The sequence below is a fragment of the Neobacillus sp. 114 genome (genome assembly GCF_030127045.1).
Lineage (GTDB): Bacteria > Bacillota > Bacilli > Bacillales > Cytobacillaceae > Neobacillus > Neobacillus rhizophilus.
Genome location: NZ_CP126144.1, coordinates 2,581,641 through 3,043,013 on the forward strand (window position 1 = coordinate 2,581,641; position 461,373 = coordinate 3,043,013).

Here is a 461,373-nt window from a genome sequence, read left to right on the forward strand (position 1 = left end):
TTCATTTAGAGCGGAAAATTGAGATGACAGATTTAAAGAAAAAACAATCCTTCAATGCCCTTCGGAGCGAGAAAAAGTCGGAGATAGATTTGTTTGAACAATTCTACAACGAGATGACAACGTCTGAATTTACAGTGGATAAAAAAGAAGCCATGACAGAAATCATCGATAAAGTGTTGAAGGGGGCAGTCGCAAAATGAGACCGTTGAAATTAACGATTAAAGCATTTGGCCCTTATGCTGAAACGGAAGTAATTGACTTTGCGGAACTGGGAAATCGGACGATGTTCGTCATATCCGGAAAAACGGGCGCTGGAAAAACAACGATTTTCGATGCGATTAGCTATGCTATTTACGGTAAGGCAAGCGGCGAGGATCGTAACGGTCCCGAGCTTAGGAGCCAATTTGCCAAGGATGATTTGTTGACCGAGGTTTCACTAGATTTTTCATTAAGAGGCAAGGTCTACTCCATTACCCGCTCGCCACAGCAGTTGAAACCAAAAGAAAAAGGTGACGGCTACACTTCAATCGGCGCTAAAGCCGAATTATATATGTGGGACGCCGAAGGGGAGAAAAAGCTGCTAGCCTCCAAAATCAGCGATGTCGAGGAAAAAATTAAAGAAATCATGCTGATAGATGCCAATCAATTCCGGCAGATTTTAATGATACCTCAAGGCGAATTCCGCAAGCTGCTAACATCGGACAGTAAAGATAAGGAAGTCATTTTGCAGCGGCTGTTTCATACGCAGCTTTATAAAATGGTTGAGGATAAGCTGAAAGAGGAAGCGAACGAGCTGAAAAAGTCCGTTGAAGACCAAGTACAGGCTAGGAATGAAGCCATTCGTCGGATTCAAGTAGTGACCAATGATGAACTACGGGAATATGTTACTGCCGGAAGTGATAATGACACTCTCATCATGCCGCTATTAGCAGTGGAAATTGCCGGTATGGGGGAATTATTGGGGCAATTGTCCGAAGAATTAAAGGAAAAGGTAAAGCAGCAAGATGCACTTAAAGGCAAGCTGTTTGAAGCAGAAGAGACGCTCAAACAACTGCAGAAGAAGGAAGAACTTAAGGAAAAGAAGGCTCTCCTGGAATCTCAGGTTGATTTGTTCTTGGAAAAAGAAAGCCAGGTTCAGCGTGCCCAAAAAGCTGCCCTTTTAGCCAAACAGGAAGAGCTATGCCATCGTTTGAAGAGCGAATGTGATCGAATAAATGTTAATGTTGCTACACTAAAAGCGGAGGTAGGAAAATTAACTAGCAGCAAGGCACAGTCAGAAATTAGCCTTAAAATTGAACTCGAAAGAGAAGCAGACCGGCAAGCAGCGCAAGAGGAAGTAAACCGTTTAGTTAACATGAAAGAGGATGTTTATTCATTTGCATCTTTAATGAAAGAGGTTGCTAAGGTAGAAACCTCCTTGCAAACCGCAAGAAACAACCAGGTGACAACGGAACGTAATCTTGAATTAACAGAACAGCGGTTAAAACTCCTTCAGCAGCAAAAGGAAGAAATTGAAAAAGGCAAGCTGGCATTTGTTGAAAATAAACAGCTGGTTGAAAAACTGTTGTCTGAGCTTGAGCGTCTTGACAAATTTGAAAACTTGCTTGGCCGCCATCACAAGGCTAAACAGGAACTGCAAGTAATTACAGGGCGATATGAAAATACGGCAGCCAGATTTCAAGATGCAAAGGCCCTTGTGGAAGAACTTGAGCAAAAATGGCTGCATGGACAGGCTTCGCTTTTAGCCGCAAAATTGCACGAGGGGGAAGCTTGCCCAGTTTGCGGTTCTGAACATCACCCTGCTAAAGCCGTCCTGCACGATGGAAGTGTTCCTAGTGAAGAAGACATGAAGGCAGCTAAAGCACAAGCGGCCAAATGGGAAAAAGAAAAATCACTTGATGAAGCAAAGCTTTACCAGTGCCAGTCTGCAGAAAATACACAAAGGGAAACTTTAGAGGAAGTTCTAAAGGAAATTCGTGGTTACCGTGCTGAGTTCTCCGAACCTGATTTACCACTTCTGAAATCGGAGCTTACTGCTGAGAAAAATAGTCTGCAGGAAACGCAACAAAAATTAGCGGAAAAGATGAATAAGCTCGATTTGGTCAAAAGGGAACTGGAGAATCAGGAATTAGAAAAACAAAAGCTGCAAAAGGCGATTCAACTATTAGGACAAGAAGTTTCGGAACTGACAATTCAATATACTGAGAAGAAGACAATTCTGACGAGAATGATGAATACAATTCCGGAGAATCTTCGTTCTGAATCAACATATGAAAAGGCACTTACCGTTTCTAAAAACCGCTATGATGCGTTAATTAAACAGTTAGAAGAGGCACAACGGCATTTGCAATCCGTAAATGCAAAGCTTGCTGCCGAATCTGCGAGATTGCAGGACGCCGAGAAGCATTTTGATTCTAAACAGCAGGAATTAACTGCTGAACGTGAGATTTTTAAGAATAAATTGGTGGAACAGGGCTTCGAAAACTATAATGTCTATCATGCGTCAAAACTTTCTGATTCTGTGATTCACGGTCTCGAAGTAGAGATTCGCGGGTTTAGGGAGGAATTACGTTCAGTTTCCGACCGATTGAATGAATTAACGGAAAAATTAATGAATGTGAAAACTCCAGATTTGGACGGGCTTAAAAATGAGCTTGCGATAATTGACAGTGAAATAGCGGCGTTAAACCGCAATTATACGGACCTTTTTGTGAAAAAACGGGATAACGAGGAAATCTGCAACCGTGTTGAAAAATTAAATGAAAATATGAAGGCCCTTGAGGAACGGTATAAGCTGATTGGACATCTTTACGAGATCACGAAGGGCCAGAACAGTTTCCGGATTACCTTTGAACGGTATGTGTTGGCAGCTTTCTTGGATGATATTTTACAAGAAGCTAATCACAGATTGAGGAAAATGACGTCGGGCCGTTTCCAGTTGCTGCGAAAAACAGACCGTGCTAAAGGGAATGCTCAGAGCGGCTTAGAATTGCTGGTGTTTGACCAATACACAGGCCAGGAACGGCACGTTAAAACATTATCAGGCGGAGAAAGCTTTAAGGCTTCCTTGTCTCTTGCGCTTGGGCTGGCAGACGTGGTACAAAACTATGCCGGCGGGGTTTCGTTGGAAACAATGTTTATTGATGAAGGCTTCGGTACACTAGACCCTGAATCACTTGAACAGGCGATTGAAGCGTTAATGGATATCCAAAGCAGCGGGCGCTTAGTCGGAATCATTTCGCACGTTCCGGAATTGAAGGAACGAATAGATGCAAGACTTGAGGTTATTGCAGGCCAAGCCGGGAGCCGGACGGAGTTTGTGTTTACGAATTAACCAACAGCGAGTGGGGAAACCCACTCGCTATTTTTCGTATTTTTATAAATAGAAAAAGGTTAAACTACCATTAGTTTTTATAATGGCGGGAGGGATAACATGTCTGAGTTTTGTCCAATATTATGGCCGGAAGAGCCAACTCCGGAAAACTTAAAAAACTGCAGTGAGTGCGGTTTAGATAAGCATGGTTCGAGGATGGTATGGGGAGAGGGGAACCCGGATGCCCCGATTATAATTATCCTTGATAACCCAGGTGCACGTGAAGACCGGGAAGGTAATCCATTTGTATGCGGGACACGGCAAACACTACAAAAGGCTGCCAATGAAGTTGGTTTCACTATGAACGATTTGTATGTAACTTTTATTTTAAAAAGAAAACCGGTAAGAGCCTATGACAAAGAGCATGCGCGTGAAACATGCATGATACATCTTAAACAGCAGCTGGAGGAAAAACAGCCTAGGCTGATTCTTTGCTTTGGAAATGTAGCTGTTCAATCCTTTTTCGACAATCCGGAAGCAGAGGTAAAATCACTTCGTGGTACCATTCATGAAATTAAGGGTTATCCTACTGTAGTCGGCTATCATCCCTTAGCAGTCAGGCGCCGTCCTAATCTTTGGTCAGTATTTTTGGAGGATTGGAAGGTTGCTGCAGAGTACTACCATACAAAAAGCTGCACTCTTTAACAATAAAGAGTACCGTTAAGAGGTGCACGAACGCAATTTGGCATATTTATTTGCATGCGAATTGACGCATGCCTTTTTGTTGTCGTATCAAGGTTTTGAAGGGTGAATTAAAGAAGAATTGACAGATAATAAATAAGTTAAATATCAAGTGACAATACTTATTGTCAACGAAAAATTAGCGTCAAATTAAATGCCATTTCTATTACCAAAACCGGTTCCAATAGAGGTTCTTGGCTACCGAAATGAAGGAAACCCAGTGAGTTCGGTCGCCAATAGGGGTTCTTGGCTACCGAAATGAAGGAAACTCAGTGAGTTCGGTCGCCAATAGAGGTTCTTGGCTACCGAAATGAAGGAAACCCAGTGAGTTCGGTCGCCAATAGGGGTTCTTGGCTACCGAAATGAAGGAAACTCAGTGAGTTCGGTCGCCAATAGAGGTTCTTGGCTACCGAAATGAAGGAAACTCAGTGAGTTCGGTCGCCAATAGAGGTTCTTGGCTACCGAAATGAAGGAAACTCAGTGAGTTCGGTCGCCAATAGAGGTTCTTGGCTACCCGAAATGAAGGAAACTCAGTGAGTTCGGTCGCCAATGGAGGTTCTTGGCTACCGAAATGGAGGAAACTCAGTGAGTTCGGTCGCCAATAGGGGTGCTTGGCTACCGAAATGAAGGAAACTCAGTGAGTTCGGTCGCCAATAGGAGTGCCTGGCTACAGAAATGAAGGAAACTCAGTGAGTTCGGTCGCCAATAGGAGTGCTTGGCTACCGAAATGAAGAAAAGCCAATGAGCATGAGTTCGGTTGCTAATAAGGGTTCTTGGTTATCGAAATAAAGAAATCTTAATAAAACCTTCACAAATCACCGCTCTTGACCAAAACCAACCTTAAAATCGAATACTGTCCTGAATAACTAATCCAATAAGAACAAAGTCCTCGAAAACAGCCTAAGTAAAAAAGAGTGCTATTCAATAAAGCACTCTATTCTATGTTATTTTGTTGTCGAATTCTATGGCATTTGCTAAGCCGAAACAAGGTCATGCACCTCTAAAGTGAATCCTTTATCATTAATAAGCGCCGCTTTTTTTAGAATGCTAGGAAACCATATTTATAGTGTGATTAATATATATGAATGATCCCGCTTGATACATCAAGATCAACAGCATGCTTTCCAGACCCATGTGTACCATTGATGCTGTCTTTATCCTGGACCTTTTCTTTCAATGGCAAGTCGCATTTAATCACGCCGCTGTTAAACCCGGCATCTAATTTAAAATCAGCATCATCGGGCAGGTCAAGATTAACTAATCCTGAGCTGACATCCATTTTAACGGAATCCGTTAATTCATCAACTTGAACCGCAAGCTTCCCCGAGCTGACATCGGCTGCTAATGCACCAGAATAATGCTTAATGTCGAGAACTCCAGAACTGAGATCAAATATACCTTTATCAGCTTTAATAGTATGGATGTCTACTTTACCTGATGATACATCCTGATAAAGCTCTTTCACATCAAGATTGTTAAGCTTCATGTATCCAGATCCAATATCAACAGTTAATTTTTGTAAATGCATTGGTTTAGTTTTGGATTCCCCGGAAAAAGTTAAATATCCTGATCCAAGATCAATGGTCATATCTCTATCGTAATCCTGCGGAATGTAGATTTTTAGATTGCTTTTGTTATTACCCCAATTGAACCATGTAAACCATTTACTCTTTAGCGAAACCTCTACAGCATCCCCATTTTCTTTAACAGTCAGCTTTTGTTTACCTTCATAAACTGCCTTTAAATCTTGCCTGTCTTCAGGAATAATGGTTGTCTTGACACTGCCCACATCTATCTTGATTACCTTCGTATCATCGGTAATGTCAACTTGCCCATTATTTTTACCTGAACCAAATACATCGAATGTGTAGGATTGGTTAAAAACAATATATAAGCCGGTTATAACCAATAGTAGTATTAAAATTCTCTTCATTAAATTCATCCCCTTTTCCCTCATACATCTTCTATATATAGCATAAGAAATCCTTTGATTTTCCACGATGTACCAGGGATTTATTTTTACCTAAGACTTGAGGTGTATTTGATAAAAAAATTCTTTCAGTGGATGTTCTGATGTCTTTAGCGGTGGTTTCAGGTAATCTAGAGTAAGGGGGGACAAACCATGATAAAGGCGTTATTATTTGATTTGGACGGAACAATGTTGGACCGAGATGCCTCAGTTCAAAAATTTATCGGAAACCAATATGAGCGCTTCAAAAAATGGACGGGCCATATTCCAAAAGAAATTTACATATCTAGATTCATAGAATTGGATAGCCGCGGCTATGTTTGGAAGGACCGAGTGTATAAGGAATTGATTTCTGAACTATATATAAATAATATAAAATGGGAATTATTGCTCGAAGATTATTTGGGGAATTTTAAGAATCACTGTGTGCCATTTCCAAACATAATTAGTATGCTAGAAGTATTAAAGAAGAGGCGAATCAAACTCGGAATTATTACGAATGGCAAGGGCCAGTTTCAACTAGATAATATTCGAGCCTTAGGTATTGAAAAGTTTTTTGATACGATTCTTATTTCCGAATGGGAAGGGATTAAAAAGCCAGACCCCGAAATATTTTACAGAGCTTTACGTAAGCTGAAAGTTCTCCCTCAAGAAAGCATTTATGTTGGAGACCATCCCGAGAACGATGTCCAAGCTGCCCGAAACCTTGGAATGAAAGCAATTTGGAAAAAAGACACTCAATTGAATGAAGTTGAAACAGATTATATGATCGAGGATTTGCTTGAGATTCCAATTATCATTGATAACATAAATAATGAAAGGTGAGGATTAACATTACGAAGATTTGCATCGTACGACACGGGGAAACTGATTGGAACGCGATTGGACGACTTCAAGGAAGGTCGGATATCCCATTAAATGCGAAGGGTGTAAAGCAAGCCGAGGAAAGCGGCGAATTCCTTAAAAACTCGCAGTGGGACGTGATCATAACCAGCCCACTGCAAAGAGCAAAAAAGACAGCGGAAATCATCAATACTTATATAAATGTTCCTTTAGTTGTAATGGACGATTTTAAGGAAAAATCTTTTGGGGACGCAGAAGGAATGACCATTGAGGAAATAAGGGTGGCCTTCCCTGAGAGGAATTATACCAATCAAGAAAGTGCTGATGCACTGATTCAACGTCTAATGGGAGGGCTGGAAAAAATCAAACACAACTACGAGGATAAAAACGTTCTGCTAGTCGCCCACGGGGCAGTCATTAATGCCATTCTCGCCCATTTGTCTAATGGGGAATTAGGCTACGGAAAATCGCGGATTGATAACGCTTGTTTTAATGATATTCATTTTGAGGAAAATGGTTGGATAATTAAAGCTTATAATCGGGTTGAACATCTTTCTCATAATGAATAGTCGGTCGATAGTTTATGCTGCAATAAAAAAGAAAATTACTAAAAGGAATTAACTTTATGATACAAATAATAGACATGAAAAATTTAAGTCTAGCTAATGACTTATATAACCTGCAAAGGTCCGCTTATCTAGTGGAAGCTAGAATAGTAGGCTTTGATGATATCCCGCCTCTAAAGGAGAGCTTTGAGGAATTTCTGATTTCCGGTGAATCTTTTCTAGGCTTTTTTGAAATGGGGGAACTTACTGGAGCAGTTTCTTATGAAACCGAAGGCAAAGAACTGACGATTTGCCGAATGGTAGTCGACCCTAAACACTTCAGAAAGGGAATTGCCGAGAAACTTTTAAATGCTGTTGAGGACATTGACCAGAATATACAGGTATTTAAGGTTTCCACTGGTAAGGACAATCAACCTGCCAAAAATTTATATCAAAAAAATGGCTTCAAAATGGTGGAGGATATGGAGGCAGCCCCGGGCTTTTTCATTAGTCATTTTGAAAAAAGAAGACCATAACAGAAGAATTTAAGGAGGGGTGTCAAAAAGGTACCCCTTTATCAAACCGTTACGAACTCTTGTATAGTGCATCTTCTTTCATCAGTAGTTTCGTTGAATCTACCACCAGTGAATTTTGAAATGGTACTCCTCCAAAAAGCCTTGGCCGGTTCGTTCTTCTCGATTTGAGTGACTCGCCACTTCCCCGGGAAAAGAGTGAAAATATCATATGCGGCTAATTTTCCAAAGCCGTTCCCTGAATATTTGCGAATGATAAAGAATTCTAGAATTGTATTTGGTTCCGATTCTGTGGCACTTTCTACTAAAGCAAAGCCTATGAATTCTTCATCCTTTTTTATAAAAAAGGGATGATGGCTGGGACTGCTCCAATATGGTGTTAAATCGAAGGGCTTATATGCGCCATTTTCCTCCAAAGTGATAGCAGGTATAAATTGGCTGAATTCGTAAATATAAAATTGCATGAGATTATGCAAGATTTGTTCTTCTTCCTTTAAAACTTTCACTAGTTTAATCATATTTGTTCCTCCTAGTCTTAATACATATAGGATTTGACATGGCGGGTCGATATCCTTTTAAAATGAATTAAATAATTGTAATTCTTGAAGGGGTGATGGGATTGACGGGGCAAAAGGTGGGAATCGATGCAGGCGGTTCTCTAATAAAAATTGCTTTTCAAGAACGTGGTGTAATGCATTATAAAAAATATCCAATCGGTGAATTAGAGTCCGCTATTTCCTGGTTAAAAGCGGTTGCCCCGAATGTAATGGCTGCTTTAACAGGTGGAAGGGCTCATATTTTGCAGGGAAAATTTTTCCCAAACGGCACGATTGTTCCTGAATTTCAGGCAACCTGTGAAGGGGTCAGGCTATTTTTCCTTGAAGAGGGAAAGAAAACGCCGGATCCATATATCATTGTTAACGTAGGGACAGGAACTTCCTGGCATTTGGTAGATGGAGAAAGGTATGAACGTATACTCGGTAGTGGGGTTGGTGGTGGAACATTCATGGGGCTTGGCACGATTCTTACCAATGAGTCGGGCTTTCAGCATTTAACCGAAATGGCAGTCAAGGGACAGAAGGAAAATCTTGATTTACTTGTGAAAGATATTTATGAGTCTGACGAGCCTCCAATTAACGGTGACCTTACCGCGGCTAATTTTGCGAAAGGTTTGAATGTTAAGCATTGCGGTGCAGACAGGATGGCTGCTTTGACTAATATGATCGCCGAAACGATTATGCTATTAACGGTACAGGCTGCAGCCATACATCAGGTGAAACAAATCGTGTTCATCGGGAGTTCATTGATAGGAAATCCGTTTTTGACAGAGTCTCTTGAGACCTATATGAAGATGCTTGGATTACAGTCAATGTTTTTAAAAAATGGGGAGTACTGTGGTGCGGTTGGGGCATTACTATCAATTTAAATCGGGGCAGCTATTGAAATTATTAAATTGATGATGAAGTCTAAATTGACACGGGATAAGAGGAAAATGTCCTTCATTAGCCTAATGAAGGACAAAATCGGCTTTGAGAAAGAGGAAAATGTCCTTCATAAGCGTGATGAAGGACAAAATCAATCATTAGAAAGACGAAAACGTCCTTCATAAGCACGATGAAGGACAAAATCGATCAATAGAAAGAGGAAAATGTCCTTCATAAGCCCAATGAAGGACAAAATCGATCAATAGAAAGAGGAAAATGTCCTTCATAAGCCCAATGAAGGACAAAATCGATCAATAGAAAGAGGAAAATGTCCTTCATAAGCCCAATGAAGGACAAAACCAGCTCTGAGAAAGAGGGAAATGTCCCTCATAGGCTTAATGAAAGACAAAATCAACACAAAGAGACTTATGAAAAAGTCCTTCATCAAAAAACTTGCTAGAAAAAACCAAAAAATAATTGTCCCATAAAGTTCGCTTGAACAATCCCCCTATTAAGGCTACAGTAGAGTAGAAGACCGGTAAAGAAGGTGGCAAGCTTGGACAAAAGATATTTTACGATTGGAATGGCGGGGCATATTGACCATGGAAAAACATCCCTAACGAAGGCTCTGACCAATGTTGATACAGATCGATTAAAAGAAGAAAAAGAGCGGCAAATCTCGATTGAACTCGGATTTGCTCCATTATATGAAGATGAGGAAATCCAGATTTCCGTTATCGATGTCCCAGGGCATGAACGTTTTATACGGCAAATGATTGCCGGAGTTGCCGGAATTGATCTGGTAGTACTGGTTGTAGCGGCCGATGAAGGCGTCATGCCGCAAACGAAAGAACATCTCGAGATTTTAAAATTTCTCGGTGTCAAAAACGGGATCATCGCCATTACAAAAATAGACAGAGTTGACGAAGAATTCATTGAACTTGTAAAGGATGATATTTTAGCAGAACTGCAAGGCACTGTATTTGAGGCTGCACCATTTGTTTTAATTGACAGTTTATCCAAAAAAGGAATTGAAGAAATAAAACAGCTAATCATTAAAAAGCTCAAGGAACAAGAGATGCGCGATGCCAAAGGCGCGTTTCGTCTGCCGATTGACCAGGTGTTTACTGTGAAAGGGCAGGGGACAGTTGTCCGCGGCACGGTTTATGAAGGCACGGTGGAAGAGGGGCAGGCTTTAAAAGTCATGCCTAAAGGGCTGGAGGTCCGGGCCCGGCAGATTCAAGTTCATCACAAACCTTCCCCAAAAGCCTACGCCGGACAACGTGCAGCAATTAACTTGTCAGGAGTCTCAAAGGAAGATTTGGAACGCGGTGAAGTTCTTGTTTCCTCGGAGCATTTTATTGTAACCAGAATAATAGATGTCGCCATTCGTGTTGTGGAGGAATTAGAGCATTTAATCAAGCAGCGGATGCCGATTAAACTGCATATTGGGACAGCTGAAGTAATGGGACGGATTGTCTTTTTTGACCGAAATGAAATCAAAGAAGAGAACGGAGAAATCCTTTGCCAGTTAAGACTTGAGGAAGAAATCCTGACCAAACGCGGCGATCGTTTCATATTAAGACGGCCTAGCCCGACCGAAACGATTGGCGGCGGCTGGGTAATCGATCCTAGAGGAAATAAATATCGTTTTGGAGAACAAACGATTGGAAAACTGGAGAAGAAAAAAGTCGGCACTCCTAAAGAACGAATAACAGCCGCTTTGTTGGAAGCGAAAAGTCTGACATTACCAGAATTAATTAAACGGACTGCCCTTGACGAAGAAACCTTATCAGAGCATCTCCAGAATGATGAATTTGTTCTTTTTAATGGAAAGGAATATACATTACAACAGTTAATCCAGTCTATCGAGGAAGATATTTATGACAGACTGCAGGATTTCCATCAACAAAATTCAATGAAGCAAGGTATCAATAAAGCTGAAATCCTGCAATCGATGCAAAAGAAATTCTCGAAGTCTCTTCTTGATTATGTTGTAGAAAATGCGATCTCTAAAAAGGTATTTTACCGGAGAGAACAGTTTGTCTGGCTGGCTGAGTTTTCACCGCATGTTCCAAAAAACTGGGCAAAACGGACGGAAAATCTGCTCGCTGAATTGAAAAAAGATGAGTTAAAAGTTCGTTATTTAAAAGACTATTTATCGGCTGCAGGCATTCCGGATACTCTGGAAGGGGATTTACGAAGATTCCTAGAAGACCAAGAGTTGATTGTGTTGCTCGATGATCAGTTTGCTTATCATGGAGATGTTTTTAAAGAAGCCGTTTATCAACTTCAATCCGCTACGGGGCTCGAATTTGAAGTGGGAGAAGCGAAAGAGGTCCTTGAACTTTCGCGCAAGTACATGATTCCGTTCTTGGAAAAGCTGGATGCAAAAGGTTATACAAAACGAGTCGAAAATAAGCGAGTTTGGAAAAATAAATAGTCAAAAGCCTCTGCCAAAATCCCAAAGTGCAGAGGCTTTTTTTCATTCTTATGATAAAAACTCAGCTGGGTTTAACCCAAGTTCGTGGCAGATATCAACGACCATCTGCTTTTCATTATGATCAAAGTTCCCATCAGCATAGCCAATGGCAATGCAATAGCGGGCGACCAAGCGGGCAATTTCCGGTTTTGTACGAATTCTTCCAAGCGCCCGGAATGCTTCGGCACGGCCAAGCATTCGATCATTTTCTATCCTGGAAACGAAAAAGTTGAATCTTTGAATAACTTTGGTAGTATCAAATACCCGCAATTCCTCGCTTTGATTAACAAAATCGACCATCTTTTGCCGTTCAGAAGCATCCAAGTAGCCGTCTGCCATGGCAACCAAAGCACATGCCGCAACGACTGCATCCAATACATCCTGACTCTTGTAACGATTAAATAATTCCTGGGCTCGTCTTTTTTGCGTGTTTGCCCATTCCGCGTAGTCTGTTTGAGAAGGGGACCAATTACTACCGCAGCTATTGCAGGTAAATTTTAATTGGTTATGTCCAATAAACCCGCCAAGTAAGCCAACAGGACCTAAAATTAAACCACCAATTGCCGCTTTGCCCAAACCAAACCCTTTTTTACCGGTACGTACATTTGAAGAATGACAACGTGGGCAAACGATATCATCGCCCCCATATGTAGACCGTGAGTTTGTTGAAGATGGGAATGTTTGAGACGGAAAGCCAAAAGCAGGCTGTCGGTTCGCAGAATCCGGCTGAAGATGGATCGGCTGCTGGGTTGTATTTTGGCTTTGCGGATATGGATCATATTGATTTTGACTTTGGCGATACGGATCATAATTATTATAATTTTGGCTCCCGTTCTGCGGGGAAAAGGACTGCGTTTGATAGGAATTATTGCTTTGACTTTGAAAAGGATTTCCCGTGAACTGATTTGGTGAGCTAGGTTGAAATGAATTTCCAGGCTGGCGGTCAGACTGCTGAACCGGAGCAGAATAGGACGAATTGACAGGGGCATCATCAACAGTTACCCCAAAATTTCCACAAAGGGCAGCTAATCCGCCTTGAAATCCGCTGGCAATGGCATTAAATTTCCATTCTCCGTTATGACGATATATCTCCGCTGCGACAATCGCGGTTTCAACTGTAAAATCCCTGCCTAGATCAAACCTCAATAATTCTTCATTGTTTTCCTCATTAAATATTCGAACATAGGAATCAGATACTTGTCCGAAATTTTGCCGCTTCGCCTGGGCATCATGAATCGTAATGGTAAAGGCGATACGGTGGATGTGAGCCGGTACCCGGTTTAAATCAATTCGTATTTGTTCGTCGTCTTTATCGCCGGAGCCAATCCGATTATCGCCGCTATAAATAATGGCTCCATTCCCTCCGGATGGATTATTGTAAAAAACAAAATCCTGATCGCTTTGCACTTTTCCTGATGGACCTAATAAAAAAGCGGATGCATCCAAATCAAAATTCGAACCGTTTTGATTGATATTCCAACCCAATCCCACAACAACTTTTTGAAGGCCGGGATGGGACTTTGTTAAATCCACTTTTTGACCTTTGCTTAATTTAACACCCACATTTTTCACTCCTTATTATTTCACTCTTTTTATCTCTATTTTCTAATAGGGGGAAAATTCCTAATACAAGACCATAATTATATTTACGGACCAAGCCCAAAAAAGTTTCATTTTGAAATACAAAGGATGTCATGAAGAAAAATTTTGAGGGGGATAAAAATTTACATTTACTAGGATTATAAAATCTGAAGGAGAGATTTTATGATTGCCATTATCTATTCGATTCTATGGATAATTGCTGCCTTTAAATTGGCAGATAGGGATTGGAAACAATATTATCCCACCATTTTATTTTCCTCACTGGGGAATGCATTATACGAAATTATTTGCTATAAATACCAGCTTTGGCAGATGGAACCGAATGGATTGCCGGCAGCCATCATTCCGATGATGTTACTTATATTAATAGGAATGCCCTTGTCTACATGGATTTTTTTATCAAAATACCCTTTTAGGAAAAAATTATCGATTCAAGTAATGTATACCTGCTTTTATGTAGTGATGTTCCTCGTGCTTGAATATGTGTCAAATAAAATTAGGGGCGATCACTTATCATCATAATTGGAATTTATTTTGGTCAGGCATATTTGTTATTGTCATGTTCCTAGTACTGAGAATTCATTACTCCAAACCACTGCTCGCATTATTTATTTCTGTGATCTTCAGCTTCTTCTTAATTTTTGTTTTCGATGTCAGCTTAGATAAAATGAAATAATAAAGATAGCACGCTGGGCTTGAGCGTGCTTTTTCGTTCGTTTGATAGTATTGGCGTCATTTTCTAAATGGCCACCAGTTGGCTTCTCCAAAGGTGCGCACCATAACTGGTACAAACAGCGGAAGAACCACTAGGGTATATAAAGCAAGACCAATTAATAGAATCGTAGCAATTTCTAGTAATGATAAAACACCGGAAGGCATCATCGCCGCGAACGTTCCGCCTAAGATGACGGCCGCTGAGATGATGACTGTTCCCATCTTCTTCATTGATTCAAGAATGGCTTTTTCAACAGGTAAATCACGGTACTCGTTAAAGCGGTCCATTAAGAAAATACTGTAGTCAATTCCAAGCGCAACGAGAATAACAAAGGCAAAGAATGGTACAGCCCAGCTGATGCCTGTGTAACCTAGCCAGTTTACAAAAATAAACTCAGAGATTGACATTGATGTATAGTAGGTTAAGACCAAAGAGCCGATTAGGTAAATTGGCATTATCAATGAACGGAGCAGGATGATAAGGATAATACCGATTCCTGCAAGCATTAAAATAACGGTTCTGGAATAGTCTCCTTTGGAAATGGTATCTAAATCATGGTGCATGCTTGATACACCTCCAATAGCAACATTTGCATTTTCAAGCTTTGTGTCTTTAACAGCACGTTTTACAGCATCTTTTATGACTGGTATTCTGTTTATCGCCTCATTAGAGTATGGATTCTTATTAAAGACAACATCAATTGTCATGACCTTGCGATCCTTTGACATATAGGCATTCAGCACTTTCGCAAAATCATTGCTATCCAAAACATTCTGAGGGATATAAAAACCATTTCGCGGCTGCTTAGATACATCAGCCAAGTAATCTTGGGCACTTGCCAGTCCATTTGAGACTTGATTTAATCCATCGGAGCTTTGATTTAACCCGTCAGAAAGCTGGTTAATTTGGCTGCCGATATTTTCAAACCCGGACAGAAGTCCCTGCTGGCCATCATTGATGCTATCCAGACCGTCGGTAAATTTCGGCATATTTGCGACGATTTGACCCTGACCGTCTTCCATTTGATATAGTCCGGACTCAAGTGCTTCAATACCCGGGATGAGCTGTTCCATTCCTTTAACAAGCTGTTCTTGGCCAGCAATTAATTTTGCAAATTCGCTATTGGCCGTATTAAGACCGTTTTGTACTTCTTTAAGGCCTGCGTTAAGTTGATTCATGCCTGCAGCTAGCTGCTGTGCCGCCACATAGGCCCCAGGGGCATCTGGCTTACCTGGAATGCCTTCAATTGTCGCCTTAATAGTTTGGTAGTCTTGACTATTCTGGACAATCGGATAATCTGTTTCCAACTGATTAAAATTAGCTTGCAAATTAAGGCTGCTGCTTAGTAATTCCAACCCAGCGGCCGTTTTTTGATAATTGCTTAATAGGGTGCCCAGCCCACTTTCTGTTTGTTGATAGCCCGCAAGTATTTGTTTGCTTCCATCTAAAGCTTTTTGAGAATTAATTTTGATTTGGGTTAAGCCTTCTTTTATTTGTGTTGAACCTAAAGAACCTTGTTTAAGTCCTGTTTCGATATCTGAAAGGCCGCTTTGAACTTTGGCCAGATTCGTTTTGATTTCATTCGTGCCAGAGATTAATTGGCTGATCCCTGCTGTTGCCTGCTCCATTTTTGGTTGATTAGCTGCCATCTGGCTGCTTGCTTCAGAGAGTCCGCCGCTGATTTGTTTAATCCCGTCATTTCCTTTGCCAAGCCCGTCCTCAAGGCTTGCCACCTGCTTGGAAATATAAAAATCGTCCATTGGTTTGCCGGCCGGGCGGGTGACAGAACGGACGGTTTTGACATCATTGACTTTTTTGAGTTCTTGGCTGATTTTTTCGGTAATCGACAAATATTCCGTGGTGTTCATTTTATCGTCATTTTTTATGACAATTTGTGTCGGCATGGATTCACCAGGACCGAATGAATCCGCGATTAGATTAAACCCCTTAATAGATGGATAATCATCGCTGATTTCTTCAAGCGAATTAAATGACAATTGGTCCTTATACGTGAATAGGAAAGGTATTGCGATAATGGCAACAAGAATAAAAGCAATCAATGGACGTTTTAGTGCAAAGTTCCCCATTACACCCCATATCTTACTATCGCCGTGTTCAAGCTTCCCCTTAGCTGGCCAAAACAATTTTTTCCCAAGGACTGTCATGAAAAATGGCACCACCGTGATGAGCGCGATTAATAAAATGGCAACTCCAACTGCTACAGCAGCGGCGGATTTGTATAGTTGGAAGGTTGATAAACCTATCGAAGCAAATCCGATGAAAACAGCGACTCCGCTAAAAAAGACCGTTTTTCCAGCTGTTTTATATGTTTTAATGATGGCCTCTATTACATTTTCACCCGAAGACAATTCCTCTTTAAAGCGGCTTAAGAGCAGGATGCAATAATCCGTTCCAATCCCGAAGAGGACGGCAACCAAGAAAATCTGTGTAAAGGTTGATAAGGGAAAGTTCACTTTATCTACTAAAATAGCAACAATGGATTGAGCTGTCAGATAGCTAAATCCTACCGTTATCAAAGGAATAATTGGGGCCACTACTGATCTAAAGACAAGCAGCAGCACTGCTAAAATGAAAACTACCGTTATGCCTTCGGTTTTTTTCAATCCTTCCTGAGAGTTTGTGACGAGGTCCTCGCCAATCACCCAGCCGCCTGTATAGTAATGTTCAAGTTTGACATCATCAATCGCTTTATTTAATTCTTTGACAATTTTTTTTGCTTCTCTATCGTTCGATGTAACTTTAATGGAGACTAGAATTGTTTTGCCGTCCTTTGAAACCAGCTGGTCCTTTAGTTCCTCTTGAGTGAAATGGGTGAGGATTTCGGTGATTCCGAGCGTCTCTTTATTTTTTTCTAGTTCTTTGACAGCTTTTTCAGCATCAGCGAAGTCGTCCTTCGTTAATTTTTTTTCACTATGGAAGACAAGCGCCGTTTGCAGGGAATTGCCCTTATTTTCACTCGACTGAACATCCTTGAGAATTTTTTCGGCAAGGGTGGAGGAGTAACCTTCTGGAACGGAAATTTGTCCTTTCTCCCGAACGAGATTTTCCATGTTTGTTGCTGCCATAAAAAGAGCAGCAATGACAGCAATCCAAGCGATTAAGATAAACCATTTTCCCTTAATGATGGCTCTCACTTGTTATTCCCCCAGTTCTTCCTGTTTCTTGTTGTCTAAAATTTGTGCTAATTTTTCATACGTGTTTATAAAAGTTGTGATTTCGGTTTCATCGAACTGGGTAATGATAGATTCAACCAATTGATGGACTTTTTCCTGGGCACTTTGAAACAGTTCGACGCCTTCTTGTGTAGGTGTTAAATAAACCACTCTGCGATCTTTTTCATCCCTAGTTCGTTGTATCAATCCTCTATCTGTCATTCGATTTATGATGGCTGTTATTGCACTTTTATTTACCTGAAAAACTTCAGCCAATTCCGTTGACGTACATTCTCCAGTCTGGTGGATATACCTTAAGATGTAGTGCTGGTCATTGGTCAATTCGTTCCCAAGTTGATTTTTAATTAAGGCTTCCGCTTTTTTATGTACCTGAAAGGAAATGTTAACATAGCGGTCAATTAAATCCTGGATTGTGTTGTTATCCATTTTGCTTTCACCCCATTACTTTTTGGAAAATAGTTAATCTATTGAACTATTCACCTGTTAAACTATATAACAAAGTAAATATTGTGTCAATTAGGAACAATCAGCAAAAAAAGACCTTGATTTTATAACAATCAAGGCCATTGCTCCATATGCTTTTGTAGTTTTTTCTTTTTCGTGATTCTTTTGATTAGATATATACCGGCTATCAATGCCAGCACATTTAATGAATCGCCAAAGTTAATTGTTAAACTGAATTGGTTATTCACCTTAATATCACTTTTATTGTTTGTTGTACTAGGACCACTTTTTATTTCCGGCTCTTTCTTTACCACTCGCATGCCCCCTAAAATCTATCATTTCTCTATTAATCATATTCAGGGCGGGGGAAATAATGCTAGATTTTAACAAAGAGGTTTATGAAACAAATTGAGGGATTATCCTTCATTTTTTTCTTTTTCAACGGCATTTTTAAAAATACGTTTCAGGGCTTCATTTTGCATTCTCATGTATTCAAGCAATGTTTCTTTTTCTTCCTCATCGAGCTCAAGTTCATCTTTTTTTTCCTTTTTCATGCAAATCACCCCAATTTAGCTATTAATAGCATTTTAACCGATTCGGAACGTCGATTAAAGTGGTATTAAAAATTTTAAAAAGGCAATAATGGTTAATACTAATGAAAAATATTCCTATAAAGGAATTGACTTTTAGCTAAGGGAAATATATAATTTTTTCAAAAATATAGATTGAAACAATGACGGGGATTAGTAAAATGAAAAAGGTCTTACCAAGAGAGGAAACCATTGGTGCGAGGTTTCTTAAGACGGTCATTTGAACCTGCCTCCGAGTTCTGTATCGGATGAATTGAAGATACATGCGGATCAAATCCGTTATCATGCAAAGAGTTTAAAGCATTTGCTTTATGAATTTAGGGTGGTACCGCCAGGCCTTGGTCCCTTTTTAGGATCAGGGCCTTTTTATATGCAAAAAGCTAAATGCGTCTAAAACAGACGCTGGAGCGGGAAATATTTTTCAGAAAATGATGAGGTGTCAAAATGGCTAAGGAATTTGTAAAAGATATTACTGCGATGGATGAGGACTTCGCGCAGTGGTATACAGATGTTGTTACAAAAGCAGATTTAATCGATTATTCAAGCGTCCGCGGTTCAATGATTATCCGCCCATACGGATTCGCCCTGTGGGATAATATCAAAAATGAACTGGACCGCCGCATTAAAGAAACCGGGCATGAAAATGTGTATATGCCATTATTTATTCCTGAAAGCCTGCTGCAGAAGGAGAAGGACCACGTAGAAGGGTTTGCTCCTGAAGTTGCTTGGGTAACACACGGGGGTTCTGAAGAACTTGCTGAAAGACTGGTGGTCCGCCCAACTTCAGAGGTTTTATTCTGCGAGCATTATAAAAATATCATCCATTCTTATCGTGATTTACCAAAACTATATAACCAATGGGCTAACGTTGTCCGGTGGGAGAAAACAACCCGCCCATTCTTAAGAACATTGGAGTTCTTATGGCAGGAGGGCCACACAGCCCATGCAACAGATGAAGATGCAATGGAAGAAACGATCAAAATGTTGAATGTCTATGCTGAGGTTCTTGAAGGGATCCTAGCTATTCCAGTTGTAAAAGGGCAAAAAACTGAAAAAGAAAAGTTTGCCGGTGCAAAAGCCACCTTCACTGTTGAAAGCTTGATGCATGATGGAAAAGCGCTTCAGTCAGGAACTTCCCATCACTTTGGCACAGGTTTTGCTGAAGCATTTGGCATCCAATACACTGACAAAGAAGGAAAGCTTCAATATGTTCATCAAACATCATGGGGCTTTACAACTCGTGTTATCGGTGCCTTAATTATGGTTCACGGCGACGACCGCGGTTTGGTGATTCCGCCAAAAGCAGCACCAACTCAAGTGATGATTGTCCCAATCGCCCAGCATAAAGAAGGCGTGCTTGATTTTGCGTATGAATTGAAAAATTCACTTGGCAAAGTGGCACGCGTCGATATCGATGCCAGCGACAAAAAGCCAGGCTGGAAGTTCAATGAGTATGAAATGAAAGGTATTCCGGTCCGCTTGGAAGTTGGTCCAAAGGATATCGAAAACAAGCAGGTAGTTTTGGTACGCCGGGACACTTTGGAAAAAATCGTCGTTTCAATGGATCAATTAGAAGAGAAGCTTGTAGCGCTGCTTGAGGAGATTCAGTCGAACCTGTACAACAAAGCGTTGAAGCATCGTGAAGAAAGAACATCGGTTGCCACTACACTTGCTGAATTAAAGGAATCCTTGGAAGCAAAGCCAGGCTTTATCAAAGCAATGTGGTGCGGCGAGTTAGCCTGCGAAGAAAAAATCAAAGAAGATACTGGCGCTACATCACGTTGTATCCCATTTGAACAGGAAAAAGTATCTGATAAATGCGTTTGCTGCGGGAAAGACGCAGATCAGATGGTTTACTGGGCAAAAGCATATTAAAAATTACCTTTTTGAGGGGCTCTTTCGATGGGAGGAGCCCTTCTTTATGCAGTTTTGCTGCCTTTTAACCAGTCTCTCGATGACATTAGGGAGGATATCAGCGGATTTTTTCGGGATATCAGCGGATTTTTAATTTTATCAGCGAATTCATAAATTTATCAGCGAATCTCTATAAGATATCAGCGGATTTTCAAATATAACAGCGAATCGCCAAATTTGCAGTGTCACTTAACCGGGCAAAAAGGAATTTTACATTTTATATCGAACTTAACATAATAGGAGGTGCACAAAATTGAAACCTATCTTAATAGATTTCCCAGAAGAATTTTACACAGAAAGATTAGTTATTCGTAAGCCGATGCCGGGTGACGGAAAAGCGGTTTATGAGGCAATGCAGGTTTCCTTGACCGATCTGAAGCAGTGGATGCCTTGGGCCCACCGCAATCAAACGCCAGAAGAGGTAGAGGCCAACATGCGTGAAGCGCATGCGAAGTTTCTCACTAGAGAAGATCTAAGATTGCATATATTTCATAAAGAAACCGGTGAATTTATTGCATCTTCCGGATTGCATAGAATCAACTGGGATGTTCCCAAATTTGAAATTGGCTACTGGATTGATACACGGCATAGCGGAAAGGGCTACATAACGGAAGCGGTTGAGGGTATTACCAATTATGCTTTTCAGGAATTGAAAGCCAAGCGGGTAGAAATCCGCTGCGATTCTAAAAATGTGAAAAGCCGGGCCATTCCAGAACGTTTGGGATTTGACCTGGAAGGCATTTTAAAAAATGATAGTATTTCTGTTGTTGGAAATGAACCAAGAGATACATGTGTTTTTGCAAAAATAAAATAAAGTAACAAAAAAACTCGACCTAAAGTCGAGTTTTTAAATTAGCTAGGGACGTAACTAAATAATATTTTGTAATCGCCAAATATTCACGAATATATGATTTTGGGACAGCAATCAACGGTGTTCCCGCTGGAAGCCCTTGTACCTTAAGGTCGGCGTCAGAGGCAAGTGACAAGGCACGATAGAGATGAAAGTCATTCGTTACCACAACACCATCTTTAGCAGATATCGGAATGAGTTTTTTTGAAAAATGTATATTTTCATATGTATCAGTTGATTTAGGTTCTAAAACAATCCGAGATTCGTTAATCCCAAGTTTCTGCAGTTCTCTTTTAATACATTCAGCTTCAGATATATCCTCTCCGGGACCTTGCCCTCCTGAAGCAATGGCTATTGTGCTCGTGTTTTTCTTTAAATATACGGCAGCTGCATCTATTCGGCTAGCTAATGTTAACGATGGTTCAGTGCCTTTCACTCTCGCGCCAAGAACAATTAGGTAATCTGCATTATTAGCAGGAACTACACCATAATTTAAGGATATCTTATATTGTAAAAAGGCTGCATAAATGATCCCCACCGCAAATATTACCCAAAACAATAAAACTACTTTTTTTCGAATCCTTTTCATTGATTTCGCACCTCAATAATTTACCAATAATCATTATTTTACATTATAAATGAATCTTCTGGAAAAATTTGCGTCTAAAGTAATAGTCTGAATTATTCAAAAATATCAATATGTGATTTGCATCACTTATTCTCAGTGATTTCTATCATATAATTCACTATGGATATAAAATTCACTACATATATAGTGGAAACACAATGAGGAGTGATAAAGATGTTAGACCAAAAAACCATCGAGATTATTAAATCAACAGTTCCAGTTTTAGAACAACACGGTGAAAAAATTACGACACGCTTTTATCAAATTATGTTCGGGAACCATCCTGAATTATTGAACATTTTCAATCATGCCAACCAAAAACAGGGAAGACAGCAAAAAGCTCTTGCCGGAACGGTTTATGCTGCGGCAATGTATATTGACAATCTTGAAGCCATTATTCCTGTTGTCAAACAAATTGCCCACAAGCATAGAAGCCTTGGCATCAAACCTGAGCATTATCCGATTGTCGGAATACATTTGCTGCTTGCTATCAAAGATGTTTTAGGAGATGCAGCAACTGATGAAATCATCGATGCCTGGGCTCAAGCCTATGAAGTAATAGCAGGTGCCTTCATTGGTGTGGAAGCAGAAATGTATGATGTAGCAGCGAATCAAAAAGGCGGTTGGGACGGTTTCCGTAACTTTATCGTTGATCGCAAAGTCATTGAAAGTGATGTCATTACATCCTTCTACTTAAAGCCTGAAGATCAGAAGGAAATTGCCGGTTTTGAACCAGGACAATATATTAGTATTCTACTAGAAATCGACGGGGAGAAGTTTACCCATATCCGTCAATACAGTCTTTCAGATGCTCCAGGAAAAGATTTCTATCGAATCAGCGTGAAACGCGAAGCGGGTACTCCAAATCCCGATGGAATCGTATCTAATTACCTTCATGATGAAGTAAAAGAAGGAGACATTTTAAAAGTAAGTGCACCAGCTGGGGATTTTGTGTTAGACACTGAAAAAACAAATCCGGTCGTTTTACTTAGCGGCGGTGTAGGTTTAACACCAATGATGAGTATGTTAAAAACCGTGGTAGAACTTCAGCCGGAAAGAAAAGTAACATTTGTCCATGCGGCTGCAAATGGTAATGTCCATGCGCTTAGGGAAGAAGTTGAAGAACTGGCACAGCTTGACAATGTAAATAGCTGCATTTTTTATGATTCCCCAACTGAAGATGATCGCCAAAACAACCGTTTCGATGTTGAAGGTTATGTGACACGAGAATGGTTGGAAGAGAATGTAGCAATTGAAGATGCTGAATTCTATTTCTGCGGACCGGTTCCATTCATGAAGGCCATTAATGGCTCTTTAAAAGGACTTGGGGTAACTTATGAGAGAATCCACTTTGAATTCTTTGGACCAATGGGAAGTTTAGAAAATAATGAAAAGGATACAGCCATTGCCGAACGGTCTGAAGATTTAGTTACAGTTTAATAAACAAAAACCCGAATTTCCAAGAAGGAATTCGGGTTTTATTTTTAGCTAATAGGAAAGTATAAATCTTCACAAATTTATACTTTCCTAACGCATAAATTCAACTACGCCTCTGTCTTCGTCCTAACGGACTCGCCAATCGGCGAGTTTTCATTTATTCACAAACCCAGGAAAGGCCTATTGTCCCTACCCCAGTATGAACTCCTGCAACGGTTATCAACATCATAATCTCAGTTTTTACATTTGGGAAGGTTTCGTTAAGCAATTTCTCCAGTTCTGAAGCCTTTTTTGAATCGTTCGCATGAAGAATAGCCGCTTTTTGGACCTTTTTTGTTTCCAAATCTTCTTTTAATGTCTTCATTAGCCAAGCGAAGGCTTTTTTATCGGAACGGACCTTGTCTTTAATTTTTGCCGTACCTTCCTCGATGGCCAATATCGGCTTAATATTTAGAAGAGATGCCAGGATTTTTTGTCCGCCCGAGACCCGGCCGCTTTTGTGCAGCTGATCGAGATTAGAAGGGACTAAGAATAGCCGCGTATGGTCACGCAAAGCATTTAGCTGGTTTACAACTTCTTCAATCTCAAGTCCCTCCTCAACAAGCTCAATCCCTCTTTTAATAATAAAGGAAAGCGGATAAGAACCTGTAAGAGAATCAATAGCGTAAAGTTTAAAGCCAGCCATATTAGCGGCTAAAACGGAAGTTTGATAGGTACCGGTTAGAACACTTGATGCATGGATAGCAATCCCGAAATCATATTCCTCTTTCAACTTTTCATAGAGCTCTACGAAATCATTGATGGACGGCTGGGAAGATTGAAATTTTCCATCCTCATTTTTCATTCGCTCATAAAATTCCTCTTGAGTAATATCAATCGTTTCCTTATAAAATTCATCGTTAATAACAACATGCAGCGGGATAACATGTATGTCATTTTTCTCAATAAATTCCTTAGAGAGAGAAGATGTTGTATCGGTAATCCATGCGATCTTTGCCTTGTTCATAAGTCCTCTTCCTTCCGCGTAATTCAATAGATGTAATAGCTTACATTTCAAAATAGTAAATCATGTAGTTTTCATAACTACATAAAAGATACTAGAATCGTATTATAGAGTCAATAAATATTTTAAGTTTCGCTTAAAATTCATATTCTCAAATTTGCTTCCCAAACGATTAGTGTTTAAATTAAAGATAGATGAAGGTCAGAAAGGATGAACATATTGAGTAAGAATTCAATTCGGGCGATAACAGGCGTGGCAGCCCTCCTTTGTCTCCTCTGGCTGGCTGGACTCGGTTGGGCAGTTGGGGAGTACTATGCAGGTACATCGGAAAATATCTCAAAGCCATCCGTTTCGGAGCAGAAAGCTGATCAAAAAAAGGGATTAACCGTAGTGGCTCTTGGAGATTCCTTAACACGAGGAACTGGTGATGAGACGGGTAAAGGCTATGTAGGTGTCCTAGTTGACGAAATCAAAGAAAAAACCAAAAAGTCTGTTCAGTTAACCAACCTCGGCATTAATGGTCAAAGATCAGACCAGCTTCGCAACCAGATTCAGGAGGAGGAAATCGGAAGACAAATCCAAAAAGCAGATGTTGTGCTGGTGACGATCGGCGGCAACGATTTGTTTCGAGGCGGGCAGGGTTTAATAGATTTTCAAGCGGAGGATATAACCGCCATTGAGAAAAAATATCTGGATAATTTGAATTTTATTTTCACTGAAATCCGAAAGCACAATCAGACTGCCAATGTGTTCTTTGTTGGTTTGTACAATCCTTTCATTGAATTAAATCAAGGAAAAGAAATGTCCAAGGTCGTTCGAAAATGGAATTACGACAGTGCTGAAGTTAGTTCCGTATTCCCTAAAATAGTATTTGTTCCGACGTTCGATTTATTTGAATTGAAGGTAAATGATTATTTATATTCGGATAAGTTCCATCCGAATCAAAAAGGATATCGGTTAATAGCTGAACGAGTTGCTGCATTGATGACATGGTAAGGAGTTAAACCCATGGAGAAAAAAATAACATTGTCCGTCAAGGATTTGAAAAAAGTAATTGGGCGTAGAGAGATTATCAAGGGATTAAGCTTTGATCTGCGGGAAGGAGAGGTATTTGGCTTCCTTGGGCCAAATGGCGCCGGCAAAACAACGACGATCCGTATGCTTGTCGGTTTAATTAGACCAACCTCGGGAACCATTCACATTTGTGGTTTTAACATTAGAGAGCATTTTCAAAAGGCCATGGAAAGTCTGGGCTGTATTGTCGAAAATCCAGAATTATACCCTTATTTGTCAGGCTATAATAACCTGCTTCATTTTGCGCGCATGCTTGAAGGGATTGGCGAAGAACGCATTAAGGAAGTGACGGAGCTTGTTGGCTTGACCGAAAGAATTCATGATAAAGTAAAAACTTACTCACTTGGTATGAGGCAGCGCCTGGGAATTGCCCAAGCACTATTGGGAAATCCGAAGGTGCTGATTCTAGATGAGCCGACAAACGGACTAGATCCCGCCGGAATTCGTGAAATGCGCGAATTTATCCGCTTTTTGGCCGAACAGGAAGGATTGAGTGTCCTTGTCTCGAGCCATTTATTAAGTGAAATTCAGTTATTGTGTGACCGGGTTGCCATTATTTCAAAGGGTGCCATCATACGCATCGATACAGTTGAAAAGTTGTTATCAAATCGTGAAAGAGTCGTCTGGAGACTTGCGCCGATTGACAAAGGAAAACAAGTATTAGCAGCTATGACAGAAATAGAAGAAAAAGAAGACGGTACCATTTTAACAGAGTTTGACGAACAAAGAACGCCTGAGTGGAATAAACAGCTTGTTGAAGCTGGGGTTTCGGTGATTGAATTCCATCGAAAGCTTCCTGTGCTCGAAGACTTGTTTCTTGAGCTTACTGGGGGTGAGACAATTGCATAAATTGATTCAAAATGAAATGCTCAAGCTAATCGCCAAGAAACGTTTAATCGTAATTGCCATCATCATTGGGGTTCTCGTCATGTTGTTTACTTATGCTCAATATAAGCAGATTCAAACACAGCGGGAGAAATTGGGCACCAGTGATTGGCGGACCATCCTTCAGCAGCAGATTGTCGACACCACCAACCGTTTATCGAGCAGCCGGATTTCAGACGAATGGAAAAAACAATTACAAATCTCGCTTCAGCAGCAGCAGTATTATCTTGAGCATGATATCAATCCCTCAGAACCCGGGGCACCAACTTTTATGAGGATTTTTCTGGAAAATTCGATTGACCTGTTTATTCCTTTAATGGTGATGGTTATAGCCAGTGACTTGGTTTCCTCTGAGCATAGTCTGGGCACAGTCAAACTGCTCTTAACCAGACCCGTCAAACGATGGAAAATCCTCTTGAGCAAATACATAACACTATGCCTTGCCGTTTCATTAATAATTGCAATTGCCGGAATTCTCTCATATGGCATTTCCGGACTTGTTTTCGGATATAAAGGGTGGGGTGCGCCGATCCTGACTGGATTCAGCGTTACCGATACCGGGTTAAATACATCTGAAGTAAGGCTGTTAAGTCTGTGGAAGTTTTTATTAATGGATTTTGGGCTCGTTTGGTTTGTGGCCATCGTTGTTGGCACCTTGTCGTTTATGTTGTCGGTTTTAATCCGCAGTACCGCGGCAGGCATGGGGGTTATGCTGGCCGCCTTAATTTCTGGGGCGATTTTAAATAACATGGTTTCATCATGGAAATCAGCTAAATTCTTTTTTATGGTGAATTTAAGACTGACAGACTACATGAAGGGGAATGCACCACCAATCGAAGGTATGACGCTGTCGTTTTCATTACTCACCCTTTTAGTGTGGTGGGCAGCAGCATTAATGGTATCGTTTATGGTCTTTACCAAGAGAGATGTTTACTAAATTAAAATTTGATAGAAATTTTTAAATTTTATAAAATAAAATGTGAAAATGAAGAAAATGGGGGAATCAATATGTCTTTTGTCGTCAAAAAAATTGATCATGTTCAACTGGCTGCTCCAAAAGGCTGTGAAGACGAAGCGAGAAAATTTTTTGGAGATGTTTTAGGGTTAGTCGAGGTGGAGAAACCGGAGGAATTAAAGAAACGCGGCGGCGTTTGGTTTGAGTTTGGTACGTTCCAAATTCATATTGGAGTAGAGGAGCCCTTTACCCCTGCTAAAAAAGCCCATCCTGCCCTGGTTGTGGAAAACATCGACTCCTTAAAAGAGCATCTAAGTAAAAACAATATACCTTATACTGCAGACGACAATCTCCCAGGTGCAAACCGAATCCACCTGCATGATCCATTCGGAAACCGCCTTGAGTTGTTGGAATGGATTTAAAAACAGCCCGCTTGTTACTAGCGGGCTGTCTGCCTTAATGGGGGAAATAAGGCCTATAAAAGGGATATATCTATTTAACGGCTGCAGGGAAGGTGGCTTGGCCGCCGATAATCCACAAACTATTGTTTGACCGTGATTTTGACAGGTTCGCGGTTGATTCTAAAGTGCTGTTTTAGGATTAATGCCGGTCCGCCAAGATTGAACAAATATCGAGCTTCAATCACTTGTTTCATGAAGGCTCCAAATAAACCGGAAAGGCGGAAGCGACTGACTAAGCCGACTGCAGCAAAATTGCCAATGGAAGCAACTGTCCCTTTATGATGATATTCAAACACCTTCAATTCATTGCCTCGGATTGTGGACACAATGTTCTGTGCACAAACAGGTGCTTGCTGGAGGGCAACTTGCGCAGTAGGAGGCAAAGAGCTTTTTTCATCCTTCATGAATAGCGAGCAATCCCCAACACTGAAGACATTAGTCATATTTTTTACCCTAAGATACGAATCAATAGGGATTTTTCCTTTTTCAAGCGGCAATCCAAATTTTTCGACAATGGAATTTGCTTTTACCCCACAGGACCATATGATGGTTCGAGCAGGAATTTCCAAATTGGTTTCTAACAATATTTTTTCCGGAGTGCATTCCAATATCTTCTTGGAAGTAATTAATTCAACATCAAATTTATCTAATGTTTCAGTTGTATACTTTATTGATTGTTTTGGAAAGAAGGGAATAACAGATTCAGCAGCTTCCACGGCAACAATTTTTACCTTTTCAAATGGAATATTGTGCTGACTGCAAAGTTTTGGCAGTCCCTCAGCTAATTCTCCTAGCATCTCAATCCCGGTAAATCCTCCGCCAGCAACCACGAAGGTTAACCGAGAAGGGTCTTGATCCTCTTTATAGAGGTTCAACTGCTTTGTGATATGATGATAAATTGCTTTTGAGCTTCTAAAGCTGCGGATTGCAAAGGCATTTTCTTTACTGCCTGGAATTCCAAATGTTTCTACTTCAAAGCCTAATGCTGTCACTAAATAGTCGTATTCGATGGTATCCCCGCCTTCTAGGTGAACTAGCTGGTTATGGATATCGACAGAGGATACTGCACCTTTAATAAATCGGGTTTTGGTTGAGTCTATTAAATCTGGAATGGAAATGGCAAATTGTCTATCTGCTGCCGTACCAACTCCAATTTTGTGGAGCTGTGTGGTTATGTAATGATAATCGTGTTTATTAATCAGGGTTACGTCTGCTTCCCCGTCTTTTAACAACTTCTCAAGTCGTTTGCTTGTAATAATGCCCCCGTATCCGGCACCGAGAATTAGAATTTTTGGCTTCGTCATATGTCATCAGCTCCAAGTAAAATGTCTATATTGTGAAATATTTCACATATAACTTTTAAAAAATAAGGCAAAACTCATTTATTAATTTCTGTTTACATGTGAAAATATTCACAAACAATTTATGTATATAGATTACGATATTTTGTTAAAGAGTACAAGTTAATAATCACTAAAATTTTGTCAAATTGGTAAATTTTTTTTCGTTAATTGGGCATTATAAATTCGTGCCAAAATACATTTGTTGGTTTCGAAAAAATATAAAAGATTTTGAAAGGAGATTTTTATGAAAAGCAAAATAGCTTGTTTAATATTGGGACTGTTCTTGGCGGTACCTGGCTTTGGGAAGGCGAATATGGTGCCTGACACCACTGGGAAACAGCTTGAAAAGCCATGTGACTGCGAATCGGAAGAGACTAAGCATGAACATGGGATGCATCGTGACTGGCAGGCTAAAATGGCAGAACGGCAGAAGCAGCTTTTATCATGGGTAGAGAAGTATACTCCAGATAAGAAAAAAGAATGGGAGGCTGTGCTAAAGGAGAGAAATGCTCTTCGCACCAAATGGATGGGTCCGGAAAATGCCGGAAAACGGGAGCAATGGAAGAAAGAGAAAATGCAAAAAATGACTGAGCTTAAGAAACAATTTGATGAAGGGAAAATTACCAAAGAAGAATTTATCAAAAAGGCTCATGGTGAAAAAGATATGATGAAATGGAAAACATTTCATGACCTTAGGATTGCGGTAGAGAAGAACGATTCGAAAAAGGCAGTAGAAACCCTTAATCAACTATTATTACAATTTAAGGACCACAATGCGAAGCTAAAAGAAAAACTCGGTGAATAAAAAAATAATCTTAAAGAAAAAAGCCAATTTTTTTAGTTGACTTTTTCTATTGAGTTTTTATACCAATATAAAAATTACATTATTAAAAGCTTGTCAAAGGGGAATTTTAAAAGGGAGACATGAAAGGGAGGTATGGGTATGGATCGAAAAAAATTAATGATGACAACCGTAGCATTAGGGGCTGCGTATTTAATGCGGAATGACAAGTCCCGTAAAAAACTCATGAATCAACTCCAGGGACTGGCAGAAAAATCAAGAAGATAATGACTAGAAAAAAGGGCTGACTCACCACGGGTCAAGCCCTTGTGTTTTGAGACAGCCTTGTTTTTTGGATTATTTTGTAATGTCGACTTTTTTCGCCTCTTTAATGTCTTCATGTATTTCTGCCTTAATATCATCAGCAATTCCGCTGGTGGCATTTTTAAATTCACGGATGGACTTACCAAAGGCACGGCCAATTTCCGGCAGTTTATTTGGACCAAAAATAACTAACGCAACAATTAAGATCAAAATTAATCCGGGTACTCCAATGTTGGAAAACATTCCTTCATCTCCTAGCGATGATTATTTGTTCAGGTATATTATACAGATTTATCCGCCATTATTCTAGCACTGTCTATTCCAAGGCTACTGAAGTATTTTCATGTCCATCATAGAAATCTTTAATAGCTTTATCAACATAAACCCAGCCTTTCCAGCCAATATGAATAGTATCCTTCATAAAGTAGGGGTCGTATTCATGATTGGAGAAATCGGCAACCCGAAAGTCGTTCGCCTCAATTTGCTTCTTAATACGATCGTAGTAGGCGGTTCGACCTTCTTGAGGGAAATCAGTATAGTCATACCATTTACCATTGACCGGAACAGATATAAATAATGGTTCTGCCCCTGAATCCTTTAAAAGATCAAGAACAAGTTCAAAATCATCGTATTCAGGTGATTTGCCATAAGAAGCACCTGTTTTTGAGTTTTTTAATGAAGGCAATAATTTTCGAATTTTATTATACTGATAGTTACTAATATAGAAGGCATTATTCGTTGCTCTTTTCTCACCATATCGGTCTGCCTGTTCCGCTAATTCAGTCCATGATTTATTTTTAACCGAAGGACTAATGTCCCGTTTGCTTGAAAACCCACCCGCTAACGTATAATAAAGGTCTTTCTTCTCCAATAATTCCCGATATGTGAACGCAATCGGACGCACCAGGTAACTTTCCCGTTTTATCCACGGATCTTTTGTCAATTCCGCCCGGTACATAGTAGAAAGAATCGGATCGTTTTGTACAGGAGAGAACTGTAAAAGACGTTTCATAGCCTTTTTCTTAAGCTCTGGATTGATATTTTTGTTAAAGGCTAAATCATATCCCTGTAAAGAGGAATAGTTTGGAACAAAATGAGTTTCGTCTGTACCTTCAGGCTGAAACCATTGTGGGGACAGAACAAAAACTAACTTCTTGCCTTTTAGCTGATGGGCATGCTCGGAAAAATTTAAAAAATGGATTAATGATTCCATTCCTCCCCGGCCAACAAGAAAAGGGGTAAAATCTGCACCGGTTTCTTGAAAATAATTATTCGGGTGGAAACGGTCAAGCCTTGCAAGCTCAGAAGACCCATAAATAGGTAAATAACGAGGATCTTCAAGCATCTTATCTTGAACATACTTACCTTGAAACATAAATGGGTTTAACTCTGTTGCAGATTGTGCGACCCTGTTTTTGGGAATCATACTGATAATCCAATTATTGGGTATCCCAATGATCATAACCAATCCAAGAAAGGCTATGAGGATGGGAGAAAATAAGGCTTTTTTCATTTTAAATCAGCCAGCTGAATGGCAATTTGATTCGGTGTATTCCATGTTTCACGATCAAATTCTGTAATCGGAACAGTAATACCGAAACGTTCCTCGGCTTGAACAAGCAGTTCGACTGTTCCAAATGAATCTAATAAACCGGCATCAAATAAATCAATATCCGGATTTTCCTTCACAATATCGTCCTGACAAATTTCTGCCAACAAAGAAATCACTTCATTTTTGAATTCCATCTTAATCAAGCTCCTTTATGAAATAATTGTCCAGAGAAAATATAAAAACCAAAGCAAATGAAATGGAAGGTAATCACAATTGAGATGACATTGGTCCATTTATTTTGCGGCCACCATTTATGCTTTTTATTCAACTGCTCAAAAGAATTATAGGCAACCATTAATACAGCGTGGTAAATTCCATAAATGATATATTGCATCTCAAGGCCGTGCCAGACTCCCATTAATAAAAACAGCAGAATGTAACCAAGGTTTGAGAGCAGGTTTCTGTTTTTTGTCCATTTCTTCTTAGTCATCCAAAAGACAAATCTCATATAGACATAGTCCCTAAACCAAAAAGAAAGGCTCATATGCCAGCGGTTCCAGAAATCTTTAATATTCCTGCTGAGAAATGGCTTATTAAAGTTTTCCGGTGATTTAATCCCCATAATATAGCTGACACCAACTGCAAACGCACTATAACCGGCAAAATCAAAAAATAGGTAAAGGCTGTAAGCATACATATAATAAAGATGATTCTCAAGATGACTGTGAGCAATAAATCTCAAATTGGCTATAAAATAGTGATTAATAGAGTATCCGATAATGTATTTATATAGGAAACCACGAAAAATTTTATTGATTCCTTCATAGAGCAACAATTTATATTGTTCACCCTGTATTTCAAGGTCCATATCTTTTTCAAAACGGCGATAGCGGTCAATCGGGCCTGATGAAATGGTCGGGAAAAACAAGATAAAATAGAGCAGACGAGAAAGGGGAGGGTTTTTCTTGATCAGTCCGTCCCTTGTTTCCATCACTAATTGTGTGCCCTTAAAAGTTAGATAAGAAATTCCTAGGAAACCGATGAAATTAACCTCCGAAAAATAGGGCAGCAGCTTGGAAAGAACAAGCGGTAAAATCGATAGAATCACGGCCCCATAAAAGACGCCATTACTATTGCTCTTTTTTCGGTAAGAAATATATGACTGTATTATTACTAACTGCCAAACGGTAAATAGACTTAAGGCCGCAGCCTGCTTAAGGGATGAAGCAAAGATTAAGCCTAGGGCAACAACCGTTATAACCATATTGTAGGTGTGAAATCTTTTTCCCATAAGTCCCATAACAGCAGTTGGCGTTAAAAGTACAGCAAGGATGATAAAGAATGTAAAAGAACCATATGGTGTCATTGCAATACCAATTCCTTAAATTTTTTGCGATCCATTTTTCCGTTAGCTGTCATCGGCAGTTCTTCAAAATAAGAGAACTTTCTCGGAATCATATAGACGGGCAATATCTCACTGAGCTCTTTTTTGATAGCATTGGTCAACTGAAATTCCTTTTCAAACTCATGAGAAGTAGGGATGATGGCTGCCAGTAAATACTCTATTTTGTCATTGTTGTATATAGGCACTACCGCTGCGGATTTAACATATTTGGAATTGGCAATATGATGTTCAATCTCCTCCAATTCCATCCGGTAGCCGTGCAGTTTGATTTGAAAATCCATTCTGCCTTTGTAGAAAATAAAACCTTTTTCGTCGATAAAGGCAGCGTCACCTGTTCGATAGGCCTGTTTATCATCGATTTGAAGAAATGCTTTTTCAGTCAGCTCTTTTTCTCCAAGATAGCCTTTACTTACACTTGGACCGATAATAATCATCTCACCTTTTTCTCCCGGTGAGACAAGGGTGCCGTTTTCATCGACAATGAAAATCTTGGTATCTGCTTTAGGTTTTCCGATTGGCAGATTAGGATTTGCTTCAAGCAATTCTGCAGTTACCTCAACTGAAGTGACCGCAACCGTTGCTTCCGTAGGCCCGTAGGTGTTATAAATCCTAGCTTTAGGGAATCGTTCCATTAACTGCTGACAAATCGTTGACGGCAAGATCTCACCGCAAAATAAGAATATCCGCAGTTCCGGTAAAAGCTCTTGGTTAAAGGATGGATCCATTAAGCACATTTGCACGAAAGATGGAGTTGAGGTCCAGACCTCTGTTTTTGATTTTGCTAATGCTTCGAATAGCAGCTTTGGCTTGGCAATCATCTCTTTTGTAATCGCGAAAATAGTCCCTCCGCTTGCAAGCGCTGGATATAGGTCCATTACGGAAAGATCAAAAGAGTAGGGAGCCTGATTTAAAAACCGCTGATTTCTTGTGATTGGAAAGTCATTCAAAATCCAATCGACAAAGCTTTGCAGGTTATTGGCGGAAATCTGCACACCTTTTGGATTGCCCGTACTGCCCGATGTATAAATAATGTAATAGTTTTCATCACCGTCAACCCAATTTTCAACATGAATAGGGGTAGTTGTTACCTGTTCGGCCATGATTTTTTCAAAATTTACAGTCGTGACAGGAAGATTGTCAAAATCAAGGTCCAACCCAGTTGTATTGATAACCAATTCCGCATGGGAACGGCTGATGATCGTCATGATTCTTTCGATTGGAATGGAGGTATCAACAGGGATATAGGCTAATCCCGCTTTTACGCAGCCCAAAAAAGAACTAATCATGGAAGCATCCATATGGCCGTAAACAATTACAGGAGTTTTTCTTTCATTCATTTCGTTTAGAAGATATGCTCCTACTTGTTCAGATTGTCTCCATAACTCACCATAAGTGATTTCTTCAGTGGGAGAGATATATGCCAATGTATTTGGATTTGAAATTGCAAAGCTCTGAATGGTTGATAACATTTTCATCTTGGATGCCTCCCGTTAAAAATCGTTATAAATATAAGCACCTGCGCTTGCGTCGTTGAAGCCATACATAAAGAATAATAAAAGGAGGATAAGCAAGTAATAAAAAAATCTGCCAAACCATTTTATCTTTTGATTGGCAAAGAAAACTTTTAACCTAGCAATCATTGGTGAATCCTCCAATATTGTTGTTTTGATGTAGTTAAAATGAACCATTTTTTTAATCTACTAACTAATCATAAATAGCTTTTAGTCCTGCCTCAATAAATAAAAACTTAATAAATTATTAAATTTTATTAAGAAACTCAAAAGGAATTGGGGGGGACAGGCTGTTGAAAAGTCTGTTGATTTGCGCTCCAGGCGCTTCGCTTTCCGCGGGCGTGCCGGAGAGCCTCCTCGGCGCTAAAGCGCCTGCGGGGTCTCCCCTGCCCCGTACTCCCGCAGGAGTCTTCGCGCCTTTCGCTCCAATCAACAGGTGTATTTAATAAAGACCTTCAACTCACAATGCATGACCCTAATAAAAGATAAAATCGAAGGAATCTAAGAAGGAAATGTCCTTCAAAGACAAATCGACCTTTGAAAATGGTTAAAATGTCTTTAATAAGGACTAAAGACAAAACAGTCCAAGAAAGAAGTGGAAATGTCATTGGATTGTAAAAAATTGGGTTATTAAAGACGAATCGACCTTTAAAAATGGTTAAAATGTCTTTAATAAGGCTTATTAAAGACAAAACAGTCCAAGAAAGAAGTGGAAATGTCATTGGATTGTAAAAAATTGGGTTATTAATGACAAAACAATCTTTGAAAAGGGGTAAAATGTCTTTAGCAAGGTTGGAAAAAGTGTGTGGCGATAATTTAGATTGATTTGCACCCCTGTTGATTGGAGCGGAGGGCACTCGACTCCTGCGGGATAGAGAGGTCACTGGAGACCCCGCAGGCGCTTTAAGCGCCGAGGAGGCTCCAGGACCTCCCCGCGGAAAGCGAGTGCCCGGAGCGGAAATCAACAGGCCCTATAGCAGAGATAATCAATTAATAAAAATTCTGTTCAAAATAAAAAATTGCCGAGAAAAAAATTCTTTCTCGACAATCTGTCCAAATGGTCTTTTTAATTAAGAATGTTTTATAAAATTAGCTCAGATTGAACGTAATGATACAAGAGCTTGGCTGTATTTTCTAGTGACGATTTGTGGGTCCGTTCAAACGCGTGTGATGAATCAATTCCGGGGCCGATTAATCCATGGACAATATCGTGTCCGGAACGGATGGCAGCGGAGGCATCTGACCCATAGTGCGGATAAATATCAAGCTTATATCCAACATTGTTAGCTTCTGCAAGCTGCACCAAATGTTTTCGTAAGCCGTAATGATATGGGCCGCTGGAATCCTTCACACAGATCGAAACCGTGTATTCATCGGTTGACTGTCCGTCTCCCATTGCTCCCATATCCACCGCTAAATATTCAACCGTTTCAGGCGTAATATTGGAATTGCCGCCATAGCCAATTTCCTCATTATTCGAAATTAGGAAATGCGTTGTGTAAGGTAGAAGGATGTTCTCCGTTTTAATTTGTTTAATTAATTGCAGGAGAACAGCCACGCTCGCTTTATCATCCAAGTGGCGAGACTTGATATATCCGCTCGGTGTCACCTCAACGCGCGGGTCAAAGGAAACAAAATCTCCCACCTCAATTCCAAGTGCGCGGACTTCTTCTGCTGTATGTACTTTCTCATCAATCCGAATCTCCATATTCTCCTGATTCCGTTCCGCTTTTCCGGCATCTTTGTAAACGTGGACGGATGTTTGATGCATCAGGATGGTCCCAGTGAATTTCTTGCCGCTGGATGTTTCAATTTGGCAGTATTCACCTTCGATCGAGTTGTACTTAAATCCGCCAATCAGGTCAATTTTCAGTCTGCCATTAGATTTTATTTCCTTTACCATGGCACCGAGTGTATCCACATGCGCGGTCAGCATCCTGTGCTGGACTTTGTCTTTGCCTTCCAATGTTGCAATAAGGCCGCCTTTACGATTTCTCTTCGTTTCAACCTGCAGTTCAGCAAAGAATTTTTCAACAAAGGTAATCACTTCATTCGTGTTGCCGGATGGGCTTGGAATGGAGACTAACTCTGTTAAAAGCTCCATCGTATCTTCCGTGTTTGGATAAGCCACAATTAAGTTCTCCTCTCTAAAATAGCGATCCTTTTTATTATACATCTAAATTTCCATGTTAATAAAAGTTTGTTTTGATAACAATGGTTCTGGTTTAGATGCAAAAAAAAATCTAATACTAACATCAAGCTAAATAGTATGTTTACTATTGTTAGGAGAGAGATAAATTGGAATTAATCTACCGTACATTTATTGTTTTTCTTGCAGGCTATTTGTATTTGAGGGTGACAGGGAAAAAAGCTGTATCTCAAATGCATACTTTTGATTTACTGTATATCTTTGTCCTAACCAATATTATCAGTACTCCCGTCGAGGTAAATGATTTAGGGAAAGCATTAATTTATGGAGCCATTTTAGTTATTTTATATAAAATTTTAATCCGTTTATCGCTAAATAATAAATTAAGATGGATCATCTATGAAAGTCCTACCGTGTTAATCCGCAATGGTGATATTGATCGGAAAGGGCTGAAGAAGGTGCGGATGCCGATGAATGAATTATTATCGCATTTGAGGGTGCAAGGGTATACAGATACGCAAAATATTGATCTTGCTGTGATGGAGGAAACAGGCAGCATCAGTGTGATACCCAAATCAGATTACCGGCCAATTCAGCCGAATGATTTAAATTTAAAGGTGAAGAAGGAGTATGTCCCAATACCACTGATAATGGACGGGCAAATTATTTATCATAATCTAAAATATCTCCAACTAGAACAAGGCTGGCTGATGAACGAGGTAGAAAAAACGGGTGAAAAAGTGGAGAACATCATATTAGCCACTTATTTAGAAAATGGGAAGTTATTTATTGATAATGATGTAATAAAGGAGCATAAGGGGGATCCTTACTATTACAATCCGGGAGAAGATAATTAAATGATATCATGTGGAGATTAAAAGAGGGGGTCCCAAAAGTATCAAAAAACTTTTAAGGACACCCCTTTATTTACTTAAACCATCCTTTTTTCTTAAACCATAAGAACATCCAAAGCCCGACTAGGAACATCAGAAAAAGGACAGCAAAATAACCATATTTCCAATTAAGCTCTGGCATATAATGAAAGTTCATTCCATAGAGGCCGGCAATAAAAGTCAGCGGCATGAAAATGGTTGTGATGACAGTCAAGACCTTCATAACGTGATTTGTCTGGTGGGAGTTGATGGATATATAGCTGTCCCGGATATCCGTCGTTAATTCCCTGTTTGCTTCAATCATTTCCGTTAGTTTCAACAAATGGTCATGAATATCGGAAAAGTAAACCATTTTCCCTTGCATTTCCGTCATCCGCTGCGAATTTAACATTCGATAGATTAGGTCGCGCATCGGTGTAATCGTATGTCGTAACGATAGTAGCTGATGCCGAGTATCAAACAAATCCTCCAGCAAAACCTCCATCGATCTTCCTGTTGAATTCTCATCAATCTCACTTAAGCGGTCTTCAATCTTATAAACGGGCGGGAAATAATTGTCGACCATTTTATCGATAATATTGTAAAGCACATGGGAGGGGTCCCATTTTTGAATGTGTGGAGATTGAATTAGCCGGTTCCAGACCTCGTTTATTTCCATTGAGGGACTTTGATGAAACGTAACAACATAGTTCTCACTAAGAAAGAAATTCACCTCTTCTTTTGAAATCGTCTCCTGATTTAAGGATTGAGTAACAAAAAAGGTATAGTTTTCGTAATAATCGAGTTTCGGCCTTTGTAAATGATGAATACAATCTTCAATTGCTAGTGGATGGAAGGATAGGGGCTCCCTTAGGAATTCAATTTCCTCTTCAGTCGGCTGATTAAAATCAATCCAGTACCACTTATAATTCCCTTTCACCAAGTGAATGATATCCACGTCTTTAACGATTTCCTTATTGTTTTTAATAGCAACGGTTCTAATCATAATGACTCCTTAAAAAACGCACAAATGTTTAAAAAACTACTACGATCATACCACTAAAGATAACGAAAAACCATAAAGTATCCCACCATAAATACCCTCTCTTTTTAGAATAAAATACCAGTCAATGTGGGACAGTAACGTACAAAGCAGTTGTTAAAGAGGGAGACATATGCCGACTACTAAAGTGGAATCCATCAAAAAAAGCATAATGAACAAAATTCAAAAAGCGGAAGATGTAGTATTTAAAGAAAACTTCACGAAAGAAAAATATCTTGAAACCTATTATATAAAATCAATAAGTGATGAACAGGTTTTAGGCAAATATGTTCTTAAACCTTTTTTTGAAATTCAAGGCGCTGAGTTATTTCTGGATTATCTTCAATCTCATCCCAAAATATCAACGTTCAAAACCGAAGCACAAACGGTCGAAAGCCTGCTTAGGGGAGAGGCAGTCCTTTTTTATCAAGACTATATTTTTTTATTTGACTGCAAGGTTGACCGTAATAATGCCGTTCAAGATACCACGGTAGAAACGACGATTCAAGGACCGCAATCAGGGTTTAGCGAAAGCTTGCCGACAAATCTGGGACTGATCCGGCATCGTTATCCAGAAGCAACACTGAAAGTTGAATCCTCACAAGTGGGAGCCATTTCCAAAACCAAGGTGATGCTTCTTTATGACACTAGATTTGCTGATATGGACACATTAGGACGCATCAAAGAATTTTTGGCGAATGTCAAAATTAATATGTTTCAAACAGGAGAACAGCTGCTTGACAGCATCAAAAAAAGTAATCGTTCCCTGTTTCCGGTCATGCTTGTGACAGAAAGACCGGACCGGGTCGCCATAAACTTGTCAACAGGAAAAATAATTTTATTAATCCACGGTTCGCCATTTGCAGTTGTATTGCCGACTTCAATGAAGGATTTTATGGCTTCAATGGCTGATATTTATCAAACCTATTGGGTTGGGAGATTCCTGCAAACATTGCGTTATATCGGCCTGTTTGTCAGCATAGTTTTACCGGGGCTGTATGTGGCGACAACTAGTTATAACCCGGAGATATATCGGGTGCAATTGGCCTTATCGATTGCTGGGAGTCGAAATCTTGTTCCGTATCCTTCATTTGTCGAAGTATTGCTGATGCTGTTTATGATGGAAATGTTGACAGAGGCCAGCATACGGCTGCCAAAGGCAATTGGGCCGACAGCGACAACCGTAGGCGGTTTAATTTTGGGACAGGCAGCAACAGAGGCAGGGCTAGTGAGTAATATTATGATTATTATTGTATCGACTGTAGCCATTTCCAACTTTGTTGTCCCTATTAACGCCTTCAGTTTTTCAGTAAGAATTGTGAAATATATCGTTTTGGGACTCGCCACTGTGTTCGGGCTGGTCGGTGTGGGTATCGGGTTTTTGTTGTTTATTGCGTACATGGTTAAGCTTGACAGTTTTGGCCAGCCATTTCTTACATTAATTCAAACGAAGCCAAATAAAAAATAACTTAGTATAGGGGGGAGGGGATTGAACCGATATTTTTTCTATTTAATATTAACCAATATGTTAATTAACGTAATCATTTTTGTACCGAAAATCTTAATCGAATACCGGTATGAAGGGGCGGTAATGGGAATGTTGATTGCCATTCCGATTGGTTTTACCCTTGCCTGCCTATATAGTAAGGCAATCACGAAATTCCCAGGGCAAGGCCTCCCTGAAATCGCTGATAAATTTTTTAAGCACAGGTGGTTAACAATTCTCCATTTTGGCAGCATTCAGCTCGCCGTATTTTCTGCTGGGCTCATAACACTGGTTGGTTTTATTGATGTCTTAACCCGTTTTATCAACCCGGAAATGCCAAGATTATTACTGCTGTCGATTTATTTAATCGCTATTATATTTATTATTCAGCTTCCTACCGAAAGGGTTATGTATATTTTAGAAATTGTCCTGTTTATGAATACACCGTTAATCGGTTTCATCGTTTTTAAAGCCTTCACCAGTGATTATATTAGCTGGGATTCAATTCTTGAGGTTGGCACTCATCTGTTCGATCGGCCAAGCCTTAAAGCCATTGCTGCAGCTTCTTACGTTTTTAGCGGTTATGCCAATCTTGTTATTTTTAATCGAGTAATTAAAGAAAAACTTAAAGTTTGGAACTTTGTCATTATCTTCTTTATGGGTATTTTCAATTTGTTTACTACCTTTTTTATTCCAATTGGGTTTCATGGATCCGACGGTGCCCAGGAATATCTATACCCTTGGATTTCGACGTCAGATTCCCTGCGCCTCGTTTACAGTCCGATAGAGCGAGTCATTTTTATATTTTTATTGTTTTATATGAGTATCACACTTATGAGTATCTCGATACATTGGCATAGCGCATTTGAATTATTTAAGGGGACGTTCAGGAAAAAGGAAAACAAAAAGATGAAATGGATTGTCCTTTCAGCCTATTCTGGGTGCGCAGTAATTGCGGTCATGTTCCTTGAAACAATCCTTTTAAATCAGATTACGGTCTATTGGATGATTGCCCGATTAGGAGTTGAAGTAGTCATTGTGATTTCTTTTAGCTTATGGGCAAGGAGGCAGTTAGCATGAAAAGCGCTGTAAATTGGTCTGTTGCAGCTATCATTGTCATCGGTTCTTTACTTTTGACCGGGTGCGGTTTCAAGGATATCGATAAGCGCCTGTTTGTCGTCAGCATTGGGGTCGATCTTGCCAAGAACAGTTCAAAAAAATATGATGTCCACCTAAAACTTGCCGTACCTAGCGGGTCAAAACAACAGCCAAACGAATTCACGATTGTATCGGAACAAGCTGACTCGATGTCGGATGCTGTTCGCATTATTAAAACAAAAGTGGATAAGGAAATCGATTTTAGTCACGCCAAGATGATTTTGATTGGTGAGGAGTTGGCAAAACAAAAGGGTAACGCGGGGATATACTATTGGCTGGCAAGAAGAAGAGATATTCAATTGATTGCCTGGGTGGTTGTTGCTAAACCAACTGCGCTTGATGTGCTAAAGGTCAAACCGAAATCAGAACAAATTCCGTCCAATTCCTTATTTCTTGCCATGGGGAAAGACGGCTCGGAAACACCGTATATTCTGCCCGATTTCCTGTTTGATTTTAAAATGAGGCTGATTGAACGGGGGTTGGACCCGATGCTGCCGATTGTGGAAGCTAAAAAGGAATTATTTGAAATTAAAACCACCAGTCTCTTTAATAAAAATCATATGAAACTCACCCTTAATCCTGAGGAAACAAAAGCCCTTAACTTCCTATTGAATAAGGAGCAAAAATCGGCGATATGGGCAAGAAAGGGCAAAACCAGGTTTTTTATAGATACGCAGAAAATAAGGTCGAAGTATAAAATTTATACGCCAAAAGGGAAACCGCCATATATAAAATTTGATATAAAAATAAAAGGGATAGTGGAGGAGACCAGTAGAAAAATTCCCAATACCAGATTAGCCAAATATGAAAAGGAGGTAGAAAAGGAAACAAACAAATTTGTAAAAAACGTTTTAGTAAAAATCCAGAAGTCGGGCATTGACCCGATTGGCTTTGGACTGCGCTACCGATCCCGCCATTTTAATGAAAATGATTGGGAAGAATGGCAGAAGATTTATCCAAAGATAGTCTTTAAGGTAGATACGAAGGTAAAAATTACGGATACAGGATTAATAGAATGAAGAAAAGGCCTTTCCTTCTAAGGAAGGCCCTTTTAAAATTGCTTCAAACAACTGGTGCAGTTTCCTTATTTCGCATCGCTTGCGGGATATAAACACAGAATGGCTCACTTTCTAAATAATTTCCAGTAACGGCATATGTTCTTGAGCGGGAACCGCCGCAGATTTTATTGTATTCGCATATGCCACATTTTCCTTTATAATTGTCAGGCTGGCGCAGCTCTTTAAATACTTTTGCCTCACGATAAATCTTTGCCAATGGCTCTTCGCGAACATTCCCGCCGACAATCGGCAGCAGTCCGCTTGGCATCACATCGCCAATATGAGAAACGAATGCAAACCCATTACCGTCGTTGACGCCTTTTGGCGCCCGCTTCAGCCCGTCATGCATCGAGGCGAAATCGGTTGTAATCGAATCCTCGTAGCGAATTTCCCCTTTGTCAATCAAATGATCACGTGTTTTCTGCTGGAGGACAACGCGGCGATAATGCTGGGCAGCCGTTGTTTTGATATCATATGGCGCTGTTTTGCTCAATTCATAAAGCCAACGGAAAACCTTCTCATGCTCAACAGGTGAAATGCAGGCATCCAGTTGTCCTCTTCCTGTAGGAACAAGCAGGAAGATATACCACATGACAGCACCAAGTTCTCCGACAAGCTCGGCCATTCGCTCTAGATGGTCGTAATTATATCGTGAGATAACCGTGTTAATTTGCAGCGGCATATGTAATTCATTTAAGTATTTTATTTTCTCAATAGTTAATTCAAAGGAACCAGGAGTGCCCCTAAAATGGTCATGAATTTCCGGGGTCGGCCCATCAAGGCTGAAGCCCCAGCGCGAAAGGCCGACTTCTTTGGCGCGCTTCATTTTCTCGATGGTGACATTTGGTGTTGCACTCGGTGTCATCGAAACGCGCATGCCTTTTTTGATAGCATAGTCAGCCAGCTCAAACAAATCTTCTCTCATCATACAATCCCCACCGGTGAACACAAGCATCGGGTTGTCCATTTCATAGATTTGATCAATGAGATTGATTCCTTCTTCGTGAGTCAGCTCCCGCGGGTCTGGTGTTAGCTGTGCATCTGCCCGGCAATGTACACATTTTAGTTGGCAGGCCCTGGTAACCTCCCAAATGACGATAAATGGGTTTTGATCATAATCGATTGTTTTTCCTCCACCATGTGGGTGACCTTGCTCCATCCCTTGAAGATGTCCCTTACTAAATCCTTGCATTTTCATCACCATGTTTCATAGATATTTTTGTAACCTTGAAAATGTTCTATAGGTTCATTATAAAATTGTTGTCTTCTAGTGCATGGGTGTTTTGTTACAATATTTCTACATTACTAGTAATGTCTTTTAACTATTACAATTTTGTTACATTGATGTCACAAGTAATTATATGAGAATAGAAAAAATGTAATAAAATCAAGGATTGAATGTGATTTAGAGTATTTATTATTTGTTATATTAGGCCTGTTTATTTCCAATTGTGTAGAAGAATTCCATGTAAACCATATCTTTGGCATTTTATCCAACTTAACTATTCGATAACATGTAAATAAAATATCTTGAAGGAGTGCAACAGGAATGAAAAAACAGCTACTGACAGCCGTCTCGGCAGCCGGCATCTTCTTATCCTCTTATGCGGGAGCGGCAAGCGCCCACGAAATGACCTACACGGTTCAATCTGGTGATACTCTTTGGAGAATTTCGCACACCAATAATCTATCAGTTACGGATTTAAAAACATGGAATAACCTCACTAGCGATACCATCTACGCAAATCAAAAACTATCATTAATTGCTCCTCATTCTCATGAATACACAGTTCAAAAAGGAGACACTCTTTACCGTATTGGCGTCAACAACAATGTTTCAGTTGCCCAGCTTAAATCTATCAATAATTTAACTTCTGACACTATTTATGTAGGACAAGTCCTAAAGCTTTGGATTCCGGAATCAGCAGCAGCTCCGACACCTACACCAGCTCCGGCACCAGCACCTGCGCCAACAGTTTCAAAAGCACAATTGGTAGTCGATGAGGCGAAAAAATTGATTGGAGCTCCGTATTTATGGGGTGGAAATTCGCCTGCGGGATTTGATTGCAGTGGGTTTACGAAATACGTGTTTGATAAAGTAGGAATATCCATTCCGCGAACGGCTGCGACACAGTGGTCCGGATTAACTTCTATCACAAGTCCTAAACCCGGCGATTTAGTGTTTTATGAAACATATGCCCCAGGTCCAACACATGTAGGCATTTACATTGGGGACAATAAATTCATTAATGCAGGATCAAAAGGGGTCACCATCAGCGATATGAGCCTTACCTACTGGAAATCTCGCTACCTAGGTGCGCGAACAGCATTTTAATAAAGACAGAAAAGACCTTTTCGCAATCGGTAAAGGTCTTTTCTTTTTCCAAAAAATTAGAAAGTATTAGTTTATGAAACTATATTTTGCCATTATACTATACATAAAAAAATACCCGGCCAAGAAAGGCCGGGCAAAAACAAATATCTATTAAAAGGGGGCGGAGGTTGAATGGTTCAATATCGAACCTGTTACTATCATAATGGTTAAATATGAAAAAACTATGAATGAAAAATTAATAGATTAAGAAACCTTCTCAGGAGGAGAAAATTCGATGAAAGATTATCATTGCTGCGCAACCTGCCTGCATTTTAAAGCTGAGAAAAAAGCGGGAGGAATGCTTTATTATTGCAAACGCTTGGGATATGAGACAAAATCCAGCTATAAATTCAATTGCTGGAGTCCAAGGGATGAAATTAAAAAGCTGATGGAAAAGAAATAAAGGAACAAAGCCCAAAGAAGCCTTGTTCCTTTTCTTCACACTTGTTTAAAATTTCCGAATCGTAATGATTGCCTAGAAAACCATACACTCATTAAAAAGCTGATGGTTCCGAGAATAATCATAATACCGCCAACGATTTTCATTTTTTCAGGTGATGCTTCAGCGCCAAATATCATGCCAAGAATGATGGTGGAAAAAATCGAACCTAGATAACGGCAGGTTTGAAACAATCCGGAAGTAGTCCCGATAATCGCTTTTGGACTTTCCTTTAACATCGCCACTTGAAGCACAACATTGCCAATACCATAGCTTAGCCCCATAATCGATAACAGGATCCCAATCACAATAATGGAGGCGCCAACAAAAAAGAATGTAAAGGCGCAGGCCCCGATAATTGATAACAATGCTCCTGCCATAATCGGCTGATACACACCTGATTTATCTGCCCACTTCCCTGCAAACGTTGAAATGATAATGCTGACTCCCGACATAAACAGCATAATCATGCCGCTTTTCTCTACGCCAAGTCCCATTGCCTCCTGAAAATAGGCAGGCAGACCGAAAAATAAACAATAAAAAAAGATATTTAACAAAATGAACTGTACGTAAACCAAAGTTAGTTGAGGATTGGTTTTAAAAATACGAATATCTATAAATGGTTCTTTAACCTTTAATTCTCTCCAAGCAAATAAAGCAAAAAAGAGTAAGCCGCCAATCCCTGCTGAAAAATGGACACTTTTTTCAAAGGAAAGCAAGAACCACAAAAATAATACCATTCCTGCAGCAAAAAATCCCATTCCCCAAAAATCAAGGTGGGAAAATAACCTTTTAACCGTTTCCTTATCCTTTTTCACATCCTTAGGAAACATGTACCAGCCAAGCATGAAACTAAGGAAAACAAAAGGCAGGTTCACCCAAAAAATTGCCGGCCAACCTCCCCAGACAATTAAAAAGCCGCCGATCGTCGGCCCGAGCGCAACCATTGCCGAGGCGAAAATTGACAAAACAGCGAGGGCAGATGCTTGCCGCTCTTTAATATGCTCCCTGATTAACGCCATCCCTGAAGGATAAATCGCACTGCTGCCAATCGATTGAACTAATCTCATTACCACTAGTAATAGGAAGGTCGTAGAGAAAGGAGCGCCAATGGCGGAAAGGGCAACAAGGACTAATCCAAACAAAAAGGTGTTTTTTCTCCCGAAGATATCTCCAATTTTTCCTGTTACCGGCTGTGCTACAGCACTCGATAAATAGAAGGCGGTAATTAACCAGGAAACGGTTGAAAAGGATAGTTGGAAGTCCTTCTGAATGCTATGTAACGCTAGCGCGATCATCGATGAATTTAGGGGATTCAGCATGGTTCCCGAGGCAACGCCTGTTATAAACAATGCACGTGTTTGTTTCAAGTCGAATCATTCCCATATTTTTGTTTTAGCATTTCCTTAACCCATTGTCTCTAGCCGTTAAATAATGAATTTTCATTCTAGGAATAGCCTACCCGGCCATATAAATAGAGTAGGACTTTACGTGTTGAAGCGGGGGAGAGTCATGGAGGATTTTTTTCAAACGATCAATGCACTTAACCATCCTGGAAAAAAAGCGATGGCAACTATTGTTGATGTAAAGGGATCTGCCTATAAAAGAGAAGGCTCTTCGATGATTTTTATCGACGACGGATCCCAGATCGGGATGGTAAGTGCCGGCTGTGTGGAAGCTGATTTAGCGGAGTGGGCAAAAAAAGTGCTTGAAAGCGAAGAGCCCCAGCTTGTCCGGTACGATTTGACTGCGGAGGATGACATCGGCTGGGGAAAGGGCTGCAACGGAACCATTGATATTTTACTTGAGCCGATTAACAGGAAGTTAGAAGAAGATATGAAATTGGTAAAAAAATTACTCGATAACAATATCAAGGTGGCAGGGTTTAAGAGCTTGGACCCTTTGGGGGAGTATGTTTTTGTACCTGAAAAAGGTGAAGTATTTGGCTGTTGGGGAGGTTCATTTCCAATTATTAATTTTGCCTCCAAGAGTGGGCTGCTGACTGATGGCATCATTTTTCAACACATCTATCAGCCAAAGCCAAGGTTAATCGTTTTTGGAGCGGGGCCGGATGCAAAACCGCTCGTTTCTTTGGCAGCAGAAACCGGTTTTTCAGTTATGGTGTGCGATTGGCGGGAAGCGCTTTGTCAGGAACAAAACTTTCCTGCAGCAAACGAGCTTTTAATAGGGTTCCCCGGGGAGCTTTTACGGAAAATCTCTTTTTCATTCTATGATTTTGTCGTGATTATGACGCATCATTTTCAAAGGGATCAGGAAATTCTCTGGCCGCTGCTAGATGAGAATATTAGATTCTTAGGGGTTCTTGGAACTAGAGAGAGAACTGCAAGACTCCTAAATGGTGAAAAGATTCCGGAATGGGTTCATTCACCGGTCGGATTGTCAATCGGGGCGAAGGGGTCCGCTGAAATTGCCATTAGTATCATTGCGGAAATGATTGAGGCATGGCGAAAACCGGTCAGTGAAAAAGTAGAGCACTTATGGACCATACCTGATTAGCCGGATTTACCGGACACGGAAAAAGAAAGATAGAGAGTTGGGGAGGGACCTGAGTTGGAGGTTGTTGGTAAAAGTGTCATTCGCAAGGAAGCATTCGATAAAGTGACGGGCCGGGCCAGATACACACATGACTATCAAACCAGCGGAATGCTGTCAGCAAAAATGGTCATCAGCCCATATGGCCATGCCAAAATTGTCAGCATTGATACCTCGAAGGCCAGGCAGGTCCCGGGCGTCAGGGCGATTATTGCAGGAAAACGCTATCCGTTAACAGGTGAAGCCATTCGCGACCGGCCGCCAATTGCCGTCGATAAGGTTAGGTATCACGGCGAACCAGTTGCCCTCGTTGTGGCAGATACTCCTGGGCAGGCGAAAACGGCTGCTGATTTGATTCATGTTCAATATGAACCATTGCCTGTCGTTAATTCGCCTACCCAAGCGTTTAGAAGGGATGCGCCCTTGGTCCATGAACGGTTAGGTGAATACAAAAAGGAAGAGGATTCCCATCCAGTGCCTGGGACCAATATTGCCACTCATATCAAAATTCGAAAGGGGAATATGGAGAAGGGGTGGTCGGAAAGCGAGGTTGTGGTGGAGGCGAGTTTCTCATTTGCCCCATCTGATCACGCGGCGATGGAAACGAGGTGTTCGACAGCAGAAATTTTACCTGATGGACAAATTATTATTATGACCTCTTCACAGGCGCCCTTTATGGCAAAACGGTTAATTGCCGATTACTTTGGGGAGGACATGGGGAAAATTATTGTTCATACCCCGTTTGTTGGTGGTGCCTATGGCGGGAAGGCATCTGTACAGCTTGAGGTGCTTGCCTACATTGCCTCAAAGGAAGTCGGCGGAAAACCAGTTAAGCTTTTAAATACAAGAGAAGAAGATATACTTACATCCCCGTGCCATATCGGCCTAGATGCCACTGTAAAATTGGGCGCTGACCGCAACGGGAAACTTAAGGCTGCCGAGATTCAATACTTATGGGATGGGGGCGCATATTCCGATAAAGCGATTGATGTAACGAGGTCTGGGGCGGTAGATTGTACCGGGCCCTATAAGCTTGAAAATGTCTGGTGCGATTCCTATTGTATGTATACAAACCACCCCTATGCTGCACCATTCAGGGGCTTCAGCCATTCAGAGCTTTCCTTTGCAATCGAGCGGACCATGGATATCCTCGCCGGGAAATTAAACATGGATCCGCTGGAGCTCAGGCATATTAACGCCATACAGCCAGGGGATACAACGCCGACAAGGGTTCTTTTGAATCGAAGCAATATCGGGGACCTGAGAAAATGTATTGAGAAATTAAGAGAACTGTTCAATTGGAATGAAGGACCCGTAAAAGAAATAAATGAGCGGTATGTAAGAGTAAAAGGGATAAGCTGCAGCTGGAAAACATCAACGATAGACCCTGATGCACCTTCGGGGGTAATTTTGACGTTTAACCGCGACGGGAGCATCAATTTGATGTCGGGTGTGATTGAAATTGGCACTGGGACGAAAACAGTTCTCGCGCAGATTCTTGCTGAACGGTTGAAAATGGATGTTGACAAAATTCATGTGCGGATGGAGGTGGATACGCAGACAACACCTGAACATTGGAAAACGGTGGCCAGCCGTGGTACCTATATGGGCGGCCGGGCGGTACTCGAGGCGGCAGAAGATGTTATTCGTCAGTTAACAGAGATCGCAGCCTGCGTGTTAAGGGCGCCGATCCAAGATTTAGAGGTGGGCGGAAGCCGGGTATATTTACGCGATGATCCTGCGATCGGACTGCATTTCAAAGATATTGGCTACGGCTATCAGTATCCAAATGGGAACGCCATTGGCGGGCAAATTATTGGCAAGGGCAATATTGTATTAAGGCATCTTAGCCATTTAGATCCTGAGACCGGCGCCGGAAAACCAGGGCCGGAATGGACGCCTGCGGCTTATGGTGTTGAAATTGAATTTGACCGCCGGGATTATACCTACAGACTGGTTAAGGCCTGTACGGTTGTCGATATAGGGAAAGTAATGAATGAGAAAGCAGCCCTCGGCCAGGTAATGGGAGCGATGAGCATGGGACTCGCTTTTGCCGGCAGAGAAACCTTTTATTTTGATGAGCTTGGCAGAGTTCTAAATCCTCAGTTGCGTACGTATCGACCCCTTCGCTACGGCGAAAACCCTGAGTTTTTAGTTGGCTTTGTAGAAACTCCTGCCCTTGATTCCGCATACGGTGCCCGTGGTGTCGGGGAGCATGGGCTGATGGGGATGCCAGGAGCACTCGGAAATGCATTGTCACTGGCGGCGGGAGTATCCTTTCACCACTTGCCGCTCATTCCAGAATTAGTATGGAAGGCAAAGGAGGCAGCAAGAAATGCTTCCATTTGATTTTGATTATTACAGGCCGCAATCGCTCAGTGAAGCTGTTGAATTATACCAATACGTAGCACAGCAAGGAAAGAAGCCGATGTTTTTTTCCGGTGGAACTGAGCTGATTACACTTGGAAGAATTGATTTGGCTCATGCCGATGCTGTTATTGATATTAAGGGGATAGCAGAAGGTAGAGTTATGGAGATGGATGGGGAATACTTGGTTTTAGGAAGTACCCTGTCTTTAACAAATATCGAAGAGGCAAACCCTTTCCCGCTCTTAACAAAGACCTCTAGTGAAATTGCCGATCACACCGCCCGCGGAAAAATAACAGTGGGAGGTAATATATGCGGACAAATTTTTTATCGGGAGGCTGTACTGCCGTTTTTATTATCAGATAGCCAGGTAGTTCTTGTTGGTCCTAAAGGTGTGAAAACCGCCTTTATTCATGATGTTTTTAACCAGGAACTTCAGTTGGAAAAAGGAGAATTTCTCGTTCAATTAGCCACTGAAAGAAGGTTTGTTGAGGCACCTTCTATCAGCATAAAACGGCGTCAACAGTGGGACACAGGCTATCCGCTGATTACCATTGCGGCTCTCAAAATCGATAGGGAAATCCGCGTCGCCATTAGCGGACTCTGCCCGTTTCCATTCCGTTCGAGGGAAGTGGAGGAAGTATTAAACAGGCAGGGAGTGACGGGAGAAGCAAGAGTTGAAAGAGCACTTACTGTTTTGCCTCGGCCCATTTTAAATGATATTGAAGGGTCCACTGAATACCGCCTATTTGTATTAAAAAATTTGTTTATTGATGTCCTTCGATCTTTGGATGGAATGACAGTGTAAAAGGGGGAAGCATTTAATGAGCCTGCACACTTTTCCATTGAATGTTAATGGAGATAAGCGGATGGTGACCGCCAGATTTGCGGACACCCTTTTATTTGTACTGCGCGGAAGACTTGGACTGACAGGCGCTAAACCAGGCTGTTTAAATGGTGATTGTGGGGCATGTTCGGTAAATGTGGATGGCTGGCCGATGAAATCATGCTTGATGCTGGCTGTTGAGGCCATTGGAAAAGAGGTAACGACAATTGAAGGGTTAAAGGATACACCTATCCAAAAAGCCTTTGTCGAAAATTTTGCCTTTCAATGCGGATATTGTACACCAGGCTTTATCATGAACTGCCATGCGCTAATTAAACAGCATCCAGATGCGGGTGATGATACGATCAAGGAATGGCTTGAATCAAATATTTGTCGGTGCACCGGTTATGCTGAAATTGAGAAGGCAGTAAAAAGTGTATTGGAGAAAAAATAAGAGGGTGCTTAAGGGCACCCTCTACCCTTATCGGTTTTTCAATTGGAAGTAGGCATCCAAAACCCTTCGGCCAATTTTTAAATTAGCCTTGTTATCATCATCTCCTTGAAACGCCCATGGAACTACAACAGCCATCGCCACCTCAGGATTAGTACTTGGAGCGTAGCTGACAAGACTTAGATTCATAACTGATGGAGGAATCTCTCCAAAGCGGCTTCTTAATGGCCCATCATAAAAGGCTTCCGCAGTACCGGTTTTTCCGGCAGGTGCATAAGGAGCACCTTCGAAAAATTTAAAAGCCGTACCACCCGGTTCTTGCATGACTTTGCGAAAGCCCGTCTGTACTCGGTTCAACCACTCCTTTTTAGCATCAATTGTATTTAAAACGACAGGAGAAATTTCCTGTGCCACGGAACCCAGCACCTCCGTTCCCGAAGCAGGCCGGCGAATTTCCTTCACGACATGTGGTTGCATCCGATAGCCGCCATTTGCGATGGTCGAAACATATTGGGCAAGCTGCATAGCTGAGTAGGTATCATACTGCCCGATGACCAGATCGAGCAAATACCCTGGAAGCCTGCTCATTCCTTTAAATCCAGTTTGCTCATTTGGCAAATCAATACCCGTTCTTGTCCCAAGACCAAATGAAGCGAAGGAGTTTCTGATGGTTTCAAACGCTTGCAGATTTTTTAGATTTAATGGTTTATCGTATTCATAATGCGCGTTTCCAATTCTTAACGCTGTATGAAACATATAAACGTTCGAGGACTTTTTTAACGCCTCAATTTCATTTAATCTGCCTAAATAGGCATAAGACTTTTTAAGCGGAGTGTCTTTAATTTTAATTCCGGCATCATCAAATACTGTTCCCGGTGAAATCGCTCCCGTTTTATATCCGGTTAAGACAGTTGCCCCTTTCACCGTGGATCCGACATTATATGTAGTTGTAAACGTGCCAAGGGCATCATCCTCCATAGCTTTTCTCCCAGAAGAATCCTTGACGATTTTTTTTCCTGACATGGCCAATATTTCTCCTGTAAAGGGGTCCATTAAAACAACATAAGCCCTGTCAGTTAAGGCAGTACCCGGCATTTTTTTGGCAGCCCAGAGTTCTTCTTCGATAATCTGGTCAATCGCTTTTTGCAGGTCCATGTCAATGGTTAAGACAAGGTCTTTCCCTTTTTGGCCGTCTGAAACAGGCTGCGATTCAATGACCCTTCCGGCTTTATCGGTTACATTTTTTACTTTTGTTTTATATCCCCTTAGTACTTCCTCATACTGCAGTTCCAGTTGGCTTTTGCCAACCCGGTCATTGCGGCTGTATCCTCTTGCTAAAAAATAATCCAATTGATCGGCCGGGAGTCCTTCATCTGAATTGGTCACCTTGCCAAGGACAGACCTAAGAGTGTATTCATAAGGGTAGGACCGCTCCCAATCGGTGGTCGTATCTACACCAGGAAGGGACTCAAGATTTTCGCTGACCACTGCGTATTCCTCATCACTGACATTTTCATTTTTAACAAGCTGTGAAGTGAATTTATACCCGCTCGTAAATTCTCGGAATATGGCGGCTGCTTCTAGTTCCTCTTCGGATAAATTCATATCCGCGTCAGTTATGCGTTCCAGTTTTAATTTATATAAATCCTGATCCGTTAATTTTTTTGCTGCAAACAATTCCTTTTCTTTTCTGGTGATTTTTGCTTCTGCTTGCATTGGATTTTTTATAATCCAATAATCCTTTTTATTTTTGTCCGTTAGCTTATCTGTTTTTTTATCGATTAGTTTTCCTAATTTCTCAGCTGTTTCAAGCATTTCTGTTAGGGTAAATCCTTCGTTGCTGAAGGTAATGGCGCTTTTAGGGATATTATCCACAATAACTCGGTCATTGCGGTCAAACATTTTTCCTCTTGGGACAGGGTTACTGACTGTAATTCCTTCTTTCCGTTCCAAATCCCTCTTGAAATTTTCTCCATAGACAATCTGAACAAAGCCAAGCCTTAGGATAAGGATGGAAAATAATAAAAACACACTGAAAAAAAGGAAATTTAAACGAAAGGGAAAGTGGGATTTTTTCTTTTTTTCCTTCTCCAATTAGCTTTCACTTCCTTTTTTCTATGAATTGTTAATTAATAAGCTTCGGAAGTATTTAACAATGTTTGTATTTTCCACCCATTTGTAAAATTTATACAGACATAAAAACGAGGAGAAAAGAAATAAAATTCATTTTGAAAGTGCTTTCAAAATTTTTCCCTAATGACCAGTTATCCATTATAATAAATAGGGATGAACTAGCAGCTTTTTCATCCATTGGAAAATAGATACAGGGAGGGGCTAATATGGAACAGAAGGTATTGGAGCCGAAGTTACAAGAGTCATTGGAGAAATTTAAGGCATTAGATGAAAAAATAACGCATTACTCAAGTATTATCGGTTTGGCTGACTGGGACCAGAAGGTGATGGCGCCGAAAAAAGGGAGACACGTTTTTGCAAAGGCAGCCGGCACATTAAGGACAGAGGTCTTTAAATTATCGGTTTCTCCGGAAATGGGTGAACTGCTTACTACTTTAACACTTCCTGCGAATTCTGCAGTCTTAGATGAAGCAACAAAAGCGAAGGTAAGAGAATATAAGACTTTTTATGAAAAATCCAAAAGCATTCCCGCTGACATGTTCCAGGACTATTCCGTGCTGACAGGACAGGCAAATGATGCCTGGGAGGAGGCAAGAGCAAATAACGATTTTGAGCGTTTCCTACCGTATCTGGAAAAGATTGTGGAGTATAAGCGAAAGTTCGCTGAAATCTATGGCTATGAGGACCATCCATATGATGCTTTGCTAGATGAATTTGAACCTGGTTTAACCGTAAAAATACTGGATCCGCTGTTTGCAAAGCTAAGAGAATCCAGTGTACGGTTATTAAATCGGATTCAAAAAAATGGTAAAGGAACAAAGTCGGAAATTTTCAGCCAGGCTTTTGAAGTTGAAAAGCAGAAAAAATTTAATCGCTATATCCTGCCAATCATTGGTTTTGATATGGAGGCCGGAAGATTGGATGAGACTGTACATCCGTTTGCACAAACAGTGAATATCGGGGACGTACGTTTGACAACACGTTATTTGGAGCAAAATGTGCGCTCTGCTTTATTTGGCACGATCCACGAAGCGGGTCATGGCATTTACGAACAGCATATTAATCCGAAATATGAGGAATCTGTACTTCAAAGCGGTGCCTCGTTTGGGATTCATGAATCTCAATCAAGATTTTTAGAAAACATGGTCGGCCGTAGTAAAGAATTTTGGAATTATTTCTATCCAAAGCTTAAGGAAACATTCCCAGGGCAGCTTGCAAATGTGTCTGTTGATGAGTTTTATCGGGCGGTTAACACAGTTGAGCCATCGTTCATCCGTGTTGAGGCAGATGAACTGACCTATAATTTGCATATTATGGTCCGCTATGAAATCGAAAAGGCTCTAATCGCTGGTGAAATCGAAGCAAAGGATCTCCCAGTCATTTGGAATCAAAAGATGCAGGATTACCTGGGAGTAACTCCGAGTACCGATACAGTGGGAGTTCTCCAAGATGTGCACTGGTCTTTTGGGGGCATTGGTTATTTCCCATCTTATTCGTTAGGGAACCTTTATGCTGCGCAAATTCTCAAGAAGATTCAAAATGATTTGCCAGAATTTTATCAACTTATTGAAAATGGCCGGTTCGATTGTCTGCAAGACTGGTTAAAGGCAAATATTCATCAATATGGGAAGCTTTATACACCGAATGAATTAATTGTCAAGGTAACAGGAGAAGAATTAAATGCTGATTACCTGGTGGATTACCTTGAGAAAAAATACTCCGAAGTTTACGAACTGTAAAAACTTTACCAATCGTAAAAACTAATGTTGACATCTTTTTAAAAGTTTAATAAAGTATAAGTAATAAAATATTTCCTTTTTAAAGGGGAGTAGCTGCTACAATAAAGTCGTCATTCCGAGAATTTATTCTCCGGCTTTATTGGCAACCTGGACGTTGTTAGCAAGACCTTTACTTTACTGTAAAGGTCTTTTTATATGCTTTTTTAGGCCTTTACTGTATTCGGTAAAGGCCTTTTTATTTGGCAAAAGGGTATTTTGTGAACCAAAACCTTTTAAAGGAGGAATTGTATAGTGGATTTATCTCTATTGTTGGAGTACGGCTGGGTTTTAATTATTTTGGTGGCATTAGAAGGTTTACTAGCGGCGGATAATGCTTTGGTATTGGCGATTATGGTAAAACATCTCCCAGAGGAAGAACGAAAAAAGGCATTATTTTACGGGTTGGCTGGTGCATTTATCTTCCGTTTTGCTTCTCTTTTTGCCATTTCCTTCCTAGTGGATGTATGGCAGGTTCAAGCCATTGGTGCCCTTTATTTATTATTTATGGCCGGCAATCACATTTTCCGTAAAGTAGTAAAAAGAAAAGCTGAAGGAAAAGAGAAAAAGGAAATAGGTAAAAAAAGTGGGTTTTGGACCACCGTGTTTAAGGTGGAATTGGCGGATATTGCTTTTGCTGTTGATTCTATTCTTGCAGCTGTTGCCATGGCTGTCGTTCTTCCCAATACGCCGCTTCCGAATATTGGCGGACTAGATGGAGGAAAGTTCTTGGTCATCTTCGCCGGCGGAATTATCGGTCTAGTGATTATGCGTTTTGCAGCTAATATGTTTGTTAAGCTTCTCGAAAGACGCCCAGGCCTTGAAATTGCCGCATTTGCGATTGTTGGCTGGGTGGGTGTAAAACTGGCAGTCTATACACTTTCCCATCCTGAACTAGCAATATTAAATGAAGATTTTGCCCACTCAACCGAGTGGAAGGTAAGTTTTTACCTTGTTTTAGTTGGAATTGCAGGAGCCGGATGGCTCTTCTCAAAGGATAAAGTATTAAAAACGTCAGAAAAAGAAGTATCATAATGAAATCATAAAAAGGGGGGCTGTTTCAATACGGAACAGCCTCTTCTATGTTTTTGAAATTAATTTTGTTAAAATATGTTATGATATAATATTGACATAGTAACGTAACCTAACAGATATTATTAAGAGAGGAATGATTTTGAATAAAAGGGTATTAATTTAATCCTTTTTATTGTTTAAATTGGAGTGATACATATTATTAGAAACAGTATTCCAAATTTGTTTACGCTTTTTAATTTATTTTTTGGCTTTTTGTCGGTCATGTATTCGGCCCAGGGGGATTATAAGAATGCGGCCATTCTGATCTTAATCGGGATGATGCTCGATAGCATGGACGGACGGATCGCCAGAATACTGCGTGTGGAAAGTGAGCTGGGGAAGGAGCTTGATTCACTCGCTGACATCGTTACCTTTGGTGTTGCACCTGCGATGATGGCTTATTACTCCTACTTTTCTACATATGGCATCGTGGGCATGGCGATTTCAGGTTTGTTTCCATTATTCGGAGCTTATCGATTAGCCCGCTTCAACATAAATGCGGTGAAATCTTCATTAAAGTATTTTACGGGTGTACCCATCACGGCTGGGGGCGGGGTGTTAACGCTGTTAACGCTGTTTCACGGCAAAATGCCATCAATTGTTCTGCCTATCGCCTTTTTTGTGATTTGTTTCTTAATGGTAAGCACCGTTAAAATCCCAAGCCTGAAGGACGTTCCCCTGCCCAAATACGGAATTATTGTCACTGCTTTTTTAGGCTGCGCCATTTATTTATTTTTCAAAAAAGAACAATATCGTTTTCCGTACTTTCTCTATGTCGCCATCCCGCTTTACATCGCGTTTATTTGGTTCCAGCTGGTTAGAGAGAAAAGGAAACGAAATACTCGTTAATCATTTTAGAAAGAGGGCTTAGAAGAAATGAAGGTAAAAGTAAATCGTAGTGCCGCAAAGGAATTGAAAAAAATGCTTGGACAAGAGGAAGCGGAGGGTAAAGTGTTTCGTGTTTATGTTTCCAACATCCACGGCGATCATGCCCATTATGACCTAATGCTTGATACACCAACTGACAAGGACGAAGTGGTAAAATCCGATAAGGATATTGATTTTATTCTGGAAAAGGATAATGAATGGCTGGATGGTGTTTGGATTCAATTTTTCCAAGTACCTAATGAAGAGTGGGTAATTACCAACCCAACCAGAGGCGGCCATCACCATCACCATCATCATTAATCATCACGAGTAATATTAGTTTCTTATTTTCATCTCCCTCCCCGCGGAATATCGCAGGGAGTTTTTTATGGTTACCATAAAAATATTATGTAAATTAAAAAGTCTCCTTCTTTGAAAAGACGTATTCAAAAATGGTAATCTAATGTAATGAGCAGAACAGAAGGGAGAGTAAGAGGAATTGAATAATCATATAGATATTAAATTAATTGCCCTTGATATGGATGGGACCTTATTAAATAATCAGCATGAAATTTCTGTGGCAAACCGTGAGGCGATCAAAGAAGCCCAGGATAAGGGCGTATTTGTTGTTCTAAGTACAGGACGTTCTTTTTTAAATAGTCATAATCATGCCGATTCTCTAAATCTTTCTTCCTTTTTGGTGACGGTAAATGGGAGTGAGATTTGGGATGAAAAACGCGAACTTGTGAGAAGATCGCTTGTAAAATCAGAACAAATTGAATGGATGCTGAAGCTTGCCAATGAGCACAAAGCGACATTTTGGGCAATTAGTACGGAACGAAACTGGCACAATGAAATGCCAGAGGATTTGCATTCGGTTGAGTGGATGAAATTTGGCTTCAATATTCATGATGATGCCGTCCGAGAAATTGTGATTAAAGAGCTAGAAGCTAGAGGTGAATTTGAACTGTCAAATTCCGCCCCATTCAACATAGAGGTTAACGCTTCAGGTATTAACAAAGCGCAAGGATTAAAGCTTGTGTGCGAGCGCCTCGGTATTGAGATGAAAAATGTAATGGCCGTCGGAGACTCCCGTAATGATTTGGCCATGATTAAAGAAGCTGGCATTGGCGTAGCTATGGGAAATGCCCAGGAGATTGTAAAGGAAACGGCTGATTGGGTGACAGCTTCTAATGAAGAAGATGGCGTGGCGAAGGCTATTCACAAATGGGTTTTGGATAAATAAAATTTTTTTACTTGGAATTGGTATATGAGGAATGCATACGGGTAAAAATATATGTGCAAGCATTATTTTGCAAAATTTAGTTATGGGATTATGCTAGGAGGCACCGAAAGAAATGGAACATGGCAAGGTAAAATGGTTTAACAGTGAAAAAGGTTTTGGATTTATCGAAAGAGATGGCGGAGAAGACGTTTTCGTTCATTACTCTGCAATTCAAATCGAGGGTTTCAAAACCTTAGACGAAGGACAAGAAGTTACGTTTGAAATCGAAAACGGCCAGCGTGGGCCGCAAGCGGTAAATGTCCGTAAAGCTTAATAACTGTTAAAAATTAAACAGACTCTTTTATAGGGTCTGTTTTTTTCGTAAAAATAAATTTGGGCCGTTCGTGTATTGATGTCCGAACGGCCTTTTTTGGTTGGTTTTTTTTAAAAGGTAACTAACGGTTGGGAGTGGGCACGGAGTTTTGCTTAAAACTGGGCCAAAATTGCCGCGGAGGTAGCCTGTTCAAAAGCAAAATTACAATTTTTCAGAAAAAATCCCTTGTAGGAATAGGAGAATCATGGAAATACCGTTAATCCAGTAAAATATAGTTACCGTTTTTAAAGTAAGAAAAAGATATCAGCGAATTTTTATGATATATCAGCGGATTTTTGATTTTATCAGCGAATTCTAATGATATATCAGCGGATTTTTAAATATATCAGCGAATTTTCAAATTTATCAGCGAATCATCCAAGTCCTAATTTTTCCTTAAATTTGTTGGCTGAATAAAAGGAATTTCTACAGGAAAATAGACTCTCGCTTTGTTTACACCCACATATTTGAGATTTGCTGAATGAAGTAATCTACGTGCTAAATCTGGCGAAGATATTTGCGCGAACTCCCTAAACTGTTGATTGGTAATAGTCGGCCCATACAATAAAAAATAATCCTGTATAGTGTAAAGATGGGCATCGGGAACAAAGGTATCACAAGTAGGACAATACCAATTTTGGTTTTTCCGTTGTACTGGTAAATGCAAACAATTTGGACAATGGACCCCTGGTAACAAATCACCTTGGACTATATCAAATTTCTTTAGAACGGGCTTTGTTGGAATAGTATTAAGCTTCAACAAAAGCCTGTCTAACTTCCGTAATTCTTTTGGATCAAGTTTCTCTTGTTTATGGAAATTCTCAAATAACTCTATTTTATGAAGAATACTAGGGGATTTGCAGATGTGCTGCATAACCTTTAAGCCATTTCTTCCGACAAAGGAAAGAATGGCATTAGGATTACTGAAAACAACTAAATATTCAAGGGGTAACGTTGGTAAATTGTTTTCTGCTAGCACACTATTAAGGACTCTTTGATGCCTTTCAACTTGAAAGATTGGATAAGGATATGGTATCTCTTCTCCATCTACTTTTTGAATTAATTGTTCTGAATCCGTGTCTATCAAGTTCTTTCCTTTATTATTTTTTACATCTATGATAATTCCGCTTTTTGAGGTTAACAGGAAGGTATCAATTTGGCAGTTGTATTCTCCATCGGGAAGGTTCAAATCGTGGAAAATGTGGTATTCTTTTTCGGGAAGAGAGTGTAGGTAGAAATCAATTGATTGTTCACCCCGGTATCCGGCCCATCGTCCGGCTAATTCATCTGCAATCAGCTGCCATTTTGGATGGGTTTTTCGAAGACGCCTTAGTAGTGCCTCCAAAATGAGAATAATCAGTGGAATAAAGCGTGGTTTTATTATCAATTTCATCACTCCTTTTTAATTTCCCGTTAATTTTTCTAAAAAAGATGAAAATTTCCTGCTGGATTTTGCAGAGATTTGTCAAAATTTTGTTACACTTTTATTTAAGGAGGAGATTAACATGAACGAACCAATTGCCATTGTGACAGGATCCTCAAGCGGATTCGGCCTTTTAACCACTCTGGAACTTGCTCGGTCGGGTTTTCATGTTATAGCGACGATGAGGAATCCCGATAAAAGCGGCGGACTTCTTTCAGAAGCCAAGAAAGAAAACATTGAAGATAAAATATACATCCACCAACTAGACGTTACCTCACAAGATTCAATCAACCAACTCGCCAAACTAACGGAAACTCGAGGCCGTATCGATGTACTCGTCAACAACGCCGGCTACGCTGCTGCCGGGTTTGTCGAGGAGCTCCCGATGGAGGAATACCGCAAACAATTTGAAACAAACGTTTTTGGCGTGATGGCAGTTACAAAAGCCATCTTGCCATATATGCGACAGCAGCGCCATGGAAAAATCATTAACCTTAGCAGCATCAGTGGCGTTGTCGCCTTTCCAGGAATGTCACCATATGTGGCATCAAAGCACGCCCTCGAAGGCTGGAGTGAATGCCTTCGCCTGGAAATGAAGCCATTTGGCGTGGATGTAATCTTGGTAGAGCCTGGTTCGTACAGGACCAGTATTTGGTCTTCAGGAAAACAACTTACCCGCTCCCAACCCGACTCACCGTACTACCGGCTAATGGAAGGTATGGAAAATTACATTCTATCCGGAGAAGAAAAGTTTGGCGACCCACGGGAGGTAGCCCAAAAAATCGCAGTAATAGCCAAAATGCAAAAACCAGCACTACGTTTTCCTATTGGTAAGGGTGTGAAAACGGCTATCCTCATTAAAAATCTTATCCCCTGGAGCCGATGGGAGAGTATTCTATTAAACAAACTACCTAAGAGATAAATTTCAAGAAGTTCTTGTGGAATATTTTTGAAATTAATTCCAACATTTAGAAATAAAGTGTAGCCACCATTTTGGCTGCATTTTTGATTTTTTTAAAATAATAATTTTTGAAAAAGTCGAATTTTTTTGGCAGGAATTTAAGGATATTGTGAGAATATTAGAAATAAGATAGAAAAAAGGGGGGTTAACATGGATATTCAAGTAGTAGAAAAAAATGAAATGAGAGTAGTTGGAATTTCATGGAATGGAAGTTATTCGCAAACTAGCACTATACCCAAGCTATTTACAGAATTTGAACAACGCTTAGAGGAAATTTCCTTTAAGACAGAGGAACCGGTTCTAATTGCCCCGTTTCATAGCCGGGAAACGGAGTTTACCTATTACGTTACAGCACCCGTTGAAAAAATTACAGATATCCCGGAAGGAATGGTTGGCTTTACGATTCCAAGTAAAAATTATGTGGTGACAACCCATAAAGGAAAACCCGAAGAGGTAGAAAATACATATAACCTTTTGTTTACGTGGATGAAAGAATATGGCTATGAGCAAGATCATCAAGCACTAAGTTTAGAGATCTATAAGGAAGAGCACAAAGCGCTAAATGCCAGCGGTGATCTTCATTTTGAAATTTATTTGCCAGTTATGGTGTATAAATAAAGCTCATTTATTTTTTATGAAGCAGTACGGTTTCCTTTACAGATGCACTTCTGTATAATAATATTAAAATAATTTAACAGTAATTCCTTCGGGGCAAGGTGAAAGTCCTTACCGGCGGTGATGAAGCGAATGCTTCTTAGTCCGTGACCCGGTTAACAATTTTGTTAAGCGGTGGATCTGGTGAAATTCCGGAGCCGACAGTTAAAGTCTGGATGGGAGAAGGGAAATAGCAGGATTAAAATTGGAGAAATTTAGCCTTTTTTAAGCCTTAATTTTCTATTGTCTTTAAACAGGCCCTGTAGGTTGTTACCTCAGGGTCTTTTTGCTTTTTAGAAGAATATTTTATCCCTGGAAACCTAATGAAGGGAGAAAGAAGGATGTTTACCGGAATTATTGAAGAGATTGGTACAATTTCGGCTATACAGCGGACTGGTAATTCATTTGTGATGACGATTGAAGCGAAAAAAATCCTTGCCGATGTTCATCTTGGAGACAGTATTGCTGTCAATGGGGTTTGCTTAACTGTCACCTCCTTTACGGGAACCCGCTTTACGGTCGACGTCATGCCGGAAACGGTTAAAGCCTCTAGTTTAAATTCGTTAAAGCGCGGCTCAAAAGTAAATCTTGAGAGAGCAATGGCGGCCGGGGGAAGGTTTGGCGGTCATATTGTTTCGGGGCATATCGATGGCACCGGGGTTATTAAAAGCAAAAATGCGCTTGAAAATGCTGTGTATTATGAAATTGAGGCCGAGCCGGAAATATTGAAATACATCATTTATAAAGGCTCTATAACAGTGGATGGGACAAGCTTAACGGTATTTGGAGTGACCGAAAACTCGTTTACATTATCGTTGATTCCCCATACGATGTCGGAAACCGTGGTCGGTATCAAAGGACAGGGTGAGATTGTAAATTTAGAATGCGATATGATTGGCAAATATGTCGCTCATTTTATGAATAATTTTTCGAACAATCAGAAGCCTAAAGGCCAATCAGGTATTACGGCCCAATTTTTAGAAGCGAATGGATTTTTATAATATTGCATGAAAAAACTGAACAAAGGAGTGATACAGCATGTTTGACAGGATTGAAGAAGCAATCGAAGAATTGAAACAAGGGAAGGTTATCATTGTTTGCGACGATGAGGACAGGGAAAATGAAGGAGATTTCATAGCGCTTGCTGAAAAAACGACTCCTGAGGTTATCAATTTGATGGTAACGCATGGGAGAGGCCTTGTCTGTGTTCCGATTGAGGAAGAATTAGCAAAAAAACTGGATTTAATGCCGATGGTAGCTAACAATACCGACCCGCATGGGACTGCTTTTACAGTCAGCATTGATCATAAAAATGCTACAACGGGTATTTCGGCCTTTGAACGGTCCGCGACAATCATGAATTTAATTAACCCTCAGTCAAAAGCTGCCGATTTTAAACGACCTGGTCATGTTTTTCCGCTTATTGCTAAAAAAGGCGGCGTCCTTAGAAGAACAGGTCACACAGAAGCAGCAGTAGATCTTGCAAAACTATCTGGAGCCAAGCCAGCTGGCGTCATTTGTGAAATCATGAATGAAGACGGGACGATGGCCCGGGTACCGCAGCTTAGAAAAATCGCCGATAAGCTGGGCCTGAAAATGATTACGATCAAAGATCTGATTGAATATCGAAATCAGAAGGATAAATTGGTAAAGCGGGAAGTTGAAATCAAGCTGCCGACTGAATATGGCGATTTTAAAGCAATCGGGTATTCAAATATGGTAGACGACAAAGAGCATGTTGCTCTCATTAAAGGTGAAATTGACCCGGAAAAGCCAATTCTGGTCAGGGTTCATTCGGAATGCTTAACGGGTGATGTTTTTGGATCTTACCGCTGTGACTGCGGTCCGCAGCTCCACGCCGCCCTGATGCAGATTGAACAAGCCGGCAATGGTGTGCTGTTGTATATGCGCCAGGAAGGCAGAGGCATTGGCCTCCTTAACAAAATGAAGGCCTATCAGCTTCAGGAACAAGGCTACGATACGGTAGAAGCAAATGAAAAACTTGGCTTTAAGCCTGATTTAAGGGATTACGGAATTGGTGCACAAATTTTAAGAGATCTTGGCATCAGAAAAATGATGTTATTAACGAATAATCCGCGTAAAATTAAGGGCCTCAAGGGCTATGACCTGGAAGTCGTCGAGCGGGTACCGCTGCAAATGGAAATGAGACCCGAAAACGAAAGCTATTTAAAAACCAAACATGATAAATTAGGTCATCTGCTTCATTATTAAAAATACGGAGGAATAGAAATGGGACATATTTTTGAAGGAAACTTAGTTGGTACAGGACTGAAAGTCGGAATCGTAGTTGGACGTTTTAATGAATTTATTACAAGCAAATTATTGTCTGGCGCACAGGATGCTTTAAAGCGCCATGGAGTGAATGAGGCTGATGTGGATGTCGCGTGGGTTCCAGGCGCATTTGAGATTCCATTAATCGCTAAAAAAATGGCTGACAGCAAAAAATATGATGCAGTTATCACACTTGGTACAGTTATCCGCGGTTCCACACCACATTTTGATTTCGTGTGTAATGAAGTGGCAAAGGGAGTATCCCGCATCACGCTTGACACTGGCATTCCGGTTATTTTTGGGGTATTAACCACAGATTCAATCGAGCAGGCAATCGAGCGGGCTGGTACAAAAGCAGGCAACAAAGGCTGGGAAGCTGCTTCTGGCGCCATCGAAATGGCAAACCTAACAAGAAATTTTGAATAATAGCAAGCCTAGGGGGCACCTTTTTTAGGGTTGCTCCCTGCTTGTTTAATTCAGTAAAAAAATGAAAGCAAAAACAAAAACATGTACAAATGAACCAGACTTTTACTATAATAATAACAGCATAAAAAAATAATCTTTAAAAAACAGGTGCTAAAGTCTTAACACAAGACTCTTAGCTTAATAGGGAAGTTGGTTAAAAGCCAACGCGGTCCCGCCACTGTAAATGGGAGCAACCTATACGATGTCACTGTCGCAAAAGATGGGAAGACATAGGAAGCAATGACCATGAGCCAGGAAACCTGCCTGCTTTTAAACACAATTGCCTACGTGGATAGGAGAGTGTTAAGCAGGAAACGTCACTCGTTTGTTACTTAGCATACATAACACCTCCTCCTAGTTGATAGGAGGATTTTTTTATGCCAATTTTGGGGTAAAGATAGAAAGGGAGAGAGAAATAATGAGAAAAGCAACAAAATTGATGGTTATTGCGGGAGCACTGGCGCTGGCGGTACCTTACAATGCTTATGCAGCTGAGGATGTCAGCACAGAGATTGCCTCTACTGCCGAACATGTTCAGGCTGGAGAGCTAAATTCAGATTGGCTGGCTATTTCTCTATCAAAAGCAGGGAAATTGACATCAGCAAACAAGCAAGACTATCTAATGAAGCTGAAAAGCAGGGTAAATGGAACTGATTTAAAAGGAACGGAGCTTCATAAAACTATCCTGGCTGTTCGTGCTTTAGGGGCAGATCCGGCTAATTTTGAGGGGCAAGACTTAATAAAAAAGGCTTACAGTGATACATCCTTGAACGCATTTACTGCCTATGTATATGCATTAATTGCATTAGATAGTGCAGATTACACTATCCCAGCTGATGCTTTATGGACAAAAGATAAACTTATCGCCAAGATTACAACTATGGATTCAACTGCCGGTGGCTGGAACTGGGCTGGATCAACAAGTGAACAAGCTGATCCGGATACAACTGGAATGGTGCTGACTGCTTTAGGCAAGCATAAGTCAGATGGTGTTGTCAAAGCAGACATCAATAGTGCCGTCTCTTATTTAAAAGCGGTTGAAACGGCTAATGGCGGTTTTGATAATTGGGGAGAAAACTCATCTTCAACGGCCCAGGTGGTAATTGGACTTTCCTCTATTGGGGTAGACCCGACTTCCACTGAATTCACTAAGGATGGAAAAAATCCTGTTAATCATCTATTTACCTATGAAATAGGAAATGGCGGCTATAAATGGATGAAATCCGAAACGGCAGAGAATAGTTTTGCAACAGAGCAGGTTTTTCAAGCTTTAGTAGCTTACGATAAATTTAAATCTGGAGACCAACTTTTTAGTTTTCCATATCAAGTGAATGAGGAGCCTGTACCATCACAGCCGACTATACCTGCTCCAACACCAACGGTCGTAAACAACAATAATTACGTGACTGTCACACCTACTACAGACGTTTCTAAATTACCTGTCTCAGAGTCAACGAAAGAGGTAATTAGGGAAATCATTACGAACAATAATGCCGGCGCAGCAGGAACTACAGGAAATACATCTTCACAGCCGCAAGTGATTGTCGTCCAGCAGCCAGCAGCGATTCAAACAGCAGCAGGCGAACCCAAAGTTGAGGTGAAAGTTGAAAAAGAAAGTGGTACCTTCAATTCCAATAACCTCAAGGTAGGGGGCACTACTGCATTTATTGGGGCACTGGCTTTAGTTCTTAGAAGAAAGTTCTTGGGGGTGTAAGCATGAAAGGCTGGCAGAAAATCATCGGTGATATTGCATCATGGCTCTTGGTAATCGGTGGGATTGGCTATGCTATATATGGCTATACTCCGGGCAAAACGATTACAACAACAACAACCACCCCTCAGGTTAAACAAGTTCAGCAGGATCAGCAAACCGCTGCCGAAACAGTTGAGAATGTGGAAGGGATTGTTTCCAATGCAGAAGCAACGTCATCTGATACCGCTGGAAAAAATTCAACAGTAAAAGTAATAACTACTCAGCCAGTAAAACAAACCTCAACGGTAACGCAACAGGCAGCAAGCAGCACGGCACCAGCATCTGCACAGGTGGAAGAGAAAAAGCAAGACACAGTAACTGTTTCAGTAAAGACACCTGATGGCTATTTAATCGCACCAAGAAAAGTTGAAATAAATGACCAAACGAAAGCTGCCGATGTTTTGAAGCAGGTCTGTCAGGAGGCCGGCATAAAGCTGGATACCACTGGTACGGGTGCCACGCTCTATACAAAAGGCATTGGCGGCTGGCATGAGTTTGATAAAGGACCATACAGCGGATGGAGCTACAGAATAAATGGAGTTAAAGGAGACCGATCATCCGGCGTAAAGGATGTTAATCCGGGCGACACGATTGAGTGGAATTATGTCGTCGATTACAGGGAGGATAAGTGATGACGAGTATTCACTCCGTTTTTAAGCCCAAGATACGGCAACTTTTTACTTTAAGGAATATGACCTTAATGGCGTGTTTAGCAACCTTGAGTATTGTAGGCAGGATTTATATGGGGATGATTCCAAACGTCCAGCCATCAACGGTTATTATTATTTGCTCTGCCTTGATTTATGGGGTGCGGTTTGGGCTGATTATTGCTGTTCTTACTGTATTAGGTTCAAATCTTGTGTTAGGCTTCGGCCCCTTTGTTATCATGCAGCTGATTGCTTGGGGGACAGTTGCCGTTCTATCGGGCATGATCGGAAGATTTTATGAAAAAATCCCGCATCTACTTTTATCGGTATACGCCGGATTTACCGGGCTGTTTTTTGGATTTATGGTATCCTTAAACGTCTTCATCATTGGCGGCCCGGCTGCTTTTTGGGTCTACTACTTAAGAGGGATCCCGTTTGATTTATATCATGCGGCCGGCAACTTTTTGTTTTATTTAACCCTTGGTCCAGTCCTGCTAAAGCTTTTACAAAGGCATAAGGAAAAAACATTTCATCAAGACCCAATTGAGTTAACAGATAATAAATAGCACGCCAAACGGCGTGCTATTTTTGCATACTCTGCAGTTTTTGAATCAACGAATCGACTTTTTCGCCAACATTATAAAGAACTTCCTCAAAACCTTTTTTCCATTCAGGTGCTTGTTCTTTAATCGATTTCCCAATCTTCTTGGCATTTTCATTTAATTCTTTACCAATTTCTTCTGCTTGGTCTTGTATGTTTGATGCGGGGTTTGTTTCCCCGGCTAGCTTAGCATTTATGGACACAACCTCAAAATTTTCTTTAGGAAGAGAGGCTGTTGATGTTCTCATGATTTCTTTAAAAATAGGAACGACATTTGCCGAACTTGAGCTTGGCAGGTAGTGCTGGCGGTCGGTTTGGTCAAAACCAATCCAAATGGCACCTACCAGATTGGGCGTATAGCCGACCATCCACTGATCCTTCGTGCCGTTTATATCAGCAAACGGAAGCTGGGTTGAACCGGTTTTTCCGGCAATTTGTACTCCTGGGATGCGGGCTTTTTGACCTGTTCCAGATTCAACCACATTTAGAAGAATGGAGGTCATTTCATTTGCCACCTTTTTGGAGGTCACTTTGGTTGTTTTAGCTTCCCGTTCAGCAATAATATTGTCTGTTGGGCCGACAATTTTTGTAATCAAATGGCTGTCCTGACGCTTCCCGCCATTTGGAAAAACTGTGTAAGCATTGGCCATCTGCAGAGGGGAAACGCCTTTACTCATCCCACCAAGTGCGACCGCTAGATTTCTATCTTCTTTTTCTATAGGAATACCGAAACGTTTCAAGGAATCAAGTCCCTTGTTTAAACCTACCTGATTCAACAGCCAAACGGTCGGAACATTTAAGGAGTCTTCCAAAGCCTTATACAATGGAACCTTGCCCTGATATGTTTTTGTGAAATTTTCCGGTTTGTAATTGCCAATTGTAAGCGGCTCATCCACCAGTTCTGACGAATAAGTATAACCTTCCTCAAGAGCTGCTGTATAGACAGCCAACGGTTTGATTGAAGAACCTGGCTGCGCCTTTAATTGCGTCGCCCGGTTAAAGCCGCGAAACACTTGTTCACCGCGTCCGCCAACGAGGGCAAGAACACCGCCTGATGCTGGGTCCATCAAGACAGAGCCGCTTTGGACGGTTTCTCCCCCCATCCCTCTAGGAAAAAAGGATTTATTAGCATAAATCTTTTCTAGGCCCGCCTGTAAATTTTGATCCATTTCCGTATAAATTTGGTATCCTCTTGTTAAAATTTCATCCTGTGTCAGACCGTATCGGGAAATGGCTTCGTTTAAAACAGCATCAACATAATAAGGGTATTTCCGCTCTACGAAGCTGCCACCGCCGTCATGCAGGTGGATTTTTTCTTTTTTAGCCTGGCTGTATTGGGCTGTGGTTATCATCCCGAGTTCCTTCATTTTACCCAACACGACATCTCTTCGGTCCATTGCTCCCGTATAATTTCTATAAGGATCAAGATAATTCGGCGCATGCAGAAGACCGGCAATCATTGCAGCCTCACTAATGGTCATGTCCTTGGCATCCTTATTAAAATATTTCTTTGAGGCATTGCCAATTCCCCAGGCACCGCTGCCGAAATAAACTTGGTTTAGATACATTTGCAGAATTTCGTCTTTAGTATAAACTTTTTCAATTTTTACCGCTAAAAATAATTCCTCAGCCTTCCGTTTATAAGTTCGTTCTGGTGACAGCAGCGCGTTTTTGGTGAGCTGCTGCGTAAGGGTGCTTCCGCCCCCAGTAATCCTGCCGGCGAATAAGTTACCGAAGAAGGCACGGGCGATCCCCTGAATATCGAAACCGCCATGCTCATAAAATCGCTCGTCCTCTATAGCAACCACCGCATTCGGAACATATTTGGGCAGCTCTTCAATTTTCACACCTTTTGTTCGGTTTGTTGCCACATTTGAAGCAACATTGCCATTTTTATCATAAATAACCGTCGGCTGGCTTAGGCCTTCCTTTAATGACTGCACATTCGCTCGTGAGGCGAGCCAGCCAAAATATGAAATAGTTGAAAGCACGACTACTAGACAAATCAAAAATAGAATTTGAGTTAAATGTTTCTTTTTCCAGAAACGGACGACTAATTCCCAGATTGGGCGAATCTTGTCCATAATTATCTCCTAACCTTCGTATGATTTTTTGCTTCTTCCTATTATAAATATTCAAGTTAAAAAAGACCAACAAAGACCTTTGAATAGAAATCTTTTAATACCAAGACAATCGTGGACAACCAATTCCAAAGTAAGCATATGTTAGTAGAAAGATAAATCATTATTGTGGAAAGGGATGGTGTCATGATTAACTGGAAAGTCCGGTTCAAGAACCGAAACTGGGTAATTGCATTTATCTCGCAGCTATTTATTGTCGCGCAAATGATTCTAGGCGGATTAAATTCCTTGGGGATAACTAGTTTCCAGCTTTCGGATGCGCTTCAGGATTGGGTAATTACCTTGGCAAATGCTGTATTTGTATTGCTTTCGTTGCTAGGAATTGTTCAAGACCCGACGACAAAAGGGTATGGCGACAGTACCCGAGCCTTAAATTATAAGGATCCAAATTAACCATAAAAGAGGCTGTCAAGCGAGGCAGCCTCTTTTTCGATGTATTATGTAATGGTTTGCACAAATAAACCTTCCCCCTCGAGCCATTCAGCAATAAAAATATTCTTGTAGTCCGTGATGTTATGTGAATGTAGTTGAGTCGTCAGCCATGCTTCGTCATAGCCAAGGTCGTAGATTTCATCCCATAATACCTCGCCATCACGAATAACTGTTACGGGTATGTAAACAGGTTTTGGCGGCATATTAAAATCCTCTTGAGTGGTTTTTTGATACTTTGTCTTTTTTAAAATGCTAAGTGAGCCATTTGCCTCCAGATAGCAATAAGCGACTTCGCGGATCGAAAAGGTTTCACTTTGCCGGAGCAGGCTTTGCAGCTGATTGATATTCATACGGTTTTTCTTCAATTCATGCCGGTCCACCACACCGTTTCTAATTAGTGCCGAGGGCTTTCCTTCGACCATGCCGCGAAAGGTTAGAAACTTCTGTCCAAGATATTCGACAGTTATAAGAAGTACCCCCCATAGTACCATTGAATACATAATATAGTAAAAACTGATTTTATCATCATAGATGGCGTTACCAATTATTTCGCCTAGAACAATGGAGGAAATAAAGGTAAAGGGAGTTGCTCTTTTAATAATTTTTCTTCCAATGATTTTTATCCAAAGAACGAGAAGGATAAAGCCAACAATCAGGTCAGCTGTTATGTAAGCCAGTTTCATAATCCAATGCTCCAATCAAAAATCATACTACATTCTTTTATTGCCAAGTATTCGTATAATGAAACACATTCCAATATCTTCAAGAAAATTCTTTACATTTTTCTAATAAAATAGTTTACTAGTATGTATCTAAAAATTTGCGAGGACATATATATGACTAGAATAAAACAGTATATTGGACAGTTTCATCCTATCGTTTGGGTCTTGTTATTAGGAACCGTTTTAACCAGGGGCTCCGCTTTTATGACTCTGCCATTTTTGTCTATCTATTTATCAAGGAATTTGGAGCTTTCTCCAATTGTAATCGGGATTACAGTTGGGATGAGCCCGTTAATGGGAACGGTGGGGGGATTTATCGGGGGGCATTTGTCGGACCGTTTTGGCCGTAAGCCAATCATGCTGACCGCTTTATTTACGCTGACACTTGTTTACTTCGGCTTTACTATTGCTAACGAGCAAATTTGGTTCATTCTATTAAATGCTATTAATGGACTTTGCACATCCTTTTTTGAGCCAACCTCCCAAGCACTTATGGCGGATTTAACCGAGAAGACGAAGAGGATGAAGGTTTATTCACTGAGGTATACTGCCATTAATATTGGTGCATCTGTTGGCCCGCTCCTTGGAGCCTATTTTGCCAATACATCCGCAAAAGTTTCCTTTGCCATTACAGGCAGTACCTATCTATTGTATGCCATAGTTTTGTTATGGATAATGAATAAACTAGTGATCTCAAATGAAGCTGCTGCGAAGAAAGTAGTTTCTGCGGCAGATGCGTTTAAAATAATAAAGACGGATAAGGCATTAAGATATTTATTAGTTGGGATTATCTTAATTAACATGGGGTATTCCCAAATAGATTCGAACCTGCCTCAGTACCTGGAAAAGTCGGTGGAAGATGGAGTGGTGATTTTCTCTGTGCTTCTTACCATCAATGCTGTCATGGTGGTGTTTTTGCAAATGCCAATCAGCCATATCGCGGAGAAGATAAGCTTGATGCAGGGAATGGTTTTCGGTGCTATCTTTATGACAGCCGGATTAATCGGATTTAGCTTCATTAATGGTTGGGTAACAGCAATTATTGCCATGGTGCTCTTAACGGTTGGTGAAATATTGATTTTCCCGGCCAACAGCATGATGATGGACAAACTTGCCCCAGAACATTTACGCGGCACCTATTTCGGAGCCGGACAATTTCGAAAGATTGGTCATTTCTTCGGTCCAATCCTCGGCGGATACCTACTAAGCCACATCCAAGGACAGTTCATGTTTTTGATAATTTCGTTAGTAACCCTAGCCAGCATTATTTTCTTTACAGCAGGAAACAAAACGTTTATTCAGTCAATAACTGTGAAAGCTGAATCATTTTAACACCATTATGATTGTCGAAAAATCTGTAGTTTGGTAAAATTTGATAAATAATAGGAAAAGAAAAAGCTTTTTTTGAATAGGATTAAATAATCCTTTTAAAAAGGGGTCCTGTAAATGTTCTGGTTGGTGATAGTAATTTTGTCGATTTTCGTGATTGAGGAAACGACTTATTATTTTTGGAATCGATATGTTTATGGACCAAATGTTCCGAGAAAAGAAAAATGGAAGAATCGGTTGACCATTTTAGTCACACTAATTAGACGGAAGCATAAAAATACCGAAACTACAGAACCAAATAATCATGAAAAAAGCTCGCTTTAAGGCGGGCTTTTTTCATTTTCATTTCTTTTCTTAAAAAAAGATACAACGGATTTAATGAAAAAATAGAGGAGAAACAAGAAGATGATTATATTTTCCGCAGGTTCCATAACCCTAAAAGGATTTAGTTCTTTTGTGACAATTCCGGAAAATTTAGTGCCCATTATCATATCTATTGAAATAATTAGCATTGCCAAGGTTAGAGCTATAAAAACGGTTGCGAAGAATATTTTCAAATAAGTCACCTTCATAACATTATTATTTTATTATTATCAGTTAGTTATGCTTAACAAATTAATACTATGTAAATAATGGATAACCCAATTATTTTTGGGCATTCTACCCAATATATCCAATTTGTTCTGCAAAGGAGGCGGACATTGTGTCGATTTGGTCTACCATGTTGAAAAACAAACAAAAAAAACGGAAGAATGATAATGTAAGACAGCACAATGATCCGCAAAAACCTGAAGAACAACCTATTCAGCGGAATTATGAAGATAATGTTTCACGAATTAAAGGAGAATTAGGTAACAGTACGGACTTGCTGTTCCGTGAGTATCAAATTGGTGATCATAAAGGAACTATTGTATACGTAGATGGTCTGGCAAATGGGCAGCTTATCAATGATTTTTTTAATGAGACCCTTTTAAATTCAGGATTCAATGGGAATCAAGATCCGTTCCAGTTTTTAATTGAAAAAGCAGCAGGGTTAGGAAATTTTCAGTTTGCCACTGAATGGAATCAAGTTTTTGATTCTTTTCTTTCTGGAAATACACTCTTTTTTTTAGATGGCTACAATCAAGCAATCAATGTTGAAACAAAGGGATGGGATAAACGTTCCATATCCGAACCGAGTACTCAATTATCCATAGGGGGCCCAAAGGATTCCTTTACGGAAACGATACGAACTAATACCGCATTAATCCGGCGGCGGATAAAAAGCCCGAATTTATGGCTGGAATCGATGAAGCTGGGTACCGTTGCCCAAACCGATATCGCCATTATGTATATCAAGGGAATAGCGAATGAAAAAATTATCGGGGAAGTCAAAGAGCGGCTTAATCAAATTAATATTGATGCTGTGATGGCGGAGGGTTATATTGAGCAATTGTTTGAGGACCAAACTTGGACACCCTTTCCGACGACACATCATTCCGAAAGGCCGGATGTGATAGCGTCACATTTACTCGAGGGGAGAATTGCCATTTTAGTGGATGGAACACCCTTTGTTATTACAGTACCAGCTATTTTCGCTCAATTTTTTCAAGCGCCGGACGATTATTATGCCCGCTTTGATATTTCGACAAGTCTTCGCATACTACGAATTTTGGCTTTTTTAATCGCTCTGATGGGTCCAGCATTATATATTGCAGCGACAACCTTTCATCAGGAAATGATTCCTACCACTTTGGCCATTGCCATTGCTTCTCAAAGAGAGAATGTTCCTTTTCCGGCCTTTATAGAGGCTCTAATCATGGAAGTGACGTTTGAAATCTTACGGGAAGCAGGCTTGAGACTGCCAAGGGCAGTGGGTCAAGCGGTTTCCATTGTAGGTGCGTTAGTTATTGGGCAGGCAGCTGTTCAAGCGGGAATTGTATCGCCAATTATGGTTATTGTTGTATCAATTACAGCGATTGCCAATTTTTCAACGCCAACCTTTATGATGGCTATTGCAGCACGACTAATTCGGTTTGCTATGATGGCATTGGCTACCTTCCTTGGTTTATACGGAATTGTATTGGGACTTATGTTTATGTCCATTCATTTATGTGCACTGCGTTCTTTTGGGATTCCCTATATGATGCCGATTGCGCCTTTCAATGCTCAAAATCAGCAGGATATATTCATCCGATATCCTATTTGGGCTATGAAATACCGCCCTAAATTTATAAGTAAGGGAAATTTGGTAAGGGCTGGTGATAATCAGAAACCAATGCCTCCTAAACAAGAGGATAGTCAAGATTCGAAAGGTGAATCATGATGAGAAAAACCATGATGATTTTTTTACTAATCGGTTTGTTCATGCCGATTCTCAGCGCCTGCTGGAATCAAAAGGAGCTGACAGATTTAGCATTTGTAATGGCTATGGGTATTGATAAAGGAGAAAATCGGCGGTTTCAAGTTTCATTTCAAATTGTTATTCCGGGAAATGTAGCATCCGGACAAGGAGGCGGTGGCGGGGGTCAAGGTCTTCCAATTGCGGTCTATACTAGTTCAGGGGATACAATTACTGAAGCTGCTAGAAGAGCGACCCAAAAAATTTCGCGCCGTCTTTATTACGCCCATACCAATTTAATTGCCGTAAGCGAGGAAGTGGCGAAGGATGGACTTCTTGATATTCTTGATGCCTTGGATCGTGATCCGGAATTTAGAACGACCACTGAGATAGTCGTAGCAAGAAAAACTAGTGCAGAAAAATTGGTCTCAGCACTGGCAAATCTTGATAAACTGCCTGTCAATAAGGTGACAAAAGAAATTGAATCGACCGAAGCGCTGTTAGGTGAAAATATGAGAGTAAATATTGATGAGTTCATAAACGGTCTTATAAGTCATGGGAGGGAGCCGATCACAAATGGTTATAAAATTTCCGGCAACCAAAATATGTCTGGAAAATCAGATGATTTAAAGAACACAAGATCAGAGGCCGTTCTTTCTTCTTCAGGATTAGCGATTTTTAGGAATGGCAAGCTTGAAGGATGGATTGATCGAGAAAAGGCACGCGGTGTTGTCTGGATAATGGATAAGGTGAAGAGCACATCCATTAATATCGATTGGAATGGGAAAAAAAATGCCATCACGATGGCTCCGATACGCTCTAAAACAAAAGTTGCCGTAAATATTAAACAGGGGAAGCCTGTTGTAAATGTAGCGATCGAATTTGAAGGGTGGATAAGTGAAGCAAATACCACAGTGGATTTAACGGACCCGAAGGTAATCGAAAAAATTGATAAGTCCGTAGCAAATGAAATCGAAAAACAAATTCAGTCGACTATAACCGAAGTTCAAAAGAAGAAAAGTGATATTTTTGGATTCGGGGAAAGAATTCACCGAAAAAATCCTAAGCTTTGGAAAAAAATAAAAGGGAACTGGAATGAACGATTTGCGGAACTTGAAGTGAATGTAAAGGTAGATTCCTTTACACGTCGTGAAGGAATCCGGACGAAGCCATTTTGGTATGATATCAATCAATAAACCCTTAGTGAGGGGATAAGGATGGAAAACGCAAAAATTAAAGCATCCCAGATGTTTGTCCTCGTAGTCCTATTTGAAATGGGAAGTTCAATACTCGTTGGGCTTGGAGGAAGTGCAAGGCAAGATGCTTGGATTAGTATTTTATTAGGGCTGGCGGGAGGAATTTTAGTCTTTTTTATTTATTACCGGCTTTTTAAATATTACCCGGAACTTCCTCTGACAAGCTATCTACAAAAAATAACAGGAAAATGGATTGGCAGAATACTTGCCTTGTTCTATGTTGTCTATTTTATGTATGTTGCCACAAGAGTATTACGGGACTTCGGTGAGCTATTAACAACGACTATTTACACAGCCACTCCTCTAGTTGTCATTAACTCTTTAATGATTTTGACCATCATTTATGGGATTCATAAAGGATTTGAGGTAATTGCCAGAATTGGTGAGTTGTACTTCGCAATAATTTATTTTATGGCGATTTCCGGAATGATTCTTGTTACCGGTTCAGGGCTTATCCACTTTGAAAATATCCGTCCAATGCTCGAGAATGGAATGAAACCTGTACTTCGTACTTTTCTAAAAGAAACCCTTGTCTTTCCATTTGGGGAAATGATCGTTTTTACCATGCTTCTGCCATATTTGAACAATCCAAAAAAGGTCAAAATCGCCTGTATTGGGGGAATGGGTTTAGCGGGCATAAACATTGCCATTACCGCAATAGTCAACGTGGCAGTGTTGGGACCAGATCTTTTTGTTCGTTCTAATTTTCCATTATTAACAACAATTGGAAAAATACAATTGGCAAATTTTATTGAACGGCTGGATGTATTTTTTATGCTTTATTTGGTGATTGGCGGCTTTTTTAAAATAACCATTTTTTATTATGCCGCAGTGATTGGAGCGGCCGATTTATTCAAATTAAAAAGCCACCAAAAGCTGAATTTTCCAATCGGTTTTGTAATATTATTAGCATCTCTTATGATTGCCTCGAATTTTGCAGAACATATCGAGGAGGGGCTGAACGTTGTTACAATCTATTTATCTTGGCCCTTTCAAATCATCATCCCATTATTTTTACTAGTGATCGCCTTTTTTAGAAATAGAAAGAAGCAACCGAAACAGCAATCAAACCAACAGCATAATCAACAATCCAGTCAATCATAATTGCTTGGATCCTATATAGCAAAAAACAGCCTTACTTAACTCAGTGAAGGCTGTTTTTTGCTATCCTGATGGGATTGGACATAGCTTGCCTGTTGTATAGGGAGGACAATATGAACAGATGTGCCTTGATTTTCCTTGCTCTCAAAATGAATGGTGCCATGATGTGATTGAACAATTTTAAAGCTAACTGTTAATCCTAAACCAGTGCCTTTTTCTTTGGATGAATAAAAAGGTTCGCCAATTTTGGCAAGCCTTTTCTCAGAAATACCACAGCCATTGTCTTCGATAACAATCGAAATCGTTTCAGGCTCCATTTGTTTAAAAGAAATGGTAACCATGCCGCCATTCCCTGATGCTTCAATCGCATTTTTTATGATATTTATAAACAACTGTTTTAATTGGTTCGGCTCACATTCAATCGTCATATGGTCATTTGCAAAACGAGATTCAATCTGGACATTATGGTAACTGGCTTCAGAACTTAGTAATGAAATGACATCTTTTAAGAGTTTTTTAACATCCGCCTTTGTGAATTTTACGGCTTGAGGCTTCGCCAGTAATAGAAGTTCACCGACAATGTGATTAATTCGGTCTAGCTCATCGAGCATGATTTGATAATAAAACTGGTGTCTTTCATCCTCGACTTTAAGAAGCTGTACAAAGCCTTTAAGGGAGGTAAGCGGATTACGTATTTCATGGGCTACGCTCGCTGACAGTTCACCTACAACTGACAGCTTTTCGGTCCTTCTCAGGCGTTCTTCCCTTTCTTCAAGTTTTTTTACCATGTCCCTTTTTTCTGTTATATCGCGACCTATAACAACTAGTCCTTGTCTAGAGCCATCAGGATTAAATAGAGGGACCTTTATCGTGTCAAAAAATTTTGTTGACCCATTTGGAAGGGGGAGGGCCTCTTCAACACGGGTAATTTTTTTATTTTTCCAAGTTTCTTCATCTGAAATCTCACAATTTCTAAGAGCATCGGCATAAAAATCTGTATGCTCGGCTAACTCGGAATCTTTTTTACCTCGGTAATCAACATTTTCAAGCTGGAACAATTGTAACCCAAAATCATTGGCCTCAATCCATCGGCCTTGCCCATCTTTAAAGTTGACAAAATCCACCATCGAATTAATCAGGGTAGAAAGGCGCTGCTGGTCTTCCTTGGACTCATTCAATTCATTTGCTTTATTCATAAAGAAATAAATGAATGCCCCTGTGACCATTAAATAAAAAATTTCTTTGATTCTTGCTAATATTTCCATATAAGAATCTGGCACAAAATGTGCAACCAAATAGTTGGAACCATAAATCCATATTAAACTAGTAAAAAAGTAGATGATAATCAGCTTTTTTTTCTGCATGAAAATCTCCAATTCCCTATATAGGGTAATATATTTTTCTTTTATTAATATTACTAGATAATGGGTGATTTAGGAACATCATATTCATGGAAAAAATCAGTTGAGCAAAAATCTAGTAAATTCTTTTGCCGAGAATCAGCAAGTCTCTTTCAATTCCGTCTAATTCGGCTACATTTGGAAGATGGGCCCATTTTTCAAAACCAAAGCTGTTAAAGAGTTTGACGCTTGGCTCATTATGGGCAAATATAAAACCTAGCAAGGTTTTAATGCGAATTTTCGGACAGACGTCAATCGCTTTTTGGATCAAATATTTACCTAACTTCTTTCCGCGAAAATCGGGATGAATGTAAATGCTGATTTCAGCAGTAGCATTGTAAGCGGGTCTCCCATAAAAGGATTGGAAGCTTACCCAAGCACAAATTCTTTCATCATGTTCTACTGCCCATAAAGGCCGAAATTCAGGTGAATGATCGTGAAACCATCGCGTCCGGTTTTCAACACTGATAGGCTCTATATCTGCAGTCACCATTCTGCCTGGAATGGTTGTATTATAAATGTGAACAATAGCTTCTAAATCGTTTATTTCTGCATCCCTGATTCTGAATTCTTCAAACATGACCTAACACCCCAATAAGTTGAATAAATAACTAAATTTTATGGTAAACCTTCTACCATTCAAAATCAATAACCGCAGGATTATTAAAAAGAAAAAACCCTTTCCCGGAATGGTTTCCCGGAAAAAGGTTTTCCCCTGATTCGTTTCATTGCCAAATCCCTACCAGCGGTGAGCCTTGGCATTACTCCTTAAGATGATGTTGTTTTGCGACATTTGCGTTTCGCCATTCACCTGAGATTTCTGACGCTTATGCCTTGTCGAATTTTTTACAAACATATCCGAGTGTGCATCAATACGCTCCCTGTAGCTCATCAAATCACCTCAAATTAGGATTTCGAAACGATGATATTCGAATGGAATATCATCTTTATCATTTGTAAACATAATGAAAAATAGTCTATCTGAAAAAATTTTAAATATAAATTTAAATTTAAACTTGTTTTTTCTGAAATTTCGAAATAAAATAATCTTAAACATACCAACCGGTAGGTATGTAATAAACTAAACCGGCATAATATTAATGGCAGTAAAAAATACTAGAATCCTAGATTGGAGTGAAGGTCATGCATTTACGTTTAACAGACGAACAAAAAATGGTTCAGCAGACGATTCGAAAGTTTGTTGAAAAAGAACTAATGCCTTTAGAAAATGAAGTTCTAAGAAGAGAGCGGGAAGGCAAGCCAAGCCTGCCGGAGGGCAAATTACAAGAATTGCGGTTAAAAGCTAAGGAAGCTGGTTTCTGGGGAATTAACACACCAGAAGAATATGGCGGTGCCGATCTTGGACAAATGATGATGGCGCTTGTTTACATGGAGGTTTCCAAAACATTCGTACCATTCACATTTGGTGGCTCTGCTGACAACATCCTTTACTATGGTAATGAGGAACAAAAGAAAAAATACCTACTTCCAACTATTAACGGTGAAAAGAAATCCTGTTTTGCCATGACAGAGCCAGGTGCTGGATCTGATACGACAAACATTAAAATGACCGCTGTTAAAGATGGCAATGAATGGGTCCTAAATGGCGAAAAAACATTCATTACTGGCGGAAATGAAGCAGATTTCGTTATGGCAATAGCAATTACTGATAAAGAATTGCATCAAAAAACAAGAGGCCGTGAAGGTGTAACTTGCTTCATCGTTGACCGTGATATGGGCTGGAAATCGGAATTTATACATACCATGGGGGAATGGGGTCCGGCCGGATTGGTATTTGATAATGTACGCGTTCCGGAAGAAAATATTCTTGGCGAACTTCATAAAGGTTACAATCTTGGACTTGAGTGGATTGGCTTTGCAAGATGGGTTGTTGGCGCTAGAGCTGTTGGTACAGCAGAACGCTTATTGCAAATGGCGATTGATTATGCAAAAGAACGCGAGACTTTCGGCAAACCGATTGCTGAAAGACAAGCAATTCAATGGATGATTGCCGATAGTGCAGTTGATATTGAAGCAGCAAGATGGCTTGTGTTAAACGCAGCATGGACACTTGACCAAGGCGAAGATAATCGTCATTATGCATCCATGGCAAAACTTTATGGTGCCAATATGGGCAACCGTGTAGTTGACAAAGTTATGCAGATTCATGGCGGTATGGGTTACACAAGAGAATTGCCAATTGAGCGCTGGTACCGTGAAGCAAGACTTTGGAGAATTTACGACGGAACTGATGAAATTCAGCGCCTGATTATTTCTCGTAACCTGCTTAAGGGCCATGTGAAACTTGGTATTTAATAAGCTTATTGTAAGCGTTGTCTAAAAAAATAAACATACAGATGCAAGGAGGAACAAAAATGGCAGGAAGATTTGAAGGAAGAGTTGCGTTTGTCACTGGCGGAAGCCGTGGAATCGGCAAAGGGATTGTCGAGTATTTTGCAGAAGAAGGAGCTCGTGTTGCTCTTATCGACTTAAATGAAGAGGCATTAAGCGAAACAGCAAGCGAACTAAAAGAAAAAGGCTATGAAGTCTACGCTAAGGTTGCGAATGTCGTTGACCCTGAGCAGGTTGAGACTGCAGTAAAAGAGGTTCATGATGCTTTTGGCCGCATTGATATTCTTGTCAACAATGCTGGAGTAATCCGCGATAACCTATTATTCAAAATGACAGATGCCGATTGGCAAACGGTCATGGATGTGCACTTAAAAGGTTCTTTTAATGCCGCACGTGCTGCCCAAAAATACATGGTTGAGCAAAAATATGGCCGGATTATCAATATCTCTTCAACTTCTGCACTAGGCAACCGCGGTCAGGCAAACTATGCAGCAGCAAAAGCAGGCCTTCAGGGCTTTACGAAAACTCTTGCACTTGAACTAGGGCGTTATGGAATCACAGCAAACTCGGTTGCTCCTGGATTTATCGAAACGGATATGACAAAAGCAACGGCTGAAAGAATTGGAATTTCCTTTGAACAGATGATTCAAGGAAGTGTAGCGAATATTCCTGTCGGCAGAAGCGGTAAACCAGCGGATATTGCAAACGCAGTAGCGTTCTTTGCAGATGAGAAATCAGGTTTTGTTAACGGCCAGGTTATTTATGTTGCCGGCGGACCAAAATGTTAATTTAGGGGTGAGCTAAATTGTTCAAAGATCAAATTGGCAAGCGATCTAATAAAGTGAAAAATGCCGTAGAAAGAGGGGCCGTTAAGAAATTTGCTGAAGCCATTGGCGATTTGCATCCTATCTATTTTGATGAGGATGCAGGCAGACTCTCACGTTATCAAAAGAACATTGCCCCGCCAACCTTCCCAAGGGTATTTGAATATGGGGTGATTGAAGGCTTACACCTGCCTAATATAGGCTTGATTCATGGAGAGCAGTCTTTCCATTATGAGCGCCCATTATTTGTAGGTGAGGAAATTTATTGTTATTCTCAGGTGAAAAATTACTTTGAGAAAAAAGGGAACTTTGGAGAAATGGGCTTCCTGGTAATGGAAAACTGTGGTGAGGATTCAGAAGGAAATGTAATTTTCACTTCTAGTTCCACTGTAGTCATATCTGAAGCTGTAAGGAAGGTGTTGGCGAAATGAGTTCACTTACTCAATTGCAAACCGGTGATTCCTTAAAGGAAATCCAGTTATCACCCGTTTCCAGGATAGCCTTGATTAAATATGCAGGTGCTTCTGGAGATTTTAATCCAATCCATACTATTGACGAAGAAGCAACAAAAGCAAGCCTGCCGGGAATCATTGCCCACGGCATGTGGACGATGGGAAATCTGGCCAAACTGTTTACAGAGTATTATGAAGAAGGCTTCGTCAAGGATTACTCAATCCGTTTTAAAGGCATGGTTTTCTTAAATGACGTGATTACATTAAAGGCTTCTTTAAAGGATAAGGAAGATAATCAGCTTCGCTTCGATGTCCAGGCTGTGAACCAGCAAGGGAAGGATGTAATAAAAGGCGAAGTAGTATACCAGCTTTACTAACATGAGAGACAGAATTGCAGATTGAAGGACTAGACCCGGCACGAAAGATGGACTCCCCTCTGAATGCTGGGTTTATTGTTATCGGTTGTTGGTTGGGGCTCCAATCAGCATCAAAGTTTAATTTAAAAAGGGATGATTAATATGACGGTCAAATTAAAATTAAGTTATAAGCCGCCGGTATTTTCCTCAGTCGAAGAGGAACGCCAGCACTTAAAACAGAAATTGGCTGCTGCCTTCCGCTTATTTTCAAAATTTGGATTTGACGAAGGTGTTGCAGGACATATTACCGCACGCGATCCTGAACTGAAGGATCACTTCTGGGTAAACCCGTTCGGCATGCATTTCAGCCAAATCAGCGCTTCTGACTTAATTCTCTGCAATCATAAAGGGGAAGTTGTCGAAGGAAATTATCCGGTAAACCGGGCCGCATTCGCTATTCATTCGCAGGTCCATGCTGCAAGGCCGGATATTATTGCAGCTGCCCATGCCCATTCAGTCTATGGGAAGTCATGGTCTTCGCTGGGACGCCTTCTTGATCCAATCACACAGGATGCATGTGCATTTTATCAGGATCATTCCTTGTTTGATGATTTCACTGGAGTTGTTCATGAAATTGAAGAAGGCAGACGGATTGGCCAAGCGCTTGGTGATAAGAAAGCCTGTATCCTAAGAAACCATGGTCTTTTAACGGTCGGAAGATCCGTTGACGAGGCTGCCTGGTGGTTTATTACGATGGAGCGCTCCTGTCAGGCACAGCTTCTTGCTGAGGCAGTTGGTAAACCAGTAATTATTGATAATGAAAGTGCTAGCAATACCTATAATACTGTCGGTACTTCCAGTGCGGGATGGTTCCAGTTCCAGCCATTATGGAATCGGATTGTCAAGGAACAACCGGATTTATTAGATTAATCATGTTCTCTGAAGGGGGAAGTAAATTCCTTTCAGAGCCATACATATGGAATATGCAGGGGGAAGCAGCATGAAAATTGGCGTGGCCGGTACAGGTGCGGTCGGTGGTTATTTTGGCGGCCTTTTAAAAAAGGCGGGTAATGAGGTCATTTTTTTAGCGCGGGGAAACAATCTCGAAAGAATGAGGGAAAATGGGCTGACCATTGAAAGCGATTCCGAATCCTTCACAGTGGATGCAACGTTTACCGATTGTTATGAGGACTTTATGGATGTAGACCTGCTGTTGTTTTGTGTTAAGTCAACAAGCACAATGGAAATGGCTGAGAGGTTTACCCATGTATTAAAGGAATCATGCATGATTATGACTCTCCAAAATGGGGTAGATAATGAAGAATTTCTCGCTTCCATATTTGGCAGCGATCGGATCTTATCTGCTGCTGCTTATATTCAGGCAGGTGTGACGGAATCAGGAACAGTTAAACAAATCGGTGTCCCGCCAAAGCTGGTATTTGGAGCTTTAGAGGAAGATTTACAGGAAAGACTCAGTGTAATTCAAGAGCTATTTAACATTGCTAATATTGAAGCCTATCCAACTCGTGACATTTTAAAAATCAAGTGGAAAAAATTGCTTTGGAATGTCACCTTTAACCCATTGACAGCCTTAATAGAAGCAAAGGTTGGGGCTATTTATGAGGACAAGGGATTAAAAGAAACGGCGATAAAAATCTGTCAGGAAGCTATTGCTGTTGCAAGAGCAGCAGGGGTTGAAATCGAGGAAGACCAGTATGAAACAGTGATGATGCAAGGGCAGTTTGCCCAAGGTCACCAAACCTCGATGCTGCAGGATAAGCTTAAAGGGAGACCGCTGGAACTGGACTCTATTGCCGGTTATATCGTGAAAAAAGGAAAAGAATTAGGGGTAGAAACCCCAGTCCTCAATACTATTTATCATCTTTTAAACTTTCAAACGAGGAACGATTGAGTAATAAATGTGCTAAGAGAGGTGTTCAGAATTGCAAATACAACACAAACGTCCTTGGCTTGGCCACTATCCTGAAACTGCGGTATCTTCCATTGAATTTCCGGAAATGAGCCTTTACACATTTTTGGATCATACAGCTGAGAAATCCCCTGAGAATACGGCCATTATTTATGAAAATGAAAAGCTGACCTACCATGACTTGAAGGATAAGGTTGACCGGCTGGCAGGTGCTTGGAAAGAGCTTGGCGCAGCAAAAGGAGATCGGCTGGGGTTGATGGTCGGAAATCACCCTATATATGTTGTATCCTATTATGCAGCCCTGAAGCTTGGGATGATTGTCGTGCAAATCAATCCGCACTATACATCAAGGGAACTGCTTGAAATATTCAATGATTCTGAAACCGCTTATTTGGTAGCTGAGCCGGATGGTCTCGAGAAAATTGCGAAGATTTCCGAAATTTATTCATTTAAGCAGATATTTTCTACAGGTGATTCGCAAACCAATGACATTCCAACTATTTCGGAATTGATTGAAAAAGCCGTTCCTCTACAGGAAACATGTTCAATTTCAGCTAAGAAGGACATTGCAGTAATTCAATATACCGGAGGAACAACCGGTAAAAAGAAAGGCGCCATGCTGACGCATTTTAACTTGAGCGCGAATGTGTTGCAGAGCAAGGTTCTTTATGGAAGTACAATGGTATACGGACAGGAAATCATTTTGACCGCAACCCCGCTTTACCATGTTTACGGAATGACGAGCGGCATGAACCTGCCGATTTACCTTGGGGCAGCCATTCTATTAGTAAACCGTTTTGAGCTTGAGAAGGTTCTAAGGCTCATTCAAACTTACAGGCCTACTTTCTTCCCGGGTGTTCCAAAAATGTATAATGCTTTTGCCAATTACCCGGAAATTGATCAATATGATTTAACCTGCTTTAAGGTCTGTACAAGCGGGTCGGCTCCATTGCCGATTGAAATTATGAAAAAATTGAAAGACTTGACGGGAGTGCCGATTGGGGAAGGTTATGGACTATCAGAAACTTCTCCTACGACCCATCGGAATCCGCCTGATGGCGTTAGCAAAATAGGCAGCATCGGGATTCCATTGCCAGCAACGGACTGCCGGATTGTTGACGAAAATGGTGTGGATGTACCGGAAAAGACAATCGGCGAGCTCTTAATTAAGGGGCCGCAGGTCATGCTTGGATACTGGAATAAACCAGAAGAAACAGCACAAGCACTAAAGGATGGCTGGCTCTATACAGGTGACTTGGCAACGATGGATGATGAGGGATACTTTTATATCGTCGGACGAAAAAAAGAAATGGTGATTGTCGGGGGATTTAATGTATATCCCCAGGAGGTTGAAGGGGTTTTATATGAACATCCCGCTGTACTAGAAGCAGCTGTAGTCGGAATTCCGGATAAGGTAGCCGGCGAAATCGTCAAGGCCTATATTGTTCTAAAAGCCGGTAGAGAAATTGATATTCAAGAATTAAAGGAACATTGCTACCAAAACCTGACCCGCTACAAAGTACCGAAACAATTTGAAATAAGAGAATCCCTGCCTCGAAACACAGTAGGAAAGCTCTTAAAAAGAATCCTTGTAGAAGAAGAAACAAAAAAGGCTTAAAGCATAACGGAGGGATTTAGTCATGAACTTTGAACTGGATGAAGATATTCTTTTTTTAAAAAAGAATGTAAGAGAATTTATTCAAACTGAAGTCGAAGCGGTTGCGATGCAAATTGAAGAGGAGAACCAAATTCCGGAAAGAATTATCAATATGTCAAAAGAGATGGGGCTTTTCGGTTTAAGTATTCCTGAGGAATACGGCGGGCTTGGAATTGGCATGGTCGGCAAATGTGCCCTATACGAGGAAATCGGCCAGACGCACAATGGCTATACCACGTTAATTGGCGCCCATACAGGTATCGGTTCGGTCGGGATTGTTGAAATGGGAAATGAGCAGCAAAAGCGTAAGTACTTGCCGGAAATGGCAAGCGGTGAAAAAATTGGCGCATTTGCCTTAACCGAACCTGAAGCGGGGTCCAATGCTGCTAACTTGAAAACAACGGCTGTTCGTAAGGGCGATAAATATATTCTAAACGGCTTGAAGCATTATATTACCAATGCTACTGAGGCCAGCGTGTTCACTGTGATGGCTGTGACCGACCCATCTAAAGGGGCCAAGGGCATCACCTCGTTCATTGTTGAAAAGGATTCCCCCGGCTTCAGGGTGGGGGCCGTTGAGAAAAAAATGGGCTTAAGAGGGTCTCATTCAGCAGAATTGATTTTTGAAGATTGCGAGGTTCCAGTGGAAAATGTGCTTGGTGAAGAAGGGCAGGGCTATATGAATGCCTTGAAAATTCTTGCCAACGGACGTGCTGGTTTGGCTTCCCGGAATTTGGGCTCCTGCCAAAAGCTTCTCGATATGTCAACGCGATATGCGCTTGAGAGAATTCAATTTGGCAAACCAATCATCAGGAATCAGGCAGTCAGTCATATGCTTTCCGAGATGGCCGTAGATATCGAAGCATTGCGGTCGTTTACGTATCGCGTTGCCTGGATGGTTGATCAGGGAATGAAGGTCATCAAGGAAGCAGCGATGCTGAAGCTATACGGTTCCGAGGTATACAATCGTGTTGCTGATAAGGCCGTTCAGATCCATGGAGGAATTGGGTATATTGCAGACTATCCGATTGAACGCTTTTATCGTGATGCGCGGATCACAAGAATCTATGAAGGAACTTCAGAGATTCAGAAAAACATTATTGCTGCGCAGTTAGAGAAGGAATACAGCTAAACTATTAATCTAGGGAAAGGGTGATTTAGAATGCAAAATGATATTGTCATTTTAAGTGCAGTAAGAACACCAGTTGGGAGATATGGCGGCACATTAAAAAGCCTTAATTCCGGGCAGTTGGCAGCGGTTGCGATTAAAGAGGCTATTGATCGCGCCGGTATTAAGCCTGAGCAAGTAGATGAAGTGATTTTAGGAGAGGTTAGACAAACGACAGAATCCTCCAATGTAGCCAGAGTCGCTGCGCTTCGGGCTGGGGTTCCGGAAACAGCGCCGGCATTTACGATTAACCGTTTGTGTGCATCAGGAATGCAGGCAGTTGCTTCAGGGGCGCAGCAAATCGCATTTGGGCATGCAGACATTGTAGTTGCTGGGGGAACTGAAAGCCTCAGCAATGCTCCTATTTACCTAAGAAACTCCCGTTTTGGCGGTGACAATCCAAAGCTGGTTGATTCCAATGCCGAGGCCGGCCAACAGCCTCAGGAGACATACGGCAGCGGGCTTGGAATGGGGATAACGGCGGAAAATGTCGCTGAAAGATTTTCGATTTCCCGCGAGGACCAAGATGCCTTTGCGCTAGAAAGCCAGCGCAGGGCAGCTGCCGCCATCAGTGAGAAACGCTTTGCGGACGAGATTGTCCCTGTAGAAGTTAAAGGGAAAAAAGGATCCGTTTGGTTTACAGAGGACGAACATCCAAGACCTGATACAACCATCGAGGCATTAAGCCGCCTAAAGCCGGCGTTTAAACAAAATGGCACGGTTACGGCTGGTAATGCCTGCGGGCGGAATGACGGGGCAGCTGCGCTTGTATTAACATCAGGCAGCCATGCCGAGAAATTAGGCTTAAAACCGATGGCGCGAATTGTCGATTGGACTGCTGTTGGAGTATCACCTGAAGTTATGGGTATCGGCCCGGTTCCTGCAGTGAAAAAACTCCTTGAACGTACAGGCTTAACGCTTGACGAGATAAGTTTAATCGAACTGAATGAAGCGTTCGCTTCGCAATCACTTGCTGTTATTCGTGAGTTAAACTTAGATCCGTCCCGAGTGAATGTCAATGGTGGTGCGATTGCTTTGGGCCATCCGCTTGGTGCCACGGGTGCGAAGATTATGACGACTCTGATTTATGAATTGAAACGCCGTGGTGAAAAATACGGAATTGCCACCCTTTGCGTTGGCGGTGGCCAAGGAATGGCAATCCTAGTTGAAGCAGTTAATCAATAGGAAAGGGCAGTAAATGTGAAATTACCAGTGACGAGATCGACATTTTTTGAATACTTGGGTTTTAACAGTACTAAAACCGACACGTTTCACCTTGATTTGCCGCTTCAGGCTATTTTGCTGCAGGATGACGGCACTGTCCATCCTGGCGTTTTTTCCACAATGCTGGATATTTCTATGGGGGCGACTGCCTCTCTGGAAACAAATTCGTTTGCAACGACAATTCACCTTAACGTGTCCTTTTTTGACCTTAGCCCGAAAGAAAACTATCATGCAAAAACAAATATAGTGAATATCGAGGGAAAAGTCATAACAGCTGAGGGAATCGTTTACGGGCAGGATGGTGCTGTTGCTGCCAAGGCAATAGGCATGTTTAAGGCAAGTCCAATTAAACAATGAAGAAATTGAAAGGTGGTGATAGGGTGCCCCGACTGGATTGGGAGATATATGAAATGATAGAAAGGAATCCATTTTTCAAGCATATCGGATTTGAACTCGTAAATTCCTCAGAGAAAGAGATTTTGCTGAAGCTTTCAATAAAAACCGACCTGCTAAATACGAATAAAACCCTGCATGGAGGAGTTCACGCCTCGATGCTTGATACGGTGCAATCAATCGCTCTCCGTTCCCTATATCAATGCCCGGTTACAGCTATGAATCTGGATGTTCACTATTTTGCTCCAGCAAATACCGGTTATCTTTTTGCAAGGGCTAAACTTCTCCAAAAGGGCTATAAAATGGCTGTGCTGGAAGCGGAAATTATTGACGAGAATACAACATTAATTGCCAAAGGAACCGGTACCTATAAGATAGTTAGAAATGCATAGAGAAGAAATTTCTAAATATTATTTTTAAAGAAATTTCGACTTGAAATAGTAGATTAATATAGAAATTTCTTTCGTTGCATGTTCTTGCTAATCTAATAAAAGTCAATTAAATTACGGTAATTTATAGTAATCAGAAAGCGCAATGGAAAAAATACATCTAAAAATATGTTTCTACTATATTAATGAGAAAATTGTCGAAAATATCGAATTGAATATTCGAAAAATTTTTAATAATATTAGGTTATTCGACATACCAACTAGTTAGTATGTAGAAAAAAGAGGAGTGGTAAGGATGAATTTTAGTTATTCCGATAAGGTAGTAGAATTGCAAAAAAAGCTTACTGAATTTATGGAAGAGTATATTTATCCAAATGAACAGCTCTATCATGATCAAATTGATAAAAACGATCCATTTTCAAATATTCCGCCGATCATGGAAGAATTAAAAGAAAAGGCAAAGCAGGCTGGTTTATGGAACTTATTTTTACCAGAGAGTGAATATGGTGCCGGTTTAACGAACCTCGAATATGCACCGCTTTGCGAAATCATGGGACGTGTCCATTTTGCGCCAGAAGTGTTTAACTGTGCTGCGCCTGATACCGGAAATATGGAAGTATTGGTCCGTTACGGGACTGAAGAAGATAAAGAAAAATGGCTGAAGCCGTTATTAAATGGCGAAATTCGCTCCTGTTTCTCAATGACAGAGCCGGACGTTGCATCATCAGATGCTACCAATATTCAAGCAAGTATTGTCCGTGATGGCGATGAATACGTCATCAATGGAACAAAATGGTGGTCATCGGGTGCTGGAGACCCTCGCTGTAAGATTGCAATTGTAATGGGTAAAAATGATCCTACTGCACCAAAGCATGAGCAGCAATCGATGATTCTAGTACCGCTCGATTCTCCTGGAGTCACAATCAAACGAGTTACAACTGTATTTGGTTATGACCATGCACCGCATGGACATGCCGAAATTGAATACAACAATGTTCGTGTACCGGCTTCAAATATGCTTTGGGGCGAAGGTAAAGGCTTCGCAATCGCGCAGGGACGTCTTGGACCTGGAAGAATTCATCACTGCATGAGAACCATCGGTGCAGCTGAACGTGCACTTGAGCTTCTATGCAAACGCGTTCAGGAACGGACAGCATTCGGTAAAAAAATTGCCGAGCAAGGCGTAGTTCAAGAATGGATTGCCGAAGCGAGAATCGATATCGAGCAGGCCCGTTTACTTACATTGAAAGCTGCCTACATGATGGATACGGTTGGAAATAAAGAAGCAAAAGGCGAAATCGCCATGATTAAAGTGGTTGCCCCTAACATGGCATTAAAGGTAATTGACCGTGCCATTCAGGCATTTGGTGCTGCCGGTGTAAGCCAGGACACTCCTCTTGCTGCAAGCTGGGCCAATATCCGTACACTAAGATTAGCTGATGGTCCGGATGAAGTGCATAAGCGCGCGATTGCCCGCTACGAATTGAAAAAATACCGTTAATCGTATTAGGAGGAAAAAATAGATGCATGTTAAAGAACTTTTTGATTTAACAGGTAAAGTCGCCATTGTAACAGGCGGCGGCCGAGGACTTGGCCAGCAAATTGCCGAAGGCTTTGCGGAGGCAGGCGCCAATGTAGTAGTCTGTTCCCGTAAACTTGAGGCCTGTGAGGAAGTAAGTGAAGGCTTAAAAAAGATTGGAGTCGAGAGTCTAGCACTAAAATGTGATGTCTCCAATCCTGAAGATGTTAGAAACGTTGTCGAACGAACAATGGAAAAATTCGGACGCATTGACATTCTCGTCAACAACAGCGGTGCATCTTGGGGAGCACCTGTCGAGGAAATGCCGCTTGAGGCTTGGAATAAGGTAATGAATACGAATGTTACCGGAACCTTCTTAATGTCCCAGGCAGTCGGAAGAGTGATGATTGAACATAAGGGCGGCAAAATCATTAATATTGCTTCTGTCGCTGGGCTGCAGGGATCGAACCCAAAATACATGAATGCGATTGGCTATAATGCCAGCAAAGGGGCAGTTATTACCTTCACAAAGGATTTAGCTGTGAAATGGGGCCATCATGGTATTTATGTTAATGCAATTGCACCGGGATTCTTCCCAACAAAAATGTCAAAAGGGCTGCTTGATGCTGGCGGTGAGGCCATCTTAGAAGGCACTCCATTACGTAAGTTTGGGACTGACACAGATATGAAAGGTGTAGCATTGTTCCTGGCATCACGAGCTTCGGACTTTGTAACCGGGGAAATCGTTGTTGTAGACGGCGGCTCACATGTAATGTAAGAAATTAAAAGATCGTAATTATAAAAAAGCAGGAGGGGATTTGCTTAATGAAAAGAGATGCTGTCATTGTTTCGGCAGTTAGAACTGCCATTGGCAGACAGGGAGGCGCACTAGCGAGCGTTCCAGCACATGTTTTTGGAGCTGAAGTAATTAAAGAAGCAGTTAAAAGGGCAAATATCACGCCTGATATGATAGACGACGTTTTTTTGGGAAATGTTTTATCAGGCGGTGGAAATATTGCGAGATTAACTGCATTGCAGACGGGACTATCCATCGAAATTCCTGGCGTGACAGTCGATAGGCAGTGTGGATCTGGAATTAATGCTATTAATCTGGCAGCCCAGGCAATTAAAGCTGGGGATGGAGATATCTATATTGCCGGCGGGACAGAAAGCATGAGCCGTGCTCCTTACTTGATGGACCGGCCGGAAAAACCGTATGGTGCGAATCCTCCAAGTTTCCGGAAATCGCAGCTCTCTCCTAAAGAAATAGGCGATCCGCCAATGGGGATTACGGCCGAAAATCTCGTGAAAAAATACAATATTACGCGGGAAGAGCAGGACGCATTCGCACTCCAAAGCCAGCAGCGGATGAAAGTTGCCATGGAAGAAGGACGCTTTGATGAGCAAATCGTTCCTATCGCCATACCTGTTAAAAAAGGTGAGCCGATTGTTTTTATTAGTGATGAGCATCCAAGGCCGGAAACGACCATTGAGGGTTTGGCAAAGCTTCCGCCAGCATTCCTCCAGGATGGAACAGTCACAGCAGGCAGCAGCTCAGGCCTAAACGATGCTGCATCGGCCCTAGTTATCATGTCACGGGAAAAAGCAGAGGAATTAAATTTAACTCCACTAGCAGTTATCCGTCACTATGCAGTCGCTGGTGTTGACCCGAATATCATGGGAATCGGCCCAGTTCCGGCTGTTAGAAAGGTTCTCGAAAAATCAGGATTATCCATAGAAGACATGGACTTAATCGAAATCAATGAAGCTTTTGCCGCTCAAGTAATCGCTTGCAACCGCGAGCTTGAAATGAATATGGAAAAAGTCAATGTTAACGGAGGGGCCATCGCCCATGGTCACCCGCTGGGAGCAACAGGTGCCATCCTCGTCACCAAAGCCTGCTACGAACTAAAACGCACCGGCGGAAGATATGCCCTTATCACCGCCTGCATTGGCGGCGGCCAAGGAATCGCAACAATCATCGAGAGCGAATAAAAACAAGGTACTGACTGTCGTGGTACTCATCGGTGTCAGGCACCCAACTTGACCAAACACCTTATTTAAAGGGAAAAAGTCAATCTTGGTGTCAGACGCCACCTACCACTACAGCGGCACTTTAGTTTTAATGCTGAAAGGATAAACCGATGAAGCGAAAGATAATGGAGACGGGGATTTTACTATTCGATAAAAATGGGTTTAAGTCAACTTCAGTACAGGATATTGTCCAGGAACTGGGTGTAACGAAGGGTACGTTTTATTATTATTTCAGTAGTAAAGAGGAATTGTTAAAGGAAATTCACCTGTTGTATATTGAGTCAATAATCAAACAGCAGGAAGAAATCATGAATAATCCTTTCTATGATTTTGCCAAAAAGCTGCATGAGATTATCCTAATGCAGATTAGCACCATTAGAATCGAACTGAGAAGTGCTCGAATATTTACCAGAGAAATGCGGCATTTAAGCAGAGATAATTTCCTGGAAATCAAGGAAAAACGAAGCGCATTTCGTCATAATGTCCAAAAATTAATAGAAGAAGGTATCACACAAGGAATCCTCCAAAAGGGCCGTGCCGATATAATAACAATGGCTATCCTTGGCATGACCAACTGGAGCTATTATTGGTTCAGCCCGGAGGGAGAAGTCCCTGAAGAAAAGGTTGCGGATATCTTTCTTGACCTTATTTTAAACGGAATTAGCAATGATAGCGTTTACACGCCTAACATCTAGCATTCTTGCAAAAAGGAGAGATCGAGATTGTTAACTCTTCATTATCAACATTGGCCAAATATCCCAAAATCATTGAATGTCCCTGCCACTTCACTCTATGACAATCTAAGAGTCAGTGCAAGCCGTTATCCTGACCAGGATGCTATCTTCTACTATGGGAATAAATTGACTTACCAGCAATTAGATGAAGAAGTAAATGCCCTGGCCGGATACTTAGAGCATGAGTTAGGCGTAAAAAAAGGGGACAAAGTCCTGCTCTTTATGCAAAATTCCCCGCAATTTGTGATTGGTTTCTACGCCATTCTAAGGGCCAACGCTGTTGTAGTTCCAATTAACCCAATGCTAGTTGCGGATGAATTGGAATTTTACATTCGCGACTGCGGAATTAAAACAGCAATTGCCGGACAAGAACTCTTAGACCGAGTGCAGCCTCTGTTAGGAAAAACCTCCTTGGAGCACCTGCTCCTTGCAGCCTATTCAGATTATATAGGTGAAGGATTTGAAAAAATGCTTCCAAAAGAGGTGGAGGCACAAAGATTAGTGGTGAACAATCCTAATCATTACAACTGGGTTGATGCGATTCAGGCAAATCTCACTCCATCGGAACATACGGCAAAAGGTGATGATTTGGCTGTTATGCCCTACACATCAGGGACAACAGGTCTTCCAAAAGGTTGTATGCATACTAACCGGTCAGTCAATGCGAATACTGTAGGCTGCTACCACTGGTCCTCTACAACACCAAATGCTATCCATCTAATGACCTTGCCGCTTTTCCATGTGACGGGTATGGTGCACAGCATGCACATGCCAATTTTCAGCGGCAGTATGATGGTTATTATGACGAGGTGGAATCGGGATGCGGCAGTGGAACTAATAAAGAGCCTGGGCTGCACACATTGGGTCACGATCGCCACTATGATTGTCGATTTTCTTGCTAATCCAAATCTGAAGGTGGAGGACATAGCTTCCTTAACCTATCTTGCTGGTGGAGGAGCAGCTCTTCCAGAAGCGGTCGGTGAAAAATTATTTAACCTGACGGGATTGCGATTTGTCGAAGGTTATGGACTATCAGAAACGATTGCTCAGACCCATTTCAATCCGCCGAATCGACCAAAAATGCAGTGTCTTGGAATCCCTTCCTACGATGTCGATGCTAGAATTATTGAGCCGTCAACTGGAAAGGAACTTGGTGTCGGTGAAGTCGGTGAAATTATTGTCAATGGACCGCAGGTAATGATTGGCTACTATAACCGCGATGACGAAAACCGGGAAGCATATCTTGAGATTGAGGGGAAAAGGTTTTTCCGTACTGGGGATATTGGCCGTTTTGATGAAGATGGATACTTCTTTATGGTCGATCGTGTTAAACGCATGATTAATGCCTCCGGATTCAAGGTATGGCCAACTGAAGTCGAGTCATACCTTTACAAACACCCTGCTATTCAGCAAGCCTGTGTCGTGGGCGTACCTGACCCTAGAAGAGGGGAAACCGTTAAAGCTTTTGTCATCTTAAATGAAGGGTATGAAGGCAAAGTCAGCGAGGGTGAAATTATCGAGTGGTCTAAGCATCATATGGCTGCCTATAAATATCCAAGATTGATTGAGTTCAGAGAGGTGTTTCCTATGACCTCCAGCGGCAAAATTCTCTGGCGCACCCTTCAGGAGGAAGAAAATGAAAAGGTTCAGAATCAGGTTATTTAAACGTTTATGATCAAGAGGGCCAACCATAGTGATGGCCCCTCTTGAAAAAATTATACTAACTAACACAAAGGAGGAGAGCAATGGATATTCTAATTCAGCAGTTGTTTAACGGTTTAACCATAGGGAGTGTTTACGCCCTGGTAGCGTTGGGCTTAACCCTAGTTTATGGAATTTTGCACATTCCAAACTTTGCTCATGGTGCACTATACATGATGGGCGGATACATAACGCTAACCATGATGACCAAATTTGGACTTCATTATTGGATTGCGATCTTTGTTTCAATTATTGTTGTAGGTTTTATTGGTGTCTTAATGGAAAGGCTTGTCTTTCACCCTCTTCGGGAATCGCCGCCAATCCAAGATAAAATTGCTGCCATTGGTATTCTCTTATTCCTGGAAGCATTCGCACAATATACCTGGGGAGCAGAATACCAGAGCATGCCTTCACCATATGGCCAAGTTGTAGAAGTATTTGGATTAACGCTGACAATGCAGAGAATTCTTATTGTAGTCGCTGCAGTTATCGTTATGATTCTATTAAATCTTTTCTTAAGAAAAACTTATACCGGTTCCACCATCATTGCGATGTCCCAGAATCGTGAAGGTGCAAACCTCGTGGGGATCAATACTACCCGGGTAGCCATGCTGACCTTTATGATTTCAGGCGGACTTGCAGCTATCGCTGCATCCATATCGGCACCAATTAACCTTGTGTTCCCAGGGATGGGGCAGCTAGTTATATTAAAAGCGTTTGTCATTATTATTCTTGGTGGAATGGGCAGTATCCCAGGGGCGATTGTCGGCGGCTATATTATCGGCTTCAGCGAAAGCTTGGGAGCGACCTACATTTCAAATGACTATAAGGACATTATTGCCTTTTTTATCCTCGTTATCATTCTTACGGTTAAACCAACCGGATTGTTTTCAAAGGGGGGACATTAATGTCAGCGGTATTGAACAAAAGAAATATAATTATTCTGTTTGTATTGGTTTCTCTTGTTTTTCCATTAATAACAACAAATACCTATTTGATTCACGTAATGACTCTGGCGTTTATTTGGATGATTGGGGTTTATGGACTTAACTTGCTCGCAGGCTATACTGGTTATCTTTCTTTGGCACACGCAGGATTCTTTGCGATTGGCGCTTACGGTTTGGGGATTTTAACAGTAAAAGCCCATATGAGTTTCTGGCTTGCCTTTGTCTTATCGCTGTTGATTACTGGTTTGCTAGGATTGATAGTAGGTTTGATTGCATTAAGATCGAAAGAACATTTTTTCGCTATCTACACATTGTGCTTAGGTTATATAATTTATCTCGTGATTGACAAATGGGAAAGTTTAACAGAAGGTGTTCGTGGTCTGATCGGGATTCCTGCACCTCAAGGCTTTGGCCCGATTAAATTTGAGACGGAAAAATCGCATTATTATCTTGTTTTATTTTTCCTTCTCCTTGTCATTTTGGTCATGTACCGAATTGTTCATTCGCTGTCTGGAAGATCGTTCATTGCGATTCGAAATAGCGAAGACTTAGCGCTGACGATTGGAATTTCAACGGCAAGAAATAAATTAACAGTCTTTGTATTATCTACTTTATTTGCTGGCCTTTCCGGCGCTTTGTATGCGTCCTTTGTACGCTTCATCGGCCCAGATATCGGAAACACTGCGGTTATCTTTGATATGTTAACTTACCTGATTGTTGGTGGTATTGGTACACTTACCGGTCCTCTGATCGGTACTCTGCTTGTCATTTGGCTTTCTCAGCTGCTTCAAGATTTTCAGCAGTACCGCATGCTCATTTTCGGACCACTTTTAACGCTTCTCGTTATTTTTTATCCGCGCGGAATCGTTGGCGGCGTCACAGACATCTACCGGAAGCGGATGGCCAAGAAGGAAAAACAGTTGGCTGGCAAGAAAGATTCGTATATTCAGAGTGACCTTGGTGCTAAAAATCAGGTTAAGGAGGGATAGGCATGATTTTTTTAGAGACAAAAAACCTGACAAAGAAATTTGGCGGCAACGTGGCAGTCAACAATGTCGATTTCACGGTTGAAAAAGGGAAAATCAATGCCATCATTGGTCCCAATGGGGCAGGGAAATCTACTTTTTTCAACTTAATTAGCGGCTTCCATAGTCCAAGCTCAGGTCAAGTTATTTTCAAAGGCCAGGAAATTACTAAACTGCCTTCTAATAAAATTGCCGAGCTTGGGGTAGCACGGACGTTCCAAACAACCAACCTTTTTGATCAGGCGACCGTATTGGACAATGTTATTGTCGGGCATCGCCTGCGTACAAAATCCAATCTCTTTGATGCTATATTGAGAACTTCAAGGCTCAAGAGGGAAGAAGAACAATGTCGTGAAAAAGCGATGGAAGTCCTTGAATTCGTTGGTTTAGAGCATTTAGCAGGAAAACTGGCCGGGGGGTTAACACAGGAAGAGAAGAAACGAACAGCGTTCGCGTTAGCACTCGCCACTGACCCGGAAATTGTCTTTCTTGACGAACCGGCCGGCGGGGTGAATCCCAGCGAAACAGATGGCCTGGCTGAATTAATGCAGAAGATGGTCGATAAAGGGATTACGGTCTGTTTGATTGAACATAAAATGCAAATGATCATGAGAATAGCCCATAAAATCATGGTGCTTAACTACGGTGAAAAAATCGCAGAAGGAAGACCGGATGAAATTCGTAATAACGAGACGGTCATTAAGGCTTATTTGGGAGGGAGTGCCAGTGCTTAAACTTGATAATGTCTCTGTCAAATACGGAAGCTTTACTGCCGTTCACGACATTAATATTGAGGTAAATGCGGGTGAGATCGTCGTATTGTTGGGCTCAAATGGTGCTGGAAAGAGTACAACTTTCCGGGCCATCAGCGGCCTTAACAAACCATCAACAGGTGAGATTATTTTTGAAGGCAAGAATTTAAATAAGTCGTCTGCCGACCAAACAGTTGCATGGGGAATTGGCCAGTGCCCGGAAGGAAGAAAGCTGTTTCATGCCATGTCTGTGGAGGAAAATCTAAGAATGGGTGCATATGTCCATCGCCGGAAGAAAGATCAAATCAAGCACTCACTAGAGCACGTGTACGAATTATTCCCGATTTTAAAGGATAAGCGTCACGATCCAGCTGGTTCTTTAAGTGGAGGACAGCAGCAAATGGTGGCCATCGGCAGAGCACTCATGTCAAAGCCGAAGCTAATGTTATTGGACGAGCCTTCGATTGGACTAGCTCCATTAGTCGTTGAACAAATGTTTGAGGTTATCCAAAAAATTAACAAAGAGGGAACAACCATTCTATTAGCCGAACAAAATGCCAATGCAGCGTTAAAAATCGCGGATAAAGGCTACGTGTTTGAAAACGGAACAATTGTCCTTAAAGGTACGTCTGCAGAATTGTTTGCTAACGATGAGGTAAGAAAAGCCTACATCGGTGCGTAAGAACGCGGGTCAAGCGGTCTTGAACTGAAACGTTCAAACGCTCGACCCACTAGCAATAACAGCATTCCTTTTTGGAGGGGGTGGTTGTCGGCAATACGAAATATTTTCTTACCAAACATTTTAAAAAAATTTAGGGGGAAAACCAATGAAAAAAATGAAATCGGTATTTATGATTATTTTTACCTTAGTAATGGTATTCAGCCTTGCTGCTTGTAATAGCACAAGCGAGAAGACTGCTGGAAATAAGTCTGCTTCAGGCGGCGGAGACAGCAAATCCGGAGATGCTGGAACGGTTAACATTGGTTACTCTGGGCCATTAAGCGGACCTGCTGCATTCTACGGCGAGCGTACATTAAACGGAGTCAAAATGGCTGTAGAAGAAATTAATGGCGCTGGCGGGATCGAAGTTAGCGGCAAAAAGTACAAGTTTAATATTGTCTCTCTTGACGATAAATACCTGCCAAACGAAACTGGAGCAAACGCAAAAAGATTGCTTCAGGAAAACAAGACGCCAATCATCTTCACTCCACACAGCGGCGGCGTATTTGCAATGCAGGTGTTCAACCAGCAGGATAAATTCATCATTGGTGCTTACACAAGTGAACCGAAAGTATCTGATGTTGGCAATAAGCTGACTGTCCGTATTCCTCCACGTTACGATGGGTATTTAAAGCCGTTTACAGATTATGAAATGGAGAAATTTGGTAAGAAAATCGCCTTCCTTCCAACTGCTTCTCAATACGGCAAGGATTGGTCTGAAAAGCTGAAGCCTTATTGGGAAAAACAAGGCGGCAAGGTTGTATACGAATCTGCGATTGACTTTGCAAAAGAAACAGACTTCTTTACAGTTGTAACGAATGCATTGAAAGAAAAGCCAGATGTCCTATTCGTCGGTGGTCCTTCTGAGCCAACAGCAAAAGTAATTAAGCAGGCTCGTGAACTTGGCTTTAAGGGTGGGTTCATCGTTATGGACCAAGCCAAAATGGACGAAATGAAGAAAGTAACAGGTTCATATGAAATGCTAAATGGGGCAATCGGCGTTATGCCATTAGCTGAGTCCAAAATCAGCCCGGTTATTCCTGATTTTGTTAAGAAATATCAAGACAAGTATAAGGAAGTCCCAGGTTCTGAAGCAGGACTTAACTATATTGGAATGTATATCTTTGCGGAAGCAATGAAGGCTGCCGGCTCTGTAGATGATGCAGAGAAAATCCAAGCAGCAATGCAAAAAGGTGTAGAGAATGTACCTGAAAATGCAAAAGTTTATATCTTTAACAAATTTGATGGCGGCGGCTTCGATGGTGATTTAGAAGTTGCAGCGGTTGAAAATGGTAAGATTGTACCTATTAAAGTTAAATAATAACAGTTAAAAAACTAGTTCTAAAAATAAATTCCCCCTTGAAGGAAGGTTTTCAAGGGGGAGTTTTCATTTATATTAGTGTTTTTACATTTGTCACCTTTAATCGGTTAATAGCATCTATATAGGCATTGGCACTGGCAACAATAATATCCACGTTAATCGCTCTTCCCGAAACCATTTTATCATTGTTCCGGACTTTAACAAAGACCTCTCCTATTGAGTCTTTTCCCTTTGATATAGAATTGATTTTATAGTCAATTAACTCAAGCTCAAGGCCAAGCGCTGAATCGATTCCTTTGTAGATAGCATCAATCGGCCCATTTCCATCTCCAATTCCTTCGATATCGGTATTTTCAGCTCCGATGATGTTGACAAAAGCACGATATTGGTTATGATTTAGGATCTGTAAGCTAAAGTCATTAAACGTAAAGGAAGAAGGAGCTGCATTTTTCGGCTGGGTTTCCAACAGGGCAATAATATCTTCATCAAAAATATCCTTTTTCCGATCTGCCAATTCCTTGTATTTTTTGAAAATCTCTTTTAGTTGAGCTTCGTTTACCGAATACCCGAGTTCTTCATATCTCTTTTTAAGCGCATTTCTTCCTGATAGCTTACCTAGAACTAATTTTGTTTCATTAAAACCAATACTTTCTGGCGTCATGATTTCGTAGGTTGCTTTATCTTTAATCACGCCATCCTGATGTATCCCGGAAGAATGGGAGAAAGCATTTCCGCCAATTACAGCTTTATTCGGAGGAATGGCAATCCCGGTCAGCCTGCTGATAAGCTTGCTCGTTTTAGCGATTTCTTTAAGCTTGATACCTGTCTGGATGTTGAAGTAGTCCTTCCGTGTTTCCAAAAGTGCTGCCACTTCTTCAAGGGCCACGTTTCCAGCCCTCTCACCGATTCCATTAATACAGCCTTCCACCTGGACTGCCCCTGCCTGGATGGCTGCAATGCTATTACTAAGTGCCATCCCTAGATCATCATGGCAATGACAGCTCAGCCGGACCTTTTCAATACCCTTTGTGTTTTCGAGGACGTATTGAAAAAGTTTCGTATATTCCTCTGGAGTTGTATAGCCGACAGTATCAGGGAAATTTAAGACAGTTGCTCCCGCCTCTACGACCTTTTCAGCTACCTCAGAAAGGAATTCAAGCTCGGTACGTGTTGCGTCTTCACAGGAAAATTCGATATGTTTAAAATATTTTGCGGCATAGGATACGCTTTCGACTGCTTTTTCCAAAACTTGTTCTTTCGTCATACCTAATTTACGCTCGCGGTGGATAGGGGAGGTAGCGATAAAGATGTGTATGCCCGTATTGTCAATATCCCCCAAGGTGTTAATAACAGCATCAATATCATCCTTATTGGTGCGTGCAAGGCTGACCACTATTGGCCCCGAAACTGCTTTGGCAACCGCCCTGATTGCCTCGGCATCACCGGGTGAGGCATTAGCAAATCCTGCTTCAATAATATCAATCCCTAAATTTTCTAACCTTAGGGCAATCTCCACTTTTTCATCCAAATTAAAGCTGACTCCAGGTGTTTGTTCTCCGTCTCTTAATGTGGTATCAAAAAAATAAATCCTCTTTGCCATGATTAATCCCTCCTTATAAAAATAAAAATACCTTCACTTAACCTGAGGGGCGCAATCCGCGCGGTTCCACCCTCATTCGCTGATCCCTTGCGGAAAACAGCCTCGGTAAGTAAAGGTATTACTTAAACAAATGCATAACGGTTTGCAGCCCGTTCTTCCTACTGTTAATTCAGAAGAAAGTCTCCAAGGCGAGACAGATTATTTCTCCTGCCTGTTTGCACCAACCACAGGCTCTCTATAAGGAAAGAATAATCAAACTCCTTTTCATAGACAATTACTAATATTCAGATTTTTAATTTAAACATATGTTACTACATTAAATATTTTTAATCAACACTTTTTTAAAAATATATTTAATTATTAGAATTGTATGACTTTTTGTTGACGAAATATTTTTTTGTATATAAAATTATATGCAGGGGTGTTTAATAATGGAGAGTCAAAAAATGAAAGAAAAACGGAAATACTCTGTACCAGCAATCGAAAACGCTATGGAAATTCTTAAATTATTAAGCCGTAATCGCTTCCGGGAAAGTACTGTTACCGAGATTGCAAACGCTTTATCCTTAAATCCAGCTACATGTTATCGCATTTTGCAAAGCCTTGAAGAATTTTCTATGGTCCGTTACTTAGAAAACAAAAAGAGATATACCTTAGGACCATATTTAGTCGTTCTCGGGGAAAGAGCTAAAGAGCACTTGGACTACTTATCTATTATTATGCCATATCTTGAAAAACTAACAAGAGAAACTGGTATGACTTCTATTCTTGTCAATAAAATCGGGGAAGATAAGGTGGCAATCGTGGCAAAAGTGGAAGCAAGCGATTTTGGTGTCAGCGTATCAGTCGGCCGGCATTTTTCCATAACGGATGGTTCATTCGGCATGTGTTTTCTAGCCCCGCTGGATCAACAGCAAAGAGAGCACTTCTTAAAACAGCAAAAGGGTTTAAAAACATTTTCCGAAGAAGAGGTTAAAACAATCGAAAGGGATATGGAGTTTATAAGAGAAAATGGTTATTCCATCACATACGGAGAGTATATTAAGGGATTAGGCGGAATTGCTGCTCCTATATTCAGCGGGGAAGATACTGTTGAAATGTCCATTGAATTAATCTGCTTTACTTCCCAGTTCGATAAAGAGGACCTTCATTTAAAAGGAATCTTAGTAAAAAGAGCTGCAGAAGACATTAGTAATAGAATTCGAAATCTAAGCTAGATAAAGAAAAGTTAAGGAGAAATGTGAGTTGAGCTTATTGGTGGTGAACAAAGGGTGGAACCCCAGTCATGGCAAGACCTATTTAGAAATCGTCAAACGAATGTAGAACAGGCGATTTTAAACATAAAATCATCTCAAAAGGTTTTTCTAGCACCATTTTGTAATGAGCCACAAAAGCTTATTCAGGAGTTGGTGCGACAAAAAGAGAGATTACAAGATGTGATTCTTTATAATGCAGTTATCGGCAGTCCATGTATTTATGCTGATTCATCATGTTATCCCTACTTTCAAATAAGAACTTTTTTAAGTTCACCTCTATTAAAAGGCGCATTTTTACATAATACATGTGACTACTTGCCTGTCAATCTTTCAGAAATTCCAAAGTGGCTTACCTCGCAAAAAATCGATGTGGCCCTTATACAAGTTACACCTCCGAATGAAGAAGGCTACTGTAATCTTGGGTTATCGGTCGATACGGTACAAACATTAATAAAGAGTGCTGGATTCGTTGTAGCACAAGTAAATCGAAATCTTCCTTTTACAAATGGAGATACACTTGTACATGTTTCTGAAATCGATCAATTTGTTTTATCTGACACACCATTGTTAACATTATCTGGTGGAAATCTTTCTGAAGAAGAAATAACGATTGGTGGAAATGTTGCAGAACTAATCCCCGATTACGCAACCATCCAAGTGGGGCTTGGGAAAATTGCAGAAAGTATTCTATTATCTCTAAAAAATAAAAAGGGACTAGGGATCCATTCTGGGTCGATTTCAGACCCGATAATCGAATTGATCAATTTAGGAGTTGTAACAAATGAACAAAAAGAGATTAACCGGTATAAAACGGTATGTACAACACTGACAGGAACAGAAGATTTATACCGCTATTGTCACAATAATCCAACTATTGAATTATACCCCTCAGATTATACTCATAATGCAGCAGAAATCTCCAAAATTAGCAATTTTTATTCGATCAATTCTGCGTTGGAAGTAGATCTATTTGGCCAAATCAATGCGGAGCAAATCGGTAAGGTTCCAGTAGCCGGTGTTGGCGGACAAATGGATTTTATTCAAGGTGCAAGACTTTCAAAGGGAGGCAAGTCGATTATCGCCCTTCCGTCCACAGCAAAGAGAGGAACAGAGTCACGAATTAAGGTTAGAACATCTTATGTTACTTCTGTAAAGTCAGAAATCGACTATGTGGTAACAGAGTTTGGATTTGCCTCATTATTTGGAAAATCACTTCAAGAACGTGCAAAAGAATTAATTTCTATAGCACATCCGCAATTTCGGGAAAAATTATTAGCAGAATTTGAAAGGGAATTCATGAAGAAAGATATTAATTAAAATATAAAAATGGAAGGGTTGAGCTGAAGATGAAAAAATTAGAGAATAAAGTCGCGATTGTTACAGGTGCAGGACGAGGAATTGGCCGGGAGATTGCATTGTTATTAGCAAGAGAAGGAGCAAAAGTAGTTGTCAATGACTTGGGTGGTGGTGCAGACGGGAAGGGCAATAACGCAAAAGTAGCGGACGAAGTGGTCCAGGAGATAAGAGAGACAGGCGGAACAGCTGCAGCAAACTATGATTCAGTGGCTGAATTTGAAAATGCCAGCAACATTGTTCAAACGGCATTAAATGAATTTGGACGGTTAGACATTGTGGTGAATAATGCGGGGATTTTAAGGGACCGCATGGTTTTCAAAATGAGTGAAGAAGAATGGGATTCCGTTATCGCTGTCCATTTAAAAGGCTCCTTCAACATGACAAGAGTAGCTGCACCGATTTTTAAAGAACAAAAAGGCGGAAGATTTATTAACTTTACCTCTACCTCCGGTTTAATCGGTAATGTCGGGCAGGCAAACTATGCTGCTGCAAAATTAGGGATTGCGGGCCTAACAAAAATTACTGCATTAGATATGGCGCGCTATAATGTAACAGCAAATGCGGTGGCCCCTTTTGCTTGGAGCCGATTAATCGGTACAATTCCGACCGAAACTGACACTGAAAAGGAAAGGGTGGAAAAATTAAAGCAGATGTCACCTGCTCATATTGCGCCGCTTGTAGCTTTCTTAAGCTCAGATGAATCGGCGGATGTATCAGGACAAATTTTCGGAGTTCGAGGTAAAGAAATCATGGTCTTCTCGCAGCCTCGGCCAGTTCGTTCCGTATACAACTCAGAAGGCTGGTCAATTGATAGCATTAGCGCTATTAAAGGTTCTTTACAATCTGCCTTTACTCCGCTTGAAGTGAGTAAAGATGTTTTCCCATATGAGCCGTTAGTTTAATAGAGTTAGTGAAAATATTTAAATTGAGGTGGAAATTTTGGTAGTGGATTCAAATGAACTTAGAAAAATCTATGAAAATAGTCCATTTAATAATTTATTGGGGATAAAATTAGCAGAATTCGAGGAAGGCAAGGTGGTCTATTCGCTTGAAACAAGACCGTCTCATTTAAATGTGAATCAGGCCATCCATGGCGGGGTGTATTTTACTTTGCTTGATTCTGTAATGGGTGCAACTATCCGTTCGGTGGTTAAGCTCCCAATAGTTACGATAAACACGAGTATCAATTACTTTACACCAGTGGCTAATGGAGAAACGATGCTGGCAAAGGCAAAGATTATCCAGGAAGGTGGAAGCATTGTAACGGCAGAGGGTACTATTGAAGACGAAAATGGCCATGTTTTTGCAAAGGCGACAGGAACATTTAAAAAAATACGTAACATTTAATTGAAAAAGATGGAGGGTAAAGGATGACCATAACCAAAGCGTTTAATCCGTTGAAACAAGACCGTCCTTATTTTACCGAGGAGCATATCATGTTCCGGGATTCATTACGGAAATTCCTCGAGAAGGAAGCTATACCATATTATGAACAATGGGAAGAGGATCGACTAGTCCCACGGTCATTTTGGACGAAACTAGGTGAAAATGGCTTCTTATGTCCTGCTGTAAGTGAAGAGTACGGCGGTGCAGGCGGCGATTTTGCTCTTTCAATTATTCTTGCTGAAGAACTCGCACGAGTTGGCGGGGGTCTTTCAGGTCCAAGTACACATAGTAATATCATCGTTCCTTATTTAGAATCATTTGGAACAGAGGAGCAAAAACAGAAATATCTTCCGGGCTGCGTAAGCGGGGAAATTATTACGTCAATCGCCATGACAGAACCGGGAACGGGTTCCGATTTGGCCAATATCAGTACAACTGCGGTAAAAGATGGCGATTCCTATATTATTAACGGTCAAAAAACATTTATCACGAACGGAATACATTCTGATTTAATTGTTGTGGCATGTAAAACAGACCCGCATGCAAATCCGCCTCACAAAGGAGTTAGTTTAATTTTAGTAGACAGAGGAACTCCTGGTTTTTCCAGAGGAAGAAAGTTGAAAAAGGTTGGTATGCATGCACAGGACACAGCCGAACTCATTTTTGAAGATGTAAAAGTGCCGGTATCTAATTTACTTGGCGAAGAAGGGAAAGGCTTTAGATATTTGATGACAAAGCTCCAGCAGGAACGAATACTGGCTGCCATTGGCGGACAGGTAGCCGCTGAACGGATGCTGGAACTGACACTTAAATATGTAAAAGAAAGAGAGGCTTTCGGAAAGCCGATTGGGAAGTTTCAGAATACCCAATTTAAACTTGCAGAAATTGCGACACAGGTTCAGCTAGGCCGTACCTTTGTCGATCAATTGATTGTCAGACATCAAAATGGTGAGGATATTGTAACTGAGGTTTCGATGGGCAAATGGTGGATTACGGATATGGCAAGAAGAATTTCCAGCGAATGCATGCAGCTCCATGGCGGATACGGATACATGGAAGAATATGAAATTGCCCGCAGATACAGAGACATTGCCGTATCGCCTATCTTCGCTGGCACAAATGAAATTATGAAAGTAATTATCGCAAAACAACTAGGATTATAAAATGAAGTCTCATTAAAGAAAAGGATTCTTACTTTGAATTCTTTTCTTTACTCTTGTTAACTTACTTTTAAATAATAATGGGGGAGATATATGGATCAGTTGATGGTCTCTGCAAGTCAGCAATTATTAATAGGTGAAGCATTAAAATACGCTGCTCACAATGCGCCAAACCGTGAAGCTTTTGTATATGAAAATCAAAGACTAACATACCGGGAAATTCTGAAGAATGCGGAGCATTTAGCTGGCTGGCTGCAGGCGCAAGGAATTGGTAAAAACGACAAAGTTGGCTGTTTATTTAAAAATGGAATGTCATTTGTTGAATTATATTTTGCTGTGAGTTTAGTAGGGGGAGTTTTTGTTCCTGTCAACTTTCGATTGGTCTCCAAAGAAATCGAATATATCGTAAATAATGCTGATATTAAAATTTTATTTGTCGAAGAAGAGTTTAACAATACTATTTCTCCAATCCTAGATTTACTTCAACACGTCCAATTGATTGTCGTAGATGGATCGATAAATGAAAATCACAAAAAAGAATTGGTTACCTACACATCAATATTTATTGCTACTTCAGTTTACACACCTCCAACAGACCTACAAGACGCTGATGCCCACGCTATTATTTATACGTCTGGAACAACCGGAAAACCAAAAGGGGCCGTATTAACTCATAAAAATTTTTATCTTAATGCGATGAACAGAACCTTTCATAGCCAAACACCAAGAGGTATTAATGAACTTGTTGTTCCTCCGCTTTTCCATGTTGCTGCTCTATCACGATTAGTGAGCAACTGCTTGATGGAGGGGACCATTTATATTCAACGCGAATTCCAGCCAGAGCAAATCCTCAAAACCATTGAAACAGAAAAAATTAATGCGATGTTTTTAGTCCCTTCCATGTGGAATTTTCTATTTCAAGTACCAAATCTACTAGACTATGATGTGAGCACGATGATTAGCTGCGGTTTAGGAGGCGCAATATGCCCCGTTGATATAAAGAAAAGAATTATGGAAGTATTTAAAAATGGGAAAATAATCGAAGCCTTTGGCCAGACCGAAATGAGCCCGTCGACGACTTACCTGACAGGAGAGGATACGATTAGAAAAACGGCATCTGTGGGAAAACCAGCGATTAATGTCCGGGTCAGGATTGTTGATGACGAAATGAATGACGTTCCTACGGGTGAGGTTGGGGAAATTGTTTACCAAGGTCCAACATTAATGAAAGAGTACTATAAAAATCCCGAAGCAACCAAAGAGGCATTTAAAGGCGGATGGTTCCACAGCGGTGACTTGGTCCGGATGGACGAAGAGGGGTACATTTATGTAGTCGATCGCAAGAAGGATATGGTGATCAGCGGCGGGGAAAATATATATCCAAAAGAGATTGAGGAGGTTCTTTATTCTCATCCTGATATTTTGGAAGCTGCCGTGGTCGGTGTTCCGGACGCGGAATGGGGTGAGAGCATCAAAGCATTTATTGTGATGAAACCAGGTCGGCATTTAACGTCAGAAGAGGTGATTGAGTACTGTAAACAGAACCTTGCATCCTATAAAAAGCCGAAATTGGTAGAATTTATTGATGCACTGCCACGGAATGCATCTGGAAAAGTATTAAAAATTGAATTGCGAGAAGAAAATTCAAAATCTAGTATTCATTAAAAAATAACCCTCCCTAATCAGCAAAGGGAGGGGGTTCATCACTATTTAACTTTTCTTCACGACCATTTTAAGAAGATTAGAAGCATAAGATTCTGCAATTTCTTCGCCCGTTTGGGGACCATCCTGGTTATACCATTGCTGGATATAGTTGATGGCACTTAGAATTATCATCCGAACCATTTTTGTATCATCAATTTCAAAGACTTGCTTTTCAATGCCCTCATTTAAAATTTTGTCAAAGTAATGGGCGTAATTTCTTCTAGCATCAAGAACTTCATTCAACTGATCATCAGTAAATTTTTGATATGGCTTATCCATGATCATAAACATGGATTTTTCTTTTGTTGAAAGCAGAATATGCGCTTTAATGGCACTTTCCAGCTTTTCAATTGGGTTTAAATCACTGTTTACAACTTCTTCGATTTTTTCAAGACTCAATTCCATGATCATCTGATGGCAGTGATATAGAATATCATCCTTATTTTTAAAATAATAATACATGGAGCCTTTGGTCATCAATAGCTGTGCTGCTATTTCTTCCATAGTAGTTCCATGATACCCTTTTTCAGCAAGAACGGCTGCAGCAGAACGTAGGATTTCCCTTTTTTTCTTTGCTATTTTTTGTTCCCTAAATGAAGACATATGACTCACTCCCATCCCTTTTTATGATGTTTAATGAAGCTATTTATTTAAATTGTAGTTTATTTTTTTACTATTAGTTTAAATAGTATATTAATTATTCTAAAAAATCAACCTATTTTAGTATTATACTAAAACTTCAAAGTGAAAGATATATATATAGAAAACAAGATTCAATCACAAAAACTGAACTTGAATTTAAAAAATAAATAAATTGTAAAATAGTCTAAAAATTGCTATTATTGTAATAAATGGAAACGTTGTCAAATCTTAAATTAAAAAAAGATATGGAGGTTTTTGTTTGGCAGAATTAGTGCATATTGAAAAGTTAGCAGGGGTAGCCGTCGTCACCATTGATAATCCACCGATGAATGTATTAAGCAAGCAGGTAACAAGAGAGTTGGCTGAGGTTTTCACCGCCATTGCTGAGGATTCCGAAGTAATTGCGGCTATTTTAACAGGTGCGGGAAGCAGGGCATTTATGGCAGGTGCCGATATCAAGGAATTCCCTCAATCACTTGGGTTAGAAAAAGAGCAATTAAAGAAAAACAATCTAGAATCGCATGCCGTATTGAACTTTATTGAGCGAATCCCGAAACCCACGATTGCGCTGCTAAATGGACTGGCTTTTGGCGGCGGCTGTGAACTGGCATTAACCTGTGATATTCGGATCGCTGAGGAGCATGTAAAAATCGGAATGCCTGAGGTCAAATTAGGACTTTTCCCGGGAGGCGGCGGAACACAGCGTTTACCTAGATTAATAGGACCTTCCAAAGCAAAAGAATTAATGTTTTTGGGAGAACCATTATCAGCGGAGGAAGCACTTAAAATTGGTTTGGTCAATCAAGTTGTTGATAGCGGGAAAGGGATGGAGACAGCCATCTCCATGGCGAAAAAGATGGCCAGCTATTCCTTGCAGGCCTTAAGCAGAATAAAGAAAGCTGTAAATGACGGAATCGATACTTCCCTTGATGGAGGATTAGAATTGGAGGCTGAACTTTTTGCTGAAGTATTCGGCACCGAGGATGTTCGCGAAGGAGTCCGGGCATTTATTGAAAAACGGTCGCCATCCTTCAAACATCAATAAATATATAAAAAGATTTTTATCATTATATCCTGATAATTAACCAATTGAAATGGAGGTTGAATGGAATGGATTTCGCGTACACAGAATCAGAATTGGCGTTTCAAAAAGAACTAAGAGCTTGGCTGGAGGAAAATCTGCCTGAAGGATGGCTTGAAGGAAAACGAGTCATTCCGGAGGACGATAATCAAAAAGCGGCGTTTTTGAGAGATTGGTATCGAAAACTGGCAGAAGGTGGCTGGTCCGGAATTTCCTGGCCAAAGGAATACGGCGGCAGAGGTGCATCATTGATGCAGGAAGTCATCTACGAGCAGGAGATGGCAAGGGTGAAAGCGCCGCCTGCGTTAAATATTATAGGGACAGCCATGGTCGGCCCAACTCTATTACAAATTGGAACCGATTACCAGAAGGAGCGGTATATCGAGAAAATATTAAATGGGGAAGAAATTTGGTGTCAAGGCTACTCGGAGCCAAATGCAGGCTCCGACCTCGCTGCCATTCAAACAAAGGCAGTTAAAAAAGGCGATAAATGGATTATCAACGGCCAAAAGATTTGGACCAGTTATGCTCATTTGGCTGACCGCTGTTTTTTGCTGGCCCGAACTGAAAATACCGGAAAAAAACATGAAGGAATTACAGCTTTTCTAGTTGACATGCATCAGGAGGGCGTGGAAACACGGACAATCCGTTCGATTAATGATCGCCGTGATTTTAACGAAATGTTCTTCAATGATGCCATCGCCTATGATGCGGATATTGTTGGCGAGGTTAATCAAGGCTGGAAAGTCTCTTTGATTTTACTAAGTCATGAACGTGTTGGTGTAGCGAGACAAACATTCAGGCTGCAAAAACAATTTGAGGAATTGGTCGAATTGGCAAAATCAATGAAAAAGAATGGCCGCCCCCTCGCCGCTGACCCGCTGGTTCGGCAAAATCTTGCCATTTTCCGGACAAAAACAAAAGCCCTATTGTTCAATTACTACCGCCACTTAACCAACACCATTCGTGCAGGACGTCCAGGCCCGGAAGGTTCGATGGATAAGCTTGCTTCCAGTGAATTAGGGCAGGAAATGCTGGCGTATGCGATATCTCTCCAAGGCGCATCTGGTACATTATGGAAGGGGGATGCATCCGTCGACCAAAATTGGCAGCAGGAATACCTCCGGTCATTTGCTTATACCATTGAGGGGGGAACATCTGAAATCCAAAAAAATATCGTGGGTGAACGAATTCTAGGTCTGCCAAAGGATATCAAATATTAAAAGCTTACAAGGATTATCTAAAAAATAAAAATTGAGGTGGTTATATGGATTTCGCATTAAATGAAGAACAATTAATGTTTCAAGAAACAACCCGCCAATTTTTAGAATCGAAGGGGGATTTGGCGATACCCCGAGATTATATGAATGGAAAAAAACAGGTACTTGAAGATTTATGGAACGGTTTAGGCAGCCTCGGTTTTATGGGTATTAATATCTCAGAAACCTATGGAGGATTAGGTCTTGGAGCTCTGTCTCTAGTTCCAATTTTAGAAGAAATGGGCCGTTCAGTTGTGCCGGGTCCCTATCCTGAAACAGTGGCTTTTGCCGTACCGCTATTGGAAGCTTACGGTTCTGCGGAACAGAAGGAAAAGTATTTGCCTGAAATTGCCGCTGGAAAGCGTAAGTTTTCGCTGGCACTTTTGGAAGAAAGCGGAGAGCTATCGCCTTCTGCCATCCAGCTAAAGGCCGAGCAACGAGGCAATGAGTATGTATTGCAAGGTAAGAAAATACTCGTTCCTTATGCAGACATTGTTGATACACTTATTGTTCCTGTCCGAACAGGCGGTACTTCCCAAGCAGAATACGGAATTTCCTTGATTTTAGTAGATTGTAATCAGGCTAACCTAACCATGCAGGAACTGCAAAGCATTGATGAAACTAGAAAACTGGTCAATGTTTCGTTTCAGGATGTAAAGGTACCGAATACACAGCTGTTAGGCATGGAAAACGGAGGATGGGCCATTTTAGAAACCGGTCTGAACCATTTAAATGCTGCGTTTGCATCCACAATGGTAGGAGGAATAGAGCGTGTTGTGGAGATGTCAACCGAGTATGCGAAGACCCGCCAACAATTTGGGCAGCCAATCGGACGTTTCCAAGCAGTTAAACATCGGATTGTGGATATGAAACTGGCTCTTGAAAGCTCCCGTTCCTTGTCCTATTACGCATCGTGGGCAGCGGAAAACAATGCTGAAGAATTATCGGAAGCCGTGTCAATGGCCCGTTCCTTTATCTCTGAAACCTATATTAAAGCTGCTGGGGCAAATATTCAAAATCATGGGGGAATGGGTTTTACCTGGGAGTTTGATTGCCACTTATTCCTTAAGCGGGCTCGTTCCTTAGAAAATCATCTTGGATCGCCTGAATATCATCGCGAAAAAATCGCTGTTGAATTGGGCTGGTCGGAAAATGTCATTCCCGAAATTTTGATGTCATAACAAAATTAGAAAATGGTGATTTGCAAAAGGTAAGTTTACCAGAATGGTTACTTGCCTTTTGTAGTTAAATTTTAAATTATTTGAATAGTAAGATTTTTAATTGACAAAATTTTTTTTCGTATATAAAATAAATTTATGCTACATAGTTATACACCCATTTATTCTTCAGCGTTGTAAGCGTATTCCTGCCAACCTTCCATATATTTTTTTGCCCAAAAATTCTTCCATGTTTCGACTCCATTCTCGCAAGGTTCTGCTTCAGTTTTCTTGTACTCTTGAAATATCTCTATCTGGAAAGGATGAATGCTATGGATTTTAACGAAATTCTAGTGACGATTGATAAAGGAATTTGCACGATTAAGCTTAATCGGCCTGATGTGAGAAATGCATTGGGTCTCACTCTACGAAAGGAATTAAAAGAATTCTTTTCTAGTGTAAAAGAAAACGATGAAATAAAAGTCATTGTTTTGACTGGTGAGGGAAAAGCATTTTCCGCCGGTGGTGACTTAAGTTCATTAAAAGAAATAGATGCAGTTAAAGGCCGAATGAGATTGCAATCAGGACATGAAATGATTCAAGCTATTATCGACCTGGAAAAGCCTGTTATTGCAGCTGTTAATGGGGCAGCAGCGGGAGCAGGCTTCAGCCTTGCATTGGCTTGCGACCTCATAATTGCAAAACGCTCCTCATTTTTTGTCCAAAGCTTTGCGAATGTTGGCTTGGTTCCTGATCTTGGTTCGATTTACTTTCTGCCTAGGTTAATTGGAAGGCAGCGCGCCCTGGAACTTATGCTTTTGGGTGAAAGAGTAACAGCAGAACAGGCGCTGAGTCTTGGAATTATCAACCGTGTGGTGGAGGATGAATCTTTCGAAGATGAAGTCTATCAGCTATCTTCGAGGCTTGCCGAAGGACCTGGCTTCGCAGCAGGGTTAACAAAGAAATTGGTGAATAGAAGTGTTCTTGAAAATATTAGTGAAACATTTGAATTGGAAGGTTTCGCACAAGGATTTTGTTTCGAATCTGAAGATTTCAAGGAAGGCGTACAGGCCTTTTTCGAAAAACGGAAACCGAGGTTCAACTAATAATAAGGAGGAGAACGGAAGTTTGCTTAATTTAAATGAAATTTCACAGCTATCAATATATGAAATGCTGGAGCAATCTGTTCAGAAATATCCTCATAGATTAGCAGTCATAGATGGAATGATTGAACTGGATTACGTACGGTTTAAGGAAACCGTGGATGCATTCGCCTCTGTATTATATCGAAAGGGCTTTCAAAAAGGGGACCGGGTTGGCTTAATGCTGCCTAATAGTGTTCATTATATGGTTTCTTATTATGCGGCAATGCGTTTAGGCGGCATTGTTGTTCAAGTCAATCCTTTATATCAAACATCAGAACTAGAATATATGCTTGATGATGCTGATCCAAAATGGTTTATATGCGGCAGGAATCAGGCAGAAAAATTGGAAAGGGTTAAAAAGTTTGAAAATGTTCATGTCATTTTTACAGAGGATGAAAATGGCAGTAATCAAGTTGTCCTGAAGGAAAAAGTCAATGAACTTCCTCCCTTGAATATTAGTCCTAAAGAGGACATTGCCGTAGTGCAGTATACGGGTGGTACTACGGGTAAATCAAAAGGCGTTATGCTGACCCATTTTAATATTGTCTGTAATATTCATCAATCCGGGGAAGTTGTGGCACCGGTAATGGTTGAGGGGGAAGAAAGGTTCTTGGGAATTTCCCCTCTTACCCATGCTATGGCAATGACGAATATGAATAATGCGATTAGAACGGCAGCTACTTATATCATTCTTGAAAAATTTAATGCTACTAGTGTATTAGAACTAATTCGTCAATATCGTCCGACTTTCATGGTAGGTTCTCCGACAATGTTTATTGCGCTATTGAATCATCCTGATCTGAAAAAATATGATTTATCATGCTTTAAGATTTGTGTTTCTGGCTCTGCCCCTCTTCCAATCGAAGTCTTAAAGGAATTAGAGCAGAAAACGGGTGCGCAAATCTTTGAAGGGTATGGTTTGTCGGAAGGGACTACATCCACACACCGCACTCCGTTAGGAGGTAAACGTAAAATTGGCAGTGTTGGGGTTCCGATTCCTGGAACAGTTTCAAAAATTGTTGATATGGAAACTGGTTTGGAAGAGGTTCCTGTTGGCGAAAACGGAGAACTAATCATAAAAGGTCCGCAAGTCATGAAGGGGTATTGGAAGAAACCGGAGGAAACAATGTTAACTGTCCGTAATGGCTGGCTCTACACAGGGGATATTGCCTATCGGGATGAAGATGGATTCTATTATATATCGGGCAGAAAAAAGGATATGGTTATTGCCGGGGGATTAAATATCTATCCTGCAGAAGTAGAAGAGGTTCTTTACCAGCACCCGAAGGTAGAGGAAGCCTGTGCCTTTGGTGTACCCGATGCCTATTTGGGTGAAAAGTTATTGGCTGTCATCGTCTTGAAAAAAGGGGAAAGCTTAACTGAAAAAGAGTTCCTTAGCTGGTGCGAAGGCAGGATCGCCAGATATAAAATCCCAAGAGCGGTCGAATTCCGTGACTCCCTGCCAAAGACGATCGTCGGAAAGATATTGCGCCGCCATCTAGTCGAAGAGTATAAAACTAAATTGCAAATTTAATAGCAAGCAATCAAGTTGTGGACATTAAATGCAATCGAAAAACATCCCAGCCGTTTCCGTTTAATTATATTGAGAAAGAAAAGGGAGTGGAAAAGAACAATGAATGGAATCATTTCATACGGAGCATATATTCCATATAATCGCCTAAAGCGGAAAAGAATAGGTGAGTTTTTTGGGAAGCCCGCCATGGGTGGTGAAAAAGCAATTGCCGGTTATGATGAAGACAGTGTCTCCATGGGTGTGGAGGCAGCCATGGATTGCCTGCAAGGAATGAATCCTGATCAGATTGACACTGTTTATTTTGCAACCACCAGTTCTCCATACAGGGAAAAGGGTTCTATTCCTACCCTTGCCGCAGCATTAAATTTAAGGGATAGTGTCCGGGGAATGGAAACGGCCGCCTCATTAAGAAGCGGGACGGCTGCCATCATGGCTGCTAAACCGGGTGAAAATACGCTCGTTATTGCTGGGGATTGCCGTACGGGCGCCCCAACCGGCCAGAATGAACAGTGGTTTGGTGATGGTGCTTCTGCTTTCTTAATCGGCAGCGGCCCGGATGTCATTGCAAACATTATCGATTATACAAGCGTTCAAGGTGAAGTCATCAGTCATTGGCGGAGCCAATCTGATTTATTTACGCAAAGCTGGGAAGAACGTCTTAGTTCATCCGCCTTTATGAAGCAAGTTAAGGAGTCAGTCAGCCCATTTTTGGAAAAAAATGACCGCTCCATTGGAACAATTTCTAAAGTGATTATTTCTGGACCAACAACCCGGGCCCATTTACAGGCAGCGCAAGCCCTCGGTTTTTCAAATCAACAAGTACAAAATCCATTATTTGATAACGTTGGTTTAACCGGGAACGCCCATGCGCCTATGATGCTTGTTTCGGCATTGGAAGAAGCCAATCCGGGCGATCAACTTCTTGTGGTTTCGTTTGCGGAAGGACTTGATTTGCTTTTATTGGAAGTGACCGATGCGATTTCCCGTCTTGGTAAACGTAAAGGGGTTCAAGGATATTTAAGCATTAAAAATGATGAGGTTTTATATAGTGATTATCTTAAGTGGAGAGAGATTATTAACACGGAGCTGCCGCGCAGACCGTCAACCGACCGCCCATCAGCACCAGCTTTGCACCGGGGCTATCAGCAAAATCTCGGATTTATAGGTTCTAAGTGCATAAAATGCGGTACTGCACAATTTCCAAAACAACGCGTGTGCGTTCAATGCCAGTCAAAGGATGAGATGGAGGATTATCGATTTGTTGGACAATCAGCAAAAGTAACAACTTTTACACTGGATTATTTGGCGGCATCGCCTGCGCCACCGATGATTGTCGCAGTCATTGATTTTGACCAAGGCGGGCGGATTATTTGTGAAGTAACGGATTGCTCCCCGAAAGAAATTGAAATTGGCATGGAAGTCGAAATGACCTTCAGGCGCCTCTTTGAAGCAGGCGGCATCAGCAACTATTTTTGGAAAGCGCGGCCAATCAGGAGAAAGGAAGGTGTTTAAAATGAGCAGAAAGGGAATTAGCGATAAAGTAGCTGTGATTGGAATGGGCTGTACCCGCTTTGCCGAGCATTGGGATAAAAGTGTCGAGGATTTACTAGTAGAGGCAGCCTATGAAGCTTTTTCCGATGCTGGGATTGAACCAACAGATGTGGAAGCAGCATGGCTAGGGACCATGATTTCCGGTTATGCAGGGATTACATTATCTGGCCCGTTAAAAACCCAGTATATTCCGGTTACAAGGGTTGAGAATATGTGTGCCACAGGCTCAGAAGCCTTTCGTAATGCCTGTTATGCGGTTGCGTCCGGTGCATATGATATTGTTCTTGCCATCGGTGTCGAAAAATTAAAGGACTCCGGATACAGCGGCCTTACCAGGCCAAACCCGCCAAGTGATGGAACCGCACCGAACATCTCAGCCCCTGCATCATTTTCTTTCCTGGCTCCGGCTTATTTTAAAAAGTATGGTCTAACCCCTGAGCAAGGGAGAGAGGTTTTATCACGAATCGCTTGGAAAAATCACTACAATGGGTCATTAAATCCAAAGGCTCAGTATCGCAGTGAAGTTTCGATGGAAAAAATTTCGAAGTCACCGCTTGTAGCTGCCCCTCTTGGTGTATTTGATTGTTCTGGAGTCGCTGACGGTGCGGCTGCTGCCATTATCGTGCGGACGGAGGATGCCCATAAATACCGAAAAGACCCGATGTATGTAAAAGCGTTGACCATCGCTGCAGGACCAGGAGATGGACGCTTACGTCAGGATTTTGACTTTACGTCCATTAAGGAAAATGTAGCAGCGGCCCAGGCTGCGTACAGGGAGGCAGGAATTAAAAATCCTCGTCAGGAAATCAGTATGGCTGAAGTACACGACTGTTTCACCCCTACGGAATTAGTAATCTATGAAGATTTAGGGTTTAGTGAACGCGGCCGGGGCTGGAAAGATGTTTTGAATGGTGTTTTTGAATTGGGCGGCGAATTGCCTGTAAATCCCGATGGCGGCTTAAAATCCTTCGGACACCCTATCGGTGCGAGCGGATTGCGTATGCTTTATGAAATGTATTTGCAATTCCAGGGACGTGCAGGAAAGCGGCAGATTGCGAATCCAAAAATCGGTCTTACCCACAATTTAGGCGGAACCCCTATGCAGTGTGTGTCATTTATTTCTATTGTTGGCAAGGAATTATCGTAGGAGGGATATTATGGCGACCCAATTAGAGGAAAAAATCGGAATGAAACTGGAGTCCTATACCTTCAGGGTAGAAAAAGGAAAAATAAGAGAACTGGCTTTGGCAATTGGCGACTTGAAGGATGAGTACTTAAAAGGAGAAAGTTTACCCCCGACTTTTCCAACTGTTATTGAATTTTGGGGAGGGAAAGGGTCATCTGCAAATTTATTGGGGTTAAATGTAAAAAAGGTCCTGCATGGTGAACAAACGTATGAATATTTAAAAGAAATTAAACCTGAAGACGAGATAACCGTGCATTCGGTCGTCGAGGATGCCTATACAAAAGCAAAAATGAATTTCGTCATTATCAAAAAAGAATTTTTTAATCAGCAAGAGGAACTTGTTTTACTTTGTCGGCAAACGGTTATTGAAAGACATTAGGAGGGGAAGAAGATGCAAGTTGGCTATCAATTTGAACCAGTGCAAAAAGAAGAAGTGACCCATTCGCAATTAGTCAGATATGCAGGGGCATCGGGCGATTTTAATCCGATTCACACAGTCGTCCCTTTTGCCGAAGAGGCAGGACTCGGCGGTGTTATCGCTCACGGGATGCTGGTTAAGGGTTTTGTTGGTCAGGCGATTGGGAAATGGTTTTCTGTAAAGGATCTGCTCAAATTTTCTTCTCGATTTAAAGCTATGACTAGACCTGGTGAAAAAATCACTGTTAAAGGCAGGGTAATCGGAGAACAAGATGATCGCTGGCTATGCGAAGCGGCAGCTGTTAATGAAGCTGGGGAAGTAAAAGTTCAATCATTTTTTGAAATTCGAAAATAAACTCGGATTGATGTGACAGAACCGATATTTGTTGTCGGTTTTGTTGTTTTTACCAATATTTTTAAAAAATGATTGGAGGAGAAAGGAATGAATGGGCAAACGGTTATTATTACAGGCGGCGGCAGCGGCATTGGAAAAGCGATGGCACAGAAGTTCGCCAGCAAAGGGGCCAATGTCGTCATCACTGGACGGAATGCAGAACGTTTAAAAAACGCCAAAAAGGAAATAGAAACTTTTGAAGGTCAAGTCTTAGATTTTCAAATGGATGTAAGAATTCCAGAGAACGTCCAAGCAATGGTGGAAGCTGTAAAAGAAAGATTTGGCAGTATTGATGCGCTAATTAATAATGCTGCAGGTAATTTTATCTGTGCTGCCGAAGACCTCACACTAAATGGATGGAATGCCGTCATAAATATAGACTTAAATGGGACTTGGTATTGCACGCAAGCAGTCGGAAAAGAATGGATTGCGAACAACCAAAAAGGAAGCATTCTTAATATAGTAGCTACTTTTGCCTGGGGGGCTGCTCCAGGAAATGTTCACGCTGCAAGTGCAAAAGCAGGAATTTTAGCGATGACAAGGACCTTGGCGGTAGAATGGGGGAGCAAATATGGGATTCGAGCAAACTGTATCGCACCCGGACCAATCGAAAACACAGAGGGTGTTGCCAGATTAATTGACTCAGGAGATGGCTATCAAAAAGCCATCAATCAGGTACCACTCAAACGGTTTGGCAAGGTGGAAGAAATTGCGAATCTAGCATACTTTTTGTTATCATCTGAGGCAGAGTACATTAACGGGGAATGCATTACAGTGGATGGTGCGAGATGGTTAAACAACTCTGGCTTAAAAGAAGTTTAGTAGTATTTAATAATAATTCAATTTTTGACTTTCGAGTAGACAAAGGTAAAAAAAGGATATATAATATTGTTGAATTATTTTAATTTTTTGATAACTCAGCAACGTTTATTGATCGATAAAATAATGTCATCTATGACTATTCCCGCTGCATATACTTGCAGCGGGAAACCCTTTCAGGAAAATGAAACCTACTGTTCATTCTACAATCTCTCCTAGCTTTAAATTTACCTACATATATTAAGTACTAGTTTTTCTGTACCACACCTCATGTATATCAAATCAAGTATCAAAAATAATACAGCTTCTGAGATAGACTCCCATAAAAATTGGAACATCAAATGAAAAGGCTTTCAGAACGGGTGTTATTAATTTTTACTATAGAGGAGTGAAGGACATTGACAACAACAAGTTTACAAATGTCGCGGCAGTTATTAGTAGGGGAATTAATCAGAAGGGCCGCCCATAAAACACCTAATCAAGAGGCATTCATTTACGGTGATGAAAGACTTACCTATCTTGAACTGGAAAAGAAGACTTTACATTTGGCTGGCTGGATCCAGCAGCAAGGTCTAGAAATCGGTGATAAGGTAGGGATCATATTTAAAAATAATCTTGCTTTTGTTGAAGTCATGTTTGCGACGGCGTCTGCCGGGTGTGTCAGTGTTCCGATCAATTTTAGGCTGGCGCCCGAGGAGTTTGTTTATATTATTAATCATTCTGATACTAAGGTTTTATTTATCGAAGAAGAATACCAAGATATGATTCTATCAATCAGACAGGAACTTCCAAACGTAGAAAAGATTGTTGTAGTCGGGAAAGTGAATTCGATGGAATTGATTCCATACGAAACTATTTATCACTCGGAAATACAATACCAAAGTATTGATGGGCAAGTCGAGGAAAATGACGCCTGCATGATTTGTTATACTTCTGGAACTACTGGTAAGCCAAAAGGAGCAGTGCTGACGCACAAAAACTTGTTGTTAAGTGCGTTGAACAGCGTTGTGGATTCCAAAATTGAAAGGGGTTCCAAACAACTTGTTATTACACCTTTATTTCATATCGCGGGAGTTGGAAATGTTCTGATTAGCTGTACAGTCGGCGGATTGACTGTGATTCATCGAGAGTTTAATCCGGTGGGAGTCTTGCAAACCATTCACCACGAAAAAATAAACGGTCTTTTTATGGTGCCCGCTATGTGGAATTTAGTCCTGCATGTTCCCAATATTGAAGATTACGATTTAACGTCAGTGCAAAGGTGCTCAACAGGGGCAGCCATTTGCCCGTTGGAAGTAAAGCATAAAATGATGAAGCATTTTCCGAATGCCGGAATCTTTGATGCGTTTGGCCAGACCGAAATGAGCCCAACAACCACCTGCTTGTTGCCGCAGGATTCACTTAGGAAAACAAATTCAGTGGGAAAACCTGTTATGAATGTGGAAGTGCGGATTGTCGACGAAAACATGAATGATGTTCCAGTCGGGGAAATTGGTGAAATTATTTATCGCGGGCCGACTGTGATGAAGGGATATTATAAAAATCCATCAGCAACAGAAGAGGCTTTCCGCGGCGGCTGGTTCCACAGCGGAGATTTAGTCCGCCGAGATGATGAAGGATTTATATATGTGGTCGACCGCAGTAAAGACATGATCATCAGTGGCGGGGAAAATATCTATCCTGCAGAAATTGAGGCAGCACTTCACAAACACGATGCGATCTTCGAAGCTGCTGTTGTGGGTGTCCCGGACCCGAAGTGGGGTGAAAGTGTCAAGGCATACATCGTTCTAAAAAGCGGTAAAAGCTTAACGGAGCAAGAGGTGATTCAACATTGCCTCGCCCACCTAGCCTCTTATAAAAAACCGAAATATGTAGAGTTTCTAAATGAACTGCCAAGGAATCCATCTGGAAAAATACTAAAACGGGTATTGAGGGAAAAAGAAGTGAAAATGAACTAAGGAGCAATTGTCCATGAATATACAAGATACAATTCCTGTTCGCGAAGGCGAAGAATTAAATCTTTCCATGCTTGAAGAGCTAATTAGAAAAAGGATCCCAAACTTAAGCAGTGACCCAATGACAGTGAAACAATTTAGTGCCGGAAAATCCAATTTAACGTATTTGATCAATATCGGAGACTGGGAGGGTGTCCTAAGAAGGGCACCTCTTGGTCCGGTTAATACAAAAGCACATGATATGAAACGTGAATTTAAAGTGTTGGATGCAATTAGCCCAATATTTTCCCTTGCACCTATGCCTTATTTTTTTATTGATGATGAATCTATTATCGGGGCACCGTTCTATTGTATGAAGCGTCTTCATGGTGTATTGCTGGATCAGGCACTTCCAAATCATGAAGATGGAAATCCAGCCCTTTTTAATGAGGTTTCTTATTCTATGGTAAATACCTTGGCTGCCATTCATGAAATAGACTATAAGAACACTAATCTCGTTAACTTAACACGTCCGCAAGGATTTTTAGAACGGCAGGTACATGGCTGGATTGGCCGTTATCAAAACGTAAAAACTGAAGAAATTCCCGGAATGGAACGACTAATAAAATGGATTATCGAAAACAGGCCCGTTTCTCAGCCAGCAACGTTCATACACTATGATTTTCACTTAAAAAATGTTTTGTTTTCTAAGAATCAACTAGGTCAATTGGCAGGCATTCTTGATTGGGAGATGAGTACAGTCGGCGATCCGCTTAATGACCTTGCATCCGCATTGGTTTTATGGTTCGACCATGATGATCCTGAATTTTTCAAAAACCAGCAACTGTCAAACCCAATTACTCTTAGGCCGGGTTTCATGACAAGAAATGAATTTATTGAAGCCTACTCTAAGAAAAGTGGGCGCGATGTTTCGAAAATGTATTATTACATGGTTTTTGGCTACTTCAAGCATGTCGTCATTGCCCAACAAATGTATTACCGGTGGAAGAGAGGGCAAACCCAGGATGAAAGATTTGCGCAGCTTGATATCTTCGTCAAGAATTTAACGGATTGGGCATTGGAAAATACTCTTAAGAAATGAATGTAGAAATTTTGTGGTAAATGGTGAAAGGCGGGGTGCTGTTGGCAGAAAAAATAAAACTCTCATTGAAAGCTTATTTTGAATCGAAAATAAAAGGGGCAGAAAAGGTAGAAATTCGGGAGTATTCCCAGCCTTCCGCAGGATGGTCTGATGAAGCCTTTATTTTCGATGTCCACTGGGAAACCGCGAACGGCAAACAGATAAAAGGATTTGCGATTCGCAAGCAAAATAAAGGCGGGTTAATGAGGGAGAACAGAAATTTTTTTCTACAGTTCAAGTATTTGGATCGTTTAAGTAAAAATTGCAACCTGCCTATCCCGGGAGTTTACTGGTATGAAACAGATGAATCGATTCTCGGCGGACCGTTTTTTGTAATGGATAAACTGCCCGGAAACAGTTACGTACCTTGGTCAAAGGAGGGGCAATTATTTTTTAAAAGAGCCAATGAAGAAGGGGAAATTCCTTTTCACTTTGTCCAGTATTTGGCGAAATTGCACCTTCTTGATTATAGTGGAGCCGGCTTTACGGAGGACTTTGACGAGCCCAAAGGAGAGTACGGATTTATTGATGATAAATTAATAGGTTTAGAGGAAATGTATTACCGCTACCAAATCAGCCCTGACCCGGTAATGGTTGATGCTTTGGAATGGTTAAAGGCGCATAAGCCGGCTGCCCAAAGGTATTCCCTCATACATAATGATTACAGAACTGGTAATTTGCTATATAGCCACAATGAAATCACGGGGATACTGGATTGGGAAGCAGCCGAAATCGGAGATCCCATGGCAGACGTTGCCTATGTTTGTGCCAAATCGAACCGGATGGATTCTCCGCTGATGTGTTACCTAGTAGATAGACAGCTGTTTTTGGATACGTATAGTGAGCTAACCGGATTAAGGGTAGAGGAAAAGGTGCTTCATTATTATGAGGTATACCATCAAGTCAGGTTTGTTCTTATCTCCCAATCGGCAGGGACGTCGTTTGCAAAAGGAGAAACAAAGGATCTTCGGATGGCCCGCCAAGGCTATCGCTGGCCATTGATGAGGAATATGGTTGCCGAATTATTAGGCTACTAGGGGGGAAATGATGTTCGATAAATCGTTTACGTTAAAAACCGCCAACGATGTGATAAAAGATGTAATCATTCCTAATCTCACCAGCGGCATGGCAAAGGAACAAGCCATTGCCTTGCTTTCTGTTTTAAAAAATGTGGATACCAATACTATTGAGAATACGAAACCGAAAGAACAGTTAATTACGCTAATCAATCAAACTGTTGAAGAATTTTTACAAGCAATACGGTCAGATTCAAGGGAGACTTCCGCCTTTAATTGGGTGGAAGAGTTGGATTCCGCCTTGGAAGAAGCGGTGTTTATCGAGGATGTTACTGATAAATGGAAACAATTGAATGAAATTCAATGCCGCCTTCTACGCTTTTTATATAAGGAAAATGCAGCTAACAGAGCGATAGAATCCAGGTACATTTTTCCATTAAGAAAGAGGATAAGGGAGCAGTTAACCATTGAAATGGCGCTGGTTAGATAACTAAGTGTAAGGTTGGCAAAATGGGAGGGAAGGATATTGAACGAAATTGAACAAAAATACGCTATTAGTCCGTATGTAATGGAAATTCGAGACAAAGTGAGAAGGTTTATCGATGAAAAAGTCATTCCGGTAGAAAACGTTATTGAAAAAGGCGAGCAAGACGGAAGGCAGGTCCTTAAGGAATTACAGGCAAAGGCGAAGGAAGAGGGGATATGGGCTTTAGGCCTTCCGAAAGAGATTGGCGGCGGCGGTATGAAATTTATGGACTACGTCTATATAAATGAAGTAATTGGCCGTTCCGAAGCTGCCATGTTCGCTTTGGGTACCCATACTGCCCAGGATGGGACGATGTTAAACCTGTTCGGAACAGAAGAGCAGAAGAAAAGATGGCTTTACCCAATGGTGAATGGAGAAATCAATCCATCTGTAGGTTTGACGGAGCCTAATGTGGCCGGGTCCGATCCGACATTAATACAATCTACAGCATACTTGGATGGGGACGAATGGGTCATTAATGCCCATAAATGGTTTACCACCGGAGCGAACCGTGCTGCGTTTACCACCCTTTTTTGTGTGACAGAACCTGACGAACCAAACCGTCATAAGCGAGCATCGATGATAATTGTTCCGACAAATACACCTGGTTATGAGATTGTTAGAGTCGTGCCGACTATGGGACATACCTCAGGCGGCCACTGCGAAATTCGTTTAATAAATGTCAGGGTTCCAAAGGAAAACTTATTAGGTGCGAGGGGAGAAGGTTTTGTCATTGCCCAAAAAAGACTGGGTCCCGGCCGAATCTACCATTGCATGAGGTGGCTGGGTCAATCCCAAAGAGCCTTTGATTTGATGTGTCATCGGGCCTTAAACCGATATGCTCATGGCTCTCTTTTATCAGAAAAGCAGATGATTCAAAAATTTATTGCTGATTCCGCAACGGAAATCCAATCGGCACGACTGATGACCCTTGAAGCGGCAAGAAAAATTGACAGGGGAGAAGATGCCCGGATTGATATCGCCATGATAAAGGTATATGGAGCAAAGGTCCTTCATGATGTGATTGACCGCGCGATTCAAGTACACGGTGCATTAGGGGTCACCGCCGATACACCATTAGAGAAAATGTACCGGGAAGCCAGGTACGCTAGAATCTATGATGGACCTGATGAGGCACATACTGCTACCATCGCCCGCCGAATCTTACGAAAGTACCAACAGGAGGAAAGCTGGGACCCGGCAAATTTTTAAAAAGACATCGAAGTGAAATGATTGTTTTTATATAAAAATTATTGAGGTGATTAGAATGCAAACAGTTCAGTTTGAAACGTTAAAAACAACATTAGAAGATAAAATCATGACGATTACCCTATGCAGGGAGAATTTAAATGCTTTTAATCATCAAATGCTAAACGAACTTATTCAAGTGTTTGATGAAGCGGATGCCAATGATGATGTAAGAGCCATTATTATCACCGGTGACGGAAAGGCATTTTGTGCAGGGGCAGATTTAGGAAGCGGCACCGGCACATTTGAAAATAAGGAGACGCCAATCGAGGAGTATCGGGACGGCGGAGGAATGTTAAGTTTACGAATCTATGAATTGAAAAAGCCAATCATCGCTGCTATCAATGGACCTGCTGTAGGGGTGGGCGCGACCATGACCTTACCAATGGATATTAGGATTGCGTCATCGAATGCAAGAATCGGTTTTGTGTTTAGCAGGCGCGGCATTACCATGGAAGCATGCAGCGGCTGGTTTTTACCTAGAGCAGTCGGAATCAGTAAAGCAGCTGAGCTCGTTTATACAGGGAAAATTATTCCCGCTGAGGAAGCATTAAAAATTGGTTTAGTAAGTCAGGTGGTTTCACCTGAAGAGCTTTTGCCTGTTGCCGAAGCGATTGCGAAGGAAATTGCCGAAAATACATCTGCCATTTCTGTCACCTTGTCACGGCAATTAATGTGGAAGATGCTTGGTGCAAGCCATCCCTACGAATCACACAAAGTTGAATCCAAAATGATTCATTGGACCGGGCAGCAAGCCGATGTAAAAGAAGGAATCACTGCATTTTTTGAAAAAAGAAAACCAAATTTCCCAATGAAGGTCAGCACTGATCTTCCAAGCTTTTATCCGTGGTGGAAAACGAATAATGAAGGAGAATCATAATGGACTATCAAGCTATTATAGTAGAAAAAATTGGCCGAATTGCTGTGGTTACCTTTAACCGGCCGGAAGCCATGAATGCTGTTAACAGCCGTCTTTGGCTGGAAACAGGAACTGCGTTAAAGGAGTTTAATGAGGACCCTGATCTTTGGGTGGCTATATTAACCGGGGCAGGCGACCGCGCCTTTTCAGCAGGTGCTGACTTAAAGGAAATAGGAGCTGGGGGATTTTCGACAACAGACGAAATGAAGGAATGGGGATTTGCCGGGATTGTGAGACATCATATCTCAAAGCCTGTTATTGCTGCGGTGAACGGATTTGCCCTGGGCGGCGGTACAGAGATTGCCTTAGCCTGCGATTTAATTGTCGCCTCTGAAAAGACATCATTCGGGCTGCCGGAAGTAAAAAGGGGTCTTATTGCCGGAGGAGGAGGACTATTGCGCCTGCCGAGGCAAATTCCTCTGAAGGTGGCAATGCGCGTTATTCTTACAGGAAATCCTATTTCTGCGGAAGAAGCAAAACAGTGGGGGCTGGTGAACGAAGTAGTCCCGCATGATCAAGTCCTCAATGCCGCGATTCAGCTGGCAGAGGAAATTATTTGCAATGCTCCGCTCGCTGTGAAAGCGAGTAAAGAAATTGTCTACCGTGGATTAGACACTTCCATGACATTTCCTCCGGAAGGCTGGTCCATCAATAATGAATATACAAGTCAAGTTTTTGCAAGTAATGATGCGAAAGAAGGTCCGCGGGCTTTTGCCGAAAAACGGAAGCCAAATTGGTCGGGACAATAAATTGATTTTTTAAAAAAAGGGAGGTTTTGTAAATGGCAAAATCGTATTTATCCGAAGAGCATGAAATTTTTAGAAGATCCTTTAGAAAATTTTTGGAGAAGGAAGCATACCCTTTTTTCGAAGAATGGGAGGAAGCCAAGCAGGTCCCTAAATCATTTTGGAAAAAAGCCGGAGAACAAGGTTTCCTCTGTCCATGGGTGGATGAAAAGTATGGAGGGTCGGGTGCTGACTTTGGCTATTCCGTTGTCATTACCGAAGAACTAGATAAGGTTGGAGCGGGGGCAGGCGGAATCGGCCTTCATAATGACATCGTTATTCCTTATATTGCCGAATTTGCTTCTGAGGAACAAAAGCAAAGATGGCTGCCAAAAGCGGTCAGCGGGGATATGATTTCGGCCATTGCCATGACCGAACCGGGGACTGGCTCTGATTTGGCTGGGGTAAAAACAACGGCGATTAAAAGTGGGGACAACTATATTATCAATGGAGAAAAAACTTTTATTACCAATGGGTATTCAGCTAACTTCGTTATCGTTGTATGTGTAACAGACCCAAATGCAGTACCGAAGCATAAAGGAATTAGCTTAATTGTGGTGGAAGAAGGAACACCTGGATTTCGAAAAGGCAAAAAGCTTCGTAAATTGGGGCAGCATTCCAATGATACGTCTGAACTCATTTTTGAGGATGCGGTTGTGCCTAAGGAAAATTTAATTGGTGAGGAAGGAAAAGGTTTTTATTATCTGATGCAAAAGCTGCAGCAGGAACGGTTGATGCTGGCAATCGGCAGTATCACCGCCAGTAAACATATGCTGGAGATGACCATTGAGTATGTCAAGCAGAGGACGGCATTTGGAAAACCAATCAGTAAATTCCAAAATACCCAGTTTAAGATTGCCGAAATGGCCACAAAAATCAAAATCGGCGAAACTTTTGTCGATCAATTGATCGCCGACCATATGGAGAAAAAGAATGTGGTCAATGAAGTATCGATGGCAAAATGGTGGCTGACGGACCTTGCCAAGAGTGTTGCCAACGATTGTATGCAGCTGCACGGCGGCTACGGATATATGGAAGAATACGAGATTGCAAGAAGATACCGAGATGTGGCAGTCGGTTCGATTTACGCTGGCACCAATGAGATTATGAAAACAATTATTGCTAAAAACTTGGGGTTATAAGCTGATATTGCAGGGGTGAGTGTGAACTAAAGTCACCACCCCTTTTTCTTCTATTTTTATATGTCTATGTATTCGAATGTGGGAGGAATATGAAGTGAATCTTTTTGAAGCACTTGAGCGAAATGCCAGATATCAGCCAGACAAAACAGCAATCATTTTTAATGAAAGCAAATATACGTATAAGGAATACAATGCACAGGTGAATCGTATTGCCAACGCTCTCATTAGCTATGGGGTGAAAAGAGGCGATAAGATTGCCTTAATGATGAAAAACTCAGATTTATTCTGTTTTATTTATTATGGAATTTTAAAAGCCGGCGGGGTCGCTGTTCCTGTAAATTTTCGCTTAACTGCCAAAGAAGCCAGCTATATTTTGGACGATTCTGATTCGATAATGGTCTTTGCCGATGAGGATTTGGCAGAAGTCGTCCATAAAGCTTCTGAAGGAAACGACAAGATCCAGCTTCAGGTTATAGCGGGTTCGAATAAAAGAGAGAACCAAATCCTTTTATCCGCGTTCCAAAGCTCGGTTGCAGATAATCCTGAACGGGAAGTTTTGGAATCAGATGATGCAGAGATTCTGTATACCTCCGGAACAACCGGACTGCCCAAAGGAGTGGTTTTGGATCATCACCGCGTTATCCATGTAGCACTAGGAATCATCATTACATTTAAAATGGGGCCGGAGGATCAACTACTTCATCTTGCCCCGTTATTCCATTGTGCACAATTGAATTTATTCCTTGTCCCAGGTTCAATCCTTGGCTGTACACAAATTGTCCGCCAGGAATTTAATCCTGTACAGACCTTAAAAGATATTGATCAATACAAAATCAGCCTATTCTTTGGCGTTCCGACTATGTATAATTTTTTGTTGCAGGTACCGAACAGGGAGCAATTTGATTTATCCAGTGTGAAACGGTGCGGATACGGGGCAGCTCCTATGCCAACAGCCCTGTTGAAACAGGCAATGGAGATGTTTCAGACGGATCAATTTTATAATATGTGCGGTCAAACGGAGGGTGGACCCGGAGGAGTATATTTATTGCCAGAAGAACACAAAACAAAGTTTGGCGCTTCCGGTAGAGCTTCTTATGGTACTGATGCAAAAGTAGTGGATGAAAACGGTGAGGATGTAAAGCCGGGTGAGGTTGGGGAGTTTATTATTAAATGTGAAAACGTCATGAAGGGCTATTATAAAAAACCTGAAGAAACAGCAAAGGCTCTTAGGAATGGCTGGCTATATACAGGTGACCTCGCAAAAATAGACGAAGATGGCTACATTACCCTAGTCGACAGGAAAAAAGATATGATTATTTCCGGCGGCGAAAATGTCTACTCTACTGAGGTTGAACATGTCCTTTACAAACATCCTGATATTTTAGAAGCAGCCGTAATTGGCGTTCCGCATGAAGTATGGGGTGAAACGGTAGCAGCAGTTATCGTTCCGAAAGAAGGAAAACAAATTAATCAAGAAGAATTACAGCAATTCTGCCGGGAAGAACTCGCAGGTTATAAAATTCCAAGAATCATCTATCAAATCAACCAACTTCCACGAAACACCTCAGGGAAAGTCTTGAAATATCAATTAAGAGAGAATTATAAAACGGTTGCATCACAACATTGAATTAATGTTTAAAAAATAAATTAATTGTAAAATTATTAGAAAATTGGTATTATTAAAAATAGGTAATCTACTTTATGCTGTATCTTTTTGGGAGGGAGTGGGTGCGATTGACTATGCCTTTGGAGGGTATTCGTGTCCTTGATTTGACGCGACTTTTGCCGGGGCCGTATTGTTCGTTAATGCTGGCCGACTTTGGGGCAGATGTGATTAAAATTGAAGACCCGAAGTTAGGTGATTATACGCGATGGGGAGATCCAAAAATTGGTGAAGCAAGCGCGATGTTTCATTCTTTGAATCGGAATAAGCGGAGCGTGAGCCTTGATTTAAAAAAAGAAGAAAATAAACAGATATTTATTGAATTGGTGAAAACAGCCGATGTTCTGGTAGAATCCTTTCGACCGGGTGTCATGGATCGACTCGGACTGGGGTATGAAGAACTGAAAAAACATAATCCCAAGTTGATTTATTGCGCGATTACAAGCTACGGCCAAACCGGGCCATATAAGGATATTCCAGGTCATGATATTAACTTTTTGAGTTATTCCGGATTATTGGAGCTGCAAGGAGAACAAGGTAGAAAACCGGTAAGCTCCTCCGTTCAAATAGGGGATATTGGCGGCGGTTCCTTAATGGCAGTTATCGGGATTCTCGTTTCTATCATTGACGCGAAAAAGTCTGGGAAAGGTCAATTCATTGATATTTCCATGCTGGATGGAGCGGTTTCCTGGATGCAAACGTTTTTGCCGGCATTTTTAGCCACTGGGGAACTTCCAAAACGCGGAGAGCTCGTCTTAAACGGCCGCCTCGCCTGTTACGAGACATATGAAACGAAAGATAACCGCTTCATATCTGTTGGAGCTCTAGAATTTAAGTTTTGGAAAAACTTTTGTCAGGTAATTGGTAAGGAAGATTTAATAAGCCAGTTAAATGCCCCAGCCGATCAGCAAACCTCGATTAAAAATGATATTCAAGCCGTAATCGGAACGAAAACATTAAATGAATGGGTCAATCTCTTCGAGGGTGTCGATGCCTGTGTTGCCCCAGTCTTAACGATGGAGGAAATGGTTCATGACCCGCAAATCAGGCATCGGGGAATGATAGAAGAGGTAAGCCACCCTCAACATGGCACAATGAGACAAGTAGCAAATCCTATTAAACTATCAAGAACGCAGGCTAAAACAGTTCGCCAAGCACCGGGTCATGGAGAACACAACGATGAGATTTTACAAGAATTAGGGGTACTATTTAAACCATTTAAGGAATAATAATTAACTTTGTGAGGGGAAATACGGTGAAAACAAGAATTACTGAATTGTTAGGAATCGAATACCCTATTATTTGCGGCGGCATGTTTCAAGTTGGCAGAGCAGAATTGGCAGCCGCAGTTTCAGAAGCTGGAGGTTTAGGAATAATTACCTCAAAAACACAAGGTACACCTGAAGCACTTCGTCAAGAGATTCACAAAATTAAAGCGCTAACAAACAAACCATTTGCCGTAAACCTCAACTTATTTCCGAGCCAGACCGCCACCCCAAATGAAGATTTTATTGATGTTTTGATTGAAGAAGGGGTTAAAATAGTCGAAACTAGCGGCAGAAGTCCCAAAGATTTAATGCCAAAGCTGAAAGAAAACGGCTTCATTGTCCTCCATAAAGTGGCCGGCGTAAAATATGCCGTCTCTGCAGAAAAACTTGGGGTCGATGCTGTTATTATTGTCGGCAATGAAACTGGCGGCCACCCGGGTATGAGTGATGTGGGCACTTTAGTCATGCTTCCAAGAATAGTAGATTCAGTCAATATTCCCGTTATTGCTGGCGGGGGTTATGCGGATGGAAGAGGACTGGTAAGTGCATTAGCTTTTGGGGCAGAAGGGGTAGTGATGGGTACCCGTTTTATGGCTACAGAGGAAGCGCCCATTCACGAGAATGTAAAACGATGGATGGTGGAATCTGATGAAACGAATACCATTATCATTCAACGTAATATTGGCAGTCCATCCCGCGTTGCCTTAAATGCTGTCAGTAAGGAAGTAGACCACCTTGAAAGAAAAGGAGCAACAATTGAACAATTATTGCCGCTAATTACCGGTCAAAGAGCCAAACATGTGTATTTTGAAGGGGATTTAGATGGTGGTATTTGGTCCTGCGGCCAATCTGTCGGTCTTATTAAAGAAATATTATCGATCAAGGAATTGTTTGCTCAAATGACAGAAGAGGCAAAGAAGTCTATCGATTTTATTCAAAAAAGTTTATCAATCCATTCTAATGTTTAGTTTACTATTAAAATTTAGGAGGAATAGAGAATGAGAGAAGTTGTAATCGTTGAAGCAGTACGTACCCCTGTAGGGAAAAGAAAGGGAGTATTCAGTTCAGTCCGTCCTGATGATTTGGCCGCAAAGGTTTTGAAAGAATTGGTCAACCGTGCGGGGATCTCTCCAGGACTTGTGGAAGATGTCATTTTGGGGTGTGTTGCCCAAGTGGAAGAGCAAGGACTAAATATCGCGCGCAGCGCTGCATTAATGGCTGATTTCCCAATACACGTGCCGGGAACTACCATCGACCGTCAGTGCGGTTCCAGCCAGCAGGCTATTCACTTTGCTGCTCAGGCGATTTTGAGCGGGGACATGGATGTTGTTATTGCCGGCGGAGTGGAAAGCATGACAAGGATCCCAATGGGAGCCTCCCGCAAGGAGTCAACCTGGAGTGAAGAGTTAACCTCAAAATATGAGATGATCCATCAAGGTTTATCGGCAGAGCGGATTGCTGAAAAATGGGGCTATACTCGCAGTCAGCTCGATGAATTCTCGCTTGAAAGTCATCGAAGAGCCATTATAGCTCAAGAAGAAGGCCGTTTCGATCGTGAAATTATGCCGATTGAAGTAAAACGGGAAGATGGGTCAACAATTGTTGTCACACAGGATGAAGGTCCAAGAAAGGATACATCATTGGAAAAATTGGCATCTCTTAAGCCTGCATTTACACAGGACGGAAGAATTCATGCAGGAAATTCCAGCCAAATGAGTGATGGTGCTGCAGCTGTTCTATTAATGTCGAGGGAAAAAGCAGAGGAATTAGGTCTAAAGCCGAGATTCCGCATCGTTGCTCGTTCTGTTGTGGGTTCTGACCCGACTTTAATGTTGACAGGTCCTTCCATTGCTTCGAAAAAAGTACTTGAAAAAGCTGGGCTTTCAATTGAAGATATGGATACCTATGAAGTAAATGAGGCATTTGCCCCTGTTCCTATGCTCTGGATGGATGAATTAAAAGCAGATCCAGCAAAGCTAAATCCAAATGGCGGGGCAATCGCTTTGGGCCATCCGCTTGGAGGATCTGGTGCCCGCCTGATGATCACCTTGCTGCATGAACTGGAAAGAAGCGGCGGCCGCTATGGCTTACAGGCTATTTGTGAGGGCGGCGGAATGGCGAATGCCACGATTATTGAAAGAATTAGCTAGTCGTTATCAATAAAATTCCCTGATGGATGCTCATTTCACACAGATTGGAATGAGCATCCCCAGGGTATTAAACATATTTTTTAAGATTTCGATTTTATTAGAGGAGGAACATGATAAATGAAAATTAACGGCAGTGTAGCAGTCGTAACAGGAGGCGCTTCCGGTCTCGGAGAAGCCACCGTCGAAACGATTATTGAAAATGGGGGATATGCAGCCATCTTTGATTTGCAAGAAGAAAGAGGCGCTGCTTTAGTAGAAAGATTAGGTTCAGACCGTGTTCTTTACGTTAAAACAAATGTTACCAGTGAGGACGATGTGGTCAATGCTATTAACCAAACTATTGAAAAGTTTGGGGCTATTCATGTTGCTGTAAACTGTGCAGGGATTGGTGCGGCCGAAAAAACGGTAGGCAAAGAAAAGCCACATGATCTTGGCGTTTTTACTAGAGTTATACAAGTCAATTTAATAGGAACATTTAACGTGCTTCGTTTAGCTGCGGAAAAAATGACGCAAAATGCTCCAAACGAAGAAGGGGAAAGAGGAGTAATCATTAATACCGCTTCTGTTGCTGCATTTGATGGCCAAATGGGCCAAGCAGCCTATAGCGCCTCAAAAGGAGGCATCGTCGGTATGACCTTGCCTATTGCCAGAGACCTTTCCAGACATGGTATCAGAGTCTTGACGATTGCTCCAGGACTTATGGATACGCCATTGTTTGCCGGAGCTCCGGAAAAAGTCCGAATGGCATTAGGTGCAATGGTTCCGTACCCGCAGCGTTTAGGGTACTCATCCGAATATGCCCATTTAGCAAAATGCATCATTGAAAATCCATATTTAAATGGCGAAACGATCCGCCTTGACGGCGCGATTCGGATGCAGCCGAAGTAATAAGCAAAAGAACCTCCAGTTGTCTAAAATGGAGGTTCTTTTCATGAATTAGGTGATGAAAAATAGAAAGCGGTCTCCTTAAACTGGAGTCCGCTTATATTCTAGTAGTTTTAAATATTACTTTTCATACTCAATTTTATCTTTTTCCGGATCATAGTGGATATTCCCTGTGACTGGCACTAGGTCACCTGCTTTTGCTTGAACTAGGAATAAGGATGTATTTCCGTAGCGGTGTTCCGCTGTATAGGTGACAGAAGGGTAGAAAGAGCCATCCCATTTATCAAAGGTTTCCATTTTTTTAATAAAGTTCTCCCAACTCAATTCATCTCCTGCTCGCTTTAACCCTTCGACGTATACTTGAGCAGTGGACCATGCGCCTTCAGAGAGAGCTCCCAGCGATTCTTTCCCAAAGTCTTTGGTTACATACTCAACATACTTTTTGACTTCTGGGTTATCCATTTGTTCCTCATAATTAGGATATTGTAGAGAAGATATTATACCTTCCCAAGCATCTTTCCCCGCTAAATTAAATTGGTTTTTATCTGCACCGCCAGTCTGTGAAACAATAAATGGAGTGTCCGATGCCCCAATTTTATGCATTTCTTTACGCAATGCTGCAGCTGGTGCAGGAGTTGTATTCATAATGATTACATCTGCTTTTGCTTCCTTCAGCTGTTGGGCCTGAGAGCTAAATTCTTTATCTGTTGCCAAGAAAGGGACTTCTTTTACAATTGAAACTCCAGGATATTTTCCAATGTTTTTCTTGATCGCTTCAAGTCCCTGTTTTCCAAAATCATCATTCTGATAGGCAATGGCTATTTTTTTGGCATTCAGCTTATTGACAGAATAATCTAAAAAGACCTTTGCTTCGACTACATAATTAAATGTTCCGCCAAAAACATTCTTAATTGGAGGATTCACAAATTTGTCTGCCCCAGTCCCCAGACCCGTTACCGGAATACCGGTTTTTTCTAAAAGCTGTAAGGATGCGGCAATATTAGCCGTTCCGATTGGATATATAATAGAGAATACTTTATCCTGTTCTATTAATCTTTGAATACTTTGGAGTGTTTTTGCGGGCTGATATTGATCATCATAGGCGATTAACTTAAGTTTTCTTCCATTTACACCGCCATTATCATTGACATAATTAAAGTATGCTTGAACGCCTCTTCTGACTTTATCATATTCCGCGACTGGTCCTGTTTGTGGACCGGTGAGCCCAACAATTATTTCTTTATCCGTTACTCCTTGAGCCTGTTTCTTGCCTTCTTTTGGGTCGCCCTTAGTTGATTGGTTTTTACTGGTTTGTGCGCTGCATGAAACTAACAAAATAACAGTTAGAATCAAAGCAAGTGCTGATGTCAACTTTTTTCTCACAAAATTTACCCCCAATCAAAGATTCACTTTAAGAGTAAAGAACAAAACACTATTAAAAGAGCGCTTACATTCTTAAAAACTCTCAAGAATAAGTGTAAAGAGATTTGATTTAAATTGCAAGTTAATTATTTAAAAATTAAAATAATTCAAACTAGTATTCAAAAAAAGTAATCAAATCGTGAAAATATCATATGTCTTATTATTAAATATAGGTGGAGTAAACCAAGTCTTTACCAAAACATTATGGCGTAATAATTTTTGTAAAATTAATAATATTTAGAAAAATATGTACAAATATTGCTCTGTATTATATAATCAATACTAAATTGGAAAAAATAGCAATCATGAATTACATACTGTACAGCTGAAAGTTATATTATTGTAAGCGGTTTCTGATTAAGTAAAAAATTTAAACGAGGTGACAAAAATTGAATTATGCAGAATTAAGGGATGATTTCTCGTGGGAAAAAGTAGTGAAAACCTATGATTGGAATGTTCATGAAAAGCTTAATATAGCACATGAATGTTGTGATAGGTGGGCTGATGACCCGAATCGTATCGCTATCTATTGGGAGGATGAAAAAGGAAATAAGGATGTCTGGACCTATTTCCGTTTAAAAGAACAATCAAACCGGATGGCGAATGCACTTCGGTCGCTGGGAGTAAAAAGGGGCGATCGTGTGGCAGGTCTCCTGGGGAAGGACATGGAATTAATTTTGACAGTCCTTGCAACATGGAAAATAGGTGCTATTTATGTTCCAATGTTTACGGCTTTCGGCCCAGAGGCCATTACGTATCGATTAAAAGATGCTGATTGCAAAATTTTAGTAACGAACCAGGAACAGGCCAAAAAAATTGAAGGTCAACAAGTATCCTGTGAGCTTCTATTAACTGATGGTTTATCAGGTAATGGATTAACTTTCTGGGAGTTTATTCAACAGTTCCCTGCTGAACATGAAACAGAGTCAACCACCATGATGGATCCTAGTGTAATCCAATACACATCTGGTTCAACAGGCATGCCAAAAGGTGCCGTTTGGGCTCATAAAATTTTTATCAGCACTTACCCTTACCTTAGATATGCGATGGGTATGGAAAATAATGATCGGTTCATGGGTGGTGCGGATATGGGCTGGGCTTATGGTTTGATGAACTGTACTATATGCCCATTAAGTCTCGGTATATCCATCGTCGTATATAAAGGTCCTTTCCAGGTTGAAAAATACTATCAATTACTAGAACAATATAAAGTTACAAACTTTGCATATGCCCCAACGGCATACAGAATGATGATGGCAGCCGGTTCTGATTTAGTAAAGAAATATTCATTAAAAGTAAAACAGTTCTCCAGTGCTGGTGAACCATTAAATGCAGAAGTTGTCCGCTTCTTTAAAGATAATTTTGGCCGGGAAATCTATGATCACTATGGTTCTACCGAAACTGGGATGATTGTAAATAACTATAATGTCACAGACATGATGGTAAAACCCGGATCAATGGGTCTGCCGGCTCCTGGCTATAATATCGCTTTATTAGATGAGCAAGGGTATCCGGTCGAAGTCGGTGAAGCGGGTCAAATCGCCGTAGATATACATGCATTTCCGTACTTCTTTCTAGGTTATTGGAATGATCCAAAGAAAACGGCAGAAAAAATAACGGGAAATTGGTTTTGGACCGGGGATCTTGCAAGTAAAGATAATGACGGGTATTTTTGGTTCCAAGGCAGAGCTGATGATATCATTTCCAGCGCTGGCTACCGAATTGGTCCTTTTGAAGTGGAGAGTACCCTATTAGAACATCCTGCCGTAGCTGAAGCTGCTGTAATCGGGAAACCGGATCCTGTTAAAGGAGAAATTGTAAAAGCATATGTAGTTCTTAAATCATCTCATAAATCTTCCTCAGAGTTAGCTGACGAATTAAGTGTTTTCGTAAAAGCAAAGCTATCAAAACATCAATACCCACGAGAAGTTGAATTTGTTGAAACCCTCCCTAAGACACCGAGCGGAAAAATCCAGCGTTATATTTTAAAACAAAGTCTCGAAACAGCAAATAAATAAGCGGAAGGTGATAAACGTATGCAAATCATTGCCAGCGGCTTAATTTTTGGTTGTATCTATGCATTAGCAGCTTTAGGACTTGTATTAATTTTTAAAACAACCGAAGTTGCAAATTTTGCGCATGGCGAAATGGCCATGATCACAACCTTTATCAGTTATGTCTTTTTATCGAAATATGGATTCCCTTATTTAGCAGCACTTGGCTTAGCGCTTTTATTTGCCTTAGTTTTCGGAATAGTGGTTTATGTGTTGGTTATGAAAAGGGTTCAATCCGCCCCGCATTTAAATCAAGTGGTGCTTACATTAGGACTGTTTATGATATTTAATGGGCTGGCCGGACTTAAATGGGGGTATCAGCCCACTTCGTTCCCGGAGGCCTTCCATGGTGACCCTTTTAAACTTGGCAGTATTTTTATATCGACCAACGAAATCTTTACGGTTGGGTTAACGTTGGTTCTGATGCTGCTGTTCTTCCTATTATTCCGATTCACAAAAGCTGGCTTAGGGATGCGTGCTGCCTCACAGGATATTATGGCTTCAGAGCTAATGGGAATTAAGGTTTCCGGCGTTTTTATGGGAGCTTGGGCGATTGGTACTGCACTCGGCGGTATAGCTGGGATGATGACAGCCCCAGTAACTTTTTTAAGTCCAAATATGATGGGAGAGGTTTTGATTATCGCTTTCGCCGGTGCTGTTCTAGGTGGGTTTAATAGCTTGCCGGGTGCGGTTATTGGTGGATTAATTGTTGGCGTTTTTGAAAATTTAGTCAGTTATTATGTTGCCCCGGAGCTGAAAATTGTTTTTACTTTTCTATTGATAGTTGTGGTGTTGTACATTCGTCCTCAAGGAATATTTGGGGGAGCAAAAATTGTAAAAAAGGTGTGATGTGAATTGAAACAGCTATTTACAAATCGTAAACCTTGGTTATTTTTACTCGTTCTTTTATTCCTTGCTTATCCTTTTATCGTTGGACAATCGGTTTATCTTATTTCTATTTTCGTTATGGTTTGCGTATATGCCATTACCGCAATGGCATTGGATTTATTAATTGGCTTTGGCGGCCAGGTTTCCATCGGCCACGCAGGCTTCTTGTCGGTGGGTGGTTATACAGTTGCTATCCTGACGACCAAATTAGGTCTTCCTTTCTTGCTTGTTCTTCCGTTATCAGGAGTGATTACTGGCATCATCGGTTTACTTATTGGACTCCCCGCAGTGCGGCTTAGCGGTAACTTTCTTGCCGTCGTATCGTTAGGGTTTGGGCTGTCCATTCCACAGATTGCGCTTAACTGGGACTCACTTACTGGCGGGTATTCTGGTCTTCCTCTTGCCCGGCCGGAATGGTTGTCCAATGATAGTCAATTTATTTACGTCATTATTTTAATGACTGTTGTAATCATATGGATTCTCCATAATATTGTGAAAAGCAGATTGGGCAGGGCTTTTGTCGCCATTCGAGAAAGTGAGGTTGCTGCTCAGGCTACCGGGATTAACGTTCCATTATACAAAACACTGATGTTTGTGATTAGCGCTTTTTTTACAGGAATTGCCGGCGGACTTTATGGTTATTGGATCGGATTCGTCAGCCCGAACGATTTTTCCGTGTTTACGTCATTTTTGTTACTTGGGATGATAGTCATTGGCGGCCTGGCTTCTATTCCAGGTGCCATTATTGGTGCCATTATCTTTACAGTACTGCCTGAATTAACGAAATCATTAATCGGGTTGACCAATATTATAATTGGTATTGCCATTGTCGGAATCATTCTTTTCCGTCCAAATGGTTTAATATCATTGCTGGAAATGTTCAGGATAAAAAAACCAAGCAAAAAAGTAATGGATGAACAGGAAGTTTATCTTTCTGACCTTGAACAAGGAGGTGCTGCCAGGGATGCTAACGTTTAAAGATGTGACCGTAAAATTTGCCGGCGTAACCGCCGTTAAAGACCTTTCGTTTGAAGTGCCTCAGGGAAATATTTATTCAATCATCGGTCCGAACGGCGCGGGTAAAACGACGGTTTTTAATTGCATTAGCCGTTTCTATACTCCAGCTGCCGGCACAATCGATTTTAATGGAAAAAATATTTTAAAACTTAAACCCCATCAAGTCATTCATGAGGGGATTGCGAGAAGCTTTCAAAATGTGGAATTGTTTGCAAAAATGACTGTCCTTGACAATTTGCTGGTAGGGCTGCACCCAACCTTGAAAAAGAATATTTTTTCGATTTCGTTAAATTTGCCTTCTGTTAAAAAGACAGAAAAAGAATCAATAAAAAAAGCTTATGAAGTGATGGATTTACTTTCGATAACCGATTTAGCGAATGAAAAAGTTAGAAATCTCCCATTTGGTTATCAAAAAATGGTAGATATCGGAAGAGCCATCATATCTTCACCAAAGCTAATCTTACTCGATGAGCCGGTAGCTGGGATGAATCCAGTGGAGACGAAAAAAATCAGCGAGCTCATCCTCCGCTTAAAGAAAGAAATGAATTATACAGTCCTTGTGATTGAACATGATATGTCGCTTGTAATGGAAGTGTCAGATTTTGTAACGGTCATGAATTTTGGTCAAAAAATTGCAGAAGGCACCCCCAAAGAAATTCAAAAAAATCCAGTGGTTATTGAAGCTTATTTAGGGGAGGTCGAAGAGAATGCTCAAATTGTCTGATGTGCATGTCTATTATGGCCATGTCCATGCATTAAGAGGACTGAACATGACGGTGGAGGATGGAAAGATTGTATCTTTGTTAGGCGGAAATGGCGCTGGTAAATCAACAACTCTAAAGATGATTTCAAGACTCATTCAGCCGAAAAAAGGTTCATATGAAATGGACGGTCAATCCATGTTGAAAGACAGCCCGAGCAGGGTTGTCAAAAAAGGAATTATTCACTGTCCTGAAAACAGAAGGGTTTTTCCATTATTAACAGTGGAGGAAAATTTAAAAATTGGCGCCTATAGCCGCAAAGATAAAAATGTTAAAGAGGATTTAGAAAAGGTATTTTTATATTTTCCAAGGTTAAAAGAAAGGGTCAAACAAAAAGCGGGAACACTGAGCGGCGGTGAACAGCAAATGCTTGCCATCGGAAGATCGTTAATGGGGAAGCCGAAGATACTTTTATTGGATGAACCGTCCTTGGGAATTGCCCCTATTCTTGTGAAAGAAATTTTTGAAATCATCAAAAAAATCAACAAAGATGGCACTTCTATTTTGCTGGTGGAACAAAATGCCAATATGGCACTTGGGATTTCTGATTATGCGTATGTATTGGAAAACGGACATATTGCTTTGGAAGGACATTCCCAAGATTTAAGAAATAATGATGAAGTCCGCCGACTTTATCTTGGCGGGTAAAAAAATTGGGAGCATCCATAAATGCGGAATGTGATGAAGAGAGGGAAACAAAATGCAGACTACCACAAAAATTGTTGTCACACCAGATGACATCGACCAGCTTGGCCATGTCAATTACCTGAAATATATTCTTTTTTTAGAAAAAGGGGTCGGTGAATGGTACAAACAGGCTGGAGTAAATTTTAAGGAGTTAAGGAAACAAGATCTCGGTACGGTTGTCCTCAAATTCGATGTCTCCTACCATAAGGAAGCCAGATTGGGAGATACTCTGAATGTTACGACCACTTTAATGAATGTGGGCAACAAAAGTTTTACCGTAAAACAAGAGATTTATAATCAAGACGATATTCTTATTACCGAATCAACGAAAACATTTGTGATGTTTAATACGGCGACAAGAAAAGGTGTACCGGTAATCCAAGAGATTGCCCGTCACTTAAAGTGTGCCAGATAATAATGAAAAGTTGGTTTGAACAACTCATTCTAAAGCAAGTGCAGGTTAATAACGTAAGGCTTCTTGACATGCATAATAGTTTTGTTATGTGCGATTTCCGAAATAAGGAGGGATTTCAATGGTCAAAAAAGGCTTTACTTTATTCATCGCTTTTATGATGGTGTTTCTATTAGCAGCTTGCAACGGGGAGAAAACAAGTTCCAACAATACAACTGGAGGAAAGGATAGCAATGAACTAGCTCAAGGGGTTACAAAGAACGAAATCATGGTTGGACATTCGGCACCGCAAACGGGACCTGTAGCTGTCTATGATACTTTCCGAAAAGGTATGGATACCTATTTTCAGTATATCAATGAAAACGGCGGAGTAAATGGCCGGAAAATAAAGTTAATTGCTTACGATGATCAATATCAGCCAACAAAAGCTTCGCAGAATGCCAAGAAACTTGTTGAGGAAGATAAAGTATTTGCCGTCATTGGAAATCAGGGCTCTGCCGCTAATCTTGCTGCAAAAGACTACTATATAAACAAAGGCATCCCGGTTATATTACCAGGGACTGGGTTAAAGGGATTTGTCGATCCACCGGTAAAAAATTGGATGGGGGCAACCATGATGAACTATGAAGTGGAAGCCCAAATTATGTTGAATTATGCTGTCAACGAGCTGGGTGCTAAGAAAATAGCCATTGCTTATCAAAATGATGACTTTGGAAAAGCCCCATATAACAAGATTAAAGAAATAATTAAAACGTATCCAGGCGTCGAACTTGTTGCCGAAGTGACCTATCTTCCCGCCGACACGGAATTCAGTGCCCAGGCCCAAAAACTTCAGCAAGCCAAGCCAGATACAATCTTTAATTTTGGTGTGATGAGTCCTGTCGTTAATTTGAAAAAGGCAATGTATAAAATCGGACTAGATAAAACTAATTACATTGTTTCCTCCATTGCTGGCGGGGACACCCATGCATTCCAATTGGCTGGAGGCGATGTTTGGGAACGAACCTATAGCGGTGGAATCCTGATTAGTTTGGATGATGAAAATAATGAAAAAATTAAACTTTTCAAAGAAAGATTTAAAAAATCGTATCCAAATGAGCAGGCAACTAATTTTGTAGAAAGCGGCTGGTCGGCTGCACAAGTATTCGTTGAAGCATTAAAAATAAGCGGCGATAATCTTACCTGGGATAATTTTCTAAAATCCTTCAATACATTCGATAACTGGGATGGCTCTATGTATGCTGGGGTATCGTTCTCTGAAAATAACCATTATGGAATTACGAAAATGTACATGACCAAAGCCGAGAATGGAAAAATAGTACAAATTTCTGATTCCATCGAGTTTGAACCTGAAACAGGAAAAATTTCCTTACCCAAAAAATAACAGATTAATTAAAGTTCTTAAATAAAAGTTTGATAGGTGGTACGAATGAAGAATAACATAATGCCGGAGTGTCTCCTGCCACTGAGTGGAGCCGTTAATTTCCGCGATATGGGCGGACTGGCAACAAAGGATGGCAGAAAAGTAAAAAAAGGGCTCCTCTTTCGAGCAGCAGAATTAACCGGATTAACTGACGAAGATGTAAGTTTATTAGAAACCCTGCAATTAAAACGAGTGTTTGATTATCGCAGACAAAAGGAGGCGGAACGGAAGCCCGATCCGCCTTTAGGGTCTGCCATTCTTGAGCGGGTTTCTGCGATTAGCGAAGAAAATATTGCCACAAATATGTTTGTGAAAGACGACGGATTTAATGCGGACTATTACCGTCAATTCACGGTTGAAAGATTTTTAAAGATTTATACTGAGATGCCAATACAGAATCCTTCTTACAAAAGATTAATGATGCTATTAAAAAGCCCTGAAGAAAACTTGCCGCTTGTCCACCACTGTACGGGCGGCCGTGACCGAACGGGTGTAGGTGCCATGTTAATATTGATGACCATGGGTGTACCTTATGAAACTGTATTAGGAGATTACTTACTTTCAAATCTAACATTAGCTGAACGTCATCAAACTATTTTTGAAAAAGCATCGCAATATTTTACTCCAGAAGAGTATAAACAATTAATAAATGCTTTTCCACTAAGAGAAGACTATCTTCATGCTGCCTATAACGCGATATTAAGGAATTATGGTGATTTTGACACGTATATTGCAGAAGAATTCGGGATATCCGAAGAGGTTAGGGAAAACATTAAAAATTATTGTTTAGAATAGGAGTGAATTTTTTGAATAAACCTTGGCTTTTCTCTTATCCAGAACAAGTTCCTTACGAAATTACCCCTCCCGCTGTTTCCATCGATGATTTGCTCAAGGATTCATCCAACCTCCATCCAGAAAAAACTGCCGTAATTGATAATCAAAAGGTGAAGACCTACTATCAACTTAACTCAGATGTAGACCGTTTAGCTTCTGCCTTATATGATAGTGGATTTAAAAAAGGAGATAAGTTAGCGATCATGCTGCCAAATTGTCTGGAGTACATAATCTCCTTTTTTGCGGTGCAACGCTTGTGCGGCACCGTTGTTCAAGTCAATCCTTTGTATACACCCAGAGAACTGGAATATATTTTAGAAGATTCCGAGGCAGTTTGGTTTATCACGAATCGCATCCAAGTTCCAAAACTCGAGCAAATCGGCTATAAAGACAAATTAACAGTCCTTATCGCAGAGGGTGAAAAGGACGTTAAAGACAGCCTTAATGCCTGGATTGAAAAAGGAACAAACCCGTCCCCAGAAGTTAATATCGATATTGAAAATGATATTGCTATCTTGCAGTATACAGGGGGAACAACTGGCAGGGCGAAGGGTGTAATGATCTCACACTACAATCTCATTAGTAATCTTTATCAGAACAAGGAATCGAGTGTCGGAGAAGCAAGTGAAGGTTCTTGGGAACGAATAATCGGTATCGCCCCAATGTTTCACGCTATGGGTTTGACGACAATGGTTACCACTATCTTTAGGGGGGGAACTTTTAATACGATCAGCAGATTTGAATTAAATTTGCTTGTAGAGACAATCAGAAATTTTAAGCCGACCACCTTTAGTGGTTCGCCTACTATGTATATTGCCTTGTTAAACCACCCGCATTTGACGTCCGAAGATCTTAAATCTATTAAAATATGCAGCAGCGGATCTGCACCATTATCTGTGGAAATCATGAATCGTTTTGAGGAAAAAACAGGTGCCCCGATTATTGAAGCTTATGGTTTATCAGAGGCAACTACGATGGTGACGAAAAATCCAAGCGAAGGTGTACGAAAGCCCGGCAGTATTGGCATACCAATCCCAAGCACAGATTGCCGGATTGTTGATATCGCTACAGGAACAATTGAATTGCCTGTTGGTGAAACGGGTGAACTTATCGTAAAAGGCCCACAAGTCATGAAGGGATATTGGAAAAATGAAGAAGAAACCGTTAATGCTTTGAGGGATGGCTGGCTATTTACGGGTGATTTGGCCGTTATGGATGAGGATGGATATTTTTATATTGTTGGAAGAAAGAAGGATATGATTATCGCCGGCGGCTTCAACATCTATCCGCTTGAAATCGAGGAAGTATTATATCAATTACCGGCTGTAAGGGAAGTTTGCGTGTATGGCGTACCTGATCCATATCGTGGTGAAACGGTAAAAGCAGCTATCGTCCTCAAGGAAAATGTCACTTTGACCGAAAAAGAAGTGGAGGAATGGTGCAACCAAAATCTAGCAAGATATAAGGTACCTAGACTCATAGAGTTTAAAGATGAACTTCCAAAAACAGCAGTAGGAAAGATTTTGCGTACAAAATTAATTGAACAAGAAAAAGAACGTGCTGCCTCTACTGAAAAAACGTTGTAAAAAAATATTGTTTTATAGGGGTGCGAAATAGTTAGAGGAAAAAAACAAAAGGACATAAGCTCATTAAAATGGAGCCTATGTCCTTTTAATTCCTAAATTTCATAAAGGTAGATGTGTCTAACAATAAAATAATGAAACAGAGAATTTTTGGAGGTAGAAATGAATGAAAGCAGTTGAAGAACTTTTCTCTCTTACTGGTAAGGTTGCTCTAATAACAGGAGGAAGCCGTGGTCTTGGACGAGAAATGGCACTCGCTTTTGCCAAAGCAGGAGCGGATATTGTGATTGCAAGCCGCAAACTCGATGCCTGTGAAAAGGTTGCTGCAGAGGTGGAAGCTATTGGCCGCCGAGCACTCCCATATGCTTGTCATATAGGGAAGTGGGACCAGGTAAATGAATTGGTAGAAGCCGCTTATGATCATTTTGGCAAGGTTGATATATTAGTGAACAATGCCGGTATGTCCCCACTTTACGATTCCCTAGTTGATGTAAGCGAATCTATGTGGGACAGCGTTTTAGCATTAAATTTAAAAGGGCCATTTCGTCTCTCGGCATTGGTAGGAGACCGCATGGCGAAAGGTAGTGGGGGAGCCATCATTAATATTAGCAGCATTGCAGCAATCCGGCCGACAAAGAATGAAGTGCCCTATGCTGCTGCCAAGGCCGGGTTAAATGCGCTTACACTTGCTTTAGCAGATACTTACTCCCCTAAGGTGCGCGTCAATTGCATAATCGCAGGCCCCTTTTTAACAGATATTGCTAAGGCGTGGAATATGGAGGAGGCGATGAAACGATTTGAGAAAAACTCAGCTCTTGGGCGGCCTGGAAATCCAGAAGAGATTATTGGCTCAGCTTTATATTTTGCCTCAGACGCTGCTAGTTTCACTACTGGATCACTCTTAGCCGTGGACGGAGGGTACAGAAAATAACGAAAGTAAGGGGGCTGTTACATGAGTCACACAATTCCCGTAAGAAAAGGGGAAGAGCTAGATTATGAGGCAGTAAGACAATTTCTTGTGAAAAATTTTGAGGACATTCCAAATGAACATTTGGAGATTCAACAATTTCCTGCAGGCAAATCTAATTTAACCTATGTTATACGCTGCGGATGCTGGGAAGCTGTTTTAAGGAGACCGCCGTTTGGACCTTTACCGCCAAAAGCACATGATATGAAAAGGGAATACGAGGTAATTAATAAACTTTATTCGGGATTCCCACTTGTTCCAAAGCCGTATTTATATTGTTCTGATGAGGGAGTAATCGGAACACCCTTTTATTTTATGGAGCGAGTAAAAGGAATTACCTTGGATGATGATCCAAATAAAGAGAATGACCTGTCTGTTATCGATAAACAGCACATTTCCTATTTGATGGTTGATGCCATAGTAGATCTGCATCAGGTGGATTATAAAAAAGCTGGATTGGAAAATATCGGGTATCCAAATGGTTTCATAGAAAGACAGCTAAAAAACTGGATTACTAGGTACCAAAAATATAAAACAGATGATATCGCTGTGGTTGACAAAGTCATAAATTGGTTAATCAATCATTTACCTCATTCACATGAGGCAACATTAATTCACAATGATTTTAAAATTAATAATGTTCTGTTATCGGATGATTTAAAACAGATAAATGCCATTTTAGATTGGGAGATGGCCACGATAGGTGACCCATTATTTGATCTCGGTGCCACTTTAAGTTACTGGCTTGAGGAAAACGATTCAGAATTAATTAAGGAAAGTTTGATTATGCCGACAGCTCAGAAAGGATTCATAAGCCGCCGTGAATTTCTAGAAAGATACGCTAAAAATACGGGCCGGGATGTATCCTCATTCCAGTTTTATATGACGTTAGCCTTCTTTAAAATTGCCGTTGCCGTACAACAAATGTATTATCGATATACTCTAGGCCATACAAAGGATGAACGTTTTGCCAACCTTAATAGCAATGTTAAAAATATCATGCTATATGCCGAAATTCAGGCGAACAGAAAAATTTAGAAATGGGAGGGCAAGCAGATGATTTTTAAAAAATCCGATAAAGTAGAAAAGCTAGAGCAAGAACTTATTCAGTTTATGGAAGAACATATCTATCCCAACGAAGCAGTTTATGAGGAACAATTAAAGGAAAATCACTGGGATGAACCACCTATTATGGAAGAGTTAAAAGAGAGAGCCAAAGACGCGGGATTGTGGAATTTATTTTTACCAGAAAGTGAAAATGGCGCAGGTCTTACTAATCTTGAGTATGCCCCGTTGTGTGAAATAATGGGTAGATCGGGAATGGCACCAGAAGTATTCAATTGTTCTGCACCTGATACAGGGAATATGGAAATATTGGATCGCTTTGGTACAGAGGAACAAAAAGAACGCTGGTTAAATCCATTATTAGAAGGGAAAATTCGGTCTACATTTAGTATGACAGAGCCGGATGTTGCTTCTTCAGATGCGACGAATATTCAAACAAGTATAAAACGTGAAGGAGATTTTTATGTCATTAATGGCCGAAAATGGTGGCAATCGGGTATCGAATCTTCAAAATGTAAAATCTTGATTGTAATGGGGAAAACGGATCCTGATGCCCCAAAGTTTGAACAACAATCTATGATTCTTGTACCAAAGGATACCCCTGGTGTGAAAATTGTCCGTAATTTGCAGGTTTTTGGGTATGATGAAGCCCCTCATGGCCATTCTGAAGTTATATTTGAAAATGTTCGTGTCCCAGTTTCAAATATTTTATGGGGTGAAGGGAAAGGATTTGCGATAGCACAGGCAAGATTGGGTCCTGGCAGAATCCATCATTGTATGCGCTTAATCGGAGCAGCTGAAAGAGCCTTGGAATTAATGATTAAGCGAGCGAAAGAACGAGTAACATTTGGAAAGCCTGTTATTGAACAAGGAGTCATCAGGGACTGGATTGCTCAATCACGAATCGATATCGATCAAGCAAGATTATTAACCCTTAATGCTGCCTACATGATGGATACAGTTGGGAATAAAGTAGCGAGAGCTGAAATAGCGATGATTAAGGTAGCTGCCCCAGAGATGGCTTGCAAAGTCATTGACCGAGCGATACAGGTTCATGGTGCCGGCGGCGTAAGTAATGTTTTTCCTCTTGCCAGAATGTATGCACGAGCAAGAATCGTAAGAATTGCGGATGGCCCGGATGAGGTGCATAAAGAAACTGTAACCAAATTGGAATTGAAAAAGCATGCAGAATGAGGGATTGATTAAACCCTTTATTTGAAAAGGGATAAGTCAGGCTAATCCAAAAAATAGTAGTAGTAATGGCGGACAATGAATAGATTAGAAAGGGCTTATCTAAATCTGGGAGGATGAGAAATGAATACCTTAACAAGGGAATTTAGTATGACCATTAATGGAAAAGCTGTTACAACTGAACAGACAGTTCCAGTACTAAATCCAGCAAATGAAACGGTAATCGCGCAGGTACCAAAAGCCAGCCAACAAGACTTAAATAATGCAGTAAAGGCTGCAAGAGCAGCTTTTACTGCATGGTCAGCGGTTTCTATTGAGGAACGAGCATCCAAATTAGAAGCATTTTCTGATGCGATTATCCAGCAGCGAGAGGAGCTTGCCAACCTTTTTACAGCAGAAATGGGGAGACCGATAAACGGGGGATTTAGTTCCTACATGGAAATTGATTCAGCCTGCCATTGGTGTAAAGTAATCGCTAGGTATCGACTGCCGCGTGAAATTATTGAGGATAATGAGAGCCATACCATTGAGAGATATTACACGCCGCTTGGTGTGGCAGGATTAATTGTTCCATGGAATTTCCCTGTCCTCTTGGCGATGTGGAAAATTGCCCCGGCATTACTTGCTGGTAACACGATCGTTGTGAAGCCTTCGCCTTATACTCCATTAACTACTTTACGGATAGGTGAAATTGCAAGGGATATTTTTCCGGCAGGTGTGTTTAATGTTGTAACAGGTGAAAATGAACTTGGGCAATGGATGACAGAGCACCCTGATATAAATAAAATAAGTTTTACCGGTTCGACAGCTACCGGGAAAAAGGTTCTGCAAAGTGCAGCCGTAAATTTAAAACGCGTAACACTTGAGTTAGGCGGAAATGATGCGGCAATTGTCCTGGAAGATGCTGACCCGAAGGAAGTTGTTCCAAAATTATTTTGGGCTGCTTTTTCCAATACAGCACAAATTTGTGTGGCCACAAAACGGTTGTATGTGCATGAAAAGATATACGATGAGTTTTTAGATGAATTTAAACAGTATACGAAAAATATTCCAATCGGCGATGGGATGAACCCTGACACCTTAATTGGTCCAGTCCAAAATAAGATGCAATATGAAAAGGTTAAAGCTTTGATAGAAGATGCAAAAAGCACAGGCACGAATATTGTTTGCGGAGGAACCGTTGAGGACAAAACAGGTTACTTTATACCTATTACGATTGTTGATAACCCGCCTGAAGATGCGAGGGTGGTAACAGAAGAAGCCTTCGGACCGGTGTTGCCTGTTATTAAATATAGCAATTATGACGAGGTCATTACGAAGGCAAATAATACGGATTATGGATTAGCTGGTTCTGTATGGGGGAAAGATCTTAACCTGGCACGTTCCATTGCCGAAAGATTGGAAACGGGGACGGTCTGGATCAATGAGGCACATATTCTTTTACCGAACGTTCCTTTTGGAGGCCATAAACAATCAGGAATCGGTGTTGAAAATTCAATCGAAGGATTAAAAGAATATACCAACACAAAAACCATTATGATTAAGAAAAAATAATTTTGGATAATTTTATTTAAATGTTTAAAGGACAAAGGCTTCGAAAATAGGGCTTTTGTCTTTTTTATTTCCTTAGAATAATGAGTAGAGAATAATTTTTCAGATAATTTAAAATTGACCATAAAGTCAAAATTATTATATAATTTATTTGGTAGTAATAGAGTTACATAAGCGTTAATTGCAGAAAAGAGGGTGAAACTAAATGAAAACGCTGGAAATTCCTGTGGTAAAGCTTCCGAAAGAAACGGAAGAGTTAAGAAGAGAAATTAGGCAGTTTTTAAAAGAAGAAATTGAAAACGGTTTAATCGAAACAAAATGTGATTGCTGGCTTAGCGGATTCTCGGAGGATTTTTCACGAAAAATGGGAGCACGCGGATGGATCGGCATGACTTGGCCGAAAAAATATGGCGGCGGGGAACGTTCATCAGTTGAGAGATATGTAGTTACTGAAGAAATGCTGGCAGCAGGCGCCCCGGTTTCAGGGCATTGGATTGCCGACCGACAAACCGGTCCGCTTTTACTAAAGTATGGGACAGAAGAACAGAAACAATTTTTCCTGCCAAGAATCGCAAAGGGAGAATGTTATTTTGCAATTGGCCTTAGCGAGCCTAATGCAGGATCCGATTTGGCTGCGCTTCAGGCACGGGCCGTTAAGGTTGATAAAGGCTGGATTTTAAATGGCAGCAAAATTTGGACAAGCGGTGCCCATCATGCCCATTACTCGATCGTCTTATGCCGGACAACTCCAATGGACCCTAACAACCGTCATGCCGGGATGAGCCAATTGATTGTCGATTTAAATGCGCCGGGAGTAACCATTCGCCCAATTCATCTGATGACAGGGGAACATCATTTTAATGAAGTCTTTTTTGAAGATGTGTTTGTTCCCGATGGAATGGTTGTTGGGACACTTGGAAATGGCTGGGCGCAGGGCATGGCGGAATTGGCCTATGAGAGAAGTGGTCCGGAGCGTATTCTGAGCACATTTCCTCTTCTAAATGAACTAACGAATGTGTTAATAGAAAAATGTGACGCAAAGGGATTAAACGAAGTTAGCAGACTCATCTCTAGACTGTGGACACTTCGAAATATGTCGCTTGGCATTGCCCGCTTGTTGGAAGAAGGTGTGCCTTCTAATATTATTGCTTCTCTAGTAAAAGACATGGGAACCCAATTTGAGCAGGAGATTCCGGAGATTACAAGATTACTAGTTTCTGTCATTCCGTTAACCGATTCCGAAAACAGATTAGAAAGGTTCCTGGCGCAATCAATTCTGCAATCACCAGGATTTACACTTCGCGGAGGGACAACGGAAATTCTAAGGGGAATTGTGGCAAAGGGGGTTATTAACCAATGAGTGAAATGAAAGACATGATCTTGGAGTCAGCAGTAAAGATTTTTGAAAAATATTCAACCAAAGAAGTGGTTAATGACGCGGAGAAAGGTCAATGGGCAGCTGAATTATGGGAGAACCTGGAGGCCTACGGCATGCTTGGAGTAGGAGTGCCGGAGGAATTAGGGGGGAGCGGCGGTGACCTGGATGATGCCTTGAGTATTTTGCAAATGGCGGGCAAATATTCTGCACCCATTCCACTTGCCGAAACGTTTATAGCCAATTGGTTATTAAGCGATTTGGGAGAATCTGTTGTTGAGGGGATTGTCACGATCCCAGGACAAAATAGTACGGAACCTTTCCAGTTGCAAAAAAGCGGTCAAGGCTGGATTATAAACGGTAAAGCTAAATATGTTCCATGGGCGAGGAATGCGGAAAAACTGCTGGTAGCAGGAGAGTCGATCGACGGAACCGTCCTTCTTGTTTTACCGCTTGAAAAAGCGGAGATTAAACCTGGCAAAAACATGGCTGGGGAAGCACGAGACGAAGTGATATTTGATCAGGTCTACATTGAGGAATGTCAAACCGTATCTGTCGACTACAGCGCACTAACAAAGAAGCTGTATTATGCAGGGGCATTAACAAGAAGCGTGCTTATGGCTGGGGCTATCGAAAGAGTTCTTGATGTAACCATTAACCATACAAATGAGCGCTCCCAATTTGGACGGCCTATTCACCGTTTCCAAGCAATTCAGCATCATCTGGCAGCACTTGCCGGCGAAACTGCTGGTGCTGGAATTGCCGCCAAATATGCTGTTGATGCTTTCGGCACGAATCCTTTTTCAAAAGAGTTAGCCTATGCAAAAATCCGAATAAATGAAGCGGCGGGAAAAGTTAATACGATTGCACATCAAGTATTGGCGGCGATTGGGTTTACATATGAACATACCCTTCATCACAGCACAAGGAGACTTTGGTCTTGGCGCGAGGAATTTGGGACAGAATCCGATTGGGAACAGGTTATTACGGAAGAACTATTAAAATTAGAGAAAAACGAATTATGGTCCGTGATAACTGGCGTTGTAAAACATGCAAAAAAGGTGGGAATCCAATGACTGATCTAATTTTTAATGTGGAAAATGGGGTCGCCAAAATTATTTTAAACCGGCCGGATAGTTTAAATGCCTTTAGTGCGGAAATGATTGACCTTTGGATTAAAGCATTAGAGACCGTCCGTGATTCCGATGACATTCGGGTACTTGTAATATCCGGAAATGGACGCGGCTTTTGCTCAGGCGGGGATATCAAATCGATGGGGAGAGGAGAAGGATTTCTTCAAAGCGATGGGAATGAAGATTTTTCCTCGACCGCTTTAGCCAGAAAAAATTCTTTATGGAAAAGAGTACAAAGAATTCCTCTTCTGGTGAAAGAAATTGATAAACCTGTGATTGCGGTTCTACATGGTGTTGCCTTTGGGGCAGGCTTTGATATGACCTTGGCCTGTGATATTCGCATTGCTGCCGAAAACACCAAAATTTCGGAAAGCTACTTAAATGTTGGAATTGTACCAGGAGATGGTGCTGCATGGTTTTTACCAAGGTTTGTCGGGACAGACCAAGCTTTGGATTTACTCTGGACGAGAAAAGTCCTAACTGCAAAAGAGGCAAAAGACATGGGGCTCGTAACGTATGTCGTGGAAGATGACAAACTAGAGGAGTTTGTGGAAGACTATGTTCAAAAATTAGCGAATGGCCCGCAAACAGTTATGCGTTTTACAAAAAGAGCCGTGTACCAGGGATTAAACATTGATTTACGTACATCCCTGGATATGATTTCTTCAGCAATGGGGATCGTTACCGAGCTCGAGGATTACCAAGAAGGGGTCCATGCTGTCCTGGAAAAGAGAAAGCCAAATTTTAAATAACGCAATAAAAAAACAGTGGCAATACATTGTCACTGTTTTTTCTAGAGCATAGAAAAAACGAGAAAAATGTCAAACGGTAATTATTGTATTTTTAGAATATTTTGTTTATAGTAATTGTTAGTGAAATACCAACTAATTAGTATGAAAGGGGGAGTCTTTTCCTTATATTAAAAAAGAGATTTTTAAAATGATAGCGGTTTCAAAAGGCTAGTAATTCTAAATAGTTTAATAGATGCAAGAGTTAAAGGAGAGAATTTTGTGAAGTTAAAAGATCTTCTTGAAACGAATATTGACCAATTTGGTGAATATCCGTTTTTATACTTCAAAGAAAAGACCTTTACGAATGTGCAAACGAAGGAATATGCCGACGAATTGGCAAACGGCTTGAAAAAGCTAGGTGTCGAAAAAGGCGACCGCGTTATGGTCTGTATGCCAAATTGTCCGGAAGTCCTTATTGCCTACCAAGGAATTACCCGTACGGGGGCCATCATCGTTCCAGTCATGTTTACGCTTCATCCGAAAGAGCTACATTATATTGTCCTAAATTCCGGGGCAAAAGCAGTCATTACTTCCTCTTATGTTCTTCCAAATGTAGAAAAATCCTTAGAAGGGCTGCCTGTAAAACCCGAATTGATTGTTGCAGATCAGCCAACAAATGAAAAAGCTAAAAATATTTATGATGTGATGGTTCAAGATGACAATCTTTATTATGATGATGTCCAGCCTGAGGACACCGCAGTCATCCTTTATACATCCGGAACAACCGGAAATCCAAAAGGGGTTATATTAACACATAAAAATTTATATTCGAATGCCGAAAACTCGGCAAAACATAATGAAACTGAGCGTGGAACCACCCTGGGTGTCCTCCCGCTTGCACATGTATATGGGTTGACAGTTTCAAATGTGTTGTACTTAACCGGAAGTTCCATTGTTGTTTTTCCTAACTTTGATGTAAAGGAAGTACTTAATGCTATTGAAAAGCATAAAGTGAAATCGTTTTCCGGAGTTCCGGCAATGATTTATGCGCTTGTGTCCTACCCAGAGGCAGATCATTACGATACTTCCAGTCTAGAATCGATAGGTTCAGGGTCTGCGCCGCTTCCAGTAGCCTTGCTGTACGCATTTGAGAAAAAGTTTGGCGCGAAGGTTTTTGAAGGATACGGTCTGTCAGAGGCAGCACCGGTTGTAACAGCCCATCGCAAAGGTATCGAAATTAAGCCAGGTTCTGTAGGCATTCCGATTCCTGGTGTTGAAGTGAAAATAGTCGACGAAAATGGTGTGGAAGTTCCTTGCGGCGAAGTAGGTGAGCTGATTGTCCGCGGGGATAATGTGACCCCTGGTTACTATCAAAATGAAGAAGAATCTCGGAAAGTGTTAAAAGATGGGTGGCTATGCACGGGAGATATGGCCCGGCAGGATGATGATGGCTACCTCTATATAGTTGATAGAAAGAAAGATTTGATTATCCGAGGAGGCTTTAATCTTTATCCTCGCGATGTTGAAGAAATTATAAATGGTCATGAGCAGGTTGCTGAAGCGGCTGTTGTCGGCATACCGGATGAACGGATGGGGGAAGAGATGGTTGCCTGTGTAGTCAAAAAAGCTGGTTCAGAGCTAACAGAGGAAGAATTGATCCGTTTTTGCCAAGACCATTTAGCAAAAAACAAAACACCACGGCGGATTGTGTTCCTAGATTCACTGCCAAGAAACGGTGTTGGAAAGATTTTGAAAACGCATCTTCGCAAAACAGCTGCAGATATTGTGGTTCGTTAACAGCTGATTTTCACAAAAAGGAAATGATGAGAGGAGAATGTTTTATGGAAAAAAGAACGATTTTGACAACAAGCAGCCGCGGTTTGATGGAGGATTCCTTTCCTTACCGACTTTATCAGAAGGCGAAGAGGGTAGGAACCTGGAATCCAGCAGATATTGATTTCAGCCAAGATCAAAAAGATTGGCAAGCAATGAATAATACGCAAAGGGAAGACATCCTACGGCTCATTTCTATGTTCCAGGCAGGAGAAGAGGCTGTAACATTGGATTTGCTGCCGCTCATCATGGCTATTGCCAAAGAAGGGCGTCTCGAGGAGGAAATGTTTTTAACAACATTTTTATACGAGGAAGCAAAGCACACAGAATTTTTCCGCAGGGTGTTAAATGCGATTGGGGAGACTGGCGACTTGTCACATTTTCATTCAGAAACCTATCAGCATATTTTCCATGAAATCCTGCCAACTGCAATGGAACGTCTAGTTACCGATCAATCGCCGGAAGCCATTGCTGAGGCATCGGTTGTTTACAACATGTTTGTGGAAGGGGTACTGGCAGAAACCGGATATTTCTCCTTCTATCAATCTCTGGAAACAGCGGGAATCATGCCGGGGCTTATGGAGGGAATCGGCAATTTGAAACGGGATGAATCCCGGCATATCGGATATGGGACCTTCCTGCTGCAGCGGTTAATTTGCGAACATCCTCATCTCTATGAATTTATTGCCGCAAGGATGGGGGAATTGGCCCCGCTGGCGATCAAACTTAATCAAGAAGGGATAGACGGAAAAGAGGTAAGTTCGTTTGGCGGTAACCCTGATGATGTCATGAATTTCACCATGAAGCAGCTTGCTGTTCGCATGGAAGTTTTAGCGAGGGCGAAGGGAAAGAAAATCGAAGAGATTTATAAAGTGACGGAAAGCGAGATAGGAGTACTATAAAGTCGGCAAAAGTAATCGAAAAAATTCGTTTACTGGAGCATAAAGTTGGCTTGCCGGCTGATTTTAGTGAATACAATATTAGTGGAGAGGCACTACAAATGGTAATCCCGGCAGTCATGAAGGATCCTGCCGCATTAAACTTCCCAATGCCGCCGGAACTAATAGCGACAATTGGACAGAGGGTTTTCCTTTGACGGTTAAATAATGTTAGTTGAAATCATCCCATTATGGATTTTTTCTCGTCCATAATGGGATTATTTTTCTTATGGATTGTAAAAACTGGAAGGTTTTGGTTTAATTAAAATAAACTATTTAGTCTATTTTATTTTAATTTTCTTCAACGCTATTTAAGGGGGCCGACTCATGAGTATTCTTTTTAAAAAATTATCTGAATGTCAAATAACGGACATTATCACGGCCTGGAATCGCGGTTTTGAAGGCTATTTTGTAAAATTGGAAATGTCTGCGGAGCTGTTTTTTGCTAGGTTGGTTAATGAGGGGCTTTCAATGAATCTATCGATTGTTGCTTTCGATGGTGATAAGCCTGTAGCAATTGTCTTAAACGGAGTGCGCCTAATTGATGGAAAAAAGACCGCTTGGAATGGAGGTACCGGAGTAGCCTCGGAATATCGTGGAAAAGGAGTTTCCAAGCTTTTAATGGAGGAGACTTTAAGGATTTACGCGGAAGAGGGGGTGGAGGTTGCCACTCTCGAAGCGATAAAGGAAAACGAACGGGCCATTCGTTTATATCAACGATATGGATATGAGATTGTTGATTCCCTTGTTCATTTAAATGGGTCTGAGGAATTCGAGTCAGTTTTAGCTGCATCTATCTGGGTAAAATCCATCCGTCCCGAACAATTGGCAACACTTTCTTTTTATAAAGAAAATGTACCTTGGCAATGCCAATGGCAAAGTGTCAGAAACGGTGAAGCACAAATTTTTTATGGAACAGGAAATGACCCTTTGGGCTATTGCTTGTTTAAAAGAATATGGAATGAACATGGAAAGGTAGAAAAAGTCGTTATCTATCAACTGGAGTTGTTTTCTGAAGTAAACAGTGAATTATTGAAAATTATTTTTGCCAGCATTTGCGGGGGAGCTGAAAAAACCGTAAACTTTATGACGGTCAATGCCTCCATCTCAAGTCCAATCATCGCATACCTAATGAGCCATGGATTTAATAAGATGACGGAACAAGTACAGATGGTGAAATTTTTATAAAAAATTTTTGAATACTCTACCGTATTAATATATAATTTCCGATAGGGATACCTTATTTGGCTTGTCCTTACATAATTTAATACGGTTAGGAGTAGGAACATGGAAAAAGTACTTATTTTTGGACATAAAAATCCAGACACAGATACGATTTGTTCTGCGCTTGCGTACGCAGACTTGAAAAAACAACTTGGACATGATGTTGAAGCAGTCCGCCTTGGCCAAATCAATGGCGAAACACAATATGCCCTTGATACCTTTAAGATAGAGGCACCACGTCTTGTTGAAACTGTTGCTTCTGAAGTTAACTCTGTTATTTTGGTAGACCACAATGAACGCCAACAAAGTGCGAACGACATCACCGATGTTAAAGTGCTTGAGGTAATTGACCATCACCGCATTGCAAATTTTGAAACAAGCGATCCGTTATATTATCGCTGTGAGCCAGTCGGCTGTACGGCCACAATTTTAAATAAAATGTACAAAGAAAATGGCAAGGAAATTAAGAAAGAAATCGCGGGACTTATGCTTTCAGCCATCATTTCTGATTCCTTATTATTCAAATCGCCAACCTGCACGGCTGAAGATGTTGCTGCAGCTCGTGAATTAGCAGATCTTGCCGGAGTAGATGCGCAAGCGTACGGTTTAGAAATGCTGAAGGCTGGTGCGGATTTAAGCGACAAGTCTGTAGCTGATTTATTAACACTGGATGCAAAAGAATTTGACATGGGCGGAAGCAAAGTAGAAATTGCCCAAGTCAATGCTGTAGATACTGCGGAAGTTCTCGCCCGCAAAGAAGAATTAGAAGCAGCTATTTCTAAGAAAATCGATGAGAAGAATCTGGACTTATTCTTATTGGTAGTGACTGATATTCTAAACAATGATTCAGTAGGGTTAGCGCTTGGAAATAAAGCTGCTGCAGTGGAAAAGGCTTATAATGTGACCCTTGATGACAATACTGCGACGTTAAGAGGAGTCGTTTCCCGTAAGAAACAAATCGTGCCGGTATTAACAGACGCTTTCACAAAGGGTGTTTAAGTTTAAGATAGGAGAACGTTCATGCTCTTTAAGGCATGAACGTTTTTTGTTGTCATCATTTATGGTTTATCTGTCAGCTTTGGACGCTCATCATTATTTTGATTCATCAGGAAGAAGGTCAGCGGCTTATCAGAACCTGTCATCAGTTTATAGACATAGGAGGAGGTAAGTTTGTAGCCATCCTCGATTTTGGAGGCCAAATAATTGGTCCGTTCAAATAGGATGGACCGAATAAAGTTCAACTGCCGTGAAATTTTCTCTGTTAATGCTTCTTGATAATCCAATCGTTTAAGGACGTCTTCTTGAAACTCCTCTTGCTTGTTCATTTTGGCAGAGATTTGATTTTGAAACTCCTCTTGGCTGTTCAATTTCTCTGTTACTTCTTTTTGAAAAACGGTTTGTCGATTTAATTTGTCCGCTATTTCCTCTTGGAATTTTTCCTGCATTCTCATCATTTCTTGATGCGATTGGCTGCTTTTTTGCAAGTCATTCAATTGACTGCCGATATCATTCCAATGGCTAGTTTGGGATTCTTCCTGCTTAAGAGTACGAATTTGCAGTTCCCTTAATGTTTTTCTTAAGGCGGCATTCGCTATTTCCTGTTCCTTGATTAATTCAGTCAGGAAATCCTGTCTTGAATATGACTGATTAGGGGCATTGAGCGTTTGTTTATTTTCAAAAACATTGGGATGTTCACGTTTATTAATGTATAAACCCATACCTCACTCCACTCCTTTTTGTAATATTTTATGCTTCCAAAACATTAGAGGGGACACGTTTGGGCTAAGTGCTCTTTTTCGCTTTTCTAGCCCCGGCAAATTATAATGGTAGAAGGGGAAGAGGTGATTTTTTCGTGGCAAAAAAAAGAGCTGCGTTATCATTCAGTGGAAAAGATTCTACACTGGCATTGCACGAACTCCTTCATGGGGAAGAATATGAGGTTGAATTTTTGTTTACAACAGTGACTGAAGGCTTTAATCGGACAAGCATACATGGAGTAAGGGAGGAACTGTTGGACGTACAGGCGGAATCTATTGGCATTCCATTAAGAAAAATTTTTATTCCAGAGCAATGCTCCAATGAAGTATACGGGGAAATAATGAATCGGGAATTAGCTGAATTGAAGGCGAGTGGGATTGACCATATTGTATTTGGCGACCTATTTCTTGAGGATATCCGCAAGTACCGTGAAGAACAGTTAAAACCCTTAGGTTTTACAGCGGTTTTTCCGCTTTGGGGTCAGAATACTACAGATTTAATTCACCGCTTTTTGTCACTAGGGTATAAAACAATTATAACCTGTGTAGATATGAACAAACTGTCTGAGGATTTTTCCGGTAGAGAAATTAATGACGGGTTTATGGAAGCACTGCCTGAAGGAGTGGACCCTTGCGGTGAAAATGGGGAGTATCATTCGTTTGTATATGATGGCCCAATTTTTAATAAGCCAATCCGGTTTCAAGTTGGCGAGAAAAAGTTTTCAAAAGATGTATACACTGGTGAAACAAGATTTTGCTTTACTGATTTAATTCCATTAAGGGAGTTTTGATTTATGAATCGCTGCGGCTGGGTTAATCAAGACCCATTATATATTGATTATCATGACCACGAGTGGGGAGTCCCGGTTCATGACGACCGTTTGTTGTTTGAATATTTGAATTTGGAAGGTGCACAAGCTGGCCTTAGTTGGTATACGATTTTAAAAAAGCGGGAGAATTATCGGAGGGCGTTTGACAATTTTGAGGCGAAAAAAATTGTTCTATATGATGATCAAAAGATTGAAGAATTATTACATAATGAAGGTATTGTTCGAAACCGTTTAAAAATAAATGCGGTAATTGGGAATGCCAAAGCTTTTTTGAAGGTAGTTGAGGAATTTGGATCCTTTAGTTCTTATATTTGGTCTTTCGTTGATGGTAAGCCGATGGTCAATCATTTCAAAGAAATGAAAGACGTGCCTGCTACCACTGAGATAAGCGATAAATTGAGCAAGGATCTAAAAAAGCGCGGCTTTAAATTCGTCGGCTCCACCATCTGCTACGCCTTCATGCAAGCAGTAGGAATGGTCAATGACCATATTGAAAGCTGTGAAATGAAACGTGGGGACGGTTCTTTTGCCTCAAAAATTTGAGGCATTAGAACCGTCCCCATGTTTTATCCGTTTTGCTTTTGGAACTGTTCCATAAATTCGCTGAATGCTTTGCAGGATTCGTATGGAACGGCGTTGTAGGTGGATGCGCGGCAGCCTCCGATGGAGCGGTGGCCGTTTACACCGATAAAGCCTTCTTGCTTGGCTTGCACTAAAAATGCTTTTTCCAGCTCTTCAGATTTTAAGTTAAAGGTAATATTCATTAGGGAGCGGCTGTCGTTTTCAGCGTGACCGATGTAGAAACCATTGCTATTATCAATAGCGTCGTAGATAACCTTCGCCTTTTCCTCATTCCGTCTGACAACTTCCTCAAGGCCGCCAATTTCCTGTACCCAGCCAAGAACCTCACCGAGCATATAGATGCCGAAGGTTGGCGGAGTGTTATATAAGGAATTGTTTTTTGCATGAGTGCTGTACTTTAACATGGTAGGGATATTAGAATTAGCCTTCTCAAGAAACTCCTTGCGAACAATTACCACCGTAACACCGGAAGGTCCAAGGTTTTTCTGGGCACCCGCATAAATCATGGAGAACTTGCTGACATCAACAGGCTTGGATAAAATATCGCTGGACATGTCCGCAATTAACGGAACATTGCCAGTAGCAGGGAATTCCTTCCATTGCGTTCCGTAAATTGTATTATTTGAGGTCAAATGTAAATAGGCCTCGTCACCTTGAAATTGTATTTCCGCTAGTCTAGGTATGCGGCGGTATTTGCCTTCTTTTGATGACGCCGCCTGAGAAACTTCACCAAATAGCTTGGCTTCGGCAAAAGCCTTTTCTGACCAAGATCCAGTCATCACATAACCCGCTTTTTTTCCTTCTCCCAAAAAGTTCATCGGAATCATCGAAAATTGAAGGCTTGCTCCACCTTGCAAAAAGAGTACTTCATAATTATCAGGAATACTCATTAAATCCTTTAGGTGCGCGATCGCCTGATTATGTACCTCTTCATAGGCAGCACTGCGGTGGCTTAATTCCATGATTGACATTCCTGTGCCACGGAAATCGATCAGCTCCTGCTGGGCTTTTTCCAGTACAGAAAGAGGAAGAGCAGATGGGCCGGCATTGAAATTATAGGCTCGTTTGATGTCTAGTTTCATTTCGTTCACTCCCATGTTTTTTTAATATATATGAATATATCATATTTTCGTATTATTTTGACAGGAAATTTTATTCCTTTACAGAGTTAAAGGTTTGTTCAAATTTTAAACAAAAAAATAGCCTGCCACTAATGCTAGCAGCAGACCGACAAAATACTTCTATGTTTAAATATAAATCACTTAACTTTCAGCAAGAAAATCCTTTTTTGGCAGAGTAATGATCTTTCCGCCAATTTGAACGTGAACGGTATCGTTGAAAATGGCTTTTACTATTCCTTTTAAGGAAATAGTTGAATTTACCGAGATTTTTTTAGAGTCAGATTGATTGGCCATATGGATCAACACCTTTCAAAATTAATAAACCCAATATAAAAAATAAGATTACCCTATATTATTCGGAAAAATATGTTGATATCCTTCCTGACAAAACCTGTTTTTTAAAAAATTTTAAAAAAGTTGTTCATGTTAGACGAATTCCTTTAATCCAGGGGTGTTATGGGAGGAAATGAATAACATGAACTATAGTTCAAGTATTACATCCAGCTATAAACTTGTCAACAAAAAGATGAACTGTAGTTCACTTTTTGTTTTTGTGCTATAATAAGCCCGAGGTGGTCCTATGACTGAACGTGAAGATTTGCTTGTAGGTGAATATCCGATTCTTCCTAAACAAGAACGGGCCCAACAAAAAAGAAATGCTCTCTTGGAAAGCGGGCGAATTTTGTTTATTGAAAAAGGGTATGAGCAAACAACCGCAAAGGAAATCGCGGCCCGTGCAGGGGTTGCTACCGGTACCTTTTATCGCTATTTTTCAGATAAACGGCAGCTATTAATGTCCCTTTTGGAGGATAAAATAGATGAATTGCTCCCTCCTGAACCAAATTGGACTACCGGAAACCCTGAACTATTATTGGCATCATTATTAGAATCGCATATGAAACGGCTTAACGGAATGGGGCTTCACCGCGTTTTGCCAGAACTACTGCATAAGGATTCTGAACTTGCCGAGGTGTTAAAAGAAGCCAGAAAGAAAATCCATTCAAGAATTCTTACCGGATTGAAGCGTGCTTATGATTTAGGGTTAACCTGGAAGGATTTGGATTTAGAAAAGGTTGCCTGGTCCATCATGGTGTTGGCAGAGAGTGGAAATACAGAAATGGGTGAACACTGTAAAAAAGAGGACTTTTTTGGATTGGCAAAGGTCATTTGCCGCATTGTTTTCCCTCCTGATGTACTGAAGAAATTACTTATTGAAAATGAAGAATAAATGGAGAGCGGTGACTAGCGATGAAAGTAAGAGATTTTATGATAATGAACGTCATTACAGCCAAACCAACTGATACCATTAAAGATGTTATGAAAATTTTTGTGGAAAAGAAAATTGGCGGCGTGCCTGTTGTAGATGGCGAGGGTAAATTATGCGGCATTGTAACAGACGGGGATATCTTAAGAGCCATTAAACCCATTGATCGGCAAATTTATAATTATTTTACCTTTATGACATATATCGCCGAGGAGGATTTAGAAAGCCGCTTGAGTGAAATGGCAGGAAGGGAAATCATAAAGATTGCCAAAACAAACGGAATTGTCACTGTTCATCCTGATGATGACATGAAAAAGGTTGTCTCCCTCTTATCCAAGCACCATTTTAAAAAATTGCCTGTGTTAAATGGAAATAATCGTGTTATCGGTGTCCTCAGCAGGGGCGATGTGATTCGAAGCATCCAACAAACCATTATTGATGAGATGGATTGAAGAATGAAAAGGTGCCAGGTACTTTCATGAAAGAGAGCCTGACACCTTTTTTAGTGTTAAGTATGAAATTTGCGTCCAATATCGGCAAGCAACATTTGTGATGTAAAATAATCCTGTTCGCGTCTTTTTTCAACTAATAACCGTATGTCATGATTCCGGCAATAAACCTTATAACAAACACCATGGGCATTAAGAAGTGCTTTCTCCATTTCACTCGTGTACTTCAAACGTAAATGTTGGATGTTAAAACCCTCCTTTAGTTATTAAGTTCATCTTACCATTGAACAGTTTTTTTCGACAAAGCCCGTAAAGTGGGAAATCTTGCTATATTTAGGACTGAGATGGCCTCCTGTTCCCTGAACCTGCAGATCCATACAATCCCTCCAATATCCTCTTGATTTAACCTTGTTTTCCAATGATTTACCAAAAATACGGCCCCATAATCAAAATTTCGACCCAAATAAGCCCAATTATAAAAAACTGGAAAAAGTTTTTATTTTTTTGTTGACGTTATGGGGTAGGGGGGTATAGTATAAATATATAAGGTAAATATTAAAGTTGAAATCAACTCCAAAAGTTAGGGGGAAGAAGAAAATGAGTAATGCCACCAAAGAAGTCCAATTACCGATAACAGGCATGACCTGTGCAGCCTGTGCAACACGAATCGAAAAGGGCTTAAATAAATTAGAAGGCGTTCAGGAAGCAAACGTGAACCTGGCGCTTGAAAAAGCAGCAATCAAGTATGACCCAGCACAAACAAACACGGAAAACTTTGTTAAAAAGATAAATGATCTCGGCTATGGAGTTATCACCGAGAAAGCCGAATTTGACATCATCGGAATGACCTGTGCTGCTTGCGCTACGAGAATCGAAAAGGGGATTAACAAACTCGAGGGAGTCAAAAAAGCCACTGTCAACCTGGCACTTGAAACAGCATCCGTCGAATACAATTCGGCCCAAGTCAATATTCAGGAAATCATCCAAAAGGTAGAAAAAATCGGCTATGAAGCCAAAGTGAAACAGGATAAAAATTCGGAAAGCGTCGACCACCGTCAAAAGGAAATCGAAAAACAAAAAGGTAAATTTATTTTTTCACTGATTCTGTCATTCCCGTTATTATGGGCGATGGTCAGCCACTTTGAGTTTACATCCTTCATTTACCTGCCTGACATGCTGATGAACCCATGGGTTCAATTGGCCTTGGCGACACCAGTTCAATTTGTTGTTGGAAGGCAGTTTTATGTAGGAGCCTATAAGGCGCTAAGAAACGGAAGTGCCAACATGGACGTTCTTGTCGCACTTGGTACATCTGCTGCCTACTTTTACAGCTTATATTTAACCATTATGACCATTGTGTCAGGCGAACAAATGGTGGAACTCTATTTTGAAACCAGTGCGGTCCTGATAACCTTGATCATCTTAGGAAAATTGTTCGAAGCCCGCGCTAAAGGACGCTCATCTGAAGCCATCAAAAAGTTAATGGGGCTCCAAGCCAAAACGGCAACTGTATTGAGGGATGGAAAAGAACTTGAAATCGCATTAGCAGAAGTAGTAGTCGGGGACATTATCTATGTAAAGCCTGGCGAAAAAATTCCTGTCGACGGAGAAATCATCGAAGGTAGCTCTGCCCTTGATGAATCGATGCTGACAGGCGAAAGCGTCCCAATTGATAAAACCGTTGGCGACCCAGTTATCGGCGCTACCATCAACAAAAACGGCTTTTTGAAAATAAAGGCTACAAAGGTTGGAAGGGACACCGCCTTAGCGCAAATTATAAAAGTGGTTGAAGAAGCACAAGGCTCAAAAGCGCCGATTCAACGGCTCGCAGACCAAATTTCAGGAATTTTTGTACCAATCGTTGTTGGAATTGCTGTCGTAACCTTCTTGGTTTGGTTCATCTGGGTAAGCCCAGGCAACTTCGCTGAAGCGTTGGAAAAAATGATTGCTGTCCTGGTAATTGCTTGCCCTTGTGCATTGGGTCTTGCAACACCAACCTCGATTATGGCCGGTTCTGGCCGGGCCGCAGAGGCTGGTGTTCTATTCAAAGGTGGCGAGCATTTGGAAACAACCCACCGTATCACTACAGTGGTACTTGATAAAACAGGTACAGTTACAAATGGTAAACCAGTGTTAACTGATGTGATCATTGAAGGTAACTACTCCGAGAATACCTTCTTGCAGTTAGTCGGTTCGGCTGAAAAACAATCAGAGCATCCGCTTGCTGAGGCGATCGTAAGTGGTATTAAAGAAAAAGGCATCAACTTATTAGAAGCCGTCAGCCATTTCGAAGCCATACCGGGGTATGGAATAAACACTAACATCAATGGCCAGGAAATATTGATTGGCACTAGAAAATTAATGAATAAGTACGGAGTATCATTCGAGGCTGCTGCTGGAAAAATGGAAGCACTTGAAGAAACCGGTAAAACGGCAATGTTGGTTGCGATTGATAGGAAGTTTGCAGGTATCGTTGCAGTAGCAGACACAGTGAAAGAAACTTCTAAAGCAGCAATTCAAAAACTAAAGAATATGGGCCTAGAAGTCATCATGATGACCGGTGACAATATCCGCACGGCTACTGCGATTGCTAATGAAGTAGGGGTAGATAGCGTTATTGCCGAAGTTTTACCAGAGGGAAAAGCAGCGGAAGTGAAAAAGCTGCAGGAGCAGGGCCGCAAAGTTGCTATGGTCGGTGATGGCATAAACGACGCACCGGCACTTGCGGTCGCAGATATTGGCATGGCAATCGGAACCGGCACTGATGTCGCAATGGAAGCGGCAGATATAACGCTGATGAGAGGCGATCTTAACAGTATCGCCGATGCCATCTTTATGAGTAAAAAGACAATCCAAAACATTAAACAAAATCTATTCTGGGCATTTGGATACAATACATTGGGGATTCCAATTGCCGCAATCGGATTTCTAGTCCCATGGCTTGCCGGAGCGGCCATGGCATTTAGTTCCGTGTCAGTCGTATTAAACGCACTGCGATTACAAAGAGTGAAGCTTTAACAACAAAAAGCAATGGGGTGGCTGACTGTTGGGCAGCCATCCCAAAGAAATATTAACAAAGGGGTGTATGGTGATGAAAAAATGGGCGCTCGCAGCGATTGTATATTTGCTTGCCGTCAGCGGCGGATTTATCGTTTACGATGTTTACTTTGATAAAGAAGAGGTACCACATGGTGAAGCGGCAAGCCACGAAAGTAATGAAAAACACATTGCCTCAGAAGGACATGGGCATGAAGGGGGTGAGGTAAAGAACGGTGATGTAACACCTAATTTCACCTACAATAAAGGAAAAATAACGATTTATTTAAAGGACCAAAATGGCAATCCAGTTGATGACCTAGAGGTAAACCACGAAAAGCTGCTGCATCTAATCGTGGTAAATGATCAACTTGACCAATATTACCACTTGCATCCGGAAAAGGTTCGAGCAGGTCAGTTTGAAATCGCTTATGAATTAAAGGATGGTGCATATAAGGCCTTTATTGACATCAAGCCGAAAAAATTAAACTATCATGTCAAGCCTGCTGCGTTTACTGTTGGAGTATCACAGGAAACCCATCATCACAATCGCCTGAAAGCGGATGAAACATTCAAGAAAACAGTCGATGGAAAAACAGCTGAATTGGTTGTCAGTTCATTTGAGGCCGGTAAACCAGTTACTCTTGATTTTAAATTAGATGAATCCACATTAGAACCATATTTAGGAGCGGCAGGCCATGTCGTCATTCTCGATGAGGAAGCAAATCTATACTTGCATGTTCACCCACATAATGAAAAAGTACCGATCTTTGAAACTCAATTTGAAAGGCGGGGAACTTATAAAATTTGGGCTGAATTCAAACAGGAAGGAAAAGTTAGAGTGTTCTCCTATGTAATAGAAATAAAATAAATAGCTATTGTATTATCGATTTACGGTACGGGGGTATGATATAATTAGCAAAAAGGGAGGCGGGTCAAATGTCAATGGATGAAAAGGAATTAATGGATGAATCCTGCTGCCATACGGAGGAAAATCACCGCAAGAGTCACCATTCTGATAAGGTAAAAAGCAATCTTGTGACAAGACTGAACAGAATTGAAGGGCAGATTCGCGGCATTAAAGGGTTAATTGAAAAAGACACGTACTGTGATGAAGTGATCAACCAAATCGCCGCCACGCAGTCGGCCTTAAACAGCGTAGCGAAAATCCTGCTCGAAGGCCATATGAAGAGCTGTGTGGTGGAACGGATTCAGGAAGGCGATTTTGAAGTGATTGATGAGGTACTTGTAACCGTACAAAAATTAATGAAAAAATAACGGAGGAATGAAAAATGGAAAATGTAACATTAAATGTAAGCGGTATGTCTTGCGGCCATTGTGTCAAAGCGGTGGAAGGAAGCGTCGGTAAATTGGACGGCGTAAAAAATGTTTCCGTTAAGCTGGATATAGGTCAAGTCGATGTTGAGTTTGATCCAAACTTAGTATCCCTCAGCACGATTAAAGAAACAATTGATGATCAAGGATACGATGTAGAATAATAATGCTTGGCACCCAGATTAGCCTGGGTGTTTTCTTTTTACAAGGGGTAAATTTTTTTATAAAAATAGCTGTGGTAGAATGGTAGTTAAAGCTTGAAAAGAGGTGCGGCGTTGAGCAGGCAAGGTGTGATATCCCTCGGGGATGCGTTTATTGATTACATATCAAAGGATTCAACTAATACAATATTTCACAAGTTTCCCGGTGGGGCAACGGTAAATACTGCCGTTTGGACAAGCAGGATAGGAGTGCTTTCTTATTACTTAACGAAACTAGGAACGGACGAGGAAAGTGCTTTTGTGGAGATGGAGCTGGTAAAAGAGAAAGTGAACGTCGATTATTGTGTCCGTTCGCCTGAAAAAAGAATCTGCAGTGTTAAGGTACATATAAATCAATCGGGTGAGAGACAGTTTCATTCTTATAATAACCCAACTCCAGATTTACTTCTGACCACCAATGATCTTCCTGAGAAATTGTTTCAGCAGGGGAAGCTCTTTTATTTCGGTTCCGGGACACTTTTTCATGATATCGCAAGGGAAACGACACGCCAGGCACTCGAATATGCCCGTAAATGGGGGATGCTGACGGCATTTGATACAAATATCCGACTGCTACGTTGGGAATGCGAAAAGAAATGCCGGGAGACTGTCATTGCATTTGCCAAACAGGCCGATATCGTTAAAATGGCTGAAGATGAATTATTCTTTTTAACAGAAACTAATAATCTGGAGGAAGGTCTGCAGCTTATCTCTGAGTGGGGGATTCCGTTTCTGTTTATCACAATGGGCGGGAAAGGCTCCTGTGCCGTACATAAGGGACGAAGCATTTTCATTACTGGTGTGCAGGTTAAAGCTGTAGATACCACCGGCGCAGGTGATGCATTCATGGCGGCCATAATATCCCGCTTTCATAATCATGGTATGCCTCAAGATGATTTGAAATTAGAGGAATTTGTCCGATTTGCCAATGAAATCGGTGCGCGGGCAACGACGAAAGTGGGGGCATTGTAAACAAAAACAGCGAAGCACATGACTTCGCTGTTTTGTCTTTTTAATGGGTAATTGAATTTGATTGTGTAACCTGATTTGATTCTGGCACTCTCATTAAAATAATCGCACCTATGATGAACAAAACAATTAAGCTAAAAACACCGCTGTTGGTGTTTCCTGTCATCTGTGCGGTAAAACCGACTAAAAACGGTCCAAGGATGGCTGCAAATTTATAAAAGATGCTGTAAAATCCAAAGAACTCGTTGGCACTTTCTTTTGGTACCAATCTGGCGAAATAAGAGCGGCTGAGTGCTTGGATGCCGCCCTGAGAAGAGGCGACAAGCATGGCCAGAATCCAAAAGTCCAAAACAGTTTTTAAGAAATAGGCATAAGTACAAATGATGATATAAACGAAAATGCCAACGAGCAGCATCGTCTTGCCCTTAAACCGATCAGCAAGCTTGCCGTACAAAATGGCAAACGGCGCGGCCACGACCTGGGTGGCAAACAGGATGATTAACAGATTCGTAGAATCAATCCCCAAATCCGATCCGTATGCGGTTGACATCGTAATTATTGTGTTAACCCCGTCAATATAAAAGAAATAGGCAATTAAAAAGAGAAATAACGGGCGATACAGTTTAATTTTTTTAAACGTTATAAATAACTGTTTAAAGCCGTTGGAAACCGGGTTTGGGACGCGTTCCTTGTAATAAACCTGATTTACATTTTTTAACATCGGAATCGTGAATAGTCCCCACCATAAGGCGGTGATGGCAAAAGCGACTTGGCTGGCAACGGTGACAGACAATGGGAGAATGCTTTGTTGGGCCAAAATGATCAGGGCAATTCCCATAATGAACGGGATGGTACTGCCAATATAGCCCATCGCAAAACCGCGTGAAGAAATTTTGTTCATCCGCTCCTCAGTAGTGACATCAACAAGAAAGGCATCATAGAAAATGTTCGTTCCGCCGAAACCTATAACCGTAACCATATAGCAGATTAAAAGAATCATCCACTGGCTGTTTGGAACCACGGCGAGCAAAAAAGTAAAAATAACTCCTAATGCAAAGAAAAAGGTAAAAAATCGTTTCTTAAAGCCTCGGAAATCTGCAATGCTGCCAAGGACGGGGGCACAAATAGAGATTAATAGTGTCGCAAAAGAGTTGGCATAGCCCCAATAGGCAGTTGATGTTGCACCGACAAGCCCTGCCTCTTTGGCGGCTGCTTTGAAATATAACGGAAAAACAGCAGTGGTAATCAGGATAGAATAGGCGGAGTTGGCCCAATCGTAAAATACCCAGCTTTTTTCTTGCTTTGTCATCCGGCTCATATTTTTTCCCCCTAACTAAGTTTTTACAGTTTCAATAGCTCCTCAATTACTCTTCCATCAGTATCTCCTAAGCTGACACCAAGCAATCTCGCGAAGGTGGGCCCTTCATCAATAAGCCGGATGGATGGGAGTGTGATTGGTTGAATCCCTTTTCCTGCTGCCATAAGGATGGTTCCATATGCCTCTTTTACGGGTGAATAGCCGTGAGTAGCCAGGGTATATTTTTTATCTGCATTTACATCTTCAGCTGTAATGGTTTTAATATAATCCCCCTCATAATCCTCTAAAAAGTAATACCCAAGGCTTGCTTCAATCATAAAGGCACATTCCCCATCCGCACCTCGCTCGGCAGCCTGACTGCCTGAAAGCACCTGTTCAATTCCCGAAGTTGGGTCCTGAATCATTTCAGACAATAAGGATTTTACTTTTTCATAAGTAATGGTGTCACTCGGATCTTTTATATAAATATATGCCGAACCGTCACAGCTTTTGCAGTATGCCTTCCATTTTACCAGCTTTCCGCGAGAGTTGGTGGTAATCAGATTATGTTCTTTAAATAGTACGTTTAAGTGTACAGCCTTATTTTCATCCAACGCGCTGTGGTCGCCGAGGACAACCACAGTGGAGTTATCTTTGATGCCGCTCTCCTCAAGTGCTACCATTATTCTGCCAAGCCTGCTGTGATGACGGTGGATTGCGGCAATTGCCTCATCAGATGAAAAACCATGGAAGTGACGCATGGAATCCAGGTCGGTAAAGTGGATCAGCATTAGGTTTGGTTTCTTTGTTTTAATCGTATCCACCGCTGCTTCTAAAACAAAATCATCCAATTCCGGCTGGCTTAAGCCGTTGCGGAGATGACCATACCGTTTATTGAGGTCCCATTGGAAGCGAGGAGTCCCGCTGGTGAGAGATACAAGAATTTGATTTTGCCATGGTCGGTTGGCGAAAATCTCGGGCATATTATAATCGATATCCGCTTTGCCGGTAACTGGCCATAACAAGGCGGCTGTAGTCATACCAGCTTTTTTTACTTCATCATAAAGGGTGGTCCCGCGAATCGAGCTGCGAAACCAATTCCAATCAGGAGATAAGCGTCCTGGCTACAATAGGGTATTATTAATGACACCGTGTCTGTTGGGATATTTTCCCGTTACGATAGTGGCATGGCAAGGGTAGGTGACAGATGGGTATATACTCTCGACATTTTCCACCATGGCCCCGTTTTGTAGAATCGTCTTAAAGTGCGGTAATTCTTTAATGATGGGAAAATCTAAAGCGGAAAGACAGTCGAATGAGATAATGATGAGATGGTCGGTAAGTCGATTCAATAAAACCCCTCCGAATTGGTAACTACTGCTAATCCAATTGTACAATAAGATACAGGGTTGTTACAGAATTTTTACAATATTTATGAAAAAATTGGGATATTTCGGTGTTGGAAGATATATGTAATTAAGTTTTTTCAGTATAATATATATGTGTGTTTTAGGGAGGGGGGATGACCGTTATGCCAAGCATTCAAAGTTTATTTATCGAAAAAATGATAAAACTATCGGTAAAAAGAATGGCGAAAAAAGGAATCAGGAAAACAGAGATGGAAGAGATAAGGCAGAGGTTCAATGAATTTGGTGCCAAGCTTGGCAAGCTGCCTAAGGGCTGTAATAGGGAATCCTGCAAAGTTGGCGGGCTTTATTCTGAATGGCTTTCCTTCACTGATACCAAGGGTGGCAAGGTAATCCTTTATTTGCACGGCGGTGCATATGAATATGGGTCGGCAGATACCCACCGTGTGCTGGCAGCGAGAATTGGCAAGGCTTCCGGTGCCAAGGTGCTCTTGCCAGAGTATCGGCTTGCCCCTGAACATCCATTCCCGGCTGCTGTAGAGGATGCTGTTTTGGTGTACCACTGGCTGCTTGAACGGGGTTATGAATCTTCTAATATTATTTTTGCTGGCGATTCAGCAGGTGCAGGCTTATGTATTGCTGCCGCCTTGACACTGAGGGAGCAAAACGATCCCCTGCCGGCAGCGGTTATTTGTTTATCGCCTTGGGCGGACTTAACAAGCAGCGGGGAGAGTTATGAGAAAAACAGGAAGCTGGACCCGTATTTAACCCCAGAAGCCGTAAGAAAGGCAGCTGCCATGTATGCAGGTGACAAACCGCTCAATCACCCAATGATTTCGCCTGTTTTCGCTGATTTGACCGACTTACCGCCATTGTTTATCCAAGCGGGAAGTCATGAAATTTTACAAAGTGATGCCGAAAAGCTTGCTGCTCAGGCGCGGGTTGCAGGTGTTGAAGTCACTTTGAAGATTTGGGAAGGAATGTGGCACGTCTGGCAAATCTTCGGCGGCCTTCTGCCCGAGGCTCGTAAAGCCATTCGCGAAATCGGGCATTTTGCGAAGCGAAGCTTTAAAAACTCCACAATTAAGTGAATACCTGCAAATCGAAATTGTAATAATATTGCCAATATTTTTGCGTCCAGCCTTTTTTACAGGCTATATAATGAGAATAAATAGGAACATCATTTTGAAGGAGGGGCAAATCATGAAAACGTTAATTGTTTATTGCTCATCCCATGGTACGACAGAAAAGGTTGTGAGTGTATTATGCGTGAATATTGAAGGAGAGGTCCTCGCTGTAGATTTGAAACGGGATAAAATTCTTTTTGATTTAGATGACTATGATGGGGTTATTATTGGCGGATCGATTCATGCCGGTGAAATTCAAAGGAAAATTAAACAATTTATCAAACAACATCATGATGAGCTTTTAGAAAAAGTAGTGGGGCTATTTCTGTGCTGCATCCGGGATGGTGATATCGCTGTGGAGCAATTTAACCACGCCTTTCCGCAGGATTTACGGAAAAACTCCGTGGCAATGGGCTTGTTTGGTGGCGAATTCATAGTTTCTAAAATGAATTTTTTTGAAAGACAAGTGGTAAAAAAAGTGGATAGTGTAATAAAAGACGAATCCCATCTAAACCTCAACGCCATCATGGAATTTGCCCTAAGATATAATAACATAAGAACCCCGGTCTAGTCAGCCAGACTATTATTCCAAAACGCTTCTGCAGCAAAAGAGGCGTTTTTTTATTTTAGAAAAATATTTATCTGTTTAAAAAAAACACGGTTTGAACATAATGGAAGGGTCAAATTACACCATGAGAGAGGATTTTTATGAAAATTTGGTTTAACCGCTGGTTTACAACAGTTTCCCACTATATTGAGATGATTCGGGACAATCCCGATAACCGGAAATTTACAATCTATGGAACGAGTCCGAATAAGGATGCACTCTATTTGCAGTATTGTGATAAAGCTTTTACCGAACCGGAACTCTCCGGTGATGAATATATCGCCTTCTGTCTGGAGTTTTGTGAAACACATGGGATCGACATTTTTATACCTCGCAAGGAAAACGTGTTAATTTCAAAAAGACTTGCTGATTTCGAAAAAATTGGCGTCAAAGTGTTGGTCTGTCCAGATGCGGAACTAATGGAGAAGATGGATAATAAGGCTCTTGCTTATCGAACAGTTATGGAAAAGGCAGAAGAAGAAGGACCTATATTTTCTATTCCTGAACATTATGTGGTTAATACTTTAGCGGAATTTAAGTCGGCTTGCGAAAGACTGATAGAAAAGGGACATAAGGTTTGCTTTAAACCGGTTATTGGTGAGGGTGCCAACGGTTTTCGCGTGATTAAGGATGAGATTGATTCCATCAAACAGCTTTTTCATCATGGCACTAGTTTTCGACTGCCTTATCGGTACGCATGCGAAATTCTTGGTCAGCAGGAGACGTTTCCTGATTTAATGGTCCTCGAGTATTTAGAGGGCCGGGAATATAGTATTGATTGCCTGGCAACACCAGACCGATTAATTGCCGCGATCCCAAGGATGAAAGGAGATGGAAGAATCCGTGAGCTAGTTGACCATCAAGAGTTGATTCAACTCGCCCATCGATTTCATCTTAAGTTTAAGCTGCCATATATATTTAATATTCAATTAAAATATAACAATGGTATCCCAAAGCTATTGGAAATTAACCCGCGTATGAGCGGCGGCATGCATATCAGTTGCCTGTCTGGCATCAATATGCCCTATCTGGCCATCAAAATCCTCCTTGGGGAGAAAATTGAAGCGGTCAGCCCTCGTTTCGGCATTCGCGCCAGCCATCTTGAAAAAGAAATGATCCTTAAGGTTGATTGGTATCAGGCACCATAAACCAGATAAAGATTTCATTTATTTAGTACATAGTGTAAAATGAAATAAATATGGAAAATTCAAAAAATAATGGTGCAGCTGGGAAAGGTGAAAAAATTGACTTATTCTGAATTAGAGCTAATCGCAGAGACAAAAACATTTCATGTCAGTAATGTGAAGATTTTTGATTATTTCGACCTGGGGCGGAAGGAATGGTACCGTTATTGTACCCAGCAGCTAGGTGTAGAGGCGGTAGCGGTACATATTGGCGTTGATTATAAAAAAGAAGTGTTTAATAATGATGAAATTATCGTTCGCACATGGCTTGAGCGAGTTGGGAATACAAGTTTTACCCTTATGCAAAAGATGGAAAATAAACAAGGCATTCTGCTTGCGTCTGCGGAGGTCATTTTGACAACAATTAATCGGCAAACAAGAATTAAAACCACTGTACCTGATGAAATTCGCCGACTGCTCCATCAAAATGCGGAGCTTGCCGAACTAATCAACTGCTAAAATAAGGACGAACACCATTTGCGATTGATGGTGCTTGTCCTTTTTTCTTTTAACGACTAAATTGGATACTGTTAAACAAACATTTTATGCTATAGAATGATAGATAGGTTTAAAAAATGGAGGATTTTTTAATGGAAGGAAAATGGCTGATAGCAGATCGTGACTTAAACGAACGGGAGGGGTTGAAGTGGATGTTAAAAACCTCCTCTATCCCTGTTGCCAACATCTTGTCGGCAGCCGATTATCAGGAATTTATCGTCCTTTTTGAGAAAGAAGCCCCAGAAGTCGTTTTAATCGAACTAGATATGATTAGCAAAGAAGATTGGCCGGCTTTTCGTGATTTAATCCAAATTTATGAACCTATTCTGCTTTTAACTAGCGCTGAGGCCACTTTTGAAAAAGCACGCTTGGCCATTGACCTGCAGGCACTGGATTTAATGATCAAACCCTTTTCCACTGTAAAAATAAAGTCTGCTTATCAAAAGGCATCCCGGAAACTTTCGGGCAAATTGAAACCAAATGGTCCAATGCAGTCAACTCTTTATAAAGATATTACCTATGAGACCTTATTTATTTCTCAAACAGGTTTTAGGGAAAACTACCATATTTCAGCATTTAAGGCTGAAGAAATTGAAATGAATCGTACCTTGCATTCTTTTTTATTAGAATATTCCTTTAAGGATTTACATGGCATTTTTCCGTTAAGTGACATGGTTATTCTTTTGTTTAAGGAATCCTGTACCACCATAATGGAGCAATGCCGGAAAGCAATGAGAAGATGGGAAGAGGATTTTTCCGACTCCCTTGCGATAGTCGTTCATAAAGGGAATTCCTCAATGCCACTTAACGAAAAATATCGCCAAACCAGAAAAATGCTGGATTTCACTTACTATAAAGGATACCGGCAGGTGGTGGAGTTTGAATACTCTCCGAAATGGGTTTATCTCGACCCATTCTTAACGCCTCCCGAGCAACGGAATTGGATTGACATGCTGACCAACTATGAATTGGAAAAAATAAAGAAATGCCTTTATGATGAATTTTTACATTTAGAAACTCCTTATCCGGATCCCGGGCTGGTTAGAATCAGGTTGACAAGTATTTTGGCGCAAATAAGAAGATTTATGAAGACCTATACTCTTGAGGAAGACGAGCACTTTGAGAGGGAATATCGGTACATTTTTAATTCTATATTATATGATACGGTTCTTTACCGGACGGTTCAAAATCTGATTTTATTTATGCAAAAAATTTTCCAGGGTGTAGAGGCTAACATCCGAAGTTTAAAAAACGATCCAATCGAAAGAGGCATCGCCTATATGGAAGCTAATTTTTCAAATAGCCAGCTGCGGCTTGAAGAAGTAGCTCAATATGTGGAGCGAAATCCGTCTTACTTCAGTCATCTTATAACCTCAACGACTGGTTCGAGCTTTACGGATGTGTTGACTAGAATCAGGATGAAGGAAGCGAAAAGACTGCTGAGAGAGACGAACAAGCCCATTAATGAAATTGCCGCCATGGCCGGCTTCCAAAATTCCAATTATTTTAGCAGGCTGTTTAAGGATTTGATGGGTTCATCGCCAAGAGAATATCGGAAAGAAATGAAACTATGACTCAGTGCTGACTGAGTCATTTTTTATTAGGTTTCTAAAAATAATTAACATTTTCTAAAAAAATTATATTTTACATAGGGGTTGTCCTAAAAAAAAACATTTTATTATAAAAATAGTATCTGTTTTCTAATGTTTTATTCGTATTTTTCAGAAGATTGGCTTTTTATAATAAAAATAGATTTAAACTAATAAGGGGTGTAAAAAATGGAAACGAAAACATCACAACCAAGAGTAGTAAAAAATTATAAAGGCACTGAACTGCATGCAAAGGGATGGATTCAAGAGGCAGCGCTCCGCATGCTTTATAATAACCTTGACCAGGAGGTTGCCGAACGGCCAGAAGATTTAGTTGTCTACGGCGGAATCGGAAAGGCGGCACGTAACTGGGAATCTTTTGATGCAATTGTGAAAACGCTTTTAGAGTTAGAAGAAGATGAAACATTATTGATTCAGTCCGGAAAGCCGGTTGTAGTTTGGAAATCTCATAAGGATGCGCCGCGTGTATTGCTGGCAAATTCAAACCTTGTTCCTGCATGGGCTAATTGGGAGCACTTCCATGAGCTTGATAAAAAGGGCCTGATGATGTATGGCCAAATGACAGCCGGCAGCTGGATTTATATCGGCAGCCAGGGAATCGTCCAGGGCACCTATGAAACTTTTGCTGAGCTTGCTCGTCAAGAGTTTGGCGGTTCATTAAAACAAACGATTACACTAACTGCTGGTCTTGGCGGGATGGGCGGTGCTCAGCCACTTGCTGTAACAATGAACGATGGTGTTTGTATCGCTGTGGAAGTCGATGAGTGGAGAATCGACCGTCGGATCGAAACAAGATACTTGGATGTAAAAACAAAGGATCTTGATGAAGCATTACGTTTAGCGTTTGAAGCGAAGAAGGAAGGCAAGGCACTTTCTATTGGGCTTCTTGGAAATGCGGCTGAAATTTTACCATTAATGATCGAAAAAGGTTTCAATCCAGATGTGTTAACAGACCAAACATCTGCACACGATCCATTAAATGGATATGTACCAATTGGGTATTCATTAGAGGAAGCAGCGAAGTTGAGAGCGGAAAATCCTGCTGAGTATGTGAAGCTTTCCAAACAAAGCATGGCTGTTCATGTGAAGGCGATGTTGGAGATGCAGACAAAAGGTGCGGTTACATTCGACTATGGTAACAATATCCGCCAGGTAGCAAAAGACGAAGGTGTGGAAAATGCCTTTGATTTCCCAGGATTTGTTCCAGCTTACATTCGCCCACTATTCTGTGAAGGAAAAGGACCTTTCCGTTGGGCGGCATTATCTGGCGATCCGGAAGATATCCGTAAAATTGACGAAGCATTACTTCGCGAGTTTAAAGATGATGAGCATCTTTGCAAATGGGTAAGAATGGCCCAGGAAAGAATCGCATTCCAAGGACTTCCTGCTCGTATTTGCTGGTTAGGATATGGAGACCGTGCACGTTTCGGTAAAGTGATTAATGACATGGTGGCTAGTGGTGAGGTTTCAGCACCAATCGTTATCGGCCGTGACCACTTAGACGCTGGTTCTGTTGCTTCACCTAATCGTGAAACGGAAGCAATGAAAGACGGTTCGGATGCAGTTTCCGACTGGCCAATTCTAAATGCGATGATCAATGCTGTTGGAGGAGCGAGCTGGATTTCATTGCACCATGGCGGCGGCGTTGGTATGGGATATTCCCAGCACTCTGGTATGGTTATCGTAGCAGATGGTACGAAGGAAGCAGAAGTTCGCTTGCAGCGCGTATTAACTACTGACCCTGGGATGGGTGTAGTTCGCCATGCTGACGCTGGGTACGATCTAGCAATTAAGACCGCTAAAGAAAAAGGCATCAAAATGCCAATGCTGAAGAAAGACTAATATTACTAGGATAAGGTACGCAATTGTGTTTGGCGGATATGTCTGCAAGTTTGGCGGATATGTCCGCTATTTTGGCGGATATCTCGGTTAATTCGGCGGATATGTTGATGTTTTCGGCGAATAACTTGCAATTTCTGGCGGATTCCTATGTTGAAATGGAAATGTAGCCCGAGATAATCCTGCAAAACTATGTTTTGAGAGGAATGACTCAAATTGACCAAAGCAATTTTTATTAGAAATGCATCTCAACTAGTTACTTTACATGGTGGCTCTGATGCGCCACGGGTAAAAGCGGAAATGTCTGAGCTCGGCATTATCGAAAACGGCAGTGTATGGATTGAGGACGGAGTTATTCAGGCTGTCGGCACTGATGAAGAGCTTGCGGCTAAATATGCCAACCGTCTCGCTGAGGCTGAACTAGTTGACGCCAGTGGAAAGCTTGTAACACCAGGTTTAGTTGACCCGCATACGCATCTGGTACATGCGGGTAGCAGAGAAAACGAGTTCAATATGCGCTTGCAGGGTAAAACCTACATGGAAATCATGAATGCCGGCGGCGGGATTCATGCGACGACAAGAGCAACCAAGGCCGCATCACATGAGCAGCTCTACAAAGAAAGCTTTAACCGCTTGAATCAGTTCTTGCGTCATGGGGTTACCACGGTTGAGGCAAAAAGCGGCTACGGTATGGATTGGGAAACCGAACTGAAACAGCTTGAAGTGGCGAATGAGCTGCAGGAAAAGCACGTAGTTGATGTCGTTTCTACCTTTATGGGAGCACATGCGGTTCCAAAAGAGTATAAGGAAAATCCTGATGAGTTTGTACGCGTGTTGGTGGAGGAAATGATCCCAAAGGTGGCGGAACTCGGGCTTGCGGAATTTAATGATGTGTTCTGTGAACATGGCGTATTTACACCGGAACAATCTCGGGTCATTCTTGAAGCGGGAAAGCGTCATGGTTTAATTGCGAAAATCCATGCCGATGAGATTGAGCCCTATGAGGGAGCGGAATTAGCAGCAGAGGTCGGTGCGATTTCTGCGGATCACCTTCTGAAAGCATCTGAAAAAGGCATGAAGGCAATGGCTGAAAACGGCGTTGTCGGAGTATTACTGCCAGGTACAGCTTACTTTTTAATGGCTGAGTCTGCTAATGGCCGAAAAATGATCGATTTAGGAGTACCTGTCGCACTTTCTACTGATTGTAACCCTGGATCATCACCAACGGTTTCACTGCCGTTTATCATGAATCTTGGCTGCTTGAAAATGGGAATGACTCCGGCAGAGGTTATCACAGCTGCCACCATTAACGCTGCCCATGCCATCAATCGCGGCCGCGAGATTGGTAGTTTAGAAGTCGGTAAAAAAGGCGATGTGACTATTTTTAACATTGAAAACTATATGAAGCTTCAATATTCCTATGGTGTCAACCACACTGATACAGTCGTGAAGAATGGCCGGGTGGTTGTCAAGGGAGGTCAACTCATTGAAGAGCTTTCTTTATCCTAAACTAAATCCGCCTAGCTTTACATGGGTACGGCCAGAGGGGGGCAGTGCGGAAGCTAGCAAAGTTCATGAATGGATTGAGCCTTTGTCAGCTGAAAGCGACCCGGAAAAAGCAAAGGACGCTTGCATCGTCGTTGTCGGCGTCCCGCTTTCTCGTTCGTCCATCAGTGCATCAGGGGCTTCGGAATTTCCGGATGCCTTCCGAAGAGCATGGAAAGGATTCACGACCTATAATTTGGATGAAGATGTGGATCTCACGGTTATGACGGCAGTGGACGCAGGAGACGTCCCGATGCATGTCACTGATATCCGCCGCTGCCATGATAATATTATCGCGGCTTCTACATCACTTCATCAGCATTTTACAAAGTCCAAGATTTGCGCTATTGGCGGTGATCATTCGATTACGGCAATGATGGTAAAGGGGCTGCATCAGGCCCGGCCTGACGAGAAGATTGGGATTATTCAGCTTGATACCCATTTTGATTTACGGGACATGAGTGATAATGGACCCTCGAATGGGACTCCGATGCGGAACCTGATTGAAAGCGGCGTCGTGGAAGGCTCGAATATGTATAACATCGGTCTACACGGATTTTTTAACACAAAAGATTTAAAGCAATATGCAGATGAAAAAGGTGTTAATTATATTACGCTGGGTCGTGCCAGGAAAAAAGGCATCGAGGCAACGGTCCTTGAATGTCTGGACGCGCTTGCCGCTAAAGTTGACACTATTTATTTGACGGTTGACATGGATGTCCTTGACATCGCATATGCCCCAGGGGTACCGGCCTCTACGCCGGGGGGCATGACCACAGCCGAACTGCTCGAAGGAGTAATGGCGGCGGCTAGGCATCCAAAAGTAGGCGCAATGGACATCGTCTGTCTTGACCCGCTTAAAGACAGTGCCGTCCAACCAACCGTTAAACTCGGCACCCACGTATTTTTAACCTTTGTTACAGGGGTTATGTTGAGATAGGTGTCAAGCAGCACAGAAAGACAATTTGGGGTATTTGTCCACCTCAGGTGGACAAATACTTAATTTTTTGGTTTTGTACTTTAATGAACTAAAGGAAGTTTATTTCAAGGGGGATGGAGTATGGCAAATCATTCAGTTGAACAAGTAAAGGCTGTACAGCCGGAATTACAGAACAGCAACATGATGAATATCGTGAAGTTTTTTGTTTATAGTGCCATTGGTATTTTTGTCTTTTTTATTCCGGTAACAGTAAATGGGAAATCATCTATCATGCTGGACCACATTGTTTCCTACATTCAAACGGCGGCTCCAGGAGTTCTGCCATATTATGCATTGCTCGTGGTTTTATTGGGTGCTGTTTACCCATTTATTAAAGGCACATGGAAAAAAGACACGGTAACATTAGTCTTTTCAATCCTAAAAGTGTTTGGTTTTGTGGCAGGTGTGATGCTTGTATTTAATGTCGGCCCTAAGTGGTTTTTTGACCCAAATATGGCACCGTTTTTATTTAACAAATTAGTCATTTCAGTTGGTTTGCTGGTACCAATCGGCTCCGTTTTTCTGGCTTTATTAGTCGGTTATGGATTGCTTGAATTTGTCGGAATCTTTATGCAGCCGGTGATGAAGCCGATTTGGAAGACACCGGGACGTTCTGCTATTGATGCAGTGGCATCCTTTGTAGGAAGCTACTCAATTGGATTATTAATTACCAACCGTGTTTTTAAAGAAGGAAAATATACTATTAAAGAAGCAGCGATTATTGCAACAGGATTTTCTACTGTTTCTGCCACATTTATGATAGTTGTTGCTAAAACACTGGATATAATGAACATCTGGAATGCGTACTTTTGGGTAACTTTTGTAGTAACTTTCATTGTAACCGCTATTACCGTCCGCATTTGGCCGTTATCCAAAATGAGTGATTCCTATTATCAAGATATGGAGGGTGACGAAGAGGTTATCATTAAGAAAGACAGAGTGAAGACTGCATGGAAAGAAGCGATGGTAACTGCGAACGAGTCTCCTAGTCTTGGTAAAAACATTTGGGACAACCTTAAAGACGGCTTTATCATGACAATGGGGATTCTTCCTTCGATCATGTCAGTGGGCTTGCTGGGTCTTGTTTTAGCGGAATTTACCCCAGTTTTTGATTGGCTTGGCTACATTTTCTATCCTTTTGCAAAGCTCGTACAGCTTCCGAATGCCATGCTTGCTTCAAAAGCCAGTGCTTTAAGTATTGCCGAAATGTTCTTACCGGCACTTTTAGTAACAAAGGCTGCACTTGTTACAAAGTTTGTCATTGCCGTTGTATCGGTTTCTTCCATCATTTTCTTCTCGGCAGTGGTACCATGTATCCTTTCAACTGAAATACCACTTACAGTCGGCAAACTTGTGGTCATCTGGTTCGAACGAGTAGTCCTGACCATCCTGATTACAGCACCAATAGCATTTTTAATTCTATAAGCCAAGGTATTACGTATTCCAAATTAAAAACCTTGAATTATCAAGGTCAGGCTGTCGAGAAACTATCGACAGCCTTTTATTTTACTCATTTCCTTTAATGATCCACCGCGTTAATTTATTGTAACATTATTAATATAAGGCTTTTCAACAAGTCTGTTGATTGGCGCTCCAGGCACTTCGCTTTCCGCGGGCGTGCCGGGGAGCCTCCTCGTCGCTTCGCTCCTGCGGGGTCTCCCCTGCCCCGTACTCCCTCAGGAGTCTACGTGCCTTCCGCGCCAATCAACAGGTGTATTCAATTAAGTTCTTCAACTCCAAAAAAATAAGTGGTGAATTTAATGTTTAAGCCAAAAGAGTATAGCCAAAGTGAATATGAATTTGTTTCTATTGAAGAATTGGATCCAGATGACCACCCTTCTTAGCTTGATTGACAAATATATTGATTTCTCGTTTCTTCTTGAAAAAGTTCGTCCTTTTTATAGTGAGGACAATGGCCGCCCATCTGATTCCCTTATTTTTTTAAAAATGATGTTTATTGGGTATTTTTTTGGTATTCGTTCTGAAAGACAACTAGAAAGCCTGTCTAAATTGAAAAAGATTGCAACACACTTAGCAACGCTGGAAAATGTGTGTTGCAATACTTTTGGTTGATTTGCCTCCCTGTTGATTGGAGTGGAGGGCAATCGACTCCTGCGGGATATAGAGGTCACTGGAGACCCCGCAGGCGCCAAAAGCGCCGAGGAGGCTCCAGGACCTCCCCGCGGAAAGCGAGTGCCCGGAGCGGAAATCAACAGGCCAGTTAGCAGGGATAAACAATAAAAGTTTGGTCATTTAGGTTTGGACAAAAAATAAAATTGCCGATAAAAATACTCTTTCTCGACAATCTGGCCTTGTTATCAAGGTTTTTTTTATGAAAAAATACTATTTTCAAAAATTACTTTCACATTTATAGGATACAAGCCTTAACCATTCGCCGCTCATATGAATTAACTATTAGAAGAGGCAGATATTGTTAAGATTTTGGAAGGTTATCGTTTTGTGGAGGTAATATTAATGAATTATGCTTCAAGCCTAATGGCATATTTTAATAAATACAGGAGGGAGGAAATAAATGGATATTAAGCGTCTTGAAAATATATTGAGCTCTATTAGCGTCCAAAATGTACCGAATGCAGATGTGGAGGTTGTGAATAATACCCTGATGACGATGATTGGTAAAGGCAGGCAGGGAGCAGTTTTTCAATATACTAATGACATTTGCGTTAAGGTGTTTGGAAATGAAGAGGATTGTGAACGGGAGTTTTATGCTTTATCGCTTGGCCAAAATACCACCCTTTTACCGCGAGTATATGCAAAAGGAAAGCTTTACATCGCAATGGAGATTATCAAAGGGGTTGATTTGCGGGAATATTTGCAATCACAGCCATTAACGGAGGAACTCTCTGCAAAACTAATAGACATGCTCATTACTTTTAAAAAGATAGGTTATGAACGGATAGACCATCATAAACGGCAAATCTATTTGCAGGAGGACGGGAGCTTAAAGGTGATTGATGTCGCGAGGACCGTATGGCGCGACCGTGTTTACCCTTATCCTAGAAAATTAATTAATTCCTTAGGGAAAGAGTATAAAGAAGTATTTTTATCCCATGTACAAGCATTATCGCCTGACTTATATGAGGAATGGCAGAACTTCATCCGTATGGAAGAACTTTCACGTCATATTTATGAAATTATACTCAAGCAGAAATCCGACAAAAAAACTTTAAAAAAATTAAGTGAAAAGAATTTAATAGTAGACAACGAAAAAAAATACGTATTACAGCTTGAAGGGTTAATGTACAAGGTTTTTAAGGAAGAATGGATCAAATCCATGCTGGCCCGGGGTACTGACCCAGAAGTAGTTATGGAAAAGATTGATGAGTACTGGGATAAACGTGAACAAAGTTTCGAGAAGAATTACCCAGCGAAAGAGCGCAGCAAGAAAAATAAGGATAAACGCTCCAGCCGATATGAAGGATACAGTTATGATGACCGAAAAAAAGATCGTCACCACAGTAAAGGTCATCATGATAAAGATCGTAAGCGTCGCAAGCATGAAAAAGATAAAAAACGACACAAAAGGTAATCTACAAACCTATTAAAAAAAGAGGTGAAGCGAACATGAAGATATTAGTCATCTGGCGCTTGCTCACTGTAGGAGGAGTAAATGCCGGTTGGCGAAATCGAGCCATTTATTTTAAAAAACATGGAATTGAAACCGAATTTCTCTATACGACGGACCACGGCGGCCTTCATATTATGCAGGATGTGGCTAAAGTTTATTTAACGAAGGACGACAAGGAGATTATTAACATTATCAAAGAAAATGGATATGATGCCATCATCGTAGTCGACACCGGTGCTGCCTACAAGTGGATTCGAAAAGCGAAATACGAAGGTCCTATATTAATAGAGGCCAGAACCCCCGAGCTTATCAAATTGATGCCGCATTTGAAAACCTTCAAAGGAATCGAGCCTAAACTAATCATTGTTCCTTCCCACTATCAGAAAAGGCTTGTTTCCATTCTTACAGAGGATATTCCTATTCACGTTATATACAACGGAGTCGATACGTCCTTTTTTCGGGCACTGCCTGTGGAGGAAATCGATTTTGCAAGCCTGCCTCTTAACCAGCTTGGTAAAAAAATTGTCGGCTGGATTGGCCGGACTGATAGGCGGAAGAATTGGCCGATGCTATTGGAGGTAGCCGAGAAAATAAAACATGAACGCGATGATATAGAATTCTGGCTAATTGGCGGTGCACAAAGCGTCCAGCGGGAAGAATTTGCTGCCGCCTGGAAGGACGGGGAACTAACTGACATTGTGAAATGGTTTCCCATTATTCCGTACCAGCAGATGCCGCATGTCTATGCCAAAATTCGCGAATCGGGCGGCTGCACCCTAGCGTCAACCAAGTCGGAATCGTTCGGGAATACTTTTATTGAATCGATGGTGTGCGGGGTTCCTGTTGTGGCTTCGAACATCATGCCAATTAACGAACTGGTGGTAAATGGTGAGACAGGCTTGCTTTATCGGGGCCAAAACGTCGACGATGCAGTCAAGCAAATCTATGAGATTGTAGACAATCCCGACATGCATCGAAATATGTCGGAAGCTGCTGTCCGTCGGGTGGAAGAGAAATTCGCCATCCAAGTGGTCGCGGAACAATATGTTCAATTATTAAAATCATTCAATCAATCGGAGAGAGATGGAGATGGGGAGGTGGAGGCGACTTGATTAAACCTGTTTCGTATCAGAAAAAATTACAAGGAAAATCGAATGCTCATTTAATTACGTTTGATGATGGCAGGGAGTATGTGGTGAAATTTTTTCAGCAAGGCTTTGAAAGATCTTTGCCCAATGAATGGGTCGCCTACTGCCTTGGGCGATATCTAGGATTGCCAATTCCATTTGCCAGAATCGTAGAAATTCCGCAGGAATTCTCGTTACAGGTGCCTGAACTTGCCGAGATGGGACACACCCAATACCAATTTGCATCCTTGTATATTCCCGATTGTCTGGATGGCCACCAGGTTTCAAAAATTTCATCTATTGATAACCACCAGTCATTAGCGGGTATTATTGCATTTGATTATTGGTTGTTTAATCGTGATCGGACCCGTATGAATGTTCTTTTTCAAGAAGTTGCCTCAGGTGCATATAAGCTTTGGATGATCGACCAGGCAGAGGTCTTTGGGTCTTTTAATTGGACCCAGGAGGATGTAGAGAATCTCCCTGCCGATATATTAAAAAGTGCCACACATGAATTGATGTCGGCCTATATCGAGGATGAAAAAATATTTAATGGGTACTTAGAAATCATTCAAACAATCCCCATTTTATTAATAGAAGAAATTGTTGAGCTTATCCCGGAAGAATGGGGCGTCACAAAAGACGAAAAAAAAGCAATAGTAACAACACTCGTAACAAGGCGAAAAAAAATTCTTCCTAAATTGGTCGAAAGGTTTATGAAAAGAAAATGGGTGTTAGACACCACAAAAAGACATTTTGGCAATTTGTCCACCTGAGGTGAATAAATTGTAAAAAAATAGGTATACAATCGTTTAAACCGTCATTTTTTGACGGTTATTTTTTTGTTTTTTCGTGGTCTTAGTTTGAATAGTTTGTTTTGTGATGGGAAATTATTGTGTTTATTCCTTGGGAAAGCGCATGAAGTGACATTTCTCGAGTTGTCATGTCGGAAGAGCGGTGCACAAAAACGACATGACCCGACATGAAGCTGTATTCCCACTGTTTGGCTTAATACAAATCATTTGGCATATAATCATTTTAATTGCTTTTAATAGGTAAAATGAATATTGTTATCGTTAGACATAATCGAACAGAGGAGAATTTTTTCATGAGCAAACAATTAATTGTTTATACCACCAACGACTGTATCGAATGCACAATGGTTAAGAAAGTCCTGACTGAAGAAGGCATTCCCTTTGAGACAAGAAATGTGGCAGAAAATCCTAAGTATCAAAAGGAAGTGGAGAAATACGGTTTTCTCGGTGTTCCTGTAACGGTTGTCGATAACAGAGCCGTTAAGGGTTTTACAAATGAACTTAAAGAATTGATGGAGCTTGCGAAAGAGAGTTAAGAATTACAAATTTTTGGAATCGAATTTTTAGAAGCAGATTAAACAAAAGTATATTCTTAAGAAATTTTTCTTTACAAAAAAGATTCTTAGGTTTATTCTGATGATAATTTCATATTTGATGTAACTACTAGGGGTGCCCTGTAAGCGGGCTGAGAGAAAACGGCTAGTTTTTAACCCTTCGGACCTGATCTGGATAATACCAGCGTAGGAAAGTAGACCATGTTTAATTTTTACGGTTTCTTACTTAACTTAACCAGGTCCTTTATAAGGGTCTGGTTTTTTTATTTTTTAAAAGGAGGAAAAGGATTTGCTTAAAAACACTTTGTTTGAAACATTGCAAAAAGTGAGAGATGCTAAACCGCTTGTACATAATATTACGAATGTAGTGGTAACCAATTTTACTGCGAATGGACTTTTGGCTCTTGGTGCTTCACCGGTAATGGCCAATGCTGTTGAAGAAGCAGCCGATATGGCAAGGATTGCTAGTTCACTAGTTTTAAATATTGGTACGTTAAATCCGCAAACGGTAGATTCGATGATTTTGGCAGGGAAGGCGGCCAATGAACAGGGTATTCCGGTTATTTTTGACCCGGTGGGTGCAGGGGCAACCCCTTATCGGACGGAAACAGCGCAAAGAATCATGAGGGAATTAAAGATATCCATCATTCGCGGGAATGCCGCTGAAATTGCCAATGTCGTTGGCGAGAAATGGGAAATCAAGGGTGTTGATGCGGGACGCACAAATGGTAATATTGCCGATCTTGCCATTACTGCTGCAGAAAAATTAAACTGTATCGTCGTCATCACAGGGAAAGAAGATGTTATTACCAATGGCAGGACTACATACGTTGTGGCTAATGGGCATCCATTGTTAACAAAAGTGACAGGTACTGGCTGTCTGTTAACCTCCGTTATTGGTGCGTTTACCGGGGTAGAAAAAGATTTAATGCAGGCGTCTGTTGCTGCAGTCTCGATATACGGAATAGCCGCAGAAAAGGCGGCGGAACTAACGGTGGAATCAGGCCCAGGAAGCTTTCAAATCGAATTTTTGAACCAGCTTTCAAAGGTTGCTTCAGATGACATCAATCTTTACGCTTCCATAAAAAAATTAGCTGGAGGAGAGCAATAATGAAAATGGCGTTAACGATTGCAGGTTCCGATTCAGGCGGCGGGGCAGGAATTCAGGCGGACTTAAAAACGTTTCAGGAGTTAGAGGTTTTTGGCATGTCCGCATTAACCGCCGTTACTGTGCAAAATACATTAGGCGTCCATGGGGTTTATCCAATGACAGCCGAAGTTGTTATCGAACAGATGAAAGCCATCGGTGAGGACATGGGGACCGATGCGGTGAAAACGGGTATGTTATTTAATGCGGAAATTATCGAAGCTGTATCTGTTAATCTTACAAAATATCATTGGGATAATGTTGTTGTCGATCCTGTAATGATTGCCAAAGGCGGAGCTTCCTTGCTGCAGATGGAAGCAATTTCTGCGATGCAGAAATTTTTATTGCCGCTTGCCAAAATGGTTACCCCGAACATTCCCGAGGCTGAGGTTCTAACCGGGATGTCTATACGTACAGCGGAAGATAAGCGTGAAGCAGCAAAAAAATTACATGCCTTAGGGGTGCAGAACATTGTTCTGAAAGGCGGCCATGATGAAAACCCTTCAGAATCGATAGATCTCCTATTCGATGGAAAAGAATTCTATACTTTTACGAGTAAGCGAATTCCGACTAAGAACACACACGGCACTGGCTGCACTTTTTCAGCAGCGATTACCGCCGAACTGGCTAAGGGAGCAGATGTATATCAAGCGGTCATCAAGGCGAAGGATTTTATTCAGGCTGCAATTGAAGATGGAATTGCGATTGGTCAGGGACATGGGCCGACAAACCATGGTGCTTACCGGAAAAGAATCATGGAGATGGTCCAATCATGATAAACTTACGCGAAGCATTGAAAGTATATTTTATTATGGGAACAGCAAACTGCAGGAAGGACCCTGTTGAGGTATTGAAAGAAGCCATCGCCGGAGGAATTACCTTTTTTCAATTTCGGGAAAAAGGCAAAGAGGCTTTAATCGGGGAAGAAAAATATGCTCTTGCGAAAAAACTGCAAAGCCTATGCAAAGAACACAGAATTCCGTTTATCGTTAATGATGATATTGAACTAGCAATCAGGCTTAACGCAGATGGGGTTCATATCGGTCAGGAGGATGAACCGGCTGAAATAGTCAGGCGTCAAATTGGCAATAGTAAAATTCTTGGTGTATCCGTTCATACTCCTGAGGAAGCAGAAGGAGCACTTAGCGCCGGTGCCGATTATTTCGGAATTGGACCGGTATTTCCAACAAAAACGAAGGCCGATGAAAAGCCATCAAGAGGGACTGCACTTATCGAGGAACTGCGAAGCCAAGGAATTGCTGTACCAATCGTTGGAATTGGCGGGATTACAAGTGAAAATGCGGCAACTGTAGTGGAAGCCGGAGCTGATGGCGTTTCAGTTATAACCGCCATCAGCCTTGCCAATTCACCGCTCATAGCTGCAAAGGCTTTACGAAAAAGTGTAGGGGAGAGAGGAAATCATGAAAAAAACGTATAAGCTTACGTTAACAGCCATGATGATTGCGATGGGGACTCTTTCAAGTAATTTGGTCGTGATTCCGATTGGCTTTACAAAGGTTTTTCCAATGCAGCATTTTTTAAATGTCCTTTCTGGGGTACTGTTGGGCCCTTATTATGCCGTGGCCCAGGCCTTTTGTGTTTCCCTGCTTCGGAATATGATGGGGACGGGGTCGCTTTTTGCGTTTCCTGGAAGCATCTTCGGGGCGTTTCTAGCCGGACTATTATTTTGGAAAACTAGAAAAATCTACTTTGCTGTTATAGGAGAAGTTATTGGGACGGGTATTCTTGGAGCATTGCTTTCCTATCCTATTGCAACCCTAATCCTCGGGCAGAAAGCAACGCTATTCGGGTTTATCCCATTATTTATTTTTAGTTCCTTTGCCGGAGCACTGCTTGGATTTGTGATTTTAACGATTTTCTTAAGGAAGAAAGTGCCGCTTGGCGAGAAAAATATCACCGTAACTAAATAGGACCTTCACTGGGGGAAGCCTAAAAGGCTTGAGATGGGGCACGGCTCCGAACCCTTTGAACCTGAACTGGATGATCCCAGCGGAGGGAAGTGGAACGATCAAAACCCACTCTTACCTTTGCTATAAAGAGTGGGTTTTATTTTTTTAAAACCTAGAATGAATTTAGGAGGCTTTAGGAATGGTTGATCTGGAAAATTTAATAGAAACGATTGGACAAGAAGTGGAAGCTAGGGAAGCCGAACTGCTTAAACTTTTGAGCGACCTAATTGCGTTTCCGACTGAAAGTCCTCCGGCCCGCAATACAACGAGAATCCAGAAGTTTCTTAAAAGCTATTTAGGAAACTTGGGATTTCTAATCGATATGTGGGAAGTATATCCCGGGGATTCGAATGTGGTTGGAATTTTAAAGGGTGAATCCTCTGAGCAATATAATAGTTTAATTGTCAATGGACATGTGGATGTTGCTGAGGTTGGCGATGAGAAGGAATGGGGGTCTGCCCCGTTTTCTGCCAGAATCAAGGATCCTTATATTTATGGACGTGGCGTTGCCGATATGAAGGGAGGTATTGCCGCAGCTCTCATTGCAATAAAACTTTTAAAAGAGCTTGGGGTTCCGCTTAAAGGGGATTTGCAATTTCAGTCTGTTATCGGGGAAGAAGTTGGCGAAGCAGGAACGCTTGCTTGTTTGGAAAGGGGCTATTCTGCTGACTATGCAGTAGTAGTAGACACAAGCGATTTACATATCCAAGGGCAGGGCGGCGTCATAACCGGCTGGATAACAATTCAAAGCAAAGAAACCTATCATGATGGAATGAGAAGAAGGCTGATTCATGCCGGCGGAGGTGTCAATGGCGCCAGTGCGATTGAAAAAATGATGAAAATCATCGATGGTCTTCAAGAGCTTGAACGCCACTGGGCTGTAACAAAAAGCTACAAAGGTTTTCCATCAGGTATGAATACAATTAACCCTGCTGTGATTGAGGGCGGAAGGCATGCTGCGTTTGTTGCCGACCGCTGTGCCTTGTGGGTAACCGTTCATTTCTACCCAAATGAAGATTACGAAGAGATTATAAAGGAAATCGAGCAGCATATTGGTACAGTGGCAGCAGCGGATCCATGGCTTCGTGACAATCCACCGGAATTTGTTTGGGGCGGTAAATCCATGATAATCGATCGTGGTGAAATATTCCCTTCCTTAGAGCTTGATTTGGACCATTCCGGAACCCGAATGCTGGCAAGCTCCTTTGAAAAAACGCTTATGAAAAAGCCTGTACTAGATATGTCAACGACCGTAACAGATGCAGGCTGGCTTGGCCGGGCAGGAATTCCGACAGTTATTTTTGGACCGGGAAAACTAGAGGATGCCCATGCTGTTAATGAGAAGGTCGAGATTCGGCAATTGTTAGACTTTACAAAAGTGTTAGCACAATTTATTGCTGTCTGGTGTAACACAGAGAAGGAGGCGTAAAGCCAATGAAATTTTCAGAACGGCTTTTTGAAAAAGTTAACTGTATTTGGGAGAAAACACATGAGCACCCATTCGTAGTCGGGTTGGGACGTGGTGATCTCCCGGTCGAATCTTTTATTCGCTATATGAAGCAGGACTATGTGTTTCTTATTGACTATTCAAAGTTGTTTGCGTTTGGAACGGTGAAGGCAAGAAATGTCGGGACCATGGCGGCTTTTGCAAAGCTTTTAGACGAAACATTACATGGTGAAATGGACCTGCACCGCCAGTATGCAAAACGGTTTGGAATAACGGAACAGGATCTTGAAGGCACGGAACCTACTCCGATTAATTTAGCTTACACCCGCTACATGCTGAATGTGGCTCAAAATGGTTCCTTGGAGGAATTAATATCAAGCCTGCTGCCATGTATGTGGAGCTATTGGGAAATTGGCAAAACGCTAGCAGAAAACTATCAAAACTCTAGCAATCATCTATTATACGGCGACTGGGTCAAAATGTATTCTTCTGATGAATTTGGGTCCCTGGCTATCTGGCTAATAGATTTGCTAGACCAATTAACGGAAGGAAAACCAGAGCGAGAATTGGCGGTTTTAGAAGAGCATTTTCTCATTACATCCAGATTTGAGTATATGTTCTGGGACATGGTCTATGAGGGAGGAGATTGGCCTGTCTAATTCAACTATGTTACACATCGAAGATTTAACATATAGGTTTGATAGGGACGCTTGGCCGATTTTTCAACAGCTTTCGCTCGATTTAAAGGCGGGGGAGTTTGTTTCGCTTATTGGCCCAAGCGGATCAGGTAAAAGCACACTTTTTAAATTAATTACCGGACTGCTTAAACCAGGCCAGGGAAAAATACAAATTGCTGGGGAACTAACCTCAGGCAGACTAGGAAAAGTTGGCTATATGCCGCAAAAAGATTTACTGCTGCCTTGGCGGACGGTAATAGAAAACGTGCTGTTGCCCTTAGAAATCGTGAAAGAGGACAAGCGGGAAAAGTCACACGAAATCCGTGCTTGGTTATCGCGCTTCGGCCTTGAGGAATATGAAAATGCTTATCCAGATGAATTATCAGGCGGAATGAAACAGCGTGTCGCCTTTTTACGGACCATTATGACAGGCAGGGAAATTTTATTGTTGGATGAACCGTTTGGAGCACTGGATTCATTAACGAAACGAACAATGCATAGCTGGTTATTGGGGCTATGGGGTGAGCTTCAAAAGACCGTTCTGTTCATAACACATGATCTCGAGGAGGCAATATTATTAAGCGATAGAATTCTTCTCCTTCAAAATAGAGGAATCCAGGAATACAAGGTCATCCTGCCAAGACCACGAAACTCAGAATCTATTTATCAACCAGAGTTTATTTCGATGCGTAAAGAATTGGAGCGGCTGATACAGCATGAAAAGTAAATGGAAAAGGTGGGTCGGAGAATACGGTTTGTTCTTGCTGACGGCCATTTGTTTAATCAGTATTTGGCAGTGGGTAGTTGAAGCTGGAATGGTGCCTTCATTTATTCTGCCTGCACCTATGGCAATCGGCGAGGCACTTGTGAATAATCGTGAGATTCTTTTGGGCGAGCATTTACCGGCGACATTCTTAGAGGTTTTGATTGGCTTTGGACTTTCGCTTATAGGAGGGCTGTTTTTAGGCGTTGGTATGCATTTTTCTAGGATATTAGAAAAAGTGCTTTATCCTTTTCTAATCATCTCGCAAACGATCCCGATGATTGCCATATCGCCGATTTTTATCATGTGGTTCGGTTATACCATTTGGAGCAAGGTAGCGGTGACGATTTTGGTTGCCTTTTTCCCAATCGTTGTAAGTACTTATGACGGGTTGAAGACGGGCGGAAGCGAATATCGTGAGTTACTGTTAACAATGGGGGCCGGACGCTGGACTATTTTTAAAAAGGTGCAGGTTCCGATGGCCTTGCCACCCATCATGTCCGGTTTGAAGATGGCGGTGGTTTATTGTGTCGTCGGCGCCACTATCGGAGAGTGGCTAGGGGCAAGTGAAGGGCTGGGCTATTTTAGCCGGAGGATGTCTTCGAATCTCCAGTCAGATTCGGTCTTTGCAGCTATTTTTCTGCTTTCTTTAATGGGAATTGTGTTGTTTTTGTTTATAAGCTTACTAGAAAAAAAGTTAATAAAAAATAAGATTCGTTAATTGGTGAAAGGAAGTCATTATGGTGAAAAAAAGTTTATTAATTATGGTAAGTTTGCTGCTTCTGTTAGTTAGCGCATGCGGGAAGGCAGGGGCCGATAAGTCCTCAAGTAAAGAGGAGGGCCGCCAGAAAGTCAGCTTGATGCTTGATTGGTATCCGAATGCCGTTCACTCGTTTCTTTTTGCTGCACAAGAAAAGGGGTATTTCAAAAAACAAGGACTGGATGTCGACATTCAAATGCCTGCAGACACGAACGATCCTTTAAAACTTGTGGCCGCTGGAAAATTTGACATGGCGATCAGTTACCAGCCGCAGGTATTAGTAGCACGTGGAGAGGATATTCCTGTTCGGTCCTTCGCTGCTCTCGTTAGACATCCGCTTAACCAATTAATGGTTGCAGCCGATAGCCCGATTCAATCACCGAAGGATTTGGCTGGACGGACGATTGGCTATCCATCGATTCCATTGGATGAAGCGATCATTCAAACGATGGTAAAGGAAAATGGCGGAGATGCTGGAAAGATAAAAATGGTCGATGTTGGCTGGGACTTGATTCCAGCGATGGCTACGAAAAAAACCGATGCCTTGATTGGCGGCTATATCAATCATGAGAAATTATTGCTTGATAAAGAGGGACACCCAATGCGTACATTAAATCCAGCAGATTATGGTGTACCAGACTATTATGAATTGGTGCTGGTAGGAAGTGAAAAAGGGTTAAAGGAAAAACCTGAAGTATTTAAGAAGTTTATGGCCGCCATAAGAGATGGACAAAAATATGTTGCGAACCATCCGGAAGAGGGGCTGTCCATTCTATTAAAGCATGAAGACAAATCATCGCCATTGGAAAAGGACATCGAGACGAAGAGCCTCGAAATTCTGCTGCCGTTGATGGATGCAGGAGATAAACCATTCGGCTACCAGGATTCTGTAGTCTGGGAACATGCCGCAAAATGGCTAAAAGATACCAAAATTATCAATAAGGATATCAAACCAGAAGATGCCTACATTAACTTTTAATAGATAATAATCTTGAGAATTTAAGGATGTCATATTCAGGCACCGTAAGTGGACAAATGTCCACGCGCGGTGCCTGAAACCATTACCGTTATGTTAGAAAATATGAATAATTTGGGCGAGAGATCATGTTCATCAGATATGCTGAGTGGTTGGGACTGGGTTTTCGTTTTTTGTTTAGGAAGTCTATAATGACTTTGGCGTTTCGAATACCGATTCCGTGGCCATAGTATTGATCGTCGCCAAAATAGATGACATTTTCCGCTCTCCAATGAGGTTCCTTTGGACTGAAATCTGGATTGTTGAAATGAAGAGCATCTCCTGGTAAATAATCATCACCAAATTTTTGGTATATCGGCAAATCCTCATCAAATTGCCAGTCCATTAAATATAGGCGTTCAAACAGCAGATCAAATCGTGTTCTGCCAATTGAATAAAGGGTAGCAATATATAAAACAATGGCTATAGCAGTGGAACACTCAAAAGCATATAGCTTTCCGTTTTTTAAGATGTCTAGAATGGCAGTCGAAGGACTTGCCCCTGGCTTTAGTAAGAACCCTCCGTTGCCGAGCCGGTCCCAATATTTTTTATTGCAGATTGCATAGGTAAAGGTTGTAAATATTGCGCCGCTTTTGTTCAGTTCACGGGCAGCTCTCATCGTATTAGACCGAAAAGTCAGTTCGAATTTAAGCTGCTCCACGGTTTGATACGAATAAACCTCTTCATAAGCAGTCATTTGTTTTATAATTTTCCGCTGTTCTTGGTTGGAGATTTGTTTATAAAGTTCCTCAGCCTTAACAACCTGATTATTTATACGAATCATATTCTTTCCCCCCGAAATCAGATATCAGCCTACCTTTACATTATGAATAATCCCTAGTTGTGACACTTAAAATAAATTCTTCACTGCCTAGTTTTAAAAATAAAAAGTTGGGATAAAAACCCCAACTTTTAAAGAGTAATTTCCATATTATGTGTCCGTCTCTGGAGGGAATTGTCCAAGCGCGGTCCATGACACCTTCGTACGTAGTAATACCTTCATTGAAACACCATCATTGTGATACCTTCATTGACACTTTCAGGGATTTCATGTACATGAGCAGGAAGACAAGGGCGCTCATGAATCTTAATACGGTGCTGATGTTTAGGGCATTGACGATGCCTCCGATTTCGAGCAGCCAGATGCCGATTTGCGGTGCGATGAAGGCAACGAAGGAAAGAAGAACGTTGTAGGTGGTGATGCAATAGGTTCTCTTTTCCTTCGGTGATTGCTCGAGTAATAGGTTAAACAACAGCAGCACGGTCCCTGATACAAAGAAACCCGAAGTCATGCTGACAAACGTTAAATAATAAAGGTTCGTAGATAGAGCATTTAATAAAGGCGCAGTAGCCATTCCAGCCGCCACCCACACGAGCATTAATGTATTGGATTTTTGATCTGCCCATTTTTTCCAGAGCGGATAGGAAAAAATTTGTACTAGCTGATTCGCAACAGAGAAAATACTAATCCACAGAATCGTGGCATGAGCATATTTTACGTTATAAATATTGAACAGTCCCCAAGCCATTTGCCAAGTGAAATTAAAACACAGGGCAGCGATCAGAAACCATTTATAGCCCCGGTCCTTAAAAATTGACCAATCCATCGAAGAATTCTTCGGTTCCTTCACCTGTTTCAACTGTATCGTTTCCTTATGCCTCATTAAGAAAACAACTTCCAGTACACCAAAGCCAAAGGCTATAAAAAATAAGGTCTGGTATGCAGCCGCGTTATCTGTTTCTTTCTTCATGACAATCCCGATAATCAGTGTTGTTACCATTCCTACCAAGGTTAAAAGCCGGTTACGGTCGCTGAAAAATGTACCTCTTCGTTCTTCGGAAATCATCCCGCTGATTAATGTTTGCCAGCCTACGTTTGAAATGGTACCGGGAACATTCATTAAGGCAATAATCAATAAAAATGTCCATGCCTGCATGGATGACTGCAAATAAACCACACCAATGAGCAGTAAAAACAATACCCTTGCCCATAGAACGGACAAGGCAACGGTTTTCTTTTGCTCTTCCAACCGATTTAAGATAACGGCAGCAGGAATGGTCATAATGAGGGCGACAAGCGGCGGCAGAGAACTGATTAATCCGACCTGATAATTGCTCGCCCCAAGAATGGAAATGGCAAAGATGGGAAAATAATTGCTTGCCAAGTTTGTCGCAACAGTCGACACCATTCCATGATATATGCTGATTTTTTCATTGTAAGTACGCATCTGTCTCCACCGTTCATCTTTAAATATACAAAGCTATTATACATCCAAAAATCTTCGTTGCACTAAGTATTTTTTAAAAAATAAACCCATCATCACTTTCGCCGTTTTTAGGCCAGTCAAGAAGAACATGCTATAATAAAAATACAAATCAGAATGGAAGGACGTGCAATATTTGGCAGCACAGCAGTCTCAATTGACGAAAAAGAAGCCAACCCAATACATACCGCCAATGGGAGAATATGAGAGCTTTCAAAGCGAAGAGGATTTTAAAGGGAAGCTGAAGGAATGGGGGTTGTCAGCAGCCAAAAAAGAATTTTGGTATAAGGACAGAGGATTTCAATGCTTGGTAAGCATAAAAGGCTATGAAATGTACGGAAATCAAAACTACACCCTTGTAATAGAATTTTCAGATGGAAACCTTAGCTGTATTCACCCGGCTTATTTAAAGGAAATGCAGCAGGCAAGTTTCGGGAAGGAAAGCATGCTTACGCTTGAGGATCGGGATGTGAAGGTAGAGGAAGCAGATACCGCAGTTAGTCAGGAGAAATCTGCAAAAATCTATCTGGAAAGTAAAGCAGAAACAAAGGAAATCAACTCCCAAGCCGGGCCGGCCAAACCGGCAAAAGTGAAAGAGGCTAAACCTAAAAAGGAAAAGGCGCCTAAAATAGAGCTGCCTGCAGATAAAGTGCATTTTACAGCCACTGTGAAGCAATTCGCCCTGACCTATAACGCGTTTAACGAGGAAAACGATGAAGTCGTTGTCCTTGAAAATGTCCAAATCGTCCAGGAAAATCCTCTCGCCCTTGGACTAGCCTGGTGCAGCCACAGCAAAACACTGAAAAAATTTGAGCTTGCCCCTGGGGATATTCTCGAGTTCGATGGGAAGGTTGCCGCAAAAAAACTTGCAAAAGGGAAGGACGTGGCGGAGGAGTTCACTGTCGAAGTGCCAGTGTTATATAAAATTAATAATCCTTCAAAAATAACGAAACAATAAAAACAGGGACCTTTATTGGTCCCCCAGGCTGTCGAGAAGCTATCAACAGCCTTATATTTTACTCATATTCTTTAATGATTAACCGCGTTAAATTGTTATTATATTATAAATATAAGTCTTTTCAACAAGTCTGTTGATTGGCGCTCCAGGCACTTCGCTTTCCGCGGGCGTGCCGGGGAGCCTCCTCATCGCTTCGCTCCTGCGGGGTCTCCCCTGCCCCGTACTCCCGCAGGAGTCTTCGTGCCTTCCGCGCCAATCAACGGTGTATTCAATAAAGTTCTACAACTCCAATAAAATAAGTGGTGAATTCAATGGTCAATCCAATAGAGTATTGCTATAGTGAATATGAATTTGTTTCTATCGATGGATTAGTCCAGACGACAACCTTTTTCGCTTGATTTATATTGGTTTCTCTTTTCTTCCTAGTTACGGGCATTGAATAATGTAAGAGAACAGACTTACCTTATTGCAGTCTGTCAAGATATGAAAAAGATTGCAACACACTTAGCAAAGATGGAAAATGTGTGTTGCAAAACTTAGGTTGATTTGCCTCCCTGTTGATTGGAGCGGAGGGCTCTCGACTCCTGCGGGATATAGAGGTCACTGGAGACCCCGCAGGCGCCAAAGCGCCGAGGAGGCTCCAGGAGCTCCCCGCGGAAAGCGAGTGCCCGGAGCGGAAATCAACAGGCCAGTTAGCAGGGATAAACAACTAAAGGTTGGTCATTTAGGTTTTTACAAAATTAAAAATTGCTGAAAAAATACCCTTTCTCGACGGTTCAATTCGGAAAATACATTTCCATACTGTTACAGCCTTTGCGTAACATGAAGTAGTTTTGAAAATCAGTATTTATTGATACACTGTCATAATCCTTAATGGAAATGGAAAATGTTTTTCCATCTTTTTTTGAAAATAAAAGCACTCCATTTAAAAATTGTATTTTATCAAAATGAAATCCATCTCTTTTCCATAAAAAATCTTCGTCCTCATAGTAGTTTAAAACGACCTGCCTATCGTGGTAATTCTCAAAAATAGAAAAATTAGATATTCTTTTTTCCAATTTTATCACCTTCCCCTGTAGATTTATTTTAGTAAATATGGATGCAGGAACGGGGTGACGGGAATCACAAATGACAATTATTTCGAGAACCAAAATTTTTTATATGTAACCGCCTCCATCGGAAATTAGGGAATTCATCTAGGGAAATATGGAGTATAATAAGGAAATAATCAATACAACAGGGGTATGGAACATTGGAAAAACAAAATAGCAATTATAGATGGATAGTTTTTACGGCAGTGTTGTTTACGTATTTTATTATTGTAAGTCAAAGAACAGCACCTGGATTAATTTCGGATCAATTAATGAAGGATTTCCATTTACCAGCGGCCACGATTGGTTTGTTGGCAAGTATACAGTTTTTGGCGTATGCCGGACTGCAAATTCCGATTGGGATTTTATCTGACCGTTTGGGTCCAAATTATTTTCTTATTGGCGGCACCCTCCTGACAGGGCTTGGGACAATTATTTATAGTACTGCAGCGAATGAAGCCATTCTTTTTGCGGCAAGATTGCTGGTGGGAATAGGGGATGCCGCCATTTGGGTCAATTTGGTGTTGATTTTAAGCGGGTGGTTTAGAGCCAATGAATTTGTAAAATTACTTGGCTTAGCGGGAATGGCCGGAAGCCTTGGATTTTTATTGGCGACAGTTCCCTTCTCTGCCTTTATTGCTTCATTTGGGTGGAGACCGCCTTTTTTGACAACGGGTATTATTCTCTGCCTTATAGCAATTCTTTTATATTGTGTTTTGGTTATAAAGCCAAATCAAATAGGCTTGAACAAAACCAAGCCGCAACAGTCGTACCTTAAAAAACAGCCGCGGCAGGAAAAAACATTGGTAATGCTGCGACGGATTTTTTCAAATCGTCAGGCATGGGCTGCTTTTTTCTGCCATTTTGGAGCAGTTGGGACGTATGTTGGATTTATTGGTTCATGGGCAGTGCCATACGGAATGCACGTATATGACATGACAAGATCTGCTGCCAGCCAGCTTGTTATGATTGGCTTGATTGGCGCCATCATCGGCGCGCCTGTAACAAGCTGGTTTTCAGCACGGATTGATTCACTCAAAAGGCCATATGTCCTGGTTCATGTTGTTATTTTTTTAAGCTGGACTGTCATTTGGCTTTTCGGTGGAAATCCGCCTGTATTCCTTCTTTATATTCTTTTCTTTTTAATAGGATATGGAAATGGCGGCAGTACTCTAACCTTTGCGGTCGTTCGACAGTCTTTCCCCATTAAGGAGGTTGGCGTAGTCACAGGATTCGCAAACACAGGCGGCTTTATCAGCGCAGTACTTTTGCCTAGCATTTTTGGTAAGGTATTAGACCACTTTCATTCATTCGGTGCAAGTGTGGGGTACCACTATGGCTTTATTATTCCAGCCGTATTTGCGCTGATCGGCTTACTCGGCGGGATGATGATCAAGGAAAATCGGCGCGAAGTGAACAGACCAAGTGAAGAAGCAATTGTATAAGCATAAGTAATTGGGCGATAAGCCTAACCCTCATTCAATTTGGACACATATACTAATTTGTAACCATTTTGAGGAGGAGATAAAGAATGGATAGACAAGTAACAATTGGTTTACCGGGCGGAGGTTATGCACCACCTGGGCATCCGGGCATGGGGTATCCAGGCGTGCAACCAGGCATGGGTTATCCTGGTTATCCGGGAATGGGCTACCATCACGGCCATGGTGGTTATTATCCGGGACATGGGTATCACCACGGCCACGGCGGGTATTATCCGGGACACGGGTATCACCACGGCCACGGCGGTTATTATCCGGGACACGGGTATCACCACGGCCACGGCGGTTATTATCCAGGACATGGATCTCATCACGGCCACGGTACTTACCAGCCAGGCCAAGGCTGAAAAGGTTAATTAACAGAACAGGTTGTTCATGAAAAATTAAGCAGGGGCTATGGCTCCTGCTTTTAATTTTTGCGGGCTTATTAATTTCACAGCGGATATTTTGAACCACAGAAACGAAAATAATAGAGGAAAATGGAACAAATATTTAGTATAATTATTTTTTGAATGTATTTTTAAGGAGTTTACTACCCATGAATCAGACTATCACCTTGAAGGATAAAATAAAACAAATCTTCGTTCTGTTAATTCCAATTTTAATCACCCAGCTCGGGATGTTTTCCATGGTGTTTTTCAATACGATCATGTCGGGAAAATATCATTCAACCGACCTGGCCGGTGTCGCGATTGGTTCTTCGATTTGGAATCCAATTTTTACTGGATTGAGCGGCATTCTCCTAGCAGTATCGCCGATTGCTGCACAATATTTTGGCGAAAAAAAGAGCCATGAAGTTGCAGCTGTGGTTAAGCATGGTGTGTATCTTTCCATCATATTAACATTGGTTATCATTGTTTTTGGTTTCTTTTTATTGGCACCGCTTTTAGTAACAATGAATCTTCCAAGTGGCGTGCAGGATACAGCTTTTAACTATCTTGTCGGGCTTAGTTATGGAATTTTGCCGCTTTTCATTTTTAATGTATTACGCTCGTTTATTTATGCATTGGGAAAAACTCGTGTTGTTATGGTGATCATGATTTCATCCCTGCCGGTAAATTTTCTGTTAAACTATGTGTTTATTTTTGGAAAATGGGGCTTTCCTGAGGTAGGTGGTGCTGGTGCCGGTTATGCTACATCGATTACCTATTGGGTAATTTTAGCTTTTACGGTTTTGATTGTGTTAAAACAAGAACCGTTCGCTGCGTACCAAGTGTTTAGCAATATGAAGCAATTTTCGTGGTCGAAGTGCAGGGAGATTTTACAAATTGGTGTGCCGATGGGGTTGTCGACGTTTTTTGAAACAAGCATGTTTGCAGTCGTTACTATTTTAATTAGTAAGTTTAATGTAACAACGGTAGCTGCCTATCAATCGGCTTTGAACATCGTGTCGTTCCTTTACATGATACCTATCAGCATTTCAATGGCGCAGACGGTCCTGGTCGGATATGAAGTGGGTGCCCGTCGCTATAAGGATGCCAAGGTCTATAGCTGGCTAGGAATTGTCTTGGCGGTGGTGACTGCGCTTGTCACAGGATTATTTGTGGTGGCTTTTCGCTACGAGGTCGCAGGGTTTTACTCGAACGAGGTGGCCGTTATTAGTCTGACGGCAAACTTCTTAATTTTTGCCTTGTTTTTTCAGATTTCCGATGCCATCCAGGCAACAGCCCAGGCTGCGTTAAGAGGATATAAAGATGTGAATCTGGCCTTCATCATGACGTTAGTTGCCTACTGGCTCATCTGTTTGCCCGCCGGATACCTATTGGCACACTATACCGGATTAGGGGCAAGAGGCTACTGGATCGGCCTCACCATCGGACTCCTCGCCGCAGGAATCGCACTGTCCATCCGGCTCATCTACATCCAAAAACACAAATTTAATAACGTTGAAATGTTGGAAGTGGGGTAAAGTTGCCTGAATCACTATTCCACTAAATCAATGATTCTGAAATTCTGTTAAGAAAAATGAAAAGACGCCATTCTAATAGAATGGCGTCATCTTGTTAAAAAAACTTTTTTATACCAAATAATTTTAGTAATGGATTTTGGTTTTTATCTGTGATTTGCAGTTCATTCATAACTAATTTTTCTTGATTATCAGTTATCCACTTTTTCAATTCTTGCTTATCCCTGCATTGTGTATAATATGTTTCCCCACCCTTACCAAGAGCATTGACAACATATCTACAAGTGTTCCCCATAATGCCCACCTTTACGTGTGTAATATATTTATATATTGCATTATAGCAGGCTTTTAAAAATAGTCCATCGTTATTTTGTATCAAATTTATACAAATTTTTCATATTCTCCTAGAAGCTCAATCATAGATTTGACTTTTCTTAATAGACAAATTAACATTTAAAAAAATACTTTCGGAGGAAAATTTATCTTACTATTTTATTAACACGTAATATTCAGATAATTGTGGCCCCAAACAAAAATTAAAAATTATTTTTAAATAGTTCTCTATGAAGAGGAGAGTAAATATATGGATATTCAAATGCTGAATTCTTTGGTGAAAAATTTGGAGCTGGAGCCTCATCCCGAAGGCGGTTATTATAAACGAACTTTTGAATCTTTCGAGCAGATATCTGACCAAGAGTTAGCTGTGAATTATAATGGAAAACGAAAGCTGTATACAAGTATTTATTTTGCATTGACGTCTGATGACGTTTCCCATTTTCATCGGTTGAAGTCAGACGAATTATGGTATTATCATGGTGGAAGCTCTTTGACTATTCATATCATTCATGAAAATGGAGAATATGAGGAAATTATGCTTGGATTGAATTTTAACAATGGCGAAGTTCCGCAAGCGCTTGTCCCGAAAAACGCTATTTTCGGTTCATCAGTCATGGAGAAAGAAACATGCTCGCTAGTAGGCTGCATGGTTTCACCTGGCTTTGATTTTCAGGATTTTGAATTGTTTACACAGGACGAGCTATTGCAAAAATATCCACAGCATAGAGAAATCATTTTGAAACTGGCGTATAAAGAATTGCCAGAATAAATTAATATGTAGAAAATTGATGAATTCATTGATAATTTATGGTAATTAAAACTATAATTAAAATAAACCGACTGGTCATAATATTTTTCGTTCAGCAAAAGGGGGAACAGCTATGCCGCCAATTGTATCCGATTCCTATAAAGAAAAAAAGCGTAAAGAGATATTGGATAGTGCTCTTGTCTGCTTTGCTCAGAAAGGATTCCTGGTTGCTACCGTTGACGACATTGTGCAGCATTCCGGAATTAGCAAAGGGGCCATCTATAATTATTTCAAAAGCAAAGATGAAATTTTTCTGGAATTGATGAAGGCGAGTACTGAGGCTACGTATGAAAAACTAACTGGCGAATTGGAGAAATGCACCAATTCCATAGATAAAATAATACATCTATTTGATATGTATTTATCACCAAAGGATCGAGAAGATATCGGCAATATTGTTGTACACGATGAATTTAAACTTCATGCCTCTCGTCACCCAGAATTGTTGGAAAAATTAAACCAGCGAAGACAAGAGTATTTTATCCAGCTTTTTTCACAAATCATTAAAGAGGGTCAGCATTCAGGAGAGATAAAAAAGGAACTGAAGCCAGAAATTTATGCCAATGTATTTTGGTCGATGATTGATGGGGTAATGATTCAAACTATCTATCCCGACTTTCCAAGTAATGATGTGATTAACGAGATGAAGGAAATGTTTTTAAGAAAAATTAAGGCTTAGCCTGACGAGAACCGCATGTGGAACAAACTTTTCCATATGCGTTTTTTTCAAAAAGTTCAGCGCAAAATCATTGAATTCTGCATAAATATATAATAAAATCAAAATAGACTTAGCAGTCTATTTTGAAGGGTATCTTTTTTTAGAGACTAAATAAACCGACTGGTCATTTTAAAAAGTGAAAGAAAGGTGGTCAAATTATGACTCTAAATATTTTGTTTTTAACCATCACCATCACAAAACGAACAAAAAGTTTAAAAGAGGCAATACAGGATGATTATATAGAGAAACTACATGATGAGAATAAAAATCAACGTATTTCGATGAGGCATTTAAAATAATCATAGAGGTTAGGGCGGAGGCCCTAGCTTTTTTTGTTTGGCTGGACCGGATGAATGGTCCAAGATGTCCGCCTAACGAAATTTTTGAGGCACGAGAACCGTCCCCACGACTCATTTTTGACGATTGTGTGAACAAAATGAACAAAATGATTAATAAGGTTTTAATGCTGTTTAAGTGTATAAACTTTCAATATTCTAATTTTTTTATAGAATTAAGTAAACGTTTACAAGGGGGAATTAAAGAGATGATTAGTTTCAAAAAATTTTCTACAGTGGTGACTGCAGGAGCGTTGGCATTAAGCCTAGCTGCATGTAGCAGCGGTGCCAGCAAAGAAACTTCCAGTCCAGCAGCCAAAAAAGAAGAAGGGACAGGCTATCCTACCAAAGCCATTTCCGTTGTGGCACCATCTGGGGCAGGCGGCGGCTGGGATTTAACAGCACGTTCCTTCACAAAAATCTTAAGCGAAACCAAATTGGTGGAACAGCCTTTAACAGTTGAAAACAAGCCGGGCGGGGGCGGTGCTGTGTTTATGGCGGAATACGCCACACAGCAAGCGGCAAACAATGATATGCTATTCGTTAACTCACCGCCAATCATTATTAACAACTTGAAAAAAGAAGGTAACAGCCCATATGGTTATAAAAACACAACACCATTGGCACAGCTGACAAAAGACTATGGAGCAATCGTTGTAAAAGCGGATTCAAAATTTAAAGATTTAAAATCTGTATTAGATGAAGTGAAGAAAGATCCTACTAAACTAACATTTGCCGGCGGTTCCGCACCTGGCTCAATGGACCACTTAATCTCCATTCTTCCGGCATTTAAATACGGAGTGGATCCAACTAAAATTAAGTATGTTTCCTACGATGGCGGCGGCGAAGCGATTACCGCATTACTTGGCGGCAACGCAGACGTGATCGGCACAGATGCTTCCAGCGTGAAAGAATTCTTAAAAGCAGGCAAGATTCGCGTATTGGCGATTACTTCAGCAAAACGTTTAGGCGGCGATTTCAAAGACGTTCCAACCGCTAAAGAACAAAGTGTAGATGCAGAGTTCACGATTTGGCGCGGTGTGTTTGGGCCTGAAAAAATGTCTAAAGAAGCAAAAACATATTGGGAAAAAACAATCGACAAGCTTGTTCAAACTCCAGAGTGGAAAAAGGAAGTAGAAACACAAGGCTGGGAACTGGAATACAAAAACAGTGCTGACTTCCAAAAATTCTTAGGGGAGCAGGATAAGCAAGTCAAAGAATTATTAACAGCATTAGGCATGCAGAAGTAATAAAGGCGGGAAGGAGTAAACTTTTCTCCTTCCCTTATTTTTCAAAAAAAGGAGGGCTTCGAATGGAATTGAAATTCGACCGTATTGCCTCAGTCCTGTTTCTTGCAGTAGGCGTATTATTCATCATCGGCAGCCGGAATCTGGCCAGTTCATCTTACGGAAGCGTGGTCGGGCCGGATATTTTCCCGCTCGTACTTGGTATCGCGTTGGTATTGTTAAGTATTCGCTTGTTTTTTGAGACATTCCAAAATAAAAACAATCAGGAAAAGAAAGAAAAATTGGAATATAAGCCATTCATCATTATTTTTATTGCAACTTTGTTTTATATTTTAACGTTGGAATCTATTGGTTATGTAATCACTACTTTCTTATTCTTATTTGTCTGCTTCCAAACGATGGAACGTTCAAAATGGGTCAATTCGCTCATCATTTCAGCTTTATTTTCAGGACTTGTATATTATTTATTCGTGGAGGTTTTAAAAGGGACACTGCCAGGCTGGCCAGTTTGGTTCTCGTAGGTTTGTCGCAAAAAAACTTCCCCTTTTAGAGGAAATATCAGCTTTTTAGAAAGGAGTATAGATATGGGTACACTAGATTATTTATTACAAGGTTTTGGAACCGCACTTGTCTGGTATAATATTCTATTTGCATTTGTCGGGGTTTTAATTGGTACCGCGGTAGGGGTGCTTCCGGGAATTGGACCTATGAGCGGTGTCGCGCTCTTGATTCCGGTAACAGCATCGATAACCGGCGGACTTCCGCCGGAGCAGGCAGCGACCAGCGCTATCATTCTTCTTGCTGGTGTTTACTACGGGGCGATGTATGGCGGTTCGACAACATCGATTCTATTAAATACGCCAGGAGAATCGTCCTCAGTTGTAACCACATTGGACGGTTATCAAATGGCTAAAAAAGGGAGAGCGGGGAGCGCCCTGTCCATTGCCGCAATCGGCTCGTTTGTGGCAGGAATTTTTACGCTTATCGCCCTTATCGTTATGGCAAAGCCGCTTTCTAACGTGGCACTTAAATTTGGACCGGCGGAGTATTTTTCACTAATGCTTTTAGGACTTGGTGCTGTCAGCGGTTTAGCGGGAAAATCGGTTACGAAAGCATTGATTATGACGGTTAGCGGATTATTGCTGGGAACGATTGGTATTGACAACGTCTCGGGGATTGCCCGGTTTACCTTCGATGTCCCATGGTTGTATCAGGGGATAGAATTCTTAACGATTGCGGTTGGATTATTTGCAGTCGGAGAGGTGTTCAAGACGATCCTTGAAAAAGAAGAAGAAGATGGTGAAATTGCTAGAATCAACAATATGCTGCCTTCTAAGGAAGAATTCAAGGAATCAGCAGCCCCAATTGCACGCGGTTCCATCCTAGGCTTCTTCGTCGGTATCTTGCCTGGTGCAGGTGCAACGTTGGCATCTTTCTTTTCCTATTTGCTAGAAAAAAGGGTCTCAAAAAATCCATCGAAATTTGGTACTGGTGCGATTGCTGGGGTAGCAGGACCGGAATCGGCCAATAACGCAGCATCCGGCGGTGCGATGATTCCATTGTTAACACTCGGTATTCCTGGGTCAGGGACTACCGCTATCTTAATGGGAGCGCTGATGATGTACAATGTACAGCCGGGTCCGTTATTGTTTGAGGACCATCCGCAAGTTGCTTGGGGCTTGATTGCCAGTATGTTCATCGGCAATTTAATGCTATTAATCCTAAATCTGCCGCTTGTAAAGGTGTTTGCAAAAATTATTGAGACCCCTAAGAAATACTTGATTCCTATGATTATCGCCATCTCGATTTTCGGTGTTTATGCAGTCCAAGTATCGACTTACGATTTACTTTTATTATTAGCCTGCGGTGTTCTTGGTTACTTTTTAAGTAAAAATGATTATCCGATTGCTCCACTTGTTCTTGGACTTGTTTTAGGCCCGATGATTGAGAATAACCTGAGAAGAGCATTGACCATTTCTAACGGTGATTACACGGTATTTCTTTCCCGCCCAATATCATTAATTTTTCTAATAATCACCCTATTATGGCTCGTTGTGCCATTCCTGATGAAGCGAAGGGGCAAAGAGGTTATCATTAATGTTGAGGGATAAATCTGAAGATTACAAAAAACTCCTTTTTAAAGGAGTTTTTTTAATATATTATTAAGATAGAGGTGTTTGCATGCGTTTACATACAAAACTGATGCTGGGAATCTCTATAGTTATTATTATCATGGGGACCATCATAGAATTTACGTTTAAAAATATCATGGAAACGAATTTAAAGCATGAGATTGGCACGAAGGCGTTATCCGTTGCTCAATCAATTGCGAACATGCCGGAAATACAAAAGGCATTTAATGCGGAGAACCCCGCTTCCATTATTCAGCCTATTGCGGAAAAAATACGCAAACAGGTGGATGCAGAATTCATTGTTATTGGAAATCAAGACGAGGTCCGTTATTCACACCCTAACCCTAATCGTTTAGGCAAAAAAATGGTCGGGGGAGATAACGAACGTGTTTTTAAAGGAGAATCTATTATTTCGGAATCAATTGGGACACTTGGACCTTCTTTAAGAGGAAAATCCCCGATTTTTAAAGATGGACAGGTTATCGGCGTCGTTTCAGTAGGTTACCTGCAGACGGATATTGAAAAAGAAGTGGCGCGCATTCAGAAAAAGGTCTTTTGGGCCATCATGATTATTTTATTAGGCGGTCTTTTGGCGGCTATATTAATCTCGTTTAATATTAAAAAGGCACTCTTCGGGCTGGAGCCAAAGGAAATTGCCTGGATGTATCAGGAAAAGCATGCAATCCTTGAATCCATCCATGAAGGGATTATTGCAATTGACACGAAAGGAAGAATAACGGTAGTCAATGAAACCGCACATAAAATATTGCAGGTGCCTTGCGATATTCCTCTTCGCGGGACAAGGATTGAAGAAGTGCTTGAAAATACGCATTTGCACGATGTTGTCAGGACGGGGCGAGCCGAATATGATACGGAATTCATGATTTTTGGTGAAGTCTTTTTAGCCAATCGTGTGCCTATTTTTAACAACAAAGGTGACGTTATCGGGGCAGTGGCGAGCTTGCGGAATAAATCTGAATTGGCCCACCTGCTTCAGGAATTATCTCATGTCAAGGCCTATGCAGAAGGGCTGCGCGCTCAGACACACGAGTATTCCAATCGTCTCTATACATTGTTGGGGTTAATTCAGTTAGGTTCCTATAAAGAGGCAATCGATTTCATTTCGCGAGAAGTGGATGTTACCCAAGGGTTCATTCGATTTTTAATGAAGGAAATTCCTGATCCGATTATTGCCGGATTTATTCTTGGAAAAGTCAGCCTGGCTAGCGAGCTGAAAATTCAGTTTTCGATTGATAGTGAAAGCAGTTTTAGGGATCTCCCAAGTGACATCAGCAGGGATTCACTAGTAACGATTATTGGCAATCTCGTCAACAATGCTTTTGAAGCCGTAAGGGCAAATGACAAGGCAGACAAAATCGTTTCCTTGTTTTTAACTGACCTTGGCAGAGAATTGATTATCGAAGTAGAAGATAACGGTGAAGGGATTGACGCCGAGTTTGCAGAACAGATTTTTAAAGAGGGTTTTTCAACAAAGAAATCAGGCAGTAATGCTGGAATCGGTCTTAGTCTCGTTCAAAAGGAGATTCACGAATTAGGGGGTTACGTGACCTTTTCGTCGAGCAGGGGTGAAGGGTCGATTTTTACTGTAGCGATTCCAAAAAGCAGGGGGAATATGAATGAAGGGGAACCAAGATATCGAAGTGTTAATTGTTGAGGATGACTTGCGTGTCGCGGAAATCCAGAAACGGTTTTTGGAGCAGATTGAAGGTTTTCAAACCGTTGGGATTGCCGCAAGTTATGTGGAAGCCAAAACGTTAATCGAGATTTTGCAGCCGGACCTGCTTCTGCTGGATGTTTATTTTCCGGATATGAACGGACTGGATTTGCTGAAGGAAACAAAACAGCAGGCAAAGCAAATGGACGTCATTATGATTACGGCCACGAAAGAGATTGATAAAGTTCAAGAGGCAATTAGTATAGGTGTCTTTGATTACATCATTAAACCAGTTGTCTTTGAGCGTTTCAAGCAATCATTGCTACGGTATCAAGAGTTTCATAGAAAGCTTGTTCAATTGGGACAAGATAATCCGCACGTCACCCAGCAACAGGTCGACCAGCTGTTGCGCAAGGATGTTGAAGGTACCGCAGGAGCGGGGGACAAGCCTTACCTTCCAAAGGGCATCGACCCGCTTACTTTAGATAAGGTAATGGAAGTACTCCGACGAGCAGAGGGCGGTCTCACTGCTGAACGCGTCGCCAAAGAAATAGGCGTCAGCCGCACCACCGCCCGCCGCTACCTCGAACACCTCGTCGCCGACGACAAAATCGAAGCCGATTTAGCTTATGGCACAGTTGGCCGCCCTGAACGCGTCTATTTGGTGTCAGGCACCACAAAAAGACAAATGTCCACCTAAGGCGGACGATTTTATTATAAAAGGTTCTTTTCTAAAAGATTGTTGCTTTCATAACATAAAAACTGCTCCAAGTAAGAAGAAATAACATATTGAATTGCTTTAAGCGACCGAACACTTGGAAAAATAACTTGTCTGGTCGCATATAGCCTTTCTATGTGCCCCAACGCTTGAAAAAATCAGCTGACCGGTCGCATATAACCTTTCTATGCGCTCCAATGCTTGAAAAAACTAGTGGTCTGGTCGCATATAGCCTTTCTATGCGCCCCAACGCTTGAAAAAACTAGCGGACTGGTCGCATATAGCCTTTCTATGTGCCCCAACGCTTGTAAAAAATGAGCGGGCCGGTCGCATATAACCTTTCTATGCGCTCCAACGCTTGAAAAAACTAGCGGACTGGTCGCATATAGCCTTTCTATGTGCCCCAACGCTTGAAAAAATGAGCTGATCGGTCGCATATAACCTTTCTATGCGCTCCAACGCTTGAAAAAATAAGCGGACTGGTCGCATATAGCCTTTCTATGTGCCCCAACGCTAGAAAAAACAAGCGGACCGGTCGCATATAGCCTTTCTATGTGCCCCAACGCTAGAAAAAACAAGCGGACCGGTCGCATATAGCCTTTCTATGTGCCCCAACGCTAGAAAAAACAAGCAGACTGGTCGCATAGGAGCAAAAACAAATGAAAACAGCATAATAAAAAAAGTGTAAGACCTTATCGGGTTTTACACTTTTTGTTATGCTGGTAAGTCTATGTAGATTTTGCGTTTTTTTTGATTTTGAATATCCATCTTAGGATTGGCGGGACGGCAAAGTATATGAAAAACAGCCGGAATAGCTGAAAGCCACTCACCATTGATAAGTCCGCCCCTATTGCATGAGCAAGGATGCCCATTTGATCCATTCCTCCCGGGGCGACACTCAGGAAGCTGGTGGATGGAGTGAAATATCGAAAGTATACCAAAAGCAAACTTAATCCCAAAGAGCAGAGAATCATCAATCCCCCGCTGATAATGGCAAGGGTAATGACTTTTGCTTTATTTGTCAGTTTTTCAGGTTTCAACAATAGTCCTATATAGCCGCCAATCATAAATTGCGACAGGTCTAATACAGGCGGCGTGAGGTCAGGTCCGTGAAGGCCGCCAATCGTCAAGACAGCTGTTCCCAATATCGGTCCAAGCAAAAACGGCGTAGGAGCCTTTATTTTTTTCGCTAGCAGGGCACTTAGAACACTAATGACAGCAAATAAAATTAGCATCAGAGGAAAATTCCCAGCAGATGTTTGATCTGCGCTTTGCAAAAGTGATGAACCTGTATGGCCCTTTCCTGTATTCTGAAAAAGCGGCCCGAACACAAGAAACGGTACAAAAAAGATAATCATCATTAATCTGGCAACCTGAAGAAACGTCACCGTTGTAATATCAATTCCCTTCATCTCTTCGGCAAAGGTAATCATTTGCGATAGACCACCGGGGATACTTCCGGTTAGAACAGTCGGATAATCAACGTCAGTCAACTTTGCTACAACAAAAGCAATGCCGGCACAAAAACAAATTAGTAAAGTGGTCATTAACAGCATGGAAGGCAAATTTGCCGCAATTTGATAAAGAGCTGTTTTGGTAAAGGACAGCCCAATCGAATAACCAACAATGATTAATCCAATATCTCGAATCCATCTAGGCCAATATAAATTAATTCGATTAAACCTCGAGCCAATGAATACAGCAGTCATGGGTCCTAAAAGCCAAGGAATGGGGGTATGAAGGAATTGAAATATCAGTGCGCCGATAAGAGCAATGAAGAGTGTTATAAAAAAGTGATTTGTTTTATTGGTATTAATGTTCGAAATTTTTGTCAACGGTAACCCTTCATTCCGGAAATATAATAATACGTTATGTTTGAATACTCCATATTATCATCATTTTACCATGATTTATTGATCCTTGAAATTTAGAAGCATTACTTTTTGGAATAAGAGCTTCATGAAGGAGTAAACCTAAATACAGACTTTGAATATTAAAGCCAGTTGAAATATGAAATAAAGGAGGGGTTAACGATGCCTATTTTTGAAAAGGAAGGAATCAGACTGTACTACAATGTGAAAGGGGAAGGGGTTCCCATTGTATTTATCCATCCTCCCTTGCTTACCAGTGCAAATTTCAAATACCAGATGGATGATTTATCGAAACATTACAAAGTTATCTGTTTTGATATTCGTGGACATGGCCAGAGCTCTTATTCAGAACAACCACTTACATATCGGTTAATAGCGGATGACATACGGAATCTCTTGGACCATCTAAGAATCTCAAAAGCATATCTTTGCGGATATTCCACCGGAGGTTCCATTGTCTTGGAATTTTTATTGACAACTCCTGACCGGGCATTATGCGGGATAATTGTCAGTGGAATGTCTGAGGTATTTGATTGGTATAACGAAAAAAGAATTGTAATGGCACGGATGCTTGCCAAAACAGGAGCCAAACGTTTACTCGCCCTAGGGATTTCCTGGGGTAATTCCGATTCAAAAGAAACCTTTAAGACCATGTATCATGAATCCCTGTTTGGTGATACACGAAACATCGCTCAATATTACAATTATAGCTTGGAATATAACTGTACCAATCAATTACATACCATTCACCATCCGATTTTATTGATTTATGGTGAAAAGGACAAAGCCTTTCATAAATATGCAAAAATATTAAATGAAAAGCTCCCTCATAATGAATTAAAGTTTATCAAAGAAAAGCACCAGATTCCAACAAAGTCCGCTTCCGAGTTCAACCAATTAATTAGAGGGTTTATCCAATTACACAAGTGAAAAAGGGAGGAACCTTAAGGCTACTCCCGCTAATATCGTTTTTACCGGAGTTTACAATAAGAACAATAACGATTATATGAATAAATAATGCGGGATATAATTGGATCCCAATGTTTTTTCGAAATATGAACAATGAAACTAGTAATACTTCCGAATAAAGCACTTCTAATAATTTCAATTGGGTAATGATGCCCCATCCAAATCCGCGAGATTCCAATAAATATTCCTAAATACCACATTATTTTGCCGAATAATCGGTGATATAAAAGCACGGAATTAGCTGCTGCAAACGCCAGTATTGTATGTCTACTTAGAAAGGATGAATCCTTTTTTGAAGGAACAGGCGGTAATACATTTACTTCATGGTTCAAAAATGGTCTTGGTTTATAATTGATAATATTTATTATAAAAGTGAAAATATAGGTTACCCCAACAGAGACTCCCGTTAATAATGTGAGTTTTTTATAGTTCTTATTGCGAAACCACAAGATAACTAATAATAAAACATATACATAACGAGCTTTTTTCGAAATTATGATCATAATCATATCCAAAAAACGATAACGTCCAGCTAGTTTATTTATTATTCTGAAAATTTCACGATCCATTAATAAGCCCCTTTCTTTAGCTAAATGCTATTATTTCCAGAAAACTAGAAGTCCATGTATTGAAAGGTATCCATAAAATATTAAACTAACTTTAAAAGGAATCTGAGGTTTTTGTGACGAAGTAAAGATTGGTTTAGAATTGCTGAATAAAGCACAAAGAAAGGGACTGCTGGAAAAATGAACAAACATTACGTTTTCGTTTATGGAACATTAAGAAGAAATGAGAAATATCATTATTTACTACAGGATGCGGAGCTGGTTGCAGAGCAAGCCTGGACAAATGGGAGCCTTTTTGATACTGGATTAGGTTATCCGGCAGTTAAAAAATCGCAAACAGAAACAGTTTATGGAGAATTGTACCTTGTATCTGACGGTCATCTGCGTAGTCTCGACCAATTGGAGGGTTATGAAGAACAAGGCCGCAACAATTTATATGACCGGAAAAAGCAGAGCATTTATCATGATGGCGGAGAAACGGAAGCCTTTATTTATACGGTTGCCAACCACAACAAAAGCATGCTGCAAACGCCAATACCATTTGGTGACTGGAAGGTATATCAGTTTGAGAAACAAAATGGGAACGTATTGTATTTCGCTTATGGCAGCTGTTTGGACCATGCGAGGTTTAAGCTCGCTGGGGTCGATCATTATTTTCAAAAATTAGCCGGGGTTGCAGAGCTTAAGGGTTACACCCTTCGGTTTACAAAAAAGCTGCCTGACGGCGGGCGGGCAGACATTGTGGAAGATGGAGGCGTTGTGGAAGGGAAGGTATATGAGATTCCATATGAATGTCTCGAATATTTATACAGGCGTGAGGGCGTTCATACTCTCCTCTACCGTCCTGCTTTAATTGATGTCAAGATGAATGGACAGACAATCAAAGATGTACTAACATTTATAGTCGTTTCGAAAGACCCTGAAACAGTATCGCCTGACCATTATCTGGAGGAAATCATCCGTGGCGGGAGCGGTTTTTTAAGTGAAACGTATATTTCTAGGTTGCAGGAACACGTTAAAATGCTTAAATAGCGAACCGGAAATTGGTTTTTAATAAAAAAATCCGGGTCATCCATTATATCCGCGGATTTTTAATGGATATATGCGAATTTTTGATTATATCTGCGAATCTTCAATTTTCACTCCTAAACCGAAAAAAATTGCCAGGCACTTTGTAGAAGGTGCCGGGCAATTTTTTTTCATACATTCATATCTCAATAATAATCGGCAATATCATCGGTTTTCTTTTCGTTTCTTTAAAGAGATACTGTCCTACAGTCTTCTTGATGTTTTGTTTGATGACGTTCCATTGCCGAATGTTTTCTTCTTGTAAGTCATTAACCGTCTTTTTGACAAGGCTGTTAATTTCCCTCATCAAATTCTCAGATTCCTTTACATACACAAATCCGCGCGTAATCGTGTCCGGTCCTTGGATAATCCTTTGGTCCCGTTTGCTCAATGTTAAGACGATTACCAGCATGCCATCTTCAGACAGCTGCCTCCGATCACGCAGCACAATCTCCCCCACATCACCGACACTCACGCCGTCAACATATGTATCACCAGCAGGGACGGATCTAGTCTGCCTCGCAACCCCGTCTTGAATATCCACGACATCCCCATTCCGGATAATAAAGGTATTTCCTTTTTCCACTCCAACCGATTCCGCAAGCATCCGGTGATGGTGAAGCATCCGGTATTCGCCGTGAATCGGAATAAAGTAAGTGGGCTTCATCAGCGTAAGCATCAGTTTTAGGTCTTCCTGGTAACCGTGGCCCGATACATGCATCCCGGTTGAGCTTCCGGAACCGTAAATAACATGCGCGCCACGCTGAAACAAGTTATCGATAATCCGGGAAACATCCTTTTCGTTCCCGGGAATAGGGGACGCTGCCAAAATTACAGTATCATCGGGATAAATCGAAGCATCCCGATAGCTTCCGCTTGCCAGCCGTCCGAGAGCGGCATTTGGTTCGCCCTGGCTTCCAGTACATAGGATGGCGACTCGTTCGGGGGCAAGTTTTTCGATTTCGCCTGCTTCTATCAGCATCCCTTCCGGTACATGCAAATAGCCACGTTCAATGGCAACATCTACGACATTCACCATACTTCGGCCCAGCAAGGCCAGCTTTCGATTTGTCTCAATACAGGCTTCCACGACTTGCTGCACACGATTTACATTGGAAGCAAAGGTTGAAACGAAAATTTTTCCCCTAGCCCGCAGGAAAGCTTCCAACATATGGCTGCCTACCATTTGCTCAGAAGGAGTGATCCCTTTTCGTTCAGCATTCGTACTTTCCGAAATTAACGCCATAACGCCTTTCTGGCCAATCTCTGCCATTTTATGTATATCGGAATATTGGTTATTGGCCGGAGTTAGATCAAATTTAAAGTCCCCTGTATGAACGACATTCCCTTCCGGCGTATGAAAAACAATTCCCAGACAATCCGGAATACTATGGCTGACTTTGAAGAAGGAAACTTTAATCTCGCCAAATTCTAACTCTGAATCAGCATCAATCGGTACAAGCTTTGTATCCCGTTTGAGCCGGTGCTCAGCCAATTTTAAATCAATCAAACCGAGCGTAAAACGTGTTGCATAAATAGGTACATTTAATTTTTTTAAAAAATAAGGGACTCCGCCGATATGATCTTCATGCCCGTGGGTCACAACTAAAGCCCGGATTTTCTCACGGTTTTCTTCCAAATAGGTCACATCTGGGATGATCAAATCAATTCCAAGCAAGCTTTCATCAGGAAACATTCCGCCGGCATCAATCACCACGATATCGTCATGATATTGAATCACATACATGTTTTTTCCAATTTCATTAATGCCGCCTAAAGCAAAAAAGGATAGGGTCTTGTTACTCACTTTTTCTTCCTCCTGATTACATTCTGATATTCATAATATACCCGGAAAATCCTACATTAATTTACTGTGAACACCATATTTTCCGAAAAATCCACACCTCAAAATCATGCGGAGGCACCACCAATTCCTGCGGTGGGTTATCTAAAAGTCTGCGGTTAGAAGGAAAGGGAGCCGCCGTAAAATGAAATTATCCAATAAGGGAGGGGATTAATTTATGAGTACAAACCAAAAAAAGACAGGTAAAAAGAAGATAGTAATTTGGTCAATACTTGGACTATTAGCAATTGCCATCATTTCAGCAGTAATCTTTACGCCAGAGGGATTAGGAACATTCGAAAAGGAAACAGCTCAAATTGACGATATTACCACCTTCTACAACTTCTCGGGTACTGTCGAAGCTAAAAACAGAAAGACAATTACTAGTGATGATCCAATGCAGATTAAGGAAATAAAGGTAAAAGCAGGTGACCAGGTGAAAAGCGGCGATATCTTGCTAGAAACCAAAGATGGTAAAAAAATAAAAGCAGCAATTAACGGAGAAATCACAAAAATCTATTTGGAGAAAAACGCGGAAGTAATGGCAGGGGCGCAATTAGTCGACATCGTCGATTATTCCGTTTTACAAACAACCGTTAAAGTTGATGAATACGACCTTAAATACCTTTCCGTTGGGCAGGAAGTGATTGTAGCTGTAAATGCGCTCGAAAAAGAAATTAAAGGGACGGTTTCAGCTATTTCGAAGGAAGCAGCTAACGAAAACGGTGTTTCCTATTTTACTGCAACGATTGACCTCAACAGTGACGGTGCGATTAAAGTAGGGATGAGTACAGAGGCGAAAATATTGAAACAAAACGTATCGGGTATCATTACGCTCTCCATGAAAGCAATCAATTTTGACAGCAAAAATAAGCCATACGTTCTGATTCCTACTGAAAAAGGTGACAAAGTCAAAAAATATGTTCAAACTGGCATTAACGACGGTACTATCATTGAGATTAAAGAAGGTATTGACTCGGGTGATGTAGTGATGATCATCAATAAAGATAATGCGGCTCCGGCGATGATGCATGGAGGTAATCAAGAATGAGCGGACAAATTTTAAACATAACTCAAATCACAAAAACGTACGTGATGGGTGAGGAAGAGCAGGTGGTCTTAAACAATATTAATCTGACAGTAAATAAAGGGGATTTTGTAGCCATATTAGGGCCATCTGGTTCAGGGAAATCAACACTGATGAATATTATAGGATGCCTCGATTCCCCGACAAGTGGTGATTATTATTTGTCGAATCAAAAGGTTGATGAACTGGATGAAGAGTCTCTTGCTGCAATCCGCAACAAGGAGGTCGGCTTTATTTTTCAGCAATTTCAGCTGCTTCCAAGGCTTAATGCGATACAAAATGTGGAGCTTCCACTCGTTTATGCCAGAGTCCAGGAAAAGGACCGAAAACAAAGAGCAAGGGATATGCTCGAGAGAGTAGGACTTGGTGAAAAACTGCAAAATCGCCCAAATCAGCTTTCCGGAGGGCAGCAGCAGAGGGTAGCCATTGCACGTGCAATGGTGACGAACCCAACTATATTGCTGGCTGATGAACCAACCGGTGCACTCGATCAAAAAACGGGCCAGCAAATTATAGAGCTATTTCATGAGCTTCATGAAGAAGGAAAAACGATTATCATGATTACACATGATATTGAAATTGCGAAAAATGCCAGCAGAATTGTCCGTATATTAGACGGAAAACTGAGAGAGGAGTTTGCTTATGTTTAAGGAAAACATCAAAATGTCTTGGATGAATCTTATTCATAATAAAATGCGTTCCTTCTTAACGATGCTCGGTATTGTGATTGGCGTTGCTTCCATTATTGCATTGATTACGATCGTGAAAGGTGCGATGGACGGAATGACAAGCGAGTTTTCTTCTTTCGGGGCCGATAAAATAACTGTTCAAGCTATCGGAACACCACTTAAACAAGGCATACTCGACAGCGACATTCAAAAGCTATCAGAAATTGAGAATGTTGCCGGAGTTTCACCGACTCTTACAGGGAACACAACGGTAGTCTATAACGGAAATGAAAAAAAGGATGTGTTCGTTCAAGGAAAAAATGATGTGTATTTTTCTAAGACGAAAGACCTGATTGAAACTGGCAGGGGCATCAATATTTTGGATATTGATAGTGAAAATAAAGTATGCCTTATCGGGGCCAATATTGCAGAGGAACTGTTTTGGGGGGAAAACCCGATTGGCAAAAAAATGCAAATAGCAGGCGTAACCTACACGGTGATTGGAACACTTAAAGAATCAAGCAGTTTTTCGGATTCTTCTAATAACGATGCAGTCATTATTCCTTATACCACTTCCATGAGCCTGCTAGGAACTGGATATATTAACAATGTTGACGTGTTTATGAGCGATGCCAATGATTCTGAAAAAATAACCAGTGATATCGAGGCTGTTTTAAACCGGGCATTTAACTACAATAAAGACGGCTTTACCATTATCAATATGCAGGATATGCTGTCTTCCATTAATAGGGTAACAACTATGATGTCGCTCATGCTGGGCGGGATTGCCTCCATTTCACTTATTGTCGGCGGCATTGGGATTATGAATATGATGCTTGTTTCTGTTACAGAGAGAACGACCGAAATTGGGCTAAGAAAAGCCCTTGGGGCAGAGCCCAAGCGGATTCAACAGCAGTTTCTGCTGGAGGCGGTATTTTTATCACTCTTTGGCGGAACGATTGGCTTATTGCTGGGGGCGTTAATTGCTTATGCCGTATGTTTTTTGATTGGTGCAAGTTTTGCACTCTCGGTATTCACCGTTGTCCTTGCTTTCGGATTTTCTGCTGCCATTGGGATTATTTTTGGCATTGCACCAGCACGGAAGGCTTCTAAGCTTAATCCAATTGATGCGTTGAGAAGTGTTTAATGATAAATACAAAATTAAAGGCCGGTGTAAACAATCGGCCTTTTTTTGATGGAGAAAAAGTGGATGGTCAATTTTTAGGTGAATTGGATGGTCAACAATCAATGCATTTTTGATATGATATAGGTAGAAAAAGCTTTTTAATTAGAGGTGCAGTATGAATATAATGATTGGTTTAGTAATATTAATCCTTATTTTTTCTGTAGTTTCAACCCTATTAATTACCAGGAAACCTGATGAAAACTACAGTGGTTCAACAAAAAGAAACACCACCAACTTAACTTTAATATATGTTGTTATTATCGGCATCGCATTAATTTCACTCGGAATCTATATTGGGGTTGATTAGACCATCTTGATGGATGGTCTAATTATTTGTCCTATTTAGTTTGAAACATTCTCAAGTCCATCAGCAAACCTTTGAATTCCTTTATGGATCATTTCCTCATTTTCCCTTGCAAAGGTAAAACGGACGAATCCCTTTTCAGTCCCCATTGTTGAACCAGGGACAAATATTACACCTCTTTTTATCGATTCCTCCAACAATTGGATTTCATCACATTCCTTTTTAATTCGGCACCACAAGTGAATGCCGCCTTGAGGGATAGTAAAATCGACTTGATCTTTTAAAAATGTATCCAGGCTTTCAGTAATTTGATCTCTACGGCTTTCTAACTTCTTAACTAAATCCTTCATATGAGATTCAAAACCATTAGATTCTAAAAAATCATTTGCAATCCATTGAGAGTAACTGGCATGTCCAAAGTCGACCTGCTGTTTGGCATCTGCTAACCTTTCAATCACCTGCTTCGGTCCAATAATCCATCCGATCCTCAACCCTGAGGCAACAATTTTTGTCAAAGAACTAATATATAAAACATTTCCATGATGGTCCAATGATTTAAGAGTTGGGATTTTTTCAATTGAAAAAGGCGTTAAACTATAGGGGTCATCCTCCACCACTGGAATCCCAAATTCAGACGATATTTCAAGAATCTTTTTCCTCCGTTCTAGGGACAAAAGCGTTCCCGTGGGATTTTGAAAAATTGGATTCAAGAAAATCATCCTAATTCTATGTTTTTTATATAATTCGGCTATATCGTTTGGGTTAATTCCTTTCTTACCAACCTTTAAATAATAGGTTTTGATTCCTGCAGATTTAAATACAGGCAGATTGTAATGATAGGAAGGATTCTCAAGGGCAACTGAGTCTCCAGGTTTTAACAGGCATTGCACAACAAGATGCAAAGCTTGCTGTGCTCCCGAAGTAACCAATATAGATGAAGGATTCGTTTCGATCCCTCGGAACTGTTTAACATGTTTAGCTAGTGTGTCTCTGAGTATCAAATTACCCTGTGGATGGTCATATCCCATAGTACCGATAAAGGATCTGTTCATAGTAATTTCCCTAAGAGAAGTTAAGGGAAATAAATCCTGAGATAATTCGCCGCTGGCTAAATTAATTAACTTTTGCTCAGCCATCTCTTTGTGAATTCTTTGCGTTACAGGTAAATTAGGAAGAAACGAGCCTGCCTCAATGTATCTGTTCCAGCTTGGAATACGGTTCTTAGCCATGCCCCAAATATCTTTGCTGACGGTTGTTCCGCTGCCTTTTTTTCGCTCAATCAGTCCATTTGATTCCAACTCGTCATAAGCCGCAATGACGGTGCTTCTGTTTACTCCGAGCTCTTTCGCCATGCCCCTTTCAGAAGGCAATGGTTTATCTTGTGGAAAAGTTCCATCCGCAATCCCGTTCTCGATATATAAAGCAAGTTGTTTATAAATGGGTATTTTAGATTCTCTGTTAGGTTTCCAATCCATTAGCTACATCCTTTAAATTAATCTAGGTCTTATTTAATAATTGTATACTTTTTCAATGCATTTTTCATTTTGGAAACGATAGTCGGTGCCTCGTACTTTAGCTGCCTGCAACATGGCAGCTTTTCTTTGTCCAGCTCCGGCGCCTAGGGGCTCGCAGGTCTACAGTCAATTCGTCAAGAAGGCTAAAAAGCATCCCTTCTCGCCGGTTCGTCTTATGCCTGGCTAGCAGAAAGCTTATGCTTTCTGTACGCATTAAGGGAGACTAATCTCTGGCTTCACTCTCGCTTGCCAATCGATAAGTCTCCCTATATCGCCCCTGATCAAGGGGCTTCCGCATTCCTTTTTAAGATGAGTTTTTTCATTTTTTGAAAAATTAAGAAGGAAATTACTATCCTAAACTCGTATATGGTAAGTGTAGCTAAAACAATTCGAACACGACATTTGGGGGAATGGCAATGACGATTGAAAAAATGGAAGGAAAGTTGTTGTGGGAGCCTTCGCAACAATTCCAGGATGAGTCCAATTTAAAAAAATTCATGATATGGCTGGAAGAAACACGGGGACTGCACTTTGATACATATGAACAGTTATGGAAGTGGTCAGTTACCTCGATTGAAGGCTTTTGGTCTGCCGTCTGGCACTATTTTGACATTCAGGCGAAAACGCCATATGAAGAGGTTTTAAAGGTAAGAAAAATGCCGGGGGCTCAGTGGTTTCCTGGAGCAACCTTAAACTATGCAGAGCATGTATTTCGGAATGAAACCCCTGAAAAAGAAGCAATTATTTACGAAAGTGAAAACCGGACACAGGGGAAAATAACCTGGGCGGAATTGAAAAAGAACACCGCGGCCATTGCCGAATATCTTAAATCACTTGGAGTTCAACCGGGAGACCGTGTAGTAGCGTATGCATCCAATATTCATGAAACGATTACAGCCTTTCTTGCTTGTGCCAGCATCGGGGCAGTCTGGTCAAGCTGTGCACCTGAATTTGGGATCATGAGTGTAATTGACCGCTTTAAGCAAATTGAACCGAAGGTATTGTTTGCCGTTGATGGCTACCGGTATGGAGGAAAAGACTTTGACCGTCTTGAACTGGTGAAAAAAATTCAATCGGAACTGCCAACTCTAAAGCAAACGATCATTATCCCAAACATAAATGAAGAGCCAAATATCGGCCAGTTAACGAACGCTGTCTTGTGGAATCATCCGGTTGAAACTTCAACAGGGGCAGAATTATCATTCGAGGCGGTGCCATTCGACCATCCACTGTGGATTCTATATTCATCCGGTACTACTGGCAAACCAAAAGCGATTGTCCAAAGCCAGGGTGGAATTTTATTAGAGCATTTTAAAATGATGGCTCTCCAAAGCAATATCTCAAAAGATGATCGTTTCTTCTGGTATACCACCACTGGCTGGATGATGTGGAATGTTGTTGTAAGCGGATTATTGGTGGGTTCAACGATTCTATTATATGATGGCAATCCAAGTTACCCAAATTATGATACATTGTGGAAATTTGCCGAATCTTCGAAAATGACCATGTTCGGAACCAGTGCGGGCTTCATTACGGCTTGCATGAAGGCAGGCCTGAAGCCGAAGGACCAGTTTGACCTTTCTCATTTAAAAAGTATCGGGTCAACGGGGTCTCCTCTTCCTGCAAGTGGATTTGAATGGGTGTATGAACAGGTAAAAGAAGACCTTTGGCTCGTTTCGACAAGTGGAGGAACTGACATTTGTACCTCAATCGTCAGCGGTGCTCCAACCCTGCCAGTTCATACTGGTGAACTGCAATGCCGTGCGCTTGGTACTGCTGTAAAGGCATTTAACGAACAGGGCGAAGAGCTGACAGATGAAATAGGTGAACTCGTCATTACGGAGCCGACTCCATCGATGCCGATTTATTTTTGGAATGATGAAAGCGGCGAGCGTTACCGTGACAGCTATTTTGACATGTATCCAGGTATTTGGCGCCATGGTGATTTTATTAAGATTACTTCAAGGGGAAGTGCTATTATCTACGGACGTTCGGATGCAACTATTAATCGCGGCGGAGTCCGGATGGGGACGAGTGAAATTTATAGTGCATTGGAAAAAGTACCTGAAGTTCTTGATAGTTTAGTTGTTGACCTGCCACTCAGCAGCGAGCAATCCTATATGCCTTTATTCGTAGTTTTAAAACAAGGAACTGAGCTGTCGGATGATGTGAGGTCCCGAGTTAATCAGGCCATTCGTAAAGATTGTTCGCCAAGGCATGTTCCAAATGAAATTTTTGTGGTTGAGGAACTGCCGAAAACGTTGAACGGAAAGAAGCTAGAGGTACCGATTAAGAAAATTTTAATGGGAACTCCTGTTGAAAAGGCAGTGAATACGGGCTCATTAGCAAATCCTGATACTTTACGATATTTCATAGAATTTCAGAAGAATCTAAACGGCTTACAAAAATAAACTTTTAGGCCGCTCACAGGGTGGGCGGCTTTATTATTGTTTTCAGGATTAATCTAAATTAGCTTTAATCTTCTGGATCATATCTGAATACACAAAGATACAATTGTATCACGGACCCAAACAAAAACAGAATTTCCCCAATCGTACATCTTTGGATATCTTTGGTAAGTCATGAATTCTACCTACTTAAATATCTTGTCTAATTTTAAACTATTTTGTTTATAATTAAATTTTTCACTATTCTCACCAGCTAATTCTGCACGAATATTATGTAGTAAGGAGGTGATGAATAATGTCTTTTGCACTTGCAGACTGGATGCTCTATACGTTGTGGGCTGCTTTCGGACTTATGCTTATTGATTTTCTGATAGCTTTTGTAAAATCATTTTGGAAAGGCTCATTCAGCCCAACATTAGTTTTAGACTATCTTAAGGATGTCCTCTACTTCATCTTCCCATTAAATATCCTCATTTCAATGCTCTCCATAGACCCGTCAGGATGGATACTGGTAACCTTCTATTTTATTGGCGGTATCGCCATTTCTCTCAAGTATTTATTTGATATATATAAGAAATTTAAATAATTTGGTTTATAGAAATCCTCCCTTTTCGGAGGGTTTTTTTGATGAAAATATTTCTTCATGCCCGACACCTTTCTTGTCAACATGGAAGCCTACTTTTCATAAAATATTCCACAAATTTAAGAAGGGATGTGAGACCTTGAGGAACTATCAGTGGGTCAAATGGCGGAAAATTATCCTCTGGGTTGCGGTTTTCGTGTTTTTAGTCATGCTGTTGGTAAAAGGAGGACCTGCAGCATGGAATATCGCGATAACTATTTTGGGTTTTGTCTTCCAATTGTTTTTTGCCATGATGTTTATGATTATTCAGTTTGTTGCTCTATTTTGGTTTCTGGCCAGGGGGAGAACCTATTGGATCTTGCCAGGTGAAACAGGTTCCTCTTGGGATGATTATCGGGGAAACCCTGAAATTGTAGAAAATGCCAAGCGTATTGTCACCCTCCTTAAAGGTGTGAAGGAATTTAAGGAAATGGGGGGCGAAGCTATAAGGGGATTATTGCTTTGCGGACCGCCCGGGACAGGAAAATCTTACTTGGCCCAAGTCATAGCGAATGAAGCACAAGTACCATTCGCCTATGCATCTGCCCCTAGCTTTCAAAATATGTTCTTCGGTGTAGGAAACCTTAAAGTCATGGGTTTGTATAAAAAAGCAAGAAAACTTGCCAAATTATATGGCGCCTGCATTATCTTCATCGACGAAATTGATGCCATCGGAATGAGCCGTCAATCAGGCGGCGGAGGCGGCGGAATGATGGGAGGGATGATGGGAATGGGCGGCGCCGGCCTTTTAAATGAGCTCCTTCTGCAAATGGATCCCCCGAATATTGACAGCTCCTGGTTTGCCAAGCTTCTGCGCACGCTAGGGTTAAGGCGTAAAAAGGCTGAACGGCCTCCGGTTTTGACGATTGGAGCGACCAACCTCCCGGATGTTCTTGACCAAGCGCTGCTCAGACCCGGCCGTTTCGACCGAAAGCTTTGGGTCGATTCCCCTGACTATGATGGTCGGGTAGACGTCTTCTTATATTATCTTCAAAAAATCAAGCGTGATAAGTCGCTGACTCCAGAACGTGCTGCACTAGACACCATCGGCTATAGTCCAGCCCAAATTAAGCATATTGTCAACGAATCAATTGTCATCGCTCACCAGCGCGGGGCACAGGTTTCCAGCTATGAGGATTTCCGAAACGCAATGGAAACATATGAATGGGGGCTCAAACAGCCGCTTCGTTCAATGAGTGAAGATGAAAAACGCAATGTTGCTTATCACGAGGCTGGTCATGCAGTGGCACAGTACCTGTTGAAACCGCATGAACGTGTTTGGAAGGTTACCATCATTCGGCGTGGCGGTGCCCTCGGTCTTGCGGCCACGAAACCAACCCATGAAAGATATAACCGAAGTGACAGTGAAATTCTTGCGGAAATTCAAGTATGTCTCGCTGCCAGGGCAGTCGAGGAAGAATTCCTCGGGAAAAAATTAAATGGCGTCACATCTGACCTGCGGCAGGCGACAGAGCTTGCCGGTGCGTACCTCGGTATTGTTGGAATGGGAGATGAATTGTTCAGTTGGCTTGCCTTAGGGTCGAGAGCCGATGGCTTAAGAGCACTTCGTACAAAAATAAACCAGCTGTTAAAGGATGAAATGACCAATGTGAAAAAGCTGGTTCTTGAGAATGCTGCCTTCGTCCACGCCATTGCAGAAGAACTGCTTAAGCGGGGCGATTTAACAGGGGATGAAATTGAGCAAATATATACAGGCCTGAATGGCCAACAGAGCTTGGGAATGCCAGAGGTTGGGGCATAATTTTAAAAAATAAGAGGCCAGTTAATCATTTGATTGACTGGTTATTTTAATTTGTAGTTGTCGACGGTTTAAAAATGATGTTGAAATTTTTGGAAAAAAACAACTATCATGTAAGCGCTGACAAATAGTACTCTTAGACTATTAATTGTTTTACATTCCTAGGTATTTTACCATTTACCTAGGAGTTATTTCGTATTTTTCAAGGGGGAAAGTGGATGAAAAAGAAGTGGTTTTATACCGTAGCATTAGCCGGGTTAATTGCTATTCCATTATCGGGTTTTAGTTCGGATGCAAAGAGTAAAATGAAGATTATGCCAAATCAAATCACGTTAGAGAGTGGAGGAACTAGTGTTCCGTATAGTTTGATACCTAATTTCCCATCATTTTATCATCAGCCAATGGATGGGATCATTTCAGGGGCGCTTGGCTGTGTTCCCGATAAACATGAGTTTAACAAGAGTACTCCGGGTGAGCACATTGTTTTTACCGCGGGGATAGGTGAATTTAGTACTGAAGAACAAGCATTAGCCTTAAATGATGATTTTACCATTTATGTTGAGATTACTAGTAATGGTCAAAGGGTTTTAGAATTGCCTTTTGAATATCATAGAGCACCTGATGGAACAACAGTTGACCCGAATACCAAAAAGCCATTTTGGGTAAGTGCTCTTTACTTCAAAAGTATAAAAGAGGGGCCAATTGAGAGAAAGGGTATTGACCTCCCAACAGGAGAGTATAACTACAAATTTAAAGTAAAGGTAAATGGCAAAAACGGCCATATTCTTGATGTCTGGGTACCAAAAAATCATAAATTCACGATTATCGACGCCACTGATACCAATTAATAAACTTGACTCGAGATGAGGAGCAGAACGGAGCTCCTCGTTTCTTTGAATATCAGAGTTTAATATATTTAGAGGAGTTAAAACATGAATAAAAACAGGAAAAAATATAATATTTATCTCGGCCTAGTCTTCATTCTCTTATTTGTGATATCTGGCTGCAGCAGTACCAATACAGCAAAGGAATCTTCTGAAAATAAGAGTGGAACGATAGAAACTAAAAAGGATCAAACAAAACAGGAAACGCAGCCTGTTTTACCTGGTGAAATCATCCTTTCAACGGAAAAAGGAGTGGTTGGAACACCGGTACAGTTTACGATAAAGGGGCTTGAACCGAATACAGATACAAAGCTTGAATGGAAAACCGTTGAAGGTAAATACGATTTGAAGGGGTTGTATGAATTTACCGGCGTTTCGTTTAAGGATAAGGTGGTACCATTAACAAGCGGTAAAAGTGATGGGAATGGACAAATGGAAGGAGACTTTTCGGTTCCGAGTGGATTCGGCGGAAACCACACCATCTATGTCAATCAAGGGAATAAATTAATGACACAAGCAAACATCCAGGTAAATCCAACTTTTAAAATGTCACCTGAATCGGGACCAATTGGCACTGAAATCACCATTACTGCTGACGGAATTGGTTATGCGGATATGGAAAGGAACTGGCAGTTAACATATGATAATAAGTTTACTGGACTTCTGACCGCCATAACTACTGATGGAAAAGCTGTCGCCAAGATGCGCGCATCGGGTGGACTTGGAAAGCATACTTTGACGATTTGGCATGGTTACTTAGGGATGGCTTATATAAATCATGAACAAGCCCCAACCTCTTATTTACCGGTCCCATTTTTCACATTTACTGTAACTGATGAAAAAATCGATAAAACTCAGCGAGTTGAAGCGATTCCAACTGCTGCAGATGGCGGGGTTGTGATGCCTGAGTTAAAAAATGAATCAGGAGTTAAAGTAACCCTGGATAAAGATTCCGGAGTGGTGGGAGAATCAGTAAAAATGAGTGCAAGCGGCCTGCCAAAAAATCAAAAAATAGATCTAGTTTTTAATACAATGAGAGGAAGCCGTGTTTCCGGAAATGGATTTGGTGAAAAGCAATTAGATTTATTTTCGATTCAAACTGATGACCAAGGTTCATTCACTAAATCATTTCCAGTTCCCGATGACTTAGGAGGAATCCCGCACCGAATTGATTTAAAAGTAAATGGAAAAATTTATGGACAGACCTACCTAAGCATTACTCCGTCTATTGTAAAAATGACACAAACTTCAGGCCCTGCCGGAACCCCAGTCCAGATAGAGATAAAAGGGGTAGGCTGGACTGAATATGATAATACCTATAATATCACTTATGATAATGCTTACGTAGGTTACGTCTGCGGCTTTAACACTGCCGGAACAGTAATTGTAAACATGGTTGCTTCAGGCGAACCAGGATACCATATTATTGACTTTTACCCGGGAATTTATAGAGGAAAACAACAGAAGCCTGATATCTACCTTGCACCGCAGTTGACCTACGGAGAAGATCATCCAGGCAGTTCAATACCGGCAATCCGTTTAGGATTTGAAGTTACTAATCCTTAAAACTATTTCTACCTAAAGTTAAACTTATAAGACAGAACCTGCCTGTAAATAATAATGGTAAAGATGTATATCTCATCTTTTAAAAATGAAAATATCCTTTACGCTTTTTGTATTTTGGTATGTGCTTGAAAGAGGTAAGCCAATAAGCAGTGAAATATTGAAGGAGCATTCTCTTTTATGGAAAAAGGGATGCTCCTTTATTTATTTAAATTAGCGGTGAGTTAGTATTTTTCCGATGCATGATTGGAAAATTTGTTTGCAAGATGGTGTAGTTCAAAAGCCAGATATTGGCTGTGTGAAAAGCTATCAAACAATTATAGAAGGGGAAGATGTATTTCTTCTTATTGATGAAGGATAATTGGGAGCAGGAGAGCCTCGCCCAAAAAATGGTGGAGCTCTCTTTAAATTGTCCAAAGGGAACAATCCAAAAATTATCCAAGTTATATCCCCTCATCTTTCAGAGTAGAAAAAGGCATTGAAAAAAATAAAAATAGCAATGGAATTTGGATGAGCATTTGGCCCATCATGGAATCTTCAAGTTCTGTTCTAACAGTCAGTCTACATAATATTATTATCGATAAAACTAAGGGGGATATTCCAGTTCATCTTCGTTCCCACTTTAAAATGAAATTTCTTGCTTAAGTTCTTCCAACACTAAAAAGTTTTTAATTAACTTAAAACAAAATTTATAGCAAGGGGAGATTAAAACCTCTTGATAAAACTAATATAATTAGTTAAAATATTAATATAGGTAGTTTTTTGGAAGATGTGTAAGTGGATAATCCAAATGAACGGGGGATTTTGTAAATGAGCTTGCTTGCCGGTCTGCAGTCAATTAATATTGCGTTGCGATTTTTGTTAGAACTTTGTTCTCTTTTCGCAGTGGGTTATTGGGGGTATAAAACTGGAGAGAGTCTTGTTGTTCAATGGATTCTAGCGGTTGGCGGCCCTTTAGTTTTGGCTGTAATATGGGGACTGATGGGATCCCCAAAAGCACCGATAAAATTATCTGAACCTTTTTATTTTATTTTGGAGATCATTGTGTTTGGCCTGCCAGTCTTATTGCTTGCTCTACTTGGAAAAAATGAGCTTGCTTGGTTTATAGGGATTGTTGTGGTAATAAATAAAATTTTAATGATTATATGGAAACAATAATGCGGAAGATGTTTATCTCCTTTTTTAATGAATATATCCTTTAGACTTTTTGTATTTTGAATTAGAATATCTCTGAATCAAGATAATAATTTTTGAAAATAAGACTAAAAATAAATAAAAAAGGATTGAGGCAAATGGAAAAATTCCATCAGAAACCTAATGTTTATGTCGGAGAAGTTAGCATAAACGTAAAAAATCTGGATTACTCGCTTACTTTTTACCAGAATATTATTGGTTTGCAGATATTGGAAAGATCAGACGGTCGTGCGGTTTTAACACCAGATGGAAAAACACCGTTATTAACACTGGAGCAGCCTAAAGATGTTATCCCGAAGGTGGAACATACCTCCGGTCTTTATCATTTTGCAATTCTCTTGCCAACGCGTGCGGATTTATCAGTGTTTTTACGCCATTTGCTTGAGTCCGGTTACCCGTTAGGCGCTGCTGATCATTATGTAAGTGAGGCATTGTATTTAAACGATCCTGACGGAAATGGGATAGAAGTTTATCGGGACCGTCCTTCAAGTGAATGGAACTGGAACAACGGACTAGTTTCTATGGCCACAGAACAGCTGGATGGGAATGGTATTCTGGCAGAAAGTAATGCGGAATGGACTGGTCTGCCTGCGGGAACGATCATGGGTCATATTCATCTTCATGTTGGGGATTTGAAAAAAGCGGAAGAATTTTATACTAAAGGTTTAGGTTTTGAAATTGTAAGTTACTATCCGCAAGCAGTATTCCTGTCGACAGGAGGGTACCACCACCATATTGCAATCAACACTTGGCAGGGGGAAGGGGCGCCGACACCACCACGAAATAGTGTGGGACTTAATTGGTATACTCTTGTTTTTCCGGATGATGCAGCGAGGGAAGATGTTGTAAAGCGGGTTCGTGAGTTGGGCGCATCGGTAAGAAAAGAAGATGGATTTGTAGAGACCAGCGACCCTTCTGGAAATCGGATTCGAATGGTTTTAATATAGATAAACGATCCGCTACCTTGAATTTCCGTAAATCCCAAAAAACATAAAAAGGGTACCGTCCTAAAGCGTAATAAATAACCTTCCAATCATGTAGTTTTGGAAGGTTTATTTAAGGTATTTAACTATTTCTGTTCTGCTCTAAGAAAAATTCAGTCATCTCTTTTCGTATCTGAGAAATATGTTTTTCCATCAGCTGTTTGGCTAGAAGGGAGTCTCCTGTGGCAATAGCTAAATAAATTTGTTTATGTTCATCAAACGTATCTTCTACACTTTCGGAATCAGTCAATCGCAATTTCCGGGTAGCCCGAATGGTATCTTCCATACGTTCGCTAAGCGACTGAATCAACTGGAGAAAGATAGAGTTATGGGAAGCGCGGACAATATTCTTATGGAAATTGACATCTGCTTGAAGCCCAAGTTCCACATCATCATTGGAATTTCTCATTAATACCAGTGAATCAAGGATTTGCTCCAGGTCATCGGTTGTGGCTCTTAGTGATGCCAAAAAGGCGCATTCTACCTCCAAAACGCGGCGTAGCTCAAGCATTTCAAATATTAATTTTTTTTTATTATTTACGATTGAGAAGGAAAAATCACTCTTCGAATCAGGAATAGGGACTGCTTTTATGAAGGTCCCGCTGCCTTGTCTAATTTCTATAAACCCTTCAATCTCCAGCTTCCGCAATGCCTCTCTTACCGATGTCCGGCTGATATTAAAAAAACCCGCAAGTTCTCTCTCCGTTGGCAGCTTTTCTCCTGGAGGAAGTTTTCCATTTAAAAAAGATTCTTTTATTTGATCAATGACCACTTCATATGCTTTTTTCCTTGGCTGCTGCATGTCTTTTTTCATCCCTCTCAATTTCACCAACCATCATAATATTATCATAAAAAATTTTTTCAGCAGTTACAATTTTATAATTCAAAATGGTTGATTTTTTCAGACTATTCACTATAATAAATTAAAGGTTGGACCAATTTCAAGTGATTAAAAATTGGTATGACCTATTGCGTAGAAATTTAGAGGAATCAGGTGAAAGTAATGTTAACAACCGAAGAATTGGTAGCTTCGCTGAAAAGTGTGTTACCAGCTGAACAAGTATCCATCAATGAAACGATTAGAGAGCAGCATGGAAAGGATGAATCGTATCATACCCCAAGCTTGCCGGATGTAGTTGTTTTTCCTGCTTCGACAGAAGAAGTAAGTAAGATATTGAAACTGGCTAGTCAATACAAAGTACCGGTCGTGCCATTTGGAAGAGGAACCAGCTTAGAAGGTCACATCATTCCATATGACCACGGAATTACGATAGATTTTTCTCTTATGAACAAGGTTTTAGAAGTAAGGGAAAATGATTTCCTCGTGAGAGTACAGCCGGGAGTTACGCGCACCCAGTTAAATAAAGAACTCAAAAAATATGGGCTGTTTTTCTCCGTTGACCCGGGAGCGGATGCAACCTTAGGAGGTATGGCAGCAACGAATGCCAGCGGAACGACAGCAGTCAGATATGGAGTGATGCGCGACCAAGTCCGTGATTTAGAGGTTGTTCTTGCAGACGGCACGGTGATACATACTGGTAACTTAGCGGAAAAATCTTCATCCGGCCTGCATTTAAACGGATTGTTTGTCGGGTCTGAAGGAACGCTCGGCTGCTTCACTGAGTTAACGTTGCGTGTCTACGGTATTCCGGAATATGTGATGGCAGCGCGAGCATCATTTCCGTCCGTCCAGAATGCCGTCTCGGCTGTGGTTGGCATTTTACAGGCAGGAATTCCTGTAGCACGAGTGGAGCTTGTCGACGAACCCTCTATGAAACAAGTAAACTTGTTTAACGATACGAATTATAAGGAACAGCCAACATTGTTTATGGAATTTCACGGAAACGAGGCAGGCTTAAAACAGGACGTGGAATTTATGAAGGAAATCGTCGCCGACTATCAGTGTGAAGGCATTGAATATGAAACCGATCAGGCTGCGTTAAACCAGCTATGGGAAGCCCGTCATAATTTGGCCTATGCCTTTATTCACGGCTATCCTGGTAAAAAAATGATGACAACAGATGTTTGTGTACCCATTTCAGATTTGGGAGCAGCCATTGATAATGCAAGAGAGGCTTTAAATAAATTAGATTTGCCAGGAGGCATCGTGGGGCATGTCGGCGATGGCAATTTTCATGCGCTCATCATGATTGATATAAATAACCCTGAAGAAATTAGAAAATCAGAAGAATTCAATGAAGTCATCGTGATCGATGCTCTTGAACGAGGCGGTACTTGTACTGGAGAACATGGAGTCGGAGTAGGAAAGCAGAAATATCAGGAGCGGGAGCACGGACAAGCGCTGCAGGTGATGGAAAGAATCAAACTAGCTCTGGACCCAGAAAACCTCTTGAATCCAAATAAACTTATCAAAGTGAAGCGGGGGTTAGTCTGATGAAAATATTGGAATCTATTAGTTCGATTGCTGGAAAATATTTTGCCGTGTGGGTAATTTTAATTGCGGTTATTGCATTTATTGTACCTGCTCCGTTTTTAGTTTTTAAAGGATATATTACTATCTTATTGGGCGTAGTTATGTTTGGAATGGGTCTGACATTAAAAGCAGTAGATTTTAAACTGGTAATTACCAATCCTATTCCGGTCATTATCGGGGTTTGTGCGCAATTTGTTATCATGCCGATTACCGCTTTTTTAATTGCCTATTTCATGAATTTACCAGCTGAATTGGCTGCAGGGCTTGTTCTTCTAGGGTCCGTCCCAGGAGGAACGGCATCAAACGTCATGGTTTACCTTGCAAAAGGGAATGTTCCACTTTCGATTACGATGACTTCCATTTCCACACTTTTGGCACCGATCGCAACGCCAGCCATTTTCTTGTTGCTTGGCGGTAAATGGATGCCTGTTGATCCGATGGCGATGTTTATGTCGATCGTTCAGGTCATTATTTTTCCAATCATCTTAGGGATTGTTATTAGGAAATTTCTTCCGAAGGTTGTGGATAAAAGTATCACTGTATTACCGTTGATATCAGTTATTGCGATTATCTTGATTGTATCAGCAGTTGTTTCGGGTAGTGCTGATAAAATTGCTTCTGCGGGACTGACAACCTTTGTAGCTGTAATGCTTCACAATGCGTTTGGCCTGTTGCTTGGTTATTTAACCGCCCTTGTATTGAAGCTTGATGAGGGGAATCGCAGGGCTATTTCAATTGAGGTTGGCATGCAAAACTCCGGTTTGGGTGTAGCGCTGGCAACAGCCCATTTTGGCCCACTAGCCGCCATCCCAAGTGTCTGCGGCGCAGTTTGGCACAATATTACTGGACCTATCCTTGCAACGTATTGGTCGAAGAGACCTGCTGATCAGGGGCAAATGAGCAGCGGTAAGGATCAGGAAAAAAAGGTTATTTAATATAGGGAGGCACCTTTTGGTTTAGGTGCCTTTTCTTTGTTTATTTTGCGGTTGGAAAGTATTTTGTTAAAAGTGGAAAGTATAGTGGTTAGTTTGGAAAGTAAATGTTTCATTTTGGAAAATAAAAGCCTTAAGATTGGGAAAGTATTTCTACATATTCGGAAAGTATTTGTAATAAATGGTAAAATTAAAATCTGTCAGTCCTTTTGATACAATTAGTAATAGTAATAAACTCAAGGAGGGAGATCCAAATGTCTCAACAACTTGAAAAGGCAACCTTCGCTGGCGGCTGCTTTTGGTGCATGGTATCGCCGTTTGATGAACAGCCTGGGATTAAAGAGGTCATATCCGGCTACACTGGCGGGCACAAGGAAAATCCCACTTATGAAGATGTACGCTCAGATTCGACCGGACACTATGAAGCAGTTCAAATTACGTTTGACCCGTCAATCTTCCCCTATGAAAAATTGCTCCACATTTTTTGGCGGCAAATCGACCCGACTGATGACGAGGGGCAATTCAGTGACAGAGGTGAGTCTTACAAGACTGCAATTTTTTATCATAATGATATTCAAAGGGAATTGGCTGAAACATCAAAGGCTGAACTGGATGCGAGCGGCCGCTTTCAAAAGCCGATTGTCACTGAAATTATGCCGGCAGGCCCGTTTTATTTGGCTGATGAAAAGCACCAGAATTATTATAAGAAAATCCCTTTTCACTATAACCATTATTTCGAAGCTTCCGGCCGGGCAAAATTCATTCGTGAAAATTGGAAGAAACGCAAAACCGACGAAGAACTTCGTCAAGTGTTAAAACCGCTCCAATACGAGGTAACCAGGAATAACGCTACAGAACCACCATTTCAAAACGAATATTGGGATCATATAAAGGATGGAATCTATGTTGATATCATTTCGGGAGAACCGCTCTTCAGCTCGATAGATAAATTTGATGCAGGCTGCGGCTGGCCAAGTTTTACTAGGCCATTGCGTCGTATCGAACTCGATGAGAGGTTTGATACCTCGCATGGACTTCGGCGGATTGAGGTCCGTGCGAAAACCTCAGACTCGCATTTAGGACATGTATTTGATGACGGTCCTGGACCGGACCGGGCTCGGTATTGCATAAACTCGGCTGCACTTCGGTTTATTCCAAAGGAAAAGCTGGAGGAAGAAGGATACGGAGAGTTTAAGAAATTGTTTGATTAATAATCAATATCAATTTAAATGCCACAGTAAGGCTGACTGTGGTATTTTTATATTACTAAAAGGAAATTATTGGGGGAATAGACTCTGAAATATTGGCTCATTTTTTTTGCCGACATTATGGTGAAGTATTTGATATGGCTTGTCCTTGGAGGAACAGTCCTTATCCCGAAACATAGTGGGGATGGGAAACTCATGCTAGTGATCTATTTTGTTGTTATTTTTTCCTTAATAGTCTCTTTTATGCTGCTAAAGAAAAGCTCTAATAGATTTCTATTTTTGATATGGCTTTTCTTAATGGCTGCACAAAATGTCCTTTACATTATATATTCAATTGATAGTTATAATACTGACTTCACAGGATTTACAATTTTTAGATGGGATTATCTACTTTGGGAACTCGTTATTCCATCAATGGTATTTATTGTACAGATCATTTTTTATATAGTTTATGGAGTAAAAAAGAAATTTGACAGATTATGATATTTTATTAAAAAGAGCGTTTTTGCTAAATTTTATACTTCCTAGATGTTAAAGAAATTCATGGAATTTATAACGTTTCAAGCAGTTAGAGTATTTATATTCCAAACGGTATGTAAGGTTTACAACGCATGAACCGGTAGATGAATTGCCATTCTGTCGTTATAAAAGTTTCATAACGCCCGAAGCAGCTGATGGATTACCTTCCCAGTCGTTATGAAAGGCTCATAACGCCCGAAGCAGTAGGTGAATTGCCGTTCCGGTCGTTATGAAAGGCTCATAACGACCGAAGCAGTAGGTGAATTGCCTATCCAGTCGTTATGAAAGGCCCATAACACCCGAAGCAGTAGATGGATTGCCCATCCGGTCGTTATGAAAGGCTCATAACGCCCGAAGCAGTAGGTGAATTGCCGTTCCGGTCGTTATGAAAGGCTCATAACGCCCGAAGCAGTAGATGGATTGCCCATCCGGTCGTTATGAAGGGGCTCATAACGCCCAAAGCAGCGGCTGGATTGCCGTTCCGGTCGTTATGAAGTGTTAATAACGCCTAGAGAGTTGAATTCTTCTGACCCTAGTCATTAAGAAAATCTCTGCAAATGCATATTCATTAGCTGTCATGGAGGCAGCTTTTTTTATTGGGGGATTTGTTCAAAGTCAGCAACCTAGTGCGGGTTTATTCTTTTATAAAACACTGCTATTCTAAGAATGATAGATTTTGCAGATTTTCCCTAAATAGGAATATTCATAAAACCTTAAGAAATTCTTAAGATTTATCCTGACTTGAATTTAAGATTTGCTGTTTACGATATAGACATGTTGAAGCAAGAAAGAAGGCGAGAGAATTGAACAATTATTTTGTGCTGGTCGTCGATGATGAAAAGGAAATTCGCGATGCCATCGAAATTTACCTCAAAAATGAAGGAATCACTGTCCTCAAGGCAAAGGATGGGATTGAGGCGCTTGAAATATTAAATGAACACACTGTGCACCTGATTATCCTTGATATCATGATGCCTCGGCTTGATGGGATTTCTGCAACCTTTAAAATCCGCGAAAAACAAAATATTCCTATCATTATTTTAAGCGCGAAAACCGAGGATACAGATAAGATTTTGGGCCTTCAGGTCGGTGCGGACGATTACGTAACCAAGCCTTTTAACCCGATGGAGCTTGTCGCCCGCGTGAAATCTCAGCTGCGAAGGTATGTCACATTAGGTACATATGGCGGAATCAAAAAAGTAATTGATTTAAATGGTCTTACCCTAGACCAAGAAGCAAAAGAAGTGACGGTACATGGGGAGCCGGTCAAGCTGACGCCGATAGAATATAAGATTGTCGAGCTGTTGATGACCAATGCTGGCCGGGTCTTTTCTATTGATGAAATTTATGAGCGGGTCTGGAAGGAGCCAGGCTACAATGCGGAAAATACAGTGGCGGTTCACATCCGGAAAATCCGTGAAAAAAATTGAAATTGATCCTAAGAATCCTAGATTTCTAAAGGTGGTGTGGGGCATTGGCTACAAAATGGAAAAGTAGTATTTTGATCTACCTCTGGGCTTTTCTGTTAACGTTCTCGTTGAGCGGCATTCTGACCCTTTTTTCCACGGGAACTAAATACATGAACCGTGACTTTTTCCATACACCGGATTTTAACAGTGAGCTTGATCAATTTGCCGGGTATTTAAGCATGTTTGAGCTAAATGAGACAACGCCGGATGAGGCTAAAGCCGCCATCACTGTTACGAAAGACGAAATTGATGAGCATCGGTACCGCTATGGCGGTTTAGATCAGCAAATCTCGAACATCCGGGCTCAATATGAATCTCGTATTCAAGACGCTCAAGCAGCGAAAAATGATGAGATTGCCAATGCCTTAATTAAAGAAAGAGACGCTAAAATAGAGGACATCAGCAACAATTTTGCCAGCGATGACTGGGTAAAGCCAAAGGTGGTCAAAGAAAAAGAAACGAAAATTGACGAGTATTTTAAGAAAAGAGACCAATTCAAGTATGATTTTTTAAGATACCAAAAAGAATTTACCTACTATTTTAAAGATCCGGAAACTGGAAAAGTTTATAGCAATCAAAAAAATGAAAATCCGCTCAAACAACAAGACATGCTTTATCTAACCGATTTTAGTATAACAAATGATTACTTCATTCACTATGGTCCCGGTGGGTATGAGGACTTGGCCGATGTGTTGGGAGTCAACACACAAAAAACACTGGAAGGTCAAATCGGAATTGCCAAGACGCTTTCCGCATCGTCCCCTCTGATGGCGCAATTTAAAGATTTTAAACGCAATCAGCTGATTGTCCTGAGTTACTGCCTGGCAGGCATCATCGGCTTGCTGTTAAGCCTTTATTTTTCAAAAAAAATAACGGCTGTAAACGCGCAATTGGAAAGTTGGCGGTCTTACTATAACAAGCTTCCGATTGATATTAGAGTGGGACTTTTTCTGCTCACCGCCCTTTTGGCCGTAATATTTATCTTTGTAGTCAATGACAATTTTTATAATATCTATAACAATCTCTATATATTAGCCACCGAAATTGGAATTGGACTGCTAGGGACATCCATTTTTGTAGCTTTCGCTTATGTACAGTGGAAATTTCTACAGGTGGATTTGAAAAGTTGGACTAGGCTGAAGGCAGAATGGCAGAGGAGTTTATCGGTTAAAACATGGCGCAGCGGTAAGAAAGTTTTCAAAAGCGTCCGGACGACCATAGTTGAAGCATTTCTTGATCAAAGCACAGGAACGCAGATGTTCATTTTGCTTGCCGCCGTGTTTTTCATCGGCGCAGCAGCTTTGATGGTGGCGATTAATCCTATTTTTGTTGTCTTTTATATTTTGCTGTTAGCAGGAGCAGGGTTTCCACTTGGAATGTTTTTGTTTAAAAAAGTGGGTTACTTTAATCGTATTTTCCAAAAAACAAATGAGCTGGCGGCTGGAAAACTTGGGGAGGACCTTAATGTAACAGGGAAATCCGTTTTGGCCACATTGGCAGGCAATATTAATGTACTGAAGCAGGGTGTGAAGCACTCTCAGTCCGAGCAGGCTAAGAGTGAACGATTAAAAACGGAACTTATTACAAACGTCAGCCATGATCTTAGGACGCCTCTGACCTCCATCATTACCTATACGGAATTATTAAAGGGCAATGATGTGTCGGAGGAGGAAAAGTCAGCATATCTCGAAATAATTGACCGAAAATCAAAGCGATTAAAGGTGTTGATTGATGACTTGTTTGAGGTATCAAAAATGGCAAGTGGCAGTGTTGAGTTGGTAAAGGAAAAAGTGGACCTTGACCAGCTATTGCAGCAGGCCCTCGCAGAATATGATGAAACGATTCGTGCATCCAGTCTGCAATTCCGGGTAAACCAAGCAGGACAGCCGATTTATTCCCTTGTCGACGGCCAGAAGCTGTGGAGAGTTTTTGATAACCTAATTGGCAATATCCTGAAATATTCGCATGAAAATACACGTGTCTATATTTCCATTAAAACTGTGGAACAGCAAGCCCTCATCACGTTTAAAAATGTCTCCAAATATGAGCTGAGCGATAATGTCGATGAGTTGTTTGAACGCTTCAAGCGCGGCGATACCTCCCGCCATACAGACGGGTCAGGTCTCGGTCTTGCCATTGTCAAATCAATTATCGACCTTCATGATGGGAAATTGGATATTGAAGCGGATGGCGATTTATTTAAAGTCATTATTACTTTGCGGCTTGCGGATTAAGCGCAGGAAAAAAATAGCGTTAGAAAGGGAACGGGAGATGGAACTGGATTTCACAGAGCTTTATTCGCTCTATTATAAACGGTTGTTTGTGATTAGCTATTCCATTACGAGAGACCGGTATCACGCCGAAGATGTCGTTCAAGAAACGTTCATTAAAGCGTTAAATAAGGCGGGAACGATTGAGGAGCAAGGAAAAATGGGAGCTTGGCTATCGGTGATTGCAGCCAGAACTGCCATTGATTTTATCAGACGTGAGAAAAGAAAAAAAGCTGTCCCTTTTGAACACGATTTGCTTGAACTTATGGGCAAAGAAACAAAACAGAATGTGGAGCAGGAAGTTGAGACAGGTTTGCTTTTTGAAGAGATCAATGAGGCAATCGGGACGTTGCCATATGAGCAACAGGAATTACTGATGCTTAAGTTCACAAAAGGTTTAAAAGAAGAGGAAATCGCAAATGTACTTCAATTGAATCCAAACACGGTAAAAACAAAGATCTACCGGGCCAGAAAAAAACTTAAGCTATTGGTTTTTGAAACGAAAATTGCATAAATTAATTGCCGCTGTCGATGACGGCGGTGTTTTATTTTGCCTAAAAGTTTGATAGTTCACAACAAAAAAACAACTGCATTTTTCTGTAGCAAAAAGGAAAATATGGAATCAAATAGAATAATAATATTATCATTTAAGGCACATATTTTATATGAAATTAGTTATCTGAAAAATCTTGCTATTTTAATTTTGTGATGATAAAATAAAATCACGAACAATATGAAACGAGGTTTTGTAATAAGCAACGAAAATAAACCAGACAAGGGGTGATTTGTTTGGAGGTAAAAAAAGGACAGATTTGTGGCCAAAGAATATCACAAAGGCTGGAGGAATTAGCTGAAATCTCTGAAACAAAAAATGGGGTAACGAGACTATCATTTACAAAAGAGTTTCAAAGAGGCCAAGATTTGGTGAAAAAATGGATGAGTGATGCCGGCATGAAGGTTCGTGTCGACAATCTCAATAATATAATTGGCCGCTACGAAGGTACAAAACCAAGCGCTCCAGCGTTAATGATTGGCTCCCATCTTGATACCGTTATTAACGGTGGAAAATATGACGGGATGTTAGGTGTTATTGCCGGAATCGAAATAGTTCAGGTGCTTTATGAAAATGACACTCGGCTGGACCATCCAATCGAGGTCATCGGCTTTAGCGATGAAGAGGGGGTCAGATTTCACTCCACCTTCCTTGGAAGCAAGGCCGTCGTCGGTACCTTTTCTCCACAAACATTAGAGCTTACAGATGAAACAGGTATCACCTTGGCAAGTGCTCTTGAGGAATTGGGTTTAGAACCGTATCAATACAAATCAGCCGCAAGACCTGCAAATGACGTTCTTGGTTACATAGAACTTCATATTGAACAAGGTCCTGTACTAGAAAAAGAAGGCCTTCCATGTGGAGTAGTAACCGGAATAGCGGGTGCCTCCAGGTTTTCTTTTAAAGTAACCGGTTTTGCTGGTCACGCTGGAACCGTGCCCCTCGACCTTCGCAGGGATGCTCTTTCTGGAGCGGCAGAAATCATTTTAGCAATAGAAAAATTAGCTAAAGAGAACGCGCCGATTGTGGCAACTGTCGGAAAGCTTCAGGTAAATCCGGGGGCAAGCAATGTCATCCCAGGGGAAGTGACGGGAACGCTTGATATTCGTGATACCGATGCAGTCAGAAAATCAAGGGTGATTGACGAAATTCTTCATGCCGCGAACACCATCTGCCAAAAACGCAATCTCTCCTTCCGGGTTGAAAAAATAATGGAAACTGACCCTACACTATGTGAAGCAAAAATTATCGCTGCCATTGAATCGTCTATTCTCTCAAATGGGATGAGGGCCATTCCCTTAATAAGCGGAGCAGGTCATGACGCCATGGCGATGGCAGACCTTACAAAGGTAGGAATGATATTCGTCCGCTGCAAAGAAGGAATCAGCCATAACCCTGCTGAATTCGCAGCCGTAAAAGACATCGAAATGGGTGCCAAAGTCTTGCTGGATACTGTGATCCAATTAACAGTTAAAAATTCAAATATGGAAAAGGAGAAAGTAAATTGAAAACAAACACATTAAGCGCAGAGAAGCAGCAATTAATCAATTATATTGAGGAAAACCAGGCTGAACTAATTAAGTTTTTGCAAGAGCTTGTTTCAATCCCTTCAGATAATCCACCTGGAGATTGCCAAGCAATTGCTGAACATATCTATAAGCGCCTCGATGACTTTGGATTGGAAAACGTATCACTTAATGAAGTAGAAGAAGAAAAAGTGAAGGCAGTTGGAATGATCAGAGCATCCAATGTGGTCGCATACTCTACGTTCGGAAGCGGCGAAGGTCCTGAAATTACCCTGAATTCTCATGGCGATGTAGTGCCACCTGGCCTCGGCTGGACCCAAGATCCGTACGGCGGTAACGTGGTCGATGGAAAAATGTATGGCCGCGGCGTTGCTGTGTCAAAATCGGACATTGCTTCCTATACATTTGCTGTCTTAGCTTTAAGAAAGCTACAGGCTGACCTAAAGGGCAAAATTTCTCTTGCCTTCACCTTCGACGAAGAAACTGGCGGGGATATTGGGCCAAAATGGCTGCTTGATAAAGGACTAATTAACCCGGATATGGCAATTTGCCCAGGATTCACTTATTCGCTGGTGAATGCCCATAACGGCTGCCTTCATTTGGAAGTGAAATTGAAGGGGAAATCTGCCCATGCGGCTGAACCGCAATATGGCCACGACGCTCTTGAAGCCATGACCGGCGTATTAAGTGCATTATACGAATACAGAAAAGGTTTTTCAAAAATTAAATCAAATGTCCCTGGAATCGATTCTCCTAATCTCGTAGTAGGGTTAATTTCTGGCGGTATTAATACAAACGTTGTACCAGATGAGGCGACCATCCGCATTGACAGACGGCTTATTCCAGAGGAAAATCCTCAGGTTGCTGAACTTGAAATTCGTAACGTCATCGCTGAAGCACTGGAAAGCTATGCAGGGGTGGAGGCAGACATCAGTCAAATTCTGCTGGCGCGCGCTTTCGGGCCTGTCCCAGTTGATTCGCCTTTAGTACAATCCATTTCTACTAACTGGACAACAATTATGGGTGGAGAACTGCTGGTGAACGGAGTGCCATTATATACGGATGCCCGTCATTTTTATGAAGCAGGCATTCCTGTCGTCCTCTTTGGGGCCGGTCCGCGTACACTCCTTGAGGCTAATGGACATCGTGCTGACGAGCATATTAAAGTGGATGATCTGTTAAAATCGACCAAAATTGTTACATTAGCTTTATATGATTTATTAACTCAAAAATAATAGGGATATTGAAAGGGTATTCTTCATTTGAGAATATCCTTTCTTCGTTTAAAAATATAGTGATATAATGAGAACAGAATAGATTCTATGAAAAGTACAGCATTTGATTCTCCTTATAAATATTAATAGCAAAGATAGAGGGGTCGGAACATGGTACAATCGATTGATAGAGCCTTAACTATTGTTAACTATGTCAGTTCACAGAAGGGCGGTTTAGGTGTAACGGAGCTGGCCGAAAAATTAGGTTTAAATAAAAGTTCTATATTTCGGATTTTAGCCACCCTTGCCTCCCACGGCTACATTGAACAGGACCCAGATACGAAGAAGTATAAATTAGGTTATAAATATTTGGAATTGAGCGCCAAGCTGTTAGATTCCATTGATATCCGAAAAGAAGCAAAGCCATATTTGCAAGAATTGGTAGATCTATCAAATGAAGTGATCCATTTAATCATTTATTCACAAAAAGAAGCGATCTATATTGAAAAATTAGAGGGCAGTGAAACATTGCGAATGCACTCGCAGGTTGGCAGGCGTGTTCCGATGCATTGCACAAGTGCTGGGAAAGTTTTATTGGCATATTTGCCGACTGAAGAGGTCATGGATATGATCGAGGAAAAAGGTCTGCCAAGACACACAGACAATACAATAACGGACCAAGTTGAATTATTGGATAATCTGCAAAAAATCCGCAAAAAGGGCTATGGAGTAGAGCGGGAAGAAAATGAACCAGGTGTTACTTGTATGGCTGCGCCAATATTTAATCATCTTGGAAATGTGATTGGTGCCGTAAGTATTTCCGGTCCTTCCATGAGAATGACGGAAGCAAGGCTGGATGAACTTAAGGACAAGTTAATTGAAGTTGGTTCATCGATTTCAAGACGCCTTGGGTATAAAGGAGAATAAGTGAAATAAAGACATGACTCTAGGCGAGCATGTCTTTTTACATAAACGTGAGAAGACATGGTTTTGTGAGAAACATGACTTTTTTTGTCGAAATAATAATTAGAAAATTCATAAAAAGGTTATTGAAATCATTTTAAAGCGGTGTTATGATTTCTTTAATAAAACACATTAGAAACGCGGTTTCATAATAAGCAACAATAATTCGAAATGTGCTCAAATAATTAACTGCTCTTTTTTTAGGTATTAACTGAAACAACGTTTCCTAATAAGCAACGAAAAGGGTGGGTGGCCCAAAAAAGATGGCATAATTATTTTTTTGCACATTAAAAGAAACTGTGTTTCATAATAAGCAACAAAGGAGGAAGGATTAATGCAGCTTGCATCTGAACGTAAAGAATATTTACAGGAATTAACGAAAACAATCCGCCGTCACATTGTCAAAATGACCCATCATGCGGGTAGCGGGCATCCAGGTGGATCTTTATCAGCAACCGAATTATTAACAGATTTATTTTTTGAACATATGAATGTCAATCCAAATGAGCCTGATTGGGAGGAAAGGGATATATTCTTTTTATCCAAGGGGCACTGTACACCAGTTTATTATTCGGTTTTGGCCGAAAAAGGGTTCTTCCCAGTTGAAGAACTGATGACCTTCCGAGATGTGGACGGCCGCCTTCATGGCCACCCATGCGGTGAGCATATCCCAGGGGTGGATGCATCATCTGGTTCACTAGGGCAGGGGCTGTCATTAGCGAACGGAGTAGCCATGGCTGCCAAACTTGATGGCAAGCCAAGAAGAGCCTACGTGATGATTGGTGATGGCGAGTCACAGGAAGGGCAAGTTTGGGAAGCAGCAATGACAACAGCCCACTTTAATTTGGATAATGTTTGCGCGATTATCGACTGGAACAAAATCCAGCTAGATGATTACGTAGAAAACATAAAAGGCATGAAGGATTTTAAAGCCAAATGGGAAGCATTCGGCTGGCATGTGATCGAAATTGACGGACATAACCTTGAAGAGGTCCATTCAGCGTTCGAACAGGCGAAGACGGTGAAAGGAAAGCCTACAGCCATTCTGGCGCACACGGTGAAGGGAAAAGGAATCTCATTTATGGAGAATACCCACAAGTGGCACGGGTTAGCTCCAAATGACGAGGAACTAGAATTGGCACTAAAGGAGTTGGTTTAAATGGCAGTACAAAAAGCACCACGCGAAGGCTTTAGCGAAGCTTTAATAAGACTTGGACATCAACATGAAGATTTGGTTGTACTTGATGCAGACTGTGCTAAATCCAATATGACAAATTTTTTCAAGGATCAATTTCCAAACCGATTCTTTAATGTCGGGATTTCTGAATGCGACTTAGTAGGGACGGCCGCCGGATTGGCCATTGGCGGAAAAATCCCCTTTGCCAATGCTTACGCCAACTTTTTAACAGGCCGTGCCTATGACCAAATGCGGATTTCAGTATGCTACTCGAACAATAATGTGAAAATTGTCGGCCATAATGCCGGAACATCGGCAGCACAGGAAGGAGCGACACACCTGCCGCTTGAAGATATTTCGCTTATGCGGTCCTTACCAAGAATGACGGTGATTGTTCCAGCTGATTCCCTGGAAATGGAAAAGGCGGTAGAAGCAGCATATTACCATGAAGGTCCGGTTTACTTAAGGGTTGGAAAGCTGCCTGTTCCAATTGTCACGAAAAAGGAAGACCGTTTCCAAATCGGAAAAGCAATAAAATACCGTGACGGGAACGATGTCACTTTAATCAGTACAGGAATCATGCTTGATGAAACTTTTAAGGCAGCCGAAGCGCTTGCCAATAAAGGGATTCAAGCAGATGTCCTACACATCCACACCATTAAACCAATTGATGTTGAAGCGATTGCGACCTCTGCCGCTAAGACTAAGAGGGTCGTAACAATAGAAGAGCATTCCATAATCGGCGGATTAGGAAGCGCTGTGGCGGAGGTCCTTTCCGAACATTGCCCAGTGCCTTTAAAACGGATTGGCACACAGGACCGCTTCGGAGTATCCGGTAAAATGCATGAGCTTTTGGATTTCTTTGAACTAAGAGCAGCAAACATTACTGCAACTGCAGAAAAACTGGTCGATTCAGCATTAATCAAATAGACCTAGGAGGTGGCGTCGGCCTTGACAACTAAAACCGATATGATTTTTCAAGAAATAATCAGCAATTCTTCCACCTTACAGGGGGAAACCCCATTAAGGAAAACCATCTTTTCCAAGCTGAAAGAATTAAATCATAAGCTAATTGTGCTAGATGATGACCCAACTGGAGTCCAGACAGTCCATGATGTTTCCGTTATCACAGATTGGGATAAACGCTGGATTCGTAAAGGCCTCGAGGAGGATACACAAGTTCTCTATATTTTAACGAATACGAGAAGCTATGAGCCGGAAAAAGCCGCCAGAATCAATACAGAAATTATTGAAAACTTAGCGGTGGTGTCAAAGGAATTGAATGTATCCTTCACGATCATCAGCCGAAGTGACTCAACTTTACGCGGCCATTATCCATTAGAAATTTCCGTTTTGGAAAAAGCACTGACCGAAAAGCTGGACTGGAGCATTGATGGGCACCTTATCATACCGGCCTTTTTCGAAGGGAATCGATATACAGTCGATAATACTCATTATCTTTTGGTCAATCAAAATCTGGTTCCGGTGAACAATACAGAATTCGCCAAGGATGCAGTATTTGGCTACTCAACCGCTTTTCTGCCAGATTATGTGCAGGAGAAATCGGAAGGACTGTTTACTTCGGACCAAGTATTATCCATTTCTATTGAAGATATACGCTGCGGCGGTGTCGATCAAGTTTTTTCAATTTTAGATAAAGCTTCCGGGAATGTGCCAATTGTTGTGAACGCCATCAATTATCAGGATTTGGATGTTGTTTCCCTGGCACTGTTAAAGGCTATTGAAGGAGGGAAGCACTTCCTGTTTAGGACCGCCGCCTCCTTAGTAAAGTCATTAGGTGGGTTTTCCCATAAACCATATCTTGAAGCAAAGGAAATGGCTCGAGGATCTGACGGTAAGAATTTTGGTGGATTACTGGTAGTCGGCTCCCATACGAAATTGACCACAGAGCAGCTTTCCGACTTAGTTTCGGAGGTTCATATAAGACCAATTGAATTGAATGTGGAAATGATTTTAGAAAAGAACCAAAGACAAGGCGAAATGGAAAGGGCCGCCAAACTACTAGAAGCCTCCATTAAAAATGGTGACAATACAGTACTCTACACAAGCAGAACTGTCATCAAAGCGGTAAGCAAGGAGGAGAATTTACAGTATAGTCAAATCATCTCCCAAGCTCTAGTAGAATTAGTCCACTCCTTAACTGTAAAACCAAAATTCATTATGGCAAAAGGAGGAATCACCTCCAGTGATATTGCTACGAGCGGTTTAGGAATCAAGAAGGCTAAAATACTCGGCCAGGCGGCTGCAGGGGTTCCTGTTTTACTCACAGGAGAAGAAGCGAGAATTAAAAATACAACTTATATTGTGTTTCCAGGGAATGTAGGTCAGAAAAACACGATTACGGAAATATTTAAAAAAATAGATAGTGAACTGGGGGATTAACATGGCAAAGCAAAAAATGACCGCTGCTGAAGCAATTGCAGCTTATCTAGTTCGAAAAGGCGTGGATCAATTATATGGTGTACCAGGGGCTGCGATTCTTCCATTGTATGATGCGATTCGTGAGAAGACAAACATAAAATCTTATGTTGTCCGTCACGAGCAAACCGCAGCGTTTATGGCAGACGGCTATTCACGGGCAACTGGCAAGGTTGGTGTATGTGCGGCCACTTCTGGTCCTGGGGGAACAAACTTCCTGACTGGACTATATGGAGCATGGATGGATTCCATCCCAATGATTGCATTTACAGGCCAGCAAAAATCTACACTTATTGGAACAATGCAGTTCCAGGAAGCGCCAATTTGTGAAATGGCGAAGCCGGTCTGTAAAGCAGTCTACCAATTAACAGACGGCAAAGATGCAGCAAAAATGATTCATGAAGCATGGACCACTGCAACAACCGGAAGAAAGGGTCCGGTCTTAATTGACCTTCCTATCAATACGCAAAAGGTTGAACTTGAAGTGGATTGGGATGAGTTTGTGGATGAGCCAGAGGTACTGCCTTCTGCATCTAAGGAGGAACTCTATGAAGTTCTAAACCTATTAAAGGATGCGAAAAAACCTGTTCTTATTTCCGGAGGTGGAGTAAACCTTGCAAATGCCACGGAAGAGCTAAAGGAACTGGCAGAAACATTGCAAATCCCTGTGGTTACAACTGGTATGGGGATGGATACTTTCCCGAACGATCATCCGCTGTTTGCCGGAAGAATGGGTACAATGCTAGATACACCATACGGAAATATGACCATCTTAAATTCGGATCTGATCATTAATCTAGGCGGCCGTTTTGCAGACCGCAGCACCGGCGCAGTGGATATTTTTAAGCGCGATGCAAAAATTATCCACATTAACCTGGATCCTAAAGAACTTGGCAAAACCGTACAGACGGAGCTTGGAATCGTTTCCGATGTGAAATCCTTCATGGCGGGCTTAACTGAGGTTTATAAATCCTTGGATGTGGGCATCGCGGCAGCGGTTGAACCAGGCATTAAGAAGCTTGATTTAACCGAGGAGAGAAAGAAGTATGCCCGTAAACAAGATTATGATACACTTCCGATTCGACCGGAACGCGCCCTGAAAGAGCTTCGCGAATTCTTAGACCGTGATGCTTTTGCATCGCATGACTGCGGAATCAGCCAAATTTGGTCCTGTCAGTTGTTTGAAACTTATGTTCCACGCAGTTATTTATTAACAGGCGGTGCAGGTACGATGGGCTGGGGATTAGGGGCTGCTATGGCAGCGAAGCTTGCCTTCCCAGAGCGTCAAAGCGTCAATATTCTAGGCGACGGAAGTCTTGGAATGTCCCTGCAGGATCTTGCCACTGCCGCTAAACATGATATTCCCGTAATCGTATTCGTTATGAATAATTCATTACTTGGATTGATTCGCCAGCAACAAAATTGGTTTTATGATGAGCGCGATATCTCTACAGACCTGATTTACAAAAATGAACTCTGCGATAATGAAGAGCGCGGTATTGATTTTGTGAAAACCGCTGCCGGAATGGGCGTCCGCGGGGAACTTGTTACCCACTATGATGACATTAAACCAGCATTGCAGCGAGCGGTGGACAGCGGCAAACCATACCTGATTGAAGTGGTTGTCGACCCAACGGCAGTTTGCGGGTTCTCCAATAACGGTAGTTTAACTGGCTTTGAATATTCTAACAAATAATCAATCTAATAAAAAGGGAAAAAAGAGCAGTGGACTCTTTTTTCCTTTGTGGAAGGGGGAAGTTCCGGATTTATTCCGGTATTGCATATGAAAACAGATCTTCAACATTTTATGCAGGTTGGTATTGTTCACTTTATGGCCTATCCAGAAGCCATGAAGGGTGAGGGGGAAATTTCAGAAACAGTTAGGAAAATCGTCACGGATGACTTTTTTTCAGGGATTGAAGTAACAAGGGTCAATGATCCTGCAGAAAGACAAAAGGTTTCCTCCCTGCTGCAATCCGGGCGGATGGCAGTTGGTTTTGGTGCCCAGCCAATCCTTCTTAGCAATAAAGGCGACTTAAACTCGTTTGATCCGGAAAAACGGAAGGCGGCGATTGATCTTGTAAAAGCCGGAATCGACCAAGCCTATGAGTTGAATGCTGCGAAATTAGGTTTCTTAAGCGGTCCTAAACCGGATCAGGATGTGGATAGAGCCCTCCAATTGCTTACTGATTCGATAATTGAATTATCCCAGTATGCTAGACAGAAGGGTAATCTAGTACTCTCATTAGAAACCTTTGATGATGAAACCGATAAAAAATGCCTAATTGGACCAAATCATTTGGCGGTTGAAATTGCGAAGGAAGTAAGAAAAGTAGACCCAAGCTTTGGCTTAATGCTGGATTTGAGCCATCTTCCGATGCAGCGGGAAACCTCAAAGGATGCCTTAACCATTGCTCGTGATTATATTAATCACGCTCATATCGGTAATTGCTATATTAAGGATAAAAATGATCCTGCCTATGGTGACCAGCATCCGCGATTCGGCTACCCGGGAAGTGAGAATGACGTCGAGGAATTAACGGAATATTTAAGAATGCTATTAGAAATAGGCTATATCGGGGAAGGGTCAAGAAATGTTGTAGCATTTGAGGTAAAACCGGTTAGAAATGAGGATTCCGATGCGATTATCGCACAGTCTAAGAGAACCTTAATCCAAGCATGGGCAAGGCTCTAAATCTATCAATTTTATTAGGAATGATTCCTCTCCCGTATTCATACATTTTCGGGAGAGGATGAAATAGAAAAGTTCTTTAATAAGAACTTTTCTAAATTTATATTAAAAGACGGGAGGAATTAATGGGTTAACAAAGAATTTATATTAATGGCAGCGTTTTCACTATGCGGACCTTGGTTTAGAGAGGAAGGGTATTAGTCAATTATGCTATTATATGATCTAATTATCCGTAATGGAATGGTTGTTGGTCCTGAGGAAAGTTTTACAGGTGAAATAGGGATCAAGAATGGAAAAATAATTAAAATAACAAGAGATATTCCGATAGAAGGGAAAGCTAAAGAGGAAATAGATGCAAGCGGTCTTCACATTTTTCCTGGATTAATCGACACTCATGTCCATTTTAATGAACCGGGAAGAACGGACTGGGAGGGCATCTTGACCGGAAGTAAAAGTCTTGCGGCGGGAGGAGTGACAACATATTTTGATATGCCATTGAACAGCAACCCTCCAACAATTGATGCTTACGGTTTCCGATTAAAGCAGGAGCAAGCGATTAAGAAATCTGTCACAGATTTCCGGCTTTGGGGAGGCCTCGTCCCGGAAAATGTCCAATTGCTCGAGGAACTAATTCAAACCGGTGTAATTGGATTTAAAGCCTTTATGTCACCAAGCGGAATTGACGAATTTCATCATTCGGATGATGCCACGCTAATGGCAGGAATGGGTGAAATCGCAAGACTTGGGTCGATCTTGGCTGTCCATGCAGAAAGCACTGTTATGACGGAGGTACTAGCTGCCGGTAAAATTAAAGAAGGAAAGTTTTCGGCCCTGGATTACTGTGAATCCCGTCCGATTATATCGGAAATGGAGGCTGTCAGAAGGCTGTTATCCTATGCTGAATTGACCGGATGCAAGGTCCACATTGTTCATGCAAGCAGCAGTAAAGTTGTTGAATTAATAACAGAAGCGAAGAAAAAGGGAATTGATGTAACCGTTGAAACATGCCCGCATTATTTATCACTTACTAGTGATGATTTCGCGAGGCTGGGACCAATTGCAAAATGCGCACCGCCATTAAGAAGCTCAGAAGAAGTAGAGGAATTATGGAAAGTGTTTGCGAACGGTGAGATTGATGTAATTGGCTCTGACCATTCTCCTGCCCCGCCGGAAATGAAGAGTTCGAAAGACGGTAATATGTTTGCAGCATGGGGGGGAATAAGTGGTGCGCAGACTAGTTTATCCGTTCTATTGGAAGAAGGATATTGCAAAAGAAACATATCCTTGCAAAAGATTGCAGCCGCCATGTCCACCAACCCTGCGAAACGATTTGGCCTCTACCCGCAAAAAGGGGCAGTAGCCGAGGGAAGCGATGCCGATTTGGCATTGATTAGTTTAAATGAATCCTTTACGTTGAAAGCAGATGACCTTTTTTACCGCCATACCCATTCTCCTTATATTGGAAAAACGTTTAGGGGGAAAAATAGAATCACCATCGTAAAAGGATCCATTGTTTATCGAAATGGAGAAATATTGCCACAAGAAAACACTGAAACCATCCCACAATAGAACTAGCTTCTATATAGACACATTCATCCCTGTATGAAGAAAATTATCTGAATATTAACTATATTCGGAATAGGCGTTGTTTTGCCGAACCACTCAAACTCTTCATGAATGAACAGAAGCGGCTCCACCACCAATAAACTTTTTGGAATTTGGGAGGAATATAGATGGAAAGATTAGGAACAGGGAAAACGCTGGCATTAGGATTCCAGCATATTGCCGTTATGTATGGCGGTGCAGTGGCAGTACCAATTATTGTGGCTGGTGCATTAGGTCTGACGCAGGCACAACTTGTATATCTAATTTCATTTGACTTATTGGCATGTGGTATTGCAACATTGCTCCAGGTTATGGGCGGAAAGCATATCGGGATCAAATTGCCGGCTCTTATGGCAGTTTCCTTCATAAATGTTGAACCGGCCATTGCGATAGGGAAAATTCATGGGATAACGGGGGTTTTTGGGGCCGTTATTGTCGCAGGACTGCTCGTGGCCCTGTGTGCCCCGTTCATAGGGAGACTGGTAAGGTTTTTCCCTCCAATCGTATCTGGTTCGGTTATTCTAATCATCGGTATTTCGTTGATGCCAGTAGCGATGAACAATGCTGCAGGCGGGGCAGGCTCTAAAACGTTTGGTGATCCGAAGCACTTGCTGATAGCACTTTTTACGTTATTATGCTTTTTATTATTCAACACCATGTTTAAGGGATTTATTAAAGTTATCTCAATTCTTTTAGCGATGGTAATCGGTACGATTGTAGCAAGCTTTTTCGGAATGGTTAATTTTAACGTCTTTTTAGAAGCAAAATGGTTTAATGTGCCTCAGCCATTTTATTTCGGTGTACCAACATTCGATATTTCTTCAATCATTACGATGACCATTATCACCTTTATTATTGCAATTGAAAGTATTGGTGTATTTTTCGCGCTTGGTGATATCACAGGAAGAGACATTAAATCAGATGATATTAAACGGGGATTGCGTGCTGAAGGTCTTGGAGGATTTATCAGCGGATTCCTCAATTCCTTTAACCATTCGACCTTCTCACAAAACGTCGGTCTTGTTCTTTTGACAAAGGTAACCAATTTAAGAGTATTGACTGCAGCTGGCGGTATCCTGATTGTGCTGGGGCTTGTGCCAAAGGTTGGTGCTTTAACAACGATGATTCCTCCAGCTGTGCTTGGAGGGGCCATGGTTCCAATGTTTGGGATGTTGATTTCCGCGGCGCTGAAAATTATTGCGAAGGAAGATTTGGCATCTCCAGCTAATCAACTCATCGTTGCTGTAGGCGTGGGAATTGGCTTAGCGATTAAAGGGGTCCCTGGTGCTTTCGTAGATTTACCGAGTACTGCCCGCTTACTGTTAGGAAACGGGGTAGTAATGGGTTCACTTGTCCTGGTTGTCTTGAACATGATTTTAAATGGTACATCATCGAAGGCAAGTCATGCTGGTCATGGAATTGAAAATGCAGAAATGGCTGCTGCAAAAGAGTCCCATTAAAACTATTCTTTGAATGGAGGCGTTGAGCAATGGCATTTACGGTATCTGATATTTTAAAGACAAGGCTGATTCCCGGCTGTCGTGTAGTGGCAGGGGGTCGTGGGTTAAACCGCAACATTCGTTCTGTCAGTATCATGGATGAGCCAGATACCTCTTGGTTAAAACAGGGCGATTTGCTCCTGACAACCGGTTATGTCTTTAAAGATCATCAAGCGACTCAAATAAAATTGCTCAATGACCTCGCCAAACGTAACTGTGCGGGCTTGGCCATTAAAGTAAAACGTTATTTGACGGAAATTCCCGCTTGCATGCTTGAGGAGGCAGATCGCTTAGGTCTGCCTTTGATCGAGCTCCCCTATGAAAATGTCTTGTCTGATTCTCTTTTATCCATTACAAGAGAGATTCTTGAAGATGAACAACGGCAATCATGTGATAAGGATGAAGCTTTTAAAATACTGCTGACGGGAGAAAAAACGGATGAAGAGAAGGTACGTTCGATTGCTGATGAGCTTAAGATAAGGCATGATAACCACTTTGTCCTTTTATATTTAAGTGGTGTGGAACAGAAGATGGTTCACTCTGTTTTTTCCCAACTAGTCAGTGCGGCGGAAAAGAAGGCAAATGCTAGATTAATCAGTATTCCCTTTCCACAGGCATTGGCGGTGCTGGTATCGGTAACGGCGCTTAAGTCACATGAGTTAGCGAATCTTGCGAGAAAAACAGCCAGTTTCTTGGCGAATCAAATACATATAAAATTTCCTAAACACCAGGTCCAGATAGGGGTTGGTTTACCTTGTGCCGGGCTGGGGACGGTTGGACGAAGCTATAAGGAGGCATTAGAGGCCATCTCGTTAGGGAAAAAACTTTCAAAGGAAGTAAAGGATACTGTTTTTGAATATAGGAACTATGCACCTGAGGGATTATTGCAGCAATTACCGGAAGATTCCTTGAAAAATTATTTTCATAGTATGCTGGAATCTCTTTCTGAGTATGATCAGGAAAACGGATCCAATATGCTGTTTACTTTAGAAGCCTATTTGGAATGCGGCGGGAAACTGTTAGACACGGCCAATCGCCTTTTTGTCCACAGAAACACCGTAAAATTTAGGATTGTGCGGATTGAGGAATTGCTGGAATTGGATTTAACAGATAATCAGGTTCAATTCCGCCTGTTGCTGGCGATTCGAATAGCCAGAATGCTGGGAATGCTGCCGGGTTATTCGGAATCGCAGTTAAGGTCAACTCAATATTAATTTTAAAGTAAAGGGCCCTGATTGATCGGGCCCTTTTTAATATGTGTGCCAGGCATGACAACTATCTAGGTGGTGAAAGTCCACTGTGGGGGTACACATCGACCAACCACTAAGGAAACGCAAGGCGCTTACCGTGAGGTAGGGGCTGGAGGAAGCGTGGAATAAAATCTTGGCTCGACGAACAGAAATCTGATACCAAGGCTTTATAAAAGGATAAGGCTCCATATCAAGTCAAAGTCCAAAAGATGTGCGTAACTTTATAGAGTAAATCAGGCGAGTAAAAGAGGAAAGATAGTTGTCTTACCCTGGGAGGTCTTGCGGATGTACAGAAATACAGTCGAAAAAGGTTAGCCGCAAGAAGTCAGCAGAAGCCATAGTAATGAATGAAAATTCATGAAGGGCTGAACAATTTATAGTGTTTCAACACCACGAATGCGTGAGTGACGTACTCCGAATGTGTTAATGGCGAAAGTATGAGCGTATCTCAAAGGATAACCAAAAGGGAGCTATCACTTACTACGTGAGAGGGAAGGAGAAACGAGTGTGGAACTTTTAGAACAGATTCTAAGTAATAAAAATATGAATGAAGCCTACTTACGTGTCTATAAAAATAAAGGTGCAAGTGGGGTCGATGGAGTAACGGTCGATGAATTAAAGCAATATCTGAAAGAGAATAAGGATGAGCTGCGTCAGCGTATCAGAACAAGAAAATACCAACCACAAGCTGCCTTAAGAGTGGAAATCCCAAAAGAAAATGGAAAGATGCGCAAATTGGGAATACCAACAGTAGTGGATAGAGTAGTTCAGCAAGCCATTCATCAAGTTCTCAGTCCGATATTTGAAGAGCAGTTCAGTGAATTCAGTTACGGCTTTAGACCAAAAAGAAGTTGTGAAATGGCGATTATAAAAAGCTTGGAAATTCTGAATGATGGACACGATTGGGTAGTAGACATTGACCTTGAAAGATTCTTCGATACAGTCCACCACGATAAACTTATGCGAATCATATCTAACACAATAAATGATGGAGAGGTCATATCACTAATAAGAAAATACCTTGTCAGTGGGGTTATGGTGAATGGGAAATATGAAGAAACACCAATTGGGACTCCGCAAGGAGGCAACCTAAGTCCGCTCTTAAGTAATATTATGTTAAATGAATTCGATAAGGAATTAGAAAGTAGAGGACTACGATTCGTGAGATATGCGGATGATGCCCTCATCTTTATGAAGAGTGAAAAAGCAGCGAATAGAGTGATGAAATCAATCGTGAAATTTATAGAAGAAAAATTAGGGTTGATAGTCAATGTCGAAAAGAGTAAAATCTCTCGCCCAAAAGAATTGAAATTCTTAGGATTTGGGTATTACTACGATTTCACAAACAAGAGATACCAAGCGAAACCTCACCCAACTTCAGTACAGAAATTTCAAAGGAAGCTTCGACAACTGACAAAGCGAAACTGGAGTGTTCCGCTAGACTACCGAATATTGAAACTGAAACAAGTCATGTTCGGGTGGGTAAATTACTTTAGAATCGCAAATATGAAAAAATTAACAAGTCGAATTGATAAGAAACTACGCTCAAGAATAAGAGTAATCATCTGGAAACAATGGAAAGTATCGGCAAAACAAATCAAGTCGCTAATTCAACTAGGAATACCCGAAGAAGAAGCGAAAGGATTAACGTTCTGCCGGAAAGGATACCGGTACATCGGGTTATCAAAAGTTGTCCAAAGAGCAATCTCAAACAAAAGACTAAAGCAGAGGGGAGTACCCTCTGCTCTAGAACGTTACCTAAAAGTACACACTGTAATATAAATTGAAACGCCGTATACGCGAACCGTACGTACGGTGTTGTGAGAGGGGCGAAAATAGTCAACCTATTTTCCCTCTACTCGATTTATTTAAATGAAACATTGTTATAGCTAATTGTAATTTGAAATTTGTTTTACCGTTGTTAAGGTCCATACCGAGGAGTTCTTTTATTTTGCTGATTCGCTGGTGGATGGTGTTTCGATGAACGCCGATTGTTTGTGCGGCCTCCGTTGTCTTTGCGCCGCAATTAAGATAGACTTCTAAGGTATTTAATAATTCCGAATGATTTTCTTGATCGTGAGAAATTAATGGTGATAAAAATGCAGAATAGTAGTCTTTTAGAATTTCTTTAGGAATATGCTTCAGAACGGAATTGGTTGAAAAATCAGGACTTTCATTAACGGCTATGTTTTGAAGGTTGGTTTCCGTATTCGTTTGTGGTGTTAGTAATTCACGCAGTACTGTTTGGATTAGGTCGGCAATCGATAATTCGTTAGGGATTCGGAAAATGGGAAATGCTAGCTTGTTTGCTGCCAAGATCATATCTTGAGGCAGGGAGTTTGGAAAGTGAGCTGTTTTTATTCCTAATCCGGCACAATTTCTTTCAGCCAAATCATACACTAAACTAATTAATGCTTGTTCATTATTTAAAAAAATATACCCCGTCGTTAAAACTAAGTCCCCCGTCTTTAACCATCTCATCACATCAGGTGCATCAAAACTATTTACTGATATAATGGTCCGGCCTAGACCTTGTGTACCAGCTATCATTTCACATTGGTGAAGTGGTGGAATTGTTAATGCTTCTGCTAAAGCCAGCTTCAATGATGTCGTTCCCTCCTTTTTTGGTTGTTTAATAGTAGTTTACCTTATGATGTGCTTAGTGCACAATTCGTTTAATTTACTTGTTTTTGGGGATGGTTTTTAACCCAGTGTGCACAGAGCACACTTTATTGGCGTGAAATTTGTCACTTGTGGCTAATGACCTTCCCTATTAATGAAGGTAAAATAAAGTTAATCCAAGAGGTGAGAGAGTAATTTGCACCGGCCATTTTGGAAGGTGTTATGGAGAAGAAAGGAAGGAATCAAAATGACTATGGAGCTCGAAACGCTTAATAGTTTAGATCAGCCGGCGTTCACAGAAGTTCTTGGCTGGGTATTTGAACATTCGCCATGGGTGGCCGAACGGACCTGGGTGAACCGTCCATTCCAGTCTGTCGCTGATCTTCACCAAGCGATGGTGGAAACGGTGAAGGAATCAACAATGGAAAAAAAGCTCGCTTTGTTAAGGGCCCATCCTGATCTGGCGGCACGGGTTCAAATGGCCGATGCCTCTGTCAAGGAACAGGCAAGTGCCGGCCTAAATCAGCTCACTAAAGAAGAACACGAAGAATTTTTATCCCTCAACAACGCATACACATCAAAATTTCAATTCCCCTTCATCATGGCAATAAAAGGACAAACGAAAGAAACGATTCGAGGCAATATGAAGGAACGGGTGAATAACGATCCGGCAGAGGAACTGCAGGAAGCACTTACCCAGATTTATAAAATCGCCTTCTTCCGCCTAGAGGATTTTATCATCAAGTAAAAGACCTGACGACTTAAAGTTTGTATCATTTTTGGTTCCTATATCTTGAAACGCAGGAGCAGCACTTCGGCGATTCAGGGTTGAAATAAAAAAATTTTAGGGAGGAATTTAAATGAGTTCACAAGAGAGAGTTTGCTATTATGGTAAAGGTGATGTTTTTGTTTTCCGGACGTACCAAACCCCGCTAGAAGGAATCAAGACTATTCCGGAGTCGAATTTTACCGGCCGCAACAATGTTATTTTTGGAATGAATGCCAAAATTGCCCTTGAGGGAGACTTCCTTCACTCTTTCACAAAAGCTGATAACAGCTGTGTTGTCGCTACGGATTCCATGAAAAATTTCATTCTTCGTCAAGCAGCGCAGTATCATGGACCAACCTTTGAAGGATTTTTAAAATTTGTTTGTAACCGCTTCCTTGATACGTATCCACACATTACATCCGTAGAAATCACCGCAGATGAAGTTCCTTTTGAAACAGTCCAAGTGGCAGGACAAAATGGACTGGAGGCCAGCCCGTTAGTATATCGTCACTCCAGAAATGAATTAATTACAACAACTGTCAAAGTTGCGCGGACTGAACAAGGTAATCAGCTTGTAAAGCAAGAGAGCGGCATTAAAAATCTTCACCTAATTAAGGTAACCGGCAGCTCCTTCTATGGCTTCATCCAAGATGAATACACAACTCTTCCAGAAGCTAAGGACCGTCCGCTTTATATCTATCTTGATATTTTCTACCGCTATAATGATAAAGAGGATGCTGTTTCTGATAATCCTGCTGTTTATGTACCTGCTGAACAAGTCCGTGATATTGCAGCATCTGTCTTCCATGAAGCTGAAACATTATCAATCCAAGATTTAATTTATCGAGTCGGCTGTCGTGTATTACAGCGTTTCCCACAGCTTGCTGAAGTTCAATTTTTATCAAATAACCGTACGTGGGAAACAATTGTGGAGATTCCGGATTCAGAGGGTGCGGTGTTCACAGAACCAAGACCTCCATACGGCTTCCAGGGATTTGTCGTTAACCGCCAAGATCTTGTAAATGAAGGCTTAGAATTTCCGACAGAAAGTGTAGAAGCATGAGTGGAAAATTAACCACACACGTCCTTGATATATCCAAGGGCCTTCCAGCAAAAAATTTAAAAGTAGAACTTTGGCGGTTAGGACCCGAGCGGTCACTTTTAAAGACAGTTGCTACAAACAGCGATGGCAGGGTGGATGCCCCGTTGCTTGCCGAAGGTAATGTAGAATCAGGAGAATATGAATTAGTCTTTTATGTAGCGGATTATTTTCGGGAACAATGTGTAGGAGATGGTGAAACGCCTTTTTTAGATAAAGTTCCAATCAGGTTTGGAATTGCTGACACGAATTCCCATTATCATGTTCCACTGTTGGTGGCACCTGGCGGATATAGCACATATCGTGGCAGTTGATTTAAAGATAAATGTGTAGTGTGTTAAAGGGGGAGAACAAGAAATGATTCAAGAACAGACTCGGACGGCAACATTAGCGGGTAATCCTGTAACCTTGCTGGGGCCAGAAATTAAAGTGGGCGATCAAGCACCTGACTTTACGGTTTTGGCAAATGACCGCTCGACAGTTACTCTTGCTGATTCATATGGAAAGGTCCGGCTGATTAGTGTGGTACCTTCACTTGATACGGGAGTTTGCGACCAGCAGACGAGGCGCTTTAATGAAGCAGTGTCTGAATTGGGCGATAATGTTGTGGTACTGACCATCAGCGCCGATCTTCCGTTTGCCCAAAGCAGATGGTGCGGGGCTGCCGGTATCAGCGGCGTCCAGACATTGTCTGACCATTTTGAAATGTCATTCAGTACAGCTTATGGAACGTATATAAAGGAACTTCGTTTAAACAGCCGCGCTGTTTTCGTGGTAAATGCTGAAAACATTGTTACGTATGTCGAGTATCTTTCCGAAGTGACAAACCATCCGAATTATGAAGCTGCTTTGGAAGCGGCAAAGGCAGCGGCAAAATAAAAATATGGGACCCAAAAAAAGCAATGGATTATTCCGTTGCTTTTTTTGTGGGTCTCCATTTAAAAAGATTTTACTATGAGCATATTCTATTCCCGCGGTTTGTCTCATATCGCGTAAGCGCATACATTTAACAACTTATCTCATTAAACAATTCCCGGTTTTATTATATACATATATAAATAGTAAAAAACCATTTTTTGCAGCCGTCCAATTTTTAACAATTTCGTTAAAAATATTCGTGACTATCACACTAGTTTATTAAAAAATGATAACAATTCTGTAAAAATCTACTTTTTCGACAAAATCTTCGAATTGGACATTTTATAATGGCAGTGGAAGGTGACGAACTTGTTATTAGCTTAGAGATTGGGGGAGCTTTTAATGGAACATCTTCTTAACGAAACTGTTCAGGAAAAAAGACAATTTCTAATTGAAGAGCTAATTAAATTAGGTATCTTTAAAATCAATGAAAAACATCTATATGAATGGTCCATAAGTGAATTAGAAAAGGAATTCGAGGATATTGAAAAAGAATACTTGGGAATAACCGTTACATAAAAGCCGGTGGAGAATGATTTTCATAAAAAAATGCAAAATAAGAGGGTGAACATTACAATCAAATGGAGGTATTTTCATGTCCAAGAAAAAACAATCCCCCTCGCCGCAGGTAGACCAAAAGAAATTGCTTGACGATAAAGTCAAGCAAGAGCTAATAATTTTGAAGATGACCATGTCCGCAGAGTAACGCAAAACGGAGCAGATGGACAATAAAAACCGAAGGGGCCTTTACGGCTCCTTCGGTTTTATACAGAATCGATTCGATACTGATGCTTAAATTGATAAATCATTAGCTCTGATATAGCGGAATAACCGTTCGAATTAGGATGCACACCATCCGGCGATAAATTTTCCGGTCTTTCCCCATTTATTACCTTAGTGGTTTCAATCACAAGAGATGGGGAATATTGATTGGCAGTTTCATATAGTTTAAGGTTCCATTTCGGCAGCAATTGATCTGCAAGAGGATACAGTTTGTCAGACGGTGATAACGGATTATATAATTCCAAAAATACAATGGTGGCATCAGGATTCACCGATTTTACCCTTGATGCGATGTCAGATAAGTTTTTTGTAAAAGAGGTTTGTAGCTCACCAAACGATTGAAATACATTTTGCAGGTTCTGACCCTTAGCAGCCCTCAGTACATCATTTCCGCCGACATTAATGGTAATGATGTCGGCTTTCTTCATTTCTTCATCAAACCGACCTTCGAGAACCAATTCCCTTAACTCGCCGCTCGTAATCCCGTTAACACCTTCATTTTGAAATTGAATGTTCTTCTTAATCTGGCTGCCTAGCTTGTTCGAAAATTGATTGACAAGATCTTCATTTTGCTCTGCACCTACACCGCGAATGACAGAGTCGCCAATTGCCAGGTGGTAAATTTCATCTTTTTTCATGTTTCGAAAATAATCAAGATAAGAGATTTTATGGACATTTGCACTAACTTCCACAGTCTGTTTTTTTATTTTCTGAATTTGATATTTTGGGTAATAAATCCAGGCTGATACACCAAGACCAATAAGTAAGACAAAAATTACAAGGAATTTAATCAGTTTCATTGGTACCACTCCTTAATTCTCCTATTATAACAGGCAAATTCCAAGAAGAAATTAGTGGATGATTTCCAATGAACTTGGGATAAAATAATCATAAATAAGCTATGTTTGGTGTGGTACTGTTGAAATTCTACTTCATTTATGAGGCAACCATTTTATTAATTACAAGTATCGTTATATTAAGATTTGTCGGGAAAAAATCAGTTGCGAGGATGACCAATTTGGAGTCGGTTGTCATTTTGGCAACCGGGACCACCATGGGGCATGCCATTAAGGAAAATAAATTTTATCAAGTAATCATCATTCTGATTTTCTTCGGTATATTTTTATTTATTTTTCAAAAGCTGCAGATGAAATCGAGTTTCATTGAACGTTATGCAATTGGCGAAGCGACCTTGGTCATTAATGATGGAAAAATCATAATGGAAAGTTTAAAAAAACTCCGTATTACCCAAGGGCAATTAGAAATGCGGATGCGACAAAAAGGAATTTCTTATGTTTCGGATGTAAAAATCGGTACGATTGAAACGGATGGTGAATTCGGATTTGAACTAATGCCGCATGCACAACCGCTGACACAGGAAGCATTAATGAAAATAATGGGGAAAGGTCAGACAGAAACCTCATCGAAAAGTGAAAACATTTTCGATAAGGTCGTGGAAAATAATAAATGAATAGGAAAACCCAACTAATATACCCTGTATATATTTATAGAAAAAGCAAAAACTACCCTTTGGAAGGGTGGTGCGAAATTTGCGCAAAGAGAACGAATATGTCCCACAGGAATTGCTAAATGACTTAGAGGGAAAGAAAACGAATAAAGCTCACGATGAAAATGGGGCAATAACAGCTGACAACGACATTCAAGCGGAGAGTGCCATCATTATTGGCGGTGGTGATCCGAATCTTTCTCCAGATGCCGGAAAGCCGCTAATATAAGAAAACAACCTCAATGGTTGTTTTTATTTTTGGCCGTACATAGATTCATAATAATCTTTTGCTTCTTTGTTGGTAAAAAAGTGTATATGAATCACTCATTATAGCCAAAGTAAAAGCATTGAACGGAAAATCATATTTTAAACAAGAATGATAAAATGTTACCGGTTGCCATTAGAATTCTTTTCTTTTTAGCCTCTTGGGTTTCAGTAATTTTACTCCCTAATAAGAAGAAGGTGTTTGTCAAATATCTCCCAGTTTCCTTGTTTTCGGCAATGACAGTCATGTGTGAAATATTTTACTTTACGACAAAAAAATTATGGAAGGTAAGAGGCGGTCAAAAAAACATGACGCATACCGCATTCCTTCTATTATTTGGTCCATACCTTGTGATGAATATTTGGGTTTTCTATTTATCGAAAGGTAGATTTTTGTTATATGCCTTAATCAATTTTGTAGGGGACTTAATTTATGCTTTTCCGGTACTAGCTTTATTCAAAAAACTTGATGTGTTTAAAATTAAAGTAAAATCCAGTTATTTTTTCTTATTAATTTTTGCAGATGCGTTATTAAACTATTGTTTTCAAAAAGTTTTTGAAAAAATATATCCTCAACAGGAAACAAAGTGTTTGCCAGAGGAATAACCCTAAATGCTCCTTGGGAAACACTTTGTTTTTAAACAATAACTTAATCCTGTATAAACGTCTCTCCTATAGCTAAGACCTCTAATTGATGTAGTGGAAGCTGCAGTTTTTCCCATTCACGATAAAGGCGCTCAAGGGCTTCCGGGCCGGTATCATCCGCCAGCCGATAGGCACCATAATGCATCGGGACAAATTTTTTCGCTTTCAATTCTAAAAATGCCATCACACTATCTTCCGGCGAAATATGTGAATCCTTCATGAACCATTCCGGCTCGTAAGCACCAATTGGCATAAACACAGTATCAATGTTGTCGAAACGCTCGGAGATTTGCTTAAATCCCGCAAAATATCCTGTATCTCCAACAAAATACAGCGTTTCTTTTTGATTTTGAAAAATAAACCCTCCCCAATGGGATGTATTCATGTCCGTCAGCGTCCTTCTTGTCCAGTGCTGGGCCGGGACAAAATGAATCTGGATGCCTCTGATTTCAGCACTGTCCCACCAGCCCATTTCGCTGACCTTTTGATATCCTTTCCGGTTAAAAAGCGGCTTTAAACCAATTGGAACAAAAAATTGAGGGTTCCCCTTTAATTTTTTGATGGTTGGAAAATCCAAATGATCGTAATGGCCATGAGAAATAACGACTACATCAATCTCAGGAAGATCCTCGAGTGGAATCCCGGGCTCCGTTAATCTTTTTTGAAAGCCCATCCGCTTTGCCCAGACTGGATCGGTTAATATATTAACTCCATTCATTTGAATCAAAAAGGTGGAGTGGCCAATCCAGGTATAAGAAGTCATGCTACGGTTTTCTTTAATTTCTTCAATCTGTTTATCCTGGCATTGTGGAATATTAATCGTTAAATCCTTTACCTTGCTTCGTCTTTCTTTGTTCCACTTCATCATATCTTTAAATGACTTGTTGTTTTTCACATCATCGAGATTTGAGTATTTTTTTCTCATAAACTCACCTGCGAGAATTTTTTTGTTTTGATTATAACAGCATTCAATTAAATGGTAAAATTAAGTAACTTACAATTGCAAGGGGAGATTCACATGACCATTACTTATAAGTCAAGGGTTGAGGTGCCGGAAAAAGAAAAATGGAATTTCGAGGACCTTTATAAAAATCTTGAGGACTGGGAAAATGATTATCTCTGGATTGAAAAAAAGACTGCCGAATTGAAAAAATTTGATGGTGCGATTCACAATGGAGAGTCACTTTATGATTATCTATCCGAAAAAGAGGAAGTTTCCAGTAAATTGAATCTTGTCTATGTGTACGGCATGCTCCAGGCCGATGTAGACACCCGCGATGCCTTGGCGCAATCGCTCGTTGACCGTGCCAAGCAGCTTTCCGTAAAAATAAGCGCAGCTTCATCATTTTTCATGCCATTTTTATTGAGTTTAGAGGAAAGCACATTAAGAGAATATATCGAGCAAGAACCGCGGTTAAAATACTTTGAACAAGACCTTTTTGAAGCTTTCCGATATAAAGCACATGTTTTGACCAAGGAAAAAGAAGAGATCTTATCCAACTTAGGTGAGGCCCTTTCTGCGCCAAGCCACACCTACAGTATGCTCAACAACGCCGATATCAAATTCGGCGAGGTGACGAATGATGAAGGAATGAAAGTCGAACTGACGCGCGGCATGTACTCAAAGTTAATTGAAGATGAGGATCGAGATAAGCGGAGGGAAGCATACAAGGCTTATTATCAGCCGTATTTGCAATTGAAAAATTCGATTGCTTCCACTTTATCTGCAAACGTTAAAACAAATACGACGTTGGCCCGCTTGCGGAACTACCCAACCGCTTTGGAAAAAGGTTTGTTCGGGGACATGGTTCCAAAAGAGGTCTATGAAAATCTGATTACGGCAACAAAAGCCAATATTGGACCGTTGCATCAATATGGCTCTATTCGAAAAAAACTGCTTGGCTTGGAGGAGCTGCGCCAGTACGATCTGAACGTTCCTCTGGTTCCTGGTGTGAAATTAGAAATTTCCTATGAAGAAGCGTATGAAACGATTTTAAAAGCTTTGGCACCCCTGGGCGAGGATTACGTTAATACACTGAAAACCTTCAAAGATGCCCGCTACATCGATGTCCGGGAAACACCTGGCAAGCGTTCGGGTGCTTACAACCTGGGTGTCTACGGGGTTCATCCATTTGTGCTGCTAAATCAACATGATGATTTGGATAGTATGTTCACCATGATTCACGAATTCGGTCACGCGATGCATTCCTGGTATTCCAGCAAGCACCAGCCAAGAATCTCCGCCGGCTACAGTATTTTTGTAGCCGAAGTGGCTTCAACGGTGAACGAAGTACTATTGATTCATTATTTGTTAGAAAGAGAAACAAATCAAGAGATACGGAAATATTTGCTAAATCATTTTATTGACCAATTTAGAGGAACTTTCTTTACACAGGTCATGTTCGCAGAATTTGAAAAAATCACGCATGAATATGCGGAAAGCGGAAAACCTTTAAACGCTAATGTATTTAGTGAAATTTACGAATCTTTATTTAGGCAATATAACGGGGACGAAGTGGTGTTTGATGAGGAAGTGAAATACGGCTGGTCACGGATCCCGCATTTTTACCGACCTTTCTATGTGTACAAATACGCAACCGGCTTTGCTTCTGCCATTCATATTGCTGAACAGCTATTAAGCAGGGACGAATCGGCCGTCAATGCTTACATTGAATTTTTGAAGAGCGGCAGTTCCGATTATCCGCTCGAGTTGTTAAAGAAAACCGGTGTAGATTTATCTAAACCTGAACCGATTGACAATGCTTTGAAACGGTTTGAGCAGCTGATTAGTGAATTTGCTGCTTTATAGGTTAATTGATAAAGCTCCAAAGCCAGTGAGATAGGCGTTGGAGCTTTTCCGTTTTTATTCATAAAAATTTGCGATTCGCTGATATATTTCGATAATTCGCTGATAAAATTGGAAATTCGCCGATATAATTAAAAATTCACTGATATGTGCCAAGAATTCGCTGATATCTTTAAAAAATCCGCTGATGGATTACTTTAAAGTAAAAGTCTTATTTTATAAGGAAATTTCCTCTTTTTTAACAGTGACAACGCTGATTCCTTTTCCAGTGAAGATGGAGTAACCCATCAGTACATATGTCAATCCCCAGAAGAAGGCGAAGAAATCACCAAGGAACGGAAGGCCGAGACAGACAAGCATGAGCAAGAACACTATTGCGTACCAGCGAGGGAACACTTTTGCGCGAAAGGTAACAATCATCAGGATGACCGTGGCAAACAGCAGCCCTCCGTAGGAGAGACTATTCGCAAGATTGACGAACAAGCCGTCTTTCGGGTAACCACCGTAAGCGAACAAACCATAGAATGTCGCCGATAGCATTAAGTTTCCTGCAGAAAGAATGAGACCGGAGATGAAACCGAAAACCCCTGTCTGCCGTGACTGGGACATAAACAAAGCCATAGACGAGATTGCCATTAATATACTTGCGGCAAAAGCGAAGATTAGCTCAGGTGTGCTGTCCGACCCCCAAATCAAACCTGAAGGCGTCATCCCCATTCTGGCGATTCCCCCTAAAAAAGCAATAAACCCAAGAACTTTAACGATTTTTTCTAACGTCATGTTTTCCAACTCCCTTTGTTTTGTTGTTTACGAATTAATCGTATCAAAGGGGAATTCCTGATTTGAAGGGAGGGGGATTCCCATTTCAAGCGGGAAGTTTTTATGGGAATAAACGGGAAAAACCAAATCTATACAGAAGTTGGTCGTCTTGTTATAATTTTCCTATATCTTAGGTGCAAAAGGTGGGGATAGTTCCTGGATGAATGGAGTAAATAAGAAAATTTTCTTGTTTCAAGTCTTTGTGATTATTTTTTCTATACTGACCTTAGTATTTTTCATTCAATCCATTGCAGGCTATTATGACGCCCTACGAAACGAATGTATCCTCAAGTCCTGTAGTTCCTTGGCACCTGCGCCCCCAACAACGATTGAAGCGTTAAGCAAATACCATTTAACCTCTAACACGTATGCGGCGTTATTTGTCATCATCGAATCCACGTTTGCCTTCCTATTTTTCACAGCAGCTATCATCATTTTTTTTAAAAGCAGGCGGGATATAATGGGGCTTCTGGCAGTATTGGCATTGGTCACATATGGGTCAACCTACACATCATTGGTATACCTTGCATCAGATGGCCGCGAGTTGGTAGACCAGTTTCCGGAAATCATCGGGGCTGTAGGTAGAATGGCTCTATTCTTATTCTTCTTAATATTTCCAAACGGACGTTTTATTCACCGCTGGCCGCTTGTGCTATTTACTCCTTTTTGTATCATCCAGTTCATTAGTTTGATTTTTTCGGGCACGGCTGTTGATTTATTAAATTGGTCCAGCATGGCGAGACTGCTTTATTATGGATTCATGATTTCTGTTATGATTTATTCACAAATCTATCAATATAAAAAAATATCCAGCCAGGTCGAGCGGCAACAAACCAAATGGGTGGTCTATGGATTTTCGCTCTCATTTCTGGGGTCAATTATCATAAGCGGATTTTTTGTCTATCCGATTTTTGGCGAAAACCCAGTATCTTACCTCTATTTAAGTGCATTATTATATAGCGTTGTTGCCATCATACCATTAACATTAGCATTCGCAATTCTCCGTCATCGCTTGTGGGATATCGACCCGGTTGTGAACCGGACGATTGTGTATGGCACCTTGTCGCTGGCTATTATTCTTCTATACTCATTTTTAGTTTTCTATTTTAGCAGCATATTTAAGACAGATAACAACTTCATCATTTCCATAGTGGCAACCGCCATTGTGGCAATTCTTTTTGCGCCAATAAAAGAAAGATTGCAGCTTCTTGTGAACAGGCTGATGAAGGGAAGGCATGATGATCCGTATACCGTTCTGAAGGAACTTGGGGATCATTTGATCAAACCCATTGCGCCTGAAGAAATGCTAAACGTTGTGACAGGAACGATACGGGATGCTCTTCGCCTGCCATACGCCGGGATTTTCGTTAATATAAACGGAAAAGAGACACTTGCTGCAGCATCGGGAAAAGTAAAGTTTGATATCCACACATTACCGATTATTCATGGAGGGGAAGAACTAGGGACACTTCATTTATCAAGCAGGTCTTTAAATGAGGTATTTACTGGTGAGGACAATAAACTTATTGTTGTTCTTCTCCGCCAAGCTGGTCCCGTACTTCAAAATGTGAAAATGAATTTGGGAATGAAATTACTGGCAAATGACCTGCAGATGTCAAGGGAAAGGTTGGTGCTGGCACGTGAAGAGGAAAGGCTGCAAATCCGCCGAAACCTTCATGATGACCATGCCCCCCGGCTCATGTCATTAGCTTTTAACGTCGCGGCAGCCGAGCAATATATTGAAAGAAATCCAGCGAAAGCTTTGGAGTTAATGGAGGGGCTGCGTCAAGTAATTCGTTCAACTGTGGATGAAATTCGTACGATGGTCCATGGATTACGCCCACCGACACTCGATGAATTTGGACTGCTGGGTTCAATCCAGGCGAGGGTGGATGAAATCAGGAAAACGTCGGAAGAAGTGTCTGCCACATCGGGAGTTAGTTTCATTGAAATTTTCTTGGAAGCCCCGGAATGTTTGCCTGTATTGCCCGCAGCTGTTGAGGTTGCAGCGTACCGGATTATAACGGAAGCCCTCGTCAATTTACTCCGCCACGCGAATGCGACCAAATGTAAAGTTCGTGTAACAATTGTAGAAAACACACTAGAACTCGAGGTTACGGATAATGGTGCTGGGTTTCCTGATAAGCTGAGGCCGTCCCAAAACGGAGGAATTGGTTTAACATCGATAAGGGAGCGAGCATTGGAGCTTGGCGGGAAATGTGAAATGGAATCTTTGGAAATGGGTGGAGCACGAGTAAGGGCAGTGCTGCCTTTTTCGACAGGAGTGATGAGGGATGAGAATAGTTTTAGCTGATGACCATCCGTTGTTTCGCGGAGGAGTTAGAAATTTGATTCAAACAACGGATGACTTGGAAGTGATTGGTGAGGCTGCCACAGGAGAGGAAGCTGTAGAAATGGCGTCTTCACACCAACCGGATGTCATTGTCATGGATATACGCATGCCAGGACTAAATGGAATTGAAGCCACTCAAATCATAAAGGAAAAATTTCCGAAAATAAAGATTCTAATTGTCACGATGCTGAAAAATGATAAATCTGTTTTTACGGCAATGAAAATGGGTGCAAGCGGGTATGTGTTAAAGGATGCCGGAGAAATGGAACTCCTTCATTCCATCCGCATGGTCGGAAATGGCAGCGCCGTGTTCAGCGCGGACATTGCCGCACGGATGATGCAATATTTTTCAAAAACAGAAGAGATAGAATCGGTAAATCCTGTATTGTCCGACCTAACTGCCCGTGAAAAGGAAATATTGGAGTTGATTGTCGAGGAAAAAACAAATGCACAAATTGCTGCTAGGCTCCATTTAAGTGTGAAAACTGTAGCAAATCATGTTACGAATATACTTAATAAATTGCAGGCCTCCGACAGGCATGAGGCTAAGAAAATTTTTAAAACCTCGCAAAGCTGGGAAGAATCTGAAATGGAATCATGAAAGGAAACAACATGCGGGAAAAGAAATTTTTTGTTTACAAATCCAACTCCCGAGAGTAAGATATGATTCATAAATTTATCCAATATTTACACATTTCATATCTTACCAAACAAAGGGGAGTATTTGTGGAGTTAAAAAAGGAAAAAGGGAAGTTTATCAAACTGCATCCAGCGCAAATTCTGGTAATCGGATTTGCGGTACTTATTTTTCTAGGTACACTTTTATTAATGCTGCCCATTTCGACTTATGAAGAGGGAAAGGGCCTCCATTTTGTCGACGCCTTATTCGAGGCAACGTCGGCCGTTTGCGTTACTGGTCTCGCGGTTGTGGATACAGGAACAACCTTTACCATTTTCGGCCAGCTGGTGATGCTTTTCTTAGTCCAGATTGGCGGTTGGGGATTTATGACCATCGGCATATTCATGTTTATCATCCTCGGAAAGAAAATTGGCTTAAAAGAAAGACTGCTACTTCAAGATTCGCTAAATCTATTTACACTTTCAGGCGTGGTAAAACTCGTCTCCAGAATTATCTTTATTACTTTAATCGTAGAAATAACAGGGGCGCTTATTTTAGCCATACGCTGGTCCTTTGAGATGGCATGGACCAAAGCCTTATATTATGGATTTTTTCATTCCATATCTGCTTTTAACAATGCCGGTTTTGGCCTTGAACCAGACAATCTCAGCAAATGGGTCGGCGATCCGACCGTCAACTTAGCCATCACTTCATTATTTATCATCGGCGGTATTGGCTTTACCGTTATACTAGATGTCTGGCAGAAAAAATCTTTACGTAAACTGTCTCTTCATTCCAAAGTGGCGCTCCTTATGACATTAATCCTTAATGTTGTTGGAACAATAATTATATTAATCTCTGAATTTCATAATGCCGCAACGATTGGAAATCTAAGCTGGAACGATAAATTCTGGGCCTCCTATTTTCAAGGTGTCGTACCAAGAACAGCCGGCTTTAATACCATTGATATTGGCCATATGACGCTGTCCTCGCAAGTTTTTACGATGGCATTGATGTTTATCGGCGCTTCTTCTGGCTCTACTGGCGGAGGAATTAAGGTTACGACGTTTGCCATTATCATATTTGCCTTTTGGACTGTACTGACTAATCGAAGCGATGTCAATATTTTTAAAAGAAGAATTTCCTGGAACTTGGTCAATAAATCCTTATCGATTGGGGTGTCAGCCATCATTTTTATCTTTACGATTTTCTTTTTGCTGACCTATACAGAGGATATGCCGATGAATAAGCTGCTTTTTGAAACCATTTCAGCATTCGGAACAGTCGGATTGTCAACGGGTATCACTGGTGATTTATCACCTTATGGAAAACTTTTAATTACCTTGATGATGTTCATCGGTCGCCTTGGGCCTTTAACCATGGCATTCGCGCTCATGTCCAAGCGCCATAAGGCAAGACTTAGATATGCTGAAGAAAAGATATTAATAGGATAATTGAAATATAATCCGTGTATAGGTAAACGGCGCGGTTTATAATTATTCATCATAAAAAAATGATTTCACAGAAATGTAAGCGATTGCCAAAAAGATTGATAAATACAGGGCCTTGTGGATGTACTTCTCACTTTTACCAGCTTTTAAATAGCTTACTAACTATTATTATAGTAATAAATATTTAAATCTATCGATATTAGTGATACACTATATAAAGGAATTAATTGATCCAGAAAAGGTGTGTAACTAGTCGCGCCTTAGCTTGCTGTTTGCTTTAAGCATAGGCGCCAGCATCCTTTCTGCAAATCATAGCATATAAGGGATGGGAAAAATGAGTAGCAGACAAACTGAAACAGACGTTATCTTAATTGGTGCCGGAATCATGAGTGCCACTTTAGGGACACTCTTAAAGGAATTAGTACCGGACTGGAAAATTACAGTTTTTGAAAAGCTTGAAAAAGCAGGCGAGGAAAGCTCGAACGAATGGAATAATGCAGGAACTGGACATTCTGCCCTGTGCGAGTTGAACTACACTGTAGAAAAACCAGACGGATCAATAGATATTAACAAAGCTATCAAAATTAATGAACAGTTTCAGGTTTCACGACAGTTTTGGTCTTATCTTGTTAACAGTGATCTGATCCGCAATCCGCACGATTTTATTATGCCGCTGCCACATATGAGTATGGTACAAGGGAAAAATAATGTAGAGTTCTTGAAAAAACGTTTTGAAGCACTCTCAAACAATCCATTGTTCCAAGGGATGGAATATTCCGATGAGCCGAAAAAATTGCAAGAATGGATTCCGCTTATAATGGAAGGCCGGACTTCAAAGGAACCAATAGCGGCTACAAAAATTGACTCTGGTACGGATGTTAACTTTGGTGCTTTAACACGCATGTTGACTGAACACTTAAAGAACCAAAACGTTGAAATCAAATACAAACATCAAGTTGATGATATTAAACGTACTGAGGATGGCCTATGGGGATTAAAAGTGTGGAATATGGAAACCGGTGAAATTGAACGCCATACTGCAAAATTTATCTTTATTGGCGGCGGAGGCGGCTCCTTGCCTTTACTGCAAAAAACTGGTATTCCTGAAAGTAAACATGTTGGAGGATTCCCTGTAAGTGGACTATTCTTAGTATGTAACAATCCTGAGGTTGTAAACAAGCATCATGCAAAAGTATACGGCAAGGCTGCGGTTGGTGCTCCTCCAATGTCAGTGCCACATCTTGACACACGATTTATCGATAACAAAAAATCACTATTGTTTGGACCATTTGCGGGCTTTTCACCAAAATTTTTGAAAACTGGTTCAAATATGGACTTATTAGGTTCTGTAAAACCAAATAATGTCATTACGATGTTGGCTGCAGGTGCCAAAAACATTCCATTAACAAAATACTTGATCCAACAACTAATGTTATCGAAGGAACAGCGTATCGAAGAACTGCGCGAATTTATTCCAAATGCAAAAAGCGAAGATTGGGATATCGTGGTAGCTGGACAACGTGTACAAGTTATTAAAGATACGGAAGCAGGCGGTAAAGGAACGCTTCAATTTGGTACTGAAGTGGTCACTGCAACAGATGGCTCAGTCGCAGCATTGCTCGGTGCTTCACCAGGTGCATCAACAGCTGTTTCCGTCATGCTCGAGATCATAAAAAAATGTTTCCCTCAGCACCTAGAAGCGTGGGAACCAAAAATAAAAGAAATGATTCCATCTTACGGCGTTTCACTAGTGGACAACCCAGAGCTTTTCGACGAAATTCATGCTTCAACAGCGTTTGCACTTGGCTTAAGTAAAGGACGCGCACCTGTAAACAATAAGAAGGATTTATCGAAAGAGAAACGTAGTGTAGAAAAGGAACCTGTATCAGTTTAAAAGTTCATGGGAAGTTTTATGGGGACGGTTCTTCTGCATCAGAGCAGAAGAACCGTCCCCATTTTTCATTTTTGTATGACTTTAGATACCTATTCAGTTTTTTAGCAGAATAGTATAATGCAATTAAAATAGAAACTAATTGATGGATGTGATGTCATGTCATGGAAAAACATAAAACCCCCTCGGTCATGATGATTTTTCGAATCATCCTGATCATTATGGCTTCGATTGATATTATGGGGCAGTCTCCTTCTTCGATACCTTTAAAGGGGGCTTTCATTATAGGATTGGTTATTTTGCATTTAAATGATATTTACAGAAATTATTACCAACTATATGAAAAAAATCGTATAATCTACTATATATCGATGTCGGTAAGTATTATAGCAATCGGTTTATATGTGATTCAATTTGATAACATACCGCTAAATATTTATTTTATTTTTCCAATCGTAGAAATTTTTATTTATCTGCCGACTATACAAATTGGCCTTGTTATTCTTCATATTTTCATGTTTGTGATCGGCATGTTTGCTCTTAAGGCAGGAATCCAGCAAGCATTAATCCCTTACTTTGCTTTGATGGCGCTTATCTACCTCGTTCGGAGCAACAGCAGGGAAAGGGAGAAGGGAAATCTGCTCAATGCTGAATTAATGGAGGCTAATGTCAAACTGAAGGAAATCACGATTATAAAAGAGCGGACTAGAATTGCCCAGGAGCTCCACGATTCCATCGGCCATGCCCTGATCGCCTTAAAAATGCACCTAGAATTTGCCGATAATATGATGGAATCAAATCCAGAAAAAGCAAAGGATGTCATGAAGAAAGCCTTAGTCATTTCGCAAACATCGATTACGAACCTTCGTAAAGCAGTTGATGTTTTAAAGGATAATCAGGCATGGAAAGATAAGGTTAAGCTGCGCGACTCTATTGAGGATTTAATAGATAGCTTACAAACCGCCGGCAGATTACAATTTGAATTATTTTTCGATGACACCGTTGAGTTCGCAAGCCGCGACATTCAAAATGGAATTTTTGAAACTGTGAGGGAAGCCATTACAAACGGGATTAAACACGGGAATACCCATACGTTTCATATTGATATTTTTGTAAATGAAAAAAAGGTGCTGTTGAAAGTAGAGGACGACGGGGAAGGCTGTACTGATATTAAAAAATCCCACGGCCTGCGGGGAATGGAGGAACGAATCCATTTATTGAACGGGAGTATTCAGTTTGTGTCGGCCAAGGGACACGGTTTTGCGGTGGAAGCGGAAATTCCATTTGTGACAAATGTGGAGTGATGAAAAGTGATTGACGTGATAATTGTAGATGACCAGGGAATTGTCAGGGATGGTTTAAAAATGTTGCTTAGTTTAAATGAAGAGATTCGGATCATCGGGGAAGCAACGAATGGGGAAGAACTTCTTGTATTTTTGGAAAGAATGACGCCTAATGTGATACTCATGGACATCAGAATGCCTGTCATGAATGGCATCGAGGCTACAAAAGCAGTTAAGGAAAAATATCCAAATGTGAAAGTAATCATCTTAACCACCTTTAATGAAGATGAGTATATTTTTAATGGACTGAAGAATGGGGCAGACGGTTTTATTCTAAAGGACTCTGACCTAAAAGAGATTATTAAGGCAATAAAGGCTGCACACGAAGGAACGCTACTACTTCATTCAGATGTAACAAGTAAACTAATCAGCGCCCTCCGGAATGTTCCTGAATCTCCGCAGGCACCTACCGCGGAAAAGAAAGACTTGTCCAAAATACTTACACCAAGAGAAATAGAAGTCGTTGAACAAATTATGCAAGGAAAAAGCAACAAGACCATCAGCGCGACATTATTTTTAACAGAAGGAACAGTTAAAAACTATGTTTCCCGCATTCTAGATAAGCTAGAACTCAAAAGCCGTTCAGAGTTGATTATTTATTTAAAGGAAAAGTGAGGCATGAGGACGGTTCTTATGGTTCATGGCCCTTTATCAGAAATACTGAATGAGTATTCTACATGGACAAGGATTGATAGTTACAGTCACAATTTATTTTGTTAATGATGATGATTTCATTAATCCTAAATATAATGCAAGGAATGCAATTATATAAAGACTAATTGAGGGGAGTTTAGAAGTGAAGAAAATAACAGTTGAAAACTTGGTTGAGAAGTTTTCATTGAAGGTACTTGCTGGCGAAAGTCAGCTTCAGAATGTGATAACGCAATCACGGGTGCATCGTCCGGGCTTGGAATTTGTTGGCCATTTTGACTTTTTTCCAACAGAGCGAGTTCAAATTTTAGGAAAAAAGGAAGTTACTTATTTACATAGGTTAAGTAAAGAGGAACGTAAAATCCGAATCGGAAATATTGTCCATTATCATCCGCCATGCTTTATCGTAACTTGTGGTGAAGAAGGACTTACCTATTTGAATCAACATTGTGTTGAACAGGGCATCCCCTTGTTGTTGACAAATAAGCCTGAGATTACATCAGAGTTTATTCCCAAATTGGATGCGTATTTGGTGAAAGAATTAGCACCGGAAATTGCTGTGCATGGAGTTTGTATGAATGTATCCGGTATTGGGGTTTTAATTCGAGGGAATTCGGGGGTTGGAAAAAGCGAGACAGCGCACACCTTAATCCGCCGGGGACATCGGCTGGTTGCGGATGATATTGTTGTTCTAAAAAAGCTTAGTCATCAAACCATTCTGGGTACTCACGATGAGAAAACCAAGGAGTTTTTGGCTCTTCGCAGTATTGGGCTGCTGAATGTGGTTCGGTTATATGGACGCAAGGCTTTTCAGGACGAGACACGAATCGCGCTGGATATTAATTTGACCAGATGGGAAAAAGATGCCTTGTATAACGATTTGGATCAAGAAGTTCACTCTACAGACTATATGGGTGTTAAGATTCCTTCCATTGAAATCCAACTCCAGCCAGGACGAGATGTAGCAGGGTTAATCGAGGCAGCGGCAAATAACTGGTATTTGAAGCAGCAAGGTTACAGCGCCGCAGAAGAGTTCCTGAGTAGGATAGAGGCTGATATTACGAATTCTAGTATTGAATGAATACAAAGGGACGGTTCTTGTGCATCATTGGATGCACAAAAACCGTCCCTATTTTTCAAGTTTCCGATATACAAGCGCAAGCACCATTGATGGGATGGAACAAACAATCATGCCAATATATGCGAATCGCGGCTCGATTTCATATAGATACCCGCCGAATATAGTGAATACCGCTGTGCTCCAGCTTAGTGCAAGTGCTGAGTACATGCCTTGCGCATTCGGAATCTGCAGGTGGGGAATATTTTTTATCAAGTATTTCATAAAAGCGTAATGGCACATGGCGAACGAAAGTGCATGCAAAATTTGCGAGATAGAGAAAACAATTACATTTGGAAAAGCAAAAACCAAAATCCAACGAACGGTTGAACCAAGTGATGACAGTGCCAGTAAAAAGCCTGTAGAAAAACGTTGAAAGTACCGATCGGCAATTAAGAAGAAAATGATTTCTGCAATGACCGCAATGTTAAGGATTAAACCTATTAAATATTTTGGTGAATGTATTTCTTGTAAAAAAATATAGCCATAAGTGTAATAGGTAGCATGAGCCGCTTGCAGTAAGATCACTATCGCAAGCACCAAACCGAAGTGTTTAATGCGAAATAGGTTTAACATTCTTGCTCTTTTTGTTTGGTTCGGTTGTGGTTTTTCAGACAAGACAAGTGGTGCCGGCATAAGGCCAAGACCAACTAATACTATCGTGCCGAGTAAAAGCGACCAAAAAATGACGACATCCCCAAGTGCCCCTGTAAAGACTGTTAAGACCATGCCAGACGCAACAAACCCGATGGACCCCCAAGAACGGCTTCTTCCATAATGTTTTAATTGCTTACTTTGTACAAGAACACCAGCCGCAGTATCCAATGCAGGCATTAATGTCGGGTAAAAAAGGTTTAATAGCAGCGTTACCATTAGCAAACTGGAATAGGAATTCGCGGGAATATAACACAGCATCGAAAGAAAAGTGCCGATTGCCATCCCGTTTAATAGTGTTCTGCTGCTGAACTTCCCCGAAAAATATGGATACACAAATAGTGTAGAAAGTCCTCTTACAACCAAGCCTAAACTCATAATCAAACTGGCTTGTGAAATGGAAATTCCCTTTATATGAATCATCCATCCCGTCCAATAGGGGAGGAAGACGCCCCATGTTAAAAAAAATGTAAAAAACTGACTGCTCATCCAGCGTTGTGTGTTCATTCTGTTTCACCTCTGATTTGCATGTTATCATGCGGTACCATACAATAATATGAGATATCTCATATTTCTGAGGTGGATTATGGAAATTTATAAAAATGAAAAAAGAAAACGATATTTGGAAGATCACTCCATTGCCCATTTATTTTCTTTTCCAATCGTTGAGTTTGTAGAAGTGCGAGAATATAAACGAGATGAGTGGATTATTCAGGAGGGGATGAGGCCGGATTTCTTATTTTATGTCATCGAAGGAAAAGCAAAAATTTATATAACGCATTTAAATGGAAAGGTTTCATTAATAAACTTTATCAATGAGAATGAATTTGTAGGAGAAATGGAATTATTAAACGATGTGTATTATACAAAAGGGATTCAAGCGACTACGAAGACGGTCTGCTTTGCACTCCCTTTTCATCGCTGCCGTGCACAGCTCCTCGAAGATGTGGTATTCTTGCGTGAATTAACGAAGTTTTTAAGTGTCAAAGCTACAAAAATGGCCGCAAAGTATTCGCAAACCCTCGCGTTCCCGCTGGAAAACCGGTTTGCCGAATTTATTTTGCAAACCGCTGATGAAGGAGTATATAAGGAAAAACACATAACGGTATGTGACTTTTTAGGTGTCTCCTACCGCCACCTCCTGCATGTCCTCGCGCAATTTTGCGATAAAGGATATTTGCAAAAGGAAGGGCGCCACTACCGCATTATAAAGAAATCCGCCTTAGTCGAACTGGCTGGAATGTTGAGGATAGAATGAAACATAGGGACGGTTCTTGTGCATCAAATGATGCGCAAGAACCGTCCCCATAAATCCATTTTAATTTGCAACCGTATTGGTTTGTTTATTTTTTTGCTGTTCTAATTGTTTGACCGCCTCATTGCTAGTATCGACGCGCTTAACGAATAACGCTAAGATGAGGGCAACAATATTGATTCCAAGTGCTACATAGAATGAATATTGAATGCCTGCTAATAAAGCCTTTTGTGTTAATAGCGCTTTTGAAGCAGCAGTAAAGGTTGTTAGGTCAACACCAGACATTAGGCTTGTAGCTTCCGATTTTGTAACGGAATTCATAATTGTTACTAGAACGGCTGTACCAATGGAACCAGATACTTGCTGAGCTGTATTGTTAACAGCTGTACCGTGTGGGTTTAAGCGCGTCGGTAATTGATTGAGGCCGTTTGTCATAATTGGCATCATCACCATTGACATACCTAACATACGCAAAGTGTAAACAGGTATAATATAGGTATAACTAGAGTCGATTTGCAGGTTTGCCAGCATATAAGTAGAAATGGCTGTGACTAAAAGACCTGATACACCTAGAATGCGTGGACCAAATTTATCGAATAACTTACCTGTAATCGGCGACATAATCCCCATTACAATCGCACCAGGCAGCATCATTAAACCTGAATCAAGCGGGGAAATACCACGAACATTTTGAACATATGCCGGTGTTAAAATCATGCCGGAGAACATGGCCACTGCATTGACAATCGCAATGACAGAGCCAAGTGCAAACATTGGGTACTTGTAGACACGTAAATCTAATAATGGTTCATCCATTTTCAATTGACGGACGATAAAGGAAATTAGTGCAACAGCTCCAACGATTAAAGTGGTTAAGACGATTGTGTCTGTCCAGCCGTCTGAGCTTGCAGAACTGAAACCATATAACAAACCACCAAAGCCGATAGAAGATAATATAACAGAAAAATAATCCAGCTTTGCATTTTTATTTTGTTCCATTACATTCTCAAGCTTCCAAATGGCTAATAGTAAACTAATGATAGCTAACGGTAAAATCATTTCGAAAAGTAATCGCCAATCATAATTTTCTACAATATAACCGGATAATGTCGGGCCGATTGCAGGGGCTGTAATCATGACTAATCCGAAAACACCCATTGCTGTCCCGCGTTTTTCTCGTGGGAAACTGATCAGCATCACATTCATTAACAAAGGTCCCATTACGGAAGAACCTGCTGCCTGGATTAAACGTCCGGTAAGTAATACACTAAAGTTTGGAGCATAGGCTGCTAATGCAGTACCTAGAGTGAAAATGGCGAGCGATGTTATAAATAAACGGCGATTCGAAAAGCGTGTTAACAAAAATGCTGATGCTGGAATTAAAACGCCGCTAACCAGCATATACCCTGTTGCAAGCCACTGGATAGTGGAATAATCTTTAATATTTAAATCTACCATCATTGATGGCAGAGCCACATTTAAAAGTGAATTATTTAAAAATGATACAAATGCTCCGACGAATAAAATCGCTAGCATTAAATAGGGTGTTTTCTTTTGTTGTATTGTTGAATCCATATATGATTCTCCTCTTTTATATTTTTTTAAGCATTATAGGCCGTTTACAAATCGCTGCCTTAATACCTTGTTGCCTAAGCCTTTCTACAATCTTTTTTAAATCAACATGCTCTTTTTTAATTCCTTCAAGGGAATTCATCGGGGTTCTTCCTTGTATAACCCTCGCTTTATTAGGTCAAGTTGAACTTGATAATTTTGAAGAGCCTCCTCGTCCGTTAAATCCTTCACAAACATTTGAACAAGGTTATGAAAGGTTACAGCGGTTATTATTTTTATAACGTGATGCAGCTCTTGTTCATCCTTAATATTTAAATTTCCTTTGTTAATTAAGCTAACCATATCTAAATAACGATTCTTCTGATCTTCTTCATAAATGTTATTAGCCAAAGTTTTTTCCAGTTTATAGTTCATATTTAAAAAAGCATTTTTAAAAAGATTTTGATGCTCTGGATTCCTGTGATACTTAATCATAAGTTGAAATGAATCAATAAAAGTATCAAATAAATCACCGTTATTCACATATAAGCTTGAAACAAATCGCTCATAATTGATTTGGGAGAGCCGGCTTAACAAATAATAAAACAAATCCTCTTTGTCCTCGAAATATTGGTAAAAACTGCCTCTCGGTATCCCAGCATCTTTGATAATGTTAGCAATAGATGCTTCATGTAGCGGGACTCTGGAGAATTCTTTCCTGGCGGATTGAATTAAAGTATCCTGTTTATCTTTAGGTAAATGAAAAAACGTTTGTTTAGGCATCAATATTCTCCTATCTGGGATGTGACACTGTGTCACAATTCTTGATAAGAAGTATTATATGTGACACGTTGTCATAAGTCAATAACGAAAGTGACAATGTGTCATATTTATTTAGTAAATCGAAAAGCACAATTCAAACAATATTCTGAAAAAGGTGATAAAATGGAAAATGTGAAATAATTTTAATCATTAATACATTATTTAGGGGAGGTACTTAAAAACATGGAGCAATTGTCCAGAACAAAGACGGTCCTTGGCATTGCTTTTGTTGTTCTGATTTGGGGAACAATGTGGCCGGTTTACAAAGTGTCTCTCAACTATTCGCCGCCGATGCTTTTTGCCGGATTGCGTGGAGTGATTGGCGGGGTTTTTTTGGCGTTAATTTTAATCCCGCAATGGCGAAAAATCCAATGGAAAAAAACGTGGTTTATTTATCTTATTTCAACTTTTTTTAATATCCTTATGTTCAATGGCATCCAGATGATTGGCTTGCAGTATCTTCCTTCCGGCTTATTTAGCGTTATTGTGTATCTGCAGCCCGTGCTTGTGGTTTTGCTAGCTTGGCTGTGGCTGAAGGAATCCTTATCAGTAAAGAAAATTCTAGGCATGGTCATTGGATTTCTTGGCGTAGTCGTGGTAAGTCTTGATGGGATGTCGGGAAAAATTTCTGTAATTGGAATTATTCTAGCACTTATTACCGGTATCGGCTGGGCCATCGGAACTGTCTATGTGAAAAAAACTAGTGCACTTGTGCACAACCTATGGCTTGTAGCCATCCAAAATATGATTGGAGGCTTGCTTATGTTCGGTTATGGAGCATACACTGAAAACGTCCATGCCATTAACTGGACCATATCATTTGTCTGGAGCCTATTATACGCCGGAATCTTTGGAGTAACATTGGCAACGGCGGCCTACCTGAAATTGATGAGTGCTGGTGAAGCAAGTAAGGTTGGTTCCTTCACATTCCTGGTGCCAATGATCAGCGTTGTTATCGGTACATTTATGCTAAAAGAACCGTTTACCGCCAGTTTATTTGGCGGCATGATATTAATTCTGTTAAGCATTTACCTTATTAACCACAAAGTCTCACGAAAAACGGCTGCAGATATGGGAATGCGGCATGCAAACTAATGAAGCGAAGGTGGGTCTTGTCAAACCAAAGATCCGCTTTTTTATTTGAAATATTGAAGGAGTTTTTCCTATTCAAAAGAAAGCCGCCAATTATGGCGGCTTTTGACGTCAACTTGTCAAGCTTTGATGCTTTAAAAGGTATCTAGAATATTAAATTTATCAATTCTTCGCGATGAAAATGTGAACCATTTTGATTCTATTGATGAATTGCATCAAACGCTTGTTAGCCAAATGAAGGAAAAAACTACTGTCCTTATTAAAGGGTATTTTGGAATGCAGAATGCAATGAAAGTAAAAATGATTGATACAGCTATGTTTTTAAGAGACTATTTTAAATATTTCAAAAGAAAAAGCATGGATTCAGGTCCATGCTTTTTCTTTTTGACTAGGAGAATTCCTCTCAATTCTTACCTGTTTTTTCCATCACTGCAAAGTAGTTATTTTCGCTGTCTGCAAAATTAAACACCTTACCATTGGGCATATTAACAATTTCTCCAACTGTAACGTTTTTGTTTGATAAGTCGCTATGTAATTGCTCAAGATTTTTTGTGAAAAACATTAAAGAGGGCGTGCCTAGGTTTAACTCAGGTGCCATTTTAGAAACGAATTCTTTATTGTGCAGAATGATGCTTGTCTCAGCCTGATTAGTCGGGGCGACTTCAATCCAACGCATGCCTTGACCGTTATCTTCTTCTGAAATAACCGTAAATCCAACCTTTTCTGTCCAAAATTTTACCGCTTCATCCTGATTGTTAACATAAACCATAACTTGACCTAAAATATTAATCATAAAATTCACTCCTATCAATTTGATTTTATTATACCTAATATTGACACAAAGGAAGAGGGGGATACTTCTTTAAATTTTTAATAAGCCCGTTCCAACTGATGCATCCGCTCCAATATTCTCCGTTTCCGATACAGCATAATCCCTGTTTCCGCAACATCCCCAATAAGTGATTTATTAACAAATGCCCCAAAAATAATTCCGGCAATCGGAATCATTTGAAACAGCTTTTTCCAGCCAAAGTTGTCCCGATAGGTCATGACAACCTCACGCCAGCCCTGCAACTGAGAAAAAACCTGTGCATTTTGTTTTTCTTCATCAAAAGCCGCAAGTTCATCTAGAATGGCTTTTTTCCCGACAATATCTGAAGAAGCAAACTGCAGACATTTTACAATAAAGATTCGCTCCGATTTTTCCCTAGGGTCGTATCCATAACACAATGCGACTTCTTGTAGTACTTTTAGGGACATACCGATTAGCAGGGGAATATCGATAGCGAGTGTAAAGATTCCGCCAATCCCGGTTGTGGCACCTTGAACAGTAGCCATATTGGTTCGCGAATTTCGAATTTGCTCGGCTACTGCATCCATTTTGCGGATTGGCATCGCCTGTACTTGATTAAAACTTACCACATCACGGTCAAACTTTTTTAAAATACCATCCTCATTAATCAAGTACTGTCCGCCCGTTTGTATGTATCCTCCCAATTCATCAATGGCTGTGCCAAGCTTTTCCTGAATTGATTTCGGGGTAAGTTTATCAAGCAAAACAAAGGGAAGGCGGCCGATTTTCTCCCAGAACCATAAGCCCTTTTGATCCTTTTCCCATTTTTCAATCTTCCGTAATTCACTTTTTAAAAAATCAGCTGAGTCCATTGCTGTCAAAAAAATCAACTCCAAATCGATTAATTTCTTAATGTTTATACGTTTCAACCATAAGAGTAGTTTCAACCAATTTGTCCAAAAACATTTGTTTAAAAACCATCACGTTGACTGTATAGTTCAAAATGTGATATAGTAAACATAAAATAGGAAGGGGTGAGTAAGTTGGGAAGTTGTATCGAATTGGTGAACTAGCAGCAGTTATGAACATCTCCAAACGAACAATCGATTACTACACCCAAATAGGCTTACTAAACCCTGTGCGGGCAAATTCAAATTATCGATTGTACGGAGAAGAGAGCGTCCAAGTCTTAAAATTAGTGGAGCATTACAAAAATTTGAATATGCCGCTTGAAGAAATCAAGTCATTCATCGAACTGATGAAAGCGGACTGCGGCATTGACAAAGAAAAAGTAGAAAAACACGTGGATCAGATTGCCAACATTATGCAGCATCTGAAAGAGGAAATTAAAATCATCGAACCATTTCTGCAAAAATTAAACGAGCATGAAAAAGAAATGGTTGTCAATAAGCTGTCACCGCAGGGTGTCACGTTGGCACAAACCTTGTTATTACTATTAAACTAATTTTTTCAAAAAACAGGAGGTGTATTCCTTGCTTACATTTTGTAAGTAAGGATTCTATTGACCATTATTAATTTATTTGTAATTGCTATTTTAATAGCTTTTACTGCATTTTTCGTAGCTTACGAATTTGCTATTGTTAAAGTCCGCAGCACGCGGATTGATCAGCTTGTGGCCGAGGGAAATAAAAGTGCCATTGCTGCAAGAAAAATTATTTCAAATCTTGATGAATATTTATCTGCCTGTCAATTGGGTATTACCGTAACAGCTTTAGGTTTAGGGTGGTTGGGAGAACCGACAGTGGAACATATATTACATCCGCTGTTCAATAGCTTGAGCATGCCGGAATCAGTGACGACAATTGCTTCGTTTGTAATTGCCTTTACATTGGTCACTTTTATTCACGTGGTAGTCGGGGAGCTTGCACCGAAAACTTTGGCCATTCAAAAAGCTGAGAAAGTTACATTAATATTGGCAAGGCCGATGATTCTTTTTTATAAAATTGCATATCCGTTTGTAAAAGCATTAAACGGATCGGCCCGTTTTATTACAGGACTCTTTGGATTGAAGCTTGCCTCAGAACACGAGCAGGCACACTCCGAAGAAGAGCTGCAAATCATCATTTCCGAAAGCTTTAAAAGCGGGGAAATTAATCAATCGGAATATCATTATGTAAACAATATTTTTGAATTTAACAATCGAATTGCCAAAGAAATCATGGTACCAAGGACCGAAATAGCAGCGTTTGACAAATCGCAAACTGTAGCCGAATGTCTCGAAATTATGAAGAAAGAGAATTACACGAGATACCCGGTGATCGATGGCGAGAAAGATAACATTGTCGGTATGGTAAATATGAAGGAAGTCTTAACGGACTTTATCTCTGGTAATCAGTTGGACGCAACGATTGACCAATATGTCCGTCCTGTCATTCAGGTATTTGAATCGATTGATATTGACAAGCTTTTGGTTAAAATGCAAAAAGAACGGATTCATATGGCGATTTTGATGGACGAATATGGCGGTACGGCCGGATTGGTGACTGTTGAGGACATTTTGGAAGAAATCGTCGGTGAAATCCGCGACGAATTTGACGCTGACGAAATGCCTGACATCAATCATATCAACGAAAACAAAACCATCGTGGATGGTAAAGTGCTGATTGAAGAAGTTAACGATTTATTTGGACTCGACCTCGATGATTCAGAAATGGATACCATCGGAGGCTGGGTTCTATCCGAAAAAATTGACGTTAGCGAAGGGGACAAAATACAATACGGAGACTTTGCATTTAAAGTCCTCGAAGTCGACGGCTACCATATTAAAACGTTGGAAATTGAAAAATTAGAACCACAGGCCACGCCTGCATAATATATAAGGATTCCCCTTGGTGCCTGAAAGGCACCAAGGGGAATCCTTTTTTTGGTTTAATTGGCTGGTTTTTTATTGTATGGAGTACAGTATTTAATTGAGAAAATAAAAAGATATCCCAAAACTGAATACTGAGCTTTTTGCGTATATAAATCGTAAACGCTTGAGGAAAACCTCAAGCGTCATTAGATGCCCATTGCAGGCAATCGAGCTATCCCTGTATAAACGGCCGGTTCTTTAAATGCCCTGAGTGCTCCTTCATGTACATATAAAACAATTCGTAGCGGACCCATCTAATCGGGAATTTGAAGGCAAGCTCATTTTTCTTATTGTAGACGAGCACGCTTTTCTTGTCGTACTCAACCCTTTTGATTTCATGAATACCAATGCTTTGTTGGTTGGCACCATCCTGCTTTACGAGCTGCTGGCCAATAATCAATACTTTTCTCTTTTTATTTTTATAGAATTCAAAATAACACAGCGCGCCGCCAACCACGGTGAAGAGAATCGAAATAAGAAGGGAGTTTTCCGTAAATCCGGATAATATTTCGCGTATCCAATGCACAATTGCCAGAGCGATAAAGAACCATGCACCTCTACTAAGCTTAGGAGAGCTTTGGAAGTATACACTATTATCATAATTCTGCTTTTCTTCGGCCCGTTCCTTGAAAAAGTCTTGTTTGTGCTTTTCAATCGGGGCTGAATCAAATTCCACATAATCCGTATAGGAATCGTTCCAAAGGACGGCGGTATCTTCTCCATCTTCAAGGGCATACGCACCTACCCAACCCACATACTCACGGTCATGCTCCTTAAAGCTCATTAAATAGTACCGCACAGGCTGGCCATAGTAATTTTCCATCTCCAATTTATCTTGAACCTGGATGTCGTCCGGATAATGGACAATCCCATCGTCTTCCTCCGGCAATTTGATAATGGTGGTAAAAAGACGGGTCTTGGCCAAATGAGGCTGCTTGCCCTCATGAATAGGGTAGAGGTGCTCCATATTACGATCCTTCAATTCCCAGTAGACCATTTCTGCCGTTTCGATATGCGTGGAGCACTCCTTTAAGATGCTGTCATCGTAAGGAAGGTTTTTAACAATGCACAGAAGGAGCGCTTCTGTTTTTAAAAATGGGTCACGGAATTTTAAAGCCTGCTGAAGTTCTATTTCCACCTCAGGAGTAAAATAATATTCTATCAAATTTAAGAACAGCCTCATACGATTCCTAACAATGAAATAACTGTCCTTCCAGGCGGTATACACATATTTCGTGGAATAATCCCGATCAAATTTCAAATATTCCTGTTTTTCTTTCACGTAATCTTCTAACAAAATGGGCAGAACTATATCTTTTTGATATCCCTTTTCATAACCCGAGGCATTCAACGACAGCAGCATGTCATAGGTTGAAAATTTAAAACGCTGGGATTCAAGCATGTCCAGTGAGGCATCAAGAACCCCTTTTAGCAATGCGGGATAGGGCGCCAATTGCCGGTAAGGGATAATAAAATCATTTGTCTTGATTAATTGAACAATTTTTTCTTCCAAAAAAGAAAAAATCTCTTCGTCTTCCGTTAAAATTAAGAAGTCAATTGCCCGTTCTTTCGCCTGAATGTCAAAACTATCAAAATGCCTGATAAGGCCCTCGGCAACTTCCGGTCTGAAAAAATCGCAAACGAAATCGATGAGGAAATAGGAAGGGTTATCCCAATGGTCGACGCGCTCGGGAAACTTGGAAGCCGCCGTTTTGATCATATTTTTCAAAAGATCAATCTGTACCTCTAGCCCTTCCTGCTGTTTATATTCAACTAGCTGTCCAAGGGCTTCATACCTTTTCTGCGGATTTTGGCTTTTCACTTGTCTTAGAATATTGCGCAGCTTGAATTCGTACAAATGCCTCACCAGCCTTGTAATCTAGTAAAATTTTACTCTTTCATTTCATTTTATTCCATTTCTATACATACGGCAATTGTAAAAATGGAGGATAAATGGCAGGTGTTCTTATTATAAGAAACTATTGACAGTTTTTTGATTTTTGCGATTATAGAAATAGAATTATATAGAAATTTCTCAGGGGGAGTCTATGTCTAAACCGAATATATGACCTTTTTCAGCCTTCGCTTCAGGATGGCTGGAACCAAACTAAATCGTACGATATCAACTGCTTTTTTCTCGTTGCCTTTTTCGGTGGTCTAATTCCCATGATGGTGCTTGGCATTAGGAGTGTTAACGGAGATTATGGGAGGGGGCAGCGAAAGGCTTATTACTATGGAAGATTTTCTAGATGCCATCGAGGTAACGAAACCAACGACGATCGAATGGTTAACAACCATTAAGAATTACATTAAGTACGCAAACCAAGGCTGCCATTATAGTGAGGCTGCAGCTTTTATTAAGGAGAATTTATAGATTTCTTGTAATGATACACAATAAGGCTTGGGCTAGCACAAGCTTTATTTTCTTTTGTTGTTTTTATATATAAGTCTAAATTGGTGTAATATGGATAATATTAGAAAAATTTTTAAGGGGCTATAACATGAGCGTCTTGACATCCTTTTTCAATATAATACTAATGAGTTTGCTTGAATTAGTATACCTTTTCGGAATCATCATTTTGGTAGGCTTGATTTTGGGTGTGTTGGAACGGTCTTCCAATTCCTTATTGTTTCGGGCATTTGGAGTAAAAGGAGTGCTCGCTACGGCGTGGATTGGTGTTCCTATTCATGAAATTGGGCATCTGCTGCAGTGCTTTTTATGGGGGCATAAGGTGACACAAGTGAAGCTGCTTCAGCTTAATAGCCCTGATGGCACGCTTGGTTTCGTGCGTCACCAATATAACACGAACAGTATATATCAGCAGGCGGGGAATTTTTTTATAGGGTTAGGGCCAATTTTTAGCGGCATAGGGTCGTTGTTATTAGGAATGTATTTGCTAGTTCCACAATCTTTTGCAACACTTGATTCTTTTATTGCACAGCATCTAACCTTTGAAAAAGTGGATTTGCCATTACTATTGACCGTATGGGAAATAGTAGTTGTTTTTAGCAAAAATTTATTTACCATAGAAAATTTCCTAAACCCGTTATTTTGGGTTTATTTTGTATTGGCCATCTGTATCTCTTCGCATATAGCTTTAAGCTGGGCAGACATTAAAGGCTCCGCCAGAGGTCTTGGGATGATTTTCTTTCTGCTTGTCCTATGGAATGTGACGGCCAGAATCTTTGGTTTTGATACGTACCATGCCGTTACCAAGCTGGCGGAGTATAATGCCTATGTGCTTGCTTTTTCCAGCATCGCATTAACTTTTTCTTTTTTAACATGGGTAATTAGCTATCTACTTTACCAGGTGAAAATACGGTTGGCCAATCGATGAAAATAGCCGTGACATATTTTTGTTGTTTTTTTAACTGCTGTGCTTTAATCCTTTAATGGTAGATAATTTTATTTTTCTGTTGGCCATGATCCCTAAACGAATCGAAATTCCAATTGAAACAATGGCAAGAATTGCAATCATGTAGACAACCCCGTGCCATCCGAATTGACTGTACATTGTTCCACTTGCTGTTCCTCCAATGCTCGAACCCGCATAATAGAAAAATAAGTATAACGATGCGGCTTGTGCCTTATCGTGAGTTGCGGCTTTGCCGACCCAGCCGCTGGCAATCGAATGACCGGCGAAAAATCCGTAGGTGAAGATGGCAATCCCCAAGATTTTGATCCATAAATGGGTGTTTAGCGTGATGCAGGCACCAACCAATAAGATGACCAAAGACAGCTGCAAAATTTTCTTTTTCCCATGCTGGTCCGCCAGCATACCCATCCAAGTGGAGCTAAAGGTTCCTACTAAATACACGATGAAAATAAATCCAACCAGGGTTTGGCTTAATGAATAAGGAGGTTTAATGAGCTCAAAGCCAATATAGTTGTATAAAGAAACAAAGCTGCCCATTAATAAAAATCCAATGATAAATAGATAAATGAGACCCGGTTCCTTAAATTGGCTAAACAATGAAAATGCCAGTTTTTTAATGGCTAATTTTTGCGGTGTGAAATGTGTAGATTTAGGCAAAATCAGCCAGAAAACAAAGCTTGCCAGTAAACTAATAATGCCAACGCCAATTAAGGCAACATGCCAGCTGAAATAATCGGTTAAAATGCCGCTGATAATCCTTCCTGCCATTCCGCCAATGGAATTCCCGCTGATATATAACCCCATTGCCATTCCTAAGCTTTTGCCTTCAATTTCCTCGCCTAAATAGGCCATTGCTACAGCCGGCAGGCCAGCAAGCGCAATGCCTTGTAAGATCCGACTTAAAATCAGTAAATGAAAATTGGGTGTAAAAGCCGTTAAAATGGATAGGATGGACGAGGTAAATAATGCGATCGTCATAATGGATTTACGTCCAAATACCTCCGATAAAGACCCGGCTATTAAAAGACTGATAGATAAGGCAATCGTAGTGGAAGACAAACTTAAACTGGAAACCGCCGGAGAAATATGAAATTCCTGAGCAAAATCCGGCAGCAGGGGCTGTGTTCCCCAAAGAATGGCAAAGGTACTAAAACCGCCTGCAAATAATGCTAGGTTTACCCTTTTAAATGTGCGTGTTCCACGTTGAATGTAACTCATTTTTTGAAGACTCCTTTATTTTGTTTTAACTAGATGCTGAACAAATTCTTTAAAGCGCTCGACAACTGGAGATGAGTACCCATCCTTCAACCAAGCAATTCCAATGTCTCTTTTGCAGATAGGATTATTTACACGAATGAGCTTAATTTTACTTCTATCAAGTACTTGGGTATCAGGCACTAATGAAACACCTAATTTTGCTCCAACTAAACCGGAAACTGTGCCAATATCCTCTCCTTCGAACACAACCTTGGGGGAAAAACCAGCTTTTTGGCATAATTGATTAATAATGGTCTGCAGTTCATTCACATCTTTAAAAGAGATAAAGGGCTGGTCTTTTATTATGTTTAAATCAATTTCATTATTGACGGCAAGCGGATGATCAATCGAAACAATTAGAAATAATTCCTCCGTTAAAAGCGGTTCGCAGATAACCTCTTTATCATCATGGAACAGCGTGATTAGGGCCAAATCAACCTTTCTAGACTTTAATTGTTCCACAATCTGTCGATTCGAAGCTTGGTTTAATTGAAACTTCACATTAGGGTGCTCTATTTGATAATGACTTAAGATTTTAGGAATCACACTCATCCCAAGCGAAGGGAGGAAGGATAATGAGACGGTCCCGTTATCCGGGTGAATTTCATCCCAAATTTCCTGCTTACCAATCTCGATTTGTTGGATGGCTTGCTCTACATGATTTAAAAAGATTTTTCCATATCGATTCAAATAAATATTCCGGCCTTTGCGGTCGAATAGTTGCACACCTAATTCGTCCTCGAGCTTTGCGATGGAGCGGCTAAGAGCAGGCTGCGAAATGGATAACTGCTCGGCTGCCCGTGTAATATGCTGGGCTTTGGCCACTGTTTGAAAATAATTAATTTGATCCCATTCCATCTAAATCCCTCTTATGGTTTTGATATTACTATCATACTCTTCTTTTTACATAACTTCTAATTGTTAATATGCATGAAATTGATGCATGGGAGGTATGATTTATTTGCGGCAGAATTATCAAAAAATCCAAAATAAAAAGGCGTGGCAATCACGACCATTCCTTCTTATTTTAGTCTGAAATACCAAATTGTTCTTTTGCAATCAATTTGAACTGCTGTGGGTCAATATCCTTTTTGATCATTTTTCCATTTGCCCATTCAGTTAAAGAAGTGTCAGTAAGGATTAAGTTACCCCTATCAGTGAACCTAGTGATTAATGGCTTTTTATTAAATGAGGATTCGGGGTGCTCGATGATGATTTTTTGCACCTCATTTAAATCGGATTCGTCGACGGATTTCCTAGTGTTAAAAGCATAGCCAACTTTCCAATCTTGGTCTTTATGCTTTAGTTTTATATGGAAAATGTAATTTCCATGTTCTGTGTCCGATTGTTCGACGCGGAATTCCCCATTTTGGGATGTTACGATTTCCCCGCTGAATGGGACGGGCTTCAATGGCAGGTTCCCGCCAAAACCTGTGTCTATAAGGAAACACTGCCCGTTGTGGGTGATGACAATCGCCACGTGGGTTCTTCCGGTAGAACTCCATTCCTTGGCATTATGATTGTATACTACACCCTGAACCAAGGAGACATTAAAACCATTTTCGATTAAAAAATAGTAGAGAATGGTGTTAAGATCATAACAAAGTCCGCCTTCATTTTTTAATAGGATTCTGTTTTTTAGATTTTCTTTTGAAATTGCGGCAGTTTTATTAGTGATGATGCACAAATTTTCAAAGGGAATGGATTTTGCTGTTTTTTCAAGAATGGTGTCTACTTTTTCAAAGGTAACAGTTTCGTCTTGAGGGTATCCAATTCTTTTGCGGAATAATAGATTTAATTCACCCATTCGTAAATCCTCCATACATTTTATTTTCATCAATCAATTAAAATTGCGAAATATGAATTATGTAAAAATTCTCCAAAATATATTATAGTTATATTAAAACCAAATTGAAAGAGGGTACATACATGATGGATTTCGTTAAGCTTGGTAATACAGGATTAGATGTTTCACGGTTATGTCTTGGCTGCATGAGTTTTGGTGTTCCCGAGCGAGGCACTCACCAGTGGGTGCTTAACGAAGAACTAAGCCGCCCGATTATTAAAAAGGCACTTGACGATGGCATCAACTTTTTTGACACGGCAAACGCATATTCAGACGGTACGAGCGAGGAAATTATCGGCCGCGCCCTGAAAGAGTTCGCTAACAGGGATGAGATTGTCATTGCAACCAAAGTGTACATGCGCACGCATAAAGGGCCGAATGGTGCTGGACTCTCTAGAAAATCAATTATGGCAGAAATCGATAATAGCCTGAAGCGTCTCGGCTCCGATTATGTCGACCTGTATCAGATTCACCGCTGGGACTACCATACGCCAATCGAAGAGACGATGGAAGCCCTGCATGATGTGGTGAAGGCAGGAAAGGCCAGATATATTGGCGCTTCATCCATGTATGCGTGGCAGTTTATGAAAGCGCAAAATGTTGCCGAGCGGAACGGATGGACTCGGTTTGTTTCCATGCAAAACCACTTAAACCTCTTGTATCGTGAAGAGGAACGCGAAATGCTGCCGCTCTGCCGGGAAGAGAAAATTGGTGTTATTCCTTGGAGTCCGCTGGCAAGAGGGAAGCTGACCCGCGACTGGGTAGAAACGACTTCCCGCTCTCAGACAGATGAATTCGGCAAAACACTTTACACATCTGCAATTGAGGCGGATCGTAAAATCGTCGAACGTGTAGCGGAATTGGCCGCAAAACGGGAGGTTACCCGTGCACAAATTGCACTCGCGTGGGTGCTGCAAAAGGCGCCTGTTACAGCACCTATCATAGGGGTCACAAAAATGCCTCATCTTGAAGATGCAGTTGCAGCAATCTCTATTAAACTGACCCCAGAAGAAGTGGCCTATTTGGAAGAACCTTATGTCCCTCATCCGGTTCGCGGCTTCTAATAGTGCCTCATAATATTACAACTGCTTACTGTTAAATAAAAAGACTACGAAATTCCTCGTAGTCTTTTTCGCACTATTATTAGACATCTCAATTTTTATGTGTTCCATGGTCATAACGCTCGACATTTTGTTCAACCGTGTCCCACCCGAATTCCTCGTTAATATCCTTCACTAGCTCATTTAAAAATTCATCAGATAAGATAGGATTTTTTTCGTTTCGCATGAAAATCCCCCTTTTGTTTATTTTATCGAATAAACGCTGGCACTATTACTTAACATAACCGTTTATCTTTAAAAAAAATCATTTACAACAGGAGAACAGGGGAGTATGATATTCACAGTTTCAAATTTCTAAATCGCTGAAACCGATAGGTGCGGGGGAACCATTTTTTTGGATTATTAGTAAATCCTAGGGGTGAATCCTTTCAGGCAGGGCTACTCATTGGTCCGAACCCGACAGCTAACCTCGCAAGCGTTATATTGAGAAGGAAGGCGGAGCTTGTGATGCAAAAGAAATGATGTGTCTACAGGTCTATTCGAAATGACTTGGAGGCACTTTTTATTTTGTGAAAAATAGGGAAACTTACTTACATCTAATGAAATTTGGCGGTGACATGAATGTTTTCTTCCGTAAAAAGGTTCTTGATAGGAAGGCCTTTAAAATCACATGAATTAGGGGAACAAAAAATTAGTAAAACGAAAGCATTGGCTATTCTCTCTTCGGATGCTTTGTCTTCAGTGGCTTATGGTCCTGAACAGATTTTGATTGTCCTCGTGACAGTTGGTGCGACCGCATTCTGGTATTCCATTCCGATCGCCGTCGGCGTATTGATTCTGTTAACTGCACTTATCTTGTCTTATCAGCAAATCATCTTTGCTTATCCGTACGGTGGCGGAGCCTATGTGGTGTCGAAGAGTAATTTGGGAGTAAATTCCGGGCTGGTGGCCGGAGGATCTCTGTTAGTGGATTATATTTTAACTGTTGCAGTAAGTGTTTCCGCCGGAACGGATGCCATCACTTCAGCCTTTCCTAATTTGCATGGCGATAATGTGGGAATTGCGATTCTGTTTGTTCTTTTTATTACCCTTTTAAATTTAAGGGGAGTGACGGAGTCTGCGTCCATTTTAGCCTATCCCGTATACCTTTTTGTCTTGGCTCTGTTTATTTTAATAGGTGTGGGTTTATATAAAATCTTGACTGGCCAAATTTCGCCTGCCTTACATACTCCTATAGGGACGCCAGTGGCTGGGATCAGTTTGTTTATTTTATTAAGGGCATTTGCCTCCGGGAGCTCTGCCTTAACAGGTGTTGAAGCGATTTCGAATGCCATTCCAAACTTTAAAGATCCAGCGCCGAAAAACGCCGCGAAAACTTTAATGGCAATGGGACTTCTGTTGGCGGTCCTTTTTTCGGGAATTGTCTATTTGGCCTATTATTACGGGATCGCGCCTAGAGCTGAAGTAACAGTTGTTTCTCAAATAGCAGAGCACACCTTTGGGCGGAATTTCATGTACTATTTTATACAGGGAACTACGGCTTTGATCTTAATTTTGGCTGCTAATACGGGGTATTCTGCATTTCCACTCTTGGCGGTCAATTTGGCAAAAGATAAATTCATCCCAAGAATGTTTCTAATCAGAGGAGACCGCTTAGGGTACTCAAATGGAATCATCATACTTGGCGCGGCATCTATCATCTTAATACTGGCCTTTAATGCGGAAACCGAGCATCTCATTCCGCTTTACGCCGTCGGGGTGTTTGTACCATTTACCCTGTCACAAACAGGAATGATGGTCAAATGGCTTCGCGAAAAACCAAATGGCTGGGTATTAAAGTTTGTTATTAATACCACTGGGGCCCTAATCAGTTTTATAGTAACACTCATCTTTTTCGTTACAAAATTTTCGCGGGTTTGGCCGATATTAATCTTTCTGCCATTAATTATTCTCCTATTCCACAGGATTAAAAAACATTATGAAGCAGTCGGGGACCAGCTTAGGATTTCCACCTGTGAGCCTGTTGTTCCGATAGAAGGGAACGTCATTGTCGTTCCGGTGGCGGGTATTACCCATGTGGTCGAAAATTCGATCAATTATGCAAAATCGCTGAAGCCCGACCAAATTATTGCTGTTTATGTCGCGTTTGAAAGAGAGGACGAGCATAAATTCGAAGAGAAATGGAAGAAATGGCACCCGGATATCCGCCTTGTGACGCTCCATTCTCATTACAGGAGTATCATTAATCCACTTACGAAGTTCGTGGATACTGTTGAACATAAAGCAAGCGAGGCCAATTTCCGTGTTACTGTCGTCATTCCGCAATTTATGCCAAAACATAGTTGGGAAAACATTCTTCATAATCAATCCAGCCTGCTGATCCGATCCTTTTTGCTGTACCGCAGAAACGTGATTGTCACGACGGTCCCATATCATTTGAAAAAGTAAATAAGACAAAAGGAAGGTGTAATCTGGCACCTTCCTTTTTTTGTGCATTCAAATGTTTTAGGTGCGAATAGTAGAGGTAGAGAAGTTCTTTATCATTTTTTGCAGATTTCTGTGTCCTTCTCTTAACTTAATTGCTTCTTCTGTAATCTTTTGGAAACCTTCCAAATCTCTGTCAGTAGCGTTTAAAAGGGACTTCGGCAAGCCTTCGACGATTTGTTGTAGGGTTAAATCCATGTAGATAACCACCTTTCAACTAATTTCGTTAGACAATGATTTTCGTCTTTTTAAATAAATTTTAGAAAAGACTGTTTTTTTCCTGCAGGCAACGTGAAAAACTTATCACCAAATATCGTCAGAATCATTCAGGATTGGCGGCTATTATTGAGCATCTTTCAAATAACGACAACAGATGCGCTTGTTGGCAGCGGATGCCAATCCAAACGGACTGCCGTTCAGAATAAAAATGAATAATTATTTTTTAATAAAAAATAATATTTATATGTACTTTTACTATTTGTCAATGGCAAATAGTAGAAAATCATTGAAAATTTTAGCGGAAAAATATACAATAAATTTGGGATAAAAGAAAAAATGCTTTTATCTCAATTAAAAGGATGGTTTTCTTTGGAAAGCAAACAGCTTCAAATGGAACTTTCAAGCTATATTGGCAGAGCACTTCGTGAAGCCTTTGGAAAGGGACCTGAATCCGTTTATGTTTCGATCAATCAGTCCTTTATTACAGTGTATTTGCGAAATTTCATCTCGCCGACTGAGAACGTTTTATTGGAACAAAAGCAAAAACAGTTGGTCCAAAGTACTAGGGATATTTTAATGGAAACCCTCATTCCAGAGTTTAAGGCATATATGAAAATCTTAACCGGATTGGACATCAAAGAGTTTTATTATGACTGGGGCTTGCATAATAAAAGCGGGATGTTTGTCTGTATTGGTTCTGACGCGACGAAAGACGAAAATAATGCGGAGTACAATGGAAGAAACTCAATTCATGAAGAAGTCAGGGTCATCAGCATTCAGGCCGAAAAAGAACCGGAGAAGATTGATTCCTATTTCATTAACAATCGAACATTGGTTGTGATTAGGAAGGGAATACTTGTTCCGATTGAGAAGGAGTTAATTCGGTTAGGCCATTCCGAAATATTAAAGCTCTCTAAACGTAATCTTGAAAAAAGATTATTACATAATAAAGGTAATTTCGAAGGCATTCTTCAAACAAAAGTGGCAGACATTTTTGTGGACTGGGATTTTCAATTAGATAAAAGTGCCATCGTACTAATCTTATCACCAACATCATAGGGCGGAAGTGAGTTAGACAATTTTGATTGAGCTAGACACAAGCCAAGATGGGACATTATCCTATCTTGGCTTTTTTGTATAGGTATAAAGTAGGAAAGGAACTGATAGAGAAAGATGAACAGTCCTGTTGAAAATATTAAGAATGAAAAGAACCAGCTATTAAAAAAATACATAGGGGAACGTTTTGCTGACTACGAATTGCTGTTTGAACGCAGCCAAAATGCGATTCTATTATTAGATACGGCAGGGAATATGGTGAGGGTTAACCAAACGTTTGAAAAGCTATGTGAGTATACTGCTGAAGAAGTGTTAACGATGAAGCTACAGACTTTTTTTCCGCTCGATAGCTTAGACAACGTTTTCCATCATTTTCATAAGACATCATTGGGTCAGTTGGAAAACTTCGACTGCCAGTTGAACAACAAAAGTGGTGCCATCCTTGATGTCAATATTACAAACATACCAATCAGTGTTGATAACCAAATCGTCGGGGTGATGGCTGTCTTAAAGGATATTACTCTATTAAAACAAAAAAAGGCGGAAGTTCGGAAAATAGAGGAGTTTCACCGCGTATTGACGGAAAATGTTCTTGATACAATCGTCTGTACTAACTTATTGGGAAAAATCATTTATATTTCTCCATCCTGCGAAACGATATCCGGTTATAAGGCCGAGGAATTGATTGGAACCACTCTAACATTCATCGTTCACGAGGAAGATTGGGAAAAGGCTAATGCCGATCGAAAATTATCCTATTTAGGTGCAGGAAGCATTCGTGGGAAATATCGGATTCGTAGAAAAGATGGAACTTTGGTATGGGTGGAGGCACTCAGTAAACCGATTATTGATCCGGACACACAAACGATAGTGGAGGTTGTCTCAGTTATCAGGGAAATTACTGAACGAATTAAAACGGAAGAAGAGTTGTGGAGTCGTAAGAAGGCTTTCCGCGAATTAGTTGAACATTCTCCGGATGCTGTTCTCATTGTCCGGGATAAGGAGATCATTTTTGTAAATGAGACAGGTATTGATTTACTTGGTGCTAACAATGCAGAAGAGGTTCTTTCGAAAAACCTTCTCTATTTTATTCACCCTGATTACCATCAAGAGGTAAAGGACCTAATTCAAGCTGTTTTTAATGGTGAAACTGTAGATTTTCGGGATTACAAAGTAATCCGCGGGAATGGGGCAGTTTTTGATGCTGAAATAAAAGGAATTCCTACATTTTTCAATAATCACTATGCTCAACATGTGATTATTCGGGATATTACCGAACGCAAAAAGACGCAGGAGCTTTTGCTTAACTCTGAAAAATTAACTATTGCAGGGCAATTGGCTGCAGGCATTGCCCACGAGGTCCGAAATCCGCTGACAGCCATTAAAGGTTTTTTGCAATTAATGGAAAGGAAAATGGAGGATCAAACCTATTTTGGAATCATCGAATCGGAAATAGATCGAATTGAACTAATCCTCAGTGAATTGCTAGTCCTAGCCAAACCGCAGGATTTTAAGTTCGAATCCGTCTATTTGCCAGCCTTGATTGAAGATATTAAAACATTGATTGATACCCAAGCAATTATGAATAATGTGAAGATTGAAGTGGTTAATACTGATGAACCAATCACGATCAATGGGGATATAAATCAGTTAAAACAGGTTTTTATCAACTTTTTAAAAAATGCCATTGAAGCAATGCCGAATGGTGGGAGCTGCATTATTGAAATGAAAGCAATCGGTGAGAACAAGGTGAAGATTTTCTTTAAGGATACGGGTGACGGCATTCCTCCGCAGCTTTTGAAGCGAATTGGCGAACCATTCTTTACGACTAAAGAAAATGGCACAGGACTCGGAATTATGATTTCCAAACAAATCATTGAAAACCATCACGGCACCGTTCATTTTTGGAGTGACAAGAAAGGCACCATTATTGAGGTCATTCTTCCGTTACAATAGGTGATTAAAGTATCCCAAGTAAAAAATACTTGGGATATTTATATTTCAACAATCGGAAATTTCGGGAGTGAAAATAATTTTAGTTTATGATATTATGACATTATTAATTTTAAACTTTTGGAAAAAAGTACAATTTAGGAGATGGAAAACGTGCTAATGTGGAAACGAAATTTATGGGTGCTTTGGATTGGCGTGTTCTTTACATCAGCTAGTTTTTCCATGGTGATTCCTTTTTTACCGATATTTCTGCTGCAATTAGGGGTGCATGATCACACTGAAATGTGGTCAGGCGTGCTCTTTAGTGCTGCTTTCTTTGCAGGTGCTTTCGCTTCACCCTTTTGGGGGCGTGTGGCCGATAAATATGGAAGAAAACCAATGATTATAAGGGCGGGAATTGCCCTTTTTGTTATTTATACGTTAATGGCATTTGTCACCAATCCATACCAAATCTTAGCATTAAGGATTTTACAGGGGTTGCTCAGTGGGTTTATTCCAGGTGCGATTGCTTTGATTGGAACCAATACACCGAATGAAAAAGTCGGGTATGCCTTGTCCATGATCTCCTCAGCATCGGCATCAGGGGGCATCCTTGGTCCGCTATTAGGCGGGGGTATTGCACATCTTGTCGGTAATCGACTTGCCTTTGCCAGTGGTGGAGTATTTGTATTCCTGGCGACACTGCTGATTATTTTTTGGGTAAAGGAAGAAAATTTCAAGCCTAACAAAGAGCGCGGCGGCTCTGTAAGAAATGATTTTAAGACTGCGATGATGAATCGGCCGTTATTGCTTGTGCTCATTTTAACAGTTGTAACAAGTTGTTCCATCATGACGATTGAACCGGTGCTTCCTTTATATGTTGTGAAGTTGGGCGGGTCTTCCGATAACGCTTCTTTAATTGCTGGTATCGTGTTTTCACTGCCAGGTATCGCCAGTGCTTTATTTGCCCCGTATTGGGGAAAATGGGCCGATAAAGTAGGTTTTCAACGGGTGTTATTCCTAGGCCTGATGGGCGGCGGCATCGGCATGTTAGCCCAGGTGCTCGTTTCGCAGATATGGGGATTTTCCATTATCCGCTTCATGTTTGGCGTCTTCTTCTGCGCGGTTTATCCAGCGTTAAACGGTTTAGTCGTAAAATCCACACCGGATGAATTCCGTGGCCGCGCCTTTGGATTAAACCAAACCGCCAATCAGATTGGCGGCATGACGGGTCCGATGATTGGAGGGTTCGTAGGCGGAATATTACCGGTCCAAAGTGTATTTTTGGTAACCGGTATCCTTCTTTTAACTGCCATGGGCATGGTGTATTGGAATGCAGGTGTGTTAAATGGTTCTTTGAAGAGGAAGATTATTGCCAGAAAATCAGGTTAAAACTTATCTGCTGATTCTAATAATAAAACATGAAAGAGATTGGAGTAAGTCTCAATCTCTTTTTGCTTTATCAAGTTATTTCGCAGATCAGTCCATTTTTAGGGTGAGGTTTGCGAAAAGGGATTATAACACGCTTGAGGGAAATTCCTCCCTCAATTTTAATCTTATTGGTAATTCCAAAACTACCATGGTATCTACGAGGCCTTCCATATAAAATAGTCTCATATAATTCAAACTGAAACGGGGTTTTGCTTCCATTTGACAATTCCACTTAAAGAAACACCAAGAGATGTACCGTTGCGTATTCGAGAGAGGTTATATCTTTCAGTTTTATGGAAGTTTTGGCTCAGCCATGGACTTGCTTTTGCCTGGATGTTAATGTCCATTATTATTTCGATTCCTTGGGTAAAGGATTTAGGTGAATTAGTCACCGTCCCCGTAGCGATTTTACTGATAACCGGAATTGCCTATATACCCGGGTACCTTAATGCCTTTATGCTCGTAAGTCTTTTGTTTGACAAGCAGCCGGGATTTAAAACGTTGCATCCGGCCGAACCTGTGAGTATTTTAATTGCGTGCTGGAATGAGGAAAAAGGGATTGATAGTACCTTACAGCAAATAGCAAAACAGGACTATACAGGAGAAATCCGGATTATCGTCATTGATAACAATTCGACAGACCTTACAGCACTGGTGGCAAAACAATTAGGTGATGAGCTGGGTCTTAATATAAAAGTTCTATTCGAAAAAAAACCTGGGAAGAATTTTGCTTTGAACAAAGCGCTCCGATATGTCGAGACCAAATATTTGATTACATTGGACGCTGATACGGTACTTCATACCCAAGCAGTAAGGCGCCTGGTGGCCCGGATGGAGTCTGCACCGCAGGAGGTTTGTGCAGTGGCGGGAGCCGTTCTTGTCCGCAACAGCCGTGAAAATTGGCTCGCCCGGATTCAGGAATGGGATTACTTTTTAGGAATCGCTTCTATTAAAAGGCTACAGGGCTTATATCAGGGAACGCTTGTTGCTCAAGGGGCCTACAGCCTTTACCGAACGGAAGTTGTCAAGGAAGTGGGGGGGTGGCCAGATGCCATTGGAGAAGATATAGTTCTTACATGGTCATTTTTAGAGAAAAATTATAAGGTATATTTTGAACCGACAGCCATTGCTTTTACGGATGTACCGACGAATTTTCGCCATTTCGTACGGCAGCGGAGCCGCTGGGCACGAGGGATGATTGAGGCGCTCAAACAGGTCAAGCCATGGCAGCAGCCAAGGATTTTTACGAGGTATTTAACCGGTTCGAACCTTGTGATGCCATATTTGGATTTTGTTTATACCTTTGTTTGGATCCCCGGGTTATTCTTGAGTTTATTTGGATTCTACTGGATTGCCGGCCCGCAGACGCTTTTCGTCCTACCTTTAGCTTTACTGACAAATTACGTCCTTTATCGATACCAAAAGGGTGTTTTTCAGGAACTTAACCTTGGCATTAGAAAAAATCGTAAGGGATTCTTCCTGTACGTATTGTGCTATCAGATGATTATGTCCCCGGTATCTGTGTGGGGCTATTTGCAAGAGGTCATGCGTCTTCGTAGAGTTTGGAAATAAATCTTTCTAATTTTCCTATATTACTGTCTTAAAAAAAGAGTGAATGAGATATTCACTCTTGGCCAGCTCTTAAGCTTTTGTGTTATTCGTTTCAGTATCGATGCTGTTAGTAATGGGGTGCGGCTGGCTGTACCCTTCTATATTTCCGGCATGTTCCTCATGATATTGTGTTCCAGAATTCTGACCGCTCGTAAGTGATTTTCCTTTTTGCTGTTTGTTATTAGGTGATTGGTTCATTATGTTATTCACCTCCCTGACATCCTATAGAGTGGGAAGTAAAATAAAAATTATTCATTTTCAATGCAGATAAATGATGTAAAATAGTCTTTAATATAATCTTGATACATATTCAAAGGAGAAATTCTTATGCGAACAGAAGGATACATAGAAGTAACCGGTGGGAAAGTTTGGTACGAGAAATATGATCATAGAACAGGGAACACACCGGTAATTGTTTTGCACGGCGGGCCGGGTTCATCATGCTTTTCCTTACAGGGGTTGAAGGAGTTGGCGGCAGACCGCCCGGTCATTTTATACGATCAACTAGGCTGCGGCAGGTCAGAAAGGCCACAAGATGATTCACTTTGGCATTTAGATCGATTCGTGGAGGAATTGGGACAAATTCGCTCCGCTTTGAACCTTGATGAAGTACATATTCTTGGGCATTCCTGGGGAACCACATTAGCGGCAGCTTATTGTTTAACGAAGCCGAGCGGGGTGAAAAGTGTCATTTTTTCAAGCCCATGCCTGAGTGCGCCATTATGGGAACAGGATCAAAAACGGAATTTGAAAAAGCTGCCGGTTGAAGTTCAAGAGACCATAAAACGCTGTGAAGAAGATGGAACCACGGATTCGGAAGAGTTTCAGGAAGCCATCGAGGTGTTCAGCAAAGAATTTGTCTGCCGGATTCCAAAGCCTGAGCATCTAAAAGCGCACCCTGAATACCGAAACTCCGAAATTTACAATATTATGTGGGGACCATCCGAATTTACGGTACTAGGGAATTTAAAAGAATTTGATTGTACCTTACAATTGAAGGAAATCTCTTGCCCCACATTATATACGTGTGGCCGGTACGATGAGGCTACGCCGGAAACAACAGAGCATTACAGCCGTTCTTCTCCTGGCTCGAAATTTCATGTATTTGAAAACAGCGCCCATATGCCATATATTGAGGAACCAGAAGAATTTTTACGGGTTGTTGGGGAATTCATGCACTGGGTTGAATGTCTATAAGAACCGCCTGAGTTTTTTTCAGGTGGTTTTTTCTTCTTAATGCCCCAGTTGAAAAACGGATGCCCTTTAAATTGGACTTTTTTTCCTTGTGTTGAAAAAGTTGGAGAATGATAAAGGATTATTTGTGATTTTGTCGAATTAAATCAGGTAACATACATACACAAAGAGGAATGGACATGAATAAATCAGGACAAATCATTTTGCTGCTGCTATCACTTATTTTTACTGCTTACCAAAAGATTATGTATCATGAACCCTTCTTTACATTTGACTTTTTCCTTTTTACCTCGATCGCTTGGTTTGTTGGCTGGCAATACGATAAAGCCCGATTTTTTGAAAAAAAAGCACGGGAAAGTGAAGAAAGCTATAAGAGATTACTAGATTCACTGCCTGAATCTATCTTTATTTATCAGGATACGAAAATTGTTTATGGAAATAGGGCTGCTCTCAGAATGAGTGGCGCCAAAAGCATGACAGAAGTTCTGGGGAAGTCGGTCTTTGAATTTATCAAGCCTGAGTATAAAGACCGGTTGGAAGAACGAATTAAGCAAATTAAGAAAGAAAAATGCCCCCTGGCTACTATCGAATACAAAATTAAACGGACCGACGGAACAGAATTTTTTCTTGAAGTTACTCCCTTATCGATTGTATTTGGAAATAAAGAAGCGATCCTAGTGGTTGGAAAGGATGTCACAGCCAGAAGAGAGGAAACAGAAAGACTCCTGCAAAAATCCGAAAAATTGGCTTTGCTCGGCCAAATGGCGGCGGGAATTGCCCATGAAATCCGCAACCCGCTTACGTCCATTAAGGGATTTATCCAATTATTCAAAGCAAACAGTGAACAGGATGAGTATTTTGATATCGTATTATCAGAGCTGGAACGCATTAATGCCATTGTGGGCGAATTCCTGGTTCTGGCCAAACCATCCGCGGCTGTTTTTAAGGAACAAAATATTGAACAATTGCTACATGATGTTATTACCTTAATAAATACTCAGTCTATCATCAATAACGTGCAGATCTATACTGAAATTGCTGAAGAGCTGCCGATGATATCTGGTGAAAAAAATCAGTTAAAGCAAGTTTTTTTAAATCTCTTGAAGAATTCAATTGAATCCATGCCTCTAGGCGGAGACATCTTCGTAACAGTAGGGGTAAAGGAAGAAGGCAAAATATCCATTCGGATTACCGACGAAGGGGTCGGCATACCAGAAGAACGGATTCTAACACTAGGAGAGCCATTCTATACAACAAAAGAAAAAGGAACCGGCCTCGGACTAATGACCTGTTTCAAAATAGTCGAAAGCCACCGCGGCCAAATCAAATTTACAAGCGCAGTACACCAAGGAACAACCGTAGAAGTCACCCTCCCAACAATTACCCAGCCATTATTAAAGAAATGAAACATGGGGACGGTTCTTGTGCATCATTTGCATGAGAACTGATTTTTTTTTTGGTGACGCATGGGCGGTTCTAATGCCACATATGTCCGGGCGCCGATTATTCTAATTTTTTAAAAAATAAAAAATTAGTAAACCTTTTGCTATAATAGTTTAGTCTGAAATCATATATATGTAAAAAATAGGAAGAGTTATATTTGGCTTTTTCACGGAGGTTTATATGGGAAAAAATAAATATGTATTTTGGGGGCTGGTCATCACGACCCTCATCTCGGCGCTTGACGCCAATATTATGCAGACAGCAAGTCCGACTATTGTCAAACAACTTGGCGGAATGGAGTTGTTTGCGTGGATTTTTGTTGTCTATATGCTGGCAAGTACAGTAACTGTACCTCTGTATGGAAAATTATCGGATATGTATGGTCGGAAAAATCTGTTGATGATTGCGGTTGGGATTTTTACATTAGGTTCCATTTTATGCGGAATGGCGAACTCAATGGTTTCCTTAGTTATATATAGAGGTATTCAAGGCCTTGGAGCAGGCGGTATGATTCCACTCTCGATGATTATTGTCGGAGATTTGTTCACGATTGAAAAGCGCGGCAAGATTCAAGCGGTTTTCAGCAGTATTTGGGCTATTTCTTCAATTGTCGGGCCAGTGATGGGCTCCTTTTTCGTCGAGGCTTTGACTTGGAGATGGATTTTCTTTATTAATATTCCGATTGGAATAGCAACTGTTTTATGTTTGCTTCCTTATAAAGAACAAACAGAATTTAAGAAGACTCATATTGACTATAAAGGTTTCTTTTTATTCGGGGCTTCGGTCAGCCTTCTATTATTATCTACCAATGTAGGCAACGCCATCTGGTATGTGATTGCGGGCATAATTGGCATGATTATTTTTATTTTGGTAGAAAGAAAGGAAGCACATCCATTTTTACCTGTTTCTCTTTTTAAAAATAAAGGCATCCTGATGACGAATGTGTTTATGCTAGTGTACTGTTTATCGTTTTTTGGCACCTCTAATTATATACCGCTGTTTCTTCAAGAGGGCTCGCATATGAGTATTTATAAGAGCGGCTTGATTTTATTAAGCATTGCGGTCGGCTGGATGTTTGGCAGTACACCTGCTGGAAAATGGATTATCCGATTCGGTTATAAGCGGTTATTTATTATCGGCAGTTTTATTACCGCGTTATCAGGACTAGCACTGTTTATGTTTATTAAAGATTTGTCGTATACGAATTTGTTTTTAATTTTGACGGTGCAGGGCTTTTCATTTGGGTTATTGTTTGCAGTCGGCACGATTGCCTCGCAGGAGTTCGCCGACTCCAATATTAAAGGGGTATCTACCTCGCTGCAGATGTTTTTGCGGAACATCGGTACATCGATTGGCGTTACCGTAATGGGGTTGATTATTAACCATACTGCAAATATTGTAAATGGCATGCAGAATGTCTTTCTCTATGCCTTAATTTTAAGTTTGGTCACGGTTGTGCTAAGCTTCCTCATTCCTGCGAAGACTGCAGAATTGAGTGAGGGATAAGAACAAATGATTAGAAGAAAGGTTGTGCATAAAAATATTATGTAAACCTTGCGGTGAAAGTCCTCATGAATTGTTCCATGAGGACTTTTTTTTATAAGAGTTAGCCATGCACTGAATTAGGTTATTCCTACTTATTATCGTTCGAACTCCTGACTTCAGGCTTTACCGGAGTAAACTCCTCGGCAGCCTCTGTTTGGAACTGTGGTTGTTGTTGGATAGACCTCGAGGTATTTGTAAATTGTTTGTTTTTCTCATTCGTAAGAAATCCATGGTAAAAGTATTCAAATAAGGCCACAGCAGCAGCTGAAATAACCGAGGCCCAAATTAGATTATTTTCATTTGTCAGCATTCGCCCCATTAACCACACCACCAAAAAGGTAACTAGAAAATCCGCTATGGTTGCCAGGAGGTTGGTGGTTTTACGAAGAATCAGTAAATCTCCTAATACATAACTGACAATCCCCAGTACAGCCGTTATCAAAAGGACATCACCGAAACTAAAATCAAAAAACAAACCGAGAATGATCCCAAGTACAATCAAGCAAGGTATAAACTTGGCTGCCAAACGATATACATTTTGCATCAACGAATCCTCCTTTTTCCTGTAGATTTCCCCTTGAATTTTCCAAATATACAAATACAAGAGGGGCCTGGCATTTCTTTTTAACTGAACCCACAATCATTAATTTGCAAAATTTGCAGAAAAATAATTGACTTTACCACCAGAACCTTTATAATAAATTTTAATTAATATAAATCCGATAAAATTAATGCGAATTATAGGGGAAGTGGGGATGCGAAGTGTTTCTTCACATTAATGAGGTAAATAAGCAGTTTCTTAATCAAAAAGAGGTAAGTACTGTTCTTTCAGATATAAATCTGGAAATAAAAGAGGGCGAATTTGTTTCGATTCTCGGGCCGTCCGGTTGTGGGAAATCGACCTTGTTATCTATTGTGGCCGGGTTGACTAAGCCCTCCAGCGGCGAGGTGCTCTTGAATGGCCAGCCTATTACCAAACCGGGCCGAGACCGCGGGATGGTGTTCCAGCAGCCTGCTCTCTTCCCATGGATGACAGTTGAAGAGAATGTTATGTTCCCGCTCCGCAAAGAAATGAAAAAGAAGGAAGCAAAGGAAACTGCCCACCAATTTTTAAAAATGGTGCAGCTCAGCAACTATACAAAGCATTCACCGCATGAACTATCGGGCGGAATGCAGCAGCGCGTAGCAATCGCCCGTGCGCTTTCAATGAATCCAAAGGTCCTTTTAATGGATGAACCGTTTGGTGCGCTTGATGAGCAGACACGTTCGCGACTTCATACCGAGTTAGAAAAAATTTGGCTTGAAACGCGGAAGACGATCCTATTTGTCACCCATAGCATCAGCGAATCTATTAAGTTATCAGATCGGATTGTTGTGATGGGAACGCGACCAGGAGTGGTTCTCGAGGATATTCACGTAAAAATCCCAAGGCCGCGCGCAAACCATCCACAAATGGTGACCAAATTGGAAGAAAAGATAATGGGATTACTACAATCCGAGATTGATAAAGTAGTGAAAGAGGAACTCGCATATGCAGCAAACAATTAAACGCACCATATTCTTTGCACTGCTTTTAATCATCTGGCAGGGGGCAGTAAGAATTTTTGACATTTCACCAGCGCTAATGCCGGCACCAACAGATGTTTACGAAGCACTTGCTAAAGGTTTTTCTGATAAAACACTAATCTACGATATACTTGCCAGCCTGCGGCGCTTAGCTATTGGATTGTCACTTGCCATCGTAATTGGCGTCGGTCTAGGCATTCTTTTAGCAAAAAATAAATCCGCTGATGAGACCCTTGGAACATTGATTTTGGCCCTGCAAAGTGTACCGAGCATCGTCTGGCTGCCGATTGCAATCATGTGGTTCGGCTTAAACGAAAAAGCCGTTACGTTTATCGTCATTCTTGGCGCCACCCTGGTAATGACCATCAATATGCGGATGGGGATTAAAAACGTTTCTCCTCTTTATATTAAAGCCGCACAAACAATGGGCTCAGGTGGATTGGACCTATTCTTTAAGGTTATTTTTCCAGCATCTATCCCATACGCCGTTACGGGTGCCAGACTTGGTTGGGCATTTGCCTGGCGAGCGCTCATGGCGGGGGAGCTTTTAAGCAGCGGTCCGGGGCTTGGTTATACCCTTAAATTTGCCTCCGATTTTGGCAATATGAGCCTTGTTATCGCGATTATGATCATCATCGGCGTCATTGGAACGATTGTTGATATTACCTTCTTCCAGCGCGTTGAAAAAAATGTCATGCGCCGCTGGGGTTTAGAAACTAGCAATTAGAGATTAAAAGGGGAGAAAAAGATGAAAAAGCAGGTATCCATCATCAGCATTATTCTATTATTGGTATTCGGAGCGCTAGCGGGCTGTGGCTCAAAAGAAGCTAGTTCCGGCAGTTCAGAAAAGGCTGCTAAAAAAGTAGTCATCGGCTATTTTCCAAACATTGACCATGCTCCGGCAATGGTTGCAAAGGCGAAAGGCTTTTATGAAAAAGAATTAGGTAAAGATGTGACAGTGGAATACAAAACATTCCCGGACGGCGGCGCATTTATGACCGCTCTTAAAACTGGCGATATTGATGCAGGGTTAGTTGGACCTGGCCCAGTTATGAATAACTTTACAAACGGTGCAGATGTTAAAATCCTTGCAGGTGCCTCTTCAGGTGGTACAGCCATTGTAGCAAGCAAGAAGAGCGGCATTAATTCTGTTGAAGACTTCAACGGAAAGACGTTTATTACACCAGGCGTTGGCTGTACACATGATGTTCAGATGGAAACATTTTTACAGGATTTCGGAATCTCTTCGGCTCGGATTGGCGGTACATTGAAGCATGTAACCGGCAACCCTGCCCAGTATGCGAACATGTTTGAATCTGGCAAGGTTGATATTGCGGCAGTACCGGAGCCGTGGGCATCGCAGTTAGTGAAAGACGGCGGCGCGAAAATTATCGTCGACAGCTCTAAAATTTCTTTTGGTAAAACTCTGCCAAACACAATCTTAGTTTCAAGCGGCAAGAAAATTAAAGCTGATAAAGATGTTATTGCTAAAATTGTGAAAGCACAAGATGAGGCAATTGCATTTATCGAAAAAAATCCAGAAGAAGCTAAAGACATTACGATTAAGACCATCAAAGAAATCACAAAGCAAGACCTTGAAAAGGACGTCGTCGATGCTGCTTGGAAAAATATTCATTTCACGACTGAAGTCAATAAAGATGTGATTCAAGAGTTTGCTAATTCTTCCGTAGAGCTTAAATTCTTGAAGGAAAAGCCTGATTTTGCGACATTAATTGATACAGAATTTATTAACTAAAAATGAAGGAAGGTGCTGAGTGGATACTCGGCACTTTTTTTAAGCAAAAGGGGATTGTGAAAATGAAACGTTTTTTAATTCTATTATTTTCTGTCCTCCTTCTTACTTCTTGTTCGGCGGATAAAGAAAAGAAGGAGAAGGTAGAGTTTCCGCTTAGCATGAAGGTGGAGAGTTTTGAAGGAATCAATCAAGACGGGAAACAAGTTGACCTATCAAAATTAAAGGGTAAGGTCTGGGTGGCTGATTTTGTGTTTACGAACTGTGACACGGTTTGTTCACCAATGACTGCCAATATGGCCGAGTTGCAGCGCAAGATGGCGGATGCGGGTGTGGATGCCCGGCTGGTTTCCTTCAGCATTGATCCAGAACAGGATCAGCCTGCAATCCTAAAGCAATATGCGAGCGGAGTGAAGGCTGATTTCGCAAATTGGGATTTAATAACGGGCTATCAGCAGGAGTTTATTGAAAGCTTCGCTAATAAGTCGTTTATGGCTCCGGCAGCGAAACTGGAAGGGTCAAATCAATATGTGCACAGCACTTCATTTTATTTAGTAAACATAGAGGGGATTGTTGTTCAGAAGTACGAAGGTGCAGCGTATGTACCTTATGAGCAGATCATTAAGGATATTAAATCATTGCAATAATATTTAATATAATAATATTATGTAAAGTTAAATTTTTATCTCAAGGGCACTGCTTAAGCAAGTGCCCTAATTAACGTTATTCTAATATATCCTTAAATTCTTTCCCTTTCTGGACATAGTGTGCACTCGACATTTGCAGCATTTGCAAGTCCTTCTCGGTCAGCTCGCGGACCACTTTTCCCGGTGAACCTAACACAAGGGAGCGGGGCGGTATCTTAATTCCACCTGCCAGCAGGGTATTGGCTCCAATAATACATTCCTCGCCAACCTCGACATTGTCCAATATGGTAGAGCCCATACCGACAATTGTCTTCCTGCCAATTTTACAGCCGTGAAGGATGGCGTTATGGCCAATCGTACAATCGTCCTCGATGACACATGATTCAAACATATGTATGGTGGAATTATCCTGGATACTGCAGCGTTCTCCGATAATTATCGGGCCATCATCTGCCCGTAGAACAGCGTTAAACCAAACGGTGGAATCTTTGCCGATGGTAACATCGCCAACGATATAAGCGCCAGGTGCGACGAATACAGATTCATGAACAGAAGGGGTTTTGCCATTGTAGGGAATAATCATTTTTACCTCTCCTTTAAATATCAGAATTTTTTATATTTTATTATAACATAATTAATGGAAATATAGGGAAAATGTCCTTTTTAATGAAGCAGTCTTGTAATAAATGACAACTGTGTCCTAAAATGGAAATGAAAGCGCTTTAAAAATTGTCTAAATAATATAAATAGTCTAAAAATATTGACAGACCCTTTTTTCGGTGTTAACCTTATAAAAAATTGATTTATAAAATCGATGACGAGAAGAGTAGGATTTGCTGTTTGTCCAAAGAGAGTCGGCGTGTTGGTGGAAGCCGATGTCAGACCTTATCTGAAAATCATCTCTGAGATGTGCTGCTGAAATGTTACCAGTAAGCCGCACCGGGAAGTCCGCCGTTACAATGGAACACGTATATTACAATGTACGGATGATCGAGAGCCGCAGCAAGGAGTTTATTGGATGCTGCGGAAGTAGGGTGGTAACGCGAGCTAACTCGTCCCTATACCATTGGGGACGGGTTTTTTATTGTTTATAAAAGCTGAGATTTTTTCAAATTTGAGGAGGGAAATTGACCATGAGTCAACAGGTCGAAACATTTAATGTGGAGGATATCATCATTGCCAGTCACACCATCAAGGATGTGATTTCGCCGACTCCGCTTCAATACAATCATTTATTGTCTGACCGTTATGGCTGCCATGTTTATTTAAAACGGGAGGATATGCAGAGTGTCCGTTCTTTTAAAATCCGTGGAGCCTACAATCGTATTAAGAGGGTGAGCCCCGAGGATTTAGAGAATGGGATTATCTGTGCAAGCGCAGGAAACCACGCACAGGGGGTTGCTTATTCCTGCCACCTATTAAACATTAGCGGGAAAATCTTCATGCCTAATACTACACCGAAACAAAAGGTAAACCAAGTGAAGTTTTGGGGCAAGGACAGCGTCGAAATCGTTTTGGTAGGCGATACCTTTGATGATGCTTACGAAAAAGCAATTGAATGCAGCCGCGAAGAAAACCGGACGTTTATCCATCCGTTTGATGATTATGACGTCATTGCCGGGCAAGGTACAGTAGGTGTCGAGCTTCTAAATGACTGTCATGAAAATATTGACTATCTATTCGGAGCAATTGGCGGCGGCGGTCTAATGGCTGGTGTGGGTACCTACCTGAAGCATTTTTCACCGGAAACTAAATTAATCGGTGTTGAACCTGAAGGCGCTCCTGGGATGAAGGAATCGGTTTTAAAAGGGGAGGTCACCTCGCTTGATAAAATTGACCCATTCGTTGATGGTGCGGCGGTCAAAACAGTCGGTACGAAGACTTTTAATATCTGTAAAGAGCTTATCGATGATATCGTTGTTGTACCTGAAGGAAAGGTTTGTACGACGCTTTTATCTTTATACAATGAAAATGCGATTGTTGTTGAGCCTACTGGTGCTTTATCTATTGCTGCATTGGATACATATGCTGAACAGATTAAAGGTAAAACTGTTGTATGTATCGTCAGCGGTGGAAACAATGATATCGGTCGGATGCAGGAAATCAAGGAGCGCTCTAAGCTTTATGAAGGGCTGCAGCATTATTTTATCGTTAATTTTCCACAGCGTCCAGGTGCACTGCGGGAATTCTTGTTAGAGGTCCTTGGACCAAATGACGATATCAGCCATTTTGAATATACGAAGAAGAATAACCGTGAAACGGGTCCTGCTTTAGTAGGAATTGAATTGAAGGATAAAGAAGACTACTTCCCGTTAATTGAGCGCATCAAGACGAAAGGATTTAACTGCAGGGAAGTAAATAAGGACAGCACCTTGTTCCAAATGCTTGTGTAGGAGACATGGTGACATGCGGCAAAAATTCAATAAATACTAAATATATGTGGTAAGTAGAAAGTGGTCCATTTTGTGGACCGCTTTTTTTTGCCTATAAATTTATTTTTGTTGGCTTATAAAGAGAAATTTAACTGGTCCTTAATTGGGGCACTAAAATTTTTATGTGGTAGGTTTCAGTTAAAGTATTTCTAAAAACAGGACATTAAAAAGATATATATAAAGAGTAATAAAAAGACAATAATATTGAGCAAAATAGGTTTATAAGGGAGTGTAAAGAACACTAACACTTCCCAATAAGGGGGTGAGATCTTGAATAACAACAAACGTAATCGCGATGATGTAGATGCTGGTGAGGCACTAGGAACTGGTGCAGGTGCTTTTGCCGGTGCTGCAGTGGGCTCTGTATTAGGTCCAATTGGCACAGTGGCAGGGGCTATTGCCGGCGGTGCACTGGGCAACAAAGCGGGCGAAGGTGCCGATGAGGCTATGGATCAGGCAGATAATCGAGTGGATGAGTAAAAATTCGTCCTTTTCTTAAATAGACTCCAACCTTATTTAGACTCCTGTGGCGGGAGTCTTTTTATATATTCCATTCTATTTTGATGAATTTCCAAACGAGCTATTAAATGGTTCAAGTCACCGTAGCCATATTGCTGCTGCAGATCGATACACCAATTATTTTTTATGAACTTCTATCTTTTTGAAAATCAAACTCTTAACAAATGATCTAAATTAGGTATAATATTATCTGTGTATATTTAGAAAATAGACTCCCAAAAGCTATTTTTGAAAAGGTTGAATCGTAACGGCTTTTTCATCAATGATTTTGGATAGATTCAAACCAGAAAGAGAGTGTTCATATGGGTCGTAAATGGAACAATATCAAGGATAAAAAAGCAGCAAAGGATGCCAATACAAGTCGTATTTATGCTAAATTCGGCCGTGAAATCTATGTGGCAGCACGCCGTGGCGAACCCGATCCGGAGGCTAATCAGGGTCTAAAATTCGTCCTGGAGCGTGCCAAGACTTACAGCGTGCCAAGGCATATTATTGATAAGGCGATTGATAAAGCAAAAGGCGGTTCTGATGAGAGCTTTGATGAACTTCGTTATGAAGGCTTTGGTCCGAATGGCTCGATGATTATTGTTGATGCCTTAACTAATAATGTTAACCGCACCGCTTCAGAGGTCCGTGCTGCATTTGGTAAAAATGGTGGAAATATGGGTGTCAGCGGTTCTGTTGCATATATGTTCGATGCCACTGCTGTAATTGGCGTAGAAGGAAAATCCGAAGAGGACGTCCTTGAAATCCTTATGGAAGCAGACGTGAACGTTCGTGACGTGGTTGAGGAAGAGGATCAGGTCATCGTATATGCTGAGCCAGACCAGTTCCACGCTATGCAGGAAGCTTTCAAAAATGCTGGCATAACAGAATTTACTACAGCCGAACTTACCATGCTTGCGCAAAATGAGGTTGAGCTTCCGGAAGATGCTGTTGCTAAGTTTGAGAAATTAATCGATACACTTGAAGATCTTGAGGATGTTCAACAGGTTTATCATAACGTTGATTTAGGGGAATAATAAATGAAAACTCGCCGATTGGCGAGTCCGATAGGACGGTTCATGAGGCGCAGTTGAATTTATGAGTTAAGAAAGTATTAAGCTTTCGACAGAAAGTTTATACTTTCCATTAGCCAAAACAGAGGATAACCCAAAGAGTCGTCATTCAACGGCCCTTTGGGTTATCCTCATTTTTTTACAGCCGATAAAATAAATATTGTTGCAATGATGGCGAAGGTGCCAAGCCACTCAGCGGGTCCAAACGAAACCTGCAGCCAGGCAACAGATAAAAAGGCTGCCGATAACGGTTCTGCGGAAGCAAGAAGACTCGCTTCTGATGCATTAATATACTTCATGCTTTCCATGTAACAGAAAAAAGCGATGATTGTTCCGAAGATGATGACAAACACCATCGCCAAAAATGACGTCCCGGACCAATCACCATGAAACTGCCATGGTCGATAGACAAAGCTGAAGACGATACCGCCTATCATCATTCCCCATCCAACCGTAATGAGCGACCCCCACTTTGCAAGCAGGCGGCCCGGGTAAAGTGTGTAAAAAGCAAGCGCAAATGCTGAAAGAATTCCCCAAGCAAAACCAGGTACAGAGATTGCTAACGCATGAATATTCCCTTTTGTAACTAGCAAAAATGTTCCGCCCAATGCGAACAAAATGGCCATCACTTCAAGCTTTGACGGTAATTTTTTTTTCCTCAGACAAAGGTAAGAAGCTATCATAACAGGTGCCAAGTATTGAAGGACTGTTGCCGCAGCGGCATTACTATACTCAATCGCTGCAAAATAGGTATACTGAGCGGCAAGCATGCCGAAGATTCCAAACAAGACAAGCTGGATAACATCCTGTTTGTTTTTCCAGACATTCCATATATTTTGCTTCGCAACAGTATGTGCAAAAAATAATAATCCTGTCCCGGAGAGAAGGAGTCGAATGACCACCGTCCAGCCTGAGTTAAAGCCTTTATTGTGAAATAGATATTGGGCAACTGTACCGGAAGCGCCCCAGCAGACAGCTGCAATAATCACCAATATAATGCCCTTTGCCCGCGGATAGGGCAAAACTGCACCATGCGAATTCATTTGTATCCCCCCAAAGGTGTTTCTAAGCTCTCAATCTCTTAATATTACAAAAGTTTCAAACGTTTTAAAAGGGGGAATTTGTCCCTGCCAAACTTCGTATAAACTAATTATTTGATTAGGGAAGCCATTAGCTGCCCCTGATTTCCATCACGCTTTTTCCAGACAAAAAAGCATGCCCTGTAATAAATTTTCCTAATGATTGAAATCCGTATTTGGCATATACATTCTCAACCTGCTCATTGATAGGGAAAACCCACAAGTTCTCTAAGCCTTTTTTGTTTACTTCTTCTTGAAGAAAATAAATGAGGTCGCCGATTAAGCCTTTGCCGCGATATTCTTCAAGTGTGGCAACGTGTTCTAAGCGGACTTGATTCCCATGCTTGAACAAACATGCAGTGGAGCAGGCAGTGCCATCCAACTTTAGCAGATAGCGGCTGAATGCTGGGTGTTTAAACTCTTCGGCAAAGGCTTTTTCCCGAACCCCCCGGCCGCCAAACTCTTTAATTTGACATTCGATTTCTAATGCATCTGTATAATTGGCCTCTGTAACTCTCTCTATTTGTATTCTGTTATTTTGCTGCCGTGTTGCTAGTTCTTTATTCCAAAGTTGGACAGGGGAGACGAGCTCTTCATATCGAAAGCCGCTGGCATACAATTCTTTGATTAAAGGTCCTTGATTTTCAATATTGAAGATATAGAATCTTGGGGTCAAGTTTCTTTTTTGATAAAAATCCAGTACCTCTTCAATGACAGACTTAGGATCAGAAGGAGCTTCATGGATATGCGCATGATTGGCATCATAATATACTGGCTGATTTTCATTATGAAACAAATACCCCCAAGATGTATCTATTCTATTTGTAAAGGTATCCAGGTAAGCAATGTCTAATTCTAAAACTTTACTAAATAATGAATTCACTTATTTAACCTCCCATTTGTGTATTTATTTCCATTAAATCATAATAAGCGATAGAGAGACTACAAAAACAGGAAAATGTGCCTAATCTCAGGGTGATTGCAAATGTATATCAATTTTATATTGTTTATGTAGATAAATGATAGCAGTATCTAACAATATGGTTGCAGGTATCCCTAAGTGCTGTAAAGCTTCAAAGATAAGCATTTGATTTGTTTAGCGTCACGAAAATTGTTATGATACTTCATAAAATTGATGGGAAAGGATGGAATAGAATGTCTTTAGAAAGTGTGAAAGCCCATTTCAAACAATGGGGACGGGAACAGGATGTGATGGAGTTTGATTCGTCGAGTGCAACAGTGGAGCTTGCTGCTGAAACCATCGGCGTTATTCCTGCGCGTATTGCCAAAACTTTGTCCTTCAGAGGGGAAGAAGAAAAAGCCATTCTGGTTGTGGCGGCTGGAGATGCAAAAATTGATAATAAAAAATTCAGGCAAACCTTTGATATTAAAGCCCGCATGTTATCTGCCGAAGAAGTGTTGGAACAAACGGGACATGCTGTAGGCGGTGTATGTCCGTTTGGTTTAAAAAATGATCTAGATGTATATTTAGATGTTTCCATGAAACGTTTTGAAACTCTCTTTCCAGCATGCGGGAGCGCAAATTCTGCAATCGAGTTGACCGGTGATGAAATTTTCGAATATTCCCTCGCCAAGGAATGGGTCGATGTTTGCAAAGATTGGGAAGGTGCAGAGCTTCCGGAAAAGGTAGCAGTACGCAGCTAAAAAGATTTATTCTGTACATAAATTGATCAAACGAGATAAACTATTCTCAGACTAAAGGAGTAGGAAAATCTCCATCATAGTCACGATTTTAGAAATGGGAAATCCTTCTATACTTGAGATAAATAAAGGAAACATTAGAAGGAGGAACTCAAAATAACGTGAATATGTTATTTTTTACATTAACAATAAAAAAACGCAAAATAAGCATGGAAGAGGCCGCACACCAAGAGTTGGTCGATCAGCTATATGAGGAACATAAGGACCGGCAAATTTCCTCACATTTGTTTTTCTAAAATAGGGAATCTTTCTTTTTTAAAAATCAGGGTTTATAATAATTTTGTTGTTATCTCCTGCGGGGTGTTTCCTTGCAGGAGTTTTTTATATCGAAGCCAAGGGGGCATTTCGTTTGGTTTATTTTTTAGTGGGCATTACCGGTGCGCTAGGTGCAATTTTAAGATATTGGATTGGGCTCTGGCTGTTTAAAGGTGATTCTTTTCCTTTTTCCACCTTAACCATTAACTTAATCGGGAGTTTTCTGCTTGCGTGGTTTACGACTAATTTGTTTAAACGGGTTTCGTTGCCACCTATGATTGCAACTGCGATTGGGACAGGGTTCGTCGGCTCATTTACTACATTTTCCACGCTCAGTGTTGAAACCGTCCAATTGTTTCATGATGGAAAAGTTGTTTTAGGCGTATTATACGTTGCTATTAGTGTTATCGGTGGTCTTATAATGAGCCGATTAGGATTTAAATACAGTGAGGTGGTACAAAAATCATGACATTTGTCCATTTAATACTGGTCGGATTAGGGGGATTTTTTGGCGCAATTGCCCGTTTTTTGATAAGCAAGCAGTTAAATGCAAATGCAGCAATTCCACTAGGAACTTTAACCGTTAATTTGGCCGGCGCATTTCTTCTAGGAATTATTAGCGGGGCTAAGACCGACCCAACGCTCGCCCTATTATTTGGAACCGGGTTCATGGGAGCCTTTACCACTTTTTCAACGTTAAAATTGGAAATGCTACAATTCCTTTTGAAAAAACAAAAATGGCAATTTTACCTTTATACATTTTTAACCTACATAATCGGAATTTTTCTTGCTTACTTAGGATATTTATTGGGTAGCCAATTTCAATAAAGAAAAAAATGAGTTCGGATTGAGTTTACCCTCAGAAATTAAGAATTGGCAATCATGTATGTTTTTTTGGTTACGGATTCACTAAGAAAAAATCTTATAGGTGAACTCAATTTAATTGCAAACTGGTATAATCAAAAACATCAGATTAATTGATTTTAGTAGGGTCAGTTTTTGGAGGGGATTGGCAGTGCTTGAGGTAATGCCTGTATTGGTTCATAAAAGCCCAACGCCTTTATATATGCAGCTTGCGAACTTTATCAAAGATGAAATTTTAAAAGGTAATATTAAACCTCTGGAAAAATTGCCATCCAAACGAAATTTGGCTAATTATTTGGGACTAAGTCTGAACACAGTTCAGTCTGCCTATGACCAGCTTTGCGCGGAGGGATTTCTGGAAAGCCGTCCGCGTTCAGGATTGTTTGTTGTTGAATTGCTGGAGGATTTAATGGTCAGTCATGATAAGGCGGAGCCTGTTGGGATGGCTGAGGAATTGAAGGAACCTGCTGAAAAAATAGATTTTAATTCAGGAAACGTCGACTTTGAACATTTTCCATTGAGTGTATGGAGAAGGCTGTCGGTTCAAGCCTTATATGAGGATCAGTGGGATTTGTTTTATACTGGCAATCCGCAAGGGGAAAGGCTGCTTCGTGAGGAAATTGCCAAGTATTTATTTCAGTCTAGAGGTGTTCGTTGCACAGCAGAACAAATTGTTATTGGCGCGGGGACACAGGTTTTGATGGGGCTGCTTTGTTTAGTGATTGGAAGGGATGAAATTTATGCCTTGGAGAATCCAGGATTTCACCGGACAAGGGCAGTTTTGCAGAATTTAGGTGTCCTCACTGTTCCTGTTCCTTTAGATGAGGAAGGGATTACTGTAGAATGTTTGCACGGGAGCGGCGCCCGTGTCGTGTATGTCACCCCATCCCATCAGTTCCCGCTGGGAATGATTATGCCCATTGCTCGACGAATAGAATTGTTGAAATGGGCAGAAGAAATGGACGGATACGTTATTGAGGATGATTACGACGGGGAATACCGTTATAAAGGAAAACCGATTCCATCTTTGCAAGGGCTGGATTCATCCGAAAGAGTTGTTTATTTAGGCACCTTTTCAAAGTCGTTGATTCCATCCTTGCGAATCAGTTATATGGTCCTGCCTGAAGGACTGCTGGCCAGATACAGGGAGCACTTCATCATCTATAAACAAACGGTCTCCCGGCTTCATCAGGATACGCTTTATCGTTTTATGCACGAAGGTCATTGGCAAACCCATTTAAATAAAATGAGGACACTTTACCGGAAAAAGCAAGCCTTCCTGATTTCAGCGATTCATAATTTTATGGGTGAATGGGTGAAGGTAATCGGTGAAAAATCAGGTTTGCATATTGTTTTGGACGTTAGGAATGGCATGATGGAGGAGGAGTTGGTACGGAGGGCGATGGCTGCTGGAGTAAAGGTGTATCCGTTGTCTGTATATTATGCGGAGTTGGCTGGCGGGGTGGATTCGAAGGTTTTACTTGGGTACGGCGGGCTGTCGGAGAATCAGATTCAAGAGGGGATACGGGTTCTGGCGGATGCATGGGGGCTAACAAAAAGTGAAACGGCGAAAGGTTAACCGAAATTGGATATAGGACAAAAATGGGTTGGCAAAGAGGATAATGTTTACTAGAGGGTTTCTAAACGACAAAATGCTTTGGGTTGGGCTGGAAAATGTCCTTCATAAAGCCGAAGAAGACCAAAATAATGGGATTTCAAGAGGGAAATGTCCTTCATAAAGGTGATGAGGATCATAACGAAGGGAATCCAAGAGGGAAATGTCCTTCATGAAAGTAATGAAGATCAAAACGAAAAAACGCCTGGAAGTCCCAAGCGTTTTGAATTTAACTCTATAACCCTAATCGCTTAACCACAAATTCCCCAATTTCATCGATATCCTGCTGGCCCTCCGGAATATTGAAGGTTTGGAAGACGTGCCACATATCATCCCAGATTTTCAAGCTGACATCTACGCCAGCCGCCAGTGCACGGTCCACTAAACGAATAGAATCATCCAGCAAAATTTCATTATTCCCGGCATGAACGAGCATGGGCGGCAAGCCTGTTAAATCTGCATAGATTGGAGATACGTGCGGGTCGCGCGGGTCCAGGTCCCGAATATATAAAGCTGGTACGAGACGAGACTGATCTGGGTTTAGCCATGGGTCAATACCTCTTCTTGTTTCCATTGATTCCCCTGTGCCCTCCAAATCAGTCCAAGGCGATAACAGGACGGTTAATGCCGGCAATTTGTCGCCAGCCTCACGTAAAGCAAGCAGAGTGGACATTGTTAATCCGCCGCCGGCCGAATCTCCGCCGATGATAATTTTTTCAGGAGAAACACCTGAATCAACCAGCCAACGATACACCTTTAGGGCATCTTCAACTGCTGCTGGATATGGATTTTCTGGTGCAAGCCGGTATTCTGGCACCAATACTCGGGCACGAGTTGACCTTGACAGTTTAGACGCCAGATATCTATGCGTGTTGCAGCTGCCCATTATGTACGCCCCGCCGTGAAGGTAAAGAAATACCCGGTCTTCTTCAGCGTTCGGAGCCGTTACCCATTCGGCAGGAATTCCTTCAATCGTTTTTTTTTCCACATTAATATCAGGGGCCACAGGAGTTAGTGCGGATAAGGCTTCTAATCCGTTTCGTGTCGCTTCAAGATTAAATTCAGCGAGTTGGTTTGTTAACGATGCCTTTAACATTTGACGTATCATTAAACTTTCTGAACTTACCATGACAAAATCCCCCTTTAAAAAATAAATACGCATTAGTACTTCGATAAAGTTTGGGGAATTCCTCCATAATGTAAAGAGATAATAAAATTTTCTGTCAGTATTTAGCGAGGTGTGACCGGTTTTACCGAAATTGCAGGGGAATGAGTTGTAACGATGCAGCCCTCCAATTGATTTCCCTTTAGTAACCCCAGTTCAAGCGCCGCTTTTATCTTTGAATCGTCGGGTTTCTTAATCACCTGAATGAGGTCGTTCAATTGCAGTTCTTCCAGTCTTTTCACTGTTTCTTCCTCATGGAATTTTTCAGATTTTCGGATTTGCCTTTGCAATTTAAAACCACTGACGGTAATTTCGCCCTTCGTGTCCCTTCCTACTAAATTATTAAAATAGCTTTGGAAAACATCTTTTAATTCATTCATTTCCAATTCGATTTCTTTTTTCTTTTTGTTTAGTTCGTAATACTTTGCCAACATCTCACCTGTTATCAAGGAATCATTGCCTCGAAGCATTTCCTCGCCCTCCTTTTACGAACGTACATTCTAATTTATGGGATTTCCCACCAAATTAGTACTCAGGTGCAATTAATTATTTTTAGACAAATTTTTGTATTTTTATTTAAAAATTTTATGATAGAATAATATTAAGTTGGAATATTCAAAAATTTAAAAAGAGGTGAAAAAAATGAATGTACCTTTAATACTTCCGGAATTTTTGGACCGGGCCGTTTCTCTTTATGGGGACAAGCAGGCTGTTTTTTGCGATAAACGAGTTTTTACATATTACGAGCTGAATAGGAGAGTAAACCAGCTTTCTCATGGGTTAAGGGCTTTAGGGGTGGAAAAAGGGGAACGGGTTGCGTATCTTGCACCGAACACCGTTGAAATGCTCGAAGGCTTTTATGGCGTTTTCCAGCTTGGGGCCATCATGGTGCCGCTTAATATCCGCTTAAAGCCTGAGGATTACTTGTTTATTTTAAATCATAGTGAATCGAAAGTGCTGCTGGTTGACCAGGACTTGTATCAATTAATCATTCCGATTAAAGAGCAGCTCGAAACAGTCAAACACATTATTGTTCAATATAAAGATGAACAAACCGATGAGGTAGATTATGAGAAATGGCTGGCCGGTTACCCATCAGGGAATTTCGAGCGTTCTGAGCTCGACGAAAACGATGTCTGCAGCCTTCTCTATACAAGTGGTACAACAGGAAACCCTAAGGGAGTTATGCTGACGCACCGCAATAATTATCTCCACGCATTAAGCACGATGCACCACCTGCGCGTCAGCGACCGGGATGTCTATCTTCATGTTCTTCCAATGTTTCACGTAAATGGTTGGGGCTCGCCATTTTATTATACGGCGAACGGTTCTACACATGTTTGCTTGAAAAAGGCTACTCCTGAATCAATTTTTCAAGCTATTCAGAAGCATAAGGTGACAGTGCTGCACATGGCACCGACCGTGCTTAATTCTTTATTGCAATACTATGAAAAAAATAAACCGGTAATAGAGCATAACGTTCGGGTGGTCATTGCTGGTTCTGCACCGCCGCCGGCGTTTGTGACCCGCGTAGAACAGGAGCTTGGTTGGGAGTTTATTCAGGTGTACGGAATGACAGAATCTACGCCTCTTAGCTTGGTTTCAACAATCCGCTCTGAACTTATACACCTGGCACCCGAAACAAAAGCACGCATAAAAGCAAAAGCGGGTTATCCAATGATTGGTTCTGATGTAAGAGTAGTCAACGAGCATGGGGTAGAGGTAGCCCATAACGGCCAGGAAATTGGGGAAGTCGTAACAAGAAGCCACGGTGTTATGCTTGGCTATTGGAAAAACCCGGAGGCGACCATGGAAACAATCCGCAACGGCTGGCTCCACACAGGCGACATGGGAACGGTCGATGAATACGGTAATATTGAGATCGTTGATCGGAAAAAGGATATTATCATCAGCGGTGGAGAAAACATTTCTTCTATCGAAGTGGAAGGGGCGCTTTACGAGCATCCTGCGGTATTAGAGGCTGCCGTCATTGCAGTTCCACATGAAAAATGGGGCGAAACTCCACATGCATACGTTGTATTGCGTGAGGGTGCAGAAGTCAGCGAGGCGGAAATCATCTCGTTTTCCCGTGAAAAATTGGCTCATTTTAAAGCGGTTACAGGGGTCACCTTTGTAAAGGAACTTCCGAAGACTGCCTCTGGAAAAATCCAAAAGGTCCACCTTCGCAATGAATACTGGAGCTCAAAAGGAAAAACAGAACGGTTCGTTAACTAAAAAGTTTTAGAATTAATAAGCGGGTTGGATCTTTGTTTCCAGTCCGCTATTTTGTATTTTCTACAAGAATCAATTGCATTTATTTAACAAATTGGTTTATTATATATTTAGATAATTTTCTAAATAACTAAATTCAAACAATTAGTTAGTGAAAAGAGGGTTGACCATGAATGATGCTTTCAAGGCGCTGTCCGATCCAAGCAGAAGAAAAATACTCCATTTATTAAAAAAACAGGACTTGTCCGCAGGGGAAATTGCTGACCATTTTAACATGACAAAGCCAAGTATATCTCATCATCTAAATTTATTAAAACAAGCAAATTTGGTGGATGCAGAGAAAAAGGGCCAGCAAATTATCTACTCCTTAAACACAAGTGTATTTGAAGATGTTGTTACATGGTTTATGGACTTTATAACGAAAGATGAAGAGGGTGATAAAAGATGAAAAAATATTGGTTTGGCTTGTTTTTAGTTGTTATTACGTTCATTGCAACATGGATTGCTTATCCATATTTACCAGAACAAGTCGCAAATCATTGGAACTATAAAGGGGAACCAAACAGCTTCGTTCATAAGTCAAGAGGCGCTTTCCTTCTGCCTGGCATTATGTTAGTCTTTTATGTTATGAGGATTCTTTTGCCGAAAATCGACCCAAAGAAATCGAATTATCAGAGATTTGGAAGCGCCTATTCTTGGATCATGAATGGAATATTGTTATTTCTGTTCTTGTTTCAAGCTGTGCAAATTACCAGTGAACTAGGAATCATTGAGCCTCAACACGTTATTCCTGAATTAATTGGTTTATTATTTATCTTTATTGGTAACTTAAGTCCAAAATTTAAGCCCAATTATTTTATCGGAATTCGTACACCATGGACCTTAGCGAATGAGGATGTATGGAGAAAAACGCATCGCTTTGGCGGAAAGGTTTTTGTAGTGTTAGGTATATTGATGCTATTTGTACCGATAATACCGGCTGCTATCCAAGTCTATTATGTGGCCATTGCCATAATCGTTTCTTTAGCCCTTATTGTATTATCATCGTACTATTTTTTCATAAAAGTTTAACGTGAAACTCCCGAAATCGGGAGTTTTTTTCTCCCTTTTTAGGTAAATTTTCCTTGTAAGAGGCGGGTGGAATCACTACAATTAATCTAGAAATAATTTAGTTTCAGATGGGGAGTCTGTTTGGGGGAGAATCGAAGATATGATATTGATTGGCTGAGAAATTTGGGAATCCTGCTGTTATTTCCATTTCATTCCGCCAGGGTGTTTGATTATTGGGATCCGCAGGATGGGCCGATTTTCCCAGGTGTGGATATACTTATATCTATTTTAAGAACCTTCAATGTTTGGCTAACGCTTGCGGTGATTTTGGGTTTCGGTCACAAATTTTTGAATTTTCCTCACAAGGCTATCCCGTACATGAATGAAGCAGCATTTCCTATCTATATTATTCACCAGAGTGTTTTAGTTGTCATAGGTTACTATGTTTTAACAATCAATCTTGGTATGATTCTTTCGTTTTTCCTCATTATGGTCCTAACTTTGCTTATTTCTTGGCTAATATATGAGTTTATCATTAAGCGGACAGCCATTACGAGATGGATTTTTGGTGTGAAGGTAAACCGAAACAATCAAAAGAATTTAGTAATATGGGAGCGACACCATGAAAATTAAAATAGGTGGGGAACGATTTGAAGAGACATTTTTTTGATTCGCTAGAGGATGAAGCACTGGGCGGGGCATGTTTCGAGCCTTATATCCCGTTAATTCGCGGTAGGGATACGAAAGTAAAGGAAGAGCTATATCAAAAATTGACTACAGGGCAAAAGGCTTTATTCATGTTTTATGCTTATTTTAATCATGCTAAAAATTCAATAGAAGAATTTTATTGGTGGGGGGCATATTATTATGCTCAGCCCAGAGCGTGGAAGGCAATCAAAAACGGGCTGGAGTATTTTGGAGCAAATGAAATGATGTGTCTCTTCGTAAAATTGGAACAGCTTTTTGAAGCAGGGAATTTTTCAAGGAGTATAGAGGATTTTAATGTTTCCTATAATGACATTGAAAAGGACCCCGAACTCATGGAATCTATCGCGTTACTTAATATTGATTTTACCGAAATTAGTCCAAAGACGTTAAAGGATATTGGAGAAAAAATCAGGAGCAATCCAAGCGAATATATTCAGATAGTGGACTAATAAAAAGATATAATGGTATAAAATAAACCGTATGAGACAACCCTGATTATGTTAATAGGTGAAAGAGAGTGATTAGAAATGATTAATTTAACAAGGTTTCAAATTAAGAAACCTGCCAAAGATGTATTTGAGGCCTTTGTCGATCCTTCGAAAATCGGGAATTTTTGGTTCTCATCGAGTTCAGAAAGATGGGCAGCGGGAAAGACCATCAAATTGGAATATGATTTGTACAATGCTGAATTGGAAATTAAAGTTGTTGAAGTAGAGGAGAATAATAAAATTGTCTTCCTTTGGGGTCCGCCAGAGGACGAACATACTGTAACCATCAGCTTAAAAGAAATGGATTCGTCCGGCACGATTATTGAAATAATGGAAGAAGGCTTTCAAGAGAATGACGCTGCATTAATACATAATATACTGGACAATAAAGAAGGGTGGGTATTTATGTTGACCTGTTTAAAAGCTTACCTGGAATTTGGCGTGAATCAATTACGGGGCGGATTACTGAACAATCATAATTCCTAGGGATTAGCCAAGGAGAACCTTCAATGACTAAACAAGAGGCGTTTAAACTGATTGTCTTGATTGAAAGGGTATATCCTCTCTTTGTGGCAAAAAATGAAACGGTCCAGCAATGGTTTAGCGTTTGTGCCGAGTTAGATTACAAGTTCGTACTTGGGAGGATTCACGAGCATATTAGAATAAGTCCATATCCCCCTGCAATTATTGATATTCTTTCTAAAGAATTGAAAAGTAACAATTGGATGAATGAATATCTACTCAAATTATCATAAGAAGTAAAAAAGTCCGGAACTATAAACCGGACTTTTTTTAATCACAGATACATTTTTATGTCATTTGAGGATGGGTCAATTTAGATTTCCGTTTTTTTCTTAAAATTCGCTTTTCAATATAATAAGTAGGAATGATGATCACTGCCCAAATAGCAAAATAGTTAAGAACTACGAGAAATGGATTGCTTGATCCTCCATGTCCTTCTTTTCCATGAAATTTTTCCTTTCGAAAATCTCCATTAGGAGGTCCTTGCTTTGGCATCGCAGTTGAGTTCTCTGTATTTACCGTATTTCCATTATTAGATGTTTGAGTACTTTGCTGCATTTGTATCGGTTTGAACTCACCCATGCTCGGTGTAGCTGTTGAAGCGAACCATTGAATTCCACCTGCTAAAATAGCGAGTGACAGGACAACGGATGCAATAACACCTTTCCTAAATTTCCCTTCCTTTGTTTTAAATGCCTTTTTGCAGATACTCATTACCCACTGCCAATGTACACCAACATGAAGTCCAACAAATGCAAGTGTGGCATCAGCAGATAATCCATGTAATTCACGAATAGTGTGATTTCCCTGAATGGCGAGACTTGGTAATACAACTCTAGAAATTAATATGCCTGTGATAATAACACCTGCCATCGAAATTAACAACAGTACGTTTAAAAGATAACTAAATCGTGTTTTATTAGGAAGCTTCGGGTCAAAGATCTTTTTCGTTGTATTGACCACCCAGCGATAGTTCAAGCCGATGTGTACTAGAATAGCTACCCCTATTACCAGTCCGGCAATTTCATGAAACGGCAATCCATCTAATACTCTTGGATTCATTAGCAGCACAAACGTGATAGCCATCAACAAATCGAGAACAATCTTTGTATAATTCTTTTTCATCTTAAATCCTCCAAATTGATTCACCTTAACTGTTTCCCATTATGGTGCGTGAACCTTAAGAAATCCTTAAGCCAAAAAATAAATCCTTATTTATTGAAAAAAGAACTTTTCATTTTTGGGGAATAAAAAAGACTATCAAAAATGAATCCAATTGAAGTAGAATAAAGTGTACCATAAAAAGGAATAAGGGGAAATAAAAGGGGAGAGGTGCATCAATGAACCTTATCAAAGCTACAATAAATGACCTGGATGCGGTAACGGAGCTTTTTGATTTATACAGACAATTTTACGAGCAATCGCCTGATACCGAAGGCGCACGGGAGTTTTTAAAGACGAGAATATTAAATGGGGAATCGGTTATTTTCGTTGCTTATGAGGGAGGGGAGGCGGTTGGCTTTACGCAACTGTATCCGACCTTTTCATCTGTTAGCATGCAACGGTCTTGGATATTGAATGATTTGTATGTGAAAAAAGAATACCGTGGCAAGGGCATCGGTGATAAATTAATCAATAAGGCAATTGAAATGGCACGGGATACTGGAGCAAAAGGTGTACTACTTGAGACAGCCTCTGACAATTTTCCTGCCCAAGGTCTTTATGAAAAAATTGGCTTCAAAAGAGAAACGCATTACTTTTATTATTTTTCTATTTAGGGGTGGGCGCTTTATCCACCCCTTTTTTTAAATTTATTTTTCAACTCTTGAAGTTAATTGGCTGATGGTCTCCTTATCACAAATGACAAACAGCTGTGCATCATTGGGAATCATTTGGTCCAGCTTTTGATTAATGTGCATGTCGCCCCGGTCGGCTACTAATGTTGCTCCTAGATTCAAGAGTTCAAAAAAAGCGTCTCGGTAGGTTTTCCATTCTTTCTTTTTCGGAATTTCATACATAGAATCTCCGTACTGTGTACTCATTAATTCAGAATACATATGGGTCACGCCATGCGAGAATAAAGAGCGTACGGCAGCATGCGAAATCATTTCCTGGGTTGGAATAAACTCATCGACTTGAACATGTTTGAACAATTGAATGTGGTTTTCATTAATGACTTCAGCCGTGACGTGAATATCTATTTTTAATTTTTCCTCAATCGTAGTGATAGCGGTCGCCACTAATAAGGTTTTGCCGTCCACTAGGAGAGGGTCCTTGGTTAAAAAGTTATCCTGCGCAATCTGGTCCGCAAAAATGATCACACCTTTGGCTTTTGGAAGGTTGGAATTCAAGAGTGTTTCTTCGTCAGTCGCATCTCCGCGGACATAAAACAGTCGTTCCTCCGAAATTGGAGCTTTTTCTAAGTTATCAATAATGACAATATCCGTCTTTTTGTCTGTCTTCAGAATTTCCTTTACAGCCAATTTTGTTTTTGGGCTCCAGCCAACCAGGATAATATGATGTTTCCCTGTATATTTCATCTTTCCTCCGACCTTTAACTTATCTATTACGTACACGGTATTGATGACTCTACCTACAAATAAACTGATTAAGCCAATGCCGGTGATATAAAGGAAGATGGTATAAATTTTTCCTGCATCCGTTACCGGCGCATAGTCACCGAAACCTACTGTCGCTAGCGTTGTTAATACCCAGTAGATTGAGGTAATGTACGATTCAAATGTTTTTGGCTCTATCCAAAAAATTCCAAGTGCAGCCAATAATATGTATAAAAGCACAAAAGGAACTAATATTTTATCCCGTAGCATAATCAAATGATAAAGAATCTTTTTTATCTTCATCCCCACAAGCAACCATCCCAGCCAAAAATCTTCATTGATAATCCTTATGTTTCCCAAACTTCGCCAAATAAGTATAAGAATTGAAAACAGTCAGGCAGCAATTTAAAGTAGGATGAAAAAATATAAAACCCCTATTCCTATAAGGAAAGGGGGTCATTTTTATTTGGAAAGCATTTCATCCAAATGTTTAAAAATCGCTTCACGATTGCCGGAAATCTTTTCTTCTCTTAGCTGGTCTTTTTTCAATTTGTTCTGAGATTTAGTTAAAACCTCTTGTTCAATTGATTGTGGGACTACAACTACTCCATCCGCATCTCCAACAACGATGTCACCAGGATTTATAGTGACTCCGCCACAGGAAATTGGGACATTGATTTCGCCGACACCTGCTTTGCTGCTTGCAGCGACCGCCGTTCCTCGGGAGAAAACAGGGAAGTTTAATTCTTTAATACCCACAATATCACGGATGACACCATCAACCACTAAGCCGCCGATTCCGAGAGTCTGCATCATGCCGACAACAAAATCACCGGCAATAGCACGGTATTGGTCTCCTTTGGCATCGACAACCAAGATATCACCCGGTTTAGCGTTGCGAATCGCTTTTAAAACGGCCAAATTATCACCGACCGGAATTTTAACAGTAAAAGCCCGCCCTGCAAGCTTGTACTCTTCCTTAAGAGGTTTAATGGAAGGGTGGAGGTTATTTAAGCCATCCATACCATCGGAAATGCAGGTTGTCGGCAGATTCTTAAATTCGTTTAATAGGTTATCCATACTAGCGATGCTCCTTTATGTAAAGTTTACTTTATTATACTACTATTCTAACAAATTGGAATATTAGGAAATTCATTGTTGAGAAGAACATAAAAATGGCCGCCGGCAGAAAAGCCAGACGGCCATATCGATATACTAAATAAAACTGCTTTTTCCTGTCCAACTGTCACTGATATCTTGGTCATTTACCGTACAAATCGGTATATAAAGAGGAACAAAGTCGCCGTTTTGCTCTCCATGCGGAAAAGGTGCTGGTAAGCGGTGAACCTCTTACCAAAAGGTATCACAAGCCGCCGCGATAAATAAAAGATGGAGCCACTAGAGATTTGCTGATGGTATTTTACATTGTATTCATGTTATGGGGGAATCAGACCATTTACACAGGTAGAGTTTTTGGACAAAAAAAAAGAAAGTGGCTTCCGGCCACTTAAAAGAAGGAAAAACTTAATGGGTTAGTACATCATATGACAGAATGTGGACGTGCATATAGGCAACTTGTCCATAGTCGAAAAAAATGTGCGTTAGCATATTTTTTGAATGAGATCTATCGAGTTGTTTTTTGGCGAGTTTACAAGTGAAGAGACTTCATACGCTTCCATCTGATTTTTATTAAAGGGCACAAGGAATTGTTTCAGGAAATTCGTATTCGTAATAGAGGGGTCAAGCCATGTATGTTCGTCCTCTGGTTTTAAAATGACCGGCATTCGGTCATGAATATCCATCATCAATTCGTTCGGGGCTGTTGTTATGACAGAGCAGGAAAAGACAGATTTCCCTTCGGTGGATTTCCATTGTTCCCATAGTCCGGCCATTGCAAAAAGGTTTTCATCCTTCAGTTTAATCCGCATTGGTGTTTTCGTTTTATCATCATTTCGTTTCCACTCGTAAAAACTATCAGCAATAATAAGGCAGCGCTTTTTCTGGAACGGCTTTTCGAAGCTTGGTTTTTCTGTTAAAGTTTCTGCCCGAGCATTGATCATTTTATGACCAATCGATATGTCCTTGGCCCAGGGAGGAATCAACCCCCATTTTAAAAAGCCCATCCTGTTGGACGTTCCATCGTTGATGACTGCCAATACCAATTGAGAGGGGGCAATGTTAAAGCTTGGCAAATAATTTTCCTCGTCAAGGAATGCTTGTATATCAAACCGGTCAAGAATCTGATCAATCGTTGCTGTTAACGTAAATCGCCCGCACATACTTTTCACCTCAGGTTCTTAAGTTAGGTTTATTGTAGCAAAAAATCAAAAAGGAAACCTCTTTTACAAGAGATTTCCATTCAGAATCAATGTGTTCTTCGAGCAAAGTCGACGAACCGAAACTTATCGGGACGGTGCCGGGATTCCGTGTATTGAAATAGACTGGCATCATCCAGGTATACAAGGTTTTTAATAACAACGATGTTATGAAAACCGCCAAGATCAAGAAGGGCACGGTCCTCATCCGTCGGTTCTTCAACCACTATTTCTTTTTTTGCAAAACTGATGGTAAGATTCAAGTCTTTTTCCAAGTACTCATAAATGGAATCTGCGCAGACTTCTTCCGTTAATTCAGGAACAAACTTTTTATTCAGGAAGTCCTTATCTAAAATGATCTTTTCTCCGCCGATTTCCCGTGTCCGCACGACCTTCCAGACCTGATCTTTCCCGGTAAGCTGGAGCTGCTGCCGAATATAGCCGTCAGGTTTCATTAATTCCAACTCATTCACGATGGTTCTTGGTTTCCGGCCCATTTTTTTCCCAAGTTCTTTAAAGCTCACCAGTCCGGAAACAGGGAAGTCGAACTTGGAGACATCAATGACGATGGACCCTTTGCCGCGGACTTTTTGAATATATCCATTTTGCGACAGCAAATTTAGAGCTTTTCGAATCGTTTCCCTTGATGTCTGGAATTGTTCAGTTAATTCATTCTCAGAAGGCAGCAGCGTCTGAGGTGAGATTTCTCCGCTTTTAATTTGTTCAACAATCGTATTATAGATGGTTAAATATTTGTTTGTCATAAAGACATCACCAATCACTTCTTTATATGGTAAACGATGGACTCATATGGCCGCAAATTAATTTGGCACCCAAGTGCAGCTGAATCCTCATAATTAGAGATTAACATTTCACAATGTTCACCATCAAGATGGAAGTGAGATGGGAGAGTGACCGTCTTTTCTTTTCCGTAAAAATTATTTAAAACTATCATTTTTTCAACGCCATTGGAACGAACATAAGCAAAAACCTCTTTGTCATCTTCTAAAATTAATTCAAAGTCGCCGTCCATTATGATATCATAATTTTTTCTAAGCTGAATGAGTTTTTGATAATAATAGAAGATAGAATCAGGATCCTGCATGGCATTTTCGGCATTGATTTCAGGGGAATTTTCCGCTGTATTAATCCAGGGAGTACCTTCCGTAAACCCAGCATTGCGGCTGGAATCCCATTGCACTGGCGTTCTTGAGTTATCCCGTGACTTTTGCTTCAAGATATCAAGGATTTCTAGTTCACTCATTCCCTCGTTTTTCTTGATTTCAAAAATATTAAAGGATTCCACATCACGGTAGTCCTCAATGGAATTAAAATTCGGATTGGTCATTCCGAATTCTTCCCCCTGGTAAATATAAGGGGTGCCCTGCATCATGTGGATTGCAGTTGCCAGCATTTTCGCTGATTCTTTATGGTATTTGCCATCGTCACCAAATCGCGATACCACGCGAGGTTGGTCGTGATTGCACCAGAAAAGGGCATTCCAGCCGCCTCCCTGATTCATTTCTATTTGCCAGTCAGACAGAATCTTTTTTAAGGCGTGGAAATCGAAATCCGCTTTCGTCCACTTATCGCCATTCGGGTAATCAACCTTCAAGTGATGGAAGCTAAACACCATATTTAATTCTTCCCGCTCAGGTTTTGTGTAATTGATGCAGTGGTCAATCGACGTCGAAGACATTTCGCCCACGGTAATCAAATCATATTTCGAAAAAACTTTTTCGTTCATCTCATGCAGAAACTCATGGATTCTTGGACCATCTGTGTAAAATTTGCGGCCGTCGGTGTCATCCTGCGGGAATTGCTGGTCTTTCGAAATTAGATTGATAACGTCGAGACGGAAGCCATCGACTCCTTTTTTTAGCCAAAAATGCATCATTTCGTATAAGGCTTCGCGGACCTTTTCATTTTCCCAATTGAGGTCCGCTTGGGTCACATCGAAAAGATGAAGGTAATATTGGCCAGTCGTTTCGTCATACTCCCAAGCCGAACCACCAAATTTAGACTGCCAGTTGTTAGGCGGTGCTCCTTTTACACCATCCTTCCAAATGTAGAAGTCACGGTATGGGTTATCCTTCGAGGATTTGGACTGCTTAAACCATTCATGTTCTGTTGAGGTATGATTGATGACAATATCCATCATGATTTTTAAACTTCGTTTATGGGCCTCTTTCAGCAGCCGTTCGAAATCTTCCATTGTGCCATATTCAGGATATATGCTGTAATAATCGCTAATGTCATATCCATTATCTCGTTGTGGCGATTGATATATAGGGGTGAGCCATAGAACATCGACACCTAATTTTTTCAAATAGTCGAGTTTATCAATGATACCTAGAAGATCGCCGGTACCATTACCGGTTGTATCCTTAAAGCTTTTAGGATAAATTTGATAAACGACTGCATTTTTCCACCAAGCTGTTAACATTTTTTGCACCTGCCTAATTTAGTAATGTGAAAAGGAGGGAGCTGTTCTCCCTCCTTGATTGGAGTTATTTTTTCAAAGAAAATTTATTCATTCCTGTTTTTGCAAAGATATTTGTTAACAGGAATGGAACTACAATAGCAATAATCATGCAGACTCCAAACATCGCCATATGTTTTGCTTGTATCGATAAGATACCAGGAAGACCGCCGACCCCAATTGAGTTAGCCATAACACCGCTTGCTACAGATACAACGCCTGCAACCATTGAACCAATCATTGCTGCCAAGAATGGGAAACCATATTTTAGGTTAATTCCAAACATCGCCGGCTCGGTCACCCCTAAGTAACATGAGATGGTCGCCGGAATCGAAACTTGCTTTTCTTCTTCGTTTTTGCGGTTGATGAAAATCATCGCAAGAACGGCTGAACCTTGAGCTATATTTGATAAAGCAATCATTGGCCATAGGTTTGTACCGCCAAGTTCACTCATTAATTGAAGGTCAATTGCGTTTGTCATATGGTGTAAGCCTGTAATGACTAGTGGGGCATAAGCAAATCCAAAGATTGCTGCAAACAACCAGCCGAATGAAGATGTTAAGCTTGAATAAACCACATGAGAAATGCCTGAACCGATTTGCCAGCCGATAGGACCTAAAATTGTGTGCGCAATTAATACAGCCGGAACCAGTGCGAAAAATGGCACAACAATCATCGAAATTGAATTTGGCACCACTTTACGCAGTCTTGTTTCAAGGAAGCCTAAAGTTAAGCCGGCTAGAATCGCAGGGATTACTTGAGCTTGATAACCAATCATCTTTATGTGTGCAAAACCAAAATCCCATGTCGGAATTTCTTTCGCTCCTGCAACGGCATATGCATTTAGCAATTGCGGTGATACTAAGGTAATTCCGAGAACAATACCAAGAATTTGCGATGCGCCCATTTTCTTGGCTACGGACCAGGTGATGCCGACAGGAAGGAAGTGGAAGATTGCCTCACCAATCAGCCAAAGAAATGAGTGGACACCGGCCCAAAATTGCGATACTTCTATAATTGTTTTTGTTCCATCATCTAATAGTTTTATATCACCGATAATATTTCGGAATCCAAGGATTAAACCGCCGACAACAAGGGCCGGAATTAATGGGGTGAAGATTTCAGCTAAATGCCCCATCATGCGCTGCAGCCAGTTCTGATTTTTCTTCGCTGCAATTTTCGCTTCTTCTTTTGATGCTCCTTCAACACCAGCAATTTTTTCAAATTCATTATAAAAGCTTGAAACTTCATTTCCTATGATGACCTGGAATTGACCAGCTTGGGTAAATGTACCTTTTACAAGTCCGATTGATTCTATACTTTTTACATCAGCTTTTGATGGATCATTTAAAACAAACCGCATTCTTGTTACACAGTGAGTAACGGCCGCAATGTTTTCTTTACCGCCAATATGTTTGAGTAATTCCTTTGAAGGATCTGTGTATTTACTCATCTGATTTCCCCCTAACGAATGGGTGATACCCCATTTGTTTCCTATATTTTTATCAAACCCTTAATTTTATACAGGTTTTGTATGCGTTTACCAGATTGTTTAGATGACCTGTATATACAAGTTTTGATTACGTTTTCATTATGACTTGTATATACAGGTTTGTCAACAATGAATTTTTACTGGAAAAGTTAGGTAAATAGTAGGGGGGTTGGTAAAAAGGTATAGTTTTTTCCTGAATTTTTGAAATACTTTTGGTCTTTAACACTTTAAACTATTGAATGAATTTTTAGAAAATGTTACACTATAGATGTTTAAATTCTTCTGAGTTTAGACCTCCTAATTTGAGGCTTAGTTGTGACCGCTAAGTTCTCACTTTGGCCCTTGACTATGTTCAGGGTCTTTTTTTATTGGATTTTTGGGTATGATGATAGAAAGCACAATATGGAGGTTGTCCGTTATTGGAATTTAAAACAATTGATTACTGGGATGAGGCTTTGTGGGGCAAAGTTTTTCCCATCTATGAAGTGGCTTTTGCCGAAAAAGGGGCAAAACCGGAGAAAATCGTCCGTAACATGTTCCGGAAAAAGCTTTGTTTTTTGCATGTGGGGTTTTTGGACAACCAGGCTGCGGTGATGGCGATTAGCGGAAAGCTTGGTAGAATATCTGCGTTATTAATTGATTACCTTGCAGTACAAGAGGCATTTCAAAACCAGGGAATTGGTAATAACATGATTACTTATGTTAAAGAATGGGCGGCACAAGAAGGCCAATATGAGAGTCTTGTTATAGAGGTTGAATCAGACTTAACCCCCGAAAACCTCGCAAGAATTCGTTTTTGGGAAAAATGCGGCTTTACCATAACTGATTATATTCATCATTACATATGGGTACCTGAACCGTATCGGGCAATGTTTTTAAAACTGGTCCATGGCACCGCGCTGCCTGAAAGCGGTGAGGAAATTTTTAAGTATATTGGTGTCTTTCATAAAAAGTCGTTTACCGGTTCTTGAAAATTACGAGTTTTATTTCTGAATTTAACCCTTTTATTTGCGATTTTGCAATTATTATTTTGGAATACTAATTAGTAATAATCTTTTAGAAAAGAGCCTAAAAGAAAAAGCACCGCAAAAAAATGGGTGCTTTTTGTTGTTGTGGCCATATTTTAGTCTAAGAATCTACTTTTCCATTCCGGTCTTGGCAGCATGCAGGTTTCGTTTTTTCCGAACCATTTATAACGGTTTTTGGCGATTGTTTTATATAAAAGGTCGCGAATAGGTCGGGGGATGATGAACAGAACATTGAGTAGTTTCCATGCCCCAGAAAGTTCTCTGGAAATTTTTAGTGCTGCTGTTGATTCAAAGTGGATTTTTTCATTTTCTATAAAAACAATACTGTTAATGTCAGGGGATAAACCGAACTTTTTGAGCAAGTATTGCCCTGTTTCACCTTGTAAGGAAGCAAATTTGAAATGGCCAGAGGGATCTCTTTTTAAAATAAATTGGACACTGCTGGTGCAAAGATTACACACTCCATCAAATAAAATAATTCGTCCCATTTATTCACCAACTTTTTATTGTTTACTCGTTTATATTCACTAGCATAACATAATTTTAGCCGTGAATTAATGGCCTGTATTCAAAAATATCATTATTTTCCAAATTTATCTTGCAGGAAAACGAATCTAATCGTTATAGTTAAATCAGGGAGAAATAGGGGGCGGAAAAGATGGGTTTTGATGCAGGTTTTGATATGTTTAGTATTATGTCAATGATCTTCCCAATTATCTTTATCATTGTTTTTGGCTTTATTATTTTTTCATTTGCCAAAGGGATGAAAGAGTGGAGCAATAATAACAAACAACCGCGTTTAAATGTGGATGCAAAGGTTGTTTCAAAGAGGACTAAGGTTAGTGGCGGTGCTGGAGATGCGCCTTCAAGCACGTGGTATTTTGTGACGTTTCAGTTTGAAAGCGGGGACCGGACCGAATTCAAGGTAGACGGGCGAGAATATGGGCACCTTGCAGAAGGCGATACAGGAGAACTAATATTTCAAGGAACCCGATACCACGGTTTCACCCGCCGCCAAACCGGGGCATAAAAACATATATTCAGGAGAACCCTCCATAAGCTAGGGATTCTCCTTCTTTTTGGACAAATTTCCACAGTGAACGGACATTTGTACACGGACGGTGTCTGACACCATCAAAATGATGCACAAGAACCGTCCCCATTAACCAAAAAATTTGGAGGTAGAAAATATGTGGGAAAATTCTTTAACGAAGTTGCTTGAAGTTAGGTATCCGATTATTCAGGCGCCGATGGCTGGAGGGGTGACTTCTTCGGAATTAGTGGCCGCTGTTTCCAATAGTGGTGGTCTCGGAATGATTGGCGCGGGTTATTTAAGTCCAAGTCAATTGAGGCAGCAAATTCATGAAATTCGTGAGTTGACGTCAAGAAATTTCGGTGTGAATTTATTTGTTCCAAGTCCTTATAATGTCGATGAGGATAAGATAAACTATGCCAAATCCGTTTTAATGCCGCTGCAGGAGGGATTGGGAATAGAGGGAAATCCAAGTCTCCCTAGTTTTGAAGCAGACCTAAAGACGTTTCATGAACAGGTTGATATCATCATCGAAGAAAAAGTCCCAGTGTGTTCGTTTACCTTTGGGCTGCCGTCAGCAGAAATCATCGCCAAACTTAAACAGCATTCCATAACCCTGGTTGGAACGGCCACTACAGTACAGGAAGCGAAATTGAATGAAGAGGCAGGGATGGATGCGGTTGTGGTTCAAGGGATGGAAGCGGGCGGACACCGCGGAACGTTTTTAGGCGGGGACCAACAAAGTTTAATCGGTTTGATGTCCCTCCTTCCACAAGCAACTGACAGTATAAGCATTCCGATTATTGCGGCAGGCGGGATCATGGACGGGCGTGGAGTCATGGCGGCTAAATGTTTGGGCGCCTTAGGAGTGCAAATGGGGACTGCCTTCTTGGTATGTGAGGAAAGCGGTGCCAATAAACTGCATAAGCAGGCAATTTTAGAAGCGGAGGAGGACCAAACTGTTTTGACCAAAGCCTTTTCCGGCAAAATGGCAAGGGGGGTTAACAATCGGTTTATCCATAAACATGAGCAAATGGAGAATCATCTACCAGCCTATCCAGTGCAGAACGAACTGACAAAGGCAATCAGAAAAGCCTCGGCTGCTAAAGGAAACCACGAATATATGTCACTTTGGTCCGGACAAAGTCCAAGGCTGGCTAGAAACATAACTGTGAGCGAATTAATTGGCAGGATAATATCAGAGGCTGAAAACCTTCAAACGCATTTATAACTTTAAAAAACGGCCTGCCAAAAAAACAACAAAAAGGCTGAATCAGACTCAACAAGATTCTGGTTCAGCCTTTCTTATGAGTAAATTGTCCACGGCGGTGCTTGACACATATAGACACCACTTTATATTGTGCCTAGAGCTTGTTTACTTTACGGGCAGATAGGCATGGATAATTGCTAAGTCATGTGGAGGGTTTTGATGTGATGGAGGTTGAGGTAGACTGGGTCTTCTTTGGCTGAGATTAATTCGACGAAGTTGTTTTTTATGTTTTGGATTTTGCCTATGACATTTTCGTTTTCTCCAATGTTGAAGACAACTAGTTCTCCTTTTAGTTTTTCAATTTGGATTTCGAATGATCGAGCAAAGGTAATACTGCTTGGATTAACAGGTAAATTGGAGTTGCTTAGGCCATAAGGTCTTTTATTATTTGTGTAAGGTATAAGCCATTTTAAATGATTTAAGGAGATAAACATTGTTTTATAAATAGGTGAGTAAAACACAAAATAATTGTTCATGATGCTGATAATGTAACCATGCAGTGCTTGTTTACTTGTAACGTAGATTTCTGTAAAAATACCCTTCGCAGATGTAAGGATTTTTCTTAAAGAGATATCTTCATTATGATTATAGATGGGGGTAGGTTCATTACTGATTGTAATTTCCTCAATTTCATCCTGTTTGAGATACTGCCAGTTTTGTATATGAATGGTAGGGATGTAAAGATAATCAGTCCCGTTAAACAATACACACAAATCACCGCCAACATCAATCAGCATGCCGCTTAAAAGTTTCTTGCCAGCAATTTCAATTTTAATATATTTTCCAATTGCTTCTTTAAAATTCATTTCACACACTCCTTTCCAAAGAAGTGACGTTTACAAAAAGAGAGGGGCTTCAACATTCCCTTTCAATAAAAAAGTGGATGAACATAATGGACCCCGCTCACTTTTGTAAAAGGGGATTAGTGTGGACAATTAAAATGGTTGAATGATTAATTGATATTGTCATAAATAATAAACAGCTTTTTTTATTAATAAACTCTGAATCTCTTTATTTTTGCAGGTTCAGCAAACGAGTATGAGTTCTTGCCGGAGCCAGATGCCATTTCGGCAAATGGTAAAGATTTCACCATCGATCCTGACACGATTTCACCCTCGAATGGGGAAGGTTTTACATTTGAACCGACTGCTCCTTCACCGGCAAAACGGGAGGTTTTCTTTTCCTGCTCGAAGGCATTCCATATAAATCTCTTTTCTTTTTGTCCCTTTTCAGATTTTGTGGTAGCAGCTGGGGATTGCGCGGTTTCTGCTGTTATTTTATCTTTTAATATGGCTGGAGCGGTTTCCGTTGTTTTCATTTCTTTCTTATTTGGTGATACAGCTTCCGATTTTGTTTTTTCCTTTGTTTTAGCAGCAGTAGTATCCGACTTTGCCACTTGTTTTGCCTTTTGCTCATTTTTTTCTTTCGCTGTTCCTTTTTGTGAAACAACCTGTTTTGCCTTTTGCTCATTTTTTTCTTTCGCTGTTCCTTTTTGTGAAACAACCTGTTTTGCCTTTTGCTCATTTTTTTCTTTCGCTGTTCCTTTTTGTGAAACAACCTGTTTTGCCTTTTGCTCATTTTTTTCTTTCGCCGTTACTTTTTGTGAAACAACCTGTTTTGTTTTCTCTTGATTTTTAGATTTATTATCATTTTGATTATCGCTGTTCTTTTTTACTACAGCCTTAAGCAATACTGGAGCAGGTTTTTCCTCCGGTTTTGATTCCACATTTCCGGAGCTAGAATGACTTTCATCCTCATCCATGCAGGCAACAACCACCTGTTTTGTTTCCATATTTCCGGAGCTAGAGGAGCTAGAATGACTTTCATCCTCATCCATGCAGGCAACAACCTCCTGTTTTTTTTCCACATTTCCGGAGCTAGCGGAGCTAGAATGACTTTCATCCTCATCCATGCAGGCAACAGGACTTTCCAATTTAAACGGCTTCGACCAGACTGAATGATCTTGTACTGCCACCGGTTGCTCCTGTCTTTCCGCATTTTCTTTCTTTTCTGAGTGCGTCTCCGATTTTGCCGCTACAGCCTTATTATCCGATTTTTGGTTACTATTATCCTTTTTAGCTGCTGCTTTTTCCTTCGATTGTTCTTGTTTGTTTTCTGTCTTGTTTTGTCCTTCTGCTGCTTCCTTATTTTCCTTGGCTTTTTTTTCTTCTTTTATAAATCCTTTGAGAATATTGGACACATAGTCTAATTTTAATAAAATTCGTTCTTCACCATTAATCAAAGTAACAAAATCTGAATCTACTTCAGTAAGCACGCCGCAAAATCTTTGCTTATGGATACTTAGAATCGTGACCCAGGTGTGTTGAAATGAATTTAATAAAGCGATCAAGCTTTGTGTTTTTTGAAATGGTGTCTTAGTATTTAGAACTTTAAAGTCTCTTGTATTCTTCGTAATGGCCTGAATTTTATCAATTCGGTAGTAAAAGATAAATTTCTGGTCGGTTTCTAAGACAACATGGTCTTCTTCAACGCCAAGCAATTTACCTTTATAAACTTCCTCACCTACATATAGATTCACAGAGAAGCCTTTTAGCAAATCTAAAGCAGCAGTAAATTTCTCTAATCCCATTATTCAGCCTCCTAAAGAGATTATGGGTCGCTCCTCATAGGAGAAGCGACTCATTTTTAATCGTTACTTTCCTCTCTCGAACCCTCATCTTCCTCATTCTCATCTTCATCATTGCTCTCGTCGTACTTACTGCCGCCGGATTTGCCCTCTAGCAATAAACCATAACTAATGTTTCGGATATGCTTCATAGAAAAACGAACGACTTCTTCTTTCACAATTAAAGAAGCAATATCTTTACTTACATCATTTAGTACTCCTTCTAATGCTTCAGTTCCTCCGCGGTTAATTCGTATCCATTGATAGCGAATACTTTCTAAAAGTTTGACAAAGTTTTCGCCTGTTTTGTATTCGAAGTTCTTTGGAATATTCACACCGAGTTTCAAAAGATCCCTTGAACTCTCAGTCACACTTCTAATATGATTGGTTTTGTAATAAACCACGCCATCCCTTTCAGTTAAAAGAACAAAATAATCTTCAAAAACGGCCAATACTTTTCCCATCCTGGATTCAGGGCCACCCCGATCGACACGAATCGTTTTGCCCACGTATTGCATCATCGACTCTTTATTCATAACCCATAGTTTCCTCCTTATAATTAAATAAACATTTACACTGCATCTATATGTATCATGGGATGATGTTGTACTAATAAAGTAGCCTTTTTTTAACTAGTACCTGAAAAATAGGCAAAAAAAATATGGTCAAAAACCATATACTTAAGGCCTAAATTAAAATAGAAAGCTCGCTGTTTAGATAGGCATTTCTATTTCGAATAAACTCAAAAAAGACACTTTTTTCCTCGTCCAGTGTTGCCTCATCCGATTCAATATAAGGATCCAGGCTGATGTAGGGTTTTAATTTTTCAAATAGCTCATTGATAATCGGCGCTTGAACCTCTACGGTAAAATCATTATCTAAAATAGTGGATAGAATTTCTTTATATTTCGATTTGAATTCCGGGAAGTGTAGAATTCGCCCAGTTAAAGTGTTATATCCTGTAACGGGGACGTAATCATAATCAAGGAGTCGGCCATGGAGGTTTCTTCCCCAGGTACCGTCATAGTCCCATGGGCTGATTTCGTATAAATTTGTTTCTCCATTTTTGTAGAGTGCATAATTATGGATAAATCCATCGTAGTTTTGTGTACAGACTACGCCACAAAGCCATCTTAAATATTTGTCTACATCCAATATATTGACGATTTCTCTTTTAAAATCCTCATTTTTTAGCACATTTATCATCGCGATGAAGCTGCGTAAATGTTCCATGTCTTCTTTGTTGCCGTATTTTAGCGTATACCCCTGGTCTAGCCTCTTTTTAGGTTCATTTTTTTTCGTTATTAAGGAGAAGTTCGCTCGATTATTGGTTGCGTAAATGATGGCGCCATCCGGTAAATTTCTTTTTTTGAGTAGGTATTGGTCTAATGATTCTATTTCTAAGTAAATACCTTTGCAATACCCGTTAATGTATAAAAGTATATGGCGTGAGTGAGGTGAAATAACGCCTATCCGGTCAAAAAAATCGAGGGATAGTTTGTTTCTGCACAAGGATATATCTGAGAACTCGGCATTAAGATGAAGTTCATGGGCGCCATTCTTTGTAAATGGTTTTTCAAATACAACTCGGTAGGACCTTTTTTTCTTATCCCTAATTACATTGCCACGGTACGATAGGCTTATTTTATAGCGATTGTTGCCTATCTTTAACACAGCTGGGACTAAATCGTCATCCCATAGATCATATTCCAATTTTCTTAACCACTTAGGATTTATTAAAATTTCGTATTTTATCACTTTAATACCCCTATACCATATTTTATCTAGATATATGCAATAGATCTTGGAGGTGTGTATTTGTTCCTAAATGACTTTTAGTTTTGAAAAATATATATCTGTCTATATCAAAACAAACGCCAATATCATAAATTGGAAGAGAAAATAAATTGTATTGGAAAGTGGTGTATAAATGGTGTTAAATCTGGGCGTTGAAGAATTATTACAACAAGCAGAAGCAAATGGTGTACTTGCATTTATGCATAATAATCCTGTTGGCAAACACAAGAAAGGAAAAGGCGGTAAAGGTAAGGAATCTTCGGCAAGTTCTAGCAGCGGCACAGGCAGCACCGGAAGCACAGGCAGCAGTGGAGGTACTGGAAGTTCAAGCAAGAGCGGAAGTTCCGGTAAGAGTGGAAGTACCGGCAAGAGCGGAAGCAATGGCAGTACGGGCAGCAGCGGGAGTAGTGGAGGTACCGGCAGCAGCGGAGGTTCAGGCAAGTCTGGAAGCAGTGGTAAAGGGCCGCATAAAAAACCTAAAAAACCAAAAAAGCCAGGTCCTGGTCCAAAGAAACATCATAGCAGTGGTGGAACTGGCAGTGGCAGCAGCGGCAGTACAGGCGGCAGTGGAAGTTCCGGCAGCAGTGGAAGTTCGGGCAGCAGTGGAAGTTCGGGCAGCAGTGGAAGTTCCGGCAAGAGTGGAAGCACAGGCAGCAGCGGAAGTTCCGGCAAGAGTGGAAGCACAGGCAGCAGCGGAAGTTCCGGCAAGAGTGGAAGCACAGGGAGCGGCGGAAGTTCCGGCAAGAGTGGAAGCACAGGCAGCAGCGGAGGTTCAGGCAAGTCTGGAAGCAGTGGTAAAGGGCCGCATAAAAAACCTAAAAAACCAAAAAAGCCAGGTCCTGGTCCAAAGAAACATCATAGCAGTGGTGGAACTGGCAGTGGCAGCAGCGGAAGTACAGGCGGCAGCGGAAGTTCCGGCAGCAGTGGAAGTTCAGGAAGCAGTGGAAGTTCAGGAAGCAGTGGAAGTTCGGGAAGCGGCGGAAGTTCGGGAAGCAGCGGAAGCTCAGGTAGTTCGGGAAGTTCCGGCAGTAATGGAAAAAAGGGCGGAAAGGGTAAAAAGAAATAATCACACTGTAAAATATGTATTTTATGAAAATATGAAATAAAATCCGGTACTTTTATCCATAGTACCGGATTTTTGTTATTCTGTACCCGTTACAAAAGCCGGCAACTGCCTACATAATGAAAGGAAAAATTATTTAGTCTTTTGCTGATTTATGTGAGACCGAGATACTCGTTTAGGTCAAGCAGTCAAGGACAGGCGTAAAATAAACCATAGGACGAGGGGTGGGAAAAACAATTGCAAATCGATAAAACAATTGGTAAGGATGTGAAATTATTACTATTTATGACCAATCGACGGTTATCATTACAATACTAGCTTTTTTATTTACCATGATAATGATATTTCTCCGTCCAAAAAATATGAATGAAGCCATTCCTGCTTCCATTGGAGCGGTGATCGTTTTTTTAAGCGGAAGTGTTTCTACGGCGGACCTAATAGATATTAGTTCAAAAGTAACGGGGGCAGCCATCACCATCATAGCCACAATCGTTATGGCGATTGTTTTGGAAAGCATCGGATTTTTTAGCTGGACGGCATCTTTAATGTTAAAAGTTTCAAAAGGTTCTGGTGTCCGTCTATACTGGTATACTTTATTGCTTTGCTTTTTAATGACACTCTTTTTCAATAATGACGGAAGCATTTTGATCACCACACCCATTTTAATCTTAACGCTCAAGAATTTAGGCTTAAAAGTTCGGCAAATGATTCCATACCTTTTGAGTGGTGCTCTCATTGCAACGGCCTCAAGTGCGCCAATCGGGGTCAGCAATATCGTAAATTTAATTGCCTTAAAGATTATCGGAATGGACCTTTATATGCAAACAGAAATGATGTTTGTGCCAGGTGTTCTCGGACTTGTGTTTTTATCCTATCTGCTGTATTTGGTTTTCAAGAAGGAAATTCCTCAACAAATCTCCCCACACTCTTACTCCATTCCACTGCAAAAAAATCAACTTTATCACCCGCTCCGGAAAAATGACGATGTAATGTTTAATGAGAAAAAGAAATTGATGATCAATATGCTCATCTTCGTATTCATAGTACGAATCAGTTTATTTGTTGCTTCCTATTTTGGCATTTCTGTATCATTGGTGGCTGTATTGGGCTCCCTTTTTCTGTTAATCTGGAGATGGGTTTATTTAAAAATTAACCCAAAAGATGTTCTTGGAAAAATTCCCTGGCATATCTTAATTTTTGCATTCGGTATGTACGTGATCATCTACGGACTACACAATATTGGACTAACCAACTTGTTGCTGGTGCATTTAAAATCAATCGTGAACGACAGCCTGCTACATGCAAGCTTGACGATGGGTGTGATTACATCACTGCTTTCGAATATATTTAATAATCATCCTGCTTTGATGATTTCCACATTGGCATTAACAGAAATGGGCTTGGATCCGTTAATCATGAAAACTGTTTATCTTGCCAATATCATTGGAAGTGATATCGGGTCGCTCATCCTGCCGATTGGAACGCTGGCAACGCTTATTTGGATGCATATACTTAAAAACAATAAAATTCAATTTCCTTGGATGGAGTATATCAAAGTAACGATTCTCGTTATTCCGCCGACATTAATTTTTACCTTAATCAGCTTATACCTATGGCTGTTGCTAGTTTTTGTATAAATCCATTTAAAGGTACATGCCTAGTGCATGTACTTTTTTGTGTGTTTTTTACCTCATATTGTAAAAATGTAGTTCAAACCACCTCTTTCGATAAGGTATAATGAATCTATTATTATAGGTTTGTGAGGGAATAGGATATGCTGACACTTACCTTCAGCGGTAAAAAATGGCTGTTAAAAGAAGAGATGGATTTTCCAAGGAAAGTTATTGCTTTTGGAAGTCATATTGCCCAATTTGGGGGTACTTTAAAAAGGGCCGCAACAAAGCAGCCCTTAACTTATTAATTAACACCTTTTTGATAATACTTCTCCATCATTTCCTTTGGCACCATGCTTCCACCTGTCGCCCAAACGATGTGCGTACCGTGGCTGAATTTTTCAGATAACGCATGCTTGCTCAAATAATCCGAAGCCTCACCAGCCAGCCACACAGGACCAATCATCCCAGCTAAGGCAGAAGGTTCTAAATAAATATTTTCTGAGTCTGCCAAATCCTTCAGCAGTCTATATAACCTCTCATCACTAACCGTATAAATTCCGCTTAAAAATGGCTCGATGATTTTCCCAACAAAGCCGGAAGGTCTGCCGACAGCAAGTCCATCCGCGTCGGTGAGATTATCTAGTCCAATATCCTGCACGGAAATTTGGTCATGAAGGCCTGTCATCATTCCCAGCAGCATACATGGGGAATGAGTGGGTTCGGCAAAGAAACAGTGAACACTCTCTTTAAACAGCTGCTTTAGACCGTAAGCCACACCGCCTGGCCCTCCGCCAACACCGCATGGTAGGTATACAAATAATGGATGATTTTCATCTACAGCTATCTTTAATTCTTGTAATTGATTTTTTAACCGCAATGCAGCAGTAGCATAACCTAGAAATAAGTCTTGGGAATTTTCATCATCAATAAAATGGCAGGACGGGGCAGCATCTGCCTGGCGCCGGCCTTCCTCAACCGCTTTGCTGTAGTCCGATTCGTATTCAACCACATTTACCCCTTTTGTACGAAGCAGATCTTTTTTCCATTGTTTGGCGTCCGCAGACATATGTACGGTTACGTTAAAACCTAGCTTTGCGCTCATAATACCAATGCTCAAACCGAGATTACCGGTGGAACCGACTGCAATTGAATACTGCGAGAAAAACCTACGAAAATGGTCACTGTCTAAAATCGAGTAATCGTCATCCATTGTTAAAAGCCCTTGACTCAAAGCTAATTTTTCCGCATGTTTTAAAACCTCGTAAATACCGCCCCTAGCCTTAATGGACCCCGAAATAGGAAGATGGCTGTCACATTTTAACCAAAGATCACCCGGAATTGGCTTCCCAAAATCTTGTTCCATTTTTTGTTTCATACTTGCAATTTTTACGAGCCGAGATTCAATTATGCCGCCCGTTTCCTGTGTTTCCGGAAACACTTTGGCGATATAGGGGGCAAAACGCTCTAAACGTTTCTCCGCTTCCTTAATATCCACCAATGTTAAAGTTAACTTTTCGATTCCAGCCGGATTTTGTTCAAACTTACCATTCGGCCAAAATACTTCCTGATAATTTATAAGCTGAATTAACAGCGAAAGCTCATGATTTTTTAGCTCAGTAAGGAATTTCGCTTTGTCCAAATTTATCACCCTGCCATCTATTATCTTAATTATTTTCATATTAACAAAAAAGATATTAAAATATCAGCTTGAAAGAATGAAAAAGACGATCTATTTTGGCAAATAGATCGTCTTTTTTTGGTGGATTACCATATTAACGGTATTTATTAATAATAGTAACCGCCCATAAAGCTTGCACCAACAATAATCAACAAAATAAACAGAACTACGATTAAAGCAAATCCTGTTCCTCCGCCGCCGCTCATGCATATCACCTCCAACATCTTTACTACAGGGTATGTCTGGAGGTTTTGGGGCGTATAGACAAACATGTATTTTTAATGCGGATTTTTACATGATTAGTTGTGCTCGTGATCACGGCTTTCATGGGATTCCTCGAACTCAGGAGCGGCGCCCATAAAACCAAATGGGCCTGTTGGCCGGATTTCTGCTCGGAACAGCGCTACGATTTCGAGAATCCTAATGATAATTCTGCGTCGAGCTGCCATTCTATTTTGCAGGACAATAATATCTGAACCGACTAAAAGCAGCCTTCCTTCAAAATTTCCTTGAGTTGTGACAACATTCACTTCTTCATTTACTAATTCATGGGCAAATTGATGAAATGTTTTATCGCTCATTCGTCTATTCATCTCCTCTCAGGTATAGTAAATGCAAAACATGGGAAAATGGGATTGTTTTTTTAAATTTTTTGGGTGGGAATTGGTAAATAGAAGTGAACCAAGAAGGCGCTTTTTTTAGTTTGGGAGTTTGTCTAACCAAATAGTTCACATCTGAATATTAATAACTATAAGGCAGGTGAGAAATATGTATTTGGTCGGTTTTTATTCTCCGAAAGCAAAGTCAGGTGTAACTGAACTGTCATTATCGATATATAATTGGCTTAAGGCAAACACAAATTTATCCGTCGCTTTTATATCATATGGGAGTCTAGAAAAGGAAGATTGTTCAAACGAATTGATCCATGAGTTCGCCAAACTGACATTAACGGAACAGAAGCGAAAAGTGAAAGCGATGAAGAAAAAACATGATATTATCATTTATGATGCTTCCAGTAAGCTTTCTGAAGGGGTTTTAAAGCTGTTGCCGATTGTAGACAGGTTATTTGTCGTGGGGGAGGAACATAAGGATTTTGCAGTAAAACTCCATCAAATCATCCAGTTTGATAAAATTTTTGATAAAAGCGTGAAGAATTTTATCACCCATTTAAGCGGCAATAAAACTTTTATCCTTCAGGAAAAAAAGGAAGATCGTGTCATCGGCTTTAATCATTCCAAAAAAGAAACAAATGAAATCGGGCAAATGATTTATACAGACTATTTAACCCACTATCTCCATGAAAAATTTATCGAAAAGAATGAAAAGATTCTGAAGAAAATAAGAAAATTACCGAAAGAAGACTTGTTTAATGGTTTATATGACATGGGCATTGACTTTGAAATAGCCCTGCTGTTTCAGAGGTATGTGATTTTGCGTGAGTTGTTAGGACAGGACTATTATGAAGCCCTCGAAGATTTGTTTCCTCTTTTAATTCATTCCCCATTTGAAGAGATATTAGAAAAATTCCAAAAAGAACTGTACATTATTTCTAAATAAACGAAAAATTCATATGTAATAAAAACTATAATGAGCGGAGCTGTGAAGCTCCGCCTATTAGGAGACAGTGTCGCTTTCAATATATGTTTCAAAAGCTGGATGATATTCTTTCTGATAATGCTGCTCTGGACAGGATTTTACGACAACTGAGCTTAATAAATTGGATTTATGTGTTTCCAACTCTTTATTGCATTTCGGACAATGTTCAACGAAAAGGTTTTTAAAAAAACGCATCACTCTTTAGTCCCCCTATCCCTTTAATTCCTATAGTTATACTATGAATTATACATTGTCTCCCTTAAATATCAATAGTTAACGTTTATTTTTATCATATGGGGTCATAAAAATTAGGTGAATATGGAAAAGTTAAATCATGGAGAAATGCAACTAATTTTAAGTAGGTTGACAATATACCTTTGTGGGTATAATATAAATCATGTCCTTGTTTTTATTAGGAGGTAAGTGATTTGGACTATAATGATCAAATTAAAAATAGAGTCAAACGTATTGAAGGCCAGTTACGCGGGATATTAAAAATGATGGAAGAAAATAAGGACTGTAAAGACGTTATTACCCAACTATCTGCTTCTAGAACTGCCATTGATCGTACAATTGGTGTTATTGTAAGCTCCAATTTGGTGGAGTGCGTAAAAAAAGCAGAAGAGCAAGGGGATAAAAACATGGAAGAACTAGTAAAAGAGGCCGTAAATCTACTCGTAAAAAGCCGTTAAAATGAGTGGAGGTGCCCTCTTTTATTTTCTTCTTAAAAATACCCATATGGGTATTTGGGTTTGGCCAAATAAACATTTCTTGTGCAACCGGGCATCAACCTGTAATATTTATTGTGGGAAGGGACTAAATTGTTCCTTGCTTAGGGGGCAGTCATGGATATTAGTTTTATCATTACAGTTTTTATAATCGGATTCGTAGGTGCATTCCTATCGGGTATGTTGGGAATAGGTGGGGCCATCATAAATTTTCCGATGCTTTTGTATATTCCTCCGGCGCTTGGTGTCGGCCATTTTACAGCACACGAGGTTTCAGGAATAACGGCCATCCAGGTATTTTTTGCCACAATCGGGGGTGTTTTAGCCTACCGGAAGGGTGGTTATTTAAATAAAACTCTTATTGCCTATATGGGGATCAGTATTTTGCTTGGAAGTTTTATTGGGGGATTCGTTTCTTCGCAATTGCCCGAAAGCGGCATAAATATTGTATACGGTATTCTTGCTTTAATTGCTGTCATTATGATTTTTATCCCGAAAAAAGGGATTGATAATATTCCGCTAGATCAAGTGCAATTTAATAAATGGCTGGGGGCAACATTGGCCTTTATCGTCGGGATTGGAGCGGGCATTGTGGGGGCAGGAGGTGCTTTCCTCTTGGTGCCAATCATGCTTGTCGTTTTAAAGATACCGACCCGGATGACCATCGCCTCATCATTGGCGATTACTCTTATCTCATCTATCGGTTCGATTACCGGAAAAATCACTACCGGTCACGTCGACATTTTACCTGCGCTGATACTGGTTGTGGCCAGTTTACTGGCGGCGCCGCTTGGTGCAAATGCAGGGAAGAGAATGAATACAAACATTCTGCAAATGATTATGGGGATATTGATTTTGGCAGTAGCCATAAAGGTATGGATGGATATTTTATAAGAAATAAGGGCCGCTATTTTAGCGGCCTTATTTCTTAACGCATAAATTCAACTACGCCTCTGTCTTCGTCCAAACGGATTCGCCAATCGGCGAGTTTTCATTTATAATCATAATATTTTAATGTCTCAGTCTTGGAGGTGGGCACTTCTTCGGTTATATTTCCATTCTCGTCTTTATAAACCTCGTACTCCTGATAAGTTTCAAGAATATAACCACCCTTTTTTTCACGTTTCACCAGTTTCTCTACCATCTCCGGCATGTCCTCCGGCGGCTCTACACTTGCTTGAACCGCATGGACCGGCTGATCAGCTGTATAGGACAATTTTTTGTTTATAAAAGAATATGGTGAATCCAGATAGGCACCTAAACCAATAGTAATTAGCAAACCGCAGGCAGTTAAGTAGGTTTTTATTTTCATGAGTCCCGAGCTCCTTTAATAAATGAATTCTCGTAACCCATTTTATGCTCGTCCGATGAACATATGCCTTTGGCTTCTAAATGTTTGCCGGTTTCACGCGTGGCCGGAAAAATAAAAACAGGAAAAATGCCAGGATGGTGATTATAGCGCCTGAAATATAAGGTAGACCAATTGCCAGCGAAAACAGCCAGCCTCCAAGCGGCGGCCCAATAATACGGCCCAACGAGTCAAAGGATGACAAAAGTCCAGTTGAACTTCCGTGTCCTGCGGTTGATGTCTTCGTCAGCAGTGAAGAAACACTAGGCCGGATCACGCCATTTCCTAACCCAAAAATGGTTAAATAGATTGCTGCTGTCGTAAAGTTATGTACAAGTAATATAAGTCCAAACCCAATGGCTGAAACAATCATTCCACCTTGAATAACGACACTTTCTCCATATTTCTTTGTTAACCTGCCTACAAGTCCTCCTTGTACCAGTGCACCGCCAAACCCCATAATCATGAAGATGTATCCCAGTTGTGTTGAATCAAGACCCGCTTTTTCAGCAGCAAAATAGGCAAAAGTGGCTTCCAAACCTGAAAGGGATAAGGAAATGAATAACTGCACGAAAAATAAGACGGAAACTTCACGAGTAAAGGCTTTCCAGATGGATCTTTTTTCTTCAGAAGTCTGTCCTGTTTCGTGTTTTGACTCCTTAAGTAAAAAAAATACAAGCACTAGGGTGATGGCTGCTGATCCGCTAGCAAGGAAAAAAGGCATACTCAAGCTGAATTTAGAAAAAATACCGCCGACAGCCGGTCCAAAAACAAAGCCAAGGCCAACCGCAGCACCGATAATTCCCATTCCTTTTCCGCGGTTTTCTTCTGTTGTAATGTCGGCAACGTATGCCATTGCCGTTGGCATATTAGCAGATGAAAGCATTCCTCCTAATATTCTGGCTACAAACAGCATCCAAAGCTCGGTTGAAATCGCTTGAATAAAGAATGAAAGGGCAAGACCGGTAATCCCTATCATCATGACCGGTTTTCGGCCAATGCGGTCAGATAGGCGCCCCCACATTGGTGCGAAGATCAGTTGCATCAAGGAATAGACCGCCATTAACAGCCCAAGTTCTGTAGGATTCGCCCCCATTTCCTCCGCATAAAACGGCAGGACCGGGATGATGATCCCAAACCCGACCATAACTAAAAACATGACAACAAATAGAATCGGTAAAGCAGTCTTTGTCTGCAAAGGATGTCAACTCCTTCAAATAAATCCAAATTCCACTAAATGAAACCCAATACCCATTATCACCCAGCATGCTAATATAATGCAACCATCAGTTGTTGCTCTTCCTTACAAAAATGTAAGGTTCACTTCAATTATCGTAAGGATTCATTGTGGAAAAAAAGCCAATAATTTCCTAAGATAAAACTAAGGATATTAGAAATGGGTGATATACATGGAATTAATATTAGAAGCAAAAGGGATAAACAGGGTGTTCGGCACAAAAAGGAACTCTTACACCGCTTTACGCGATATTGATTTGAACATTACTAAGGGAGAATTCGTCGGTGTCATGGGGCCATCAGGTGCAGGGAAATCCACCTTGCTAAATGTTCTTTCAACAATCGAAAAGCCAACCTCCGGCCTCCTTCAATTCAATGGGAAAAGTCTGACAAACATGAAGGAGACAGAGCTTACTGAATTCAGAAGAGATCAAATGGGGTTTATTTTTCAGGATTATAACCTCCTGGATACTTTAACAGTGGAAGAGAATATTCTCCTGCCGCTGACCTTTAGTAAAACTCCGCAAAGGGAAATGAAAAGAAAGGTTCACGAATTGGCACGAAAGTTCGGGATTGAAGAAAATTTGGAAAAATTCCCGTATGAAATTTCAGGCGGGCAGCAGCAGAGGACCGCTGTATGTCGAGCAATCATATGCCAGCCAAAGATCCTATTTGCTGATGAGCCTACCGGTGCACTGGATTCAAAGTCAGCCTATTATTTGCTGGAAACTTTATCGGAACTACATAAGGAGCAGGCGGCAACCATCCTTATGGTTACACACGACCCTTATGCCGCAAGCTTTTGTTCTCGTGTTGTGTTTATTAAAGATGGAACTCTTTTCACCGAAATTCGAAAAGGTGAGCAATCGCGAAAGCAGCTTTTCGGGCAAATTTTAGATATTCTCTCAAGTATAGGAGGCGGGCAATATGACGCTGTCTAAACTTGCCAGAAAGAATATCATCCGAAACATCCGCCAATATTTGCTCTATCTTTATTCGCTGGTCTTTAGTACGGCTATTTACTTTACCTTTGTTTCATTACAAAACAATCAGCAGCTGTTAAGCAGTACTGTAACAATTGGAAAACTGGAGTCAGCTTTTTTTGCGGCATCGATGATTCTCATGATTTTCTCAGGTTCTTTCATTTGGTATTCCAATTCGTTTTTTACCAGGATGCGAAAAAAGGAAGTCGGATTATACGCCTTATTTGGTATGAGCAAGAAAAAAATTGGCCTGCTGCTTTTTTATGAAAATATGATCATTGGGGCACTGGCTTTAGTGATAGGTATTGGCGCCGGAATATTGTTCTCCAAATTGTTCATGATGATAATTTTCAAATTAATGGGCTTTTCGCTGGAAGTGTCTTTTTCGGTATCAAGCAGGGCGATGTTGCAGACAATTGTGGTGTTTCTTATCATATTATTAGTGACCTCCATCCATAGCTATCGATTAATCTATCGATTTTCGCTTGCCGAGTTATTTAAAGCTGACCGTAAAGGAGAGAGGCTTGCGAAAGGGTCTGTCATAACGAGTATTTTAGCAGTTGTCCTGATTGGTGTTTCCTATCTATTATTTTGGAATCCGGAGAAGTTCATAATTATTCACTATACCGGAATTAGATTTGGCACCGCGGTATTTTTCCTTGTGGCAGGTTCTTACTTTTTTATGAATTCCCTAGCAGCCTATTTGTTAAAATTGATGAAGAGGCTGGAGACGGTTTATTTGAAAGGAAAAAACCTGCTTGGCATCACCAATTTATTATACAGGTTTAAAGGAAATGTCCTTATCTTGACCGTAATCTCTCTATTAAGTAGTGTGACACTATTAGCATGCGGAACCATTCTTGGTTTTTATTATCATATTGATAGAGTGACAAATGAGCACTTTCCCTACAGCTATATGTTCAATATGAAGGATGTTGAAGTAAACAAAGAAATTGCAGCTTTGATTGAAAGGGCCAGTGAGGATAAGCCCCGATACCAACTCAACCTGGAGTATCTTCCTGTGGAGGCTGATTTGAACGGCATGGAAAGGGTACCAGATTTTTTTCAAACCATGCTGATCTCCGAAAATACATTTCAGAAACTAATGGAGGAAAGAAGGAGACCCGAATCCCTCCACTTAAAAAGAAATGAAGCAGCGGCCTTTTATGATGGAAATCTGGATGTAAAATCCGATCCTTATTCTGGAAAACAACTTGTTCTTAAGGCCGAACAAGAGTTAACTATTACTACCTATAAGCCATTTTCCCTGCTTAATCAAGGGGAGATGTTGTTCCCGCTGGTTATAAGTAATGCTCAATATGAGGAGCTAAAAGAGGGCATTTCACCACAGTATTTGCACATCTATAAATTGAAGAATGAGAAATCACTTGAAAAATTAGATTCCAAGTTAGAAAAGATTGTAAGGCCGCTTCAGTTTAATGACAATCTCCCTATCTATTCGAGTTTTTATGATAAATATCATTACGGACTTGAAACCTATGGACTATTAATCTACATCGGCGGTTTTCTTGGACTTGTGTTTATGGCCGCAACGGGAAGCATTATTTATTTCAAACAGTTGATGGAAGCAGCATCCGATAAGGCCAGATATCAAACCCTCAGAAAAATCGGCATTCCGGAACAGGAGATTAAAAAGACGGTGGCAAGACAAGTAGGATTTGTTTTTGTGCTGCCATTGCTGCTTGCTGTCAGTCATAGTGCAATGATTACTTATTTGCTATCCGAATTTTTACAGATTCCACTGCAGGTCCCATTTATGATTTTTCTTGGTGCATACCTTGTTATTTATCTGATTTACTATTTGATGACTACTGCTGGTTATGTGCGGTTAATAAAAACAAGCTCATGATGGTTGAGCTTGTTTTTTCACATTTGATGGATGTTATTTACCGTTTCTGGAAAGTGAAGGATAGCCTTTGTTCCGATATCCTTGGCAGATTCCAATATTAAAGTATGTCCTAGCTTTTCTGCTGTCTTCTTTGCTAGATACAGTCCCATTCCTGTTGATCTTTGAGGGCCTCTGCCGTTTTTTCCGGTAAATCCTTTTTCAAAAACACGGGGAAGATCTTCAGCGGGAATCCCGATACCAGAATCACGGATGATAAGATTCCTTGACTTTGAGTCCGCGATGATAGAAATCTTGCCGTTTTCTTTCGTATATTTTAAAGCATTCGATAGAACCTGGCGAACTATGTAGGTCAGTCCTTTTTTATCGCTCAATACAAGCATTGAGGAAACCTGTAAATCTAGTTTTATCTTTCTGCCGATGAACGACTTGGATTCTCCAATGATTATTTCCTTCATCAACTTTTCCAAATCAATCTCCTGGATTAGATAGTCCTTATTAAAATCGTTAAGTCGGGAAAAGTGGAGGGCCTGTTCCACATAGCCTTCGATTTTATCTATTTCTTCCTGCATGCTTGGTGAATCGATTTCCGTTTCAAGCAGCAGGCGGCTGACGGCAATCGGGGTTTTTATTTCATGAAACCATTGCGTCATAAATTCGAGCTGTTCCTTGGCCGCCTCGTTTCGTTCCTGTATTTGTCTTAAATATTGTTTCTCTAACTGTCTCAACAACTGGCTATATATTTGCTGTTCGTAAGAGGAGGAGGCAGGGATGCTTTCAAAGTCTTGAGACTGCCATTTGCGAAGCTGTCCCTTTTTCCGATAAAAACTACTGATAAAATATAAATTATACAAAAAGGTCGCCAGCAAGATGAGGTAGAGCAGGCTACTATATGCAACCCTCAATTGTGGTTCAACACTGATTACGATAGAAATAACGCCAAGAATCGAATAAAAGGTAATAAGCTGCCATTTTTGATCAATAAGGTAGTATCTGAATTTCATGGAATCATATATCCTTGTCGCTTTTTCGTTTCGATAAAATCTATGAGACCCAAATCTTCCAATTTTCTGCGCAGACGTGCGATGTTGACGGTTAGCGTGTTATCATCTATAAAATTTTCACTTTCCCATAAGGCTTGCATGATTTCATCGCGTGTTACAATGGTTTCCTTCTTTTTCAATAATAAATAAAGAATCTGAAACTCATTTTTGGTTAGCTCTATTTCGCTGTTATGGTAAGAAATATTCCCCTTATTTAGATTAAGAATTAAGCCCCTATGTTCGATAACTTCCTTTTCCTCTTGCTGATAAGTGTAAGTCCTTCGCAAAATAGCATTCATCTTGGCAGTCAGCACCTCTAATGAGAATGGTTTCTGGATAAAATCATCGCCACCCATATTCATTGCCATGACGATATCCATATTTTGATTTCGAGAGGAGATGAAGATGATGGGCACATTTGACAGTTGTCTGATTTTGCTGCACCAATAAAAACCATCATAGATTGGTAAATTGATGTCCAGCAGAACCAGATGGGGTTTGACTACCATAAACTGTTCATCCAGGTTCTCAAAATTTGTAATCTTACTAGGTTCAAACCTCCATTTCAATAGGTGTTCAGAAATAATATCTCTTATTTTTAAATCATCCTCTACAATCATAACCTTAAACAAGATATTCCACCCCTTCCATATGAACCTATTATACAAGGCAATAAACTGATTTGGAAAAATTAACTGTTTTGTAGGAGTAAAGTCGTATTTTTAATTTATAAATTTTGGAAAATTTGGTATGATTACGGTGCATAATCTCTTCTAAAATAAAAAATGGGGATGAGGGACTATGAATAAAAAGTGGGAAAAACAGATTGACCCTAATAATAAATACGGTGGTGCATTTATTTTAGGGGATAGGAACTTCGAACTTCCGGAAGCAGCTGTCGTTTCGGTCACAAGGGGAGAACATTTCAATATACCGCGCCTAATAATCAATGGATTTTTAAACCAAATGATCATGAAGGCGATGAGCAAGAACGATAATTTATTGTATGCTGAACTGCGAGGGCAATTAGATGGAGGAATTGGTCAGACATTGACCGTTTGGAAAGCAGGAAAAGACATGAATTCGTTCCGAACTGGCGGTATTCATAATTTTGCAAGGAAGTTTTTTAGCTGGGTGTTTTACAGTGGAAAGGTTCAATCCTATTTTTTAACATGGAAAGTAAACGGACATATCCCGACTTATGAAGAAGCGGCAGAAATCGTAACCACCTATGGCCGACATTTTGATGGCGGTAAGCTTGTGAGAAAGGCCCAGCAGCCGAAGGATTTAGACCATAAAAAACCAAGCTGATTTATGCTAGCTGTTTATTAGCTAGTTGATAGAATGTTTTTAGCAGATGTTTAGCCCGGTGTATAAATGATAGAACGTAATTGTTTTTAACCAAAAAAGCCGCCGATCCAATGATCGAGCGGCCGTTTTGTGTATAATATTCTCTCTATTTCACTGTTTTCCGAGTACTTTCCGATGCAAAGTCCGCGATGACAACAAGAATCATATAGCAAAGCAGCAGCAGGGTAATCTGCGTGTATTGGAAATAGCTCATGGCTAGTTTAAAATCCATGCCTAGACCGCCTGCACCAACGAATCCAACGACAATCGTGGTCCTCATAATTACTTCCCACCGATATAACACATAGGTCAGAAACCTTGGCATAACAATGGGAAGAATCCCGTAAAACAATGTCTCAATCTTAGAGGCACCAGATGCAGCCAAGTTGCGAATCGGCCTTGGATCCATATCCTCAATTACCTCTGCCCATAGCTTCCCAAGGATTCCGAAATTGTGCAAAGCAAGGGCAAGTGCGCCTGGCAAAATACCCGGTTTTAAAATGAAAATAATCATCATCGCCCAGACCAATTCCGGAACGGAACGGGAAAAAATATAAACGAGACGGACCAGACCGTATAGCGGCCAATTGTACCATTTTTTCGAAATGGTCAGGTTACCGCTCGCAATATTACGCGCCGCTGGAATCACCGTTAAACAGGCTGCAATGGTCGAAAACCCAATCGCCATTACGCTCATTTCCAGCGTCTCATAGGTCAGTTTTAACGCAGAAGCCCAGCTTTCGGCATCGAAAAACGCAGGATTGTTTTCATTTAAACCTATTAATCCGCCGAAAAACTTTCCCGCGTATTCCGCATTTTGATCAGAGAATAGGTCAGATATATCGGCATGGTCGATAAAATAAATATATATCCACGAACCTGCAATTAGCAATGCAGCCAAAAGAGAGGCACGCCATCCTGTACTGAAACCGCGACGGCGCTTTCGATCTGTTAAGCCTTTACGGACAAAATTACTCCAAATATCTACAAGTACAACCAAGGCAATCAAATAAAATACATAGGTCCAAACTTGGTCGTATTTCAAATCGGCCAGCGAAAGCTGAATTTGATAGCCCAGACCGCCGAGGCCGACAAAGCTCATAATTGCCGAAGAACGAATCGAGCATTCAAAACGGTACATCGTATAACTAATCATATCAGCCCTAACTAACGGTAAATACCCGTAAAAGAGGACCTCAAGTTTGGAGGCTCCGGCTGCCCATAAAGCCTTTATTGGCTCTTTGGGTACATCATTTAGCATATCGGCGAAAATTCGTCCAAGAATCCCGCCGTAAGGAATTGCTAAGGCAAATATGGCAGCAAACGGTGAGAAACCGATGGCAGCCACGAACAGCCACGCCCAAACCAGTTCGTGAATCGAACGGGTAAATCCTAATATTCCTCTGAAAAATACTTTATTGGCCAGTCTAGCTGCCCGTGAAGATGTTAACGTCCCCGATGCGAGGACACCGACAATAAAAGCATAAATAATGGCTAAGGACATTCCAGCTACGGCATAGGCCAAAGTAATCCAGGCGGCTTCAAGACCTTTCGATAATACTTCAGGACTCAAATCCGGTTGAAAGAGGCCTTTAAAAATTTGCCCCAATGTTGGAATCCCGCCAGCATGGTACACCTCATCCGCATCCCATTTAACCGCAAACAAACTCCATCCGAAAACTGCCAGCAAAATCAATGAAAGAATAAATCGTTTATGGAGCCGAAAGGAGGTTTTCCATTTATGCATGGCTCGAATGCTCCTTTAGACTATACAATTCGGCTAACATTTCATCGGTTACCTTTTCTGTCGGTAAATCAAAAAGGATCGCCCCATTTTTTAAGGAAATGATTCGGTCAAAATATTTTCGTGCATAATCAACTGAATGTAGGCTGGCAATTAGCGTTTGGTTATCCTCTGAAACAATCTTAGTGAGCATCGACAGAACGTCATCAGCCCGTGCCGGGTCAAGGGAAGCAACTGGTTCATCTGCCAAAATAATTTCCGGTTTTTGAACCAATAGTCTAGCCAATGCAACACGCTGCTGCTCACCGCCGGAAAGGGTGGAGGTGATTTCATGAGCTTTATCCGTGAGACCGACACGTTCAAGCGCCATAAGTGCCGCATCTTTTTCCTGTGGGACGAGCAGAGATATCAATGATTTCACGGTTCCCCAATCCGCTAATTTTCCCGCCAAAACGTTATGAATCACTGCTAGTGGACCGATTAGATCAAATTGCTGACGGATAACCCCAACCTTTTTCGCGAAGGCTTTTCCTCTTTTATAAGTAGAGATGTTCTGCCCGTCAATGAGCATTTCACCACTTTCTAAAGGTACGAGGCGGGCAATTGAATTTAACAGCGTCGATTTTCCGGCGCCGCTCGGTCCAATCAATGCCACCATTTCTCCTTGTTTAATGGTAAAAGAAAGGGAAGATAAGGCTATCTTCCGCTCAAAATGTTTTGTTAAATTTTTTACATCAATCATGATTTTTGAAGTCATAGATGACAAACACCTACTATTTAATAATCTTTAGTTCTTTGGCTACTTTTTCAATTTTGCTATAGTTATCGTTTTTCGTTTCGACAAATTTGTCAGTTTGGAACAAATCGGCTATTTCTTTTGGCTCACCATTGAAAGAAAGGAGGGCATCCTTAATTTTTTGTTCTGTGCCTTTGCCAAACTTCTTGTCGATCTCTTTATTAATGGTCCAGTTATAGTCATAGTAAGGAGGGGTTGTATAGAATACCTTTACCTTATTTGTATCCACTTTCCCTTCTTTAACAGCTGCTTCCCAAACAGAAATATTTAATGCACCAGCCTGGAAGGAACCGGATTCGATTAACTTATAGGTTGTGTCATGTGAGCCGGAAAAATTAGGATTACCATTAAAGTCTTTGTTCGGGTCAATGCCAGCTTCGGATAGAAAATAACGTGGCATTAAGTGGCCGGATGTCGAACTTTCACTACCAAACGTAAACGATTTTCCTTTTAAATCCTTCAAGGAACTAATCCCGGAATTCGGCTGGGTGATAAACACTGATTGGAATTCAGCATCTCGCGGACGCTGAACGATGGATTTAGCCTCAGGGACAAGGTTTCTAGCCTGTACACTTGTTAATCCGCCAAACCAAGCCATGCTGATTTCACCACGCTGGAATCCTGTTACTAAAGCGGCATAATCAACAGAAGGAACGAACTCTACCTTTAGGCCAGTTTTCTCGTTTAAGTATTTAGCCACAGCATCCATGCCTTTTTGCAAGTCGGCGGCATTTTGGTCCGGAATGGCCCCAATTTTAAACACTTGTTCTGTTTTTTGTTCTTTCTTGCCTTCACTAGATTTTTCATTATTGCTTTGACCACAGGCGGCTAAAGAAAATACCATCATCACCAGGATCATTACAGAAAACCACTTTTTCATAATAGAAACCCACCTCAATTGTTAATTGCATAAAAATGAATTAGAAAAAAATATTAACCTTCATAATTATAAGGAAATGTTAGTACATAATAAATTCAATTTATCGATTTATTCAATAGGTTAGTATCGATTATTCATATAGATAAAACCCCTGTCGGTCTGACAGGGGCACTAGATTTGATTCTATACAGCTTGCTGTGACCATTCTTCTACATTCCAAATGTATGCGATAAACTTTCAACATTAAGTTGGCTCATTTTTTATCGTAATTCTCGCTTTTCAACAAAATCCATACATTCTAACATATTACTAGATTGTTGTATGTTTTTCACTGAAAAAATATTGTAAACAGAAATGAATAGGTTTTGGCCTTGGGGGCAATTTAATGAAAAAAAGGATAAATGTATGATCGGATTAATTATCGCCATCCTCATTTTTAATTTTATCGCTTTTAAAGGCAACAAGGTTTTAACTGCCAATCAAATCGTTCACATTTGGTGTTTTACAATTGCCTTTCAAACGACCTTCGATGTTTTTATAGAATTTAAATACCACGCCTATTGGTATTTCAGTAAAGAAGTGGATTGGGCTGGCGAAATTCCTCATTTGTTCGTGGTCCCAGCTGTTAATATGATTTTTTTAAACTGGTTTCCCTTTAATGGAACATATGTAAAAAAGGCTTCCTATATCATTTTATTTGTGATTGCAATCTTATGTTACGAGATGATTACTCTATTTCCGGAACCTTGGGGCTACTTCCATTACGGATGGTGGAAACTTTGGCATGCTGCCATTTTAGACCCTATTCTGTTGCTCATATTATTGGGGTATTACAGGTGGATATGCCGCATTGAAAGAAGGACTGTTTGCCGTTAATAGTTTTCACTTAAGAGAGGGGGGGAAGTACGCTCTCTTTTTTTTTTTTTCTGATGAAATCGTATATACAGGCTCCGATGCTTGTACATATTCTAATAAAAATGACAGTCGCGCAAGGAGGGAGGGCAATGGGCATATTCAAGGATGGTATCAGCATCGGAACCGTTTCGGGAGGAATCGTAAACTTTGGCGGGGCAGTGATTATTTCACCCATTTCGATTACCAATACCGTTTCAGGTTCACGCTCCGGAAATACGGATCCCGGTGGATCAGGAAATTCGGCAATAACTGCCGCAAGCAATCTGCTTCAATCAATTGCGGGTAATCAGGGATTATTGGGTTCAGGAAATACGAGATAATCTAGAGCAAGAAGTGCAGGAAACAGAGGTAATAATAAGGCGACAAATGGAAGACGGGGCCGATAGCAGCCCCGTCTGATTATTTTATGAAACCTTTAAGCCTTTTGCAGTCTGCGCCTGCGCCCGCTTTGCAGGTTTAATGACATTGAAGACAATGTTTAGAAAGATGGCTGTTAAACTGCCTGCAACAATCCCGCTATTCGTAAGAATCTTAACACTCTCAGGAAGATGTGCAAATAAATCCGGAACGGTAGTTACACCTAAACCAACTCCAACAGAACAAGCAATGATTAATAGATTCTCCTGTGAAGAAAAGTCTACTTTACTAAGCATCTTGATTCCAGAAGCAATGACCATCCCAAACATAGCAACCATTGCTCCTCCAAGTACAGCAGTCGGGATAACTGTTGTTAACGCCGCAATTTTCGGTACAAACCCTAGAAAAATTAAAATTCCGCCCATTGTATAAATAACGCTCTTATCCTTAACCCCAGAAAACTGGACAAGCCCAACATTTTGCGAGTAAGTGGTGTACGGGAATGAATTAAAGAATGCTCCAATCACACTTGCCAATCCTTCTGCACGATACCCTTTCACTAAATCCTGTTCCGTCAACTTTCGGCCCGTGATATCACTTAAGGCAAAATAAACACCAGTTGATTCTACAAGACTTACAATTGCTACAATTGTCATCGTAATGATCGGGGCCAGTTCAAAAGAAGGAGTTGCAAAATGTAAAGGCGTTACCATATGAAACCAGGATGCATCACCAACTGCGGAAAAATTAACTTTTCCCATGAACGTTGCAGCAACGGTACCTGCTATCAAGCCTAATAATATAGAAATGGCGCGTATGAACCCTTTAAAGAAACGATAAAGAATAATGATAAATAATAACGTACCAAATGCCAGCACAATGTTTGAAATCGAACCAAAATCAGGGCTTCCCTGACCGCCGGCAACATTATTCATTGCGACAGGAATTAGGGTCGTTCCAATAATCGTCACAACAGAACCCGTTACGACTGGAGGGAAGAAGTGAATCAGTTTACCAAAGTATTTTGCAATCAACATGACAATTAATCCTGAAACTAGGATCGAACCATAAATGGAGGACATGCCATACTGATTTCCAATGGCAATAATCGGGCCTACTGCTGTAAATGTACAGCCAAGGACAATCGGAAGACCGATCCCAAAATAACGATTCTGCCATACCTGTAATAATGTAGCGATACCGCTTGTTAATATATCAAGAGAAACTAGATAGGCAAGCTGTTCGTTCGAAAGCTTTAGAGCACCGCCAATAATAAGTGGAACAATAACTGCTCCTGCATACATGGCGAGAACATGCTGAATTCCAAGCGATGCTGTTTTAAGTGATGAATTTTTCATTATACTAGCTCCTCTACTTTTTCAGATTTAAAAGTGACTTCACCGTTTGCGAGGGAAGCAACGCGGGCTAAAGATTCAACTCTTATTCCTTGGTCGCTAAGCATTTTTGCACCGTCTTGGAAGGACTTTTCGATGACTATTCCTACTCCGGCCAGTTCGGCGCCGCTTTGGTTGACTATATCAATTAAGCCTAGGGCGGCCTGGCCATTGGCAAGAAAGTCATCAATAATAAGAACTTTGTCCTCAGCATTCAAAAACTTTTGTGCAATTGAAATTTCGTTAGTTTCCTGCTTTGTAAAGGAATGTACAGAAGCAGTGATCAATCCTTCGGTTAATGTAAGTGATTTTCTTTTTCTGGCGAAAACAACTGGAACGTTCAGCTGTAGGCCCGTCATGACTGCAGGGGCAATGCCCGAAGATTCAATGGTGACAATTTTGGTGATTCCCTCGTTAGCGAAGCGCTTCGCAAACTCTTTGCCAATTTCCAGCATTAATGCTGGATCAATTTGATGGTTTAAAAAAGAATCAACTTTTAGGATTTGGTCTGATAAAACCTGCCCGTCATTTTTGATTTTTTCCTGTAATAGTCTCATGTTGTACCCCCATTTTTTAAATATAAAAAAACCCAAAGGCCGTCCCCACATCAGATTGAGTGAGGTAATGGCCTTTGGGCTTAGTGTCCGAAAGGAATAGAATGGAAGTACGCTTAGAAAGAAAAACATCCGTTCTCATTACCCACTCATAGTCGAATCGTTTACGGCAATTCGGTAGAGACTTGCGGGCCATATTCCCGCGATTATATGAGTGAAGCCTTATTGAATTCATTTCAAATTATATCACGGTAAATGGAGAAATCAATCACTTTTTTTGCAAAAAGCGAATAATATACTTATATTTTTTTCGCTTTGTTCGTCTTTTGGAAACCTTTCCCGTAAGTATCATAGAAGGATTGAACAATTAACCTATTTCAGTTACTATTAAAATGTACGTATATATCAGAAAATTATGAAAAGGTAAATAAATACCCCAAGGGGATACTAACCGGTTAGGATGTTTGGGCCCAATCATAATTTTCATATAAAGAATAATTGGAGGAATGAAAGATGGTTGAAAAAATCCGCCCATATTGGCCAGCTGATGTACCTGCCAACTTTACCTATTTACAAGGTGAAAAACCGCTTTTTGCTTATTTAGAGCAGCATGGGAACGAGCGCCCAAATGACACAGCCTATATTTTTTATGGACAAGAGGTCACTTGGGGCCAACTCTTGGATTACGTGAATCGCTTGGCTGGCTATTTACATAAAAAAGGGGTTAAGAAGGGCAGCTGCATCGCCCTTTATTTGCAAAACTGTCCGCAATATATTATTGCTCATTTCGCCATACAAAAACTGGGTGGAACGGTTGTGCCACTGAACCCAATGTTTAAAGAAAATGAATTGGCCTATTATTTCGAAGAAGCACCAATTGAAGGGATTATAGCTGGTGCAGAAATTTACCCTCTTGTCAAAAAAGCGATGGAAAAGTCCCGCCACCTGAGCTTTATCGTGACTGCTAACTATCAAGATTTTCTCCCAGACCAGCCCGAATGGAAGTTTCCAGAAGAATTGCTTGTACCAAAACAACACCTCACAGAAACAGATGATTTCACCACGATCCTTCAAACTGAAAATCCTTACGAACATACGGAACAAGTTGATTTGTGGAATGATATTGGGTTAATGGTCTTTACCTCCGGAACCACCGGACGCCCAAAAGGAGCTATGCTCACGTATGGTAATGCCCTGTTTAAATCCGCATCCGCTGCCCATTCAAACGTTATGAAGGAAGACGAAATTTTATTGGCAAGTGCTCCATTATGCCATATTGCTGGAATGTTGATGGGTTTAAATTCAACCGTTTATTCAGGCCGGCCGTGTGTTTTATTTACCCGTTTTGATCCGCTTGCAACGGTTGATGCCATTGAAAAGTACCGTGTTTCCTATTGGTACAGCATCGCGCCCATGAATTGGGCCATTTTACAAATTCCAGGAATTGCCCAAAGAGACTTGTCCAGTTTAACAACCAATCTGGCCACCAGCTTTGGAGTTCAGGTCACGCAAGAGCTTTCAGACAAATGGAAAGCGGTTACGAAGGGCTGCCCGTTATACGAGGCTTCCTATGGTTTAAGTGAAACCCATACATGTGACACCTTTATGCCAAAGGATAAAGTGAAGTTTGGTTCTTGTGGAATCCCTACTTTTGATACAGAGATTCGTATTCTTCATATCGAAACAGGTAAGGAAGTGGCTGCAGGCGAGCAGGGTGAAATTGTCGTGAAAAATCCCGGGGTGTTTAAGGGGTATTTAAACCGGCCGGAAGCAACAGCCGAAACGCTTAGGGACGGTTGGGTTCATACCGGTGATATCGGACGCCTTGACGAGGATGGATATTTGTATTTCATGGGACGAGTAAAAGAAATGATAAAAAGCTCAGGCTATAGTATTTTTCCAGAAGACGTCGAAGCACTTCTCAATTTACATCCGGCTATTCGCCAATCAGCCGTTATCGGCGTTCCTGATCCAGTTAAAGGAGAAGTTGTCAAAGCATTTGTCGTGCTGCAGGATTCGAATAAGGAAGGCTTGACTCCTGACGCGATAATCTCCTGGGCAAAAGAAAACATGGCTGCGTATAAATATCCACGTTATGTAGAATTCATTGATCAGCTGCCAGCAACATCATCCGGAAAGGTATTGCGAAAATTATTAAAAGAAGAGTAGGAGATTATACAATGGAGTTATTACAAAAATTATCAAAGGATTTACAAGAAAGAAAAGAAGCAGCACTTTTAGGTGGTGGATGTGATAAAATTGCTGCCCAGCACGAACGTGGACTTTTAACTGCACGCGAAAGAATTGAAAAATTCGCTGACGCCGGCAGCTTTATGGAGCTTGGCATGTTAAATACCTCCGATGTAAAGGGAACCGAGCATAAAAGCTATGGGGATGGACTGATCATTGGTGTCGGTAAAGTGAATGGTAGATCAGCCGTCATTCAGGCCGGGGACAAGACTGTTTTTGCCGGGACGGAAGGTGCTGTTCACATGCGAAAATCCAAAAGTATCCATGAGTTTGCGGTTAAAAACGGCCTCCCAATGTTTGCACTGCACGAGGGCGGCGGATTGCGGATGCCGGATGGAATGGGTTCAGACGGTTTCAGCGATAAACTTTTCCCGCGTGAGATGCTGACAGTTCACCGCCAAGTACCGACGATGACGTCCATTTTGGGAGATAGCTTTGGAGGTCCTACATGGACTGCTGTTTCTTCCGATTTCGTCACCCAGCTGCAAGGAACCTGTATGGCGATTGCCGGCCCACGGATGCTTGAGCTCGCGAACGGGCAGAGGATGATACCGGAAGAATTAGGCGGAGTTGATATTCATAACCGCTTTACCGGGCAAATTGATGATGATGGGGCGACGGAAGAAGAATGCTTTGACCAGATGAAAACCTTTTTTTCATACATGCCGCAAAACAGCGGTGAACGCCCGCAAATGAGACGGACAAATGATGATCCATACCGCTTGGTAGATGAGGTTTTCAATATACTGCCGCAGCAAAACAACCGCGTCTATGATATGAAAAAAATTATTGAAACGATTGTTGATGATGGCATCTTTTACGAATATCAACGGAAATTCGGCAAAGGCTTGATTACATCGTTTGCCCACTTGAACGGGCATGTGGTCGGAATTATCGCCAACCAGCCAAACCAATTTGCCGGAGCACCTGGACCGCATGAGTGTCAAAAGGCGACTGAGTTTATTTGCCTTTGTGACTCCTATCATATCCCGCTGATCTTTCTGCACGATACCCCAGGTTTCCGCATCAGCAGCGAGGCAGAGAAGGCAAAAATGCCTACAAAAATTATGGTCTGGAATCAGGCGTTGGCTTTATCGACTGTACCGAAAATCTCCGTTGTCATCCGTAAAAGTATCGGTGCTGCATACGGGAATATGTGCGGTCCGGGCATGGGCGGTGATTTAGTGGTAGCTTGGCCAAGCGCGGAAATTAATTTTACCGGACCAGAAGTCGGGGTGAATGTCGTGTTTGGCCGCGAATTGGCACGCTCTGAAAATCCAAGTGAGGAACGGAAAAAACTTTTGGAACTTTGGTCATTTGATAGTTCACCATATAAAGCGGCAGCGAAGCATTTGATTGACGATGTCATCCAGCCCAATGAAACACGAAAATTCCTTTGCCAGTCACTTGAATACTTATTAACCTCAAAGCGTGAAAAGAGCGAGAGGTTGCTAGCGACATGGCCGACAGGTATATAAACATTTGGAACCTTTCCATTTTGGAAGGGTTCTTTTTTTTGCGATCCAAATGGGCAATCTAATAAAAAATATTTTTAAAAAAATGTCCACCTGGGGTGAACATTCTTGTGGAAATGTGATAAAGTATAGTAAATGAATCCTTTTATAACAGGGTTTATAAGGAGAATAAATGTCCACCTCAGGAGGACAATTGTATTTTTTAAAAATACATAAACATCGTTTTTCATGATAAAGGAGGATTTGATATGTCCAGTAAAAAGCTAGAGCATTTTTTAAATGAAAATCTTGAGGATTTAAAGGGAAAAGGCCTATATAACGTCATCGATCCGCTTGAAAGTCCAAATGGACCGGTGATTACGATTAACGGCAAGGAACTTGTCAATCTTTCTTCCAATAATTATTTAGGATTAGCAACCGATGAACGGTTGAAAAAAGCTGCTGCCGAAGCACTTGAAAAATATGGAGTGGGAGCAGGAGCTGTTCGGACTATTAATGGAACTCTCAAGCTTCATCTGGAACTGGAGGAAAAATTAGCTGAGTTTAAACATACAGAAGCAGCCATAGCTTATCAATCAGGTTTTAATTGTAACATGGCGGCTATTTCCGCTGTCATGGATCAAAACGATGCGATATTATCAGATGAACTTAACCACGCTTCTATTATTGACGGATGCAGATTGTCAAGAGCTAAGATAATCCGTTTCAACCATTCTGATATGGATGATTTGCGCGCCAAAGCCAAAGAAGCAGTCGAGTCTGGTCAGTATAACAAAGTAATGGTCATTACCGATGGTGTTTTTTCGATGGACGGGGATATCGCGCTGTTGCCAGGAATTGTCAAAACCGCCGAGGAATTTGACTTGATTACCTATGTAGACGATGCACATGGTTCAGGTGTACTTGGTGATGGTGCAGGGACGGTCAAACATTTTGGACTCTCCGATAAAATCGATTTTCAAATTGGTACTCTGTCAAAAGCAATCGGAGTTGTCGGTGGTTATGTTGCCGGAAAGCAAAACTTAATTGACTGGCTGAAGGTTCGCAGCCGTCCGTTCTTATTTTCCACTTCCTTAACACCTGCTGATGTAGCAGCAAGCAAACGTGCAATCGAGATTTTAATGGAAAGTACTGAGCTTAATAAAAAGCTTTGGGAAAACGGAAACTATTTGAAAAAAGGATTAAAGGACTTGGGCTTTAATATTGGAAACAGTGAAACGCCGATTACTCCATGTATCATTGGCGATGAAAAATTAACTCAGGATTTTAGCAGACGGTTAAATGAAGAAGGGGTTTATGCGAAGGCGATTGTATTCCCGACCGTTCCTCGCGGGACAGGACGGGTCCGCAATATGCCGACAGCAGCCCATACAAAAGAAATGCTTGATAAGGCCATTGCCATTTATGAAAAAGTCGGCAAGGAATTAGGAATTATTTAAAGATTTTACTGACAGAGGATGATATAGATGAAACGTATATTAATAACGGGTGCTTTAGGTCAAATCGGTTCTGAATTAACCTTAAAGCTTAGAGATATTTACGGAGCGGACAATGTTATTGCTACTGATTTAAAGAAAAACGACAGCGAAGCGGCATTGAGCGGTCCGTTTGAAGTGGTCGATGTGACGGATGGTAAAACGATGGTGGAGACGGCCCGAAAATATAAGGTGGATACGGTGATGCATTTAGCGGCCCTATTGTCAGCCACTGCCGAAGCAAAACCAGTTTTCGCCTGGAATTTGAATATGGGTGGACTGTTAAATGCGCTAGAGACAGCACGCGAAATGAATGCACAATTTTTCACTCCAAGTTCAATTGGTGCTTTTGGTCCATCAACACCAAAAGACAATACGCCACAGGATACGATTATGCGACCTACCACCATGTACGGTGTCAATAAAGTAGCTGGTGAGCTTTTGGCGGATTATTATTTTGAAAAATTCGCTGTTGATACGCGTGGACTGCGTTTCCCTGGATTGATTTCATATGTGGCTCTGCCTGGCGGCGGCACCACCGATTATGCTGTTGAAATTTACTATGAAGCAGTGAAGAATGGACGGTATACTTCATATATTGATAAAGGCACCTATATGGACATGATGTATATGCCGGATGCATTGAATGCCATCGTGGATTTAATTGAAGCGGATGGTTCTAAGTTGAAACACCGCAATTCCTTTAACGTGTCTGCGATGAGTTTCGATCCGGAAGAAATCGCGGCAAGCATCAGAAAATATATACCTGGATTCAAAATGAATTACAATGTCGACCCAACTCGCCAGAAAATTGCGGAAAGCTGGCCAAACTCTATCGATTCCAGTGCGGCTAAGGAAGAGTGGGGCTTCAAATTCGATTATGACTTAGATAAAATGACGAAAGATATGCTTGATAAATTAAGCAAAAAATTTCAATTAAAAATCCCGAGCTAATGCTTGTGGTTTTTGTATTCAATAAGTAACTCAATATTAAGGAATTAGTAGGTAAAGCGAGGATATTATTTGAGGTAATTTTCCGTTAAAGCCTTTGCCGCAATAAAGGTATGATTGTAGACTGGGTTAGAAAAAATAATGTTATTAAGTAGTGTTCTATTGGACAAAACAAGGATTGGAACAGGTCGAAATGTTCAATAGGAGCGTTCTATTGGACAAAACCAGGTTGGATATAGTCGAAATGTCTATTAGAGGCGTGTTATTATAGAAAACTTGCTCTCCAACAAAAAACAGCGAAGCCACAAAGGCTTCGCTGTTATCTTTTCACATAGATTAATTTATCATTTTTCTCGGTTACTCGACCAATGATGGAGGCTTTCGCTAATCCGCGCGAATGCAAGTTATCCATGTACCGCTTTGCATCCTCTTCGGCAATTGATACAAGCAATCCCCCTGAAGTAATCGCATCACATAAAACAAGCTGCTCTTCCGGAAGAATGTCCTCGTACACAACGTCATCAGATAACCATTTATGATTAGACTTAGAGCCGCCGGGGACTACGCCATTTTTCGCTAATTCGATGGCCCCTTCAAGAATTGGCACCTGGTTAAATGAAATTTCAAAGCTCACATCGCTGCCTCGTGCCATTTCGCTTCCGTGTCCTAACAGTCCAAAGCCGGTCACATCGGTTACAGCACTTGGAGTAAATGGGAAGAGCTCTTCAGCAGCGGTTTTATTCAGCATTGCCATTGTTTCCGTCACGGCTTGTTCTTGCTCCGGAGTTACGGCACTTCTTTTAATCCCGGTTGTCAAAATTCCAACGCCAATTGGTTTTGTCAATATAAGGATATCTCCTGGCTTTGCACCAACATTTTTCCAAACTTTTTCCGGATGGACAATTCCTGTCACGGATAACCCAAATTTCGGTTCCTGATCATCGATGGAATGGCCACCAACCGTGAGGGCCCCAGCTTCTTTAACTTTATCTGCAGCACCGCGTAAAATATCTGCAAGCATATTCGGTCCGAGTTTTTTAATAGGGTAGCCGACGATATTCAATACAGTCTTCGGCTCGCCACCCATCGCGTACACATCGCTTAATGAATTTGCGGCTGCAATCTGGCCGAACATATACGGGTCGTCCACAATTGGAGTAAAGTAGTCTACTGTTTGAATCAGTGCAATCGTATCCGTTAATTGATACACACCCGCATCATCGCTAGTTTCATTCCCGACAAGTAATTCGGGAACAGGGTCTTGTTTTGGTAAAAGACGCAAAACTTGCGTCAGGTCCTCTGGACCAATTTTACAGCCTCAACCTGCCTTAGTTGATAAAGAGGTTAGGCGAATCTTTTCCTGCTCACTCATTATGTACACCTCCCATTAAATAGTATACCTATTATACTAATAGGTGCAAAATATTTGCGGAATAATAGTTGAAAAGATAAAATGTTTCTAACATATACATAATGGAAAGCAGGAGGACATCAATGAAAAACTTTCATGTAATTGTTGAATTTTGCATGCAGTGAAACTACGCACCAAAAGCCGCGAGTTTCGCGGAGGAACTAATCACGCATTTCCGGCGTGATATTTCAAAATTGGAATTGATTCCGGCCTCGGGAGGAATCTTCGAGGTTACCGTGAACGGGGAAAAAATCTACTCTAAAGATGAAATAGGGTTATTCCCAGATACAGAAGACATTATTAAAATCATGGAGTCAAAATAATAAAAAACCCTCACAAACGTGAGGGTTTTTTATTGCCGGTAATTTTATTATGTAAACTGCGAAATAAAAAGTAAATCAAGGCAGCGTAATATACCGATTTTTTCCTGATCCATTATTTATTTTTGAAATAAAAATTTCTAACACATTATTTTGGAAAGAAGCGTTTATACAATGATAGATAATAGGAAAAGGGAAGTCGATGGTGCGGGTCTTTTTTGGATGTCGTGATGGGAATGCGTAAGAATGTTTTTGCGCTGTAATGATAAGCTGAGTATTATCAGTTTTTACTTTAATCTCCGAACTGACATATTCATCTAATGATGCCTCTACAATCCAATCTGTTTCGGTTTCGTATATATCAATTCTAAATTGATATAAATCACAATGGGTTGTAAATGGGTCCAAAAAATAATTTGTTAACCATTTTTCCATTTTCTCAAAATCAACAATAGAATTTCGAGGCAGGTTTTTCTTTTTCAAAATATTATTCCTCCTTACACGTTTCATTTTATTCAAGGAGCCGAAAAATGTTAAAAATGCTATAATAGGACAAAAGAAGGATTTTAAGGAGATATTTATTGCATGAAAGAAACCTTGCGCAGCATTCCACCTGTACATGAGCTTCAACATCACCCACAGTTTAAAGTGCTGATTGAACAAAATCAGCTTGATGCAACAGCCCTGACTGGTCTTTTAAAAGACATTCTGGATGAGATTAGACAAGCAATCATCCGCCAAAAGTGGCAAGGGTCATTGCCTGGAACGGAATCGTTTATCGATGAAATTTTTCAACAGCTGCAATATAAAATTAAAAAACAGCTTTCCTATACATTAGAAAAAGTTATTAATGCAACAGGCACGATTTTACATACCAATCTTGGCAGGGCCAGGTTAAGCAATGCTGCTATTCAACATGTAGTGGAAGTAGCGCAAAACTATTCAAATCTTGAATATAATTTAAATGAAGGGGAACGTGGTTCCCGCCATAGTCATGTTGAAGCCTTGATTAAAGAGATTACTGGGGCCGAAGCGGCGATGGTCGTGAATAATAATGCCGCTGCTGTTTACCTCGTCTTAAGAGCCTTGGCCAAAAATAAAGAGGTCATTGTATCAAGAGGACAGCTAGTTGAAATCGGCGGATCGTTTCGAATTTCTTCTATCATGGAGGAGAGCGGTGCGAAATTAATCGAAGTTGGGACAACCAATAAAACTCATATTTATGATTATGAAAATGCGGTGACTCCCGACACGGCTATCATCTTGAAAGTTCACACCAGCAATTTTAAGGTAATTGGTTTTACGAAATCGGTTGAGTCAGAGGAATTAATTCAGCTTACAAAAACCCGTGAAGATGTCCTTTTCTATGAGGATTTAGGAAGCGGTGCATTATTTGACCTAAGAAACCATGGAATTGGGGACGAGCCGATAGTCAAAGAAGTAATCGGAATGGGTGCGGATGTTGTTACATTTAGCGGAGACAAGCTGTTAGGAGGTCCGCAGGCCGGAATTATTGCTGGGAAAAAGGCAATTATTGACCGATTGAAAAAACACCAGCTTGCGCGGGTGGTGCGGGTGGATAAAATGACACTTGCAGCTCTTGAGGGTACATTACTAGATTATGCCCGTGGTGAAAAGACGATGAAAAATATTCCGGTCATCCGTGATTTATTAATTTCTGTCAATGAATTAGACGAAAGGGCAACAAACTTTGTTACAAATTTGTTACAAAGGACAACTGCTTTTCAGGCAAATATTTTTCAAGCTACAAGTCAGGTTGGAGGAGGCACTATGCCGGATGTGGAATTGCCTGCAAGGGTCATAGCCCTGCGGCATGAATCCTTAACGGCCGAGCAGCTTGGCAGGAAGTTAAGAACGGAGTCCAAGCCTGCTATCATTGGCAGAATTCAAAAGGATGAATTTTTGATTGATTTGCGGACTGTTACTAAGGAGGAAGAGGAGCAGCTGCTAGATACATTGTTACATATTTAAGAAAAACGAAAGCATCGTTTCAGTGGATTCTGAATCGATGCTTTTTTCGATTAGCTAATCGTTAAATTACATATCATGGCTTGAATTATGTTTTTGACGCGTATGGTTACGATTTTTCACCTTTTTCGACCCGCTTAAAGGCTCCGGCTGGCCGGATTGTTTTGGGGCATTTCTGCGCATATCTGTCCCATCATTTTTGTTGGTCATCATTATCCCTCCTCATCAGTTAGGATGCGGTCAATCATTCTTTTTATGTGCTGAATATTTTTTTTTGTTCTGTACAATTTAATGGGTAAACAATTTAAGGAGGAATACTAAAGGTGCAAAGAAATCCTTATAACAAGAATAAACAGGAAGCTTTTCAAGCTGCTCAGCAGGGGTTTGAGAATGCACAGGGACTTTTCGAAACCATTGTCAGTGACAGTGCTAGCTATGGACATCAATTAAAGCATTTGAAAAATGAAGTAAATGAGGCGTATCAACAAATTGAGAATGCGCTCGAAGTGGCTTCTGAAACACAAAGGGCACAGCTAGAGCGTTTCCAGAATGATCTAAAACAAATTGTTACTGAAGTAAATGACTTTCAATAAAATTGAAAAAGCGGGAATCCCGTCCCGCTTTTTCAGTTCATATTAATATTCAAATAAGAAAATTACTGATTCTTTTTACGTTTCTTATTGTTTCGTCTTTCCATTTCTGTAAGGGGTTCATTGGCCATCTCTTCATTATAGCCTGCACCCATACCTTGCGCACCTGCTGCATTCATCCCTGGTATGACATGCTTCGCCTTTTTTTTCGCCATTAACCTTCACCTCCTGTTAAAATTACTATCTCCATTCGGACGAAATTAATGACAAATAAAAGTTTTTTTGCCATAATGTAAGAGGGAATCCTTCGGATGGCAAAAGAAAATTTTACATAGGTAATGATAGTTTTTTCGAAATATTCCGAACAAATTACATAAAAAAACATAAGAAAAACTTATCAATCACAATAACTTTCTTGTTATTTACTTATGTAATCGGTTGTATTAAGATTATTTTTGTGAGAAAAGTAAAAGCCGGATGGGGATTTTTCAACTTTTCGATTTTTGTATTTTTATGACGTATAAGGGGGTTACTACCATGGCGAAAAATGATGTGTTTAACGCACGATCTTCCTTTGACGTAAACGGCAAAACTTATCATTATTACCGTCTAAACGCTTTGGAAGAAGCAGGCATTGGCAACGTGTCCAAATTGCCTTATTCCGTAAAAGTATTACTTGAATCCGTGCTCCGCCAATATGATGGCCGTGTTATCACAAAAGAGCATGTTGAAAATCTTGCAAAATGGGGAACGGATGAGCTTAAAGAGGTGGATGTACCTTTCAAGCCTTCCCGTGTAATTCTTCAGGACTTCACTGGTGTTCCTGCAGTTGTTGACCTTGCTTCCTTAAGAAAAGCAATGGCAGACCTTGGCGGCGATCCAGACAAAATCAATCCTGAAAAAACAGTTGACCTTGTTATCGACCACTCTGTACAGGTTGACGCATATGGTAACGAAAATGCCTTAAAAGTTAACATGGATTTAGAATTCGAACGTAATGCTGAGCGTTACCAGTTTTTAAGCTGGGCACAAAAAGCATTCAATAACTACCGCGCTGTACCTCCAGCAACTGGTATCGTCCACCAAGTTAACCTTGAGTACTTGGCTGATGTTGTTCATGTTGCAGAAGTTGACGGCGAGCTTGAAGCTTATCCAGATACACTTGTCGGTACTGACTCTCATACAACCATGATCAACGGTCTTGGCGTGCTTGGCTGGGGTGTTGGCGGTATCGAAGCAGAAGCAGGCATGCTTGGCCAGCCTTCTTACTTCCCAGTACCAGAGGTTGTAGGGGTTAAATTAACCGGTGAACTGCCAAATGGTGCAACTGCTACTGACCTTGCTTTAAAAGTAACACAAGTTCTTCGTAAGCATGGCGTAGTTGGCAAATTTGTTGAATTCTACGGACCAGGCGTTTCTTCATTACCGCTTGCTGACCGTGCAACAGTTGCAAACATGGCTCCTGAATACGGTGCAACTTGCGGATTCTTCGCAATTGATGATGAATCACTTGGATATATGCGCTTAACAGGCCGCGATGAAGAAGCAATCAAAGTTGTTGAGGCATATTGCAAAGCTAACGGCTTATTCTTCTCACCAGCTGATGAGCCAGTTTATACTGACGTAGTCGAAATCAACCTTGCTGAAATCGAAGCAAATCTTTCCGGTCCTAAGCGTCCGCAGGATTTAATTCCACTTTCAAAAATGAAGGAAGAATTCGTGAAGGCTGTTTCTGCTCCTCAAGGCAATCAAGGCTTCGGCTTAGGTTCCGATGAGCTTGAAAAGTCTGCAACCGTTAAATTTAACAACGGCGACGAAGCAGAAATCAAAACAGGTGCTGTTGCGATTGCTTCTATCACAAGCTGTACAAACACTTCTAACCCATATGTTCTAGTGGGTGCAGGTCTTGTTGCGAAGAAAGCTGTAGAACTTGGAATGGAAGTTCCTAAGTTTGTAAAAACTTCTTTGGCACCAGGATCTAAGGTTGTAACTGGTTACCTTCGTGAATCCGGATTGCTTCCATACCTTGAGCAAATCGGCTTCAATCTTGTTGGTTACGGCTGTACAACATGTATCGGTAACTCCGGTCCATTAAAAGAAGAAATCGAAAAAACAATCGCGGAAAACGACCTATTAGTTACATCTGTTCTTTCCGGTAACCGTAACTTTGAAGGACGTATCCATCCGCTTGTAAAAGCTAACTACCTAGCATCACCACCGCTAGTTGTTACTTATGCATTAGCTGGAACAGTTAACGTTGACTTCGAAAAAGATCCTATCGGAAAAGACAAAAACGGCAACGACGTCTTCTTCAAGGATATCTGGCCAACTACTGCTGAAGTAAATGAAGTAGTAAAACAAACTGTTACACCTGAACTGTTCCGTAGAGAATACGAGAACGTGTTTGGCGACAACGAGCGCTGGAATGAAATCAAGACTAGCAACGAGCCTTTATATACTTGGGATGAGGATTCAACTTATATTGCAAATCCTCCATTCTTTGAAGGTTTATCTAAAGACCCAGGTGAAGTTGAGCCATTAACTGCTCTTCGCATCGTTGGTAAGTTTGGCGACTCTGTTACAACTGACCATATTTCACCTGCAGGAGCGATTGGCAAAAATACTCCAGCTGGTAAATATCTATTAGAAAAAGGCGTTCAGCCTCGTGACTTCAACTCTTACGGCTCCCGCCGTGGTAACCACGAAGTTATGATGCGCGGTACGTTCGCAAACATCCGTATCCGTAACCAAATCGCACCTGGCACAGAAGGCGGCTTCACAACTTACTGGCCAACAGGCGAAGTTATGTCCATTTATGATGCTTGCATGAAGTACAAAGAAGAAGGCACTGGCTTAATGGTTCTCGCTGGAAAAGACTACGGAATGGGATCTTCCCGTGACTGGGCTGCAAAAGGTACTAACCTATTAGGGATCAAGACTGTTCTTGCTGAAAGCTTCGAGCGTATCCACCGTTCTAACCTTGTATTAATGGGCGTTCTTCCACTTCAATTCAAAGAAGGCGACAACGCTGAATCACTTGGTTTAACTGGCAAGGAAACATTTGAAGTTCAAGTTGACGAGAACGTAAAACCACGTGACCTTGTAAAAGTTACTGCTACTGCTGAAGATGGCAGCAAGAAGGAATTTGAAGTAGTTGTCCGCTTCGACTCTGAAGTTGAAATCGACTACTACCGTCACGGCGGAATCCTGCAAATGGTTCTTCGTGAAAGATTACAAGGCTAATCCTTTAATAATAAAACACCATGCGTGAAATCGCATGGTGTTTTTTTGTGTTTTCTTAAAAATAATGGAATATTTGTCCTAACATCTACCTAATTAGAACCATATAATAAAACACAAAACCAATCTTTTTTTGTATATCGTAAAAGAGGAGTGAGTAATATGGGATGTGGTTGTGGAGGCAAGTCATCCAGACAAGTAAGACCCAATAATGTAAATTATTATGCGCCAAATCGAAGAAATGTGTATAGAAGGCAACCAGATAATTTGAATAATCAAGAAGGTCAAAATCAAGTACAACAAGATAATAATAACAAAAATCAGAAGTAATCCATAAATCCTCCTTTTGTATTTTGTTGACAATCCTGCTTATAATTGCTTAGAATGAGATTAATCAATCGTAAAGGAATGAAAAAAGGGCCGATGAAGTTTTAATCTTATTTTTCAGAACATGATTCGAATAAACGAAAAATGTTGAACCTGAAGAATGGGATAAGTCTGTCCTTTTTATGTCCTGATTATAAGCTGCTAATAACCTTTAAAGAGGTTTATTTCGTGTTGCTTTTAATAAGACATTTAACTCTCTTCAGGTTCATGGAGGGAGTTTTTTTATGAACAAAAATAATGTTATTTTAAGTATAAAAGGATTAGAAAAGAGCTTTCATTTACTAAAAATCTTAGATGAAATCCAGTTGGATATTAAATTTGGTGAAAGAATCGGTCTTGTTGGTTACAACGGCAGCGGCAAAACGACATTGGCAAATCTCATCTTGGGGAAGGAAGTGCAAGATCGTGGCCACATAGAAAAATCACCTGATCTGAAAATAGGCTACCTATCTCAATCAATTGATTATGAAGTAAATGATTTTCAGGAATCCTTAAAAATATGTGAGGTTTTTCAGCTCGCCAGCGAGTTAGGGTTGAAAAAGGTTCAAAATTGGCAGGATGAAAGGCTAGAGCATTTAAGCTGCGGCGAAAAGCTAAAACTTGCTCTTTCAAGTATATGGGCTTCAAAACCGGACCTGTTAATTTTGGATGAACCGACAAACCATTTAGACCTTAAAGGAGTTAATTGGTTAATTTCTGAAATAGAAAAATTCCCGGGTTCTGTTTTGAGTATCTCACATGACCGACATTTTCTTGATCAAACAGTTAACCGGATTTTTGAGTTGGAGGCTGGAAAGCTTCAGTTTTACCAAGGTAATTATAGTGAATACCGTAAGGAGAAGGAGCGCAAAATAGCGAACCAAAAGCATCAGTACGAAGTGCAGCAGCGCCAGATTGAACGGGTAGAAGAGCAAATGGACCAATTAAAATCCTGGTCGGATAAAGCGCATAGAACTTCCACAAAAGAGGAAGGTTTTAAGGAATATCACCGGGTCAAAGCAAAGAAGCGTGACGCACAAATAAAGTCAAAAATGAAACGACTGCAGAGTGAACTGGGCAAAAACAAGGTAGATAAACCTTTGGAAGAAGCAACGGTTCAATTTGAGTTTGACAGCTACGGAAAAAGAGGGAAGCGTATCATTGAGGCAAAAAATCTGTCCATGGCTTTTAAGGGCAGATACCTTTTCCGAAATTCCCAATTTTACATTAATTATGGAGAGCGGATTGGACTCCTTGGCGAAAATGGCTGCGGGAAAACAACGTTAATCAAAATTTTTATGGGATTGGTTTCGCGGACTGACGGAGAATTGTGGAAGAGCGATTCGTTAAGAATTGCTTACTTAAGCCAGGATGTTGCTGATTTACCTGTTGAAAAAACAGCAATCGAAGCATTGGGATTAACCGACCGCGATCACATTTTTAAAGCAAGAACCATGCTTGCCAACCTGGGGCTTAAGGAACAATTCATTACAAAACCTATTGGAACGTTAAGTCTTGGTGAACGGACCAGGGTTAAACTTGTTGACATGTTATTGAAAGACTATGATGTCTTAATTCTGGATGAGCCGACTAATTATTTGGATTTGCCCAGTAGAGAACAGCTTGAAAAAACATTATCTGAGTTTACTGGGACAATTATCACCGTTTCTCATGATTATTATTTTTTAAATAAACTTTGTAATCGGCTTTTGGTGTTTGAAGATCAGCAAATAAAGCGATTTGAAATGGGACCGGAGGAGTTTTTTAATAAAGAGAATAAAAAAGATGAAGGGGACCAAAAAGAAATCCTAATGGTAATTGAAAACAAAATTGCCGCAGTACTTGGGGAGTTAGCACTTATTGACCGCCAAGATCCAAAATATCCTCTATTAGATAAAGAATTTAATGAATTGCTAAAACAGAAAAGGAATCTGATTGGGTATGGGCCTCAGGGCTCTTCCCTTAACTGTCACAAAATCGAAATATGTATGCTTTGTTTCAACTGAGTTTATAGTGTAAAATCAGGGTAATTGGATTATGTATAAAGGAGAGATTCGGGATGGTGAAGAAAGTCATTGCTGCCGTGTTATTGATATCATTATTAACCGTAGCAATCGTCCAAGCAGTAAATAAAAAGGCAGAGAAACCCGAAACCGCAAGCCCGACAGCAGCTGCTCAAAACGGCCCGGCAATCGGCGCCAAAGCACCTGATTTTGAACTAAAAACATTGGCTGGAGAAACCGTCAAGCTATCTGATTTAAAAGGTAAAAAAGTTATGCTTAACTTTTGGGCGACTTGGTGTCCGCCATGTAAAGCAGAGATGCCTGATATGGAACAGCTTCATAAAGAAGCGGGTGACGATATAACCATCCTAGCGGTAAATATCGATCCGCAATTGGATGTTCAAGGATTTGTGAATGAATATAAAATAACTTTCCCAATCCTGCTTGACGCTGAGGATGCAGTAAATGAAAAGTATCAAGTCCTATCAATTCCATCGACATATTTTATTGATAGCAAAGGAGTCATTCAAAATAAATTCGTTGGTTCCATGAAGCTTGAGGAAATGAAGGAATTTACAAGCAAGTTGAAATAAACGTTGGATTAAACATCCAGCGTTTTTTTTTTGGCTAATAAGAAAGTATAAGTGCAACTACGCATCTGTCTTCGCCCTTAGGGGGCTCGCCAATCAGCTAGTTTTCTTTATAAAAAAAATAAAGAATTAAATTTTCAAAAAGTTGTAATAATTTAAACCGTTATTGGTGATAATAACTGTTAGAATAGGACATAAGGAAGGTGATACAAATGAGAAAGCCAAGAAAACGTTCTTTTGCGGAACTAGTATCTGAAAATAAATCACAACTTTTAAAAGACCGTGCTGCAATGGAAAAAATTGAACAGCGCATTGAAGCAAAGCGCCTCGGTAAAGCTGAGTAATTAAAAAAGATTACCATTCATTCATCTGCCCCCTTTGGACAAAATGTTAGTAAGGGGGGATTAGAATGGGTAAAGGTTATCAAACAAAACGCTTCCGTCCTACACATGTGGGGACGCAGCCAAGACGTTCAACTGCGAATAAGGGTAATCAAATGGGCGATACATCCGGACAACACGCCCAGGTTATGCAAACTAAAGGCGAATAAATATAGAAATCCAAGACCCGTGTGCACTTGCGCAGGGTCTTTTTAATTTGATAATGCAATTTTTTCTGTGATATTTTTTAGTCTTCGATACAAACTATATCTGTAACATGAACAATTTCTTAGGAGGAGTTAACATGCCTTATAACAACAAACCAAACCCAGATGATCGCAGCGATAATGTTGAGAAACTGCAAAACATGATTGAAAATACGATTCAGAATATGGAAGCGGCTGAAGAGTCCATGTCTTTCACTGACAGCGAAACACAGCGCCAGCAAATTCAAGAGAAAAATCAGCGCAGACAGGAAAGCATCGAATCTTTCCGTTCAGAAATTAAGGATGAGGCCAATAACAACCAGGAATAAAAAAGCTAAGGACCGGTTCTTCAAGGACGGTCCTTTTTTTGGCTAATAAGAAAGAATAAAATTTCCCCAAATTTTATTCTTTCTTAACGCATAAATTCAACTACGCCTCATGAACCGTCCTAACGTACTCGCCAATCGGCGAGTTTTCATTTAGTTCCCAAATTTTAAGTTATCAAGCCCGATGTGTTAAGATAGAAGGGAATTTCTTATGAAGAGTTGATCCTATTGAAACATGAAATGAACCAAATAAAGAATTGGAAAATGGAACTTCAGCAAAATGGAACTATCAAGGATGAAGGGCCAATTATTGCTGCTTTGGAAAAGGAAAGAAATCCTTTAATCTTATCGGACCTATTGACCACAGCGGCATTATCAAGACTTGGACGTAATAACCAGGACAGCATAGCCGTCCCAATGCTTAAAAAAGCTCTACAGTTGGACCCTGATAATAAAAAGGCAACGGAATATCTTTTTCGAGCTGACTGGAAAAAAATGAAGGATATTCTCGCTCCACTCATCTTTCCACCAATAAGGGAGACCGATAACCGAACAGCCAAGAAGAAAATTGCTGAGGAATACATAGAAATATGTAAAAGCTTTTTAACCGAAGCAGAGGATGCACTGCATGATCTTGAATCAAAGTCTGGAACCCCTTCACGGATGGATCAGACTGAACCCTATCGTCAGCTAAATGCATTATTATCTTTGGCAATTGGAGAAACCGCCTCATTATTAAAGGCTGCCGAAGAATATGATCAATCGATTACTGGTGTTTTTCATACTTCCGTCTACTATGAGGATTTAAAAAATCATTTAGCCAACCTCGAAAACATTAAAGTAAAATGGCAGGAGTTATTTGTTGAAAGTAATCATGAAGGCCAGTCTGAAAAAAAGGCGTTGGAACAGCTGAATGATATGGTTGGTATGGCTACGGTTAAAAAAAGAGTAAATGATTTCTATCAAGTGTTAAAATACCAAAAACAGCGCAAAGAACTTGGCTTTAAAATAAAGGATGAATTCAGCCTAAATATGATATTAACCGGGAATCCGGGTACTGGAAAAACAACGGTCTCCCGGCTGCTTGCAAAAATCTATCATGAACTGGGCGTCCTCCCACAGGAAAAAGTGGTTGAGACCAACCGTTCGCAGCTTGTCGGCTCATTTGTCGGCCAAACCGAAGAAAACGTCCGAGCCGCAGTGGAAAGGGCAAAAGGCGGCGTGTTATTTATTGACGAAGCCTATAGTCTGAAGCGGGAAGGCCAGACTGGAAATGATTATGGACAAGCAGCCATCGACACTTTGGTTGCCTTGATGACAAGTGAGGAGTACGGCGGGAAATTTGCGGTAATATTAGCAGGATATACCGAGGAAATGCGCAGCTTTTTAGAGGCTAATATGGGACTTCGCAGCCGTTTCCCACAATCTAATATGATTCATTTACCAAATTATTCGAATGAAGAGTTGATCCAAATCGCCGAAATGGCGGCTGCTGATAATGACTATTTGTTTACAGAGGAAGCAAAAGTGGAAATCAATCATCGTCTTGATCTCGAGCGGGTGGACGAGTCATTCGGAAATGCTAGAGCAGCTCGTAATATCGTGTTGGATGCCATTTTTAAAAAAGGATCAGAAAACAATAGCGAAGATGAAATTTTGAAATTTATCCTTTTAACAAAGGAAGATTTTCTTTTAGAGCAGCCTGAAGGTAAAGAGTCCCCGCAGGATCAGCTTGATGCCTTGATAGGTCTTGGGCCATTAAAAGAAGAAATTCGTTCATTAGTTTCATTTGTAAAAATGCAGCAATACCGTCGCAACAATGGTCTCCCGACCGTACCCATTCAACTGCATTCCGTTTTTACCGGCAATCCGGGAACCGGAAAAACTACTGTAGCTAAAATCTATGCCGAGCTGCTAAAGGAATGCGGTATTTTAAAAAGAGGTCATTTAATTGTAACGAGCAGAGCGGATTTTGTGGCAGGATATGTAGGGCAAACGGCCGGTAAGACAAAGAAGAAAATTAGGGAGGCTCTTGGCGGGGTCCTGTTCATTGATGAAGCCTATGCCCTCCTTGGGTCTACAGCAGGAGACTTTGGAAAAGAAGTAATCGATACGCTTGTTGATGAAATGACCAAGCATAATGATAATTTGGTTGTCATTTTAGCGGGTTATCCTGTTGAAATGAATGAATTATTGGAAAGCAACCCGGGGCTCCGTTCACGGTTTAAAAAGTTTTTCTTTTTCCCTGATTATGCACCTGAGGAACTGCTGGAGATTATCGTTTTCTATGCCGGAAGTTATCAATACAAACTTACAGAAAAAGCTAAAGGTCTGCTTACACAGTCTATGGAGAAGGAAGCTTTCAAAGGAAACGGACGGATGGCAGCAAACCTGGTGGATGAAATGATTCAGGCCCAGGCCAAAAGATTGATCAATTTAGAACACATCGAAAATCTATTGGAAAAAGCACAGCTACTTGAAGCGGAGGATGCAGAGGCGGCGCTTAAAAAGATAAAGTAAAAGATACCATGAAGGGGACGAGAAAGATGGAGAAATATTTTATTTCTAAAAGGGAAATACATCTGTACTATGCGGACACAGATATGATGGGCGTTATTTACCACGCCAATTATCTGAAGTTCTTTGAATTGGGACGGACTGCGTTAATTGAAGATCTTGGCTACAACTATTTATCCATGGAGGAAGCCGGTTACTATGCGCCGGTTTATGATATTCAAATTACCTACAAAAAACCATTACGGTACGGCGATCAAGCATTCGTAAAAACCTGGGTCGCCCATAACGATGGAATTAAGACGATTTACGGCTATACAATAATAAATGGAAATGAAGAAGTATGCGCTGAAGGTACTTCGACCCACATTATTGTGAAAAAAGAAAATTTCCGGCCGACATCATTTAAAAAAGTATTTCCGGAATGGTACTTGAAATACGAGGAAATAAAGAAACGGGACTAATCACAGACCCAGGAGGTAATCAGGTTGGCGTTTGGCATTAAAAAACGGGATATTGATGAATGGAAAAGAAAAATCGATTCTGGAGAAATCGCCTTTCTTACTCATTATTGGCTTGATGACCGCTTCCCCGGCTATAAAACTGTCACAAAGGTTGGCTGCGAGGATTTGGATAAGCTGGCTGCCTGGGGAACGAGATATGGTTTAAAGAAGGAATGGATCCATCACCGCAAGGATGGCTATTCTCATTTTGATTTAATCGGCCCTCGGCAAAAAGATATTTTAATACAAGAGGGACAGCTAGAACATATTTGGGATCGTGAAGAAGGCTCACTTGAATAATAAGTGGGCCTTTATTTTCGCTAATAAGTATAAAATTTCTCGAAATTCATACTTTACGCATAAATTCAACTATGCCTCTGTCTTCGTCCTAAGGGACTCGCCAATCGGCGAGTTTTCATTTATACAGGAAGCACCATCAACCCGCTGACTAATAGTAGAGCTATTATCGATGCATGAAGAAAAATAGTAGGGTAAATACTTTTTGTTTTTACCGTAATAATAGCAAAAAATAATCCGATTAAAATAAACAGGATGGTTAATGTAAAGGTTTGGCTAAATAATGAAGTGTTGAAGCCAAAGGCGATGCTTGTCATGACGACCCCTATTTTATTGCCTGCAGTGAGCCTAAAATGGGGAAGGAGAAGACCTCTCCACAATACTTCCTGTAATACAGCATAGGTAATCGAGAACACTAGAATATATAAAAAGGACTGCCCATTGACAGGCATTTTTTTCATATACAAAAGGATGGGGAAGCTTAGTAAAATAACGATAGAAAGTATCAAATAAATAACTTGGGCGGAAGAAGGAACAGAAGGCCTCCCAAAGTAGCTGGACATTTTTCGCTTAAATTTAATTAAAACATAGCGAATCATGAAGATTGGGATAAGCAATAAAAGTTGATTAAACATCACAAAAGAAAAGGCAGACAATCGAAAACGTTCAAGGAATTGACTAGCGTAACCGACCATCAGATTTCCAAGAAAAAACGTTATCAGGACCCACGTGAAAACTCTGCTTTCTTCCTTCAAAAAGGCAATGAACAGCAGCAATACGATCATGAAAGCAAAAAATGGAGTAAATATGCCTCTTGTGTAAAGAAAAGTCATGACCATAAATATAAAGCCTAAAATGATGCCAATGACATTTTTTTGCAGCACCAAAAATCCCCCCATACGCCTTTTACTCAAACAAAAAGGCCCCGACCTATCGGAGCCATTGTACCATATGCTGCTGGATTTCTTGATATTTTTGCTCAGCTTTCGAAAGACCAAACGTCCCGGCTGACTCAAGCGGCACCACACGATAATCTCGATTCGGATTCCTCGTTACAAATGTAGGATAAAAATTAGGATTTGAAAGTACAACTGAACTTCCTTGTTCCGTTGTCTGCTTGGTAACCTCAACCTCGGCCATTCCGCCAATATCTTTATATTCACCGTATTGGGCGGAAATGAAATTACCTAAAGAATAAACTACAAAGGTTTTTCTACCATCTGGATTATCAATCCATTCCATCGGCTGAAGAACATGCGGGTGGGAGCCAAAGATGATATCAGCTCCTTCTCCTGCCAGAAAGCGGGCCAGATCTTTTTGGTCGGTGTTCGGGATTCGCTGGTATTCATTACCCCAATGAATACTTACAACTACCACATCTGCTTTGTCTTTGGCACGATGAATTTCTTCTTGCATATGATCGCGGTTAATCAGGTTGACTAGATAGTCTTTTCCTTTTGGTACAGGAATTCCGTTAGTTCCGTATGTATAGGAAAGAAAGGCGAGCTTAATCCCATTTTTCTCTATAATTCTTAATGTTTCTCTATCCTTTTCATCGACAAAGCTGCCGACATAGCGGAGACCAATCGCATTTAGATAAGCCGCTTCCGACTGAATCCCGCGTTCACCCTTGTCCAATGAATGATTGTTTGCATTGGAGACGATATCAACACCGTTCATAGCTAATGCATCGGCAACCGAGTGTGGACTATTAAAGGTCGGATAACTGGAAAGTCCAAGTTCTGTGCCTCCAAGAACGCTTTCCTGATTGGCGGTAAGCACATCAGGCTTTTCTAAAAGCGCTTTCACATCTTCGAACATTGGGTCGAAATTATAGCTCGCCCCGTTAAAGGCATCCTGATATACAGGACTGTGAATTAGAATATCCCCGATGGCACCAACCGTTATTTTTTGTGTCAACGAATGCTGGAGGTTTTCCATGGGCCGGGACTTGTGAATTGTTGTTGCGTAAACTTTTGCGGTATGATTAGATTGGCTTTGTTGTTTAATCAGGAGGACAGTGGCAAGGAGAGAACAGCCAATAATAATCAACAAGGACGGAATAATGGATTTTTTCATCATATTCTTCTCCTATTATTATTTTGGTTTAATTGTTCTGTGTATCTTTTTATTCTTTGATAATACTATAAATTATTATCTGGCAAATTAAAACATATTTTGACAACATTTTTTTTAACAAGGATGTGATTAAATTGTTTAAAGTAACGGAAGCGGCGTACCGAGTATTAATTAAAACCGTGAATAACGAGAAGAAAACTGCGGATGAGGAACTTTATCTGCGTTTAAGCATGGGAATTGGCTGAGGGGGACCAAAGTTAAATCTGTCTCTGGAGGAGCGGAAAATTAAAGGAGACCTCACCTTTGAGTTTGAGGATCTGATTATTATCATTCATGAAAAGGATTTTGTATATTTTGACCATACAAAGCTAGATTACGTTGAAGATGTAATGGGCAATAAAAAATTTCAATTGTTAAAGATATAAATAAAAACTCGCCGATTGGCGAGTCCGTTATGATGGTTCATAAGGCGTAGTTGAAATTATTCTTTTTTATTAGCCAAAAAAGGCGGAGCTCCAAAATGGCGGGCTCCGCTGTCTTATTTAATCTTCCATTTCCTCAAAAAACTCGATTAATTCTTCAAAATTTCTCGTGACCTTTACGGGAGAACCTACACTCATTTCACCGGATAAAAATTCAATTATAAACTCGTTTACGTCATTGCTATCGGAAACAACACTAGTGTAAATATAGTCCTGGGCAGTTTTTTTCATCTTGTTTCCCTCCAGTCAGTAAGCTATCTTCCTATTTTTATTTTACTTTATAAATTACTTACTGAATGGAAGGAATATGAAATTTATATGAAAATTATAAAAGGAACCAATGAGGTTCCTTTACAGCCATTTTATTTTCGGTTCTGTCTTATTCACGATTCTACGAATATTAGCACGGTGCCGGTAAATAACGAACGATGCCATCAGGGTGATTACGATAAGTAAAGGAATGTCCCATTTTTGTACGAACCCCATGGTAATGACATAAATAATACCGATAATTCCAGCGATCATTGATGATAAAGAAACATATTTGCTAATGTAAAGACTTATAAAGAAAGCTACTACCAGAGTCACGAACAAGATTGGGGCGCTGAACAAAATGACGCCGCCAGATGTAGCAACTGCTTTACCACCTCGGAACCCTGCAAAGATGGGGTAGGTATGTCCAATAACAGCCAATACACCTGGAATCAGTGGGTTCATATCAACATGAATCAGATAGGGCAGTGCTGCTGCTAGAGTCCCTTTTAATATATCAGCAATGGTAACCGCTAATCCCGCTTTCACTCCAAGTGTTCGAAATGTATTGGTTCCCCCTAAATTGCCACTGCCATGCTGGCGAATATCGGTTTTATAAAAAACTTTCCCGACAATTAAGCCAGAGGGGATGGAGCCAAGCAGATAAGCAAGGATTAGAACAACAATAATTTGAATCATTAACTATTTCTCCTCCAAAAAAAGAATCCAGTTCTTCTATTTTACCATGTTATTTTGAAAAAACACTATCTCTTAAATAGTTTATGAGTCAAAACTCCTATAAAAATGTCTTCCCATTTCATATGTCATACCGTACGATAGTATCTGGGGAGGAACAATATTTATGGCTCGTATAGAATATCAAAAAAGTAAGCCAAGTTCACAAAAATGGCTGCTGGGAGGATTGGCAGGAAGCATTTTCCTGATTATTTCCTCGATTTTTATATTTTTCTATCCTTTTGCATCAGAAGAGAAAAAGGTCTATTTTAACGGAAGCAGCCCAATTTTATTTAAAGGGGCACAGCAGGGCAATGCTTTAATTGAAGGGAACAATATCTATATTCCATTCCATTTTTTAAAAGAAAGTATGGACCACTCCATCACTTACGATGAAAAATCGAAATCCGTCATTATTACCACTAAAGATAAAGTAGTGCAAATGCCGACCGATTCGTTAACGTATTTTGTCAACGAAAAGCCTGTTTCTTTACAGCTTTCGCCTATCAAATCGATGGATGGCGATATCTATCTAGCTCTTGACTCCATTCTTGCTTTTTACCCGATTCAGTATCATAGGCTTCCACAAACCGGTGCCATTTGGATACAGCAAGACGGGGAAACATATCAAACTGGAAGAATTATAGATAAAGATATCAACAGGGAAAAGCTTAGGCTTCGGACAAAAGCTTCGTGGCAATCCCCTTATACTGCAGAAATGAACAAAAAGGAAGCTGTTTCAATCGAGGGAGAAAAGGAAGATTTTTATCTTGTCAGGAAGGCTAACGGTATCAGCGGCTATATCAAGAAAGAGTATGTGAAAAAAGAAGAATCCGTGAAAATTTCGATTGTCCGTGAAAGTAAATCATTTCAACTGCCGAAAATAACCGGGCCAATCCATTTGACATGGGAAGCCGTTTATACAAAGAATCCAAATGCCGCAGCGATTCCTGAAATGGCTGGAATTAATGTGGTTTCTCCAACTTGGTTCTCATTGGCGGGAGAAGATGGTTCCATCAAAAACCTAGCATCATTGGAATATAGCAAGTGGGCTCAGGCGAAGGGAATCCATGTGTGGGGACTGTTTTCTAATTCCTTTGACCCGGTATTGACAAACAAAGCTTTCAAGGATTTTGAAACCCGACAGAAGATCATTCGGCAGTTGCTTTATTTCAGCCAAATGTATCAGCTGCAGGGAATCAATTTTGATATCGAAAATGTAAATCCTGAGGACGGACCAATGGTTACACAATTAATAAGGGAGGCAGCCCCATATTTGCATGAAGCGGGTTTAACTGTATCGATGGATATTACATTTTCCGCCGGTGAGAATAACAATTGGTCCTCATTCTATGAAAGGCCAAAGCTTGCTGACATTGCGGATTATTTAATGATCATGGCTTATGATGAACATACCGCAGCTACAGGCCCTGGCAGCGTGGCGAGTCTTCCATGGGTAAAGCGGAATTTGCAAAAACTGCTGACGGAGGTGCCGAAGGAGAAACTTATATTAGGGGTTCCATTGTACGCCCGGCTATGGAAAGAACAAACGAAAGCTGATGGTACGAAAGAGGTCATTGCTCAGGCGCTTTCTATGGAGAAGGTGAAGGCATGGCTGACCGAGCGAGGATTGCGGCCTGCCTATGATGAGGAAAGCGGGCAAAATTATGCGGAATATTATGATGAAACAGAGAAGGCTAATTATAAAATTTGGATTGAAGATGAAATGTCCTTAAAGAAGCGGGCTGAATTGGCAGTGAAATATGAATTAGCCGGAGTCGGAAGCTGGTCAAGACTTTTCGCTGACCAAACGGCATGGACTGCTCTTAACATCCTTTCTGAAAAAAATATCACCAAAAACGAATAACTGGCATGTGCCGGTTCAGGCTGTCGAGAAACTATCGATAGCCTTTTATTTTATCCACTTTCTTTAATGATACACTGCGTTAATTTGTTATAACAATATTAATAAAAGGCCTTTCAACAGGCCCTTTTGCCAGGGATAATCAATAAAAATTTGGTAATTTAGGTTTGAACAAAATTAAAAATTGCCGAGAAAAATACCCTTTTTCGACAATCTGAACGGGCATGTGCCGGTTTTTTGTATTTATTTCCAATAAATTAGGGAGATTTAAAGGCAATTTCTTTACAGAAATATGGAGAATTTTCAAACCATTTGTTAATTCGGTGGAAGGGATGTATCTGTTTTTCTATAATTTAGCTAAAATAAATATAGAAACATAAAGAATAACAGGCCAATATTAATCCACTTGGTCGGTTTTATCATATCTACCATGTTCTCTAAGGGGTGAAAAAACATGAGGAATGAAAAGGAAAATACAAACTTTCAAGAGCTGGCGGAACAATATGAAGCAATCAACAGAATGTTAGAAAACCGGTTACAAGAGGAAATCGTCAAGAATAAGGAAAAAGATCTTATTTTAATCCAGCAGGCAAAAATGGCAGCGATGGGCGAAATGATTGCTGGCATCGGCAGCCAATGGCGCCAGCCTGTAAACAGTTTATTAATGTTAATCCAAGATATCAGAGCTGCCTTGGAATATGGTGAAATAAACGGTCAATACGTCGATCGATTTACAAGAGAAAGCGTGATTCAGCTTGAAAATATGTCGAGGACATTTAGTGATTTTCGGAAATTCTATAAGCCCAATCTTGAAAAAAAATTGTTCTCTGTCAGTGAAGCCATTGAGGATGCGTTGTCAATCTTTTCAATTTGTCTCAAAAACCACGGGATCCAAGTGGACTTTATGTACAGGGGACAACAAATGGCTTACGGGTACCCGAATGATTTCAGTCAAATTGTCCTAAGTCTTTTAATGAACGCTAGGGACTCTTTTGTGGAGAAGGACATTAAGAATCGAAAAATTATCATAAAAATTTGCGAATCAGATAAGTATATTACGGCAGAATTTAAAGATAACGCAGGGGGAATTGAACCTTTCTTGCTAGCTAAGGTATTTGACCCTTATTTTACATCGAGAAGGCAAGGAACTGGACTTGGGCTTTATATGTCTAAAACCATGCTGGAAAATATGAACGGCTATATTTCTATTGAAAATAATGGTGAGGGGGTCAGTGTTTCCATTTCGGTCCCTAAGGTTACTTCCGCTGTCAGACCTGAACTGAACCCGATTTAAGTTGGCTTCCGATTCGTTGGAAGCTTTTCATTATATATTTTTAGTAGATAAAGGTACAATAAGGAAAATATGTTTCTAGGAGTGAAAGAAATGACTATAGAAAATCCAAGCCTTGAAGAAATGGGCGCTATTTTAAAAAACGCAAAAAGGATTGCGGTTGTCGGTTTAAGCAATAATCCCGACAGGACCTCTTATCAAGTATCTAACGTCATGCAAAAGGCGGGCTACGAGATTATTCCCGTAAATCCGACGATCGATGAAGTGCTCGGTGTAAAGGCTGTAAAATCATTAAAGGATATTGAGGGCCATGTAGATATTGTTAATGTTTTTCGCCGCTCAGAGCAATTATTCGATGTGGCAAAAGAATTTGTTGAAATTGATGCTGACGTATTTTGGGCACAGCAAGGACTCGAGAATGAAGAAGCCTATCAATTTTTAAAGGAAAAGGGCTATACCGTCATTATGGACCGCTGCATTAAGGTTATCCATGCTTTAACAAGATCAAGATAACATGAAAAAAAGCTGCCAACGATACTGGCGGCTTTTATTTTTTCTGTCCAAAATATAGGGAAATTAACCATACGAAAAACGATTGTTTTAAATTACTTATTTGCTAAATCGAAATAAATCGCTAAAATAAAGCATAGACGCCAAATGATCTTATGGTAAAATTAAGTAACAAAACGTTTGTTCTATTATTGTTTACGGAAAGAAAAATACATTTTTTATAGATAGCAGGAATCTGTTTTTTAGAATTGTTTTCTTTTTGTAGGGATGAAAGGGGTATTTTTAGTGGCAAGAAATCAACAAGCTTTTGAATACAATGATGATGCCATACAGGTACTAGAAGGACTAGAAGCAGTCAGAAAGCGTCCTGGAATGTACATTGGCAGCACCGATTCACGAGGACTGCATCATCTCGTCTATGAGATTGTCGATAACGCTGTCGATGAAGCGCTTGCAGGCTTTGGTGAACACATCATTGTCAAAATACACAAAGATAATTCGATCAGTGTCGTCGATAAAGGCCGCGGGATGCCGACGGGTATGCATAAAATGGGGAAACCGACACCGGAAGTCATCTTAACCGTGCTTCATGCAGGCGGTAAGTTCGGGCAAGGCGGATATAAAACAAGCGGCGGATTGCACGGTGTTGGTGCTTCTGTTGTAAATGCATTATCAGAATGGTTAATAGTCACCATTAAGAGAGACGGCTTTGTTTATGAACAGCGTTTTGAGAATGGCGGTAAGCCTGTCACAACACTCGAAAAGATCGGCAAAACCAATCAAACCGGAACAACGATCCATTTTAAGCCTGACACCACAATCTTTTCGACTACCACCTATAATTTTGAAACATTGGGTGAACGATTACGAGAATCTGCCTTTTTATTAAAAGGCTTAAAAATAGAAATCATCGATGAGCGAAACAATCTTCATGAGGTTTTCCATTACGAAAATGGAATCGAGGCTTTTGTTGCCTATTTGAACGAGGAGAAAGATTCTCTTCATCCTGTATTCAGCTTTGAAGGCACGCATAATGGCATTGAAGTGGATTTCGCCTTCCAATTTAATGATGGCTATTCTGAAAATGTTCTATCATTCGTTAACAATGTCCGCACAAAGGATGGCGGTACCCACGAGGTTGGTGCTAAAACGGCGATGACGAGGGTATTCAACGATTATGCACGCAAGGTTGGTTTGCTGAAGGAAAAGGATAAAAATCTTGATGGTGCCGATATTCGTGAAGGATTATCCGCGATTGTTTCCGTTCGTATCCCTGAAGAACTATTGCAATTTGAGGGTCAGACAAAAGGGAAATTAGGAACAAGCGAAGCACGGTCTGCTGTTGATTCTGTTGTTTCCGAGCATCTTTCTTACTTTTTGGAAGAAAATCCGGACATCAGTTCCCTGCTTGTTAAAAAGTCGATTAAAGCCTATCAGGCACGGGAAGCGGCCAGAAAAGCGCGTGAAGATGCCCGAAGCGGGAAAAAGCGCAAGCGCACTGAAACGGTATTGTCAGGGAAATTGACACCTGCCCAATCACGAAACCCGCAAAAAAATGAACTCTACTTGGTGGAGGGTGATTCCGCGGGGGGCTCAGCAAAGCAAGGTCGTGACCGCCGTTTCCAGGCTGTGTTGCCGCTAAGAGGTAAGGTTATTAATACAGAAAAGGCCAAGCTTTCCGACATTTTTAAGAATGAAGAGATTAACACGATTATTTATGCTATTGGCGGAGGAGTCGGTTCTGATTTCAATATTGAAGATATCAACTACGACAAAATCATTATTATGACAGACGCTGATACGGACGGAGCGCATATACAAGTTCTTTTGCTGACGTTCTTTTACCGCTATATGAAGCCGCTTGTAGAAGCAGGCAGAGTGTTCATCGCCCTTCCGCCGCTCTTTAAAGTCAGCCGTGGCACAGGCAAGAAAGAAATCATCGAGTATGCCTGGAATGAAGATGAATTGCAGACAGCCATCAAAAAGGTCGGCAGGGGTTATATTATTCAGCGTTATAAAGGTCTTGGCGAAATGAATGCCGACCAGCTTTGGGAAACAACCATGGACCCAGAAACTCGAACGCTGATTCGGGTGAAAATTGACGATGGTGCTCGTGCAGAACGCCGGATCACCACGCTAATGGGTGATAAAGTTGAACCGCGCCGCAAATGGATTGAAAGTAACGTCGCATTCGGATTGGAAGAAGACGATACGATTTTAGAAAATGAAAACATCTCTGTTGCAGATGAGGGGGTTGAAGGATGAGTGCTAGTGAAAAATTCCGCGACTTACCTCTAGAGGACGTCCTTGGCGACCGTTTTGGCCGCTATAGTAAATACATTATTCAAGACCGCGCTTTGCCAGATGCTAGAGACGGTTTAAAGCCGGTTCAGAGAAGAATTTTATATGCCATGCATGTCGAGGGCAATACCCATGACAAAGGCTTCCGGAAAGCCGCCAAAACCGTTGGTAATGTTATTGGTAACTACCACCCGCATGGTGATTCGTCAGTTTATGAAGCGATGGTACGGATGAGCCAGGACTGGAAGGTTCGTAATGTGCTAGTGGAAATGCACGGCAATAACGGTAGTGTTGACGGGGATCCGCCGGCAGCGATGCGTTATACCGAAGCACGGCTTTCGGCGATTGCTGCTGAGCTATTGCGTGATATTGAAAAAGATACGGTTGATTTGATTCCAAACTTCGATGATACATCTAAAGAACCAACCGTTTTGCCAGCAGCGTTCCCGAACCTTCTTGTTAATGGATCTACAGGGATCTCAGCAGGTTATGCGACTGATATTCCCCCACATCACCTAGGCGAGGTCATTGACGGTGTGATAATGAGAATGGATAATCCAGGTGTCACTGTTGATGAATTAATGACAGTGATAAAAGGACCTGATTTCCCAACCGGCGGAATTATCCAAGGGATCGACGGAATTAAAAAAGCTTATGAAACTGGTAAAGGAAAAATCATTGTTCGCGGAAAAGCGGAAATTGAAGATGTCCGCGGCGGCCGACAGCAAATCGTTGTAACGGAAATTCCGTACGAGATCAATAAAGCCAATCTCGTGAAAAAAATCGATGAATTCCGCCTCGACCGTAAAGTCGAAGGAATCTCAGAAGTTCGTGATGAAACAGACCGAACCGGTCTTAGAATCGTCATTGAACTTAAAAAAGATGCCGATGCAGCGGGAGTTTTGAACTATTTATATAAAAACAGCGACCTGCAGATTTCCTACAGTTTTAATATGGTCGCCATCTATAACAGACGGCCCAAACAAATGGGGCTTCGCGAACTGCTGGACGCATATATCCAACATCAAAAAGAAGTCGTGACAAGAAGAACTACCTTTGATTTGAACAAAGCAAAAGAACGCCAGCATATTGTTGAAGGCTTAATGAAGGCCTTATCGATTCTCGATGAAGTGATTGCCACGATTCGGGCATCAAAAGATAAGCGTGATGCGAAGGATAACTTAATCGCTAAATACGCGTTCACAGAGCTTCAGGCAGAAGCAATTGTCTCTTTACAGCTTTATCGCTTAACAAATACCGACATTACGGCTTTAAGAAATGAAGCGGAAGAATTGGCTAAAAAAATCGAAGAGCTGACTAGCATATTAGATAGTGAGAAAAAGCTTCTTTCCGTTATTAAAAAAGAGTTAAAAGAAGTGAAAAAACGCTTTGCTGATGAACGCCGTTCGAAAATTGAAGCAGAAATTCAAGAGCTGAAAATCAACCTAGAAGTTATGGTGCCAAGTGAGGATGTCATTGTGACGGTTACTGAACATGGCTATGTCAAACGGACGAGCCAGCGCTCTTATGCCGCTTCCAACGGTCAGGATTTTGCCATGAAGGAATCAGACCGTATCTTAGCGCAGCTTGATATGAATACACAGGATGTTCTGCTCCTGTTCACGAATAAAGGGAATTACTTATATTGCCCAGTTCATGAGCTTCCTGATATCCGCTGGAAGGACATGGGTCAGCACATCGCGAACATAATTCCAATTGACCGCGATGAAGATATTGTCCAAGCCATACAGGTAAAGGATTTTGAAACAAACGCGTTCCTTGTCTTTATTACCAGAAACGGTATGGTTAAGAAAACCGAACTGAAGCAATATCATGCCCAGCGCTATTCCAAACCACTGGTGGGCGTGAATCTGAAAGATGATGATCAGGTAATTGACGTCCATTTAACAGATGGTACAAAGGAGATATTCCTAATTTCACATTTAGGCTATGCCTTATGGTTTGACGAGGAAGAAGTAAGCATTGTTGGACAGCGGGCAGCCGGGGTGAAAGGAATAAATCTAAAAGATGGCGATTACGTGGTTGGCGGTCAGGCTCTTGAGCCAAACAGTTCCCAATCCATTGTAGTGGCCACCCAGCGCGGTGCATTGAAACGAATGAAGTTACGTGAATTTGATAAATCATCCCGTGCAAAACGGGGCGTTGTGATTCTTCGTGAACTAAAAGCCAATCCTCACCGAATAATGGGCTATGTTGCTGCTAAGGATCAGGATGAAATATTTATACAGACAGAAAAAGGCAATATTGAGACAATAAAAACTTCAGACATAAAATTTAGTGACCGCTACTCCAATGGCTCTTTCATTCTAGATGAAGGAGTAAATGGAAAGGTGACAAGAGTTTGGAAGGTCGAAGGTAAAGAAATCCCAGCTGAATAATATTTTCATAAGGGCTCTCTTAAAAAAGAGGGTCTTTTTTTTCATCTTTTTTCCATTCCTGGGCATACTAACTAATAATCAGTATGGGGAGGGATTTATGTGAAAAAAGAAACGCTTTTAGCTGTTTTTGCTTTTTTTATGGTTTCGCTTTCTGCCATTACAGTTGTTTATGCCATTGAAGAAAGAGCAAAAGTGATTACGATATCGAAAGAGGAAGAAGATATCACAGGTGATGGAAAAAACGAGGTCATCCAATTAAAAGGGGAACCCTACCAGGATGATGAAAATAGTTACCTAAAAGAAATTTTCATCGAAATAGATACTTCAGATGGGAAAACTACGACAATTCCACTTGAAAGTGGAGCAAAAGCTGCACTGCAACTGGCAGATATTAATCATGATGGCATAAAGGATGTATTTGCCACTGTTGATACTGATGGCAGCGGCGGAATCGTCGATACATTTTTATGTACGCTTAAAGATTTTGAAAAAAAGGATCTAAGAGTCTCTGAGCCTCTTGATATGGAAACTCATTTTTTAGATGGCTATAAAGCAGAAATCAAAATTAACGCTACAGGTAAATCCTATCTTTTCGACCTTAGAGATCGAAAGGATTATTATAAAAAAATGGGGCTTTATCGAAAAGGAAAACTGAATGAACCAACCGAATTAATGGTGAACCCTTTTAACAGTCTTGAACCTATCCAATTAGATGGGGGAAAATTGGGGTTAAAAGGTATTCAAAAAGTTACCGGAATTGCAAATGCAGATACGATTGCATTAGTGGAGTCTATCTGGTCTTATACAGATGGAAAATGGAAATTAGTTAAGGTGGAAGTAAAAAAAGAAGAGGTTTAGGATAAAAACACAGGAAACCCCTGTGTTTTTTGATGGTCTAGGGCGGCTAGTGTCCTTCGCTCTCCGCCCTACGATAAGTCAACATCGAATCGCTTTCGCTCTTCGTGTTTCCTTTATCTCAGTTGGAGAGCTCCAGGACATACGCCGCTGAACAGGGCGCTTGCGCTTTTGTTCTTGACCGACAAATTGTTTACGAATTATACTTAGGTTGGTAAATAAATTAGTAACCTATCTATTTTGTAGGAGGTGGATAAAAGTGGCAGATTATATTAATAATGCAAATACCACACAAAAACTTCTAAGGGCATTTTCACAGTTTAGAAAATCCGGGTGGCATGATCGGCAAATAGCCGGCTATAATCCCAGTGAAATTAAAGTTCTATTGGCGATAAGGCATGAAACAAACGAGGAGAAACCAGATATGAAGGTTTCCGAGATTAGCAGTATTCTTAGGGTTACGTCTCCAACAGTTACGCAGATTGTTAATAAGCTCGAAAAGGATGACCTTGTTGAACGCAACACCGACCCCATTGACCGACGCGCTGTCAATATTCACCTAACAGAAAAAGGCATCGAAGTTACGAACGAAGCTAAGAAAGCCTTTACTGAAACCTTTGCTGGTTTAATTGATTATTTAGGGGAGGACGACAGTGAGAAGCTTGCTGAGCTTCTCAATAAAGTTTTTAACTATTTCGAGCATACCTATCGTCAATAAGAAATGGAGATGACCAAAATGCTTAAATTAGCGAAATTCCTAAAACCATTTCAGTTCCCTGTTATGCTTGTTTTGGTATTAGTGCTTCTGCAATCCTTGTCTGAACTGTACCTGCCGACATTAATGGCTGATATTGTTGATAAGGGTGTAGTAACAGGCGATACGCATTATATTTGGAAAATTGGCGGGTTCATGCTCATCGTTGCGGCAGGCGGCATGATTTGCTCTGTCAGTGCCAGCTTTTTTTCCGCTAAAGCTGCATCAGGTTTCGGAAAACTATTGCGAACCAAAATCTTCTCTCATGTCGGGGATTTTTCCTTACAGGAATTTGATCAATTTGGAACAGCATCACTCATTACGAGAACAACAAACGATATTACGCAAATACAGCAGGTTCTAATCATGATGCTGAGAATGATGGTCATGGCTCCGATGATGTGCATCGGCGGCATCATCATGGCTTTATCCAAAGACGCCAAACTTTCTTTGGTACTCGCTGTGGCGATTCCCATATTAATCATCATTATCTTAATTGTACAAAGAAATGCCATTCCATTATTTAAAGCAATGCAGGTAAAACTTGATAACCTAAACCGTGTTTTACGGGAAAATTTAACTGGAATTCGTGTGATCCGTTCCTTTAACCGAATCGAGCATGAGAAAAAGCGGTTCGATGAAGCAAACTGGGATCTTACGCAAACCGCTATAAAGGTCAATAAACTGATGGCTGTTATGATGCCGACGATGATGATTATCCTAAACCTGACAACAGTAGCGATTATCTGGTTTGGAGGCATCCGCATCAGCAATGGGCACATGGAAGTGGGAGACATGATGGCCTTTATCCAATACGCGATGCAAATCATGTTCTCCTTCCTGATGTTATCAATGATGTTTGTGATGATTCCAAGAGCTTCTGTTTCAGCGGGAAGAATTATTGAGGTGCTAGATATAACTGCTGATATTAAAAATCCAACAACTCCCCGTCCCCCAGTAAGCAGCAATGGGGAGGTTGAATTTCAAAATGTCAGCTTTTCTTATCCAGGAGCTGAAATGCCTGCTATTTCGAATATTTCTTTTAAAATGAGGCAAGGTGAAATCACCGCGATTATCGGCGGAACCGGATCAGGTAAATCAACGCTTATCAATTTGATTCCTCGTTTTTTTGACGCTGGCAGCGGCAAAGTGTTGGTTGATGGAATCGATGTACGAGAAATGACTCAGGAATTACTTCGAAAAAAAATTGGCTTTGTCCCGCAGCAAGCCGTTCTTTTTACAGGAACTATTTCGGAAAATATATTATACGGCAAAGAAGAGGCATCGGATGAAGAAGTGCGACATGCCGCTGAAATTGCCCAAGCGGCAGAGTTTATTAACGAAATGCCTGAAGGCTACAACACGCTGATTGCCCAAGGAGGAACAAATGTTTCGGGCGGGCAGAAACAGCGTTTATCCATAGCACGTGCGCTTGTCCGAAGACCGGAAATCTATATTTTCGATGACAGCTTTTCCGCTTTAGATTTTAAAACAGATGCCAAGCTTCGGGCGGCATTAAAAGAAGAAACTCAGCAATCTACAGTATTAATTGTTGCCCAGCGAGTCAGCACCATCATCGATGCGGATCAGATTATCGTCCTTGATAATGGCGAGATAGCTGGAATTGGTAAACATAAAGAGCTGATGGAAACCAGCAAAGTTTATCGTGAAATTGTCATGTCTCAGCTTTCTGAGGAGGAAATTGCATGAGTAAAGATTCACAGAATCATAGACCTCAACAAGGACCGGGTCCTCGGGGGCCAGGCGGCGGATTTGGTCCTATGGGAATGGGTGCCCCAGTTCAAAAAGCAAAGGATTTTAAAGGAACACTGAAGCGGTTAATTACCTATTTAAAGCCATATAAAATGCAGCTTATAGCGGTTCTCATCACGGCCATCATCAGTACTATTTTTACCATAGTCAGTCCAAAAATCATGGGGAAAGCGACAACCAAGTTGTTTGAAGGCTTGATGATGAAGTTTCGTGGTGTGCCTGGAGCAAAGATTGATTTTGAATACATCGGGCATATCATTTTATTATTAATTGGGCTTTATATTTTAAGTGCTGTTTTTGCATACATTCAGCAATATATTATGGCAGGAGTGGCACAAAAAACAGTTTACCAGCTTCGTAAGGAAGTAGAAGAAAAGCTAAACCGTCTGCCATTAAAATATTTTGATGCACGCACCCATGGTGAAATCCTTAGCCGGGCAGTAAATGATGTCGACAACATCAGCACCACCCTGCAGCAAAGCTTAACCCAGCTGATTACCTCAGTGGTTACCCTAATTGGTGTTATTGTTATGATGCTTTCGATTAGTCCGCTAATGACATTGATCGTGGTGGTGACACTGCCACTTAGTTTTATTGCGACAGCAAATATTGCCAAACGTTCACAAGCCTATTTCAAGGGACAGCAAAAGGCGCTTGGCCAGCTAAACGGACATGTTGAAGAAATGTATACCGGCCATAAGGTTATTAAGGTTTTTGGACGTGAGGAAAAGTCTATTGAACAATTTGAAGAAATCAATGAAAGACTTTATCAAGCTGGCTGGAAGGCGCAATTTATGTCAGGGTTGATTATGCCATTCATGTCGTTTATCAATAACATTGGTTATGTACTTGTATCTGTGGCAGGCGGGATATTGGTCACAAAAAAAGCGATTGAAATTGGCGATATTCAGGCATTTATCCAATATGCCAGACAATTTTCCCAACCGATTACCCAGACCGCGATGATTGCCAATGTGATTCAGTCAACGGTGGCCAGCGCAGAGCGGGTGTTTGAAATCCTCGATGAAACAGAGGAGATTCCGGAAGCTGCTACAGCAAAAAAGCTAGCTGATCCAAAGGGCGAGGTAAAATTCGAGGATGTTTCTTTCGGATATAAAGAAAATGAATCATTAATCGAGGATATGAACATTGAAGTAAGACCAGGGCAAAAGGTTGCCATTGTTGGCCCGACCGGAGCGGGTAAAACAACACTAATTAATCTATTAATGCGTTTTTACGAAATCAATTCCGGTAAAATTTTGATTGATGGAATCGATACACGGGATATGAAGAGAGAACACCTGCGCGGTTTATTTGGAATGGTGCTGCAGGATACATGGCTCTTTAACAGTACAATTCGTGACAACATCGCGTATGGAAGGGATGGAGCAACAGAAGAAGAAATTGTTGCTGCTGCACAAGCTGCTAATGCAGACCACTTTATCCGCACGTTGCCTGACGGCTATGATACGATCTTAAATGAGGAAGCTTCGAATATTTCTCAGGGGCAAAAGCAGCTATTAACAATTGCTAGGGCAATTCTTGCAGATCCCGCGATGTTAATCCTTGACGAGGCTACAAGCAGCGTTGATACCCGGACCGAAGTCCAGATTCAAAAGGCGATGGATCATTTGATGAAGGGTCGCACAAGCTTTATCATAGCCCACCGGCTATCAACTATCCGCGACGCAGATATTATTCTAGTCATGAACAACGGCCGAGTTATTGAAAAGGGAAATCATCAGGAATTGTTGGAGAAAGACGGGTTCTATGCAGATTTATATAATAGTCAGTTTTCCGGTGGACGTATGAAAAATGCAGGATAAATTTACAAAAAAGCGCCAAGAACTGCTTTCCTAGTGAAGCAGCCCTTAGCGCTTTTTTTGTGCAATTAGATTGAAATAGCGACAATTTATTTATTGCCTGCAAAGGGATTGAAACTTTTGTAGCTTATTTCAATGGGAGGTAAACGCGGAAAAGATAAATATTCATAAATGGTTTATGGCGTAATTGACATATACTATTAACATTAAGGAGATGAAAAAATGGAAGAAGATTTTTATTTCTCAAAAAAACAATTTATTAAAGGTTTAAAGATGCCGAAAAGTATAGATGGCTTGATGATGAAAAGAGGGGATGTATCACTCGCTAAGATTAATGGTGAATGGAAAAAATACACAGAATCTGTACCAAGAGGAAGAAAACCATTATCGAATCATGATGATCTGGTTTTGATTGGCTATGGTAACGATGTTGAAATTGAACGTGAAAAGCTTTCACAGGAACAAATTGAAACTTTGATTATAGAAATGGAAAATAATCATTAATTCAAAATACTAAACAACGAACAATGGGCATCTAGCCCATTGTTTTTTTTACTAACAGATCAGGGGAAAAGTGTTGACAATGACTAAAAATAGATGATATAATTAAAAATTTTGTTATTTTGGAGTCGTATGGTATACTTAAGATGTACTAAATTTGGAGGTGGTTAGTTGTTTCAAGTTGGTGATTGCATCGTTTATCCAATGCAGGGAGCAGGAGTTATTGAAGCAATAGAAGTAAAGGAAATTCAAGGTGAAAAACAGCAGTATTATATAATAAATATGCGAATCAATAAAATGCAAGTCATGATCCCTATCGCAAAAGCAGACAAATCAAGAATTCGTTTAGCTACCGATTTGATTACACTTGAAAACGTATTGGACATTTTTTATCATGGTGTAACCGATACAACCCTTTCGATGAAAGAAAGATACAAAATTAATTTGGAAAAACTTAAATCAGGTAATATCCAAGAAGGTGCTGAAGTTGTACGGGACTTAATGAGAATAAACAAAAATAAATCGCTCAATTCAAGCGAAAAGCAGATGCTGGAGAGTGCGCGAAGGATTTTTATTAGTGAACTTGGTTTAATTAGAGGTATAACTGAAAATCAAGCAATAGATTTATTAAACAACAAGGTAGGATAAATGTTTTATTTCAAAGTTTAACTTTCACGCGCAAGTCTTTAAGAAACCCCTTTTGTTTAAAAGGGATTTTTTCTTATGTTTTGAACATTGTTCTCATATTAAAGTATATTCTAGAAATTTCTATAAAGGGAGGGAGAAAAAATGTACGAGGCAAAAGGTTTTCAAAGTACAGACTTTGCAGAACTTATTCTGCTTGTTAATGATTTTCTTGGCACATTAGAGGTGGGAAAGCTTATTGATGTTAAATACAATTCTGTTCCTCTTGCTGTAAGCGCACATACAGAATATGGGGTTTATCCAGATACAAAATACACCGCAATGATTATAATAAAGAAATAGTCATCTTAAAAAGTCTAAAAGTCTAACTATATGATAAATTTTTTGTCTTCTTGCAATTTTTTACAAAAAATGCGATAATTAAAAGGAATTATTTTTGTTCGGTGTAAAGGATTGGTCTAAGTTTGAACTTTTCGTCTTGATCATCACTGAGAGCAAGGATAGTATTACATTGTGTGTATTTACACACTAGGAGGCAACACAATGGAAAAAGGTAAAGTAAAATGGTTTAATGGCGAAAAAGGCTTCGGATTCATCGAACGTGAAGGTGGAGAAGACGTATTCGTACATTTCTCAGCGATTCAAGGCGAAGGCTTCAAAACATTAGATGAAGGTCAATCAGTAACTTTTGACGTTGAGCAAGGTAACCGCGGACCACAAGCATCAAACGTTCGTAAAGCTTAACAAAACCAAAAGAGGCTGTCCCAAAAGTGTAACTTTTAGGGGCAGCCTTTTTTTATTTAATTGCTCTATTAAATTTCCAAATAACTTGATAGCTGATTCCCGTTATAATCCCTTATTAAAAGGGGAGGGTAGGCAGAGGGGGAAGCAGGAATAGACCAGAGGGAATCATCAAGAACTGTTGGAACAAGATGGTTTTTGTGCAGCATTTTTTATACTATTTAATAATTAAAACAGGGCAATGCGCTAGCTGGGAAACTTTCTGGCTGACGCTTCCGAGCATTAACCCTTTAATATTCCCCAAACCTCTGCTTCCTATGACAATCAGCTGATAGTTTAATTCATCTGCTTTTTTAGCAATTTGAATCGCTGGTTCTCCCATTACATAATGGGTTTCAATCTCAATTCCTTCTTCTTCTGCAAGAGTAATCGCTTGTTGTAATAGATCACGGCCTTTTGTCTCTTGGTCAGTATAAATATTATCAATCGTTTTAATTGGCATCCCGTCGACAATTTGTAAATTTTTCTCCACATGGATAACCCCAATTTTAGAAAATCTTTCCTTAGCAAATTTTAAAGCGGTTTGTAATGCTTTTTCACTCATTTTAGAACCGTCTATGGCTACAAGAATCCGATTGAACATAGGATCATCCCCAATAAATATATTAATTTTTTAATGTATTTAAGTATACATTATTTTATTGAAGAATTTGCTTCTACTACAGAAATACCTGCTTTTTGTGATGCAGCTTTTTTTCCGAACAATAAATAGTGTAATGGTAAACAAATTACTGCAATTATTCCAAGTAAGAAATATAATCCGTCATACATGATAAAATTCGGCCACTTTAATTCGAACATCGGCTTTAAAGAAAAACAAAGGGGGAGGAGGGGAGGCATTTTTCAAATCGCTGATGGAAGTGATAAGCAAGATCTCAACAATTATACAATTATTGGATTTTTAGATGAAACTAGCTAGATATTTTTAGGGAAGAGGCACCAAATAAGCAAAAATATAAGTTCAAACTCAAAGTTAATTTTAATCGCAAATTTATTATTTATTAGGGAGTTAAAGTGATTTAGCTGCTAGTTATTAATTTCCGCTTCGAATCAGGAAAGAAATATGAGTATATGTAGGTGTATTCAGCGAATCTATTATAAATAAATTAATTACTGAAAAAATAATAGCTAAAAATTTTGTTTTGTCTCACTATCTTAAGTATACTCTACAATTGAGATACCTCAAGTATAATTTACTATAAATATATTATGTAAACTTATAAATTGAATTAAAAAAAGGGGGAGGCTGCTATTTAATACAGCCTTCGTATCATTTTAATCTATTTGTTCCTTCGGCATATCCATCTTATCAACAGCAATCTTTAAGTCATCATTCTTAATATGCGTATAAATCATCGTAGTTTGAATCGATGAATGACCTAATTGCCGGCGTAATTTTGGCACATCATTGATTTCACCATGATATCTGGTTGCAAATGAATGCCGTAATTTATGTACGGATAATGATGGTTTTCCAAATGCAGTTGCATATTTTTCAATTAATTTTTCAACTGATCGCGCTGTCAGCCTTCTTGTTTTGCCTTTTGGACCTATCGGAGCAGCCACAAATAATGCTTTCATATTTTTATCAACCTGGTATTTAGAAATCCTGTTTGCCAGGTATTCCTGTAAATCATCCATGGCCGTTTGGCTAAAATAAACAAATTGTTCTTTATTTCCTTTGCGAATCACTCGTGCACAATACTTACTGAAATCAATATCTTCAAGATCTAAACCAATTAGCTCAGAAAGACGTAATCCAGAACCTAAAATCAACGATACAATCGCGGTATCACGTTCTTTATTTAATTGATGAAAATTGAAGATTTTTTTGTTTTCTTTATTGATTTCACCGTATTCCTGGGCGACAAAGAGACGAAATCGCTCATATTCATCTCCAAGCAGAATTTTGCCTTCCATTTTATTTGCCTTCGTTTCCATACTTTCCTTAACTTCGTTAAACTCTATTTTCGCCATGACATTACGATTAATATAGGGTTCCAAATCCGGTGTTTCCGCGATGTTTTGCAGGTAATTAAAAAGGGATTTTAACGCAGATAATTTACGGTTAACGGTTAATTCTTTGTTATTTAATTCGTAATGAAGAAAATTTAAAAATCCTTCGACTTCAATGACTGTCATTTTTTCAAGACGTTCCAATGGGATCTCTTTGATGCTGCCGGACCATAATTGCTCAGTAATCATCCAGTTAAAGAAGATTTTATAGTCGTGACAATAGTTGAACAACGATGCAGTAGAAAGTTTTCGTAATTTATGATTTATGTATTCTTCAACATACCAAGGGAGTTCATTAAGCATTGCCTGGAGCTTTTTGAAATTTTCCTGTTTTGCTGGATTTACCATAATAACACCTCTACTATATTTTACCTCCTGAGGATTATTTCGTCAAATTTATATTTTACGTAATTATTTTATTTTGCGATGATTTTACTTTTTGCTAACTATCCGTCCGTATATTCACCAGCCTATGAAAATGTGAAATAAAATGCCATTCCCGAGTCATAACCCCTTCGATAGCTTTTTCAACAATCAAATTTAAAATAGATTCTCTTGAGGAAATGTCCGATGTGACGTTGGACGGATTATCATTCCATTAATCGCAACATCCTCTGGCTGTTCAATAGCAAAAGCAATGGCACGAGCTATTGATTCAGCATCAATCGCACCTTCATAAATCTTATCGATTCCTGGCTTCAAGCCCACCCTTCTGAATCATAGGCATTCTCTGCAGTTTTCCTCTTTAATGCGTAGTTTCCATTTAACTGCTCATACTTATATTAAAGGGTATTTCGGTTTACTTTTTCGCAAGGATTAGTGTTCGCACAAACAACATTTATCTTTACATTAGAAGCTTTCCATTATAAGCACCAAAAATCCTTTCGTTGGTAAGAGTTGGACTGAGTTTGCACTTCATGTTTATTTCTTGTAACTAAAAAAATATAATTGGGAGTCGATTTTATGAAAAACACTGTTTTGATTACCCTGGCCATCCTAGTGATAGGAATTGGCGGATTTTTTGTACTCAGCAATGTGCAAGACCAGAGGGAAAAGGCACAAGAAACGCCTGCAAAGAATGAAGGACAAGAAGGAAAAGGAACGGTATCCAAAGTGGACGGTGAATCCATCTATAAGAACACTTGTGCCGGCTGTCACGGAGATCAATATCAAGGCGGAGTTGGGCCATCTTTAAAAGGAGTAGGTTCCCGTTTATCGGATAAGGAAATCGAGGACATCATCCAACATGGCCGAGGCGGTATGCCATCTGGCTTAGTGTCCAAAGAGGATGCGTCAGGAATGGCTGCATGGCTGAAAACATTAAAATAATTCTCCCCTGTTTAAAAAAAAAGAGGGAACTTGAATAAAATTAAGTTCCCTTTAGACTATAATAAGCCAATACTTTAAAAACCCCTGCTCTCCTGCTTTATTTAGGGAATCAGGGGTTTGCTCTTAAAAAGCTACTATGAACATTAACTTAACATAAAGAAAAGAGAAAAATCTTGTTGCAGAATTGCGCTATTTAATCCTCTTGAACACGTAAGTATTTAAATATTAGGTTATATTTTGCTTTCCTTTAAACTGATCTATTTGCTTTAATAAACCAACGAACCCTCTAATTGTAAATAAAGTAAAATTAACACTTGCAAAAGTATGGAATGGTGACCATTTGTTCCATTTGAACAATCTAGTGTTCTTTTCCATAATCCATTGCCCAATACTCATAGGTACACTAAAAATTAAACTTTTAAGTAAAATCTTCGAAAATTTATCATTGTATGAAATCTTAACCCAAATAACACTCAAAATTGGGAAAAATAATATGTCATAAATAATATTTGTCTTAAAAATTTTTGGAAAAGGCCGAACTGGATACTCCACTCTTTTCGTTCCAACAACATAAGCATAATAAGAGTTGCAAGTACCCCTTTCGAGAAAAGAATTAGGAGATTTTCTCTCATTTTTGTTCCTTTAAATATAAATGGCAAAGAAAAAACACATAAAGCTGTGAGTAAATTTAAGAGCTTTTTTTCCATAAAAAACACGCTTCCAAAGTGTTAATAAATGACATTATTACAATTACCTAATTAAAGAAATATTATCCTAATTAAAAGCTCAATACATATAAAAAGCTAATCGACCGCTTCCCCCTATTCTGATAGTTGAGTATAAATCCTGGAATGGCCCCCACTTCCTCCGATATGATACAAGATCAGCATATATCAACTTGCTCCAGCAGTCATTTCATGATAGCCAACTAGTCTAAATGGTGTTAAAATAAATGAAATTCATCTAGAAGGAGCAACATGCATGCATCAAAAAATATCATTCTCAACATACGCAGTCATTGGTACAATGCTGTTTGGTATGTTCTTTGGGGCAGGAAATTTGATCTTCCCTATTCAGATGGGACAGGTAGCCGGTACTAACTTTTGGCCAGCTTTAATTGGTTTTCTTGTAACAGCAATTGGTTTGCCGTTTATGGGGATTTTAGCATTCGGGCTATCCGGAAGTAATGGACTTCGTGAATTAGCAGGACGGGTCCATCCGAAATTTGGAGTCGTCTTCTCAATGGCCCTTTACTTAACCATAGGTCCGTTTTTCGCGATTCCACGAACAGCAACAGTACCTTTCGTGGTCGGTTTCGAACCATTTATTAATCCAGAGCAGGCCAGTTTATCTCTTGGGCTTTTCAGCTTCGTATTTTTTGCTATCGTATACTATTTCTCATTAAATCCAGCAAAAATTATAGACTATATTGGAAAATATTTAACACCTGCATTTTTAGTATTTTTATTCTTTTTAATTATTATCGCGATCGTCAAACCTATGGGGCACTTTGGAACACCAACAGGTGAATACAGCCAATTGGCGTTTATAACTGGTTTTAAAGAGGGTTATAACACGATGGACGCCCTTGCTTCATTAGCATTTGGTATTGTTGTCATCAATGCTATTAAAGGACAAGGGATCACCGATAGGAAGACAATTGCAAAAGCAACATGGAAATCAGGTATTTTTGCTATGGCACTAATGATGCTGATTTACGGCCTCATTACGTATATGGGGGCATCAAGCGTATCTTCTATTGGTACATTCGATAATGGTGGATTAATCTTTGCTAAGGTCGCCCAGCATTACTTTGGACAATTCGGTGCGATCCTTCTTGCGATTATTATTGTACTGGCATGTTTAAAAACGAGCATTGGACTCATTACCTCTTGTAGTGAATTTTTCAATAATATTTTCCCAAAAGTAAGTTATAAAATGTTCGTACTTATCCTATGCCTTGTGTCATTTATCATCGCCAATTTTGGCCTAAACAATATTATTCAATATGCTGTTCCAGTATTAATGCTATTATATCCTTTAGCGATTGTTCTGATTTTGTTGACGCTTAGCTCATCATTTTTTAAACATAAGCAAAGTGTATATGCAGCGTCTATGTTCCTTACCTTTTGCGTAAGTTTTTTCGATGGTTACAGCACGTTAGTTGGCAGTTTACCTGGGGCAACCATTTCTTTATTCGAAGCCATTAAAGCTTCGTATATTAATTATTTACCGCTTTACAGTATTGGTCTTGGATGGATTTTACCAGCAGTAGTTGGTGCGATTATCGGCTATTTCTGGCCAAACGGGTCCAAAAAGGTTGCTATGCAATAATAAATTAGAGCCACCAATATCTTCTAGGTGGTTCTATTGTTCTTTTTGCAAACCAGTTTGTATATAAAATCAGAAATCAAATTGATTTGATAACTAATTAAAGGAACCAAGAATCCCTGGTTCCTTGTTTAATTTCCTTATTTAAATTTAAATGAGGCTATTTTATCATCATCATTTCTTAATTTCGGTATTACATTTTCATCTCCTGGCATTAGTCTCCAGCCTTTGTTTACGACTATCCGCAGCCAAGTTCCTGGTAACCAAGATGTCACGAGCGCCAACATTACAAGGATTGCGAAAAATTCCTGATTGATAATTCCTGCTGTATACGCAACAGAAGAAAGCACAATTCCAGGTCCGCCCCGGTCGTTAATGGCCAATCCTAAATTAAAGCTAGTAAATGGATCTTGTTTGATAATCCTTGATGTGATGTATACTGCTATTGTCTGAGTTAAGGTTGCAAATAATAAATAGCCAAAGAAGAATAGTGGGTTAAAATGTCTTATAAGGTCAAGTTGCAATCCGACTGTTGCAAAGTAGATGGGAATAAACCATGAAAAGGAAATATTTGAGACACCTTGTTCAAGACGTTCAGAAACAGCTTTTGGCAAGGCTAATTTTGCCACAATTCCGGCAAGGAGTGCACCGAATATCGTTTCCACGTGAAGGTTACCGGCAAGTGATGCAAGTATGAACATAATGAACAGGAAGTAGCCTAGGTTAGAAGATCTGAACAATAGATTCTGCCTAACTATGGTCAAACGTTTAAATAGAATATATCCAAAAAATAATGTTCCAAAGATAAAACCGAAGGACATACCAATGCTTTTAAAAGCTGTTCCGGCAGTATAAACACTTCCCTGGCTGGCAATAGCAGTAGCGAAGCCGAGTGCAACCCATAACAAGATATCATGTATCCCGGCACAGGCAATGACAATCTTAGCAAAACGAGTTTCCATAATGCCGAGGTCATTGAAAATCTTGGATATAACAGGAATGGATGTGATGGCGATGGATATCGCAATGACGATTTTGATTGCCAGTGGATTGTTTGCTGTTCCTAAATAAGGCGATATGTTAAATAAATCAGCTGCAAACCAACCAACAATAAACGCAGGGATTGTTGACCCAATAACTAAGGCTGATGTAATTTTAGCATCTTCCCTATTAAAATGTGTCTGAAATTTTAACCCTGAACAGAACATCAACATCAGCAGACCAAATTGATAAAGAAGGCCAAACAACTTATCCTCTCCGGGAAATCCCAGGAACATCCATTCAAAGGTGTCAGGAAAAAAATGACCTAAAATGGTCGGACCAAGGACTAATCCTGCCATAACTTCGCCAATTACACGTGGAATGAAAATCCGTTCCACTAGGTATCCTAGTAAATGTGCCATGGCAAGTAAGCAGCCCATAGCAAGCAGAAAATGACTTATCTCCGTTCCTGTTAAACTAAACACTGATAAAATCCTCCTCAATTACCCATTTGCTTTAAGGTATGAGGAGATAGTACTTTAAGGGACTAGGTATCTTACTTATTATTTTAAAATAGGGCTAGTTGACGATGGATATTTGTCCAATATATATACAATTTTTAAAGGGTGTTCATCTAAATCATTTTGGGAAAGCTTCGTCTTTAGAAACTCTAATTATGGCGCTAGGAAAATACTTTTTAAAAAACTTTTCGACCCTTACATGTAAATCTTTTTGATACCAATCTGATAATCCGTGCTCTTCAAATACAGCCGGCATTCCTAACCTCGCCGAACGCTTTCCCATCGAACCATCACCAATACTAAGTGTATCGATCCAAATATGATCCACGATGCCATCCAATACTTTTGGAAAATCTGGGGTAAATGGCAAAACGGGAGAAATCGAGGCTTGGGTGGATATTCCGGCATCGTGAACTTCTTTAACCGCTTTTAACCGCGATTTAATTCCAGGTGCATATGGTGCAAAAATTTGCTTTACGTCTTCCCTATCTGTTTCAATCGTCATGGAAACAAGGGAATTACACTTGTCTTTTAATTTTAACAATAAATCGATATCTCTTGTGATGAGTGGGCTCCGTGTTTGGATTTGAAGAAAATCAGGCGGGTTTTCCAGCATTTCTTCCAGTATCGCCCGTGTAATGCCTGCTTTTCGTTCCATTGGCTGGTACGGATCTGTTGCAGAAGACATAAAAATATTCACCGGTTTGTTATTCTTGCGAAGTTTTATCATTTCATTACGGTAATTCTCCGCTGCATTTGTTTTAATGTCTAACCATTCTCCCCATGGAATTCCTTTAAATCGTTGGATAGGCATTTCCCTAACATAACAGTACCTGCAAGAAAAGGCGCAGCCGCTATATGGATTCAATGAATGTGTAAATCCAACATCTAAATAACCTTTTGCTTCTGTAAGGATTTTCTTAACAAGTGTTTCATTAATGTTCATATTTATTTCCACATTTCACCTCTCTTCTACTAATTGTACCTATTATCCCTTTTCAACACATTCGACACAAACCTCGTTAGACCCCTTCATTACAAATAATTAAGATTCTACAAAAGTTGATAATCTATAGCCTCATCATCGTTCCTCAAATATTATAGATATAATCCTCGGGAATGACCCGTTTTAGGAACTGTTGGGTTCTTTCTTCTTTTGGTCTTGAGAAGATTTTCTCAGGGGCATCTTCTTCTACGATGACTCCGCCGTCCATAAAGATGACTTTGTTTGCTACATCTTTTGCAAAAGACATTTCGTGGGTCACGACTAGCATAGTGGTTCCTTCTTTTGCGATGGTCTTCATGACGGTTAATACTTCGCCGACTAATTCGGGATCGAGAGCAGAAGTGGGCTCATCAAATAAAATAATATCGGGATTTAATGCAATTGCCCTTGCTATTCCTACCCTCTGCTGCTGCCCTCCGGACAGCTGGCTGGGATAGGAATTTATTTTATCTGATAAACCGACTTTCTCCAATGCCTGCTGCCCAATCTTATAGGCTTCTGCTTTCGGAACCTTCCTTCCAATAATAAGGCCTTCTGTCACATTCTCTATTGCTGTTTTATTATTAAATAGATTATAATTCTGAAAAACAAATGCAGTCTTTTGCCTTATTTGGTGAATTTGCTTTCTGGTAGCCGATTTGAGGTTCACAACCATATCCCCGAAAATGGCTTGCCCCTCATCGGCCTGTTCAAGAAAGTTGATACACCGGAGTAAGGTTGTCTTCCCAGAGCCGCTTGGGCCAAGAATGACAACCACATCCCCCTTTTCAATCTTTAAATCTACTCCTTTTAGAATCTCATTCTTACCAAAGGATTTATGGATATTCTTTATCTCTAACATGACTTTCCCCCCAATCCTGATTTCAGGCATCCACTGCTTTATATTTCCGTACCCGTTTTTCATACAGCTTAAATAAGTATTCCACTAAACTGCATAAAAGAAGATAGACGAGAAAGATATCGATGTACGATTCAATATAATTGTAGCCGACATTAGCTGCCACTTGAGCCCTTAAGTTAATCTCCTTTAAAGACAATGCATAGCCTAATGAAGTAGCTTTGATGAGATTGACCGTTGCTGTACAAATATTGGGCAATGCAACGACCAATGTTTGTGGAATGATAATCCTCCTGAATGCCTGGACATTGTTCAACCCAACGGAATAGGCAGCCTCCAGCTGCCCCTTGCTTACTGTGCTGATAGCGGAGCGAAATACTTCTATTAATATAGCAGTCGTATTCAAGGAGAAAACAATGAATGCATACCAAATTGGATTGATATCGAAAATATTCGTTTTAACATGGTACTCTTCAAATATTGGCTTTAATAGTAATGGGACACTGGTAAAAATAATAAAAATTTGCACAATAACAGGTGTCCCTCTCACAAACGAAACATACACCCGCGCAAGCTGGCTGATGACAGGAATTCGATTGATCCGTGATAAGGCAAGCAAAAATCCCAAAGGCAGGGCAATCAGCAGCGAAACAATGGTAATGATCAATGCTGTAGGTACCCCGGATAATGCAATAAAAAAGGTTTTAACTAAAAATTGATAATCCAAGCCGACCGGCACTCTGTCACCCCCTTACGTTGTTTTGATTAGCTGCTTGCCCTTGCTGAATATTTTCTCCAGCTTGGAGAAGAGTTGTTCTATTAAAATGGATAAAACCCAGTATATAAGCGACAATCCAAGATAAATTTCTAATGAATGAGAATTATAGTTATTGGATATGATGAGACTTGCTTTACCCATAATATCCACCAGCCCTATGGTATAGGCTAACGACCCCTCTTTCATTAATTCAAGAAAGCTGTTGCCGAAATTGGGCAATGCTACTACAAACGCCTGCGGCAAAACAATTCTCCTAAATGCCTGTGCCGGGCTTAGCCCGACACTAACCGCAGCCTCAAATTGGCCCCTGTCAATTGCTTCATACGCTGTTCGCATCACCTCAGACATCAAAGCACCAAATTGAATTGAAAAGGTGATGACAACAAAGACAGCAGTTTGAAGAGTATTCAAGTCTGTACCAAAATTACTAGCTATGGCCGGAAGTCCATAATAAACTAAAAATAACAGAACAATTGATGGGGTACATCTTATGATGGTGGTATAACAATTGGCGATCTTTTTCGCTATTTTACTCGTTCCCAGCTTCATCAACGCTAAGATAAATCCTAAAATCGTTCCGAACAAAACCGAAAGACCTGCAACCATAAACGTTACTTTTAAAAATGGAATAAGCTGTGGTAGTGTATCCCAAATGTAGGTAACATCAAAATACTTTTCCATGTGTTGCCTCCATTTTAGTTGTTATCTTTTTACAGTATCCAATAGTTTAAATAAATCATTATTATAGAATTTCACCATAATATCGTTTGTCTTCTTTTCTTCTTTTAATTTCTTAATGGCTTTGTCATAGGCATCGGCAAATTCTTGTTCTTTTTTGTTGAATAAAGGCCAGGTTTTGACAACCGTAAACTCATTATAGACAACCTGATCGGCTAAATTATGATAAGGACCATCTTTAGCAAGAACTTGCTTTTCGTATGTTGCTCCTAAATAAATACCGCCGTCTACACGGCCTTCATTTACCCATTGCACAACATCCACTGAGAACGCATCTCCGGCCTCCAGTTTGACGTTATTATCAGGATTGGCTTGGTTATACTCATCCACGATGGTATATTGAGCATTGCTTGCCGCTATCGGCGCTAATGAAAGTTTCTTTTTTGCAAAATCGGATAAATCTTTGACATCTTTATTTTCTTTTTTCAACAAAAGGCCGACGCCGCTAAGTCCAAGGAATTCTTTAGGAAAAATATAGCTCTTCGTTCTTTCCTCTGTAAACCAGGCATTTTTTACCCCGACTTGATATTTTCCCTGCTGCACCCCTACCAATAAGTCCTCACTAGATGTTGGCACATATTCAAATTTGTATTCTGGAAGTGCCTTATCCACCAATTTCATTACTTCAAGTTCATATCCAGTCGGATTACCCTTTTCATCTACATATCCAATAGGTTTTCCTCCTTGATCAAACGCTACTTTAACGGTTCTAACTTCTTTCTTTGCATCTCCTGAATCTGACTTTGATCCTGTTGTTGTCGTGGAACTGCATCCTGCGATTAGGGTAAATAAAGCTGCTCCTGTTGCTGCCATTTTTAATAACTTATTAATTTTCATTGGTTTTTCCTCCCTTAGATTCATATTGTTGAATAGCTGTTTGAGCTAATTTTGAAATGGTTAAATCATCCATAGGCGGATTGTGAAGCCCTGCCCGGACATCCCGGTAATAACGCTGCAGGGGATTGGCCAGTTGTAAACTTTTAGCTCCCACTAATCGCATCGCCTTGTCGACGACTGTAATGGCTGAATTGGTCACGATATGTTTGGCTACTAGCGCTTCATTCGTAATGGTTTTATTACGTACATCATCCATGTAAGCTTCTGCTGCACCATAAAGGGCAAATCGTGCTTTGTATAATTCCAAGTCCATCTCTCCTAACAAGGACTGCACATTCGGAAGTCCAGCAATCGTACCCTTTATACTATTGGGCGAGTGGGTATTGGCAAAATGGAGCGCGTAGTCCCTGGCTGCCTGCGCGATTCCTAAATAGGCTGCAGGAATGAGCAGACCCCATCCATTCAATTTGAACCCCGTATTGTAGCTTGGAATTTCCACCAAGTCTGATTCATCCACCGCTACATTTTCTAATACTAGATCGTGGCTTCCGGTACCACGCATGGCGATTACATTCCAATTTTCCTCGATGGAGAGACCTTCTGCTTCTTTTGGAATAAGGAAAAAGCCAACGGTTTCTTTTTCTTCTATCCAGGCGGAGGTTAGGAAGTAATCCAGCTCCGGTGAGCAGGTTGTATAGCTCTTGCGGCCATTAATCACCCATTTTTCCTCTATTTGCTTGGCAGTGGTTCCTGGCCTCCCGCCGCGGATCGGACTGCCTGTCGCTATTTCACTCACGGCTCGGTTAATAATCGCACCGTTGTTGACTTCTTCTGCAAAAAATGCGAGTTTTTCAGAGTTCCAATAACGATTTTCGAATAATTCTCCCACTGTCATTAAGGTCCAGCCAATCGATAAAGCTGTACTGCCGTCAAAGCTTCCCAGTTTTTCTTGTAAAAGAATGGCATCATAAAGGGAAAAGTCGGAGCCGCCTAACTCTTCTGGCAACGTTACCTTGGTATAACCGATTTTTCGCAAGGCTTGAATATTCTCATGAGGGAAACGGCCTTCCAGATCAATGACTGCTGCCCGATCTTTAAAAACCGGTTCCAATGGTGACAGACGTTCAAGCCACTCACGTTGTTTACTATTTTTAATAAAAATTTCTTGCATCCTTTCCGGTCCTCCTAAACTTTAAAAATAAAAAAACTGCTCCCGTGGTATGGAAGCAGCTTTCAGTGGACTGATCAGCTAAGCTCAGATTAAATATATTTTTAAAATATTATGAATCTATCACTTATAATAAACTTCATTAATCCAATGTGTCAACTAGGAATTTAAACTTTTTTTCATGGTGTTATAAACAAAAAAAGACCTGGACAGGTCTTTTTTACTAACAGCAGGCACCCGTATTACCAATCAGAGAAATGCCTTTTCCATCTCCGCTTCGGTCAAGGGTTAGGCCTTCTATATTAGGTTCAAAAATAGGGTCAATTGCGACTGTGATTTCATTTATTGTGACGATTATATCGTCTGTATCCGGCTCATCCAGAGCCAGTCCAATTCTTGGCTCCCCTCAGCCAAAGCCTTCAAAAAAGATACGAATGTTGTTGGCATTCTCTTCTTTGAACACTTGTTTTAACAGATCACGAGCTTGGTCTGTGATGTTCATGTTCAATTCCTCCTGTTTAATAATCACCTTTTATTTTAACCTATCGTGGTGTTAGAAAGTAATGAAATGCTTAAAAAGTTTGCTAAAATAGCGTTTTTTTCAAAAGTTAATTTATTTGTCAAAATTACCCCACTCCGTATTTGAAAAAACAATATAAAATTAAATTGTAGTAAGAATGCAACTATTAAGGAGGACGAAAAAATGAAGAAAATAGCAACAAGTGCGTTTACCATCATCTTATTGCTAGGGTTGGGTACTGGCGTTTTAGCGACCAGTGACCAGATTGCTTGCAAGGTGGGAGATTTCAAAGAAATGCTGCCGATGATGCAGGATAAACACCCGCAGCTAAGTGAAAAGCAATTAAAAGAAATGCATAAAGATTGCGTAAATCAAATGAAGAAAGAATCAAGTACTAATTGTATGATTAACAATTAATATTAAAAAAGCACGTTCTAAGAGGAAGACTCCCGCTTAGAATGTGCTTTTTATTTCATTAACCCATTATTTAATTCATACTATTAATCAAATCTGTCATCATTTCTTTATCCATTGGGCCAACAATTCTTTCATGAATGATACCATTTGTATCGATGAAATAACTAGTTGGAATCGTAATGGCTTGATATACGTCACCTATTTCTCCGTTTTCATCAAGTAAGACAGGAAAGGTTAATCCGTAATCCTTCACAAACTGTTCAACGCTTTCAGGATTCTTCTCAGATGTGGTTAAGTTTACAGCAACAATTTCAACATCTTTCCCTTTTTGTTTCTGATAGAAATCTTTCATATGAGGCATTTCTGCTTTACATGGCGGACACCAAGTTGCCCATAGATTTAAAATTACCTTCTTCCCTTTAAAATCAGACAATCGAACATTTTGTCCCTCTATATTTTTCAATTGGAAATCTGGAGCTTTGTTTCCTTCTTTTATTCCAATTTCAACAGAACTTTTGAGCTTTGACTCCCCTTCTTTTACAGTTTTTTCAATAGAAGTAGCAAAATCATACATTGTCCATCCAATCAGCCCCGATAAAGCAGTTACTGCTAGGATTTTTTTGATAAGCGGATTAGGAATATTTATTTTCCGTCCTTTGAGAATGAAATAGATAATGGAACCGATCATGGCAAGAATCAGACCTTTGCTTCCTCCAGTAAAATACAACAAGGATAATGGACTATTCATCACAATAGATGGTTCGAGAACGATTAAACTTCCCTTCCAAATAAAAAACCCTAAAATTAATGTATTCACCAATAAATCAAATACTTTCTTATGTAACTCTCCTTCATATGTTTTTTTAACCCAAAATTTGATGAAAAAGAGAACAATCAGTATACCGACCCCAAGCAGCAGCCATTTTAGCGAAATAGAAAGTGAACCAATTTGTATTACGTGCATAGGCCCTCCTTTTTTAAGGCTTTTACCTATTATACTACAAGGGGTATATTAAAAGGGCCAAATTGGCCCTTTTAATCATAATATTTCCATCCAAGTCTTCACTGCAGTTGCCAGGATTAATATCCCCATGATTATCTGCAAAACCTTAGTATTCACCCTTTTTCCGGCATTTGCACCTATCGGAGAGGCAAGGAGACTGGCTACTACCATGATGATTGCAGGTACAATTGGTACTTGTCCCGTTGATATTTTTCCGGTGACTGCACCGATTGAAGAAATAAGTGTAATCGCTATAGATGAGGCAATCGTCATTCTCGTCGGTATTTTTAAGACGGTAAGCATAATCGGCACCAATAAAAATGCCCCTCCTGCACCGACAATACCTGCCCCAATTCCTACAATGAAAGCAAACATGGCAGCTAGCCATTTGTTAAATTTCACTTGATCGAGCGGAATATCATCTACGCCCTTCTTAGGTACAAACATCATAATCACGGCGATTAACGCTAAAATACCATATACGATGTTGATTCCGCTTTCCGGCATGTGAGTGGAGCTGAATCCCCCAATAAAACTTCCTAGTAAAATACTAATTCCCATATAAGCTATCAGAGTTTTATTCAAAAATCCACCCCTGCGGTAAACCATAACACCGCCTATTGTGGCAAAGAAAACCTGAATGGCTGCAATTCCGGAAACCTCGTGTGCTGAAAAATGGCCAACTCCAAGAAGTGCAGGGATATACAATAACATTGGGAAATTGATAATGGCGCCGCCTATTCCCAACATCCCTGATATAAAAGAGCCGACGAAGCCAATTAGGAAAAGCGTAATGAGTAAACTGATATCCATGATGTCCTCCTTTTTAGGAAAGTGACCTCTAATCGGAAGCCTTTATTGTTAATGCCAGGCACTCATACCGCCTCTAACATTAGTTACTTTATAGCCCAAATTTTTTAATTGGCTACTTGCTTTTTGGCTTCTCATGCCACTTTGACAGATCACAACCACTTCTTTATCTTTCGACAGTTCTTTCTCCGCTTTCTGTGCAAGTTGGTGGAGGGGAATATTTTTGAATCCTTTGATATGGTTTCCTTTAAACTCTCCTGGTGTTCGGACATCAACAAACTGTTTGTTTTTATCATTTAAGATTGAATTTAACTCCGCAGTTGAAATATTAGTAACACCTTTTATTGGCAGGAACCGTTTAATGATAAAGATTATAAATAAAGCTATGATGATGTAATTTAAATATTGCATGGAAATCTCCTAATATTTATACCTATACGGGTATTTGGATTTATAAAAAAATATGAAGATGTACTTTATCTCATTAAAACTAATTTAACAGCATTTCTCTATTGAGTTTTTCTTTAAAATAAATTTATTTGGTTTAACAATGGTATAGCTTACAACCTTAAAACCCTTTTTCCTTAAAAAACGTATCCCTATATTTTTTTTAAGGAAATTGGAAGCTACTAAGTGAATCTGCCTTTTGGGAATTTCATTAAAATGTCGTTCAGCTAATTTAAATACTGTTCTTTATGCAATTTGTTAAGCGGTCTTCTATGTCACCTGCAAATTGTTTCATCTTATCATCTTGTAAAAGATTTATAAGTGCTGTTGGTTTAGGCATGCCAATTTTTGTTTTTCCTTCGCTTTTATAAACAACAATTTTACACGGCAGAAAATATCCAGCCATTTCATTTTTAGTTAACACTCTTTGCGCCTCGTGTGGGTTGCACACCTCCAGCACCTTAAATTCTTTATCGAACTCAAGCCCTTTTTCCTGAAGCTTTTCCTTGATATCAAACTTCCACAAAACACCAAATTTTTCGGCCTTTAGGTTTTCCTCCAAAGATTGAATGGCCTCTTCGATATTTTTATTTGTAACAACCGTAAAATCAAACATTCGTTTCTTCCTCCTTCTGTTTTTCTATATCCGATTTTAATCCACCACGTAGAGTATTCCATATTCTACATTTAACAATTACTAAGAATCGAAAGAAAGAGCATGACCTTAAAATGTCACACTCTTTAGAAAAAGAATCACATAAACGCTTTATAAATTAGGTAAATAACTCCTGCCAGGAGCCAGACTAATGTGCCTGGTCATATTGGTATCGGTTGTTTAACCGGGTTTCCATCTCCAGAAACATTAGTTTTGCTAATTCCTCAAGATCCAGTCGTGTTGCAATCGTTTAATTGTTTTTTTTCCTCAGTCATTGTTAAGTCCCCTCATTATCGAACCGCACAACGGTTAGGACCGATTTCCATTTCCTGCTGTTGGTCGATATCCGGATTGATTTTTCCCATATTGGTTTCACGGATTTCCTGATACGCATTTGGCTGCGGCGGCAGGTTTTCCGTTACCATTTTTCTGAATACATTTTCGTCCTCAATATTAAGACCATGGTTTTTGGCGAACAATTCCCCTAATTTCTCTGATACACTGCCATCTTCGTTTAGCTCTTCAATAATCATAAAATGGGCTGGAAGAACAACCAAATCTTCTGATAGCTCTTTATATCGTTTATACAGAGTTTCTCTTAAATCGCCAACCCAATCTTCTGCCTTTCCGGCAAGGTCCGGTCTGCCGATTGAATCTATGAATAAGATGTCACCCGAGAGTAGGAATTTGCCATCCACAACAAAGGAAGTGGAACCGATTGTATGCCCTGGAGAATATAGGGCGTTAATATCAATCGTAGTATTTCCAATTGTCACATGATTACCATCTTCAAGTGCCTGATATTCGAACGTAACTTCAGTTGCATCCTTTGGGGGCAGCCAGTACGTAGCACCTGTTTTTTCGGCAATTTTGCGGCCGCCGGAAATATGGTCAGCATGAAGGTGTGTATCAAATACATGAGTAATTTTTGCCCCAATTTCTTTGGAGAAATCAAGATAAATATCCGTCATCCTTGTTGCATCAATCAGCGCTGCCTCGCCGCCTGAAACTACCATGTAAGACAAACAGCCTTTACCGATTCGAACAAATTGATATAGTTCCCCTCCATCAGTTAAGTCTCCAACTTTAACAGGCTCTAGATGTTCACTCCAAGTTTTCATGCCACCTTGTAGGTAAGAAACATCGTGGCCAGCATCAGATAGCATTTCCGCTACCATAACGGAAGACCCTTCTTTCGCACAAACGACTAATACTTCTTGATCAGTCGGGATACTGTCTAGAATTTCTTCTACACCATCAAGTAGTTCGAAATATGGAATATTTAAGTACTGGAAGTTGTCACCTTCAATTTTCCAATCTTGAAAGTCAGACTCATTACGGACATCGAAAATAAACAGTTTTTCTTTGTTAAAAACCTTTTTCGTTACTTCCTTTGCTGTCATCAAAGTTACTGTCATCCTCTGTTACCCCCTAAGGTATATTTTTACCTAAAAAAATTATTTATTTAATCCGATGGTATTTCCTGTCCATTTACTCATACCGGGTATGACGTTCATTACCTTTTTAAACCCTTGTTCCGCTAATTTTTGAGCAGCAAAATCACTGCGGCTGCCAGTCCGGCAAATCACGTAAATTTCATCTTCACTATTTAACTCAGATAAACGCTCATCTAATTCATCTAAAGGAATCGAAATAGCCTGTGGAATATGGTTAAACGCGTATTCTGCCGATTCTCTTACATCAAGTAAAATAATGTTGTCATTGGCAGAACCAAGTATCTTTTCAAGATCTTCGTTATTTATGACATTTGGATGTTTTTTTTCAATTGTTTCATCCTTTGAAGATTTTCTCAGGTAATGCTTAAACACTCCACCTTCTTCAATAGTCCCCAAATATTGGTGGCCAGTGCTTTCAGCCCAAGCTTTCATATCCGCTTTTGAGCCTTTATCGGTTACTAAAACTTCGATAACTTGCCCTGCTTCAAGGTTATTCATTGCTTTTTTCGTTTTCACGATGGGCATTGGACATGCCAAGCCCTTAGCATCTAATACGACATTTGCCTTCATGTGTGTCCTCCCGTTTTACCTGCAAGGGTATTTTTGAAAAAATTATTCTATTTTACCTTCCCAAGCAAGCATACCGCCTGCCATGTTAATGACGTTAAAACCGTAGCTTTTAAGAAATTGACAGGCACGTCCGCTTCTTCCGCCGGAACGGCATACCATGATATACTCTTTTGTTTTGTCTAACTCATGCATACGAAACTCAACCAGCCCTAATGGCATGTTGATAGCACCAGGAATTTTACCTGTTTTCACTTCATCAACTTCGCGAACATCAATAATGTTTAATTTTTTTCCTTCGTTTAATAAGTTTTCCACTTCTTTTGCATTCATTTCTCTCATTGTGCATCCTCCTATATAAACAGATTTACATTACCATCTTCTGCATCTGCCAAATACGCAGCCACTCCTGCATATTCGATGTGATCCATAAGTTCTTCTTCCTTAAGACCCAATAAATCCATTGTCATCGTACAGGCAACTAGTTTTACATCCTGTTCTTGTGCCATTTCAATTAATTGCGGCAGTTCCAGGGCGTTATGTTTCTTAATAACATCTTTGATCATTTTCTGACCGAAGCCGGCGAAGTTCATTTTAGAAAGACCCATTTTGTCAGCGCCTCTCGGCATCATCTTTCCAAACATTTTCTCCATAAAGCCTTTTTTCACTGGAATGTTTTCATCCTTGCGGAGAGCGTTCAGCCCCCAAAATGTGTGGAAAATGGTGACTTCATGATCATATGCAGCAGCACCATTTGCGATTATATAGGCTGCCATTGCTTTATCGTAATCGCCGCTGAACAAGACAATCGTTGTTTTTTTCTTTTCTGTCATTGTAAACCTCCTATTTTTTTACCCGCTAGGGTATCTTAATGGATAAAAAAATTTATCCTTTTTTAATCCAAAACTTTAACACGCCATTTTCTTCTTCAAAATTTAAAACTTCGTGTCCACCAGACTTAGCCCATGCTGTTAAGTCATTTTTTGCACCTTTATCTGTTGTAAGGATTTCCAACACTTGACCTGATTCCAACTCATTCATTGCTTTTTTTGTTTTTACAATCGGCATTGGACATGCAAGTCCTTTTGCGTCTAAAACCTTTGTAATATTCATAAAAGAATTCCTCCCTGTTGTCTATTTAATTACCCGTATGGGTATTGTAACTTTGAAAAATAAAAGAGGGTATTAACCCTTTTCAAATTCATAATTGCTTTCGAACAATATTGATTCTATACCCTAATAGGTATATTGTCAACGTATAAAATTTTATGACTTTATCAGCTTGTCATTTGTGGTGGTTTCTACTTCTTTTTTATATTCGTTCCGTACACAGCTGAATAGGTTTTCCATCCACCATCAACATTTTTCACTTTGAATCCATGGTTTTTCAATATCCGGCTTGCTAAATATCCCCTTAAGCCTACCTGACAGCTGACATAAATCGTTTGCTCCCTAGGAAGCTCTCCTAGCAGTTCCCTTAGGTCATTTAAACGAATATTGATCGAGCCTTCAATATAACCAAATTCACGTTCCATCGGTTCACGGACATCGATTAAAAGTCCTCCCTCTGAGACAATTTTGTTTACCTCATGCCATTGAATATGTTCCAATTCCCCATCCATAATATTCGTTGCCACATAACCCGCCATATTGACTGGATCTTTGGCTGAAGAGTATGGCGGTGCATAAGATAATTCCAGGTTCGTTAAATCTTCAACCGTTAAGCCGCCTTTAATTGCTGTAGCAATCACATCAATACGTTTATCAACACCGTCTGCACCTACCGCCTGTGCACCGTAGATTTTCCCAGTATCCTTATCAAAGATTAGTTTTAAGGCAATCGGGGCAGCACCAGGGTAGTACCCGGCTTGTGAACTAGGGTGGATGTGAACGCCTTCATACGGTACACCCAATCGTTTTAATGTTTTCTCGCTGTTGCCAGTTGCGGCAACTGTTAAATCGAATACCTTAGCGATAGATGTTCCAAGAGTCCCTTGATATTTTTCCGTTTTTCCCATGATGTTATTAGCGGCAATCCGCCCCTGGCGGTTAGCTGGTCCCGCAAGTGGAATCATCGTCTTGGTTCCATTAATATAGTCGACAACTTCTATGGCATCGCCGACAGCATAAATATCCTCATTGGAAGTTTGCAGGAATTCATTGACAATGATACCGCCTCTTTCTCCTAGCGCGAGTCCAGCGGCCTTGGCAAGTTCATTTTCCGGCCTAACACCGATCGACAAAATGGTCAAGTCGGTTTCGATTTTGTTACCATCAGAAAGAATGACGTTGCTCCCGTGGTTGGCAAAGGCTTGAACTCCATTTTCTAAAATTAGCTTTACCCCTTTGTCCCTTAAATGAGTGTGCAAAATAGAAGCCATTTCAAAATCGATAGGTGCCATAATTTGATTCGCCATTTCAATGATGGTGACTTCCAATCCTCTATCTACTAAATTCTCGGTCATCTCAATCCCAATAAATCCGCCGCCAATGATAACAGCTTTTTTAGGGTTTTGTGAGTCTATGTAGCTCTTGATTTTATCCGTATCCGGAATGTTTCGTAAGGTAAATAAGCTTTGATGATCGTTTATTCCTGGGATGGGAGGTACAATTGGCCTTGCTCCAGGTGATAAAAGCAATTTATCGTACGATTCTTCATAAACTACATCAGTTTGCAAATTTTTAATTGTAACGGTTTTGTCAGTAGGGTTTATTTTAATGACTTCACTTAGATTGCGGATATCAAGATTAAACCGTTCTGACATGCCTCTTACCGTTTGTACTAATAATTTGCTTCGGTCTTTAATCGTTTCACCGATGTAATATGGCAGTCCGCAATTGGCAAATGAAATATGCTCCCCACGTTCTACAAGAATGATTTCCACATCTTCACTTATTCTTCTAAGTCTTGCTGCAGCAGTAGCACCGCCTGCAACTCCGCCAACGATCATTACTTTCTTCGTCATATTAATTACCTCCACAACATATTTCAGTATACCCGCAGGGGTTAAATACCTATATGGGTATTATATAATGCGAAGAATAAATGTAAATAGTCAATTAAAGACTGTCACATAAATACCACAAAAGGACCTAACTAGAACGGAACTAATTATAGGTATTTCCGATACATTTACTATACATCCTTTAGAATTTTTTGTATAATATGAATATTATTGTTTTAAACAAACGTTCAAAAAATATATATTATTTAAAATTTAATTGAGATTAGTGAGGTGTACATTTTGTTAGATATAAAAAAGGACTGCAGCTTGGTCATACCGATATCGATTCCGGAGAAGCTTGGAGGGTTAAAAACGGTCAATTTTTTTCTTGTTAAACAAGGAAAGTCGTTATCATTAATCGATGCTGGGTATAATACGGATTCTCATTGGGAGGCACTAAACCTGGCATTGAATCAAAATGGCTTGGTTTTACAGGATGTAACCGAAATAATTTTAACACACCATCATATTGATCATGTTGGTTTGGTAGACAGAATTGTCGATACCCATCCCATTCCCGTTTATGCCTCTCCCCTATCCATTCCCCGCTTAAAAAGAGACAATGATTTTATGGAAATGAGGGCTGAATTTTTCGCAAAGCTTTATTATGAAATGGGATGCGGGGAAACTGGTGAGAAACAAATTGCTTATTTAAAGAAAGCCTTACTGCGTAATAAGGGTAAAGCAATGCGTGCAGAAATTACAGCTATAAAAGATAATGCATTCCTTGGTTTCAGTATTTTAGAAGTGCCTGGACATTCCCCTGATCAGTTGGCATTTTTAGATGAACAAAGAAAGCAGTTATTTGCCGGCGATTTATTAATTGAACACATTTCAAGTAATGCCATTGTTGAGCCTGATGAAAATGGGAACAGATTGCCAACCATTAGGCAGCAGATTGATTCCTTAAACAAATGTGCTGCCATCCATATTGATTCTGTTTTCCCTGGGCATGGAGCGGTCATTCAAGATCCCAAAGCACTTATTCATAAGCGATTAGAGCGGATTGAAGAAAAATCTGAGCTCATCTTGAGATATATCCAATCCGGTCATTCTACAGCCAATGAAATTGCGCAGGTATTATATAAAAATACCTATAATGAACAATTTTCTTTAGTTATGTCGGAAATTATTGGCCATCTGGATTATTTGGAAGAGAAGAAGAAAATAACTATGAAGAAACTGCAGGGTATTTGTCACTACAGCGTTAAGCAATAGCCTTATCTGAGGTAAAAAGTACACTCAGTTAAAATACTAGTTTAGCATCTAAAAGGATGATATTATTGATATATCGTCTTTTTAGGAGTGAAAACATGAGTGTACATAAGGATTTAATCAAGCATGCAGAAAATCAAAATAAATCTTATCAAGAGTTTTTGGCTCTAGATCAGCAGCGTGAAATGTATATTGAAGAAGCAGTTGAATTATGCAAGCAAGGTAAACCCTTTTCTACGGATAAAATTAATGAAGTGACAAATAGAATGAATAAGATTAATTTACGGATTATATCGATCAGAAAAAATGTTACAGCTGAAATGGTACAGGAGTATGTGAATAAATTACGATAGCCACAAAAAGACACTTTCCAATCAATGGAAAGTGTCTTTTTTCTTCTAATGAAAAATAGCCGCTATGATTTGGTCATATGACATACCGCTATCAACGGTATATGTACCTGGTCGTAATTTGTTTTGCAGACCTCTCGCCTCGATATCTTTTGAGAATTGGAAAGCATCAGGAACAAGATTAGCTGATACTAGCATTCTCCCGACATCAATGCTTGTCATGCCGTCTGCAACATTAATGACTGCTTGTGATACATTTTGCTGCTGTGCATCCGCTGGAGGGGCAGCTTCTTGTTGAGCCGTACCATTTTTCGCGGCATCCAGATTTTTGTTATACTCATCTTTTGTTTGCACAATATAGCCTGCGTCGGTAAGCTGCTTTTTCATTTCATCCTTTGATACAGAAGCCTGATTTGATGCTGGCTGTCCTGTTGCCTTTGAAACATGGCTGTCGCTTGAAAAATAAGCAATGGTGCAGATACCTGTCGCCAATAGAAGACCCGCTGAAAAACTGCTGATTAGATTAACCTTCATTGGCAACCAATCTCCCTTCAGCTTGTGATGATTGATAAACAGCGATAATTTGCTTGACTTCATTTTCGGAAACCTGTTTTTGTTGAGCAATGCTATCAATGGAGTATTGGCGTCTGTATAAGTCTAGTACTTCACGCTTTAATATTTTTTCCTCCATGGAAAGCTGAACTCCCGTCTCTTTCGTGACAATTTCCAAATCAAGTTCCATGTTGCGAAGTGATTCTTGCATCCCATTTATTTCTTTCATCACAGATATATGAACAAGGTCAATTTCATTATGGTTTTTCTTAGCAGTTTGACGTTCTTTCAGGATTGAGAATATCAGCAGCAAAATGGATACAACAAACAAAATGGTTAATGTCCATTCCATTAAGACAGTCTCCTTTCACATTCTATTAGTATCACAAGTTCTTATTATACATCCCAAACCTATATTTTTCGACTCTTATTTTTCAAACACAACAAAAGTCGCATAGATTTGACAAAAAGCGCCATGCAAAGAGAGGCATTTACATAATAAAAAGGAAAATAGTTCATTATAAACATGAATAGATATAAATCGTGAAAGGAGTTTTTTAGGTGCAAACCAATCAAGTCCCGATTCCCGAACCGCCTCAGGCGATCACAACCAAGGATCTTATGTATTTAAAAGATGCCATGTCTTGGGAGCTTCTAGCATTTAAGAAATTACATTTTCTAGCGGAGCATGCAACTAATCAGGATGTTAAGCAAGCTCTCGACCAAGCAGGGCAAATGCATCAAAAGCACTATCAAAAATTGCTCTCTCATCTGCAAGTAAATAATAATACTGTATTATCAAGCCTGCAAAATGCGCAGCAGCAGCAGCAGCAGCAGCAGCAACAGCAAATGCATTAGAATGGAGGTATTTAAAAGTGCAAAACCAGCAAATGCCACAGAATCAACAAAGGCAGCAAGGTCAGCAAATGCAGCAGTCTCAGAATTCTAACCAGATTGCCAATCCACAAGCAGGACAATTGCCAAAAGTAAAAGGTCCGGAAATGAACGATCGTGATTTTTTAAATGATGCTCTAAGCACCTGCAAATATATCACAGACAGTTTAAACATTGCCGTACGTGAAGCAAGCCATCAGCAGCTCCATGCCGATTTATTGCAAATGTTAAATGAAACTCACCAGAGCAGCCGGGAGTTTTTCCAACTGATGTTTCAAAATGGATGGTATAAACTTGAGGCCGAGGACCAGCAGAAGGTCAATCAAGCACATCAGCAATTTAGCAATTACTCAAGCCAGTTTCCTTACCCGCTTCAATAGAATAGTCATCGGCATAAATAAACGGGCAGCGTGATCACTGCCCGTTTCATGTGCTTATTTAAAGTTCAAACTCCCATTCCTCACGTAAATGTAAGTAAAGTAACAGGAGCAAGTTTTCAAGCTCTATATCACTGTGACCAGTAGCTACAACACCGATTTTTGGAAGCATAATCTCAGCAATTTGCCCGGTTAATTGTTTCCGCTCTGCAACGGGCAGCTGGACAAAGCGACCCGCATATGTACGGATCAACTTCCACTCCTTCATTCCTAACGATCTTAGCGCCCATTCATCAATGATTAAATCCTCTTTGGAAAGACCCCTATTTAGAATTTCTTTCTCAATTCCTGAAGGCTTTTTCTTAGCATTAGTACCCCGTTCATGAACCACAACTGTCCCAGCAACCAGGTCACCTAGTCGCTTATGCTTGGTATGAAAAAACACCATCAGCATTCCAAGAAAATACCCCGCTGGCAGAGAATCGACAATTCGCATTAGATTGCGAATAAAGCTTGAAAGCAAGGTAATGCTGTGTCCATTTTCTTGAATAACCCTGATGCCCATCCATTTCTTGCCTAGGGTTCTGCCGCCATAGAAAAATTCAAAGGCAAAAAAGTATCCCCAATTTATAATGAATATCACAATAATCGCAATGGCAAAAGGGACAGTATTCTCTTCTAAAAAAAAGGGAAAAGACGACATGCCTTTCATGATGAAAATAACTAAAATAATGCACAAAATATTAAACATCATTAAGAGTAATTGATCTATGATAAATGCCGCAGCTCTGCTGCCTAATCCGGCAAGGCTAAACTGAAGTGAGACGTATTCCGGTGTTTTAATATCCATTTGTTCATGATTCAACAGGGTTCTCCCCTTTCTAGATGATAAAGTTTCCTATTTTTCTACAAAATTACTATAATAAGGAATAGAAGAAAAGATTAACGGCAAAAGATGGTGAAAAAATGAATGTTAAACAATTTATTAAGCAGTATCGCGAAGAATGGAAACAGCTTGAACAGTTAATAGCCACACTAAGCAAGGGTAGGAAGACGATAACTGGAGACAAGATTATACTCTTCTCACGCCTATATCAGAAAGCGGCGCAGAATCTTTCTTATAGCCAAACGTATTATCCTAATGACGAAGTAACGCAATATTTGAATGGACTTGTTTCAAAATCGCATAATCTTTTATATAAAGACCAGGTATCAAGCGTTAAACAAATTCGTCATTTTTTTGCCGCCAAGTTTATCGGCTTATTATTAGAACAATGGAAATTCGTTGTGGCCGCGATGATTTTGTTTGCAATCGGCGCGATTGGAAGCTTTCTTTCTGTCTTTAATGACCCACTCCATATTTATTCCATTCTTCCTCCAGAAATTGCCCGAGGCGTTGACCCGGAACAACTCGGAAGCAGGGATGGTGCGGTCGATTCCTCACTCATGTCGGCTAGTATCATGACGAATAATATAAAAGTGGCCATACTAGCTTTCGCTGGTGGTATAACCTTTGGAATATTAACTGTTTATTTGCTTATCTACAACGGCATTATCATTGGAGCACTTGCAGCTCTTTTCTGGCATCACGGCAAAGCCTATGATTTTTGGGCATATATTGTTCCCCATGGCATGATTGAGCTTACAGCCATTTTTATTGCCGGTGGAGCTGGGCTATTAATGGGCTATAAGCTCTTTGTACCAGGTCCTTTTTCAAGAGGGTACCAATTGAAGGAACACGGAAAACGCTCTGTCCAGCTCCTTATTGGAACTATACCTTTATTCATCATCGCCGGAATCATTGAAGGTTTTATCACACCGGCAGCCATCTCGCTTGAAGCTAAATATATGGTAGCTATCTTGACTGTTTTGGGTTTAGTTCTTTATATTGTGTTCGGAAAACTGAAACTCAATCATGCTATAAAAGGTTCTGATTCATAATCTCCATATAATGGGACACAGCGGTAACCGCTAATTTTTCCTCACGGGCCTCTATCATTGGCAGGCCCTGCCTTTCCCATTTGTTTTTCTCCCTTTTCTTGTAAAGCATTTGCTGCTGGGCAATGCTCTTCAACATTGTCGCTTGAACATCAATCGGCTCCGCTTTTGTTCTGTTCAAAAGAGTTCGGTCCTCAACCCCAATCATGAAAAATAAATGCCGCTTTCGAAGCCGTTTAAGGTAAGCAAGAGCATTTTCTTCATGTAGAAAGGTCTGTATATCACTAAATAATAAAAGCAGGCTTCGTTTCTTTTGCATCATTTCCAAATATTGTAGAACGGCTGCATAGTTTGATTCTACAGCATCAACTTTTAAATGGTAAATGGACTGGAGAATGGTTTGCAGATGAGCCATTCCCTTGGCCGGTGGAACAAAAGTCTTAATTTCATTTGAAAAAGCTAGAACGGACACATAATCCCCTTTTTGAAGAGCAGCAGCGGCAACAGTTACGGCAGCTTCCAGGGCTCTTTCTATGCGGTTGCCTTTTTTCAGTTCTGCCCCCATCATACGGCCGCAATCAAGCAAAATCGTAATATACTTACCATGCTCAGGTTCATATTCGTTTGTCATTACTTCCTGAAGCTTAGCGGTTTGCCGCCAGTTAATTTTCCGCGGATCATCCCCAACCACAAAGCTCCTGATTTTCGAAAATTCCCCAACCCCGCTTTGCTGCTTGCGAATTTCCAAACCTTCATACAATAAAAAATGCTGGCCATTTTCTAGATACTGCTTTGTTTCCGTTAAATCGGGAATTACACGAACAGTATCAGGTAACTCTACTGTTATTTGCTTTTCCCACAATCCTATTACACTTTGATAACGGATATACAGCTTATTGATTTCGTATTTCCCTCTCTCAGAAGGAACAGTATCATATGTAATAACATTGGCAGAATCCGCTAGAACCCTTCCGGATACCGGAAACGGCTTTGAAAAGGTTTGCGGCAGACCATCAATGAATCGGTAGTGTAGTGAATATGGAGAATTATTGCGAATCTCAATCGTAATCAGATAGGTAAGTCCCCGTTCCATTTCCTCCGTTATTGTCCGTTTGAAGAAAAGCTGTGTTTTTTTCGCTGAGAACAATAAATCAGCCAGACTAATGAAAAAGACAACAATATTAACCATAAAGACAAACCACCATGATAGATCCCTTAATATCCCCAGTGATAAAAAAATAGCCAGCACAAGGTAAGTCAGAATCAGCCGCTTCGTCGGGAGTATACCTCTATCTTGGAACAGGAACCGAGCCCACAAGCTCTTCGATGATTTGGTCAACGGTTGCTCCCTCCAATTCTACATGAGGAGATAACTGAATCCGATGACGTAAAGCAGGTTTTGCAACCATCTTAATATCATCCGGAGTCACATAATTTCGGTCTGACAAGTAGGCCCAAGCCTGTGCTGCTTTACCAATCGAAATCCCCGCCCTTGTACTGGCACCGAAGCGAATCATGTCCGTATCCCGCGTTTTCCTAACGATTTTCATAATGTAATCAAGTACATTATCACTTATTGTGATCCCTTCAATTTCTCTTCTTATGGCCACAAACGTGTCTAAATCCAATATTTGAGAAACAAGAGTCTTGTCAAAGTTGTTCTCAATAACTTGTTTCAACACATTTTTTTCTTCTTCGAAGGATGGAAAGTCAACATGAAGTTTAAATAAAAATCGGTCCTGCTGGGCTTCGGGCAGCGGATAGGTTCCCTCAAATTCGATTGGGTTTTGTGTTGCCACCACAAAAAATACGTCTGGCAGCAAGTAGGTTTCCCCTTGGATGGTCACCTGCGTTTCCTCCATCGCCTCAAGCAGGGCTGCTTGTGTTTTGGCTGGTGTCCGGTTAATTTCATCGGCCAATAAAATATTGGTGAAAATAGGTCCTTTCAACGTTTGAAAGGAGCTTTCTTTCATATTGTAAATCATGCTGCCGGTTATATCACTTGGCAGCAGATCCGGTGTAAACTGTATACGGTTAAAATCCCCGCCAAGCAGTCCTGCAAGTGTACGGACCATTTGAGTTTTCCCGGTGCCAGGCACCCCTTCGAGCAGGACATGGCCGCCTGTTAATATCGCGGATAATAACAATCGTAAATTGAGACTTTGTCCTAAAATTCGCTTTTCATACTGTTCTAATAGGGATGTTAGTTCTGTCCTCACCCTTCTTCCACCTCTTTCTGTAACTGGTCTAACTTTTTAGACCAAAGCAAATATTCCTGTTTAGTGATTTTGTTTTTATCGAGAATCATTGCCAATTCCTGAAGAAATAAGTGAATCTCATTAGTTTGTATTCCTGTCCATTTGCGTTCTAAATACCCCAAAATATCCTGCCATTCTTTGTGATAGGGAACCTGCCACCGCTCTTGAAGCAGCTGCTTCAGATAATCGGCTTGAATCAACAATGAATCCTGATATCGTCTTCCCCGAAGATACCAGGCTGATATCGCGCGAATTCCTTCATCACTAAAACGGACCATCTCTTCCCGTGGAACCACAATGGGGCCAAACCGTTTGCCCTTATTCCAAAGCCAAATGAAAGCAATCAATATTCCCTGAAGCATCAACAGTAAAAACCACTTTGGAAAAGCAGACAAAAATGTTGAAGTTGTTTGCTCGCCATGAACATACTCATCAAAGAAAACTGTCTTCGAGTGGCTTTCATTAACCAGTGAAACTAGGAGTGGTAAATGGTCGTTTTTTAAAATCTTGCCATTCGTTATCCACTCTGGGGTAATTGCAACAATTAATTGGCCTTTACCAACAGCTCGTTTCAATGCAACGGGTCCGTATTTATCGTGTAATAACGTGTCTTCTCCGTTATGGGGCTGCAGCCGAACGAGTGATAGGACTTCTGCCTTTTGGGCTTTGCCTTCCTTCCCATAGATTTTCCAGGTTTCTGAAGGCGGTAGATCTTCCTCTATTCTTTTTGTCTTTAAATCAAACAGACTATCTGGATCTCGTGCTAGTAAAAGAACTGAATTACCTGCTTTCATAAAATCGTTGTATGCGGCGATTTCTTCTTTTTCAGTAAAATTCCTGGGCTCTACCATGATTAATAACTGCTGTTCTTTATTCTTTGGCAATAAAGAAGGCGAATGGTTCCAGCTTTTTGCACTCATTTCCTTTTTCAAATATGTATAAAAGCCCTTTGTCCCGGTTGGGGAAGGAGATTCCGTTACGTAATTCGGATATACTTTCGGATTTGGAGTAAAGGTGAAATAGTTAAAAAGCACAAAAACAGTCACTAATATAAATAACCAAAGCCAACCTTTTCTAGCCTTGTGCAACGTTTCCCCCTCCCTCCTTGTTCACTTCCGACAAAAGACTCAAAACAACAGATTGAAACTGCCGGTATTCCTCTTGAAAGGCCTCCCTTTCGCCATAAGTCACTTCATCAAAAAAATGCGCGAGATGGAAAAATTGGCCGGCCCGATGTTTATTCTCTTTTCTAAGCTCCTCATAGTACTCCCAATTGGTCTTCCATTTTCTTGCCTCAAGCCATCCTTTATCGTGAAAGAAAAGAAGCAGGGCCAAAAACAGGTGTCGTGTTGCACCTGAATAATCGGCTGCAGTTTCCAGCTTTTCTGCTTCTTTTAAATGCTCATGATAGGTCCAATTTATATCCTTTAAAGATTGAAGCGGTTTTTTGTTTCGGAGAATCCGTTCTCTTTTATAATGACGAATCAGAAAAAATACAGCTAAAGCCAATAAAACAATGACCACAATAATGACGGCGATTAAAATAGAGCTTGCGGCGTTATCGGCAGATTCAATTGATGGAAACAAACCCGCTAACTTGTCGGCAATCCACTGCTTAGCCTTATCCCACCATTCAGCAAAAAGTCCTTTAGAAGCTTTGTCATAAACCCGATATTCCTTTTCGTTCAGTATTTTCTCTAGCTTTTCCCGTGCTTTTTCAGTAGTTAGCATCTCAATCACCTAATTTAAAAAAGAGGTACGATCATAGTCTTCAATCATTTCCTTTAAATCATCGGCATCGTGGCGCACTTTTAAATCTAGGTACATCACGGCATATCCAACCGAGAAAATCATTGTTGTAACTAAGGTCACAAGATTTGAAATAATGGTAAACAATACGCTATTTCCTAAAGCCAGCCCAATTGTCCCTTCCACTGAGAAGCTGATAATAGTAATAATTAAATAAAAAATAATATAAAGTCCCATTAGCGGCCATGTACGTTTCTTGGTCAATCTCCAGCTTCTGCCGAATCCTGGCGATTGTCTGTCAAGAACTACCGACCCGAAATAAAAACTCCAGCGCGTTAAAAAGTAAGCTATTATTGGTGCAAAGATTAGAAATAACCCGATCGCTAATAATATGCCTAAAACAGGATTGGCCATTGAGCCAATTACTCCTGAAAAGGCGATGATTAAAATAGGAACCAGCATGATGCCAAAAACAAGCAATCCAAATAATATACTGCTGCCCAGCATTGGCCAGAATCGTGATAAGGCTTGCTTGATAACCGAACCGACTGTAAACTCCTCATTTTTGCGAATATGATTGACTGCAAAAAGAATACCTGCCTCTGTGATCGGACCTAGAATCACTGTGATAAGTCCAATCACCGCCATTCCAATGTCAGCCCCAAAGCTTCCGGCGTCAAAGGTTCCTTGATTTTCAAAGCTGGTCATGAATTGCTCGAACCAATCCCCGCCCCCTTTCGATTCTCTAAAGAAGCTTGTTCCTGATATTAATAATATGATGGCTTGCAATAAGTAAACAGGACCTAAAAGCAAGAGAAAAATCATAAAGAAATCCTTAAATCTGTTTTTACTTAAACTGAATGTATGATCGAGTATTTCTCCGAATCCTTTCGGCTTTGAAAACTTAGAATCCAATCTATAATCCCCCTTACTATGTTTGTCACAACAATTATTTTAACATTACTTTTGTCTAATAAGTGTAAAAAGTTGCAAAAATTTACAAGTCCCATTAAATAACAAAGGCTCCCCGAGTTAACTCAGGGAGCCTTTGTTTTATTTGGAAGAACCGTCTTGATCCTTGTTATAGTTATATTTTGTTCGGTCGATTGGTTTAAAGCCATCAGGTGTATAGAAACGCAATAAGTCGCCATTTACGACTTTATCGGATTCTGCCAGCTTTTGGTCCACGATCTCGTGGTACTTCTTAGCCTCATCCAATTTATCCTGTGAGAGCTCTAAACCAGTCGTAGAATCATAATATTTATCTCTAACAGCTGTAATGGTTGGACTTACATAATCGCCATTACGGAATGGCACTAGTTGGTCGTGTTGTTCTGACAATAAATCAGTACCAAACTGCACATACTGTTTTGAATCAATTCCTAACAAGTGCAGCAGTGTAGGAAGGACATCGATTTGGCCGCCGTATTCATGATGAATTCCTCCCTGGATGCCAGGGACACGAACAAATAATGGAACACGCTGCAAGCCGGCACTTTCAAACGGAGTAATTTCCTTCCCCAATACCTGAGCCATTGCTTTATTATGGTTTTCGGATATTCCATAATGGTCACCGTACATAATAATAATGGAACGATCAAGTAATCCTGTCTGCTTTAAATAATCAAAGAACTCTTTTAAAGCTTCGTCCTCATATCTAGCTGTTTGGAAATAATCATCAACCGATGCATCACCAGTTTCTGCAGGGGCAATCGTTGCCAAGCTTTGGTCCATTTTATATGGATAATGGTTGGCTACCGGAATAAATTTCGTATAAAACGGTTCTGGTAAAGTTTCTAACATTGGTTTAGATTGTTGATAAAATGGTTTATCCATCATTCCATATTCCGCTTGATCTTCTGGGTTTACATGATAATATTTTCCGTCAAAAAAGTTATTATAACCAAAAGATTTATAAATTTCATTGCGGTTCCAAAAGCTTCCTGAGTTTGCATGGAATACTGCAGATGTATAACCTTGCTGACCTAAAATCCCCGGTGCTGATTGGAATGTGTTCATGCCTTTTGTCGTAAAGGCAGCACCCTGCGGCAGTCCGTATAATGAATTCTCAAGCATAAATTCAGCATCTGCTGTTTTCCCTTGTCCGGTTTGGTGGAAGAAGTTATCAAAATATAGGGTATTCTGGTCACGTGTTAACGAGTTTAGAAATGGTGTAACCTCTTGCCCATGAAGCTTATAATTAATCAAAAAGTTTTGTGTTGATTCAAGATGCAAATAAATAACGTTCATGCCTTTAGCGGCACCAAAATATGCCGGGTTGGGTGCAGCATAATTGGAGTTAGTGTAGTTTTTCACCTCAGTAACATCGTCGCTGCTCGCCATTACCCGTTGAGCAGAGGCTGTCGTACTTTTCACCGTGTCATAAATCGTGTAATTGTACATACCTAAATATTTTACAATGTAATTTCGGTCAAAACCTCTTGTTAATAATTGCGGTCTATCCGCTTCTGCTAATGAAAGATTGGCACAAGAAATGGCTAATGCCATGGAGAATAAAGCAGCCACCTTTGGACGGCTCATATCTTTTTTCTCGATTTTTACAATCCTAAATACAAGTAATGCAATTAGTAGAATTGTATCAATAAAGAATAAGAAATCATATGGCTTCAATAAAGAAGACACACTGCTGCTGACATCACCAAAGTTCTGTGTTTGGGTTAATGTTGGCAACGTGATGAAATCATTAAAGAAACGATAGTACACTACATTAGCAAACAATAAGAACGATAATAGAAAATCAATGACAATCAGTGTAATATATTTTTTTCTGCCTTTAAATAATGCGGAAATCCCTAAAAATATTAACGCCGATCCTAATGGATTTAAAAATAATAAGAACTTCTGGATTGAATTCTGGACTCCTAAGTCAAATTGTGTTAATTGGGTAACATATGTTTTAATCCAAAGAAGAATGACGGCCAAAAAGAAAAAGCCAATATATTTTTGAAAAATACTTTGACCTTTCAGTTTCATTATTAAGCACCTTCCTTCTAGCAACTCATTATTGCATATTTTTAATTACTTTCCTATATGGGATTAGTACTATTTAGCATAATAATTATCTTAAATGGTAAATATGAACAAACTATGAATAAAACAAGAAAAAACGTAAATGACCTGCTCACAAGATAGTAACTATACTACTTTTTTTGAAAAAGTCAACCCATATGATTAATGCAATCTTGTCCATTATATTTAGGCGAGAATGGTATAATACATGTAATCATGATATTTAATTACATAAGTTTCCATCAATAGATCTGAGGTGAAAAAAAGTTTGTCTCTAACAAAAAGACGTCAGGAATTCCTTGATCATATCTACCGTCAATTTAAGAAAACAAACAACCCTGTCCATTATTCGAAGGTGGCGGAAGCCATTGGCGTAAGCAAATGGACAGCCTATGATGTATTAAAAGAATTGGAAAACCAGGGGCTTGTAAAAAGAACGTATTCCACGAATGAGAATGAAGCAGGTCGTTCACTTGTTGTCTTCTCCCCTACAGAAATTGCAGAAAGCTTTTTCCAAAAAGAACTTAGAGAGCTATCAAATGCGGAAGAGTGGGAAGTCATCCTGCCAGAAGTCATTAAATTAGTTGATAATCCGCAAAATCTGCCGTTAAGAGAAGCGATCCATCATATCATTTCGCTCATGAAAAATGTAGAAGTTAAGCTGGAGTTTTGCGCCTACTTTCTTAGTATTTTGCTATTATACTTGAATACACTGGGAAAAAACGTGAAGGAATTAACGGTGAACTTAATCAATGCTTCCAAGGAAGCAAAGTTGCAGTTAACTGTTTTTACCGGGGCAGTTGTTGGTATGATTATTCAATCAGTTGGTGAGGAATTAAGTCCTGATATGGTGAAGCTCGTTCAACAATTCCTTGACAATGTCAGCGAGCTTAATGCTGGCGAATTAAGTTTATTAATTAATTTTATTGGACAAAGTTAAAATCAGCCGAAATCGGCTGATTTTTAGTTTCATAGATAGTTTTTTGGTTTGATTTCAATTCTAGTTTATATACTACAAAGGAAGTATATTTCAGAATTTTTTAAATATTCTCTTGACGTTCTCTCCATTTTTACGATATATAGTTTGTATACTTTTTTGGTTTTTTGGGTATTTTGTGTATTTTTATTTTTTATTGAAAGCGGGGGATTATTGATGTACGAATTATATTGCAGAACGTATCAAGGTGGGATGAAGGTAGCCTCCTTTATACTTCCTTGGCGAGAGCCGGAATTATTAGAAGGAGAAAACAGCCTAAGTAGACTTCCAAGCCTTATTAAAAGTATGCGAGTTGAAAGCGTTTTAATCGTGACAGATCAAGGGATTATTTCCATTGGCCTGATGGACACTTTTTTAGATGGCTTGAAAAATGAGGGCATCCAATTTTTCATTTATGATAAAACCGTTCCAAACCCAACAATAGAAAATATTGAAGAAGCCTTTCAAATGTACAAGGAGAATAAATGCCAGGGGATTGTTGCATTTGGCGGCGGCTCGCCAATGGATTGCGCAAAAGGTGTAGGCGCCCGCGCGGCAAGGCCTAAAAAAAGTATTCCACAGATGAAAGGTGTATTGAAGGTATTAAAAAGAATACCACCTCTGTTTGCCATCCCAACGACAGCAGGAACAGGCAGTGAAGCAACGCTTGCCGCTGTTGTCTCAAACAGCGAGACACATGAAAAGTACGCGATAATGGACACGGCCCTTATCCCCCATTATGCTGTATTAGATCCGCTTCTTACTATTAAGCTTCCTCCCCATATCACTGCTGCAACCGGTATTGATGCACTGACACATGCAGTCGAGGCGTATATTGGGAAAAGTAACACGAAAAAAACAACACAGTGCAGTATTGAGGCGGTACAGTTAATTTTTGAAAATCTTTATGAATGCTATACAAACGGTACGAACATTCAGGCGAGAACGAACATGCAAAAGGCTGCATATTTGGCGGGAATCGCTTTTACCCGGGCATATGTTGGCTACGTGCATGCTATCGCCCATACCTTAGGCGGGTTTTATCAGGTTCCCCATGGTCTGGCGAATGCGATTATTCTTCCATATGTACTGGAGTATTATGGGGAATCCGCTCATAAACCGTTGTCAGAATTGGCAGATTTGGTTAACATAACAAAGCCTACCGATACTGTTGAACAAAAAGCGCGGAAATTTATTGATGCCATTAAAGCGCTTAATGAAAAAATGGCTATTCCGACCAAGGTAAACGGAATCATCGAAAAGGATATTCCGCTCATGGTGGAACGGGCTTTGAAAGAAGCAAATCCTCTCTATCCTGTTCCAAAGATTTTTTATAAAAATGACTTATTAAAGCTTTATCATCTGATAAAGGAGTAGATATGAATATGAGTATTTCCTCTCCCCTTTTAAATGAAAATGAAGGCGGTACTAAAGAAAATTACAGTTTCCTAGTTAATAAACAAAAGGCTTTCTTCCGTAAAGAACAGACAAAAAATATTTCCTTCCGATTGGCTGCCTTGAAAAAATTGAAGGATGCCATAAAGGTAAATGAGCAAGAGATTATGGCAGCAATAAAAGAGGATTTAAATAAATCAGAGCTTGATGCGTATGCGGCAGAAATCGGATTTGTCCTTGCCGAGTTGACTTTTACAATTAAAAACTTGAGCTCTTGGGTTAAAGTAAAAAGTGTCAAAACGCCTATGACCCATTTTGGTTCGACGAGTTACATTTATTCAGAACCCTACGGTGTGGCATTAATTATTGCGCCATGGAACTATCCATTTCAGCTGGCGATTGCTCCGTTAATCGGAGCGATTGCGGCGGGAAATTGTGCCGTTTTGAAACCTTCTGAATTAACACCAAAAACGTCTGAAGTATTGGCGAAGCTTATCAATGGTCTTTACCCTGAAGAGTATGTTTCGGTTGTTGAAGGCGGTGTAGAAACGAGTACAGCGCTCCTGGAAGAGAAATTTGATTATATCTTTTTTACTGGAAGTGTACCTGTCGGGAAAATTATTATGAAGGCGGCGGCGAAACATTTAACTCCGGTTACGTTAGAGCTTGGAGGCAAAAGCCCCTGCATCGTCCATGATGATGCCAATCTTAAGGTAGCTGCTAAACGGGTAGCCTGGGGCAAATTCACGAATGCTGGCCAGACCTGTATTGCCCCCGATTATCTTTATGTTCATAAAAATGTCAAAGACAAATTTCTAAGCGAGTTTAAAAATACGATTAAAGAATTATATGGAGAAAATCCGTTACGTAATTCCGATTTCACCCATATTGTTAGTGAGCGGCATTTCAAGCGGCTGGAGGGCTTTTTGGATAATGGTCAAGTATATTCTGGGGGTAAAACAAATTCGGAAACCCTAGCGATTGAGCCGAATGTTTTAACGAATATAAGCTGGGATGATCCAATTATGCAGGATGAGATTTTTGGCCCGATTCTTCCTGTTATGGAATATAGCAATTTATCAGAAGTGGTCGATGGCATCCATAATCATCCGAAACCGCTTGCCCTTTATATTTTTTCGGAAAATAACCAGGTCCAGCAAACGGTTCTAAATAGTGTTTCGTTTGGCGGCGGCTGTGTGAATGACACTGTCTATCACTTTGTCTCCCCTCACCTGCCCTTCGGCGGTGTCGGACCAAGCGGCATTGGCTCTTATCACGGGAAAGGCAGCTTTGATACCTTCTCCCATAAGAAAAGTGTCTTAAAGCATACCACCCTTTTTGACATCCCGTTCCGCTATCCGAATTTTAAGAATGGGCTTAAGATGTTGAGGATGTTTTTAAAATAAAGGAAAGTCCCTGATTCTCAAAAAGAATTCAGGGACTTTCTTTTTAACCTATTTTATATTGCTGGTTTTCGATCTGTTGATGGTCTGCTTCAGATTTTAAAATAAACATTACGATTTGATCTCCTGGATTTGAATCCGCCAAGAAGGCATATGCCGCTTTTTGCTCATCAACCTCATCCTGTCCTGGATCCCCTTGGTCAACACTTATAGAAATGCTTACTCGATCCGGACTTTCCTTTGGAGAGCTTGTTATCGAAAAAAAACTTGGTTTAAGTGAAGGCAATAGCTCTAAGAAACGTTCGAATGGCATTTCACATGCTTCATATTTTTCAAGCAAGTCAAGCATCGAAACTCTATTTTTCAAAACAAGTTCTTCATAGACCCCATCCGCTAATAACGCTTCTAATTCCCGCTTATGCGGAGGGCAAACCGTATAGGCAGCTAGTTCACGAATTTGCGTCCTTGTTGCCGCTTCGTTCACTTCCACACTTTGACTTATAAGATCAACTAGACTTACCGGGCGGTCTAATGGAAGATGGGAAACAGAACGGCCGCTTGCGGTAATAATCACATGGTCCTTCCCATTTAATCCAAACCGGTTAAGAATTTGCTGAACGGTTTCTTTGCTATTCCATGAAAAGACCCCAAGTTGGTTACCTTCCTGATAGGTTAGCCCTTCTGGCAAGGAAATCACAATTTGCCTTGTTGGTTCATTTTCGTTATTAAACACTAACTGATTTTCTACAATCGAACCTTGTACGGAATCGTACTTTCCAGCCAAAGGTGAACCCATGACAGTATTGACAAACTGTATGGAAATCGTATTTGACTCTTTTTCAGTCCTTTTGTCCACTTGAATTCCGAAGGTTTTAAAGGCATCCTGCCACATCTGGTTTTTCCATTCTTCCAATTGCTCTTCAAAGTCACCGCCTGCATCACCTTCCCCCCGCTCTGAAAATCTGACTGCTCCTTTAAGGGCAAGTTGTTCATCAATAAAACGAGGCACATCCTGGTAGGTGTTCGCCCAGTTGTGATCTCCACATCCAAATACCGCGTACTGGACACCTTTTAAACTACCTGTTTCCAGATGTTCTAGCCACTGAACAAATTGGCGTGCGTTTCTCGGCGGTTTCCCATTATAGGAGGATGTGACAATGATTACGGCTCCTTTAGTTGGTAACTTACCAATCCTGTCGTTTAGGGGAGCAGCCTCGCTTCTTACCCCATGCAAACGGGCAATATCGGCAAGCTTATGTGCAACCCGTTCTGCTGTTCCCATATTGGAACCATATAAAACAAGCAGCGGTCTATTATTCACGCCAATAAGTGAATACTTTGGAGCTTCTTGGTCATTTTTCGGGGCTGCCACTTTTTCAGTAGATAAAGCAAATGTATCGATTCTTTTATTTTCCCGTAATTTTACAAGAATTTTAAAATTATCCGGTTTCAGCGTTAATGTTTGCTTAATTTTTAATTGATAATTCATATGGTCGATCAAGTCAAAATGCTGGAGAATCATGCCCAATACAACTGTTGCCTCATGGAGGGCGAACTGCATCCCGATACACGCTCGCTGCCCGTTACCAAACGGCTTATAGGCATCTGCGGGAATTTTAGTAATATCTGCAAACCGCTCCGGACGAAAAGCTTCAGCATCCTCTCCCCATGCATCCTTATCGCGATGAAGTTTTGGAATAATAACGGACACATTATCGTATTTTTTGAGCCGGTATTTCCCGCCAATGACCGTATCCTCCTTTGCGTACAAAGTAAATTGGGGCGCAGTAGGATAAAGACGTAATGCTTCATTTAATATCATCCGAATGTACTTAAGGTCGAGTACCTGCTGATACGAAGGAATAGAATCGACTAGAACCTGGTCAACTTCCTTGTATGCCTTCTTCAATACTTCAGGATGCTTCAAAAGTAAGTAAATGGCAAAAGAAAGCAATCCACTTGTCGTTTCATGTCCTGCGATCAGGAACGTAATGATTTGGAACCGAATATTTTCATCATCAAGCCTCTCTCCTGTTAGCGGGTCCTTGACATTCAGCATTCGTGCCAGTAAATCAGTTTCCCCTTGATCGCCGCCTTCTTTGCGTTCAGCGATAATTTTATCTACTAGAGAAAACATTGATTTAATGTCGTGTTCAAACTGCCGCTTGGTTCTTACCATCAGCTGGTTTTGGATAGGCAGCCTTGTGCTTTGGTGCATTGCCTCGTCAAGTGCCCGGATCATACTGATGATAAACGGATTGTGGGTTTCCCGATAGAAACTGTTAAAGCGATAGTTAAATCCGCATAAACCAATCGTATCAAGGGTCAGACGGGTCATATCATCGGGAATATCGATGCTCTCATTTGGATTCAAACGTGACCACTTTTGTACGAGTTGCGAGGCGATGTCAACCATCATCGTATGATAGCCTTTCATTGCTTGCTGGCTGAAGGCAGGCATAAGAATGTTATGAGCTTTCTGCCAATTCGGCTCTTTTGTTTTGCTTGTAAATAGGCCATCTCCTCCCAAAGAACGCAGAAAATACAACCCTCCGGAGAGACTCTTGTCAAAGCGGGATTCATCACAGACCTCAGCGATTAATTCATGACTAGAAACAAAATGCATGATAAATCCGAAAGCCTCAAAGCGAAAAATCGGACCGTATTCATCGGCGATTTTCCAAAATGACAGCGTCGGTGCGTCTTTATCGATCAACGGTATATTTCCTAAAAGGCCATACGTTTTTGGCTGCGGAATCCGCATAAAATTTTCCATAAAAAGCTCCTTTCTGCTTATAAGTCACTTTTTTCCTAATAGGCCGTATAAAATAACATCGGCAATTTCATCCTCCATATGATCGAGCGGTAATTTTTCTGAGATGATTTCTTCCTGGAGTTTTTCAAAGTTGAGTATGGACCAAATAGCGCTAGTGATGCCAAGCTCATATAGAAGGGATTGGACTGGGGTGAGATTTCCGTTAGATATCTTTTGCAAAAGCTGTTCCATACTTTTGTCCTGAATATAAATTTGCTCCATAAACATCTTTGCCAGCTCTGGATGGTTTGGCGATTCCCTAAAAAGGATGTTGAAGCTGTCCAAATTGCTTCGGATTACTTCCACCCTTGCTTTGATGACGTCCCTGACCAGATCGGGATTATGATCAGAATTCATCTTGGGGGGCACAAAAACAGACGGAGTAATGCAGGCAAGAAAAATATCCTTTTTGCCTGAAAAATGTTTATAAAGAGCAGCTTCTGAAACTTCAACACGCCTGGCAATTTCGGCGGTTGTGGCGCCATTATATCCTCGTTCGGCAAAGAGCTTGCGTGCCTCCTGGATAATTTTCTTTTTTGTATCCGATTGCAATCCCAAATTCTTCACCCTCTCTTTTGGTTAGTGAATACTTACTAACTATTATATACAGTATTCAGAATCTTCTGTAACGGGATAATATACCTATTTTTCAAATGAATCAAATGGCGTAAATTTTCTACCTCTTTCACCAAATTTAAGACATCACTTATCACAATTTTTGTTTTTTTATCATTACCTGTATCCTGCTGTTTTTTGGTGTTATTTCGTGTAGAAATATTTCAATATACGAAGTAATATGCTTGTCCTATAATCAAAGTGGCTGAATATTAGAACTAATATTCCCAATATTATATTACCTAGGGGTGGTTTCATGAAAAAAAGAAAAAAAGGATTTGCATCCGTTTTAGCTACAACTCTCTCTTTATCTGTACTCAGCTCCCTAGCATTTGCAGACCAGCCTTCACCTTCACCATCTGATTCATCCACTTCACTGAATATTAAACCGCCAGAGTTTTTTGTTCCTAATGGGCAGAATAAGAAAAATTTTTATGTGGATAAAACACAATTAAATTCTTTATCACATTTAGAAGGGTATGAAACAACAAAACTGTTTAAGGGCATACATAACGGTGCCGGTTACTGGATAGAAGCTCCTAAGAATTGGAATGGCAAACTGGTATTGTATGCCCATGGTTATCGTGGGACTGGCAGTGCTCTAACTGTAACTGCACCGTCTGTTCGTAAAGAGCTTCTTGAGCGCGGATATGCTTGGGCCGCATCGAGTTATAGTACAAATGGTTATGATGTTGAATCTGGTGTAAAGGATACACATGATTTAAACGGTTTGTTTAGAAAATTGGTCGGTAACCCTAAACGTACTTATATTCTGGGCCACTCTATGGGTGGTCATGTTACTGGTGTATATGCTGAGCAGTACGGTGATGTTGATGGAGCCTTGCCAATGTGCGGAGTTTTGGGAGACTCGGAGTTGTTTGACTTCTTTACGGATTATGGGCTGGTGGCTCAAGCGTTAGATGGAAAAACAAAAGAACAACAAAGGTTTGTGGCAGATGATAATTATTTTGTTAATTATGTTCCACATTTAAGAGAAATTTTAGGGAATGGATTGACTAAAGATCCAATTACGGGGTCTATTGTTTTTAAATCATTAACTGACAAAGGGGTATTATTAGAGAAGGTTACTGAAAACCTCTCAGGTGGAGATCGGCCGTTATTTAAAATTGCTTATGAGAGAATGTTTGACGATTTCCTTCTTCAGCGTATGCCAACAAACCCTGCATACGGGGAAGCAACAGGCAATGTTATAAACAATACTGATTCTGTTTACCAGTTAGATAATGATCCAGAACTGTCGCCTGAAGAAGTGGCATTAAATGAAAGTGTCCTAAGAATTTCTAATGATCCAAACGGCCGTCATAATAACGGTTTGGCTGCCATTCCAAAGGTAAACGGAGACCTAAAGGTGCCAACTGTTACGTTACACACATTGGGAGATCTTTATGTTCCTTTCTCAATGGAACAAATTTATGCGAAAAGAGTGGCTGAAAAAAATAAGGAGGACCTATTAGTATCTCGTGCAATTCGTGGAATAGGACACTGTGAATTTACAAATCAGGAACAAATTAATGCATTTGATGATTTGGTGAATTGGGCAGAAAATGGGGAAAAACCAGCCGGAGATAATATCCTTGATCCAAAAGTTGTTGCAGATATTAACTTTGGTTCAAAGTTTACTTCGGTCAGACGCCCATATGATCTAACGCCATGGGATGTTAAATAATAAACTTATGAGAGCAGAGAGACACAACTCTCTGCTTTCGTATTATCATATATTTTATTTGCTTATTCTGTATTAATCTCTTGATCATAAACCATCCACCCAGTCCCATTGATTCTATTTGAAACATCAATAATTTTCTTGTTCACTCTATCAAACTCCGAACCATTTAACTTGGTAGGCTGGTAATTATTTTTCGACGAAACAGAAGAAATCGAAAATGGAACAATATTGATTTCTTTTTTATCAGTCAGCACTCCATTTTCGAGATGAAATGTCTGTTGAAAAACGTACGTGTCTTCATCAGATGGATTCCTGTTTCCTCCAAACATAAAATTCCCAAGACTGTAAACAATAAATTTACCGTTATATTCTTCAATTCCCTGAACGACATGTGGATGGTGTCCTAGAATCAAATCGGCACCACTATCGATTGCAAAGTGGGCCAATGATTTTTGCGAGGCTGTTGGAACGTATTGCCGTTCCACTCCCCAGTGAAAATGAACAAGAACAATCTGTGCCCCCTGCTCTCGCAGTTGTTTAATACCTTGTGAAACCTTATTCCTTACTTCACGTGTATCCTGCCAGCCCTCATAGCCTAAAGCCCCGATTTTTACGCCCTTGACGGTTGTTATATATTGATTTTCATAGCCGAAGTAGCCGATTTGTTGGTTCTTCAAAGCTTCAATCGTGTCAGCATATCCTTTCTGAAGGTAATCATGGATATGATTGTTGGCGAGGTTAACTGCCTCAATACCGCCCAGTTTTAAAATTTCTGCATAACCGGGGTCTCCTTTAAAGCGAAACGTTTTTTGCGCTTTTTGTGTTGAATTTGTTAACGTCGTTTCTAAATTGACCGTAGTAAGATCGTCCTCCAGAAAAATATTATCGAGTCCTTGAACAAAATAAGCCAAACCATTTGCCGATGCTGTATGAACAAAAGTATCTGGATATGTAAAAGTTTCATCTGTCCCCAATGTAAAATCGCCTGCTGCACTTATTTTAATTGTCGTTTCTGCATTCGGCTGAGTTTGTATTTGAGCCTGAGATTGTTCAGGCTGCTCCTCCTCTATCACACTCTTCTCTTCTTTCTTAGAATAATTAACTTTTTCAGAGGAACTCGAAAGTACAGCCTTATCCGTCTTCATATAAAACGCAGCAGCAAAACCTCCGGCCGCTAAAATAAATACTGCAAGCAGGGTAAAACGTAATGAATTTTTGAACCGCTGTTGTTTAGCTGATTTCGTCCTGCTTAAGTGGTTCTTATTCTCCATTTCTCCCAATAGCCCCTTTTTATTTATTTCTTTGGAAATGACTTACATTTACAAATTGTACTATAATTCGAGCTGTGCATAAAGAATTTTCTGAATTTTATAACTCTACAAGATATTACCATCCACTCCTTCCTCCTTATCTGTTAAACTTTTAATGTCATATTTTTATAGGAGGAAGTCAGCCATGAATAAACGAAAAATCCTCCTTGCACTGGTAATCTTATTTACCTTTATTGGAGGAATTGCTGCCGGATTGTTCTTTTCCGCAAATCATCATGATTCAAAAATAGTAAAAATAGATCAATCACCAAAATCCGCTTTAAAACCAAAGGAAAAAGCAATCCCTGAAGTGGAAAAAGCGCACTCAAAAGTTCTCATTGGATATGTACAAGATTTTCGTGACCCAAATACGTTCGAATATGACAAGTTATCCCATGTAATCTTCTCTTTTGTGCATCCGACCAAGGATGGCGGAATTTTGCTAAACGGAGATACAGCGCTTGGTAACTTGCGAGCAATGGTCGCAAATGCGAAAAAACATAATACGAAGGCAATTTTAGCCATTGGTGGATGGTATCACATTAAAGGTGGGGAATCGTATGAATATTTCAAAACGGCCATTTCAAATCCGGAGTCGCGGACAAGACTAGTAAATGAACTAACTGGAATTGCCGATAGAGAAAATTTGGACGGGATCGATATCGATTTTGAACACCCTCGTTCCGCCGACGATGCTCAGAATCTGGCCGCGTTCGCGAAAGAATTAAGCGAACAGCTTCACCCTAAAAACAAAGAGCTTTCTATTGCAGTATATTCAATGATTCATGCAGTAACATTAACGGAAATTGGGTTTGTTAAATATGAGCCAGAAATGTTTCAATACGTGGACCACGTAAACATCATGGCCTATGACGGACAATGGGATGACGGCTACCATGCTGCTAATTTATCTCCCTACCCATTCACTGAAAAAATCGTAAGCTATTGGACGGGACTTTTTGATAAATATAATATTTCAAAAGAGAAATTGGTTTTGGGAGTTCCGCTTTATGCGCAGCCTGAGGATCCAAAAATCAAGCAGGTTTCATTCGGAGCTATATTAAATCAAAATCCTGCCAATGCTGGAGCTGATACAGTCCAAATGAACGGTACAACCTACTATTATAATGGTGAAGAGACAATGAAGAAAAAAACGAGATTGGCCCTTGACCACGGCATGGGCGGAATGATGATGTGGGAGACCGGACTTGATGCCCAAGGACCGGAAAGCATCACAAACACAATCTCAGAAGTCCTGAAGGAATCCGAAAAGGATCCGATAAAATATTACACTGTAAAAAGAAATTAAGGATGAAAGGGCCTGACCCCGCTGCGCTGCTGTTTATAAGTGCAGGGGATCAGGCCTTTTTAGTGTAGAGAATTTATATGACCTCGATTGCTTAAAAAAATCATCGCTTTGGTAGCATAGAACCTTTATATGAGCTCAAACGCTTGAAAAAAACATCGGTTCGGTAGTATAGAGCCTTTATATGAGCTCAAACGCTTGAAAAAATCAACGGTTCGGTAGCATAGAACCTTTATATGAGCTCAAACGCTTGAAAAAGACATCGGTTCGGTAGCATAGAGCCTTTATATGAGCTCAAACGCTTGAAAAAAACATCGGTTCGGTAGCATAGAGCCTTTATATGAGCTCAAACGCTTGAAAAAAACATCGGTTCGGTAGCATAGAGCCTTTATATGAGCTCAAACGCTTGAAAAAGTCATCGGTTAGGTAGCATAGAGCCTTTATATGAGCTCAAACGCTTGAAAAAAACATCGGTTCAGTAGCATAAGATCCTTTATATACAGCTTTAATCTATGAGCACTCCCGGGTTAAGAATATATCCAGGGTCTAGTGTGCGTTTTACCGATTTTAGTGCAGAGGCGAAGAGGTCCGGACGCTGTTTGTCATACCATGGCCTGTGGTCACGGCCAACTGCGTGATGGTGGGTAATCGTGCCGCCGAGGGAAATGATGGCCTCAGATACAGCCGCTTTGATTTCGTCCCACTGCTCCAGTTCACTGCCAGGCTTTCCAAGAGCTTTAACGGTGTAATATGGTGCCGGTCCATCAGGGTAGACATGTGTGATTCGGCATGTCACCCATCCATTATGGCCGGAAATTTCTCTAACCGCCTTTTGAGCGGCCTCCATTACTCCAGTATGAAATCCTTCAAAACGGTCCCATGTTATCGCTGTTTCGAAGGTTTCCACGATAATCCCTAAGCCGACAAGGACATCCCTTAGATACGGTGCTTGGATAAACGCATTTCGCCACGTACCCACATCACCTTCCCTGCTTGCGGATGAATCACTTCTAGTTTTGATAACATCCTGCCCATATACTCCGCCAAATTCCTTACAGCATTCTAATGCCCTAATCATCCAAACGTCAAGAAGATGATCATGCGACTCAAAGCCAAGCATGAGTACTGCTGTTTGTCCGTCCCCTGCCCCAGAGTCGTGCGCCTCACCTGTATCAAGCAAACGGCAATTGGAAGGATATAAACCAGATTGGCTTAGTACCCGGACGGCTTTCACTCCGGACTGAAAATCCGGGAAACGTACCGAGGCTGCAGTTCGATAAACCGGACGGTCCTGAAGCCTGACCCAGGCCTCAGTGATTATTCCAAGCGTACCTTCAGAGCCAATAAACATCCTGTCAGGGCTTGGTCCTGCACCAGAACCAGGCAGCCTTCTTGTTTCAACCACGCCTTTTGGAGTAATGACACGTAGCGATTGCACGAAATCATCGATATGTGTGTGCAGGGTGGCAAAATGGCCCCCTGCACGGGTAGCAATCCATCCTCCTAACGTGGAAAATTCGAAAGACTGTGGAAAGAAACGGAGAGTTAAATCCTGCTCCTTTAATTGCTTTTCAATAGCCGGCCCGCGAATCCCCGCCTGAATACGTGCAGCACGCGAAATTTTGTCAACCTCAAGGACTTGATTAAAATTCCTTATATCAATCGATACTGAACCCGAATATCGGTCATCGATTTCAGGCTCAACCCCTCCTACTACACTTGTTCCGCCGCCATAAATAATAACAGCAGCCTGAATTTCGTTACACCAGTCTAGAATATTAATAAGTTCATGGTCATTACGGGGAAAAGCCACTATGTCTGGAGCATTCGTAAAATCACGGCGAAAAGCCCTCACGACATCCCTGTAGGATTTTCCATATGTGTGCGATAAGCGCTCGTGGGTATCATTAGTACATAGATGCTGAAGAGATTGTGGTATGTGTATGCGAGGCTGCTTGAGAGATATTTCAGTGATAGCTGGCGGCGGCGTCTTCTTCCAATCGCTTACTCCAAACCGCTTTGCCATTGCTGCTTCCACTTGATACTGAACCTGAGGGGACAGGCCATCTTCATAGCCCCATCCCCAAAATTTCATTTTGCGAGGTGTCACTTAAATTCCCCCTCATTAATTAATATTTTCATATAAATGAAGCTCCAATTCCTGTCTGATATCATTAGGAATTGGTTCGGATTTCTGCGTTTGAAGGTTAAAATTCACATATACTGCAGTACCAATAACGCATAGTCTGCCCTCTTGATGAATTTCCTCGTATAGCTCCAAACTGGAATTGCCGATTTTCTTCACCCATGTTTTTACCTCTACGTCTTTACCAAAATAGATTTGTGCTACGTATTCTACATTTGTTTTTAAAATAATCATCTTCCAGTCATGAAAGGTATCCTCCGGGTTGAATAATTTAAAAAGCTTGTTTCGGCCTGCCTCCAGCCAAATTGGGATCGTCGTATTATTGATATGGCCGACACCGTCCGTTTCAGAAACCCTTGGTTCGATTAATGTCAAATACATGAGAAAACCACCTTTAATCTAAGCCGTTAAAAGCCATTTGATAAATTTGATAGATTTCATCTTTGCCGAGAGGTTTTGGGCTTCGGGCCAGGAGTCTTTTTTGTTTGATTGCATCTTCAGTTAAGCTTGAAAGACTGGATTCTGGTATGCCATATTCTTTTAGTGTCGTTGGAAGCCCGACGCTTTCGACCAGTTTATAAAATAACGTTAAAATTTCATCTTCAGTTCGTTCCTCACCGTGATTGGTTAATATGTTGCATACCCGATTCAGTTTGTTACGGCAGCTTGGAGAAATCGTTTTCATGACATACGGAAGTAACACAGCGTTGGACTCTCCATGCGGTAATTTGAACTGGCTTCCGAGCGGATAGGCAAGGGCATGAACACCGGCGACACCTGCGTTGAAAAAAGCCAGTCCGGCAAGATAACTGCCGTAGCTCATCGCAGTTCTTGCTTCCCTGTCTTCTCCATTATCAACTGCATTCATTAATGAGCCACCGATTAATTCGACAGCTTTAATAGCAAGTGCATCTGTTGCCTCGTTTGCATTAACAGAAAGAAAGGCTTCCACAGCATGTGTTAAGGCATCAATTCCGGTGGCCGCTGTTATTCTTTTAGGAACAGACAGGGTTAATTGTGGATCAACTATCGCAATATCAGCTAGTAAGAAATCATGAGTGACGACATCCTTGGTCCCTTCAAGGGAAACAACGGCAATATCTGTTACCTCACTGCCAGTTCCAGATGTTGTGGGAATTAATATTTTTGGGACTCCCCTCGTTTTTAGCTTCCGTGTACCAGTGAGATTAAGATAATCTGCTGTATCACCCTCATTTTGCGATATGACGGCAGCGATTTTTGCCAAGTCTAATGCACTACCGCCACCTAAACCGATTACACAATCGAACCCGCCTTCGCGAGCATACGCCGCTAATCTCTCTGCACAAGCGAGCGATGGTTCCGGCTCAACATCAGTATAAAGGCTAACATCATATTGTTCATTTAGGGGAGATAAGTATTGATGGACCAATCCGATTTTAACAAGGGTTTGGTCGGTAACTACTAGAATACGGCTAGGCTTCATATCCTCCAGTTCTTCAAAAAGCTTCGCTATGGAGCCCCAGCCGGTATATGATTGTTTTGGGAATCTTAAGGTTGAAATCATTTACGTTGTCCCTCCTTTAAAATTTTCAGTACCTATTAAACTATTTCAACAAGGAAGGCAATATCCCTGCTGATTTTTACATAATAAATAGCCCGGCGGACACCAGGCTATTTATTCGAAATCAAAGCTTATTTAAATTTTGTAATGACATTAAAGCCATAGGTTTTAAAATTAGTCATATCATTGAGGACGTCATTCACTTGGTCTAGAGCTATCTCCCTTGATACGAGGGAACGTGGATTTAATTTTCCCTGAGCAATCATTGACAATAATCCATCGTACTCCGACCGTGGATTCCCTAGGCTCCCGACAATTTCTAATTCCATCGCTGTGATTGCATCAATCGGAAGGCCGGCAATTCCTTGTTCGTTATGGGTTGTTAAGCCGATTTGGACATGGCGGCCGCCCTTTCTTAAACAAAGCACGGAATTTAATATGGTTTCCTGGATTCCCAGTGCTTCGATAGAGGCATGGGCACCCCCTCTAGTAATTTCCTTTATAGCTGCCACCACATTCTCGCTGCGTGCATTGACCGTCGCTACAGCCCCTTCTTTTCGGGCCATTTCCAGCTTGGCATCATCCACATCTACCGCAATGACTTGAGCGCCAATAGCATTTCCGACCTGAACGGACGACAACCCTACACCGCCTGCCCCGTGGACCACCAGAAAATTTCCTGGCTTCAAGTTGGCACGCACCACACCATGGAAGCCCGTCATGTAACGGCAGCCGATTGCAGCAGCAGTAACTGTATCAACTTCATCCGGAAGTGGAACTAAATTAAAATCTCCCTTAGGCACTTTTACATATTCCGCATAAGCTCCATCATGGGCAAATCCAAAAATTTGCAAATTATCACAGCGGTTAGAATGGCCGCCTAAACAGCTTGGGCAGTGTGAACAACCTTCATGAAATGGTGCCGTCACCCGGTCGCCTGGTCTGAAGTTTTTTACTTCTTTTCCGACGGCTTCGACAACTCCGCCAAATTCGTGGCCTGGTATAATTGGCAGCACTGGACTTAGACCAAGCCATGCCCAATCTCCCATCCACGCATGCCAGTCACTCCGGCACACGCCGCTTGCCTCTACCTTGACAATCACATCATGTGGACCAGGTGTTGGATCAACTACATTTCCGATTCTTAATGGCTGTCTTTGCTCAATAATTTGTGCAGCTCTCAAATAGATTCCCTCCCAAACTTTTCACCTATTAATTTCAAATAATTACCTTAAAAGATATTCTATGTCCTAACAAAAAAAGAACAAACTATTGAAGATTTATTTCTTTTTTAACGGTGTTTTCAGAATCTTTCCAGTTGTTGTTTTCGGCAGTTCTTTCATAAAATATATTTTTCTAGGAATCTTGTAATAAGCCAGCTGTTGTTTACAGAAACTTGCGATCTCATCTGGTGTGATTTCCGATTTCGTCACAACATAAGCGGCTACTTCTTCTCCAAAAACAGGGTCAGATTCGCCAACTACTGCGCACTCTACTATATTTGGGTGAGTATAAAGTACCTCCTCTATTTCTCGTGGATAGACATTGTAGCCGCCGCGGATAATCATGTCCTTTTTGCGGTCAACAATATAAAGGTATCCTCGCTCATCCCTCCTCCCTAGGTCTCCGGTATAGACCCAGCCGTCTTTTATCGTCTCGTTCGTTGCTTCTTCTTTTTTATAATAGCCTTTCATGCCGTTTGGCCCTTTAAAAATAATTTCCCCTACTTCGTTAACAGGGACTTCCCTGCCATTCGGGTCGACTATTTGCAGCTCGATACCAGGAACGGGCACCCCGACTGACCCTGGAACCTTTTCAATATCGCTAGGGAAACAGCTAATCATGACAGTGCTTTCGGTCTGGCCATAGCCTTCGCCGATTTGTACACCCATTTCCTCCTCCACTTTTTCTAGAATTTCAACTGGGAGACTGGCTCCGCCTGAACCTGCAAGTCTGAGGCTGGAAAAATCTAATTCTTTTATTTTTGGCGAATGGATAAACTTCGTGTACATGGTAGGAACACCGAGAAAAATGGAAATATGGTTGTCGGCAAGCTTCTGTAGGATAACATCTGGAATAAAGCGTTCTTCCAAGTAGATCGTAGCCCCTCTTAACAAACAGATAAGTAAGCCCTGCAGCTTTGCATACGCATGAAATAATGGGAGAACGACAAGAACCCGGTCTTCCTTTGTTAGCTCCAAAAGGTCAGCACTCGTTTCCGACATCCAACCCAGATTTCCGTGTGTAATCAATGCCCCTTTCGGCTTGCCAGTTGTTCCTGAAGTATAGATTATTTGGGCATTATCATATGGATTTTTTTGTTCGATAAAGAAATTTGCGGGTTCACCAGAGACTTCTTCCCACGCGACATAGGCTTCTGTTTTGGTTAAAGTGAAGATAGATCTTACTGATGAGAGAGACTTGTGGGCCTTTTGAACTTCACCAAGGCCAATTTCATCAACTATAAGGGCAACAGCATCGGAATCATTTAGAATATAGGTTATTTCATTTTCTTTGAAGGTAGGATTAAGAGGAATCACAGTGGCACCAATTGCTAGCAAGGAAAAATAGGCAATTACATATTCCGGCTTATTGGCCATCATCAGACCGACATGAGAACCGTTTGTAATTCCATACTTTCGAAGTCCTGCCGCTTTTTCCTTCACCTTATCAGATAACTCATGATAGGTAATTTTCTCGTTCCGAAATACAATAGCAGCATGATTGGGCATTTCTTTTGCCGTTTGAAACAAAACTTCACTAATATTCAACAATGTCCCCTCCTTATTCTATTGTTCAGAAAAATAGGCATATAGAAAAAGTGTATGCGCTTACATATTAATCTATGAAAAAGAAAAGTGTCAAGCAATATGGTAATTTTTTCATATCGCTTGACTCTTCGGTATAATATATATTTTTAATTAAAACTCAAGACATTACGTTCTTTTAGGAAATTTAGCGCAAATTCAAGGTCTTGTTTGTGTAGGTTAAAGGTTGATTGCATCATGTTGAGCCATTCGTCCTTATCTTCGAAGTTCTGGACTTGGATATGCTGGTCCGATTTGATGATTAGTTTCGAATTCATGACTGCATAGCTAACCCGTTCCTTAAAGATGGTCGCTACAATCCTGCGCATAAATGGGTTTTCCCCCTCATCCCGATGGGAATGGAAAATATCTTCTTTAAAACTCTCAAGCTGTACTGGAACCCATTCTATTGTTTTGACGACAAAACTTTTCCCGCCAGTTCTCCTATCAATCAGATATTCAAGCTCTTTTTCTTTTTTTATGATAATTTCTTCGCCGCAGCGAATCAAATAGGGCTCCTTCTCAATTAATAGCGGTTCGAACAACGGGGCCATGTACCCGACATCTGAATAATAGGATTTACCCTCGATTGTCACCATCAATGCTAAATGGTTATTTCCGCCTCTAGCACGGACAAATTTTGCTTCGAATCCCAGAGATTGTAGCAGTTCCCCGAAATGAATATTTAAAATATAACAATTTCCTCCAAAGCCTCGTTCAAGAAAGTTATCCAAAAACTTTTCCTTGGAGGGAATGAGCTCATTGTCTTTCTTAGTGGAGAAATAATAATATTTACTGCATACTTCAAATGGTAAACGATGTAAATGAGCCTCTACTAAGCGCTGCAAAAATTCATAGTTTGGTGCAGCTGCCTCAACGTTTAATATTGATAAATACTTTTTCGTCCATTGATCCAATTTTCTCCTCTCCTTATACCGGTTTTAAGACCATCAGAGCAATAATCACCAATACAATCACACATGAGGCGATATGGTAGTTTCGCACTTTTGAAAGAAGGTCTAGAGTTATTGGATTTGTTTCGGATTTGCCCTGTTCGGTTAATTGGGTTAGAGTCATAGCAAGCTTTTTAGCCATAGGAGTCAGAAATCCAATGATGACCACTTCCGCTAAAATAAACAAGATGAGCACGGCCGCAATCCATAAAGTAAAAAACGTGCCGTAATTGCCAAGCCAGACCAATAATATCCCGGTTAACAACGTTAATCCGCCAAAGATTTTTGGAAGGATCTCTAATCTTGTCACCAAGTCCGCCATCCTTTTTACTTCCTCCAGTGATTTTTCCTTCCTTAAAATCAAAGGAAAGGCATAAGCAGGGCCAAGCCCGACAACTGCCGATACAACATGTAATAAAACAATCCATTCCATAAAAAACACCACCTATTCATAAGTCTTGAACTTATCATAAGTGGTTTGCCAATTGAAAAATATCGGTTAAAATACGTAATTTTAAGTGGATGATTCTGTCAGGCCATTTTCATGAACATACTTTGTCAAGGCAGCGCGGGAGCCTATCTCTAATTTTTGATAAATCCTTTTCAAATGGGTGGTGACCGTCCGCTTACTTATGAACAAATTTTGTGCGATTTGGTCATTCGAAAGTCCTTTTGCGACCTGTATCGCAACCTGGATTTCCCTTGGACTTAAAGGAATTTTCACCTCAGAAGTCTGTTTTGAGACCTTAAACAGGACATGTTCAAGCTCCTGTTCCATTATCTTCAGACGTTCGTTTTCGTCATTAATTCCGCTGCTTTTTTCAATTAACTTTGCCAATCCTCTCGAAAAGCTCTCCAATACCTCTTCTTCAAACCTACGAAATTTATCAGAATCATTGCTTTGACAAGCAATGACGGCAATGACTTCCCCGTGTTCCCCTATAAGTGGGAGGGAGATAAAATGTTGGTGGATTTTCCTATAGTCTTGGCCGGTGAAATTTTCTTGACCATCCTGAAGGCGAAGAAAGGTGGTAACTGCATATTGAAACTGCGATCTGATATTTAAAATCCGTAATGGCTTTTTTTGCTGAAGAGACAACTGCGCAACCCGTTTCAGAACTGTAGCTGCTATTTCCTCCTCCATTCCGCGTATTGTAACAAGATGTAGTTCATCAGAATTTTCATCCTCTATCCATACTCCCGAGGAATCCCAGCCTAATTTTTTCTCTAATTGTTCCAATAAGGGATTATATAAATCGGTATTAGAAATCAAATGACTATTTTCTTCGTCACAACTACGGACTGACAGTACCTGGAATACCTCAGCACTTTTTACAGTGATAGGATTGCCAGACTCCAGCATCATCGAGAGAACCTCATATTGCTTCTTCATTTCCGTGAAAATTGCTCCGTCCAAATTTGAACCCTCGTATTCTACATCCAGTTCCCATGTGGTAAATGTATTAGTATCCATTGTCCGAATAAAGGCAAATCGATTGTGGCGCAAATTTTGAATGCTCTTGTTTAACATATGGTTGGCGATGGCAACATGATGAGAATCAACAAACCATATCCTGGCGATATTTGTAATATTGGGTACTCCATCCTTATTGCTAGTAATTATGGTTGCTGGTACTACTCCCATTAAGGCCGGATGCATTTCCTCAGGTATCATGGGTGTCCACTCCTTTTTCATACCTACTCCCGGCATAAGGACCGGGTGTTTGGACATAAACTTGTTCTACATAATACGATACGGAATCACAAATCGTAGCTGACAATGGAAATTTGTTGTACATTTTTGGAAAAAGCTTTAGGCTGCCTTTCCGATACCGTGATAAGAATTCATTGTCCTCTTCAGTACACAATTTTGATTCTATATAACTCCCTTTTATTTGATAGGATTCATTCGTAAAACCATCCGTAAATAAGCTCGAAATTCTTCCAGAACCTGAATGAATAAAAGATAAAACCTTCTTTGCTTGTGATTTAAGTATGAAAATTTTAAGCTGGTCCTTCCCTTCATTTGTTTGCACACCAAAACCCCGGACGGAATAGGAACGCCCTTCAGAATTGGCGACAGCAAGATGTATATAAAGCGGTTCTGTTTTTCTTAAAAAATGAACAACCGAATCGTCTAAAATCATAAAACCCTCCAAATCAACCATCCTAAGTACACCAATCTGGCTCCAACAATAGTTTCTTTATTCTAATGAAAAATTCCTGCCCGATAATAAATAGAAAAAGAACCAAATTGGGATTTTTTTTGAAAAATACCAATTTGGTTCTTCGCTATTTTGTAAACTTCAATTTTAGTTGAACAATTTCAGACTGAGTACCAATTCTTAAGGGCGTTCCCCAGAAACCATATCCCGACGTGACTATCGAATGTAGCTGTCCATTTTTTAGATTGCCCCAATCATTTTCATAAATCTTATTTGTTATCAAATTAGCCGGAAACAATTGTCCGCGGTGAGTATGTCCGGACACCATCAGGTCTACTCCATTATTTTCGGCAACATCCAAATCATACGGCTGGTGGTCAAGGAGAATAACCAGCTTTGATAAATCCACCTGTTTCATTAAATCGGAAAGCTTCATCCTAACCACATCCTGATAACCGCGGTCTTTCCTGCCAACTAAGGTAATCCCATTATCTAAAACAATTACTTCATCTGCCATTAACCTCATACCGCTGTTATTAAAAATTTTAATCAGATCAATCCCAGGCTCCTCCCGGTCATGATTCCCCATAGAGGCATAAACCGGTGCTTTTATCTTTTTCAAAATATCTGGAATTCCTTTATCGAGAAAAGGATCCACATCATCATCAATAATATCCCCCGGAAACAGCACAAGGTCAGGTTTCAAGGCATTGATGTGTTTAACAAGATTTTTAGCGTGGTTCGCCCCCGACATCTCACTAAAATGCATGTCGGATGCCATGACAATGTTAAGACTTTTTACCGCTTCCACATGCTTCGGAATGTTTATTTCATAGGTTCTTACGACAGGAGTAAAGGCATTGTATAAGCCTAATGCAAATAATCCGGAAATAATCAATACAGTGGTAAAACCGGACCATTTTACAACCTTTTCTTTTTGAATACGGGTAAACCGTGTTAAAAATACAAAAAGATTCACAAATGGAAGCAGCAAAACCGAATAATAAAAAATCCCCAGCCAAATCCCGCCAAGCCATGTAAAGATGGCACTGTCATCCAAAAACCTGGCGTAGACAAAGGTATAGGCAACAAAAACGAGGATCAGCCAGTAGATAAACCTTGCCCGATTTTTTCCTATAATAAATGTTTTCATCCATTTCCAGCCATTCCAGCCGATATAGAACAAAAGTAAATTATAGATTACTAAAACACCTGCAAAAAACCCCACACATGATTCCCCTTTACCATACGAAAATACTAATTCTATTAGACCTTATTTAGGATAAATTGACAACTTTTAGGGCAACTGACACAATTTCGGCATATATTTTGGTGTTTTTCAAAAATATTACCGGGTATTTTGAAGGAGATTGTCGAAATAAATAGAAAGATAGTACAGAGTTTAATTAAAGGAGGAAAAAAGTATGAAGAAAAAAATGTTGGCCCTTATTTGTGGTGGATTTATTGCTCTTTCCCTTTTTGCTGCACCCGGTAATCCTGTAAAAGCAGCGGAAGATGAAAATTGTACTTGTCATGATGTTACTCCTATTTACGGGGCACAGAAAAACAAAATAATTGCAAATTTAATCAGCAGTCAGGAATTTAAAAAAACAAAACTTTCTATTATTAAGGATGGAGATAACTGGAGAGGGATAAATAACACTGAAGTACTTGTACATAATTCTTATGGAATTACAATTGTAGGGGTACCTTTTATAGCTCAAGACGGCACAATTATGATGGCAACTTTCTTTGATGGATCCTTTATGGGCTCTGCACCAAAAGATGAATAGGGGTTTATATAATTCCTTCCCAATTTCATTTATTGGGAAGGAATTAATTTAATTTTATTGTATTTCTCCATCAATAATCGTCATTTCAACCGAAGTTTGCAGTAGTTCATCAGGGTCTTCAAGTTCGAATAGATTTTTCGAATAAACTGTCATATCCGCCAGCTTTCCTCTAGAAATTGTTCCTTTTAAAGTTTCTTCGTTGGTAGCGTAGGCACCACCAACTGTAAACAATCTAATAGCTTCCTGTATAGATAGCTTTTCTCCGGCATTCCAACCTTCATGGGAATCCCATGGGGCTCTCCGAGTTATTGCTGAATGAATACCTAATAAAGGGTCCACAGGTTCAACTGGGGCATCAGAACCACCCGCACAAATGACACCTGCCGCAAGCAACGATTTCCAAGCATACAAATACTGCTCCCGCTTCTCCCCTAATCTTTCCTTAATCCATGGATAATCTCCGACCACAAATCTTGGTTGAATATCAGCAATTCGGCTTGGCACCGCCAACCTCTTAATCAAATCCGGCCTTACCAAAGAAACATGGATAATCCGGTCACGATACTCGACCGCCGGGAATTGCTCAAGCACATCCAGAACATTTTCCAATGCCTGATCACCAATAGTATGTACGGCAATTGGCATGCCATGTTCCCTAACGTTTTTCACGATCTCATATAGTTTTTCTTGGCTAAGCATTGCATCCCCATACGCACCAGGTTGATCATGATATGGCTCAGATAATAGAGCCGTTCTCCTGCCAAACGCGCCGTCAGCGAATATTTTGATAGAGCCGATTTGCAATTTCTCATTCCCGTAACCGGCATACATTCCTCTATCCTTCAATGCTTGAAGATAAGGATAATCGATCAAAAGATTGCAGCGTAAGGCTTTACCTTCCTGATTAATTAATTCATCATACATTCTATAGGTTTGCTCTAATCCGCCAAAAAAGGCTGGGTCATTCGTGTGGACACTTGTTAACCCTTTTTTTACAGCATAATTCATTGCCTTCGCTAAACCGCTTTTTAACTCTTCATAGCTTTTCTCCGGAATATGATTGGTAAATAGTTTAGATGCTGATTCCAAAATCATTCCTGTTGGTTTTTCCGTAATAGGGTCTAATACAACCGTTCCCCCGACAGGAACCTCAATGGCAGGGTGGTAACCAGACACTTCAAGAGCCTTACTGTTTACTAAAAAGGCGTGGTGGCAAATTCGTTTTAAATAAATTGGACAATGCGGTGCAGCATAATCCAGTTCTTCTAAAGTCGGAATTCCGCCTTCTGTAAACAAATTCTCATCCCAACCCATTCCGACCAGCCATTTTCCGGGTGGAATGCTGTCAGATTTTGAACGCAATTTATCGAGCATTTCCTTTTTCGATTTGACCCCTGTTAAATCAAGGTCTAAGAAATTAAAGGCCACGCCAGAAAGATGCAGATGACTGTCAATCAGTCCGGGAGTAACCGTCCTTCCTTGCAAATCAACAACACGAGACCCATCTCTTCCCCATTGAAGAGTCATTTCAGCATGAGTACCTAAATCAACAATTCTTCCATTCTCCACCACAACTGCCTCTGCCAAGGGCTGAAGTTCATCCAGCG

At 40.6% G+C, this 461,373-nt stretch carries 443 protein-coding genes, 6 pseudogenes, 6 riboswitches and 3 other annotated features (2 of these 458 running past the window's edge); of the genes and pseudogenes, 303 read left to right on the top strand and 146 right to left on the bottom strand.

The window, feature by feature from the left end; translation table 11 throughout:
- The 3 genes from QNN06_RS12695 to QNN06_RS12705 form a co-directional block, all read left to right on the top strand.
- Nucleotides 1-200, top strand: partial view of an exonuclease SbcCD subunit D gene (locus tag QNN06_RS12695; protein ID WP_217034079.1) — the final stretch only. It extends 946 nt beyond the left edge of the window; only the last 200 of its 1,146 coding nucleotides appear in the window; the start codon falls outside the window, past its left edge; the stop codon is at nt 198-200.
- On the top strand, nt 197-3,334 hold the full coding sequence (locus QNN06_RS12700) for an AAA family ATPase (RefSeq protein ID WP_284037670.1): 3,138 nt from the start codon (nt 197-199) through the stop codon (nt 3,332-3,334). Before QNN06_RS12695 ends, QNN06_RS12700 begins: the two co-directional genes overlap by 4 nt.
- Nucleotides 3,335-3,433: 99 nt before the next feature.
- Nucleotides 3,434-4,018, top strand: a complete 585-nt coding sequence (locus tag QNN06_RS12705; protein WP_284037671.1) for a uracil-DNA glycosylase — start codon at nt 3,434-3,436, stop codon at nt 4,016-4,018.
- A gap of 1,108 nt (nt 4,019-5,126) precedes the next feature.
- Here QNN06_RS12705 and liaG read toward each other — a convergent pair.
- Nucleotides 5,127-5,987, bottom strand: a complete 861-nt coding sequence (gene liaG / locus QNN06_RS12710; protein WP_284037672.1) for a LiaG family protein — start codon at nt 5,985-5,987, stop codon at nt 5,127-5,129.
- A gap of 189 nt (nt 5,988-6,176) precedes the next feature.
- On the opposite strand from liaG, the gene QNN06_RS12715 reads away from it, so the two are divergent.
- From QNN06_RS12715 to QNN06_RS12725, 3 genes are read left to right on the top strand one after another with little or no spacing between them, the layout of a single operon-like run.
- Nucleotides 6,177-6,848 carry an HAD family hydrolase gene (locus QNN06_RS12715; protein ID WP_284037673.1) on the top strand — a complete coding sequence of 224 codons (672 nt, stop codon included), beginning with the start codon at nt 6,177-6,179 and terminating at the stop codon, nt 6,846-6,848.
- 8 nt (nt 6,849-6,856) lie between these two features.
- A complete protein-coding gene (locus tag QNN06_RS12720; protein ID WP_213116888.1) occupies nt 6,857-7,435 on the top strand; it encodes a histidine phosphatase family protein in 579 nt (192 codons plus the stop codon).
- A 56-nt stretch (nt 7,436-7,491) separates the two neighbouring features.
- Nucleotides 7,492-7,947, top strand: coding sequence for a GNAT family N-acetyltransferase (locus QNN06_RS12725; protein WP_284037674.1), 456 nt, complete (start codon nt 7,492-7,494; stop codon nt 7,945-7,947).
- Between the two features lie 41 nt (nt 7,948-7,988).
- On the opposite strand, the gene QNN06_RS12730 is transcribed toward QNN06_RS12725, so the two are convergent.
- Nucleotides 7,989-8,462, bottom strand: a complete 474-nt coding sequence (locus tag QNN06_RS12730; protein WP_284037675.1) for a GNAT family N-acetyltransferase — start codon at nt 8,460-8,462, stop codon at nt 7,989-7,991.
- A 95-nt stretch (nt 8,463-8,557) separates the two neighbouring features.
- Here QNN06_RS12730 and coaW point away from each other — a divergent pair, with 95 nt between their 5' ends.
- Both coaW and selB read left to right on the top strand, forming a co-directional pair.
- Nucleotides 8,558-9,370 carry a type II pantothenate kinase gene (gene coaW / locus QNN06_RS12735; RefSeq protein WP_284037676.1) on the top strand — a complete coding sequence of 271 codons (813 nt, stop codon included), beginning with the start codon at nt 8,558-8,560 and terminating at the stop codon, nt 9,368-9,370.
- Nucleotides 9,371-9,924: 554 nt separating this feature from the next.
- Nucleotides 9,925-11,811, top strand: a complete 1,887-nt coding sequence (selB, locus tag QNN06_RS12740; protein WP_284037677.1) for a selenocysteine-specific translation elongation factor — start codon at nt 9,925-9,927, stop codon at nt 11,809-11,811.
- A gap of 48 nt (nt 11,812-11,859) precedes the next feature.
- On the opposite strand, the gene QNN06_RS12745 is transcribed toward selB, so the two are convergent.
- Entirely contained in the window at nt 11,860-13,413 is a 1,554-nt protein-coding gene (locus tag QNN06_RS12745; RefSeq protein ID WP_213116010.1) for a TerD family protein, read from the bottom strand.
- Between the two features lie 201 nt (nt 13,414-13,614).
- On the opposite strand from QNN06_RS12745, the gene QNN06_RS12750 reads away from it, so the two are divergent.
- On the top strand, nt 13,615-13,974 hold the full coding sequence (locus QNN06_RS12750) for a CBO0543 family protein (protein ID WP_284037678.1): 360 nt from the start codon (nt 13,615-13,617) through the stop codon (nt 13,972-13,974).
- A gap of 210 nt (nt 13,975-14,184) precedes the next feature.
- On the opposite strand, the gene QNN06_RS12755 is transcribed toward QNN06_RS12750, so the two are convergent.
- From QNN06_RS12755 to QNN06_RS12770, 4 genes are all read right to left on the bottom strand, one after another.
- The gene (locus QNN06_RS12755; RefSeq protein WP_284037679.1) at nt 14,185-17,322 is read right to left on the bottom strand and encodes an MMPL family transporter; all 3,138 of its coding nucleotides are present in this window, start codon (nt 17,320-17,322) and stop codon (nt 14,185-14,187) included.
- A gap of 3 nt (nt 17,323-17,325) precedes the next feature.
- Nucleotides 17,326-17,787: a MarR family winged helix-turn-helix transcriptional regulator gene (locus QNN06_RS12760; protein ID WP_213116007.1), complete on the bottom strand. Its 462-nt coding sequence runs from the start codon at nt 17,785-17,787 to the stop codon at nt 17,326-17,328.
- Between the two features lie 131 nt (nt 17,788-17,918).
- Entirely contained in the window at nt 17,919-18,119 is a 201-nt protein-coding gene (locus tag QNN06_RS12765; protein WP_213116006.1) for a hypothetical protein, read from the bottom strand.
- A 102-nt stretch (nt 18,120-18,221) separates the two neighbouring features.
- Nucleotides 18,222-18,359: a hypothetical protein gene (locus QNN06_RS12770; RefSeq protein ID WP_213116005.1), complete on the bottom strand. Its 138-nt coding sequence runs from the start codon at nt 18,357-18,359 to the stop codon at nt 18,222-18,224.
- 170 nt (nt 18,360-18,529) lie between these two features.
- Nucleotides 18,530-18,745, top strand: a binding site (T-box leader).
- A gap of 94 nt (nt 18,746-18,839) precedes the next feature.
- On the opposite strand from QNN06_RS12770, the gene proS reads away from it, so the two are divergent.
- The 3 genes from proS to QNN06_RS12785 all read left to right on the top strand — a co-directional run bounded on the left by proS (nt 18,840) and on the right by QNN06_RS12785 (nt 21,123).
- On the top strand, nt 18,840-20,270 hold the full coding sequence (gene proS / locus QNN06_RS12775; protein ID WP_213116004.1) for a proline--tRNA ligase: 1,431 nt from the start codon (nt 18,840-18,842) through the stop codon (nt 20,268-20,270).
- A 27-nt stretch (nt 20,271-20,297) separates the two neighbouring features.
- Nucleotides 20,298-20,423 (top strand): hypothetical protein, encoded by a 126-nt coding sequence (locus QNN06_RS12780; RefSeq protein ID WP_284037680.1) that lies wholly within the window; start codon nt 20,298-20,300, stop codon nt 20,421-20,423.
- A 139-nt stretch (nt 20,424-20,562) separates the two neighbouring features.
- Nucleotides 20,563-21,123 carry a GNAT family N-acetyltransferase gene (locus tag QNN06_RS12785; RefSeq protein ID WP_217034066.1) on the top strand — a complete coding sequence of 187 codons (561 nt, stop codon included), beginning with the start codon at nt 20,563-20,565 and terminating at the stop codon, nt 21,121-21,123.
- A 19-nt stretch (nt 21,124-21,142) separates the two neighbouring features.
- Here the strand turns inward: QNN06_RS12785 and QNN06_RS12790 are convergent, their stop codons facing one another.
- Nucleotides 21,143-21,739, bottom strand: a complete 597-nt coding sequence (locus QNN06_RS12790; RefSeq protein ID WP_481819260.1) for a YdcF family protein — start codon at nt 21,737-21,739, stop codon at nt 21,143-21,145.
- A 222-nt stretch (nt 21,740-21,961) separates the two neighbouring features.
- Between QNN06_RS12790 and hmpA the strand changes: the two genes are divergently transcribed.
- Nucleotides 21,962-23,227 carry an NO-inducible flavohemoprotein gene (hmpA, locus tag QNN06_RS12795; RefSeq protein WP_217034062.1) on the top strand — a complete coding sequence of 422 codons (1,266 nt, stop codon included), beginning with the start codon at nt 21,962-21,964 and terminating at the stop codon, nt 23,225-23,227.
- Nucleotides 23,228-23,381: 154 nt separating this feature from the next.
- Here hmpA and QNN06_RS12800 read toward each other — a convergent pair whose 3' ends face one another.
- Nucleotides 23,382-24,230, bottom strand: a complete 849-nt coding sequence (locus QNN06_RS12800) for a DegV family protein (protein ID WP_217034060.1) — start codon at nt 24,228-24,230, stop codon at nt 23,382-23,384.
- 216 nt (nt 24,231-24,446) lie between these two features.
- Between QNN06_RS12800 and QNN06_RS12805 the strand changes: the two genes are divergently transcribed.
- From QNN06_RS12805 to QNN06_RS12820, 4 genes are all read left to right on the top strand, one after another.
- Nucleotides 24,447-25,223, top strand: coding sequence for an SGNH/GDSL hydrolase family protein (locus QNN06_RS12805; RefSeq protein WP_217034058.1), 777 nt, complete (start codon nt 24,447-24,449; stop codon nt 25,221-25,223).
- A gap of 12 nt (nt 25,224-25,235) precedes the next feature.
- Nucleotides 25,236-26,150 carry an ABC transporter ATP-binding protein gene (locus tag QNN06_RS12810; protein ID WP_217034057.1) on the top strand — a complete coding sequence of 305 codons (915 nt, stop codon included), beginning with the start codon at nt 25,236-25,238 and terminating at the stop codon, nt 26,148-26,150.
- Nucleotides 26,143-27,123 carry an ABC transporter permease gene (locus QNN06_RS12815; protein ID WP_213115999.1) on the top strand — a complete coding sequence of 327 codons (981 nt, stop codon included), beginning with the start codon at nt 26,143-26,145 and terminating at the stop codon, nt 27,121-27,123. Before QNN06_RS12810 ends, QNN06_RS12815 begins: the two co-directional genes overlap by 8 nt.
- Nucleotides 27,124-27,194: 71 nt before the next feature.
- Nucleotides 27,195-27,563 (top strand): VOC family protein, encoded by a 369-nt coding sequence (locus QNN06_RS12820; protein WP_217034054.1) that lies wholly within the window; start codon nt 27,195-27,197, stop codon nt 27,561-27,563.
- 119 nt (nt 27,564-27,682) lie between these two features.
- Here QNN06_RS12820 and QNN06_RS12825 read toward each other — a convergent pair whose 3' ends face one another.
- On the bottom strand, nt 27,683-28,906 hold the full coding sequence (locus QNN06_RS12825) for an NAD(P)/FAD-dependent oxidoreductase (RefSeq protein ID WP_213115996.1): 1,224 nt from the start codon (nt 28,904-28,906) through the stop codon (nt 27,683-27,685).
- A 283-nt stretch (nt 28,907-29,189) separates the two neighbouring features.
- On the opposite strand from QNN06_RS12825, the gene QNN06_RS12830 reads away from it, so the two are divergent.
- Complete coding sequence (locus QNN06_RS12830; protein ID WP_217034053.1) at nt 29,190-29,750, top strand: hypothetical protein; 561 nt, start codon at nt 29,190-29,192, stop codon at nt 29,748-29,750.
- A gap of 138 nt (nt 29,751-29,888) precedes the next feature.
- Nucleotides 29,889-30,014, top strand: coding sequence for a hypothetical protein (locus tag QNN06_RS12835; RefSeq protein WP_261363765.1), 126 nt, complete (start codon nt 29,889-29,891; stop codon nt 30,012-30,014).
- Between the two features lie 69 nt (nt 30,015-30,083).
- Here the strand turns inward: QNN06_RS12835 and QNN06_RS12840 are convergent, their stop codons facing one another.
- From QNN06_RS12840 to QNN06_RS12870, 7 genes are all read right to left on the bottom strand, one after another.
- Entirely contained in the window at nt 30,084-30,293 is a 210-nt protein-coding gene (locus tag QNN06_RS12840) for a twin-arginine translocase TatA/TatE family subunit (RefSeq protein WP_213115994.1), read from the bottom strand.
- A gap of 73 nt (nt 30,294-30,366) precedes the next feature.
- Nucleotides 30,367-31,563: a D-alanyl-lipoteichoic acid biosynthesis protein DltD gene (dltD, locus tag QNN06_RS12845; RefSeq protein ID WP_213115993.1), complete on the bottom strand. Its 1,197-nt coding sequence runs from the start codon at nt 31,561-31,563 to the stop codon at nt 30,367-30,369.
- Nucleotides 31,560-31,796, bottom strand: a complete 237-nt coding sequence (gene dltC / locus QNN06_RS12850; RefSeq protein WP_213115992.1) for a D-alanine--poly(phosphoribitol) ligase subunit DltC — start codon at nt 31,794-31,796, stop codon at nt 31,560-31,562. The genes dltD and dltC overlap by 4 nt, the downstream gene beginning before the upstream one ends.
- 5 nt (nt 31,797-31,801) lie before the next feature.
- Nucleotides 31,802-32,968, bottom strand: a complete 1,167-nt coding sequence (dltB, locus tag QNN06_RS12855; protein WP_213115991.1) for a D-alanyl-lipoteichoic acid biosynthesis protein DltB — start codon at nt 32,966-32,968, stop codon at nt 31,802-31,804.
- A complete protein-coding gene (dltA, locus tag QNN06_RS12860) occupies nt 32,965-34,482 on the bottom strand; it encodes a D-alanine--poly(phosphoribitol) ligase subunit DltA (RefSeq protein WP_217034051.1) in 1,518 nt (505 codons plus the stop codon). The genes dltB and dltA overlap by 4 nt, the downstream gene beginning before the upstream one ends.
- Nucleotides 34,483-34,497: 15 nt before the next feature.
- A complete protein-coding gene (gene dltX / locus QNN06_RS12865) occupies nt 34,498-34,647 on the bottom strand; it encodes a teichoic acid D-Ala incorporation-associated protein DltX (protein ID WP_213115989.1) in 150 nt (49 codons plus the stop codon).
- Nucleotides 34,648-35,599: 952 nt separating this feature from the next.
- Nucleotides 35,600-36,649, bottom strand: coding sequence for a M42 family metallopeptidase (locus QNN06_RS12870; RefSeq protein ID WP_284037682.1), 1,050 nt, complete (start codon nt 36,647-36,649; stop codon nt 35,600-35,602).
- Nucleotides 36,650-36,816: 167 nt separating this feature from the next.
- Here QNN06_RS12870 and QNN06_RS12875 point away from each other — a divergent pair, with 167 nt between their 5' ends.
- Nucleotides 36,817-37,524: a DUF421 domain-containing protein gene (locus QNN06_RS12875; RefSeq protein ID WP_249366411.1), complete on the top strand. Its 708-nt coding sequence runs from the start codon at nt 36,817-36,819 to the stop codon at nt 37,522-37,524.
- Nucleotides 37,525-37,594: 70 nt separating this feature from the next.
- Here the strand turns inward: QNN06_RS12875 and corA are convergent, their stop codons facing one another.
- Nucleotides 37,595-38,545, bottom strand: coding sequence for a magnesium/cobalt transporter CorA (gene corA / locus QNN06_RS12880; protein WP_213115987.1), 951 nt, complete (start codon nt 38,543-38,545; stop codon nt 37,595-37,597).
- Between the two features lie 169 nt (nt 38,546-38,714).
- Here corA and QNN06_RS12885 point away from each other — a divergent pair, with 169 nt between their 5' ends.
- From QNN06_RS12885 to QNN06_RS12895, 3 genes are read left to right on the top strand one after another with little or no spacing between them, the layout of a single operon-like run.
- Complete coding sequence (locus QNN06_RS12885; protein ID WP_213115986.1) at nt 38,715-40,049, top strand: spore germination protein; 1,335 nt, start codon at nt 38,715-38,717, stop codon at nt 40,047-40,049.
- Between the two features lie 21 nt (nt 40,050-40,070).
- Nucleotides 40,071-41,147, top strand: coding sequence for an SLC5/6 family protein (locus QNN06_RS12890; RefSeq protein WP_213115985.1), 1,077 nt, complete (start codon nt 40,071-40,073; stop codon nt 41,145-41,147).
- On the top strand, nt 41,144-42,244 hold the full coding sequence (locus tag QNN06_RS12895; RefSeq protein WP_213115984.1) for a Ger(x)C family spore germination protein: 1,101 nt from the start codon (nt 41,144-41,146) through the stop codon (nt 42,242-42,244). Before QNN06_RS12890 ends, QNN06_RS12895 begins: the two co-directional genes overlap by 4 nt.
- A 43-nt stretch (nt 42,245-42,287) precedes the next feature.
- Here the strand turns inward: QNN06_RS12895 and QNN06_RS12900 are convergent, their stop codons facing one another.
- Nucleotides 42,288-43,475 (bottom strand): TIGR04053 family radical SAM/SPASM domain-containing protein, encoded by a 1,188-nt coding sequence (locus QNN06_RS12900; protein ID WP_249366410.1) that lies wholly within the window; start codon nt 43,473-43,475, stop codon nt 42,288-42,290.
- A 357-nt stretch (nt 43,476-43,832) separates the two neighbouring features.
- Between QNN06_RS12900 and QNN06_RS12905 the strand changes: the two genes are divergently transcribed.
- Both QNN06_RS12905 and QNN06_RS12910 read left to right on the top strand, forming a co-directional pair.
- On the top strand, nt 43,833-44,618 hold the full coding sequence (locus tag QNN06_RS12905; RefSeq protein WP_213115983.1) for a C40 family peptidase: 786 nt from the start codon (nt 43,833-43,835) through the stop codon (nt 44,616-44,618).
- Between the two features lie 274 nt (nt 44,619-44,892).
- Nucleotides 44,893-45,060, top strand: coding sequence for a hypothetical protein (locus QNN06_RS12910; protein WP_213115982.1), 168 nt, complete (start codon nt 44,893-44,895; stop codon nt 45,058-45,060).
- A gap of 35 nt (nt 45,061-45,095) precedes the next feature.
- Here QNN06_RS12910 and QNN06_RS12915 read toward each other — a convergent pair whose 3' ends face one another.
- On the bottom strand, nt 45,096-46,418 hold the full coding sequence (locus tag QNN06_RS12915; RefSeq protein ID WP_213116884.1) for an MFS transporter: 1,323 nt from the start codon (nt 46,416-46,418) through the stop codon (nt 45,096-45,098).
- A gap of 190 nt (nt 46,419-46,608) precedes the next feature.
- Here QNN06_RS12915 and QNN06_RS12920 point away from each other — a divergent pair, with 190 nt between their 5' ends.
- The 4 genes from QNN06_RS12920 to QNN06_RS12935 are packed head-to-tail and all read left to right on the top strand — an operon-like array spanning nt 46,609 to nt 51,296.
- Entirely contained in the window at nt 46,609-47,613 is a 1,005-nt protein-coding gene (locus QNN06_RS12920; protein ID WP_284037683.1) for an XdhC family protein, read from the top strand.
- A gap of 54 nt (nt 47,614-47,667) precedes the next feature.
- A complete protein-coding gene (locus QNN06_RS12925; protein ID WP_213115981.1) occupies nt 47,668-49,998 on the top strand; it encodes a xanthine dehydrogenase family protein molybdopterin-binding subunit in 2,331 nt (776 codons plus the stop codon).
- Nucleotides 49,985-50,824 (top strand): FAD binding domain-containing protein, encoded by an 840-nt coding sequence (locus QNN06_RS12930; RefSeq protein ID WP_213115980.1) that lies wholly within the window; start codon nt 49,985-49,987, stop codon nt 50,822-50,824. The genes QNN06_RS12925 and QNN06_RS12930 overlap by 14 nt, the downstream gene beginning before the upstream one ends.
- Nucleotides 50,825-50,840: 16 nt before the next feature.
- On the top strand, nt 50,841-51,296 hold the full coding sequence (locus tag QNN06_RS12935; RefSeq protein ID WP_213115979.1) for a (2Fe-2S)-binding protein: 456 nt from the start codon (nt 50,841-50,843) through the stop codon (nt 51,294-51,296).
- Nucleotides 51,297-51,323: 27 nt separating this feature from the next.
- Here the strand turns inward: QNN06_RS12935 and QNN06_RS12940 are convergent, their stop codons facing one another.
- Nucleotides 51,324-53,387, bottom strand: coding sequence for a peptidoglycan D,D-transpeptidase FtsI family protein (locus QNN06_RS12940; RefSeq protein WP_284037684.1), 2,064 nt, complete (start codon nt 53,385-53,387; stop codon nt 51,324-51,326).
- A gap of 245 nt (nt 53,388-53,632) precedes the next feature.
- Here QNN06_RS12940 and QNN06_RS12945 point away from each other — a divergent pair, with 245 nt between their 5' ends.
- The 6 genes from QNN06_RS12945 to QNN06_RS12970 all read left to right on the top strand — a co-directional run bounded on the left by QNN06_RS12945 (nt 53,633) and on the right by QNN06_RS12970 (nt 58,701).
- Entirely contained in the window at nt 53,633-55,165 is a 1,533-nt protein-coding gene (locus QNN06_RS12945; protein WP_284037685.1) for a carboxypeptidase M32, read from the top strand.
- Nucleotides 55,166-55,456: 291 nt separating this feature from the next.
- On the top strand, nt 55,457-56,236 hold the full coding sequence (locus tag QNN06_RS12950) for a TerC family protein (RefSeq protein WP_213115976.1): 780 nt from the start codon (nt 55,457-55,459) through the stop codon (nt 56,234-56,236).
- Nucleotides 56,237-56,455: 219 nt separating this feature from the next.
- Nucleotides 56,456-57,124 carry a CDP-diacylglycerol--serine O-phosphatidyltransferase gene (gene pssA / locus QNN06_RS12955; protein ID WP_249366408.1) on the top strand — a complete coding sequence of 223 codons (669 nt, stop codon included), beginning with the start codon at nt 56,456-56,458 and terminating at the stop codon, nt 57,122-57,124.
- 27 nt (nt 57,125-57,151) lie between these two features.
- Nucleotides 57,152-57,463: an iron-sulfur cluster assembly accessory protein gene (locus tag QNN06_RS12960; protein WP_284037686.1), complete on the top strand. Its 312-nt coding sequence runs from the start codon at nt 57,152-57,154 to the stop codon at nt 57,461-57,463.
- A 178-nt stretch (nt 57,464-57,641) separates the two neighbouring features.
- Nucleotides 57,642-58,388, top strand: a complete 747-nt coding sequence (locus QNN06_RS12965; protein WP_284037687.1) for a Cof-type HAD-IIB family hydrolase — start codon at nt 57,642-57,644, stop codon at nt 58,386-58,388.
- 112 nt (nt 58,389-58,500) lie between these two features.
- Nucleotides 58,501-58,701 (top strand): cold-shock protein, encoded by a 201-nt coding sequence (locus QNN06_RS12970; RefSeq protein ID WP_213115973.1) that lies wholly within the window; start codon nt 58,501-58,503, stop codon nt 58,699-58,701.
- Between the two features lie 424 nt (nt 58,702-59,125).
- Here QNN06_RS12970 and QNN06_RS12975 read toward each other — a convergent pair whose 3' ends face one another.
- Nucleotides 59,126-60,127, bottom strand: coding sequence for a nuclease-related domain-containing protein (locus tag QNN06_RS12975; RefSeq protein ID WP_284037688.1), 1,002 nt, complete (start codon nt 60,125-60,127; stop codon nt 59,126-59,128).
- A gap of 118 nt (nt 60,128-60,245) precedes the next feature.
- On the opposite strand from QNN06_RS12975, the gene QNN06_RS12980 reads away from it, so the two are divergent.
- The 8 genes from QNN06_RS12980 to QNN06_RS13015 all read left to right on the top strand — a co-directional run bounded on the left by QNN06_RS12980 (nt 60,246) and on the right by QNN06_RS13015 (nt 67,501).
- Nucleotides 60,246-61,085: an oxidoreductase gene (locus tag QNN06_RS12980; protein ID WP_213115971.1), complete on the top strand. Its 840-nt coding sequence runs from the start codon at nt 60,246-60,248 to the stop codon at nt 61,083-61,085.
- A gap of 189 nt (nt 61,086-61,274) precedes the next feature.
- Nucleotides 61,275-61,742: a GyrI-like domain-containing protein gene (locus QNN06_RS12985; protein WP_213115970.1), complete on the top strand. Its 468-nt coding sequence runs from the start codon at nt 61,275-61,277 to the stop codon at nt 61,740-61,742.
- An 80-nt stretch (nt 61,743-61,822) separates the two neighbouring features.
- A riboswitch (FMN riboswitch) is annotated at nt 61,823-61,970 on the top strand.
- Nucleotides 61,971-62,119: 149 nt separating this feature from the next.
- Complete coding sequence (ribE, locus tag QNN06_RS12990) at nt 62,120-62,779, top strand: riboflavin synthase (protein ID WP_213115969.1); 660 nt, start codon at nt 62,120-62,122, stop codon at nt 62,777-62,779.
- Between the two features lie 37 nt (nt 62,780-62,816).
- A complete protein-coding gene (locus QNN06_RS12995) occupies nt 62,817-64,010 on the top strand; it encodes a bifunctional 3,4-dihydroxy-2-butanone-4-phosphate synthase/GTP cyclohydrolase II (RefSeq protein WP_213115968.1) in 1,194 nt (397 codons plus the stop codon).
- A gap of 18 nt (nt 64,011-64,028) precedes the next feature.
- Nucleotides 64,029-64,496 carry a 6,7-dimethyl-8-ribityllumazine synthase gene (ribH, locus tag QNN06_RS13000; protein WP_213115967.1) on the top strand — a complete coding sequence of 156 codons (468 nt, stop codon included), beginning with the start codon at nt 64,029-64,031 and terminating at the stop codon, nt 64,494-64,496.
- Nucleotides 64,497-64,624: 128 nt separating this feature from the next.
- Nucleotides 64,625-64,817, top strand: a riboswitch (cobalamin riboswitch).
- A gap of 136 nt (nt 64,818-64,953) precedes the next feature.
- The gene (locus QNN06_RS13005; protein WP_284037689.1) at nt 64,954-66,249 is read left to right on the top strand and encodes a prenyltransferase/squalene oxidase repeat-containing protein; all 1,296 of its coding nucleotides are present in this window, start codon (nt 64,954-64,956) and stop codon (nt 66,247-66,249) included.
- Between the two features lie 2 nt (nt 66,250-66,251).
- Nucleotides 66,252-66,920 (top strand): DUF4430 domain-containing protein, encoded by a 669-nt coding sequence (locus QNN06_RS13010; protein ID WP_213115965.1) that lies wholly within the window; start codon nt 66,252-66,254, stop codon nt 66,918-66,920.
- On the top strand, nt 66,920-67,501 hold the full coding sequence (locus tag QNN06_RS13015) for an ECF transporter S component (protein WP_213115964.1): 582 nt from the start codon (nt 66,920-66,922) through the stop codon (nt 67,499-67,501). The genes QNN06_RS13010 and QNN06_RS13015 overlap by 1 nt, the downstream gene beginning before the upstream one ends.
- Before the next feature lie 16 nt (nt 67,502-67,517).
- On the opposite strand, the gene QNN06_RS13020 is transcribed toward QNN06_RS13015, so the two are convergent.
- On the bottom strand, nt 67,518-69,620 hold the full coding sequence (locus QNN06_RS13020) for a transglycosylase domain-containing protein (RefSeq protein ID WP_213115963.1): 2,103 nt from the start codon (nt 69,618-69,620) through the stop codon (nt 67,518-67,520).
- A 183-nt stretch (nt 69,621-69,803) separates the two neighbouring features.
- Between QNN06_RS13020 and QNN06_RS13025 the strand changes: the two genes are divergently transcribed.
- Entirely contained in the window at nt 69,804-70,070 is a 267-nt protein-coding gene (locus tag QNN06_RS13025) for a phage holin (RefSeq protein ID WP_213115962.1), read from the top strand.
- A 44-nt stretch (nt 70,071-70,114) separates the two neighbouring features.
- On the opposite strand, the gene QNN06_RS13030 is transcribed toward QNN06_RS13025, so the two are convergent.
- A complete protein-coding gene (locus tag QNN06_RS13030) occupies nt 70,115-70,792 on the bottom strand; it encodes a DUF421 domain-containing protein (RefSeq protein ID WP_213115961.1) in 678 nt (225 codons plus the stop codon).
- A 153-nt stretch (nt 70,793-70,945) separates the two neighbouring features.
- Here QNN06_RS13030 and QNN06_RS13035 point away from each other — a divergent pair, with 153 nt between their 5' ends.
- Nucleotides 70,946-72,163: an MDR family MFS transporter gene (locus QNN06_RS13035; protein ID WP_213115960.1), complete on the top strand. Its 1,218-nt coding sequence runs from the start codon at nt 70,946-70,948 to the stop codon at nt 72,161-72,163.
- A gap of 114 nt (nt 72,164-72,277) precedes the next feature.
- Nucleotides 72,278-72,484: a hypothetical protein gene (locus QNN06_RS13040; protein WP_213115959.1), complete on the top strand. Its 207-nt coding sequence runs from the start codon at nt 72,278-72,280 to the stop codon at nt 72,482-72,484.
- On the opposite strand, the gene QNN06_RS31380 is transcribed toward QNN06_RS13040, so the two are convergent.
- Nucleotides 72,481-72,732: a YczF family membrane protein gene (locus QNN06_RS31380; RefSeq protein WP_481819247.1), complete on the bottom strand. Its 252-nt coding sequence runs from the start codon at nt 72,730-72,732 to the stop codon at nt 72,481-72,483. The genes QNN06_RS13040 and QNN06_RS31380 overlap by 4 nt on opposite strands.
- A gap of 149 nt (nt 72,733-72,881) precedes the next feature.
- Between QNN06_RS31380 and QNN06_RS13045 the strand changes: the two genes are divergently transcribed.
- The 3 genes from QNN06_RS13045 to QNN06_RS13055 are packed head-to-tail and all read left to right on the top strand — an operon-like array spanning nt 72,882 to nt 76,840.
- The gene (locus tag QNN06_RS13045; RefSeq protein ID WP_249366501.1) at nt 72,882-74,465 is read left to right on the top strand and encodes a spore germination protein; all 1,584 of its coding nucleotides are present in this window, start codon (nt 72,882-72,884) and stop codon (nt 74,463-74,465) included.
- Complete coding sequence (locus QNN06_RS13050; RefSeq protein WP_217034045.1) at nt 74,465-75,676, top strand: Ger(x)C family spore germination protein; 1,212 nt, start codon at nt 74,465-74,467, stop codon at nt 75,674-75,676. Before QNN06_RS13045 ends, QNN06_RS13050 begins: the two co-directional genes overlap by 1 nt.
- 21 nt (nt 75,677-75,697) lie before the next feature.
- Nucleotides 75,698-76,840 (top strand): GerAB/ArcD/ProY family transporter, encoded by a 1,143-nt coding sequence (locus tag QNN06_RS13055; protein ID WP_213115956.1) that lies wholly within the window; start codon nt 75,698-75,700, stop codon nt 76,838-76,840.
- A gap of 35 nt (nt 76,841-76,875) precedes the next feature.
- Here the strand turns inward: QNN06_RS13055 and QNN06_RS13060 are convergent, their stop codons facing one another.
- The 3 genes from QNN06_RS13060 to QNN06_RS13070 form a co-directional block, all read right to left on the bottom strand.
- Nucleotides 76,876-78,201, bottom strand: coding sequence for an ATP-binding protein (locus tag QNN06_RS13060; protein WP_213115955.1), 1,326 nt, complete (start codon nt 78,199-78,201; stop codon nt 76,876-76,878).
- A gap of 112 nt (nt 78,202-78,313) precedes the next feature.
- A complete protein-coding gene (locus QNN06_RS13065; protein ID WP_213115954.1) occupies nt 78,314-78,817 on the bottom strand; it encodes a GNAT family N-acetyltransferase in 504 nt (167 codons plus the stop codon).
- A gap of 159 nt (nt 78,818-78,976) precedes the next feature.
- A complete protein-coding gene (locus QNN06_RS13070) occupies nt 78,977-79,129 on the bottom strand; it encodes a YpzG family protein (RefSeq protein ID WP_213115953.1) in 153 nt (50 codons plus the stop codon).
- Nucleotides 79,130-79,380: 251 nt separating this feature from the next.
- Here QNN06_RS13070 and QNN06_RS13075 point away from each other — a divergent pair, with 251 nt between their 5' ends.
- From QNN06_RS13075 to QNN06_RS13175, 21 genes are all read left to right on the top strand, one after another.
- Nucleotides 79,381-80,553, top strand: a complete 1,173-nt coding sequence (locus tag QNN06_RS13075; RefSeq protein ID WP_213115952.1) for an acyl-CoA dehydrogenase family protein — start codon at nt 79,381-79,383, stop codon at nt 80,551-80,553.
- Nucleotides 80,554-80,612: 59 nt separating this feature from the next.
- Nucleotides 80,613-81,377, top strand: coding sequence for a beta-ketoacyl-ACP reductase (locus tag QNN06_RS13080; RefSeq protein WP_213115951.1), 765 nt, complete (start codon nt 80,613-80,615; stop codon nt 81,375-81,377).
- A 17-nt stretch (nt 81,378-81,394) separates the two neighbouring features.
- Nucleotides 81,395-81,844, top strand: a complete 450-nt coding sequence (locus QNN06_RS13085; protein WP_213115950.1) for a MaoC family dehydratase N-terminal domain-containing protein — start codon at nt 81,395-81,397, stop codon at nt 81,842-81,844.
- A complete protein-coding gene (locus tag QNN06_RS13090) occupies nt 81,841-82,242 on the top strand; it encodes a MaoC/PaaZ C-terminal domain-containing protein (RefSeq protein WP_213115949.1) in 402 nt (133 codons plus the stop codon). Before QNN06_RS13085 ends, QNN06_RS13090 begins: the two co-directional genes overlap by 4 nt.
- A gap of 141 nt (nt 82,243-82,383) precedes the next feature.
- On the top strand, nt 82,384-83,151 hold the full coding sequence (locus tag QNN06_RS13095; protein ID WP_213115948.1) for a class II aldolase/adducin family protein: 768 nt from the start codon (nt 82,384-82,386) through the stop codon (nt 83,149-83,151).
- A gap of 70 nt (nt 83,152-83,221) precedes the next feature.
- The gene (locus tag QNN06_RS13100) at nt 83,222-84,133 is read left to right on the top strand and encodes a ketopantoate reductase family protein (RefSeq protein WP_217034041.1); all 912 of its coding nucleotides are present in this window, start codon (nt 83,222-83,224) and stop codon (nt 84,131-84,133) included.
- A gap of 31 nt (nt 84,134-84,164) precedes the next feature.
- On the top strand, nt 84,165-85,769 hold the full coding sequence (locus QNN06_RS13105) for a long-chain-fatty-acid--CoA ligase (RefSeq protein WP_284037690.1): 1,605 nt from the start codon (nt 84,165-84,167) through the stop codon (nt 85,767-85,769).
- A 22-nt stretch (nt 85,770-85,791) separates the two neighbouring features.
- Entirely contained in the window at nt 85,792-86,940 is a 1,149-nt protein-coding gene (locus QNN06_RS13110) for an acyl-CoA dehydrogenase family protein (protein ID WP_213115946.1), read from the top strand.
- A 30-nt stretch (nt 86,941-86,970) separates the two neighbouring features.
- Nucleotides 86,971-88,161 carry a thiolase family protein gene (locus QNN06_RS13115; protein WP_217034039.1) on the top strand — a complete coding sequence of 397 codons (1,191 nt, stop codon included), beginning with the start codon at nt 86,971-86,973 and terminating at the stop codon, nt 88,159-88,161.
- Nucleotides 88,162-88,176: 15 nt separating this feature from the next.
- Nucleotides 88,177-88,557, top strand: a complete 381-nt coding sequence (locus QNN06_RS13120) for a PaaI family thioesterase (RefSeq protein ID WP_213115944.1) — start codon at nt 88,177-88,179, stop codon at nt 88,555-88,557.
- Nucleotides 88,558-88,610: 53 nt separating this feature from the next.
- Nucleotides 88,611-88,985: a PaaI family thioesterase gene (locus tag QNN06_RS13125; RefSeq protein ID WP_217034038.1), complete on the top strand. Its 375-nt coding sequence runs from the start codon at nt 88,611-88,613 to the stop codon at nt 88,983-88,985.
- Nucleotides 88,986-89,277: 292 nt separating this feature from the next.
- Entirely contained in the window at nt 89,278-90,483 is a 1,206-nt protein-coding gene (locus QNN06_RS13130) for an acyl-CoA dehydrogenase (RefSeq protein ID WP_213115942.1), read from the top strand.
- 22 nt (nt 90,484-90,505) lie between these two features.
- A complete protein-coding gene (locus QNN06_RS13135; protein WP_217034036.1) occupies nt 90,506-91,279 on the top strand; it encodes an SDR family oxidoreductase in 774 nt (257 codons plus the stop codon).
- Between the two features lie 47 nt (nt 91,280-91,326).
- Entirely contained in the window at nt 91,327-92,496 is a 1,170-nt protein-coding gene (locus tag QNN06_RS13140) for a thiolase family protein (RefSeq protein WP_213115940.1), read from the top strand.
- 149 nt (nt 92,497-92,645) lie between these two features.
- The gene (locus QNN06_RS13145; RefSeq protein ID WP_213115939.1) at nt 92,646-93,230 is read left to right on the top strand and encodes a TetR/AcrR family transcriptional regulator; all 585 of its coding nucleotides are present in this window, start codon (nt 92,646-92,648) and stop codon (nt 93,228-93,230) included.
- Between the two features lie 27 nt (nt 93,231-93,257).
- The gene (locus QNN06_RS13150; protein WP_284037691.1) at nt 93,258-94,934 is read left to right on the top strand and encodes a long-chain fatty acid--CoA ligase; all 1,677 of its coding nucleotides are present in this window, start codon (nt 93,258-93,260) and stop codon (nt 94,932-94,934) included.
- 80 nt (nt 94,935-95,014) lie between these two features.
- On the top strand, nt 95,015-95,878 hold the full coding sequence (locus QNN06_RS13155; protein ID WP_213115937.1) for a branched-chain amino acid ABC transporter permease: 864 nt from the start codon (nt 95,015-95,017) through the stop codon (nt 95,876-95,878).
- On the top strand, nt 95,878-96,906 hold the full coding sequence (locus tag QNN06_RS13160; protein ID WP_213115936.1) for a branched-chain amino acid ABC transporter permease: 1,029 nt from the start codon (nt 95,878-95,880) through the stop codon (nt 96,904-96,906). Before QNN06_RS13155 ends, QNN06_RS13160 begins: the two co-directional genes overlap by 1 nt.
- A gap of 2 nt (nt 96,907-96,908) precedes the next feature.
- A complete protein-coding gene (locus tag QNN06_RS13165; protein WP_217034033.1) occupies nt 96,909-97,676 on the top strand; it encodes an ABC transporter ATP-binding protein in 768 nt (255 codons plus the stop codon).
- Entirely contained in the window at nt 97,669-98,376 is a 708-nt protein-coding gene (locus QNN06_RS13170; RefSeq protein ID WP_213115934.1) for an ABC transporter ATP-binding protein, read from the top strand. The genes QNN06_RS13165 and QNN06_RS13170 overlap by 8 nt, the downstream gene beginning before the upstream one ends.
- Nucleotides 98,377-98,521: 145 nt before the next feature.
- The gene (locus QNN06_RS13175) at nt 98,522-99,736 is read left to right on the top strand and encodes an ABC transporter substrate-binding protein (protein WP_217034032.1); all 1,215 of its coding nucleotides are present in this window, start codon (nt 98,522-98,524) and stop codon (nt 99,734-99,736) included.
- Between the two features lie 70 nt (nt 99,737-99,806).
- On the opposite strand, the gene QNN06_RS13180 is transcribed toward QNN06_RS13175, so the two are convergent.
- Entirely contained in the window at nt 99,807-101,336 is a 1,530-nt protein-coding gene (locus tag QNN06_RS13180) for a 2-isopropylmalate synthase (RefSeq protein WP_213115932.1), read from the bottom strand.
- A gap of 42 nt (nt 101,337-101,378) precedes the next feature.
- Nucleotides 101,379-101,613: a binding site (T-box leader), on the bottom strand.
- 154 nt (nt 101,614-101,767) lie between these two features.
- Here QNN06_RS13180 and QNN06_RS13185 point away from each other — a divergent pair.
- The 6 genes from QNN06_RS13185 (at nt 101,768) to QNN06_RS13210 (ending at nt 108,159) form a co-directional block, all read left to right on the top strand.
- Nucleotides 101,768-102,553 (top strand): IclR family transcriptional regulator, encoded by a 786-nt coding sequence (locus tag QNN06_RS13185; protein ID WP_213115931.1) that lies wholly within the window; start codon nt 101,768-101,770, stop codon nt 102,551-102,553.
- Between the two features lie 54 nt (nt 102,554-102,607).
- On the top strand, nt 102,608-103,909 hold the full coding sequence (locus tag QNN06_RS13190) for an acetyl-CoA hydrolase/transferase family protein (RefSeq protein WP_213115930.1): 1,302 nt from the start codon (nt 102,608-102,610) through the stop codon (nt 103,907-103,909).
- Nucleotides 103,910-103,938: 29 nt separating this feature from the next.
- Nucleotides 103,939-104,850: an SDR family NAD(P)-dependent oxidoreductase gene (locus tag QNN06_RS13195; RefSeq protein ID WP_213115929.1), complete on the top strand. Its 912-nt coding sequence runs from the start codon at nt 103,939-103,941 to the stop codon at nt 104,848-104,850.
- A 43-nt stretch (nt 104,851-104,893) separates the two neighbouring features.
- Complete coding sequence (locus QNN06_RS13200) at nt 104,894-105,295, top strand: PaaI family thioesterase (protein WP_284037692.1); 402 nt, start codon at nt 104,894-104,896, stop codon at nt 105,293-105,295.
- A gap of 23 nt (nt 105,296-105,318) precedes the next feature.
- Nucleotides 105,319-106,497: an acyl-CoA dehydrogenase family protein gene (locus tag QNN06_RS13205; protein ID WP_217034029.1), complete on the top strand. Its 1,179-nt coding sequence runs from the start codon at nt 105,319-105,321 to the stop codon at nt 106,495-106,497.
- 90 nt (nt 106,498-106,587) lie between these two features.
- Nucleotides 106,588-108,159: an acyl-CoA synthetase gene (locus QNN06_RS13210; protein WP_217034028.1), complete on the top strand. Its 1,572-nt coding sequence runs from the start codon at nt 106,588-106,590 to the stop codon at nt 108,157-108,159.
- Between the two features lie 45 nt (nt 108,160-108,204).
- Here QNN06_RS13210 and QNN06_RS13215 read toward each other — a convergent pair whose 3' ends face one another.
- Nucleotides 108,205-108,801, bottom strand: coding sequence for a TetR/AcrR family transcriptional regulator (locus tag QNN06_RS13215; RefSeq protein WP_213115925.1), 597 nt, complete (start codon nt 108,799-108,801; stop codon nt 108,205-108,207).
- A gap of 298 nt (nt 108,802-109,099) precedes the next feature.
- On the opposite strand from QNN06_RS13215, the gene QNN06_RS13220 reads away from it, so the two are divergent.
- The 23 genes from QNN06_RS13220 to QNN06_RS13330 all read left to right on the top strand — a co-directional run bounded on the left by QNN06_RS13220 (nt 109,100) and on the right by QNN06_RS13330 (nt 134,063).
- Entirely contained in the window at nt 109,100-109,885 is a 786-nt protein-coding gene (locus QNN06_RS13220; RefSeq protein ID WP_284037693.1) for an enoyl-CoA hydratase, read from the top strand.
- A gap of 65 nt (nt 109,886-109,950) precedes the next feature.
- The gene (locus tag QNN06_RS13225; protein WP_213115923.1) at nt 109,951-111,144 is read left to right on the top strand and encodes an acyl-CoA dehydrogenase family protein; all 1,194 of its coding nucleotides are present in this window, start codon (nt 109,951-109,953) and stop codon (nt 111,142-111,144) included.
- A 44-nt stretch (nt 111,145-111,188) separates the two neighbouring features.
- Nucleotides 111,189-112,361, top strand: coding sequence for an acyl-CoA dehydrogenase family protein (locus tag QNN06_RS13230; protein ID WP_217034025.1), 1,173 nt, complete (start codon nt 111,189-111,191; stop codon nt 112,359-112,361).
- A 308-nt stretch (nt 112,362-112,669) separates the two neighbouring features.
- Nucleotides 112,670-113,443, top strand: a complete 774-nt coding sequence (locus QNN06_RS13235; protein ID WP_213115921.1) for an enoyl-CoA hydratase/isomerase family protein — start codon at nt 112,670-112,672, stop codon at nt 113,441-113,443.
- A 22-nt stretch (nt 113,444-113,465) separates the two neighbouring features.
- Entirely contained in the window at nt 113,466-115,016 is a 1,551-nt protein-coding gene (locus QNN06_RS13240; RefSeq protein ID WP_254124543.1) for a long-chain-fatty-acid--CoA ligase, read from the top strand.
- Between the two features lie 99 nt (nt 115,017-115,115).
- Nucleotides 115,116-116,528 carry an OB-fold domain-containing protein gene (locus tag QNN06_RS13245; RefSeq protein ID WP_217034023.1) on the top strand — a complete coding sequence of 471 codons (1,413 nt, stop codon included), beginning with the start codon at nt 115,116-115,118 and terminating at the stop codon, nt 116,526-116,528.
- A 1-nt stretch (nt 116,529) separates the two neighbouring features.
- On the top strand, nt 116,530-117,714 hold the full coding sequence (locus QNN06_RS13250) for an acetyl-CoA acetyltransferase (protein ID WP_217034021.1): 1,185 nt from the start codon (nt 116,530-116,532) through the stop codon (nt 117,712-117,714).
- Between the two features lie 10 nt (nt 117,715-117,724).
- The gene (locus tag QNN06_RS13255) at nt 117,725-118,132 is read left to right on the top strand and encodes an FAS1-like dehydratase domain-containing protein (protein WP_217034020.1); all 408 of its coding nucleotides are present in this window, start codon (nt 117,725-117,727) and stop codon (nt 118,130-118,132) included.
- Between the two features lie 12 nt (nt 118,133-118,144).
- The gene (locus QNN06_RS13260) at nt 118,145-118,525 is read left to right on the top strand and encodes a MaoC/PaaZ C-terminal domain-containing protein (RefSeq protein WP_217034018.1); all 381 of its coding nucleotides are present in this window, start codon (nt 118,145-118,147) and stop codon (nt 118,523-118,525) included.
- Nucleotides 118,526-118,612: 87 nt separating this feature from the next.
- The gene (fadH, locus tag QNN06_RS13265; protein WP_284037694.1) at nt 118,613-119,386 is read left to right on the top strand and encodes a 2,4-dienoyl-CoA reductase; all 774 of its coding nucleotides are present in this window, start codon (nt 118,613-118,615) and stop codon (nt 119,384-119,386) included.
- 395 nt (nt 119,387-119,781) lie between these two features.
- Nucleotides 119,782-121,341 (top strand): acyl-CoA synthetase, encoded by a 1,560-nt coding sequence (locus QNN06_RS13270; RefSeq protein ID WP_254124541.1) that lies wholly within the window; start codon nt 119,782-119,784, stop codon nt 121,339-121,341.
- A 13-nt stretch (nt 121,342-121,354) separates the two neighbouring features.
- Nucleotides 121,355-122,419 carry a phosphotransferase family protein gene (locus tag QNN06_RS13275; RefSeq protein WP_217034016.1) on the top strand — a complete coding sequence of 355 codons (1,065 nt, stop codon included), beginning with the start codon at nt 121,355-121,357 and terminating at the stop codon, nt 122,417-122,419.
- Between the two features lie 41 nt (nt 122,420-122,460).
- Entirely contained in the window at nt 122,461-123,495 is a 1,035-nt protein-coding gene (locus QNN06_RS13280; RefSeq protein WP_217034014.1) for a phosphotransferase family protein, read from the top strand.
- Between the two features lie 10 nt (nt 123,496-123,505).
- Complete coding sequence (locus QNN06_RS13285; RefSeq protein WP_217034013.1) at nt 123,506-123,964, top strand: hypothetical protein; 459 nt, start codon at nt 123,506-123,508, stop codon at nt 123,962-123,964.
- A 36-nt stretch (nt 123,965-124,000) separates the two neighbouring features.
- Nucleotides 124,001-125,212 carry an acyl-CoA dehydrogenase family protein gene (locus QNN06_RS13290; protein ID WP_284037695.1) on the top strand — a complete coding sequence of 404 codons (1,212 nt, stop codon included), beginning with the start codon at nt 124,001-124,003 and terminating at the stop codon, nt 125,210-125,212.
- Nucleotides 125,213-125,267: 55 nt separating this feature from the next.
- Nucleotides 125,268-126,128 carry a crotonase/enoyl-CoA hydratase family protein gene (locus tag QNN06_RS13295; RefSeq protein WP_284037696.1) on the top strand — a complete coding sequence of 287 codons (861 nt, stop codon included), beginning with the start codon at nt 125,268-125,270 and terminating at the stop codon, nt 126,126-126,128.
- The gene (locus QNN06_RS13300) at nt 126,128-126,916 is read left to right on the top strand and encodes a crotonase/enoyl-CoA hydratase family protein (RefSeq protein ID WP_284037697.1); all 789 of its coding nucleotides are present in this window, start codon (nt 126,128-126,130) and stop codon (nt 126,914-126,916) included. Before QNN06_RS13295 ends, QNN06_RS13300 begins: the two co-directional genes overlap by 1 nt.
- Before the next feature lie 32 nt (nt 126,917-126,948).
- Nucleotides 126,949-128,094 carry an acyl-CoA dehydrogenase family protein gene (locus QNN06_RS13305; RefSeq protein ID WP_284037698.1) on the top strand — a complete coding sequence of 382 codons (1,146 nt, stop codon included), beginning with the start codon at nt 126,949-126,951 and terminating at the stop codon, nt 128,092-128,094.
- Nucleotides 128,095-128,188: 94 nt separating this feature from the next.
- A complete protein-coding gene (locus QNN06_RS13310; protein ID WP_213115908.1) occupies nt 128,189-129,721 on the top strand; it encodes a class I adenylate-forming enzyme family protein in 1,533 nt (510 codons plus the stop codon).
- A gap of 113 nt (nt 129,722-129,834) precedes the next feature.
- Nucleotides 129,835-130,986: a CaiB/BaiF CoA transferase family protein gene (locus tag QNN06_RS13315; protein ID WP_213116878.1), complete on the top strand. Its 1,152-nt coding sequence runs from the start codon at nt 129,835-129,837 to the stop codon at nt 130,984-130,986.
- A gap of 26 nt (nt 130,987-131,012) precedes the next feature.
- Nucleotides 131,013-131,993 carry an NAD(P)H-dependent flavin oxidoreductase gene (locus QNN06_RS13320; RefSeq protein WP_213115907.1) on the top strand — a complete coding sequence of 327 codons (981 nt, stop codon included), beginning with the start codon at nt 131,013-131,015 and terminating at the stop codon, nt 131,991-131,993.
- A gap of 30 nt (nt 131,994-132,023) precedes the next feature.
- Nucleotides 132,024-133,175 (top strand): thiolase family protein, encoded by a 1,152-nt coding sequence (locus QNN06_RS13325; RefSeq protein WP_213115906.1) that lies wholly within the window; start codon nt 132,024-132,026, stop codon nt 133,173-133,175.
- A 117-nt stretch (nt 133,176-133,292) separates the two neighbouring features.
- A complete protein-coding gene (locus QNN06_RS13330) occupies nt 133,293-134,063 on the top strand; it encodes a 3-hydroxyacyl-CoA dehydrogenase (RefSeq protein WP_213115905.1) in 771 nt (256 codons plus the stop codon).
- 117 nt (nt 134,064-134,180) lie between these two features.
- On the opposite strand, the gene QNN06_RS13335 is transcribed toward QNN06_RS13330, so the two are convergent.
- Nucleotides 134,181-135,443 (bottom strand): ABC transporter substrate-binding protein, encoded by a 1,263-nt coding sequence (locus QNN06_RS13335; protein WP_213115904.1) that lies wholly within the window; start codon nt 135,441-135,443, stop codon nt 134,181-134,183.
- 428 nt (nt 135,444-135,871) lie between these two features.
- On the opposite strand from QNN06_RS13335, the gene QNN06_RS13340 reads away from it, so the two are divergent.
- The 20 genes from QNN06_RS13340 (at nt 135,872) to QNN06_RS13435 (ending at nt 158,148) form a co-directional block, all read left to right on the top strand.
- Nucleotides 135,872-137,500, top strand: coding sequence for an acetate--CoA ligase (locus QNN06_RS13340; RefSeq protein WP_213115903.1), 1,629 nt, complete (start codon nt 135,872-135,874; stop codon nt 137,498-137,500).
- 18 nt (nt 137,501-137,518) lie between these two features.
- Nucleotides 137,519-138,385: a branched-chain amino acid ABC transporter permease gene (locus tag QNN06_RS13345; protein ID WP_213115902.1), complete on the top strand. Its 867-nt coding sequence runs from the start codon at nt 137,519-137,521 to the stop codon at nt 138,383-138,385.
- A gap of 6 nt (nt 138,386-138,391) precedes the next feature.
- The gene (locus tag QNN06_RS13350; protein ID WP_213115901.1) at nt 138,392-139,402 is read left to right on the top strand and encodes a branched-chain amino acid ABC transporter permease; all 1,011 of its coding nucleotides are present in this window, start codon (nt 138,392-138,394) and stop codon (nt 139,400-139,402) included.
- Nucleotides 139,389-140,165 carry an ABC transporter ATP-binding protein gene (locus QNN06_RS13355; protein ID WP_217034003.1) on the top strand — a complete coding sequence of 259 codons (777 nt, stop codon included), beginning with the start codon at nt 139,389-139,391 and terminating at the stop codon, nt 140,163-140,165. The genes QNN06_RS13350 and QNN06_RS13355 overlap by 14 nt, the downstream gene beginning before the upstream one ends.
- On the top strand, nt 140,149-140,850 hold the full coding sequence (locus tag QNN06_RS13360) for an ABC transporter ATP-binding protein (RefSeq protein ID WP_213115899.1): 702 nt from the start codon (nt 140,149-140,151) through the stop codon (nt 140,848-140,850). The genes QNN06_RS13355 and QNN06_RS13360 overlap by 17 nt, the downstream gene beginning before the upstream one ends.
- Nucleotides 140,851-140,902: 52 nt before the next feature.
- Nucleotides 140,903-141,304: an acyl-CoA thioesterase gene (locus QNN06_RS13365; RefSeq protein ID WP_213115898.1), complete on the top strand. Its 402-nt coding sequence runs from the start codon at nt 140,903-140,905 to the stop codon at nt 141,302-141,304.
- Between the two features lie 118 nt (nt 141,305-141,422).
- Nucleotides 141,423-142,685, top strand: coding sequence for an ABC transporter substrate-binding protein (locus QNN06_RS13370; protein ID WP_284037699.1), 1,263 nt, complete (start codon nt 141,423-141,425; stop codon nt 142,683-142,685).
- A gap of 45 nt (nt 142,686-142,730) precedes the next feature.
- The gene (locus QNN06_RS13375; protein WP_213115896.1) at nt 142,731-143,519 is read left to right on the top strand and encodes a tyrosine-protein phosphatase; all 789 of its coding nucleotides are present in this window, start codon (nt 142,731-142,733) and stop codon (nt 143,517-143,519) included.
- 2 nt (nt 143,520-143,521) lie between these two features.
- Nucleotides 143,522-145,144 carry a long-chain-fatty-acid--CoA ligase gene (locus QNN06_RS13380; protein WP_213116877.1) on the top strand — a complete coding sequence of 541 codons (1,623 nt, stop codon included), beginning with the start codon at nt 143,522-143,524 and terminating at the stop codon, nt 145,142-145,144.
- A 163-nt stretch (nt 145,145-145,307) separates the two neighbouring features.
- Nucleotides 145,308-146,072, top strand: coding sequence for an SDR family NAD(P)-dependent oxidoreductase (locus QNN06_RS13385; protein ID WP_284037700.1), 765 nt, complete (start codon nt 145,308-145,310; stop codon nt 146,070-146,072).
- 21 nt (nt 146,073-146,093) lie between these two features.
- Nucleotides 146,094-147,146, top strand: a complete 1,053-nt coding sequence (locus QNN06_RS13390; RefSeq protein ID WP_213115894.1) for a phosphotransferase family protein — start codon at nt 146,094-146,096, stop codon at nt 147,144-147,146.
- 18 nt (nt 147,147-147,164) lie between these two features.
- A complete protein-coding gene (locus QNN06_RS13395) occupies nt 147,165-148,367 on the top strand; it encodes an acyl-CoA dehydrogenase family protein (RefSeq protein WP_217033993.1) in 1,203 nt (400 codons plus the stop codon).
- Between the two features lie 120 nt (nt 148,368-148,487).
- Nucleotides 148,488-149,918: an aldehyde dehydrogenase family protein gene (locus QNN06_RS13400; RefSeq protein ID WP_213115892.1), complete on the top strand. Its 1,431-nt coding sequence runs from the start codon at nt 148,488-148,490 to the stop codon at nt 149,916-149,918.
- A gap of 202 nt (nt 149,919-150,120) precedes the next feature.
- Entirely contained in the window at nt 150,121-151,275 is a 1,155-nt protein-coding gene (locus QNN06_RS13405) for an acyl-CoA dehydrogenase family protein (protein ID WP_213115891.1), read from the top strand.
- Nucleotides 151,272-152,366, top strand: a complete 1,095-nt coding sequence (locus QNN06_RS13410) for an acyl-CoA dehydrogenase family protein (RefSeq protein WP_213115890.1) — start codon at nt 151,272-151,274, stop codon at nt 152,364-152,366. The genes QNN06_RS13405 and QNN06_RS13410 overlap by 4 nt, the downstream gene beginning before the upstream one ends.
- On the top strand, nt 152,363-153,175 hold the full coding sequence (locus tag QNN06_RS13415; RefSeq protein ID WP_213115889.1) for an enoyl-CoA hydratase/isomerase family protein: 813 nt from the start codon (nt 152,363-152,365) through the stop codon (nt 153,173-153,175). Before QNN06_RS13410 ends, QNN06_RS13415 begins: the two co-directional genes overlap by 4 nt.
- A gap of 258 nt (nt 153,176-153,433) precedes the next feature.
- Complete coding sequence (locus QNN06_RS13420; protein WP_213115888.1) at nt 153,434-154,951, top strand: class I adenylate-forming enzyme family protein; 1,518 nt, start codon at nt 153,434-153,436, stop codon at nt 154,949-154,951.
- A 44-nt stretch (nt 154,952-154,995) separates the two neighbouring features.
- A complete protein-coding gene (locus tag QNN06_RS13425) occupies nt 154,996-155,889 on the top strand; it encodes a R2-like ligand-binding oxidase (protein ID WP_213115887.1) in 894 nt (297 codons plus the stop codon).
- A gap of 363 nt (nt 155,890-156,252) precedes the next feature.
- Nucleotides 156,253-157,113 carry a GNAT family N-acetyltransferase gene (locus QNN06_RS13430; RefSeq protein WP_284037701.1) on the top strand — a complete coding sequence of 287 codons (861 nt, stop codon included), beginning with the start codon at nt 156,253-156,255 and terminating at the stop codon, nt 157,111-157,113.
- A 99-nt stretch (nt 157,114-157,212) separates the two neighbouring features.
- Nucleotides 157,213-158,148 carry a manganese-dependent inorganic pyrophosphatase gene (locus tag QNN06_RS13435; RefSeq protein ID WP_213115886.1) on the top strand — a complete coding sequence of 312 codons (936 nt, stop codon included), beginning with the start codon at nt 157,213-157,215 and terminating at the stop codon, nt 158,146-158,148.
- Between the two features lie 59 nt (nt 158,149-158,207).
- On the opposite strand, the gene QNN06_RS13440 is transcribed toward QNN06_RS13435, so the two are convergent.
- Entirely contained in the window at nt 158,208-158,867 is a 660-nt protein-coding gene (locus tag QNN06_RS13440) for a hypothetical protein (protein WP_213115885.1), read from the bottom strand.
- A gap of 134 nt (nt 158,868-159,001) precedes the next feature.
- On the opposite strand from QNN06_RS13440, the gene QNN06_RS13445 reads away from it, so the two are divergent.
- Both QNN06_RS13445 and QNN06_RS13450 read left to right on the top strand, forming a co-directional pair.
- Entirely contained in the window at nt 159,002-159,697 is a 696-nt protein-coding gene (locus QNN06_RS13445) for a Dph6-related ATP pyrophosphatase (protein WP_213115884.1), read from the top strand.
- Between the two features lie 3 nt (nt 159,698-159,700).
- The gene (locus QNN06_RS13450) at nt 159,701-160,279 is read left to right on the top strand and encodes a DNA-3-methyladenine glycosylase I (protein ID WP_213115883.1); all 579 of its coding nucleotides are present in this window, start codon (nt 159,701-159,703) and stop codon (nt 160,277-160,279) included.
- Between the two features lie 23 nt (nt 160,280-160,302).
- Here the strand turns inward: QNN06_RS13450 and serC are convergent, their stop codons facing one another.
- Both serC and QNN06_RS13460 read right to left on the bottom strand, forming a co-directional pair.
- Nucleotides 160,303-161,400: a 3-phosphoserine/phosphohydroxythreonine transaminase gene (gene serC, locus QNN06_RS13455; protein WP_213115882.1), complete on the bottom strand. Its 1,098-nt coding sequence runs from the start codon at nt 161,398-161,400 to the stop codon at nt 160,303-160,305.
- 180 nt (nt 161,401-161,580) lie between these two features.
- Nucleotides 161,581-161,733: a hypothetical protein gene (locus QNN06_RS13460; protein WP_213115881.1), complete on the bottom strand. Its 153-nt coding sequence runs from the start codon at nt 161,731-161,733 to the stop codon at nt 161,581-161,583.
- A gap of 286 nt (nt 161,734-162,019) precedes the next feature.
- Between QNN06_RS13460 and QNN06_RS13465 the strand changes: the two genes are divergently transcribed.
- Together QNN06_RS13465 and QNN06_RS13470 are read left to right on the top strand one after the other, a co-directional pair.
- Entirely contained in the window at nt 162,020-162,667 is a 648-nt protein-coding gene (locus QNN06_RS13465; protein ID WP_213115880.1) for a TetR/AcrR family transcriptional regulator, read from the top strand.
- A 20-nt stretch (nt 162,668-162,687) separates the two neighbouring features.
- Nucleotides 162,688-163,155: a CBS domain-containing protein gene (locus tag QNN06_RS13470; RefSeq protein ID WP_213115879.1), complete on the top strand. Its 468-nt coding sequence runs from the start codon at nt 162,688-162,690 to the stop codon at nt 163,153-163,155.
- A 56-nt stretch (nt 163,156-163,211) separates the two neighbouring features.
- On the opposite strand, the gene QNN06_RS31385 is transcribed toward QNN06_RS13470, so the two are convergent.
- Nucleotides 163,212-163,364, bottom strand: a complete 153-nt coding sequence (locus tag QNN06_RS31385; protein WP_481819248.1) for a YuzK family famiily protein — start codon at nt 163,362-163,364, stop codon at nt 163,212-163,214.
- Nucleotides 163,365-163,749: 385 nt separating this feature from the next.
- Between QNN06_RS31385 and QNN06_RS13475 the strand changes: the two genes are divergently transcribed.
- From QNN06_RS13475 to QNN06_RS13495, 5 genes are all read left to right on the top strand, one after another.
- Complete coding sequence (locus tag QNN06_RS13475; protein ID WP_284037702.1) at nt 163,750-166,170, top strand: heavy metal translocating P-type ATPase; 2,421 nt, start codon at nt 163,750-163,752, stop codon at nt 166,168-166,170.
- A gap of 73 nt (nt 166,171-166,243) precedes the next feature.
- Nucleotides 166,244-167,059: a hypothetical protein gene (locus QNN06_RS13480; RefSeq protein ID WP_213115877.1), complete on the top strand. Its 816-nt coding sequence runs from the start codon at nt 166,244-166,246 to the stop codon at nt 167,057-167,059.
- Nucleotides 167,060-167,127: 68 nt separating this feature from the next.
- Nucleotides 167,128-167,466, top strand: coding sequence for a metal-sensitive transcriptional regulator (locus tag QNN06_RS13485; RefSeq protein ID WP_213115876.1), 339 nt, complete (start codon nt 167,128-167,130; stop codon nt 167,464-167,466).
- 14 nt (nt 167,467-167,480) lie between these two features.
- A complete protein-coding gene (gene copZ / locus QNN06_RS13490) occupies nt 167,481-167,687 on the top strand; it encodes a copper chaperone CopZ (RefSeq protein ID WP_213115875.1) in 207 nt (68 codons plus the stop codon).
- Nucleotides 167,688-167,798: 111 nt separating this feature from the next.
- Nucleotides 167,799-168,695, top strand: a complete 897-nt coding sequence (locus QNN06_RS13495) for a carbohydrate kinase family protein (protein ID WP_213115874.1) — start codon at nt 167,799-167,801, stop codon at nt 168,693-168,695.
- Nucleotides 168,696-168,735: 40 nt separating this feature from the next.
- Here QNN06_RS13495 and QNN06_RS13500 read toward each other — a convergent pair whose 3' ends face one another.
- Together QNN06_RS13500 and QNN06_RS13505 are read right to left on the bottom strand one after the other, a co-directional pair.
- Nucleotides 168,736-170,010 carry an MFS transporter gene (locus QNN06_RS13500; protein ID WP_213115873.1) on the bottom strand — a complete coding sequence of 425 codons (1,275 nt, stop codon included), beginning with the start codon at nt 170,008-170,010 and terminating at the stop codon, nt 168,736-168,738.
- A 23-nt stretch (nt 170,011-170,033) separates the two neighbouring features.
- Nucleotides 170,034-171,341: pseudogene (locus QNN06_RS13505) on the bottom strand (alkaline phosphatase family protein).
- Nucleotides 171,342-171,520: 179 nt separating this feature from the next.
- Between QNN06_RS13505 and QNN06_RS13510 the strand changes: the two are divergent.
- The 23 genes and pseudogenes from QNN06_RS13510 to QNN06_RS13620 all read left to right on the top strand — a co-directional run bounded on the left by QNN06_RS13510 (nt 171,521) and on the right by QNN06_RS13620 (nt 194,573).
- Nucleotides 171,521-172,447, top strand: coding sequence for an alpha/beta hydrolase (locus tag QNN06_RS13510; RefSeq protein ID WP_213115871.1), 927 nt, complete (start codon nt 171,521-171,523; stop codon nt 172,445-172,447).
- A gap of 112 nt (nt 172,448-172,559) precedes the next feature.
- A complete protein-coding gene (locus tag QNN06_RS13515) occupies nt 172,560-173,054 on the top strand; it encodes a flavodoxin domain-containing protein (RefSeq protein WP_284037703.1) in 495 nt (164 codons plus the stop codon).
- Between the two features lie 137 nt (nt 173,055-173,191).
- A complete protein-coding gene (locus QNN06_RS13520) occupies nt 173,192-174,238 on the top strand; it encodes an ATP-grasp domain-containing protein (RefSeq protein WP_213115869.1) in 1,047 nt (348 codons plus the stop codon).
- A gap of 96 nt (nt 174,239-174,334) precedes the next feature.
- A complete protein-coding gene (locus QNN06_RS13525; RefSeq protein ID WP_213115868.1) occupies nt 174,335-174,733 on the top strand; it encodes an acyl-CoA thioesterase in 399 nt (132 codons plus the stop codon).
- A gap of 131 nt (nt 174,734-174,864) precedes the next feature.
- Nucleotides 174,865-176,346 (top strand): helix-turn-helix domain-containing protein, encoded by a 1,482-nt coding sequence (locus QNN06_RS13530; protein ID WP_284037704.1) that lies wholly within the window; start codon nt 174,865-174,867, stop codon nt 176,344-176,346.
- Nucleotides 176,347-176,550: 204 nt separating this feature from the next.
- Complete coding sequence (hutU, locus tag QNN06_RS13535) at nt 176,551-178,224, top strand: urocanate hydratase (protein ID WP_213115866.1); 1,674 nt, start codon at nt 176,551-176,553, stop codon at nt 178,222-178,224.
- 213 nt (nt 178,225-178,437) lie between these two features.
- The gene (gene hutI, locus QNN06_RS13540) at nt 178,438-179,730 is read left to right on the top strand and encodes an imidazolonepropionase (protein ID WP_213115865.1); all 1,293 of its coding nucleotides are present in this window, start codon (nt 178,438-178,440) and stop codon (nt 179,728-179,730) included.
- Nucleotides 179,708-180,706, top strand: coding sequence for an agmatinase family protein (locus tag QNN06_RS13545; protein ID WP_249366401.1), 999 nt, complete (start codon nt 179,708-179,710; stop codon nt 180,704-180,706). Before hutI ends, QNN06_RS13545 begins: the two co-directional genes overlap by 23 nt.
- A 180-nt stretch (nt 180,707-180,886) precedes the next feature.
- Nucleotides 180,887-182,170 carry a YjiH family protein gene (locus tag QNN06_RS13550; protein ID WP_249366492.1) on the top strand — a complete coding sequence of 428 codons (1,284 nt, stop codon included), beginning with the start codon at nt 180,887-180,889 and terminating at the stop codon, nt 182,168-182,170.
- Between the two features lie 335 nt (nt 182,171-182,505).
- A pseudogene (locus QNN06_RS13555) lies at nt 182,506-182,743 on the top strand (transposase); the annotation flags it as partial.
- Between the two features lie 535 nt (nt 182,744-183,278).
- On the top strand, nt 183,279-184,295 hold the full coding sequence (locus QNN06_RS13560) for an RIO2 family protein (RefSeq protein ID WP_284037705.1): 1,017 nt from the start codon (nt 183,279-183,281) through the stop codon (nt 184,293-184,295).
- 35 nt (nt 184,296-184,330) lie between these two features.
- Entirely contained in the window at nt 184,331-185,446 is a 1,116-nt protein-coding gene (locus tag QNN06_RS13565) for a glycosyltransferase family 4 protein (RefSeq protein ID WP_284037706.1), read from the top strand.
- Entirely contained in the window at nt 185,443-186,237 is a 795-nt protein-coding gene (locus QNN06_RS13570) for a HipA family kinase (protein ID WP_284037707.1), read from the top strand. Before QNN06_RS13565 ends, QNN06_RS13570 begins: the two co-directional genes overlap by 4 nt.
- A gap of 332 nt (nt 186,238-186,569) precedes the next feature.
- On the top strand, nt 186,570-186,812 hold the full coding sequence (locus QNN06_RS13575) for a glutaredoxin family protein (protein WP_284037708.1): 243 nt from the start codon (nt 186,570-186,572) through the stop codon (nt 186,810-186,812).
- 119 nt (nt 186,813-186,931) lie between these two features.
- Nucleotides 186,932-187,040: riboswitch (TPP riboswitch) on the top strand.
- A 79-nt stretch (nt 187,041-187,119) separates the two neighbouring features.
- Nucleotides 187,120-187,941, top strand: a complete 822-nt coding sequence (gene thiM, locus QNN06_RS13580) for a hydroxyethylthiazole kinase (protein ID WP_217033956.1) — start codon at nt 187,120-187,122, stop codon at nt 187,939-187,941.
- Nucleotides 187,941-188,753, top strand: coding sequence for a bifunctional hydroxymethylpyrimidine kinase/phosphomethylpyrimidine kinase (gene thiD / locus QNN06_RS13585; protein WP_284037709.1), 813 nt, complete (start codon nt 187,941-187,943; stop codon nt 188,751-188,753). The genes thiM and thiD overlap by 1 nt, the downstream gene beginning before the upstream one ends.
- Nucleotides 188,750-189,415: a thiamine phosphate synthase gene (gene thiE, locus QNN06_RS13590; RefSeq protein WP_284037710.1), complete on the top strand. Its 666-nt coding sequence runs from the start codon at nt 188,750-188,752 to the stop codon at nt 189,413-189,415. Before thiD ends, thiE begins: the two co-directional genes overlap by 4 nt.
- Entirely contained in the window at nt 189,399-189,908 is a 510-nt protein-coding gene (gene thiW / locus QNN06_RS13595; protein ID WP_284037711.1) for an energy coupling factor transporter S component ThiW, read from the top strand. Before thiE ends, thiW begins: the two co-directional genes overlap by 17 nt.
- A riboswitch (TPP riboswitch) is annotated at nt 189,909-190,013 on the top strand.
- Nucleotides 190,014-190,086: 73 nt separating this feature from the next.
- Nucleotides 190,087-191,376, top strand: coding sequence for an acetylornithine deacetylase (locus tag QNN06_RS13600; protein WP_284037712.1), 1,290 nt, complete (start codon nt 190,087-190,089; stop codon nt 191,374-191,376).
- A gap of 5 nt (nt 191,377-191,381) precedes the next feature.
- Complete coding sequence (tenA, locus tag QNN06_RS13605) at nt 191,382-192,053, top strand: thiaminase II (protein ID WP_284037713.1); 672 nt, start codon at nt 191,382-191,384, stop codon at nt 192,051-192,053.
- A complete protein-coding gene (locus QNN06_RS13610) occupies nt 192,028-192,798 on the top strand; it encodes an ABC transporter ATP-binding protein (protein ID WP_284037714.1) in 771 nt (256 codons plus the stop codon). Before tenA ends, QNN06_RS13610 begins: the two co-directional genes overlap by 26 nt.
- The gene (locus QNN06_RS13615; protein ID WP_284037715.1) at nt 192,788-193,555 is read left to right on the top strand and encodes an ABC transporter permease; all 768 of its coding nucleotides are present in this window, start codon (nt 192,788-192,790) and stop codon (nt 193,553-193,555) included. The genes QNN06_RS13610 and QNN06_RS13615 overlap by 11 nt, the downstream gene beginning before the upstream one ends.
- Before the next feature lie 19 nt (nt 193,556-193,574).
- The gene (locus QNN06_RS13620) at nt 193,575-194,573 is read left to right on the top strand and encodes an ABC transporter substrate-binding protein (protein WP_481819249.1); all 999 of its coding nucleotides are present in this window, start codon (nt 193,575-193,577) and stop codon (nt 194,571-194,573) included.
- Between the two features lie 88 nt (nt 194,574-194,661).
- Here the strand turns inward: QNN06_RS13620 and QNN06_RS13625 are convergent, their stop codons facing one another.
- Both QNN06_RS13625 and QNN06_RS13630 read right to left on the bottom strand, forming a co-directional pair.
- On the bottom strand, nt 194,662-195,393 hold the full coding sequence (locus QNN06_RS13625; protein WP_284037717.1) for a protein-glutamine gamma-glutamyltransferase: 732 nt from the start codon (nt 195,391-195,393) through the stop codon (nt 194,662-194,664).
- A gap of 229 nt (nt 195,394-195,622) precedes the next feature.
- Complete coding sequence (locus QNN06_RS13630) at nt 195,623-196,837, bottom strand: MFS transporter (protein WP_284037718.1); 1,215 nt, start codon at nt 196,835-196,837, stop codon at nt 195,623-195,625.
- Between the two features lie 163 nt (nt 196,838-197,000).
- On the opposite strand from QNN06_RS13630, the gene QNN06_RS13635 reads away from it, so the two are divergent.
- Nucleotides 197,001-197,831, top strand: a complete 831-nt coding sequence (locus QNN06_RS13635; protein WP_481819250.1) for a hypothetical protein — start codon at nt 197,001-197,003, stop codon at nt 197,829-197,831.
- A 776-nt stretch (nt 197,832-198,607) separates the two neighbouring features.
- Here the strand turns inward: QNN06_RS13635 and QNN06_RS13640 are convergent.
- Complete coding sequence (locus QNN06_RS13640) at nt 198,608-198,889, bottom strand: hypothetical protein (RefSeq protein ID WP_284037720.1); 282 nt, start codon at nt 198,887-198,889, stop codon at nt 198,608-198,610.
- A gap of 194 nt (nt 198,890-199,083) precedes the next feature.
- On the opposite strand from QNN06_RS13640, the gene QNN06_RS13645 reads away from it, so the two are divergent.
- From QNN06_RS13645 to QNN06_RS13655, 3 genes are all read left to right on the top strand, one after another.
- Nucleotides 199,084-200,367 (top strand): MFS transporter, encoded by a 1,284-nt coding sequence (locus tag QNN06_RS13645; protein ID WP_213115847.1) that lies wholly within the window; start codon nt 199,084-199,086, stop codon nt 200,365-200,367.
- Between the two features lie 86 nt (nt 200,368-200,453).
- A complete protein-coding gene (locus tag QNN06_RS13650) occupies nt 200,454-200,771 on the top strand; it encodes a hypothetical protein (RefSeq protein WP_217033941.1) in 318 nt (105 codons plus the stop codon).
- 191 nt (nt 200,772-200,962) lie between these two features.
- On the top strand, nt 200,963-202,333 hold the full coding sequence (locus tag QNN06_RS13655; RefSeq protein ID WP_213115844.1) for an MATE family efflux transporter: 1,371 nt from the start codon (nt 200,963-200,965) through the stop codon (nt 202,331-202,333).
- 94 nt (nt 202,334-202,427) lie between these two features.
- On the opposite strand, the gene QNN06_RS13660 is transcribed toward QNN06_RS13655, so the two are convergent.
- Nucleotides 202,428-202,625: a hypothetical protein gene (locus QNN06_RS13660; protein ID WP_213115843.1), complete on the bottom strand. Its 198-nt coding sequence runs from the start codon at nt 202,623-202,625 to the stop codon at nt 202,428-202,430.
- 288 nt (nt 202,626-202,913) lie between these two features.
- Here QNN06_RS13660 and QNN06_RS13665 point away from each other — a divergent pair, with 288 nt between their 5' ends.
- The 8 genes from QNN06_RS13665 (at nt 202,914) to QNN06_RS13700 (ending at nt 210,281) form a co-directional block, all read left to right on the top strand.
- Nucleotides 202,914-203,435, top strand: coding sequence for a cupin domain-containing protein (locus QNN06_RS13665; RefSeq protein ID WP_284037721.1), 522 nt, complete (start codon nt 202,914-202,916; stop codon nt 203,433-203,435).
- Between the two features lie 112 nt (nt 203,436-203,547).
- Nucleotides 203,548-204,153: a TetR/AcrR family transcriptional regulator gene (locus QNN06_RS13670; RefSeq protein ID WP_284037722.1), complete on the top strand. Its 606-nt coding sequence runs from the start codon at nt 203,548-203,550 to the stop codon at nt 204,151-204,153.
- Nucleotides 204,154-204,350: 197 nt separating this feature from the next.
- On the top strand, nt 204,351-204,491 hold the full coding sequence (locus QNN06_RS13675; protein WP_213115840.1) for a YrzI family small protein: 141 nt from the start codon (nt 204,351-204,353) through the stop codon (nt 204,489-204,491).
- A 245-nt stretch (nt 204,492-204,736) separates the two neighbouring features.
- Nucleotides 204,737-205,777 carry a tripartite tricarboxylate transporter substrate binding protein gene (locus QNN06_RS13680; protein ID WP_213115839.1) on the top strand — a complete coding sequence of 347 codons (1,041 nt, stop codon included), beginning with the start codon at nt 204,737-204,739 and terminating at the stop codon, nt 205,775-205,777.
- Between the two features lie 62 nt (nt 205,778-205,839).
- Nucleotides 205,840-206,295 (top strand): tripartite tricarboxylate transporter TctB family protein, encoded by a 456-nt coding sequence (locus QNN06_RS13685; RefSeq protein WP_284037723.1) that lies wholly within the window; start codon nt 205,840-205,842, stop codon nt 206,293-206,295.
- A gap of 63 nt (nt 206,296-206,358) precedes the next feature.
- Entirely contained in the window at nt 206,359-207,885 is a 1,527-nt protein-coding gene (locus tag QNN06_RS13690) for a tripartite tricarboxylate transporter permease (RefSeq protein ID WP_284037724.1), read from the top strand.
- A 70-nt stretch (nt 207,886-207,955) separates the two neighbouring features.
- Nucleotides 207,956-209,581 carry a sensor histidine kinase gene (locus tag QNN06_RS13695; RefSeq protein ID WP_284037725.1) on the top strand — a complete coding sequence of 542 codons (1,626 nt, stop codon included), beginning with the start codon at nt 207,956-207,958 and terminating at the stop codon, nt 209,579-209,581.
- Nucleotides 209,544-210,281: a response regulator gene (locus QNN06_RS13700; protein WP_284037726.1), complete on the top strand. Its 738-nt coding sequence runs from the start codon at nt 209,544-209,546 to the stop codon at nt 210,279-210,281. The genes QNN06_RS13695 and QNN06_RS13700 overlap by 38 nt, the downstream gene beginning before the upstream one ends.
- A gap of 746 nt (nt 210,282-211,027) precedes the next feature.
- Here the strand turns inward: QNN06_RS13700 and QNN06_RS13705 are convergent.
- Nucleotides 211,028-212,134: an AbrB family transcriptional regulator gene (locus QNN06_RS13705; RefSeq protein ID WP_254124789.1), complete on the bottom strand. Its 1,107-nt coding sequence runs from the start codon at nt 212,132-212,134 to the stop codon at nt 211,028-211,030.
- Nucleotides 212,135-212,332: 198 nt separating this feature from the next.
- Between QNN06_RS13705 and QNN06_RS13710 the strand changes: the two genes are divergently transcribed.
- Nucleotides 212,333-213,100 (top strand): alpha/beta fold hydrolase, encoded by a 768-nt coding sequence (locus QNN06_RS13710; protein WP_213115834.1) that lies wholly within the window; start codon nt 212,333-212,335, stop codon nt 213,098-213,100.
- Between the two features lie 41 nt (nt 213,101-213,141).
- On the opposite strand, the gene QNN06_RS13715 is transcribed toward QNN06_RS13710, so the two are convergent.
- Nucleotides 213,142-213,708, bottom strand: a complete 567-nt coding sequence (locus QNN06_RS13715) for a phosphatase PAP2 family protein (RefSeq protein ID WP_213115833.1) — start codon at nt 213,706-213,708, stop codon at nt 213,142-213,144.
- Between the two features lie 177 nt (nt 213,709-213,885).
- On the opposite strand from QNN06_RS13715, the gene QNN06_RS13720 reads away from it, so the two are divergent.
- Nucleotides 213,886-214,737 (top strand): gamma-glutamylcyclotransferase family protein, encoded by an 852-nt coding sequence (locus QNN06_RS13720; RefSeq protein WP_284037727.1) that lies wholly within the window; start codon nt 213,886-213,888, stop codon nt 214,735-214,737.
- Nucleotides 214,738-214,912: 175 nt separating this feature from the next.
- Here the strand turns inward: QNN06_RS13720 and QNN06_RS13725 are convergent, their stop codons facing one another.
- A complete protein-coding gene (locus QNN06_RS13725; protein WP_213115831.1) occupies nt 214,913-216,580 on the bottom strand; it encodes a ribonuclease J in 1,668 nt (555 codons plus the stop codon).
- Between the two features lie 214 nt (nt 216,581-216,794).
- On the opposite strand from QNN06_RS13725, the gene QNN06_RS13730 reads away from it, so the two are divergent.
- The 3 genes from QNN06_RS13730 to QNN06_RS13740 are packed head-to-tail and all read left to right on the top strand — an operon-like array spanning nt 216,795 to nt 219,518.
- Nucleotides 216,795-217,667: an efflux RND transporter periplasmic adaptor subunit gene (locus QNN06_RS13730; RefSeq protein ID WP_284037728.1), complete on the top strand. Its 873-nt coding sequence runs from the start codon at nt 216,795-216,797 to the stop codon at nt 217,665-217,667.
- Nucleotides 217,664-218,353, top strand: coding sequence for an ABC transporter ATP-binding protein (locus tag QNN06_RS13735; RefSeq protein WP_284037729.1), 690 nt, complete (start codon nt 217,664-217,666; stop codon nt 218,351-218,353). Before QNN06_RS13730 ends, QNN06_RS13735 begins: the two co-directional genes overlap by 4 nt.
- A complete protein-coding gene (locus QNN06_RS13740) occupies nt 218,346-219,518 on the top strand; it encodes an ABC transporter permease (protein ID WP_284037730.1) in 1,173 nt (390 codons plus the stop codon). Before QNN06_RS13735 ends, QNN06_RS13740 begins: the two co-directional genes overlap by 8 nt.
- A 381-nt stretch (nt 219,519-219,899) precedes the next feature.
- Here QNN06_RS13740 and pdxR (QNN06_RS13745) read toward each other — a convergent pair whose 3' ends face one another.
- Nucleotides 219,900-221,336, bottom strand: a complete 1,437-nt coding sequence (pdxR, locus tag QNN06_RS13745) for a MocR-like pyridoxine biosynthesis transcription factor PdxR (RefSeq protein WP_284037731.1) — start codon at nt 221,334-221,336, stop codon at nt 219,900-219,902.
- Between the two features lie 455 nt (nt 221,337-221,791).
- Between pdxR (QNN06_RS13745) and QNN06_RS13750 the strand changes: the two genes are divergently transcribed.
- The 8 genes and pseudogenes from QNN06_RS13750 (at nt 221,792) to QNN06_RS13785 (ending at nt 230,752) form a co-directional block, all read left to right on the top strand.
- Entirely contained in the window at nt 221,792-223,786 is a 1,995-nt protein-coding gene (locus tag QNN06_RS13750) for an acetoacetate--CoA ligase (RefSeq protein ID WP_284037732.1), read from the top strand.
- Between the two features lie 292 nt (nt 223,787-224,078).
- Nucleotides 224,079-224,369, top strand: a complete 291-nt coding sequence (locus tag QNN06_RS13755) for a hypothetical protein (protein ID WP_213115825.1) — start codon at nt 224,079-224,081, stop codon at nt 224,367-224,369.
- A gap of 136 nt (nt 224,370-224,505) precedes the next feature.
- Complete coding sequence (locus tag QNN06_RS13760) at nt 224,506-226,167, top strand: AAA family ATPase (protein ID WP_213115824.1); 1,662 nt, start codon at nt 224,506-224,508, stop codon at nt 226,165-226,167.
- Nucleotides 226,168-226,382: 215 nt separating this feature from the next.
- The gene (locus tag QNN06_RS13765) at nt 226,383-227,012 is read left to right on the top strand and encodes a hypothetical protein (RefSeq protein WP_213115823.1); all 630 of its coding nucleotides are present in this window, start codon (nt 226,383-226,385) and stop codon (nt 227,010-227,012) included.
- A gap of 84 nt (nt 227,013-227,096) precedes the next feature.
- Nucleotides 227,097-228,614 carry a hypothetical protein gene (locus tag QNN06_RS13770; protein WP_284037733.1) on the top strand — a complete coding sequence of 506 codons (1,518 nt, stop codon included), beginning with the start codon at nt 227,097-227,099 and terminating at the stop codon, nt 228,612-228,614.
- Nucleotides 228,615-228,823: 209 nt separating this feature from the next.
- Nucleotides 228,824-228,972 (top strand): annotated as a pseudogene (locus QNN06_RS13775) (Rieske (2Fe-2S) protein); the annotation flags it as partial.
- Nucleotides 228,973-229,421: 449 nt separating this feature from the next.
- Nucleotides 229,422-229,769, top strand: a complete 348-nt coding sequence (locus QNN06_RS13780) for a YrdB family protein (protein WP_213115821.1) — start codon at nt 229,422-229,424, stop codon at nt 229,767-229,769.
- A gap of 134 nt (nt 229,770-229,903) precedes the next feature.
- The gene (locus tag QNN06_RS13785) at nt 229,904-230,752 is read left to right on the top strand and encodes a VOC family protein (RefSeq protein ID WP_284037734.1); all 849 of its coding nucleotides are present in this window, start codon (nt 229,904-229,906) and stop codon (nt 230,750-230,752) included.
- 118 nt (nt 230,753-230,870) lie between these two features.
- Here the strand turns inward: QNN06_RS13785 and QNN06_RS13790 are convergent, their stop codons facing one another.
- The gene (locus QNN06_RS13790; RefSeq protein WP_284037735.1) at nt 230,871-231,602 is read right to left on the bottom strand and encodes a FadR/GntR family transcriptional regulator; all 732 of its coding nucleotides are present in this window, start codon (nt 231,600-231,602) and stop codon (nt 230,871-230,873) included.
- Nucleotides 231,603-231,791: 189 nt separating this feature from the next.
- Here QNN06_RS13790 and QNN06_RS13795 point away from each other — a divergent pair, with 189 nt between their 5' ends.
- The 18 genes and pseudogenes from QNN06_RS13795 (at nt 231,792) to ltrA (ending at nt 256,320) form a co-directional block, all read left to right on the top strand.
- Nucleotides 231,792-233,183: an FAD-binding oxidoreductase gene (locus QNN06_RS13795; RefSeq protein ID WP_284037922.1), complete on the top strand. Its 1,392-nt coding sequence runs from the start codon at nt 231,792-231,794 to the stop codon at nt 233,181-233,183.
- Nucleotides 233,183-234,157, top strand: a complete 975-nt coding sequence (locus QNN06_RS13800; RefSeq protein WP_217036576.1) for a bile acid:sodium symporter family protein — start codon at nt 233,183-233,185, stop codon at nt 234,155-234,157. The genes QNN06_RS13795 and QNN06_RS13800 overlap by 1 nt, the downstream gene beginning before the upstream one ends.
- 251 nt (nt 234,158-234,408) lie before the next feature.
- Complete coding sequence (gene msrB / locus QNN06_RS13805) at nt 234,409-235,365, top strand: peptide-methionine (R)-S-oxide reductase MsrB (RefSeq protein WP_284037736.1); 957 nt, start codon at nt 234,409-234,411, stop codon at nt 235,363-235,365.
- 1,319 nt (nt 235,366-236,684) lie between these two features.
- A pseudogene (locus QNN06_RS13810) lies at nt 236,685-237,378 on the top strand (response regulator transcription factor).
- On the top strand, nt 237,356-239,584 hold the full coding sequence (locus tag QNN06_RS13815) for a sensor histidine kinase (RefSeq protein ID WP_284037737.1): 2,229 nt from the start codon (nt 237,356-237,358) through the stop codon (nt 239,582-239,584). The pseudogene QNN06_RS13810 and the gene QNN06_RS13815 overlap by 23 nt, the downstream one beginning before the upstream one ends.
- 37 nt (nt 239,585-239,621) lie before the next feature.
- Nucleotides 239,622-240,134, top strand: coding sequence for an RNA polymerase sigma factor (locus QNN06_RS13820; protein WP_284037738.1), 513 nt, complete (start codon nt 239,622-239,624; stop codon nt 240,132-240,134).
- A gap of 275 nt (nt 240,135-240,409) precedes the next feature.
- Nucleotides 240,410-241,681, top strand: coding sequence for an allantoate amidohydrolase (locus tag QNN06_RS13825; protein ID WP_481819251.1), 1,272 nt, complete (start codon nt 240,410-240,412; stop codon nt 241,679-241,681).
- Nucleotides 241,678-242,934 carry an ArgE/DapE family deacylase gene (locus QNN06_RS13830; protein WP_213115813.1) on the top strand — a complete coding sequence of 419 codons (1,257 nt, stop codon included), beginning with the start codon at nt 241,678-241,680 and terminating at the stop codon, nt 242,932-242,934. Before QNN06_RS13825 ends, QNN06_RS13830 begins: the two co-directional genes overlap by 4 nt.
- 150 nt (nt 242,935-243,084) lie before the next feature.
- Complete coding sequence (locus QNN06_RS13835) at nt 243,085-243,840, top strand: IclR family transcriptional regulator (RefSeq protein WP_213115812.1); 756 nt, start codon at nt 243,085-243,087, stop codon at nt 243,838-243,840.
- A 370-nt stretch (nt 243,841-244,210) separates the two neighbouring features.
- Nucleotides 244,211-245,035 carry a transketolase gene (locus QNN06_RS13840; protein ID WP_213115811.1) on the top strand — a complete coding sequence of 275 codons (825 nt, stop codon included), beginning with the start codon at nt 244,211-244,213 and terminating at the stop codon, nt 245,033-245,035.
- Nucleotides 245,036-245,983 (top strand): transketolase family protein, encoded by a 948-nt coding sequence (locus tag QNN06_RS13845; RefSeq protein WP_213115810.1) that lies wholly within the window; start codon nt 245,036-245,038, stop codon nt 245,981-245,983. It begins immediately after the preceding gene.
- 21 nt (nt 245,984-246,004) lie between these two features.
- Complete coding sequence (locus tag QNN06_RS13850; protein ID WP_284037740.1) at nt 246,005-247,456, top strand: four-carbon acid sugar kinase family protein; 1,452 nt, start codon at nt 246,005-246,007, stop codon at nt 247,454-247,456.
- A gap of 1 nt (nt 247,457) precedes the next feature.
- Nucleotides 247,458-249,188, top strand: a complete 1,731-nt coding sequence (locus tag QNN06_RS13855) for a thiamine pyrophosphate-binding protein (RefSeq protein WP_217036573.1) — start codon at nt 247,458-247,460, stop codon at nt 249,186-249,188.
- 87 nt (nt 249,189-249,275) lie between these two features.
- A complete protein-coding gene (locus QNN06_RS13860) occupies nt 249,276-250,187 on the top strand; it encodes a sugar phosphate isomerase/epimerase family protein (RefSeq protein WP_213115807.1) in 912 nt (303 codons plus the stop codon).
- Between the two features lie 204 nt (nt 250,188-250,391).
- A complete protein-coding gene (locus QNN06_RS13865) occupies nt 250,392-251,753 on the top strand; it encodes an allantoinase (RefSeq protein ID WP_213115806.1) in 1,362 nt (453 codons plus the stop codon).
- 164 nt (nt 251,754-251,917) lie between these two features.
- Entirely contained in the window at nt 251,918-253,249 is a 1,332-nt protein-coding gene (locus tag QNN06_RS13870; RefSeq protein ID WP_213115805.1) for a nucleobase:cation symporter-2 family protein, read from the top strand.
- Nucleotides 253,250-253,278: 29 nt separating this feature from the next.
- Nucleotides 253,279-254,502 (top strand): PucR family transcriptional regulator, encoded by a 1,224-nt coding sequence (locus QNN06_RS13875; protein ID WP_284037741.1) that lies wholly within the window; start codon nt 253,279-253,281, stop codon nt 254,500-254,502.
- A gap of 543 nt (nt 254,503-255,045) precedes the next feature.
- The gene (ltrA, locus tag QNN06_RS13880) at nt 255,046-256,320 is read left to right on the top strand and encodes a group II intron reverse transcriptase/maturase (RefSeq protein ID WP_213115803.1); all 1,275 of its coding nucleotides are present in this window, start codon (nt 255,046-255,048) and stop codon (nt 256,318-256,320) included.
- A 57-nt stretch (nt 256,321-256,377) separates the two neighbouring features.
- Here ltrA and QNN06_RS13885 read toward each other — a convergent pair whose 3' ends face one another.
- The gene (locus tag QNN06_RS13885) at nt 256,378-257,142 is read right to left on the bottom strand and encodes a PucR family transcriptional regulator (RefSeq protein WP_213115802.1); all 765 of its coding nucleotides are present in this window, start codon (nt 257,140-257,142) and stop codon (nt 256,378-256,380) included.
- Between the two features lie 265 nt (nt 257,143-257,407).
- Between QNN06_RS13885 and uraD the strand changes: the two genes are divergently transcribed.
- The 5 genes from uraD to QNN06_RS13910 all read left to right on the top strand — a co-directional run bounded on the left by uraD (nt 257,408) and on the right by QNN06_RS13910 (nt 260,465).
- Nucleotides 257,408-257,908, top strand: a complete 501-nt coding sequence (gene uraD, locus QNN06_RS13890; protein WP_249366394.1) for a 2-oxo-4-hydroxy-4-carboxy-5-ureidoimidazoline decarboxylase — start codon at nt 257,408-257,410, stop codon at nt 257,906-257,908.
- A gap of 112 nt (nt 257,909-258,020) precedes the next feature.
- Nucleotides 258,021-258,992: a factor-independent urate hydroxylase gene (gene pucL / locus QNN06_RS13895; protein WP_213115801.1), complete on the top strand. Its 972-nt coding sequence runs from the start codon at nt 258,021-258,023 to the stop codon at nt 258,990-258,992.
- Nucleotides 258,989-259,342 carry a hydroxyisourate hydrolase gene (gene uraH, locus QNN06_RS13900; RefSeq protein ID WP_213115800.1) on the top strand — a complete coding sequence of 118 codons (354 nt, stop codon included), beginning with the start codon at nt 258,989-258,991 and terminating at the stop codon, nt 259,340-259,342. Before pucL ends, uraH begins: the two co-directional genes overlap by 4 nt.
- A 43-nt stretch (nt 259,343-259,385) precedes the next feature.
- Nucleotides 259,386-259,907, top strand: a complete 522-nt coding sequence (tpx, locus tag QNN06_RS13905; protein ID WP_284037742.1) for a thiol peroxidase — start codon at nt 259,386-259,388, stop codon at nt 259,905-259,907.
- Between the two features lie 381 nt (nt 259,908-260,288).
- Nucleotides 260,289-260,465: a Fur-regulated basic protein FbpA gene (locus tag QNN06_RS13910; protein ID WP_217036569.1), complete on the top strand. Its 177-nt coding sequence runs from the start codon at nt 260,289-260,291 to the stop codon at nt 260,463-260,465.
- A 245-nt stretch (nt 260,466-260,710) separates the two neighbouring features.
- Here the strand turns inward: QNN06_RS13910 and QNN06_RS13915 are convergent, their stop codons facing one another.
- Nucleotides 260,711-261,529, bottom strand: coding sequence for a GDSL-type esterase/lipase family protein (locus QNN06_RS13915; protein ID WP_213115798.1), 819 nt, complete (start codon nt 261,527-261,529; stop codon nt 260,711-260,713).
- 119 nt (nt 261,530-261,648) lie between these two features.
- On the opposite strand from QNN06_RS13915, the gene QNN06_RS13920 reads away from it, so the two are divergent.
- The 3 genes from QNN06_RS13920 to QNN06_RS13930 all read left to right on the top strand — a co-directional run bounded on the left by QNN06_RS13920 (nt 261,649) and on the right by QNN06_RS13930 (nt 263,106).
- Nucleotides 261,649-262,200, top strand: a complete 552-nt coding sequence (locus QNN06_RS13920; RefSeq protein ID WP_213115797.1) for a DUF421 domain-containing protein — start codon at nt 261,649-261,651, stop codon at nt 262,198-262,200.
- A 79-nt stretch (nt 262,201-262,279) separates the two neighbouring features.
- On the top strand, nt 262,280-262,465 hold the full coding sequence (locus tag QNN06_RS13925; protein ID WP_213115796.1) for a hypothetical protein: 186 nt from the start codon (nt 262,280-262,282) through the stop codon (nt 262,463-262,465).
- A 155-nt stretch (nt 262,466-262,620) separates the two neighbouring features.
- Nucleotides 262,621-263,106, top strand: coding sequence for a hypothetical protein (locus QNN06_RS13930; protein ID WP_213115795.1), 486 nt, complete (start codon nt 262,621-262,623; stop codon nt 263,104-263,106).
- Nucleotides 263,107-263,149: 43 nt separating this feature from the next.
- Here the strand turns inward: QNN06_RS13930 and QNN06_RS13935 are convergent, their stop codons facing one another.
- On the bottom strand, nt 263,150-264,070 hold the full coding sequence (locus tag QNN06_RS13935) for an MBL fold metallo-hydrolase (protein ID WP_284037743.1): 921 nt from the start codon (nt 264,068-264,070) through the stop codon (nt 263,150-263,152).
- Between the two features lie 93 nt (nt 264,071-264,163).
- Here QNN06_RS13935 and pepF point away from each other — a divergent pair, with 93 nt between their 5' ends.
- The gene (pepF, locus tag QNN06_RS13940) at nt 264,164-265,954 is read left to right on the top strand and encodes an oligoendopeptidase F (RefSeq protein WP_213115793.1); all 1,791 of its coding nucleotides are present in this window, start codon (nt 264,164-264,166) and stop codon (nt 265,952-265,954) included.
- A 213-nt stretch (nt 265,955-266,167) separates the two neighbouring features.
- Here the strand turns inward: pepF and QNN06_RS13945 are convergent, their stop codons facing one another.
- Nucleotides 266,168-266,731 carry a hypothetical protein gene (locus tag QNN06_RS13945; protein WP_213115792.1) on the bottom strand — a complete coding sequence of 188 codons (564 nt, stop codon included), beginning with the start codon at nt 266,729-266,731 and terminating at the stop codon, nt 266,168-266,170.
- A 199-nt stretch (nt 266,732-266,930) separates the two neighbouring features.
- Here QNN06_RS13945 and QNN06_RS13950 point away from each other — a divergent pair, with 199 nt between their 5' ends.
- The 7 genes from QNN06_RS13950 to hprK all read left to right on the top strand — a co-directional run bounded on the left by QNN06_RS13950 (nt 266,931) and on the right by hprK (nt 276,159).
- Nucleotides 266,931-269,084 carry an ATP-binding protein gene (locus QNN06_RS13950; RefSeq protein WP_284037744.1) on the top strand — a complete coding sequence of 718 codons (2,154 nt, stop codon included), beginning with the start codon at nt 266,931-266,933 and terminating at the stop codon, nt 269,082-269,084.
- The gene (locus QNN06_RS13955) at nt 269,065-269,724 is read left to right on the top strand and encodes a response regulator transcription factor (RefSeq protein WP_213115790.1); all 660 of its coding nucleotides are present in this window, start codon (nt 269,065-269,067) and stop codon (nt 269,722-269,724) included. The genes QNN06_RS13950 and QNN06_RS13955 overlap by 20 nt, the downstream gene beginning before the upstream one ends.
- A 62-nt stretch (nt 269,725-269,786) precedes the next feature.
- Complete coding sequence (locus QNN06_RS13960; RefSeq protein WP_213115789.1) at nt 269,787-271,196, top strand: TrkH family potassium uptake protein; 1,410 nt, start codon at nt 269,787-269,789, stop codon at nt 271,194-271,196.
- Nucleotides 271,197-271,527: 331 nt separating this feature from the next.
- Nucleotides 271,528-273,087: a malate:quinone oxidoreductase gene (locus QNN06_RS13965; RefSeq protein WP_213115788.1), complete on the top strand. Its 1,560-nt coding sequence runs from the start codon at nt 271,528-271,530 to the stop codon at nt 273,085-273,087.
- 161 nt (nt 273,088-273,248) lie between these two features.
- Nucleotides 273,249-274,388 (top strand): sensor histidine kinase, encoded by a 1,140-nt coding sequence (locus QNN06_RS13970; protein ID WP_213115787.1) that lies wholly within the window; start codon nt 273,249-273,251, stop codon nt 274,386-274,388.
- Between the two features lie 9 nt (nt 274,389-274,397).
- Nucleotides 274,398-275,042, top strand: coding sequence for a response regulator (locus QNN06_RS13975; RefSeq protein WP_213116865.1), 645 nt, complete (start codon nt 274,398-274,400; stop codon nt 275,040-275,042).
- Nucleotides 275,043-275,223: 181 nt separating this feature from the next.
- Entirely contained in the window at nt 275,224-276,159 is a 936-nt protein-coding gene (gene hprK, locus QNN06_RS13980; RefSeq protein ID WP_213115786.1) for an HPr(Ser) kinase/phosphatase, read from the top strand.
- Nucleotides 276,160-276,207: 48 nt separating this feature from the next.
- Here hprK and QNN06_RS13985 read toward each other — a convergent pair whose 3' ends face one another.
- Entirely contained in the window at nt 276,208-277,356 is a 1,149-nt protein-coding gene (locus tag QNN06_RS13985) for an MFS transporter (protein WP_217036567.1), read from the bottom strand.
- A 79-nt stretch (nt 277,357-277,435) separates the two neighbouring features.
- Here QNN06_RS13985 and yeiL point away from each other — a divergent pair, with 79 nt between their 5' ends.
- The gene (yeiL, locus tag QNN06_RS13990; RefSeq protein WP_213115784.1) at nt 277,436-278,107 is read left to right on the top strand and encodes a transcriptional regulator YeiL; all 672 of its coding nucleotides are present in this window, start codon (nt 277,436-277,438) and stop codon (nt 278,105-278,107) included.
- Nucleotides 278,108-278,167: 60 nt separating this feature from the next.
- On the opposite strand, the gene QNN06_RS13995 is transcribed toward yeiL, so the two are convergent.
- From QNN06_RS13995 to QNN06_RS14005, 3 genes are read right to left on the bottom strand one after another with little or no spacing between them, the layout of a single operon-like run.
- Nucleotides 278,168-279,679: a DHA2 family efflux MFS transporter permease subunit gene (locus QNN06_RS13995; protein ID WP_284037745.1), complete on the bottom strand. Its 1,512-nt coding sequence runs from the start codon at nt 279,677-279,679 to the stop codon at nt 278,168-278,170.
- A gap of 16 nt (nt 279,680-279,695) precedes the next feature.
- Nucleotides 279,696-279,818, bottom strand: a complete 123-nt coding sequence (locus QNN06_RS14000; protein WP_261363763.1) for a hypothetical protein — start codon at nt 279,816-279,818, stop codon at nt 279,696-279,698.
- On the bottom strand, nt 279,815-280,438 hold the full coding sequence (locus QNN06_RS14005; RefSeq protein ID WP_284037746.1) for a TetR/AcrR family transcriptional regulator: 624 nt from the start codon (nt 280,436-280,438) through the stop codon (nt 279,815-279,817). Before QNN06_RS14005 ends, QNN06_RS14000 begins: the two co-directional genes overlap by 4 nt.
- A gap of 222 nt (nt 280,439-280,660) precedes the next feature.
- Here QNN06_RS14005 and QNN06_RS14010 point away from each other — a divergent pair, with 222 nt between their 5' ends.
- The gene (locus tag QNN06_RS14010) at nt 280,661-281,572 is read left to right on the top strand and encodes a DMT family transporter (protein WP_284037747.1); all 912 of its coding nucleotides are present in this window, start codon (nt 280,661-280,663) and stop codon (nt 281,570-281,572) included.
- 400 nt (nt 281,573-281,972) lie between these two features.
- On the opposite strand, the gene QNN06_RS14015 is transcribed toward QNN06_RS14010, so the two are convergent.
- Both QNN06_RS14015 and QNN06_RS14020 read right to left on the bottom strand, forming a co-directional pair.
- Nucleotides 281,973-282,362 carry a VOC family protein gene (locus QNN06_RS14015; RefSeq protein ID WP_284037748.1) on the bottom strand — a complete coding sequence of 130 codons (390 nt, stop codon included), beginning with the start codon at nt 282,360-282,362 and terminating at the stop codon, nt 281,973-281,975.
- Nucleotides 282,363-282,439: 77 nt separating this feature from the next.
- Nucleotides 282,440-283,234, bottom strand: a complete 795-nt coding sequence (locus tag QNN06_RS14020; RefSeq protein WP_284037923.1) for an EcsC family protein — start codon at nt 283,232-283,234, stop codon at nt 282,440-282,442.
- 179 nt (nt 283,235-283,413) lie between these two features.
- Here QNN06_RS14020 and QNN06_RS14025 point away from each other — a divergent pair, with 179 nt between their 5' ends.
- A complete protein-coding gene (locus tag QNN06_RS14025) occupies nt 283,414-283,827 on the top strand; it encodes a MerR family transcriptional regulator (protein WP_213115779.1) in 414 nt (137 codons plus the stop codon).
- 57 nt (nt 283,828-283,884) lie between these two features.
- Complete coding sequence (locus tag QNN06_RS14030; protein ID WP_213115778.1) at nt 283,885-285,195, top strand: hemolysin family protein; 1,311 nt, start codon at nt 283,885-283,887, stop codon at nt 285,193-285,195.
- A gap of 211 nt (nt 285,196-285,406) precedes the next feature.
- On the opposite strand, the gene QNN06_RS14035 is transcribed toward QNN06_RS14030, so the two are convergent.
- Nucleotides 285,407-287,092 carry a hypothetical protein gene (locus tag QNN06_RS14035; protein ID WP_217036564.1) on the bottom strand — a complete coding sequence of 562 codons (1,686 nt, stop codon included), beginning with the start codon at nt 287,090-287,092 and terminating at the stop codon, nt 285,407-285,409.
- A gap of 375 nt (nt 287,093-287,467) precedes the next feature.
- Between QNN06_RS14035 and QNN06_RS14040 the strand changes: the two genes are divergently transcribed.
- Together QNN06_RS14040 and QNN06_RS14045 are read left to right on the top strand one after the other, a co-directional pair.
- On the top strand, nt 287,468-287,608 hold the full coding sequence (locus tag QNN06_RS14040) for a hypothetical protein (protein ID WP_284037749.1): 141 nt from the start codon (nt 287,468-287,470) through the stop codon (nt 287,606-287,608).
- Between the two features lie 127 nt (nt 287,609-287,735).
- Nucleotides 287,736-288,572 (top strand): hypothetical protein, encoded by an 837-nt coding sequence (locus tag QNN06_RS14045; protein ID WP_284037750.1) that lies wholly within the window; start codon nt 287,736-287,738, stop codon nt 288,570-288,572.
- A 30-nt stretch (nt 288,573-288,602) separates the two neighbouring features.
- On the opposite strand, the gene QNN06_RS14050 is transcribed toward QNN06_RS14045, so the two are convergent.
- The 3 genes from QNN06_RS14050 to QNN06_RS14060 all read right to left on the bottom strand — a co-directional run bounded on the left by QNN06_RS14050 (nt 288,603) and on the right by QNN06_RS14060 (nt 291,675).
- Nucleotides 288,603-289,829: an MFS transporter gene (locus tag QNN06_RS14050; protein ID WP_213115774.1), complete on the bottom strand. Its 1,227-nt coding sequence runs from the start codon at nt 289,827-289,829 to the stop codon at nt 288,603-288,605.
- A gap of 15 nt (nt 289,830-289,844) precedes the next feature.
- Nucleotides 289,845-290,726 carry a LysR family transcriptional regulator gene (locus QNN06_RS14055; protein WP_217036562.1) on the bottom strand — a complete coding sequence of 294 codons (882 nt, stop codon included), beginning with the start codon at nt 290,724-290,726 and terminating at the stop codon, nt 289,845-289,847.
- A gap of 169 nt (nt 290,727-290,895) precedes the next feature.
- The gene (locus QNN06_RS14060; RefSeq protein WP_284037751.1) at nt 290,896-291,675 is read right to left on the bottom strand and encodes an arylamine N-acetyltransferase family protein; all 780 of its coding nucleotides are present in this window, start codon (nt 291,673-291,675) and stop codon (nt 290,896-290,898) included.
- A gap of 125 nt (nt 291,676-291,800) precedes the next feature.
- On the opposite strand from QNN06_RS14060, the gene QNN06_RS14065 reads away from it, so the two are divergent.
- Nucleotides 291,801-292,778 carry an aldo/keto reductase gene (locus QNN06_RS14065; protein WP_284037924.1) on the top strand — a complete coding sequence of 326 codons (978 nt, stop codon included), beginning with the start codon at nt 291,801-291,803 and terminating at the stop codon, nt 292,776-292,778.
- A gap of 88 nt (nt 292,779-292,866) precedes the next feature.
- On the opposite strand, the gene QNN06_RS14070 is transcribed toward QNN06_RS14065, so the two are convergent.
- Nucleotides 292,867-293,001, bottom strand: coding sequence for a hypothetical protein (locus tag QNN06_RS14070; RefSeq protein ID WP_261363762.1), 135 nt, complete (start codon nt 292,999-293,001; stop codon nt 292,867-292,869).
- A gap of 124 nt (nt 293,002-293,125) precedes the next feature.
- Nucleotides 293,126-293,268, top strand: a riboswitch (cyclic di-AMP (ydaO/yuaA leader).
- A 128-nt stretch (nt 293,269-293,396) separates the two neighbouring features.
- On the opposite strand from QNN06_RS14070, the gene QNN06_RS14075 reads away from it, so the two are divergent.
- Complete coding sequence (locus QNN06_RS14075; protein WP_284037752.1) at nt 293,397-295,223, top strand: APC family permease; 1,827 nt, start codon at nt 293,397-293,399, stop codon at nt 295,221-295,223.
- 57 nt (nt 295,224-295,280) lie between these two features.
- On the opposite strand, the gene QNN06_RS14080 is transcribed toward QNN06_RS14075, so the two are convergent.
- Nucleotides 295,281-295,457, bottom strand: coding sequence for a hypothetical protein (locus tag QNN06_RS14080; RefSeq protein WP_213115770.1), 177 nt, complete (start codon nt 295,455-295,457; stop codon nt 295,281-295,283).
- Nucleotides 295,458-295,550: 93 nt separating this feature from the next.
- Here QNN06_RS14080 and QNN06_RS14085 point away from each other — a divergent pair, with 93 nt between their 5' ends.
- The 5 genes from QNN06_RS14085 (at nt 295,551) to QNN06_RS14105 (ending at nt 301,469) form a co-directional block, all read left to right on the top strand.
- The gene (locus QNN06_RS14085) at nt 295,551-295,694 is read left to right on the top strand and encodes a hypothetical protein (RefSeq protein ID WP_284037753.1); all 144 of its coding nucleotides are present in this window, start codon (nt 295,551-295,553) and stop codon (nt 295,692-295,694) included.
- A 153-nt stretch (nt 295,695-295,847) separates the two neighbouring features.
- Nucleotides 295,848-296,537: a Na-translocating system protein MpsC family protein gene (locus QNN06_RS14090; RefSeq protein ID WP_217036560.1), complete on the top strand. Its 690-nt coding sequence runs from the start codon at nt 295,848-295,850 to the stop codon at nt 296,535-296,537.
- A gap of 114 nt (nt 296,538-296,651) precedes the next feature.
- Nucleotides 296,652-298,490 carry a PAS domain S-box protein gene (locus tag QNN06_RS14095; RefSeq protein WP_284037754.1) on the top strand — a complete coding sequence of 613 codons (1,839 nt, stop codon included), beginning with the start codon at nt 296,652-296,654 and terminating at the stop codon, nt 298,488-298,490.
- A 150-nt stretch (nt 298,491-298,640) separates the two neighbouring features.
- Nucleotides 298,641-299,858 carry an MFS transporter gene (locus tag QNN06_RS14100; protein ID WP_372447558.1) on the top strand — a complete coding sequence of 406 codons (1,218 nt, stop codon included), beginning with the start codon at nt 298,641-298,643 and terminating at the stop codon, nt 299,856-299,858.
- A gap of 297 nt (nt 299,859-300,155) precedes the next feature.
- On the top strand, nt 300,156-301,469 hold the full coding sequence (locus tag QNN06_RS14105) for a glycosyltransferase family 2 protein (protein ID WP_284037755.1): 1,314 nt from the start codon (nt 300,156-300,158) through the stop codon (nt 301,467-301,469).
- Between the two features lie 69 nt (nt 301,470-301,538).
- On the opposite strand, the gene QNN06_RS14110 is transcribed toward QNN06_RS14105, so the two are convergent.
- Nucleotides 301,539-301,706, bottom strand: a complete 168-nt coding sequence (locus QNN06_RS14110; protein WP_217036558.1) for a hypothetical protein — start codon at nt 301,704-301,706, stop codon at nt 301,539-301,541.
- 129 nt (nt 301,707-301,835) lie between these two features.
- Here QNN06_RS14110 and QNN06_RS14115 point away from each other — a divergent pair, with 129 nt between their 5' ends.
- From QNN06_RS14115 to QNN06_RS14125, 3 genes are all read left to right on the top strand, one after another.
- On the top strand, nt 301,836-302,705 hold the full coding sequence (locus QNN06_RS14115) for a proline iminopeptidase-family hydrolase (RefSeq protein WP_284037756.1): 870 nt from the start codon (nt 301,836-301,838) through the stop codon (nt 302,703-302,705).
- Between the two features lie 176 nt (nt 302,706-302,881).
- Nucleotides 302,882-304,108 carry an ATP-binding protein gene (locus QNN06_RS14120; protein ID WP_213115762.1) on the top strand — a complete coding sequence of 409 codons (1,227 nt, stop codon included), beginning with the start codon at nt 302,882-302,884 and terminating at the stop codon, nt 304,106-304,108.
- Between the two features lie 217 nt (nt 304,109-304,325).
- Nucleotides 304,326-305,651 carry an MDR family MFS transporter gene (locus tag QNN06_RS14125; RefSeq protein WP_213115761.1) on the top strand — a complete coding sequence of 442 codons (1,326 nt, stop codon included), beginning with the start codon at nt 304,326-304,328 and terminating at the stop codon, nt 305,649-305,651.
- Nucleotides 305,652-305,778: 127 nt separating this feature from the next.
- On the opposite strand, the gene QNN06_RS14130 is transcribed toward QNN06_RS14125, so the two are convergent.
- Entirely contained in the window at nt 305,779-306,234 is a 456-nt protein-coding gene (locus QNN06_RS14130; RefSeq protein ID WP_213115760.1) for a YndM family protein, read from the bottom strand.
- Between the two features lie 218 nt (nt 306,235-306,452).
- On the opposite strand from QNN06_RS14130, the gene QNN06_RS14135 reads away from it, so the two are divergent.
- The 4 genes from QNN06_RS14135 to QNN06_RS14150 all read left to right on the top strand — a co-directional run bounded on the left by QNN06_RS14135 (nt 306,453) and on the right by QNN06_RS14150 (nt 309,656).
- The gene (locus tag QNN06_RS14135) at nt 306,453-307,238 is read left to right on the top strand and encodes an ABC transporter ATP-binding protein (RefSeq protein WP_213115759.1); all 786 of its coding nucleotides are present in this window, start codon (nt 306,453-306,455) and stop codon (nt 307,236-307,238) included.
- Complete coding sequence (locus QNN06_RS14140; protein ID WP_213115758.1) at nt 307,222-307,983, top strand: ABC transporter permease; 762 nt, start codon at nt 307,222-307,224, stop codon at nt 307,981-307,983. The genes QNN06_RS14135 and QNN06_RS14140 overlap by 17 nt, the downstream gene beginning before the upstream one ends.
- 21 nt (nt 307,984-308,004) lie before the next feature.
- Nucleotides 308,005-309,012 (top strand): ABC transporter substrate-binding protein, encoded by a 1,008-nt coding sequence (locus tag QNN06_RS14145; RefSeq protein ID WP_213115757.1) that lies wholly within the window; start codon nt 308,005-308,007, stop codon nt 309,010-309,012.
- 62 nt (nt 309,013-309,074) lie between these two features.
- Nucleotides 309,075-309,656 (top strand): SCO family protein, encoded by a 582-nt coding sequence (locus tag QNN06_RS14150; RefSeq protein WP_284037757.1) that lies wholly within the window; start codon nt 309,075-309,077, stop codon nt 309,654-309,656.
- Between the two features lie 76 nt (nt 309,657-309,732).
- On the opposite strand, the gene QNN06_RS14155 is transcribed toward QNN06_RS14150, so the two are convergent.
- Nucleotides 309,733-310,239 (bottom strand): gamma carbonic anhydrase family protein, encoded by a 507-nt coding sequence (locus QNN06_RS14155; protein ID WP_213115755.1) that lies wholly within the window; start codon nt 310,237-310,239, stop codon nt 309,733-309,735.
- A gap of 222 nt (nt 310,240-310,461) precedes the next feature.
- Nucleotides 310,462-310,719: a binding site (T-box leader), on the top strand.
- A gap of 70 nt (nt 310,720-310,789) precedes the next feature.
- Between QNN06_RS14155 and ilvA the strand changes: the two genes are divergently transcribed.
- The 3 genes from ilvA (at nt 310,790) to QNN06_RS14170 (ending at nt 313,629) form a co-directional block, all read left to right on the top strand.
- Nucleotides 310,790-312,049: a threonine ammonia-lyase IlvA gene (gene ilvA, locus QNN06_RS14160; protein WP_213115754.1), complete on the top strand. Its 1,260-nt coding sequence runs from the start codon at nt 310,790-310,792 to the stop codon at nt 312,047-312,049.
- Between the two features lie 306 nt (nt 312,050-312,355).
- Nucleotides 312,356-312,568: a hypothetical protein gene (locus QNN06_RS14165; protein ID WP_213116861.1), complete on the top strand. Its 213-nt coding sequence runs from the start codon at nt 312,356-312,358 to the stop codon at nt 312,566-312,568.
- A gap of 341 nt (nt 312,569-312,909) precedes the next feature.
- Nucleotides 312,910-313,629 carry a YebC/PmpR family DNA-binding transcriptional regulator gene (locus QNN06_RS14170; RefSeq protein WP_213115753.1) on the top strand — a complete coding sequence of 240 codons (720 nt, stop codon included), beginning with the start codon at nt 312,910-312,912 and terminating at the stop codon, nt 313,627-313,629.
- 167 nt (nt 313,630-313,796) lie between these two features.
- Here QNN06_RS14170 and QNN06_RS14175 read toward each other — a convergent pair whose 3' ends face one another.
- Nucleotides 313,797-314,708: a DMT family transporter gene (locus tag QNN06_RS14175; RefSeq protein WP_213115752.1), complete on the bottom strand. Its 912-nt coding sequence runs from the start codon at nt 314,706-314,708 to the stop codon at nt 313,797-313,799.
- Nucleotides 314,709-314,835: 127 nt separating this feature from the next.
- The gene (locus tag QNN06_RS14180; protein ID WP_213115751.1) at nt 314,836-315,627 is read right to left on the bottom strand and encodes a GNAT family N-acetyltransferase; all 792 of its coding nucleotides are present in this window, start codon (nt 315,625-315,627) and stop codon (nt 314,836-314,838) included.
- A gap of 272 nt (nt 315,628-315,899) precedes the next feature.
- Here QNN06_RS14180 and QNN06_RS14185 point away from each other — a divergent pair, with 272 nt between their 5' ends.
- The 5 genes from QNN06_RS14185 to pdxR (QNN06_RS14205) all read left to right on the top strand — a co-directional run bounded on the left by QNN06_RS14185 (nt 315,900) and on the right by pdxR (QNN06_RS14205) (nt 319,164).
- Nucleotides 315,900-316,409 carry a YbaK/EbsC family protein gene (locus QNN06_RS14185; RefSeq protein WP_284037758.1) on the top strand — a complete coding sequence of 170 codons (510 nt, stop codon included), beginning with the start codon at nt 315,900-315,902 and terminating at the stop codon, nt 316,407-316,409.
- Nucleotides 316,410-316,573: 164 nt separating this feature from the next.
- Nucleotides 316,574-316,702: a YrzI family small protein gene (locus QNN06_RS14190; RefSeq protein ID WP_284037925.1), complete on the top strand. Its 129-nt coding sequence runs from the start codon at nt 316,574-316,576 to the stop codon at nt 316,700-316,702.
- Nucleotides 316,703-316,815: 113 nt separating this feature from the next.
- Nucleotides 316,816-317,190: a fluoride efflux transporter CrcB gene (gene crcB / locus QNN06_RS14195; protein WP_213115748.1), complete on the top strand. Its 375-nt coding sequence runs from the start codon at nt 316,816-316,818 to the stop codon at nt 317,188-317,190.
- Entirely contained in the window at nt 317,187-317,549 is a 363-nt protein-coding gene (gene crcB, locus QNN06_RS14200) for a fluoride efflux transporter CrcB (RefSeq protein ID WP_213115747.1), read from the top strand. The genes crcB (QNN06_RS14195) and crcB (QNN06_RS14200) overlap by 4 nt, the downstream gene beginning before the upstream one ends.
- Nucleotides 317,550-317,736: 187 nt before the next feature.
- The gene (pdxR, locus tag QNN06_RS14205; RefSeq protein WP_284037759.1) at nt 317,737-319,164 is read left to right on the top strand and encodes a MocR-like pyridoxine biosynthesis transcription factor PdxR; all 1,428 of its coding nucleotides are present in this window, start codon (nt 317,737-317,739) and stop codon (nt 319,162-319,164) included.
- Nucleotides 319,165-319,435: 271 nt separating this feature from the next.
- Here pdxR (QNN06_RS14205) and QNN06_RS14210 read toward each other — a convergent pair whose 3' ends face one another.
- Nucleotides 319,436-320,329 (bottom strand): alpha/beta hydrolase, encoded by an 894-nt coding sequence (locus QNN06_RS14210; RefSeq protein ID WP_284037760.1) that lies wholly within the window; start codon nt 320,327-320,329, stop codon nt 319,436-319,438.
- A gap of 101 nt (nt 320,330-320,430) precedes the next feature.
- Complete coding sequence (locus QNN06_RS14215; protein WP_213115744.1) at nt 320,431-320,835, bottom strand: hypothetical protein; 405 nt, start codon at nt 320,833-320,835, stop codon at nt 320,431-320,433.
- A 172-nt stretch (nt 320,836-321,007) separates the two neighbouring features.
- On the opposite strand from QNN06_RS14215, the gene QNN06_RS14220 reads away from it, so the two are divergent.
- The 7 genes from QNN06_RS14220 (at nt 321,008) to QNN06_RS14250 (ending at nt 325,598) form a co-directional block, all read left to right on the top strand.
- Nucleotides 321,008-322,600: a long-chain-fatty-acid--CoA ligase gene (locus tag QNN06_RS14220; protein ID WP_284037761.1), complete on the top strand. Its 1,593-nt coding sequence runs from the start codon at nt 321,008-321,010 to the stop codon at nt 322,598-322,600.
- Nucleotides 322,601-322,766: 166 nt separating this feature from the next.
- A complete protein-coding gene (locus QNN06_RS14225) occupies nt 322,767-323,045 on the top strand; it encodes an autorepressor SdpR family transcription factor (protein WP_217036551.1) in 279 nt (92 codons plus the stop codon).
- Complete coding sequence (locus tag QNN06_RS14230; RefSeq protein ID WP_213115741.1) at nt 323,042-323,668, top strand: SdpI family protein; 627 nt, start codon at nt 323,042-323,044, stop codon at nt 323,666-323,668. Before QNN06_RS14225 ends, QNN06_RS14230 begins: the two co-directional genes overlap by 4 nt.
- A gap of 120 nt (nt 323,669-323,788) precedes the next feature.
- Nucleotides 323,789-324,280 (top strand): acyltransferase family protein, encoded by a 492-nt coding sequence (locus tag QNN06_RS14235; protein ID WP_213115740.1) that lies wholly within the window; start codon nt 323,789-323,791, stop codon nt 324,278-324,280.
- A 17-nt stretch (nt 324,281-324,297) separates the two neighbouring features.
- On the top strand, nt 324,298-324,804 hold the full coding sequence (locus tag QNN06_RS14240) for a hypothetical protein (RefSeq protein ID WP_213115739.1): 507 nt from the start codon (nt 324,298-324,300) through the stop codon (nt 324,802-324,804).
- Between the two features lie 78 nt (nt 324,805-324,882).
- Entirely contained in the window at nt 324,883-325,329 is a 447-nt protein-coding gene (locus QNN06_RS14245; RefSeq protein WP_284037762.1) for an SRPBCC family protein, read from the top strand.
- Nucleotides 325,330-325,352: 23 nt separating this feature from the next.
- Complete coding sequence (locus QNN06_RS14250) at nt 325,353-325,598, top strand: hypothetical protein (RefSeq protein ID WP_213115737.1); 246 nt, start codon at nt 325,353-325,355, stop codon at nt 325,596-325,598.
- Between the two features lie 55 nt (nt 325,599-325,653).
- Here the strand turns inward: QNN06_RS14250 and QNN06_RS14255 are convergent, their stop codons facing one another.
- Entirely contained in the window at nt 325,654-326,490 is an 837-nt protein-coding gene (locus QNN06_RS14255) for a DUF4405 domain-containing protein (RefSeq protein WP_217036549.1), read from the bottom strand.
- A gap of 215 nt (nt 326,491-326,705) precedes the next feature.
- Here QNN06_RS14255 and QNN06_RS14260 point away from each other — a divergent pair, with 215 nt between their 5' ends.
- Nucleotides 326,706-327,143 (top strand): GNAT family N-acetyltransferase, encoded by a 438-nt coding sequence (locus QNN06_RS14260; protein WP_213115735.1) that lies wholly within the window; start codon nt 326,706-326,708, stop codon nt 327,141-327,143.
- A 33-nt stretch (nt 327,144-327,176) separates the two neighbouring features.
- On the opposite strand, the gene QNN06_RS14265 is transcribed toward QNN06_RS14260, so the two are convergent.
- From QNN06_RS14265 to treP, 6 genes are all read right to left on the bottom strand, one after another.
- Entirely contained in the window at nt 327,177-328,226 is a 1,050-nt protein-coding gene (locus QNN06_RS14265) for a potassium channel family protein (protein WP_249366478.1), read from the bottom strand.
- Nucleotides 328,227-328,385: 159 nt separating this feature from the next.
- A complete protein-coding gene (locus tag QNN06_RS14270) occupies nt 328,386-329,003 on the bottom strand; it encodes an RraA family protein (protein WP_213115733.1) in 618 nt (205 codons plus the stop codon).
- Nucleotides 329,004-329,524: 521 nt separating this feature from the next.
- Nucleotides 329,525-330,202 carry an SOS response-associated peptidase gene (locus QNN06_RS14275; RefSeq protein ID WP_217036547.1) on the bottom strand — a complete coding sequence of 226 codons (678 nt, stop codon included), beginning with the start codon at nt 330,200-330,202 and terminating at the stop codon, nt 329,525-329,527.
- Nucleotides 330,203-330,288: 86 nt separating this feature from the next.
- The gene (gene treR / locus QNN06_RS14280) at nt 330,289-331,002 is read right to left on the bottom strand and encodes a trehalose operon repressor (protein WP_213115731.1); all 714 of its coding nucleotides are present in this window, start codon (nt 331,000-331,002) and stop codon (nt 330,289-330,291) included.
- A 14-nt stretch (nt 331,003-331,016) separates the two neighbouring features.
- Nucleotides 331,017-332,684 carry an alpha,alpha-phosphotrehalase gene (gene treC, locus QNN06_RS14285; RefSeq protein WP_213115730.1) on the bottom strand — a complete coding sequence of 556 codons (1,668 nt, stop codon included), beginning with the start codon at nt 332,682-332,684 and terminating at the stop codon, nt 331,017-331,019.
- A 64-nt stretch (nt 332,685-332,748) separates the two neighbouring features.
- A complete protein-coding gene (gene treP / locus QNN06_RS14290; RefSeq protein WP_213115729.1) occupies nt 332,749-334,173 on the bottom strand; it encodes a PTS system trehalose-specific EIIBC component in 1,425 nt (474 codons plus the stop codon).
- A gap of 458 nt (nt 334,174-334,631) precedes the next feature.
- On the opposite strand from treP, the gene QNN06_RS14295 reads away from it, so the two are divergent.
- Nucleotides 334,632-335,183 (top strand): GNAT family N-acetyltransferase, encoded by a 552-nt coding sequence (locus QNN06_RS14295; RefSeq protein ID WP_213115728.1) that lies wholly within the window; start codon nt 334,632-334,634, stop codon nt 335,181-335,183.
- A 152-nt stretch (nt 335,184-335,335) separates the two neighbouring features.
- Here the strand turns inward: QNN06_RS14295 and QNN06_RS14300 are convergent, their stop codons facing one another.
- The gene (locus QNN06_RS14300; protein ID WP_284037763.1) at nt 335,336-335,728 is read right to left on the bottom strand and encodes a thiol-disulfide oxidoreductase DCC family protein; all 393 of its coding nucleotides are present in this window, start codon (nt 335,726-335,728) and stop codon (nt 335,336-335,338) included.
- Nucleotides 335,729-335,898: 170 nt separating this feature from the next.
- Here QNN06_RS14300 and QNN06_RS14305 point away from each other — a divergent pair, with 170 nt between their 5' ends.
- Together QNN06_RS14305 and QNN06_RS14310 are read left to right on the top strand one after the other, a co-directional pair.
- The gene (locus QNN06_RS14305) at nt 335,899-336,270 is read left to right on the top strand and encodes a DUF2500 domain-containing protein (protein ID WP_217036587.1); all 372 of its coding nucleotides are present in this window, start codon (nt 335,899-335,901) and stop codon (nt 336,268-336,270) included.
- Between the two features lie 160 nt (nt 336,271-336,430).
- Nucleotides 336,431-337,504 carry an NAD(P)H-dependent flavin oxidoreductase gene (locus tag QNN06_RS14310; RefSeq protein ID WP_213115725.1) on the top strand — a complete coding sequence of 358 codons (1,074 nt, stop codon included), beginning with the start codon at nt 336,431-336,433 and terminating at the stop codon, nt 337,502-337,504.
- A gap of 176 nt (nt 337,505-337,680) precedes the next feature.
- Here QNN06_RS14310 and QNN06_RS14315 read toward each other — a convergent pair whose 3' ends face one another.
- From QNN06_RS14315 to QNN06_RS14330, 4 genes are all read right to left on the bottom strand, one after another.
- Entirely contained in the window at nt 337,681-338,349 is a 669-nt protein-coding gene (locus QNN06_RS14315) for a DUF2642 domain-containing protein (protein WP_213115724.1), read from the bottom strand.
- Between the two features lie 185 nt (nt 338,350-338,534).
- On the bottom strand, nt 338,535-340,133 hold the full coding sequence (locus QNN06_RS14320; protein ID WP_213115723.1) for a hypothetical protein: 1,599 nt from the start codon (nt 340,131-340,133) through the stop codon (nt 338,535-338,537).
- 56 nt (nt 340,134-340,189) lie between these two features.
- Nucleotides 340,190-340,705: a hypothetical protein gene (locus tag QNN06_RS14325; RefSeq protein ID WP_213115722.1), complete on the bottom strand. Its 516-nt coding sequence runs from the start codon at nt 340,703-340,705 to the stop codon at nt 340,190-340,192.
- 151 nt (nt 340,706-340,856) lie between these two features.
- Nucleotides 340,857-341,927: a CotH kinase family protein gene (locus QNN06_RS14330; RefSeq protein WP_284037764.1), complete on the bottom strand. Its 1,071-nt coding sequence runs from the start codon at nt 341,925-341,927 to the stop codon at nt 340,857-340,859.
- Between the two features lie 191 nt (nt 341,928-342,118).
- On the opposite strand from QNN06_RS14330, the gene QNN06_RS14335 reads away from it, so the two are divergent.
- The 3 genes from QNN06_RS14335 to QNN06_RS14345 all read left to right on the top strand — a co-directional run bounded on the left by QNN06_RS14335 (nt 342,119) and on the right by QNN06_RS14345 (nt 344,950).
- Nucleotides 342,119-343,072, top strand: coding sequence for a hypothetical protein (locus QNN06_RS14335; RefSeq protein ID WP_284037765.1), 954 nt, complete (start codon nt 342,119-342,121; stop codon nt 343,070-343,072).
- Between the two features lie 238 nt (nt 343,073-343,310).
- On the top strand, nt 343,311-344,666 hold the full coding sequence (locus QNN06_RS14340; protein ID WP_284037926.1) for an arsenic transporter: 1,356 nt from the start codon (nt 343,311-343,313) through the stop codon (nt 344,664-344,666).
- Between the two features lie 137 nt (nt 344,667-344,803).
- Nucleotides 344,804-344,950, top strand: coding sequence for a hypothetical protein (locus tag QNN06_RS14345; RefSeq protein WP_213115718.1), 147 nt, complete (start codon nt 344,804-344,806; stop codon nt 344,948-344,950).
- On the opposite strand, the gene QNN06_RS14350 is transcribed toward QNN06_RS14345, so the two are convergent.
- From QNN06_RS14350 to QNN06_RS14360, 3 genes are all read right to left on the bottom strand, one after another.
- Nucleotides 344,947-346,284, bottom strand: a complete 1,338-nt coding sequence (locus QNN06_RS14350) for a D-serine ammonia-lyase (RefSeq protein ID WP_254124786.1) — start codon at nt 346,282-346,284, stop codon at nt 344,947-344,949. The two genes, QNN06_RS14345 and QNN06_RS14350, sit on opposite strands and share 4 nt — an antisense overlap.
- A 146-nt stretch (nt 346,285-346,430) precedes the next feature.
- Nucleotides 346,431-346,529 carry a YjcZ family sporulation protein gene (locus tag QNN06_RS14355; protein ID WP_249366388.1) on the bottom strand — a complete coding sequence of 33 codons (99 nt, stop codon included), beginning with the start codon at nt 346,527-346,529 and terminating at the stop codon, nt 346,431-346,433.
- A gap of 93 nt (nt 346,530-346,622) precedes the next feature.
- Complete coding sequence (locus tag QNN06_RS14360; protein WP_217036543.1) at nt 346,623-346,904, bottom strand: DUF2642 domain-containing protein; 282 nt, start codon at nt 346,902-346,904, stop codon at nt 346,623-346,625.
- A gap of 187 nt (nt 346,905-347,091) precedes the next feature.
- On the opposite strand from QNN06_RS14360, the gene QNN06_RS14365 reads away from it, so the two are divergent.
- A complete protein-coding gene (locus QNN06_RS14365) occupies nt 347,092-347,880 on the top strand; it encodes a hypothetical protein (RefSeq protein WP_213115714.1) in 789 nt (262 codons plus the stop codon).
- Between the two features lie 57 nt (nt 347,881-347,937).
- On the opposite strand, the gene QNN06_RS14370 is transcribed toward QNN06_RS14365, so the two are convergent.
- On the bottom strand, nt 347,938-348,117 hold the full coding sequence (locus QNN06_RS14370; protein ID WP_213141340.1) for a hypothetical protein: 180 nt from the start codon (nt 348,115-348,117) through the stop codon (nt 347,938-347,940).
- A gap of 230 nt (nt 348,118-348,347) precedes the next feature.
- Between QNN06_RS14370 and QNN06_RS14375 the strand changes: the two genes are divergently transcribed.
- A complete protein-coding gene (locus QNN06_RS14375; protein ID WP_213115713.1) occupies nt 348,348-348,611 on the top strand; it encodes a metal-sensitive transcriptional regulator in 264 nt (87 codons plus the stop codon).
- A 153-nt stretch (nt 348,612-348,764) separates the two neighbouring features.
- A complete protein-coding gene (locus tag QNN06_RS14380) occupies nt 348,765-349,541 on the top strand; it encodes a sulfite exporter TauE/SafE family protein (RefSeq protein WP_217036542.1) in 777 nt (258 codons plus the stop codon).
- A gap of 97 nt (nt 349,542-349,638) precedes the next feature.
- Here the strand turns inward: QNN06_RS14380 and QNN06_RS14385 are convergent, their stop codons facing one another.
- Complete coding sequence (locus tag QNN06_RS14385) at nt 349,639-349,959, bottom strand: hypothetical protein (RefSeq protein WP_213115711.1); 321 nt, start codon at nt 349,957-349,959, stop codon at nt 349,639-349,641.
- A 76-nt stretch (nt 349,960-350,035) separates the two neighbouring features.
- Complete coding sequence (locus QNN06_RS14390; RefSeq protein WP_217036541.1) at nt 350,036-351,193, bottom strand: MFS transporter; 1,158 nt, start codon at nt 351,191-351,193, stop codon at nt 350,036-350,038.
- Nucleotides 351,194-351,404: 211 nt separating this feature from the next.
- On the opposite strand from QNN06_RS14390, the gene QNN06_RS14395 reads away from it, so the two are divergent.
- Together QNN06_RS14395 and QNN06_RS14400 are read left to right on the top strand one after the other, a co-directional pair.
- Nucleotides 351,405-352,172 (top strand): ABC transporter ATP-binding protein, encoded by a 768-nt coding sequence (locus tag QNN06_RS14395; RefSeq protein ID WP_284037766.1) that lies wholly within the window; start codon nt 351,405-351,407, stop codon nt 352,170-352,172.
- Nucleotides 352,159-354,084 (top strand): FtsX-like permease family protein, encoded by a 1,926-nt coding sequence (locus QNN06_RS14400; protein ID WP_284037767.1) that lies wholly within the window; start codon nt 352,159-352,161, stop codon nt 354,082-354,084. Before QNN06_RS14395 ends, QNN06_RS14400 begins: the two co-directional genes overlap by 14 nt.
- A gap of 17 nt (nt 354,085-354,101) precedes the next feature.
- On the opposite strand, the gene QNN06_RS14405 is transcribed toward QNN06_RS14400, so the two are convergent.
- Together QNN06_RS14405 and QNN06_RS14410 are read right to left on the bottom strand one after the other, a co-directional pair.
- A complete protein-coding gene (locus QNN06_RS14405) occupies nt 354,102-355,085 on the bottom strand; it encodes a sensor histidine kinase (RefSeq protein WP_284037768.1) in 984 nt (327 codons plus the stop codon).
- On the bottom strand, nt 355,082-355,756 hold the full coding sequence (locus tag QNN06_RS14410; RefSeq protein ID WP_217036538.1) for a response regulator transcription factor: 675 nt from the start codon (nt 355,754-355,756) through the stop codon (nt 355,082-355,084). The genes QNN06_RS14405 and QNN06_RS14410 overlap by 4 nt, the downstream gene beginning before the upstream one ends.
- Nucleotides 355,757-355,925: 169 nt before the next feature.
- Between QNN06_RS14410 and QNN06_RS14415 the strand changes: the two genes are divergently transcribed.
- Nucleotides 355,926-356,435 carry a hypothetical protein gene (locus QNN06_RS14415; protein WP_213115705.1) on the top strand — a complete coding sequence of 170 codons (510 nt, stop codon included), beginning with the start codon at nt 355,926-355,928 and terminating at the stop codon, nt 356,433-356,435.
- A 145-nt stretch (nt 356,436-356,580) separates the two neighbouring features.
- On the opposite strand, the gene QNN06_RS14420 is transcribed toward QNN06_RS14415, so the two are convergent.
- The 3 genes from QNN06_RS14420 to QNN06_RS14430 are packed head-to-tail and all read right to left on the bottom strand — an operon-like array spanning nt 356,581 to nt 359,894.
- On the bottom strand, nt 356,581-358,221 hold the full coding sequence (locus tag QNN06_RS14420) for a PhnE/PtxC family ABC transporter permease (RefSeq protein WP_213115704.1): 1,641 nt from the start codon (nt 358,219-358,221) through the stop codon (nt 356,581-356,583).
- Nucleotides 358,214-358,975 carry a phosphonate ABC transporter ATP-binding protein gene (locus QNN06_RS14425; protein WP_213115703.1) on the bottom strand — a complete coding sequence of 254 codons (762 nt, stop codon included), beginning with the start codon at nt 358,973-358,975 and terminating at the stop codon, nt 358,214-358,216. The genes QNN06_RS14420 and QNN06_RS14425 overlap by 8 nt, the downstream gene beginning before the upstream one ends.
- A 16-nt stretch (nt 358,976-358,991) precedes the next feature.
- Complete coding sequence (locus QNN06_RS14430; protein WP_213115702.1) at nt 358,992-359,894, bottom strand: putative selenate ABC transporter substrate-binding protein; 903 nt, start codon at nt 359,892-359,894, stop codon at nt 358,992-358,994.
- Nucleotides 359,895-360,299: 405 nt separating this feature from the next.
- Between QNN06_RS14430 and QNN06_RS14435 the strand changes: the two genes are divergently transcribed.
- Together QNN06_RS14435 and QNN06_RS14440 are read left to right on the top strand one after the other, a co-directional pair.
- On the top strand, nt 360,300-360,770 hold the full coding sequence (locus tag QNN06_RS14435; RefSeq protein ID WP_213115701.1) for a hypothetical protein: 471 nt from the start codon (nt 360,300-360,302) through the stop codon (nt 360,768-360,770).
- 128 nt (nt 360,771-360,898) lie between these two features.
- Nucleotides 360,899-361,129, top strand: a complete 231-nt coding sequence (locus tag QNN06_RS14440; protein ID WP_213115700.1) for a spore germination protein — start codon at nt 360,899-360,901, stop codon at nt 361,127-361,129.
- Between the two features lie 84 nt (nt 361,130-361,213).
- Here QNN06_RS14440 and QNN06_RS14445 read toward each other — a convergent pair whose 3' ends face one another.
- Together QNN06_RS14445 and QNN06_RS14450 are read right to left on the bottom strand one after the other, a co-directional pair.
- Complete coding sequence (locus tag QNN06_RS14445) at nt 361,214-362,524, bottom strand: nucleobase:cation symporter-2 family protein (RefSeq protein ID WP_217034534.1); 1,311 nt, start codon at nt 362,522-362,524, stop codon at nt 361,214-361,216.
- On the bottom strand, nt 362,524-363,117 hold the full coding sequence (locus QNN06_RS14450) for a xanthine phosphoribosyltransferase (RefSeq protein WP_213115698.1): 594 nt from the start codon (nt 363,115-363,117) through the stop codon (nt 362,524-362,526). The genes QNN06_RS14445 and QNN06_RS14450 overlap by 1 nt, the downstream gene beginning before the upstream one ends.
- Nucleotides 363,118-363,246: 129 nt before the next feature.
- Nucleotides 363,247-363,348: riboswitch (purine riboswitch) on the bottom strand.
- Nucleotides 363,349-363,627: 279 nt separating this feature from the next.
- Between QNN06_RS14450 and QNN06_RS14455 the strand changes: the two genes are divergently transcribed.
- From QNN06_RS14455 to QNN06_RS14470, 4 genes are all read left to right on the top strand, one after another.
- On the top strand, nt 363,628-365,283 hold the full coding sequence (locus QNN06_RS14455; RefSeq protein ID WP_213115697.1) for an AMP-binding protein: 1,656 nt from the start codon (nt 363,628-363,630) through the stop codon (nt 365,281-365,283).
- Between the two features lie 11 nt (nt 365,284-365,294).
- Entirely contained in the window at nt 365,295-366,842 is a 1,548-nt protein-coding gene (locus tag QNN06_RS14460) for an acyl-CoA carboxylase subunit beta (protein ID WP_213115696.1), read from the top strand.
- Nucleotides 366,843-367,087: 245 nt separating this feature from the next.
- Nucleotides 367,088-368,278: a glycine C-acetyltransferase gene (locus tag QNN06_RS14465; RefSeq protein WP_284037769.1), complete on the top strand. Its 1,191-nt coding sequence runs from the start codon at nt 367,088-367,090 to the stop codon at nt 368,276-368,278.
- 27 nt (nt 368,279-368,305) lie between these two features.
- Entirely contained in the window at nt 368,306-369,268 is a 963-nt protein-coding gene (locus tag QNN06_RS14470) for an L-threonine 3-dehydrogenase (protein ID WP_213115694.1), read from the top strand.
- Nucleotides 369,269-369,584: 316 nt separating this feature from the next.
- On the opposite strand, the gene selD is transcribed toward QNN06_RS14470, so the two are convergent.
- Nucleotides 369,585-370,637, bottom strand: coding sequence for a selenide, water dikinase SelD (selD, locus tag QNN06_RS14475; RefSeq protein WP_481819252.1), 1,053 nt, complete (start codon nt 370,635-370,637; stop codon nt 369,585-369,587).
- A gap of 176 nt (nt 370,638-370,813) precedes the next feature.
- Between selD and QNN06_RS31235 the strand changes: the two are divergent.
- A pseudogene (locus QNN06_RS31235) lies at nt 370,814-370,999 on the top strand (Rdx family protein); the annotation flags it as partial.
- A 75-nt stretch (nt 371,000-371,074) separates the two neighbouring features.
- On the opposite strand, the gene QNN06_RS14480 reads toward QNN06_RS31235, so the two are convergent.
- Entirely contained in the window at nt 371,075-371,479 is a 405-nt protein-coding gene (locus tag QNN06_RS14480; RefSeq protein ID WP_213115692.1) for an Hsp20/alpha crystallin family protein, read from the bottom strand.
- A 102-nt stretch (nt 371,480-371,581) separates the two neighbouring features.
- On the opposite strand from QNN06_RS14480, the gene selA reads away from it, so the two are divergent.
- Nucleotides 371,582-372,988, top strand: coding sequence for an L-seryl-tRNA(Sec) selenium transferase (gene selA / locus QNN06_RS14485; RefSeq protein ID WP_284037771.1), 1,407 nt, complete (start codon nt 371,582-371,584; stop codon nt 372,986-372,988).
- Between the two features lie 66 nt (nt 372,989-373,054).
- Here the strand turns inward: selA and QNN06_RS14490 are convergent, their stop codons facing one another.
- Complete coding sequence (locus tag QNN06_RS14490; protein WP_213115690.1) at nt 373,055-373,195, bottom strand: small acid-soluble spore protein P; 141 nt, start codon at nt 373,193-373,195, stop codon at nt 373,055-373,057.
- 113 nt (nt 373,196-373,308) lie between these two features.
- Here QNN06_RS14490 and QNN06_RS14495 point away from each other — a divergent pair, with 113 nt between their 5' ends.
- Nucleotides 373,309-373,578: a hypothetical protein gene (locus QNN06_RS14495; RefSeq protein ID WP_213115689.1), complete on the top strand. Its 270-nt coding sequence runs from the start codon at nt 373,309-373,311 to the stop codon at nt 373,576-373,578.
- A gap of 62 nt (nt 373,579-373,640) precedes the next feature.
- Here the strand turns inward: QNN06_RS14495 and sspO are convergent, their stop codons facing one another.
- Complete coding sequence (gene sspO, locus QNN06_RS14500) at nt 373,641-373,790, bottom strand: small acid-soluble spore protein O (RefSeq protein ID WP_213115688.1); 150 nt, start codon at nt 373,788-373,790, stop codon at nt 373,641-373,643.
- Between the two features lie 322 nt (nt 373,791-374,112).
- Here sspO and acnA point away from each other — a divergent pair, with 322 nt between their 5' ends.
- The 9 genes from acnA (at nt 374,113) to QNN06_RS14545 (ending at nt 384,003) form a co-directional block, all read left to right on the top strand.
- Nucleotides 374,113-376,818 (top strand): aconitate hydratase AcnA, encoded by a 2,706-nt coding sequence (gene acnA / locus QNN06_RS14505; protein ID WP_217034544.1) that lies wholly within the window; start codon nt 374,113-374,115, stop codon nt 376,816-376,818.
- Between the two features lie 608 nt (nt 376,819-377,426).
- Complete coding sequence (abc-f, locus tag QNN06_RS14510; RefSeq protein WP_284037772.1) at nt 377,427-379,187, top strand: ribosomal protection-like ABC-F family protein; 1,761 nt, start codon at nt 377,427-377,429, stop codon at nt 379,185-379,187.
- Nucleotides 379,188-379,240: 53 nt separating this feature from the next.
- Nucleotides 379,241-379,777, top strand: coding sequence for a peroxiredoxin family protein (locus QNN06_RS14515; protein WP_284037773.1), 537 nt, complete (start codon nt 379,241-379,243; stop codon nt 379,775-379,777).
- 209 nt (nt 379,778-379,986) lie between these two features.
- Nucleotides 379,987-380,118 carry an FbpB family small basic protein gene (locus QNN06_RS14520; RefSeq protein ID WP_066304847.1) on the top strand — a complete coding sequence of 44 codons (132 nt, stop codon included), beginning with the start codon at nt 379,987-379,989 and terminating at the stop codon, nt 380,116-380,118.
- Between the two features lie 65 nt (nt 380,119-380,183).
- Nucleotides 380,184-380,324, top strand: coding sequence for an acid-soluble spore protein N (locus QNN06_RS14525; protein ID WP_217034550.1), 141 nt, complete (start codon nt 380,184-380,186; stop codon nt 380,322-380,324).
- Nucleotides 380,325-380,458: 134 nt separating this feature from the next.
- A complete protein-coding gene (tlp, locus tag QNN06_RS14530; protein ID WP_217034552.1) occupies nt 380,459-380,689 on the top strand; it encodes a small acid-soluble spore protein Tlp in 231 nt (76 codons plus the stop codon).
- 225 nt (nt 380,690-380,914) lie between these two features.
- A complete protein-coding gene (locus QNN06_RS14535; protein WP_249366387.1) occupies nt 380,915-383,206 on the top strand; it encodes an AAA family ATPase in 2,292 nt (763 codons plus the stop codon).
- Between the two features lie 26 nt (nt 383,207-383,232).
- On the top strand, nt 383,233-383,664 hold the full coding sequence (locus tag QNN06_RS14540) for an acyl-CoA thioesterase (protein ID WP_213115682.1): 432 nt from the start codon (nt 383,233-383,235) through the stop codon (nt 383,662-383,664).
- Nucleotides 383,665-383,688: 24 nt separating this feature from the next.
- On the top strand, nt 383,689-384,003 hold the full coding sequence (locus tag QNN06_RS14545; RefSeq protein WP_213115681.1) for a hypothetical protein: 315 nt from the start codon (nt 383,689-383,691) through the stop codon (nt 384,001-384,003).
- 119 nt (nt 384,004-384,122) lie between these two features.
- Here the strand turns inward: QNN06_RS14545 and QNN06_RS14550 are convergent, their stop codons facing one another.
- From QNN06_RS14550 to plsY, 4 genes are all read right to left on the bottom strand, one after another.
- Complete coding sequence (locus QNN06_RS14550) at nt 384,123-384,884, bottom strand: CPBP family intramembrane glutamic endopeptidase (RefSeq protein WP_284037774.1); 762 nt, start codon at nt 384,882-384,884, stop codon at nt 384,123-384,125.
- A gap of 46 nt (nt 384,885-384,930) precedes the next feature.
- A complete protein-coding gene (locus tag QNN06_RS14555) occupies nt 384,931-386,082 on the bottom strand; it encodes a CapA family protein (protein ID WP_217034556.1) in 1,152 nt (383 codons plus the stop codon).
- A 539-nt stretch (nt 386,083-386,621) separates the two neighbouring features.
- Entirely contained in the window at nt 386,622-386,792 is a 171-nt protein-coding gene (locus QNN06_RS14560) for a hypothetical protein (protein WP_213115678.1), read from the bottom strand.
- Between the two features lie 120 nt (nt 386,793-386,912).
- Entirely contained in the window at nt 386,913-387,512 is a 600-nt protein-coding gene (gene plsY / locus QNN06_RS14565) for a glycerol-3-phosphate 1-O-acyltransferase PlsY (protein WP_213115677.1), read from the bottom strand.
- 163 nt (nt 387,513-387,675) lie between these two features.
- Here plsY and QNN06_RS14570 point away from each other — a divergent pair, with 163 nt between their 5' ends.
- The 13 genes from QNN06_RS14570 to QNN06_RS14630 all read left to right on the top strand — a co-directional run bounded on the left by QNN06_RS14570 (nt 387,676) and on the right by QNN06_RS14630 (nt 403,008).
- On the top strand, nt 387,676-389,415 hold the full coding sequence (locus tag QNN06_RS14570) for a glycosyl hydrolase family 18 protein (protein ID WP_213115676.1): 1,740 nt from the start codon (nt 387,676-387,678) through the stop codon (nt 389,413-389,415).
- 451 nt (nt 389,416-389,866) lie between these two features.
- Complete coding sequence (locus QNN06_RS14575) at nt 389,867-390,706, top strand: sensor histidine kinase (RefSeq protein ID WP_213115675.1); 840 nt, start codon at nt 389,867-389,869, stop codon at nt 390,704-390,706.
- 90 nt (nt 390,707-390,796) lie between these two features.
- Nucleotides 390,797-391,216 carry a CoA-binding protein gene (locus QNN06_RS14580; RefSeq protein WP_213115674.1) on the top strand — a complete coding sequence of 140 codons (420 nt, stop codon included), beginning with the start codon at nt 390,797-390,799 and terminating at the stop codon, nt 391,214-391,216.
- Nucleotides 391,217-391,498: 282 nt separating this feature from the next.
- Entirely contained in the window at nt 391,499-393,478 is a 1,980-nt protein-coding gene (parE, locus tag QNN06_RS14585) for a DNA topoisomerase IV subunit B (RefSeq protein ID WP_213115673.1), read from the top strand.
- Entirely contained in the window at nt 393,475-395,913 is a 2,439-nt protein-coding gene (gene parC / locus QNN06_RS14590; RefSeq protein ID WP_284037775.1) for a DNA topoisomerase IV subunit A, read from the top strand. The genes parE and parC overlap by 4 nt, the downstream gene beginning before the upstream one ends.
- Nucleotides 395,914-396,012: 99 nt before the next feature.
- Complete coding sequence (locus tag QNN06_RS14595; protein ID WP_213115671.1) at nt 396,013-396,771, top strand: hypothetical protein; 759 nt, start codon at nt 396,013-396,015, stop codon at nt 396,769-396,771.
- Nucleotides 396,772-397,027: 256 nt separating this feature from the next.
- Nucleotides 397,028-397,486 (top strand): MarR family winged helix-turn-helix transcriptional regulator, encoded by a 459-nt coding sequence (locus tag QNN06_RS14600; protein WP_284037776.1) that lies wholly within the window; start codon nt 397,028-397,030, stop codon nt 397,484-397,486.
- Between the two features lie 18 nt (nt 397,487-397,504).
- Complete coding sequence (locus QNN06_RS14605) at nt 397,505-399,232, top strand: ABC transporter ATP-binding protein (RefSeq protein WP_284037777.1); 1,728 nt, start codon at nt 397,505-397,507, stop codon at nt 399,230-399,232.
- A complete protein-coding gene (locus tag QNN06_RS14610) occupies nt 399,229-401,121 on the top strand; it encodes an ABC transporter ATP-binding protein (protein ID WP_284037778.1) in 1,893 nt (630 codons plus the stop codon). Before QNN06_RS14605 ends, QNN06_RS14610 begins: the two co-directional genes overlap by 4 nt.
- 219 nt (nt 401,122-401,340) lie before the next feature.
- Complete coding sequence (locus QNN06_RS14615) at nt 401,341-401,622, top strand: hypothetical protein (RefSeq protein ID WP_213115668.1); 282 nt, start codon at nt 401,341-401,343, stop codon at nt 401,620-401,622.
- 168 nt (nt 401,623-401,790) lie between these two features.
- A complete protein-coding gene (locus QNN06_RS14620) occupies nt 401,791-402,267 on the top strand; it encodes a CarD family transcriptional regulator (RefSeq protein ID WP_213115667.1) in 477 nt (158 codons plus the stop codon).
- 141 nt (nt 402,268-402,408) lie between these two features.
- Entirely contained in the window at nt 402,409-402,606 is a 198-nt protein-coding gene (locus QNN06_RS14625) for a sporulation protein Cse60 (protein WP_213115666.1), read from the top strand.
- Nucleotides 402,607-402,807: 201 nt separating this feature from the next.
- A complete protein-coding gene (locus tag QNN06_RS14630; RefSeq protein WP_213115665.1) occupies nt 402,808-403,008 on the top strand; it encodes a cold-shock protein in 201 nt (66 codons plus the stop codon).
- Nucleotides 403,009-403,222: 214 nt separating this feature from the next.
- Here QNN06_RS14630 and QNN06_RS14635 read toward each other — a convergent pair whose 3' ends face one another.
- The 3 genes from QNN06_RS14635 to QNN06_RS14645 all read right to left on the bottom strand — a co-directional run bounded on the left by QNN06_RS14635 (nt 403,223) and on the right by QNN06_RS14645 (nt 405,783).
- A complete protein-coding gene (locus QNN06_RS14635; RefSeq protein WP_213115664.1) occupies nt 403,223-403,648 on the bottom strand; it encodes a universal stress protein in 426 nt (141 codons plus the stop codon).
- Between the two features lie 692 nt (nt 403,649-404,340).
- Nucleotides 404,341-405,429 carry a tyrosine recombinase XerS gene (gene xerS, locus QNN06_RS14640; protein WP_213115663.1) on the bottom strand — a complete coding sequence of 363 codons (1,089 nt, stop codon included), beginning with the start codon at nt 405,427-405,429 and terminating at the stop codon, nt 404,341-404,343.
- Nucleotides 405,430-405,621: 192 nt separating this feature from the next.
- Nucleotides 405,622-405,783 carry a hypothetical protein gene (locus QNN06_RS14645; RefSeq protein ID WP_284038014.1) on the bottom strand — a complete coding sequence of 54 codons (162 nt, stop codon included), beginning with the start codon at nt 405,781-405,783 and terminating at the stop codon, nt 405,622-405,624.
- A 261-nt stretch (nt 405,784-406,044) separates the two neighbouring features.
- On the opposite strand from QNN06_RS14645, the gene QNN06_RS14650 reads away from it, so the two are divergent.
- A complete protein-coding gene (locus QNN06_RS14650) occupies nt 406,045-406,410 on the top strand; it encodes a c-type cytochrome (protein WP_213115662.1) in 366 nt (121 codons plus the stop codon).
- Nucleotides 406,411-406,635: 225 nt separating this feature from the next.
- Here QNN06_RS14650 and QNN06_RS14655 read toward each other — a convergent pair whose 3' ends face one another.
- Nucleotides 406,636-406,962 (bottom strand): CBO0543 family protein, encoded by a 327-nt coding sequence (locus tag QNN06_RS14655; RefSeq protein ID WP_284037779.1) that lies wholly within the window; start codon nt 406,960-406,962, stop codon nt 406,636-406,638.
- A gap of 429 nt (nt 406,963-407,391) precedes the next feature.
- Between QNN06_RS14655 and brnQ the strand changes: the two genes are divergently transcribed.
- On the top strand, nt 407,392-408,744 hold the full coding sequence (brnQ, locus tag QNN06_RS14660; RefSeq protein WP_284037780.1) for a branched-chain amino acid transport system II carrier protein: 1,353 nt from the start codon (nt 407,392-407,394) through the stop codon (nt 408,742-408,744).
- A 137-nt stretch (nt 408,745-408,881) separates the two neighbouring features.
- On the opposite strand, the gene QNN06_RS14665 is transcribed toward brnQ, so the two are convergent.
- From QNN06_RS14665 to QNN06_RS14695, 7 genes are all read right to left on the bottom strand, one after another.
- On the bottom strand, nt 408,882-410,207 hold the full coding sequence (locus tag QNN06_RS14665) for a cation:proton antiporter (protein ID WP_213115660.1): 1,326 nt from the start codon (nt 410,205-410,207) through the stop codon (nt 408,882-408,884).
- A gap of 154 nt (nt 410,208-410,361) precedes the next feature.
- Entirely contained in the window at nt 410,362-411,189 is an 828-nt protein-coding gene (locus QNN06_RS14670) for an SPL family radical SAM protein (RefSeq protein WP_284037781.1), read from the bottom strand.
- Between the two features lie 145 nt (nt 411,190-411,334).
- Nucleotides 411,335-412,090 (bottom strand): amino acid ABC transporter ATP-binding protein, encoded by a 756-nt coding sequence (locus QNN06_RS14675; RefSeq protein WP_284037782.1) that lies wholly within the window; start codon nt 412,088-412,090, stop codon nt 411,335-411,337.
- Between the two features lie 22 nt (nt 412,091-412,112).
- Nucleotides 412,113-412,826 (bottom strand): amino acid ABC transporter permease, encoded by a 714-nt coding sequence (locus QNN06_RS14680; protein ID WP_284037783.1) that lies wholly within the window; start codon nt 412,824-412,826, stop codon nt 412,113-412,115.
- Nucleotides 412,827-412,838: 12 nt separating this feature from the next.
- The gene (locus QNN06_RS14685; protein WP_213115657.1) at nt 412,839-413,546 is read right to left on the bottom strand and encodes an amino acid ABC transporter permease; all 708 of its coding nucleotides are present in this window, start codon (nt 413,544-413,546) and stop codon (nt 412,839-412,841) included.
- Nucleotides 413,547-413,567: 21 nt separating this feature from the next.
- Nucleotides 413,568-414,440 (bottom strand): transporter substrate-binding domain-containing protein, encoded by an 873-nt coding sequence (locus tag QNN06_RS14690; protein WP_284037784.1) that lies wholly within the window; start codon nt 414,438-414,440, stop codon nt 413,568-413,570.
- Nucleotides 414,430-415,611: an acyl-CoA dehydrogenase family protein gene (locus QNN06_RS14695; RefSeq protein ID WP_284037785.1), complete on the bottom strand. Its 1,182-nt coding sequence runs from the start codon at nt 415,609-415,611 to the stop codon at nt 414,430-414,432. The genes QNN06_RS14690 and QNN06_RS14695 overlap by 11 nt, the downstream gene beginning before the upstream one ends.
- A gap of 700 nt (nt 415,612-416,311) precedes the next feature.
- Between QNN06_RS14695 and QNN06_RS14700 the strand changes: the two genes are divergently transcribed.
- Nucleotides 416,312-416,545, top strand: coding sequence for a hypothetical protein (locus QNN06_RS14700; RefSeq protein ID WP_284037786.1), 234 nt, complete (start codon nt 416,312-416,314; stop codon nt 416,543-416,545).
- A gap of 70 nt (nt 416,546-416,615) precedes the next feature.
- Here the strand turns inward: QNN06_RS14700 and QNN06_RS14705 are convergent, their stop codons facing one another.
- From QNN06_RS14705 to QNN06_RS14750, 10 genes are all read right to left on the bottom strand, one after another.
- Nucleotides 416,616-417,509, bottom strand: a complete 894-nt coding sequence (locus QNN06_RS14705) for a redoxin domain-containing protein (RefSeq protein WP_213115653.1) — start codon at nt 417,507-417,509, stop codon at nt 416,616-416,618.
- A gap of 75 nt (nt 417,510-417,584) precedes the next feature.
- Nucleotides 417,585-418,361 (bottom strand): sulfite exporter TauE/SafE family protein, encoded by a 777-nt coding sequence (locus QNN06_RS14710; RefSeq protein ID WP_217034582.1) that lies wholly within the window; start codon nt 418,359-418,361, stop codon nt 417,585-417,587.
- Between the two features lie 48 nt (nt 418,362-418,409).
- The gene (locus QNN06_RS14715; RefSeq protein WP_217034584.1) at nt 418,410-418,769 is read right to left on the bottom strand and encodes a rhodanese-like domain-containing protein; all 360 of its coding nucleotides are present in this window, start codon (nt 418,767-418,769) and stop codon (nt 418,410-418,412) included.
- A 268-nt stretch (nt 418,770-419,037) separates the two neighbouring features.
- Complete coding sequence (locus QNN06_RS14720) at nt 419,038-419,421, bottom strand: DUF302 domain-containing protein (protein WP_213115650.1); 384 nt, start codon at nt 419,419-419,421, stop codon at nt 419,038-419,040.
- A 329-nt stretch (nt 419,422-419,750) separates the two neighbouring features.
- Nucleotides 419,751-420,878, bottom strand: a complete 1,128-nt coding sequence (locus QNN06_RS14725) for an MBL fold metallo-hydrolase (protein ID WP_217034586.1) — start codon at nt 420,876-420,878, stop codon at nt 419,751-419,753.
- A gap of 39 nt (nt 420,879-420,917) precedes the next feature.
- Nucleotides 420,918-421,487 (bottom strand): sulfurtransferase TusA family protein, encoded by a 570-nt coding sequence (locus QNN06_RS14730; protein WP_284037787.1) that lies wholly within the window; start codon nt 421,485-421,487, stop codon nt 420,918-420,920.
- Nucleotides 421,488-421,529: 42 nt separating this feature from the next.
- The gene (locus QNN06_RS14735) at nt 421,530-421,826 is read right to left on the bottom strand and encodes a rhodanese-like domain-containing protein (protein WP_213115647.1); all 297 of its coding nucleotides are present in this window, start codon (nt 421,824-421,826) and stop codon (nt 421,530-421,532) included.
- Between the two features lie 11 nt (nt 421,827-421,837).
- On the bottom strand, nt 421,838-422,317 hold the full coding sequence (locus QNN06_RS14740; RefSeq protein ID WP_213115646.1) for a DsrE/DsrF/DrsH-like family protein: 480 nt from the start codon (nt 422,315-422,317) through the stop codon (nt 421,838-421,840).
- 52 nt (nt 422,318-422,369) lie between these two features.
- Nucleotides 422,370-422,597 carry a sulfurtransferase TusA family protein gene (locus QNN06_RS14745; RefSeq protein ID WP_213115645.1) on the bottom strand — a complete coding sequence of 76 codons (228 nt, stop codon included), beginning with the start codon at nt 422,595-422,597 and terminating at the stop codon, nt 422,370-422,372.
- A gap of 188 nt (nt 422,598-422,785) precedes the next feature.
- Nucleotides 422,786-424,450, bottom strand: a complete 1,665-nt coding sequence (locus tag QNN06_RS14750) for a CoA-disulfide reductase (protein ID WP_217034588.1) — start codon at nt 424,448-424,450, stop codon at nt 422,786-422,788.
- A 270-nt stretch (nt 424,451-424,720) separates the two neighbouring features.
- Here QNN06_RS14750 and QNN06_RS14755 point away from each other — a divergent pair, with 270 nt between their 5' ends.
- Nucleotides 424,721-425,707, top strand: coding sequence for an MBL fold metallo-hydrolase (locus QNN06_RS14755; protein WP_284037788.1), 987 nt, complete (start codon nt 424,721-424,723; stop codon nt 425,705-425,707).
- A gap of 95 nt (nt 425,708-425,802) precedes the next feature.
- On the top strand, nt 425,803-426,057 hold the full coding sequence (locus QNN06_RS14760; protein WP_217034589.1) for a DUF2533 family protein: 255 nt from the start codon (nt 425,803-425,805) through the stop codon (nt 426,055-426,057).
- Nucleotides 426,058-426,102: 45 nt separating this feature from the next.
- Here the strand turns inward: QNN06_RS14760 and QNN06_RS14765 are convergent, their stop codons facing one another.
- Nucleotides 426,103-426,588, bottom strand: coding sequence for an endolytic transglycosylase MltG (locus QNN06_RS14765; protein ID WP_217034591.1), 486 nt, complete (start codon nt 426,586-426,588; stop codon nt 426,103-426,105).
- Nucleotides 426,578-426,958, bottom strand: coding sequence for a hypothetical protein (locus QNN06_RS14770; RefSeq protein WP_213115641.1), 381 nt, complete (start codon nt 426,956-426,958; stop codon nt 426,578-426,580). The genes QNN06_RS14765 and QNN06_RS14770 overlap by 11 nt, the downstream gene beginning before the upstream one ends.
- A 269-nt stretch (nt 426,959-427,227) precedes the next feature.
- Between QNN06_RS14770 and QNN06_RS14775 the strand changes: the two genes are divergently transcribed.
- Both QNN06_RS14775 and QNN06_RS14780 read left to right on the top strand, forming a co-directional pair.
- The gene (locus QNN06_RS14775) at nt 427,228-427,464 is read left to right on the top strand and encodes a ferritin family protein (RefSeq protein ID WP_284037927.1); all 237 of its coding nucleotides are present in this window, start codon (nt 427,228-427,230) and stop codon (nt 427,462-427,464) included.
- Nucleotides 427,465-427,532: 68 nt separating this feature from the next.
- Complete coding sequence (locus QNN06_RS14780; RefSeq protein ID WP_213116855.1) at nt 427,533-427,880, top strand: spore coat protein; 348 nt, start codon at nt 427,533-427,535, stop codon at nt 427,878-427,880.
- A 58-nt stretch (nt 427,881-427,938) separates the two neighbouring features.
- Here the strand turns inward: QNN06_RS14780 and QNN06_RS14785 are convergent, their stop codons facing one another.
- Nucleotides 427,939-428,742: an RDD family protein gene (locus QNN06_RS14785; protein ID WP_284037789.1), complete on the bottom strand. Its 804-nt coding sequence runs from the start codon at nt 428,740-428,742 to the stop codon at nt 427,939-427,941.
- A 101-nt stretch (nt 428,743-428,843) separates the two neighbouring features.
- On the opposite strand from QNN06_RS14785, the gene QNN06_RS14790 reads away from it, so the two are divergent.
- The gene (locus QNN06_RS14790; protein ID WP_213115638.1) at nt 428,844-429,818 is read left to right on the top strand and encodes a stage II sporulation protein M; all 975 of its coding nucleotides are present in this window, start codon (nt 428,844-428,846) and stop codon (nt 429,816-429,818) included.
- On the opposite strand, the gene QNN06_RS14795 is transcribed toward QNN06_RS14790, so the two are convergent.
- From QNN06_RS14795 to ltaS, 6 genes are all read right to left on the bottom strand, one after another.
- Nucleotides 429,796-431,154: a DUF58 domain-containing protein gene (locus QNN06_RS14795; protein WP_284037790.1), complete on the bottom strand. Its 1,359-nt coding sequence runs from the start codon at nt 431,152-431,154 to the stop codon at nt 429,796-429,798. The two genes, QNN06_RS14790 and QNN06_RS14795, sit on opposite strands and share 23 nt — an antisense overlap.
- Nucleotides 431,105-432,034 (bottom strand): AAA family ATPase, encoded by a 930-nt coding sequence (locus QNN06_RS14800; RefSeq protein ID WP_284037791.1) that lies wholly within the window; start codon nt 432,032-432,034, stop codon nt 431,105-431,107. The genes QNN06_RS14795 and QNN06_RS14800 overlap by 50 nt, the downstream gene beginning before the upstream one ends.
- Entirely contained in the window at nt 432,031-433,161 is a 1,131-nt protein-coding gene (locus tag QNN06_RS14805) for a DUF4350 domain-containing protein (RefSeq protein WP_284037792.1), read from the bottom strand. Before QNN06_RS14805 ends, QNN06_RS14800 begins: the two co-directional genes overlap by 4 nt.
- The gene (locus QNN06_RS14810) at nt 433,148-433,804 is read right to left on the bottom strand and encodes a DUF4129 domain-containing protein (RefSeq protein WP_284037793.1); all 657 of its coding nucleotides are present in this window, start codon (nt 433,802-433,804) and stop codon (nt 433,148-433,150) included. The genes QNN06_RS14805 and QNN06_RS14810 overlap by 14 nt, the downstream gene beginning before the upstream one ends.
- A 9-nt stretch (nt 433,805-433,813) precedes the next feature.
- Nucleotides 433,814-434,737, bottom strand: coding sequence for a DUF7847 domain-containing protein (locus QNN06_RS14815; RefSeq protein ID WP_217034609.1), 924 nt, complete (start codon nt 434,735-434,737; stop codon nt 433,814-433,816).
- Nucleotides 434,738-434,875: 138 nt separating this feature from the next.
- Entirely contained in the window at nt 434,876-436,816 is a 1,941-nt protein-coding gene (gene ltaS, locus QNN06_RS14820) for a lipoteichoic acid synthase (RefSeq protein WP_284037794.1), read from the bottom strand.
- A gap of 304 nt (nt 436,817-437,120) precedes the next feature.
- Between ltaS and QNN06_RS14825 the strand changes: the two genes are divergently transcribed.
- The 3 genes from QNN06_RS14825 (at nt 437,121) to QNN06_RS14835 (ending at nt 440,629) form a co-directional block, all read left to right on the top strand.
- Entirely contained in the window at nt 437,121-437,792 is a 672-nt protein-coding gene (locus QNN06_RS14825) for a helix-turn-helix domain-containing protein (protein ID WP_254124621.1), read from the top strand.
- A gap of 213 nt (nt 437,793-438,005) precedes the next feature.
- Nucleotides 438,006-439,205, top strand: coding sequence for an iron-containing alcohol dehydrogenase (locus tag QNN06_RS14830; RefSeq protein WP_284037795.1), 1,200 nt, complete (start codon nt 438,006-438,008; stop codon nt 439,203-439,205).
- A gap of 8 nt (nt 439,206-439,213) precedes the next feature.
- Entirely contained in the window at nt 439,214-440,629 is a 1,416-nt protein-coding gene (locus tag QNN06_RS14835; protein WP_284037796.1) for an aldehyde dehydrogenase, read from the top strand.
- A 76-nt stretch (nt 440,630-440,705) separates the two neighbouring features.
- Here the strand turns inward: QNN06_RS14835 and QNN06_RS14840 are convergent.
- Nucleotides 440,706-443,402 (bottom strand): annotated as a pseudogene (locus QNN06_RS14840) (cytochrome P450); the annotation flags it as partial.
- 24 nt (nt 443,403-443,426) lie between these two features.
- On the bottom strand, nt 443,427-443,999 hold the full coding sequence (locus QNN06_RS14845) for a TetR/AcrR family transcriptional regulator (protein ID WP_213115627.1): 573 nt from the start codon (nt 443,997-443,999) through the stop codon (nt 443,427-443,429).
- A 313-nt stretch (nt 444,000-444,312) separates the two neighbouring features.
- Between QNN06_RS14845 and QNN06_RS14850 the strand changes: the two genes are divergently transcribed.
- Nucleotides 444,313-445,743 carry an alpha/beta hydrolase gene (locus QNN06_RS14850; protein WP_284037797.1) on the top strand — a complete coding sequence of 477 codons (1,431 nt, stop codon included), beginning with the start codon at nt 444,313-444,315 and terminating at the stop codon, nt 445,741-445,743.
- Between the two features lie 62 nt (nt 445,744-445,805).
- Here QNN06_RS14850 and QNN06_RS14855 read toward each other — a convergent pair whose 3' ends face one another.
- On the bottom strand, nt 445,806-447,014 hold the full coding sequence (locus QNN06_RS14855) for a CapA family protein (RefSeq protein ID WP_284037798.1): 1,209 nt from the start codon (nt 447,012-447,014) through the stop codon (nt 445,806-445,808).
- A gap of 184 nt (nt 447,015-447,198) precedes the next feature.
- Here QNN06_RS14855 and QNN06_RS14860 point away from each other — a divergent pair, with 184 nt between their 5' ends.
- The gene (locus QNN06_RS14860) at nt 447,199-448,362 is read left to right on the top strand and encodes a glycosyl hydrolase family 18 protein (RefSeq protein ID WP_213115624.1); all 1,164 of its coding nucleotides are present in this window, start codon (nt 447,199-447,201) and stop codon (nt 448,360-448,362) included.
- 502 nt (nt 448,363-448,864) lie between these two features.
- Here the strand turns inward: QNN06_RS14860 and QNN06_RS14865 are convergent.
- The 10 genes from QNN06_RS14865 to QNN06_RS14910 form a co-directional block, all read right to left on the bottom strand.
- Nucleotides 448,865-450,469 carry an FAD-binding oxidoreductase gene (locus QNN06_RS14865; RefSeq protein ID WP_217034630.1) on the bottom strand — a complete coding sequence of 535 codons (1,605 nt, stop codon included), beginning with the start codon at nt 450,467-450,469 and terminating at the stop codon, nt 448,865-448,867.
- A gap of 15 nt (nt 450,470-450,484) precedes the next feature.
- Nucleotides 450,485-450,886, bottom strand: a complete 402-nt coding sequence (locus tag QNN06_RS14870; RefSeq protein WP_213115622.1) for an acyl-CoA thioesterase — start codon at nt 450,884-450,886, stop codon at nt 450,485-450,487.
- Between the two features lie 13 nt (nt 450,887-450,899).
- A complete protein-coding gene (locus QNN06_RS14875) occupies nt 450,900-452,051 on the bottom strand; it encodes an iron-containing alcohol dehydrogenase (protein ID WP_213115621.1) in 1,152 nt (383 codons plus the stop codon).
- A 128-nt stretch (nt 452,052-452,179) separates the two neighbouring features.
- Complete coding sequence (locus QNN06_RS14880) at nt 452,180-453,232, bottom strand: zinc-dependent alcohol dehydrogenase family protein (RefSeq protein ID WP_213115620.1); 1,053 nt, start codon at nt 453,230-453,232, stop codon at nt 452,180-452,182.
- A gap of 96 nt (nt 453,233-453,328) precedes the next feature.
- Nucleotides 453,329-454,819 (bottom strand): long-chain-fatty-acid--CoA ligase, encoded by a 1,491-nt coding sequence (locus QNN06_RS14885; RefSeq protein WP_213115619.1) that lies wholly within the window; start codon nt 454,817-454,819, stop codon nt 453,329-453,331.
- A gap of 146 nt (nt 454,820-454,965) precedes the next feature.
- Nucleotides 454,966-455,772, bottom strand: a complete 807-nt coding sequence (locus tag QNN06_RS14890; protein ID WP_284037799.1) for an arylamine N-acetyltransferase — start codon at nt 455,770-455,772, stop codon at nt 454,966-454,968.
- 13 nt (nt 455,773-455,785) lie between these two features.
- Nucleotides 455,786-456,241 (bottom strand): DUF2269 family protein, encoded by a 456-nt coding sequence (locus QNN06_RS14895; protein ID WP_284037800.1) that lies wholly within the window; start codon nt 456,239-456,241, stop codon nt 455,786-455,788.
- A gap of 81 nt (nt 456,242-456,322) precedes the next feature.
- The gene (locus tag QNN06_RS14900) at nt 456,323-457,483 is read right to left on the bottom strand and encodes a LuxR C-terminal-related transcriptional regulator (protein WP_284037801.1); all 1,161 of its coding nucleotides are present in this window, start codon (nt 457,481-457,483) and stop codon (nt 456,323-456,325) included.
- Nucleotides 457,473-457,955 (bottom strand): hypothetical protein, encoded by a 483-nt coding sequence (locus QNN06_RS14905; RefSeq protein WP_284037802.1) that lies wholly within the window; start codon nt 457,953-457,955, stop codon nt 457,473-457,475. The genes QNN06_RS14900 and QNN06_RS14905 overlap by 11 nt, the downstream gene beginning before the upstream one ends.
- 145 nt (nt 457,956-458,100) lie before the next feature.
- Nucleotides 458,101-459,201 carry a metallophosphoesterase gene (locus QNN06_RS14910; RefSeq protein WP_284037803.1) on the bottom strand — a complete coding sequence of 367 codons (1,101 nt, stop codon included), beginning with the start codon at nt 459,199-459,201 and terminating at the stop codon, nt 458,101-458,103.
- A 196-nt stretch (nt 459,202-459,397) separates the two neighbouring features.
- Here QNN06_RS14910 and QNN06_RS14915 point away from each other — a divergent pair, with 196 nt between their 5' ends.
- Nucleotides 459,398-459,766 (top strand): hypothetical protein, encoded by a 369-nt coding sequence (locus QNN06_RS14915; RefSeq protein ID WP_217034637.1) that lies wholly within the window; start codon nt 459,398-459,400, stop codon nt 459,764-459,766.
- Nucleotides 459,767-459,820: 54 nt separating this feature from the next.
- Here the strand turns inward: QNN06_RS14915 and QNN06_RS14920 are convergent, their stop codons facing one another.
- Nucleotides 459,821-461,373: the 3' portion of an amidohydrolase gene (locus QNN06_RS14920; protein ID WP_284037804.1), read on the bottom strand. It continues 37 nt past the right edge of the window; 1,553 of the gene's 1,590 nt are visible here — the last part of the coding sequence; its start codon lies off the right edge, out of view; the stop codon is at nt 459,821-459,823.

Coding starts and splice junctions, on each gene's coding strand:
- QNN06_RS12700 (WP_284037670.1), top strand. CDS start 197: ATGAGACCGTTGAAATTAACGATTAAAGCATTTGGCCCTTATGCTGAA.
- QNN06_RS12705 (WP_284037671.1), top strand. CDS start 3,434: ATGTCTGAGTTTTGTCCAATATTATGGCCGGAAGAGCCAACTCCGGAA.
- liaG (WP_284037672.1), bottom strand. CDS start 5,987: ATGAAGAGAATTTTAATACTACTATTGGTTATAACCGGCTTATATATT.
- QNN06_RS12715 (WP_284037673.1), top strand. CDS start 6,177: ATGATAAAGGCGTTATTATTTGATTTGGACGGAACAATGTTGGACCGA.
- QNN06_RS12725 (WP_284037674.1), top strand. CDS start 7,492: ATGATACAAATAATAGACATGAAAAATTTAAGTCTAGCTAATGACTTA.
- QNN06_RS12730 (WP_284037675.1), bottom strand. CDS start 8,462: ATGATTAAACTAGTGAAAGTTTTAAAGGAAGAAGAACAAATCTTGCAT.
- coaW (WP_284037676.1), top strand. CDS start 8,558: ATGGGATTGACGGGGCAAAAGGTGGGAATCGATGCAGGCGGTTCTCTA.
- QNN06_RS12750 (WP_284037678.1), top strand. CDS start 13,615: ATGATTGCCATTATCTATTCGATTCTATGGATAATTGCTGCCTTTAAA.
- QNN06_RS12760 (WP_213116007.1), bottom strand. CDS start 17,787: ATGGATAACAACACAATCCAGGATTTAATTGACCGCTATGTTAACATT.
- QNN06_RS12770 (WP_213116005.1), bottom strand. CDS start 18,359: ATGAAAAAGGAAAAAAAAGATGAACTTGAGCTCGATGAGGAAGAAAAA.
- proS (WP_213116004.1), top strand. CDS start 18,840: ATGGCTAAGGAATTTGTAAAAGATATTACTGCGATGGATGAGGACTTC.
- QNN06_RS12780 (WP_284037680.1), top strand. CDS start 20,298: ATGGGAGGAGCCCTTCTTTATGCAGTTTTGCTGCCTTTTAACCAGTCT.
- hmpA (WP_217034062.1), top strand. CDS start 21,962: ATGTTAGACCAAAAAACCATCGAGATTATTAAATCAACAGTTCCAGTT.
- QNN06_RS12800 (WP_217034060.1), bottom strand. CDS start 24,230: ATGAACAAGGCAAAGATCGCATGGATTACCGATACAACATCTTCTCTC.
- QNN06_RS12810 (WP_217034057.1), top strand. CDS start 25,236: ATGGAGAAAAAAATAACATTGTCCGTCAAGGATTTGAAAAAAGTAATT.
- QNN06_RS12820 (WP_217034054.1), top strand. CDS start 27,195: ATGTCTTTTGTCGTCAAAAAAATTGATCATGTTCAACTGGCTGCTCCA.
- QNN06_RS12825 (WP_213115996.1), bottom strand. CDS start 28,906: ATGACGAAGCCAAAAATTCTAATTCTCGGTGCCGGATACGGGGGCATT.
- QNN06_RS12830 (WP_217034053.1), top strand. CDS start 29,190: ATGAAAAGCAAAATAGCTTGTTTAATATTGGGACTGTTCTTGGCGGTA.
- QNN06_RS12835 (WP_261363765.1), top strand. CDS start 29,889: ATGGATCGAAAAAAATTAATGATGACAACCGTAGCATTAGGGGCTGCG.
- QNN06_RS12840 (WP_213115994.1), bottom strand. CDS start 30,293: ATGTTTTCCAACATTGGAGTACCCGGATTAATTTTGATCTTAATTGTT.
- dltD (WP_213115993.1), bottom strand. CDS start 31,563: ATGAAAAAAGCCTTATTTTCTCCCATCCTCATAGCCTTTCTTGGATTG.
- dltC (WP_213115992.1), bottom strand. CDS start 31,796: ATGGAATTCAAAAATGAAGTGATTTCTTTGTTGGCAGAAATTTGTCAG.
- dltB (WP_213115991.1), bottom strand. CDS start 32,968: ATGACACCATATGGTTCTTTTACATTCTTTATCATCCTTGCTGTACTT.
- dltA (WP_217034051.1), bottom strand. CDS start 34,482: ATGAAAATGTTATCAACCATTCAGAGCTTTGCAATTTCAAATCCAAAT.
- dltX (WP_213115989.1), bottom strand. CDS start 34,647: ATGATTGCTAGGTTAAAAGTTTTCTTTGCCAATCAAAAGATAAAATGG.
- corA (WP_213115987.1), bottom strand. CDS start 38,545: ATGATTAGAACCGTTGCTATTAAAAACAATAAGGAAATCGTTAAAGAC.
- QNN06_RS12885 (WP_213115986.1), top strand. CDS start 38,715: ATGCCGACTACTAAAGTGGAATCCATCAAAAAAAGCATAATGAACAAA.
- QNN06_RS12895 (WP_213115984.1), top strand. CDS start 41,144: ATGAAAAGCGCTGTAAATTGGTCTGTTGCAGCTATCATTGTCATCGGT.
- QNN06_RS12900 (WP_249366410.1), bottom strand. CDS start 43,475: ATGCAAGGATTTAGTAAGGGACATCTTCAAGGGATGGAGCAAGGTCAC.
- QNN06_RS12905 (WP_213115983.1), top strand. CDS start 43,833: ATGAAAAAACAGCTACTGACAGCCGTCTCGGCAGCCGGCATCTTCTTA.
- QNN06_RS12910 (WP_213115982.1), top strand. CDS start 44,893: ATGAAAGATTATCATTGCTGCGCAACCTGCCTGCATTTTAAAGCTGAG.
- QNN06_RS12915 (WP_213116884.1), bottom strand. CDS start 46,418: ATGCTGAATCCCCTAAATTCATCGATGATCGCGCTAGCGTTACATAGC.
- QNN06_RS12920 (WP_284037683.1), top strand. CDS start 46,609: ATGGAGGATTTTTTTCAAACGATCAATGCACTTAACCATCCTGGAAAA.
- QNN06_RS12930 (WP_213115980.1), top strand. CDS start 49,985: ATGCTTCCATTTGATTTTGATTATTACAGGCCGCAATCGCTCAGTGAA.
- QNN06_RS12935 (WP_213115979.1), top strand. CDS start 50,841: ATGAGCCTGCACACTTTTCCATTGAATGTTAATGGAGATAAGCGGATG.
- QNN06_RS12945 (WP_284037685.1), top strand. CDS start 53,633: ATGGAACAGAAGGTATTGGAGCCGAAGTTACAAGAGTCATTGGAGAAA.
- QNN06_RS12960 (WP_284037686.1), top strand. CDS start 57,152: ATGAAGGTAAAAGTAAATCGTAGTGCCGCAAAGGAATTGAAAAAAATG.
- QNN06_RS12970 (WP_213115973.1), top strand. CDS start 58,501: ATGGAACATGGCAAGGTAAAATGGTTTAACAGTGAAAAAGGTTTTGGA.
- QNN06_RS12980 (WP_213115971.1), top strand. CDS start 60,246: ATGAACGAACCAATTGCCATTGTGACAGGATCCTCAAGCGGATTCGGC.
- QNN06_RS12985 (WP_213115970.1), top strand. CDS start 61,275: ATGGATATTCAAGTAGTAGAAAAAAATGAAATGAGAGTAGTTGGAATT.
- ribE (WP_213115969.1), top strand. CDS start 62,120: ATGTTTACCGGAATTATTGAAGAGATTGGTACAATTTCGGCTATACAG.
- QNN06_RS12995 (WP_213115968.1), top strand. CDS start 62,817: ATGTTTGACAGGATTGAAGAAGCAATCGAAGAATTGAAACAAGGGAAG.
- ribH (WP_213115967.1), top strand. CDS start 64,029: ATGGGACATATTTTTGAAGGAAACTTAGTTGGTACAGGACTGAAAGTC.
- QNN06_RS13005 (WP_284037689.1), top strand. CDS start 64,954: ATGAGAAAAGCAACAAAATTGATGGTTATTGCGGGAGCACTGGCGCTG.
- QNN06_RS13010 (WP_213115965.1), top strand. CDS start 66,252: ATGAAAGGCTGGCAGAAAATCATCGGTGATATTGCATCATGGCTCTTG.
- QNN06_RS13015 (WP_213115964.1), top strand. CDS start 66,920: ATGACGAGTATTCACTCCGTTTTTAAGCCCAAGATACGGCAACTTTTT.
- QNN06_RS13020 (WP_213115963.1), bottom strand. CDS start 69,620: ATGGACAAGATTCGCCCAATCTGGGAATTAGTCGTCCGTTTCTGGAAA.
- QNN06_RS13025 (WP_213115962.1), top strand. CDS start 69,804: ATGATTAACTGGAAAGTCCGGTTCAAGAACCGAAACTGGGTAATTGCA.
- QNN06_RS13030 (WP_213115961.1), bottom strand. CDS start 70,792: ATGAAACTGGCTTACATAACAGCTGACCTGATTGTTGGCTTTATCCTT.
- QNN06_RS13035 (WP_213115960.1), top strand. CDS start 70,946: ATGACTAGAATAAAACAGTATATTGGACAGTTTCATCCTATCGTTTGG.
- QNN06_RS13040 (WP_213115959.1), top strand. CDS start 72,278: ATGTTCTGGTTGGTGATAGTAATTTTGTCGATTTTCGTGATTGAGGAA.
- QNN06_RS31380 (WP_481819247.1), bottom strand. CDS start 72,732: ATGAAGGTGACTTATTTGAAAATATTCTTCGCAACCGTTTTTATAGCT.
- QNN06_RS13045 (WP_249366501.1), top strand. CDS start 72,882: ATGTTGAAAAACAAACAAAAAAAACGGAAGAATGATAATGTAAGACAG.
- QNN06_RS13050 (WP_217034045.1), top strand. CDS start 74,465: ATGAGAAAAACCATGATGATTTTTTTACTAATCGGTTTGTTCATGCCG.
- QNN06_RS13055 (WP_213115956.1), top strand. CDS start 75,698: ATGGAAAACGCAAAAATTAAAGCATCCCAGATGTTTGTCCTCGTAGTC.
- QNN06_RS13060 (WP_213115955.1), bottom strand. CDS start 78,201: ATGCAGAAAAAAAAGCTGATTATCATCTACTTTTTTACTAGTTTAATA.
- QNN06_RS13065 (WP_213115954.1), bottom strand. CDS start 78,817: ATGTTTGAAGAATTCAGAATCAGGGATGCAGAAATAAACGATTTAGAA.
- QNN06_RS13070 (WP_213115953.1), bottom strand. CDS start 79,129: ATGAGCTACAGGGAGCGTATTGATGCACACTCGGATATGTTTGTAAAA.
- QNN06_RS13075 (WP_213115952.1), top strand. CDS start 79,381: ATGCATTTACGTTTAACAGACGAACAAAAAATGGTTCAGCAGACGATT.
- QNN06_RS13080 (WP_213115951.1), top strand. CDS start 80,613: ATGGCAGGAAGATTTGAAGGAAGAGTTGCGTTTGTCACTGGCGGAAGC.
- QNN06_RS13090 (WP_213115949.1), top strand. CDS start 81,841: ATGAGTTCACTTACTCAATTGCAAACCGGTGATTCCTTAAAGGAAATC.
- QNN06_RS13095 (WP_213115948.1), top strand. CDS start 82,384: ATGACGGTCAAATTAAAATTAAGTTATAAGCCGCCGGTATTTTCCTCA.
- QNN06_RS13100 (WP_217034041.1), top strand. CDS start 83,222: ATGAAAATTGGCGTGGCCGGTACAGGTGCGGTCGGTGGTTATTTTGGC.
- QNN06_RS13110 (WP_213115946.1), top strand. CDS start 85,792: ATGAACTTTGAACTGGATGAAGATATTCTTTTTTTAAAAAAGAATGTA.
- QNN06_RS13115 (WP_217034039.1), top strand. CDS start 86,971: ATGCAAAATGATATTGTCATTTTAAGTGCAGTAAGAACACCAGTTGGG.
- QNN06_RS13125 (WP_217034038.1), top strand. CDS start 88,611: ATGATAGAAAGGAATCCATTTTTCAAGCATATCGGATTTGAACTCGTA.
- QNN06_RS13130 (WP_213115942.1), top strand. CDS start 89,278: ATGAATTTTAGTTATTCCGATAAGGTAGTAGAATTGCAAAAAAAGCTT.
- QNN06_RS13135 (WP_217034036.1), top strand. CDS start 90,506: ATGCATGTTAAAGAACTTTTTGATTTAACAGGTAAAGTCGCCATTGTA.
- QNN06_RS13140 (WP_213115940.1), top strand. CDS start 91,327: ATGAAAAGAGATGCTGTCATTGTTTCGGCAGTTAGAACTGCCATTGGC.
- QNN06_RS13145 (WP_213115939.1), top strand. CDS start 92,646: ATGAAGCGAAAGATAATGGAGACGGGGATTTTACTATTCGATAAAAAT.
- QNN06_RS13155 (WP_213115937.1), top strand. CDS start 95,015: ATGGATATTCTAATTCAGCAGTTGTTTAACGGTTTAACCATAGGGAGT.
- QNN06_RS13160 (WP_213115936.1), top strand. CDS start 95,878: ATGTCAGCGGTATTGAACAAAAGAAATATAATTATTCTGTTTGTATTG.
- QNN06_RS13165 (WP_217034033.1), top strand. CDS start 96,909: ATGATTTTTTTAGAGACAAAAAACCTGACAAAGAAATTTGGCGGCAAC.
- QNN06_RS13175 (WP_217034032.1), top strand. CDS start 98,522: ATGAAAAAAATGAAATCGGTATTTATGATTATTTTTACCTTAGTAATG.
- QNN06_RS13180 (WP_213115932.1), bottom strand. CDS start 101,336: ATGGCAAAGAGGATTTATTTTTTTGATACCACATTAAGAGACGGAGAA.
- QNN06_RS13185 (WP_213115931.1), top strand. CDS start 101,768: ATGGAGAGTCAAAAAATGAAAGAAAAACGGAAATACTCTGTACCAGCA.
- QNN06_RS13195 (WP_213115929.1), top strand. CDS start 103,939: ATGAAAAAATTAGAGAATAAAGTCGCGATTGTTACAGGTGCAGGACGA.
- QNN06_RS13205 (WP_217034029.1), top strand. CDS start 105,319: ATGACCATAACCAAAGCGTTTAATCCGTTGAAACAAGACCGTCCTTAT.
- QNN06_RS13210 (WP_217034028.1), top strand. CDS start 106,588: ATGGATCAGTTGATGGTCTCTGCAAGTCAGCAATTATTAATAGGTGAA.
- QNN06_RS13215 (WP_213115925.1), bottom strand. CDS start 108,801: ATGTCTTCATTTAGGGAACAAAAAATAGCAAAGAAAAAAAGGGAAATC.
- QNN06_RS13225 (WP_213115923.1), top strand. CDS start 109,951: ATGGATTTCGCGTACACAGAATCAGAATTGGCGTTTCAAAAAGAACTA.
- QNN06_RS13230 (WP_217034025.1), top strand. CDS start 111,189: ATGGATTTCGCATTAAATGAAGAACAATTAATGTTTCAAGAAACAACC.
- QNN06_RS13235 (WP_213115921.1), top strand. CDS start 112,670: ATGGATTTTAACGAAATTCTAGTGACGATTGATAAAGGAATTTGCACG.
- QNN06_RS13245 (WP_217034023.1), top strand. CDS start 115,116: ATGAATGGAATCATTTCATACGGAGCATATATTCCATATAATCGCCTA.
- QNN06_RS13250 (WP_217034021.1), top strand. CDS start 116,530: ATGAGCAGAAAGGGAATTAGCGATAAAGTAGCTGTGATTGGAATGGGC.
- QNN06_RS13255 (WP_217034020.1), top strand. CDS start 117,725: ATGGCGACCCAATTAGAGGAAAAAATCGGAATGAAACTGGAGTCCTAT.
- QNN06_RS13260 (WP_217034018.1), top strand. CDS start 118,145: ATGCAAGTTGGCTATCAATTTGAACCAGTGCAAAAAGAAGAAGTGACC.
- fadH (WP_284037694.1), top strand. CDS start 118,613: ATGAATGGGCAAACGGTTATTATTACAGGCGGCGGCAGCGGCATTGGA.
- QNN06_RS13275 (WP_217034016.1), top strand. CDS start 121,355: ATGAATATACAAGATACAATTCCTGTTCGCGAAGGCGAAGAATTAAAT.
- QNN06_RS13285 (WP_217034013.1), top strand. CDS start 123,506: ATGTTCGATAAATCGTTTACGTTAAAAACCGCCAACGATGTGATAAAA.
- QNN06_RS13295 (WP_284037696.1), top strand. CDS start 125,268: ATGCAAACAGTTCAGTTTGAAACGTTAAAAACAACATTAGAAGATAAA.
- QNN06_RS13300 (WP_284037697.1), top strand. CDS start 126,128: ATGGACTATCAAGCTATTATAGTAGAAAAAATTGGCCGAATTGCTGTG.
- QNN06_RS13305 (WP_284037698.1), top strand. CDS start 126,949: ATGGCAAAATCGTATTTATCCGAAGAGCATGAAATTTTTAGAAGATCC.
- QNN06_RS13315 (WP_213116878.1), top strand. CDS start 129,835: ATGCCTTTGGAGGGTATTCGTGTCCTTGATTTGACGCGACTTTTGCCG.
- QNN06_RS13325 (WP_213115906.1), top strand. CDS start 132,024: ATGAGAGAAGTTGTAATCGTTGAAGCAGTACGTACCCCTGTAGGGAAA.
- QNN06_RS13330 (WP_213115905.1), top strand. CDS start 133,293: ATGAAAATTAACGGCAGTGTAGCAGTCGTAACAGGAGGCGCTTCCGGT.
- QNN06_RS13345 (WP_213115902.1), top strand. CDS start 137,519: ATGCAAATCATTGCCAGCGGCTTAATTTTTGGTTGTATCTATGCATTA.
- QNN06_RS13355 (WP_217034003.1), top strand. CDS start 139,389: ATGCTAACGTTTAAAGATGTGACCGTAAAATTTGCCGGCGTAACCGCC.
- QNN06_RS13360 (WP_213115899.1), top strand. CDS start 140,149: ATGCTCAAATTGTCTGATGTGCATGTCTATTATGGCCATGTCCATGCA.
- QNN06_RS13365 (WP_213115898.1), top strand. CDS start 140,903: ATGCAGACTACCACAAAAATTGTTGTCACACCAGATGACATCGACCAG.
- QNN06_RS13370 (WP_284037699.1), top strand. CDS start 141,423: ATGGTCAAAAAAGGCTTTACTTTATTCATCGCTTTTATGATGGTGTTT.
- QNN06_RS13375 (WP_213115896.1), top strand. CDS start 142,731: ATGAAGAATAACATAATGCCGGAGTGTCTCCTGCCACTGAGTGGAGCC.
- QNN06_RS13385 (WP_284037700.1), top strand. CDS start 145,308: ATGAAAGCAGTTGAAGAACTTTTCTCTCTTACTGGTAAGGTTGCTCTA.
- QNN06_RS13390 (WP_213115894.1), top strand. CDS start 146,094: ATGAGTCACACAATTCCCGTAAGAAAAGGGGAAGAGCTAGATTATGAG.
- QNN06_RS13395 (WP_217033993.1), top strand. CDS start 147,165: ATGATTTTTAAAAAATCCGATAAAGTAGAAAAGCTAGAGCAAGAACTT.
- QNN06_RS13400 (WP_213115892.1), top strand. CDS start 148,488: ATGAATACCTTAACAAGGGAATTTAGTATGACCATTAATGGAAAAGCT.
- QNN06_RS13405 (WP_213115891.1), top strand. CDS start 150,121: ATGAAAACGCTGGAAATTCCTGTGGTAAAGCTTCCGAAAGAAACGGAA.
- QNN06_RS13410 (WP_213115890.1), top strand. CDS start 151,272: ATGAGTGAAATGAAAGACATGATCTTGGAGTCAGCAGTAAAGATTTTT.
- QNN06_RS13415 (WP_213115889.1), top strand. CDS start 152,363: ATGACTGATCTAATTTTTAATGTGGAAAATGGGGTCGCCAAAATTATT.
- QNN06_RS13425 (WP_213115887.1), top strand. CDS start 154,996: ATGGAAAAAAGAACGATTTTGACAACAAGCAGCCGCGGTTTGATGGAG.
- QNN06_RS13430 (WP_284037701.1), top strand. CDS start 156,253: ATGAGTATTCTTTTTAAAAAATTATCTGAATGTCAAATAACGGACATT.
- QNN06_RS13435 (WP_213115886.1), top strand. CDS start 157,213: ATGGAAAAAGTACTTATTTTTGGACATAAAAATCCAGACACAGATACG.
- QNN06_RS13440 (WP_213115885.1), bottom strand. CDS start 158,867: ATGGGTTTATACATTAATAAACGTGAACATCCCAATGTTTTTGAAAAT.
- QNN06_RS13450 (WP_213115883.1), top strand. CDS start 159,701: ATGAATCGCTGCGGCTGGGTTAATCAAGACCCATTATATATTGATTAT.
- serC (WP_213115882.1), bottom strand. CDS start 161,400: ATGAAACTAGACATCAAACGAGCCTATAATTTCAATGCCGGCCCATCT.
- QNN06_RS13460 (WP_213115881.1), bottom strand. CDS start 161,733: ATGGCCAATCAATCTGACTCTAAAAAAATCTCGGTAAATTCAACTATT.
- QNN06_RS13465 (WP_213115880.1), top strand. CDS start 162,020: ATGACTGAACGTGAAGATTTGCTTGTAGGTGAATATCCGATTCTTCCT.
- QNN06_RS13470 (WP_213115879.1), top strand. CDS start 162,688: ATGAAAGTAAGAGATTTTATGATAATGAACGTCATTACAGCCAAACCA.
- QNN06_RS31385 (WP_481819248.1), bottom strand. CDS start 163,364: ATGGAGAAAGCACTTCTTAATGCCCATGGTGTTTGTTATAAGGTTTAT.
- QNN06_RS13475 (WP_284037702.1), top strand. CDS start 163,750: ATGAGTAATGCCACCAAAGAAGTCCAATTACCGATAACAGGCATGACC.
- QNN06_RS13480 (WP_213115877.1), top strand. CDS start 166,244: ATGAAAAAATGGGCGCTCGCAGCGATTGTATATTTGCTTGCCGTCAGC.
- QNN06_RS13485 (WP_213115876.1), top strand. CDS start 167,128: ATGTCAATGGATGAAAAGGAATTAATGGATGAATCCTGCTGCCATACG.
- copZ (WP_213115875.1), top strand. CDS start 167,481: ATGGAAAATGTAACATTAAATGTAAGCGGTATGTCTTGCGGCCATTGT.
- QNN06_RS13500 (WP_213115873.1), bottom strand. CDS start 170,010: ATGAGCCGGATGACAAAGCAAGAAAAAAGCTGGGTATTTTACGATTGG.
- QNN06_RS13510 (WP_213115871.1), top strand. CDS start 171,521: ATGCCAAGCATTCAAAGTTTATTTATCGAAAAAATGATAAAACTATCG.
- QNN06_RS13515 (WP_284037703.1), top strand. CDS start 172,560: ATGAAAACGTTAATTGTTTATTGCTCATCCCATGGTACGACAGAAAAG.
- QNN06_RS13520 (WP_213115869.1), top strand. CDS start 173,192: ATGAAAATTTGGTTTAACCGCTGGTTTACAACAGTTTCCCACTATATT.
- QNN06_RS13530 (WP_284037704.1), top strand. CDS start 174,865: ATGGAAGGAAAATGGCTGATAGCAGATCGTGACTTAAACGAACGGGAG.
- hutU (WP_213115866.1), top strand. CDS start 176,551: ATGGAAACGAAAACATCACAACCAAGAGTAGTAAAAAATTATAAAGGC.
- QNN06_RS13550 (WP_249366492.1), top strand. CDS start 180,887: ATGATGAATATCGTGAAGTTTTTTGTTTATAGTGCCATTGGTATTTTT.
- QNN06_RS13560 (WP_284037705.1), top strand. CDS start 183,279: ATGGATATTAAGCGTCTTGAAAATATATTGAGCTCTATTAGCGTCCAA.
- QNN06_RS13565 (WP_284037706.1), top strand. CDS start 184,331: ATGAAGATATTAGTCATCTGGCGCTTGCTCACTGTAGGAGGAGTAAAT.
- QNN06_RS13575 (WP_284037708.1), top strand. CDS start 186,570: ATGAGCAAACAATTAATTGTTTATACCACCAACGACTGTATCGAATGC.
- thiD (WP_284037709.1), top strand. CDS start 187,941: ATGAAAATGGCGTTAACGATTGCAGGTTCCGATTCAGGCGGCGGGGCA.
- thiE (WP_284037710.1), top strand. CDS start 188,750: ATGATAAACTTACGCGAAGCATTGAAAGTATATTTTATTATGGGAACA.
- thiW (WP_284037711.1), top strand. CDS start 189,399: ATGAAAAAAACGTATAAGCTTACGTTAACAGCCATGATGATTGCGATG.
- QNN06_RS13600 (WP_284037712.1), top strand. CDS start 190,087: ATGGTTGATCTGGAAAATTTAATAGAAACGATTGGACAAGAAGTGGAA.
- tenA (WP_284037713.1), top strand. CDS start 191,382: ATGAAATTTTCAGAACGGCTTTTTGAAAAAGTTAACTGTATTTGGGAG.
- QNN06_RS13610 (WP_284037714.1), top strand. CDS start 192,028: ATGAGGGAGGAGATTGGCCTGTCTAATTCAACTATGTTACACATCGAA.
- QNN06_RS13615 (WP_284037715.1), top strand. CDS start 192,788: ATGAAAAGTAAATGGAAAAGGTGGGTCGGAGAATACGGTTTGTTCTTG.
- QNN06_RS13620 (WP_481819249.1), top strand. CDS start 193,575: ATGGTGAAAAAAAGTTTATTAATTATGGTAAGTTTGCTGCTTCTGTTA.
- QNN06_RS13625 (WP_284037717.1), bottom strand. CDS start 195,393: ATGATTCGTATAAATAATCAGGTTGTTAAGGCTGAGGAACTTTATAAA.
- QNN06_RS13630 (WP_284037718.1), bottom strand. CDS start 196,837: ATGCGTACTTACAATGAAAAAATCAGCATATATCATGGAATGGTGTCG.
- QNN06_RS13650 (WP_217033941.1), top strand. CDS start 200,454: ATGGATAGACAAGTAACAATTGGTTTACCGGGCGGAGGTTATGCACCA.
- QNN06_RS13655 (WP_213115844.1), top strand. CDS start 200,963: ATGAATCAGACTATCACCTTGAAGGATAAAATAAAACAAATCTTCGTT.
- QNN06_RS13660 (WP_213115843.1), bottom strand. CDS start 202,625: ATGGGGAACACTTGTAGATATGTTGTCAATGCTCTTGGTAAGGGTGGG.
- QNN06_RS13665 (WP_284037721.1), top strand. CDS start 202,914: ATGGATATTCAAATGCTGAATTCTTTGGTGAAAAATTTGGAGCTGGAG.
- QNN06_RS13670 (WP_284037722.1), top strand. CDS start 203,548: ATGCCGCCAATTGTATCCGATTCCTATAAAGAAAAAAAGCGTAAAGAG.
- QNN06_RS13675 (WP_213115840.1), top strand. CDS start 204,351: ATGACTCTAAATATTTTGTTTTTAACCATCACCATCACAAAACGAACA.
- QNN06_RS13680 (WP_213115839.1), top strand. CDS start 204,737: ATGATTAGTTTCAAAAAATTTTCTACAGTGGTGACTGCAGGAGCGTTG.
- QNN06_RS13685 (WP_284037723.1), top strand. CDS start 205,840: ATGGAATTGAAATTCGACCGTATTGCCTCAGTCCTGTTTCTTGCAGTA.
- QNN06_RS13690 (WP_284037724.1), top strand. CDS start 206,359: ATGGGTACACTAGATTATTTATTACAAGGTTTTGGAACCGCACTTGTC.
- QNN06_RS13695 (WP_284037725.1), top strand. CDS start 207,956: ATGCGTTTACATACAAAACTGATGCTGGGAATCTCTATAGTTATTATT.
- QNN06_RS13700 (WP_284037726.1), top strand. CDS start 209,544: ATGAAGGGGAACCAAGATATCGAAGTGTTAATTGTTGAGGATGACTTG.
- QNN06_RS13710 (WP_213115834.1), top strand. CDS start 212,333: ATGCCTATTTTTGAAAAGGAAGGAATCAGACTGTACTACAATGTGAAA.
- QNN06_RS13715 (WP_213115833.1), bottom strand. CDS start 213,708: ATGGATCGTGAAATTTTCAGAATAATAAATAAACTAGCTGGACGTTAT.
- QNN06_RS13720 (WP_284037727.1), top strand. CDS start 213,886: ATGAACAAACATTACGTTTTCGTTTATGGAACATTAAGAAGAAATGAG.
- QNN06_RS13730 (WP_284037728.1), top strand. CDS start 216,795: ATGAGTACAAACCAAAAAAAGACAGGTAAAAAGAAGATAGTAATTTGG.
- QNN06_RS13735 (WP_284037729.1), top strand. CDS start 217,664: ATGAGCGGACAAATTTTAAACATAACTCAAATCACAAAAACGTACGTG.
- QNN06_RS13740 (WP_284037730.1), top strand. CDS start 218,346: ATGTTTAAGGAAAACATCAAAATGTCTTGGATGAATCTTATTCATAAT.
- pdxR (WP_284037731.1), bottom strand. CDS start 221,336: ATGGATTGGAAACCTAACAGAGAATCTAAAATACCCATTTATAAACAA.
- QNN06_RS13750 (WP_284037732.1), top strand. CDS start 221,792: ATGACGATTGAAAAAATGGAAGGAAAGTTGTTGTGGGAGCCTTCGCAA.
- QNN06_RS13755 (WP_213115825.1), top strand. CDS start 224,079: ATGTCTTTTGCACTTGCAGACTGGATGCTCTATACGTTGTGGGCTGCT.
- QNN06_RS13765 (WP_213115823.1), top strand. CDS start 226,383: ATGAAAAAGAAGTGGTTTTATACCGTAGCATTAGCCGGGTTAATTGCT.
- QNN06_RS13770 (WP_284037733.1), top strand. CDS start 227,097: ATGAATAAAAACAGGAAAAAATATAATATTTATCTCGGCCTAGTCTTC.
- QNN06_RS13780 (WP_213115821.1), top strand. CDS start 229,422: ATGAGCTTGCTTGCCGGTCTGCAGTCAATTAATATTGCGTTGCGATTT.
- QNN06_RS13785 (WP_284037734.1), top strand. CDS start 229,904: ATGGAAAAATTCCATCAGAAACCTAATGTTTATGTCGGAGAAGTTAGC.
- QNN06_RS13790 (WP_284037735.1), bottom strand. CDS start 231,602: ATGAAAAAAGACATGCAGCAGCCAAGGAAAAAAGCATATGAAGTGGTC.
- QNN06_RS13795 (WP_284037922.1), top strand. CDS start 231,792: ATGTTAACAACCGAAGAATTGGTAGCTTCGCTGAAAAGTGTGTTACCA.
- QNN06_RS13800 (WP_217036576.1), top strand. CDS start 233,183: ATGAAAATATTGGAATCTATTAGTTCGATTGCTGGAAAATATTTTGCC.
- msrB (WP_284037736.1), top strand. CDS start 234,409: ATGTCTCAACAACTTGAAAAGGCAACCTTCGCTGGCGGCTGCTTTTGG.
- QNN06_RS13820 (WP_284037738.1), top strand. CDS start 239,622: ATGGAACTGGATTTCACAGAGCTTTATTCGCTCTATTATAAACGGTTG.
- QNN06_RS13835 (WP_213115812.1), top strand. CDS start 243,085: ATGGTACAATCGATTGATAGAGCCTTAACTATTGTTAACTATGTCAGT.
- QNN06_RS13840 (WP_213115811.1), top strand. CDS start 244,211: ATGCAGCTTGCATCTGAACGTAAAGAATATTTACAGGAATTAACGAAA.
- QNN06_RS13845 (WP_213115810.1), top strand. CDS start 245,036: ATGGCAGTACAAAAAGCACCACGCGAAGGCTTTAGCGAAGCTTTAATA.
- QNN06_RS13855 (WP_217036573.1), top strand. CDS start 247,458: ATGGCAAAGCAAAAAATGACCGCTGCTGAAGCAATTGCAGCTTATCTA.
- QNN06_RS13860 (WP_213115807.1), top strand. CDS start 249,276: ATGAAAACAGATCTTCAACATTTTATGCAGGTTGGTATTGTTCACTTT.
- QNN06_RS13865 (WP_213115806.1), top strand. CDS start 250,392: ATGCTATTATATGATCTAATTATCCGTAATGGAATGGTTGTTGGTCCT.
- QNN06_RS13870 (WP_213115805.1), top strand. CDS start 251,918: ATGGAAAGATTAGGAACAGGGAAAACGCTGGCATTAGGATTCCAGCAT.
- QNN06_RS13875 (WP_284037741.1), top strand. CDS start 253,279: ATGGCATTTACGGTATCTGATATTTTAAAGACAAGGCTGATTCCCGGC.
- uraD (WP_249366394.1), top strand. CDS start 257,408: ATGACTATGGAGCTCGAAACGCTTAATAGTTTAGATCAGCCGGCGTTC.
- pucL (WP_213115801.1), top strand. CDS start 258,021: ATGAGTTCACAAGAGAGAGTTTGCTATTATGGTAAAGGTGATGTTTTT.
- uraH (WP_213115800.1), top strand. CDS start 258,989: ATGAGTGGAAAATTAACCACACACGTCCTTGATATATCCAAGGGCCTT.
- tpx (WP_284037742.1), top strand. CDS start 259,386: ATGATTCAAGAACAGACTCGGACGGCAACATTAGCGGGTAATCCTGTA.
- QNN06_RS13910 (WP_217036569.1), top strand. CDS start 260,289: ATGGAACATCTTCTTAACGAAACTGTTCAGGAAAAAAGACAATTTCTA.
- QNN06_RS13915 (WP_213115798.1), bottom strand. CDS start 261,529: ATGAAACTGATTAAATTCCTTGTAATTTTTGTCTTACTTATTGGTCTT.
- QNN06_RS13930 (WP_213115795.1), top strand. CDS start 262,621: ATGTTACCGGTTGCCATTAGAATTCTTTTCTTTTTAGCCTCTTGGGTT.
- QNN06_RS13935 (WP_284037743.1), bottom strand. CDS start 264,070: ATGAGAAAAAAATACTCAAATCTCGATGATGTGAAAAACAACAAGTCA.
- pepF (WP_213115793.1), top strand. CDS start 264,164: ATGACCATTACTTATAAGTCAAGGGTTGAGGTGCCGGAAAAAGAAAAA.
- QNN06_RS13945 (WP_213115792.1), bottom strand. CDS start 266,731: ATGACGTTAGAAAAAATCGTTAAAGTTCTTGGGTTTATTGCTTTTTTA.
- QNN06_RS13950 (WP_284037744.1), top strand. CDS start 266,931: ATGAATGGAGTAAATAAGAAAATTTTCTTGTTTCAAGTCTTTGTGATT.
- QNN06_RS13955 (WP_213115790.1), top strand. CDS start 269,065: ATGAGAATAGTTTTAGCTGATGACCATCCGTTGTTTCGCGGAGGAGTT.
- QNN06_RS13960 (WP_213115789.1), top strand. CDS start 269,787: ATGATTCATAAATTTATCCAATATTTACACATTTCATATCTTACCAAA.
- QNN06_RS13965 (WP_213115788.1), top strand. CDS start 271,528: ATGAGTAGCAGACAAACTGAAACAGACGTTATCTTAATTGGTGCCGGA.
- QNN06_RS13970 (WP_213115787.1), top strand. CDS start 273,249: ATGGAAAAACATAAAACCCCCTCGGTCATGATGATTTTTCGAATCATC.
- QNN06_RS13985 (WP_217036567.1), bottom strand. CDS start 277,356: ATGAACACACAACGCTGGATGAGCAGTCAGTTTTTTACATTTTTTTTA.
- yeiL (WP_213115784.1), top strand. CDS start 277,436: ATGGAAATTTATAAAAATGAAAAAAGAAAACGATATTTGGAAGATCAC.
- QNN06_RS13995 (WP_284037745.1), bottom strand. CDS start 279,679: ATGGATTCAACAATACAACAAAAGAAAACACCCTATTTAATGCTAGCG.
- QNN06_RS14000 (WP_261363763.1), bottom strand. CDS start 279,818: ATGAATTCCCTTGAAGGAATTAAAAAAGAGCATGTTGATTTAAAAAAG.
- QNN06_RS14005 (WP_284037746.1), bottom strand. CDS start 280,438: ATGCCTAAACAAACGTTTTTTCATTTACCTAAAGATAAACAGGATACT.
- QNN06_RS14010 (WP_284037747.1), top strand. CDS start 280,661: ATGGAGCAATTGTCCAGAACAAAGACGGTCCTTGGCATTGCTTTTGTT.
- QNN06_RS14015 (WP_284037748.1), bottom strand. CDS start 282,362: ATGATTAATATTTTAGGTCAAGTTATGGTTTATGTTAACAATCAGGAT.
- QNN06_RS14020 (WP_284037923.1), bottom strand. CDS start 283,234: ATGGACTCAGCTGATTTTTTAAAAAGTGAATTACGGAAGATTGAAAAA.
- QNN06_RS14040 (WP_284037749.1), top strand. CDS start 287,468: ATGGAAGATTTTCTAGATGCCATCGAGGTAACGAAACCAACGACGATC.
- QNN06_RS14045 (WP_284037750.1), top strand. CDS start 287,736: ATGAGCGTCTTGACATCCTTTTTCAATATAATACTAATGAGTTTGCTT.
- QNN06_RS14050 (WP_213115774.1), bottom strand. CDS start 289,829: ATGAGTTACATTCAACGTGGAACACGCACATTTAAAAGGGTAAACCTA.
- QNN06_RS14055 (WP_217036562.1), bottom strand. CDS start 290,726: ATGGAATGGGATCAAATTAATTATTTTCAAACAGTGGCCAAAGCCCAG.
- QNN06_RS14060 (WP_284037751.1), bottom strand. CDS start 291,675: ATGGGTGAATTAAATCTATTATTCCGCAAAAGAATTGGATACCCTCAA.
- QNN06_RS14065 (WP_284037924.1), top strand. CDS start 291,801: ATGGATTTCGTTAAGCTTGGTAATACAGGATTAGATGTTTCACGGTTA.
- QNN06_RS14070 (WP_261363762.1), bottom strand. CDS start 293,001: ATGCGAAACGAAAAAAATCCTATCTTATCTGATGAATTTTTAAATGAG.
- QNN06_RS14075 (WP_284037752.1), top strand. CDS start 293,397: ATGTTTTCTTCCGTAAAAAGGTTCTTGATAGGAAGGCCTTTAAAATCA.
- QNN06_RS14080 (WP_213115770.1), bottom strand. CDS start 295,457: ATGGATTTAACCCTACAACAAATCGTCGAAGGCTTGCCGAAGTCCCTT.
- QNN06_RS14095 (WP_284037754.1), top strand. CDS start 296,652: ATGAACAGTCCTGTTGAAAATATTAAGAATGAAAAGAACCAGCTATTA.
- QNN06_RS14110 (WP_217036558.1), bottom strand. CDS start 301,706: ATGAACCAATCACCTAATAACAAACAGCAAAAAGGAAAATCACTTACG.
- QNN06_RS14115 (WP_284037756.1), top strand. CDS start 301,836: ATGCGAACAGAAGGATACATAGAAGTAACCGGTGGGAAAGTTTGGTAC.
- QNN06_RS14120 (WP_213115762.1), top strand. CDS start 302,882: ATGAATAAATCAGGACAAATCATTTTGCTGCTGCTATCACTTATTTTT.
- QNN06_RS14125 (WP_213115761.1), top strand. CDS start 304,326: ATGGGAAAAAATAAATATGTATTTTGGGGGCTGGTCATCACGACCCTC.
- QNN06_RS14130 (WP_213115760.1), bottom strand. CDS start 306,234: ATGCAAAATGTATATCGTTTGGCAGCCAAGTTTATACCTTGCTTGATT.
- QNN06_RS14140 (WP_213115758.1), top strand. CDS start 307,222: ATGCAGCAAACAATTAAACGCACCATATTCTTTGCACTGCTTTTAATC.
- QNN06_RS14145 (WP_213115757.1), top strand. CDS start 308,005: ATGAAAAAGCAGGTATCCATCATCAGCATTATTCTATTATTGGTATTC.
- QNN06_RS14150 (WP_284037757.1), top strand. CDS start 309,075: ATGAAACGTTTTTTAATTCTATTATTTTCTGTCCTCCTTCTTACTTCT.
- QNN06_RS14155 (WP_213115755.1), bottom strand. CDS start 310,239: ATGATTATTCCCTACAATGGCAAAACCCCTTCTGTTCATGAATCTGTA.
- ilvA (WP_213115754.1), top strand. CDS start 310,790: ATGAGTCAACAGGTCGAAACATTTAATGTGGAGGATATCATCATTGCC.
- QNN06_RS14170 (WP_213115753.1), top strand. CDS start 312,910: ATGGGTCGTAAATGGAACAATATCAAGGATAAAAAAGCAGCAAAGGAT.
- QNN06_RS14175 (WP_213115752.1), bottom strand. CDS start 314,708: ATGAATTCGCATGGTGCAGTTTTGCCCTATCCGCGGGCAAAGGGCATT.
- QNN06_RS14185 (WP_284037758.1), top strand. CDS start 315,900: ATGTCTTTAGAAAGTGTGAAAGCCCATTTCAAACAATGGGGACGGGAA.
- QNN06_RS14190 (WP_284037925.1), top strand. CDS start 316,574: ATGTTATTTTTTACATTAACAATAAAAAAACGCAAAATAAGCATGGAA.
- crcB (WP_213115747.1), top strand. CDS start 317,187: ATGACATTTGTCCATTTAATACTGGTCGGATTAGGGGGATTTTTTGGC.
- QNN06_RS14210 (WP_284037760.1), bottom strand. CDS start 320,329: ATGGTAAGTTCAGAAAGTTTAATGATACGTCAAATGTTAAAGGCATCG.
- QNN06_RS14215 (WP_213115744.1), bottom strand. CDS start 320,835: ATGCTTCGAGGCAATGATTCCTTGATAACAGGTGAGATGTTGGCAAAG.
- QNN06_RS14220 (WP_284037761.1), top strand. CDS start 321,008: ATGAATGTACCTTTAATACTTCCGGAATTTTTGGACCGGGCCGTTTCT.
- QNN06_RS14225 (WP_217036551.1), top strand. CDS start 322,767: ATGAATGATGCTTTCAAGGCGCTGTCCGATCCAAGCAGAAGAAAAATA.
- QNN06_RS14230 (WP_213115741.1), top strand. CDS start 323,042: ATGAAAAAATATTGGTTTGGCTTGTTTTTAGTTGTTATTACGTTCATT.
- QNN06_RS14245 (WP_284037762.1), top strand. CDS start 324,883: ATGATTAATTTAACAAGGTTTCAAATTAAGAAACCTGCCAAAGATGTA.
- QNN06_RS14250 (WP_213115737.1), top strand. CDS start 325,353: ATGACTAAACAAGAGGCGTTTAAACTGATTGTCTTGATTGAAAGGGTA.
- QNN06_RS14255 (WP_217036549.1), bottom strand. CDS start 326,490: ATGAAAAAGAATTATACAAAGATTGTTCTCGATTTGTTGATGGCTATC.
- QNN06_RS14260 (WP_213115735.1), top strand. CDS start 326,706: ATGAACCTTATCAAAGCTACAATAAATGACCTGGATGCGGTAACGGAG.
- QNN06_RS14265 (WP_249366478.1), bottom strand. CDS start 328,226: ATGAAGATAAAAAAGATTCTTTATCATTTGATTATGCTACGGGATAAA.
- QNN06_RS14270 (WP_213115733.1), bottom strand. CDS start 329,003: ATGGATAACCTATTAAACGAATTTAAGAATCTGCCGACAACCTGCATT.
- QNN06_RS14275 (WP_217036547.1), bottom strand. CDS start 330,202: ATGTGCGGGCGATTTACGTTAACAGCAACGATTGATCAGATTCTTGAC.
- treR (WP_213115731.1), bottom strand. CDS start 331,002: ATGACAAACAAATATTTAACCATCTATAATACGATTGTTGAACAAATT.
- treC (WP_213115730.1), bottom strand. CDS start 332,684: ATGTTAACAGCTTGGTGGAAAAATGCAGTCGTTTATCAAATTTATCCT.
- treP (WP_213115729.1), bottom strand. CDS start 334,173: ATGAGTAAATACACAGATCCTTCAAAGGAATTACTCAAACATATTGGC.
- QNN06_RS14300 (WP_284037763.1), bottom strand. CDS start 335,728: ATGGGACGAATTATTTTATTTGATGGAGTGTGTAATCTTTGCACCAGC.
- QNN06_RS14305 (WP_217036587.1), top strand. CDS start 335,899: ATGGGTTTTGATGCAGGTTTTGATATGTTTAGTATTATGTCAATGATC.
- QNN06_RS14310 (WP_213115725.1), top strand. CDS start 336,431: ATGTGGGAAAATTCTTTAACGAAGTTGCTTGAAGTTAGGTATCCGATT.
- QNN06_RS14315 (WP_213115724.1), bottom strand. CDS start 338,349: ATGAATTTTAAAGAAGCAATTGGAAAATATATTAAAATTGAAATTGCT.
- QNN06_RS14320 (WP_213115723.1), bottom strand. CDS start 340,133: ATGGGATTAGAGAAATTTACTGCTGCTTTAGATTTGCTAAAAGGCTTC.
- QNN06_RS14325 (WP_213115722.1), bottom strand. CDS start 340,705: ATGAATAAAGAGTCGATGATGCAATACGTGGGCAAAACGATTCGTGTC.
- QNN06_RS14345 (WP_213115718.1), top strand. CDS start 344,804: ATGCTGACACTTACCTTCAGCGGTAAAAAATGGCTGTTAAAAGAAGAG.
- QNN06_RS14355 (WP_249366388.1), bottom strand. CDS start 346,529: ATGAGCGGCGGCGGAGGAACAGGATTTGCTTTAATCGTAGTTCTGTTT.
- QNN06_RS14360 (WP_217036543.1), bottom strand. CDS start 346,904: ATGAGCGATAAAACATTTCATCAATTTGCCCATGAATTAGTAAATGAA.
- QNN06_RS14365 (WP_213115714.1), top strand. CDS start 347,092: ATGTATTTGGTCGGTTTTTATTCTCCGAAAGCAAAGTCAGGTGTAACT.
- QNN06_RS14380 (WP_217036542.1), top strand. CDS start 348,765: ATGGATATTAGTTTTATCATTACAGTTTTTATAATCGGATTCGTAGGT.
- QNN06_RS14385 (WP_213115711.1), bottom strand. CDS start 349,959: ATGAAAATAAAAACCTACTTAACTGCCTGCGGTTTGCTAATTACTATT.
- QNN06_RS14395 (WP_284037766.1), top strand. CDS start 351,405: ATGGAATTAATATTAGAAGCAAAAGGGATAAACAGGGTGTTCGGCACA.
- QNN06_RS14400 (WP_284037767.1), top strand. CDS start 352,159: ATGACGCTGTCTAAACTTGCCAGAAAGAATATCATCCGAAACATCCGC.
- QNN06_RS14405 (WP_284037768.1), bottom strand. CDS start 355,085: ATGAAATTCAGATACTACCTTATTGATCAAAAATGGCAGCTTATTACC.
- QNN06_RS14415 (WP_213115705.1), top strand. CDS start 355,926: ATGAATAAAAAGTGGGAAAAACAGATTGACCCTAATAATAAATACGGT.
- QNN06_RS14420 (WP_213115704.1), bottom strand. CDS start 358,221: ATGCATAAATGGAAAACCTCCTTTCGGCTCCATAAACGATTTATTCTT.
- QNN06_RS14425 (WP_213115703.1), bottom strand. CDS start 358,975: ATGACTTCAAAAATCATGATTGATGTAAAAAATTTAACAAAACATTTT.
- QNN06_RS14430 (WP_213115702.1), bottom strand. CDS start 359,894: ATGAAAAAGTGGTTTTCTGTAATGATCCTGGTGATGATGGTATTTTCT.
- QNN06_RS14435 (WP_213115701.1), top strand. CDS start 360,300: ATGATCGGATTAATTATCGCCATCCTCATTTTTAATTTTATCGCTTTT.
- QNN06_RS14440 (WP_213115700.1), top strand. CDS start 360,899: ATGGGCATATTCAAGGATGGTATCAGCATCGGAACCGTTTCGGGAGGA.
- QNN06_RS14445 (WP_217034534.1), bottom strand. CDS start 362,524: ATGAAAAATTCATCACTTAAAACAGCATCGCTTGGAATTCAGCATGTT.
- QNN06_RS14450 (WP_213115698.1), bottom strand. CDS start 363,117: ATGAGACTATTACAGGAAAAAATCAAAAATGACGGGCAGGTTTTATCA.
- QNN06_RS14455 (WP_213115697.1), top strand. CDS start 363,628: ATGGTTGAAAAAATCCGCCCATATTGGCCAGCTGATGTACCTGCCAAC.
- QNN06_RS14460 (WP_213115696.1), top strand. CDS start 365,295: ATGGAGTTATTACAAAAATTATCAAAGGATTTACAAGAAAGAAAAGAA.
- QNN06_RS14465 (WP_284037769.1), top strand. CDS start 367,088: ATGTCCAGTAAAAAGCTAGAGCATTTTTTAAATGAAAATCTTGAGGAT.
- QNN06_RS14470 (WP_213115694.1), top strand. CDS start 368,306: ATGAAACGTATATTAATAACGGGTGCTTTAGGTCAAATCGGTTCTGAA.
- selA (WP_284037771.1), top strand. CDS start 371,582: ATGAAAGAAACCTTGCGCAGCATTCCACCTGTACATGAGCTTCAACAT.
- QNN06_RS14490 (WP_213115690.1), bottom strand. CDS start 373,195: ATGACCAACAAAAATGATGGGACAGATATGCGCAGAAATGCCCCAAAA.
- sspO (WP_213115688.1), bottom strand. CDS start 373,790: ATGGCGAAAAAAAAGGCGAAGCATGTCATACCAGGGATGAATGCAGCA.
- acnA (WP_217034544.1), top strand. CDS start 374,113: ATGGCGAAAAATGATGTGTTTAACGCACGATCTTCCTTTGACGTAAAC.
- abc-f (WP_284037772.1), top strand. CDS start 377,427: ATGAACAAAAATAATGTTATTTTAAGTATAAAAGGATTAGAAAAGAGC.
- QNN06_RS14515 (WP_284037773.1), top strand. CDS start 379,241: ATGGTGAAGAAAGTCATTGCTGCCGTGTTATTGATATCATTATTAACC.
- QNN06_RS14520 (WP_066304847.1), top strand. CDS start 379,987: ATGAGAAAGCCAAGAAAACGTTCTTTTGCGGAACTAGTATCTGAAAAT.
- QNN06_RS14525 (WP_217034550.1), top strand. CDS start 380,184: ATGGGTAAAGGTTATCAAACAAAACGCTTCCGTCCTACACATGTGGGG.
- tlp (WP_217034552.1), top strand. CDS start 380,459: ATGCCTTATAACAACAAACCAAACCCAGATGATCGCAGCGATAATGTT.
- QNN06_RS14540 (WP_213115682.1), top strand. CDS start 383,233: ATGGAGAAATATTTTATTTCTAAAAGGGAAATACATCTGTACTATGCG.
- QNN06_RS14555 (WP_217034556.1), bottom strand. CDS start 386,082: ATGATGAAAAAATCCATTATTCCGTCCTTGTTGATTATTATTGGCTGT.
- QNN06_RS14560 (WP_213115678.1), bottom strand. CDS start 386,792: ATGAAAAAAACTGCCCAGGACTATATTTACACTAGTGTTGTTTCCGAT.
- plsY (WP_213115677.1), bottom strand. CDS start 387,512: ATGATTCAAATTATTGTTGTTCTAATCCTTGCTTATCTGCTTGGCTCC.
- QNN06_RS14570 (WP_213115676.1), top strand. CDS start 387,676: ATGGCTCGTATAGAATATCAAAAAAGTAAGCCAAGTTCACAAAAATGG.
- QNN06_RS14575 (WP_213115675.1), top strand. CDS start 389,867: ATGAGGAATGAAAAGGAAAATACAAACTTTCAAGAGCTGGCGGAACAA.
- QNN06_RS14580 (WP_213115674.1), top strand. CDS start 390,797: ATGACTATAGAAAATCCAAGCCTTGAAGAAATGGGCGCTATTTTAAAA.
- parC (WP_284037775.1), top strand. CDS start 393,475: ATGAGTGCTAGTGAAAAATTCCGCGACTTACCTCTAGAGGACGTCCTT.
- QNN06_RS14605 (WP_284037777.1), top strand. CDS start 397,505: ATGCTTAAATTAGCGAAATTCCTAAAACCATTTCAGTTCCCTGTTATG.
- QNN06_RS14610 (WP_284037778.1), top strand. CDS start 399,229: ATGAGTAAAGATTCACAGAATCATAGACCTCAACAAGGACCGGGTCCT.
- QNN06_RS14615 (WP_213115668.1), top strand. CDS start 401,341: ATGGAAGAAGATTTTTATTTCTCAAAAAAACAATTTATTAAAGGTTTA.
- QNN06_RS14625 (WP_213115666.1), top strand. CDS start 402,409: ATGTACGAGGCAAAAGGTTTTCAAAGTACAGACTTTGCAGAACTTATT.
- QNN06_RS14630 (WP_213115665.1), top strand. CDS start 402,808: ATGGAAAAAGGTAAAGTAAAATGGTTTAATGGCGAAAAAGGCTTCGGA.
- QNN06_RS14635 (WP_213115664.1), bottom strand. CDS start 403,648: ATGTTCAATCGGATTCTTGTAGCCATAGACGGTTCTAAAATGAGTGAA.
- xerS (WP_213115663.1), bottom strand. CDS start 405,429: ATGGTAAATCCAGCAAAACAGGAAAATTTCAAAAAGCTCCAGGCAATG.
- QNN06_RS14650 (WP_213115662.1), top strand. CDS start 406,045: ATGAAAAACACTGTTTTGATTACCCTGGCCATCCTAGTGATAGGAATT.
- brnQ (WP_284037780.1), top strand. CDS start 407,392: ATGCATCAAAAAATATCATTCTCAACATACGCAGTCATTGGTACAATG.
- QNN06_RS14670 (WP_284037781.1), bottom strand. CDS start 411,189: ATGAACATTAATGAAACACTTGTTAAGAAAATCCTTACAGAAGCAAAA.
- QNN06_RS14675 (WP_284037782.1), bottom strand. CDS start 412,090: ATGTTAGAGATAAAGAATATCCATAAATCCTTTGGTAAGAATGAGATT.
- QNN06_RS14685 (WP_213115657.1), bottom strand. CDS start 413,546: ATGGAAAAGTATTTTGATGTTACCTACATTTGGGATACACTACCACAG.
- QNN06_RS14690 (WP_284037784.1), bottom strand. CDS start 414,440: ATGAAAATTAATAAGTTATTAAAAATGGCAGCAACAGGAGCAGCTTTA.
- QNN06_RS14695 (WP_284037785.1), bottom strand. CDS start 415,611: ATGCAAGAAATTTTTATTAAAAATAGTAAACAACGTGAGTGGCTTGAA.
- QNN06_RS14700 (WP_284037786.1), top strand. CDS start 416,312: ATGAAGAAAATAGCAACAAGTGCGTTTACCATCATCTTATTGCTAGGG.
- QNN06_RS14705 (WP_213115653.1), bottom strand. CDS start 417,509: ATGCACGTAATACAAATTGGTTCACTTTCTATTTCGCTAAAATGGCTG.
- QNN06_RS14710 (WP_217034582.1), bottom strand. CDS start 418,361: ATGGATATCAGTTTACTCATTACGCTTTTCCTAATTGGCTTCGTCGGC.
- QNN06_RS14715 (WP_217034584.1), bottom strand. CDS start 418,769: ATGCAATATTTAAATTACATCATCATAGCTTTATTTATAATCTTTATC.
- QNN06_RS14720 (WP_213115650.1), bottom strand. CDS start 419,421: ATGTTTGATTTTACGGTTGTTACAAATAAAAATATCGAAGAGGCCATT.
- QNN06_RS14725 (WP_217034586.1), bottom strand. CDS start 420,878: ATGACAGTAACTTTGATGACAGCAAAGGAAGTAACGAAAAAGGTTTTT.
- QNN06_RS14730 (WP_284037787.1), bottom strand. CDS start 421,487: ATGAAGGCAAATGTCGTATTAGATGCTAAGGGCTTGGCATGTCCAATG.
- QNN06_RS14735 (WP_213115647.1), bottom strand. CDS start 421,826: ATGAGAGAAATGAATGCAAAAGAAGTGGAAAACTTATTAAACGAAGGA.
- QNN06_RS14740 (WP_213115646.1), bottom strand. CDS start 422,317: ATGACAGAAAAGAAAAAAACAACGATTGTCTTGTTCAGCGGCGATTAC.
- QNN06_RS14745 (WP_213115645.1), bottom strand. CDS start 422,597: ATGAATATTACAAAGGTTTTAGACGCAAAAGGACTTGCATGTCCAATG.
- QNN06_RS14750 (WP_217034588.1), bottom strand. CDS start 424,450: ATGACGAAGAAAGTAATGATCGTTGGCGGAGTTGCAGGCGGTGCTACT.
- QNN06_RS14760 (WP_217034589.1), top strand. CDS start 425,803: ATGAGTGTACATAAGGATTTAATCAAGCATGCAGAAAATCAAAATAAA.
- QNN06_RS14765 (WP_217034591.1), bottom strand. CDS start 426,588: ATGAAGGTTAATCTAATCAGCAGTTTTTCAGCGGGTCTTCTATTGGCG.
- QNN06_RS14770 (WP_213115641.1), bottom strand. CDS start 426,958: ATGGAATGGACATTAACCATTTTGTTTGTTGTATCCATTTTGCTGCTG.
- QNN06_RS14775 (WP_284037927.1), top strand. CDS start 427,228: ATGTATTTAAAAGATGCCATGTCTTGGGAGCTTCTAGCATTTAAGAAA.
- QNN06_RS14780 (WP_213116855.1), top strand. CDS start 427,533: ATGCAGCAGTCTCAGAATTCTAACCAGATTGCCAATCCACAAGCAGGA.
- QNN06_RS14790 (WP_213115638.1), top strand. CDS start 428,844: ATGAATGTTAAACAATTTATTAAGCAGTATCGCGAAGAATGGAAACAG.
- QNN06_RS14810 (WP_284037793.1), bottom strand. CDS start 433,804: ATGCTAACTACTGAAAAAGCACGGGAAAAGCTAGAGAAAATACTGAAC.
- ltaS (WP_284037794.1), bottom strand. CDS start 436,816: ATGAAACTGAAAGGTCAAAGTATTTTTCAAAAATATATTGGCTTTTTC.
- QNN06_RS14830 (WP_284037795.1), top strand. CDS start 438,006: ATGTACGAATTATATTGCAGAACGTATCAAGGTGGGATGAAGGTAGCC.
- QNN06_RS14835 (WP_284037796.1), top strand. CDS start 439,214: ATGAGTATTTCCTCTCCCCTTTTAAATGAAAATGAAGGCGGTACTAAA.
- QNN06_RS14850 (WP_284037797.1), top strand. CDS start 444,313: ATGAAAAAAAGAAAAAAAGGATTTGCATCCGTTTTAGCTACAACTCTC.
- QNN06_RS14855 (WP_284037798.1), bottom strand. CDS start 447,014: ATGGAGAATAAGAACCACTTAAGCAGGACGAAATCAGCTAAACAACAG.
- QNN06_RS14860 (WP_213115624.1), top strand. CDS start 447,199: ATGAATAAACGAAAAATCCTCCTTGCACTGGTAATCTTATTTACCTTT.
- QNN06_RS14870 (WP_213115622.1), bottom strand. CDS start 450,886: ATGTATTTGACATTAATCGAACCAAGGGTTTCTGAAACGGACGGTGTC.
- QNN06_RS14875 (WP_213115621.1), bottom strand. CDS start 452,051: ATGATTTCAACCTTAAGATTCCCAAAACAATCATATACCGGCTGGGGC.
- QNN06_RS14895 (WP_284037800.1), bottom strand. CDS start 456,241: ATGGAATGGATTGTTTTATTACATGTTGTATCGGCAGTTGTCGGGCTT.
- QNN06_RS14900 (WP_284037801.1), bottom strand. CDS start 457,483: ATGATACCTGAGGAAATGCATCCGGCCTTAATGGGAGTAGTACCAGCA.
- QNN06_RS14905 (WP_284037802.1), bottom strand. CDS start 457,955: ATGATTTTAGACGATTCGGTTGTTCATTTTTTAAGAAAAACAGAACCG.
- QNN06_RS14915 (WP_217034637.1), top strand. CDS start 459,398: ATGAAGAAAAAAATGTTGGCCCTTATTTGTGGTGGATTTATTGCTCTT.